We start from the raw sequence: 461,373 nt of genomic DNA, 5'->3' as shown, positions 1-461,373 counted from the left end.
ATTACTTAACGCCTGGCCATAAGTGTCGTGAAAATGCACAGCTAACTGCTCAACAGGTACAACCGCTAGTACAGCATCGAGCATCGCATTGACTTTGGACGGAGTGCCAACGCCTATGGTGTCACCTAAAGAGATTTCGTAGCAGCCCATATCTAAAAGCGCTTTAGCAACCCGTGCTACTTCTGCTGGCGCAACCTCACCCTGATAAGGACAGCCGACCACACAAGAGACATAACCCCGCACCTTAATGCCATCCAGTTTGGCTTGCGCCATCACTGGAGCAAAACGTTCAAGACTTTCCGCTATGCTGCAGTTGATATTTTTCTGGGTAAAAGCCTCTGATGCAGCACCAAATACCGCAACTTCAGTAGCTCCTGCCGCTTTGGCTGCTTCATAGCCTTGTAGATTAGGGGTCAAAGCCGTGTACTGAATACCTGCTTTACGGCTGATTTGTGCAAATACAGCAGCAGAATCAGCCATTTGTGGCACCCACTTAGGGGATACAAAAGCACCGGTTTCAATGGTGACAAGGCCAGTTTCAGCTAAGCGATTGACCAGCTCAACTTTGGCCTGCAGCGATACCGCCTTTTCATTTTGCAGACCATCGCGTGGGCCTACTTCAACAAGTCGCACTGCTTTGGGCAAACCAGTTGTGTGTTGTGGGTTTAATGTCAGTGACATTTTTCTCTCCAAGTAGGCCTGTTAGTCAGCTGGGGTAAAATCCAGCAACTGAGCTCCGTCTTTCACCAGATCACCAGCGGCATAAAACAGCTGATTGACCACACCATCTTTCGGCGCTTTGATGCTGTATTCCATTTTCATCGCTTCCATCACCAAAAGCGTCTGGCCTGCACTGACAAGCGCACCTTTTTCGACCATCACTGCCACTATAGTGCCGTTCATCGGGGCTGTCAGGCTGCCTGCTGCGCTGTCGTCGACTTGCGTTTGCACCTGAGTCTGGTAAATAAAATCGTAGCGTTGGTGTTTAATAAAAACCGACACTATGTCTTGATACTGGCTGACCCGCACTTTCACCTGATGACCATTTAAATTGGCTTGCAGCTCATCGCCTTGCAAGCTGGCGGTGGCTGGGGTGATCACGCCTTGTTGCGTTAAGCTAAGCTGTTTACCTTCAGAGCTGATGCTAACCAGACGGCTTTCATCCTGATAAATCAGCGGGAAAGACACAGTTGGGACTTCATTTAAACGCCAGCCTGAACACAAAGCCCATGGGCTTTGATCGTCCACATTATCTGAACGCTCTTTCAGCAACAGATACAAGGCCGCCAATAAGCTGGCTTGTTCGGTTTCAGACTGACCTGGTGCAAACAAGGATTCTTTATGCCGTTCAATAAAGTGGGTGTCCAGCTCGGCTTTGGCAAAAGCAGGTTGCTCCACTAAACGGGTTAAGAAATTCAGGTTGTTTTTCACGCCGGCGATGCGGTAATCATCTAAAGCACGCAACATACGGGCTATGGCGCGGTCACGGTTTTCATCCCAGACAATGAGTTTGGCAATCATAGGATCGTAAAAAGGCGAGACTTCGTCGTTTTCTACCACGCCTGTATCGACCCGCACATAACGACTGGCTTCAGGCTGGCGTAAATAGGTCAGTTTGCCTGTGGCTGGCAGGAAATCGTGATCCGGATCTTCAGCATAAACCCGCACCTCAATGGCATGGCCATCAATAGTGATTTGATCCTGAGTTAAAGGCAAAGGCTGACCACTGGCCACCAACAGCTGCCATTTCACCAGATCCTGACCTGTGATCATTTCAGTGACTGGATGCTCGACCTGCAGACGGGTATTCATTTCCATAAAATAGAAGGAGCCGTCTTCATCAAATAAAAATTCAACAGTACCAGCACCCTGATACGCAATAGCCTGAGCGGCCTTCACCGCGGCTTCGCCCATGGCTTTACGCTGCTCAGCACTGAAATTCGGTGCTGGTGCTTCTTCAATGACTTTTTGGTGACGGCGCTGAATAGAGCAATCCCGCTCAGCTAAATACACCGCATTACCAAAACTGTCGGCGAACACCTGAATTTCAACATGGCGGGGTTTGGTCAGATAGCGTTCCATCAACACTTTGTCATTGCCAAAGCCGTTTAAGGCTTCACGTTTGGCACCAGCCAAAGCTTCAGAAAATTCGCCACTGTTCCAGACCACACGCATGCCTTTACCACCACCGCCGTATGCGGCTTTCAGTAACAGCGGGTAGCCCACCAGATCAGCTTGTTGCTGTAAAAAGGTTGGGTCCTGATTATCACCATGATAACCCGGCACTAAAGGCACACCGGCTTTGGTCATAATCTCTTTGGCGGCGCTTTTACTGCCCATAGCCGCAATAGCGGGCACTGGCGGGCCAATAAAGATCACACCAGCCTCCGCACAGGCTTGTGCAAATCCTTCGTTTTCAGATAAAAAGCCATAACCAGGGTGCACAGCTTCGGCGCCACTTAATTTGGCAATTTCCAGAATTTTATCAGCGCGTAAATAGGACTCTTTGCTTGGCGCAGGGCCTAATAAAAAAGCTTCGTCGGCCATATGCACATGACGGGCATTGGCGTCAGCTTCTGAATACACAGCCACACAACGGATCCCCAATTTATGGGCGGTTTCTATCACACGGCAGGCGATTTCGCCCCGGTTGGCGATCAAAATTTTGCGAAACATCAGTCTGTTTTTCCTTATTCTGACCGGACCCAGGCCGGAGTTCGTTTTTGTAAAAAGGCGTTTAAGCCTTCCTGACCTTCAGCCGACACACGAATAGCGGCAATACGGGCGGAAGTGCTGTCAATCAGTTGCTGATTAATAGGCTGATGATTCACAGCGGCCATTAACTCTTTGGCACAGCGCAGCGCTGCAGGGCTGTTATTCAGCAAAATGCCAACAAAATGTTCTGCTGCGCTACTAAGACCACCAGCGTCCACTAATTGATGCACTAAACCTAAATTCAGCGCTGTAGATGCATCAAAACGTTCTGCCGTTAAGAAATAACGGCGGCTGGCACGTTCGCCAATAGCGCGCATCACGTAGGGGCTGATCACGGCTGGTATTAAACCAATTTTTACTTCGCTTAAACAAAAGCTGGCGCCTTGTTCGGCAATGGCTATATCGCAGCAGGAGACTAAACCTAAAGCACCACCAAAAGCCGCACCTTGCACCAAAGCTATGGTAGGGGCAGGGAAGCAGTCCAACTGGCGCATCAGCTCTGCTAACTGACCTGCATCTTCTAAATTCTGCTGGTAGTTTTTCTCTGCCATAGAGCGCATCCAGTTCAGATCTGCACCTGCACTGAAGTTTTTACCCAAAGACTTCAGCAGCAGCACCCGCACAGCAGGGTTAGTGGCCAGGCTTTTTAACGCGCTTATTAATTCGCTAATCATGCTGTCGTCAAAGGCGTTATGCACTTCGGCTCGGTTCAGCACCAGCTCCGCAACACCTGATGCGTTTAACGAAGTCGTAATAGTTTTATAGTTTTGCATTTTTTACTCCTTGCGCTTTTTCGCACTACATCCGGAACACGCCAAATTTCGATTCGGCGACAGGCGCATTTAGCGCAGCGGTCAGTGCCAGGCCTACTACCATACGGGTTTGTGCCGGGTCGATAATGCCGTCATCCCATAACCGCGCACTGGCGTAGTAAGGGTGACCTTGTTGTTCGTACTGGGCGACAATAGGCTGACGTATAGCTTGTTCAGCTTCAGGGGTTAAGCTTTCGCCTTTACGTGCCAACGCATCTTTAGTCACAGTGGCCATTACACCAGCCGCTTGTTCGCCACCCATCACTGAAATACGGGCGTTGGGCCACATCCACATCATGGTTGGGTCATAGGCTCTGCCACACATACCGTAGTTACCAGCGCCATAAGAGCCACCAATTAATACGGTAAATTTCGGCACATTGGCACAAGACACAGCCATCACCATTTTTGCGCCGTGTTTGGCGATGCCTTCGGCTTCGTATTTTTTCCCGACCATAAAGCCGGTGATGTTTTGCAGGAATAAAAGTGGAATTTTGCGCTGGGCACAGAGCTCAATAAAGTGAGCGCCTTTTTGCGCCGACTCAGAAAACAGAATGCCGTTATTGGCCACTATGCCAATAGGCTGGCCAAAAATGCGGGCAAAACCACAGACTAAAGTCGCGCCATAAAACTGTTTAAATTCATCAAAGTCCGATGCATCGACAAGTCGTGCTATCACTTCACGTACATCAAAAGGTTTTTTCAGATCGGTGCCGACAATACCGTACAGCTCGCTGGCATCATAAAGTGGTGCTTCGACAGGGCGCACGTCGCCTTGCACTGGTTTTTGATGATTCAGGCGGCTGACGGCATTACGCGCCAGTTGCAACGCATGCTCATCATTGAGCGCATAGTGATCGGCCACACCTGAGATTTTGCAGTGCACATCAGCGCCACCTAGCTCTTCTGCGGTAACTTCTTCGCCTGTAGCAGCTTTAACCAATGGTGGGCCTGCTAAAAAGATAGTGCCCTGATCTTTGACGATAATACTTTCATCCGCCATAGCCGGTACATAAGCACCGCCTGCGGTACAAAGGCCCATCACCACCGCAATTTGTGGAATACCCTTGGCGGACATACGAGCCTGATTAAAGAAAATACGCCCAAAGTGCAGCTTATCGGGGAATACATCGTCCTGACGGGGCAGGTTAGCGCCACCTGAGTCGACCAGATAAATACAAGGCAACATGCAGGTTTCGGCAATTTCCTGGGCACGTAAGTGTTTTTTCACCGTCAGCGGGTAATAAGTACCCCCTTTCACTGTGGCATCATTAGCCACAATCATGCACTCGACACCATTGACCCGGCCAATACCTGCGACCACACCAGCAGCTGGTACATAGTCGTCATAACACTGCCAGCCGGCAAATTGGCCTACTTCTAAAAAAGGGGAACCCGGGTCCAGCAGTTTTTGAATACGATCACGCACAAACAGCTTGCCGCGTGAGGTATGGCGGGCAATCAACGCTTCGCCGCCACCTAATTTGATCTGTTGTACTTTTTGCTCTAAATCATCCACCAGCAGCTGCATCGCCTGAGCATTTTGGATAAATTCGTCACTGCTTGGATTAATTTTGCTATTCAGTCTGGCCACGTTCACCACCTTTGGCTACAGGGTCTAGGAAAAGCCGGACAGGAGTCCGGCTTACTTTATTGGTTATGAGTCTGCATCGGTCGCGTTTAGTTCGATTCGTTAAATAACTCACGACCAATTAACATACGGCGAATTTCTGAGGTGCCAGCACCGATTTCGTACAGCTTGGCATCACGTAATAAACGCCCTGTAGGGTATTCATTGATATAACCATTACCACCTAACAATTGGATTGCATCCAATGCCATTTGGGTGGCCAGCTCAGCGCTGTATAAAATCGCGCCAGCTGCATCTTTACGGGTGGTTTCACCACGATCACAGGCTTTGGCGACCGCATAGACATAAGCACGGGCCGCATTCATTTTGGTGTACATGTCGGCTACTTTGCCCTGTACCAGTTGGAACTCACCAATAGACTGACCAAACTGCTTACGGTCGTGGATATAAGGAACTACTACATCCATACAGGCTTGCATAATGCCCAGCGGACCGCCGGATAACACCACACGCTCGTAGTCCAGACCAGACATCAGTACACGGGCGCCTGCGCCTATTGTGCCTAATACGTTTTCTTCCGGCACTTCACAGTCTTCAAACACCAGCTCACAAGTGTTTGAACCGCGCATACCCAGCTTGTCGAGTTTCTGCGCCTGACTGAAGCCTTTAAAACCACGCTCAACAATAAATGCTGTCATGCCTTTAGAGCCGGCATTGATATCGGTTTTGGCGTAAATCACATAGGTATGGGCGTCAGGGCCGTTGGTGATCCACATTTTGTTGCCGTTTAAAATATAACGGTCACCTTGTTTATCAGCACGTAATTTCATTGAGACTACATCTGAACCAGCGTTTGGCTCAGACATCGCCAGCGCGCCAATATGTTCGCCAGAACATAACTTCGGCAGGTACTTTTGTTTTTGCGCTTCGTTGCCGTTACGGGCAATCTGATTCACACATAAATTCGAATGCGCGCCGTAAGATAAAGCCACTGAAGCAGAAGCGCGGCTGATTTCTTCCATTGCTACTATGTGTTCCAGGTAACCCAACCCTGAACCACCGTATTGCTCATCGACAGTGATACCTAATAAACCCAGGTCGCCAAATTTACGCCATAACTCATTGGGGAATTCATTGTCATGGTCGATTTGTGCTGCACGTGGTGCTATTTCGTCACGGGCAAAGCTGTTGACCTGCTCACGGATCATGTCGACTGTTTCGCCCAGATCGTAATTTAAAGTTTTGTATGTGCTAATCATGACTCTTGATCCCCGTTTTTCCCTTCGTATTTGTTTGCCTGACAGCAACGCCAACTACTTTGGAAACTGTTTGATTTGATTTTGTTTAAATGTGTTTTTTAATTCGGTTCTTTGACTTGCTTGGCCTGATCCAGAGTTTCGCGGCAGCGTTTTTCTACTGTCACTAACTCCATCAGCACCACTTTGATGTCGTCCATCTGCTGATGCAGCTCAGCTTTTTTATGTTCTATCAGTTTCAGCATGGTGCTCAATTGAGTCACGCTGCTTTTATCTGCATCGTAAAGTTCAAATAACTGGCCTGTTTCTGACAAGCTAAAGCCCAGACGTTTGCCACGCAAAATCAGTTTCAGTCGCACCCTGTCTCTGCGGCTGTAAATACGGGTTTGACCCTGCCGTAAAGGCGTTAATAAGCCCTGGTCTTCGTAGAAACGAATACTACGGGTGGTGATGTCAAACTCTTTTGCCAGCTCGCTAATGCTGTAGGTTTTGTCGTCTTTTTCTATCATTTGGGCTGTCATTTTGGCCTTCCGGTAAAGTGGCGACAACTATAAGTGAAGTTTACGTAAAGGTAAAGCTGTGTTCGCGTCAAATAAGGGCTGGCGGCAGGTTGGACCAGACCTTTGTAAAGTTAAGGTGCCAGAATAGGGCTGTGGAGCGTGCATTTTTCTGAACCTTTCACTGGTCATAGGACCATAGTGTTAGGTGGTTGACGTTGGCGTAAACGTAAATTTGGTGTAGTCTCAGGCCCAACTTTTTCATCATGCTTCTGAACGACGGAGAAATGAACATGGCGCAGCACGAAAAAATTGCCATAGTGGCAGCCAAAAGAACGGCAATGGGTGGATTTTTAGGTGGATTATCTGACGTCAGCAGCACTGATTTAGGCGCCCAAGCTATTAAAGCAGCATTAGAGCAAGCTGCTATTGATGGTGCCAAGGTCAGCGAAGTCATTATGGGTTGTGTTTTACCCGCTGGTTTAGGTCAGGCGCCAGCCCGTCAGGCGACATTAAAAGCAGGTTTACCTTTATCTGCTGGTGCTACCACTATCAATAAGGTCTGCGGCTCAGGTTTAAAATCTGTGATGTTAGCGACTGATTTGTTGCGTGCTGGTTCTGCGGATCTGGTGGTTGCAGGTGGCATGGAGTCGATGTCGAACGCTCCTTATATTCTGCCAAAAGCCCGTGCCGGTATGCGGATGGGCCATGCTGAAGTCAAAGATCATATGATGCTGGATGGTCTGGAAAACGCCTACGATGGTAAAGCCATGGGCTGTTTTGCCCAAAAGACTGCCGACGAGCATGATTTCAGCCGCACTCAAATGGACGACTACGCTGTGTTGTCTTTAACACGTGCACAGCACGCGATAAGCTCTGGCGCTTTTGTTGAAGAAATCACTCCTGTGACATTCCAGACCCGTAAAGGCGAAGTGACCTTTGCCACAGACGAGCAACCTGGCAATGCCAAAGTCGACAAAATCCCAAGCTTAAAACCAGCTTTTGCCAAAGACGGCACTATCACTGCTGCCAACTCCAGTTCTATTTCTGATGGTGCTGCAGCTTTAGTCTTGATGCGCTCAGACGACGCCAAAGCACAAAACAAAACTGTATTGGCTCACGTAGTTGGCCATGCCACGCATTCGCAGGAACCAGAGTTATTCACTGTAGCCCCTGTTGGCGCTGTAACTAAGCTGTTAGCAAAATTAGGCTGGACAACTTCTGATGTGGACCTGTGGGAAATTAACGAAGCTTTTGCCATGGTGACTATGCTGGCGATTAAAGAGCTGAAGCTGGATGTAAACAAAGTCAACGTCAACGGTGGTGCTTGTGCTTTAGGTCATCCTATCGGCGCTTCAGGTGCCCGTTTATTAGTGACGTTAATTCATGCGTTAAAAGCACGTGGTTTAAAACGTGGTATCGCTACTTTATGTATAGGTGGTGGCGAGGCTGTGGCTTTAGCGGTAGAACTGCCGTAATAAATAAAAAAAGGCGCGGTAAAAACTGCGCCTTTTGCTTTAAAAATTTAATAAAAAATATATTTAAATCAACAGGCTTAACAACAGATAGCCAAAGTAATTGGCGTTGCAGCAAGGCGGCAAGCGAACGAGACCCCAGGAGCATAGTTGTCCTATGTGACTGGGGCGAGCAGCGCAGTCAACGCCGCTGTGGCGTCAAGTACGAAGGCTATAAAGGGGAGAGAAGTATTATGGCCCATCAGGTTCAGTTATTTATCAACGGTGAATTTGTCCCGTCCAAGTCCGAACGTTTTATTCCGGTCACAGATCCTGCCACTCAGGACGTGATAGCGCAGGTGCCTTGCACTACTGCAGAAGAAATGGCCTTTGCCATTGCCTCAGCCAAAGAAGCCTTTAAAAGCTGGAAAGAAGTGCCGGTATCAGAACGTGCCCGTTTAATGATGCGTTTTGCGCATTTGTTAAAAGAACATCAGGCTGACATCGCTGACATTATTTGCCGTGAATTAGGCAAAACAGTGGAAGATGCCAAAGGCGATGTGTGGCGTGGTATTGAAGTGGTAGAACAAGCCGCCAATATTCCGTCTTTAATGATGGGCGAGACGGTGGAAAACGTTGCGCGCAGCATAGACACCTACAGCTACATCCAGCCTTTAGGCGTTTGTGCTGGTATTACACCTTTTAACTTCCCGGCTATGATCCCGTTGTGGATGTTCCCAATGGCCATTGCCTGCGGTAATACTTTTATTCTAAAACCCTCTGAACAAGACCCAATGACGGTGAATAAAATCGCTGAGCTTTTTGCTTTAGCTGGCGCACCTAAAGGCGTATTGCAAGTGGTGCATGGCAATAAAGAGCAGGTCGATGTGTTATTACGTCACCCGGACATCAAAGCTATTTCTTTTGTTGGCTCTGTCAATGTGGGCCAGTACATCTACAAAACCGGCACTGATCATTTAAAACGTGTTCAGGCTTTTGCTGGTGCCAAAAACCATATGGTGGTGATGCCAGATGCCAATAAACAACAAGTGATCAATGCGTTAGTAGGTGCTTCAGTTGGTGCTGCGGGTCAACGTTGTATGGCAATTTCTGTGGCTGTATTTGTTGGTGATTCGCAGCAGTGGATCCCTGAAGTTGCTGCTGCTATCGCCAAAGTTCGCCCTGGTGTGTATACAGATCCTGAAGCTGCCTACGGTCCACAAATCAGTCCTCAGGCTAAGGCCCGTATTTTGTCTTTAATTGAACAAGGCAAAGTAGAAGGCGCCACTTGTTTAGTGGATGGCTCAGACGTCAAAGTCGCTGGTTATCCAAATGGCAACTGGGTTGGTCCCACAGTGTTTAGTGATGTCACACCAGAGATGACCATCTACAAAGAAGAAATTTTTGGCCCTGTGCTGGCAACCGTCAATGCAGCTTCTTTGGATGAAGCCATAGAGCTTGTCAACAACAGCCCATACGGCAATGGTACTTCTATTTTCACGGCCAGCGGCGCAGCTGCACGTAAATATCAGCATGAAATTGAAGTAGGTCAGGTCGGTATTAATATTCCAATCCCTGTGCCTCTGCCATTTTTCTCTTTCACTGGCTGGAAAGGCTCGTTCTACGGCGATCAACATGCTTATGGTAAACAAGCTGTGCGTTTCTACACAGAAACTAAAACCATTACAGCCCGTTGGTTTGATGACTCCATTCCGGTGTCAGGCCCAAATATGTCGATTAACCTGCGTTAAGTAGCACAGGATAAAAGCGTTCTGTTTTCAAGCAGAACGCTTTATTAATAAAAAGCCTTAAGGCAAACAACCAAGCCAGATTAAATGCGTATAAACGCATGAAGACCAAAGCGGCAGACCTATCAAAGTGCAATAGACACTGCTCTGCTGCCAACCTCAGGGTGATGTGATGAATTTTAATTTAACAGACGATCAAAAGGCCTTTGTTGAGGTCGCCAAACAATTCGCTGAACAAGAGCTGGCACCACATGCTGCACAGTGGGACCGCGATCATCATTTTCCAAAAGACGTGATCCAAAAAGCGGGTGAGCTGGGTTTTTGTTCTTTATACACGCCTGAAGATCAAGGTGGCCTTGGCTTATCCCGTTTAGATTCCAGCATTATTTTTGAACAGCTGTCTATGGGCTGCACTGCAACAACTGCCATGTTAACCATACATAATATGGCGACCTGGATGATCGCAAGCTGGGGCACAGAAGATGCGAAAGCTCAGTGGTGCCCGGAGTTAGTCACAGGCGAAAAGCTGGCTTCTTATTGTTTAACTGAACCAGGTTCAGGTTCAGATGCAGCTTCTTTACGTACCAGTGCAAAAAAAGACGGCGATCACTATGTATTAAACGGCTCCAAGATGTTTATCTCTGGCGCTGGTGAAACTGAAGTTTTAGTGGTGATGGCGCGCACAGGTGAAGCTGGTCCTAAAGGCATCTCCGCTTTTATCGTACCAGCGGACGCTGCAGGTGTGATTTACGGTAAAGCTGAAGAGAAAATGGGCTGGAATGCGCAGCCAACCCGTTTAATCACTTTTGATAATGTACGCATTCCAGCTCATTACCTGCTCGGCAACGAAGGTGAAGGTTTTGGTTTTGCGATGAAAGGCTTAGACGGCGGCCGTATTAATATTGCGACTTGCTCTATTGGTACAGCGCAACAAGCCTTAAATACAGCCCGTAACTATATGTTGGAACGTCAGCAGTTTGGTAAACCACTGGCCGCTTTTCAGGCGTTGCAGTTTAAACTGGCTGATATGGCAACAGAGCTGGTCGCAGCCCGTCAGTTAGTGCGTTTAGCGGCGTTTAAACTGGATTCAAACGACCCGGAAAAAACAGCCTATTGCGCTATGGCCAAACGTTTTGCCACAGATGTAGGTTTCCAGGTTTGTGATCAGGCACTGCAGCTGCATGGTGGTTATGGCTATATCAAAGAATACCCACTGGAGCGGCATTTCCGCGATGTTCGGGTGCACCAGATCCTGGAAGGCACCAATGAAATTATGCGATTGATTATTGGCCGTCGGTTATTGGACGAAGCAGCAAGCGACATTCTGTAAGTCTAAGCCCGTCGTACTTGAAGCCGCAGCTTTGTTGGCTGCCTGATTATAGATAAAAGCACGCCCCAGTCACATAGGACTACTATGCTCCTGGGGTTTGTTGCACTTGCCGCCGCGCTGCAACTCCAATTACTTAGGGTTGCAGTGCGCGGGACTTTCGGTAAAAAGCTAACCGGTGAAGCCCGGTTTAAACGGAGATTTTATGGCACAACTCAAACTCGAAAAACGCGGCCATACCGCTTTAATTACCATGGCAAATCCTCCTGCCAATACCTGGACCAAAGACACCTTGACGCAATTGCGTGATGCGGTGAAATCTTTGGATCAGGATAAAAATATTTATGCTTTAGTGATCACAGGTGAAGGTGAAAAATTCTTCTCTGCTGGTGCTGATTTAAATCTGTTTGCTTCTGGTGACAAAGCTGTTGCTGCTGATATGTCAGCCATATTTGGTGAAGCTTTTGAAACCTTAACGGCTTTTCGTGGAGTCTCTATTGCTGCGATCAATGGTTATGCCATGGGGGGCGGCCTCGAAGTCGCTTTAGCCTGTGATATCCGTATTGCTGAAACTCAGGCGCAAATGGCTTTACCTGAAGCCAAAGTCGGTTTATTACCTTGCGCAGGCGGCACTCAGAATCTGGCGATTTTAGTTGGCGAAGGCTGGGCTAAACGAATGATCTTGTGTGGGGAACGAATTGGCGCTGATAAAGCCTTACAAATAGGTTTAGTCGAAGAGGTTGTGGGCACAGGTATGGCGCTGGAAGCGGCTTTACTGTTGGCTGATAAAGTAGCAGAACAAAGCCCCCCTGCAGTGGCTGCCTGTAAACAATTGATCCAAAAAGGTCGTAGTGCGCCAGTACAAACTGCCTTGCCTTTAGAGCGTGAGCTGTTTGTGAAGTTATTTGATACTCAGGATCAGGTCGAAGGGGTGCAGGCCTTTTTGCAAAAACGTAAAGCCAGCTGGATTAACGGATAAAGCTTGATGACAGGATCGAACACAATGACAGAACAAGCTATAACTGAACAAGCTCTGCAGCAGGACGTTGTGCTGTTTGAAGAAATCGCCTGCGCCGGCGGAAAAATTATTGGTATCGCCACCTTAAACTCAGAGAAGTCGCTAAATGCGTTGAGTTTGCCTATGGTTGAGCTATTGCTGCCGCAAATGCAGCAATGGAAAAGCGATAACAATATAGCCTTGGTTGTGTTGCAGGGCACCGGAGATAAAGCCTTTTGTGCCGGCGGCGATATCCGCGATTTGTATCAGGCGATGAAAGCCGCCCCTGATACCTACCAGCCTTATGTCGAAGACTTTTTCACTAAAGAATACAATCTTGATTATTTAATCCATACCTTCGACAAGCCTGTGCTGGTATGGGGCAATGGCATAGTGATGGGTGGCGGTTTAGGCCTGATGGCCGGCGCGTCACATCGTATAGTTACCGCCAGCAGCCGTATTGCGATGCCAGAAATGGCTATAGGTTTGTACCCTGATGTGGGGGGTAGCTGGTTTTTAAACCGTATGCCGGAGGGGTGTGGTTTATTCCTCGGCTTAACGGGTGCATCCATCAATTCAGCCGATGCCAAATTGATCGATTTAGCCGACCATTTTTTAACTCATGATAAAAAAGCCGCTGTGCTGGATAAATTAACCCAGGTGAAATGGGGCAATACAGTCGCGCTTAATCATCAAAAGCTGACTGATTTATTACTTGGCATGGAAGATATGTGCCGCAGTCAGATGCCACCGAGTCAAATTCGTTTACATCAGGCTTCTATCAGTGCTGTAGGTCGTGCTACCTCGTTGCAACAGGCCGTTGAGCTTATTCTTGCCATGCCAAACGAAGACGCCTGGCTAACCAAAGCTAAAGCCTCGTTGAATTACGGCAGCCCTATCACCGCTCATATTGTGTATCGCTTATTACAACTGGGCCAAAGCAAAATTCTGGCAGATTCGTTCCGGCTGGAACTGGGCTTAAGTGTGCAGTGCGGCAAACTGGGCGAATTTACCGAAGGGGTACGGGCACTGCTGATTGATAAAGATCAAAAGCCAAACTGGCGTTATAAAACTGTGTCTGACGTGCCTGCTGATGTGATTAATCAGCTGTTTCATTCCCCATGGGCCGCTGACTTACATCCATTACAACACTTAGGTTCATTGGAGCATTAATATGAGTACAGTTGCATTTATTGGTTTAGGCAATATGGGCGGCCCAATGGCCAACAATGTATTAAAAGCAGGTTTTAAGGTTCAGGCTTTTGATTTATCCGAAACTGCTTTAGCTCAACTGGCCGCTGAAGGCGCTAAAGCATGCACTTCTGCAGCCGAAGCGGCCACAGGGGCTGATTTTGTGATTTCTATGCTGCCCGCTGGTAAGCATGTCGCTATGGTATACACAGGCGAGACGGGCATAGCTTCAGTGATAGGCAAAGATACGCTGGTGATTGATTGCTCTACTATTGACGCCACCACAGCCCGTAAAGTAGGTGCTGAACTGGCAGAGCAGGGTATAGCCTTTATCGATGCTCCTGTATCAGGTGGGGTAGGCGGTGCGAAAGCCGGCACGCTGACCTTTATCGTCGGTGGTTCAGAGCAAAACTTTAACCGCGCCGAACCCGTATTGTCTGTGATGGGTAAAAACCTGTTTCATGCTGGTGATGTAGGCGCAGGTCAGGTGGCGAAAATTTGCAACAATATGCTGTTGTCTGTGTTAATGCTTGGCACCAGTGAAGCGCTGCAAATGGGCATAGACAATGGTCTGGATCCGAAAGTTTTATCCGATATTATGCTGAAAAGTTCTGGTCGCAACTGGACTTTAGAGCTGTATAATCCATGCCCTGATGTGATGCCAAATGTGCCGTCAAGCAATGGTTATCAGGGCGGCTTTATGGTGGATTTAATGGCAAAAGATTTATCTTTGGCCACAGAAACCGCATTGTCCAGTCAGTCCAGCACACCCATGGGCACTTTAGCCCGTAGTCTCTATGTGGCGCATCAGCGTCAGGGCCACGGCAAAGAAGATTTCTCCGGTATTTTTAAGATGTTTGCCAAAAAGAACTAAGAATTCTGAGGCTAGCCGTTTTTGCAGGTAATAAGATAATGAATTTAAAAGACAAAATCATAGTAGTGACAGGTGGTGCTCAGGGCCTGGGTTTAGAAATGGCTCGTATGCTGTCTGCTGAAGGCGCTCATTTAGCCTTGCTGGATATGAATGCAGAACAATTAAACGCAGCTCAGGCAGAGTTGTCGTCCACTGGTGTGACAGTGCGTACTTATGTCTGTAACGTCGCCAATGAAGAAAGTGTCGAAACGACTTTTGCCACTATTGCAGCAGATTTTGGTGCTATAGATGGCCTGATCAACAACGCTGGTATTTTGCGTGACGGTTTATTGCTGAAATTTAAAGACGGCGAACTGGTTAGCAAAATGTCGCATCAACAGTTTCAGTCTGTGATTGATGTGAATTTAACAGGCGTGTTTTTGTGTGGTCGTGAAGCTGCGGCTTTGATGGTGAAATCAGGCCGTAAAGGTGTGATTATCAATATGTCGAGCGTAGCCCGTTCAGGCAATATGGGCCAGACCAACTATGCCGCCTCAAAAGCTGGTGTTGTCGCTATGACTGTGACCTGGGCTCGTGAATTAGGCCGTTACGGTATTCGTGTTGGTGCTATAGCACCAGGTGTGATCCGCACTGCTATGACGGATGCGATGAAACCTGAAGCCCGTGACCGTTTAGTGGCCATGAAGCCTGTAGGGCGTTTAGGCGAAGCCACAGAAATTGCTCATACTGCTAAATACATCTTTGAAAATGACTTCTTTACCGGCCGCGTCGTTGAAGTGGATGGCGGTATTAGTATGTAACTTTATAGAGGCAGAGTGATAAACTCTGCCTCTATAAAATCTGGTTACAGGATCTCACCAATGAAACTTATTCTCCTGCCTTTGCTGCTTTTGGCCTCTGCTTTTACCTTTGCACAGCAACTGGATACCCCGAATTATACCGTTGAAATTCAGCAACTTTGTCCTGAAGGTGAAGTGCAGTGCCAACAGGTGCTGTACAAAGGCACTTCTAAAGTATCGGGTGCTAGCATCGAATTAAAAGGCACGGCCTGGCATAGCCTTTGTGCTGATGGGGTCACGCCATGCCGTTTTTTAGGTTATCAGTTCAAGAATGGCCGCATTCGTTATCTGGTGCATGAGTCGGGGTTGTTACAGGTGATGGGTAGCTCTGGCAAAGTATTGCTGGAAGAGCAGGGAGTCTGGGACTATCAACAAGACAGTCAGCAAGAGAATCCAGACCACAACACTAAAACAGAAGCAGAGGCGAAACCATGAAACCGCTGGATGCGGGCCCTTTACAACTGCGTTTGCTGACTGAAGCTGACTGGCCTTTATTCCTTGAGCTGCATCGCCATGAACAAGTGCTGCAGTATGTGGCCGATCCGTTATCTGATGCACAAATTCGTCAGCGCTTTGATGAACGGTTACAACCCTGGCAAGCTGGTGATCTGCATTGGTTGAGTCTGGTGGTTGTAGAAAAGCAAAGTGGCGCTGCGACAGGGGTCTGTGGTTTTCATTGCCTGGATTTGGACGTTGACGTGCCTTTAACCGCCGAAGTGGGCTATCTGTTTTTACCAGAATTTTTTGGCAAAGGTTATGCGACTTTGGCGTTAAAAGCTTGCCTGGATTATGGGACTACATTGGGTATAAAGCAGTTGCAGGCCGTGGTAACCGAAGGCAATGTTGGTTCAGGCCGCGTGCTGGAAAAATGTGGGTTTAGCCTGATTGAACGTCAGCATAATGGTTATCAGATAGGTGATAAGTTTTTTGCAGATTTAATTTACAAAAAAACAGCTTAAAAATGACGGCACAGGAGTAACAGCGTGATCCCAGTTGAATTTATTTTGTTGCTACTGAGCCCTATTTTTTTCATCTTTATTGCCTTTGAATGGCTTTATAGCGAAAAACGTGGCAAGACGCTGTACCAATGGCGTGATACAGCAGCTAACTTTGGCTTAGCCGCTTTGCATCAGGCTGGTGATTTTATTGCTTTGCTGGTGCTGTTGCCGCTGATGTTATGGTTATCACAGTTCGCCTTGTTTTCTATTGAGTTTTCAGCACTGAATTTGTTTTTACTTTTTATCGCCCAGGACTTTTTGTATTACTGGTTTCACCGCTGCTCCCATCGTGTGCGCTGGTTATGGGCTTCTCATGTGGCGCATCACAGTTCACGTTTAATGAATTTCAGCACGGCTTTTCGCCAGTCCTTAACTTACCCTATTTCTGGCATGTGGTTGTTTTGGTTACCGCTGGTGTTACTGGGGTTTGAAGTGAAGCTGGTGCTGGCTGTTGTGGCTATTAATTTAGCCTTTCAGTTTTTTGTTCATACCCAGTCTGGTAAACACTGGGGCATTTTGGGCTGGGTGTTAAATACGCCAGCCTGGCATCGCGTGCATCATGCCTGCAACCCTCAGTATATAGACCGCAACTATGCCGGGGTTTTAGTGATTTGGGACCGGCTCTTTGGCACTTTTGTGCCTGAAGAAGAAGTCTGCCGTTATGGTATTACCGACGATTTTCAGTCGAATAACCCTATCACTATCACTTTTTATGAATGGCGCAAAATTCTGAAGTTATGGCCACAGCTCAAAGGCTGGCGTAATAAACATAAACTGCTGTTTGGTCCACCAGAGGCGTTTTCTGAATTGTGTGTATCGAACAACAAAAAACAAGGAAAGGAGCAGGAAGGCAATGAATAAGCTGGCGCTGAAGCTATTGTTGGTGTTCGCAGTCCTGTTCCTTGTTATCTGGAAACTGTCTTCCAGCGTGAAGTTTCAGCTGTTTGGTGAGCTGATATACCAAGTGGACACAGAACAAAAACTGGTGGCTTTAACTTTTGATGATGGCCCAACTCCATATTACACAGCTGGTGTTTTGCAGCTGTTAGACCTGTATCAGGTCAAAGCTACTTTTTTTGTCACAGGTGCTGATACTCAGCGTTATATGACGCAGGCCAAACAAATTGTTGCGGCAGGCCATCAGCTTGGCAATCACAGTTGGTCGCATCAGCGCATGGTCTTTATGTCTTTGGACGAGATTAACCGCGAACTTGAAGGCACAGATCAACAAATCCGCGAAGCTGGTTATCAAGGCGAGATTCTATTCCGGCCCCCATACGGTAAAAAGCTGGTGTTGCTGCCCTGGTATCTGGCAAATACCCACAGAACCAGTATTACCTGGGATATAGCGCCAGAGACCTTTGATGAAGACTCTGAAGATCCTCAGACTATGGCCGCAGAGGTGCTGGAGCAGGTAAAACCCGGCTCCATTGTATTACTGCATTTAATGTACAAAAACCGCGAAGCTTCCCGCGCGGCTTTGCCTCTGATCATTAAAGGCTTAAAAGAAAAGGGTTACCGTATGGTCACCCTGTCAGAACTGTTGGCTGCGCAATAAGCTGTGTTCATCTGCGCTAATGCTGCGTCAGATTAGTTTTGTGCGGCCTGAACCTGAAACTTTTTCCCGCCAATTTGCAGCAAAGGCCATTGCGGAGGGACAGCTTTTAACTCCAATGTCTCAAGTTGTGGTTCTGCCTGTGGGGCAGATGTACGCTCAGGAAATAGCTGGTTCAGTCGTAAACGTTGCCATTTTTCGCCCTCTAAACTAAACAAGGTTGCGTCAATAGAGTCATGGGAGTAAGTCAGAAGCACATAGTCCTGCACCCCATCTGTATTTAAGTCGATAGGACGCAAATGATACTGGCTGATATAACTTAACTGCCAGTGATGATCTTTCTGCCAATCTGCTAAGGCTTGTTTTAATGCCGGAGGCAAAATGACATGATCCGGTAACTTCAACGCGACCAGCAGTTGCTGCAGTTGGTCCTTGCTGTTTTGCTCCGTGGTTTCGTTATGCATATCTTTGCGATACAGCGCATCAATACGCAGGGCCAAAGCCGGGTTTGTTTCACCATGTTGAGCTTTTAACTGCTGTAAAGCGTCGTAACCGGGTTTAGCCAGTTCGTAACGGAAATAGTGAAGGTCAAAATCGGCCAAAAGAGTTCTGCCATCTTCAAGCCGCGCCAGCTGGTTTTGTACTGTGATTTTGCGAAAATCTATCAGAGGGGAGTTCACCAGCAGCATCACGGCCAGCAATACCAAACCCATTCGGACATTGATCCAACTTAAATGCTGTAGCCACAGATCACGTTTCTTCAGAATACCCCAGAGGTAACCTATAGAAAATAACGCCAGTATTGCCCATAATACTAAACCCCAACAGCGACTGACACTCCAGCCATATTGTTCTACCCGCAGCATCAGGCCATAACAAGCGATCAGACTATACACAGGCAATAAGGCGACAGCTGCATAAATGGCTCTGTGTAACCAGAGTGGGTAAGGGCGGCTATCGGCGTCCGCCTGATACACGGCATTAAGGAAAAACAGCATCAATGCCTGCAGGCATAAAATCAGTAAACTACCGTGCCCTGTTTTCCACAGCGGTGTTAAACCGGTAAAAGGCAAAGCCAGCATAAAGAGAACGGAAACCAGAGCCAGGATCACCAGCAAAAACTTCATCAGCGCCTGCTGAATACGGGTAATGGTGTCAATGACACCAGCCTGATTGCGGAAAATAATAATGCCAAAAGCAAAAGCCAGGCTGAGCGTCGGGTAGTAAAACCATTGTTTTGCAAATAAATCGTCAAAAAAGTCGATTTGGATCACTTTAAACAAGGCCGCCCACAGCATTAACACTGCCCATACGGCCAGGGTGAAAAGTAAAGATAAGCCCAGGGTGAGAAAATTACGCCAGGAATACAGGAACAGTGCACTGTAACTCAGAGGAACACCCAAAGCCTGTTGCTGGATATAAAGCAAAGCTTTAAAACTGGCGAGTAACATGGAGAAAATAAAGACAAAAAGCACAGGCTGATAACTGATCTGTTCCAGTGGTATCGCCTGTAAACCGGCATAAAAACCCAATGCTGCAGCAACAAGTGCAAAAGCACCTAAGCGCAGAGCTAATTTAAGCTCATGTCCTTTTTCCAGTGATAGTAATAAAGTCACAGGCGCGACTACAACCAGGGTATAAAAACAAAATAACCACTGCGGCTGGTTCGATGGCCAAAAATCAAAGCTGATCGATTGATGCAAAAGATAAAGTGACAAGCCTTGCACTAAAGCAAGCAGTAGCATAATAGGTGTTGGCAACTGGTGTTGGTGTGACATAAATCGTCCCTGAAGTTAGGCGCAAAAGGCTGGGTTAGCCTGTTGTTATTTTGAATAAATTTAAAACAAATACTGCGTCAGATCCCGCCAGGCTAAAGGTTGAAAAATAGATGAATTGGGCCATAGTGTACAGAGATTAAAACAAATACAAGGAGTCTTTATGATTTACAACGGCAGTTGTCATTGTGGGGCTGTAGCTTATCAGGTGGAAGCTGAGATCAGTTCCGCCTTAAGCTGTAACTGTTCGATTTGCAGCAGAAAAGGCTATTTGTTGAGCTTTGTGCCAGGCAGCAATCTGACTATGCTTAAAACCGATCAGCCACTCACCACTTATACCTTTCATACTCATACTATCAAACACCAGACTTGTCCTGTCTGCGGTTGTTCACCTTTTGCTTTAGGCACAGATCCGGAAGGCAATGAAGTGGCCGCTATTAATCTGCGCTGTTTGGAGGATATAGATTTAGATGCGCTCGAGATCCACAAGCATGACGGAAAACATAGCTAAACAATGTTAAGGCTTCAAAACTAAGAGTCAAGGGCCGGGTTCGGCCCTTCTGGTGTGAGAGTGTTTAAATCACTGCTTTTTGACAAATTCAGACTTTAACTTCATAGCCCCAAACCCATCAATTTTGCAGTCGATATCATGATCGCCTTCGACTAAACGTATGCCTTTGACCTTAGTGCCAATTTTTACTACTAACGAAGACCCTTTGACTTTTAAGTCTTTAATGACCGTCACTGTGTCGCCATCCTGCAATACATTGCCGGCTGAATCACGGATCACTTTGTCGCCTTCAGCTGCGTCTGTGCTGCCGGCTGCTGACCATTCATGACCACATTCAGGGCATATCAGCAGGTTATTGTCTTCGTAGGCGTATGCAGAGCTGCATTGTGGGCAGGCGGGTAACTGGCTCATGGTGTTCCTGATTAATTGCTGTAGGGCTTGAAAAGGCCAGCATTGTAGCCGAAAGGCCCTAATTTTTACAGGGTTTTGAAGGGTTTTACAGGGCTTTAGAGTAATAAGTCCGTTTCAATAGGCCGCCATACTGCACAGCTTTGTTGCAAGGATTGAGCAGTTAAACCTGGTACGCTATAGACCACAGTATCGACACCATGTTGTTTGTAAACGGCCTGCAATAGTAAATCAAAATCGCCATCGCCAGAGAGCAAGACTACAGTGTCAACTTCTGCGGCTAAGGTCAAAACATCAATGGTTATGCCTACATCCCAGTCGCCTTTGGCTGAGCCATCAGCGCGCTGAATAAAAGGTTTGAGCTTCACTTCAAAACCTATATGGCGCAAAGCATCCTGAAATTTAATCTGCTGATCATCTTTTTTATCAATAGCATAAGCGTAGGCGTAACTGATATCGCCCCTAAGCTGCAATAACTGCCAGAACTTACGGTAGTTAAAAGAGCGGCCATAGGCTTGTTTGGTGGTGTAGTAGATGTTTTGTACATCAACAAAAACTGCGATTTTTTCCATAGAATGCAAAGCCAAAATGAAGACTGAGTGGACTATAGCATGGCATCTGTTTGAAACCGCGAAAGAAAATCAGCAGGCATCGCTTTGTGTCTGTTAAAATGTCTGCAACTTGACTGGAGCGCTTTGCGAATTTTTATGAATAACAACGATGTTTTACGCCGTTTACGTTACGCCTTTGATTTTGGCGATCAACAAATGATGAATTTATTTGCCCATGCCGGTTTAACCGCCAGCAGAGCCCAGGTCAGTGACTGGCTGAAAAAAGACGAAGACGAAGCTTTTCAGCCATGTGATGACGTGACCTTAGCTACTTTTTTAAATGGCCTGATCATTGAAAAACGTGGCCGTAAAGATGGTGAGCAGCCAGTGGCTGAAAGCCGTTTAAACAACAATATTATTTTCCGTAAGTTAAAAATTGCGCTGGATTTAAAAGACGATGACATAGTGCAAATGATGACGGATATTGGCTTTCGTATCAGTAAACCTGAATTAAGTGCATTTTTCCGCCGTGCTGATCACCACCATTTCCGTCAGTGTCAGGATCAAATTCTGCGTAATTTTATTAAAGCTGTGCAGATCAAATACCGCGAAAGCTCTGAAGACTAAAGCTCTCAAAGTTAAAAGCTACGGACAGGGTGAAAGGCATGGAAGCGCCGCCGTATTTCTTTAAAGTCTTTACCGATGAAGCAAAAAGCGGTAATCCAGCAGCCTGCGCTTTATTCAGTCAATGGCCTGACAGCAAGGTGTTGCAGCATATAGCCCGCGAGGCTGATCAGGTGGTGACTGCTTTTATCGTGCCCGCTGCAGATAGTCCTTATCAGTATCACATTCGATGGTTTTCCCGTACACAGGAAATCAACTTATGTGGGCATGGCACTTTAGCCGCAGCAGCTTTAGTGCGTCAGTTAAAAGGTGAGGGCAGTTATAGCTTTTTAAGTGAGTATGGTGAGTTAACAGTACAAGCCAATGCTCAGTATCTACAAATGAGTCTGCCGCAATGGCCTTCTGATGGTGAAACTTCTGTTGAATTACCCACAGCTTTATTGGCTTGCCAGCCTGTCGATTATTTTCAAAGCCGCGATTTAGTGCTGGTGCTGGCCGATGAACAGGCGGTGCAGCAGTATCAGCCCGATTTAGGGCTGATACGCCAGTTGTCTCAACATGCGTTAATTGTTACTGCCTTCTGCGCTCCTGATACTTATGTGCTGCGTTATTTTGCTCCTGCTATTTCTATAGACGAAGACATAGCCACAGGTTCTGCGCAGTGTTCATTGGCACCTTATTGGACTACAAAAACAGGTTTAGCAGAATTAAAAGTGCGACAACTTTCTGCAATACCAGCCAGTTTTTCAGTGGCTATCAAGGGGCAACAACTGCATCTAAAGACGCAAGCTGTTTATTTGCCGCATCTGACCAGAGTTAAAGCAACAATTGCTTAACATCTAAAGCCAAATCCGGTAGGCTGGGATTGTGTATCCATCAGGAGCCTTCTTATGTCAGCGTCAAGCCCGCAAGTTCAGCTCAGTCAGCATCTGGTTCATGGCCGTTGTTTATGCGGCAAAGTCAAAGTTAAAGCAGAACAAGTGGCGTTACGGGCGGGCGTTTGCCATTGCCAGTATTGCCAAAAATGGTCTGGCGGACCACTTTTTACTGTAGATTGTGGTACCGAAGTCAAACTTGATGGTGCTTGTTTTATCTCTACTTTTAACTCTTCCGACTGGGCAGAGCGTGGTTTTTGTAACAACTGCGGTACCCATCTGTTTTACCGGTTGAAACAAAATAGCCAGTATTTTATGCCCGTGGGTTTATTTGAGCAGCTAAAGGATGTGATGTTCGATCATCAGATTTTTATTGAACAAAAACCTGGCTGGTATTGTTTTGCTAATAAAACAACGGAACTGACAGGCGCTGAAGTCTTTGCTTTGTTTGGTGCCGAATAGAAATCAGCAAAAAATAGTGGTATAGATTTTTGTAGCACAAGGCCGCTGGCGCCCTAGTACAGGCCTGGTACAGAGATACGGCTTTTAGTTCAGTGACAGCGTCTAAAAGTGCTGTTGTTAAGTCCTTGTTTATATTTGAGTCTTATACTAGTGGATCATCATTTTTGGCTACGGGAGTTGGCGTGAACAAAGGACACAAAAAATCAAAGCTGTCAGGATTTTTATTGCTGAGTTCGGTTAGTGCTGCAGTCTCAGCCCAGGATGTCAGCGTTTGTCAGGGCACTCTTGATAACAACGAGCGTTTGGCCTGTTATGACCGGATCTTTGGCACTACAGCAACGGTGCTGACAGAGACTAAAACTTCAACTACGACAAAAGCTGCTGTGGAGGCTGATGTTGAAGTCAAACCTGCGGTCGTGGCTGAAACCGAAGTGGTGTCAGAGCCTGTCGCCGTGGCGACTGTGATGCAAAAATACTGGGAGTTAACCCCAGAAGAAAAGCGCGATCGTTTTATCTTTCGCACCTACCAACCGAACTTCTTTTTGCCTGCTCATATCACGTCCAATATTAATAAAGCGCCACAAAGTCCAACCCGGGGTCAGGCTGAAGCCAGCGAAAACTACAAGCAGATGGAAAGTAAGATCCAGGTATCGTTACGCGCCAAGTTGATGACTGAATTTCTGTTACCTGGTGCTGACTTATGGTTTGCTTTTAGTCAACGCTCTATGTGGCAATTGTGGAATAATCAGGACTCAGCTCCTTTTAGAAACACAGATTATCAGCCGGAACTGATTTACGTTGTACCTGTAGCTGATGCATGGGGAGATTTACCTGGCGACTGGCAGGTCCGTATGTTGCAGTTTGGTATAGCCCATCAGTCCAATGGCCAGGCGAAACCGTTGTCGCGCAGCTGGAATAAGGTGTACGCGGGTTTAGCAGTCGACAAAGGCGAGTTTGGCCTGAACTGGCGTTACAACCAACGCATCTCAGAAAATGGCGATGAAGACGATAACCCGGATTTAATCGACTATATCGGCAGCCATGAAATCAGCGCCAACTGGCTACCTGGTGATGCAACTGCACAGCTTACCTGGCGCAATGATTTTTCGTATTTAAGCCGGGGTTCCTGGCAGTTGGATCTGACCTATCCGGTCGACAGCACTAAGATGGATGGACTGCGCTGGCACTTGCAGATGTTTTCCGGTTATGGTGAAACCTTACTGGACTACAATTTCCGGCAAAACAGTATAGGTCTGGGGGTGATGTTGTTTAACTTCTGAAAAAACAGCACCTGCTCAACACAAAAAGCCCGCGTTAGCGGGCTTTGCTTAAAAACACCGCCCAAGTTAAGGGCGTATTGTTAATTCGTCATGGACGGTTTTAACCCCAATAACACCCTCGGTGATCAGGATGGCCTGATTTATTTGGCTTTGACTGTTTAAGACACCGGTCAAAAGCACATCACCTTTGGTGGATACCACAGTGATTTCGAAGTTCTTTAAATCTTCATCACGCAATAAAGCTGTTTTGACATCATTACTGATGTTTGCGTCTGAAATGGCGACCGGAACCGGGCTGTCAGCTACTGTTGCGACTGCACTTTTGTCATCCGCCGCTGTAGTCGAAGTCGGGAAGGTAGGGGTTGATTTATCACAGGCAGTCAGTGCAAAAACTGCAAGCAGCATCAAAGATGATGTAAAACCAGTAGATAAGCGCATAACAAAGTCTCCGTTGGGCCGAACTGCGAGGAGGTCGGATAGCTTGATAGTGGCCCTTTGTCTCTGCGGAGTCTGTGCGTTACCGAACCTGATTTGTCATGTTTTCAGAAAAACTTGCGGCTGTTACTTGCGTCTGTTCAGCCAACTAAGGTAAAACGGCGAATCAGCATAAACCGCAGGACTTATTGTCGTGACATCAGAACAAACTAAAGCTTTAACAGAACATCTGATTGCACTGGAATTACAGTTGCAGCAACCCGAAACCAGACGAAATAAAGCACTGTTGAACCAGTTGCTGTCCAATGGGTTTGAAGAGATAGCGGGATCCGGCGTGCGTTTTGATAAAGCCCATGTGTTGCAGCGCTTGCCGGAAGAACAAGCGCCTTGGGTAGAAGCCTTTGATTTTGAAGTGCGTTTATTATCTAAAGATTTGGCTCAGGTGCTCTACAAAGCCAAATTACGTAAAGCAGGCGAGATGCAAACTAAACTGTCTCTGCGCAGCTCTTTATGGCAACTCAATAGCTTGGGTTGGCAAATGGTGTTCCATCAGGGCACAGCAGTGCTACCCGCGAGTGGGCCTGTTTAAATGCCGGGTTATTCTATCCGGGCTTTACAGCCAGATGATGTTGAGGTTGTGCTTCAGTTTGAGTTAGCTCACAAAAGCTTTTTTGAACGAAGTATTGAAGCAAGGCCGGATGAGTTTTATCAGCCTGAAGCTGTACAACAGCATATTGCTGAGTTTTTGCTGTTAAAACAGCAGGTTTTAGCCTGGCCGACCCTGATTTTGAATACAGACAAGGAGCTGATTGGCAGAGCCAATATCAAAGACATCGATCAGGTGACAAAATCTGCTTATGTTGGCTATCGCATCGCTGAACACTGGTCAGGTAAAGGCGTCGCCAGTTTCGCTTTATATGAGTTGATACAACAGGCAAAACAGATGGGATTGATGGTTTTATTTGCCTGCGTAGCGACAGAGAATCGGGCCTCTATGCAGGTGTTAAAAAAAGCTGGTTTTCAACAAATGGAAACTATACCGCAAGTGGCGATAGTACAAGGCAAAGCTGTTGCTGGTTATCTGATGTGGCTGAAACTCTAAACTATTAAAAAATCATTTAAATTCTTCTTGACCTCAAGTTAACCTGAGCTTTTACAGTGGCGGCAGATTTTAAATCTGTGCACTAAGCACTGTAAAAGGAGTGTTCTGTAATGAGTTCAGTTGTATCCCGTTGGTATGATCCCTGGTTAACCGCTTTAGCCCCGCTGATTTGGGGGAGCACCTACTTAGTCACCACAGAGTTTTTACCCCCTGATGTACCTTTATTATCAGCTGCTTTACGTACCTTGCCGGTTGGACTTTTGATGTTGTTATGGTTACGTCAGTTACCCGCAGCGGGCTGGTGGGGAAAAATATTTTTGTTAGGTTTTTTAAATATTGGTGTATTTCAGGCACTGCTCTTTGTCGCCGCTTATCGTTTACCCGGTGGTGTAGCAGCGACAGTAGGGGCTATTCAGCCTTTAGTCGTGGTGATCCTGAGCTGGGCAGTGCTGGGTGGTCGCACTTCGTGGCTCAGCTGGATTGCAGCTTTCTCGGGTTTGCTTGGAGTCGCTATGCTGGTGCTGGGGCCAGCCGCTCAATTGGATAGCATAGGTGTAATGGCGGCTGCGGCTGGCGCATTGGCAATGGCTTGTGGCACTTTATTAACGAAAAAGTGGCAACCTCCGGTTAGTGCTCTGGTACTTACCAGTTGGCAGCTTAGTGTGGGTGGATTATTTTTATTACCGCTCGCTTTTAGTGTGGAAACTCTGCCGCAAAGTCTCAGCCTGACTCATGTTTTGGGTTATCTATGGCTTGGTCTGATTGGCACCGGTCTGACTTATGTGTTCTGGCTGCGGGGCGTAATGCGAATGTCGGCTAGTGCAGTCACAGGCTTTAGTTTGCTAAGCCCGTTAAGCGCCACAGTGCTTGGTTTAGTGGTGTTGGATCAGCATCTGACCCTGGTGCAAAGTCTGGGCATGGTATTGGTGCTGACCGGCGTCTGGCTTGGCCAGCATAAAACCGCAGCAGCTGTGATGCCAGTAAAAGCGGAGGCCAGCCAATGAAGATTGTCATTGTGTATCACTCCATCACAGGCACTACAGCACAGTTGGCTGAAGCTGTGGCCGCAGGTTGTCGTTCAGTAACTGCTGTTGATCTGCAGTTACTTCGAATTGAAGGGGAAGACATAACACAAGGGCGTTACAAAAATAGCGCCGTGCTTGAGGCCATCGATCAGGCTGATGCAGTGATTTTTGGCTCTCCTACTTTTATGGGCTCCGTATCGGCACAATTCAAAGCTTTTGCTGATGCTACGGCTGGCGATCGTTGGGGTGAACAGCTTTGGGCCGATAAAGTGGCTGCTGGTTTTACTGTGGGCACAGGTTACTGCGGAGATACATTACATAGTCTGCATTATTTGCAAATTCTGGCGGCACAGCACGGTATGTTGTGGACTGGCCTGGATTTGGCTGGTGCTGGTGATGTGAAAGCGCCCAACCGATTGGGGGCTCAGGCCGGTTTAATTGCCAGAGCCGTGGATGGATCTATAGAACAACCTGATTTGCAGACCGCTTTTTATCTGGGGCAGAGGGTTGCTCGTGTCGTCAGCCGATCCACGCGGCAAGAGCAACAAACAGAGCGAACACAGTAACTCTGAGTTTCCAAAGCAGAGCTGGTGTTTTGCACTGCTTTTGCTGATCATCAGAGTTTTATCACAAGGTAAAACTCTGATGACAAACACAATAAAACAGATGGAGCTAGTGCAGTTGATACAACAGCAACTGGATGCGTACAACAGTAAAAACATCAAAGCCTGGCTCTCTTGTTATCATCCGGATGCGGTGCAGCTGGATTTTCACGGTACTGTATTAGCCAGTGGTCACGATGAAATGCAGCAGCGTATCAGTCTGCGCTTTTTAGAATCTGACCTGCATGCGAAGCTTTTGAACCGCATGGTGATGGGGGATTGGGTGATAGACCATGAAGTTATACAGCGTAATTTCCCTGAAGGCCCTGGACAGGTCGAGATGTTATGTAGTTATCAGGTGAAACAGGGCCTTATTGTCAAAGCCCTGTTTCAGTTGGGGGAGCCAGTGCTGTTTTGAAGGGCTCTGTTCTAAACAGCACTGTTCTTCGCTGGCGTGGCTGTCACTTTGTTTTGTCGATAACAGGTTCAAGCTTATAAATATCGCCTTTAGGCACACCTGCTTTGACATAAAACAGCTGCTGGTTCTGAATATCGTAATGATGGACAAAACGCTCCGGCTTAGCCAGCAGCAGGCTGTTGTCTTTGCTTTGCAACTGATACTGACGAATGCCCTGATCAGGTTGATAGTAATAAAGGCTTCCATCAAGCATGCGCCAGTTTAGCCAGTTGATTTTGTTAAAATCAGCGATCAGCAGCTGTTCTTCGCCAGAGGTTAGATCCAGCACAAATAAACCATCCTGATGAAACTTGCTGAAATACAGTTGATCCTTCACCAGATAACCGCTGTAGCCACCTTGTTGTGTCAGCTGCTTGCTTGCCGCTGTTTTCAAATCAAGTAGCCACAACTGCCAGTCACCGCTTTGTTTACTGCTGTAAATAATGCCTGTGCCATCTTCCGTCCAGTTGGCCACTTCTACTTGTTTATCTGGCGTAACTAAAACTCTACTTTGACCTGAAGCGACCATCAGTTGCCATAAGGCGCCGTCTTTGCTAAAAAGCAGCGATTCGCCATCCGGTGACCATTGCAGTCGCACAAAAGCAGGGGAACCTGGTAAATCAGCCAGTTGGTACTCGTTTTGACCTGCAGGTTGTAACCAAATCTGATCTTTACCACTGCGCTGGCTTAAAAAGGCTAAATCGCCTTTATGATTAACGCGTGGCATGCGGTCGACCTTGCTGCTACCTATACGGATTCTGGCTTTATCGGCTCTTAGATCATGCTGCCAGATATCTGCGTCCAGTTCATAGTCCGCGTAATAAATTTGTTGATCCACCACAGCAAGCGACTGCACAAAGCGGCCTGTATAAAACAAGAACTCCAGCTGATCTGTGTCAGTATTGTATTGCAAGAGTTCGGCATCTTTACTTAGCAGTAACTGACCGGCTAGCCAGTCGATGTTCGTTGCCTGTAGTGGCAAAATCTTTTGCTTTAAAACGGCAAAGCTGCTGCTATCGAGTATGAGTAACTGAGTTTGTTGGTTTTCCAGATAACGCAGTACAGCCAGTTTTTTACCGTCATCAGATTCAGCAAAAGCTAACTCGCCGGTTGGGCTTTCTGCGCTAAGTGGGTTGGTGATCTGCTCTTTGGCCATAGTATCCAAACGGTACCGGCTTAAGGCATAAGGCTGGGTTTTGTCTGCTCTGTCACGCAGGTAAAAGCCTTTGCTGTCATTTTGCCAGGCGATTTTCACCACTGAATCAGTGTTGCACTGTGCCACTGTTTTCTTCTGATCCGGTGCTTCGATTAAAAACCACTCAACAACACAGCCTGGCTGATGTTGTTTTACCCACAGTATTTGTAAGCCATCCGGGCTTAAGGCCGCTGTTAAAATGCTTTTGTCTTCGTACAACAACTGCTGTTTGCCCGCTCTTTGTTGCAAAATCAGCTTGGTTTTTTCAGTTTCTGCAGAGAAATACAATAACTTCGAGCCGTCTTTACTCAGGCTTAAATGATATTCGACCCCTTGGGCGTGACTGACTGGCACGGGTTCATTGATATAAGGCGTTGGTAGTTTTTCTGGTTCGGGTGCCAGCGTAATAAAAAACCACAACACAAAAAACAGCAAAGGAGCAGTCCAGAGCACACCCAGTATCAGTTTGGTTTTGAGGCCAGAGCTTTTTACTACAGCTGGGTGTGCTGCAGTGGCGGTCTCAACCTCTATGGCTGCTTCAATGGGTGAATTTATTTCTTGTTGCACAGCCTCTGCTTTTTCAGACATCTCTGTCATTTGTGGCGTCACGCTTTGGCAAAGCCGATAGCCCACTTTGGGCAGGGTTTCAATATATGGGGTTGCCGGGTCTAACTGAGCAAAGGCTTTGCGTAATAAAGACACAGACTTATTAATAGCACTTTCACTGACCACCCGACCAGCCCACAGCTGCTCAATCATTTGGTCGCGGCTCAGTTGGCCTTGTTCCGCTGCTATAAAAAGCGATAGCAACTGATAGGCCTGAGGCTCCAGATACAAGCGCTCTGTCGCAGAGCACAGCTCACGGCTGCCGGAGTCAAAGGTCAGTTGACCAATTAAAAATCGCTGATGAGTCTGGTGTGCAGGCATAGATCAAAATGTCCGGAAAGATGCTTTGGCTAAGGGTAAGCTTTTTATCATAAAAATGTCCTTAACACTTGTGTTCTTACTGTCTTTTTCTGATGCAACATCAGAGTTTTATAGATGGAGCACCCTAATGACCCTGTTGAAATGGCTGGTGGTTTACGCTGTGATGGGCTGGATAAGTACAGCAGAAGTAAAAGCTGCAGAAGCCTTACCTGAAGGCGTGAGGATAATTAAAGCTGGCGGCGCAGAGTTTCAGTTGCGCTCTGCAGGGCTGGAGCACAAAGGGCCAGCTGTCGTATTGCTGTCTGGCCCCAATGAACACTGGCATAGTGACAGTGGCTGGTTTGCTTTACTGCAACCGATGCTGGCCGCAAAATACCGAACTTATACCATAGACAGACTGGGGCAGGGCCTGAGTTCAGAAGTAAATAATCCGTCCTACAGGCGTTTTTCAGAGGATTTAGCCGTAGTTTTGCGTGCGTTGAATGAACCGGAGATCCTGCTGCTAAGTTTTGCCAGTAGTTCTGTGTCCGGTTTGTTATTTGCTCATCAGAACTCCAGGCTAAAGATCCAGGCTCTGCTGCTGATTGACCCGGATATTCCTCTGCCGGGCTCCATTGCTTTGTACAAAGGTTATCCGGCTGATTGGTATAAGGCGAATCTGGCACAACTGTTACCTGAATTAAAAACTGGTGTCTGGACTGATCGCACTGCTAAAAAGCTGCAGCAAGAACGACAGCTGGTGCAAAAGCTGGTTCCGGCAGACTATGCCAGCCAAATGGACTGGGCCTATTTTGATTTTATGGCACAGCAACGACTTCGGATTGAACGTCAGCAAAGCAGGGCGAAAGAAATTGCCGCCTACGCTGACGATTTGGATGCCTATCAGGCTCTGCCTTTTTACACTAAGCGGCCAGTGTCAGTGATCAATTCAGATTTTGAGCAACAGCAAATCAACCAAAACCCTGAGCAAAAATCGCTGCTGCAGGCCTGGCAACAGGAGGGGGATGGTTGGAGCAAAGAGCAAGCACAGCGCTCTGGTGGTCAGTATATAGAGCTTAAAGATTCTGACCATCTGGTGCTTTTTCAGCAGCCTGCTGTGATCACAAAGGCTGTGGATTGGCTCATGGCGTTCCCTGAAAAATAAATACTCCCTGGCTCTGGTTACAGCGATGAAGACTCAAGGTAGACTTGGCTTTTGTTTTATGATCAGTTGTGAGTTCAAGAGCTTATGTTCAGGATCTTAGTTATCCCTTTTTTATTTTTCTCCGGTTCTACAGTGGCTGCAGATGCGCCACTTTCTGCCTCTGATACAGAATTTTTAACTAAACAGATCCAAGAAAAAATGGAAGGTCGCCCTGCGTTTCAGGGCTCAGCCTTGCTTATGCGAGGGACAGACGTTTTATGGCACTATCAGCAAGGCAGCACTTCACAGGGTAAGCCTTTTGATCAACACAGCGTATTTTTTGTTGGCTCCATTAGTAAAACTCTGGCTGCTGTGTTAGTGATGCAGCAGGTGCAGAAGGGGACTCTGGATTTACAGGCACCTATAAAACACTATTTACCTGAACTTAAACAGCCTTGGACTGCGTCAGTACGAGTTGCAGATTTGCTGAGTCATAGTTCTGGTCTGGTTGATATCAGCACCCAGCAGAGCTATGGTCAGTTTCGTTATAACAATTTAAATTTCCAGTTGCTCGGTCAAATTCTGACTGCTGTCACAAAGCGCCCTTATGCTGAGTTGGCTGAGCAATTATTGGAGCAATGCCAGATGCACAGCTCTGGGTTTGCCAACAAGGCTGACGTGGTAAATCAGGGCTGGCATGAAGAGCAGGGGCAACTAAAAGCCATTAAAGGTTTTATGCCAGTTGAAGCAGAGCCCAGTGGTGGTTTAGTTTCGTCTGCCGCTGATGTTGCAGTATTGCCTTTATGCATGCAGCAACAGCTGAATAAAACCAGCCTGCGACAAATGACAACACCGGGAGTTCTGCGTCCGCATCGATGGGGCGACGTCTATTACGGTTATGGGGTGCAAGTTTCGCAAACTGCAGCAGGAGTAGAATGGAGCCATAGCGGTTATATCTCTGGTTATGTCTCAGCGTTTAATTATTTCCCACAGCACCAACTGACGTTAGTGGTACTGGAAAATCAATCGTTGGACCCAAAGGATTTAGCCAGAGCAATGTATTACCATGACAAAATAAGATATTCAGTGATCGGCTTGCTGAGCAGGAACAAATAAGGACCATTTATGAAATTGAGTTATTCACTGCTGACTGCCGCACTCTTCTGTGGTGTGCATACAGCCCCGGCACAGGCTACAGATAACTTCGCTGTGTTGTATCAACAGCAGATTGCTCCTTTCTGGCAAGGCGTCGCGCCGCAGAAATTGGAGTTGCAGGACGGCACCAGCTTGCACTATGTATTGGTTAAGCCGGAACAGAGTGGGCTGGAGCAAGTAAAGGCCACAGTCGTAGTGGTTAATGGCCGCACTGAATCCTATCTGAAGTATCAGGAACTGGCTTATGAGCTGACACAACAAGGCTATCAGGTGCTGATGTTTGATCACCGGGGGCAGGGAGTATCGACTCGCTTAACAGATAATCCACACAAAGGGCATATCGAAGATTTTCAGCAGTATATTGATGATATGCATCAACTGGTCAGTCGGGTTGCACTGGTGGATAAAGAGCAAGCAGAGAAAAAGCTACCTTTATACCTGCTAGGTCATTCTATGGGCGGAGCTATCAGTACCTTGTATTTGCAGCAGCACCCTGATGTATTTCAAAAAGCGGCGCTGTCTGCACCTATGCACGGTATTAATGGCAAGCTGGCCTATGACGAGTGGGATGCCTGTCGTCTGGCATCAACAGTGACATTGTTTTCCACAGAAGGTTACGCAGGTTTTGCGGACAAGCCTTATGCCGCAGGGCCTTTTGAAGGTAATGAGCTTACTGGGTCAAAAGAGCGTTATCAGTGGATGCAAACTTTGTATCAGGATAATCCGCAGCTGCAATTAGGTGGCGCCACCTGGGGCTGGCTTGATCAGGCGTGCGCCGTATTACCTGATATGCAACAGCAGTCAGACAAGATTAAAATTCCTGTGCTGGTGATGCAGGCAGAGCTGGATACGCTAGTGTCAGCAACAGCACAGCAAGAGTTTTGCGCTGTACTGGCAAATAATCCAAACTCAGGTTGTGTGGGTGGCTTGCAGCAAATTAAAGGCGCAAAACATGAACTCTTGTTTGAGCAGGATGAAATTCGTCAGCAAGTGCTTGAGAAGGTGCTGACGCATTTCGCATCGGAGTAACAGCGCTTAGCCTGTGAGATATCGCTTTAACAAAGCAAACAAAAAGGCCACCTTGCGGTGGCCTTTCTTTTTGGTTTTAAACCAGCTTATTCAGCTGAACCAGGTTTTGTCATAGGAGCAACACTCATCTGACGGGCAGAGGCAGAGCCACCTGGACGTTCAGAGCTGATGACCAGTGGTCGTTCGCTGTTATCCATGCTGGTTGTCTGAGGTGCTGCTTCAACAGTAGCCGGAGCTTCAGCTTTGGCAACAGGTTTAGTCATATCCGCAGTCACCATTTTTGCGTATCTGTTACCAGCAGCAACCGGAGCTTTCACTTCAGCTACTACTTTTTTCGCAGGCGCTTTACGTGTTTTGGCTTTTGGAGCTTCTTCAGCAACAGGTGCAGTTTCAACGGCCGGAGCAGGTTCAGCAGCAACTGGAGTAGCTTCCACTACTGGCGCTGGTTCAGCAACAGGTGCAGCTTCAACGACCGGAGCTGGTTCAGCAGCAACAGGAGCAGCTTCAACCACTGGCGCTGGTTTAGCAGCAACTGGAGCAGTTTCAACGACCGGAGCTGGTTTAGCAGCAACAGGTGTAGCTTCAACCACTGGCGCTGGTTCAACAGCAACAGGAGCAGCTTCAACGACTGGAGCTGGTTTAGCTTCAACAACAGCCACTTCTTTCGCTTCTTCTGCGATAGGCAGATCCAGTTGCTGTTCAGTGCTTACCACAGCGTCCTGATCTTCAGGGTAACGGGCAGCTAGAGCTTCTTCAGCTTCCTGGTCCTGTTGCTCTTTTTTACGTTTCTGACCAGCAGCACGTAAATGACGAGGAGAACGACGGCTGCGGCTACGGCCTTCAGCTGCTTCTTTTTCCGCATCAGTGCCTTCTGCACCAGTTGTTTCACCAGCATCAGTATCCACAGAGTCAGCTTCAACAGCATCAGCCTGAACAGGTGCTTCAATCACTGCAACTGCTTCGTTAACTGGCGCTGCTGCAATTTCTGCTGCTGCAGTGTCGATGGCGACAGGAGCAACTACCGGGGTTTCAATAACAGGTGTAGCTACAATAGCTGCTTCAACTGCAACTGCTTCAACGCCTTCTTTTTCATGACGTACAGACTTGCGCATCTGACGGCGTTGACGGCGTTCAACAATCTTAGTGCTGTGCTCTTCGTCGTGGTCTACGGCTTTGACCGGAGCTGGACGTTCTGATACAGGTTTCTTCTGTTCCGGACGTTCAGTACGTTCTGGTCTTTCAGTGCGCTCTGGTCGTTCACCACGTTCAGCTCGCTCTGTGCGCTCTCCACGTTCCGGGCGTTCACCACGTTCCTGACGAGGTTTATCCTGTCTTGGAGCTCGTTGTTCCTGGTTACGCTCATTAGTGCGCTCAGCTTTCGCTGGAGCTGTGTTGTCGTCTTTTGCAACTTTGTCATCCCCTTCCTGACGGCGGCGATTCTTGTTGTTACGACGTCTGTTGTTATCACGGTTATTACTGCGGCGTGGTGCTTCTTCCACTTTTTTCTCTGGTACTGGTGCAGCAGCGAATAAAGATTTAAACCAACCCACCACAGAATCAACCAGGCTTGGGCCTGCATCTTTTACTTCAGCTACTTCAACTTTGCGAGATGCAGCAGCTACAGCTGGCGCGGCAGAGGCAGAAGCTTCAGCCATATTAATGGCGGATACTGCTGGTTTTTCTTTGACGTTTTCGCCGATTGGGTGATAGACAGCACTGCCGATAGCAGGAGCTTTCACCATGTTGTAGCTGGACTCTTCAATCTCTTCGTCGATACGGATGCGCGTCACTTCGTAGTTTGGCGTTTCCATATGTTCGTTAGGAATGATGTAAATCCGGATACCATGACGGCTTTCAATACGACGTACTGAATCACGTTTTTCATTCATCAGGTAAGTGGCAACAGAGACCGGCACCTGAGCATGAATTTGACTGGTGTTGTCTTTAATGGCTTCTTCTTCGATTAAACGTAAAATCGACAGAGCTGAAGACTCAGTGCTGCGGATAGTGCCGCGGCCATGACAACGTGGACAAACGTGAGTGGCAGATTCGCCCAACGAAGGACGTAAACGCTGACGTGACATTTCCAGTAAACCAAAACGTGAAATGCGGCCAATCTGAACGCGGGCACGGTCTTGTTTTACGGCGTCTTTTAAGCGGTTTTCTACTTCACGTTGATGACGAACTGGCGTCATATCGATGAAGTCGATCACAATCAAACCACCTAAGTCACGTAAACGTAATTGACGGGCAATTTCATCTGCGGCTTCTAAGTTGGTATTAAAGGCTGTTTCTTCGATGTCACCACCTTTAGTTGCTTTTGACGAGTTGATGTCAATAGCAGTTAAGGCTTCAGTGCTGTCGATGACAATAGAGCCACCAGAAGGTAAACGCACTTCACGGCGGAAAGCGGATTCAATCTGAGTTTCAATCTGGAAATGCATAAACAGCGGCACTTCGCCCTGATACATTTTGACGCGGTGGGCAAAATCAGGACGGAACTGCTGAATATAAACTTTGGCTTCTTCGAAAATACGTGGGTTGTCGATCAGTATTTCACCGACATCACGGCGCAGGTAATCACGAATAGCGCGGAATACCACGTTGCTTTCCTGATGGATCAGAAATGGAGCAGGGCGGTTTTGGGCTTCGTGAGTAATAGCAGACCAGTGCTTTAATAAAGCTTTTAAGTCGTAATCCAACTCTTCGTGAGATTTACCCACACCAGCGGTACGAACAATTAAACCCATGCCGTCTGGCAGTTGTAATTGATCCAGCGAGTCTTTTAAATCCTGACGCTCGTCACCTTCAATACGACGGGAAATACCACCGGCGCGAGGATTGTTAGGCATCAGTACTAAATAAGAACCAGCTAAAGAGATGAATGTGGTTAAGGCTGCGCCTTTTTGGCCACGTTCTTCTTTATCGATCTGGATAATAACTTCCTGACCTTCTTTGACCACTTCTTTAATGTTTGGGCGACCATCAAAGGTATAACCGGCAGGGAAATATTCGCGGGAGATTTCTTTCAGAGGTAAAAAGCCATGGCGTTCAGAGCCATAATCAACAAAAGCTGCTTCCAGACTGGGCTCAACCCGGGTGATTCTTCCTTTGTAGATGTTTGCTTTTTTCTGTTCGTGTCCTGGGCTTTCGATATCCAGGTCGTATAATTTTTGTCCATCGACAAGTGCTACGCGGATTTCTTCTTCCTGCGTGGCGTTAATTAACATTCTTTTCATTGTTTTGTGACTCTATTACATAGGCCACAACGCAACGACATCCTGCGTCCGCGTTTCAGATGGTCAAACATATCAATGCTGCAGTCTCTCGACTGGGAATGCTTGAGCTAACTCATTTTATACTTTTGCTGGTTAGCGTTACCTGGAGTTGACTGCATTTGCTCTGCCTATTTAGTGGGTTCTGAGCCCAACCTGGTTTGCGTGCTTGTCGACCTACTCTAACTTAAACCTGCTTCAGTATATTTGGCGCCGCCTTGTCAGGGCCGCACTTAAATGTTTTTTGCTGTGATCTGACACAGAGATCGCGCGATACCGCGCTGCGTTGTCGCAATTTTTTTTTGCCTAAGTGACCGGAATCTGTGTTTTGTCTCTGTCAGTAATAAATTACGCAGCATTACTTCAGACAAATTAGCGTTATTCTCGCCCGCAGAGTATAAATACGTTGGTTTTCCCAACGAATTCGGTATGATCTGCCTCCCGAACGGTGCCTCACATTTTCTCTTACGTCACTTTGAGCGCCCTAATTGCCATTTTTGGCATAATTAGCCCGATAATTATCCCACTAATTAGCGACCAATAGCAACTTAATTTAAGCTTAGCAGAGTAACTGAAACGCATGACTGAAAATATCAAAACTCCGGTGCAATATATTGATGTAGAAGACGATTATTCCGGTCAACGCATAGATAACTTCTTAATGGCACGGCTGAAGAGCGTACCAAAGAGTGTGATTTATCGGGTTTTGCGCAAAGGTGAAGTGCGGGTTAATAAAAAAAGAATAAAACCTGAGTACAAACTGCAAGCCGGTGATCAGGTACGGGTGCCGCCACTGGTGGTTCATGACGAGCCGGAAAAAGAGCCGGTGTCGACTGGCCTGGCTATGGTGAAAAACCTGGAAAGCCATATTCTTTTTGAAGACAACGATTTAATCGTACTGAACAAACCTACGGGTATGGCAGTGCATGGTGGCAGCGGTTTATCTTTTGGTGTGATTGAAGCATTAAGGGCATTACGTCCAACTGCCCGTCATCTTGAACTGGTGCATCGTTTAGACCGTGATACCTCAGGTTGTTTATTGATTGCAAAAAAACGTTCTGTGCTGACCAATCTGCACGAACAGCTGCGTCTCAAAACAGTAGAGAAAAAATACTGGGCTTTAGTGGCAGGTCAGTGGGACAGCAAAATCAAAAAAGTCACAGATCCGCTGCGCAAAAACACCTTACAAAGTGGCGAGCGTGTGGTGAAAGTGGATGAAGCTTTAGGTAAACCTTCAGAAACCCGCTTTAAAATTCTGCAGCGCTACGAGGAAGGTACTTTAGTTGAAGCTTTCCCTGTGACTGGTCGTACTCACCAAATTCGTGTGCATACCGCCTGTAAAGGTCATGCCATTGCCTGTGATGACAAATACGGTGATAACGAATTTACCTCACAAATGCAGAAGCTGGGTTTAAACCGTTTGTATTTGCATGCCAAAACTCTGACTTTTACCCATCCGGGCACTGGTAAGCTATTAACCTGCGAAGCGCCTTTAGACAATGCACTAAGCAGTGTGCTTGAAAAACTGAAGAGAAAATAAGCATGAGTTCGGATATAGCTTTAGTCGTCTTTGACTGGGACGGCACAGTGATGGATTCAGTGGGTCGTATTGTCTCCTCGATGCGCTCCGCTGCAGAGCTCTCTGGTTTAGTGGTGCCAACTGAACATCAGGTGAAACAAATTATTGGTCTGAGCCTGGACCCTGTGTTTGATATTTTATTCCCTGGTATCAACGGCACGCAGCGCCAGACTGTGTTTGAACATTACCGCGACCAGTATTTATCGCATGAACATCCGCCTACCCCTTTATTCGAAGGGGCAGAGCAGGTGATGCAGGAGCTGAAGCAACAAGGCATGTTGTTAGCTGTAGCGACAGGCAAAGCACGCAAAGGTTTAAAGCGGATGTTTGAAGAAACCGGATTAGAACCGTACTTCACCACCAGCCGCTGCGCCGATGAAGCAGAATCGAAGCCCAGCCCTGATATGCTAAAGCAAATTCTGGCGGAACTGAACTTACCCGCTCACCGCGCTATTATGGTCGGCGACACTATTCACGATATGGCAATGGCGCAAGCTATAGAGATGCCACGTATTGGGGTTACTCATGGTGTGCATGGCAGGGAAGAGTTAAGCCGTTATCAACCTAAAGCGATAATTGATTCGCTGCCAGAGCTGTTAACGGCGCTTTAATTGAAAGTTCAAACTTTAGATATCGATTAAAGAATTGAATAAAACGCTTTCGCCGAAGGCGAGCCTCTTTCTTTTGCGTCGCCAAAAGAAAGAGGCGCAAAGAAAAGGCGACCCTGGCCGCTTCGAAAGCAGCGGCTAAGGGGAGGGTGTTAGTAGTTATATGTGCTGTGTTTAAAGGATCTGATCAAGGTTGCGTTAGCAAATCCCTGCCTTCGTTTCTTAGCATCTCTAATAAACGAATCAGTGGCAGGCCTATTAAGCTGTTTGGGTCGTCGCCTTCGAGCTTTTCAAACAAACTGATACCCAAACCTTCGCTTTTAAAGCTACCAGCGGAGTTTAGTGGTTGCTCTCTCTCTATATAGGTAAGAATTTCGGTGTCTGTTAATTCACGAAAATGCACTTTAAAAGGCTCAACACAAAGCTGATGTTGTTTGGTTTGTGCGTTGACCAGAGCCAGGCCAGTTAAAAAGGTCACACAATGGCCGCTGAAGCTTTTTAACTGTTTATAGGCATTTTCGGCGGTATGAGGTTTACCGAGGATTTGACCGTTAAACACAGCCACCTGGTCTGAACCTATGACTAAACCTTCAGTCAGGTTATTGGCCACAGCTTGTGCTTTTAATACAGCTAAGCGGCTAACCAGTTGTTCCGGTGTTTCACCAGGCAGAGCTGTTTCGTCTACATCAGGTTTTGCGGTAGAAAAGTTCGGTGTAAGTTTTTCCAATAAAGCCTTACGATACACAGAAGTAGAGGCTAAATATAAAGCTTGAGTTGACATAAAAGCACCTCGTTGGGACAATGCGCCGCACTATACCCTTCCTACCTGAAGTTGCAACTTTGTTGACTGCGCTTTTTCGCCCCAATCACATAGTTTATCTATGCTCATGGGGTCTCAAAAGCTTGTCGTCGCGCTGCAACATCAGTTACTTTGGGTAGATTAAGCCAGAACGGCCGTCAGAACAGCGGTTTAGGCGGGAATAATTAACAAAAAAGAGGCAGGAATCCTTTGACAGCTTTAGCCTCGATCTATATGATGCGCGCCTTATGCAAAAGGTAAAAATTCCAATTACCCTTGATCCAACCCGAGCTGCGCAGAAACGTGCAACCTTTGATGGTATAGTTCCTCTGGTTACTTTAACCAGATTAACTGACTCGTTAGTAAGTTCTGAGGGTGATGTAGACGTAGTAGTAAATTGTGGAACTGATGAACAGGGTTTGGTCTTCATTGAAGCTCATGCTCGTTGTCAGGTACAAGTGAAGTGTGAACGCTGTAGCGAACACATGAGCCTGGAACTGAACACCAGTTTTGCATACACTCCAATTCGGAGTGACAAAGATTCGGCTCATGACGATATTCCAGAGCGCTACGAAGTGGTCGAAAAAAACGAACACGGCGAAGTTAACTTGAGGCAATTGGTTGAGGACGAATTAATTCTGGCTTTACCCTTGTTTCCGATGCACGACGAAGGATCTTGTGATCCAACCAAAGTGCAGATGAGCTGGGGAGAAATAGAACCGGAACCAGAAAAACCGAACCCATTTGCAATATTGCAAGAATTGAAGAAAAAATAGTTTTTTTAGGAGAAAGGCAATGGCTGTACAGCAAAACAAAAAATCTCGTGCAAGACGTGACATGCGTCGTTCTCATGATGCGTTGACTGGGCCAACGCTGTCTGTAGACGCAACTTCAGGTGAGACGCACCGTCGTCACCACATCACTGAAGATGGTTACTACAAAGGTCGTAAAGTAATTAAGTAAGTTTGGATGCACTCGTTGCAACCACTACGACTTAAAATAGCTTTAGACATGATGGGGGGCGACCATGGCCCCCAATCAACTATTCCTGCAGCTATAGAAGCGCTGTGTGAATACCCCCATGTAGATTTAGTTCTGTGTGGCGATTCTGAAATTCTTACCCATGAATTAGAACAAGCCGGATATTTAAACCATCCTCAGCTTTCTGTTCAGCATGCTTCCCAAACTGTTCTGATGACCGACAAACCTTCTGTGGCTTTGCGCAACAAGCGCCAGTCGTCGATGCGTATTGCTCTGGATCTCGTCGAACAAAACAAAGTGGCCGCTTGCGTCAGTGCCGGTAATACCGGGGCTTTGATTGCTATGGCGCATTTTGTATTGAAGATGCTGAACGGTGTTGAACGTCCTGCTTTAATAAGTAGCCTGCCTTCTACTGTCGGCAGTCCGGTTTTTATGCTGGATTTGGGCGCTACGGTCAATTGTGATTCAGACACCTTGTTCCAGTTTGCCGTGATGGGCGCTGTGATGGCTGAAGAGGTGGAAGGCATAGTCAAACCCAAAGTGGCTTTGCTGAACATGGGCGAAGAAGAAATCAAAGGTTCGGATCAAATCAAGCGAACCTCCTTACTCTTATCCGAATGTGCGGATATCAATTACATTGGCTATATCGAAGGCAATGACATTTTTTCCGGCAAAGCTGACGTTATAGTTTGTGATGGCTTTGTTGGCAATGTAGCGCTGAAAACCTGTGAAGGTGTAGCGAAACTCATCTTAAAACGCTTAGAAACTGCACTGAAAAACTCCATGTCTGCTCAACTTTTCGGCTGGTTAATCAAACCTTTCCTGAAAAGTATGTCTTTAGGCGTGAACCCCGACCAGTATAACGGGGCAAGTCTGATAGGATTGCGCGGAATTGTAGTGAAGAGTCATGGAAATGCGACAAAAGAAGCATTTCTTAGTGCCATCCGTCAGGCCGTGCGCGAGGTTGAACGCCAGGTGCCGGTGAAGATCAAAGACAGGCTGGAACACGTATTAATTGACAAAGCGTAGGGCCCAATGTATTCACGCATTATTGGAACCGGAAGTTACTTTCCGTCTCAGGTCAGAACCAATGCTGATCTCGAAACCATGGTTGAAACCACAGACGAGTGGATCATCGAACGTACCGGTATCAAAGAACGCCGCATTATAGGTGACAACGAAACTGTCGCTACTATGGGAGCTCAGGCTGCATTAAAAGCTATTGAAGCAGCTGGCATCGACAAAAACTCCATCGACATGATAGTACTGGCGACTACCAGTGCTTCCCGTGCTTTGCCAAGTGCAGCCTGCGAAGTGCAGCGTGAACTGGATATGCCTGGCATTCCGGCTTTTGACGTTGCAGCAGCCTGTGCTGGCTTTTGTTATGCCTTAAGTATTGCTGACCAGTATGTAAAAAGTGGCATGGCAAAACGAGTGCTGGTGATAGGCTCAGATTGTTTATCGCGTTTAATGAGCCCTGAAGATCGTAGCATGGTGATTTTATTTGGTGATGCTGCAGGTGCTGTGATTTTAGAAGCATCAGAGCAGCCAGGTATTTTATCCACTCATATTCATGCTGACGGTAAATACTCAGAATTATTGTATGTCGACAACCCTATACGTGGTGTCGAAGCTTCAGTGCATAATTCCTGGGGCGCGATGAAAGGCAACGAAGTATTTAAAGTTGCAGTCACCCGTTTATCTGAAGTGGTCGAGCAAACCCTTGCTGCCAACAATATGGATAAATCCCAAATCGACTGGTTAGTGCCACATCAGGCCAACCTGCGCATTATCTCCGCTGTGGCCCGTAAACTGGATATGTCGATGGATCAGGTGGTGATTAACCTCGACCGTTATGGCAACACTTCAGCTGCGACAGTGCCTACAGCCTTAGATGAAGCTGTGCGTGATGGTCGTATCCAGCGTGGACAAACTATTTTGCTCGAAGCATTTGGCAGCGGTTTTGCCTGGGCTTCTGCTTTAATACGTTATTAACGATAGTACGAGAATATTGCGAGAACAATGATGAACAACAAACTTGCATTGGTATTTCCAGGACAGGGTTCACAAAGCGTAGGCATGTTAGCCGAACTTCATGCTGAATTTGCCACTGTTCGCGACACCTTCGCCGAAGCCTCTGCGGCTTTAGGTTATGACTTATGGGCCTTAGTGGCCAATGGTCCTGATACAGCATTAAACGAAACACACCGTACTCAACCTGCCTTATTAACAGCCTCTGTTGCTGTGTATAGAGTATGGCTGGAGCAGGGCGGCGCGACTCCTGCTTATTTAGCTGGTCACTCTTTAGGTGAATATTCAGCTTTAGTTTGTGCTGGTGTATTAAACCTGGCCGATGCAGTCAAGCTGGTGGAAAAACGTGGTCAGTATATGCAACTGGCTGTGCCTGCCGGTACTGGTGCTATGTCAGCCATTATAGGCCTGGACGATGCGCTGATTGCTAAAGCCTGTGCTGAAGCGGCACAAGGTGAAGTGGTTTCTCCTGTCAACTTCAACTCGCCTGGCCAGGTGGTGATTGCTGGTAATAAAGCTGCTGTTGAACGTGCAAATGAACTTTGTAAAGCCGCTGGTGCCAAACGTGCGCTGCCTTTACCTGTGTCTGTGCCGTCACACTGCGCTTTAATGAAGCCTGCAGCAGATAAACTGGCAGATGATTTAAACAGTATTTCGTTTCATACAGCTGTCATACCTGTAGTGAACAATGTCGACGTTAGTGCTGCAGCTGATGCCGCTGCAATAAAAGATGCATTGGTACGTCAGCTGTATAGTCCGGTGCGCTGGACAGAAAGTATAGAGTTTTTAGCTGCACAAGGCGTGGACACAGTGATTGAACTGGGTGCAGGCAAGGTATTAAGTGGCTTAATTAAACGTATTAATAAAGAGCTGAACACGGCTTCAGTGACAGATGTAGCGTCATTAAAAGACGCTTTAGCTGCAGAATAAAAGGCTTACATAGAATGACGACTCCATTTATTTCGTTAGAAGGTCAGGTGGCCCTAGTCACGGGCGCAAGCCGTGGCATAGGTCGCGCTATTGCTGAACAATTAGCCGCTTTAGGCGCTAAAGTGGTTGGAACTGCAACAACTGAATCAGGTGCAGCAGCAATTTCCGCTTATTTAGGTGACAAAGGTCAGGGCCTGGTGTTAAATGTCGGCGATACAGCTTCTATTGAGCAGTGTTTAGAGACTATTAAAGCTCAGTTTGGCGATATTGATATTCTGGTGAACAACGCTGGTATTACCCGCGATAACCTGTTGATGCGCATGAAAGAAGAAGAATGGTTCGACATCATGCAAACCAATTTGACATCAGTGTACCGTTTAAGTAAAGCTGTGCTGCGTAGCATGATGAAAAAGCGTCACGGCCGGATCATCAGCATAGGTTCAGTGGTTGGTTCTATGGGCAATGCGGGTCAGACGAACTATGCTGCAGCGAAAGCGGGCGTGTTAGGTTTCACCAAGTCATTGGCCAGAGAAGTGGCCTCCCGTGGTATCACGGTGAACGCTGTTGCACCAGGTTTTATCGACACCGATATGACCAAAGAATTGTCAGAAGAGCAAAAAGAAGCAATTTTCAGCCAGGTCCCGGCGAATCGTCTGGGCCAGCCGGAAGAAATAGCAGCCGCTGTAGCCTTTTTGGCTTCAGGTCCGGCAGCATATATTACGGGTGAAACCATCCATATCAACGGCGGTATGTATATGGTGTAAGCCATAGCCGATGTGATTGAAGTTGTATTTCAGCTTCAGGAACTAAGGCTATTAGCCAAAGTAATTGGAGTTGCAGCGCGACGACAAGCGAAGAGTCCCCATGAACATAGTTGTCCTATGTGATTGGGGCGACAGAGCGAAGTCAACAAAGCTGCGGCTTCAAGGGCGAAGGCTAATGGTTTGACCAGCAGGAAAAGCTAATGGCTTTACTTGCAACAAATCAGGCTAACGCATAAACTAGCCGCCACACAAAATTGCACCAATTGTTGCGATTTACATGAGAAAAAGGAAGAAAAGATGAGCAACATCGAAGAACGCGTTAAAAAAATCATCATCGAGCAGTTAGGCGTTAAAGAAGAAGAAGTGAAGCACGAATCTTCTTTCGTTGACGATTTAGGCGCTGACTCTCTGGACACAGTAGAATTAGTTATGGCTCTGGAAGAAGAATTCGACACAGAGATCCCAGACGAAGAAGCTGAAAAAATTACAACGGTACAGTCTGCTATCGACTATATCAAGGCCCACGCTGAGTAAGCGTTGAGCTGACAAAACGGGTAGCCTCTGCTACCCGTTTTTGTTTCTGAAGCTGTCCGCTACGTATTCAGTACAGAGGCGGATCAGCAATAGAGAATAAATTAGACTGCGGAGGATTCTGTGGCAAAACGTCGAGTGGTTGTGACGGGCTTAGGTATGCTAACGCCCCTGGGGAACGATGTAACATCGACCTGGCAGGCTTTATTACAAGGTCAAAGTGGAATAGCGCTGTTTGATCATATTGATCCAGAGGCTTACACCACCAAATTTGCTGGTTTAGTCAAAAATTTTGACGTCGAACAGTTTTTCCCGGCCAAAGAAGCCAAAAAAATGGATTTATTTATCCAGTACGGTGTCGCTGCCGGTGTGCAGGCCTTTCGGGATTCCGGACTGGAAATTAACGAAGAAAATGCCGAACGTATTGGTGTTGCTGTAGGTTCAGGTATTGGTGGTTTAGGTTTAATTGAAGAAAACCACACCAAATTACTGAACAGCGGCCCACGTCGGTTATCGCCGTTTTTTGTGCCTTCTACCATTATCAACATGATTTCAGGCCATTTATCCATCATGTTAGGTCTGCAAGGTCCAAATATCAGTATTGTCACCGCTTGTACTACAGGTGTGCATAACATTGGTCAGGCTGCCCGTATGATTGCTTACGGTGATGCGGACGCGATGATTGCCGGTGGTGCAGAAAAAGCATCTACTACTTTAGGTATGGGTGGTTTTGGTGCCGCCCGTGCTTTATCCACCCGTAACGATGCGCCACAACAGGCCAGTCGTCCATGGGATAAAGACCGTGACGGTTTTGTATTAGGCGACGGAGCTGGTGTTGTGGTACTGGAAGAGTACGAACATGCTAAAGCCCGTGGTGCAAAAATATACGCTGAACTGGTAGGTTTTGGTATGAGTGGCGATGCCTATCATATGACATCACCGCCGGAAAATGGTCGTGGCGCTGCTTTGGCAATGAAAAATGCTTTACGTGATGCGGGTATTAACGCCGATCAGGTGCAGTATATCAATGCGCACGGCACGTCCACACCAGCGGGTGACATAGCGGAAACTATGGCGATTAAATCTATTTTTGGTGCAAAACCAGAAGGTTTAATGGTCAGTTCCAGCAAGTCGATGATGGGGCACTTATTGGGTGCTGCAGGTTCTGTTGAATCTATCATCACGATCTTGTCACTGATCGATCAAAAAGTCTCTCCAACCATCAACCTGGATAATCCGGACGAAGGTTGTGACTTAGATTATGTACCGCATACGGCCCGAGATGCCAAAATGGAATACGCTTTATGTAATTCCTTTGGTTTCGGCGGCACTAACGGTTCTATTCTGTTTAAGAAAATCTAAAATTAGAGGGTCAGAGCTTTAGCTCTGACCCTACTATCGATTGTTTAATTCAAACTCCTGCTGTTCTAGCCATTTTTGAGTCTGATACAAGACTCGGCACCTGCATTCCCAAAGTCATTGATTTCAGGCATACTTTCGGCCAGATTTTTACAGAAGCTTTGGATGGGTATTGATGCTTTATCTGCAGGCACCCGGCAGCACAGATCGCAGCTTTCAGTATGGTGACGGGCTTTTTACCACAGTAAGGGTAAAAGGTGGCAAAGCTATGCTGTGGGATTTGCATCTGCAGCGTTTAGTATCGGGCGCCAAAGCTTTGCTGATCCATTCTTTTGATACGGATGAGCTCACAGCACAAGTCCAGCAGGCTATTTCAGCGCCTGATCAAGTGATTAAAATATTGATAAGCCGTGGTCAGGCAGGACGGGGTTATAGCCCCCAAGGTATTGAATCGCCTTGCTGTTATATCAGCACCGCAGCTTTACCTGATTACAGCAACTGGCAACAGCAGGGCATTCGCCTTGGCTTGGCAGGTTTTAAACTAGCACAACAACCTGCTTTGGCTGGTGTTAAGCACAACAACAGGCTGGAGCAAGTGTTGATTAAAGCCGAATTAGCTCAAAGTGATGTTGATGAGCTTGTGGTGCTGGACCAAAGTGATGCTGTGATTGAAGCGTCTGCTGCCAATCTGATGTTTTTCAAAGAGGGTCAATGGTTTACTCCTTCGCTGGATCAGGCTGGCGTGAATGGCGTGATGCGTCAGTATCTGATGACTCAGCTATCAGTGACAGAAGGTCGTTATCGCCTGGCTGATCTGCAGCAAGCGGAAGCCTTATTGATTTGTAATGCCCTGATGGGTGTAGTGCCGGTAAAGGAATTTGCCGGGCAAACTAAAAATATCGAACTGGTGCGTCAGTTTGTCAGCGGAGTTGAGCTTTGATCCGAACTATATTTGTAGTGCTGTTAGTCTCGCTGGTCAGTTTTTTTGGTTTAACCAATATCTGGCAACAATACAGCCAAAGCCGTTTGCCGCTGACAGAGGCTTATATAGAAATTAAAGCCGGCGACAGCGCGATGAAACTCTGTCGTAACTGGCAGCAGCAAAATCTGCTGAGCAACGCCCAGTGCCGTTGGTTATCCATTTATTTGCGAATACATCCTGAGCTTTCAAAGTTGCATCAGGGCGTGTACAGAGTACCCACTGATCAAAAACCAACCCGTTTATTACAAATGCTGCATTTGTTCGCCAGTGGCAAAGTGGCGCAGTTTGCGTTTAGCATTAAAGAAGGTGAAACCTTAAGCCAAAGCTTAAAGCGGTTAGCCGAAGCCGAATATTTACAGCATGATCTGACGGATAAAGCTGCATTAGTCGAACTGGCAAAGTGGCCTGAAGCCTGGGGCAATAAACCTGCCAATGCCGAAGCCCTGTTTTTTGCTGAAACCTACAATTACACAGCAAACAGCACCAGCACTGAATTATTAAGACGTGCCAACGAGCTGCTGATCCAAAGAGTGCAGCAGGCATGGGACAGCCGGCAAGCCAATTTACCTTACAAAACACCATATGAGCTGTTGACCATGGCATCCATTGTCGAGAAAGAAAGTGGCCATGAACCAGAAAAACCGCTGGTCAGCTCGGTTTTTGTCAATCGCTTAGCACTTGGCATGAAACTACAAACAGACCCAACTGTGATCTATGGTTTAGGTGATAGTTTCAATGGCGATATCACCAGAGCGGATTTAAAGAATCCGCACCTTTACAATACCTATCAGCATTTTGGCTTACCGCCGGGTCCAATAGCGGCGCCAAGTGGCAGTTCTATCATAGCTGCGGCTCAGCCTGCACAAAGTGACTGGCTGTATTTTGTCTCAAAAGGCGATGGCACCCATCAGTTTTCCCGTACTCTGGCAGAGCATAATGCCGCAGTGCAGCAATACATTTTTGGCAAGAAAGTTTTGGAAAAGAAAAAACAATGACAACTTTAGGTCGTTTTATTGTGGTGGAAGGGCTGGAAGGCGCGGGTAAAACCAGCGCTATCCGTACTATCCAGCAATGGCTGAACGAACATAACATCAAGTTTATCAGCACCCGTGAGCCAGGCGGCACACCTTTAGCCGAACAAATCCGCACGCTGGTCAAACAAGTGCAGGATGAAGTCGTGGCGCCTGAAACTGAATTATTGCTGATGTATGCATCCCGTGTGCAGCTGGTAAAAACTGTGATCCAGCCTGCCTTACAGCAAGGCAGCTGGGTGCTGGGTGACCGTCACGATTTATCGTCCCGCGCTTATCAGGGTGGTGGTCGTCAACTGGATGAAAGCCTGATCAACAGCATTCGTCAGGTAGTATTAGGTGATTTAACGCCGGATTTAACGCTGTATTTAGATATAGACCCTGCTATAGGTTTACAACGTGCTCAGGCTCGCGGTGAATTGGATCGTATTGAGCAGGAGCAACTGGCGTTTTTCCAGCGCACCCGGGCTAAGTATCTGCAAATCGCAGCCACTGAAGCCAATATAGTCACCATAGATGCCAGTCAGTCTATGGAGCTGGTGCAGCAACAGATACTGAATGCACTGCAACAGGCTTATCAAAGTGGATCTTTAAGCCGTGATGCAAAGGCTGATCTTGGCACAGATGTCTGATTTCCCCTGGCTGGACTCGTATCAATACAAACTGACTGAATTGGCAGAAGCAGGGCAGTTGCATCACGCTTTGTTGCTGACAGGCCCTGTTGGTATTGGCAAACTGGCGCTTGCCAAACGTCTGGCCGCTTATTTGTTATGTAAAAGCCCGCAACAGCAGTTGCCTTGTGGTTTATGTAAAAGTTGTCAGTTGATGGCCTCTGGTCATCACCCGGATCTGTGGCAATTACCGACAGAAGGCAGCAGCAGTATTGGCGTTGATCCGATACGAGCTTTGGGTCAGTTTATGCATGGTGCGTCACAGCAAGGTGGCGTCAAGCTGGCGCTTATTCCACAGGCTGAACTGATGACAGAAGCCGCGGCCAATGCTTTATTAAAAACCCTGGAAGAGCCACCACAAAACAGTTTTCTGATTTTACAAAGTGCTCATCCGGCGCAGCTGTTGCCTACTATTTTAAGCCGGTGTCAAAGCTGGGCTTTAGCGCCAGTGTATGGTGAACAGATTGAACACTGGTTGCAGGAACACAGCAGCAGGCCTGTACCGGAATTTTTACTGCAGTACGTCGGTGGTGCACCTTTATTAGCATTGAAATTATTAGAAAACGACGAAGCGGCAGCAATTTCTGCACAATTGGTTATGCTGAAGAAGTTCGTGTCTGCTCAGTTAGATATGTATGAGCTGCTGGCGCATTTACCTGACACTGAACAATTACCTTCGACCTTATTCTGGTTTGTACGACAGGAGTTGTGGCAAAAAGGCGCTGATATGCAGCTAAAACATCACCAGTTATTGTTGTCTTTGCAGCAATGGGGTCGTGACCGTCAGCTGATTACAGGGCAAAATGCCGCGCTGAATTTATCAGCCTTGCTGGTGCAACTCCGTTCGGCCTTGTTGTAACAGGAGCTACGTGTGGACGAAATCCAACTGGATTTTACAGAGCTAAAAGAGCTGTACCGCTGCTATATGCCGTTTCTGAAAAATGGCGGTTTGTTCGTGCGTACTGCGCGGCCTTACCGTATGGGGCATTCTTTATCTTTAGTCGTCACTTTACCTGACGCGCTGGAAGCTGTGCGTGTGTCCGGTAAAGTCGCCTGGCTGACACCACAAGGCGCACAAAGCTCTACTCCGGCTGGCATTGGCGTCGCTTTTATCGACGATAAGTTTCAGTTGCAGGATAAAATTGAAAAATTATTAGGTGGTATGCTCGATTCTACTGAGCCTACCTACAGCCTCTAAGTTGATATGGCTGTTTTAAATACTATTTTGGAGAACACTTTTGTTTGTTGATTCACATTGCCACCTCGACCGTCTGGAGTGGGACAAATTAGCCCTGACCCTGCCTGAAGTTTTACAACAAGCCGCCACTGCTAAAGTAGAGCATATGTTGTGTGTATCGGTCAGTCTGAAAGAATTTCCTGCGATGAAACAGCTGGTGGCTGCTTATCCACAAGTGTCAGTGTCTTGTGGTGAACATCCGCTGCATCAGGAAGATCAAATCGATATCGAATTACTGCGTCGTTATTGTGCTGATCCCGCTGTAGTGGCTGTCGGCGAAACTGGCCTGGATTATTTTTACAGCCCGGATAGCAAAGCTATTCAGCAAGAGGCTTTTGCCGCTCATATAGCGGTCGGCCGTGAACTGAAAAAGCCTTTGATAGTGCATACCCGTGATGCCAGAGCGGATACTCTGAATTTATTGCGCTCTGGTGGTGCTGCTGACTGTGGTGGTGTATTGCACTGCTTTACAGAAGACTGGGATACAGCAAAAGCTGCTTTGGATTTAGGTTTTTATATTTCGTTATCCGGCATAGTTACCTTTCGCAACGCCGATGAGCTGCGCTCTGTAGCACGGCAAATTCCTGCTGACCGCTTATTAATTGAAACTGACTCGCCTTATTTAGCTCCTGTGCCTTACCGTGGTAAAACCAACCAGCCTGCTTACGTCAGTGCTGTGGCCGCTTGTATTGCAGAGCAGCGTAATGTCAGTATTGAATTGTTGGCAGAACAAACCTCAGCAAATTTTTATCAGCTGTTTCAATCAGTTAAAAAAGCTTAGTTGAAGAGAAAAGTAGCCCAGAATCAAGGGATTCATTCTGGGCTTAGGGGAATGGCTCATCTAAATGAGCCGTGCGCTATACGGAACCAAAGTGGACAAACAGGTTAACTTACAGGTTTTCAGTGTAGACAAAGCTGCGGAAATTTCCTGCATCAGTCTTTGCTTTTTAAGTGCTTCAATCGGAAACAGAAGTCAAAACTTATCCTGATCTTATACCGCAGTTATCCCCAAGTTATCCACTCCACCTCAGGCTGTATAAGCTTTTGCTGAAGAATTAAAACCAGAGTCATAAAACCTCCATAGAAGCCAAAGTTTTTACAGGTTATGAATGTTAGAAAAAATTAATCTAATAAAAACTGCAAAAACTCCTGCCAGAACTATCTCACCACCTGATTTTATTTGTTTCGTTTTTGAAACAAAGAGTCAGAGGCTCCATATGTTTCATAGAGTGGTATCTATCTTTTTTAACTGAGATCTGCCAGTGTAATTACTTGATTCAATTCACTTAATAACCACTGCCACTAAAAGGTCCAACCATGAATTCTGCTTTTGAACGATCGCCACAATTTTACGTACGCCTGAGTGGAGTGTTTTATCTGGCCATTATTGTGTTAGGACTTTTTGGTGAATTGATGGTCAGAGGCTCCCTGGTGGTTCCTTTAGATGCAGCAGCTACAGCGCAGAATATTATGGCGTCATCCTCATTGTGGAGGCTCGGCATAGTAGGGGATTTGTCGATGCAACTGCTGGATATCCCCATTATTGTGCTGTTTTATTTATTGTTTAAGCGCGTTAATGCTGGACTTAATCTGGCCGCCACTTTTTTTAACCTGATCCAAACCGCTATGCTGGTGGCCAATAAGCTGCTGTTAGTCATTCCATTGCTGCTATTAGGTGGAGGGGCCGCTGCTTCTGCGTTTTCTTCTGAGCAATTGGCCGCCTGGTCTTATCTTGCTATTCAGCTACACGGTTACGGCTTAGGTATAGGGTTCATTTTCTTTGCGCTGGCCTGTTTGCTGCGTGGTTATCTGATTATTAAATCCGGCTTTTTTCCGGCTTTTATTGGTGTGATGTTAGCGCTGGCTGGTGTCTGTTATCTGACTAATAGCCTGGCCTTATTGCTGGCACCAGCTCTGGCATCGTTGCTATTCCCCTGGATTTTGATGCCAGTATTAGTGGGCGAGTTAACTTTAAGCCTGTGGATGATTATTAAAGGCGTGAATAGGCAGAAGTGGGAACGTAGTTTCAGTTGTTAAAGCTAAGGCCTTTTTGGTAGAGCTCTGTTAATCTATATGAAACAAAAAGTAAGGGAAAATAATGAATCCAATTAGTGCATTTATGCTTGGTCGTAAGGTCAGTAAAATGGTTGATATCTTTGAAAAAGTTGAAGCATTTAAAGCTACTTACGGAAGCACTCATGTGTTTAGTAATGAAACCAGCGAAGCTATAGAACAAGAAGTTGAGGCTGTTATTAAAAAAATCCAAAAATATCAGCCACACGAAATCACCAAAGTGTTTATAGGGCACATCCAATTCAATCATGAAATGGGGCAAACGGTTAGACTAAAATCTATTGAGAAAGCATTTAATATGTTACTTAAAATGGGAGTTGCAATGAGTTTGGAAACGTTTGAAGCTGTTCATATGTGAATGATCCCTGTCTACAAATCCATACAACGCCCTCTAGTACTTTAGTCTTTATGTCGACATAACATCTCGTTTTAGCTTGACCAAAGCCGATTCAAGGCGTAAAACGTAACTAACTTCCAGTTATTGTCGACAATCTAATGCTTGCTACTGAATTTAAAGAAGCTATTACTGCCGCCGACCGGGTGCTGGTGCAAATTCGTACTGCCATAGTGGAAGGCGAAATTCCTGCTGGTACCAAGATCAGTGAGCCAGAGCTGGCGCGACGTTATGATTTAAGCCGTGCCCCGCTGCGTGAAGCCTTAGCGCGTTTAGAGCGCTGTCATTTAATCGAACGCACGCCCAATGCCGGCGCCCGTGTGGTCAAGCTGTCGATTGAAGGGCTACGTTCTTTGTATCAGCTACGCGAAGAGCTCGAAGGTCTGGCTTGTCGTTTAGCGGCTGAGCATATGACAGAGCAGGACATTGCCGAAGTGCGGGCGCTACTTGATCAGCATTTGTCGACACAACGGGTGCGTGAAGGTGAAAGTTATTACCAGGAAGCAGGGGATGTCGACTTTCATTACCGCGTCATCTTAGGTAGTAAAAATCCTTATCTGATTAATATTTTAAGTGACGAGCTGTATTTTCTGGTGCGGATGTATCGGGTGCAGCTTGGCATGAACGGCCCACGGGTATCGCGGGCTTTTGACGAACACAAAGCTATTATCAATGCCATTGCTAACCGTGATGGCGAACTTGCCGACTTATTGATGCGCCGTCATATCGCCGCATCCAAACGTAATATTGAACAACAGTTACTTCAACAGGGGACTTCACATGGCTAATGTAAAAAGCGCTGGCGCTCTGCTTCGTCAGGCAATTAAAGACAATCATCCGTTACAGCTGGTGGGCACTATTAACGCCTACACCGCCATGATGGCTGAACGTGTGGGTCATAAAGCCTTGTACTTATCAGGTGCTGGTGTGGCTAACGCCTCTTTTGGTTTACCGGATTTAGGCATGACCTCGTTAAACGACGTCTGTGAAGATATCCGCCGTATTACTGGTGCTACTGAACTGCCATTGCTGGTCGATGCCGATACAGGCTGGGGCGGAGCTTTTAATATTGCCCGCACTGTGAAAGAAATGACCAATGCCGGTGCTGCAGGTTTTCATATTGAAGATCAGGTGGCGCAAAAACGTTGTGGTCACAGACCAAACAAAGAAATCGTCTCTTTGGAAGAAATGGTTGATCGAGTCAAGGCATCTGTCGATGCCAGAACAGACGAGAACTTTTTTATTATGGCGCGCACTGATGCGTTGCAACAACAAGGTTTAGAAGCCGCCATCGAGCGCGCTTTAGCCTGTGAAGCCGCCGGAGCTGATGCCATTTTTGCTGAAGCTGTGTATACGCTGGAGCAATACCAGGCCTTTACCAAGGTGCTGAAAGTGCCGGTATTGGCCAATATCACCGAGTTTGGCCAAACGCCACTCTTTAACAAAGCAGAGCTGGCTGGCGTAGGTGTCGATATGGTGTTGTATCCGTTGAGTGCCTTCCGCGCTATGAACAAAGCTGCACTGAATGTGTATGAATCTATTTTGGCCAATGGCGATCAGAAGGCTGTAGTCGACAGCATGCAAACCCGCGCTGAACTTTACGACTTCCTGAACTATCACAGTTATGAGCAGAAATTAGACGCCCTGTTTGCGAACAAAAAATAACCATAAGCCAAGCAGCATTCAATAAATCAACAGAACAAATTAAAAACGGAGAGACAAGATGGCGAACGCAAAAGAATTATCAGGCGCAGGCTTACGTGGCCAAATCGCAGGTAAAACCGCTTTATCCACAGTAGGTAAAACAGGTTCTGGCTTGACCTACCGTGGTTACGACGTCAAAGACTTAGCCGCTCACTGTGAATTTGAAGAAGTAGCGCACCTGATTTTAAAAGGCGAGTTACCGAACGAAGCAGAACTGGCTGCGTACAAAAAACGCTTAAAGGCTATGCGTAACCTGCCACAGGCATTAAAAGAAGTACTGGAACGTATTCCTGCTTCTGCTCATCCTATGGATGTAATGCGTACTGGTTGCTCTATGTTAGGCAACTTAGAAACTGAACAGAGTTTTGCTCAGCAACAGGATGCGACCGACCGGTTACTGGCGATTTTCCCAGGCTTAATTAACTACTGGTATAACTTCAGCCATAAAGGCCTGCGCATTGAAGTGGAAACAGCGGCCGATTCTATTGCCGAGCAGTTCCTCTGGACTTTACATGGTGAAAAACCAACCCAGCTGCATACCGATGTAATGAACTCTTCGCTGATTTTATACGCAGAGCACGAGTTCAATGCTTCTACTTTCACGGCCCGTGTTTGTGCTTCTACTTTAAGTGATATGCACTCTTGCATCACAGGCGCTATTGGTTCATTACGTGGCCCTCTGCACGGTGGCGCTAACGAAGCGGCGATGGAACTGATTGAAAAGATGGACAATCCGGATGATGCCGAAACCAAGTTAATGGGCATGCTGGAACGTAAAGAAAAAATTATGGGTTTTGGCCATGCCATTTATGCAGAGTCCGACCCACGTAACGCAGTGATCAAAGAATGGTCAGAAAAGCTGGGTAAAGCCAACGGCAACACGTCCTTGTACGACATTTCTGTGCGCTGTGAAAGCGTCATGTGGCGCGAGAAAAAACTGTTCTGTAACGCAGATTTTTTCCACGCCTCGGCTTACAACTACATGGGTATTCCAACCAAGCTGTTTACGCCTATTTTTGTCTGTTCACGTCTAACAGGCTGGGCTGCTCATGTAATGGAACAACGTGCGGACAACCGTATTATTCGCCCAAGTGCCGAATATACAGGTGTGGAACCACGCACTGTAACGCCACTGGCGAAGCGCTAATAGCAACAAGACATTTATCTATACCTTAAGTAATTGGAGTTGCAGTTAGGCGGTTGGCGACGAGTCCCCATGAGCATAGCAGTCCTATGTGATTGGGGTGAGTGAGCAAACCAACAAAGCTGCGGCTTCAAGTACGACAGGTATAAAAGCCCGCGAAGGGCTTTTGTAGGATCTGAAGCAACCTTTTAACTGAGTGGCCACGCCATGAATTCTAATTACCGTAAAAACTTACCAGGCACCACGCTGGATTATTTTGATGCAGCAGCTGCATGCAACGACATTGAACCGGGCTCTTATGCCAAACTCCCTTATACCTCCCGTGTTCATGCTGAAAACTTAGTACGCCGCTGCGATCCGGCGACTTTAACTGACTCATTAAAACAGCTGATTTACCGCAAGCAGGATCTGGATTTTCCATGGTTTCCGGCTCGTGTGGTGTGCCACGATATTTTAGGTCAAACCGCTTTAGTGGATTTAGCTGGCCTGCGTGATGCTATTGCGCTGCAAGGTGGCGATCCGGCCAAAGTAAACCCTGTAGTGCCGACTCAGCTGATTGTCGATCACTCCTTGGCTGTAGAGCATGGTGGTTTTGAAAAAGATGCTTTTGAGAAAAACCGTGCTATCGAAGACAGACGTAACGACGACAGATTCCACTTTATCAACTGGACGAAAAAAGCCTTTAAAAATGTCGATGTGATACCGCCAGGCAACGGCATTATGCACCAGATCAATTTAGAGCGGATGTCACCTGTTATTCACGCTATAGATGGTGTGGCTTTCCCTGATACTTTAGTAGGTACCGACAGCCATACCCCTCATGTGGATGCGCTGGGTGTCATCGCTATTGGGGTTGGTGGCTTAGAAGCTGAAAGCGTGATGTTAGGTCGCGCCTCCTGGATGCGTCTGCCAGATATTATTGGCGTGGAGCTGACGGGCAAAGCACAGCCAGGCATTATGGCAACAGATATAGTGTTGGCCTTGACTGAGTTTTTACGCAAAGAAAAAGTCGTCTCTGCTTATCTGGAGTTTTTTGGCGAAGGCGCCAGCAGCCTGAGTTTAGGTGACCGCGCTACTATCTCTAATATGACGCCTGAATATGGCGCTACTGCCGCTATGTTCTCTATCGATCAGCAAACTCTGGATTATTTAACCCTGACAGGCCGCGAGCCAGCGCAAGTCAAGCTGGTGGAAACCTACGCTAAAACCGCAGGTTTATGGTCCGACAGTTTAAAAACTGCTGAATACGAGCGTGTAATCCGTTTTGATTTATCCAGCGTCGGCCGCACTATCGCTGGTCCTTCTAATCCACATGCCCGGGTATCGACCAGCGATTTAGCGGTCAAAGGTATTAGTGGTGTGGTGGAAAACGAGCCGGGTTTAATGCCGGACGGTGCTGTCATTATTGCCGCTATAACCAGCTGCACCAACACCAGTAACCCACGTAACGTGATAGCTGCGGGCTTATTAGCCCGTAACGCTAAAGCCAAAGGCTTAAGCCGTAAGCCATGGGTGAAGAGCTCATTGGCGCCTGGTTCTAAAACTGTTGAGCTGTATTTAAAAGAAGCCAACTTACTGACAGATTTAGAAAGTTTAGGTTTTGGTATTGTGGCTTTTGCCTGTACTACCTGTAACGGTATGAGCGGCGCTTTAGATCCTGTGATTCAAAAAGAGCTGATAGAGCGTGACTTATACGCCACTGCTGTGTTGTCTGGTAATCGCAACTTTGATGGCCGTATTCACCCTTATGCCAAACAGGCATTTTTAGCCTCTCCAGCTTTGGTGGTGGCTTATGCCATAGCCGGTACTATCCGCTTTGATATCGAAAAAGACGTGCTGGGGCTGGACAAAGACGGCAACGAAATTCGTTTAAAAGACATCTGGCCAAGCGATGCTGAAATTGATGCAGTAGTGGCAAGCAGCGTCAAACCTGAACAGTTCCGTAAAGTCTATGAGCCTATGTTTGCAGTTTCAGTGGATTACGGCGAGAAAATCAGTCCGCTGTATGACTGGCGTCCACAAACCACTTATATCCGCCGCCCGCCATATTGGGAAGGTGCTTTGGCTGGTGAGCGCAGCATGAAAGGTATGCGTGCGCTGGCCGTGCTGGGTGACAATATCACCACTGACCATTTATCGCCTTCTAACGCCATTATGATGGACAGTGCTGCCGGTGAATACCTGCACAAAATGGGGCTGCCGGAAGAAGATTTTAACTCCTACGCCACCCACCGCGGTGACCACTTAACAGCACAGCGCGCTACTTTTGCTAACCCTAAGCTGATAAACGAAATGGCCGTAGTGGATGGCAAAATCAAACAAGGTTCTTTAACCCGTATCGAGCCTGAAGGTGTGGTCACCCGGATGTGGGAAGCCATTGAAACTTATATGGAACGTAAGCAACCTTTAATCATTATTGCCGGTGCTGATTATGGTCAGGGTTCATCCCGTGACTGGGCGGCTAAAGGGGTGCGTTTAGCTGGTGTTGAAGCCATAGTGGCCGAAGGGTTCGAGCGTATTCACCGTACTAACTTAGTGGGTATGGGGGTATTACCGCTTGAGTTTAAAGCGGGTGTTAACCGTAAAACTTTAGCTTTGGATGGCACTGAAAGTTACGACGTTTTAGGCGAGCGTACACCTCGCACTACCCTAACTTTAGTGATCACCCGCAGAAACGGTGAAGTGCTGCAAGTGCCCGTGACCTGTCGTTTAGATACAGCCGAAGAAGTCTCTATTTATGAAGCGGGTGGCGTGTTACAGCGTTTTGCCAAAGACTTCCTTGAAGCTAAGGTATAGGGGTAGGGATTAAACTATGAGCTATTTACCTCAGATTAAAATTCCCGCCACTTATATCCGTGGTGGTACCAGCAAAGGTGTATTTTTCCGTTTGCAGGATTTACCAGAAGCAGCGCAAATCCCAGGCGCTGCGCGTGATGCGTTGTTGCTGCGTGTGATTGGCAGTCCTGATCCATACGGCAAACAAATTGATGGCATGGGCGGCGCTACGTCCAGTACCAGTAAAACTGTGATTTTAGCCAAAAGCAGCAAAAGCGATCACGATGTCGACTACCTGTTTGGTCAGGTCTCCATCGATAAAGCTTTTGTCGACTGGAGCGGTAATTGCGGCAATTTATCTGCAGCTGTTGGCTCTTTTGCCATCAGCGCAGGTTTAGTCGATACCAGCCGTATTCCACAAAATGGCAAAGCCACAGTGCGGATTTGGCAGGCCAATATTGGCAAAACCATTATTGCTCATGTGCCGATGATCAATGGCGAAGTACAGGAAAGTGGTGATTTTGAACTGGATGGTGTGACTTTCCCTGCCGCTGAAGTGCAACTGGAATTTATCGACCCGGCCGCTGATGAAGACGGCGAAGGCGGTGGCTCGATGTTCCCAACGGGCAACTTAGTGGATGATTTGGACGTGCCGGGAGTAGGTACTTTTAAAGCCACACTGATTAATGCCGGTATTCCAACTATTTTTGTTAATGCCAAAGATATTGGTTATACAGGCACAGAGCTGCAGGACGCTATTAACAGCGATGCTAAAGCACTGGCGATGTTTGAGACTATCCGTGCTTATGGTGCAGTCAAAATGGGCTTGATGTCGCATATAGACGAAGCTAAAACCCGTCAGCATACGCCAAAGATTGCTTTTGTCGCGCCAGCCACAGACTATATCTCGTCCAGTGGTAAAGCTGTGACTACAGCAGATATGGATTTGGTGGTGCGGGCTTTATCTATGGGTAAATTACATCACGCCATGATGGGCACAGCTGCGGTGGCCATTGGTACTGCAGCTGCTATTCCAGGTACTTTAGTCAACCTGGCTGCTGGTGGCGTAAAACGCAAAGCAGTACGTTTTGGTCATCCGTCCGGCACTTTAAGAGTAGGAGCCGAAGCTGCTTTAGTTGCTGGTGAGTGGACTGTTACCAAAGCCATAATGAGTCGAAGTGCGCGGGTATTAATGGAAGGTTGGGTGCGGGTACCGGCTGGCACATTCTAAGTCTATAAAATGGTAAAAATGATAAGTTGCAACTGCAGTGCTGAATTATCGACTTATTATTCCAGTATAAATAACCTGCTGTGTTGAAAAGGCAGGTTATTCTCTGTAGATTGGGTATCGAATTTACGATTTTTTTGGGGAGTCTTAGATGAAGAAGTTAGGTTACAGCCTGTTCGCCGCTTTATGTTTAAGTTCTGCGACATTGTCTTCTGCAGTGAAAGCTGAAACAGTGGACTACCAGTATCTGACCGTTGCCGGTTATCTGAATTTTTATTTGTTAAATTTAAATGCGTGCGAAGATTACCATCCGGAAATTCGCCAGCAGGCTTATGACGCTGAAAAGCAGCTGTATCCATGGCTGACTAAGCTAGAGCAGAAGTTAAAAGGCGCAGACGCTGACAATAAAACTTTGTCTGGTGTTGTGCAAAAACGTCGTGAAGCATTAAACCTGCAAATCAGCGAAGGTGATTTTACTTTGGATCACTGCAAAGCTATTGTGAAGTTATTGTCTGCTGACGGTTTAGATCAAACGCTGTTAAAAAGCCTGAACTAAAAATCTGAACAAATAACTTTATATTCAGTGTTTTAAAAAACCACTTGTCTTTGCCAGAGCAGGTGGTTTTTGTTTTCAATCCAGGCTCTGCCGCTTATTTTTACCGGTGTTTGTTATGTCTGTCTCTACTTTATCTGTCATTGATGTCCCACAGCTAATGCTGGTGCAACAAAACTGCTACAGCGAAGATCTGGTTGAATCAGCCACTGTGATGGCTCATCGAATTTCTGCGTTTTCTCACACCTGCTGGGGCTATTTTATTGAACAGCAAATGGCTGGTTATCTGCTGGCTTATCCATCGGTGCTTGGCAGCATTACGCCTTTAGCTGCAGCTTTTCCTCTGTATCAAAATACCAACTGCTTGTATCTGCACGATATGGCTATTTCCAGTGATTTTCGCGGACAGTCGTTAGCGCCTGCGCTATTGGCCCACGCCAGCATGGAAGCGAAGAAACTTGGCTTAGAAGCTTTGGCTTTGGTGGCAGTGCAGGGCGCTGAAGGCTATTGGGCTAAACAAGGTTTTGTCAAAGTGACAAATATTAGTGCAGAGCAGCAAGCTATTCTGGATACTTATTTACCAGAAATAGCCTGTTATATGACCTGCTCTTTATAAAGCCGATTCGTTAAATTCGATACGCTGAACAATAATTTCGCAGCCTGGTCCGTCCGGGCTGCAGCCATAAATACCGAGACAAATCAGATCCTTATCCCTAATATGGCTAATATCCAGTACTCGCAGTTGCTGCCAGCTTTGTCCTGATAGAGCCGAGACAATAGCGTCCTGCTGCGAAATTTCTATTTTTAATATCCAGCTTTTTGCAGGCTTGATGCTTTGGCTGGCCCAGTCTGATTTTCCAGCCAGCGTATTCACCGAGCCCAGTGCAGCTTCTTCAGGTGACAACCATTCAGCTGAAATTTTTAACCAATTATGCGCGTCTTTTCTCAGCATAATACCTGCTTGATCGAACTTGCTATTGGCGTTCACCTGCACTTCAACAAGCAGGGATAGTCTGGCTGCTTTACTTTTCCAGTAGTAAAAATGGCCATTATCCCGATAGAAGTGATAATGGGTATGTTGCCAGAAGTCTGTGTTGGCGTCGGTAGTAAATTGCAATGGTGGCCCGTCTGAGCAATTCTGAGGAGGATTGAGCCATTGATAGGTTATTGCCATTTTATTTCCTTTTAACAGCAGACCCGGACCACCAGTCCGGGTCTTAAGGCTTTACTGCTGTTTTTTCACTTGAGTTAATAATTCCGGTTTTTCGCCATTAAAGTTAATCCACGGATTGTTACCCAGTGTTTCAGCTCCTTGTACAGCGGGTTCCTCATAACGCATCACAAAATGTTCTGGTCCGTGAGCATAAGCGACAACCAAACCATAAGGAGCATCGAAGAAACCACCATGTGGTACCAGACCCGGATAGCTGATACGCCATGCTTTACCATCAGTAGGCACATAACCTAAAGTCAGCTTGGCAGTGGTGTTATCGGGTAAAACAAAAAACCAGGTCCAGGCGCCACCTGAAACTATGGTCATCACTTCATCAATTCCAACACCACTTTCTGCACTGTTGACGTGTAATTTACCAAACTTTTCTTGCAGGTAGTACATCAAATCCGGTGTCATGGCTTTCATGTCATATACCTTGGGGTAGGGAGCTACACCTTTTTCTGACGTTGATAAAAAACCACCTCGAGGAGCCGCAGGTTCACGACCTGCCAGTTTGATCTGCTCCAGCAGATTACCTCTGTGCAATGCAAAATATCCAACCAGCTGTTCACTTTCTTCCTTGGTCAGTGCTCGCTGTTTTGCTTGCGCTATCACAGGTTTTGCCTGCTCCGGTATAGTCACAGTACTGACTCTGACCCCCACAGACTTTAGCACCAGATTGACCTGTTCAATGCCCTGTGTTGATGCTCTGCCATCACTGTATGACAGGGTTAATTGCCCGTCGCCTGATGGGGTTTGTGCTGTGCTTTGTGCCAATGGCAAAGTGGATAGTAAAGCCACTGCCAGCATGTTGCGCCAAATCTTCATTAAGTAATCTCCTGATCCAGAATAATAGGAAGCTGTGGTGTTCTGAGTCAGTTTAATTTTTACCAAAGGCGAGATAAATAGCAGTTCAGTGGATGAATTGTTCACTTTCAGTGAACTAACGTGCAGAGATTCGACATTATGTTCTGGTAAAGTGCTGCACTATAAAATCGATAAAAGCTCTGATCTTTTGTGATTGTTCTTTATGGTAGGGATAAATGATGTAGAGCGAATGCTCTTCTGCTTGCCAGTCACTCAGTACCTGTTGTAACTCGCCTTGTGCCAAGGCTTGTTTGACAAAATATTCTGGCAGCAAGGCAATACCATGTCCAAGTTTTGCTGTTTGCACTAGTGCTAAGCTGTTGTTGACTACATAGCGGCCCGCAGGTAATTCAATATCCAGGCGTTCTTGCTGCTTCTTAAAACTCCATCGTCTGGAGGAAGAAGACAAGCTATAAACTAAGCAGTGATGCCTGCTCAGGTCTTCTGGTGTGACTAAAGGCGGAGATTTTTCCAAATAGTCCGGAGATGCGCAGAGAACTCGTTTTAAATCAGTTAGTTTGCGTGAGCGAAAGCTTGAATCTGCAAGTGCAGCACCTCCCCGGATCGCAATATCCACACCTTGCTCCATCAGGTCGATATAGTGATCATTCATCACCAGCTCTATGGCAAGATCAGGATGTTGTTTCATAAAATCACAAACCAGAGGGTTTATGTCCAGGAGCCCCAGTGACATAGGCACACTGATTTTTAATGAGCCCCTGAGCGAGTCTGATGCCTCAAGCACAGATAAATCAGCCTGAGCCAGACTATCCAGTACGTGGCAGATCTGCTGGTAATAAGATCTACCTTGTTCTGTGACATGCAGTTTACGTGTGGTTCTGTTGATCAACGGACTTTGCAGATAGTCTTCCAGCTCATAAATATTTTTACTGATCGCTGCTTTTGATAAATTCAAATCATCAGCAGCCGCTTTGAAGCTGCCCAGCTCAATCACTCTTCGGTATACAGTCAAAGCTCTGAGTTTATCCATGGATGCCTGCCCGAACTAAATTTTTTCCAGCAGGTAATTGCCGGATTTTAAATCATCAGCCAGCTCTTTTGAGCGTTCCAACACTATTGCCCAATACTCCAGACGCTGAGAGTCTGTTAGTTTGTCGAAATCCTTGCGGTCTGGAATTTTGCCGTAAGGCAGGGATTTCACCCAAGATTCGGATGGGCATAGCAGGATCATCTTGTCCATTTGCGCTGCTTTAGCGCGGCGCCATGGCAAGGATTTATCAAACCAGCCGGGGATCAGGTACGGATAAAAGTGTGGATATAAAATCAAACCTTCCTGCTGATAAGGCAAGGACAGATGGTAATCCAGCAAGCCGCCGTCCATATACAAACCTTTGGGCAAACCCGCCGGATCTTTCACCGGATGCATCACCATAGGAATAGAGCCTGAAGCCAATAAACTGGCTTTAAAATTGTCTGGCGTCAGTGGATAAGCTTCGTGAGGCACCTGTTGTAACAAGCCCGGATTGCTGTGATTTTGCATCACCACTCTTTTATAAAATCGTTGTAGTAAAGTGGGTTTAAACAAATTAGCACCGGCAGCTAACAGCAAACGACGTATTTGTGCTGCTTTGCGTTCAGACTTTCTTACTTTCACTTCGCGGGCTGCAATAAAATTCAGCTGCAGTACAGGGTTATTCAGCACCTGTAAAATGCAGTCATCGTCAGGAAACACCTGATCCAACACAGCAGCTGAGGTAGAGGTAATTTGATCAATGCTAGCTTTGGGTGGAAAACACAAGCTGCTGTAAGCTTTGGCAAAACGTTCAGTGGCGGCAGCAGGGTTTTGCTGCGTGACACAGGCAAAACGCCAGGCACCAGCAGAGCTGCCAACTAAAGATAAAGGCGTGCTTCTGTCTTTAAAAAACTCACCAAACAAATACTGATCTAAACCAAATAAGCAAAACCATTTAGGGCCACCACTGGCACCTAAGACTAAATTGATATCCTGCTGACGTAAGCCATGTTGCTGCAAATGCTCAAAGGCTGTGGCTCCCGCCAGTACTCTTAATGTCGACTTTGTCACCCGGTTTTTTCCCTCACTTAGAGCTATATAAAATAAAACTTACAAAGATGCGGCAAACAATTGCTGATGCATACGCAGCGCATACTCATCTGTCATACCTGACACATAATCACAAATAACCCGCATCTTGCTCTGTTCGTTGTCCGCCATAAGCCAGCGGTTTTTGGTGTTGGCCGGCAACAAACGTTCCGCCTCCGAACTAAAGGCTTCAAACAATGAGCGAACAATTTGTTGACCTTTGTATTCGCCCCGTTGCACGTCGGGCGATAAAATGACGGCTTCATACACAAAGCTTTTTAACAGTTGCAACAGCTGCTGTTGCGGATCTGGCAAGCGTGCATTGTAACGGATCAATGGGTCTTGAGTGTCCGGCAGTGACTGATACAACTCAATACTGGTGATCAGCAAATTCACCAGCGCACCAATGGCATCTTTACGAATATGATGTTCGGGTATAAATAATTTTTGGCTGATATGTTTTAACGCACTGGCAATATCAACGGGTAACTTCGCCATTTCAGGCTCTGCTAAACGGCGCCAGTGTTCAATGGTCACAGTACCAGTCACAATCGCATCCTCTAAGTCATGTACGCCGTAAGCTATATCATCGGCCAGCTCCATAATCGAAGCATCCAGAGATTTATGCAGTGACTTTAAAAAGGGCGCTTTGAGTAAAGTTTCTGTGCGCTGAAAAGCGCTGCGATCTGCTGCAGATAAAGGGCTTAAGATCCAGTCGAGTAAATCACTGTCGGCAGCATAAATAGCTTTGCAGGGTTTGACGGTGAGCCCTTGCTCAAATTGATCGAGCGCAGGCTGTACTATCGGATACTTGAGTAAACCTAATAAAGTACGGCGGCTTAAATTCATGCCACCACTGGCTGTGTAGGGTTCCAGTTTGCCAACAATACGCAAGGTCTGGCCGTTGCCTTCAAAACCACCGAAATGCTGCATACAGGCGTTCAGGGCTTTTTCACCACCATGACCAAAAGGTGGATGGCCCAAGTCGTGGGCCAGACACAAAGCCTCCATCAGGCTGTCCTGCGCTAATAATGCCCGCAGTGCCGGGTCTTCTTGCTGGTAACTTAATTGCGCTACTAATGCAGTGCCTATTTGGGCAGCTTCTAAAGAGTGGGTCAGACGGGTGCGGTAGAAGTCATTCTGGCCAATACCCATAATCTGAGTTTTAGCCTGCAGGCGGCGAAAAGCAGCGGAGTGCAGAATTCTGGCTCTGTCTCTTTGCCACGGTGTACGGTGATCGTTTGGTCTCTGACTATGTTCGGCAAGACGGCGTTCGGCCCACAAATGCTGCATACAAAATCCTTCTGACACTAGCCTGAAATTCTTAACCTGAAGTCAGGTTAAATCATCACTTTATGCTACGGCAAAAGCAGAAAAGAGGCGATGCGTATTTTTTATAAATACCACTGGACAAATAAACAGTAGTTACTGTATAAATGTTCAGTATCAAAAGCAGGAGGATTTATGGCCGTTATTATTAAATACATTGTTGAGCGCGCTGGAGTAGAAAAAATGACTTTTAGTTCAAAGCCTGAAGCAGACGCCTATGACCGGATGCTGGATATTGCTGATGAACTGTTTTTAATGCTGGGTCAAAGTGAACTGATCCCGGATGAGCAACAACGTGAAGATTTGGCGTTGTATTTAGCTCAGCAAAAAGAGCTGGTGATCCAGACGCTGAATCAGAAAACCAAAAGCAACAAAGCCCCGGTAGCCGATAAAGAACAGGCAAAGGACAAAGGCGCTGCTGATCCGGCTAAAGCGGCCGTTGTGCTGACAGAAGTGACGGAAGCCACAGACGACCTGGCTGCTTAATTTAGCAGCAGAGGTTCAGTGGCGCGGTTAGCTTGTACCTTTATTTTTTATTAGAACAGCTAATTTAAAAAAATAACCTGAAAAGGCATAACTATAAATAAGTTATGCCTTTTTTATTGGGTTTAACTGGGGGGTTGTGCATAATTAGCTGATTTGGCAGCATTTTTATTGATGGTCTATTGTTGCATTGAATAGTGAATATGAAAACAAGCTGAATAAATCATGACAGAGAATGTTATTTTGCATTAGAAAAACTAATATCCAGACTATAAATTATCTCGTTAGTTATCTGGTTAAATTTGCAGCATAATAACCACGTTTTCGGATGAACACTTTCTCAGACTTAACGAGGTTGGACATGAACAGTATCAATACCACAGTAGAAAAATCTAACGTGAGCACGACAGAGCGCAGCGTATCTTCTCTGCTGCTGGTGCGTCGAATCAATCAGTTTTTATCCCGGATTGGCCGCGCTTTAAGTCTGAGTGGTGCTATCTACACCAAATAATGGTGTTTGTGACCTGCAGTAAGCTGTGCTGAGCCTACTGTTGCTGAACTTTTTGTTGCTAAAAGACGTAACCCCTTGAACGCGCTTAGATTGCTGCTAAGCGCGTTTTTTTTATTCGCTGCCATCCATGGCGCTCACCCAGCGGGCCGGCAAACAACGCCGTTAAAAAACACTCCCGATGTTTTTGTATTCTTATAATCCAGAACAAGTACGACAGACAGATAATTTTCGTAGCGAAAAAATAACCTGCTGTTTTGTACTCTCACCGATCTTTTTTCCCCTTCTGCCGTAATTAGTCTGTCATCTGTCACTTTTAAGCTGGTTTTATCTGGTTTCTGTTTTACGTCACGATTTCGTAGTATCTGAAAAAGTGATTTAACGTATTGAATTTTTTCATGAAATTCTATATTTGGATCCTGTAGACTGTTGTTGAGCATCACAGTAAATGATGACAAAGTGCATGCAACCTCGCTGCTGCCGCTTTATGGCGCAGTCTGACATTTGAATGAAAACAACCTGGTGATTTTTATTGATAACACGCGTGGACGTGCAGGTTCCAATTGCAGAGTTATCGCCTTTTAATGGATTTATTCCATTTATGACAGCAACAATTGGAGAAAAAAGATGGGTAGTAACGAAACAAAGACCGGTAAATGTCCGGTAATGCACGGCGCTCTGACTAAGTCAGCCGCTGGTGGTACTTCAAATCGAGATTGGTGGCCGAACCAACTGAATTTAAACATTTTACATCAGCACTCTTCTTTATCAGATCCTATGGATCAACCCTTTAACTACGCCGAAGCTTTTCAAAAACTGGACCTGGCCGCGGTGAAGCAGGACTTATATGCCCTGATGACCGACTCACAGGACTGGTGGCCGGCGGATTATGGCCACTATGGCCCATTATTTATTCGTATGGCATGGCACAGTGCCGGTACTTACCGCACCAGCGATGGCCGTGGTGGTGCATCGTCAGGCTCACAGCGTTTTGCTCCACTGAACAGCTGGCCTGATAACGGCAATCTGGATAAAGCCCGCCGTTTGTTATGGCCAATCAAGCAAAAATACGGCAACCAGTTGTCCTGGGCCGATTTAATGATATTGGCAGGTAACTGTGCGTTGGAATCTATGGGCTTTAAAACCTTTGGTTTTGCGGGTGGCCGCGAAGATATCTGGGCTCCGGAAGAAGATATTTACTGGGGTGTGGAAACAGAGTGGCTGGGCGATAAACGTTACGCTGGCGATCGTGAATTAGAAAACCCACTAGCTGCAGTACAAATGGGCCTGATTTACGTCAACCCTGAAGGCCCAAATGGCAACCCGGATCCAGTGGCTTCAGCCCGTGATATTCGTGAAACCTTTGCCCGTATGGCAATGGATGATGAGGAAACCGTAGCTTTAGTTGCTGGTGGCCACACCTTTGGTAAATGCCATGGTGCAGGCGACGCCTCTTTGGTTGGTGCTGAACCTGAAGCTGCTCCGCTGGAAGAAATGGGTTTAGGCTGGAAAAATGCGTTTGGCACAGGTAAAGGTGTTCATACTATTACCAGTGGTATTGAAGGCGCCTGGACTCCAACTCCTACCCAGTGGGACAACAGCTATTTCGACACCTTATTTGGTTATGATTGGAAACTGGTGAAAAGCCCGGCTGGTGTTCATCAGTGGATCCCTACGGACGAGTCTGCAGCAACAGCTGTGCCTGATGCTCACGACCCTGCCATTCGTCATGCTCCTATGATGACAACTGCTGATTTAGCGCTGAAGATGGACCCGGCTTATGAGGCTATTTCCAGACGTTTCCATCAGAACCCAGAAGAGTTTGCTGATGTGTTTGCCCGTGCCTGGTATAAATTAACTCACCGTGACATGGGGCCTTTGGCTCGTTATTTAGGCCCTGAAGTACCGTCAGAAGAGCTAATTTGGCAAGATCCTGTGCCTGCAGTGACCCACGAGTTGGTGAACTCTGCGGATATAGCTGCGCTGAAAAGCAAGATTTTATCTTCAGGTTTATCCATTTCAGAATTGGTATCAGTCGCCTGGGCCAGCGCTTCAACCTTCCGTGGTTCAGATAAACGGGGTGGTGCTAATGGTGCCCGTATTCGTTTAGCCCCACAAAAAGATTGGGCAGTGAATCAACCGGCGCAGCTGAGCAAAGTGCTGGCGGTTCTTGAGCAAATTCAGGCCTCTTTTAATAATCAGTCAGAAAGCCGCAAGGTGTCACTGGCGGATATTATTGTGCTGGCTGGTATTGCAGCTATAGAGCAAGCGGCGAAAAATGCTGGTGTCGCTATTGATGTGCCTTTTGCTCCTGGCCGTACTGATGCATCACAAGATCAAACCGATGTGGAGTCTTTTGCGGTGATGGAGCCTATAGCTGATGGTTTCCGTAACTACGTAAAAGGCCGTTATTCAGTCAAAGCTGAAGAGCTGTTGCTGGATAAAGCTCAGTTGCTGACGTTAACAGCGCCGCAAATGACAGCTCTGATCGGTGGTCTGCGTGTGCTGAATATCAACGCGGATAAATCTATGCACGGTGTATTTACCAAACAAGCCGACACATTAAGCACCGACTTTTTTGTCAATCTGCTGGATATGAACACAGCCTGGACTCCGGTGTCAGCAGAGGCTGAACTGTTTGAAGGTAAAGATCGCAAAACTGGTGTTGTGAAATGGACTGCCAGCCGTGTTGATTTGGTCTTTGGCTCCAACTCTCAGCTGCGCGCTTTGGCTGAAGTTTATGCTCAGCATGACAACAAACAAAAGTTTGTCCGTGACTTTGTTGCTGCCTGGAACAAAGTGATGAACGCTGATCGCTTTGACTTAAAGTAAAACCAGTATTTTTGTACTGAGTGAAACAAAGGCAGCTGTTTTTTTAACAGCTGCCTTTTTACTTTTGGCTCAGTTGTTTTGAGAAAAAGTGATTGAAGCCGAGGGGCTTTGGCGTTAGCGTAAAGCGACTAGTTCAATCACATCCAAAAGCAGCCAGGTTTTACATCCTTGCCATAAAATGCTTTTAACCAATGAGTTAAGTTATGGACACACAACACTCAGAGCTGATCCAGCTATTAAAAAAACGCTTTGAAAAAAACAAAAATCGCCATGCAACGCTGGATTGGGCCACTGTGCAGGAGCGACTTGAAGCCTATCCGGACAAACTCACATCGCTGTTCGAAATGGAGGCAACAGGCGGCGAGCCTGATGTAGTAGGGGTTGACGAGCAAAGTGGCGAATTTATCTTTTTTGATTGCGCAGCAGAAAGTCCAAAAGGCCGCCGCAGCTTGTGTTACGACCGCGAAGCACTGAATGCCAGAAAAGAGCATAAACCAGCAAGCAGTGCGATGGATATGGCTGCGGCTATGGGTATTCAGTTACTCAATGAAGACGATTACCGTTATCTGCAGCAATTTGGCCCTTTCGATAGTAAAACCTCCAGCTGGCTGGCTACACCAGGGGATATTCGCGCTTTGGATGGTGCCATCTTTGGCGACTATAGGTATGGCCGGGTATTTATCTACCATAATGGAGCCCAGTCTTATTATGCCGTCAGAGGTTTTCGTGGCTCGTTAAGGGTTTGATGTTTGCTCAATTATTAATTGGTCAACTCTGATGGCACTGGATGCTGGTGCCTTACCAGCTCCAACTGAAACAAACTAACGGTGAGATGATGCATCCGGATATTTGTCTCTACAATCAGGCTCAGGCCGAAGAAGAGCAACTTATTTGCCAGCTATTAGCAGAGCAGATTGATGCGGCTTTGCCTGAAGCTGAGAATAAAATCTGGCATGCGCATCCTGTGTGGTTCCTCGATGGCAATCCTGTAGTGGGTTATAGCAAACTCAAAGGCGGTATTCGGTTGTTGTTCTGGAGTGGCCAGTCTTTTGATGAAGCTGAATTAAAGCTTGAAGGCAGTTTTAAAGCCGCTGAAAAACGTTACAACCACAGCAGTCAAATCAATACGGCTGATCTACAACGCTGGTTGGCAAAAGCCCGTGATATTCAGTGGGATTATAAAAACCTGGTGCGCCGGAAAGGCCAGCTGGAAAGGTTGAAATAAAAAATGTAGGGGCGGGGTTTATCCCCGCCCGTCTGATATTCCAACCCAATACAGTAGCTGGCGACCATATAGGTCGCCCTACGAGCGATTTTTAAGCCTGAATTGGATAGGCGTATTCTGTTAAACCCAAATCCGCCAGTACCTTCTCTAAATGAGCATAAGCTTCTTTTGTTGGGCCAGGATAATCGCCGCCTATAGGCACATTACCGACATAACCTATGTCTTTTATGCCTTCCGGTGTACAGAAAAACGCCGCCAGTACCAAACTGCGGAAGCGGCCAAAGGCTGTGGCTATGCGTTTAAACTGGACCGGAGTTTCGGCAGTATCAAAAGCTATATCGTCCATAATGGCTTTTTGCTGCACTTTAGTGAGCGCGACAAAAGTTTTGCTAAAACGCATCTGCGCTTCGTCGTCTATCCAGGCCAGAGCCGACAAAATAGTCAGTCTGTCTTGTTGTTGACGCTCGTAAGGCGCACTGACCCATTCATCGACCACCGCAGGCACATGCACTTCAGAAGCACTGGGCACACTGCCTTCACGGGGCACCAGAATATCTGAAAGCACGGCCACTAAGGTCAGCTGAGCCTGAGTTAAGGTCAAAGGCCATGGCGATTCTGGCGGCAGAATTAAGTTTGGATCTTTGCCATACCCTGTTGCTGTGATTGGAGATAATTTCAGCTCTGGCCAATGTTCAGTACTGGCTTTTGCTGCGCCTGCTCCTGCATCAGTTGTACTGACCGGCGCACTGTCGCAGCCTGCCAATACTGCAGGTAACAAAGTGCTTGCTGCTAATGCCATCATCAGTTTTAACGAATCACGTCTGGTCATGCCGGATTTGTACTGCATCTCGTGCTGATCCACTGTGTTGTTTTGATCTTTGGCCATTAGATCGCTCCTTGTTTTAACTGCGCTGAAAGCCAGGACGAGTTACGCATGGCCAGCGTCATAATGGTCAGAGTACAGTTTTTATGAGGGTTAGAGGCAAAGACGCCGCCATCCATCACAAAGAGGTTAGGGCAGTCCCAGCTTTGACCCCATTGGTTAGTGACTGAGTCTTTTGGCGATGCGCCCATACGTGTGGTGCCCACTTCATGAATAATTTCGCCACCTTTTAAAATGGCTTGCTCTGGTGTTGGCAATTCGCCGACTTCTGCGCCCATTTCAGCAAAAATAGCTTTGGCGGTTTTCAGGCCATGCTCCACTTGCTTTAATTCATGCTCCGACCATTTCCAGTGGAAACGCGCCACAGGAATACCCCATTTGTCTTTGACTTCAGGGTCTATATCCATATAACAATGCTCGTTAGGTACCATTTCGCCCCGCAGGGCAAAACCAACATAAGCACCGTAATTCTGTTTCACCTGACGTTTTAAATCCGCACCATAACCCTGAAAGTTACCTGACAGGCCAGCACCCGGCTCGTTAAAGCGCGCACCAATTTCAAAGTGATAACCACGAGGGAAATCCAGCTCTTTGCGTTCTTGTGCTTTGTGGCCCCACCATGGAATAAACAAATGGTTGGCGGTATGGCCATCTTCGTTATAAATAGGGCGACCTTGCAAAGCCGGCACCAGGGCACTGATATTAGCGCCTGTGGAGTCCATCAGGTTTTTACCCACCTGACCGCTGGTGTTGGCCAGGCCATTTGGAAAACGTGTCGATTTGGAATTTAACAACAAGCGGGCGGATTCACAGGCGCTTGCAGCCAGGATCACCACTTTGGCTTTGAGTTGGTGCACAGTAGAGGTTTTTTTATCGACATAACTGACACCTGTCACTTTGCCGTTTTCGTCAGTATCAACAGACTTCACCATAGCGTCTGTAATCACCTGTAAATTGCCTGTGGCTTTGGCCATAGGAATAAGCGATGTTGTGGTTTGAAAAGCAGCACCAATAGAACAGCCATGACCACAAGGGGTAGCGTAAAAACAGGCGGCTCTGTTATCCAAAGGCCGTGTTAATACAGCGCGGTGCATAGGAGCCAGCGTTATACCTAACTTTTTGGCCGCTGCTGCTATTAAAAGCTCAGTAATACGGGGCTTAGGTGGAGGTTGTAATATGCCATCTGATGAAGGCGGCATATCGTCTAAACCCGTATTGGTGCCACAAACGCCCACTAAAGCTTCGGTTTTATCATACCAGGGGGCGATATCGTCGTAGTCAAATGGCCAGTCAGCGCCTAAGCCGTCACGGCTTTTGCCTTTAAAATCATGTTCACTGAAACGCAATGAATAACGACCCCAGTGATTGGTGCGGCCACCTAACATACGGGCGCGCCACCACAAAAACTCAGAACCATCTGCTGCTGTATAAGGCTCGTTAGGAACACTCCAGCCACCATCTACGGTGGCGTCATAAAAACCGAAGTCTTTATCTTTATTGCCTGCGCCCATTAACGGCGCTTCGCCGTTGCGTTTAAACATAGGGGTTTCTGTTTTTGGATCATAGTCCCGTCCGGCTTCGAGCATCAGAACTTTATGCCCTGCTTTTGTCAGCTCATAGGCCGCCATGGAACCACCAGCGCCGGACCCAACCACCAGCACTTCAAAGTCAAAATCTTTCATTAGTTCAGCTCTTTAATTTTGATATTTTTGAACCAGACCTTATCGCCATGATCCTGTAAACCTATATGACCTTCTTTGGCCGCTGCAAAACCTGCCCAGTCGGCGAACTTACTTTTGGCAATTAAGTTTTTCCATTCATCGCTGCCAATGGTCACTTTTGCCGTTTGCACGTCATTTTGCCAAATGGTTAAAGCGGAGTTTTCCAGCCGAATTTTAGTGTTGTTCCATTCACCGGCTTTTTTATGAGAAGCGACAGGAGAGGCAATCATGTCGTACAAAGAACCTGAAAGGTGAGTGTCGAGCTTATTGTCCGGGTGGCGCTCGTTATCCAGAATTTGAATTTCCGGCGCGTGGGAGTATATGTATTTACCTTTTTCATCAGCAAGGATCAGAATGCCGCTGTTGCCGACTTCTGCAATTTTCCAGTCGAGTGTCAGCTCAAAGTTTTTGTAACTTTCTTTACTGATTAAGTCGCCACCACCGCCTGCAGTCAGAGCTATAGCGTTATCTTCAATTTGCCATTTCTCATTGACAGTAGGCTGTTTAAAAGTGCGCCACTGCGACATATCCTTGCCGTTAAACAATAACTGCCAGCCGTCTGCTTGTTCCTGTGCTGTCAGTTGATTGTCGTTTGCAAAGATCGGTAGGCTAATCACCGAAAGCAGAGCAATTGCTGCTAAGGCTTTATTTTTTATCGATAAAATCAATTTGCTACCCCTGTTATCTGTTGAATGCTCTGATGGCACCATTTTATGTTTTCAGTTTAGTGTAATCGGTTTCATTGCTGCTCTATAAAAACAAGTAAAGCTAGTAGAAAGCAAGAGCTGTTTTTACTTTTTGAGTTGCAACAGCTATTGCCCACGCTGAATTGAAGCTGTAGTTTGCAGGCATAACAATTTGTCGCAAATATACAAGGCAAAAGCTGCTGCTACTGTCAGACTTTGCAAAGTCTTTTCAAGGAGAGTTCTGATGCTTAAATTAGTCCGTTTCATCGTGCCTGTATTGGCTTGTCTGGCTTTTTCCGGTTGGGCCCAATCCGATGATAAAAAGTTACCCGACTATAAAACCGTGCAGTTGCAGCAATTTCCAACCCTTCAGCCTTTTACTTTAGCTAGTCTGGATCAGACTAAACCCACCTATATCAAGTTCTGGGCCAGCTGGTGTCAGCCTTGTATGGAGCAAATGCCGCATTTTGAAAAGCTATATCAAGAGTATGGTGACAAAGTGAATTTTGTTGCGGTAAATATCAATATCAACGAAAAACGCCAGGAAATCAGCAAAGTGCAGCAGCGCTTTAAGCTGAGTATGCCCATTTATCTGGATCAGCAAGGCCAGCTCGCTTTGGCTTTGGGCTTAGTGGGTACACCTTATTCGGTGCTGTTAAATCAGAAGGGCGAAAAGCTGTATAGCTCGCATGAATCAGACTCTGTGTTGGATGGTTTTATTAGTCGGCTGGCGCAAGGCCAACAGTTGCCAGCAGAAACTGCCACATCGGATATGACTGCAGCAGCCCAACAAAAGCTGTTAGCCAATTATCAGACCGGTGAGCAGCTGGTGTTTTTCACCGCCACCTGGTGCGACTGGTATTTGGCGGAATCCCGACCAGAGATGGCAAAACAATGTAAGGATGCTCAGGCAGGCCTAAATCAGTTGGCGGCTTTGTTGCCACAAAAAAACTGGAGTGGGGTAGTCAACCATTTGTGGACAGACGATAAAGCGTTGGCTGAATTCAACGCTTTGTATCAGATGAAAGTACCCTTTCAGATCGACAGTTATGGCGTGTTGTTTCAACACTTTAATGTTCGTAGTATTCCTGTGCTGCTGAAAATCAAAGATGGCAAAAAGGTGGCTGAGATCAGCGATTTCTCAAATCCGCAGCAAATAGCAAAGCAGCTGCAGTAACTATGTGTTGGTAAAGAGTGGCACTGTTTTATGGTGCCACTCTTATGCTGAGTATTTAGTGAAAGACAGAATCAAGAAACTTAATCATGTCATCCAAAGTGGGCGTGGCTAAGTCTTTAAAGCAGCCTTTGGTATAGTCGTTACAGCCGCTATCGAGAAAACCGTGGCCTTTGCCTTCGTAAATTTTGAACTCCACCTGCTGTCCCGCTGCTTTGAGCACACTGACATAACCACTTGCGACTTCAGGTGTGGTCAGGCCGTCTTTGCTGCCGACCAGTACAAACTGAGGAGGCAGTTTGTAACCAGCTTCCGGCAATAAATACAGAGGTGACACCGCTTTGTAATACTGCTCATGGCTATCAACACTAATACCGTCACCAAACAAGCCACGCGGGCTGGCGTTACCCCATTTCCAGAACGGGTTTTGTGCTGTCTCAAAACCGCCTTTTGCACTTTGTAATAAATCAAAAGCTGTATAACTCAGGATCACCGCCTGTACTCTGGCGCCATCAGCAGCTGCAACTTGTTCGGCTGTTTTGTCTTTTGGCAAATAGCTTGGGGTGAATTTCTGGCTTTGTGGCGTAAAACCTTTTGAATCTAAAGAACGGCCAGCCAGCATCACCATAGAAGCTAAATGACCACCAGCGCTATCACCTGTCACAGCAATTTTAGCCGGGTCGCCGCCGTAGTTTTGAATATGATCTTTCACCCAAAGCACAGCACCCAAAGCATCTTCCACTATCTCGTTGACTGTGGTGCTGTTGTTATTATCGCCAAGCAGCCGGTAGTTGATATTGACCACCACCAGATCGGCGTGGCTTGCCATATAGAGCGCCATATCGTTCATTATGCTTTTGTTATTCACCAGCCAGCCACCACCATGAAAAATCACCAGCACAGGCAAAGGCTTAGCCGCTTTTTGCGGGCTGTAAATATCTGTCGTCAGCGAAAAGCCCTTCACCTTCACCCACTCAATATCTTTATGTAATTTCACTTCATTGAGTGCCAACACCTGCTGGCTAAAAAGTGAAGCGATAAAAAACACGATATAAAAAACAGCAACTTGCCCCTTGCGCATAAAAACTCCTGATTAGTATTGCTGGGGTTTGCACCACCAAGCGTTGGTTTGTTAGCCAATACTTTTATAAAAACATGAATTTGTGGTCGATACCAAGGCAATTCGGCACAACAGGCTTTTGTGCGAAAAAACGTTAAGCGGATAAATAAATTGTGAAAGGTGTAGGTTCAATAGGTAGCGCGTTTGGTGGGGGACTGATTGAAAGGAGCCAGATTACGTCAACTAAAATAAAAAATACTGTAGGGGTCGGGCTTGCCCCGACCCGCATGTTTATCTTAGAAAAATTGAGTCTTATCATTGACAAGGTGCCAAAATCGAACAAATACGCTGTGTGATAAATCTCCGATAATTCCGGCTTTTGTTAGTTCAAACCACTGATTAAATTTCCAGATATCGAGCTTGAGTAAATTGAAGAACAACTAGCGCACTGGTTGTATAGATTTTGTCGGACGCAAATTTACTGATTTCAGAAAAACTTGTTGAAATAGAGGTACATAAGCGTTAGCTTGGTGTGAGTAAAAAATATAAAAGAAGGCAGAAAAATGTTCGGCTTGCAGGCGGATCGCATTATATTAAATTGTTATAAACCACAAGGAGAGTTCATTTGAATATCGATGCCACGTTGTACGGCCAGTTTGTAATCATTTTCGCGCTGATCATGGGCGCACTATGCTATTACGTAGCTCGTCGTAAAATGCAAAAGCCAGCGGTTGCAGGTTTACTCGGTGCTGTTTTGTCACTTATTCCAATCTTTAGCGTAATTTATCTGTCCATATTGCTGTTTAAAAAAGATGTAGGTTCAGCATCGGCGGCAGTAAGTGGGTAAGGTGGTTTATAACAAGTAAAGGCATCTAACGCTTATCGCGCAGCTGCTTTGAGCGTTAGAACTACAAAGGAGTACTTGGTGTCAATTTGGAACGAATTTAAGCAAAATACCGCGTTAGGAATTTTATTTATTACTTTTGGTTTTGCAGCTGGTTTAGGTGCATATAAATATCTATCAGATTTCTTTAATACGGAGGTTGTAGTTAAGGGATCTTATATAGCGAAAGCAGAAATTGAAAAGCAATTTGTTTCACTCGAAAAGTACTCCATTATTGCAAATGAATACAAAGATTTTAGGGAGGAAGTAGCTAAAAGTTATGTTTCTGAAAAGGTGCATTCATATGTTATTGATGGCTTAGAGTCTTGTAAGTTTGCATTCAAAGAGCTTGGAGCGAAATATGATATGTTAATTACTTCTCATGAAAAGGCCACTTCGAAAATTTGCACAGATAACTCTAAAAACATTGATTCACTGCTTAAGTTACAGGAAGGTGTTGAAGGCGGGATTGGTCAGTTAGTTTCAAAATATGGTGCGCACTATAAAAAGAACGAAGATGAAGTGGCTGGTGATTTACTTAAAGCTGAACAGCAGCGAATATACTCACAACAATTAAACTTACAATTACTTAATTTGTATGAGGAAAGAGCGCAATGTATAAAGTAGTTCTAACAAGCCATTCAAGTGGGACTGCTAAATCTTGGCTCGGTTTCGCTTCGCTACACAATTTAGGAACCTAGTCTCGAGATGGCAGATCATAAACTTCCAGCAGGAAAGCAGCTAATTCAAGGAATAGCTCAATTAGGCTCAGTTCTTGGTTATCATGTAGAAAAAGAGTTCCCTGTAGATGAGCCTACATATGGTGAATCCCCAGCTGTTGATGTCGCTTGGTTTGCACAGAAAGGTAACCGTTTTCCACTTTTCATATTCGAGGTAGAAAGTAAAGCTACCAATGGAATGACCAACAACCCCTTGAAAGTGTATGCCCAAGAGAATAGAGCATTTGAAAAGCCACTATTTTTCTTTCATGTTGTAGCTCAAGGTGGTGGTAATTCTAGTCGCCCAAGAAATCTAGAGTCACAGTACGGTAAAAACAACTATAGAATTTATCTTGTCGGGACTGATTCAGCTAACGACCTTATTAAAGATGTTCTTAGTCAACACGCTAGGGTTAGAAATGATATTGATTATATTTCATTGTATCAATTGTTAATCACAGATCTATGGTTGCATAAAGTAGAACATCCTAAGCTTCTTATGCACGCAGCATCACTTGAATTATCGAAGATAAATGTAATATCTTCATTCGTTAAAATTAGTCGAAATGATATTACGATGTTTCCCCAGTTAGTTGAGTTGATCTCAAAAGATTCTGAAGCGGACTTTGAGAATACAACCTTCGAATCATATCTTGGTAGTCAATGGGCAGTCCCTATTATAACTGCGCTGTTATGTGGCTTAAGTGAAAATATTAATGAATCTAGGCATTGGTCTTCTCTCGATGAAGATTTGTGTTTAGAGTTTATTAACGTGCTTGACGAAACACTCGATAAAGTAGGTGTTTGTTGGGGTGGTTTGAACTCCGCAATCTACTTGCTCCATCTTAGCGCCGCCACCAACGACACCGCATACTTCGAAAAAGCAAAAAGGTATCTTTTGGAATTTAAGTCGCTATCGGAAGAGGATGTTTTATCCCCACCATCATGTGTTTCTGTAATGGATGGTGAGTTCGAAGATTACTTCAAAGACGGAGAGTTGGTTGAAATTCAAGATTGTTCCGACTTCTCAAAATTGTGTAAGGAAAGGTACTTTAGAGAAGACACTTGTATTAAAGACATGGCGCTTAGAGCACTTGATGATGATTTGTACATTTTCAAGTGGTCGTCTGAATTACTGGGCGCTCTTTGGTCATCAGTTGCTAACAAAGCATTGCAGCGGACAAGCCGCTGAATACGGCGTTAGATGTACTACAAGAGGATCTCCGCATGGCTGTCCAAATAAAATCACCGTATCTCTATGGCGACAATCGCCTAGGCGATGTAATTGCAGCTATCCAGGTTATGGGGAGCTACGACTATTACAAATTGGATTTTGAAGGGTGGGCTACGCGAATCAGCGGAGACAAAAGCAAAGCCGAGCATTGGAAGAAAGTTTTTCTAGAACACCCAGAGTTCTTCAGGCTAGATACCGCAGGAGTGAAAGCATCCTTAGCTTGGCGAAGAAGTTACCGGAGGCGGTACTCAGTGGACCAACAGAGAGAGCTATCACTTGCCGAATATCAGGCTTTGAGCGATGAAGAGCGTGCTCGTATATCCAGAGCTCCACTAAACAGCTCCGACATATCAGTTTTAATCAACACAGCCATAAACCTGCACACGCGAGCCATAGAACAAAACAGAGAATATCGCTGGCTTTCATCGCCTTTATTCAGCCTACTGGGTGTGGCCTTAGGTGCCTTGTTGGGCTGGCTAAGTAAGTGAGCATATCTAACAATCTGCTCAAAACACTCACTTTGTCCACTGTTATCGTTAAAGTACGCATCATGCTCTTTGCCGCCACTTAGTATCAGTATATTGCGCTCTCTACGCGCAGATGGCTGACTTGATTTTACTCCCCACCATCCTTTTTCTTCTCGGGCACTGGCGGGGTGGTCTTTTGTTTTACTTCTTCGGTCAGTTCATTCAATAAATCGTCAGCCGGGGCGCGGGTTTCGTCTACTTTTTTATTGGCTTTATCTTTGGCCCACTGCTTGGCTTCTTTTTCTAAAGTTGCTTTGTCTTTGATGGTGGTGAAAGGTTTCTTTTGATTGGCATCGGCCCGAGCTTTGGCCTCTTCAGCGTATTTTTTCGCTGCTTTTAATTCTTCTGCCGATTTGCCGGTAAATTGCTTAAACATATCGTCTTCAGTCAGCATGGCTTCCTGAGTCATTTCGGTAAAACGTTGTTTTGGCTGATTTAATAAATCGGCTTTGCCTGCTTCTACCTTTTGCTTAATTTCTTCGACCGGATCCATGGCTTGTTGTTTTAAGTTCTCCTCCAGCGCGTTTTGTACCGAGCCACCGGATAAACCTGTTTCCATCAAGCCTTGTTGCTGTTCGGATAAGCCTAAACCCTGACCAATGTGGCCTGCTGCGGCCGCTACCGCTTTTTGTTTTAACTTTTCAGGGCTGGTGTATTCCACCAGCTCTTTTGGCCAGCTGGGGGCTATTTTGCCTGCAGCTCCTTCAACCACCTGATTAAATATTTCGGTTTTGCCACCGGACACCAGCAAAATAGCCATTTGGTTATGTTCTTTGTTCCAGACAAAACCTGCTATTTCGGCCAGATGAGGCAGAGGAGAGTGTTCGGATACGACAAAAAACAGCGGGCCTTGTTGCTGAATAGCGGTGGCAGTATTTAACAAGGTGACGGCGGTGCGGTACTTTTCTTCCCCCATTAACGCCACCATAGGGTCGCGGATCAGCGGGTTCTCAAACAGGTTTACATCCAGCGGGTTAAAACCCACCAGAGGACGAAACAACTCGCCAAGAAGTTGGGCTTGTGACGTCATTAATAAAGCCGGCGCGAAACAGCCGGTTAATAACAAACTACACAACATCACTTTGATTTTTGACCACAACTTCATGACAGGCTCCGCACCCAAAAACAGCATTGGTTAATTACTGTGCGCAGGCTAGCAGAAGTGGGCTGTTAAACATAGAGAGCTGACTGGCAGCTGAACAAAAAAACTGTAACTGTTGTGTTCGACGCAGCGGCTTTGTTGGCTACCCTATTTCGGGCAATGCAGATTTAATGGGATAGAAGGGCAGGTTGTAGGGGCCGTGGCTTGGCCCGGCCCGTCAATGGGAACCGCGGTATCATTAGACGGGCGGGTGCAAGACCCGCCCCTACGGCTCAGAGCTTATAAACTCTGAGCGTACTGAAACAACGCCTTGAGGATATTCATTTTTTTTACGTCATCGCCTGCTTCATGCGCCAGATTCTCCAGCGTTAAACCAAATTCTTCAAAAGTTAAATTAGGTTTATCCAGGCCATGCGTTAGCTTGTCGCTGCGATATCGTTGCCAGCGTTGTTGCTCCTGATCGGTCAGGCTTTGTGGGTAGTTGCGGGCACGGTATAAAAACAGCAGTTGGTTTAGTCGGTCTTCACTAAAAAGCACAGGGTTGGAGGCCAGTTGATCGGCGCTCATCAAATGCAGCTGTTCCATACGCTGTTTATCTTCGTTGGAGACAAAACCGTTATAAAGCTGATAATCCGGATTAGTCTCCACACTATAGTCTGTCGGCAACTGATACAGTTCCATCACCTTGGGCTGAATAGCAGAGCGGTTTTGTCGTAGCCAATCCAGATGCTTAAGGCAAGCGGCTCTGTCTATGCCCAAGTCGGCGGCACGTTGCTCTGATAAAGTTTTAGCAGGGGATAACACAGGGCACTTATTGATATGAATAAGCTTTAAGCCAAGCCTTTCCTGGTCTTCGTCCAAATCTGCGGTTTTGGTATACAAAAGTTGCTGTAATGAAGCTAAATCCAGCTCCAGCAAAGGTGTTGGGTCGGCTTGCAGGTTGTAGCAAATCACGGCGTTTTTATTAGTTGGATGCGGCGCTAAAGGCACTATCCAACTGACACAACCCTGAATAGCGGGGAAGCGGCCGGACACATGCACCAGCGGCGTTAAATTCACTAAATCAAACAACTTACTCACTTCAGTTTTTTTACGTAAATCCAGCAGGTACTGAAATAACTTCGGTTGTTTTTCTTTCACCAGTTTGGCAATGGCGATAGTGGCGTACACGTCAGACAAAGCATCGTGTGCACGTTGGTGTGATAAACCATTGGCTTTGGTTAAATCTTCTAATTTAAAGCTTGGGCTGCCATCGGCTTTTTCTGGCCAGACGATGCCTTCAGGGCGCAGCGCATAACAGGCTCGCACTATGTCGATTAAATCCCATCTGCTGTTGCCTTGTTGCCATTCGCGGCCATAAGGCTCGTAGAAGTTACGGTACAGGCTGTAACGCGTGACTTCATCATCAAAACGTAAGCTGTTGTACCCAAGCACACAGGTATTCGGCTGGCTGAAACGCTCCAAAATACGACGACAGAACTCGGTTTCAGGTAAACCTTTTTGATTACAGAGCTGTGGCGTCAGGCCTGTGATTAAAGCGGCTACCGGATGAGGCAAATAATCGTTCGCCAACTGGCAATACCACATATCGGGTTCGCCAATAGGGTTTAAATCCAAATCTGTACGAATACCACCAAACTGGGCCGGGCGGTCTTTTTTTGGATCCGCCCCCCAGGTTTCATAATCGTAAAAATAAAAGCTGGCCTGTGGTGGTGCCAGTGGTGTCGATGGTTGGCTCAAATCAGTGGCATCCATAAATGCTAAAACAAAGAGCGGGCAGTGTAGCACTGGCTGGAATAGGCGTCGATTGTGGGATCTGGCTTTTTAAAAAAACTGCCGGGGCTTCGTTAATAAAAGGACCATGCAAAAAGGCATGGTCCGCCTGGGTTAAGCCTCTAGATCTGTCGACATAGATAAGGCTTTATAGTCGTTCAACTCCTGCAAGCGGCGTTGATAGGCTGTCGTTAGATAGTCTATAGCGTCAGACCCTGCGGCATATCGCAGCGGCAGGATGTTATTCTTTGCCAGTTGTACCAGCACTTGACCCAGTTTGGCCGGATCGCCAGCCTGTTGATGGCTGACTTTACTGTAAGCTTGTTCCAGCGCAGTGGAGTAGTCCTGATAATCTGCTACTTTTTCAGTGCCATACTGCACTGAACTGCTGTCGAGAAAGTCAGTGCGAAAGAAACCTGGCTCAACAATATTCACTTCTATGCCCAGGCCTTTCACTTCAAGCGCCAAAGATTCAGTAAAACCCTCTACCGCAAACTTAGTGGCGCAATAGACAGAAGCAGCATCAAAACCTAAGGCACCGCCAATAGAGGACAGGTTGAAGATGCGGCCACTGCGCTGCGCGCGCATCAGGGGTAATACAGCTCGGGTGACATTCATCAGACCAAATACATTAGTGGCAAACTGACGTTCCACATCGGCTTGCGGAATTTCTTCAAATACGCCTAATTGGCCATAACCTGCGTTATTCACCAGTACATCAATACGGCCAAAATGTTTGATAGTCGCTTCTACTGCATCCAGGGCCTGAGTTATGTCTGTTACATCCAGAGCTAAAGCCAAAGCTTTGGCTGAATAATTAAATTTTTGTCTGAGCTGCTCTACATTGCGGCCTGTGACTACGACAGAGTCCCCAGCAGCCAATGCAGCTTTCGCAATTTCAGCGCCTATACCCCGGTTTGCACCCGTGATAAACCAGACTTTTTCCTGTAGTTCAGCTTTTGAATTTAAATTCAGACTAGACATAACCTTGCTCCTGTTTAGTGTGTATACCAGCGGTGATTCGCTATAGGTTTAGCTTGGCAGCCACTGGCACTGGAGCGGTAGAATGAAAGTTGAGCACTATTGCCTATTTCTGCAGATGTGAGGTGGGAGTCCGGGTTTTTCACAAGAATTTAGCATTCTGTGATTTTTTACTTGTAGCTCAGCTGATATAAAGGTAAAAAGTCGGCCCAATTTTTTGCTACACGCGACAGGAAAAATCATGAAAGAGCGTATTGGTTTTATTCATCAGCCGGGCAGTGCTGTCACTGTGGAATTACCAGACTGGGTGGCCGCTTTTGTCGACTGGCAAAAAACTTATGCAACAGACGATGAGAAAATGGCCTTAGCTATTGAATTATCAAAACAAAATGTCGAGCGTGGTACAGGTGGGCCTTTTGGTACTGCTATTTTTGATCGCTCATCAGGCCAGTTGTTAGGCGTAGGGGTGAACCGTGTGGTGCCTTTAACCAATTCCACCTTACATGGTGAGACTGTGGCTATTATGATGGCCGAAAAAGCCTTGGGTACTTTTACTTTGGCAACAGACACTGGCCGTGAGTTATTTACTTCCTGTGAACCTTGTGCCATGTGTATGGGGGCTGTGCTATGGAGCGGCGTCAATCGTATGGTCTGTGCCGGTGCTGCAGAAGATGCACGTGCTATTGGTTTTGACGAAGGCCCGGTGTTTGAGCAGTCTTATCAGTATTTAGAGAATGCAGGTATGGAAGTGGTGCGTCAGTTTAAACGCTCTGATGCTAAAGCTGTGCTGGATTATTACAAAAACTCTGGCGGCCGGATTTATAACGGCAGGGATTAACAGGAAATCGTCATGCTATTTGTTGTGATGCTGGGCGGTAAACACCCAAAAGCGAAAATTGAAGTGCACGATGTGGTATTTGTCACGGGCAACAGTATTGAAGATTGCTACCCAGAGTTACGTCAGCAGTGGTTTGGCACTATGGCCGGTATGCATATTGATTCCTGGATGCAGGTGGATGGAGTAGAAGGCTATCAGGTGCGTTTTTCTGAGCAAGCACCTGCAGCAGATGAATTGCGATTATTTTTCATCAACTTAGGTGGCTATACTCCAGGCGCTTTTGGTGAAGATCACCATTACCTGTTGGTGACCGCCAAAGATAAAGCTGAAGCCAAACAAAAGGGTAAAACCTACTTGCCGAAAAGCTGGGATAAACCTCATACCGATGCAGTAGTGGATGTGGATGACTGCATTGCTATTGATCAGATCGGTGGTCGTTATGTGCGTTTGACTCAAGGCCAGCACAAAGAAACAGTGCATCAGTCGGATTATATTATTTTAGGTTAAAAATAAAGGTCAGAGCCAAAGCTCTGACCCGTTACAACTGAACCTGAGCTAAACCTGGCTGAGTTTTCTTTAGGGTTAGCACGTATTTTTCAAAGCGTTCCTGCTCAGTTTTTTCCAGCTTGTTTTGCCGAAGCACACGAGCGGCATTACGGGCATAGTGAATGGTTTCGCCTGTGACGCCTGCGCTTTTGCTCATGGCTTGCAGTAAATTCAGCGCTATCACCGGATTGGTCGGCATATAGTCGAAGGTTTCGCAAAACAACGACACGGCGCGGCCAAACTGACCCATGCGATAGGCGTCCGTGGCTTCGGTGTTAATTTGTTTGATCTGCTGTTTTAAGCTCTCGTGTTTGTTTTGTTCCAGCTGCAACATAATACGTTGGGTTTCTGTAAGGAAATCATCGTCATACAACATGGTTTTTAAACGGTCGATGCACAGCTGGCTGGAGTACAAATCGCCCAGTTCAAAATAAGCTTTGGCGGCGTCCATGCAGCTATCGATACTCAGGTCATCCAGGGGTAAATCCTGAATGTGCTGCATCAATTCACGGCCTTCTTTAATGGCGTTACGGCAGGTACTCATGCGACTGCGTATGATCACTGTTTCACGTTTAAGCGCATCGATGTTAAAACGTTTATGTAAAGCATCCAGTAGTTTGGCTGCATTTTGCAGTATCACTGCTTTTTCCAGCAAATTAGCACTTTTGGCCTGATCCACCAAAGCGCGAGCATGGTTCAGATAGTTGTCTGCTGTATCGTCAATGGAGTGGCGGGCACCCTGAACTATTTTTCCGGCAATACGGGCCGCAACCTCTGTGTGGCCCAACATGGCGCATAAATTACTCAGAGTTTTTTGCCGACTGATATTTTTTGGCGATAAGGTGGCTGCTTTGCTTAAGGTTTCAAAGGCCAGTTGATAACGACCGTGACGCACATATAAACGCGATAACCAGTCCAGAGCTTCCACTTTGGTATCGCCAAATTGTGTCAGATCCACCAGCTCAAGTTCGGTATCTTCCCAGCGCTCCAGATAAAAACAACTTAAGGCATGGCCCAAACGAGCCCAGCTGTAGGCTTTTTGCTGCAACACTTTTTGATAAAACACTTCGGCTTTGTCGTATTGGCCTAATTTCAGCAGTAGTTCGCCTTTTAATCGCATGGCTTGCAGTGCGTAATCAGGTTTAGTGCGGATCACTAAATCACACTCACGTGAAGCTTCTGCATAATCGTGTTCAAACAAACGGAAAAATACTTTGCGCAGTTCTATGCGGTGCCGGATGGCTCTGCAGATACGTTCTTCCAATGCAGGAGCGGTAAAAGGTTTTAGCAGGTAATCGTCAGGCTGTAACTCAATGACACCGTGTACTATTTGGCTTTGTGCTTCGGCGCTTATCACAATAAAGCAGCAGAGTGGGGCCAGTAGTTGCTGCTTTTTCAGCGCTTCAAATAACTGATAACCGTCTTTACAGTCGCCGAGATTGAAGTCACATAAGATAAAATCGAACGGCATTTCTATGCATTTTTGCATAGCTTCGCCTGAGTCTTTGGCCAGGTGAATAGCCTCAAACCCCATTTGCTGTAACATTCCTTTTACGGTGGCCCGGACGGGCGCACAGTCATCAATGACCAAGACTTTTTTACAACGAAAAAATGACTGGTCCATACCGGCTTAACTCTTATTCTGCGTTTAACTGTTGATTTATTGCGACGAAATTATTTTTCGCATACTAAATAGTCAAATTGGTTTTGTAAAGGATGTTTTCTATTTGTTAATAGTGGCTAATGCGGCTTTCGGGTTAAAGTAAAGATAAAGCGCTGATAAGTCAGAATGTTAGGACTAAAGCCCAGCTGTTCCTTGTTTTTAGACTTCTTAATAATGGGCGTTATTGCGCTTTGCGTGTCAGCTAAATAGGAACTTAAATGCCTTATTTGCTGTGTTCAGACTTATGGCATAATAAAAGCGTTCCGCAGGCAGTTTAAGGTTGTATCGCTTTGTTTAGATTCATATTCTCGTTCGCTTTTTTTGTTGTTTTCGCCGTTACTGCAGCACCTGCCAATTTTGACTCTGCAAAAACAATAGCCAGTCGTATTTACGCTCCTGAAAAGCAGGAATTTTATTGTGGCTGCGCTATTCGTTGGCAGGCAGGCAAAGGTATTCCTGATTTAAAAGGCTGCGGTTATCAAATCCGTAAAAATGGCCCTCGCGCCAACCGGATTGAATGGGAACATGTGATGCCTGCCCAGCAATTTGGCTCGCCTTTAGCCTGCTGGAAAAAGGGTGGCCGTGAACAATGCGGTAAAACAGACGTCTTGTTTAAGCAAATGGAGGCCGATTTATTTAACCTCAAACCCGCTATAGGTGAAGTGAATGGCGACAGAGCACATTACCGGTTTGGCATGCTGCCAGCGCAGGCTTCACAGTATGGTTCTTGTGAAGTGAAGGTCGATTTTAAAAGCCGTTTGGTGGAACCTCGCGCTGAAATTCGCGGTGATATAGCCCGTATTCATTTTTATATGGCGGATAAATATCAGCTGCCTTTAGCTAAAGCTCAGCAGCAGCTTTTTATGGCCTGGCATCAGCAAGATCCTGTAGATGAGACAGAACGTAAATTGCAACAACGTATTGCGCAGCAAATGGGCCATGCCAATGACTTTGTTACAGGCAAAAAGGTTTGGCAGCTGAATTACAAGCTATCGGGCTTTGGTTTGACTAAAGCAAAACAAACTACACAAACAGCGGCAGTATCCGCATTACCTTCAACGGCGCAAGCCTCGGGCCAGGTGCTTGGTAATAAACGCAGTAAGCTGTATCACTTAAGTCATTGCAGTGGTTATCGCCAGGTGTCAGAGCGCAATCAGCAATGGTTTGACACAGAGCAGCAGGCGCTGAATGCTGGTTTTAAACGGGCAGGAAATTGCAGTGCTGAAGCCTCGATAGGCGCTGAAGATTAAACCTTTATTCTTAACGGATTAACGCAGCGCGACTTGCGTCTTTGCCACAGTTCGCGGTACAACCTGATGCAACAACTAAAATAATCAGGGTATTTGTTATGCGCCGCACCATGTCTTTTTTAGCTTTAAGCTGCTTTTCTGCTCTGGCTTTTGCCAAACAACCTATAGCTATCGTTATACACGGTGGTGCCGGTACCATCAATAAAAGCCAGATGACAGATGCTCAGGAGCAGGCCTACCACGCCACATTAAAACATGCAGTAGATACCGGTTATGCGGTGCTGGAAAAAGGTGGCAGCAGTGTGGATGCGGTCACAGCAGCTGTGCTGATTATGGAAGACTCTCCGCTTTTTAACGCTGGTAAAGGCGCTGTCTATACCTACGACGAAGGTCACGAACTGGATGCCTCCATCATGCGGGGGGATAACCTGATGGCGGGTGCAGCTTCTGGTTTAACTCACGTGAAAAACCCTGTGTTATTAGCCCGCGCTGTGATGGAAAAATCTGAGCATGTGATGCTCTCGGGTGCTGGTGCTGAACAATTTGCCAAAGAGCAGGGGCTGGAGCTGGTTGAAAACTCCTATTTTGATACAGAGTTTCGCTATGAGGCTTTAAAAAAAGCCAAACAAAGTATACAAAAAGTGCCACATCAGGCACAAAACTACCGCTTAGAAGCACCATGGTTACCAGAGTGGAATATGGGCACTGTTGGCGCTGTGGCTATGGATCGCAGTGGTTTATTAACAGCAGCGACCTCTACTGGCGGTATGACAGCAAAACGTTATGGCCGTATTGGTGATGCACCTATTATTGGAGCCGGTAACTTTGCTGATAATGCCAGTTGTGCTGTGTCGGCTACTGGTCATGGTGAGTTTTTTATCCGTTACCGTGTTGCCTCAGATATCTGCGCCCGGGTGAAATATCAGGGTATCAGCGCTGACAAAGCTGCCGATCAAGTTATTCAGCAGGAACTGGCCAAAGTCGGTGGTACTGGCGGTGTGATCCTGATTGATCACAAAGGCAAAGTAGGCTGGAGCTTTAATACCGAAGGTATGTACAGAGCAAAACGATCCGAAGGTGAAGCTGCAGTGACTGAAATTTTTAAAGACAGTCCGACCAAATAGCTCACGCTGGTCTAAGCTTAAGGTGTTGTGAAAATACGACACTTTTGAGGGGCTTATGGACTTATTAAAAATATCCGATCATATGAATCGTCACCCTGTGACCTTTACCGAAGAGATGTCTGTCGAAGAAGCGGTGAATAAACTGATCCTCGCCGAACAACTTGGCGGGCCTGTGATCAATAAAGAGAAAAAGGTAATAGGCTTTGTGTCTGAGCAGGATTGTCTGTCCAGAATGTTGTCATGCACTTACCATTTACAGCAATCTGCATCAGTCAAAGACGTGATGCGTACCGAAGTGCTGACGGTGAAGTCGTACCACGGCATAGTGGATTTAGCTCAAACCATGCTGATGTCCAAACCTAAGGTTTATCCTGTGGTGGATGACGATGGTTATCTGCTTGGCGTGATTAGCAGAACTGATGTGCTAAGGGCTATAGACTTAGAACTGCACTCCCATTATAAAGCTGTGAGTTAATCGATTTTACGCTGAGCGGGCGGGTACAAGACCCGCCCCTACAGGTATCACTGTTGAAGTTGCAGTAAATGCACCGTTTTAAGCGGTGCTTTTACTGGATCTAAAGCCCCTGAACTTGGTAGCATGTCGCCCCTATTTATTGAGGGCCTTGTGTTGACCGACTCTACTGCTAAACCTGCTGTTGCTGCCAATGACGCTGAAATTTCTGTTGCCGCGCTTACCAAAGCTATTGCCAATTCTTTATCCAAAGATCAGCACAGGTTTCGCCAGTCTTTACAGAACATTAAAAAGCAACAGGATGAGAGCAAACAGCAGCAGTTAATGCAGCAGTTGTCGGCAAAAATTACCGCCTCAATGCAGCTGCGCGCCCAGCGTTTGGCAGCAGTCCCCACTATTGAATACCCGGCTGAACTGCCTGTCGTCGGTAAAAAAGACGATATTAAAGCCGCCATTGCCAAACATCAGGTGGTGATTATTGCCGGTGAAACAGGCTCAGGTAAAACCACCCAAATTCCAAAAATCTGTTTAGAGTTAGGCCGTGGTGTTGCTGGCATGATAGGCCATACCCAGCCTCGGCGTTTAGCGGCCCGTAGTGTCTCTGCACGTTTGGCCGAAGAGCTGAAATGCCCTGTTGGTCAGCAGGTGGGTTATAAAATCCGTTTTGGCGATCACACAGCGCCCACTACTTTAGTCAAGCTGATGACAGACGGTGTGTTGCTGGCTGAAATTCAGCAGGACAGATTTTTAAATCAATACGACACACTGATCATCGACGAAGCGCACGAACGCAGTTTAAACATCGACTTTTTATTGGGTTACTTAAAGCAGCTGTTGCCGCGCCGCCCTGATTTAAAAGTGATTATTACCTCGGCCACCATAGATCCAGAGCGTTTTTCCAAACACTTTTTTGATTCGCCTATTATCGAAGTCTCAGGCCGTACTTATCCGGTCGAAACCCGTTACCGGCCTTTGGCAGAAAACGACGATAAAGATGCTGACCAGCTGCAATCTATTTTTGATGCAGTCGAAGAGCTTTACCGTGAGCCACCTGGCGATATTCTGATTTTCTTAAACGGCGAGCGCGAAATTCGTGACACAGCGGATGCGCTGGAAAAGTTAAAACTGCCTCACACTGAAATACTGCCACTGTACGCCCGTTTAAGTGCAGCCGAGCAAAACAGGATTTTCCAGACCGGCGTAGGGCGGCGCATAGTGCTGTCGACCAACGTGGCTGAAACCTCGTTAACAGTGCCAGGTATTCGTTATGTGATAGACCCCGGCACAGTACGGATTTCGCGTTACAGCTACCGCTCAAAGGTACAACAGCTGCCGATTGAAGCCGTCAGTCAGGCCAGCGCCAATCAACGTAAAGGCCGTTGTGGCCGTGTCGCTGCTGGTATCTGTATTCGGTTATACAGTGAAGAGGATTTTAATGGCAGACCAGAATTTACTGACCCGGAGATCCTGCGTACCAACTTAGCTTCTGTTATTTTACAAATGCTGGCGTTAGGCTTAGGCGATATTCAGGCTTTCCCGTTTTTAGAGCGGCCAGATAGTCGTTTTATTAATGACGGTATTAAGCTGTTGGAAGAGCTGGGTGCAGTCAAACCTCAGTCCAATAGCCATAGTTTGCAGATGACAGACTTAGGCCGCCAAATCAGCCGTTTACCTGTCGATCCTCGTTTAGCACGTATGGTATTTGCGGCGACAGAACACAGCTGCTTGCAGGAAGTGCTGGTGATCGTTTCGGCTTTGTCTATTCAGGACCCACGCGAGCGTCCGTTGGATAAACAGCAAAAAGCCGATGAGTTGCATGGCCGTTTTGCTGATCCTGATTCAGATTTCAGTGCCTGGATCAAACTCTGGGCTTATCTGCAAGAGAAGCAGGACGAGCTGACCAATAACCAGTTCCGCCGTTTATGTAAACAGGAGCTGTTGAATTACCTTCGGGTGCGTGAATGGCAGGACTTATTTGGGCAACTCAGTCAAATTTGCAGCGAACAGCAATGGAGCCTGAATTCGCAGGTTGCGTCCTACGAACAAATCCATAGCGCTTTACTGACAGGTTTATTAGGCCAAATCGGTAGCCGCGACAGCGACGCCGATTATATGGGGCCACGCCAAAGCCGCTTTTTTGTCTTCCCTGGCAGCAGCTTATTTAAACGTAAACCTAAATGGGTGATGGCCGCTGAACTGGTGGAAACCTCCAAGCTCTATGCCCGTGCTGTGGCTAAAATAGAGCCTGAATGGGTTGAACCTGCGGCTATGCATTTAGTTACCCGCAGCTACAGCGAGCCGCACTGGGAAAAGAAAAAAGGCGCAGTAGTGGCTTATGAACAGGTGTCTTTGTATGGCCTGATCATTGTCGGTAAACGCCCTGTGCTGTACAGCAAAATAGACCCTGCGACTTGTCACAACATTTTCATCCGCAGTGCTTTGGTGGAGCAGGATTTAGGTCTGAACGAAAGCTTTTTAGCCCATAACCAAAAGCTGATTGAGCAAGTCACAGAGCTGGAAGAAAAAGCCCGCCGCCGCGATATTCTGGTGGATGAAGATACTTTAGCGGCGTTTTACGCTGAAAAGATTCCGGTCTGGGCCAATAACAGAGTCGATTTTGCTAAGTGGTGGAAAGAGGCTAAAGCCAAAGATGCCAAATTACTACATCTGGATTTAGAGCAGCTTTATAAACGTGACGCCTCTGAAGTCACAGCCGATAAATTCCCCGAATTCTGGCGTCAGGGCAATTTAACCTTGCCTTTGGATTATCATTTTTCACCGGGCGCACCGGACGATGGTGTAAGTCTGGTGGTGCCTCTGTCGTTATTAAATCAGCTGGAAGAGCAGGGTTTCGACTGGTTGATCCCGGGGCTTCGTCATGATTTATTGGTCGCGCTGATTAAATGTTTGCCCAAACAATACAGACGCAACTTTGTGCCAGCACCAAATTACGCAGATGCCTTATTGCAAAGCATTAAGCCTGAAGATGGGCCTTTGCTGGATGTAGTCAGCAACAGATTAAAACGTATGTCGGGTGTGACTATTCCGGATGATGTCTGGGAGCTTTCGGGTATTGAAACCCATCTGAAATTTAACTTTAAGGTGGTGGATGACAAAGGCACGACCTTAAAACAAGGCCGCTCTTTGGCGCTGTTAAAACAAGAGCTGCAAGGCAAGGTGCAACAAAACCTAAGCCAGGTAGCAGAACGCGGTATAGAGCAGGACAAGCTGACACAGTGGTCTTTTGGTCAGTTGCCGCGTGAATACATCAAAATGCAGGCCGGTTATCAAATCAAGGCTTATCCGGCTTTGGTGGATAACAAAGATTCGGTGTCTATAAAGCTGTTGGATAACGCCGAACAAGCGGCTGAACAAAGCAAACTGGGTTTGCGCCGATTGGTTTTGCTCAATGTGCCATCGCCTGTCAAATACCTGCAGGAATCCTTGCCCAACAAGGCCAAGCTTGGTTTGTACTTTAATCCTTTTGGCAAAGTGCTGGAGCTGATAGACGACTGTATCGCCGCTGGTGTTGATCAATTGATTAGCGAGCAGCCCTGGCCTGAAACCGAAGCTGATTTTACCGCTGTCAAAGAGAAAATCCGCGCAGATCTGGGTGAAACAGTGCTTCGTATCGCGCTGAAAGTAGAGCAGATTTTAACCCTTGGCCATGAAATTCAGAAAAAACTCAAAGGTAAAGTTGAGTTAAAACATGTACAAGGTCAGGGTGAAATCAAGCAACATCTCGACTCTTTGCTGTTTAAGGGTTTTGTCAGCACTCATGGTGCGGCACGTTTGGATGCCATTTTGCGTTATTTGCAGGCGCTGCAAAAACGTCAGGAAAAACTACCTGTGGATCCAAACCGTGACCGTTTGATGTCACACGAATACCAGAAAGCAGAAGAAGCTTATCAAAGCCTGTTGGGTAAATTTGCCGGCCGCACTATTCCGGAACCTGTGCTGGCCATCCGCTGGATGTTGGAGGAACTTAAAGTGTCCTTGCATGCTCAAACTTTGGGAACACCTTATCCAGTGTCGGTAAAACGCATTTTGCTGGCGGTTAGTGAGTTAAAGTAAAGTTAATTTTTGGCTGATTTTTTGGCAAATCGTTAAATAGGCCATACACTTAAGTCAAACGCATCGATGCGTTTGAATGGAGATCACAAGGATGCAGACAATGGAACTGAAGCAAAAGAAGGTCATGATAGTGGACGACGAAGATTTTATGTTTCGTCTGCTGGAGTTGGCTTTGTCGCCTTTTTATCAGTTGTCCTACGCCAAAAGTGGGGTGGAAGCTTTGCAACTGGTGTTGCAGCAACAACCTGATCTGGTGATGATGGATATCTGTATGCCAGGCCTGGATGGCCTGGATACCTGCCGCCTGTTAAAAAACGCCCCTGAAACCGGCCATATTCCTATTCTGATGATGTCCGGCATGGATACGCCCCGCGATGAATTAACTGCACTGGACGCTGGCGCAGACGCTTTTGTCAGCAAACCAATCAGTGCGCGACATATTCAGATGCTGGTGGACGATTTACTCTGCAGTCATTTGCATAAATAAGCCTTTACAGCAGCTTGTGGCCGATCTATAAAAGATATCAATTCAAAAAATTACACCCAAAGTAATTGGAGTTGCAGCAAGGCAGCTGCGGCTTCAGGTACTAAGGAAAGGGCAGTAAAGTCTATGTTAGGCCACAGTGATAAGCGCAATTACTACCGTATGATGGTGAATTCTCAGGTCCAGCTGATGATCAACGATCCACAATCGGGCCGGGTGATCAACGCCATTTGCCGTGACTTAAGTTCTACCGGCATGTCGCTGGAAATAGATGAGCCGCTTGAAATGGGCATTCTGCTCTACATCAAAATGCAAAGCTCCAACCCCAGTATTCCGCCTTTATCCGCCCACGCTAAAGTAATGCGCTGCGCTCAGGAACAAGAAGACTGTTACCAGCTGGGTGTGCAAATCATCGAGCTGAATTAACGAGCCTTCGCGGCGCTTACTGCTATTTAGTTTTGCAGCTCATCAGCGGCGCTTCATAACCCCACTGCACAGTAAAAATACCGTTTTGCTCCGATAGCTTTTCATTTCTTCCGACATAACTCTGGTCAGCTTGCTGATACATTAAAGAGACCTGATCACCATAATCCGCAATTAAAGTGGCTGGTGTGGTGGGGTAATAACGAACTGAGATTTCATTGGCCGGATTGTTCTCGCAGCTAAGCAGTAGTTTTTTACTGACAGGCAGCAGTTCATAACGCGCCTGTAACTCAGCAATACGCTGGATATAAAGCGTTGAAGCACAAGCTTTTTTATCTTCTTCTTTCCAGCACTCCGCTTTACCTTTTACCCAACCACGCTGCTCAGCTTTTAACATAGGCGGCTTTTCATTAACTGCTTTTAGCAAAGCCTGCTGATACACCTCTGCCAGTTGCTGATCTTGTTGCAGTAGCTCCGGGTCTGAACAAATCAGTTGATCAACAGTACCTAAGTCTTTGGCTTGGCAATTGATTTGGTTGGCTGGTGTTGCAGCCTGAAGTTGAGTTGTGGCGAGCAGAGTGGTGACAATAAATAAAAGTTTCATATTCCTATCCTTTTGAATTTGCTGTGTTAACAGTGTCAGGGAAAGTGGGAAATTTCAAGGTGGGTGACGGAAAAACTGGACAATAATTATTTATCTATGAAGTTCAGGTTCTTGGATCTCTACTTGGACATTTAAGCTCAGTATCCAAAATTTAACATCAGGTAATGTGCTTAAAAAATCTATAAAGATCCCGAGCTGTGCTGTAAACTTTGATTTGTATTCAGAGGCTATCAGAGGAATAAATATGTTTGATCTTCAAGAGTCATTGGACGAAAGACTGGCAGATTTAAAGCGCAAGAGTAAAAAGAAAGAATTTACGCCTGAAGTCAGGGAGAAAATAAAGCAATCACTTAAACGCTCTGGAATTCTCAACTCAAGCGGTAAAGTGATCACCAGAGTGGCATCGTAAATGTACATATCCCCAGGCATAGTCGTAGGCTTCCACGGTTGCGACAAGTCAGTTTTTGATCAGGTAATCAAAAATGGGGAAGTTCTGAGTACTAGCGAAAATGCTTATGATTGGCTGGGCCATGGAATCTATTTTTGGGAAGGTAGCTATGAGCGGGCACTTGAATGGGCTAGCGCTAGCAAAAAAGTGTTGAATCCAGCCGTTATCGGAGCATTTGTAAAGCTGGGTAACTGCATTGATCTTCTGGATTCTGCTGACGTGGAAAAAGTCAAAAGAGCCTATGAAATTCTAAAGCTTGAGTTTGAAGCACTGAATCAAAGCTTGCCGGTAAATAAAGTCATGCATGACGGTATCGACATGGTGCGATCATTAGATTGCCAAGTCATGCTGCGTCTTCAACAACTCAATAATGAAGCTATTGCAAAAGAGCTTCAGCTTGCTGACACCGCAGGGACAAATATAAGAAAAATTCGAAATCATCAAAATTTTATCGACTCAGTTCGGGGTATGTTTCCAGAAGGAAAATTTCTTTATCCCAACGCCGGATTTCGAGAGAAAAATCATATACAGCTTTGCATAGTTAATCCCAATTGTATTTTGGGCTACTTCGATCCAAGACAACGTAATGTAAATTATAAAAAAGTTGTTTAATAGTCAGCCATTCTACTTAAAAAAAAGCCACCCAAAGGTGGCTATTTCATATCATCAACTAACCAAAAAACCTACTTCACCAATATCAGACTAAAAGTCGTTGGTACCATTGGGCTGATGGTTTTCAGGCCTGCCAGTTCACGTAGTTTTTCTACGCCAGCGTTTAATTCAAACTTGTTTACGTCCAGCATAATTGGCGCAACAGTGGTGACTACCAATTGGCTGTCTGACACTTTGGTTACTTTTACTTTGGCCATCAGGCTTTGGGTTTTAGTGAGTAAGGTCAAATCTAAGGCTTGATCTACAACAACGCTGTCACCGGTTTTTAAGCCAGTTAACACTTTGCTGTCGACTTTGCCTTTGGCATTGATAGTAGCGTATTGTTTGGCCGCTAACACATGTTCCAGAATACGTTCGTTACGAATTGGAATGATAGTGTCGATACTCATTGCAGGAATAGCCACTGAAAACTCGCCTGCTTCAGTTAACTTGCCTGTTAAGTCTTTAAAGCTGTGGGTTTCGGCCACAACGTCATTTTTCACAGACACAAAGTTCAGGCTGGATTGCGCGCTATTGACTGACCAGTCGGCGGCAGCAGAAAAACTTAAGGCTGCGGCCACTATTAAAGCTAATTTTTTCATCGTCATCGAACACTCCTTTTGTGATGATCCCGGAACAAAATTCCAGGATGAGAATAGGTTCTTAAAACACCTTACAGACTAAACCTTTCAGATAATGACCTTCAGGGTAGAAGCTGGCAATAGGGTGGTCGCTGGACTGACTGAGTTTCTCGATAAACAAACAATCTTTGTTCGCATCCAGTGCGGCGTCAGCCACTATTTTCTGAAACAGCATTTCCTCCATTAAGCCTGAGCAGCTGAAGGTCAGTAATAAACCGCCTGGTTTGACCAATTGCATGGCCACACGGTTAATGTCTTTGTAACCGCGGGCGGCTTGCATCAACTGGGCTTTGCTATCGGCAAACTTTGGTGGATCTAAAATCACCATATCAAACAACTTGCCTTGCTCTTTGTATTCGCGCAGCAGTTTAAATACGTCCTGTTTGACGTTGTTCGCCTTGTCCAGTTCCATGTTATTTAACGCTAAATTACGTTCTGCGGTTTTTAAGGCTAAATCCGACATATCCACGTTAGTGACATGAGCCGCACCACCTTTTAAACAGGACAGCGCAAAAGTGCCGGTGTAGCTAAAGCAGTTCAGTACGGTTTTGCCTTTCGCCAGACGGCCTGCAGCAGCGCGTGAATCACGTTGGTCCAGATAAAAACCTGTTTTGTGGCCGTTGATCACATCGACCAGAATTTTCATGCCGTTTTCTAAAATCACCACTTCGCCGCTTTCACGAGGCAAATGCAACCAGCCAGTGACAGGTTTTAAACCTTCTTTTTTACGTACATCCACATCTGAACGCTCGTAAATGCTGACGTCAGGGAAAATCTGTTTCAGTGCTGTGACAATTAACTCACGGTTTGCATCGGCACCAGCGGATAACAGCTGACAGACCAGTACATCGGCGTATAAGTCGATCGTTACACCAGGTAAACCATCAGATTCAGCTGCTACTACACGTAAGCCATTAGTTTGGTTTAGATCGTACATATCCTGACGCACAGACCAGGCACGCTGAATACGGCGCGTGAAAAAGGCCTGATCAATCTGTTCTTTTTCATTAAAAGTCCAGGCGCGCACGCGGATCTGCGAGTCGGCTGAATAAGCGCCGCGGCATAACCATTTCCCATCGTGGGTTAATACATCTACAGTTTCACCCGACTCTGGTTTGCCTTTAACCTGCAATACCGCTTTAGAGAACACCCAAGGGTGGCGGCGTCTTAAGGATTTTTCGCGTTCGGGTTGTAAAATGATACTGTGAGACATAGGTCTACTCTGTAGATGGGCAAGGGGCGCTATTTTAGTGAAGAGTGCGCAAAAGCTAAAGCAAAACTATTAAAAGGATCAGCCAAATTGACGCAAAAGCATGTTGTACCCAGTCAAATGACCGCTATTGAGGTGATTAATCCCGGTAGCCAAAGCCAGTTGCAGCAAGTGACTGTGGCTGTTCCAGTGCTAAAAGCCGGGCAGGTTCTGGTTAAAGTCGCAGCTGCAGGTATTAACAGGGCAGATTTATTGCAGCGTTCAGGACTCTATCCGCCGCCAGCAGGGGAGTCTGAGATTTTAGGTTTGGAAGTCGCAGGTACTGTGGTGGCTGTGGCCGATGATGTATCGCAAGATTGGCTTAGCGAGACTGTATTTGGTTTGGTGCCTGGCGGTGGTTATGCGCAGTATGTCGCTATGTCTGCAGAGCATCTGATCAAAAAGCCGGCAACTTTAGGTATGAGCGAAGCTGCTGCTTGTGCTGAAGTGTTTTTAACAGCTTTCCAGGCGATGCGGGTTGTAGGTCATTTGCCCTATCAAGGTGCGTTATTGGTGCATGCAGGGGCTAGTGGTGTAGGCACTGCAGCTATACAGCTGGGTAAAGCTATGGGCTGTTTTGTTGCTGTCACAGTGGGTTCGGACGAAAAAGCCAAAACCTGCTTAGCCTTAGGGGCTGATTGTGCTTTGAACTATAAAACTCATGATTTTGCGGCTGAACTAAAAGCTGCACGACCTCAAGGTTTTGATTTGATTATCGACCCTGTAGCAGGTGAATACATCGCAAAAGATATTCAGCTGTTGGCGCTGGATGGGCAGATTGTTGTGCTTTCTATGCTGGGTGGTCGTATGACTCCAGAGCTGGATTTAGGTCTGATGCTGAAAAAACGCGGTCAGCTTTTATGCTCCACACTTCGAAGCAGAACAGATGGCTATAAATCAGCTTTAATCAGCGATTTTAGTCAGCAGTTTGGAAAGGCTTTGGCGGAAGGAAAAATTAAGCCTGTATTGGCACAAAGCATCGACTGGTCGGAAGCGGAGCGGGCGCATCAGTTGCTGGCTTCTAATGCTGTTGTGGGCAAACTGGTACTAACTCTGTTTTGATTTCTTCGCCTGTCATGCTTTAAAAACAACAAACCGGCTTAAGCCGGTTTGTTGCGATCTGATGTTTGGTGTTTATCTGGCTCTGTTTCATCTACAGCTTCAACAGTTTCAGTGGTTACAGCAGCTTCTGGTTCTGCATCCATACTGCTTAGTTCCTGATCCGCTGTTGGCAGCTCTGCATCCTGATGCTGTGGATTGAGCATTTGCTCCTGCACCATTTGCTCGTCAACCCGTGGATCTAAGGCGGCAGCTAAAGGGGAAGACATTAAGTCGCCCGATGCCATCACATAGTCCTGAGCTACTTCTTTGTTTTGTTGTTTCTGCTGATAGTTCACCTGAGTTAAACGTAAAAACAGCAGCAAAGTACATAACGCCATAAAACCATACAGCATGCTATCGCCAATCAACTGCATAAAAGCAGACGCGATCAGTGGTCCAATACAAGCGCCCAAACCAAAGGTCAGTAAAATAGTGGCTGACAAAGCAACCCTATGTTCCTGCTCTACATTCTGATTCGCCAGCGCTGTTGCCAGCGGGTACAACGTAAAAGCTAAAATACCAAAAGCAAAGGTAAACACCAGTTGCGGTATTCCGCTCAGCGGCAGTATAGCGATACAAAGCACAATGGCACCCAGAATCACTGTATTGATGCGGATCAGCCTGCTGCGCCTGATTTTGTCAGACAGCCGGCCCATAGGCCACTGCGCTAATAAGCCTGCGATAACAGTAGTTGCCATATAAGCCGCAACTTGTTGTGTGCTGGCGCCGCTGTGCGCAATATAAGCCGGTGCAAGGCCATAAAAGGAGCCCACTATTACACCAGCCATACCTACGGTTGTTAGTGCCTGTGGCACTTTTTGCCAGAATAGTTTGATTTTAAGTGGCGCTGGTTGCAAAGGCGCCGGGTGAATACGGCGTGTTAAGGCTAAAGGCACAATACAAAGCGCAAAACACATAGCGACAATCAGCAGAGGTTTTAGTGTTAATTCCGGGTTTAAGCTAATCGCCAGCTGACCCAGCACTAAACCTAAGTAAGAGACAATCATATAACTGGCAAAGACTGTGCCGCGGTTTTTACTGTCAGCCTGTTCGTTCAGCCAGCTTTCCAGCACCATATACATACACATCATGCCCATGCCCACCATCAGGCGCAGCACCAGCCAGACGGCTAAATCGTCTATTAAGGCATGGCCCAAAGCGCTTGCTGTGGTAATGCCGGCGCTGGCAACAAAAGCACGGATATGACCAACACGGGCTATTAAACGGTGACCAATTTTAGAACCAGCGACTAACCCCAGATAATAAGCCGACATCATGCCGCCTATCCAGATTTGAGCTGCCGAGTCTGCGGCAAGGCGCAAACCTAAATAAGTGGTCAGTACCCCAGAGGCGAGTACCATCAATAAAGTGGCAAAATACAACGAAGAAAACGAACGCAGAATGTTAGACATGCTTTTCCTTGTCACAAAAAAGGGTAGCCAATCTACTACCCTAAGTAATTGGAGTTGCAGCGCGACGACAAGTGCTCGAGACCCCAGGAGCATAGTTCACCTATGTGACTGGGGCGAGCGCGCGCAGTCAACAAAGCTGCAGCTTCAAGAACGACGGGCAACCTCTATTTAACGCGCATACCTGGCGTAGCACCATCATCTGGCGTTAATAGGAAAATATCACTGCCACCGGGGCCAGCGGCCATCACCATGCCTTCAGACATACCAAAACGCATTTTACGTGGCGCTAAGTTGGCAACCATCACCGTAAGTCGGCCAATTAACTGCTCTGGCTGGTAAGCGGATTTAATGCCAGCAAACACCTGACGTTGCTCGTTACCTAAGTCCAGTTGCAGTTTCACCAGCTTGTCAGCGCCTTCAACATGTTCGGCGTTGATAATGCGGGCAACCCGTAAATCCAGCTTGGCAAAGTCATCAATGTTGATGGTTTCGCCAATAGGCTCAATGGCGTTTTCTGCTGAATCAACAGCAGGAGCTGCTTTAGTCTCAGCGGTTTTTGGTGCTACAGCAGCTGTTGGCTGTAAGTTTTCTTTTGAGCCTTCGACCATAGCTTCTACCTTTGTCATTTCTACACGTTGCATCAATGGCTTAAACACATTGATGCTGTGATTGGTTAAAGCGGTCTGATAGGTTGACCAGCTTAATTCGTCGTTTAAAAACAGTTCCACTTCTTTGGCCATAGCCGGCAGCACTGGTTTTAAGTAGTGCATTAATACGCGGAACAGGTTAATACCCATAGAGCAGACTAAATGCGCTTCGGTTAAGGTCGCTTCATTTTTTGCCAGCACCCAAGGCGCTTTAGCGTCTATATATTGGTTGGCTTTATCGGCCAGCGCCATAATTTCACGGATAGCACGGGCAAATTCACGTTTTTCAAAGCTTTCAGCTATGGTTTCGCCTGCGGCAGTAAATTCAGCTAATAAAGCAGGTTCTGCAATGTCAGCTGTTAACTTGCCATCGAATTTTTTGCTGATAAAGCTGGCGCAGCGACTGGCGATATTCACCACTTTACCTACTAAATCGGCATTCACCTTTTGCGCAAAGTCTTCCAGATTTAAGTCTAAATCAGTGATATTGCTGGTGAGCTTAGACGCAAAGTAATAACGCAGATACTCCGGGTTTAAATGCTCCAGATAAGTACGGGCTTTGATAAAGGTGCCACGTGACTTGGACATTTTGGCACCGTTGACAGTAACAAAACCGTGCGCATACACAGAAGTAGGTTTACGGTAACCGGCACCGTCTAACATAGCCGGCCAGAACAAGCTGTGGAAATAGATAATGTCTTTGCCGATAAAGTGGTAAATCTCAGCGTCTGAGTCTTTTTGCCAGAACTGGTCAAAGTTCACACCGGTTTTATCACAGTAGTTTTTAAAGCTGGCTAAGTAGCCGATAGGAGCGTCCAACCAAACGTAGAAAAACTTGCCTGGCGCGCCTGGAATTTCAAAACCAAAATAAGGTGCGTCGCGGCTGATATCCCATTGTTGCAGGCCTTCAGTAAACCATTCCTGCAGTTTGTTCGCCATTTCGTCCTGCAATGAACCACTGCGGGTCCAGTCTTTTAGCATTTGCTCAAAAGCGGGCAGGTCGAAGAAATAGTGTTCGCTGTCTTTTAATACCGGAGTTGCGCCTGACACTACTGAACGTGGGTTTTTAAGCTCAGTTGGGCTGTAGGTTGCGCCACAGGAATCACAGCTGTCACCGTTTTGATCCAAAGCGCCACATTTAGGGCAGTCGCCTTTGACAAAACGGTCCGGCAGGAACATTTGTTTTTCAGGGTCAAACAACTGGCTGATGGTTTTGCGTTTGATATAACCACCTTTATCCAGTTTGGTGTAAATATCGCTGGCGAATTGGCGGTTTTCTTCGCTATGAGTGCTGTGATAGTTATCAAAGCCTATTAAAAATTCGGCAAAGTCAGCCTGATGCTCTTGCGAGGTTTGGGCAATCATCTGCTCTGGGGTAATACCCAGCTGCTGAGCCTTAAGCATAATAGGGGTGCCATGAGCATCATCCGCACAGACGTAATAACACTGATGACCACGGGCTTTTTGGAAACGGGACCAGATGTCAGTCTGAATATATTCCAGCATATGACCTAAGTGAATGGGGCCATTGGCATAAGGTAAAGCACTGGTGATAAGAATTTTGCGTTGTGTCATCGATAACTCATAGATATATCACTGAAAAAAGTGGCTTAATGATACAATAGCGCGCGTTAAAGCGCACCAGTTCAAAAGCAGCAAAGCGCGGAAAAGCTGGCAAAGTGCGCACAAAATGCAGTTCACAGGAATCGAACCAGTTCAGCAACACAGATTGAGTAACACTATGTGGTTTAAATGGTTTAAAAAAACAGCAGAGCAGTCAGCTACGACTCAAATGCCTGAAGTATTAGCCAAAACTTTGGCTGAATTTCAAAGCAACGAATTTCCTATGCCGCTGGATACTTTGATCCAGCAGGCCAGTTTTAACACTAAACAAAATAGCCTGAGCTTAACGCTGAAGTTCCCATGGGCCTCTTTGGCTGACGAGTTATTGCCTGTACTTCAGCAGGTGCAGCCAGATCTGAAACTGGAACTTCAAAGCGAAAACGCGGCAGAACCAGCCTACCGCAATATCAAGCAAGTGATTTTAGTGGCATCGGGCAAAGGTGGTGTAGGTAAAAGTACCACTGCTGTCAATCTGGCTGTGGCTTTAGGCTTAGAAGGCGCCAAAGTGGGGCTGTTGGATGCGGATATTTATGGTCCTTCTATTCCGACTATGTTGGGTTTAAAAGACGCCAAAGCAGAATCACCGGACGATAAACATCTATTGCCTAAACAAGCTGCTGGTATTTATCTGCAGTCGATTGGTTTTTTAGTCGACCCGGAAAAAGCCTCGGTTTGGCGTGGCCCTATGGCCAGTCAGGCGTTGCTTCAGCTATTAAACGAAACCTTGTGGCCGGATTTAGATTATTTAATTGTCGATATGCCACCGGGCACAGGCGATATTCAACTGACCATGTCGCAAAAACTACCGGTGACCGGGGCTTTAATAGTCACAACACCGCAGGATGTGGCTTTGGCTGATGCACAAAAAGCCATTTCTATGTTTCGCAGTGTGAATATTCCTGTACTTGGTTTGGTAGAGAATATGAGTTTTTACCAGTGCAGTCACTGTGGTGAAATCGACGATATTTTTGGTACCAATGGCGGCTTGGAATTAGCTGAACGTTATCAGGTGCCTGTATTAGGGCAGTTACCCTTACAAAAACAAATACGCCAGTCCTGTGATGCCGGAACGCCGCTAGTGCTGAACCCAGCCGAAAGCGGTACTGGTTTTTACCGGGCTATAGCACGACAACTGAGCTTTGCTTTATATTGGAACTCCCAACATCAGCAAGCGCAGCAACCCGAAATTATTTTTACGGATGATTAACCATGAGATTGTGTGACCGCGACATTGAAGCCTATATAGACGCAGGCAAGATCCAAATTACGCCACGGCCAACACCAGACATGATCAGCGGTGTCAGTGTGGATATTCGCTTAGGCCATAAATTCCGCACTTTTCGTGCTTATGCCGCTGCATTTATTGATTTAAGTGGTCCACGTGAAGAAGTGGATCACGCGTTAAATTCAGTGATGAGTGATGAAATTGTATTAACAGATGACGAAGCTTTTTTCCTGCATCCGGGCGAACTGGCTTTGGCTATTACACTCGAATCCGTCACCTTGCCTGCGGACATCGTAGGCTGGTTGGATGGACGTTCTTCATTAGCCCGTTTGGGCTTAATGGTGCATGTAACAGCGCACCGTATCGATCCGGGTTGGTCTGGCAATATAGTGCTGGAGTTTTATAACAGTGGCCGTTTACCGCTGGCACTTAGACCCAATATGAAAATTGGTGCGCTGAATTTTGAAACTATGACAGGTGAAGCTGCCCGTCCATACAACAAAAGAGTGGATGCGAAATACCAACAGCAGACAGGCGCTGTGGCAAGTCGTATTAGCCAGGATGATCAGAGCTAAACTCCCGCGTATTTGAAGCCGTGGCGTTGTTGACTGCGCCTCTCGCCCCAGTCACATAGTGCACTATGCTCCTGGGGTCTCGTTGGCTTGTCGCCTAGCCACAACATCAACTACTTTGGAGTTGATGTTTTAGGTGGGGTGGAGTTTTAGGCCCAGAAATGAAAAAGCCCATACAAAAGTGGTATGGGCTGAAGCAATAAAGCAAAAATGAAGCGGGGTAATTATGCAATATAACTGCATAGCTTCGCAACCCGGCTTTTTTAGAATTTTTCATTTTTTGTGCAATAAGTGTCGCATTAACTGAATACTTAGTTAAAAAAACAGAATTTTGTTTAAAACTTTCAGGGTAACCAATAAAAGCCCGACATCTGATTGCTTACAGGAGTTTTCATGCAGCCCGCCAGTTTTCTTCGTCTCTTTAGTTTGGCCGCCATTTGGGGCTCTTCATTTTTGTTTATGCGCATTGCGGTCGGAACTCTGGGTCCTGCCGCTTTAATGACGGGCAGGGTGTTGTTTGCTGCGCTATTTTTGGGCCTGATGGGCTGGTTTTTGAAAAAACATCAGCTGGATTTAAAACATAACTGGAAGCACTTTTTTATTCTTGGCTTCTTTAACTCTGCCTTGCCGTTTTTACTATTTGCTTATGCAGCGCAAACCTTAACGGCGTCGGTTTTATCTGTGCTGAATGCGACTGCTCCTATCTGGGGCGCTTTGATAGGTATAGTGGTTTTCCGGCAAGCTTTAACGTTGCGAATAGCGATTGGTCTGGTGCTGGGGATCAGTGGTGTGGCCATCTTGGTGGGTTTTGACCCTGTTGTGCTGGAACCTGGTGCTTTAGTGGCTGTGTTTTGTGCCGCTGGCGCTGCTTTTTGTTATGGCATATCGACTCACTACACCCGTCTGGCGAAAACCGTCGCTCCTTATACCAACGCTCACGGCAGTATGTGGACTTCAGCGTTAATGTTGGCTCCTGTCATGCTGTTATTCCCGATACAAGCCGATATTAGTTTGAATGTCGCCGCTGCTGTATTAGCCCTTGGCGTGATCTGTACCGGTGTGGCCTATTTATTGTACTTCCGCTTAGTCCAGGATGAAGGCGCCACTCCGGCCTTAACAGTCACCTTCTTAATTCCGGTATTTGGTGTGTTCTGGGGCCATATTTTTTTAAACGAAGCTTTAGGCTGGCATACTTTTGTTGGGGTCGCTGTAGTGATCACCGGCACCTCGATGGTGACAGGTTTTAAACCTTCGTCGCTTTTTAAAGTCAAAGCGTAAAGGCTTGCAGGTATTCAGAAGCTGTTCAGGCAATGCTTGTTATAACTTGATGCAAGCTGGTGATAAATGCATCAGTGTTACAAAGAATTTTGGAGTGTGGCGTCGGATCTCGCGACACTTTTACCTTTAGATCCGGGTTTTAGCGGCCACTTAAAGTGGCAGGAGCTTACAATGCGTGCCCTGATGAAATGCTTACCTTTGCTTTCAGTGGCTTTATTCCCAGCCTTGTTGGTTGCACCAGTGGCAGCACAACAGACCGCCAGTGCCGGTAGCACTGTGCAAAGTTTTAGTCAGGCTGAGCTGGACGCTATGCTTGCTCCTATTGCTTTGTACCCGGATACAGTTCTTTCGCATGTGCTTATTGCATCCACTTATCCACTGGAAATTATTAAAGCTAACAGGTGGGTGGAAGAACATCCTCGTTACAGTGCTGAAGAAGCGCTGGAACAAGTGGAAGACGAAGACTGGGACCCAAGCGTCAAAGCCTTGGTGCCTTTCCCACAATTGCTGGAGCGTATGAGCGATGATATCGACTGGACACAGCGTTTGGGCGATGCATTTTTAGGTCAGGAAGCCCAGGTGATGACCAGTATCCAGACGCTGCGTAACAAAGCTTATGCTTCTGGTAATCTGGATAAACAGCAACATATCAAAGTGGTGAGGGAAGAAAAAACCATCATCATTGAGTCGGCTTCACCGCAAGTGGTGTATCTGCCTTATTACGACCCACAAATTGTGTATGGACCCTGGTGGTGGCGTAGCTATCCGCCCGTCTATTGGCATGTGCCTGTAGGTTATGCGGTGCATCGCGGTTTTTCCTGGGGCGTTGGTATTCAGATTGCGCCGGGATTCTATTTCAGCAGTTTCCACTGGCCGCGCCGCCAGATTGTGGTGATCGATCATCACCATCACTGGCGTGACCCGTATTACTATCGTAGCCATCAGATAGTGCACCACAAAAAATCGCATCACTGGCGTCATAACCCGCACCACAGACGTGGCGTGAGTTATCAGGCAGGTTATCAGCCAACCCGTGAGTTTAGTGGCAATCGTAGTTATCAAAACAGAGAGCAGCAACGTGAATGGGCGGCCCAAACCCGTGAAAACAAGGGTTATGCACCGGATCGCAAATTTAATAGTGAAAAGGCTCAACGTTTTGATGAAAAAGAACGCAAGTTTGCCTCTGAGCGTGCCACAGGCAAATCAGGCGCTCAGCATGACAAGGAGCCGCAGCGGATAGATTATGATAAGCGCAGACGCGCAGAGTTGGCGCGGGATAAAGAATATCGTCCTGCTGTTAATGTAAATAACAGAGACAAGCAGCAAGAGTTGCAGCCCCGTGTCGACCGACCTCATAACGGTGATGTTAAGCAACGGCCTGATTCAGCTGTGGTCAGAGAAAGGATCCAGGACCAGGGCAGAAACCTGCAGCCGTCAATAACAAAGGCAGAACGTAATTACCAGTCACCTCGTGTTGAACAACCCAGGGTAGAACGTAATTATCAAACGCCTCGTGTTGAACAGCCCAGGGTAGAGCGTAATTATCAGACGCCTCGTGTTGAACAGCCCAGGGTAGAGCGTAATTATCAGACGCCTCGTGTTGAACGTAGTTATCAACAACCACGGATGGAGCAACCCCGTGCTGAGCGCAGTTATCAGGCACCCAGGGCAGAGCAGCCCAGAGCTCAGGCCAGGGAAATGCGCAGCTCAGAAGGGCGCAGACAAATCGAATAACAGTGATCACAGAATGAATAAAGGCAGCTGCGGCTGCCTTTTGTATAATCCACAAAAATAACAAGGACAGTCGTATGAATGTCATCGCAAAACGTGTTTTTACCACTACAGCTCTGCTGATGTTGAGCTTAAGTTCATGGGTCGTCTCTGCCCAATCCCCGCTATTAAAAGAGCAAATTGAAACCATAGTGACGGGTAAGCAAGCTACTGTCGGTGTTGCTGTATGGGGGCCTGATGATCTTGAGCCTTTGCTGGTCAATCCTTTTGAGAAATTCCCGATGCAAAGCGTATTTAAGCTGCATCTGGCTATGCTGGTTTTACATCAGGTCGATCAGGGTAAACTGGATTTAAATCAATCGGTTGCAGTAAAACGCTCTGCAGTATTACAAAACACCTGGTCGCCAATGATGAAAGAGCATCAGGGCGATGAATTTACTGTTGCAGTACAGCAGTTACTGCAGTATTCGGTGTCACACAGCGACAATGTGGCCTGTGATTTATTGTTCGAACTCGTTGGAGGGCCTGCAGCTCTGCATGCTTACATTCAGTCTTTAGGTATTAAAGAAACTGAAGTAGTAGCAAATGAAGCACAAATGCATGCTGATGATCAGGTGCAATATAAAAACTGGACCTCGATGAAAGCTGCGGCTCAACTTTTGAAAAAGTTTGAACAAAAAAAGCAGTTGTCTGAGACCTCTCAGGCTTTGTTGTGGAAGTGGATGGTGGAAACCACCACAGGACCACAGCGGTTAAAAGGCCTGTTACCTGCCAGCACTATAGTGGCGCATAAAACCGGTACTTCCGGCGTCAGAGCAGGAAAAACTGCGGCGACCAATGATGTAGGCGTCATTATGTTGCCTGATGGACGGCCTTTATTGGTGGCGGTATTTGTCAAGGATTCGGCTGAATCAGAACGAACCAACGAAGCCATTATTGCGCAAGTCGCTCAGGCTGCTTATCAGTTTGAGCTGAAAAAACTCTCAGCAGTGAGTCCGGATTAAACAACATTCAGGGCTATCTAAGCGACTTATTAAGGTTGTACACTGAACTCATGATCTGTAAATGGAGTAGGTTATGCAGTTATTAGGTTCAGTGGCTTCCCCTTTTGTGCGTCGTTTACGTTTAGTTCTGGCGGGTCAGGCTTATCAGTTTGTTGCATTAAATATTTTTGAGTCGGAAGGCCGCTCTGTGCTGGTAAAACACAATCCAGCGCGTAAAGTGCCGGTGTTAGTAGATGATGAGCAAGTTATTTTTGATTCAGGAGTGATTTACCGTTACCTGGCGCAAAAGTTGAATTTAAAGCCGTTGAGCTGGGATCAGGAAAACAGTCTGACTACTATCAATGCCTGTACAGATTCACTCGTTGAGCTGTTGTTATGTAAACGCTCAGGTTTTGAAGTCACAGAGGATAAATTGTTTTTTAACCTGCAGCATGAGCGCATACAGGCAACGCTGGAAGCGCTGGAACAGCAAATCAGGGCAGGGCAATTTGGACGTTGGGATTATCTGAGTATCAGCTTATTTACTCTGATCGACTGGGTGTTATTTCGTGATTTAGTCGATTTAAAACCTTTTCCGGTCTTACTGCAGTTTAGAAATGAACATTTAAATCAGCCGATGGTGGCTGAAACCGACCCGCGTTTGAGCTAAAACAAAAGGTCAGAGCCAAGGCTCTGACCTTCATTCTTTATTCAACACCAATAAAACCACCGGTTTGATGCGCCCATAACTGAGCGTAAATGCCACCTTTGGCAATTAGTTCCTGATGGCTACCTTGCTCAACTATACGACCCTGGTCCAGTACTATAAGCCTGTCCATAGCCGCAATAGTGGATAAACGGTGCGCTATAGCTATCACAGTTTTCCCTATCATCAGCTGAGTCAGACTGTGCTGAATAGCAGCTTCTACTTCAGAATCAAGCGCTGAGGTTGCTTCATCCAGAATAAGGATAGGGGCGTTTTTCAGTAATACCCGGGCTATAGCAATACGCTGACGCTGACCACCCGAAAGTTTTACACCCCGCTCGCCGACCTGAGCGTCATAACCGCTATTGCCTTTAGGATCAGTCAGTTCCTGAATAAAGGCATCGGCTTCTGCCAAGCGAGCTGCTTCAAACATTTCTGCTTCAGTAGCACCGGGACGGCCATACAAAATGTTCTCCCGTACTGTACGGTGCAGCAAAGAGGTATCCTGCGTCACCATAGCGATATGAGCGCGTAAGCTTTCCTGTGATACAGTTTTGATGTCCTGACCATCTATTAAAATCTGGCCCGAATTGACGTCATAAAAACGTAGCAGCAAGTTCACCAAGGTCGATTTACCTGCACCAGAGCGGCCAACTAAACCTACTTTTTCACCTGGTTTAATCGACAATTCCAGACCATCGATCACAGGACCATGTTCACCAGCCACTTTGCCGTAGTTAAAGTTCAGCTGTTTAAATTCAATCTGACCTTGTGACACTTCAATAGCTTTGGCATCGGTTTTATCGACGATTTGATGCGGCTGAGACAAGGTAGCAATACCGTCTGCCACAGTACCGATGTTTTCAAACAGCGCACTGACTTCCCACATGATCCACTGCGACATACCGTTTAAACGCAAAGCCAGACTGACTGCTATGGCAATGGAACCTACTGTCACGGCATTAACTGACCATAACCATATAGCCAGAGTGGCAATAGAGAACACCAACAGATAATTCAGCCCTTGCACACAGATATTCAGCCAGGTAGCCAGTCGCATTTGTTTATACACAGGCACCAGAAACAGCTGCATGCTGTCGCGCGCATAATCAGACTCACGGGCTGTGTGTGAGAACAGTTTAATGGTGCTGATATTGGTGTAACTGTCGACAATACGGCCTGTCATTTCTGAACGGGCGTCGGCTTGTTCAGTAGCAACCTGTTTCAGCCGTGGCACAAAATAGAACTGCAAGCCGGTGTAGATCACTAACCATGCAAGCATCGGCAGTACCAAACGCCAGTCGGCATCGGCTATCAGATACAACATAGAGCCAAAATACACCACCACATACACCATTACATCCAGCAGCTTGGTGGCGGTTTCGCGCACAGCCAAAGCTGTTTGCATCACTTTAGTTGCAATGCGGCCAGCGAATTCATTCTGATAAAAGCCAAGGCTTTGTTTTAATAAATAACGATGCGCTAACCAGCGGATCGACATAGGGTAGTTACCCAATATCGTCTGGTGGATAAGTGCAGAGTGGAAAAACACTAACGCAGGTAACACCACCAACATCACCACAGCCATGGTGATCAAGGTATCCTGCTCTTCCTGCCAGAAAGTTTCAGGGTTTTTGTTCACCAGCCAATCTACCAGTTGGCCCATATAACCAAATAAGGACACTTCCAGTGCAGCCAATAAGGCTGTTGCGATAGACATCAGGATCAGCGGCAGTACCATACCTTTGCTGTAATGCAAACAAAATGCAAATAAGCCTTGAGGCGGCTGAGTTGGCTCGTCATCAGGGAAAGGTTTGGTTAATCGTTCAAAAAAGCCCAGCATAAAATTCCTCAGAGGCGACGAAAAAGGCGGTTATTGTACGTCAAAGTTTAAAAAACAGATGTAACTATTTGATGAACGGCTGTTTTACAGCGGTCACTTTATTTGATCTGCACGGGGGCGATATCAGCAGAATTACCCAATTAAAGGGCAGATTGTTGAAAATAAATACAAAAAAATATGAAAAAACCAAAAGAGTTGATATCACGATAACTCAGCAGCTTAGATTTTGGTGAAAACCCAAAATGGGTAATTATCGAAAAATCTATAACTTAGCGCGAGTTTGGCTAGCTTGCAAAGCCTCTGATGCTTTCTACACTCAAGATACTGAGTACCCGATTAAGGGTGTTGTCTCGTCTTACAGGAGTGTTGAAATGGATGCCAAAGAAATACTGCTACATATAAAACAAGCTGAACTGCAATCTGAGTTAATCATTGAAGCCGGACAAGAACTGGACAGAGCCATTAAACAATTACAAGACTGGTCTGAAGACTGGGATTGTCAGCGCCGCGCTTGCGAAGATATGTACGACGCCGTGCATTTAATTCTGATCCATACCCATCAATTATCCCGGATATTCTGGCCTGCCAAATGCTGTGGAGAGCAGGGGCTGGACATCTGCCACAGAGCTATGGCGCTGCGCAGTGAAATCAACCTGCCAGATCTCAATCATCCGCTACGCAATGAAGCCTTGTGGCGCCATGCGGATGAGTTGGATCATTCAGTACGGGACAACAGCGCCATGCGCCGTTACAACGCTCACCACTTAACCAGTTTTAATCAGGTCATCACCTGGATGGATAACGAAGCTATGTTTTGCTGGCTTGAACCCGCCAGTAAAACCTTCGTGTTCCACACCGAAGAGTTTGCTCTGACTGAGCTAATAGAGGTTGTGCATCAGGTTCAACAGGAGATCCAGCATTACCTAAAAAAGCAGCATCAGCCAAACTTAAGCCTGGCCAAACCTGCGTTTTATCAGTTTGAAAAGCAATGGGCTAACTGAATGGGGCGGCCGCTAAAAGGCCGCTATTTAGTCAGCCTGATAAAGCCATAACTCTGAATATCCTGCACCTTATTTTGCTGCAAACTTTCAGCCACTTCTGCCTGAAAATCTTCTACATACAGATGCAAATCGTCCTGAAATTGTTCGTCTAGTTTACTGCGTTCTTCAGCTTCGCTGGTTCTTTGCACATCAAAGGCCTGCATACAAAGTTTGTGCGCTCTTTGTTCCATTTGCTGTGAAACCCGTTGTTCTATTTCCTTGACTGTTAAATGGCGACAGGTCTTTTTATACCAAAACAGACCACTCAACAGCAGCACAGCCAGCACAAGCAGTGATAAAAATTCAATCATAAAGCAACTCCTTTTCTGAGCGTTTGTATGTCCTTAACAAACCAGAATATAGCGAATGGCACTACGGAAATGTTAATAGAAACAACTACATATTTATAAACTTCTGAGAGCATATTTGTGTCAAGAACAACTCTGTCGGCATAACGCATGAACTGCAGGGCACAGAGGCTCAAAAAACAGACCATGATATAACGAGCTAGTTTGCTTGCTTCTAAGTTGTGGGCCGCATGAATTTTGTAAATGCACCATAAACACAGAATTTCTATCGCTGCCCAGATCACATACCAGAAGGATACGCCTGCTATTTTATTAACTGTCGCTAACTCCATAATGTAAGGCTGGAGTTGATCCATCAACAAATTACCAACTACCCAGACGGTAAGCGCAATTCTGGATGATACATCAAGCTTGTAAATTACAGACACAACAAGCAATAACACACAGATTAACCAAAATAGCCTGTCAACAGTGTAAGCAAATTCTCCCACTGTTACTTTTCCTTGTCGTCCTCATCGTCCATCGGTGGTTCATTGCCCGAACCGCTACCTAAAGTTTGCATCAGAGGTGTATCGCGACTCAAACTTTTGGTAATTGGGGGTTCATTACCAGAACCACTGCCTAGAGTTTCTAAATCAGCCGCAAACTTAGCCTTTGCTTCAGCAGATAGGGTCACAGTATCTGCAGTAGAAGGGGCTGTGGTAGTAGTTGTTTTAGCCTGGGCTGCAGGAGCAACAGTCTGTGCTGTTGATGTAGCTGCTGTACTTGGGGTGTTTAAATTGATTTGCATAACTGTTCCTTATTGTTGTCACTAAATCAGAAAACAACTGTACACGAACTGTTTATAAAAAAGCCAATAATTTTTACAACAGAGTGAAACTTGTAAGGAAAGACAGTTTTGAGTAAAAGTGAATTTCAGGCATAAAAAAACCTGCTGTAAAAGCAGGTTAATTTAATGGTCGGTACGAGAGGATTTGAACCTCCGACCCCTTCACCCCCAGCGAAGTGCGCTACCAAGCTGCGCTACGTACCGACGTTGGGCCTTATACTACTGCTTTAACTCATAAATGCAATGCCCCAAGGTTTGACTGCGTTTTTTTTGTTCGCTTTTCAGAACCTTAGATTAATTCCCGACCGCAAGCTCCACCCAATGCTGATACACAGGGATGGCCAGCAGCACGTTCACCGGGAAGGTGATGCCCAAAGATGCGAGCATCGCCAGGCCTATATTGGCGTCCGGGATACTGGCACGCACCGCGGCAGGCGCTGCTATATAAGAGGCGCTGGCGGCTAAAGTGGTCAGCACCAATAAAGAGCCTTGGGGTAAATCCAGCAGTAAGCCAAAAGCCAAACCTAAAGCACCTAAAGCAAATGGGGCTAAGGCTGCAAATAGCATCAAACGCCAATGTTGCAGTGGTAAAGGATTACAGACTTTGGCGGTACACAGTCCCATTTCCAATAAAAACAGCGCCAGCATGGTTTTAAAGCCTCCAATAAGGGCAGGTGCTATAGGCTCTAAACCTTCTGGACCATACAGATAACCAATCAATACACCACCACCAAGCAGTAACACACCGCGGCTGGTTAAGGCTTCACGCCAAATATGGGCTTGATTACCCTGACCTTTAGTTGCTCCATAAATACCCAACATAATGACGATGGCGGGTAGTTCCAGCATCACCAGATAAAGGGTAGTTTCAGGTAATAGAGGCAAGCCAGATTTTTCAGCCAATGCGACAACCACAGCAAAGGTACCGGCGCTGACTGAACCATAGTGGGCGGCGATACTGACCGAATCTGAGTTAGTCAGTTTGACCAGATAACGTAAAACCGGGTAAGACAACAGTGGAATAATCAAACCTAAAGCTGCTACGGCTAAGAGATCCGGTACCATACCGCTATGAGCCTGACCATGTAGCGCCATACCGCCTTTTAAGCCAAGCACCAGCATCAGCAGGATAGATAAGGTTTCATAAATAGACTGAGGGACTTTTAAATCTGACTTTAACAAACCCGCGATAAGGCCAAAGGCAAAAAACGCGATCACAATATCAGGCATGACTCAACTCCGTAGCTGTTATTGGCTGGCGATTGTGCCTGCCTTTGGGTATATTGGATAATTAATTGTTTGCCACTTTAATATTGAAGATTATCTATGGGGTGGCTAATGGCTCTCGCAACAACTGGCTTTGGAGTGTTCTGTGGATGTGCGGCATTTAAGTTTCAGGTTATTGCAGGTTTATGTGCAAGTGGTGCGACTGGCGTCTGTATCTGCCGCTGCACGGCTATTGCATTTAACTCAGCCGACCGTGTCCTTACAGCTTAAAAAGCTGGCTGATGAAGTAGGGCAGCCCTTGCTGGAATACCGCGAAGGTAAGGTGCATACCACTTACATTGGTGATGCGTTATTTCAGGCGGCTTCCGATGTGCTGAGTCGTTTTGATGATTTCTCTTCGTTATTGGAAGAGGCTAAAGGCGGGCGCAGCGGCACTTTAAGTTTAGGTATAGTCACTACAGCCAAATATGTGATGCCGACTATTTTGGGGGCTTTTGACAAAGCCAATCCGAAAATTGCCGTGACATTAAATGTAGGCAACAGGGCTCATATTCTGAACCGCTTTGGTCATCAGGATGATGATTTGTATCTGTTCAGTCAACCGCCCAGCGGCGAGCTGGTGCAGGCTTGCCGTATTATTAAAAACCCGCTGCAACTGATAGCTCCTGCTGATCATTGGGCATCCCGTTATTGTGCAGAAGGCGGTGAGCTAGATTTTTCAGAGTTAAAAAACGAGCGCTTTTTAATGCGTGAACCAGGTTCTGCCACCCGTATGCAGTTTGAATCCTGGTTGAGCAGTCAGGGGGTTGATCTTTCAAAGACAATGCAAATTGAAAGCAACGAAGCCATACGTTTAAGTGTCGCCAGTGGTTTGGGGCTGGCGGTGTTATCAACCTACACCTTAGGTCAAAGCACTGAGCAATTTAGCGTACTAAAAGTGAAAGGTTTTCCGCTGAATAGCCATTGGTATCTGGTGGCACGCAAAGACAAAAGATTAAGTGCTTCAGCAAGGCGGCTTATACAGTTTATCGCAGAGCATCTGACCGACTGTATTGAAGAGCGCTGGGTGGTGGAAGATATACAACAATTGCCGTCACATTTCTATTTGCCAACTGAATAAATCAGGCCAGAGAGCGCGGAAGCATCTGGCCTGATTTGATGACTCACTGGATAACTTATTGCAGCCTGCGGCCAAAACTGACCGAATAGGCTACGGGGCGGGTTTGCAGTACAGGATCTGCTGTTGCAGTGATGCCTTTGGGTAACAACAACGGATTAAACATTTGTTTATCCCATGCAGCAGTGTCTGCAGGCAAAGCATCCAGTTTTATGGTGCCAAGTTCAATCAGCCGTCTGTCATCAGGCCAGGTTTTGCTGCCATCCAGCAGTGGATCGCCATCATTAGGTAATTGGGCCTGTAGGCTATATTCTACCGGCGTTTTTACTACCCTTTGTTTGATCTCTTCCATCAGGAAATCCGGTGCCATTTTTTTTGCAGCCTCATCGGTCAAAAAGTTGGCGCCGACTTTTGGCACTATACGATAACGAAAATGCTGTTGTACGCCTTTGTCATTTTCAAAAATAAAGCTGTTTACACCAAAAAACGACTGATTGGCAAAACTGGCAGGCATAGGTTTTGGTGTTTGCACAAAAGTCATAGCCGCTGGGTGGCTTTGTAAAAATTGCTCCAGTTTAGTGGGCTTATTGGTGTCTGTGGCGTTGGTTTTAATGGCGGTTAACAGCTCCAGAAATTCTTCAGGCGTTGCAACAGGAAAGCCGTTGTAGGAGATACTGACAATATCGGTTGAGCTTTGATCCGGTAAGGTAAAGCGTATAGCCATACCATTAGGTCTGGCATGAGGATCGGCATCCGGCAAATTAGGCACTCCGGTGCCGTTGGAAAAGCGCACTGTCACAGGCACAGTCTGACTAAAATGAGGGGCTGTACTGTAATTTTTTGCTTCTGCTGAAGGGGTAAAACTACCTGAGACAATTGCCCCTTTGGCATGATTGGAGCGAAAGCCCTTATGTGGGCCCTGAGCCAGTTCTGTCAGTGTATCGACCAATTTTACTGCGACATTGCCGTTGTCTTGAGCTTGTACTTGCATACAGCTAAAAGCAATCAGGCTTAGAGTTCCCGTTATTAAACCTTTAGTCATGACCTTACCCTTTATGTAAAACGAACCTGCCACGGTCTTTGCTCTCTGCAAGCATTAGTAAGGCCTGGCTGTGGGCTCTGCTGCTGATAATGAGTGGTTGAGGAAACTCATTCAAACAGCACTGCCGCTGTGTCAAAACACAACGACTGTTGAACCACTATGAATTTCGGTTTCAGTATGGTCAGAATTTTTCAGCCTTGCCATTTTCTGATTGCGCCGTTTTACAAGCCGCTGCATTATGCAGGTTCCTGATTTTGATGGATGTCTGTATGTCTTTATGGATCCCTTTTACCTTGCTGGCTGCGTTTATGCAGGCAATGCGCAATGCGTTACAAAAACAACTGAGTAAAGATGTGCCTGTGATGGGCGTGACTTTAGCCCGCTTTATTTACGCCGGACCTTTAGCGCTATTGTATTTACTCGGGCTTTACCAGTGGCAGGATTATGCCATTCCGCAGTTTAGCTTCTGGTTTGTGTTTTATGTGCTGGCAGCATCTGCGATGCAAATTCTGGCGACCGCTTTGATGGTGGTGTTATTCCGGCTAAAAAATTATGCAATAGGGGTGGGTCTTGCCAAAAGCGAGGCTATTTTGGCTGCTATTGTCGGGGTGATGTTTTTTGGTACTTACATCAGCCCCTTAGGCTGGGTTGGGGTCTTTATTGGTGGTGTCGCTGTATTTTTGTTAACAGGAGCCACCAGTATTCAATCGTTATCAGCCAAAACTCTGGCCTTAGGCTTAGGCAGTGGTTTAGCTTTTGCGCTGACGTCTTTATGGGTCCGTGAGGCCAGTCTGACTCTGGACTTGCCGTTTTTACCTGCAGCGGCCTGGGTACTGTTTTTTGTGATCACCACCCAAACCGTTGTTTTGTTGATTTATCTGGCGCTGAACGACAAAACGACCTTAGTGAAGTTATGGCAAAGGCCACAGCTGACCTTAGCTACCAGTTTCACCAGTTGTCTTGGCTCCTTAGGCTGGTTTACTGCTATGAGTTTGCAGGCTGTGGCTTATGTCAAAACCCTGGGTCAGGTTGAAGTGTTGTTTACGCTACTGATTTCTGTGCTGGTACTCAAAGAAAAACTCAAACGTCAGGACTTGTTAGGACTGGCTTTGATTGTATTAGCCGCTGTGTTGGTGATGTGGGCCTGATTTTTATTGAACAAATAAAGTAAATATTATGTTTTATATTTAAGCAATTTGTCATAAATCTAAGTTAATCTTGTGGTGCTTTGACGGAGAAGCAAAGCAATTCTGGGGGCAGGATGCAGATCCTCAAACAATAACAAGAACTTACAGGATTTATAATGAAACAGATCACAACCTTATCACTGCTTGCTGCAGCCTTATACAGCGGTGTCAGCTTTGCCAATCTGCTGATCACTGAAGTGTTGTACGACGCTCCAACTAATGACAACACTGAAGAGTTTGTCGAACTTTATAACAACAGCTGTACAGCCATTAATCTGCAAGGTTATAACCTGCAGGATAACGGCGGCAGCTTTAATTTGTCTGGCACTGTAGCTCCTCGCAGCTATTTTCTGGTGGCAAAAAACAGTGCAGCCATGCAAAGCCTGTATGGCAAAACGCCGGAGCTAGCTGGTTTAACACTGGCGTTTGGTAACAGTGGCGATTACGTCAAATTAAGAAATGGCAGCACAGAAGTCGACGCGGTGGGCTGGGAAAATGGTTTATCCGGCTGGTCCATCAATGCTGTTGATAAATCCATTAGCCGTAACAAAACCACAGACAATAATCTGGTCTCAGATTGGGTGGTGTCTGCCAATTCAGGTAATCCGGGCACCGGCGTATTTACTGCAACCTGCAGTGGCGGTGGCGATACAGGAGGTGGCACTCCACCTGTTGTTAACTTGCCCACTTATTACGCAGCCGCAGTGGGGAAATCCGGTAGTGAACTCAAAGCCGCGCTCAATAGTATTTTACGGGGTCACGTACGCTTAACTTATAGTCAGGTCTGGGATGCGCTCTCCTATACAGATGAAGACCCAAACAATACCAATAACGTGATTCTGCTTTATGCAGGCCGCTCTGAAGCTAAAACCTTCCGCGCCGGCCAAACCAATTCATTGGATGCCTGGAATCGTGAGCATGTCTGGGCCAAAAGCCATGGTTTCCCCAGTGAAAGCCAATACGCTTACACCGATATCCATCATTTGCGACCTGCCGATGTGTCTATTAACTCCAGTCGCGGCAATAAAGACTTTGATCTAGGCGGTACAGCTTTGGCTGAATCCCCTTTAAACAAAACCGACAGCGATAGCTTTGAGCCACGTAATGCCGTCAAAGGCGACGTTGCCCGTATGATGTTTTATATGGATGTGCGCTACGAGGGGGGCGATGAAACCAGTACGCCAAACCTTATTTTACGTAACTTTGCACCTACCGGCAGTTCAGCGCCTGAAATGGGCAAATTGTGCGTATTGTTGCAATGGCATATACAAGATCCGGTGGATAGTTTTGAAACCCGTCGTAATAACCGCATTTACGAATGGCAACAAAACCGAAATCCTTTTATCGACAACCCACAATGGGCACAGTCGATTTATGGCGCCAGTTGTGGTCTGTAATAGCTGGTTGTAATTGAACGTCAAAATTCGTTCCAGGCTGCTTTTCAGAGGAAAAGCAGCTTGGAGTGTTTCAGGCCACAAGCTAGAATGAGGCAACTTAAAAAAGCGTTTAAGCGCTAGCCTACGGAGCATCTATGAAGCCTGAAGAGTTGTTGCAGCAATTGCAGCACCATCCTGATTTTTTAAAACTCACCTTAGCTCATCCTGATTTTTTACCTTTTGCCAGCTATCAGCTTGAAAACGGCACACAAATTCAGATTTGGGATACAGGTGTGATCTATTGTCTGCCTAAGCAGTTTGGAACGCAGGATATAGTGCTTTCAAGTGGTGTGCATGGCAATGAAACTGCGCCAGTTGAGCTTTGTTCAGAGCTGTTAAATGACGTATTAGCCGAAAAGCTACTACTGACAGAACGGGTGCTGTTTTTATTTGGTAATCCGCCTGCTATCAATGCCGGTGTGCGGGAAATTCAGGATAACCTCAATCGATTATTCTCTGGCCATCACAGCAAAGAGCCTGGCGTACAGAGTGCTGAGCGCGAGCGGGCAAAAAAGTTAGAAACCTATGTGCTGAAGTTTTTCGACGAAGCGCCACAAGGTTTACGTGAGCGTAAGCTTTACGATTTACATACAGCTATTCGGGGTTCACGTTTTGAGAAGTTTGCCGTGTATCCGTTTTTACATGGCGAGAATTGGAGCAAAACCCAGTTTGAGTTTTTAAAGGCCTGCGGTGCTAATACAGTGCTTTTGATGCAAACTCCCGCCAGTACTTTTAGTTATTTTGCCGCCCAAAGCTGCAAGGCGCATGGTTTTACTATTGAGCTGGGTAAAGTCCGGCCTTTTGGTCAAAACGATATGAGCCGTTTTACTCAGGCTGCCTCGGCGCTCAGGGCTTTAATTTCAGGCGGCGAGCTTCATACCACAGAGTTTAATGAAGCCGATTTTAATCTCTATGAAGTGCGCCGCTCTATTAATAAAACCACAGAAGCCTTCACGCTGCATTTTGCCGACAACATTGAAAACTTCACTACTTTTGATGTCGGTACTCTTCTTGCGAGTGACGAGGGCGTTGAGTACAAAGTGGAAGTTGAAGGTGAAGCTATTATTTTCCCTAACCCTAAAGTGGCTATTGGTCAGCGCGCAATGCTGATGGTAAAACCTGTTTCAGTGGCTGGAAAAGTGAGTTAAGCCACTGGCGAATGGTTTAGCAGAGTACAAAAACTCTGACAGCTGGCCACACTTTAGTGCATGGACCAGCTGTTTTTATTTGTGCCTCTGGTTGCAATGCAGTTTACGTAAAGGTAAAGTTGCGGCCGAAAAATAGAAGAAAATAGCCATACTGAATAAAACACGTAAAACAAAAAATAATGGTCAGGGCAAACGGGGAAACGCAATTCACGAATAAAGAGTGGTCACCAAGCCACCGGGCGTTTAACCCTTTGTCACAGTCTGACGGATACAACCAAAAGAGACACCTATGACTAACCCCAATAACGCAACTATCTCTACAGTGCACACAGCTGAGTTTACCAGCGGTCACGCGTTACAAATTCCTACACTGCGCATCCTGCAGGATGACGGTTCTATTTACCCTGGTGCTGAAGTACCACAACTCGACCAAGCCACAGCCCTTAAAATGTACGACAGCATGCAGTTTATCCGCATACTGGACGAACGTATGCTGGCCGCTCAACGTCAGGGCCGTATCAGTTTTTATATGCAGTGTTTAGGCGAAGAAGCCGCTACTGTCGGCAGTGCTGCTGCACTGGATGATAAAGACATGATTATGGCGCAGTACCGTGAACAAGGCGCTTTGCGTTATCGTGGTTTTAGTCTGGAACAGTTTATGAATCAGCTGTTTTCCAACGAAAAAGATTTAGGTAAAGGCCGCCAGATGCCAGTGCATTACGGCAGCAAAGACATTTACTACATGACGATTTCATCGCCGCTGGGCACGCAAATTCCTCAGGCCAGTGGTTACGCTTATGCGCAAAAGTTACGCGGACTGAAAAACACCACCATTTGTTATTTTGGTGAAGGTGCAGCGTCCGAAGGTGACTTCCACGCCGGTTTAAATATGGCCGCTGTACATAAAGCGCCAGTGATTTTCTTCTGCCGTAACAACGGTTATGCCATTTCAACGCCTGCCAACGAACAGTTTAAAGGTGATGGTATTGCCTGTCGTGGTGTGGGTTATGGCATGAAAGCCATTCGTGTGGACGGTGCTGATATTCTGGCTGTGTACAAAGCCACGCAAATGGCTCGTGAATATGCCTTAGAGCACGAAGAGCCAATTCTTATCGAATCTATTGCCTACCGTTTAGGCGCACACTCGTCTTCAGATGACCCAAGTGGTTACCGTTCCAAAGAAGAAGAAGAGCTGTGGCGTAAAAACGATCCGATCTCCCGTTTCCGTTTATGGCTGGTGAAACAAGGCTGGCTGGACGAAGAAGCTGATAAAGCTAAGTCCGATGCGCTGCGTCAGGAAATTCTGGATGCATTAAAAGTGGCTGAAAAAGTGGCCAAGCCTGGTATCGAACATCTGATGTCGGATGTGTACGAAACACCAATTCCACTGTTAAACGAACAATTAGAAGAACTAAAAGCACATATCAGAAAGTACCCGGATGCCTATCCGGTGACGGCGGGGAGATTTGAATAATGGCTAAGATGAATATGTTACAGGCGATCAATAACGCCTTAGATTTAGCCATGGCCAAAGACGATGGTGTGTTGTGTTTTGGTGAAGACGTTGGCCACTTTGGCGGCGTATTCCGCGCGACCAGCAAGTTGCAGGAAAAATACGGTAAAGCCCGTTGTTTCAACACACCTTTAACTGAGCAAGGCATCGCTGGTTTTGCCAACGGTATGGCGGCTCAGGGTATGAAACCTGTGGCTGAAATTCAGTTTGCTGATTATATCTTCCCGGCCTTTGACCAAATCGTCAACGAAACGGCTAAATTCCGTTACCGCTCAGGCAATGAGTTTAATGTGGGTGGTTTAGTATTCCGCACGCCATACGGTGGTGGTATTGCCGGTGGTCATTACCACAGCCAGTCGCCTGAAGCATATTTTGCTCATACACCAGGTTTAAAAATCGTCGTGCCACGTGATCCTGCTCAGGCCAAAGGCTTGTTATTAGCTGCCATTAACTGCCCGGATCCGGTGATTTTCTTTGAACCTAAAAAGTTATACCGCGCCTCAGTGGGCGAGGTATCAGAAGAGTATTACGAAATTCCATTAGGCAAAGCCGAAGTGCTGCAACAGGGCAAAGACGTGACTGTATTAGCCTGGGGCGCGCAGATGGAAATTATCCAAAAAGCTGTGGATATGGCACAAGCCGAAGGCATTTCCTGTGAAGTGATTGACCTTCGCAGCATTCAGCCATGGGATGTCGACACAGTAGCAGAGTCGGTGATGAAAACCGGCCGTTTAGTCATTAACCACGAAGCACCGTTAACAGGTGGTTTTGCCGCTGAAATCGCATCTACTATTCAGAAAAAATGCTTCCTGCATCTGGAAAGCCCGATTGAACGGGTTTGTGGTTTAGATATTCCGTACCCGCTGGCACTGGAAAAAGAATATGTGCCCGATCATCTGAAAACTTACGAAGCGATAAAACGCTCGGTTAATTTCTAAGGAAAGCCAGATGAAAAAAGATTTTATTCTGCCGGATATTGGCGAAGGCATAGTCGAGTGTGAAATCGTTGAATGGCTGGTGAAGGAAGGTGATCGTATCGCCGAAGATCAGCCTGTCTGTGACGTGATGACCGACAAAGCTTTAGTACAAATTCCTGCTGTGTACGACGGTGTGGTCACCAAACTCTATTACGCCAAAGGCGATATCGCCAAAGTGCATGCGCCTTTGTTTGAAATGGATACAGATGGTGTTGCTCCTGCGGCTACACCTGCTTCAGCTCCGGCCCAAGCCGCTCCTGCCGCTGTTGCTACAGGTAAACAGCTGGAAGACTTTATCCTGCCTGATATAGGCGAAGGTATTGTTGAGTGTGAAATTGTCGAGTGGCTGATCAAAGAAGGTGATGTATTAGCTGAAGATCAACCGGTCTGTGACGTCATGACCGACAAAGCTTTAGTGCAAATACCTGCTAAATACGCCGGTAAAGTGGTGAAGCTGCATTACGCCAAAGGTGAAATTGCTAAAGTACATAGCCCGCTGTTTCAGCAGGAAATTGCCGGTACTTCAACTGCTGCTCCGGCAGTTGTTGCAACGCCAGTCGCTGCCCCGGTTTGTGCTGCGAAGGCAGCCTCTGTTGCCTCAGCTTCAACTGCAGCTCCTGCAGGCAATGGCAAAGCCTTAGCCAGCCCGGCCGTGCGTCGTTTAGCCCGTGAATTAAGCATCGACTTATCCTTAGTACCGGGTTCTGGCGACAAAGGCCGGGTTTATAAAGACGATGTCAAAGCTTATGCCAATGGTGGTGCTACTTCTGGTGTAGCCAAAGTTGCTGCAGCGCCAGTCAAGGCCGCTACTGTTGCAACCAGTACTGGCGGCAGCCGTGTTGAGCCTATCAAAGGCATTAAAGCAGCGATGGCGCGTCAGATGCAGGATTCGGTATCGACTATCCCGCATTTTACCTACTGTGAAGAAATTGATTTAACAGAGCTGATTGCTTTGCGCGGCCAGCTGAAAGATCAATATGCCAAGCAGGGTATTAAGCTAACTCTGATGCCGTTTTTTATGAAAGCCATGTCGCTTGCCATCAAGCAGTTCCCTATTATGAACAGCCAGGTCAACAGCGACTGTTCAGAGCTGACGTATTTTGATGACCACAATATTGGTATAGCGGTCGACTCCAAAGTGGGTTTACTGGTGCCGAATATCAAAGGCTGTCAGAACAAGTCGATCGTACAAATTGCGCAGGAATTGACGAAACTGACTGACGCGGCCCGTGAAGGCCGTGTTAGCCCGGCAGAGCTCAAAGGTGGCACTATCACTATTTCCAACATTGGCGCCATTGGCGGCACTGTGGCGACTCCTATTATCAATAAGCCGGAAGTGGCGATAGTAGCGCTGGGTAAAACTCAGTTGTTGCCACGTTTTAATGCCAAAGGTGAAGTGGAAGGCCGCTCTCTGATGCAAATCAGCTGGTCTGGTGATCACCGCGTGATAGACGGCGGCACCATAGCCCGTTTCACTAACTTGTGGAAAAGCTATCTGGAACAACCGTCATCCATGTTGCTGTCTATGGTCTAAGTCATTGACGAATAGCTGGTAATTGGCACCGTTCTTTGTTACAAAACCCGGATGATCGAAAGTAATCCGGGTTTTTCGTTTTAAGGGTATTTGTCTGAAACTATATGGATAAACATCAGCTTCGTAACTTCTATATCCCCGAAGAGCAGTCGGTTTACCTGCTAAACGCCAATGACGCTAAAAAGCTCAAAGACTGGGTGGCGCTTTGTATCTCTGAACTGGAGAAACTGGGTTACCGTCAAATTGAGCTGGTGGGTAAGGGCGCTTATGGTTTTGTCTTTGCAGGCCTTGATCAAAAGCAGCAGGATGTGGTGTTTAAATTCTCCCGCATTAATTTACCGCCTCATATTCAGGAACGTCTGGCTGACGAAGGTTATATGTTGTCGCAGGCTGCGCATCCGAATGTGCCGCCGTTTTTTACTTATCAGTTGGTGAAAAAGCAGGGCATTTTAATGATGGGCCGCGCCAAAGGCGTGGATCTGGAGCAATACAGCCTGAAACATGGGCGGGTACCGGTGCGGTTATTGCTGGATATTGCTACTCAGCTTGCGAGTTTATTGCTGGCTTTGCGCCAACATAAAAAAGACGGCGAAATTGCGCCTATAGTGCATGGCGATATAAAGCCTTCAAATATTGTCTATGACGAGAGCACCAATCAAATCAGTCTGGTGGATTGGGGCTCTTCGGTGTTTGCACAGCTAGACAGTGAAGGCCATTACATTGGCACCAACGTGATGCAGCTGATGTCGTCGGATTTACAGACCTCCAATGCCCGTTTAGGTGATGTGTATTTTATTGGCCCGGAGCAGCGAACCGGTGCTTTATCCAGCCCACGTTTTGATGAGCAGGGTGTCGCCAGCACTTTGTATGCGCTGGCGTCCGGTCAATCCTGCCGTTTTGGCCGCAAGGCGATACCTGCACGAAGCCTCGGGTTGCCGATGGAATTTGCCACTATGCTCGACAGCATGCTGGCGGATGATTTGTTGTTGCGCCAGCAAGCCGGTGATTATTTCTTAAAAGTTATGCCGCGATTACATCATTTGGTCACACCTGATTTGCCACTGTTAAGTACACAATCGGTATTACCGGTCTGGACCAGCACTAAAGCGCAGGAGTTGGACACCGTGGTTTACTCATCGCGTAAATCCTTTTTACGTGAACACAGTGATGAAGAAGGTATTCAGTACATAGACGATGTGCAGTTAGAGCGTTATTACAAAAACTACCTTGAAGGCATGGGTGAAACTGAGAAAGCTTTTGTGGCTGCGGTTAGCCGTTTGGGCCGTTATCCAGTGGTCGGCGGTATTGCTATTCATTGGCAAAGTTCAGGGGTTTATATTGACTCCAGCCTCAATCTGTTTGACGAGCGTCTGCAAAAAGCTTTTGCGGTGGCGGTGAATAACGTGGTGCAGTTGGCACGTTCTATCGCTAAAGTGGGGATTTTTAAAGCTTGTTTATTTGATGCCCGCCAGACCATCCACATAGCGCGCGACAGCATAGATTTGCCTTTTGTGGTGCCTGAAGGCACAACGCTGAAGTACGAGCTGGGCCAGAGCCAACTGGACGATAGCAGCGCTCAGCACAGTTATTTTGAAGATGGTAAAGATCCTGACGAGCAACTGGTGTTGCCGGACAGTATTATGGATGACCTGGCTGCACTTAATTTAATTCGCCACACCGGCTGCATTATTTTTGAAGTGACACCTTTGTATATGAAAATACATAACTATTACCGTTTACTTGAACCCGCAGCCGAAGCGCAGTTTGCCGCTTTATTGCAGAGTATTCTGGCAAAAGTATCTTTAATCAGCGGTGAGGGTGTGGGCGGCTTTATGAAGTTACCGCACAAAGATACCCGGCATTTCAGCCACCAGAGCCAGCAGGAACTTTGTTATTATCCTGCCAATCCTATGAATTACAGTAAGAATTAGTGTCGGAGAAAAAAATGCGTGTTGTTCTATTGTTGCTGTTTATCCTTGCTGCCAAAGTTCAGGCCGCTGATCCCCATAGTTTCAGCAACTTTGCGTTAGTTAGTCATCCACAACTAACGCTGGATTTAACGGCTGATTTTGATAAGCAGCAGCTCTCTGGTTTTGTTGAACTGCAACTGGACTGGCATCATCCGGATGTGCGCGAGCTAATTCTGGATAGCCGCGATCTGAGTATTGAAAAAGTCATGGGCCAATCCGCTGAAGGCCGATGGTTGAAGCTGAGCCACAGTTTTGGTGATAAGTCACCCACTCACGGCCAGGCGCTGCGCATTGAGTTTCCTGCGCAATTTCCTAAAGTGCGGATTTATTACCACACCAGCCCACAAGCTTCAGGGCTGCAATGGCTGACCAAAGAGCAAACCAGTGAAAAACAACAGCCTTTTATGTATAGCCAGTCGCAGTCTATTCATGCCCGTAGCTGGATCCCGCTGCAGGATACACCGGCAGTACGGCTGAATTATCAGGCCCGTATTCACACACCTAAAGAGTTACTTGCCGTAATGGGCGCTGATAACAGTGCCAATACCGACAAAGACGGCGACTACTTTTTCCGTATGCCTCAGGCTATTCCTGCTTATTTGATAGCTCTTGCGATAGGGGACTTAGAATTTAAAGCTATGTCAGAGCGTACCGGAGTTTATGCTGAAAAAGTCTGGTTGGATAAAGCCGTTGCCGAGTTTTCAGATACAGAGCAGATGATGCAAGTGGCAAGCGCTATGTATGGTGACTACCCATGGGGCCGTTATGACTTGCTGATATTACCGGCCAGTTTTCCTTTTGGTGGTATGGAAAACCCACGTTTATCTTTTATTACGCCTACTGTCATAGCAGGGGACAAAAGCCTGGTCAGTCTCATAGCTCATGAGCTGGCGCATTCCTGGTCCGGCAATTTAGTCACCAATGGCAGCTGGCACGAACTGTGGCTGAATGAAGGTTTTACCAACTATGTGGAAAACCGCATTATGGAGCAGGTGTACGGGCCTGAACGTGCTTTGCTGGAGCGCCAGTTGTCAGTGCAGGACTTAGAAAATGATCTGGGTCAGCTCGATGCCAAAGATACTTTATTGGTTACCGACTACACTGGCCGTGATCCGGATGATGCATTTTCGCAGGTGCCTTATGTCAAAGGCATGTTATTCCTACAATTTTTAGAGCAACGTTTTGGCCGGGCTGTGTTTGATTCTTTCTTAAAAAACTATTTCCAGACCTTTGCGTTTCAAAGCATGGATACGGAAAAATTCCTGCGTTTTATGCGCAAAACCCTGCTAAACGACCCGGATATTGTTTCTATGGGCGAAGTACTGGAATGGCTGTATCAGCCAGGACTCGCCAGCACTTTTGTTGCGCCAGAGTCTGATGCCTTTAAGCAGGTGGATCAACAACTGGCTTTATGGCAAAAAAGCGGCAAACTGACGGATTTACAAACAAACAGCTGGAGTATTCACCATTGGTTACATTTTATCGGCCAATTGGCTGCTACTGTCGATACGGCCCAGCTTCAGCAGCTGGATCAAGGCTTTGGTTTAAGTCAGAGTCAAAATGCGGAAGTAGCAACAGCCTGGTTTAAGGTGGCGTTGGCAAAAAACTATACAGAAGCTCAACCTGCGCTGGAAAAGTTCTTAGTCAAGGTTGGACGACGTAAGTTTGTGGTGCCTTTGTATCAACAACTCAGCCAAAGCCCACAAACGCTTAGCTGGGCTAAAACTGTGTACCAGAAAGCCCGTGCTGGTTATCACCCTTTAACTCAGTCGGCTGTTGATAAGGTACTGAAGCTTAATTAATTTTTCAGTGAACGTTCAGCTAAGCAGGGTAGTCTGTGCTGAACGTATTTAACAGGATTTAAAAATGAAAACGAAATTAGTCGCTCTTCTGGTTTGTAGTATGAGTTTTGTCGCTTTAGCCGATACTCCAGTGGTGAAAACTGTCACTGTATCTGGCTCTGCTGTGATGCAAGCCAAACCTGATGCTGTGCGTTTAAGTATGCAAATTCAGCAGACTTCTGAAAAAGTCAGTGATGCTAAACAAAAAGTTGATGATCAGGTCGCTGCTTTAACCAAAGCCCTGCGTAAGCTGGGGGTGAAGGAAGAGCAACTGAACAATGCGCCTTTGCGTATTCAACCTGATTATCAGCATGACCCTGAGCGCAAATTACCACAGCGTTATTTGGTCAGCCGTGATATCACTGTGTCTTTAGATGATTTATCGCTGTACAGCACAGTGCTGCAACAAGCCGCAGATTTAGGTGTAACTCAGATGAACCAGGCTGAATTTTTAGTCAGCGAGTCAGATGAGTTGTATCAAAAAGCATTGCAACAAGCTTTTGCTCATGCCAAAACCAAGGCGGCTTTATTGGCAAAAGCCAATGGCTTAAAGCTGGGTTCTGCGCAAAAAATCAATGAACAAGGTTATGCTCCTGCACCTGTAATGAAGATGGCTCGCGCCATGGCAGATGGTGCAGAAGTCAGCTTTGGTCAGACCGATATCAGAGCAGAAGTGTCAGTTGAGTTTGAAATGAACAGTCATTGATTGTTTATTAGACAAAAGTGACTAAATCTTTTTGTGGCAGAGGTTTAAATTTAGCGACAAAACAAGTAATGTAGGGGCCTTCGTAGTAATGGTAGAACCTATATTTCATGCGTGAGCAAAAATCTGAATTTTATCAGCTGCTGCAACAGCAAGCACAGTCTCTGATCGAAGACGAAACAGATCTGATTGCCAACATGGCAAATCTGAGTGCGTTGCTCTTTAATGAAATGCCTGATCTGAATTGGTCAGGCTTTTATATTTTAAGGGATGACGTTTTAGTTTTGGGACCCTTTCAGGGAAAAGTTGCTTGTGTGCGTATTCCTGTAGGCAAAGGTGTCTGCGGTACAGCGGTGTCCAGTGGCGAAATCCAACTGGTAAAAGATGTCCATGAGTTTCCGGGCCATATTGCCTGCGATGCAGCCAGTAACTCAGAAATAGTGTTACCAGTGCGTCATAACGGTAAGATTATTGCTGTGCTGGATATTGATAGTCCAAGCCTGGCGCGTTTTGATCTGGATGACCAACAAGGTTTAGCTGGGCTGGTTCAGCTGTTTGAACAGCATCTGGCACGGACTTTATGAAAGATTTAGTCAATATTCAGGACTATTTATTCCAGGTTGCCGATGTAGGTGACTGGGAAGGCGAAGAAGAGATCGTTGCTGATCGCATCAACGCCATTTATCACGCAGTCTGGCGCCGTTTTCCGGATGATATTTTAGCAGCCGAAATAGACCATTTACTTATCGCAATATGGAACGAACTACGAGGTAGTTTAGTTTTGTTAGAAGCAGATGAAGATGAACTGGTCGACTGGGCTATCTGTTACGTTAATAACCAATTAGAAGAAGGCATTAAGTTAGTCGATGCCGCTGATGAAGAAGAGTAATTTTGCATGACAACCCCAACTGAACAAATCCAAGCTCAACCTGCAGGCAAAGATGTGAAACAAATCCTCGCCGAACTTAGCGAAAAGTTTCCTCTGTGTTTTAGCCAAAGCGGTGAAGCTAAACCTCTGAAAATAGGTATTTTTCAGGACTTAGCACAGCGGTTGTCTGAAGAAGATGGCATCAGCAAAACACAAATTCGTCATGCCTTACGTCTGTATACCTCCAGCTGGCGTTATCTGGCTGGTGTCAAAGTGGGTGTAGCCCGCGTTGATTTAGATGGTCAGGCCGGTGATCTGATTGATGAACAGCAGGCCGCTCATGCTGCTGAAACTTTAGAGCAAAGCAAAGCCAAAGCAGCTGAAGTACGTAAAGCCAAAGCAGCAGCAGAGCGTGCTAAGCATAAAGAACAACAAAAAGATCAGCCTAAAGCGGCTCAGACTGACAAACCTGCTTACAAAAAATCTCAGCCTAATAAGGCTACAGTGGCTGCAAAAGCGGCCAGACTGAACTCTAAGCCTCAGACCACAGAAAAAGTGGTTCAGGAGCAAGCGGTTGAACTTATTGCATTAAATACGGCCACATTAAAAGTTGGCAGTGCTGTGCAGTTAAAAGTAGGGCTCAAACCTGTGCCTGCAACTGTACTTGAAGTAGTTAAAAATGATGTTGTGGTTCAGCTTGCCTCAGGTATGGTGATTAAAACCCAAGGGGATAAGCTGTTCCAGGCCTAACAGAGACGAGTGTTCAATGAAAAAAATTTCCAGCTTAGCGGCATTTTTTCTGGTGATCGGTAGCAGCGTTGCTGCACCGGTGATTTCTCCTGTGCCAAATCTGGCGCAGGAACCACAACATGCAACGGCAAGTAAACGGATCAGCAATTATTTTACCCGTGAACACTATGTCGGGTTACGAATTGACGACGAGTTGTCATCAAAAGTCTTCGACCGCTATTTAAAAAGTCTGGATTTTTTCCGTAATGTTTTATTGAAGTCAGACGTAGACGGCTTTGAACAGTACCGCAAAGAATTTGATAACGGCCTGGCGAAAGGCCAGTTTGATTTTGCTTATCAAATGTTTAATTTAAGCATGACGCGCCGTTTGGAACGTTATGACTACGCGATCAGTTTGCTGGATAAACCTTTTGATTTCACAGCTAAAGATAGCTATGAGTTTGAGCGTGAAGATGCGCCTTGGGCTGCTGATGTCGCTCAGCTAAATGAGCTGTGGCGTCAGAAAGTTAAGTTTGATGCGCTGAATCTGAAGCTGGCTGGTAAAACGGCAGAAGAGACCACCAAGCTGCTGAAAAAACGCTACGAAAACGCGAAAAAACGTTTATTACAAACTGAAAGTGAAGACGTTTTCCAAATTGTGATGAACTCCTATGCCCGCAGCATTGAAGCTCACACCTCCTATCTGTCGCCACGCAGTGCAGAACGTTTCCAGCAGGAAATGAATCTGTCATTGGAAGGTATAGGTGCCGTGCTGCAAAGCGATGATGATTTCACTGTCATTATGAGTCTGGTCCCAGGTGGTCCGGCTGATATGACAAAAAAAATCAAACCCAAAGATAAGATCATTGGTGTAGCTCAGGGCGAAGAAGAATTTGTTGATGTGGTGGGCTGGCGTCTTGATGACGTGGTCGACTTGATCAAAGGTCCAAAGGGCTCGACTGTTCGTCTACAGGTATTAGTAGGTGGTGATGCGTCCAAAGGCGTACCGACTCAGATTTCTATAGTGCGTGATAAAATCCGTTTAGAAGACAGAGCGGCAAAAGCTGAAGTACTGGAACCTAAGTTAAGCCCTGTAGGTAAAAAGATTGGTGTGATTAACATTCCAAGCTTTTACAACAACCTGACTGAAGATGTGAAAAAAGAAATTGCCAGCTTAAAGCAGCAGAATGTCGACGGTATTATTGTTGACTTGCGTGGCAACGGCGGTGGTTCTTTACCTGAAGCTGTGTCTTTAACAGGTTTATTTATTGATAAAGGCCCTGTGGTGCAAATCCGCGAAGCGGGTAATCGTATCAGCATCAGTCAGGATCAGGACGGCAGTGTATTTTACAATGGTCCTCTGACCGTAATGGTCGACCGTTACAGCGCGTCAGCCTCCGAAATTTTCGCTGCTGCTATGCAGGATTATGGCCGGGCTTTAATTGTAGGTGAACATACTTTCGGTAAAGGTACTGTACAGCAGCACCGCGGTTTAGGCCGTGTTTACGATATGTTTGAAGAGTCTTTAGGTTCTGTGCAATTTACTATTGCCAAGTTTTACCGTATCGATGGTGGCAGTACACAACACAAAGGCGTGATCCCTGATATTGCTTTCCCTTCGCCTATAGAGCCTGGCGAGTGGGGCGAAAGCAAAGAAGAGAATGCCTTGCCATGGGACAGTATCCCTGCGGCTCAGTACAGTGCATCGGATGAGATTAAAAAAGCATTGCCGGTTTTACAGCAAAAACATCAGGAACGTTTCAGCAAAGAAACTGAATACAAATACCTGATGGACGATATTGCGCTGTACAACAAAGAAAAAGACGAAAAGACTATTTCACTGAACGAGCAGGAACGTCTGAAGAAAAAAGACGAAAACACAGCCCGTGATTTAAAACGTGTGAACGAACGTTTGGCACGACTGAAGTTACCAGCAGTGAAGAACCTGGATGATTTACCAGAAGTGTTGGAAAAGCTGGATCCTCTGCTGGAAGAGACAGCTCAGATCACAGCAGATATGTTAAGTCTGGGTCATCTGGCTAAACGCGCTGACTAAATAAAAACGAAAGGGTCAGAGTCATTGATTGTAGACAGTCAATGACTCTGACCCTTTGCTCATTACAACAGAAACTGGCTGAAGCCAGTCGTGAAGAGAAGCTCCATGGAATTACAACCTGCACCACGCCAAATAAAAGCCCCTAGTTTTTTAGATGCCAGCATACCCCTGATTGTATTGGTCGTTTTACTTAGTCTGTCTGTTTATTTATATGGCAGTGATTCGTCTTATGGTGCGAATCAAATTGCCTTGTTTGTAGCTGCTTTTGTTGGCGTGATCATTGGTCTGAAAAATGGCTATGGCTGGGCTGATATAGAACAGGCTATGGTCAAAGGCATTTCTTTGTCTTTAGGCGCTTTGCTGATTTTATTCTCTGTAGGCGCCTTAATAGGCACCTGGTTGCTTGCTGGCACCGTGCCTTCGTTGATTTATTATGGTTTGCAGCTGTTAGACCCATCCTGGTTTTATGCCGCAAGCTGTTTACTCTGTGCTGTTGTGGCTTTAAGTATTGGCAGTAGCTGGACAACAGCAGCCACTATAGGTGTTGCTTTGATAGGGGTTGCTGCTGGCTTAGGTATGTCACCTGCCGTTACAGCCGGAGCTATAGTTTCAGGCGCTTACTTTGGCGATAAGATGTCTCCTGTCAGCGAAACCACCAACTTAGCTCCTGCGGTAGCGGGTTCAAACTTATTTGACCATATCCGTCATATGACCTGGACCACAATTCCGAGTCTGGTTCTGGCATTGATTATTTTTGCTGTGATGGGATTTAATGCCGACGCTTCTGCGGATGACTCACAAATTCGCGCTATTAGCGAAGCCTTGCAGCAGCATTTTGTGATCAGCCCGATCATGTTGGTACCGCTGCTGGTATTAATGGCGATGGCTGTGAAAAAAGTGCCAGCTTTTCCTACTGTATTTATTGGCGCTTTGTTAGGCGGTCTCTGGGCTGTGTTATTCCAGCCGGAGCTGGTAGCGAAAATGGCTGATCCAGCGCTCAACAGTTTTCTTGCGACCTTAAAAGTGGTCTGGACTACCTTGCATGGGGGTTTTGTCATTGAAACTCAGAATGCAGAATTAGATAAACTGCTGAATGGTGGGGGCATGGTAAAAATGCTGAACACCTGCTGGCTGATCTTTTCTGCCATGATGTTTGGTGCTGTGCTTGAGCATATTGGTTTATTGCGGAAATTTGTCGAAGCTATTTTGCACAAGGCGCACAGCACAGGTTCATTAATTACCAGCACTATAGCTACTTGTATCGCGACCAATATTTTGACGGCCGATCAATATATGGCTATTGTGATGCCTGGCAGGATGTTTAAAGAAGAGTATGAGCGCCGTGGTTTAGCACCGGTGAATTTATCCCGTACTTTAGAAGATGGTGGCACTATCACCAGCCCACTGATCCCATGGAATACCTGTGGTGCTTATATGCATGGGGTGCTGAACGTCAATCCATTGGATTATGCTATGTATGCATTTTTTAACCTGATAAACCCGGTTTTAGCTGTGATTTATGCTTATATGGGGATTAAGGTATTAAAGCTGACTCCGCCAGACACGCCAATTACCGCGGCCGTGCAAGGTAACAAATAATAAATAAGGCCAGTTTTAACTGGCCTTATTTTATTCGCAGCCATCCATGGCGGTCACCCTCCCGGGCCAACGCTTCGCGTCGTTAAAAATTGCTCCGGGTAATTTTTTATGTACAGGATGTACGGTACGTCGGAAATGCAGGAGCACAATTTTCGACGTTAGCATGAACAACAAGAGAGATTTTTGATGAGCCAGGTATCCAGCCGTCAGGCAAAAAAACTAAGTGACTATAAAGCACCGGAATTTACTATTACTGATGTAGAGCTGAGTTTTGAACTGCATCCTGAAGCCACAGTCTTGACTGCGGTCTACCAGCTACAATCTGCCAGTGGCAAAGCAGGAGTTTTAACTCTGGACGGGCAGGAGCTGAAGTTGTTAGCAGTGTCTGTGGATGGTCAGTTATTAAATGCAGATGCCTATCAGGTCACGCCAGAGCAACTTATCTTGTCAGCTATACCTGCCAAAGCGCAGCTTGAACTGAAGATTGAACTCAATCCAAAAGCCAATACGGCGCTGGAAGGCTTGTATCTGTCTAATGGCGCCTATTGCACTCAGTGTGAAGCAGAAGGCTTTCGCCGTATCAGTTATTACCTGGACAGACCTGACGTCTTAGCCCGTTTTACCACTCATATTATTGCCGATGATAAAACCTATCCTGCACTGTTAAGCAACGGTAATCTGGTCAGTTCAACGCTATTATCTGATGGCCGTCGTCATGTCACCTGGGTGGATCCATATCCAAAACCAAGCTACTTGTTTGCGTTAGTGGCAGGGGACTTTGATTGTTTAAAAGGCAGTTATACCACTGGCTCTGGCCGCGAAGTGGCGCTGGAATTTTATGTCGATAAAGGTAATAAAAACCGGGCGCAATTTGCTTTGGAATCGTTAAAGCGTGCCATGTTGTGGGACGAGCAGACCTTTGGTTTGGAATACGATCTTGATATTTACATGGTGGTCGCAGTCGACTTTTTTAATATGGGTGCGATGGAAAACAAAGGCTTAAATGTCTTTAACAGCAAATATGTACTGGCTGATCAGGCTTCTGCCACAGACACGGACTTTTTTAATATCGAATCTATTATTGGCCACGAATATTTCCATAACTGGACTGGAAACAGAGTGACTTGCCGCGACTGGTTTCAGTTGAGCTTAAAGGAAGGCTTAACTGTATTTCGTGATCAGCAATTCAGCGCTGACATGGGGTCCGCGACCTTAAACCGTATCGATGCGGTGAAAACCATTCGTACTGCTCAGTTTGCTGAAGACGCCGGCCCTATGGCGCACCCAATTCGTCCAGAGCAAGTGCTGGAAATGAATAATTTCTACACTGTGACAGTCTACGACAAAGGCGCAGAAGTCATACGTATGCTGCACACCTTACTGGGGCAGGACGGTTTCAGAAAGGGGATGGATTTATACTTTAAGCGCCATGACGGGCAGGCGGTGACCTGTGATGACTTTGTCAATGCAATGCAGGATGCCAATGGCCGGGATTTAAGCCTGTTCCGACGCTGGTATCAGCAATCCGGCACACCAGAATTAAAAGTTTATAGTCAGTTTGATGCGAAAAAACGTGAGTTTAAGTTGTTGATGCAACAACGGACTCCGGCCACAGCAGATCAGGCTGAAAAACAGCCTCTGCTGCTGCCTGTACGTGTCGAATTGTTAGCGCAAGGAGTCAGCCAGTCTTATCTGCTTGAAATGACGCAGGAGCAGCAGGAGTTTAGTTTTGCTGTCAGTCAAAAACCAGTACCTGTGCTTTTAGCCGATTTCTCAGCGCCAGTAAAATTGCAGTACCAATACAGCATGGATGAGCTATTGCAAATAGCCCGTGATGCTAAAGATGGGGTAGCGCGCTGGGATGCAATACAGCAGCTGTGGCAAATTCAGGTCAAAGCCGCTATTGAAGCAAAAAATGCAGGAGCGGACTATCAGTTACCAGAAGCTTTGCTGGAGTTCTACCGGCAGTTATTAATTCAGCCTCTGGACGATTTAGCCTTTACTGCTGAATTACTGACAGTGCCAGCTTATGACATGGTTGCTGAACAATTTGACGAAATCCCAGTACAGGATCTGGTGTTGGCATTGCAGAGCTTTGCGCAACAACTGGCCAATAAACTGGCGGATCAGTGGCACTACTGTTATCAGTCGTTACAGACTGAAGCTTATCAATACCAGGAACAACAGGTTGCCAAGCGTGCTTTACGTTCAGTCTGTTTACACTATCTGGCCTTTGTTGAAGGAAAGGATGAGTTGTTACGCCAGCAGTACCTGAACAGCGACAATATGACGGATCAATTAGCTGTGCTACGCGCTTGCCGTAGTGCCTCACATCCGCTGTTTACAGAGCTGATGAGTGTCTTTGAGCAGCGCTGGAATACTGATGTGTTGGTATTGGATAAATGGTTTAATTTATCCGCTTCTTATCCGCAATCGTCTGTATTTGCCAGGTTGGAACAACTGACAACACACCCACAATTCAGCTGGCAGAATCCGAATCGGGTTCGCGCTGTGTTTGGTGCTTTTTATCAGCAAAACCCTGCCATGTTTCATGCAGAAGATGGACGGGGTTATCAGATTTTGGCCGATGTCGTGCTGAAAATGGATGCCATTAATCCTCAGGTTGCATCCCGTTTAGTCACACCTCTGTTGTCGTGGAAACGTTACCAAAGCGCCCGCCAGCAGCAGCTGAAATCTGTGTTACAAACTATGCTGAGCAAAGAGCTGAGTAATGATTTGTATGAGAAAGTGAGTAAGAGTTTAAGCTGATGCGACAGTATAAATTCAGACTGGTGCTGGATGTGGATCAATGTCTGGCTTTTTATCAGGGCTTGTATACCGATGTGGTGGTGCAAGCTGAAAATGGCCAGACTGTGCAATTGCCACTGCGGCATTTTCGGCCTTACATCAGTCATGCCGGAGTGAACGCGCGCTTTGTATTAACCTTAACCGATCAGGCGAAGTTCCACAGTTTAGAAAAAATAAATTAGAGCTATTACTTAAAACGGCAACTTAAAACAAAACAGGCAAAATCTGCCACTTTAGCTATTATTTTCATTTAGTTAGATGATCTTCATTCAACTGGTCAAACCGGATACGGTATCAGTAGGGGTGTTTCATAGGGGTAAAGGGAAAAAACTGAATAAAAATCAACAGATTTGACTGATCGCAAGCCTTGCGCCCCGATCAAAATGATGTAATGATTTCTTCGATACAAGCTGACCTCCGAGCAGTTGGTTGGCTCAAAATAAAAAATAACAAAATACCTGCAGGGACAGGGGGGGAGATAACGAATGAATACTAAGCCAGGTGCCTTCGTCAGAAGTACTTTAGCTATGGGTGTCGCTTCTGCACTATTGGCCTTGTCGGCCACCAGTGCTCAGGCAGCCACCTTTGATTTTGATGATGTAGAAGTTGTGTTTGACTCTACGTTCTCCTACGGTGCCAGTTGGCGTGCTGAAGACCGTGACTGGGATACCATCAGTAAGGTCAACCATCCGCGTTTTGACTGGACAGGTTACAGCGCTTTTACCAATCCTATTTATACCGGCGCACAAATTTGGGCTCAGCCAGGCGCATACTCCAGCAATGGTGATGCAGGCAACCTGAATTATGACCGCGGTGATATGTTCTCTGAAGTGTTTCGTGGTACTCACGAGTTATCTATTGCTAAAGATGACATAGGTTTCTTTGGCCGTTTCACCTACTTCTACGATTCTGCGCTGATGGATGAAGACGGTGCTTATACCAATCCATTATCGAATAACAAAGTTGATCCTTGTGGGGATGACGAAGCGAAACGCCTTGCGTGCCGTGATTTGCGTTTACTGGATGCTTATGTCTACGGTAACTTCGCGTTAAATGATGGTGCTAACCCATTATCTGTTCGTGTGGGTAATCAGGTATTAAGCTGGGGTGAAAGTACCTTTATCCCTCATGGTATCAACATCACTCCGGTTGACGTAGGCGTACTGCGTAGTCCGGGGGCTGACTTAAAAGAAGCCTTTATTCCTGTAGGTATGGCGTGGGCATCTTTAGGTTTAACTGAAAACCTGACGGCTGAGGTATTTTATCAGTACGAATGGAAAAACAGTTACCTGCCAGTGCCAGGTTCCTACTTCTCTACCAACGACTTCGCAGGTGAAGGCGGTTATGGTCAGAATATTCAGTTAGGTTTTGCCGGTAACCCGGATATCGATTTGGATTTCCTGGTTGATGAAATGAACCTGCTATCACAAAGCGCACCTGCTTTATTGGCGGCCTTAACCAACCCTGCAGCTACAGCAGCTCAGCGCGCTGCTGCCGTCAACGCTATGTTGGCTTATTCAACGAAAGTTACCTTAAGACCAGAAGGTGCTGCAGGTGAAATTGAACCTGAAGATGGCGGTCAGTATGGTATCAAGCTGGAGTATTTTTCTCCTGAACTGAACGATACTGAATTTGCCGTTTACCACATGAATTACCACAGCCGTACTCCACTGATTTCAGGTGTAGCTTCTGATTTCCGTGTTGGTGTGGATGCAAATGGTCAGCCTTTAGGTGTGATTCAATCATTGGCTTATCTGGCTGCAAATCAGGGCGAAATCACTAAAGAAAATATCAACGAGCTGGATGTATTCTCTAAAGGCTTAATCCAGTATCCGGAAGACATTAAGCTGTACGGTTTTAGCTTCAACACCACGATAGAAGGCACTTCTGTTGCGGGTGAATTAGCCTACCGTCAGGATGAACCACTGCAAATCGACGACGTGGAAATTCTGTACGCTGGTATGCCAGAGCAGTTAGCCAATGCAGGTTTACGTCCTGAATTGGAAGGTATCAGTCAGATTGGTCGTTATGACGGTAACAAAGTAGGTTCAGGCGAATTCGCTCAGGGCTTTATTTTGTCTGACACCACACAAGCGCAAATCACAGTGACTCACTTGTTTGGTCCAATGTGGATTGCCGACAACTTCACTATGTTAGCTGAAGTAGGTGGTATCAAAATCAACGATATGCCTGATCAGTCTGTGTTACGTTTAAATGGTCCAAATACTGACCGTAGCGGCGGTCCTTTGTTAGGTACCATCAACGGTGGTCCGTTAGTCAATAAAGACGGTGTACATACAGCATTATCGAATGGTGCTGAAACCAACCCGTTCCCGACTGCATCAGCCTGGGGTTACCGTTTATTAGCAAAAGCAGATTTCAACGACGTGTTTGCTGGTGTCAATATGTCGCACCGTGTGGTGTTTTCACACGACGTGAACGGTATTACGCCTGATCCACTGTTTATGTTCTCCAAAGATAAAAAGTCTGTGGGTTACACCGTTGCTTTTGATTATCTGAACCGCTGGTCATCTGAGTTTTCTTACAATGCCTTCTGGGGTGGTGTAGGTACAACTAACAATACAGCTGACCGTGATTTTGTATCTTTTAACATTAAATACTCTATTTAAGGGACGAGGCGAGAACCATTATGAAAAAACTCACCCTGATTGCATCCACTATTGCGCTAGTTGTTAGCTGTGGTGCTATTGCGAAGTTAACTCCGGATCAGGTGGCCCGTTTGGGTGCTGATCTGACGCCGCTGGGCGCGGAAAAGGCCGGCAATGCCGATGGCAGTATTCCGGCATGGGAAGGCGGTATTCAATCTGCTCCTGCTGGTTATAAGCCTGGTGATCACCACCCGGATCCGTTTGCTGGCGATAAAGTACTGTTTACCATTGATAAATCCAATATGGCCCAGTACAAAAACATGTTAAGCCCAGGTCAGATTAAACTGTTCGAAGCTTATCCAGACAGCTACAAAATGAATGTGTACCAAAGCCGTCGTACCGCGTCTTACCCACAGTATGTTTATGATGCAACAAAGAAAATTGCAGCAAACGCAGAGCTGGTAGAAGGTGGTAACGGTATTATCAATGCAGCTATTGGTATTCCGTTTCCTGTTCCGGCGAACGGTTTAGAAGCGATTTGGAACCATATATTACGTTTCCGTGGTGTTGCTGCCAGCCGTAACGGTGGCCAGGTTGCGCCTACAGCTTCTGGTGACTACGTGACTATCGGCTTTGATGAACAAATTATGTTCAAATACTCAGCGCCTGATGCCACAGTGGATGCGTTACAGAAAGAAAATATTCTGTTCCGTTTCAAGCAAGCTGTAACCACTCCAGCTCGTCTTGCCGGTACAGCGCTGTTAGTGCATGAAACTATGGATCAGGTAAAAACACCTCGTCAGGCATGGACTTACAACACAGGTCAACGCCGTGTTCGTCGTGCGCCAAACGTAGCTTATGATGCACCAGGTACAGCTTCTGATGGTTTACGTACGACAGACGACTTCGATATGTTTAACGGTTCTCCAAACCGTTATGACTGGAAGTTAGTCGGCAAACAAGAGCTGTTTATTCCTTACAACAGCTACAAACTGCACAGCAAAGACGTGAAATATGCCGATCTGGTGAAACCAGGCCATATCAATCCGGACTACGTGCGCTGGGAAAAACACCGTGTTTGGGTCGTGGAAGCGAACCTGAAAAGCGGTACCAGTCATGTGTATGGTAAACGTGTATTCTTTATCGATGAAGATAGCTGGCAAGTTCATGTAGCTGATCTGTATGACAACAGAGGCGAATTATACCGTGTTGCTGTTGCTCATGGTCTGAACTACTACGAAGTACCAACACACTGGAGTACGCTGGAAGTTTTCCACGATCTGAATACCCGTCGTTATATCGCGATTGGTTTAGACAACGAAGACAAGATGTATGACTTCTCTGTGCCGTTAACAGATAACGACTTTACTCCAGCGGCTTTACGCCGTGAAGGTACCCGTTAAGCTGTAGACATGTAATAAACGGTTGGCTTGATGCCAACCGTTTTTGTTTCTAAATTGAAGCTGAGTGAAAACTCTAATGATGGTTAAACTTTTATCCTCTGTCGCAGCTTTGCTGCTGACAACCCAAATTCATGCTGAGTCTGCCGCTGCGCCAACTCCATCTTATCTGATGCCTTTGGCTGAAAAGGCAGTTTTGACTGATTTAATTCGTGTCAATGATCAGCTTTATGTCGCAGTCGGCGATCGAGGTCATCTGCTGGTCAGTAAAGACAGTTCCAGTTGGACACAAATTCAGACGCCGGTACAAAGCCTGTTTACATCAGTGTATTTCTCTGATGAAAAACATGGTTGGGCAGTAGGGCATGACGCTACTATTATTGCCACTCAGGACGGTGGTCAAAGCTGGCAGTTGCAGCAATTTAAGCCTGAAACTGATAAACCGCTGTTTGATATTTTATTTGCTGACGCTAATAACGGTATAGCTTTAGGCGCTTATGGTATGTTTTACCGCACCACGGACGGCGGCAAGACATGGCTGGATGAATTTCACCTGGAATTGGTCGGCGCGGACGATCAGGAGTATTTAAAAGAGTTGCAGGAAAGCGACCCTGACGCTTATCTGGAAGAACGTGCATCGGTGTTACCGCATTTTAACCGTATTTATCAGCACAACAATGTGCTGTATCTGATTGGTGAAGCAGGTTTTTTTGCCACCAGTGCAGATTTTGGAAAGAGTTGGACCCGCCATACGGAGTTTTATAATGGCTCGTTGTTTGGTCTGACGATGACAGCTAAAAACAGCCTGATCGCTGCAGGCTTACGTGGTCATGTATTCAGAAGCACAGATTTGGGCCAAAGCTGGCAGGAAATAAAACTGAACCATACCGCTACACTAAACAGTGTGCTGACGGACGATGCTGGCAATGTCTATCTGACAGGAAATGCAGGCACTTTGTTAGTCAGTCAGGATGATGGTGTCAGTTTTACATCAATGCACACACCAGATAGTAAAGCCATTTTGAATGCCGTCGCAGTCAAGGATCAGCTGGTATTAGTGACCGAAGCTGGAATTCGAACCTTAGCAATCAAGAAGCCGGAATAACATGAGTCTGAATCGAATTGTAACCAACTGCGAGACGGTATTATTCCGTCACCGTATGGCTGTCATCGTACTTTTTGTACTCGCTACTTTGTTTTTATTATTCAAAGCTACCCAAATTAAACTGGATGCAGCTTTTACTAAAAATATCCCGTTGCAGCATGAATACATGCAAACCTATATGCAGCACGCCAAAGACTTTGGTGGTGCTAATAATATTCTGGTGTCAGTCTGTGATGCCAAAGGTGATATTTTTAACCCGGATTTTTTTGCGTCCTTTAAAAAAATCCATGATCAGATTTATTACCTGCCCGGTGTAGACCGCAGTCTGGTGAAATCTCTATACAGCCCAAGCACCCGTTTTGTTGAAGTGGTTGAAGATGGTTTTGCTGGTGGTCCAGTGATCCCTGCTGACTTTGCTCCGACTGCTGAAGGTTTGGCTGTCGTCAAATCCAACGTCGAGAAGGCCGGTATTGTGGGTCGTATGGTGGCTGATGATTTTAGCTGTGCCATGGTGACAGCCCAACTGTTGGAAGTGGACCCTGACACTCAGCAGAAACTCGATACCATTAAATTTGCCGCAGAGCTTGAGCAGCAGGTGCGTGGCCAGTATCAAAACGAAAATCTGAGCGTCCATATTATCGGCTTTGCCAAAATGGTAGGTGACGTGGCCGACGGCGCTAAAGGTGTATTGGCCTTTTTTGCCGTTGCTATAGTGATCACAGCCATTATGGTGTATCTGTTCAGCGGTTCAGTGATGCTGACCTTATTGCCTATTGCCTGTTCTTTAATTGCTGTTATTTGGCAGATGGGTATGCTGACCGTATTGGGTTTTGGTATTGACCCCATGTCGATTCTGGTGCCATTTCTGGTCTTTGCTATAGGTGTCAGCCATGGCGTACAGATGATCAATGCGACAGGTAAAAACGTTGCTTTGGGGATGGATGCTAAAACAGCGGCTCAGGCTAGCTTCCGTAAGCTGTTGATCCCAGGTGGTATTGCTCTGTTATCCGACACTGTTGGTTTTTTAACTCTGCTCATTATTGATATAGGTGTCATTCGTGAATTGGCTATTACCGCCAGTTTAGGTGTGGGTATTATTATCCTGACCAACCTGATCTTATTACCTGTATTGATGTCTTATGTGAAATTCAGCGACAAGTACAAGCAGAAAGTCCAGACACCACATCCGCGTATTGAAAAGTTCTGGTATGGCTTGTCTGCTTTTGCCACACCTAAATATGCGGTGGTAATTTTAATAGCCACGGCCGCATTATTTGCCTTGGGCTGGCAGCAAAGTGCTTATCTGAAAATTGGTGATTTGCACCCTGGTGCACCAGCCCTGCATGAAGACTCAGTCTATAACCAGGATACTTTCCTGATCACTGACCGTTACGCTATTTCTGTCGATTACATCAATGTGATGGTGGAAACTCCGGCCAACGGCTGTACTTTCCACGATGTGATGAATCGTGTTGATCAGTTCCAGTGGCAAATGGAAAACGTGCCAGGGGTGCAGTCTGCTGTGTCGCTGGCGTCGGTGTCCAAAACCATCAATGCGGCGTATAACGAAGGCAATGTGAAATGGAAAGTGTTGCCACGCACCACAGAGAGCTTAGTGCAGTCGTCCAGTCGGGTAGAAACCAGCACTGGTCTGCTCAATAGCGACTGCTCTGTGATGCCGGTGATCCTGTTCTTAAACGACCATAAAGCCGAGACCATTGAAACTGTGGTTGCTGCTGCGAAGAAAGCAGGCGCAGAATTGAGCACTGACGAGGTGAAGTTTAAATTAGCTTCTGGTCCTGTAGGTGTAATGGCGGCTACGAACGAAGCTGTGGATGCGGCTCAGACGCCTATGATGTGGTACGTCTATGCTGCAGTGATAGTGCTGTGTTTAATCAGCTTCCGTTCGGTCAAAGCCACAGTGGCTGTGATAGTGCCACTTTATGTGGTGTCTATTCTGGCGACTGCCTTGATGACCAAACTGGAAATTGGTTTAACAGTGTCCACTTTACCTGTGATAGCGCTGGGTGTGGGTATAGGTGTCGACTATGGTATTTACATCCTGTCGAATATGACGCAATTGCTGCGTGATGGCACGCCGCTACGTCAGGCTTATTTCACTGCATTAAAAGAGACGGGTAGTGCGGTACTCTTTACCGGTATCACCTTGGCCATTGGTGTCAGCACCTGGGTATTCTCGGCGCTGAAATTCCAGGTCGATATGGGCATACTGCTGACCTTTATGTTTTTAGTGAATATGCTCGGTGCAATTCTGGTGTTACCTGCACTGGCAGCATTTTTCTGGCGAAAAAATAACTAGTCACAAAACTGCATGTTTAAACAAGAAAATGGCCGTAAGGCCATTTTCTATTTACAGCGGATGAATAACTTGTCAAATCAGCGATTTTTATTCTGGTACAACCAGTAACAAAGACATAAATAAAGCTCGAAAAGCCCGTCAATACTCAATAAACTTCGCACCTGACACGCTCTGTATGTAAGTAAACCCAGTCTTCGTAGTCTGAGGTTTCAAAAAAGGATACAAAAATGGCACTGATAGACGGTCAACCTTCTGTACTACTACAAAATGTAAGTAAGCTTATTCGTTCTAAAGTCAAAGATCAGGTCGAACTGGTCGAAAAATTTGCCCACACTCTGTATGGCAATATGTCTCATGAAGATTTGTTTGGTCGTAATGACAGCGATTTATATGGCGCTGCATTAAGCTTATGGCAAAGCTTTAACGGTCATACCGATGCAAAAGCATTAATCCGCGTTTTTAACCCTGAGATCGCAAAACACGGCTGGGAGTCTAAACACACTATTGTTGAAATCGTAGTGAAAGACAGCCCGTTTTTAGTGGACTCAGTACGGATGGCATTAAGCCGCCAATCCATTACCGCTCATTTGTTATTGCATTACCCATTGCAAACGCTCCGTAACGATAAAAACGACATCACGGACTTTTTTAAACTGGGCACTGTGGAGCAAGCCAGCACTGAACAAACCGTGTTCCATATCGAAATTGATCGCATGACAGACAAAGCTGCAGTGGAAGCTTTAACCTCTGAACTGCAATCTGTGATGGAAGATGTGTCTTTAGCTGTGCAGGACTGGAAACCAACCCGGGCTAAACTGCTGCAGGTCATTGCTGACTTACCAAAACAAGCCGCTTCCATCCATTCAACCGAATTAGATCAAGCCATAGAGTTTTTAAACTGGATGGCCAAAGATAACTTCACCTTGTTGGGTTATCGTGAATACCGCATCAAAGCGGTAGAGGGCGACCATAAAATTGAGGGCGTCAACGACAGCGCTTTAGGTTTAATGCGCCGTTCTACGTCACGCGATTTAATGTTATCTGATTTACCAGAGCAGGCCCGCAAGCAGGCGTTAAGTTCGTCTTTGCTGATCCTGACCAAAACCAATAATAAATCCCGCGTGCATCGTCCTGCTTATATCGACTATGTGGGTATTAAGCGTTTTGACGACAAAGGCCATGTGATAGGGGAAGACCGTTTTATTGGTTTGTACTCGTCATCCTTATACAACAACAGCGCCGCTGATATTCCATTGCTGAAAAACAAGCTGGCCAAAGTAATGGCGAAGTCTGGTTTTGCCCATGGTACTCACGCTTATAAAGCGCTGTTAAACATTCTTGAAACTTACCCACGGGATGAGTTGATCCAGGCCACCACAGACGAGTTGTTAGATGTGTCGACTGGCGTACTGCAAATGCAGGAACGTGATATGACACGTCTGTTTGTGCGTAAAGACGCCTTCGGCCGTTTTGTCTCGGCTATGGTGTATGTGCCGCGTGAGCGTTACAACACTCAGCTGCGTAAAGTCACACAACAAATTCTGGCTCAGTCTCTGGGCAGCACTGAAGCTGTGGAATTCACCACTTACTTCTCTGAGTCTGTGTTGGCGCGTACCCATTATTTCGTTCGGATCAACGATAACAATATCGAGTTTAATGTGAAAGAAATTGAACGCAATTTAGTTGAAGCGGCCCGTACCTGGGAAGATAAGCTGGAATCGGCACTGGTTGGCCATTATGGCGAAGCCCGTGGTCGTGAACTGGCGCGTAAGTATTTAACGGCTTTCCCGTCGTCTTACAAAGACGAAATGTTGCCAAACGATGCCTTGGTTGACATTGAAAAAATTGAGTCGCTAAACGACGAACACCGCCTGGACATGTTGTTTTACCGTCCTCAGGAAGAACGTAACGACAGCAAAGCTGTACGTCTGAACCTGTTCCATAAAGATCACCCAATCCACTTATCTGATGTTTTGCCAATACTGGAAAACTTCGGTTTACGCGTCATAGGTGAAACCCCTTATGCCGTGCGTTGCCCGGATGGTTCTGTCAGCTGGATCTTAAACTTCGCGATGGAAGTCAACGGTGCTATGCCAACTGACTTTGAACAAGCGCAGTTATCTTTCCAGGACTCGTTTGCCAAAGTATGGAAAGGCGATCTGGAAGACGACGGCTTTAACCGTCTGATTTTAGGCGCTGGTTTAACAGGCCGTGAAGCCTCGTTATTACGTGCTTATGCTAAATACAAACGTCAGATCGGCGGCACGTTCAGCCAGTCTTACGTAGAAAACGCTTTTGCCCGTTATCCAAAACTGGCGCATTTGTTAGTGCAACTCTTTAACACCAAGTTTGATCCACAAAACACTGGTGACGCAGCAGCTATTGAAGCCATTGAAAAGCAGTTAAACGAGCAACTGGATAGCGTAGTGAACCTGGATGATGACCGTATCATCCGTCGTTTTGTTGCCATGATGTCGGCTACCTTACGTACTAACTACTTCCAGCCAAATGCCCAGGGCCAGCAGAAGAGCTACATCTCCTTTAAGGTGAAGTCGTCTTTAGTGCCGGATATGCCTTTGCCAGTGCCGGCCTTTGAGATTTTTGTGTACTCACCACGCGTTGAAGGTGTGCATTTACGCGGTGGCAAGGTCGCTCGTGGTGGTCTGCGTTGGTCTGACCGTCGTGAAGACTTCCGTACTGAAGTTTTAGGTCTGGTCAAAGCTCAGCAAGTAAAAAACACTGTGATAGTACCAGTAGGTGCTAAAGGTGGTTTTGTTTGTAAAAAATTACCAGAAACCGGTGGCCGTGAAGCCTTCTTAAACGAAGGTAAAGAATGTTACCGCACCTTTATCCGTGGTCTGTTGGATATTACGGACAATATAGTGCAGGGCCAGATTGTTCCGCCTAAATCTGTTGTACGTTTAGACGAAGATGACCCGTATTTAGTAGTAGCAGCCGACAAAGGCACAGCGACTTTCTCTGATATCGCCAACGCTATTTCTGCTGAATACAATCACTGGTTAGGTGATGCCTTTGCATCAGGTGGTTCAAACGGTTACGACCACAAAGGTATGGGTATTACAGCTCGCGGTGGTTGGGAGTCGGTGAAACGTCACTTCCGCGAAGTAGGCATCGACTGTCAGACTACAGATTTCACTTGTGTGGGTATAGGTGATATGGCCGGTGACGTCTTTGGTAACGGCATGCTGTTATCCAAACATATCCGTCTGCAGGTCGCATTTAACCATATGCACATTTTTGTGGACCCAAATCCAGATGCAGCAAAAACCTTTGTTGAACGTGAGCGCATGTTTAACTTACCAACCTCGACCTGGGATGACTTTGATAAGTCACTGATCTCCGAAGGTGGTGGTTTGTTCTCCCGTAGCGCCAAATCGATCAAGCTGACACCACAAATTCAGCAGATGTTAGGTACTACAGCAGTCAGCCTGACACCAAACGAATTTATCCGCGCCGCATTGATGATGGACGTGGATCTGATTTGGAACGGTGGTATCGGTACTTACGTTAAAGCCACTGATGAAACTCATGCTGAAGTAGGTGACCGTGGTTCAGAAGCGGTTCGCGTCAACGGTAAAGAAGTGAAAGCCAAAGTTATAGGCGAGGGCGGCAACTTAGGTACTACTCAACGTGGTCGTATCGAATACGCGAACAACGGTGGCCGCATCAACACTGACTTTATCGATAACGTAGGTGGCGTAGACTGTTCGGATAACGAAGTAAACATCAAAATACTGTTAAACGCTCTGGTTGCAAGCGGTGATATGACGCTGAAGCAACGTAACGAGTTGTTAGCTGCTATGACGACTGATGTGGCTGATATCGTTATTAACGACTGTTACCGTCAAACTCAGAGTATTTCTGTGTCTTCAGTGCTGGGCGCTGAGCAGATGAAGGAATACACCCGCTTTATCCATGCCCTGGAAAAAGACGGCAAGTTAAACCGTGAACTGGAGTTTTTACCTTCAGATGACGCACTGGCTGAACGCACTGCCAAAGGCCAGGGTTTAACCCGTCCTGAGCTGGCCATTCTGACCGCTTACGGCAAAATGGTAATGAAAGAGTGGCTGGTACTGCCGGAAATTTATGAAAACAGTTACTTCAAACGTCATCTGTTTACTGCATTCCCGAAAGTACTGCAGCAAAGTTATGCCAAAGAGATGGAAACTCACCCGTTAAAAGCTGAGATCATCGCCACCAAACTGGCTAACCTGATTGTCAACGATATGGGCGCTAACTTTGCTCAGCGTATGATGGAAGAAACAGGTTCTTCTATTGCAGAAGTCGCAGTCTGCTACACCATAGCCCGCGACTTATTTGATGTGGAAGCTGTATGGAACAAGCTGGAAGAATTGGATAACGTAATCCCAGCAGCGCTGCAGATTAAGTTATTCCACCAGTTACGCCGCACTATGCGTCGCACGACACGTTGGTTCTTACGTCACCGTAACAAGGCGCTGGATATTCAGCAGACGATAGATTTCTTCAAACCTGCTTTTGTTGAAATCAGCAATAACCTGCAAAAATTACTGGCGCCTGCCGAAGCTGAACAACTTGCAGTCAACGAGCAAGCCTTTATTGAACAAGGCGTGCCTGCTGACGTAGCCCGTTATTTAGCTCAGCTGAGTACTTGTTTCTCTGTGATGGATATTGCCCAGGTGGCAGATGCAGAGAAAAATGGCCTGCTGCTGAGTGCTGAAATTTACTTCAAACTGGGCGACCGTTTAGATCTGCACTGGTTCCTGGAGCAAATTACGCAGCAACCAGTGGCTAACCATTGGCAGGCTCTGGCTCGTGCTTCGTACCGCGAAGAGCTGGACTGGCAACAACGTGCTCTGTCTGCTGTCGTAGTTCGTGGTTGTGGTGGTGCTTGTGATGCAGAAGCTGTGATCGGCAGCTGGATCACAGAACATGAACCAGTACTGGCGCGCTGGCGTCAAATGCTGGCCGAGTTCAAAACCACGAAAAGCCATGAATTTGCCAAGTTCTCAGTGGCTTTGCGTGAGCTGATGTTACTCAGCCATCACTGTGACCCTGTGAAATAATTCAGCTTCCAGCTAGAATACACCGGCTCTTTTTAGAGCCGGTGCTTTTTACGGCACACTAAGATTTTAACTTTCCCCTTTACTGACAAAAGCAGGTTGTTATGTTCTATTCACTGGCGCGTTCTTTAATGTTTTGTACAGATGCTGAGTTTTCACATCACCTGGCCCTTGGCAGCTTAAAGCATTTAAAAAATACCCCGGCATCACTGCTGTGGCGTCAGGATTTACCGAAAAAACCTGTGACAGTAGCCGGTATTCATTTTGATAATCCTGTGGGCTTAGCTGCGGGTTTGGATAAAAACGCCGATTGCATCGACGCTTTTGGCCAGATGGGTTTTGGTTTTATTGAAGTAGGTACTGTGACACCACGACCTCAGGTGGGGAATGACAAACCTCGTTTGTTCCGTTTACCTGAAGCGAACGCCATTATTAATCGCATGGGATTTAATAACAAAGGTGTGGATTATCTGGTTGAGAACGTAAAGAAATCGAGCTACAAAGGTGTGCTTGGCATCAATATCGGCAAAAACAAAGACACACCTAACGAGCAGGGCAAAGACGACTATATCGAATGTATGCGTAAGGTTTATGCTCACGCCAGCTACATTACAGTGAATATTTCTTCACCTAATACACCGGGTCTGCGGGATCTGCAATTTGGTGATGCGTTATTTGATTTGCTGCAGGCGGTGAAAAACGAGCAGCTGGATCTGCAGGCCCAACAAGACAAGTACGTGCCGGTTTTTGTCAAAATTGCACCTGATATGGACGAAGTCGCAGTGCAGCAAGTGGCTGAGACTTTGCTTCGCAGTAAAATGGACGGCGTGATTGCAACCAACACCACCTTGGATAAAAGCTCAGTGCAACACCTGAAATATGGCAATGAAATGGGCGGTTTAAGTGGTTTGCCGGTGCAGCAGAAGAGCACGGAGATTATCCGTCAGTTCCGCGCAGCTTTAGGCCCACAGATGCCAATTATTGGGGTAGGTGGCATAGACTCAGCCAAAGCGGCACAGGAAAAAATGGACGCTGGTGCTAACCTGGTTCAGGTCTATTCCAACTTTATTTATAAAGGCCCAAGCTTGATCAAAGAGATCGTCGAGAGCCTTAAATAAGCCATATGCCGATCAATTTTGGATCCCTGATTATTAGTCCAAAATAATCTTTAACAGCGTATAAAAACAGGTGTAGAAAGGCAACATCTTGAATTCACAAGGATTGAGTATGTTGTCTTTATGCCCTGACTGGTGCTGGCAGTATTGCGATGAGCAAGACCGTTTGGTGTTGCAGTTATCAAACAGCCACCATATTCAAACAGCCTTCAGTGCCAAAGAGCTTAATGTTAAACCACAACAGCAAAGCTTGTGTATGGAGCAAGCCCAGTTGTTGATGGATTTTGCCGAAGCATTGGAAGGTTTGTTGCCTGACAGCGAGCTACTGACAGTCGCAGCTCGAGCCGTTGCCGCTTTGAGTTTTGTCAAAGCTCCAGTGCAAAAAAGTCACTTGTTTAATTTCTCCAGTATCGAAAGCCGCACCGACTTAATGAGTATCGCCAAACTTGAAGGTTTAAGCCGCGCTAAAGTATTGCTGGTGGCTAAAGCTGACCCTATGGTGGATTGCCTGCTGTTGGAGCCTATGGAGCTGTTAAACGGTAAGCAATTGTCTGCTGGCCAGTTAGTACGGGTGCAGCAAAACCGCCTGATGCCGGTACAATTTGCGCCTCTTTACGCTTTGACTGCCTGATTTAGCTAAAAGCGCTCAATAATTCAACAACCGCCAAGTGATCGGGCCAGATTAGTCTGGTGATCCGTCTGGCAACAGGTAGAATAGGGCACATTTTCAACCTGGGGTTTAAAAGCTGTGCCAAATCAAACGGATCCTTTCAAGGATATTCGCCCATATTTTGATCATGAAGTACCAGAAGCGATTTGTCGTTTATTGGACGACGCCGATTTTTTGCATGCCATTTTAAATTACCGTCTGGCCAGCTGGCCTAAAACTATCCGTTATCTGTTTACCCCTGTATTGCGCTGGTTATTGGCGCGTAAAGCCAAAGGTTTGCGCTCTGTCTCTGATGTGCAGCATATGGTGGCCGACTTTTTACAACAAAGCCTGCAGAAAAGCTCTGCTGGCGTCAGCGTCAGTGGCCTTGAGCATTTGGATCCAAAACAATCCTATTTATTTATCTCGAACCACAGAGATATTGCTATGGATCCGGCGCTGCTGAATTGGTGTTTGCATCAAAAGGGCATGGATACAGTACGTATCGCTATTGGTGATAACCTGCTGAAAATGCCATGCGCCACTGAGCTGATGAAGCTGAATAAAAGCTTTATTGTGAAGCGCTCTATCAAAGCACCACGTGAAATGCTCAAAGCCTTGAGTCATTTGTCGGCTTATATCAAAGATTCACTTGAAACTGGCCATTCCATCTGGATAGCACAAAAAGAAGGCCGTGCTAAAGACGGTTTGGATCAAACCGACGAAGCTATCTTAAAAATGTTTTTTATTGAAGGTAAAAAACGCGGTTTAGATTTTGCGACTTATATGCAGTCGTTAAATATTGTGCCTGTGTGTTTATCTTACGAATTTGACCCACTAGACCAGGCCAAAGCCAACGAGCTGCACCAACTGGCCAGTACAGGCGAATACAAAAAATCCGAAATGGAAGATATTCAAAGCATAGTGCAGGGCATAGTGGGCCAAAAAGGCCGGGTGCATGTGCATTTTGGCGAAGCCATTCAGGCCTGCTGCCAAGAACCAGCGGCTTTAGCTGCTGAAATAGACCGTCAAATCTGGGCAGGTTACCGTTTGTATCCGGTGAATTATTTAGCGGCAGACATGGATGTTGAGCTAGACCCGGGTGAAGAAAGCCTGTGGTATCAAACCAAAATGGCATCTTTGCCTGAAGAGCTACGCCCTTATGTGCAACAAATGTATGCAGCACCGGCGCTGAAACAACAGCAGACTTTAGCCCAGCAAGAACAGCTGGCTACACAACATAAGGAGCTGGAAGATGGCACGGCACATCAGTTATAAATACAAAGGTGAGTGGAAAAAGATCCCATTCAGCTACGACAAATACGCCGATAGCTTCGAAGCTGTAGCCGCAGCCGAAGGCATAGACTTAACGGCATTTCGCAAGATGGAGCAGCAAGTGGCGATGACCGCTAAAGGCACAGGCGCATTAAAGGACTATCGCAAAAACGCTTTTGTAAAAATGGGCTTTAGCGAAATCCTGTTGCTGCGGGATGATCAGGAACCTTTTAATCTCTGAGTATTCGCCTTTTCACAGATCATCCACTGAAAGGATAAGCAGTAACATGGATAGTTCTGTTTCTGATAAAACTCGCCTAGATGGCTTGGACACGTTGCGTGCCATCGCTATTATCATAGTGTTGATTTATCACTACAAGGTGGTTGTCAGCCCGGACAATCTGTTTGGCTTTATCAGTTCAGTGGGCTGGACAGGGGTTGATCTGTTTTTTGTATTGAGTGGCTATTTGATTGGTAACCAGATCCTGTCGGCGTTTTCCAAAGGGCAGGATTTTTCACTCAAGCTGTTTTACATTCGCCGTTTTCTGCGCACTCTGCCGAATTATTATTTTGTACTCGCGCTTTATTTCATTTTTCCTGTGGCGCTCGGCGGCACTGCGACCGCACCGCTCTGGTCATTCTTAACTTTCACCCAAAATCTGGGATTAGGTCCGGGAGAAACTTTCACTCACTCCTGGTCGCTGTGTATTGAAGAACAGTTTTATTTAATCTTTCCCGTTATTGCGTTACTGATCGCTTCTAGTCGACGTTCTATTGGCCTCGCCTGGACAGCTCTTGTTAGCGCTATGTTGCTGGCTATGTTTCTGCGTGGATTGAATTGGTATACACATGGCGAACAGAACGTATCCGCTCGATCCTTTATGGAACATATTTATTACTCGAGCTTTACCCGCTTTGATGAATTACTGCCTGGTGTGGCCATTGCTTTATTGAAAAACTTTCATCCCGCTGTTTATGCAGCACTATTACGCAGAGGTAATCTGCTATTGCTCGCCGGACTAGCCAGTGTGGGATTGATGTTTTATGTATTTCAGAACTATGAGTACATCAGAGGCTTCGGCCGCACATTCCAGGTGGTGACCTTTGGTTATTCATTTCTGGCAATCAGCTTTGCTGTTCTTGTACTCGCAGCTCTGAGCCCTGATTGTTGGCTGAATCGCATACGAATTCCCGGCGCCACACACATTGCACTTTGGTCCTATGCTATTTATTTGATCCACAAACCTTTATTTCAAGTACTGAAAGCGCCACTGACAGAATATGGCATTGATATTAATGGTGGTTTGGGGGTGACAATTATTATGGCTGTCAGTATTTTTTGTGGCTGGGCACTGTACTTTTTTGTAGAAACCCCCTTTATGAAATTGCGGGAGCGGTTTTATCCGTCCACTACCCGAAGTTCTTCCTTTACTCATCAACAGAGGGCTTAATCCTCTAAAGCAGATTTTTTCCTGCTATAGATCTGCCTTATGTAGATTTGCTGCCTCGTGATAAAAGTAGGAATCGACAGAGACCAGAAGATGGGCGTTTCGTTAAGTGATGGGTAAACTCAGCGAAAGGGGTACCTATTAAATAAACTTGCCTGCGCATGTTAATGCGCATATGCTATTTTACGGCATAGCTAATAGTCTGGAGGCTTTTATGGCCGATCTTTATGATGTAACAGCGCCCAAAAAAGCAGCGAATCTTTCGGTGAACAGTGATCTGTTGCTTAAAACTCGGGCATTGAATATCAATCTCTCAGCCACCTTAGAGCGAGCACTGAAAGAAGAGTTGGCGAAATACGAAGCGGCTCAGTGGGTTGAAGAGAATAGTGCAGCCATTAAAAGCTACAACGAATTTGTTGAACAACATGGTTGTTTTGGTGATGAATTCAGGAGCTTTTGATGGTTCAATTTGATGTTTATGTTAATCCCAGTAGTCATAGCAAAGCACATTATCCCTATCTGGTTGATATTCAAAGTGTAGTGCTTACTGATCTTGCGACTCGTATCGTTATTCCTTTAGGCAGAAGTTCAGCTTTTGGTGGCGAGGCAATGAAGCGGCTTACACCAATGTTTAGTTTCGATGGTGAAGAGTTATTGTTACTCACGCCACAAATTGCTTCGGTGCCAGAAAAGCAACTGAGGAAGCCAGTTGGTTCTCTGGCGCATTTCAGAGAACAGATTATCGCAGCTTTGGATCTTGCTATTACGGGTGTTTAATCACACTTCTTACCACAGCGTACTATCTTAGTACCTGCTGCTAACCCCTGAGCTTTAAACCAGCCTTGAGGCATTTCCAAAGCGCCTATCACAGGTCCTTTTGAAGCTTTTCCTTTCTCATCGTAAGGATACAAAAACTGTATTGGCTCTATAGTCCAGTCGGCTTTGATATAAGCGATATCCAGCGGCACTTTGGTATTGCGCATCCAGAACGACAGCACACGAGCTTCGTCGTACAGAAACAACATGCCGTTTTCTGCGCTGTCGCGATACATCAGACCACGGGCACGTTGCTCTGGTGTCAGAGCCAGTTCGGTCTGAAATTCAACAGGACCTACTTTGATCCATTCTTTTTCAAATTGGATGTCCTCAACAGCAGCCACAGAAAAACTTAAAGCAAAAAGCGCAGATAACAGATAGTTCATCATAAGAAACCCTGGAGAATGAAGCACAAAGACTAACGGAAATGGCAGTAAAAAAAAAGGGCGACCCTAAGGCCGCCCTGATCAAGGGGTACTGTATAAATTAGACCGCAGCTAACACTTGTTTAGGTTCAACAAATGGCAGGTTTAACGCGTCAGCTACGTGTTTGTTCACGACATGACCATTGATCACGTTTAAGCCGTTTAACAGGTGTGCATCGTCCAGCAGTGCCTGTTTGTAGCCTTTGTTGGCTAAACGGATAATAAACGGTAGAGTGGCGTTGTTCAGAGCAAAAGTAGAAGTCAGTGGCACAGCGCCTGGCATGTTGGCCACACAATAATGCACTACGTCGTCCACAATGTAGGTAGGATCAGCGTGCGTAGTGGCTTTAGACGTCTCTACACAACCGCCCTGGTCGATAGCCACGTCAACAATGGCTGAACCTGGTTTCATACGTTTGATATGATCGGCAGTCACCAGCTTAGGAGCCGCAGCACCTGGGATTAACACGCCACCAATAACTAAGTCAGCAGATAACACATGTTTTTCCAGCGCATCAACAGTGGAGTACACAGTTTTCACTGCGCCGTTGAACTGAGCATCAATACGACGTAATACGTCTACGCTGCGATCCAGTACGACCACGTCAGCACCCATACCTACAGCCATCTGAGCTGCGTTGGTACCAACCATACCACCACCGATAATCACAACTTTGGCAGGTTCAACACCAGGTACGCCACCTAATAACATACCGCGACCGGCACATGATTTCTCTAAAGCACGGGCACCAGCCTGGATAGACATACGACCAGCAACTTCAGACATAGGAGCTAATAAAGGCAAGCCACCACGGTTGTCTGTGACTGTTTCGTACGCGATACAAATGGCTTTTGATTTGATCAGGTCTTCAGTTTGTGGCAAATCCGGTGCTAAGTGCAAGTAAGTGAACAGGATTTGGCCTTCACGCAGCATAGCGCGCTCAACAGCCTGAGGCTCTTTTACTTTGACAATCATTTCTGCTTTAGCGAAGACTTCAGCAGCAGTAGTTAATACCGTTGCACCAGCAGCCTGATAGGCGTCGTCACCAAAACCAATGCCGCTACCTGCATTGTGTTCAACAAAAACAGTGTGGCCAAGAGCAGTCAGCTCACGCACGCTGGCAGGGGTCATACCGACGCGGTATTCGTGGTTTTTAATCTCTTTAGGTACGCCAATAATCATGATATTCCGCCTGTGTAGGGTTGAGTAAAATTTTCGCCTAGTATAGTTACTGATTTGTAGTTTTACCTGTTGTTTTTTTAGTGAATCGCAGTTATAAATCCTGCTATAAGTCCAAAAGTGAAATTTTTATCTGCTATGTACGAAACCAGTAAAAGTGTTAAAAAACTAGACCGGATAGACCGCAAAATTTTGACTGAATTACAGAACGACGGTCGTATTGCCAATGTTGAATTGGCCAAAAGGGTAGGGCTCAGCGCGACACCTTGCCTGGAGCGGGTGCGTAAATTGGAGGCTGAGGGCTATATATTGGGCTACACAGCTCAGGTCGACCCGAATAAGGTAGGTTCCGCGTTACTGGTTTTTGTTGAAATTACTTTAAGTAAAACCTCGCCAGAAGATTTTGACGAATTCAGTAAAGCAGTACAGAAGCTGCATGAAATACAGGAATGTCATTTAGTATCCGGCAGTTTCGACTTTTTATTAAAAACCCGGGTGGCCAATATGGCGGCATATCGCGAGCTGTTAGGTGAAACCTTATTACGTTTACCCAGCGTACGCGAGAGCCGTACTTATGTAGTCATGGAAGAAGTGAAACAAACCACTTTTGTTGCGGTCAATTGATGCAGGCGTCTTCAATAGGGCTATGGCATCAAGGACGAAGGGGTTTTGTACAGCCAGTGTTCAGGCGTTAAAGTTTATATAGACTTTTGTCGCTGAAGTTATGCTCAATAAGGTTGTAGCTTCAGGTTATACGGCTATAAAGGGGTGCATCAGAGTTGTCTCTCTGGTATCTTAAGTAGGTAGAATTCTTAGAATAAATGGGATCTTGTAGTGTTGAGTGAAGCCAGAAGGTTACGAGCCAAATTATTGTTTTCTTTAAACGGAATGCAGCGTTTATCTGAAGTGGGGTTGATCCTCAGCTTTGGTTTTGCTGCCTTTATGTTATTGGCTTTAATGTCATTCGACCCGGCTGACCCAAGTTGGTCTCAGGCAGGTTATCAAACCGCTGTTCATAACTATGCAGGGCCAAAAGGCGCCTGGATTGCCGATATTCTGTTATTTACTTTTGGCTGGATTGCTTATTTAGTGCCGCCTCTGGTGGCTTTTGCCGGTTATTTATTAACCCGTCGTGCTAAAGCATTAATGGAAATGGATTACCTTATTTTGGGGTTACGCCTGATAGGTTTGGTGTTAACTATTCTTTGCGCCAGTGCCATCAGCAGCATTAACTTCAACGATATTTTCTATTTTTCTTCCGGCGGTGTAGTGGGCGACGTAGTTTCCTCTATGCTAATGCCGAACTTTAATTTTATCGGTACTATTTTATTGCTGCTTTGTGGTTTATCTACAGGCTTAACTCTGGCGACAGGTATTTCCTGGGTCACAGTAGCGGATGAACTCGGTGCTTTAACTATGCGTGCGCTGATCGCTTTGTATCAGGCTCCAACCCGTTTAGGCCATTATCTGGCACAGCGCTCTGCTGCCAAAGCTGCATCCCCTTTATCTTTCCAGACCGAATCTACAGTACCACAGCAGCGTCGCGAACCAGAGATGGACGCCACTACGACGCCTAAAATGGCTGATATTTCTTTTACTGAGCCCGCTGTAGCACCAGAAGTAATTCGTTTAAGCCCGGTTCGTAATGAAGCAGTGCAATCTGCGTTTATTGCGCCTGAAGAAGAACAAATCCCTTTACCTGACATTGAGGAAGTGCAAAGCCAGCCAAGCCGTGCATATTTCCCCGGTAATGAGCGGATAGAGCCTTTGCCTTTTGCGCCTTTGGATGAGAAAACTGAAGCTGTGGCTTTTGTCAGTGTCGATACCCTGGCTGATGACGATTTAAGTTTCTCCGCTGTAGATGATGCTTATTATCCTGAGCAGTTGCAGCATCTGGAACAAAGTTTTGCCGAAGTAGAACGTCAGACAGTGGTCGCTCCTGTGGTGATTGAAGAAGAGGAAGAAGACGATACCCCTGTTGCCTCGTCGTCGTTCAGCCCTGATGATTTACCTTCTTTAGCTTTATTAGACAGACCAGACAAAGCCACTAACCCTATAGATCCAGCCGATTTAGAGCGGGTGTCACGTTTAGTTGAAACTAAGCTATTGGATTTTGGTGTGGATGCCAAAGTGGTGGCTGTATTGCCAGGTCCTGTGGTGACACGTTTTGAGCTGGATTTAGCACCTGGTGTTAAGGTCAGTAAGATCACCGGTTTATCCAAAGACTTAGCCCGTTCTTTATCGGCTATCAGTGTGCGGGTCGTGGAAGTGATCCCTGGCAAATCCTATATAGGCCTGGAGCTTCCGAACCAGTTCCGCGAAATAGTGCGTTTATCAGAAGTGATAGGCGACGAAGTCTTTATTCAGTCTAAATCACCTTTAACTATGGTGTTGGGTAAAGACATTGCCGGTAAATCCGTAGTCGCCGATTTAGGCCGTATGCCACACTTGCTGGTAGCCGGTACCACGGGTTCTGGTAAGTCGGTCGGCGTTAACGTGATGATTTGTAGTTTATTGTATAAATCCACGCCTGAAGATGTGCGCTTTTTAATGATCGACCCCAAGATGCTGGAATTGTCTGTCTATGAAGGCATTCCGCATTTGTTAACCGAAGTAGTCACAGATATGAAAGAAGCGGCCAATGGCCTGCGCTGGTGTGTCGGTGAAATGGAACGCCGTTACAAGCTGATGTCGGCTCTTGGTGTGCGGAACTTAAAAGGCTACAACCAGAAAATTCAGGATGCTATAGCAGCAGGTACGCCCATTCGTGACCCGATCTGGAAGCCAAGCGACAATATGATGACGATGCCACCAGAGCTTGAGAAGTTGCCTTCTATCGTTGTCGTTATCGACGAATTCGCTGACATGATGATGATTGTCGGTAAAAAGGTAGAAGAGCTGATTGCCCGTATAGCGCAAAAAGCCCGTGCTGCAGGTATCCACCTGATTTTAGCTACTCAGCGTCCGTCAGTGGATGTCATTACAGGTTTGATAAAAGCCAATATCCCAACCCGTATGGCGTTTCAGGTGTCGTCGAAAATTGACTCCAGAACCATTTTGGATCAGCAGGGCGCTGAAAGCTTATTAGGCCAGGGCGATATGTTGTATCTGCCACCAGGCTCAGGTGTTCCAACCCGCGTGCATGGTGCTTTTGTGGATGACCATGAAGTACATGCTGTGGTATCGGACTGGAAACGTCGCGGCAAACCGAATTACATTTCTGAAATCTTAAACGGTGAGCCATCAGAAGATAGCTTGTTACCGGGTGAAAGTATGGAAGGCGATGATGCCGAGTCGGACCCATTGTTTGATCAGGCTGTGGCTTTTGTTACCGAAAGCCGCAAAGCTTCGGTTTCAGGTGTACAAAGACGCTTCCGTATTGGCTATAATCGCGCCGCCCGTTTAGTTGAACAAATGGAAATGAGCGGTATCGTCAGTGGTGCAGGCCACAACGGAAACCGTGAAGTATTAGCGCCTCCTCCTCCTAAAGTATTTTAAACGATTGTTATAAGGTCATTATGAAAAAAACTGTAGCAAATAAAGCTGTTGCCCTGGTGTTGTCGCTGATACTGCCTGCTTTTATGGCAGTGGCGGATCAGGCTGATGATTTGCAGAAAAAATTAGCGCGTTTAACCAGCTTTCAGGCCAGTTTTGACCAAACCGTCGTTGATGCCAGCAATAAGCTGATCCAGCAGGGCGAAGGCATGTTGTCACTGAAACAGCCGTCTTTATTTCGGTTCGAAACCCAGACACCAGAGCCAAACCTGTTTATTGGTGATGGTAAAACCTTGTGGTTTTATGCCGAATTATTGGATCAGGTCAGTATTTATGATGCAAAAGAGCAAGTGCAGAAAACTCCTTTTGTGCTGCTGACCTCACACGACCCTAAATTATGGGCTCAGTACAGTGTGACTGGTGCTGATGATCAGTTTGATATTACGCCTAAAGATCCAAGCAATGCGGTGAAAAAGCTTAGTCTGAAATTCTCGGGTTTAGCTTTATCAAAAATGATTGTGGTCGACAGCAATGGCCAGAACAGCACTTTTGATTTTAATCTGGTGCAATACAACACGCCGCTGGCATCAGAGTTGTTCCAGTTTGCAATTCCTGCTACAGCTGAAGTGGATGATCAACGCGTCAAGTGAACAACCTCGGCTTTGAATTCCACGACGATATAAGGCCTTTGGCAGCGCTGCTGAGGCCAACGAAGTTATCGGACTATGTTGGACAGCAGCAAGTGCTGGGCCTTGGCACACCGCTACGTAAGGCGATAGAAGCAGGGCGTATCTCCTCTTTGATTTTATGGGGCCCTCCAGGCACAGGCAAAACCACGTTGGCAGAGTTGATTGCCATTTATGCCAAAGCCGCCATTGCCCGCTTATCTGCTGTAACTGCTGGTGTCAAAGAAATACGTGAAGAAATTCAGGCAGCCAAACAACGTTTAGCGCAAAATCAACGCACCTTGTTATTTGTCGATGAAGTGCATCGTTTTAACAAAGCCCAGCAAGATGCGTTTTTACCTCATATTGAAGATGGCACCATTATTTTTATTGGGGCTACTACTGAAAACCCTGCATTTGCACTCAATAACGCTATGTTATCCCGCGCCCGCGTCTGCATTTTAAAAAAGTTGACGGCAGAGGATCTGGCTTTAGTCATAGAACGCGCAGTGGCGCATTACCACCTACAGGGACAAATGGTACAGATAAACCCTGACGCCCAGTCCTTATTGCTGCAACTGGCGGATGGCGATGCCAGACGTTTACTAAACCTGTTTGAGCAAGCCGTCGAAACAGCGCAGCAGGGCGCTGCGACAACTGAACTGACCGCTGACTTATTTCGGCAGTTAGTACCACGGCAATTGCCGGGTTTTGATCAGCAGGGCGATATTTTTTACGATTTAATTTCTGCCTTTCATAAATCGGTGCGCGGCTCCAACCCGGATGCAGCTTTGTATTGGTATTGCCGTATTTTAGAAGGCGGTGGTGATCCTTTGTATGTGGCGCGTCGACTACTTGCTATCGCCAGTGAAGATATAGGCAATGCAGACCCACGCGCTTTAACTATTGGTTTGGATGCCTGGGATACTTTTGCCCGTGTGGGTCCTGCCGAAGGTGAACGAGCTATAGCTCAGGCTGCTGTCTATATGGCTTTAGCGCCAAAATCCAATGCGGTGTATAGCGCTTTTAACCAGATGCGGCAGTATGTGCAGCAACATCCATCTTTTGAAGTGCCGGATCATTTGCGTAACGCGCCAACAGCGTTGGCTAAACAACAAGGTTTTGGCAAGGCCTATCGTTATGCCCATAACGAACCTGGTGCTTATGCCGCTGGTGAGGCGTATTTACCAGCTGAAATGGCAGGAATGAAGTTTTATCAGCCGTCTGATCGCGGTTTAGAGAAACAACTGCAGGACAAAATGGCCTATTTAGCCATGCTGGACCAACACGCAAAAGGACAGGGCTAATGCATGCATATTTAGCTGTGGCTATTGGCGGCGCTTTAGGGGCCTGTTGCCGTTTCGGTTTAGGCGAATTTATCCTGCATCTTTGTGGTAAATCATTCCCTTTTGCCACTTTGCTGGTTAATATTCTCGGGTCTTTTGTATTAGGTCTGCTTTATGGCCTGTTTTTAGCCGAACATCTGACGGTCAACCCGTGGAAGACTCTGATCGGCGTAGGTTTTTTAGGTGCCTTTACTACCTTTTCGACTTTTTCACTCGACACTGTTTTACTGCTGCAACAAGGCGATTTGGTGAAAGCCGGCCTGAATGTTGTACTAAACGTGCTGATTTGTTTAACACTCGCCTGGCTGGGTTTAAAGCTGGGCTCAATGAAGTAATCACTATGTTAGATGCAAAATTTTTAAGAGCCGAATTAGCTCAAACTGCCCAACGTTTGGCAGACCGTGGTTTTCAGCTGGATGTGGATACTCTGCAGCAGTTGGAAGAGCAGCGCCGTGAGTTGCAAATGGCGACTCAGGATTTACAGAATTCACGTAATACCAAATCCAAAGCCATAGGCCAGGCCAAAGCCCGTGGTGAAGACATAACGCCATTACTGGCTGAAGTGGATGGTTTAGGTGCACAGCTTGAAGAGGCTAAACAAAAGCTCGATGCAGTTTTAGCTCAATGGGATGCTATTGTCAGCGCTATTCCAAACTTGCCGCATGAGTCTGTACCTGCAGGTAAAGATGAAACCGGTAATGTGATGGTGCGTCAGTGGGGCGAGCCTAAAGCTTTCGACTTTGAACCAAAAGATCATGTGGCTTTAGGTGAAGCGCTGGACAAAGGTCTGGACTTTGAAAATGCAGTCAAAATTGCCGGTTCTCGTTTTGTCGTGATGCGTGGCCAGATTGCCCGTCTGCACCGCGCTTTAGCGCAGTTTATGCTGGACTTACACACAGAGCAGCATGGCTATACTGAGCTTTATGTACCTTATCTGGTGAACGCTGCCTCGTTGTATGGCACAGGCCAGTTGCCAAAGTTTGGCGCGGATTTATTCCATACCAAACCAGCAACAGAAGAGGGCGTTGGCATGTCGTTGATCCCAACGGCTGAAGTGCCAGTGACTAACCTTGCGCGTGATTGCATTTTTGAACTGTCTGAACTGCCACAGAAATATGCAGCTCACACGCCATGCTTCCGCAGCGAAGCAGGATCTTATGGCCGTGATACCCGTGGTTTAATTCGTCAGCACCAGTTTGATAAAGTGGAAATGGTGCAGTTGGTGCATCCGGATCTCTCTTTTGCAGCGCTTGAAGAGTTAACAGGCCATGCGGAAAAAGTACTGCAGCTGTTAGGTTTACCCTACCGTACTATGTTGCTTTGTACTGGTGATATGGGTTTTGGTTCAACCAAAACCTATGACTTAGAAGTCTGGTTACCGGCACAAAATACCTACCGTGAAATTTCTTCATGTTCAAATATGGGGGATTTCCAGGCCCGTCGTATGCAAGCTCGTTTCCGTCCGGGCGAAGGTAAAAAGCCTGAGCTGCTGCATACCTTAAATGGTTCAGGTTTGGCTGTTGGTCGCACTTTGGTTGCTATTCTGGAGAATTACCAGCAAGCTGACGGTTCTATTCAGATCCCGGCCGTGTTGCAACCTTATATGGGCGGTAAAACAGAGATCCGCTGTTAATCTGCACTTTGTTTAATTTCTGTAAGGAGCAGCTGTTCTGCTCCTTTAACCTGGTAAATCTGATGTCGCTCATCAAAGAACAACAAGAAAGCTCAAAAAAGACCGCTATACCACGTCATGTTGTAGTACGTAAAAACAGATCAAATCCTATCAAGGTGATGCTGCGTTGGATGTATTGGCTGGTGTTGATTGGTGTAATAGCTATAGTAGTGATGACCAGCTTTGAGGCTGGTATGTCGATGTACAAAGGGGGCTAATTGCCCCTTTTTCATATCTGCTTACAGGCACTTAGCGGGTTTTGGTAAACCGCCGATACGAGTAGCTTGTTTGGCTGGCCCTTCCGGAAATAACAAAAACAAATATTTGCTGTTGCCTTTATCCGCGCCTAATTTTTCTCCCATGCTTTTCACCAATAAACGTATCGCAGGAGAGGTTTGGTACTCCTGATAAAAATCGCGGACAAAATTCACTACTTCCCAGTGAGCGTCCGTCATTGTGATTTGTTCCAGGCGGGCAAATTCTTGCGCCAGCTCCGGTGTCCACAAAGTTAAATCAGCCAGGTAACCATGTTTATCCAGCGGGTAGCTTTGGTTATTTAAAATCAGTTCAGTCATCAGAGTTGTTGCTTCGCTTGGAGCACTAAATCAAGCCACTGGCTGTCATTCAGTGCGGTAAAAGGTTCGGAGATCATTATACCGCGTACAGCGGCGTCTGCAGCCAAACAATAGACAGCACAAGGTAGGCTGTTTAGCTGACCTGTGGTCATTAAATACACGGCCTCTTGTCTTAACAAGACTTTATCTTCTGTACGGACAAGACTCAGTACATCAGGCAACTGGCTGTGGCTTAAATCAAAAAGTCTCATATCAGGCCTTAATCACATGATGCTGCGTGTAAAGCAATTGGCTAAGCTCATCGCACTCCAGCGGCTGCACGTTCAGCACAAGCGCATTGGCTTGTAACTGACGTTGCCTTAACGATTCAGCGCAGATATATAAATTTTCAATATCATAAAGTTCAAACAGCTTAAAACTGCGTCTGAAGTCTTTGACCATCAATTCTGCGCTGTCATCGGCTTTCACCAGCTGATACACCGCATCGTCACTAAAAATAACGCTGAGCTGATGATCGACTGCTGCTAAAGCAAAGATCAAATCCAGGCTTTCGCGCGCTGCTATGCCATCTAAAGGCAAGCTGGTCACTACCACTGCTATCTTCATGAAAATTGCACCAGTTTATCCGCCTTGGCCAAACGCATGGCAAACTCGGCTAACCCAGCAGCTATATAGCCATCTGCCGGCTTTACCTCAGTGGAGCAAACACCACGTTTCTCAGCTGCAGTGATACAAAACAACAAAGGGATCTGATGCGCCTGACAAAACTGCTGCAGTTTGACCGATAGATTAGGTTCGTCTGAAGGTAAATCAATCAGGGCGGACGCTGCACCTACTGCATCGCGGTATAAAAATACGGAATCAATAACATGTTTGGCCTCAACGGCCTGCTGCATAAACCGCAAGGCGCTGACAAAACTCTGGCCTTGTAACACCGGGCCTTCAATCAGAACGGCAAAACTGGTCATCTGTTTACCTTTCGCATCATTATTCTAAATAACCCTTTACCTGAGTATATATAGCCAAAGTAATTGGAGTTGCAGGGAGGCGACCAGTGATCGAGACCCCAGGAGCATAGTTGTCCTATGTGACTGGGGCGAGAGCACGCAGTCAACAAAGCTGCAGCTTCAAGTACGAAGGCTATAAAAAAAGCCCCGCATTTGGCGGGGCATTTTACTGCAACATCAGCTTATCTCAAGCCTTAATTAATCGTCGCTGCCCATGATACCCAGTAACTGAAGTAACGAGGTGAACAGGTTAAAGATGTTCAGATATAAGCCGACTGTAGCGCGGATATAGTTAGTTTCACCACCGTTGACGATACGGCTGGTATCAAACAAAATTAAACCAGACATAATCATCACTACAGCCGCGTTAATAGCCAGGTGCAGGGCAGGGATCTGGAAGAAGATATTCGCCAGACCAGCCACTATCACTACAATCAGACCTACGAACAGGAAGTTACCCATAAAGCTGAAATCTTTACGTGAACTTAAAGCGTAAGCAGACAGCGAGAAAAACACCACTGCGGTTAAGCCAAGGGCTTGCATAATCAGCTCTGGGCCGTTGGCTGTTGCAGCAAAACGGTTCAGCATAGGGCCTATAGAAGCACCTAAACAGCCCGTTAACGCAAATACCCAAAAAATACCGCTGGCGCTGTCTGCTTTTTTCTGTACTACAAAAATTAAGCCAAAAGCCACCAGTGTAAACACCAGACCCATGCCAAAACCGAAGTTCATTGCCATGGAAATGCCGGCGGTGACTGCACTGAATGCTAAAGTCATAGCCAGCAGGAAATAGGTATTGCGAAGTACTTTGTGGACTTCGACGCTATGGCCGATATGACCAGCGTGCGTGTTTTGGTTGTAGGACATTGCTGTTCTCTCCATTCAATAGTTACTTTTCTGACTTTATCTTACTTGGGAAGTTCCCAAAGTGCCAGCAGTTATCATTGTAAAACAATTCAATCATTTAAGTTGTTTTATCAAAGTTTAAAAAAATGCTTTTCTTTCGCAACCGATCTGATTATCATACGCGGCGCCGGAGGGGTGGCAGAGCGGTTTAATGCACCGGTCTTGAAAACCGGCGAAGGTTAATAGCCTTCCGAGAGTTCGAATCTCTCCCCCTCCGCCATTATTCCCAAAACCCGTATCAGCGAAAGCTTATACGGGTTTTTTGCTTATTGGTTCTGTGTTTTCATGTATTAAGCAATAAAAAAAGCCGCACAAGGCGGCTTAGTTCAAATACACAACTGTTAGTTCACCGCAGTACAACTCATACAAACTGAGTAAATACCTTTTGGATCGTTAAACTGCTCCAGTACTTTAAAGTCCTGATTTATTTGCGTCACGATGTTTTTCAGCAGTGGGCTGAAGGCAGACTCTTTCGCATCAGGTAACAGAGCCTGTACTGTACTTGAGGCAAACATATCACGCAGGAGCTGTTCGGTTGGAGTTAATTCCTGCTCCATCACTTTAATGTCGTATTGCTGTAAGCCAGCTTTTTCAGCTGCTGCAGCAATAGCGTCGTCAAAGGTGCCCAGTTTATCGACTAAACCAAACTCCAGCGCTTTAGTGCCTGTCCAGACACGACCTTGAGCTACTTTATCTACCGCTTCTTTGCTCATACCACGGTTTTCAGACACCATGCCAATAAAGTCGTCATAACCTTTATTGATCATCAATTGGAAAATACCTGACATTTCTGGTGTTAAGCCTTTAAACAGTGGTAAACCAGAACTTAAGCCTGCCAGTTCAGAAGTACCTACACCATCAATGTTCAAACCTAAGACTGGCATCGCATTTTCCAGCGTGTGGAATAAGCCGAAGATACCAATAGAGCCAGTGATCGTAGTAGGAGAGGCCCAGATCTCATTGGCTGGTGCTGCAATCCAATAACCACCAGAAGCTGCAACAGCACCCATAGAGGCTATCACAGGCTTACCAGCTGCCTTTAATAGCTTGATTTCCTGACCTATGACTTCTGAAGCAAAGGCACTACCGCCACCGCTGTCGATACGCAGTACTACAGCTTTTACTTTCTCATCAAAGCGGGCGCGACGTAATAAAGCTGCAGTGGTATCACCACCTATAGTGCCGGCTTTAGCTGAACCATCAATAATGGTGCCACGAGCTACAACAACAGCGACTTTTTCAGTCAACGGATTATCGTACTGAACAGGAGGCAAGACCTGGGCTTGATAATCTTTAAACTGAATTTGGTTAAAGCTGTGTTTTTCGCTTTCGCCAACTAAAGCAATCAGGTCCTGACGGAATTCTTCACGGGTTTTGATGCTATCGACTAACTTTGCATCCAAAGCATATTGGGTCATATCACCATTAACAGCCTGCAACTTTTGATACAAACCAGTAATGGTTTCATCAAAGTTGTCGACGGCAAAACCACGGCGCTCAGCGACTTGCGCTTTGTAGCTGGCCCATAATTCTTCTAACCAGGCTTTATTCGCTTCTTTGGCTTCATCAGACATCGTATCGCGGGTAAAAGGCTCTACTGCAGATTTATAAGTACCCACTTTAAAGACGTGAGTGGTGACCTTTAATTTTTCTAAAGCAGATTTGTAATACATAGGGTAGCTGCCGAAACCTTCCAGCAATACTGTGCCCATAGGATTTAAGTTAATGCTGTCGGCGTAAGAGGCCAGGAAATACTGGTTCTGACTGTAGTAGTCGCCAGTCGCCAGGACTTTTTTGCCTGCAGCCTTAAAGTCTTGCAACGCGCTGCCCACCATAGTCAACTTATCCATTGAGCCTGAGCCAAAAGAAGATAAATCCAGAACTATGGCTTTAATTCGTTCGTCGGTTTTCGCCACCTGAATAGTCTTCAGCAGGTCGGTGACCAAAATTTCAGGTTCTTCTTCCTCTGATCCCATGCTTTCATTCAGCACTTGATCCAGAGGATCGACATAACGTTTCTCTTCCACCAAGTCGCCGGATAAGTTCAGCACTAAAGCCGCGCTTTCAGGGACTTCCACTTTATCGTCGCCGCTGAAAATAGAGACCAGAATAAAGATAAATAAAATAGCAAAAATCAGATTAAACGTGATGTGACGAACCAGACTGATAGCGCGCCAAATGCCACCAAAAAAGCGTCTTAAGATCCCGGGTTTTTTCTCAGACATATGATGTACCTATAGTTTCGGCAAAATAGTAGAGGTCTATGCTAACGAATTTAGAGGGAAAGCTCAGGGCCGAATTTGTAAGTAAATGTATATATCTTGCGATAAAGCAGTAAAACGGCTACATTCTTGCTATTCAACAGGTACGACCAGAGAGAATGTAGTGGCATATCCGCATTTATTAGCCCCACTGGATTTGGGCTTCACTCAATTAAAAAACCGCGTCATTATGGGTTCTATGCATACTGGCCTGGAAGAAGAGAAACAAGGCTTTGATAAATTGGCCGCTTTTTATGCCGAACGGGCTAAAGGCGGCGTCGGTTTAATTATCACAGGTGGCATTAGTCCAAACTTTCGAGGCAATCTGGTGCCTTTTGGTAGCCAGCTGACCTGGTGGTGGCAAGCTGGAAAGCATAAAAAGGTGACACAAGCTGTGCATCAGCACGGCGGCAAAATTTGTATTCAACTGCTGCATGCGGGTCGTTATGGTTATCACCCATTTAGTGTGGCGCCAAGCGCTGTGCAATCACCTATTACGCCTTTTAAACCTAAAGCCTTATCTGACAGCCAAATTCGAAGCACCATTGCTGACTTTGCTCATTCGGCCAAACTGGCGAAAAAAGCAGGTTATGATGGCGTTGAAATTATGGGGTCAGAGGGTTATTTACTGAACCAGTTCCTTTGCGCCAGAACCAACCAGCGTACCGACCAATGGGGCGGTAGTTTTGAAAACCGTTGTCGATTTGTGTTGGAAATTTTAAAAGCAGTGCGTGAAGCCTGTGGCAAAGATTTTATTATTATTTATCGTTTATCCATGTTGGATTTAGTCGAAGACGGCAATAGCTTTGATGAAGTCATCGCTCTGGCAGCGTCAGCTGCTGCAGCTGGCGCCACTATGCTCAATACTGGCATTGGCTGGCATGAAGCCCGAATTCCGACCATAGGCACTATGGTGCCCCGGGCTGCTTTTAGTTGGGTGACAGAACAGGTGCGCAAACACGCCAGCATTCCTGTGATTGCGACCAACAGAATTAACGATCCGCAGGTTGCGGAAACTATTCTTGAGTCAGGTCAGGCCGATATGGTCTGTATGGCGCGGCCATTTTTAGCGGATGCGGAGTTCGTCAATAAAGCAGCGGCAAATCAGGCGCATTTGATCAATACCTGTATCGCTTGCAATCAGGCCTGTTTGGATCATGTATTCCAGAAAAAACGCGCTAGCTGTTTGGTCAACCCTCGAGCCTGTTATGAGACAGAGCTGAATTTTGAAACCGCAGCGGCTAAGAAAAAAATCGCTGTAGTAGGGGCTGGTCCTGCAGGTTTAGCTTTTAGTGTTTATGCAGCCTCCCGCGGCCATGATGTCACTTTATTTGATCGTGGCAGTGAAATTGGCGGCCAGTTTAATTACGCCAAACAAATACCAGGTAAAGAAGAGTTTCATCAGACGCTGCGTTATTTCGGCGAAATGCTAAAAGTAAACAAGGTCAATGTGCAGCTGAATTCTGAGCAAACGGCAGAAAGCCTGGCCGCTGGTGGTTATGATCACGTGGTGTTATCCAGCGGTATTAAAGCCCGTCAACTGGATATACCAGGTTTTGATCACCCTAAAGTCTTAAGTTATCTGGATGTACTGAAGCATCACAAAGCTGTAGGTCAGAATGTGGCTGTAATAGGGGCTGGTGGTATTGGTTTTGATGTGTCTGAATATTTAACAGAGCCACATTCATTAACACTGCAACCTGAAGCCTGGTTAAAAGACTGGGGCATTGATAAAGACTATCAAAGCCGTGGTGCTTTGCTTGCTGATGCGCCAATTGAACCTTCAGAGCGTAAAGTATTTTTGTTGCAGCGTAAAACCAGCAAAGTAGGGGCTGGCCTTGGTAAAACCACCGGCTGGATCCACCGAAGTTCATTAAAGAAAAAGGGTGTAGAAATGCTCTCTGGTGTCAGCTACAACAAAGTAGATGATGCAGGATTGTGGATCAGCATCGACGGCAAGGAACGTTGTCTGGCGGTCGATAATGTTATTGTCTGTGCCGGACAGGAACCGGAGCGCAGTCTGCACCAGCAGCTATTGGATGCAGGTCAGCAGGTGCACCTCATTGGTGGCGCTGATGTGGCTGCTGAACTGGATGCTAAACGTGCCATTCGTCAGGGGGCTGAATTAGCGGCCCGTCTATAGTTTTTGTTGGCAATATATAGCTTCAACCTGAGTTGATTCAGGTTGAAGCTGATTAAATCCTCGCGGCTTCCCCATTCTGATCTACCCAATGAAATATATTTTTCTAAATTTCACTTGCTAAGCCTACCCAATTCCCGTTATTACTCAGGTCGTGACTGCATTCGTATGCATAAATGTGTTGAACCATGCTGGTGCGACGCTTTGGCTCTGCACCAAAATGGAATATTGTCATACGAAGGTCATATGTTGTTCCTAAATTAAATGCTCACAGAAGCATTGATTCGATTGGTGCAATGAGAATTCTTAAAACTTCTGTTGCTTGTGGTATCAGCTTTGCTTTCACAACAACAGAGTAAAAAAATAATATTCAAATCGTCGGTTTTATCAACAGGGAGACTTTTATGTCTGGTGTACTTACCATGATTTTAGCGGGGGGCGAAGGGACCAGACTGGCACCTTTGACTGGAGTCAGAGCCAAACCGGCTGTGCCCTTTGGTGGCAATTACAGGATTATCGATTTTGTACTGAATAATTTTGTGAATTCGGATTTATTACAGATTTTTGTGATCACTCAGTTTAAATCGCATTCACTGATGAAACATTTAAGCCGTGCCTGGCGCGTGACCGGCTTAACCAACAGATTTATTGACCCTATTCCTGCTCAAATGCAAACAGGTAAACACTGGTATCTGGGCACTGCAGATGCGGTGTATCAGAATATCCATCTGATCCACGGTCTGGACCCTGAAGAAGTCTGCGTATTCGGTGGTGATCATATTTATAAAATGGATGTGCGGCAAATGCTGAACTTCCATCGTCAGAACCATGCACTCTTAACAGTTGCAGCTATTCCAGTGCATGTGTCGCAAGCCCATGAGTTTGGTGTGATTGAAGTCGACAGCACTGGCAAAATGGTCGGGTTTGAAGAAAAACCTAAATCGAATCCAAAAACTATTCCGGGCCGGCCCGACTATGTACTGGCGTCTATGGGCAATTATATTTTTGACGCTAAGACTTTAGTGGAAGTGCTGAATGAAGATGCAGCACAAATAGATTCTAAGCACGATTTTGGTCATAACATTATTCCGAAAATGTATCCACAAGGCAGTGTTTATGTGTATGACTTCTCGACCAATGTGATCCGTGGTGAGCAGGAAGACTCCAAAGGTTACTGGCGTGATGTAGGGACTTTAGATTCTTATTATGAAGCCAATATGGATTTAATTTCTGTGCAGCCACCTTTGGATTTATACAATAAATACTGGCCACTACGCAGTTATACGCCACCCATGCCACCTGCTAAGTTTGTGCACGATGAAGCCAACAGAACAGGTCAGGCGATAAGTTCCATGGTGGCTTCAGGTTGTATTGTCAGTGGAGCTATCGTCTATCAGTCTATTTTGGGTTATAACACCGTAGTACACAGCCATGCTTATATTGAAAAAAGTGTGTTGATGGGCAATAACGATATTGGTCGGGGTTGCCGTATTCGCCGTGCTATCATCGATAAAGATGTGAAAATAGCACCGAACACCATTATCGGTGAAGATCCGGTGCTGGATCGTCAGCGTTTCCATGTGTCGGCTGACGGTGTTGTGGTGATCCCCAAAGGGGCGATGGTGGGATTTGACTGATACTACGGTTGTAAAGGCCGCAGATCGGAATGCGGCCTTTAGTGGGAAATAAGCAATGCGTGTGTTGTTTTTATGTAGTGAATTTGAAGGTGTTATTAAAACCGGTGGTTTGGCTGATGCCAGCCGTGGTTTAGCGTTACAAATGCAAAAACTGGGGCATGAAGTCAGAGTGCTGTTGCCTCGTTATGGCAGTCTTTACGCAATTCCTGTTGCAGAGAACTGGCACTCTGTCTATTTTGCGCTCGGTGGCCAGGCTCAGGCTTGTGCTGTGCGTAGTGTATTAAATTCGGAAGTACCGCTGTCACTGATTGAGCATCATGATTATTTTGGCCGGCCACGCCCTTATGATGATGGACATCACGCATATCCGGATAACGCTTTGCGTTTTGCCTTTTTCTGCAAGGCTGCGTTGCAGTTTTGTGTGGATACAGGCTGGGTACCCGATCTGATCCATGGCCATGACTGGCAAACTGGTATAGCAGCCTATTATTTAAAACAATTTTATCAGCAGGCTTTGCCCGGCACTAAAATGCTGTTTACCATTCACAACGGTGCTTATCAGCAAGCTTTATCTGCTGCAGACAGAGCACAAACAGAAGTCTATCCTTCAAGTTCTATGGCGGGTTCCAGTATGTTGGCTTTAGGCTTAGCTTATGCCGATAAGGTCAATACCGTCAGCAAAGGCTACGCCGCTGAATTATTGTCTGAACCTGCTGCCAATGGTTTAGCTGCGTTGTATCAGGCTCGTGGTGAGGATTTTTCCGGTATTTTAAATGGCTGTGACTACGAGCAATGGGATCCAGCCACTGATATCTATCTGACAACGAAATACAGTCGCAGTAAACTCAAAGGCAAACTGGCATGCAAAGCAGAGATGCGGCAAAGGTATGATCTTGAGCAAAACGAAACGCCTCTTTTTGTATTAGTCAGCCGGATCACCGAACAAAAAGGTTTTGCCTATTTATTGCCTGCTTTAGAGCAGTGGCTTGCAAAAGCAGAGGCACAAGTGCTGATGATGGGCACAGGCGATCAATCCTATGTTGCACTATTACGCTCGTTAAACGACAAATTTCCGGGCCGCTTTGTGTTTGTTGAAGGTTTTGATGAAGCTTTATCACATCAACTGGAAGCTGCGGGTGACTTTTTTCTGATGCCATCTTTATTTGAACCTTGTGGCTTAAATCAGATTTACAGTCTACGTTATGGCACTGTACCTTTGGTTCGTTTAACTGGCGGCTTAAAAGATACGGTGCGCGACCTGGCAGACAGTGAAGCCACAGGTATAGGTTTCGCTGAGCCTACAGTACAGGCATTGCTGGAAGCTTTAGATAGAGCCATGGTTTTGTATCAGCAACCTCTTCGATATAAAGAAGTACAACAACGGGGTATGCAACAACGTTTTGGTTGGGCAGAGTCAGCTGTGCAATATCAGGTTTTGTATCAACAACTTCAGCCTTAACGGATCACATTAGTGATATTTTGCCCATAGCTTGAACAAACAGAGGCTATGGGTGCGAAAGCTGTTGTATGGACAAAATAAAGTTTGGTAGCCTTAAGCGAGCTAAATCAAAGGGTTTATTTATGGATGCTGTTACATTACTGACGACCCGTTATTCCTCTGCACGTTTAACTGAACCTGCCCCGAGTGGCGAAGCTCTGGCTATTATCAAACAAGCTGCATTACAGGTGCCTGATCACGGTCATTTAAGACCCTGGCGTTTTGTGGTGGTAAATGGCCGTAAATCCCTGGAGAAGTTAGGGGATGTTTTTGCTGAAGCTGCGCTGGAAGAAGATCCGTCTGTTGCCAGTGAATTGATTGAGCGCGCCCGCCAGTTACCATTGCGTGCTCCAATGGTGATTGTCTGTATTGCTAAATGTGTCAATCATCCGAAAGTGCCTTTATCTGAGCAGACTCAGTCGGCAGCTTGTGCTGTGATGGCGATGCAACAAGCTGCTTTTGCCTTAGGTTTTGGCGGTATTTGGCGCACTGGTGCTTACACGCAGTATGAATTTGTAAAACAGGCATTTGAGCTTGGCGAAGACGATGAAATAGTCGGTTTCCTGTATTTAGGTACTTGTGCTCAGGAATTGCCAGCGAAGGTGCCTTTGGCGGTCGAAGAGTTTTTCAGCGACTATCAATAAACTAATTTCAAAGGATTGAGAGCAGGGGATGGATCAGCGAAGCTTATTTATCGCTGCAGTTTGCTCGCTTGTTTCAGGTAAAAAGCCGATCAGAGTGTGATGGCATCATGATAAAAGCAACACTGAGACGAACCCTTAGTGTTGCTTTTTTGTTTTACTCCAGACGCAGTACTTCTTCAATATGAGTCGTTTCGGCCATCATACTTTTCCACCAACGCTTTTGCGTTGCTGTAGCATCGGGTTTATGCAGTGGTATTGCCTGACCAAAGATTGGCGTAAGCAAAGGCACCTGATAGGCTTTGGCCGCGGCTTCTAATCGTTCCAATGGCTCATGCCAGTTATGCATGGCCAAATCAAAACTGCTGTTGTGAATAGGTATCATGTGTTTACCTCGCACATCCAGATGCGCACGCAAGGACTGCTCAGGCAGCATATGGATATCTGCCCATAATTCGTTATAAGCTCCGGTTTCAATCAGCGTGACATCAAATGGCCCCAGCCGTTCCCCTATAGTTTTAAACCCCGAGAAATAGCCGCTGTCGCCGCTGAAAAACAGCTTCAGCTGGTCGGTTTTTATGGCCCATGATGCCCACAAGGTTTTGTTTTTATCGCTCAGGCCACGGCCGGAAAAATGCTGAGCAGGAGTGGCTGTTAAGGTGGCGCCATGCAAGCTGGTGTCTTGCCACCAATCCAGCGCGATTATTTTCTGTTTGGGGATCCCCCAGCGAATTAGGTGCTGATCCACGCCCAGTGGCACTATAAAACGTTCTGTTCTTTCATTCAGGGCAAGCACACTGTGCTTATCCAGATGATCGTAATGGTCATGCGACAAAATAACACCAGCCAAAGCAGGGACTTCAGATAGCTGCAAGGGCAGCTGATGGAAGCGTTTCGGGCCAGCCCATTGCACTGGCGAAGCACGTTCAGAGAATACCGGATCGGTTAACCAGTAGTGTCCATTCAATTGCATCAACACAGTAGAATGGCTGATTTTATAAAGTATCGGGTCTGCTGTAGCCACTGCAGGCAATTGCATCTTGGCCACTGGCAGGGTAAAAGCCGGGCTGCGTTCTTTATTGGTAGTGGTCAGGTACTGCCATAAAATTTGCGGTAACTTGGCAAAACCAGCGTCATTTGCGCCGGAACTATTGATGTATCTTTGGTTTTCATTGGTCGCAGATAAATAGGATGTCATAACGGCTCCGGTTATAAGTAACAAAACAACAGCAACACTGTGGCGACGAAAGCTCATCAGTTGGCCCTTTAAAAGTAAACTACACTGTGTAGTTTACTTATTTGACTTTAAAAGTAAACTGCTGAGTGTAATAATGTGTAAAATTTTTTCAGGGACCTCTAGTGTGAAAACAGAAGCAAAGCTGACTCGTTCCGAGCAAAAAAAGCAGGATGTGCTGCGGGCAGCCATTCAGGAATTTCGTATGTTTGGTTTTGCCGGTGCCAGTATGGACAGGATTGCGGAGTTAGCTGGAGCCTCCAAGCGTACTGTGTACAATCACTTTGTCAGCAAAGAGCAGTTGTTTGAACTGGCGACGACCGAGTTGTGGCGCACCAGTAAATCGGCCGCTACAGTGGCTTTTGATCCATCAAAGTCAGCGGAGCAGCAATTATTGACTATATGCCGTCAATGTCTGGCTGTGTATGAACAAGAAGATTTTATAGAGCTGGCCCGGGTGGTGATGGCGGAGTATATCCGCAGTTCTGAAAAAGCTCAGGCTGCGATGCAGCGGATGGCAAATCAGGAAGGGGGGCTTGAACTTTGGCTGGCCCAGGCACAGCAGCATGGCGTTTTGCTCGTTCCCGATATTCAGATTGCTGTGACCCAATTCTGGGGTATGTTTAAAGCTTTTGTATTTTGGCCAAGAGTATTTAACATGACCAGCGGAACCAAAGTAGATGAAGCTGTTTTATTAAGTTCTATCCGGATGTTTATCAGTTTCTATAGTACAAAGTGAAAAGCAGCAAAGGGGGATGACTACCTTTGCTGCCTGCTCAGACCTGAGTTTAGAAACCTGTTTCAAAATAGGCAGGAGCCTGCACCATTTCCCAGGTACCGTCCGTATAGAGTATGGTCGCTTTACCCAGATGTGTCTGGTAAGGCGTGATAGGCTGAATACAGAATTCCTGGGTTGTTGTACATCCTGCTGTGGCTTCAGACCAGAGGATAGATGAAACAGGCTTGTTCATTCCTGTCACACGCCATACTGCACTGTTCGGATTGTAGTCCATGGTGTATTCCATTAAATAACAAGAGCCTGTTTGCCACTCGTCATAAGCTGGTGTATCAATAAAACATTCCATTTGCGCAGCAGTTGCAGGCAGCGCCATCATTCCAACTACTAAAGGCACTAATAACTTTTTCATTTTTATTCCCTTTACGTTGACTATCACTTTTAGTTGCCATAATGGCTAAATTAGTTAACCAAGTGTTTATTTTTGTGTCAATTAAAATTTAATTAAAAAAGGAACAAAAATATCAATTCAGGAACAGCATTGTTGTAGCAATGAACATGACTAGTAAAAAATGGCAATAAAAAAGGGCCTCAATGGAGGCCCTTAGCAGCTATGTAAGCAGAATGATTTAGAAGTCTGCGTTACCCGGCGTACGAGGGAAGGCGATCACATCACGCACGTTGCCCACACCTGTCACATAAGACACCAGACGCTCAAAACCTAAACCAAAACCGGCATGAGGTACTGTGCCGTAACGGCGCAGGTCACGGTACCAGCTGTAGTCTTCTTTATTCAGACCCATCTGATCCATACGGGCATCCAGCTGCTCTAAACGCTCTTCACGCTGGCTACCACCGATGATTTCACCAATACCAGGCGCCAGAATATCCATAGCAGCCACAGTTTTGCCGTCTTCATTCATACGCATGTAAAACGCTTTGATGTCTTTTGGATAGTTTTGCAGTATCACAGGAGCACCTACGTGCACTTCAGCTAAGTAACGTTCGTGTTCAGACTGTAAATCCACACCCCATTCCACAGGGTAATCAAACTTCTTACCGCAGTTTTTCAGGATCTCAACCGCGTCTGTGTAATCCATACGAACAAAACTTGAATCGATCATGTTTTGCAGACGGCTTACCGCATTTTCGTCCACACGCTCAGCAAAAAACGCCATATCATCAGCACGTTCTTCTAAAACAGCTTTAAATACAAACTTCAGCATGTCTTCAGCCAGCTGCGCCACGTCTTTTAATTCAGCGTAAGCTACTTCTGGTTCAATCATCCAGAACTCAGCTAAGTGACGGGTAGTGTTTGAGTTTTCAGCACGGAACGTTGGGCCAAAGGTATAGACCTTAGACAAAGCACAGGCATAAGTTTCAACGTTCAGCTGGCCTGATACCGTCAGGAAAGTTTCTTTGCCGAAAAAGTCCTGTTTGTAATCAATAGCACCTTTGTCGTCGCGTGGCAGGTTTTCCATATCCAGTGTACTGACACGGAACATCTCACCAGCGCCTTCAGCGTCTGCACCTGTAATGATAGGTGTGCTGATCCAGTAAAAACCACGTTCGTGGAAGAAACGGTGAATGGCCTGAGCTAAACAGTGACGCACTCGGGTGATAGCGCCAACCATGTTAGTACGGGCACGTAAATGCGCTTGTTCACGCAGGTATTCCATGCTGTGGCGTTTTGGTGCCATAGGGTAGGTGTCCGGGTTTTCAACCCAGCCAACCACTTCAACAGAGGATGCCTGGATTTCAAAAGCCTGACCCTGACCTTCTGACTTGGCAATAGTGCCAGTCACAATGACAGAGCACGCCGTCGTCAGACGTTTAATTTCGTTTTCGTAATTATTCAAATCAGCCGGAGCAACGGCCTGAACTGCATCAAAGCAGCTGCCGTCGTGCACGGCTAAAAATGAAATCCCGGCTTTGGAATCACGCTTAGTGCGGATCCACCCTTTTACTGTGACTGTATCGCCAACCTGATACTGGCCAGACAGCACATCTTTGATTACTGCATGCGTCATGCAACCTGCTCCAACTTACTTAAGAAACTGTAAAAACCCAAAAGCAGACATCATACTGAGGCAAAGACTGAACACAAGTAAAAATTGTGAGGAATTCTAAAATGAGCGCTTCAGAGCCCGATCTTAAGCCAAAAGAGCGTCGTAAAGGCGCAGATTGGCTGATGTTGCTGTTGGCTATGCTGAATTTGGGCGCCTGGTTTTTACTGATCATGGGTCTGGCACTGGCGCATTTGGCCAAACCTGAGTTTAACAGTGGTTTAGTGCAGTACTGGGGCATTCCCATTGAACAGAAATGGGATAAAGCTTTGGTGGTAAAACTGGAAGTGTTAGTGCGCTGGTGTCTGGTGTTTACTGCCGCCACTTTAGTGTTGCATCAGTTTCGCAACAGACGCCGTGACGATGGCTGGCGCTTAAACTTGTTTTTTCTGCTGTTTTTAAGCGCCGTGGTGCTATTTGTATTTTCAACTATTGATTAAATGCTTCAGGCACCGGGTAAAGCTTCGACACCATCCTGTTGTGACTGATTACAGAGCAGAATAAGCGCAGAGGTCAATTTAGAAAGTTGGAGAGGGCTGATGATATAAGGTGGCATTAAATACAGCAGTTTGCCAAAAGGCCGGATCCAAACGCCTAATTCGACAAAAGCTTTTTGCATGGCTGCGACATCGATATTCTGTTTCATCTCTACTACACCTATAGCACCCAAAACCCGCACATCAGCTACATAAGGCGATAAACGGCAGGGCTCCAACTGTTGTTTTAGTTGCTGTTCTATGGCTTTGACCTGAGCTTGCCACTGGTTCTGCTGCACCAATTGCAAGCTTTTTAGCGCTACAGCACAAGCCAGCGGATTCGCCATATAAGTAGGGCCGTGCATTAAAACCGGCACAGCACCTTGGGCTATGCCGTCCGCTACTTTATCGTTGCACAGGGTGGCCGCCAGTGTTAGATAACCGCCGGTTAAGGCTTTACCCAGACAGATAATATCAGGGCTGATACCTGCATGCTGGCAGGCAAAGAGTTTTCCGGTACGACCAAAACCTGTAGCTATTTCATCGGCAATCAACAGTACCTGATACTGATCACAAAGTTTACGCGCCAGTTTTAGATAATCCGGATGATAAAACCGCATACCTCCGGCGCCTTGTAATATGGGTTCCAGAATAAAGGCCGCCAATTGCTGATGATGCTGCTCAAATAAAGCCGTCAAAGCCAGCTCATCTTCTGCTAAAAATTCGCCGTCAAACTGGCTTTGTGGTGCAGGGGCGAATAGCTGCGGGATGATCTGATCTTTAAACATCGAATGCATACCATCCACAGGATCGCAGACCGACATGGCAGCAAAGGTATCACCGTGATAGCCTTTGTGAATGGTCAGTAACCGGCTTTTTTCCGGACGATTTAAACCTAACCAGTACTGCAGCGCCATTTTTATCGCTACTTCAACAGAGATTGAACCACTGTCGGCAAAAAAGACTTTGGTTAAACCCTTTGGCACCATCTCCAGTAATAACTTCGCCAAATCTACAGCAGGTTGATGGGTGATACCGCCAAACATCACATGGCTCATTTTCTGACTTTGCACCACCAGAGCCTGGTTTAACTGCGGATGATTGTAACCATGAATAGCAGCCCACCAGGACGAAGTACCATCAACCAGAGTTCTGCCATCTTCAAGCGTTAGCTCGCAGCCATGGGCGCTGACCACAGGATACACAGGCAAAGGTTTACTTAACGAGGTGTATGGATGCCAGATATGCTGGCGATCAAACTCAAGATTTATGCTCATAAAATAACCTGTAGTAAACTTTGCGAACTGGTTGGCGTTGACATGGCGCTAAGGGCCGATAGACTAACGGAAAATTTAAAAGACCACAATTTGTCTGTGGCTTGTCTTCGGGGAATTTTATGTCTGCAGTTTTACCACTTCGTCACAACTGGACTCTGGCTGAAGTAAATGCCTTGTTTGCCTTACCTTTTAATGACTTAGTCTTTCAGGCCCAGACGGTGCACCGTCAGTTTTTTAAACCCAATGAAGTGCAGATCAGTACCTTGTTGTCGATTAAAACCGGCGCTTGTGCTGAAGACTGTAAATATTGCCCGCAAAGTGGTCATTACAATACTGGTCTTGAGCGTGAACGTTTGCTGGAAGTGGAAAAAGTATTAACTCAGGCTAAAGCCGCTAAAGACAAAGGCGCCAGCCGTTTTTGCATGGGTGCGGCCTGGAGCAATCCAAAACAGCGGGATATGCCGTTTCTGATGGAAATGGTCAAAGGCGTCAAAGAAATGGGCTTAGAAACCTGTATGACGCTGGGTAAACTCGATGCAGGCCAGGCGCAGGAGTTAAAACAGGCTGGTTTAGATTACTACAACCATAACCTGGATACCTCGCCTGAGTTTTACGGTGAAATTATCACTACCCGTACATATCAGGACAGATTAGACACTTTGCAACACGTACGTGATGCCGGTATGAAAGTTTGTTGTGGTGGCATAGTGGGCATGGGCGAGTCGGCAAACGACAGATCCGCACTTTTAATGCAGCTGGCGAATTTGCCAGAGCATCCACAAAGTGTGCCTATTAATATGCTGGTGAAAGTGCAGGGCACGCCGATGGAAAATGTCGAAGACTTAGATGGTTTCGAATTTATCCGTACCATAGCAGTCGCCCGCATTATTATGCCACAAAGCCATGTGCGTTTATCCGCTGGCCGTTCCCGCATGAATGAACAAATGCAGGCGCTGTGTTTTTTATCAGGTGCCAACTCGATATTTTACGGCGATAAGTTGCTGACCACAGAAAACCCTGAAGCAGATGCCGATATGTTGTTATTTGCTAAGCTCGGTATCAATCCAGAGCAGCGTCACGATGTGTCAGACGAAGCCCATGAAGCGGCTTTGGCCGATGCTATTAAAGAGCAAAATACACCTTCATTGTTCCATAGCGCGGTGTAAGTGCAGTGATGGACAGGTTACAGCGCTTTGCGCAGCAGATCGCCGATCGCAAAGCAGCTGGCTTGTATCGGCAGCATCCGGCTATTGATTCGTATCAGGGCCGTTTGCTGCAAAATAAGCAAGGCGCTTATCTTAATTTCTCCGGTAATGACTATCTGGGTCTGGCCACTGAGCCACAGCTTATAAAAGCTCTGGCAGAGGGCGCCGAACGTTTTGGCGTCGGCAGCTCAGGTTCACCTTTGGTGACCGGGTTTCATTATGCGCACCGCGCTTTGTCTGATGCACTTTGTGACTGGCTGGGCGTGGACGATGTATTGCTGTTTTCCTCAGGTTTTGCCGCCAATCAGGTGATGCTGCAGCATTTAGCCGATAAAACCGATCATTTGCTGTTGGATAAACTCTGCCACGCCTCTTTGATTGATGCTGCACTCAATAGTGATGCCCCTTACAAAAGATTTCCGCATCAGGATCTTGCCGCGCTTGAGATGCTATTAAAACGTTACCCATCTGCATTAGTGGTAACTGAAGGCGTATTTAGTATGGATGGTGATAGTCCGGATCTAAGCGCTGTATCTGCGCTTTGTAAAACAAATAAAGCGGATATGCTGCTGGACGATGCCCATGGACTGGGAGTGCTTGGCAACGAAGGAAAAGGCAGCTGGGATGCGCAGGGGCTTGAGTCCAGCGACATGCTGTGCCTGATGGCGAACTTTGGTAAAGCTTTAGCAGGTCAGGGCGCTTTTTTGGCAGGTTCTGCCACAGTGATTGATTATTTACGCCAGTTTGCCAGGCATTATATTTACAGCACTGCGTTATCGCCTGCTTTGTGCTGGGCAATGAAAACCTCCGTTGAATTAAGCCGCAGCCAAGAGTGGCGCAGAGACAAACTGAATGACAATATTCAATTGTTTAAAACTCTGGCGGCTGGTGCTGGTTTGACTTTATTGCCATCGAGCACAGCGATACAGCCGCTGATTATTGGCGATTCAGACAAAGCCATGTTGATAAGCGCCTCGCTGAAGAAACAAGGCATTTGGCTCAGCGCAATACGGCCACCGACAGTGCCGCAGGGTAGCGCCAGGTTACGCATTACCTTATCTGCGTTACATCAGAGTGACGATATTCACTTTTTAGTACAAAAGCTGGAGCAATTGATATGAATGCTTTGGCATTGACGGACGACATTGCCCGCCACTTTGGCCGTGCCCGTGAAAGTTACGAACAGGCGGCACGGTTGCAACGTCTGGTTGCTGCTAAAGCCTTCACTTTATTAACACCAACGGCTGGATTGTTACTGGATTTAGGTTCTGGCCCAGGTTGGTTTCATTCAAAGCTAAAACAGCACTGCGCTGATTTAATAGCACTGGATTTAAGTTTTGACATGCTGCAAAAAACCAGGGCAGCACAACAAGCCAGTTTGGTGTTTCAGGCCGATGCTCAGTCTTTGCCTGTAGCGAGTGAAAGCGTAGACCGGGTATTTTCCAGCCTGATGCTGCAGTGGTGCGAACAGCCTGAATTGGTGCTGCAGGAAATCAACCGTGTGTTAAAGCCAGGTGGTTCAGCCGTTATCAGTACTTTGCTGGATGGCACCTTGCAGGAATTTAAACAGGCCTGGTCTGTGGTAGATCATCATCAGCATATCAATCAGTTTTTGCCTTTGGATTTTTATCAGCAGCTAGAGTTTCAGCATCCGCAATTAGGTTTGCAGTTACAGACTGAACTGGTGCAATTGGAGTATCCGGATGTGCTGGCGTTGGCGCGGGAACTGAAAGATTTAGGTGCAAATACGGTGACCCAAGGCCGCAATAAAGCATTAACCGGCAAACAAAGTTGGCAAAAAGTGCAGCAGGCTTATCCATCCCGTTGCATCGATGGTCAAATCAGTGCCAGTTATCAGGTGTTGTACCTGACCCTGACCAAGCAAAACTCTGAGTCATAACAGAAGAATAAACAGATGCAGACGATTTTTATTACAGGCACAGACACAGATGCTGGCAAAACCTATGTGGCAGTGGCGTTACTGCAAGGTTTAAAAGCTTTGGGTTATCGCACAGTGGCGCAAAAACCTGTGGCTGCAGGCGTCAATGCTGCGGGTTTTAATACCGACGCCTTGCAATTGCAGCAGCATGCGACAGAGCCACTGAGTTATGAGCTGGTCAATCCCTACGGCCTGGAAGACGCAGTGGCGCCGCATTTGGCGGCTGCAAAAGCAGAGCTTGTTATTGACTCCAGCATTCTGAGCAAAGAGTTACAAAAGCTCCAAAATGTGGATGCTGATATAGCTTTAGTAGAAGGCGCAGGGGGCTGGTTATTGCCGCTGGATGAGAACTGCACTATGGCGGATTGGGTAACAGAGCAGCAACTGCCTGTCTTACTCGTAGTAGGAATGAAACTCGGCTGCTTAAACCACGCCTTACTGACGATAAACGAAATTGAACGCTCTGGCCTGAAGCTGCTGGGCTGGGTGGCTAATTGTATAGACCCTGATATGTCGTATCAGCAGGAAAATATCAGCTATTTACAACAAAAGCTGACAGCGCCATGCCTTGGCATTTTACCTTACCAGTCCGAACCACAGATCAATACCTCTCTTGCCGCAGCCTTAGTCAAACAGATGTGACAGATCGCACCGACAGCGCCATTCATCTTTATTTACAATTGCTTGTCGCACTTTCATTGAAAAACGGCTTCTAAGCCATATAGTACAAGCAGTAGCTTAATAAACGAGGTATCTATGAAGCGAATTATACTGTTCTTAGCCACAAACCTGGCGGTGATGTTGGTGTTAAGTATTGTACTTAGCATCGTCTTTAGAGTGCTGGGCATTGATAGCCGTAGCATAGGCGGCTTGTTGGTGTTTGCAGCAGTATTTGGTTTTGGTGGTTCGTTCATTTCATTGTTTATGTCGAAATGGATGGCCAAACGCTCGACAGGCGCAGTGGTGATCACCCAGCCACGTAACGCTACAGAACAATGGTTGTTTGATACAGTGCGCCGTCAGGCTCAGCAGGCCGGTATTGGTATGCCTGAAGTGGCTATTTACGACTCTCCTGAAATGAACGCCTTTGCCACAGGTGCCAGCCGCAATAATGCATTGGTGGCGGTCAGCACTGGCTTAATGCGCAATATGCGTGAAGAAGAAGTTGAAGCCGTATTGGCGCATGAAGTGTCTCACGTGGCCAATGGCGATATGGTGACTCTGACTCTAATCCAGGGCGTGGTGAACACCTTCGTTATTTTCTTTGCCCGTTTAATTGCTGGCGCTATCAGCGGTAACCGTAATGACGAAGGCGGTGGTGGTAATGGTTTCGCCTATATGATGACTGTGTTTGTACTGGAAATGGCCTTTGGTGTGCTGGCCAGCATCATAGTGATGTGGTTCTCCCGTAAGCGTGAATTCAGTGCCGATGCCGGAGCTGCGAAATTAGTCGGTGCCAATAAAATGATTGCGGCGCTGGAGCGTCTGCGCAATAACCATGAAAGCCAGTTGGAAGGTTCAATGATGGCTTTTGGTATTGCCAGCAAGCCTGCCACGTCAGAGCTGTTTTTAAGTCACCCTCCGCTGGAAAAACGTATTGCGGCTTTGCGTGGTGGTTTTTAAGCAAAATCACTAAAGGTAAACAAAAAAAAGGAACCGAAGTTATATATGGTTCCTTTTTGTTTTAGTGAAAGCTCGATGCAACAGGAGTTAACACATAACCACCTGATTACGGCCTGCGGCCTTAGCCTGATACAAGGCTTCATCTGCGGCCTGGATTAAGTTAAAGGCTGTAGTGCCATGTTCAGGGTACACCGCAACACCAGCAGATAAGGTAATGTTGACCGCCTGATGTTTCGCAAACACCTGAGCTTGCTCTACATGCACCCGCCAGTTTTCTGCCAGATGCCTGGCTTGTGTTGCACTGGTGTTCGGCAGAATCACCAGAAACTCTTCACCACCATAGCGGAATAAAATATCAGTTCGTCTGCTTTGCCGAAGCAGATGTTTGGCCACCATTTCAATCACTTTGTCGCCGGTCTGATGACCAAACTGATCATTGAGCTGTTTGAAGTGATCGAGATCCAGCATCACCACAGCCAAAGGTTTTTGATTCCGTCTGGCTAAAGCCAGTTCACGTTCCATAAATTCATTCAAAAAGCGGCGGTTATATAAATTGGTCAGCGGGTCGCGGATGGATTGCTCCCGGATGCGGTTTTTCAGCTGTTCAATATCGGTCAGGCGTTGCTGCAGCTCTTCATTTTGTTTTTTAAGCAGCATTAAGGCGTTTTCCTGCTCACTGATATCCTGCATCAGCAGTAACCAGGTGTCAGGGTTTGAGTCGCTCAGAGCACATTGCAATTTAAAATGCCTGCAACTGCCATCGCTTGCCAACAAACACCAAATGGGGGCAGCGGAGTGTGGATTTAGCTGGTTCAACAGGCTGAGAAAATCAGCGGGCAAGTGGTTCAGCACCTCTTTGTGCAGCTGTGAGCGTTTTGTTTGGTTTAATCCAAACAAAAGCTGAAAAGCAGTATTACTTCGCAGTAAATGCGGAGCAGTCTGTGTGGCATGAATTTGCAGCAAAGCAACAGGGTCGGACAAGGACTGAAATAAGTCCGTCCAGCCATACGCTGTATTGGTTTGTGAATGTCCTTTAGCCACGATCTGCAAAGCTCTCCATAATTTGCCTGACTATAGGAAATATCCGCTTAAAAATACAGCAGTTCATGTCAAATAGAAGCGGTTTTTAAGGATGCTTCACGGAATATAGAGTTGACAGACACTTTTTCTGGAAAATTTGTCAAATAGGGTCTAGTTTCAAGCAAAACAATGACAAAGGAAAAGACGAGATGCCGGTAAATTCACAACTGAATGATGAAATTCGTATTTTGACTTTATTTAATCTGGATACGTCGCTGGAGGGGATTAAAGCGCATAAATCAGCAGACCCTGGTGCAAAAGAAGCGATTGAGCGTTTATATAGAAAGGGCTTGCTTACTCAGGCGGATGGCGGTTATCTGACCGATCTGGGGCGTAATTGTGCTGAACACTTACAAAGCGCATTACGTATACTGAGTTCTTAAGCAGACCCAAGCTTGTTTTTAGATAACTGACGGAGCAGTTTGCGACACTGTTGCAACTGCTCGTGCTGCTCTGCAAATTCAAAGCTTTGATAAGCCAGCAGCAGTTGATGCAGCGCCTTACTTTGATGCGGGTGAGACAACATTAAGTTCTGCAAATAGGCCTCCATCGTTTGGTGACCGACTTTTTCGCCATAGGGTTTAAGTCGCTTGAGCATCAAAAGTCGCAGCGCCTGATTTTGATTTTCGGCTTTGTGCTGCAACAGCAGATAAACAACAAGCGCCAGAAGTAAAAATGCGAGCAATGCGGCCCCAATCCATACCCAGGGCAAAGATTTTAAGTGCCGCCAGATAAAACGTTGTTCCGTTTGATCAAAGCTCAACACCCAGACAGACCAATAATAATCCAGCCATTCCAGTTGCTGCAGCCAGTCTCCCAACATGCCTTGTTGGAAAAATTGATCTAAAAATTGTCGCTCTGACAAAGACAATGCATCAGATAAGCCCTGAGTTAAGCGAAGTGGAGCTACTATGGCTGTTGCATCAAAACGCCTCCAGCGGCCTTGGTCCAGATATTCCACCCAGGCATGGGCATCCTTTTGCAGCACCTGTAAATAGTCTCCTGCACCTTGCCAGCTGCCGCCCTGATAGCCGCCCACTACTCTTGCCGGAATACCAGCAGCACGAAACAGGTAGGAGGCAGCAGAGGCATAGTGACCACAAAAGCCGATTCTGTGTTCAAACAAAAACTGGTCAATCTGAGCCTGTTTATTCAGCACAGGCGGGCGCAGGCTATAACTGAACTGATTATTCTGAAAATACTGGTACAACGCCTTTGCATAAGCAGATGCTGTCGGATGCTGTTGTTTTAGTTGCACTGCTAGTGCGCTTGCTTGTGGGTTGCTGTGACGCAGTATCAGATTACGAATGGCTTCTTCATTGTTTTGCTGCGCTACGGCTTCGCCGTCTGATCTCAGGCCATAAGAAAAACGCCGGTTGATTTGCTGATAGCTTTCAATCAAACCCGCTGCTATGGGTCTGACCTGACCTTGAAACTGATTCACCTGACCTAAACTAAATAAGCTGCGCTGAAAGTGAGGTTCAACCACTAGCTTATACTGATAACCTGCTTGTTGTGGTGACAGAGGTTGTGACGCAGGCAACAAAGCGGGTAACCAGTCCTGTCCATTAAAGTGCTCAAATACTTTGGCTCGCCAGTACAACTCCTGCTGAGGAGGTTTCTCTTTTTCAAATTCGACTCTGAATGCCAGACTGTCGTTTTGTACCAGTCGCTCCAGGCCCCCTAAAGATAACTCATCTGCTAAACCTGTTTGCGCCTGATGTTGACGATCGGTTTGCCACAAAGGCGGTAGCCGTGGAAAAAGCACAAAAAGTGCAATACATAAAGGCATCACCCATAACAGCAGGCGAAATTCAGACCATTGAAACTGACGGCGTTGTACCGGCGCAAACAACAGGTAATGCAGATATAAATTGCAAAAAAATAGCAGAAACACAGCACCAGCAAACCAAAGACTTTGATTGAGCATAAAACCGGTGCTGATCAGAAAATACTGTACCCACACCAGTTTTTTTGCATGACGCAGATCCGAGGTGATAGAAAATAGCCGCAGCGCTGCAGAGAAAAACAGCAATTGCAGCATGGAGTCCTGCATATCCTGTTGCCATAACTGAGAGAGCAGCAACAGGCACAAGAGCACAGCAAGCATGTTCACTGTCATCATCCGCACTGTTTTTTCTGCCCGCACAGTGGCGTATTTGAACAGCAGGATACAAAGCAGCACCAGACTGGACCACCAGCTTAAGCCATCCTGTAACAGCGCCAGTAACAGCAGTTGCAGTAATAAGGCGATGTGCACAAAGATTGGATTCAGCATAACGCCAACGCCTGTAAACAGCGGTGCAAATGCGTCTGGCCATGGCTTGCAGCAATTTCAATACCGGCAGCATTCAGACTATAACTTTGGCCTTGTTGTTCAAACTGCAGCAGCAGGGCACAAAATTCGGATAATTGCTGCTCCAAAGCCAGCCCTGTTGCATCGACAACCAGGTGCCTGGGTTGATGAACTGCCCCGGTAGGGGAATACTGCCGGATCACCGGTTGCCATGGATTTTTCGCCAGTCGTTTCCAGTCGATAGCTGATGCAGGAGAGCCTGCCTGATAAGGAGCCAGCTGGTCAGGATGATCGGGGTGCTGTGAAGGCTTTGTCGATACAGTCTGCTTTAGTGCTGCAGGTTCAGGGTAAACCCAATAGGGCTGTTGTAACTGAATATGGGTCCAGCAGTGGATCAGTCCAAAAGGGTAATAGGAGCGCAGTGTAAAACGCTGAAGCTGATAAAACCCCCGTCGTTGTGGATAAAGCTCGAGCAGTAGTTCGTTTGGCAAGGTCTCAAAAAATAGCGGGGTGAAATCTTCACCTGATATGTAGAGCATTTTTTTATACTGATGCTGATGTAGCTGCACTGTCAGTTGTACTGAGGATCCGGCATAACCAAAGGGTTCGGCGCCTGCACTGATCTTCAGCTGATACAGATTAAAAAAAGCGGCGAGAATACAAAAACAAAACAACGACAACAGCAGGTAAGCACAGAGCAATATCAGGTTATTCTGATAGTTAGTGCCAAATAAATACAATAAAGCGATAAGAAGTACAAACCAGCCACCATAGGCCGTAGGAAAAACAAAAAGCAGATGTTGCCTGAGTTGCACTTCTTTTGCAGCAGGTTGGCGTTTATCCAGCCAACGGTAAAATCGCTGCCTGAAGCTGTTGATAAGCTTTTGCCGCACTGTCGTCGTCAGCGTCATAAAGGGCAAGGCACCTGACGTAATAACTGCAGGCTCAGGCTTTTATTGTCTCTGGAGCTGCCTGGATTGAGCCTGTGTTCAGCTACAGAGGGAAACACCTGTTGTACATCCTCGGCTGTGGCAAAATGACGGCCAGATAACAAAGCAAAAGCTTTAGTGGCCCGAAGCAAGGCCTTTGCTGCGCGTGGCGACAGCGGCAGGCAATCCTGCTGCTGACGGCTTTGTGTAACCAATGCCAGCAGATAATCAAGCAGCGCATCACTGACTTTGACCTGCACGACCTGCTGCTGCAGTGTCATCAACTGCAGCTCATCTAAACAAGGAGCTAGTCCTTCCAGTCTGGATTGACCATGATCCTGCTGCAAAATAAGTTTTTCGGTCTGCAGATCAGGAAAGCCAAGCGCAAGACGCATCAGGAAACGGTCGAGCTGAGATTCAGGCAAGGCATTGGTGCCGGCATGAAACAATGGATTTTGGGTCGCAATAACAAAAAAGGGTTTAGGCAGCGCATAAGACAAGCCATCGATAGACACCTGTTTTTCTTCCATAGCTTCTAATAAGGCACTTTGAGTACGGGGACTGGCTCTGTTGATTTCATCGGCTAATAAAATTTGACTGAAAATCGGGCCATTTCTGAATTGGAACTCCTGGGTATCTCTTAAAAACACCGACTGCCCCAGCAAATCCGCAGGCAACATATCGTTAGTAAATTGCACTCTTTTGTAATGAACACCAAGGCTGAGCGCCAATGCATGGGCGAGGGTGGTTTTGCCTAAACCCGGCAAATCCTCAATCAGTAAATGGCCTTCAGACAACAAACAACACAAGGCCAGTCGCACTGCTTGAGGTTTGCCTAAAATCACCTGATTCAGCTTTTGTTCTAACTGCTGTAAAGCCTGAATTTCCGCCATAAAAGCTCCGCTGGAAATGCCGTTTTCAGCCTGGAAAGCTTGCTAAAAAAGGCTTGATATTTTCAGATGTTTAGACATCTGGGTGTTTTTGCCGATAAATTTCGCACTATTTGCAGATTTCAGCGCAATATACTCATTTAAGCATTGAATTTAGCCGCCAATAAATTTACTTTGTCTGCGGATAAATAACCTAGTGACCTTAACTATCAATTCAAAACTATAGGACTACTTAAAGTGACGACCTGGACGCCTCAAAGTTGGCGAGCTTTTCCAATCCAACAACAACCTCATTACGATGATCAGGCTTTACTCAGCACTGTTGAGCAGCAATTGCACAAATATCCGCCTTTGGTGTTTGCGCAAGAGACTCGTGATCTCTTTAGTCAGCTTGGACAAGTGGCTGAAGGCAAAGCATTTTTACTGCAAGGCGGAGATTGTGCGGAGAGCTTTAGTGACTTTAATGCACCAAAAATTCGTGACACTTTTAAAGTATTACTGCAAATGGCTGTGGTACTCACCTTTGCCGGCGGTTGTCCTGTAGTCAAAGTAGCACGTATGGCTGGCCAATATGCCAAGCCTCGCTCCAGCGATTTAGAAACCATAGCTGGTGTATCTCACCCAAGCTACCGTGGTGATATAGTCAACAGCTTTGAATTCACAGCAGAGGCCCGTAAGCCAGACCCAAATCGTTTGATGACGGCTTACCATCATTCTGCAGCCACCTTAAATTTGTTACGTGCTTTTGCACAAGGTGGATTAGCAGACCTGCATCAGGTCAGCCGCTGGAATCTGGGTTTTGTTGACGCCAATCCATTGAAAGGCCGCTACCAGGATGTGGCCCAGCGTATTCAGGAAGCACTGCGGTTTATGGAAATTTGCGGTATTACGGCAGAAAACTCGCCGTCTATTCGCGAAACATCTTTATATACCTCGCATGAAGCGCTGTTGCTGAACTACGAAGAGGCCTTAACCCGCCGTGATTCGTTAACAGGCGAATGGTACGATTGTTCAGCCCACATGGTCTGGATAGGCGAGCGCACCCGTCAGTTGGATCATGCTCATCTTGAGTTTTTCCGTGGCATCAAAAACCCTGTGGGTGTGAAAGTGGGCCCAGGTATGGATGAAGTAGATTTATTGCGCCTTATCGACGCGTTAAATCCAGACAACATTCCTGGCCGTTTGACCTTAATCACCCGGATGGGCGCTGATAAATTAGCGGAGAAGTTACCTGCTTTAGTGCGTCGGGTCGAGCGCGAAGGCCGCAAAGTGGTCTGGAGTTCAGATCCTATGCATGGCAATACCGTCAAAGCCAGCAACGACTACAAAACCCGTGATTTTGAAGCCATTTTGCGTGAAATCCGTTATTTCTTTGCGGTGCATCAGGCTGAAGGCACTCATGCCGGTGGTATCCACCTGGAAATGACAGGCGATAACGTCACTGAATGTACAGGTGGCGCTTATGGTTTGTCTGAAAACGATTTAAGCAAGCGTTACACCACTCAGTGTGATCCTCGATTAAATTCAGATCAGGTGCTGGAACTGGCATTTCTGATCGCAGATACCCTTCGTGCGGTCCGCAAATAAAAAACCAGTTGCTGAACTCTTGTCTGATTATTCAGGCAAAAGTTCAGCATCTTTGCGTATTGCCATAGTAGGAGCCGGCGCTATAGGTTGTTACCTAGGCACTATGCTTGCTCAATCCTCTGAATTTGACCTGATCTTTATCGGGCGCGAACGAATGGCGCTTGAGGCCGCAGCTTATGGCTTAACGGCACAGGATTTAGACGGGGCCTGTCATCGGCTAACATCACCTGCCGTTTATACAGAATTTGAAGCTCTTCGCACCGCACAGCTGGTGCTGGTGACGGTAAAAGCTTTAGATCTGGAAACCTTACTTCCCCAACTGGCTCATTATCTGTCTGCTGACTGTCTGGTCGTGGCCATGCAAAATGGTGTCGCTGTAGCACCTTTATATCAACAGTTTTTACTTCAGACTGTGCTCAGAGCCATAGTGCCTTTTAATGTGGTGAAAATAAGCCCGGGTTTTTATGTTCGCACCACGGGTGCAGACATGATATGGCAAAAGAGTGACGATCCACGAATTGGGGCTGTGCTGGAACAGCTGCACCATCAGGGCATCACGTCAAAACAACTGGAGAATGTCAAAGCAGCTGAATTTGGTAAATTGCTGCTGAATCTCAATAATGCCATTAATGCACTCTCTGACTTGCCGTTGCAGCAGCAGTTGCTGCAGCGTCCTTATCGATTATTGCTCGCAGCTGCGATGAAGGAGCTGTTGGGTTTATGTAGGCGTCTGAATATAAAGACCTATTCTTATACCTCTATCCCCAACAGCTATATTCCACTTTTGCTGCAAACACCCAACTGGTTGTTCAAACAGCTGGCAAGAAAAATGCTGGCGATATCACCTGATGCGCGTTCGTCGATGTGGGATGACATTCAGGCAGGTAAAGCGACTGAAATCGCGTTTTTAAATGGTGCTGTCGTCACTTTGGCAGAGCAGTTAAAGCTGGATGCACCCGTCAACAGACTACTGGTGCAACTGGTGAAACGCAAAGAGCAGGGCGAACCTATCCGGCTTTGCCCCTTGCATATCACACAACTGCTGCAAGAGGCCGGTGGTAGTCAAAGGTCTTAGTCCGTCAAAGCCGTTAGTACTTCTGTCGTTTTAAGCCGGTTTGCGACAAAATCTTCGCCGATATCTCTTCGATGGATAAATGAGTTGAGTTTAAAAACGGAATTTTTTCCTTTTGATACAAGGCTTCTACTTCATCTAATTCCAGTTTGCATTGCCGTAGTGACGCATACTTGCTGCCTGGGCGGCGCTGCTCACGAATTTTACTTAAACGCTCTGGTGTAATGGTCAGGCCAAACAGCTTGGCTTTTTGCTTTTTCAGCTCATCCGGCAATCGCAACATATCCATGTCTTCCTGCACAAAAGGGTAGTTTGCGGCTTTGATACCATACTGCAGCGCCAGATATAAACTGGTCGGGGTTTTACCTGAGCGACTGACGCCCACCAGAATAATGTCGGCTTTGGCATATTCCTTTAAATTCACCCCATCGTCATTGGCCAGCGCATAGTTGACCGCATCAATACGGAAATCATAGGTTTTTTCATGAATGCTGTGAGTGCGATGAGTTTTGGGCATAGCAGCTATGCCTAATTCCTTTTGCATTGGCTCGATAAAGGCATTTAAAAAGTCGTAACAGACACCATCGCTGCTGTTAATGATCTGCCGTAATTCTTCATCCACAAAGGTCTGAAAAATCAAAGGGCGAATTCCGGTTGTTTTATAACGATCGTTTATCCGTTGTTTGGCTTGTAAGGCGATCTCTTTAGTTTCAACAAATGGGATGGTTACATGGTCGAATTCTGCCGGAAACAGTGACAATAGAGCGTGCCCGAACACTTCAGAGGTAATGCCTGTACCATCAGATATATAAAAGGCTGTTCTCACGATTTTCTCCATTTTGTCGTTATTAAATTACATAAAAATTAAGGTTTTATTTAGCTTTCACGCCAGTGTAGAATTAAGTTGCTTATGTGGCTGGCCATGTAAGCTTACATAACCTGCAACAAAAATTGGAGACTCATTGTGCAAGAATTCGTTGTTTGGTACCAGGACCTGGGCATGCACGACGTTCCTCGCGTTGGCGGAAAAAATGCTTCATTAGGTGAAATGATCAGTAACCTGGCAAATGCAGGGGTACAAGTTCCTGGTGGTTTTGCCACCACAGCTTATGCCTTTAATCAATTTCTTGAACAGAGTGGTCTTAACGAGCGTATTTATCAACTGCTGGATGGATTAAACGTTGATGATGTAAATGCCCTTGCAAAAGCTGGTGCGCAAATTCGCCAATGGGTGATCGACACACCATTTCAGGCTGAATTTGAGCAAGCCATTCAAACTTCCTATCAACAGCTGCAACAAGGTTGTGCTGAAGATGTCTCCTTTGCAGTGCGTTCATCAGCCACAGCTGAAGATATGCCGGATGCTTCTTTTGCGGGTCAGCAGGAAACTTTCTTAAACGTACGTGGTTATGCTCATGTGATTGAAGCCATTAAACACGTATTTGCGTCATTATTTAACGACCGCGCTATTTCGTATCGTGTGCATCAGGGCTACGACCACCGTGGGGTGGCCTTATCTGCTGGTGTACAGCGTATGGTGCGTTCTGATTTATCTGCCTCAGGTGTGATGTTCAGTATCGACACTGAATCAGGTTTTGAAGATGTAGTCTTTGTCACCTCGTCCTACGGTTTAGGCGAAATGGTGGTACAAGGCGCGGTAAACCCTGACGAATTTTATGTACATAAGCCGACTGTGATGGCAGGTCGTCCTGCTGTAGTACGCCGTAATTTGGGCAGTAAGCTGTTACAGATGGTGTATTCCAAAGATTTGAGCCATGGCAAACAAGTTGTTATCGAAGATGTGCCTGCAGCGAATCGTCAGCAGTTTTCACTCACGGACGCTGAAGTGCAGGAATTGGCGAAACAAGCCATTATCATCGAAAAACACTATGGCCGTGCTATGGATATCGAGTGGGCCAAAGATGGTCAGGACGGTAAGCTGTATATAGTCCAGGCCCGCCCTGAAACTGTGCGTAGCCGCGAAGACAGCAACGAAATGGAACGCTTCCAGCTCAAAGGCACAGCACCAATTGTTGTTGAAGGTCGCGCCATTGGTCATAAAATTGGTTCAGGCAAAGCCAAAGTCCTCGCCAGCATCGCTGATATGGATCAGATCCAGCCAGGTGATGTGTTAGTCACCGACATGACAGACCCGGACTGGGAACCTATCATGAAACGCGCTTCAGCTATTGTCACCAACCGTGGTGGCCGTACTTGTCACGCCGCTATTATTGCGCGTGAACTGGGTATCCCAGCTGTAGTGGGTTGTGGTGATGCGACTAAAAAAATCAAAAATGGTCAGGATGTGACAGTCTCCTGTGCTGAAGGCGACACAGGTTTTGTCTACGAGGGTATTTTAGGTTTTGACGTGATGACCTCACGTGTAGACAAAATGCCAGCGCTTAAGATGAAAATCATGATGAACGTTGGTAATCCTGAACGTGCGTTTTCCTTTGCCAAGTTACCACACGCTGGTATTGGCTTAGCCCGTCTGGAATTTATTATCAACCGTATGATTGGTGTGCATCCAAAAGCCTTGCTGAACTTTGACGCTCAAACCGATGAGCTTAAAGCCACCATCAGTGAAATGATGGCGGGGTACAGCTCTCCGGTCGAGTTTTACACTATGAAGCTGGTTGAAGGTATTTCTACCCTGGCAGCTGCCTTCTCGCCAGAGCGGGTGATAGTGCGGATGTCCGACTTTAAGTCGAACGAATACGCCAATCTGGTTGGTGGTCGTCAGTACGAGCCACACGAAGAAAACCCTATGATTGGCTTCCGTGGTGCATCGCGTTACATCTCTGAAGATTTCCGTGACTGTTTTGCGATGGAATGTGAAGCCTTAAAACGGGTTCGTAATGAGATGGGCTTTACCAATGTTGAAGTGATGATCCCATTCGTTCGCACACTGGAAGAAGCCAAAGCTGTGATTGAACTGCTGGAAGCTCATGGCCTGAAGCGCGGTGATAATGGCTTAAAAGTTATTATGATGTGTGAATTGCCGTCCAACTGCTTACTGGCTGAAGAGTTCCTTGAGTATTTTGATGGTTTCTCCATCGGCTCAAATGACTTAACTCAGCTGACCTTAGGTTTAGATCGCGACAGTGGTTTGATAGCGCATCTGTTTGATGAACGTAACCCGGCTATTAAAAAGCTGCTGTCTATGGCGATACAAACCGCGAAAGCCAAAGGCAAGTACGTCGGTATTTGTGGTCAGGGCCCTTCAGATCACGAAGACTTTGCGGCATGGCTGATGGATCAAGGTATCGATTCAGTGTCATTAAACCCTGATACCGTATTAGAAACCTGGTTGTATCTGGCTGAAAAATACGGTCAGTAAGTTGCACTGATTAAACCAAAAGCCAGCCTCAATGCTGGCTTTTGTCTTTTTAAAAATGAGCTATTTAATTGATTTTAAAGCGAAGTACTTGGCTTCTTTGCTGCAATACCTTATAAATTAGTTATGCGTAAAAATTAGCCGCTTAAGGCTTTATTACAACGGAGGTCAGCATGAGCGATCCGGTGCTCAAATCCAAAGCCCTTGGTTTGATGTATGGCTTATTGGCCGGAGAAGTTTTAGGTTCCGCCGTTGAAGGTCTTGAGCAAAACGAACGTGATGAGCGGCTAGGCTTTGACCTGAATGAAATTTTACTGCAAAACCCCTGGCAGACTTTGTCTGGTCAGCCGACCGACAGCGGTGAGTTAGCCGTGTTGTTATGCCGCCTGTTAGCTCATTATGGTGAGTATCAGGAAGATGGTGCCTGGCAGGCTTATGAATACTGGCTCAGAACCGAACCCTTTTCCGTACCTGACGAATTAAAGCGTGCTTTGCTGAGTGAACAGGACGAGGAGTCCAGTGCAACTACAGCTTTGGCTCGCGTGGCGCCCATTGCTTTAATGGTGCCTTATCAATCTTTACCTCAGTTAGCGGCCTGGGCTATGGCTGATACCGCATTAACCCATCCGAATATGTTATGCCAGCAAATCAGTGGCTTGTATGCGATGGCACTTGGTCATGTACTGGAAAACGACTGCAGTGCCGATGAGTTGTACCAATTGATCAAAGACTGGGCGTCACAGTTAAAAGTAGATAAGCGTATTATCCGCACTATTGATCAGGCGCTATTTATGCCTCCCACCGATGCTGAAATGTCAGATACTCCGGTGCTGGTGTGTTTTCAGAATGCCATCTGGCAGCTGTTGTATGCCCAGGATTATCTGGATGGCATGCTGGACACTCTGAAACGAGGTGGAGATACGGCTAACAATGCTGCTGTGGCCGGTGCTTTATTAGGTGCTTGTTATGGTGTGGCTGAAGTTCCGGAATTATTGCGAAATGCGATTACTCACTGCAGACCCCTCAAAGGCCAGTTTGGTGTGCATCAGCCACGGCCTGAGTGCTGTTGGGCTAATGAAGTAGAGTATTTAACGGAGCAGATTTTAACAGGCACAAAAAAACCGGCATAGCAGCCGGTTTATGTACAGGACGTACGGTATGCCGAAAATGCAGGAGCATATTTTCGGCGATGTACAGGACGTACGGTATGCCGAAAATGCAGGAGCATATTTTCGGCGATTTAACAATGCAACTAAGTCAGCGACTTATTTGCTGTTACGGGTTTCTTCGCAGGACTTTTTATCCACGCACTCACCATACAGATATAAACTGTGGTGAGTTAACTTAATACCGTTTTTCTCAGAAATTTCCAGTTGCTTACGTTCGATATCATCGTCTTCAAACTCAATGACTTTACCGCAGTTTAAGCACACCAGGTGATCGTGGTGATCCATACGGCTTAATTCGAATACCGATTTGCCACCTTCAAAATGATGACGCGACACTATGCCTGCATCATCAAACTGGTTTAACACACGGTATACAGTCGCCAGACCAATATCTTCACCTAATTCCAGCAAAATCTTATACACATCTTCAGCGCTGATGTGCTGATGATTAGGATCTTGCAAAATATCGAGGATCTTCACTCGTGGCAGGGTGACCTTGAGGCCTGCTTTACGCAATTCGGTATTATGATCTGACATGGACTGTTGTACTCTTTCTTGAATTTCAAATGATTATAAGGCCATTAACGACAGAAGCAACCTATAAATCTGCCCATTAATACCAGCAAAGCGCAGACAAAGCACAAACAAGGCGTTAGAATCCTGATCAACAGGTCTTACCAGAGGTTTCTTATGCGTTGGGCGTTTAATCCGGCCGTAATGCGGCATTTATTAAATTTGTGGCCACCGTTTTTTTTCACAGGCATTAAGGTGGTGGAGTTATCGCAAGACTACAGGTATTGCAAGGTTGAGCTGAAAAACCGGCCCTGGACCCGCAATATCAATAGCAGCCAGTTTGGTGGCTCTATGTTTGCGATGACCGATCCTATTTATCCATTGATGCTGATGGGGGCTTTGGGCAAAGAGTATATGGTGTGGGATAAACAAGCCGATATTAACTACATCACACCGGGTCGTGGCAAATTAACAGCTGAGTTTGTGCTGACAGATAATGAGCTTGAGCATATCAAACAGCAGACCGAAGCAGGTGAGAAGTATTTCCCTGATTTTGTAGTGCATGTGAAAGACAACAAAGGCGAGTTGGTGTGCGAGGTCAAACGTAAGGTGTATATTCGCAAAAAGCCTAAATACCGCGATACATCTCAATAAAAAAAGGTCAGAGCCTTGGCTCTGACCTTTTATGATTACAGATTTTCCAGCTCTTTTAAGCTCAGTTCATCATAAATCTGTTTGCACCACTGCTTGACACGTTGTTCCGTCAGTTCTGGCTGACGGTCTTCGTCTATGCCTAAACCAACAAAATGATCGTTGTCTGCCAGTGCTTTGGAGGCAACAAAGTTGTAGCCTTTGGTTGGCCAGTGTCCAACAATAATGGCGCCTTTCGGCTCGATAATGTCACGTAGGGTGCCCATAGCATCAAGGAAATATTCGGCATAATCTTCCTGATCACCACAGCCAAAAATCGCTACTAACTTGTTGTTAAAGTCGATATGTTCAAGCTCTGGAAAGAAGTCATCCCAATCACATTGGGCTTCACCGTAATACCAGGTTGGAATACCTAACAGCAACAAATCATAACCGGCAATTTGTTCTTTTGTGCTTTTGGCAATATCCATCACATCAAACAAATGTTTGCCCAGCTCTTTTTGAATCATTTTTGCGATATGTTCAGTGTTACCTGTATCGCTACCAAAAAATATACCTACAGTTGCCATAACTTTCGCCTTCTACCTGGTCAACGCTTGTTCTAAAACCCATTCTATATAGGCGCTACGTGTCATGTTTTGCTGCTGTGCAGACAAACTTAGTTGTTCGTACAACTGCTCTGACACTTTGCACTCTATACGCTTTAAACCTTTACTTCGATCGCGTTTGATTTGATTGCGCTTGTTCAGCTTGAGCTGCTCTTCCCGTGGTAAAGGATTGGTCCTTGGCCGGCCGGGGCGTTTTTCATGCGCAAACAAATCTATTGTTGTGCGATCTGTGGCTATTTTAGCCATGTCGCGCACCTCATTTATTCGACAAAAAACTCAAAAATCACTTTAGCTAAAAAAGCTGCAGGAGATAAAAACAGCACTAACCACACAAATATTTTGCCAAAACGAGGAGCGTTACTTTTTTTAAGCACATCCCAAATGGCCATCACAATAAACAGATACAGGGCACCAACACCCAGAAAAAGACCCAGGGTCTCAAACTGCTCAATATTCATAATGACCCACTAGCCCTTAAAAATTGCGCGCACTATAGCACAATTTTATTAGGAATTAATTGCGTTAACTCAATAAAAAGTCAGTGACAATTTTAGCGAAAGCCACGGGTTTCTCGGCGTGTAACCAGTGGCCTGTGCCCATAATGACTTTAGCTTTGCTGTGCGGGAACAATTGCCGGATCAGGCTTTGATGTTCTGGCAACAGATAATCAGATTCTGCGCCTTTGATAAAAAGCGTCGGGCCTTTGTAAGGGCCTTTGCTTGGAGGGGCCTCTAATAACTGCTGATAATTGGCGATCAAAGCTTTGATATTAAAGCGCCAGCGGAAGTGATCATCTTCCTTATACAGGCTCTTGAGCAGAAACTGTCGTACACCGGTTTCAGTGATAGACAATGCCAGCTGCTGATCAGCCTGCTGTCTGCTTTGTAAGTTGTTCAGATCGATGCCATCCAGTGCTGATAATATTTCCAGGTGACGCGGTCTGTTTTGCACCGGCGATATATCCGCCAGTATCAGTTTATTGACACGCTCTGGGTAACGAAGCGCAAACTCCATGGCTATTTTACCACCCATAGAATGGCCCAATAGGATCACCTGGTCTAAGCCCAAATGATCCAGCGTATCTTTGACATCCTCTGCCATCAGCGCATAGGACATGCTATCGTGCCAGTCTGAACGGCCATGATTACGCATGTCCAGATTGACCACTTGCCATTGTCCGGCTAAAGCACGGGCAATCACGCCAAGGTTCTCGTAACTACCAAAAAGGCCGTGGATCAATACAATAGCTTGACCTTGGCCTGTGATCTCGGTATGTAATATCATTATTTTTTCCGATTTAACGACCTTATTTACGACATAGTGGCATGGTATCAAAACTGCTGGCTGGCGTCAGCGACTAACTTTTTTGTATACCCAAAGTAATTGGTGTTGCAGGGAGGCGACAAGTGATTGAGACCCCAGGAGCATAGTTGTCCTATGTGACTGGGGCGAAGAGCGCAGTCAACAAAGCTGCAGCTTCAAGTACGAAGGGTATATAATGGCTTCACTTTTAAAATGCGGACTAACTTCATGAAAACCATCGAAATAGATGACGATCTTTATCAATTTATCGCCAGTCAGACTCAACAGATTGGTGAAAGCGCCTCTGATATTCTGCGCCGTTTACTGATTGTCAGTCTGACAGAAGCGCAAGCTCCTGCAGTACCAGCTGCAAAAAACGTTACTAAAACCCCAGTGGAAGAATCGTCTAAGCCGGTAGCACAAGCTGCAAAGCCTGTAGTTGAAAAAACGGCCACCTCTGCTGCTCCTGCAGATAAATCGGGTTCCGTTTTTGATTTTATCAGCCCGCAAGATTTGTCTGCTGAACAAAGCGTGGTAGGGCGCTTCTTGTTTATTTTATCGGCTTTATCCCGCGCTCATCGTGGAGATTTTGCGCAGGTACTGGAAATTAAAGGTCGTAACAGATTATATTTTGGTCAGTCCGAGTCGTCTTTATTAGAAGCTGGCAGCAGTACCAATCCAAAACCCATTCCAAATACTGATTTTTGGGTGATCACCAACTCGAACACAACGCGCAAGAAAATGATGCTGACTGAAGTCGCCACCAAACTTGGCTACAGTTCGGCAGAGGTTGAACGGATCCGCGATTTGTTATAAGGAGTGTGTATGTCTTTACATCCGCTGGCTGGGCAAACTGCACCAGCTGCCATGTTACCTAATATAGCGCAGCTGATGGCTGCCTATTACAGCCTGAAACCTGATGTGGCCATTGCCAGTCAGCAAGTCAGTTTTGGTACCTCAGGCCACAGGGGAGGAGCTCTACTTAAATCCTTTAACGAACAGCATATTCTGGCCATAGTGCAGGCTGTTGCAGAGTATCGCAAACAACAGGGGTTTAGCGGACCATTGTTTCTGGGCAAAGACACTCACGGCTTATCAGAAGCTGCTTTTGTCAGCACCTTGCAGGTTTTGATTGCCAATGGCGTAACCACCCATATTCAGCTGGACGGCGGTTTTACACCCACTCCTGTTATTTCCCACGCTATTTTGGGCTATAACAAAGGCCGTACCACTGATTTAGCCGATGGCTTAATCATTACACCTTCTCATAATCCGCCGGAAGATGGCGGCATTAAATACAATCCGCCTCATGGTGGTCCTGCCGACACAGACGCGACAGATTGGATCCAAAAACGAGCCAATGCCTTACTGGCCGCACAGTTAGATGGCGTGAAGCAGGTAAGCTACGAAGAAGCGTTGGCGTCCCCTTTGTGTGTCAGCATTGATTACGTGCAGCCTTATGTCGATGATTTAGCGAACGTGATTGATATGGCCGCTATCGCCAAAGCGGGTGTCAAAATTGGTGTTGATCCCTTAGGCGGTTCAGGTATTGCGTTTTGGCCTGTGATTGCCAAAACCTATGGTCTGAATATCACTGTGGTCAATGAACGCGTCGACCCGGCTTTTAGCTTTATGCCGTTGGATAAAGACGGAAAAATCCGTATGGACTGCTCCTCTGCGTATGCAATGGCCAATCTGATCCAACTCAAAGATCAGTTTGATGTGGCCATAGGCAACGACCCTGATTTTGACCGTCATGGCATTGTGACCCGAAGTGGCGGCCTGATGAATCCAAATCATTATCTGGCTGTAGCCATTAACTATTTATTGAGCAACAGACCTTTATGGTCAACCGGCTTAGCAATAGGCAAAACACTGGTTTCTTCAGCCTTGATTGACAGAGTAACTCAAGGCCGCGGCCGTAAAGTGTATGAAGTCCCGGTGGGCTTTAAATGGTTTGTCGATGGTCTCTACAAAGGCACTGTAGCTTTTGGGGGGGAAGAAAGTGCAGGGGCAAGTTTCCTGCGTTTTGATGGCACTGTCTGGTCGACCGATAAAGATGGTTTTATTCTGGGATTACTGGCGGCAGAAATGCTGGCAAAAACCGGAGTCGATCCGTATCAGCAGTATCAGGCGCTGACCAAAGAATTTGGTTCACCTTTGTATCGTCGTCTGGATGCAGCAGCTTCAGCAGAGCAAAAAGCTGCACTGAAAAATCTCGATGTCAGCAGTGTAAAACAGACTGAATTGGCAGGCGATGACATACTTGCAGTGCTTACAAAAGCACCAGGGAACGATGCCAGTATTGGTGGTGTAAAGGTAGTCACCAAAAATGGCTGGTTCGCTGCGCGGCCATCCGGTACAGAAAATAGCTATAAAATTTATTTAGAGAGTTTTGTTGATCAAACACATTTAATGCAGCTTGAATCTGACGCCAAAGCCTTTGTGGATGCGGTGTTCAAGGCAATTTAAGTATTTGAAATAGCCTGTTAGCGTGTTGTAATAAAATTACGATAACAGGCTTTATTTTTGCTAATTCTTGACTATTGCCCGCCATTTTTGTAATTTTTCTACAACTACAGTTATAAAAAAAGCGGCCCACCGCTTATTAAACCGGGATTTAGCAATGAAAAAAACGTCTTCAAAGGCAAAAGCCTCAGTGGCTATTGCGGACCTTCCGAGCACGGAAGAATTAAAAAACAGTATTATTAAACATTTGCACGGCAGCCTTGGTACTGACGTAAATAAAGCCAGCCCACAAGCCTGGTGGCGCGCTACTTGTGCTGCAGTGAACGAATATGTGTACGATGGTTTACGTAATACTCAGCGTACTCACTATCAACAAAATACCCGCGCTGTGCATTATTTCAGCCTTGAATATTTAATGGGTCGTCTGTTCAGCAACAACCTGCACAATTTGGGTGTTTATGACGCTGCAAAAGATGCACTGGCACAGCTGGGCTTAAATATCGCTGATCTGGAAGATCAGGAAGAAGACATGGCGCTGGGTAACGGCGGTTTAGGCCGTTTGGCTGCCTGTTTTATCGACTCTATGGCGACGTTGAATTATCCAGCTATTGGTTATGGTATTCATTACGAACACGGATTGTTTAAACAAGAATTTTCCGATGGTCGTCAGATTGAGCGTCCGGATAGCTGGCGCGAATACGGTAACCCGTGGGAGATTTGCCGTCCTGAATCTATTCAGGAAATTTCAGTCTACGGTTATGTGGAAACCACTTATGACTTGCAAGGCAAAATGAAAAAAGTGTGGCACCCTGGCCGCATTATCAAAGGTGTACCTTGGGATATTCCCGTGGTAGGTTATCAGGGCAGTTCTGTTAACGTATTACGTTTGTGGGAAAGCCGTGCCAGTGATTTCTTCAACTGGGACGTATTTAACTCAGGCGGCTACATCGATGCGGCGCGTCAGAACATCGAAGCGGAAACCATTTCCAAAGTGCTGTATCCAAATGATGAAACAGACGCGGGTAAAGAATTACGTTTAATTCAGCAGTATTTCTTCTGCTCTTGCTCACTGAAAGACATTATTCGTCGTTACAAACGCGCTAATGGTGATGACTGGAGCAAGTTCCCAGATCAAGTGGCTATCCAACTGAACGATACTCACCCGGCTGTGGCTATTCCTGAACTGATGCGTATTTTAGTTGACCGCGCAGAAATGAGCTGGGATGAAGCCTGGAACCTTTGTCAAAATGTATTTGCCTACACCAACCATACCTTGTTGCCAGAAGCTCTGGAAAAATGGTCAGTGCGGTTATTTGAAAAAGTATTACCACGCCACTTAGAAATCATTTACGAAATTAACCGTCGTTTCCTGGTTGAACAAGTGGACGTGTTGTGGCCTGGCGATAACGAGAAAAAACGTAAACTGTCAATTATCGAAGAAGGCCATGAGCCTATGGTTCGTATGGGCCATTTGTCTGTGGTCGGCTCGTTCCGTGTTAATGGTGTGGCCGAAATTCACTCAGAGTTAGTGAAATCAGATTTATTCCCGGAAATGGTGGCCTTATGGCCGGATAAATTCACTAACGTGACAAATGGTGTAACACCACGTCGCTGGTTAAAAGCCTGTAACCCACGTTTAGCCAGGTTGCTGGACGAAACTATTGGCGACGAATGGCCACGTGACTTAAAACAGCTGAATAAATTCGCTGCTTTTGCTGATGATCCTGCCATTCAGGATGCCTTTATGGCCATCAAACAGCAAAACAAAGCTGATTTAGCGACAGTAGTGAAGAAACTGACCAATATCAGCATTGACCCTCATGCTATTTTTGATATTCAAATCAAACGTTTGCATGAATACAAACGTCAGCATCTGAACTTGTTGCATATTCTGGCCTTGTACCGTCGTATTCTGCAAAACCCGGATTACGATATGGTGCCACGCGTATTCCTGTTTGGTGCTAAAGCCGCTCCTGGTTACAAGCTGGCCAAAGAAATTATTTACGCCATCAATAAAGTGGCTGAGAAGATCAACAACGACAAACGGGTGAAAAACCGTCTGAAAGTGGTCTTTATGCCAAATTACCGTGTCACATTAGCTGAGAAAATGATCCCGGCTGCTGACGTGTCAGAGCAAATCTCTACCGCAGGTAAAGAAGCTTCTGGTACAGGCAATATGAAACTGGCGTTAAACGGTGCTATCACTGTAGGTACGCTGGATGGTGCCAATATAGAGATCGCAGAGGAAGTGGGTCCGGATAATATTTCTATCTTCGGTTTAACTGTCGATGAAGTAAAAGCTCTGCAGGCCAAAGGCTATCACAGCTGGGATTATTACTATCAGGATGCAGAAATCAAAGCCATTCTGGACTGGCTGGAGACTGATTACTTCACGCCGGGTAAACCAGGTGAATTGTCTGCCATCAAACGTAGCTTGCTCGAAGGTGGCGATCCGTATTTAGTACTGGCCGATTTCCAGTCGTACGTGAAAGCACAAGAGAAAGTGGATGGCTGGTACCGTGATCAGGCCGGCTGGGCGAAAAAAGCCATTCTGAACACTGCACTGATGGGTAAGTTTACTTCAGACCGTTCTATTGAAGACTATGTAGAAAAAGTCTGGAAATTGGACGCCTGTACCATCACTCAGCAGTAGGCTGTTGGCTGGTTAGTCGCTTAGTTCGCTACTTCATAATAAAGCCCACTTAGGTGGGCTTTATATTTGGCTCAAAGCAAGGGGGCAAACGCCTGAACTATTTGTTACAATTTGCAGTCCTAGCAGGCATTGGGAATTTGTTTTCGCATCCCCATTACACTATACAGAGCCATTAAACAGGCGTTTTAAAGAGAGCAATCCATGAATTATCAACAGCAAGCCCAACAATGGCAGGCCTTATTCCGTCAGAAACATCAGGGCAGTTTCCTCAGTCGTGTGCTGCTATGGCTGGTCGCCGGTATCATGCTGGTGTTTGCAATGGGCGTATTACTTTTTGTGCTGATGCTGAGCTGGTTACTTATTCCGGTGTTTTTATACAAAAGACATCAGCTACGCAAACAAGGTAAGTCGTTTTTCCAACAAGCTCAGCAACACCAGCAAAGCCGTTCGTCAGAAGGCACTGGCCGGGTGATTGAAGGCGAAGTACTGGAACGTAAAAGCGACAACTAAGCGACTCAGCCACAAATGTAAGCAAAGCAGGGCATTGGAAAATCTGGAATTTTTTTCTGACGCCCTGACCATCCATCCTGCGCTTTGGTATACTCGGCCCAGTTCTAAATCTGGTGCGTCTTATGATCCCGAAGTTAACTGCGACAGAAACACTCAATCCCCAGGTACAGGCTTACGTTACTGCTTTAACAGCTGCTGGTTTTTCCGGCGACATTGAAGTCAGTTATGCCAGCCGTTTAGCTGTTGCCACAGACAACAGCGTATACCAACAACTGCCTGCTGCTGTGTTATTACCTAAATCTGCTGCTGACGTGCAGCTGATTTGTTCTTTGGCTCAGACAGTCAGTTTTAGCGACATAAAATTCACACCACGGGGTGGCGGCACCGGCACTAATGGTCAGGCCTTAACCTCTGCAGTGGTGGTCGATTTATCCCGCCATATGCGCGACATTATTGAAATTAATGTCGAAGAACGTTGGGTGCGGGTACAGGCTGGTGTGATTAAAGATCAGCTGAACGCTTTTTTAAAACCCTATGGCTTTTTCTTTTCTCCGGATTTATCTACGTCAAACCGCGCCACCATAGGGGGCATGATCAACACCGATGCTTCAGGTCAGGGCTCTTTGGTGTACGGTAAAACCAGTGATCATGTGTTATCCCTCGATACTGTGCTGATCGACGGCACGCCGCTGCATACTCATGTGATGCCGATAGCTCAGGCAGAGCAGCTGGCAGAGCGCCAGGATAGCATTGGTCGTGTTTATCGTCAGGTGTTATCCAGTTGCCGCGATTTCCGTGCTGATATTTTAAAAACCTTTCCGCGTTTAAACCGCTTTTTAACAGGTTATGACTTAGAACATGTGTTTAACGAGGATTTAACTCAGTTTGATTTATCCCGCGTTATTACCGGATCTGAAGGCTCTTTAGGTTTTGTCACCGAAGCAAAACTCAACATCACGCCTATAGCCAAATACAAATGTCTGGTCAATGTGAAGTACGACAGCTTTGAAAGTGCGCTTAGAAATGCCCCATTTTTAGTGGCCGCTCAGGCGACCTCGGTGGAAACTGTCGACAGCAAAGTTCTGGATTTAGCCCGTAACGATATCATTTGGCATCAGGTCAAAGACTTTATTGAAGATGTGCCTGGCAAAACCATGCTTGGCCTGAATATGGTCGAATACAATGCTGAAGACGAAGCGGATATGGCGCAAAAAGTTCAGCAGTTAGAAGCTCGCCTGCAACAGTCGGTTGAAAATGGCGAGTCTGGCATCATTGGTTATCAGCTGACTTATGATAACAACGCCATCACCCAGATTTACGCGATGCGCAAAAAGGCAGTGGGCCTGTTGGGCAACGCTAAAGGCAGCAAAAAACCTATTCCTTTTACCGAAGATACCGCAGTTCCTCCTGAAAATCTGGCTGATTTTATTATGGAATTCCGCGCTTTACTCGATAGCCATGGTCTGGCCTATGGCATGTTTGGTCATGTCGATGCTGGTGTGCTGCATGTCCGTCCAGCTTTGGATATGTGTGACCCGGAGCAGGAAAAACAGTTACGCGTTATCTCCGATCAGGTGGTGAAACTGACCGCAAAATATGGCGGTTTGATGTGGGGCGAGCATGGCAAAGGTTATCGCAGCGAATATGGCCCGGAGTTTTTTGGTGAGGCTTTATTTACAGAGCTGCGTAAAATCAAAACGGCCTTTGACCCCTTCAACCGCGTCAACCCAGGCAAAATTTGTACACCTATCGACAGCAGTGAACAGCTGGTCAGTGTCGATGATGTCAAACGTGGTTTTTACGATCGGCAGATTCCGGTGGTCGTAAAAGAGAGTTTTGACAGCAGCTTAAACTGTAACGGCAACGGCTTGTGTTTTAACTACGAAGAAAATTCGCCTATGTGTCCGTCCAGTAAAGTCACTAAAGACAGACGACACAGCCCTAAAGGCAGAGCAGGTTTAATGCGCGAGTGGCTGCGTCTGATGAGCAATCAGGGCGTGGATGTATTGGCGCAAGAGCAAGAGCTGCTGAATAAATCTCAGACGCTGTCTGGTGTAGTCGCCAAAATCAAAAACAGCTGGCAGAAAAAGCAGGGCCAGTATGATTTCTCCCATGAAGTGATGGAAGCAATGGAAGGCTGTTTGGCCTGCAAAGCCTGTGCGGGCCAGTGTCCTATCAAAGTCGATGTGCCATCCTTCCGTGCCCGTTTTATTCAGCTCTATCACAGTCGTTATTTACGACCGGCCAAAGATTATCTGGTCGGAAATATTGAGCGCTCGGCGCCACTGCTGGCAAGTATGCCAAAACTGGTCAATTTTTTCCTGCAGCAAGGCTGGATGGCAAGTTTGCTGAAAAAGACAGTGGGTTATGTCGATACCCCTCAATTATCAGTTCCCACCTTAAAACAAAGAGTAGAGGGCAACTACAGCTTTAATCTAACAGAGCTACAAGCTTTGTCAGAGGCAGAAAAACAAAAGTTAGTGCTGTTGGTGCAGGACCCTTTTACCAGCTTCTATGAGGCCGATTTAGTGGCTGATGCGCTGAAGCTGATCGAAAAACTTGGCTTTAGGCCTGTCTTGTTGCCATTTTTACCCAACGGTAAACCGCAGCACGTCAAAGGCTTCTTACGCGATTTTGCTAAAACAGCGAAAACAGCTTCTGATTTTTTAAATCAGGTTGCCGCTTTAGGAGCGCCATTGCTGGGCTTAGATGCATCTCTGGTATTGGTGTATCGCGACGAGTATGTCAAAACCTTAGGCGATCAACGCGGCGATTATCAGGTGGCTTTATTTCATGAATGGCTGGTGAAACAAGACTTACCTGCTATTCAGACAAAGCAGAGTTTTAGTTTACTGGCGCACTGCACTGAAAAAACGGCGCTGCCGGCAACAGAGAATCAGTGGAAGCAGATTTATGCCAAAGCTGGATTAGAACTTAAAGCTGTGTCTGTCGGCTGCTGTGGTATGGCCGGCACTTATGGTCATGAAGCGCAGAATTTTGATAACAGCAAAACTTTGTATGAAATGAGCTGGCAACAACCCGTACAAAACACCGGAGCTGATCAGGTGTTGGTGACAGGATTCTCCTGTCGCAGTCAGGTAAAACGTTTAGAAGGCGTTAAACCTAAACATCCGTTGCAACAGCTGTTGCAGTTACTTTAGGGCGTTTTTTAAATTCAGGGACGGGGACATCGCCTGTCCCTGTCTATTTTTATCTAAATCTCTTTCTATAAAAGCTAACTGAATGTCATTTATCGCCCCTCCAGTAATATAACCCAATAAAAACTATCAAGTTCAGCTTAGGTTTATGCCATTGAGCTATGCTAGCCATTAGCTTTTTAATAACTTCACCCAAAGGAAGATGGATATGAATTGGTTTAAATGGCTGCTCGCGGTCGTGGCAGGTTTTATCGCAGTAGCTGCCTTTTATCTGCTGGTCGTGTTTGATTTAAATGATTTTAAAGCGGAAATTACCAACAAGGTTGAACAGCAAACCGGACGAGAACTGCAGATAGCAGGGGATATTGGCTGGACTATTTACCCTAGTCTTGGGGTATCACTGACCGATGTAAAATTATCGAATCCAAATGGTTTTGCGCCAGAGCAAATGCTGGAAGTGTCCGAATTGACGGCCGCCGTAGCCTTGATGCCATTGTTTAACAAGGATCTGCAAATTCAGCAGCTGCATTTAGATGGCGTCACTGCCAATCTGGTCACCCGAAAAGATGGCAGCTCCAGTATGGATGGTCTGACGGCAGACAAAACGACCGCTACTACTGAAACTGGACCTGCAACCAGCCAACAACTGCAACTGCAGGACTTATCTATTAGTAATCTGCAATTAAATCTGTTGAGTGAAGGCAGTCCAGACCAGCGATTAAGCTTGAAATCACTCAAATTAAGTGATTTTAAAGCCAATGAATGGGCTCCATTGGATTTTGAATTGGTCGTGCTGTCTGGCCAAACCCAGCTGGATGTCAAAGGTTCTGCACAATTGCAATTGAGTGAAAATAATCAGTTAGTGCAGTTGAAAAACTTTGTCGTAGAGACTGACTTTACGGGTGTCCCGGTCAAACAGCTTTCTTTAGAGACAGAGTTAACACTGGCTCTGGATAAAAAACAGCTGGAGTGGCAGTGGAAAAAGTTACAACTGGATGAGATCAAAGGTTCAGGCCAACTGTCAGTGAATTACGCTAAACAAGCCGTGATTAAACTCGATCTGCAACTGGATGAAGTGGACACAGCTTCTTACATCTCTGACAACAGCGCGGAGCAAGCAGGTACAACAGCTCAGCAAAACAGCGCCGAACCCGATTTATCAGCGCTGCGCCAATTTGATCTGGATTTAAAACTGGCAGTGAAAACATTAAAAGCTGCTGGCCTGCATACAGAAAACCTGCAGTTGGCGTTGACCAATAAAGCAGGGCTGGTTCAAATTCAAAATGCCAGCGCAGATTTATACCAGGGCAAAGTTCTGGCCAAAGCTACGCTGGATGCCCGCAAAACGCCTGTCAGCTATAGCTTCAATAAGCAACTGTCTGGCCTGGCGCTGCGGCCTATGCTGATAGATGGCGCTGATATTGATTTATTAAGTGGCACTGCAAAACTGACCATCGAAGGCAAAGGTCATAGTTTGTTGCCGGAGCAGATCAAGAAAAACCTGCTGGCAACCGGCAGTTTTGAAGTGACAGATGGTTCTTTGTATGGTGTCAATATCGCGCAAATGATCCGAAATGCCAAAGCCACACTGAAAAATGAGGCTCAGACCGGTGATAATTCAGAGCAAAAAACGGACTTCTCTAGTTTAACCGGCAGTTTTAACCTGACTGATGGTGTGTTGACGAATCCTGATTTAAAAATGGCGGCCCCTTTGTTACGACTTGCAGGCAAAGGTTCAGCTAACTTACTGAATGAAGAATTGGATTATCAGCTCAGTACGGCGCTGGTGAATACGTCAAAAGGTCAGGGTGGTAAAGAAAAAGACGATCTGGCTGGCGTTGAAATACCACTTAAAATCAGCGGTACAATGCAAAAACCTAAATACTCTTTGGATACCAAAGCCTTATTGGAAGGCCAGTTGAAAGAGAAAGTAGAAAGTGGCAAAGAAAAACTGAAAAACAAACTGCTGGAAAAACTCGGCGGTGGTTAACAGACAAAGCTGATAAAGAGCCCACGAGCTAGCCAGATCGTGGGCTTTTTTATGCGCAGCATAATTGACTTAGTCCGCTGTAACTTTCAGACTGAGCAGGCAATAACAACAGTCCGTATCTGAAAAATAACAAGGAAACATAATGAATACATGGGCGATAGTTCTGGCAGCGGTTTCCAGCTTTATGCTGGGTGGTTTATGGTATTCCCCTTTATTGTTTGGAAAAGTCTGGAATAAAGAAAATGGCGGCGTGGAACAAAACGCTCACCCGGCCAAAGTTTTTGGCATCAGTTTTTTATTTTCTTTATTGGCGGCTTATTGTTTTGCAGTCTGGATAGGGCCTGCACCAGATTTACTGATGGCGGTGCATGCAGGCGCATTAGCAGGCTTTGGTTTTGTCGCAGCCAGCTTTGGTATCAACTACCAGTTTGCCCAACGCTCTTTTAAGTTGTGGTTGATTGACGGAGGTTATCATCTGGTTCAGTTTATGCTGTTTGGTTTGATTTTAGGTTTGTGGCATTAAGTGCAAAATGTTCAGATAAAAAAACGGAGCATTAAGCTCCGTTTTTTTCTAAGACAAAACCTGCTTAGAATGCAGAAGTATCTTGAAATAAGCCCACTTTCAGCTCTTTAGCTGTGTAAATTTCGCGGCCATCCACACTGACAGAACCTTCAGCAATACCCATAAACAATTTACGCTTAATCACGCGGGTCATATCAATGCGATAGGTGACTTTCTTTGCTGTAGGCAGGATTTGACCAGAAAATTTCACTTCACCCACGCCTAAAGCACGACCTTTACCCGGGCCACCAGCCCAGCCAAGGAAGAAACCTACCAGTTGCCACATAGCGTCTAAACCTAAACAACCAGGCATCACTGGATCACCTTTAAAGTGGCAATCGAAAAACCACAGTTCAGGATGAATATCAAATTCAGCGATGATTTCCCCTTTGCCGTATTTACCACCTTCTTCCGAAATGTGTACAACACGGTCAATCATCAGCATATTATCGACAGGCAACTGACTGTTACCTTCGCCAAATAATTCCCCACGGCCACAGGCCACTAAATCTTGTTTTGTAAAGCTATTCTTAGTCATGTATGTTAGATCCATCATCAAGGCTGGGCCACTTTAGCGAACACTTGTAAGCTAAACAAGTCCGATTAGTCAAGCTGACCTTCCGAAATCAAACTAACATCAAAAGATAGAAGCATTATGACGGAACAAGAAAAAAAACCACTTTCTAATGCGCAGAAGCAACAGCGCTACAGAGAAAGGCAAAAAGGCTCTGGAAAAAAAGAGTTGCGCGGTTACTTAACACCTGAGGCTTTGACTTGTTATCACGAAATTCAGCAAAAAACTGAATGGAGTGACAGTGTGATTCTCAGCAATGCAATACGTTTAATGTACGCAGCACATAAACTTGGACAAATTGGTTTACTGAATGGCTGGCTGACGGAGCATAAAAAATAAGGCCAACTTAACGCGCGCTGCGTATTGCTTTATAATGCCGCCACTTTTTGCTGTTTCAGCGCCATCCGGAAGTTTTTTATGATTTTATTTGTCCGCGACTTAACCGTCATCGATTTTTCTTACCTTTGTCAGCAACGAGGCTTGCTTGGCGAAAGTTACATTGTTGATGTGGAGTTGCATGGGGATTTGGATCAAACCTCCATGGTATTTGATTTTGGTCTGGTAAAAAAAGTCATTAAAAAAGCTATTGATCAGTTGGTTGACCACAAACTGGCTATTCCGGCTTTAAGCCCTGCCACACAGCTGTTTAGCGGCGAAGTGGAGCAAGTGTTATTTAGCTCCGCCAAAGGGCTGTTGCAAATTGCATCCCCAGCTGAAGCTTTTGCGGTTATTCAGGCTGAAAAAGTTGATATGGCTTCTGTCACCGAATTTTTAACAGAACAAATTAAACCCTTGTTGCCTGATAACGTCGCCAAACTAGTGTTGCAACTGCGCACTGAGCAGGTCAGTGGTTTTTCTTACCATTACACTCATGGTCTGAAAAAACATGACGGCAACTGCCAGCGCATCGCCCATGGTCATCGTTCTACTATTCAGATTTTTGATAACGGCATGTTGTCACCTAAATTAGGTAAATACTGGAGTGAACGTTGGGAAGATATTTATCTGGCAACAGCTGAAGATCAGATTGAAGCATCTGCCTTGCGTTACTTAAAAGCCGAGGCTGGGGCGCTTCATTTTGCTTATAGCTCAGCTCAGGGTTATTTTGAAATCTCTTTGCCAGCAGCAACCTGCGAAGTAGTGCCTTGTGATACCACTGTGGAGTGTTTAGCTGACTATATTGCGGCTAGCGTGAAAGAATCACATCAGCTTAGCGCAGTGAAAGTGGTTGCTTTTGAAGGGGTAGGTAAAGGCGCTATTGCCTTCGCTTAGTACTTTGCTATTGAGCAAAAGGCAGAGCATAGCTCTGCCTTTTTTATCACTGCACCAAATCCGATAAAGGCAGTTGAGTTTTAGCCAAAGCCCGCTGATACAACCAGGCAAAACTTGCGGCATTATCGCGTGGGAATTCGAGCTGCACCGGTGGCTTGGCTTCTGTGCCATCTGCGACTACAAAACTAAAGCTGTAAAAAGGCGCCATGCCCATCCGAAGGTCCGTCAGCAGCACTTCATTGCCTTTTTGTTCCAGCTGATAAAAACCATGACTAAACCAGGCTAAACGAGCCACAGCCGGATTATCTTTCCACAGTTCAATCAAGGCTTTATCCCGCGTAAAACTGCGCCACTGCATGGGTGTTGAGCCATCCAGCAACGAATAATACCCTTCCAGATACTCGCCATCCCTGATCACTACGGCGCGCCATAACAAGGTATTAAAGGGGGTCGCTGTGACTAATAACTTATCCGTTCTCTGATCAAAATCAGCCAACTGTTGTTCTACTTTTGCGTAAGCCCATTGCTGCGCTACTAAACCAAACAGCAAATAAGCACTGCTCAAGGCTAAACCAGCGCTATTCCAGCTTAATTTTTTGTTAAACAGCGCTATGCCAGTGCCAATCAATAACGGCAGGGTGTACAAAGGATCAATGACAAAAACACTGCCGGTGCCAAAAGGATAATCACTAAAAGGCAAAGCCAGCTGAGTGCCATAAATAGTCAAGGTATCCAGCAGCGGATGAGTGAGTAGCACCAGTGCTATAGCAATGAAACTCTGTTTAAACAACCCAGGGCTTCGGAGTAATTTCACTAACAGCCAGGCAAAAAACGGTGAAATTAAACTTAAATAAAACAACGAATGGCTTTCAGTGCGGTGCAAAGTCATATCGCTGATCGGGTCGCCATGTGAAATCAACACATCCAGATCGGGCAGGGTACCAAAGACAGCGCCTGCAGCCGCCGCTTGCCAGAGCTTTATTTGTTTATTGCGTATAGGTTTGTGAAAAGCCGCGACGCTGACGGCTGCACCCAAGGCTATTTGTGACAACGAATCCATATTATTCCTGTGTTTTTCCAAGCCATGCCGCGGCCTTTTGCTGGTCGACAAGCTGCAGATAAGTCAAAGTCTCAAGAGCAAGTTCTACCGGCATCGACAACTGCACCAGGCGTTGTTTACGAAATACATGCAGGGTAAGTACGCTGCCAATCTTACTTTGGTTGAGTTGTCGCCAGAAATTTTGCTCTGTGGCCTTGACTGTGTTGATGGCAATCAGTTGATCCTGAGCCATTAAACCTGCTTTATAAGCAACAGAGTTCAGCGGCACGTTGGCTATTTTTAAGCCTTCAGCTGAGGCGGTAAAAGCAGCGCCAAAAGCCCGTACCGGATAAGCAGGAGCTTTGCTGCCAGATAAATCTTTGTTGTGTTCCTGCTGGCGTTTGGCTGTAGTTAGGCCTAGATGCGGCAAGAGTTCTGCCAGAGGGAGTGCAGAAGTGCCATGTACCCAGCTGTATAATTGGCTGGCTACGTCTTTACCTGCATAGTCTGAACAGAGTTGGATAAATTGCTGTTCAGAACTGCCCAGAGCCGGCTCACCATAACTGCGCCAGGCTAACTGCATCAAGGCATCGAGCGTTTTGCCTTTACTACGCAATAACGCATCCAGACACAAGGCAATCAGGCTGCCTTTGGTGTAATAGCTGACCACGGCATTGACCGCATTTTCATCCTGTTTGTAGTACTTAGTCCAGGCGTTAAAGCTGCTATCAGCCACAGATTGCACGTGCTCTGAAGGGCTTAATTGCACTCTGTTAATGGTTTTTTCCAATGCAGCAAAGTACTGTTCCTGCGTCAGTAAACCACAACGAACCAAAGCCAAATCATCATAATAAGAGGTAAAACCTTCATAGAGCCACAGCTGGCTGGTGTATTGCTCTGTGTTTAATCGATAAGGTAAAAACTGAGCTGGTTTAGCACGTTTCACCCACCAGGTATGAAAATACTCGTGACTGCACAGGCCGAGTAAATTCTGATAGTCGGCTGTGCTCTCGTCCGGGCGCTGTGCGTTAGGTAAATCCTGATGCGTTAACAGCAGCAACGTGGAATTGTGATGCTCAAGCCCGCCATACCCAGCATCTGTTACCCAACACAAAAACCAATACTGGTTTAAATCGGCTGGCAGTCCACCAAACACCTGTTGCTGCTGTTGGCAGATGCGTTGCAGCTCTGCTTTGAAACGTTCCAGATCAACCTGCTCATGGCCTGCCAGCACCAGATAATGGGGCACACCACAGACATCAAACTCGGCAATATCCAGTTTGCCCAACATCAACGGAGTATCAATCAATTGCTGATAGTTATCGGCATGATATAAACCGAAGTGCAGTGGTTGAGTGGTGCGGCCTCTGGTTAAGCCTGTCGCCACTTGCCAGTCTAAAAATTCAGGTGCTATTACATTCAAAGTCACAGGCGCCGATTCCATGCCTTTGACTTCAAGACACAAAGCCGCCGGATTTAAAATAGCCAGTTGATCGTCCAGATAACAGCCTCGCACCGACAAATCAAAGGCATAGACTTTATAACGCACCGTCAGCGCCTGCTGATTATGATTCAGTTGCCAGCTTTGTTTATCCTGCTGCAGCACAGTTAAAGCGCCTGCGTCATCAAAAGCTTCAATAGAATGTAGATGCTTGGCAAAATCACGCACCATATAGCTGCCGGGGATCCAGCTTGGCAAAGATAACTGAATGTTGTCACTGCTCTGTGGTGTAAAACGAAGTTCAACTGCAACCAGATGTGCGGTAATGTCAGTAATACTAAGCTGGTAAGCCAATAGCGTCATACCCTATACTCCCGAAAGTGATGTGTGCATTATTTTATAAGGATCTTCTGATGGCTCAAGAAACTATTTTCAGCAAAATCATTCGCCGTGAAATTCCGGCCGACATTTTATACCAGGACGACTTAGTCACGGCTTTCCGTGATATTAATCCACGGGCACCCACTCATATCCTGATTGTCCCTAATGTATTAATTCCTACAGTAAACGATGTAGAGCCTGAACACGAGCTGGCTTTGGGCCGTTTATTTACTGTGGCCCGCAAACTGGCTGCAGACGCTGGCATAGCTGAAAACGGTTACCGTTTGATCATGAACTGCAATGAACATGGTGGCCAGGAAGTTTATCATATCCATATGCATTTGGTCGGAGGCAAAGCCTTAGGGGCTATGGTGGCGCGCTAAGCTATTTTTGTCGGATAATCATCGGTAAATAGATTGCAATTGCCGGGGAAACTTCTAAAATTCGCGCCTTAATTTTATGCCGGAGATCCTTATGACTGACGAAGCTTTACTTGCTAAACGTATTGAATACGCTGTGACCCGTGTCACAAAAACGGTATTTCCTGGCCGGACTAATCATCACAATACCTTGTTTGGTGGCGAAGCTTTAGCCTGGATGGATGAGGCTGCTTTTATTGCTGCGACCCGTTTTTGTCGTAAACCTCTGGTCACTGTCTGTTCTGATCGGGTGGATTTTAAAGAATCTATTCCGGCCGGTTCTATTATCGAACTGGTTGCCCGAATTGAGCATGTAGGCCGCACCAGTATTAAAGTGAACGTGGATATTTTTGTTGAAACTATGTTTGATGACGATCAACACAAGGCCATATCGGGCAACTTTACTTTTGTCGCTTTAGGGCCAGATCGCAAGCCGGTTCCTGTATTAGGCTAATTTGCCAATGTGCTGGCTCAGCAGTAGAGTAGGGTTATTCTTTAGTGACGCTGAGCCAGATAAAACATGAAAACTATCCAGCAATGGTTTGCCGAATACGCTGTCAGCCATCAAAACCCAACCAATAAATTGATCCATTGGTTTGCTGTCCCCTCAATTTATTTCACCGTCTTTGGTTTGTTATGGCAAATCCCTATGCCTTTTAGCCTGTTTGCAGAACAACAGATCACCTGGCCTCTATTACTTGCTATGCCGGCACTGGCGTTTTATTTCAGCTTATCTTTTGCTATTGGCGTAGGCATGACCTTATTCACCGCAGTGGTGGTGATGTTAATCCGCTTATATGAGCAAAACTTCAGCCTGGATATCTGGTTAGTGTCTTTGTTTTTATTTGTGGTGATGTGGGTGTTTCAGTTTATTGGCCATAAAATTGAAGGGAAAAAGCCATCGTTTTTTCAGGATTTACAGTTTTTATTGATTGGTCCTGCATGGCTAATGGGCTTTATCCTGAAAAAACTAAAGATCAACTATTAGCTTCAAGTACTAAGGGTATTGCGACTAATGGAGAGCTACCCGAGTTCAATCTACTGACTAAAGCTCACCAAGCTCCGGTTGCTGAGATACAATAGAGGTAAGAGCAGATCGAGTTGTAACCATTTTGCAAAAATTTTTTGAAGATCGTCATCGCCTGTTTTGGCTGCTGCACACCTTAGGTTGGGTGGGTTTTGCACTCATCAGTTATTTAGGTTCCTTGTTTCAGGAAATGCGCAGCGCCTACTGGATAGTAGTGGCACTGGACGCTTATGCCGGTTGGTTACTGACCATTCCGCTGCGTTATGCTTTCCAGAGAGTCTGGCATTGGGAACCCTGGAAAATGCTGCTCAGCGTGCTGGCGGTGGCTATTCTTATTGCCGCAGTATGGACTGTGTTTCGTAACTTTAATTACTGGGAAATTTACCGGCACGGTTTTAAACCCGACAGCTGGACTCAATACTTTCGTCAAACCACAGTCGGCTTTTATGTACTGCTAAGCTGGAGTGGTTTGTATTTTGGTATCAAGTATTACCAGACGTTGCAGCAGGAAAAGCAAAAGTCGCTGACTGCCAGTAACAAAGCCCATGAGGCCCAGCTGAAAATGCTGCGTTATCAGCTTAACCCACACTTTTTGTTTAACACCTTAAACGCTATATCGACTTTGGTCTTATTAAAGGAATCTGATACAGCGAATAAGATGTTAGTCAGATTAAGCGACTTCTTACGTTATTCGCTTTACAAAGATCCTATTAAAAAGGTGCCGCTGCAGCAGGAGTTGTATGCTGCCAATCTGTATCTGGAAATAGAAAAAGTCCGGTTTTCAGAACGTCTGACTATTATTTATGACATCGATGAAGCCGCTGATCAGGCACTAGTACCTAGCTTGATTTTGCAGCCTTTGGTTGAAAACGCTATTAAATACGCCGTAGCGAGCCAAACCAGTGGTGGCAAAATCATGATCACAGCGCAAAAGTTTGGGCACGATTTACTGATGGAAGTGGCAGACGACGGGCCTGGAATGGTGATTTCCGATGGTCTGCCAAAAGGGGAATCTGGCGGAGTAGGTTTGGTCAATACCAAAGAGCGATTAGCGGCCTTGTACGATCGCAATTTTTCTTTGGTCTTAACACACAACCATCCACGGGGTTTGAAAGTAAATATCAGAATACCATTTGAAGTAGAGAGTACAGATGAAACAAATGCTTAAGGTCATAGTGGTCGACGATGAACCGTTAGCCCGCCGCGGTATGCTGGTGCGTTTAGCTGATTTTCCTGAACTAAATATTGTCGCAGAGTGCAGCAATGGTGAAGAAGCTGTAGCCGCCATCCGCGAGCATCAGCCTGATGCAGTGTTTTTAGATGTCGAAATGCCAGGGCTGGATGGGTTTGGTGTGTTAAAGCAACTGCAACAGCTGCAGATTGATTTGCCTTATGTGGTGTTTGTTACGGCCTACGATCATTATGCTCTAAATGCCTTTGAAGTTCAGGCGCTGGATTATGTACTCAAACCTGTGGAAAAAGAACGTTTAGCTGCAGCTGTGGCTAAACTGACGAAAAACTTTGAAGCCAAAGACAATCAGCGTCATAAAGGCCAACTGGCTGCTGTGGTTGCGCAGTTAACAGGTGAAAAAACCGATCAGATTTTACAACGTCTGGATCAGTCTCAGCCTGTAATGAATGAGCGTTTCCCTGAAGCCATCAGTATCAAAGACAGCGGTGAAATTACCCGTGTGCCAGTCAGCGCTATCGACTGGGTCGACGCTGCCGGTGATTATATGTGTATTCATACCCGTGATGGCCAGACCCATATTTTGCGCCGTACCATGAAAGAGCTGGAGCAGGAGCTGGATCCGAAGTTATTTGTGCGGGTTCATCGCAGCGCTATCGTGAATGTAAATACCATCGCCAAGTTGCAAATGTTGGCGAATGGTGAACATCAGTTGATGCTGACCAATGGTCAGGCGGTAAAAGTAAGCCGTAGTTACAAAGACCGAGTCAAAATGGTGTTTAATTCCTAAATTTCCTCTTCACAAAAAGACCTCCGAATGGAGGTCTTTTTGTTTGCCGAGCTTCACTTTAATACTGAGCAACTTGCTGTTGCCAGCGTAATAAATAACTGTCGACCTGTTTTTTCTTATCGCCAGTTAATGCCAGGGGATACAAACCGGCCTGACCGTTAATTTCACCTGCCATCATCATATGTGCTCCTTGCAGTAGTTGCTCTACCGCATAGGCGCCTAGTTTAGTACCAAGAATACGATCAGCGCCAACAGGGCGGCCTCCACGTTGAATATGTCCCAGGATAGAAGCCCTGCATTCAATACCGCGTTGTTCCAGATCGGCAGCCAGAGCTGATGCACCGCCCGGGTACATGGTTTCAGCAATCACAATAATATAACTGCAATTGCCACGATGCTTACGGGCTTGCTCTACATGGTCAGCAATTTTATCCAGATTTAACTCAGAGGCGAGTTCAGGGCAGATAATTTGCTCAGCACCTGCGGCTATACCAGCAGCAACGGCCAGATAGCCGGTATGACGGCCCATGACTTCGACTAAAAAAATCCGCTCAAACGCATCAGCTGTATCACGGACTTTATCTATAGCATCCAGTGCTGTATCAAGCGCCGTAGCAAAACCTATACTGAAATCTGAGCCATCCACATCATTGTCTATGGTGCCAGGTACCCCGATCAGTTGGCCTTTGTAATATTCAGCCAGAGCCACAGTGCCACGAAAACTGCCGTCACCACCTATCACCAGCAAGGCGTCCAGTTCCAGATCATGCAGATTTTGGGCAGCTTGTTGTAAACCTTCTTCGGTTTGCATAGCGGCACAACGTGCACTTTTTAAAATAGTACCGCCATTTTGAATAATGCCACTGACATGATAAGGCGATAAGGTTTGATATTGCTGATCCACAACACCATTAAAACCACGCTGGAAGCCAATGACCTCCAGCTCATTAGCATGTGCTGTCAGCACCACAGCGCGTAAACAGGCATTCATACCAGGAGCATCGCCACCCGAGGTTAATACACCAATTCGTTTCATTTTGTTGTCCTTGTGCATTAGATGGTTTTTATCCTAATCCAGTCGGACGCTATCGTATTGATCTGGAGTAAGAGTTTTGAACATTTGGGCTTATTTTCTCTGGTTCAGGTCGCTGTTCACAGACAAGAGTACAGCTTCTGGCGGATAATGACAGACTTAGAAAGGAGAGGGTATGCATCAGTCGTCTGGCCGTGTTGGTCTGGGGTTTAGTTTAGCGTTATTAACTGCTGTTTTATGGGGCTTGCTGCCTATAGCGCTGAAGTGGTTATTAAGTTCGATGTCGGCGGCAACCATTACCTGGATCCGTTTTGTGGTGGCTGCTGTGCTGGTTGGACTGGTGTTGCTTGCCCGTAGAAAGATCCCGTCGCTGCGCGGTTTAACGAAAAGAAAGAAGCTGCTGATCCTGATTGCCATTGCAGGTTTATTACTGAATTACATTTTGTATCTGAATGGTTTGTTTTTGCTAACGGCAGAAACGGCTCAGGTGGTGATCCAGCTGGCGCCCTTTTTGATGATGTTAGGTGCAGTCTATTTATTTAAAGAACGATTATTGCTGTGGCAAAAAATCGGCGCCTGGTTGTTAGTGTTTGGCTTATTGCTGTTTTTTAACGACAGATTAGCTTTGTTGTTGACTCAGTTTGGCTCTGAAGGCTTTGGTGTACTGCTGGTCATAGTAGCTGCAGTAGCCTGGGCTTGTTATGCCTTAGCGCAAAAGCAGCTTCTAATGAGCTTTAACTCCCAACAAATTATGTGGCTGATTTATATGGCAGGAGCTTTGTGTTTTCTGCCCGCAGCGCAACTGGCGCCCGTACTGGAATTGTCAGCCTGGCAATGGGGCATAGTGGTGTTTTGTTGTCTGAACACTATTGTAGCTTATGGCGCCTTTGCAGAAGCCTTACAACACTGGCAAGCCGCCAATGTCAGCGCTGTGCTGGCCATTACGCCTTTGTTGACCATAGGTTTTGCTCAGTTACTGGCTTATTTCTATCCGCAGTTTCCCAGCGAGTCGCTGAATCTCTGGGCCTGGGTTGGCGCTTTACTGGTGGTGATAGGGTCTATGCTGACGGCTTTAGCACCAATGCTTAGACAACGACTTTAAAAAAATGGGGTCAGATCACATTAGTTATGCATAACTAATGTGATCTGACCCCAATTTAATTAGTTGATTTGCACTATCTTACAAGTGTTTGAAGCACCTACAGTTTCCATCATATCGCCGTAGGTCAAAATCACTAAATCACCGCTTTTTAAGTGAGCAATTTCTTGTACTGCTTCAATAGCAGCAGCTGATACCTTTTGTTGACCCGGAGTTTGAGTGCTATCAAAAAACACCGGATACACACCACGGTACAGAGCCATTTTGTTTAAGGTCTTCTGGTGACGTGATAAGGCATAAATTGGCTGAGACGAGGTAATACGTGACATCAGCTTGGCAGTGTAACCCGATTCAGTTAACGAGATAATGGCTTTAATCCCCGTTAAGTGGTTCGCTGCATACATAGCAGATAAAGCGATAGTTTCACTGATTTCAGTAAAGGAGATGTCCATGCGATGTTTGGAGCTCTGCACTCGTGGGTGCTTCTCCGCACCATCACAAACACGGGCCATGGCTTTTACGGTTTCAATAGGGTACTTACCAGCGGCAGTTTCACCGGATAACATCACTGCGTCTGTACCATCAAGTACAGCGTTGGCCACATCCATCACTTCTGCACGGGTTGGCATTGGGCTTTCAATCATCGACTCCATCATCTGAGTCGCAGTGATCACCACACGGTTTAACTGACGTGAGCGGGCAATAATACGTTTTTGCTGACCTACTAATTCAGCATCACCGATTTCGACACCTAAATCACCACGGGCAACCATCACAGCGTCAGAAGCACGGATAATATCGTCTAGCGTTTCGTCATCAGCTACAGCTTCAGCACGTTCTACTTTAGAGACGATCAAAGCTTCAGAACCTGCAGCACGAGCCAGTTCACGGGCAACACGTAAATCATCACCACAACGCGGGAAAGAAACAGCCAGATAATCCACATCTATATAAGCAGCTAAAGAGATATCTGTTTTGTCTTTTTCAGTCAGGGCAGGGGCTGACAAGCCACCGCCTAAACGGTTGATACCTTTATTGTTGCTGAGTTTACCAGCCACAGAGACTTTGGTATGAATGCGTTGACCTACAACGTGTTCCACAATCATCTGGATACGACCGTCGTCTAACAACAGCACATCACCTGGCTGCACGTCAGCAGGTAATTCTTTATAGTCGATACCCACCTGAGTTTCATCGCCTTCGCCTTTTGGCAAATCAGCGTCTAATACAAAGTGTTGGTCTTCTTCTAAAATGACTGAACCGTTTTTGAAAGTAGATACGCGGATTTTCGGGCCTTGTAAATCACCCAGAATAGCGACATGAGCGCCGGTTTTGGCTGCTGCAGCGCGAACCATTTCAGCGCGTTGTTTATGATCTTCGGCGCTGCCATGAGAAAAGTTAAACCGAAACACGCTGGCGCCGGCCAGGATCAGTTTTTCAATAATGGCTTGTGAATTCGTTGCAGGTCCAAGGGTGGCGACTATTTTAGTTCTTCTGGGCATCAAGAGCTCCTGAAAGCTTATCTATGGATGGGTCACTTTAAGTGTAATGTAATTTTATTACAGAATATAGCCGCAGTTTGAATAAAACTTTCAGCTTTCGTCGCATGTCCGACCTGTTAAGGCAGAAAACAGCTAAAAAAAGAGGGGCTTCTTACAGAAAGCCCCTCTCTATTACAGATTAGTTAAAAAACAGCTCATTAATTTTGAAAGTCTTTTTTATCAAAACGTGAGCCACGTAAGCTGTCTTTGACCTTTTTCAGGTTTTCGCGGAATTTGGTGCCACGACGCAAGGTAAAGCCAGTTGCCAGAATATCAATCAGTACCAGCTGAGCCACACGGGACGCCATAGGCATATACATATCTGTATCTTCAGGCACATCCAGTGATAACACCAGCGTACATTCTTTCGCTAAAGGGCTGTCGTAGGCGGTAATACCAATGACTGTTGCATCGTTTTCACGGGCAATGGCTGCGATATCACACAAGTTTTTTGTACGGCCTGTGTGGCTGATACAGACCACAACATCACCTTCAGCACTATTAATAGCACTCATACGCTGCATCACTATGTCATCAAAACAAACGACAGGGACGTTAAAGCGGAAAAACTTATTCTGGGCATCGTGCGCTACAGAAGCTGAAGCACCTAAACCAAAAAAGGAGATTTTCTTCGCCTGAGTCAGTACATCCACAGCACGATTAATAGTAAGAATATCAACGTTTTGGCGAGCTGCGTCTAAAGCAGCCATAGTGGATTCAAAAATCTTGGCGGTGTAAGCCTCAGGGCCGTCATCTTCTTCCACATGTCGGTTTACATAAGGAGTGCCGTTGGCCAGACTCTGCGCCAGATGCAATTTAAAATCCGGAAAACCTTTGGTGTCCAGACGACGGCAGAACCTGTTGACTGTAGGTTCGCTGACATCGGCCATTTTGGCGAGAGCCGCTATACTACTGTGTATAGTGGTTTGCGGATTGGCCAGGATCACGTCGGCGACTTTGCGCTCTGATTTACTGAAGCTGTTGACGCTATTAATTATTTTTTCCAACACATTCATCGGATAGTCCTGACTGAGAAACACTGAACAACACAGTGCAAAATGTTGTAACTCGCTTTGTTATACAACCTGGTGCCACTGCAAAATAGTGATAAAGTTACGACAAAGCAGCTGATTCATTGCCTAGGCTGCCTTATTATATGAGAATAGTCAAAACTTTAGCGTCTCTGTAATTTAATTACAACTTATCTGGTTTACATCTGGCTTTTGCTCGGCTAGTATGCGGCTAAGTGTTGTAAAATTACATCTAATCAAGGGTCATTCATGACAACAACAGCACCACTGAACAAAGCCTGTGATCTGATTCTCTTTGGTACCAAGGGCGACCTTGCTCGCCGCAAACTATTGCCAGCCTTATATCAATTGGAAAAGTCCGGCCTGTTGCATGCCGACAGCCAGGTCATTGGCGTTGCCCGTGACGAATTGAGTCTGGATGGCTATAAAGAGCTGGTTGAAACCAACTTACAAAAATTCATTAAAGAGCCGCTGGATGCTGAAGTATTAGCGCGCTTAAAAGCCAAACTGCAGTATGTGCAGGTGGACTTGACGAAAGAAGACGCTTACAAAGCCTTAAAAAACGTCACTGATCCGAAAAACCGTATTCCGGTCAGCTACTTCGCTACTGCTCCTTCTTTGTTTGGCAATATCTGTAAAGGATTGTCTATCGCGGGTTTGTCGGCACAACCGGCCCGTGTGGTACTGGAAAAACCTATTGGTCATGATTTAGCTTCGTCTAAAGTGATCAACGATGAAGTCGCCAAGTACTTTGGTGAGTGCCAGATTTACCGTATCGACCACTACTTAGGTAAAGAGACAGTACTGAACCTGTTAGCTTTACGTTTTGCCAACTCCATTTTTGCTGCGAACTGGGACCACAATGCCATTGACCATGTGCAAATTACTGTGGCCGAAGAAGTTGGGGTAGAAGGGCGTTGGGGTTACTACGATGACGCAGGTCAAATGCGTGACATGGTGCAAAACCACTTATTGCAAGTCTTGTCGCTGATTGCGATGGAGCCACCAGCTCGTCTGGATGCCGACAGTATTCGTGATGAAAAGTTAAAAGTACTCAAAGCACTGCGTCCTATTAATGTATCGAACGTTCAGGAAAAAACTGTCCGTGGTCAATACGCGGGCGGTTATGTGGCTGGTACTCCGGTGCCTGGTTACCTGGATGAGGAAGATGCGCGTCCAAACAGCAAAACCGAAACTTTTGTCGCTATTAAAGTGGATATCGACAACTGGCGTTGGGCCGGCGTGCCGTTCTATTTAAGAACGGGCAAACGTATGCCGAAAAAAATGAGCGAATTAGTCATTTGCTTTAAGCCGCAGCCACACAATATTTTCTTCGAAACCTATAAACAGTTGCCAGCCAACAAGCTGATCATCCGTTTGCAGCCAGATGAAGGTGTTGAAATTCAGATCATGAACAAAATTCCTGGTCTGGGTGAAAGCATGCAGCTGCAACAAACCAAACTGGACTTAAGTTTCGACGAAACCTTTAAGTCGCAGCGTATCGCTGATGCGTATGAGCGTTTATTACTTGAAGCCATGTTAGGCAACCAGTATCTGTTTGTGCGTCGTGATGAAGTTGAACAAGCCTGGAAATGGGTCGACGGTATCCTGGACGCATGGAAAGTCACTAACGAGCCACCAAAACCTTATCAGGCTGGTACCTGGGGTCCTGTCTCCGCCATTTCGTTATTGGCGCGTGAAGACAGAAACTGGGACGAATAATAATGCAGCTTCATACCTTTGACTCAAGTGCCGCATTAAACCAGCAATTTGCCAGTGAGATCAGCAGCCGTTTGGCTGCTGCTATCGCAGAAAAGGGCGAGGCTACTTTAGTGGTGTCTGGTGGTAAAACACCTTTGCCTTTATTTAAAACCCTGTCGGAAACTGATTTGGATTGGTCACGCGTGACTATCACTTTGGCTGACGACCGCTGGTTGCCTGAAACTCATGCCGACAGCAATGAAGGTTTGGTGAAAGCCAACTTGTTGCAAGGCAAAGCAGCAAAAGCACGGTTTATCAGCTTGTTTGACAGCGCATCACCGGACGACGCCTATAAAGGCGCGGCTACAGTAGCGGCTCGTGTGGCTGAACTGCCCCTATTTGATGTGCTGATTTTAGGCATGGGTGAAGATGGTCATACGGCGTCTTTATTTCCGTGCAGTAAAGAAATTCAGGCAGGTTTAGCTACCGATGCACCAGTTGCGTTGGCTGTGACACCAGCTACTGCGCCTTACCAGCGTTTGAGTTTAAGCAAAACACGCTTACTCAATAGCGCTGTGATTTATTTACATCTGGTTGGCCCCAAGAAGCTAACCGTTCTGGAACAGGCCATGGCAGGTCAGGACCCTTTGCAAATGCCTGTACGGGCTTTTTTGCAACAGCAGCAGGTCCCTGTGCATGTAATGTTCACAGCTAACTAATCGACAAGACGAGGTTAACATGAATCCGGTTATACAACAGGTCACAGACAGAATAGCGGCACGCAGTGAAAAAAGCCGTGCGCTTTATCTGCAGCGGATGGAACAGGCCCGTGCCAAGGGGCCGCACCGCGGAGCTTTGGCCTGTGGCAATCTGGCTCATGGTTTTGCAGCTTGTTCTACTCAGGAAAAAACTGATTTACGCAGCTTAACCAAGGCGAATATCGGCATTATTTCCTCATACAACGATATGCTTTCTGCGCATCAGCCTTATGAAGCTTATCCGGCAATTATTAAAGCCGCTGTAGCTGAAGTGGGCAGTGTGGCTCAGTTTGCTGGTGGTGTGCCTGCCATGTGTGATGGTGTGACTCAAGGTCAGCCGGGCATGGAACTGAGTTTATTAAGCCGTGACATTATTGCTATGTCTGCTGCTGTTGGCCTGTCGCACAATATGTTCGACGGCGGCATGATGCTGGGTATCTGTGACAAGATAGTACCGGGTTTATTAATGGCGGCTTTAAGTTTTGGTCACCTGCCTTTTGTGTTTGTACCAGCAGGCCCAATGCCATCAGGTATTCCAAACAAAGAAAAAGCCCGTGTCCGTCAGCTGTATGCTGAAGGCAAAGTAGGCCATGACGAATTATTAGATTCTGAATCTGCGTCGTACCACAGCGCTGGTACTTGTACTTTCTACGGCACAGCAAACTCGAACCAGTTAGTGGTTGAAGTAATGGGCTTGCATTTGCCAGGTTCTTCTTTTGTCAATCCAGGCACGCCTTTACGTGAAGAATTAACCAAAGCGGCAGCCCGTCAGGTGACTCGTTTAACTGACTTAGGCACTGACTACTTACCAATTGCTCACATTGTTGATGTAAAAGCTGTAGTGAACGGTATTGTTGGCTTACTGGCGACTGGTGGTTCTACCAACCACACCATGCACTTAATAGCTGTGGCTCGTTCTGCCGGTTTCATTGTGAACTGGGATGACTTTGCAGAGCTGTCGCATGCAACGCCTTTAGTGACCAAGATTTACCCTAACGGTCAGGCCGATATCAACCACTTCCAGCAAGCTGGTGGTATGGCGTATTTAATCCGTACTTTATTAGACAACGGCTTGCTGCATGAAGACGTCAACACAGTAGCTGGCCCTGGTTTACGCCGTTATACCCAGACTCCTGTATTGCAGGATGGCAAATTAGTATGGGTCGATGGTCCGACAGAATCGTCTGATTTAACAGTACTGGCTGATGCCGCTAAACCATTTAAAGATCACGGTGGTTTGCAGGTGTTATCCGGCAACGTTGGCCGTGGTGTGATTAAAACCTCAGCTTTGCGTGAAGGTACTGAAGTAGTACAAGCGCCAGCTGTTGTATTCTCCAGCCAACACGAATTAGATGCCGCTTTTAAAGCCGGTGATTTAAATAAAGATTGTGTAGTGGTGGTGCGTTTCCAGGGCCCTCGTGCCTGTGGTATGCCAGAGCTGCATAAACTGACGCCTCCACTTGGTGTATTACAAGACCGTGGTTACCATGTGGCTTTAGTGACAGACGGTCGTATGTCTGGTGCTTCAGGTAAGGTGCCTGCCGCTATCCACGTCACCCCGGAAGCGGTTGACGGTGGTGTGATCGCCAAGATCCAGACCGGCGATATGATGCTGGTGGATGGTATCAACGGTGTATTAAAAGTCCTGGTTTCTGATGAAGAACTGGCGAAACGTGAAGCTGCAACCCGTGATATGAGCGACAGTCACTGGGGTATGGGCCGTGAAATGTTTGGTGGTATGCGCATGGTGATCACTGGTGCAGAACAAGGTGCCTGCAGTCTGTTCAACACTGAGGATCAATACCATGGCTGATATCCAGTTTGCTATTGTTGCCGATATCGGTGGCACTAACGCACGTTTTAGTCGTGTTGATCTAGACAGCCTGCATTTAGATAAAGTGGCTGTGTACCCGTGCGCTGACTTTGATACTTTGGCCGACGCTTTGCAGTTTTACCGCACGGAGCAGGGTTTAACTGACATTCGTCACGTGGCTTTAGCCATTGCCTGTCCTGTCACAGGTGACTTTGTCAAAATGACCAACTTCCGTTGGGAGTTTTCTGTAAGCACCATGAAAGCCGACTTGGATTTGGTCGAGTTTATCGTGCTGAACGACTTTACCGCAGTCGCCATGAGCTTACCTGCGCTAAAACAAACCGAGCTGGTACAAATTGGTGAAGGCCATGCCGATCAATTTAAACCTATGGCGGTGTTAGGCGCTGGTACTGGTTTAGGTGTAGCGCATTTAATTCCAACCGCTTTAGGTTATCTGCCATTACCAGGCGAGGGCGGTCATGTCGACTTTACCGCTCAAACCGAACAGGAATGGTTTATTCACAGATTCCTTGCGAATAAATACGGTCATGTCAGCCCTGAGCGTTTGTTATCAGGCCCGGGCTTAGAAGATCTGTATCTGGCGATTGCTGCGTTTAACAACAAAGTGGTTGAGCCAATCAACGCAGCTCAGATTGCCGGTAAAGCTTTAGATGGCAGCTGCGCGTTATGCAAAGCCGTTATTGAGCAGTTTTTTGCCAGTTTAGGCGGTTTGGCAGGGGATTTAGCCCTGACGTTAAGCACTTTTGGCGGCGTTTTTGTCGCTGGTGGTATTACGCCAAAATTACTGTCGCTGATTAATCAAAGCGAATTCAGAACCCGATTTGAAGCAAAAGGCCGGTTTAAAGACTTCAACCGCCGTATTGCAACTTTTGTCGTCACTGCAGAGCAACCAGGTTTAACTGGCTGTGCAGTCTACTTAAAACAACATATGGCGAGTTAACACTATGGCATTTGAAAATTGGCAACTACAACCTGACGTTTTGTTCGCACAAGGCCCTGTGGTGCCCGTCATTGTGATCAAAGATTTAGCTGACGCTGTTCCTATGGCGAAAGCCTTAGTGGCTGGCGGCATTAAAGTACTGGAAGTGACTTTACGTACTCCGGTTGCTCTGGATGCCATTCGTTTATTGGCCACTGAAGTGCCTGACGCCATAGTAGGTGCTGGTACTGTCACTACAGCCAAACAGCTGGAAGAAGTTATAGCGGCTGGCGCACGTTTTGCGATTAGCCCGGGTTCTACCCGTGAACTGCTGCAAGCAGGCAAAGACAGCGCTATTCCGCTGATCCCTGGCATCGCCAGTATTTCCGAACTGATGGAAGGCACGGCAGTAGGTTACACCCACTTTAAGTTTTTCCCGGCAGAAGCAGCGGGTGGCGTAAAAACCTTAAAATCTATTCACGGCCCATTCTCGGATATACGTTTTTGCCCAACAGGCGGCATTAACGAGAAAAACTTTAAAGAATACCTGGCGTTACCTAACGTACGTTGCGTAGGCGGCAGCTGGATAGTGCCGGATGAAGCCATTAAAAACAAAGAATGGCATAAAATCACCGAGCTGTGTTTAGCAGCTGTTGAAGAAGCGAAGACTGTGCAGAAGTAATAGATTTTGTGTTGTTTAGATTGATATGAGAAACCCGACTTTGGTCGGGTTTTTTTATGGTTTGAGATTACAGTCTTACTACTGTTAAAAAATACAGCAGTGTGTCTTGAGTAAAAATATGAACAACTAACGTACAGGCTGTATAGATTTTGTCGGCCATATTTTTAGTGATTTCAGAAAAACTTGTTGAAATAGAGGTACATCAGCGTTAGCTTGGTATGAGTAAAAATGATCAAAGAAGGCAGAAAAATGTTCGACTTGCGGGCAGATTGCCTTCTATTAAATTGTTAGCTGTAGGCAAGTCATGAGCATCACAGATTTTTTTAGAAAGCAGTCTGAAAAGGATAAGAACGTCTTATCAGCTCTCGACGAGATTGAAGCCGAGATGAAGAGAATTGGATTCTGGAAAGAAAAACCTCCAGATGTAAAGGTTGGAAACTACTTTGAGGCACCGTCTTTCGAGCTATGGCTTCAGTGTGTTTTCATACCGAATGCTCGCAAGGCGGCGCAGACAGGCGAATATCCTGGCAGTAGCCAAGTTGGTTTAATGGCAATGCGTGAATATGATTATCATAGCTGTGTAGAAGAGGCTCTTAATCTGGTAAGTCTTTTACATGATTTCGATAAATTGGTGGTAGGCAATTGAAAGCAGCTAACAAACGCAAGCACGGCGACGGCTTTTCCGTTGCGGCTCCGCCTTCACTACAAAGCCGCGCGTGCTGCGGGCGTTAGGCAATACGATGAGTCGAGATTAATTTATGAATTCAATATCGGCTAAAATGCATCAGTCAGCATGCACAAAGCTACCACATCCAGTCTTAACAATTGACGGTACTCCAATAGAGATTTGGATTAAGGGAATTATTTCAAATCACTTAGGTGAGGACGACACTAGTTGTTTAGTTCCGAGCCAACGGGGTCAAGTCTTGCCCCGTGCCCTTGTAATTTTGCAAAAAGTATGTCTGAGTAGAAGCAAATTTTGTGCTGCCATAAAATTATAAAACAGCGCTACTATGGTTCACTTCTGCTGAAGATGGTTTAAAGAATGATGATGATCAAGCTTCAGAATGTGAAAGTTAAATATTAATTGGGGCACATGGCAAGACTTGGCTCTAAGGACACAGTTAGGGATTTATATGGCATCGGCAGATTACGTATTTGGTAATAAGCAGTGGGAAATAAACCGCTGGATTCTGGTGCTGAGCACCCTTGGTCTCGTGTCGAAAATACTAGAAATTGATCTCAGCCAAATCTCAATTTTTGGGCTGAATTTGCAAGGTAAGGAGGCTGCGCTGGTACCTGGTTTTATTGGCCTTGCTTTGGCATATGCACTTCTTACTTTTGTTGTAGCCCGGATGGAGTTGATACTTGCTCATAATGACGAAACAGAGGCTCATGTTACGTCCAAAGTTAAGAAAATAGGCAAGTCCAAGGTTTTGTTGTTTCTGCTAATTTTGTCTTTTCTAATTCCAATGCTTGTCTATGTTGTAATTCCAGTCGGCTTGGCACTGTTTACTCTTTTTCTGTTGTACGATGATATGTACGCGGTCATACAGGTTATTTGGGGGGCAGTTTGACAAATGCAGGCAAGGCCGCTAGCAGTAACGCATAGTATTAGAACCGCGGGGGCAAGTCTTGCACCGCGCCCCTGAGTTTGAGCACACCAACGGGGTCAAGTCTTGCCCTGTGCCCGTTACTTAAGTTGTTTACCTTTTAGTGAGCTGTTTTTCGTTAAATTTTCTGGTTTTTTTCCTCAAACTCATAGAAGCCGAATCAGCTTGGTATTTTAGGCTCGGGTTCAAGGACTGGCACTAAAGGTACTCAAAGTCAGTTCGCACTCTTATGCCAAGCGGTATCTGTAAAGAACACTAATCAACACTCCTATTGATGAGGTTTACTATGCCAAAAAGTCTATTAATCAGCTCAATGTTTATGCTCTTACTATCGGGCAATTACGCCTTAGCTAATGAAGCCTGCTTGCTTGAAACCAATGCGGATTTTATGGGTGTAAAGCTGGATATTAAAGACTGCATACAAAATGAAGGTATGGCGACTGGTGATTTTAAAGCTCAATGTGAGGGCTTGTCGCAAGCTGTTGTTTCTATGGGTGGGCCAGCGGCCAAGATTACTTATTTATCCAGCTGTCCTGTGCCGTTTCAGGCGAAATGTGATAATTCAAACACCGCAAAAACTGTATTTTTTTACTATAAACGATCGGCTGATGAAGCCGCAGGGATCGAATCCAGCTGTGGGCTTATGCAAGGCAAGTATACAAAAGGCACTTTGTAATAGATTGGCGCTACATGACCAGAAGATCATAGTCAGAAGATAATGCTCAAAAAATAATAGCCAGCAGATAAAAAGGACGAAAAAAATGCCCGCTACCTTGGCAACCCCAGGCGTTTATATCAATGAAATCAATGGATTTCCTAATTCTGTAGTTCCAGTGGCAACTGCTGTGCCGGCATTTATTGGTTATACGCCACAGGCAGAATATCAGGGGCAGTCTTATTACAACAAAGCCGTAAAGATCACTTCTTTCGCCGAGTTTCAGTCGATTTTTATGCTGCCTGACCCGCCAGCACCAGCTGATCCTGCCAGGCAATATAGCCCTCAGTATTATCTGGTTGCGCAAAATGGCGCACCTACAACAGGTGACTATTTGGTGCTAAACGGGCAGTGTTATTCGGTATTGCCAGATCCCAATACGATTTACTATTTGTACAACAGCATTCGTTTGTTTTATCAAAATGGCGGGGGAGATGCCTATATAGTCGCAGTGGGATCCTATGGCCCAGCCAGCGGAAAACCACTAACAGACCCGACAGTAAATCTGACAAATCCGAATGTGTTATTAGCTGATTTGCAGCGCGGTTTGGCTTTGTTAACAAAAGAGCCTGAACCTACTATCTATATATGCCCGGAAGCGACGCTGCTGTCGTTAAACGACAATGCAAGCTTGATGCAAAGTATGTTGTTGCAAGCAGAAACTATGCAAACAGCTGTATGTCTTTTCGATGTAATTGGTGGTGCCAATCCAGACCCTGTTTTATACACCAATGACATCCAGAATTTCCGTAACAGTACTGGCAGTGTGGGGCTTAACTACGGCATCAGTTATTACCCCTTTATTGGCACTACGATGATGCAGCCAACTGACATCGATTTCACTAACTTGTTTGGTGGTGATACCAAACAGCTTGTGCCCTTTGTTAATCCAGCATCGGCGCCAAATCCTACCGCGGCGCAAATTCTTGCCACGATCCAAACACCTCCTGCCGGCCCTTTATCAAATAGTCAGCTTCAGGCGGCTCTTTTGGTCGCAAGCCCGGTTTATGGCCAGATCATCAATCATGTATTAAGTTCGGCAAATATACTGCCGCCAAGTGGTGCTATGGCCGGTGTTTATACGGTGAATGACCAGCAGGATGGAGTCTGGAATTCTCCTGCGAACACATCTATTGTCGGTGCCGTCTCGTTACCTATACGTTTGACTGATAGTGATCAGGCAAATCTGAACGTCGACGCAGTTTCAGGAAAATCCATCAATGCCATCCGTTTCTTTAACGGCCAGGGAATATTGATATGGGGAGCCAGAACACTGGATGGTAATAGTCAGGATTGGCGTTATATTGCCGTGCGCAGAACTATGACTTTTCTGGAGCAATCGATCAAATTGGCCGCGCAAGCTTATGTATTTTCGCCTAATGATGCGAACACCTGGGCAGCACTGAAGAGCATGATCAGCAGTTTTCTGACGGATGTCTGGAAAGAGGGGGGCTTGCAAGGTGCCTCTCCATCTGATGCGTTCAACGTTAGTGTCGGCTTAGGCACTACTATGACAGCAGATGATGTGCTTAATGGTTATCTACGGATAACGGTCATGGTGGCAGTGGTTCGGCCAGCAGAATTTATGGTTATTTCATTTCAACAACAACAGGCTACGTCTGGTTGACGTGTAACCTTCAGTGTCGGGTTTGGCACTGTAATGATATATTTTTTGGGTTCTAGTTTGATGGGGCATAAGGCAATACAGCCCCAGTCCTCTACATCTTTATGTTGTTAATAAACTAACAGAGTGAAACTAATGAATTTTAAACAGGCATTTCAGTACATCAGTTACTTGCAGTATCCATTAATGCTAATTGCCCTATATTTTTCCGTTATTCCCTATCTGTCCGGACTGGAAAAACTAAGAGAAAACCCTGGTTTGCTTTTCGATAATCTAAATTCGGCTTTAATTTTTATGGGGCTAGGAATAAGTTTTTCTTCATTACAAGATACAACGAAAACACAGAACAAACTCTCACTCAATGTATGGGAAAGTCCGAAAAAGGGTAAAATTGCAATAATCCTTATGTGCATGATGATTATGCTTTTTCTACTCTTTGGACTGATTGGATATTTCAGCTCCGAAAAGGGCGTGTTAAAAGACATGTCTGTCGGAATTATAGTGTTAGCTTTAGGTATGTTTGGCTTCTTAAAAAGTGCTATAGAAATGTTTGAAAACCATAGAAAAGATAAAAGTGATGTTGCCAGTAACTAAATAACTGAACCCCAAATAGACGCCGAATCGGTATAGGTGCTGAGCTTTTTGCGACAGCCATAAACAGGATATCAGGAGGACTTATGCAGATTAAAACTACGGTACTTTGTCTTCCCGTCACTGAACTGGAGAAGGCTCTCGGTTTCTACAAAGGAGTTTTTGGTTTTTCTGATGCAAAAATAGAAGAGGGGATTATTGCGCTCGAATTTCCAAATCTGTCCATTTTTCTTATGGAAAAAGAAAGTTATGAGTCATATAGCGCTAAAGCAGGGCGTGCTGCGCTTTTGCCCGGCAACTCAGCGCCCGCCATCATTAGTTGTGCGGTTGAGACGAAACAGGACGTAGATAGTGCGCTTGAGCGAGCCTTAGAATTCGGCGGAAAGGCACCAGGAGCTGCAGCAATTGATGCATCATTTGGAGGCTATATCGGTTATGTCAGTGATCCAGAAGGGCATCTTTGGGAGATTGTCTGCCCGAAGCCATAAGCCACACCAATGAGTACCAACTGACTAAGCAACTTACTCACAAAGCCTATACCCAACCCCAGCCTCGGTTTTTAAATGTCGGGGTGCCGATGGATTATCTTCCAGTTTTTGCCGTAGCTGTGCCATATGCACCCGAATATATTCGGGTCTGTCCTGATAATGTTCGCCCCAGACTTGCTGCAAAATTTGATTGTGCGTCAGTGCTGAACCTAAATGGCGCACCAGCAGTAATAAAATATCGTATTCGGTTTTGGTCAGATGCACTTGTTCACCGGCTTTGGTGACACTGCGCTGCACCGGATCCAACTTGATGTCGGCAAAAGCTAAAGGCTTGGCGGTTTTTTGTTGTTGCCGTAATGTGGCTCTGACGCGCGCTAAAAGCTCGGCTGAACTAAAAGGCTTGGTGACATAGTCATTAGCGCCGGAGTCCAACGCCCTTACTTTGTCCTGCTCTTTCCCTCGGGCTGAGATGACAATTACCGGCACTTCTGACCAGCTGCGCAGTTGTTGCAGCCACTCAATACCATCCATATCGGCTAAACCTAAATCCAGCAAAATTAAATCAAAACTATGCTCTTTTAAAAGCGTAAAGCCTTGTTGGCCTTCAGCATGGATCTGGCATTGATAACCCTGGCTTTGCAGCAGGGTGTGTAAAAAGCTTTGTAGCCCCGGGTCGTCTTCAAGCACCAATAAACGAGTGGGTGTGGCAGTGGTTACTGTGTTCATCATAGTGGCCACTCCAAGGCTGCCGTTACTTTTCCTAATTTTGGTTCTGACTGAGTAAGCAGTTCAAACTTGCCCTGATGCAAAGCAGCAACCGCCTGACAAATATTAAGCCCCAAACCATGACCTTTATCACGGGCTGCTGGCGCTGCAGATTTAATGCCGTTACTCAAGCGGACAAAACAGTGCGACTCAGTCTGGCCCATGCTTAATTCAAAAGGCGCTGCACCGTGACGCAAAGCGTTTTCCAGCATATTGGCCAAAGCTATTTCCAGTAGTTCCAGATCGCCCTTTAAAGGCGCTGAAGCGCTGCACTGCAAATAGGCACTGAGTTCTGCCGCTTGATCGCCACGCCGGGCAAGAGCGCCGGCCACTAAATCGTCGGAGCTGAAATCGCTGTGCTGAATTTGATGAGTGGTTAGTTGGGCTTTGCTCAGCTCCAGTACTTTTTCAAAATGCTGATTTAAAATCTGGCTTTGCTGGTAAATATTCTGCGCCTGCTGCTGACGTTGCTCCGTGCTCAGTTGCAACTCTGGATCGGCCAACATACTGGAGGCGCCCATAATGGTGGCTAAAGGGGTGCGTAAATCGTGCGATAAGGACCGTAACAACATGGCTTTTTGTTGCTCCAGCTGAGCTGTAACCCGGTCTTGCTGTGCTTTGTCACTCAATTCAAGTCGGGCATAACTTTGTGCCAATAAAGACTGAGCTGTATGTAATAAAGTCGGGTGGCTGGATAAAAAAGAGTGTGGCACCACAATCCAGGCGGCTGCCGGAGTACCTACAGCGAGCACTGCATGACTGGCGACAGCTTTTGGTTCCGACCCCAAAACCACCTGAACTGCTGTTCCTAAACGACGACTTAACAATTTAGCGGTATACCCACATTGTTTTTGCCAATCTTGCCGCTGCCCTAAACCTTTAGCCAGCATATACATGCCACGGGTTTGTGACATGGCATAACGCAGGCGCTTTAATTGCTGTTTGGAGCGGTCAGACAGAAGGCTTATCAATAAACCCAGCAGCACCATCACAACAAAGCTGATCAGGAAGCTGGCGTCGTGCACATCAAAGGTGTAATAGGGCGGTACAAAACACCAGTTCAGAATAAGTACTGAAACTAAGGTGGTTAAACTTGCCCAGCGCCAGCCATACTGCTGGGCTTGCCATGCCACCCAAAGCAACTGCAGCATGGCGACATCTGTTGGGCTTATCCAGTTACGTAGCGGTAAACACAGCAGGACTATAACTAAAGGCAGCAGAAAGGTGCCAGCCAGTTCAGGCAAATAGGGCAGTTTAAAAGCGTTGGCCATCTCAGTACCGCCAGTAGGAAGGAGTAAACAAAATTAATAAGGTCAAAATTTCCAGCCGCCCCATTAACATACCTAAACTTAGCCACCATTTAGCCGCATCTGGCAAAGTCGAAAAATTACCGGCAGGGCCTATGATAGTGCCAAGACCAGGACCGACGTTCGCCACGGCTGTTGCCGCACCAGTGACTGCTGTAACTAAATCCAGCTCACAAAAAGACAACGCCATAGCAATAAAAGCTATGGTAGCAAAATAGATAAAACAAAAGGCCAGCACGTTGCCTAACAATTGATCATCTACTTTTTTTCCGCCATAACTCTGGCTCCAGACCGCTTTTGGATGCACCAGCAATTTTAACTGTTTGATCAGTAACATAGCAGCTAATTGAATACGGAATATTTTCAAACCACCAGAAGTAGAACCCGAACAAGCACCGGCAAAGGTTAAGTAGAAAAACAGCATAATGGCCATATTGCCCCAGACTGTATAGTCCTCGGAAGCGTAACCGCAGGTGGTGATAATGGACACTACATTAAACAGGCTATGGGTGAGCGCATCAAATATGGCTCTGTCGTTATGCACCACCTGATACACAGTCAGCAGCACACTGCAAAACACTACTATGGCAACAAAGGCCCGTACTTGTGGATCACGCCATAAAGAGGTTTTATCGCCTTTGGCAAAACTAACAAAAAGTACAAAAGGCATAGCAGCCAGCATCATGAAAAAACTGCTGAACCAGAAAATTTGCGGCGAATCTTTATAAATACCAAAAGAGGAGTCGTAATTGGCAAAACCCCCAGTAGCTACTGTGGTCATTGCGTGGGTAATAGCGTCAAAGCCTGTCATGCCAGCCAGATAATAGGCGGTCATAGTGCAGGCGGTCAGTACCAGATAGACAAAGCCGATAGCGGCAGACAGGGTAGAGCTACGTGGCAGAATTTTGTCTGAAGTGTCCGAGTTTTCAGTTTTAAATAATCGCATACCACCAATTTTTAGCGCAGGTAAAATGGCAATAGCCATCACGATAATACCTATACCACCCATCCAGTTCAGCACAGCGCGCCAGAATAAAATGCCTTTTGGCATAGTATCTAATCCAGACAACACGGTTGAACCTGTGGTAGTGACCGCAGAAACGGTTTCAAACACAGCGTCTGTTAAAGTGCAATTGGGCACAATCAGCCATAACGGAATGGCAGAAAAGACACAAAGCGACAACCAGCTTAAGGTGGTGAGTAAAAACAGCTGCCGATGCTTAATATCTTTGGCTTCACGGCCCTTATATACCAGACTATATCCAACGGCAGCAGTAAAAAGCCCGGAGCCGAGAAACACCCAAAAGCTGCTTTCGTTATAAAGAATGGATACCGCCATAGCGACCAGCTTGACCACTGATAACATCAGCAACAAATGCCCTAACACCCTATACATCAGGTAACGACTTGAGCTTTTTACTGCAGAACCCAACACCAAAGTGGCGGCCATAAAATTTTATCCGGCTTTAAACAACCATTGAATTTTAATGCTTTGGGTCAGAGCAGGTTATAAAGATTGTATAAGGATTTAGCACAGAGCCGGAGCTACGAAGCTCTGGCCCTGCGTTTTTTGCTTCAAGGAAGGGATTTCATAAACTCAGTGTCAGAAGCTATAGCTCACGCCCATATTTATTGCTGATCCTAAGCCTTTAACGCTATAGCCACTACCATAACGGAATGCCTGCGAGCGCGCTGGAAAGTAATCTTCATTCAGCAGGTTTTCTATACCAGCAAACAACTGCCAGTTGTTGATCTGATAGTTCGCCGACAGATTTAACAGATCGTAGTTTTTAATAGGGCCCTGATCGCCACTATAAAAACCATTCGCGCCAGGGCTAAAGCGATCGCGGTTAAACACATGTAACCAATACATACTCAGGCTGATGTCACTGGTCGGACGGTAACGTACAGAACTGCTGAACTTAGGCGCACTGATTTGCCTGGCCCCCAGATAGACATCATTTTGAGTGTCTTTGCCTTCGGTATAACCGTAAGACGCACTCAGTTGCCATGCATCCGACAGACGGTATTCAGCCGATGCTTCATAACCCCAGATTTTTTGTGGTGCACGTACCGGACGATAAATGCCTGTCGCATTATCAAGCTGGCTGCCTGTACCTAACTCTGATTCGCTGCGATACACTGCAAAATTCAGCAGTAGGTTCTCAAGTTCGCTGCTAAAACCTGCTTCATAATTTTTAACTACAGAAGCTTCACTTTGAATTAAGTTGATGTCGCTGACCGTAGCTGTGCGTAGCAGCAAGCCTAAATCCGGAACTTCGAAGCCTTCTGAGTAACTCAGATAAGGAGAAAATGCATCGGACCAGCGGTAGCGCAGACCCAGATTATATGTTGTTGCATCGTAATCAATGTCGCCACCTGTGACAGCCGTTGGTGTAGAACAAGTTTGGGCGTCACGGCACAATTTCAGAGTGTTGTAGTCGGCCACTGTTACACTGACAGATTCGCGTCGTGCACCTGCTTTTAAGGTCCAGTCATCACCCAGTTCCCATTTGCTCTGTGCAAAAAAGGCATGCGAGCCCATATCCATTTCCGGCACCCAAAGCCGGCCATCCAATAGAGGTTGTGAAGTGACATCCTTCAGCAGGTCAACGCCATAAATAAAGGTGGCATCGACCTGACCCAATGCAACCTGACTGGTCAGTACTGAACGTAAGCCGTCTTTTTCCGATAAAATAGCAGATTGTCCACCATCCAGACCTAGGTCTGGGTTTGCCAGTGTCGACGACCAAAAAAACACATTATCAATTTTTTGTTGGTAGGCATCGATAACCAAAGCCGTGTTGCTGAAAATCTCATCGTCCTGATATTTCAGCATCAGGTTGTAGTTACCCGCAGGTCCTTGCGGTTCCCCTTGAGCGATTTCACCTTGAGTTAGCGGCACAGCATAGGTTTTTTCGCCCAGGTCAATATTTCCCGGCACATCACGATAATTCGCATCCTGCTCTGAGTCATAATAGTTATAGCTAAACTGCAAGGCGCGCTGATCATCCAGTTGATAGGCCAGTTTTAAAAAGGCGTCACGTTGCTTACTATCGGATAGACCATACTGCAGACCAAGGATGTCGCCTTCTGCATCGCGTTGCACTCCATATTTGTCCTGAGATAACTTAGCCACATAACCTAGGTTTCCAGTACTACCATCCACAGAGAGCACTGTACGATAACCGACACTGTCACTGGTTTTAACCAAACTGCTGCGTACTGATTGTGACAGCATAACGTTGGCTGCTCCGTCTCCCGGTTTTTTGGTGATGTAGTTGATCACTCCACCTGCAGCGCCATTACCCCAAATCGAAGTCGCACCGTTAACTACTTCAATACGTTCAATGCTGGCCGGATCTAAAGTTCTGATCCCTAAGCCGCCATTACGCAAAGGTGTGTCCTGAGGTACGCCATCAATCATGACTAACACATTGCGACCACGCAGGGTCTGACCGAAGTTACTGGTGCTACCGGTACTTGGAGCCATACCTGGTACGGCCACGGCAAGAAGGTTTTGCAGTTCTGAGCTGACCTGTAAATTTTCTTTGATCGTTTGTTGATCAATCAGGGTAATGCTGGCTGGCACTTCATCCAGACTCTCTGCTATGCGGCTTCCTGTGACAGTGATCCGCTCAATGCTTTGTGTATCCTTATCATTTGCCTGTGCCGCGAGAGGACTTAACGCCAGTAATACCGCCAAATAGGTCTTTGTTTGTGTGCCGAACATGATTTTCCCAAAGAAAGTAAAGTTAAAATTTGGGCAATTATAGGCAGCGCCAAAGCAATTGACAATCGTTATCATTTGCGTGCATTGGATAAGTAAGGGTAGCAGCGGTGTATATAGACGGTCTTTTGGTCTCGTAAACACCTTTGAATTGCAATAGAAAATTAACAGCAGCCGTGGCTCTTATATACTCGCTGCATTATTCGGCTGATACAATCTAAAGCTGGCCCTTTAGATAACTCACTACACTACGGGCCAGCGGGCTATGTTCATAACCACCTTCCAGCATTGAGACTAAACGCCCGCCGCAATAGCGATCGGCAATTTGCTTTAACTGCTGCCCCAACCATAAATAATCCAGCTCTGTCAGTTTCATCTGGCCCATATCATCTTCAATATGCGCATCAAAACCAGCGGATACCAATACCAACTCTGGCTGAAATTCGTGCATCAGTGGCAACCACTCTTCAGTAAAACGCTGTTGGTATAAAGCGCCTGTAGTGCCTGCAGCTAAAGGCATTTTGACTATGGATGGGGTATGACCAACAGGGTCAGTGTAGGGATAAAACGGATGCTGAAACGACGAGAAAAATTTGACTCTGGGTTCATGCTGGAAAATATCTTCAGTGCCATTGCCATGATGCACATCAAAATCCACAATCAGCACACGCTGCAATCCATACTGCTGCATGGCATAAGCTGCTGCTACGGCTATGTTATTAAAAATACAAAACCCTTTGGCGGCTTTGTATTCAGCGTGATGACCTGGCGGGCGTATTAAACAAAAGGCCTGAGTATCCTGTTGCTGCATCACCAAATCCACCGCATTGATGCCGGAACCTGCCGAATACAAAGCAGCATTGAGTGATTTTGCATTGGCCTGTGTATCGTCATCCAACCAGATATGGCCAGTATCGGGCACTGCATCAAATACATGGTCGACATAAGCCGGGTCGTGAGCAAGATACAACTGCTCCATACTGGCAGGAGTTGCGTCCCGTTGTTGCACCACAAACTCCAGGCCTGAACTTAATAACTGGTCCTGCACTGCATGAATGCGTGATGCGGCTTCCGGATGATCGTGGCCTATGTCGTACGACAAACAGCGGCCATGGCTGAAGATCACTAAACTCATTTACTGCTTCTCTGGTTCCGCTACCTTTAGTGGTAACTCTAAATAGACTTCATCCGGATCACCACTGGCGATACGTTTAAATCCCGCTTTTTCAAACACCTTTTGCATCGGCTTATTGTCGGCGCGGACATAAGCCATCATACGGTTGAGTTCACGTATGCGGGCAATTCTGATCATTTCTTCCAGCAGCCGTTTGGCCATACCTTTACCGTGTTGTTTTTCCCGCGTCACAAAAGCCACTTCAGCGCTATTGTCGGTTTCATTCAGGTAATAACGGCCTACGGCCTGAATTTCCAGTACTGAGCCTTGTTGTTTGACAATACAAAGCGCCAGATCGCGCGACTGATCGACACTGACCAAAGTACAGGATTTTTCTCTGCTCATCTGTTTGGGATGGTGGTTATAACGCAGCAGCAGGGTTTCTTTGGTATGAGAGTAAAAGAACTCCTGCAGCCTGCGCTCATCAGCCGGGTTTAATGCCCGTAAATCAAACTGTTCACCCGCTATGGTTAAGGTTTTAACACCGACCTTGCCCAGTTCCACCACATCTTTGGGATAATCTTTTTGATAATGCGGTACCCAATAATGGTTTCGAACCTCATCCAGCAGTTGTTTACGAAACTTCGGATGGGCGACGCGAATAAGTTCCAGTGCGCGTTCACGGATACTTTTACCCCGCAAGGAGGCGACACCAAACTCTGTGACCACATAATGCACATGGCCACGAGAAGTCACTACGCCGCCGCCTTCGGTGATACTCGCCACAATACGTGAGACTGTGCCATTTTTCGCAGTGGATGGCAGGGCAATAATGGGTTTGCCGCCTTTACTCATCGAGGCACCACGGCTGAAATCCACCTGGCCACCAATGCCGCTATAGAATCTGTGTCCAATCGAATCCGACACCACCTGACCCGTTAAGTCGACTTCTATTGCGCTATTAATGGCGATCATGGCGTCGTTACGGGCAATATTGGTGGGAGAGTTCACGTATTCGCTGGGATAGAACTCGACATGAGGGTTACCATCAACAAAGTCATATAAGGCTTTGCTGCCCATACAAAAACTGGTGACGGTTTTGCCAGGGTGAAAGGTTTTTTTTCTGTTGTTAATCACGCCTTTGGTGATCAGTTCCATCACACCGTCTGAAATCACTTCAGAGTGCACACCTAAATCTTTGTGATTGCCTAAATAACGTAAAACGGCCTCCGGAATTTTACCTATACCCAGCTGTAAGGTTGAACCATCTTCAATCAGCATCGACACGTACTGACCAATACGCTCAGTCACTTCATCAAGTTGTGGCGGTGGTAACTCCGGTAAGTCTTCGGCTTGTTCGATAAAAGCATGAATTTGGCTTTGATGGATAAAGGTATAACCATTGGTGCGCGGCATCTTAGGATTAATTTGCGCTATAACTTTTTTTGCAGAACGCACAGCAGCAGAAACGGCATCTACAGAGACCCCCAAAGAGCAATAACCAAAAGCATCAGGCGGGCTCACCATTACTAAAGCGGCATCTAAAGGCAAAATTTCATTTTTAAAAAGCGCCGGTACTTCAGATAAAAAACAAGGGGTGTAGTCGGCACGGCCTTCAGCGACAGCACTGCGGACTTTGTCACCGGCAATAAATAACGCATTGATTTTAAATAAGTCGCTGTAACGTTGTTCTGCCCAGCAGTTGTCAGCCAGCACCATCAGTTGCACCAGCTCTATATCATGCAGGTTTTTACTGCGGGCCATTAAATCGGCCAGTAAAGCCTGAGGCGCAGCAGCATGTGAGCCAATAAAAATACGATGACCGGATTGCAGCAGTGCACTCCAGTCCAGCGATTTTGCCGGCGACTTATCTGATGTTTTGGCCATACAGCATCCTTTTTCTTTACCATGTCAGAATACAACGGTTTTGTCAGTGCGACCTAAGTCGATATAAACAAAAGGTAGGGGCGGTGGTTTATCCCCGCCCGTCGTGGCTAGTATTTGATGAAAGAGAAATGCTGTCTCTGATCTGGCGCAACTCCTGCTCCAGTATCCGCCAAAATTCTTCATCCAGACACTGTGCCACATTAAGGCGCGTGTACTGATCAGCATCGGGCAGGGTGCTGAACTGCGAACCTGGCGCTAACACAATCTGACGCTGCTGTAAGCGTTCGGATAACAGACTGCTGCTGACGCCTTCTGGCAGCTTCACCCAACATAAAAAACCAGCTGAAGGTTCTGCCCATAACTGACAATCCAGTTGCTTTAATTTCGAAAACACCAGGCTGCGGGCCTGCTGTAAACGACGCTTTAATTGCTCAAGGTGACGTCGATAACCTCCGCCTGTTAATAGCGCGTACACCAGACGCTCCATGGTATTTGAGGTAGATATACCGCTGATGAGTTTTAGATCGGTCAATGCCGCAATAGTAGCGGGTGCTGCAGCAATAAAACCTACCCGTAAATCTGCAGACAAAGTTTTCGACATACTGCCTAAGTAAATGGTTTCAAAGCCATTATTCGATTGGAACCCCGCCATCGAAGCGTAACGCGATACCGGCTGAGTTTCAAAGTCGGCGTAGATATCATCTTCAATCAACAAGCACTGATGCTGTTGCAGTAGCTGTAAGACGGCAAAAGCCCGGGCTGGATGGATACTCAAAGACACAGGATTCGACAGCACTGAATTGGTTAAATAGGCTTTGGGTTGATACTGCTGCACCAGTTGTTGCATCACAGCTAAATCCGGACCTTCTTTTGTACGGGGCACCACCAGCAATTGCACCTGATGCAAACGCAGCAAAGCAAAGAAGTTATAAAAGCCGGGATCATCCACCATCACCCAATCGCCTGGTTTCAGATGCAAACGAAACACTAAATCAAGGGCATGAGAGGCGCTGTAGGTTAGCAGAATGTGGGCTGGTTCTGTGGCAATAGATAACTGCGACAAACGCTGGGTGAAATACTGGCGCAACGGGAAGTAGCCCTGAGCCGGGCCATAGTCAGTTAAAGACTGGGGCTGACGCGCTAAATCACGCATCGCCTGGCGTATTTCCTGATCCGGCATCCAATCCGGTGATAACCAACCCGCTGATGCTTTGATCCAATGAGGTTCTCTCAGCAAAGTCTGGCGCATCAGGGCGACATCCTGCTGTCTGCTGCTTTGGCTGGCGCTGGATTCCAGCTGCTGTTGCTGCTCTGTTAAACGACTGACATACACACCGCTGCCAGGCTGAGAGCGGACAAAACCAGCGGCAGAGAGTTTTTCATACAGCTCAGACACCGTAAATTTACTGATCTCTAAATGCGCCGCTAAAAGCCGGATTGAAGGTAGTCGGGCACCTGCAACCCAGCGACCGGATTGGATGGCTTGTTGTGCCTGCAGATAAAGCTGACTGCTAAAACTCTCTTTGCTGGCTTTATCCAGCTGCCACTGCGCTAGTGCAATTGTCATGGGATTTTCACCTGTACAGTTCAGTAGTCTTTGTCGATAACTGTCCTGATTGTCATGGTCTATAGCTTTGTATACTAACTGAAGTTGGCTGACTGTCCAGCCGCTTATGGGAGTATTTGTTATGTCCGTAGTCTCTGTTTCACCACAAGATCAAAGCAGCTTGCCTTTTTGGCAAAAGCCGCTGGTGCAAGGCTTATGGTTTGGCAGCTTAGGCATGTTGATGTTCTCCGCAGGTTTACCAGCAACCCGGATGGCAGTGCTTGATATGCCGCCGGTTTTTGTCGGCGCGGGCAGGGCTTTGATAGCGGCATTACTGGCTTTGATACTGCTGCTGGTAACCAGGCAAAAACTACCTACAGCAAAACAATGGCAGGGCTTGGCTTTAGTAGCTTTGGGCTCAGTCTTTGCTTACCCGGTGTTATCTGCCTTGGCATTGCAACAAGTTGGAGCCAGTCACGGCATTCTGGTGACCAGTGTGATGCCACTTTTTACTGCCTTTTTTGGCGCATATTTAACTAAACAATGGCCACGACTTGGCTTTTGGTTGTTTGCACTGCTGGGGGCCGCTTGTGTTGCGCTTTATGCGTTACAGCACAGCACTGGCCCTTTTCAGCTCGCTGACGGTTATCTGGTGTTAGCGAGTTTTTTATGCGGTTTTAGTTATGCCAAAGGGGCTATTTTATCCAAAGAACTCGGCAGCTGGCAGGTGATCTGCTGGGCGCTGGTGATGTCGATTCCGGTATTGCTGCCCTGGGTTTGGGCTTATCAGCCTGATTATGCTGCTGTATCACTTCAGTCGTGGCTGGCGCTGGGTTATCTGTCTGTGTTTACCATGTTTATCGGCTTTTTCTGCTGGTACAAGGGGTTAGCTATTGGTGGCATTGCTAAAGTCAGTCAATTGCAGCTGTTATCGCCTTTTAGCGGGCTGGCCTTGTGTGCGCTCTTGCTGGCTGAACCACTGCAATGGATCCACTGGATATTGGCATTGACTGTGGTCGGTTGTATCGCATTGGGACGCCGCTTTGGCTAAAGCGTAAAAAGCTCTGGCAAAAGTGTCATAAAACACAGAGATACTTTGAGTTTAGCGTTAAAAAAGCGTATAGTGGCGCGCTATTTTTGGGGCTGTGCTGGCAAGCTAAACTTGTCGACGCGGCTTATATATGACTCTTTGTTGGATCAAAAACACTGTGATTTCTACCGCAAATATTACGATGCAATTTGGCGCTAAGCCGCTTTTTGAAAATATCTCCGTTAAATTCGGCGACGGCAACCGCTATGGTTTGATTGGCGCCAACGGTTGCGGTAAATCAACCTTTATGAAGATCCTCAGCAAAGAGTTAGACCCTAGTGGTGGTAACATTTTTGTTGAACCTAACCACCGTGTGGCTAAGTTGCACCAGGACCAGTTTGCGTTTGAGCAATACACTGTAATCGACACAGTGATTATGGGCCACGCTGAACTTTGGGCTGTGAAAGAAGAACGTGACCGTATTTACGCTGATCCAAATATGAGTGAAGAAGACGGTATGCGTGTGGCCGACTTAGAAGTTGCTTTTGGCGAAATGGATGGTTACAGCGCTGAATCCCGTGCCGGCGAATTATTGATTGGTGTAGGTATTCCGGTTGAACAGCATTTTGGCTTAATGTCCTCTATAGCTCCGGGCTGGAAACTGCGGGTGTTATTGGCTCAGGTGTTATTTGCCGATCCTGAAATCATGTTACTGGACGAACCAACCAACAACCTGGATATCAACACCATCCGTTGGTTAGAAGAAGTCCTGGCTGAACGTAACAGCACCATGGTTATTATTTCGCACGACCGTCACTTCTTAAACAGCGTTTGTACTCATATGGCCGACTTAGACTACGGCGAATTACGTGTGTACCCAGGCAACTACGATGAATACATGACAGCTGCTACTCAAGCGCGTGAACGTTTATTGTCTGATAACGCCAAGAAAAAAGCCCAAATCGCTGAGCTTCAAACCTTCGTCAGTCGTTTTTCTGCCAACGCTTCTAAAGCGCGCCAGGCCACATCACGTGCTAAACAGATTGATAAAATTCAGCTGTCTGAAGTAAAAGCGTCCAGCCGGGTAAACCCATTTATCCGTTTTGATCAGCAAAAGCAGCTGTACCGTTTAGCGTTAGAAGTGACAGAGTTAAACAAGAGCTTTGATGATCTGCACGTACTGAAAAACCTTGATCTGACGATTGAAGTCGGTGAGAAGGTGGCGATCCTCGGTACTAACGGTATTGGTAAAACGACTTTTTTAAAATGTCTGGTTGGCGATTTAACCGCTGAAAAAGGCATAGTGAAGTGGTCTGAAAACGTCAATATTGGTTATTACGCTCAGGACCATGAATACGAGTTTGAAGGCGCTCAAAAAGATATGACGCTGTTTAGCTGGATGAGCCAGTGGAAACAACCGTCAGATGATGAACAAGCGATTCGTGGCATTTTAGGCCGTTTATTGTTTTCTCAGGATGATATTGCCAAGCCAACACGGGTGTTATCAGGTGGTGAAAAAGGCCGGATGTTATTTGGTAAGCTGATGCTGCAACGGCCAAATATTCTGGTGATGGATGAACCTACCAACCACCTGGATATGGAATCTATTGAATCCCTGAACATGGCGCTTGAGATGTACAAAGGTACACTGATTTTTGTCAGTCACGACCGTGAATTTGTATCGTCATTGGCGACCCGTATCGTTGAAATGACGGACAGCGGCGTACGCAACTTCGCTGGTACTTACGAAGATTACTTAGTACAGCAAGCTGAATTAGCCGCTCGTTCTTAATTCGTAACCACCTGAATAAAAAAGCCGGCTTCTGCCGGCTTTTTTATATCTGATTGAAATAGCTGGTTAATCCAGCTGACTGCGAAAGGACGTGCGCCGCTGCAGCACGTTAAACAGTGGGGTGGCCATCATGGTGGTGACTATGGTCATCAGCACCAGAACAGAGAACAGGTCTTCTTTGATCACGCCGTTTTGCAGCGCAATATTGAGCAAAATCAGTTCCATCATGCCACGTGCATTCATCAAAATACCTACAGCAAGCGCCATAGGGTGGTTTTCACCACAAAGCCGTGCAGCCAGATAACAGGCCACTGCTTTGGCAAAAATAGAGGCCGCGATCACAGCCAGCGCAATTTGCCACAAGGTGCCCTGAGCCAATACCGACAGATCAGTTTTTAAGCCAGACACGGTAAAAAACAATGGCACCAGACCAATCAGTACCAAAGGCTGCAGACGTTTAATCAGGTGTTCGGCCAACAAACCACGTGGCATAGCCACACCTAATAAGAAGCCACCAAACACTGCATGCAGGCCTACCCATTCTGTGGTACTGACGCTGACTACCCACAAGACTAAAATTACCAGAAAGAGGCGGGGAGTGATGCGTTGTTCGCGCTGATACCAGCTCTCCAGCTGCGCCGCATGTTTACGTACCAGCGTCAGCATTAAAGCTGCAAAAATTACTGCACCTATCACAGCTTTATAAAACAAAGTGTCGTCGCCGCCAAAACTTGCCAGCAATAAGGCCATCAGACACCAGGCTGCGACATCATCTATAGCTCCTGCTGCCAGTACTAAAGTGCCTAATTTGCTGTTGGCTAAGCCTTGCTCCTGGATCACCCTGGCCAGCATAGGAAAGGCAGTGATGGAAATGGAAGCGCCCAGAAATAATGCGGCTTGTGTCCAACTGAGGTTATCCGCAAAAAGGCCACCGTAACACAATAACCAACTGGCTAATAGACAGGCCATAACAAAAGGCACCACTATGCCTGAAGCGGAAATAGCGATGGCACTGCGGGCGCGGGTTTTAAACATACTGGTGTCAAATTCAAGGCCCACTAAAAACATATAAAGGCCAATACCCACTTGTGCGCCTAAGGATAAGAAGGGTCGGTACTCTGCAGAAAACAGCTGCTGCTGAAAGTCAGGTGCTAAAGCGCCAAATAAGGTAGGGCCTAATAAAATGCCGGCGATCATTTCGCCTACCACTCTGGGTTGGCCTACCTGAATAGCCAGCCAGCCCACGATCCGGGCTATAACCAGGATCACCAACAACTGAATAAAAAAGGCACTGACGCCTACTGGCATAGCTTCCACAACACACTCCGCAAACAAGCAAATAAGGAAGGATTCAAAGTGCGCATTCTAACTGGCGTATTGTGACAAAACCAAGACTATCGAAAGCACGCCCTTGTTTTATGCCATCTTCGATCCCATTGATCTATATCAGCTTATACCTACGGATATTTGAGCGCCTGGCGTGAATTGTGATAGGGTATTTGCATTCTTTGCCGCAACACGGAGTTTCTTATGAAGATTAATATTGGTATTGAAGATGATGATCGTAAAGCCATTGCTGATGGTTTAGCTGTGTTATTGGCTGATACATATACACTGTATCTGAAGACACATAACTATCATTGGAACGTCACTGGCCCTATGTTTCAGACGCTGCATGTTTTATTTGAAACTCAGTACACTGAGCTGTCGCTGGCGGTAGATTTAATCGCTGAGCGTATTCGTGCTTTAGGTGAATTTGCGCCAGGTTCTTATAAAGAGTTTGCCAAGCTCACCAGCATTAAAGAAGCCGATGGCATTCCGGCTGCTCAGGATATGATTAAAGATCTGGTGAAAGGCCAGGAAGCTTTAGCAAAATCTGCGCGCGCCATAGTACCTGTCGCGGATAAAGCCTCAGACGAACCTACGTTGGATTTACTCACTCAGCGTATGCAGGTGCATGAAAAGAATGCCTGGATGCTCAGAAGCTTATTGGGTTAATTCTCTATAGGATTTCCCAAGGGGCAAATCAAACAAAAGCCTGTCCGGTTGACTCCCGACAGGCTTTTTTATTAAGGCCCGTTTGCCTTTTATAATCCAAAGTTGGCTATCAGTTATAAACTGCCAATTAGGAAGTTATATTCGATTTTACCTTATATATTTATCCGCTTATTATCACTGCGTTCCCTGAATAACCCAATAGAGAGGCGAGAAGCTGCTGTTGGGTTGGGCAGAACCAATACGTACTTGTTGTGGTGATAAATCCGCCCTTTGCCCCTGTTTCATTACTGTTACAGGGGCTTTTTTAGCAACAGGCGTTTTGAACCTGGTTGGTTTCCTGAATTACAGAGGTTGTTATGAAACGTATAGTGCTATTTTTAATCACGAACTTAGCTGTGATGTTAGTGCTGAGTATCGTTTTAAGTATTGTGTTTAAAGTTTTTGGTATAGATAACCGCAGCATGGGTGGCTTACTGATATTCGCTGCTGTGTTTGGTTTTGGTGGCTCTTTTATCTCTTTAGCTATGTCCAAGTGGATGGCAAAACGTTCAACCGGCGCTGTGGTGATCACAGAACCATCAAATGCGACTGAGCACTGGCTGGTCAGCACTGTGCAGCGCCAGGCGAAGCAAGCTGGTATTGGTATGCCGGAAGTTGCTATTTACGACTCACCTGAAATCAACGCTTTTGCCACAGGCATGAGCCGCAATAATGCGCTGGTGGCCGTCAGTACAGGTTTATTGCATGCAATGACGCAGCAGGAAGCCGAAGCTGTGTTAGCTCATGAAGTATCACACGTTGCTAACGGCGATATGGTGACCTTGACGCTTATTCAGGGGGTAGTGAATACCTTTGTTATTTTCTTTGCCCGGATTGTGGCTGGTTTTATTGATAACTTCTTTCGCTCCAGTGATGAAGAAGAAAGTCAGGGCGGTGGATTGAGTTATATGATCACTGTGTTTGTGCTGGAAATGATCTTTGGTGTGCTGGCGAGTATTATCGTGATGTGGTTCTCTCGTCAACGTGAATACAAGGCAGACGCTGGTGCAGCCCGTTTAGTGGGTGCGAATAATATGGTGGCTGCGTTACAACGTTTAAAAGGCAATCATGAAAGCCAGTTACAAGGTTCAATGACAGCTTTTGGTTTGGCGACTAAACCTGCTGCTTCAGAGCTTTTTATGAGCCATCCGCCACTGGATAAACGTATTCACGCGCTGCAAAGCCGGTCTTTTGAAGGCTAACTAAATAGCTCCTTATTTAAGTTAAATACAGCGGCTCTGCGGTTTTACTGCAGGGCCGTTTTGCTTTTTAGTGAGCCTTATCTCCGGTGTGCTCAGGCAAAACTTAAAAGTTGCTTTACTACCATGGGCAAATCACTAAGATAAGTCCGATGTCCAGTCGCTCGCAGCGTGATAGCGGCTGGATCCACTAATGAAATAACCGGAGTTTAATACTGATTTATGGAAATTTTTATTCTCGTGGGTTTGATTGTGCTGAATGGTTTGTTTGCCATGTCAGAAATCGCCATAGTCACAGCACGGAAATCCCGCTTAACTGCAATGGCCCATGGCGGCAGCAGTACAGCTAAAGCGGCATTAAAGCTGGCAGAGGATCCGACTCAGTTTTTATCTACGGTTCAGATTGGTATCACTTCCATAGGTATTTTAAACGGTATTTTTGGTGAATCTATCCTGGCAGAGCCTTTATCTCTTTGGTTGCAGGGCTTTGGTATTTCAGCCGAGATCACCAGCGTGGTGTCTACAGTGCTGGTGGTTATTATCGTCACTTATGTCTCTATCGTGATAGGTGAGCTGGTGCCTAAACGTATCGGCCAAATCAGTGCGGAAACCATAGCTTGCCTGGTGTCTAAGCCGATGACGGTATTGGCGGTTGTGACTAAACCTTTTGTCTGGATGTTATCTGGTTCTACCCACAGCCTGATGCGGTTGTTGGGCTTTAACCAGCAGATGGAAGACAATGTCACGCACGAAGATATTCAGGCCATGCTGCAGGAAGGCTCATCTGCTGGTGTGATTGAACATAACGAACATGCGATGGTAAAAAACGTGTTCCGGTTGGATGAGCGTTCTATTTCCTCTTTAATGGTGCCGCGTTCGGACATTGTGTTTTTGGATGTTAGCGAATCATTGGAAGACAATTTACGCCTGGTGATGCAGGCGCCACATTCACGTTTTCCTGTCTGTCGTAACAATGTCGACGATATAGTAGGGGTAGTGTCTGCCAAACAGCTGTTGGCGCAATCCATATCAGGTAAAGAAATTCATATAGCGTCCCTGGTCAAGCCTTGTAACTATGTACCAGACAGCTTGTCCGGTATGGCGCTGTTGGAGCATTTCAGAACCAGTGGCTCGCAAATGGTGTTTGTGGTGGACGAATATGGCGATCTGAAAGGTATGGTGACCTTACAGGATATGATGGACGCTTTAACCGGCGAGTTTGCACAGGACGATGAAGGGGATCAGATGGTGATCCGTCGTCAGGATGGCACTTTATTACTCGACGGTTTAATTCCGATTATTGATTTAAAAGATGCGTTGGATATACGAAAACTGCAAGACGAGGAAGAAGGGCGCTATCAGACCTTAAACGGCTTGTTGATGTATGAGCTGGGAAAAATACCGCAGACAGCTGATATTGTTGAAATTGCCGGCTGGCGTCTGGAAATTGTCGATATGGATGGCAAAAGAGTCGATAAAGTACTGGCGCAAAAAATTCCGTACGAGGAATCAGAAGACGAATTGCAGGATTAACAGCAGCTTGTGTGGTTCATAGCCTGTCGTGTGTAATAAAAAAGCCCCTCTGATCAGGGGCTTTGTTGTATGAGGCATTTATACCCTGAACGCTTTGGCATTGTGAAGTAGTTCAATGGCCAGCTTTTCCTGCTCTTTCGCAGTGATATTAAGCTCCGTCATGGCTTGTTCGGTATGACCCGCTAAACCTTGCACAGCGGTCAGCTCGTCACGCATTTGCTGATTCTGCTGATATTGCTGCTCACTCGCCTGAGCTATGCCGGACGTTGCTGTATTCACTTGCGCAATAAGCTGCTTAATTTCACCTAACGCATGCAGTGCCTGCTCTGAACCAGTGACACAAAGTTCAGCACTTTGCCGCTCTTTGGCTAAATCCAGCGCCGTTTCATCCACTGTGCTCATCAGGCGGTTTAACATCTGCTGAATTTCCATAGTGGCCTGACGGGTGCTGCCTGATAAACGTCGGACTTCATCTGCGACTACGGCAAAACCACGACCATGTTCACCGGCCCGGGCAGCTTCAATAGCGGCATTTAACGCCAAAAGGTTGGTTTGTTCTGAAATCCCTTTGATGGTATCCAGCACTGTGACTATATCTGTTGCAGCAGAACGTAGCTCTTCCATGCTATGGCTGGATGAGCTGACTTGTTCAGCCAGATGACGCATGGAACTGGCCACCAGATCCACCGCCTTGAAACCTGAATCGGCTTGTTGGTTGGCATGATTGGCCTGATTGGCACTGCTACGTAATTGTTCGGCTGACTGCTGTAACTGCACATCCAGGCTTTGTGATTGCTGCAGTAAATGACTGATGGCAGCGCCTTGTTGTATCGCTGAGTTTTTGCATTCCTGGCTGATTTGCAGGTTCTGAGTCGCTGCTGAGGCACTTTGTTCAGAGGTGCTGGTTAATTTTGCCACCAGAGTACAAAAGGAGCCAAACAGCTTATTCAACGCTGAGCCAATGTCTGACAACTCGTCTTTGCTATTTAAATCAAAACGCACAGTTAAATCGTGGGATTGTGCCGAATGTTCAATGCTTTGATGCAAAGTCAGCATAGGTTTGGCAAAACGTTGGGCTAACAAATACACCAGCAGTACGACCACTACACCTAAAATCAATACAGCCAACAGCGTGCTTAAAATCAGGTTAGTACGAATGGTACTGACAGCCTCCATACTTTCTGATAATTCCTGCTGCACAATAAGAGCATACTGTTGTTGGCCTATTTGCAGAGGGCGCCAGCTGATCAGCGACTCTATGCCACGGTAATCTTCGGCTTCAGCCACACCTGATTTACCCGCTAAGGCGTCTTTAATCTGCGGTAGTTGCAGCTTGGTGTGACCACCTAAACCATAAGGGCCGGATTTAAACTGCGGATACTCTGCAGCAAAGCTGGCTTTATCTGTTAAATAGGGCCGTAATTCAGTGACCAGTGTTTGCTCTTGATCCACCAGATATAAATCACCGGTCTGACCTAAACCTAAGTCTTGCCACTTTTGATTTCCGGTCATCAAATCTGTAAAACGACTGACCGGATACTGAGCTATTAAGAAGCCGACCGGAGTTTCGCTGCTATTTGGATGAAACACCGGCACGCCAAAAAACAGTACCTGTTGCTGGAAAGAGCCGTTAAAAGCGCTGATCGCGGAAATCTGTAAGCCAGCTTTAGGTTTATGTTTTAAAGTTTTGGCTAACTTTGCCAGTTCAGTGTCGGCGAAAGCGCCGTTTTGTAAATTGCTGGCAAAAACAGGGCCTTTATTAACGTTATACAAAACATCCAGGCTATTGGCATCCACCAGCATTAAGTCCTGAAAGCCATAACGATCGACTATTTCTTTAAAGCTGCTGTGGTATTTTTTATGCTGCTGACCATAAACAGAGCCATCGCTTCGATCCTCCAGCAACTGCTGTTTACCTAAAGGCTGAGGATTTTCGGCCACATAAAACTTTTGCAGCAGCAAGGTTTCAAATTTGGATTTCTCAAGCCATTGGCTGGTATTGACCGATAGGCCCTTAGTTTGAGTCTGGAAATAAGGTTGGTATTTGGTTTTGTACCAGTCGCCCATCTGCTGTTTCAGACCGTCAAGGTTAGGGGCTGATACTTCATAACGGTACGAGACAAAGGGGTTTTTAAAACTGTAAATGGCCTCTTGGGTCAGGCGGTTATGGGCCAGTACGTTAAGCAGTTGCTGCTGGCTGTCGAGTTGGGTTTGCAGCATGGTATGGCGACTTGCGGCAAGAGCCTGAAATTGTTGTTCTGCACTTTGATGCACAGCGTCGGAGCTGTCTTTTAAGGCGAGCAGGCCACTGGTACTGGCAGATAAAATAACAGCCATCACGGTCAGTACACCAGCTCCCAAGGTCAATTTTCTGGCGATATTCATACAACTCCTATCTCCACTAAGTTTCAGGCCAAAGCAGAGTAGAGCTGACTGATTGCAGAATTATGACAAACTGGTAGCAAGAGGTCTGCATGGCTGATTAATACCCACTAGATAAACTTTAAGGAATAAGCTTATATCTTTCTGGAATGAAAAAGCTTTGCTAAGATAAGCCATCATTTGTTCAATCCACCAGTAGCGGTGATTTATGCAGCAGCCTGTTGTCCATGCGTTTTTTGAATCTCAAAGCTTTACCTACAGTTATCTGGTGTGGGATCCGCTGAGCAAAGAGGCTGCGGTGATCGATCCGGTATTGGATTTTGATGCAGCTTCTGGTTCCACCCATACAAGTTCTGCAGAGCAGATCATGGCTAAGGTGAAAGAGCATAACCTGACAGTGCAGTGGTTATTGGAAACTCATGTGCATGCCGATCATTTATCTGCCGCACCTTTTCTGAAGCGACAACTGGGTGGGCATATTGCGATAGGTTCACGTATTACCGAAGTACAACAGCTGTTTAGTCAGGTGTTTAACCTGAAAGATTTAAAAACTGACGGTTCAGCTTTTGACAAACTATTCGCCGATGGCGAGGACTTTATGTTGGGGACCATCCGCTGCTCAGTACTACATACCCCAGGTCATACGCCGGCTTGTGTCAGTTATTGCATAGGCGATGCAGTCTTTGTGGGCGACACCTTGTTTATGCCTGATTATGGCTCAGCCCGTTGTGATTTCCCGGGCGGCGATGCAGCAACCTTATATAGCTCAGTGCAAAAACTGTATCAATTGCCGGATCAAAGCCGGATGTTTTTATGCCACGATTACAAAGCTCCTGGCAGGGATGAGTTTGTTTGTGAGACTACTATAGCGGCGCAAAAGAAACAGAACATCCATCTAAAACAAGGTACCAGTGAGAAAGACTTTGTTACCATGCGCACGACCAGAGATAAAACTCTGAGCATGCCAAAGCTGATATTGCCATCAGTACAGGTCAATGTGCGGGCAGGGCAGTTTCCTGCTGCAGAAGACAATGGCACTGTGTATTTAAAACTTCCGGTGAATTTGTTTCGATAAGGACATAGTGTATGCCACTGGTGATAGTGACTGATATTTTTGGCGCTCAGCCTGAAGTGCTTTTGCAATTTGACCAGTCAGGTTTGGATTATCTTTGCGTGCAACCTTATGATCATCAGCCTCTATCTTTTAGCGACGATCATGAAGCCTATCAGTATTTTCTGGCGCATGGCGGACTTGAGGCCTACAGCAAGAAACTAGGTGAGCTGCTTAAAGCTCAGACAGAGCCGGTATTTTTACTAGGGTTTAGTGCGGGTGCCGCAGCCTGCTGGGCGAATCTGGTTTTAGAGCATTTAACTATTGAGCATTGTGTTGGTTTTTATGGTGGTCAAATTCGCCAGATGACTCATCTTCAGCCGCTTTATCCAACAGAATTGATATTTGCCGAAGAGACGCATTTTTCTGTGCTTGAGCTGATGGATGCTTTAGCAGGTAAAACGAACCTCAAACAAAGCCTTGTACCTTATCCTCATGGTTTTATGAATCTGTTATCTAAGGGGTATCAGGCTGAAGTAGCCGCGGTTTATTGGGATAAAATAAAGGCCGGATACTTATCCAGCCTTTAGTCGTCAGAATCAACTTAAGTGATTAACGCACGTTGGTGCTTTCGAAAATTTTATCCGCAGAAGCCGCCACAAAACCACCGTACAGCTGGCCGTTCGCCATAGGGTAACGACGGGCAAATTCATAGAAGCAACTTGGAATATTGCGTGTACCATCGGTGAATTTCACCGGCGCTTCGTCCGCTAAAGTCGAAGACTGTTCCAGCAATACTTCTGGCGTGCCTTTGATTTCGCCACCTGAGGTATTTAATGGAAAACCTGCATCTTTTAAAGCCTGATTAACCGACTCTAAGGTTTCATAGTTCTTCAGTGCATTAACGCTGACCGTAAAGTGGTTCGCACGGTAACCCCAGACAGACATCCAGGCTGCATATTCACTTTCAGCCAATAAAGTTTCGTAACTTTGCTGATCAATAGTCCAGTGACGGCCTGAGTACAGGAAATTATCTGCAGTCACTGCAGCTTCAGGGATTTGATCAACCAGTTTACGCACTATGCTTTGCAGCTCCGGGGAGCATTTTTCTAACAGCAGCTCGGAGATAAAGACTTTGGGCAGCGTTGGATCTTTATGCTCATAATGCTTGGCATAGAGCTTTTTCGCTTCAAAGTGGTATTCGCCACCTTCGGTATAACCTAAAGCCAGCAGGTGAGCCGCCAGTTTTTCAAGGCTTACTTTTTCAATATTAAAAGTACGCAAAGCTATGTGATCGTTAATCACGTCGTTCTGTTGCGACGAGCCCAAAATGGCATGAATTTTTTTTGCGGAAGGGGTGACTTCCAGGTAGTTAGCCCAAAGTTGGTTAAACAGTTCTTTTACATCAGTATGCATAACGAGTCCTGCTCTGTTGATTATGGTGTTAACGCCGGTAAGTGTAGCCACTATACCGGCTTATAATATTGATCTGGTTCAGCTTTACAGCACTAATCCCGGGCTTAATGTTGCTGGCAACACCACCTGGTCAGCTTCGACTGAAGAGACAGGGTAAGCGCAATAATCTGCTGCGTAATAAGCACTGGCTCTGTGGTTGCCACTGGCGCCAATACCACCAAAAGGTGCGGCGCTGGAAGCTCCGGTAATAGGTTTGTTCCAGTTGACGATACCTGCGCGGATTTGCTGGAAAAACAGCTGATAATCTTCAGCAGAATCGGCCAGTAAACCTGCAGATAAACCGTATTTGCTGTTATTTGCTTCAGCGATAGCCTGCTCAAAATCATCGTAACGATAAACTTTTAACAGTGGGCCAAAATGTTCTTCGTCCGGAATTCCGTTTACACCTGTCACATCCAGAATACCTGGCGTTACATAAGCACCATGAGCTTCAGGTAAAGTGAGTTCGACTAAAATTTTTGCGCCCATGTCCACCAGTTGTTGCTGAGCTTTGGCCATGCCTTCGGCCGCTTTGGCAGAAATCATTGCGCCGTAAAAAGGTTGTTCTGTGGCAAAAGGATCGGCGACACGAATTTTTTTAGTGGCAGCGACCAGTTCTGACAAAATAGCATCCCCATTGGCTGTATTTGGCACAAATAAGCGACGGGCACAGGTACAACGCTGGCCAGAGCTGATAAAAGCCGACTGAATAATGTCATGCACTGCGGCTTTTACATTGGCCACGTCTTTGATGATCAGCGGGTTATTACCACCCATTTCCAGCGCCAGAATTTTACCTGGCTGACCAGCAAACTGCTGATGCAGGTAATGTCCGGTTCCAGAGCTGCCAGTGAAAAATAAGCCATCTAACTGAGGATGCGCAGCTAAGGCTTTACCTGTCGCGACTTCGCCTTGTAATAAAGTCAGCACAGCTGCTGGTAAACCTGCCTGTTGCCATAACTGCACTGTGTATTCAGCTACTTTAGGTGTTAGCTCAGAAGGCTTAAATACCACCACGTTACCCGCAATCAGAGCAGGAACTATATGACCGTTTGGCAAATGGCCCGGGAAGTTATAAGGACCAAAGACTGCAACTACACCATGAGGTTTATGGCGGATAAAGGCCTTAGCACCTGGCATAGGGTTTTCTACAGTGCCGGTGCGTTCTTCATGGGCGCGTTTGGATATAGCAATTTTGCCTATCATGGCAGCCACTTCAGTGCGGCTTTCCCATAAAGCTTTGCCAGTTTCTTCGGCAATAGTATGAGCCATGGTTTCAGTGTTTTCTTGCAGTAAAGCCGCAAATTTTTCAATGACAACCAGGCGATCTGCAAGAGATAACGCCGACCAGCGATAAAAGGCCTGACGTGCGGCCAGTAAGGCCTGATGCACCTGAGCTTCATCAGCACTGTTGCCTTGCCAAATCGTTTTACCTGTTGCAGGGTTTACAGATTGAAAAGCTAAACCAAAACCGGTTTGCCATTGGCCTTCGATAAACTGCACCGCAGCTTTTGTAGGTGCTTTTGTATTCACTTCGTTCATTTCACTGCCTTTTCTAAAGAGAGGTAACGCACAAAATCGCCATTGCTGACCATCAGAGCTTCAGCTAATTCAGGACTGATCACCAGTTCGTGATTGTCATTCAGTGCCGCATTTTTGCTAAATACAGCCCGGAAATTGGCAGTCTGGGTATTACAAATGGACAGTGTGGCGTTGCCTTCAACAGGCGCCACCAGCACTTTAATCTTATGGCTGTTGCGCACTGATTTAATTTGTTTTAACTGGCACTCAACTGTTGGACCACCGTCGAACAAGTCGACATAACCACGGTGGAAGAAACCTTCGTTTTCTAACAGCGCCAAAGCAGGTTTGGTGTTTTCATGCACTTCACCTATAACTTGCTGCGCAGACTCCGGCAACAAGCTGACGTAAATAGGATGACGCGGCATTAAATCGGCGATAAAGCCTTTGTTGCCGACTCCAATCATATAATCGGCGGTAGGGAAGTCGATGCTAAAGAAATACGACTGCAGCCATTTCCAAAACGGAGGTAAACCCGAATCATCAGCCACACCACGCATTTCTGCGATCACCATTTTGGAGAAACGCTTTGGATGCTCGGCCATAAATAAAAACCGCACTTTGGATAAAAAGCGGCCGTTTAAACCCTGACGATAAGGCTCGCGTAAAAACAGCGTGCAAATCTCAGACACACCAGTGTAGTCATTACACATGGTCAGCACTTCAACTTGTTTAAACACATCCAACTCTTTGGAGTGGTGCACCACGGTGCTTTTATGGAAATGGTACAAAGGGTTTTCCAGACCAACTGAGGCTTCAATACCTGAAGTACCAACGATCTCACCTGTGCTGGTATCTTCCAATACGAACAGATAGCCCTGATCGCCCATAGCCTCAACGGCAGTTGCGAAACTTTGCTCAGAACGGGCAATTTTCGCCTGCAATTTTTGCTCATTGACCGGCAAAGAGGTAAAACCAGCACCTGATTCAATAGCAATTTGCATCAGGACAGGGTAATCCGATTGTCGGATAGGACGGATCAACAACATAAATTTAGTATTCCTGCTTAATTCTTGTTTTTATAATCGTTTTTGAAAAAGTCAGGGAGCTTAATCAGCTCCCTGAACAAGGCTTAAGCCTGAACCATCTTAGCAACGGCTTTTTCAAAACGTTTTAAACCTTCGGTAATATCTGCTTCCGGAATAATCAGCGACGGAGTCATACGAATGACGCTGTAGCCTGCGACTAACATCATTAAGCCTTCATCAGCTGCTGCCAACATAAAATCACGGGCTTTGCCCTGATACTTGTCATTCAGTGCCGCACCTATTAACAGGCCTTGGCCTCGAATTTCACTGAACACATCGTATTTAGCGTTAATAGCCTTTAAACCTTCACGGAATAACTGCTCACGCTGTTTCACGCCATTTAAAACTTCAGGCGTATTTACTGTGTCAAAAGCTGCAATACCTACGGCACAAGCCAGCGGGTTACCACCATAAGTAGAACCATGGGTGCCCACTACTAAATGCTTGGCAATAGCAGTGGTTGTCAGCATAGCACCTATAGGGAAACCGCCACCTAAAGCTTTAGCTGTAGTCAGAATGTCAGGCACTACGCCTAATCCCATATAGGCATACAACTCGCCGGTACGGCCGACACCAGATTGCACTTCATCAAATATCATCAGCGCATTGTGCTTTTTACATAAAGCAGCCACACCCTGGATAAATTCAGCAGTTGGCGTGATGATACCGCCTTCGCCTTGCAGTGGTTCTAACATCACAGCACAGGTATTGTCGGAAATCAGAGCTTCTAAACTTGCCAGATTGTTGTATTCGGCATGCACTATATCGGCAGGTTTAGGGCCAAAACCGTCTGAATAGGCAGGTTGACCACCTACTGTCACAGTAAAGAAAGTACGGCCGTGGAAACCTTGTTTAAAAGCAATAATTTGGGTTTTGTGTTCACCCACTTCATTTTTAGCCCAGCGACGAGCCAGCTTTAAGGCTGCTTCGTTAGCTTCAGCGCCCGAGTTGGCAAAATAGACTTTTTCAGCAAAGGTAGCGTTGACCAGCTTTTGCGCCAGAATAAGAGCTGGCTCGTTAGTCATCACGTTAGATAAATGCCACAACTTGTCAGCCTGGTCTTTTAACGCGCTGACTAAAGCTGGGTGGCAATGACCTAAACAGTTCACGGCTATGCCGCCTGCGAAGTCAATAAACTCGCGACCTGTTTGATCCCAGACTCTTGAACCCAGACCTTTTACCGGGATCACTGCAGATGGTGCGTAGTTAGGAACCATCACTTCGTCGAATAAAGATCTACTGACTTGCATTGTTGTTTTGCCTCTGTGCTTTTTGTTTAATCTGCGTTATCTGTTAACCCACAGCGAATTAGCAGGGTAACTAAGGAATTTCATTTATTATATTGGCCAGACTTACCAATATGCAGTAGCATTATCAACAATATTGCAGTTAATTCTGTCATTTTGATAAGGGTATTAAGCAAAGTGATAAGTTTAGAAGACGAAAAACTACTGGGCATGTTACGCCGTAATGCCAGAGCCAGTATTTCAGACTTAGCCAGAGCCTTAAATGTATCACGCAGCACGGTACAAAACCGCTTGCACAGGCTGGAGCAAAGCGGTGTGGTAAAAGGCTATGTGCTGGAATATGGCAGTGCATTTTTAAGCCAGTTGGTCTCAGCTCATGTGGCGATTAAAGTACGACAAAAGCTGACGACGAAAACGAATGTAGAACTCAAACAAATCAGCCAGATTTCTGAGTTATACGCCATCAGTGGTGAGTACGATTTAATTGCCGTAGTGCAGGCACAAAGCACGGAACAATTGAGTCATATTCTGGATGAAATTGGCAATCTGGATGGAGTAGAGCGCACGAATTCTTCGGTCATTCTGGAGACAAAATTCAAGAGATAAAGCACAAAATGGCGCTTTTCAGGTCTGACCAGCATGAAATGACCGCCATTTAACCCCAGTTTAACCCTTGTGAGGTTGCCGCCTCATTCAGACCTGTTATGATCGGCAGCAATTTGAGCCAGCAGGCTTGTTTTGAGAGATCCCCATGAGTACGAAACAACCTCTTTATACCTCCTACGCAGGTCCAGCTTTATTAGAAACTCCGTTGTTGAATAAAGGCAGCGCCTTCACCAAAGAAGAACGTATCGCCTTTAACCTGATTGGTTTATTGCCTCCTCGTTACGAAACTATTGAACAGCAACTGGCGCGTGCTTATATGCAGTACTCCAGCTTTGCCGAGCCAATCAACAAACATATTTATCTGCGTGCTATTCACGATAAAAACGAAACTTTGTTTTATCGTCTGGTGAAAGAGCATCTTGAAGAAATGATCCCGGTGATTTATACACCAACAGTAGGGGACGCTTGTGAGCGTTTCTCGGCTATTTACCGCAGCGCCCGTGGTATTTTTGTCTCCTACAGCGAACGTGAGCATATGGATGACATACTTCGCAGCGTCACGAAGAAAAAAGTGAAAGTTATAGTAGTAACAGACGGCGAACGTGTACTGGGTTTAGGTGACCAGGGCGTGGGTGGTATGGGTATTTCTATCGGTAAGTTGTCTTTATATACCGCCTGTGGTGGTATCAGCCCGGCTTATACTTTACCTGTGATGCTGGATGTTGGAACTAACAACGAAAAGCTGCTGAATGATCCTGTGTATATGGGTTCTAAGCATAAACGTATTACCGGCGAAGAATACGATGCATTTATTGATCAGTTTATGAAAGCCGTAAAACGCCGTTGGCCAGAAGCTTTGGTACAGTTTGAAGACTTCGCTCAGCCAAATGCTATGCCTATTTTAAAACGCTACCGTGATGAGCATTGCTGCTTTAACGATGATATTCAGGGCACAGCTGCTGTCACTGTAGGCTCATTGTTGGCCGCTTGTCGCAGTAAAGGTATGAAGTTATCTTCACAGAAAGTAGTCTTTGTCGGCGCAGGCTCAGCTGGTTGTGGTATTGCAGAACAAATCATCAGTCAAATGAAAACCGAAGGACTGGATGATGCGACTGCGCGTAAACAAGTCTATATGGTTGACCGTTTTGGTCTGTTAACCGAAGGTATGGCGGATTTACGTGATTTCCAGGAAGCTCTGATGCAGAAAAAATCAGATTTGGCAGACTGGGCTTACAGTGGTGAATACGCTTCTTTATTGGATGTGATGAATTGCGCTAAACCAGATATCTTAATTGGTGTTTCTGGCCAACCAGGCTTGTTCACTGAACAAGTGATCACTGCAATGAAAAAACACTGTGAACAGCCAATTATTTTCCCGCTGAGCAACCCGTCAAAACAAGTGGAAGCGACGCCTGAACAAGTCATTAAGTGGACAGATGGTAAAGTGATTATTGCGACCGGTAGTCCGTTTAAGCCTGTGACTCACAAAGGCCAGACTTACCATATTGCGCAGTGTAATAACTCCTACATTTTCCCAGGTATTGGTTTAGGTGTGGTTGCAGTGAAAGCAAGCCGCATTAGCGATGATATGTTACGGATCGCCAGCGAAACTCTAGCAGCAGCGTCACCATTAGCCAACACAGGGCAGGGTTCTTTACTGCCGGCTTTGTCTGAACTGTCTGAACTGAGTAAAAAAATAGCCTTTGAAGTGGCTAAAGTTGCTCAAAAGCAAGGCTTGGCTTTGGAAATCAGTGACGATGAATTACTGCAAAAAATTGAACGCAATTTCTGGAAACCAGAATACCGTCAATACAAGCGAGTAAGTGGTCATTAAAGTCGGCCATTAAGTTTTCTGTGTTTTTCATTCAAGTAAGCTAAATAAAAAGTTGGTTTAATCAATACCTTAGAGATTAAACCACCTTTTTTTGTTTTTCCCTCCAACTATTTCTTCACCAGCTCCGACTTACTAATAACTGAACCATAGGAGCCTGTTATGAAATTCCAAAAATCATTTACCTTCACTTTATTATCTGTCGCTATTGCAATCACTGCTGGCTGTACAGCCCAGGCTGAAACCGCATCGACAAGCGTTACTGCTGCACCGCAGCAAATTGCTTTTATCAAAAACTGTAAAGTTATACAGCAGCGTGCTATGACCACAGATGAATTCGCGGCTTACCAGCGTTTAGAAGCTGTTGAGCAACAAATGGAAGAACTGCATTTGCCTTTAAAAGCGTTTGAAGCAGAAATGGAGCAACACAGCGAACGTATGGCTGAGCTTTCAGATCTTGTGCATCAGGAAGATGAACACAGTATTCGTATAGATAAAGTTAAAATGGCTGAACAGCACAAATTAGCCGAAGAAATTCATGAAATCACAGAACGCCACAGACCACATTTCGCAGCTTTAGAACAAAAAGGAGATGAAATCAGCGACATAGCTGATGATTTTACCGACTTGCTGGAGAAGTCTGCGCCAGCCGGTGGTTTTGATCATATCCAGGTGATATCGGATTCAGGCAAAACAACTGAATGTTACGATGGCGGTATTAAACTGATTTCACGCAATTAATCTTCATCTTGAGATGGAAACCATACACATTGATGTGTATGGTTTTCCTGTTTAGCTTATGGACGCGTTCTAATCAACGAGTTAAACGCTGCGAATAAAGGTTTTATATCGGAAGTAGTAGCATATAAGCAGCAGAACAAAAGTCATGCGAATGTCAGATATCTGATTGATAGATATGGAGATATCCCCTTTATCTTCAATATACTTGATATCACATAATGTAAATATTACGTTTAAAATCAGTAGGTTGGCGAAATCATGCTGCAAAGTTTAATTGTGGTTTTGAAAAGCACAGGGGGCAAGGCCCCGCAAGCGGGGCCTTTTAGGGAGCTAATTTTGAATTCCGTTTCAAATTGAAACAAGAGTGCACTATTACTGTAGTGCACTCTGCGAGGCTCAGAGCAAGAGCGAAAAACAAGTTATCTATTGGAGTTGGGGCTGCAAAATCGTCGTGATATCTTTCAAGGCGTCGTAAACAGCAGGGTCTTTTGACATAGGAAAATTACCGGCTTTTTCAATTGCGCGTACCGCAGACATGCAGAGGTTGTAATCACCACCAAGTGGAGTTATTGAAGTAGCAGCTCCATCTGGCGCAAGTTTAATATTAATCCGGCATTCCTTCCCCCTCATGCTATCGTCAACGAACCAGTTTTGCTGGATTTTGGCGACAATAAGAGCCAGATACCGTTGTTTTTCATGAAGAACAGGGTTTGCGGCTCGTCGGGCTTCATCATCTTCGGATATAGAGGGAGCAAATAAAAGCGGTGATGGATTCACCTGTCTGCGCTGCATTTCTGCTTTTTCTTTGCGCTCAGCCTCTGCAACAATCCTGTTGTGCTGCTGTAAATCGGCTTCAAGCAACTCAAGATGTTTCTTAGCTGCGTTTAAGGTAGCGTAGTTGTATAAGATTGCGCCTGATAGTCCGGCGATAACACAGGCAAAAAGCAGCAAAGCAACAGAGATAGGCTTCATAAAACATCCGTATTATTCAGGTTCCATACCCACTATAAACAAATCCCTATTTGCAGTACAGAAAGAAAAAGGCCCACAAGGGGCCTTCGGTTTGGCAGAGGGAAGGCGTTGCCTTCAAACGGGACTGGCGTCCCTTGGTCACCGCTTCGCTGCATGGCTTCGCCATAGGTGAACTGTCACTGGGGCCCCATCCCCGCAAGCGGGGCCCCTTTCCCCAGCGTCAGTTCACAGCTGCAACCGTCTGGACTTGTGAGGGACCTGCTTTCATCTGGTTTGAAGGGTTGTCGCAAATTGCAAAACTGGCCCAACTTTCGTATTCCAGTCTCACCACACAGTCAGAAAGTACTTTGACGGTATAACCGGACATCATTAAATCGGTGCTGGTGATTTCGTTAATTACCTGACCATTAAATGACAGCGAAAAATAAACTACTTTTTCCCGCAAATCGCCGTAACTGCCGGAGACGTGAATTTGAAGTTTGTTAAACGGATGAAAATTATCTGGTGAATACTTAAAGCGTTGCTCAGCAGCCTTCTGTTGAGCTTGGCTGGCTTGCGGCTGGCTGGGTGTTGGTGCAGGGGCTTTTTCTTGTTGTGATTGATTCTGGGGCGTTTTTGGTTGGGTTTCTTCTGGGGCTGAAGGGTAGAACATGTTGTAAAAGCCACTAATTCCATAAAAACCACCTAAAACGATGCCTATCGCAGCAAACAAATTACGCTTTTTTTTCCACCAAATAGGAATATCTTTCACGTACGCTTCTTCGACTTGTTTGCCGTTTGCTTTGGTGTGGCTTTGGTAAAAACTGAACACCCAGCTTTCGTATTCCCGTTCATATGTATTGGTTACTTCCGCACCGGATTCACAGCCTTGGCAGATTTTGACAATGTACTGGTCAGTACGGCCCAAGGCGGATTTTTTTATGCAGCGGTAGTTAATTTCAACCATTGCACGAATATCACGGTGAACCTTCCTGAAGTCCTGCGTTGCCAGATAGATATCAAAGCCATAGTGACGGTGAAGTGAAAGGAACTCTAACAATTCCTTTTGGGTAGAGCCTGCAGGCATAGCTAAGTGAGCTTCATCAATGAAAAACACAGGGCCTTGGTTTTTGTCGTTGCGCCATGTGTTATAGCGGAGAAAGTGTTCAGCCTTGGAGAACGGGCGGTTACCATCCCCGAAGTTGTGAAACTCACCATCGACAATCTCAATTAAATCCCGCACCTGATGGCCAAGGCTAGCAACGAAATGGTCAACCTGAAGCGGTAAGTTAGTAATGATTTTACGGCCGTCTTTTAGCGCCGGAATAACGTGATTTTTGACCAACTCATAACTTTTGCCGCCGCCTGGGCGACCGGATACACCAAAAATCATAGATTAAATACCCCCTGGTGAGTCACAGCTTTGACACCTGGTCGAGTCACAGTTTGTTGAAGCCGGTTAGTCACAGATAAAATAGCCTGGTCAGTCACAATTAACTCCCCAACCTTACAAACGGGATGTATAGGGTCTAGTTAAATGAACACTGAGACATGTTAGGGATTAAGTTGGATCCAAGTGGATTAAGTGGGATCGTAAAGTTCGCCAACGCTAGGAATTACAAGGGACTCAAGGGTTTTAAAACTTGGGTCCCTTTTTTATTTGAAGCGTTTTTAAAAGTTAGTACGTTTGAGCAATGAATTTAAAAGGTGCTGATTTAGCCTAGTAAATTGAGCAGTGCAAAAATCCGTTGGAACTCACTTTAAAGAATGTTTAAACGTTTAAATTAATCGCCTACATCTTTCGCTATGTGGACCACTTGCCCAACGACTTCAAAATTATGCTGGTCGCTTTTCGGGATATCGACAGCTGGGTAAAAACTGTTGTCGCTTATTAAGCGCCAGGTGCCCAACATGCTTTGGTAGCGCTTCACGAACAGCTCATCATCGTTTCTGAAAATGTAGATGTGGCCGTCTGTCGGAGTGTTGCGCCCCAGGTGAACGACAAGGGTGTCATTGCTATGAATGGTTGGCTCCATGCTGTCGCCTTTGGCCCATACTATAGCTAACTCATGTTCATCAAAGCCCCTGAACTTCAACCACTTGCGCCTAAATGCCAAATGCCTAACCGGATCCAGTTGGTCTGGATTTAGCGAACCATGCCCAGCTGATACTTGTATTCTGTAACCGGGTATCAAAGCAAACTCATCCAGAAAATCAGAAACAATAGGCGTGGATGAATATGGCTGAGGGGCTTCGTTAACCAGCCCCAGATTGTCACCCAGCAAGCTTCTCTGCGTGTCAGGTGGCAGCAGGCTGATGTGATATTCCATTGCTTTAGTGCCTTTACGCTTCCTGCACAGGTGCTCCTTACCTGCCGACAACTCCTTTAAATGATCGCGAGTCCATCTATCGGATGTTGGGAAGCTGCCGTGACCTGCCAATTCGGATGCGGTAAACCATAAGATCCGTTTCCCGCCTCGATCAACGGATGTTTGATCCGTTTCTTCTTTATGTGCATCCGAATCAGTTAAGTCATTGTTTTCATTGTCGTTAGTCATTTTTAAATCCAATTATTTAAAAAATGGAAACGGATGCAATAGCAAATTATTCATCCGTTGCTATTGACCGATTCATCCCTTTAATCCATTATGAAGTTACTAAGCGGGGTAACGTATAAGGGTTAACGAGTTGAGTAAAAAAATAGTGTCTCAAAAAAGCGACCAGAATGGAAGCGATTGGCATAGAGCCGACATTGTTGCTGCTCTAAAAAAGCGCGGCTTGTCCGTTCGTCAACTATCAAGGGATGCAGGATTAAGCGAAAACACACTGGCTAACGCACTGCGTTCGCCGTGGCCGAAAGGCGAAGAAATAATCGCAAAAGCGATAGGCAAGAAACCAGAAGAGGTTTGGCCTAGCCGTTACAACACAATGCGCGCAGCGAGTTAAGGGGTAATTCGTATGTGGCTATTAGCGAGTGAATTAGCAGGCGTTGTTGGCTTACCAGGCTCTGACAGAAATATACGTGAGCAATTAAAAAAGCTGGCCAATGAAAATCCAGAATTAGCACGCAAAAGACAAGGGACGAAAGGGACTGAATACCACATCAGCTTATTACCATCTGCAACTCAAACCGCGCTCTACAAAACCAAAGGCCAAATAAAAGTTGGCGATCAACTGCTGAGCTTACCTAAGAAAAAGTCGCAGTCAGATGGCTATTGCCGCGAAGCGCTTTGGGCGCGTTGGAACAAGAACAATCACGCCGCCAAAGAGAAAGCCCAACAAGCCTTGCTGGCCGTGAAAGCGGTGTTTGCATTAAACCGTAATGGCGTCAGTTTGATGGATGCTTACGACTCTGTGTGTGCTCAATACGATGTAGCGCTTAGCACGCTGCGCCGTCATTGCTCCATGGTCAAAGGGTATGACGAAGCCGACTGGGCACCAGCGCTGCTGCCTAAACATTTTGAAGCGTCACAGTCCAAAAAGAAAAACCAGTTTGCGTTTATTACACCGCAAGCCTGGGAGCTATTCAAAGCCGACTACCTCAGCCTGGAACAACCAGCAATGACAGTAAGCTATGAGCGTTTACTGGATGCGGCCAAAGGTAAAGGTTGGGAAATACCCAGCTTAAAAAGCCTGGCACGGCGTATGGCCCACGAAGTACCAGCACAACAACTGGTGCTACTGCGTGAAGGTGAACACGCCTTACACCAGCTTTACCCGCCACAAGAACGTACCGTCGAAGGCATTCACGCCATGGAATGGTTAAACGGCGACGGCTACCAACACAACGTGTTTGTGAAGTGGTTTAACGGTGAGATTCTGCGCCCTAAAACATGGTTCTGGCAGGACATTCGTAGCCGCAAAATTGTGGGTTGGCGCTGTGATATCAGCGAGAACACAGACAGCATCCGTTTGTCACTGATGGATGTATTTGCAAAGTATGGTGTGCCTAAAGAAATCACCATAGATAACACCCGAGCAGCCGCCAACAAATGGATGACCGGAGGTGTACCAAACCGTTACCGCTTCAAAGTGAAGGAAGATGATCCGTTAGGCATCATCCCAATGATGGGCATTAACCTGCATTGGTCCAGTGTGAACTTTGGTAAGGGTCACGGCCAGGCAAAACCGATAGAGCGTACCTTTGGTGTGGGTGGTCTTGAAGAATACATCGACAAACATCCGATCTGCCGTGGCGCTTACACAGGCCCTAACCCAATGGCAAAGCCAGACAACTACGGCAGCAAAGCCATAGCTGCAGAAGACTTCCTACAGGCCATTGCCAAGGGTGTTGAAATGTTCAACGCCAAAGCCAACCGCGATACCGAAATCTGCAAAGGCTTTATGAGCTTTGATCAGGCATTCGCAGCCAGTTACGAAACTGCTGAAATACGCAAGGCCACCGCAGCACAACTGCAACTGATGATGCTGCAAGCAGAAGCTGTAACAGTGTCGAAGCACGGCACCATAGTGCTTGATGCTGGTGGCAGTTTGAAAGGCCGCAAAAACCGCTACTTCAATGAAACCATGATGAACTATGTCGGGCAGAAACTGGTGGCTCGTTTTGACCCGCTAAAGCTGCATGACTCAGTAGAGATTTACGCCCTGAACGGTGTGCATATTTGCACTGCTGAATGCCTCGAAAAAGTGGGCTTTGGTGACACCCTGGCAGCGCGTGAAACCAAGCGTAAACGGACTCAATTTACCAAGGCCAACAAGCTGGCTGCACAAGCCAAAGTCAGTATCGACTCCCTTGAGCTGGCCGCTCTGATGCGCCCCGTTGAAGAAGAAGTTATCCCTGAATCCAAAGTGGTGATGATGATGCGCCCAGCCTCACGGGGCAATACCGCAACAGCCATAGCCTACGACCATGACCAACTGGCCAACCCCGAGAACGACCACAAAGCAGAGTGCGCCGCTAACTTCAGCGAGAGCGTGGCCTACCTGCTTGAGCAGAAAAAGAAAAACCGTATTTAAACCACATTTGAAGCACGAATAAGAGGACGAATGATGACCAATGTACACAGCCTGGAAATGGCAAAAAGCAAGCAAACCGATGTGATCATGCGCATCACTACGTTGATTAACGCTAAGCGGGTTACGTCAGGACAAGTAGCACAAGAGATCAGTGTTTCCCCCTCAACCCTGAGCCAGGTATTAAACGGTTTATACAAAGCGGATCCGGTCAAGATTATTGAGAAGCTGGAAAGCTGGTTGCGCCTGCGTGAACAGCGTGACGCTAACCCAAGCACAGACCCAGGCTTTGTGATGACGCCTACAGCAAAGCTGATTATGGACGACCTGACCTATGCCCAAATCACTGAATCAATCGTCGTCATATACGGCGCATCCGGCGTAGGCAAAAGCAAAACGCTGGACGAATACCAGCGCACCAACAACAACGTGTGGAAAGTAACCGCCAGCCCAAGCCGCAGCAGCCTGACTGAATGCCTGTATGAAATTGCTATGGAGCTGGGCATGGATCAAGCGCCCCGCACCAAAGGGCCACTGGCCCGAGTAATACGCCAGCGCCTGAAAGGCAGCGAAGGCTTAGTGATTGTGGATGAAGCCGATCACCTGGATTACCCCACGCTGGAAGAACTGCGCATCCTGCAGGAAGAAACCGGCATCGGTATGGCGCTGGTGGGTAACAACAAAGTGTACACCCAGTTAACGGGTGGACGCCGGAACGAAGACTTCGCCCGCCTGTTCAGCCGCATCGCCAAAAAGCGCGGCATTCACAAAACCAAAGTGGCCGACGTGCGCGCCATTGCCGAAGCCTGGAATGTAGGTGGCAGCAGTGAAATGAACGTGATGATCCAAATTAGCGAGCGCCCTGGTGGCCTGCGCTTACTCACCAAAACAATCAAGCTGGCGGCCATGTTTGCCAAAGGCGCGTTGATCACAGAGCAATTGCTACGCACTGCACTTGCTGAGCTTGAAACTAACGACTGAGGGGTTAACCAATGAAAGATAAAACTGCGTTTTTAAAGGCTATGAATATCGCCCTATCTGCCATAGATGCTCTGAGAATTATGGGGTTCGACGTAATCGGTATGAAGTTTGGCAACTACAACCCCGTGATCACAGTGGAAGTGCCTACGGATAAAGGCTTGCTGAAATCAGCCCCAGTTGTTTGCGTGCGTAACGACTTAGCGAAGTGCTTTAACCATGTGCAAGTGGCCCGCTTTAAAGGTTGCCTGGTTGAATGGGAAGCGCCAGAAGAGCTGGTTAATCAGTACAACCATCTGCCCGATATTGGTGGCTTTGAGCTGGCTGAAGCCGCAGGTGGTGAGTGATGACTGATTTCAACCAGATGCTGGCAAAGCTACAAAAAAGCTGCCTGAACAGCTTTCAGGGCCTGTACGAAAAGCAAACCTTTGTGCGGGTTGCCCTGACACTGAAGATTGAAAAGGCGCTGGCCAAAAGCCTGATCCGTCAATTAACAGAACTTGGGTTACTGGAACCTACAGCAGACGCCATGGTGTACCAGCCCACAGCTGCTGGGCGGATGGTGCAGTTAGCAAAAGCGCCGGATGCGGTAGACGACGATCTGAACATGCAGGTGATGCAATCCATTTTGACGCACAAGCACCAATCCGCTTCGGTGGTTTATGTGGCCAACCAACTAAACATGCTCAGCAAAAAAGACCATGTCAGCCGCTTCATGCGTGACATGGCCGAAGCTGGCCAGCTGGTTCGTTACCCAAACAACACCTACCGAGTTGGCCAGCAGTGGCGCGACAAGATACAGGTGCAAAGCGCCGGAGGTGTGCAATGAGCCAAGCCCCTTCAAAAGAAGAAATCTTGATAGAAATCGAAGTAGCTGCAGGTTTGAAAAATCAATACGGCACAAACCAGCCAGAGAAGACCTACGAGGACGGTGTAAGGGATGCCCTGGTGTGGGCGCTGGGTGGTCCACGTCCGAATTGCGTGATGAGCTTAGGCATAGAACTCGCCAAATCTAGCGACTTCACGGCGGTATGGGGGAAGCCATCATGAACCCAATAGAGCGCAACGCCACAGAGGCCGAACTGGCCAGACTGCGCATCCGCCAGCAGGAATCTTTAATCAGTGCAGTCAGCAAGGGCCAAACGCTATACGCCCTGTTCTGCCCAAGTTGCAAAGCTCCACAGCTTACAACAGCAGGGCCAGACGAAAGCACCACCACAGCCTGCAGTTGCTGCAGTGCCATATACGGCGTGAGGCACGAAGCCACCGCAACCCTGTGCCTGTTTGAACATGGCATTAAACCTAAATTGAGAGCGTGAGGATCAGTAATGAATGCACAACCAAAATTGAAAGTAGTACCTGCAGGCTGGCGCAAAAACGCGGTAGGCCATTTAGTCCATGAATCTGAAATTAAAGAGCAAGACCTGTTCCGTGATTCAGTGGTTACAGACTTAGTCACGGAAGGCATAGCGCTGCACAAGGCGTTAAAAGCTTACAAAGAAAAAGCATTGAATGACGTTGCCGACTTAATTGGTATTTCAGCACAAAAGTGGCAGATGACCCTGGGCGGTAAAAAAGGAAACGTCAGCATTACATCGTTTGATGGCGAACTGATGATCCAGCGGGTTTATGCAGAGCGCATCACTTACACCGAGGAAATGGAAGTCGCTAAGGCCAAGGTGGATGAATGTGTGCAGAAGTGGAGCAATGAGTCAAATCCGCACATTGTCACTTTGGCAACGCGGGCTTTTCAGAGAAACAAGAGTGGCGAGCTGAGCATGTCCCGCATCATCGAAATGCTCAGTTATAAAATCGACGACCCTGAGTGGATAGCCGCTATGCAGGTGGTCAGTGACAGCCTGCGCGTGTGTGGTACTGCCGTGTATATCCGCATCTATCAGCGTGACGATAACGGCAAGTACATAAACATGACGCTGAATATTTCAGGGGTGTAGCTATGAAACAAAATCCTGCTTCTACTCAGCCAGACATTGAGCGCATGCGTGGCCTGGGCGGTGTCGTGTATATCGACGAAGCTGCAGACTTTGGCATTGCCAGTAACACGGCAGACGAAGAGCTTGCACCCCAGCCCTTAGTTGCAGAACTGGCCGACAGTCAGTACGAAAACGAGCTGCTGCAGCAGATTGCCAGCGAGTCACCAACATTCACCAAATTGGTTCGTGACTCACTGCAGTACCTGGACGAATTAACAGACAACCACATTCCGACATGGCTGGGTAGTTTTACCGATGGCCGCCCTAAAACTCAGGTGCAACTTGTGGTGACGCAAAGCTCTGATTTCACAATTGACGAGGATTAAAAATGGCCACTCCAATCATGATGAACATTCACCCTGACGTGCTGGTCAGGGTTTCCAAAGAGGTTGTGCACCAGAACCAAAAATGGGGCACCGAACATATCAAAAGCCAGTCAGTGCCAGGGCATTTACTGGTACTGAGAAAGCTACTGCAACGTGCAGAACAAGGCTGGCTGGAAGGCTTAACAGGCAGAACCTCGGCAGAGGGCGAACTGTTGCAACTAACTGCAGTTGCCCTGCAGGCGCTGAACAACATTTACCTGGAACGCGAAGCGGAGAAGGCAAAGCCATGAACCAGCAAAAACCAGTGAGCTTGATCACTAAAGAGCAATGGGCCGCTATTGAAAAGGAAATGTCGGGTGGCTGGGTGAGTATCAAATTCAGCTATAAAGGCCATGAAATCAGTGTTAGCCGTGAGCGTAAAAACGAATCCACAACTGTGCTGACTGTTTATATAGATGGCGTTATTAAGGGCGGTTGGGCTTGTCTGATAGATAAAAAACCAGACGATATGCCGGAGTTTTTACCTCAGGTGTGGAGCACCAAAACAATCAGTCTCTACTCGCCTAAAAAAATTGCCGAACTTGAAAAGAGTGTTGGTAAGCGCATGGCAAAAAAATACGTTCCTAACCTGCATGCGAAGACGCAGATGTACTTACCGTACTTCTCGAAAGCCTCAGTGCTGTGCCGCCAGTTTAAAAAGCTTGAAGGCTTAGAGCTGACCCACGCGTCCTTTTTAAACAAGCCAGAACCTGAACCCAGTTGATGAAGCGAAACGCCCTGCAGTTTAGGGCGTCTGCCAGTGGTGGTTCACTGGTACTGATGAGCAGCCGGAGATAGTTATGAGCAAAAAAACATACAGGGTGAAAGAAGATTGGAAAGACTACGAAGTGATTTTGGAAGTTGATCACGACTTGCTAACACCAGAACTTGCGACCCAGATCAATCAATTTTGGAACGATGATGATGAGCGTTTAGAAGCTGAGAATGGCAACCCAGTGAAAGCCGTAATTCGTTTGGCTGGCACTGTCCTGATGCAGGAAATGCTGGCAGTTGGCGGTGCGAGTTTCAGCAAGTCTGATGACAACTCGACTACATACTGGGCTGAGTGGTTAGCAAGCCAGGAAGGATGGCCTCCATTAGAAGTATTGGGTATTCGCTGTATTGATGCCGACGTCCTGACACCTGACTTTGAAGATGTAGAACTGACAGAAATAACCGCCTAAGCGAAACGCCCCAGGGCGTCTACTCAGCGCGGTGGCTGGGTACTGATGAGCAGCCAATAGAGTGAGGAATAAATCATGGCACAACAAGTCAATGTGAAAGTTACAGAGCGCGGTGGCTCTTATTTTACCAGCAAGGTGCAAGGCAAAGCGTCCTCATGCACTTACAGCGCTGAAGTGGCCGTGGCCAGTCTGGCGCAAAAGTTATTTCCTGGTCAGCAATTAACTATTGACCAGGTGGATAAACACAACTGGACCATCACCATGAAAGGCGAATTTAACCAGCTCAGTGCTGCAGAAGCATTGATGGTGGAGGCACTGGCAGACTTTGGAAAGCATAACGACCCTGACCGACTAAATCCTAATGCCACCCCGCTGAAAACCAGACTGGTTGAAATAGCACAGCGCGTGTTTGGTGAGGTTAGAAGCCAGTGTGAAGTCAACGCCAGCAAAGGTGCAGAGCTATGAGCAGTGCACCAAAAAATACAACAACGATTGTGGTCAGAATTCCCCAAGGTTTAAACCTTGCTGTGGGGGCGAAAATTAATGTGAACGGGCACGAGCTGGACTGCACAACGGTCAACTGGAAAGAAAACAGCTGCTTAAAAGCTGACTATTTGGAGCAGCGTTTATTGGTTGCCTTAGAGGTGTTGGATGAAAACTCAGGTGCTATGGATGACTACGAAGCACGGATTGCAGAACTAAAAGAAAGCGACGAGCTAATCGAACTTGAAGGCTAAGCAAAACGCCGCAACGCGGCATAGGAGCATGAAGATGAAAAATACAGGTTTATGGTGTTACAGCTTAGACGGCGAAGATTACAGTTCCGGTACATATAGCGCCGCCGAGCTTGCACTGACCGAGGCTCAAAAAGCTGCAGTAGAATTAGGTGACGTAAAGTTTTTGTATGTAGCCAAGGCAGAGCCGCAGAACAACCACTCATTCTTTCCTGATGGAAGTGACATCATTGAGCACATGGCCATGCAGGCAGATGATGTTGGTGGCGATTACTCCAACAACTACCCTGATGTATCCGATGAAGCAGAGACTGAACTGACGATTGCGCTTCATAAATTGCTGGAAAATTGGTGTAAAAAGTACAGCGTTTCCCCTTCGTTTTACCTGGTATCAGATCCGGTTGTTTATGACGCCGTGACTCTGAAATTAATTAAAGATACGGCGTAGGAATCAAAGATGCTTACAGACGCTGAATTACTCAAATATAAGTTGACTGAGCTTTCTAACTCGGATGGTAACGATATCGACGGTGGTGCCATTGAGATTTATTGGGAAGATCAGAATGGTAACGAATTCGCCACTGAAGAGTCGGTTGCTGACATTGCACAAGCCGCTCTTAAAAGGATTAACGAGCTGGAACAAATGGTGGCACAGGAACCTGATTTGTTCACGGGTTCTGAAGTTAGCGATGCTTCCAACGGATCCTAAGAGGTAACTATGTCCAACACTTTAAAGCTAGTGCAGGTAGGTAAGCGTGAATTGCATCTTGACGATGACATGTACCGCAACCTGTTGGAGTTCGTCACTGGCAAGCGTAGCGCCAAGGAACTAACTGAAGTCCAGCTCAGTGCGGTAGTTACTGAGATGAAACGCCGTGGTTTTAAACCCAAGCATAAGCCGCAGGCTCGTGCACCGGAGGTTGTGAGGATCCGCGCTATTTGGTCAACCATGTTTGACCAGGGCTTTGTTGTCAGCAAGACAGAGGTTGCATTAAACGCCTACGTGAAACGCCAGACCAAAACCAGCAACGGCCAAGGGGTAGACCGCATTGAATGGTTAACGTCGGCTCAGGCTGTGCAGGTGTTGGAGTCGCTGAAGAAATGGCACTGGCGCTGTATGGCTGAGGCCATTAAGGCCAGTGGTGGTTGTGTACCAGCCAACGAAAAAAACACTGGCCTGGCTGGCTATGAGCAGTTAGCCGGTTATTACCGTGAGCTTATTTGTCGGAGGGATCAATGAAAACTACAGACAATGAACAAGGTGGCAACACCAACGACCTTTTTGGTTATGATAATGTCAGCCTGGAAGACATTGAGCGGATAGCCGAGGACGAAGGAAATCAGCGCTGGCCAGAGGCGATGCGTCAAATCTACGCCATGTTTAAAGACGAGCTGGAGAAGCACGGCGCTGATAGTAAAATTGCTATCCCAATGTTGAACCGGATCTGCCGCGAGTTCGGTGGCGTACAGTTGTATCTGCCACGGGGCCGTCAGCTGGAATCAGAGATTATGAACCTGTCGATTTGGCAGGAGTTTAAAGGCGATAACGTGGAAGAGCTGTCACGCAAATACGACAAAAGCATGCAGCATATCTATAGAGTTGTTGCTAAGATGCGCCAGCGAGAAGTGAAAAACAGACAACCGGATTTGTTTTAAGGAAGGGATAATGAAGAAGTTAATGTTGATTGCAGCCTTAGTCTCATTGCCGCTAATGGCAAGCGAAAGTGATTGGTCGCGAACTGACGAGCCTAATGTGTATACCTCATCAGATATTGTGAACGGCAAGTTAAACGCTATGATAAAAACCTATAAAGATGGCAGTGTCAGGTTTGCCTTATACCTACCCTATGAAAAATGTTACGTCGCTGAGTCTTATTCTGAACCATTTGGAAGCCTAATGGTGCTAGGTGTTCATCATGACTTTAGGTTGCAGTGCCTTGGTAAAAACCAGGCTGTTGTATATCCTAATGATGCAGTAAATGGTCAGATTATTGATGCCCTGATCAAAGATGGTAATGTCTGTTTGACTGTTGACGGAACTGATGATTCTGTGAAAATGTGTTTCTCAGGTAAAGGGGTTAGAGAATTAAAAGAACTCGCCAAAGCCAAATAGAACAACCCGCGTTAATTAATCTGTCCCCTAAATAAAAAGCACAATTTGCTGATGATACTTAATCAGGTTGTGCTTTTATGTTTTCAGGCTCTCACGCCACCAGTTACCCATTCGCCACAGCAGGTTATACCCCTGAGTTCTGCCATGCTGTGCGCTTTGTGCTTATTGAAGAAGGCGCACTTAATGCAGCTGGCGTACCTTATCCAGACTTAGGTTATGTGAACGACCCCAAAGATGCCGGTGGCGAAACCAAAGGCGGCATCAGCAAGCGCGCTTTTCCGACACTGGATATCTCATCTTTATCCCTGGATAAAATAGTCTCCATTTACCACACCTACTTTTGGAAGCCAACCTATTGCGCGCAGTGGGCTGGTCCTGTTGCTCTGTATACCTTCGACGCTGCTGTACAGCACGGCGTCACCAATGCCCTTTTGATGCTGCAGGAAATTGCTGGCACTAAAGCTGACGGCAAGATTGGCCCTAAATCCCGCGCTGCAATACACGGTACTGATGTTGAATATCTGTGCGCCCGTTATGGCCTGCGCCGCGCCCGTTTCTATGCCCGTATTTTGCTGAAGAACGCGTCACAAGGCCGCTTCATTGAAGGCTGGCATAACCGCTTAGTCAGCTTAACCACAGCTGCCTGGGAGCTTCAATAAATGAACACACCCTCTCTATTCAGGAGTTTACGCTAATGTCCCTTTCTCTGGTTTTAAGTGCAGCAAAGCTTGCAATGGAAGTTGGCCCTGCTGCCATCCGTGGCATATCAGCCATGTTCGGCGGCAGTGAAACCGCCGACAAAGTGGCAGGTATGGTCGAACAAGTAGACAACGCTTTGGGTATGAACAGCGCCCAAAAAGAAATGGCACTGACCCGCGAACTGCAGAAGCTGCCACCTGAAAGCCTGGTGGAGCTGGAGCGCATTAAAGCGGAGATGGAAAAGGAAATCACCCGACGCCAGGAGCTGACCCTGAATGACAAGCAGGCTGAGCACCACGAAACGCAGCAGACTATTCGTGCCGGTGATACCGCTGAAGACCCGTACATCAGAACGACTCGGCCCAAGATGGCGCGCCAGTCTCTGGTGGCAACGATTGTGTACTGCTTTTTGTTTGAGGGCTTCGAGGCATTTGGCTTTGGTACTGGCTTTGATGTTTATGTTGCTACTTTTCTTTCTGCCCCAGCATGGGGTTACTTAGGTTTGCGCACTCTGGACGGCTTTGCCCCTCACCCGAAGGGCAGTGGTGCCAAAGCCATAGGTGCATTGGCTGGCCTTGTTAAGGGGCGTCAATGACAGCAGACCTGTTTGATCGCGCCTCCGATGCAGAGCAGGCGTTCAGAGACAATGCCATTAAGCGCCAGTTAGACCGCGTTGTTGAACAACCGCGAACAGACAGTGCTGGCAGCCGCTGTTGCCTTGATTGTAGCGACCCAATCCCACAAGCCCGTTTAGTTGCAGTCCCTCATGCCGTGCGCTGCTTTGGCTGTCAGGCCATTAAGGAGCCTCGCTAATGGAGTGGCTGAAATCCTACTGGCCCATGGTATGGGCCGCAGTGAGCACTGCAGGCATGGTGATTCTCGCACTGCTTTCTAAAACCTACGCCAGGCGCGAAGACCTGGCGAAAGTTGAAAAGAAAGTAGACCAACTAAAAGCCCATGTAGACAGCTTACCGACACAGACGCAAATCACGGAATTGCTGCTTGCCCTGGAGCGAACCAAAGGAAGTGTTGAAACGCTGGAAGAGAAGATTCGGCCCGTTCAGCACTTAGCACAACTGCTGTTAGAGCAGCGTTTGAAGGATGATAAATAGAGGTTTATATGTCATTTAAAACATTATTAACGGAAGACCAGCGCCTTGTGATCCTTCGCTCTTTGCGTGAGATGCAGGGCTTTGAAGCCAACGAGTCAATTCTGGATTCATGCCTGGAAGCGTATGGCCACAACATTAGCCGCGACCAGGTGCGCACCCACTTAGCATGGCTGGAAGAACAACAGCTCATTACCTTACGCACTTTGTCTGACTACCAGATAGCGCGCCTGACAGGTCGTGGTGAAGATGTCGCCACAGGCCAAGCCACAGTACCAGGTGTTAAACGCCCACGGGCTTAAGGGGGCGGTATGCAATTATCAAGTAGTCGTAAGTCCAAAGTTAACCTGCTGCCGCAGGTTATTCGCGATCAGCTGCATGTGTTAATCCGCAGTGGAGATATGCATCAAACCGATATCCGTGAGGCTATCAATCAAATGATTGAAGAGGCTGGCTTGCCCGAAGACGCCAAGCTAAGCCGCACCGGATTAAACCGCTATGCCCAAAAGTTTGAAGGTGTGGGTGAACGTATCAGGCAGTCACGCGAAGTGGCTGAGGTATGGATCAGCAAGTTAGGCCAAGCTCCAACATCCGACGTAGGCAAGCTGCTGCAGGAGTTCGTGCGCACTATGGCGTTTGAAACCAGCATGAAGCTGATGGACGAAGCCGCCGAAGAAGGCGCTGAACCTATATCACCTAAAGCCCTGGGGCAGCTGGCGTTGGTTGTGCAACGCATTGAAGCTGCGTCTATGTCGAGCCTTAAAGTAGAGAAAGAAATCCGTAGCGCCTTTGCTGTGGAAGCGGCTAACACTGCTGAGAAGGTGGCTAAGACTGCAGGCTTAACCAAAGAAGGCGTTGAGCTGCTGAAGCGTGAAATATTAGGGATCGCCTAATGACCAGGAAAAAGGTATTAGGTGTAGCAGCTGGTGTTGCACTAGCTCTAGGTGCAGCAGTAGCTGGCAGTTCTGGTGCTTCAGGTAGTAGCTTTGACCCTGCCTATGAAGCGTCCGTGCTCAGCCGCTTCGACCCTAAAGAAGTGTTGCTCGGGTATCAAAAAGACTGGATAGCCGATGAGTCTCCATTAAAGATTTGTGAGAAGTCACGCCGAACCGGTGTCACCTGGGCTGAGGCATGTGATGCATCACTAACAGCCAGTGCTGCACGTGGCCATGGTGGCACCAACCACTTTTACGTTGGCTCTACTAAAGAAATGGCGCGGGAGTTTATTGATGCTGCAGCCATGTGGGCCAAGGTATTTAATAAAGCTGCAGGTGAAATTCAGGAAGAAATCTTTATTGATGATGGTCAGGACGGTAAAGAAATCCTGACCTTTGCCATTTACTTTGCATCCGGTTTTAAGATCCAGGCGCTGTCGTCAAATCCATCTAACCTGCGTGGTATGCAGGGTAATGTGACCATTGACGAAGCTGCGTTCCATGAGCGCTTAGCCGAAGTGCTAAAGGCCGCAACAGCACTGACCATGTGGGGCGCGAAGGTTCGTTTAATTTCCACACATAACGGCGTGGAAAATGTATTCAATAAACTGATTGATGATTCACGGGCGGGTAAAAAAGATTACTCGGTGCACCGCATTACTATTGATGATGCCTGCGCCGATGGCTTGTACAAACGCATCTGCCAGGTGCGCGGTAAAGAGTGGAGCCAAGAGGCTGAGGATGCATGGAAAGCTGCACTACTCAAAGCAACAGCCACCGAAGAAGATGCACTTGAAGAATACTACTGTGTGCCGAAGAACGGTGGTGGTGCTTACATCAGCCGTGGCCTGCGTGAACGTGCCGCCATACTTAATGCGCCTATCCTCAGATTCACCGGCACTACTGCGTTTAACGAAGCCAGTGAGCATGCCCGTATTGGCGAGATGCAAGAGTGGCTAGAGCAGCATGTACTGCCAGAACTGAAGAAGCTGCCATTCGATTTACGTCACGCCCTGGGCGAAGACTTTGCGCGTAGCGGTGACTTAACAGTATTCGCGCCTATCACTGTTGAAAACGATACCAAGCGCACGGTGCCGTTTTTAGTGGAGCTGAAGAACGTTCCATTTAAACAGCAAGAACAGGCGCTTTACTTTATTTGTGACCGGCTACCACGGCGTGATGGTATTTACCTGGACGCAAGGGGCAACGGTCAGTACTTAGCTGAGCAAGCCCGTTACAGGTATGGCGCTGAAGTAGTTGAGGTGATGTTGTCGGTGGCGTTCTACCGCGAGAACATGCCGCGCTTTAAAGCCATGTTTGAAGACAACGAGCTGCTGCTGCCGAAGCATGAAGACGTGATCACTGACTTAGGTCAGATCCAAATATTCAGAGGCGTGCCTGGTATTGATGACAGCCGCACAGTTGGCAGCGATGGCAACAAACGACATGGTGACAGCGCTGTGGCTATCTTCCTGGCTGTGCTGGCATCTAAGGCTGACATCACACGCTACGAACTGCACACCATCAAGCCAAAAGCCGATGAAAGCGAGCGCCGCTTTTTCGGTAGCGCTGCCGAGAACAACAAATATGCCGACAAGCCACAAACCGACTTGCGCGGAAAAGGGATAAGACTATGAGTTCTATTATAGACCCGTCTACGGGTAAACCATTTATAGCTAATAAGCAGGTGATGAGTAAAGACATTGCCCGCGCTTATACAACTGGCATACGTAATCCACGTTCTAACCCTGTGGCATCTACTTTAACTCCGCATCGTTTAGCCGGAGTGCTGCGAAGTGTTATTGATGGCAATGATCCCTCCGCCTATATGACGTTGGCAGAAGAAATGGAAGAGCGTGATTTGCACTACGCCGCCCAGCTGCGAACACGCAAGCTCGCAGTTGCTGCTATTACGCCAACAGTCGAAGCTGCCAGTGATGATGCTCTTGATTTAAGGATGGCTGAACGTGTGCGGGAGATAATGAATGACGACCAAATTCCTGAGTTGTTTTTCGATTTGCTGGATGGGCTTGGCAAAGGGCTGGCGGTAGTACAGATTTTATGGGACACCAAATCAACGCCTTGGAAGCCACAGGATTATAAGTGGGTAGACCCCCGCTACTTACGCCAGGATCAAGATACTCTTGAGCAAATACTGCTGATTAGTGACGATGCCCCCTCTGGTGCCGCGCTTGAACCTTACAAGTTTATTCTGCATACACCGCGATCTAAGAGTGGCAGTGTGTGGCGCAACGGATTGGCGCGACTTGCAGCAGTGATGTACATGCTTAAATCTTTTACCATCCGCGACTGGTGGGCCTTTGCTGAGGTGTTCGGTATTCCGGTGCGGATTGGTAAGTATGGAGCAAATGCCAGTACTGATGATATTTCCACACTGATCAACGCTATCAGCAGTATTGCCAGTGATGCCGGAGCGGTAATCCCAGAGTCAATGAAAATTGAACTGGTTGAAACTGCCAAAGGTAACGGCGGCGATACGCTATTTGAAAACATGGCGCGTTGGTGTGACGAGCAAGTTTCAAAAGCAGTACTTGGCCAGACTATGACCGCTGATAATGGTAGCTCTCAATCGCAGGCTACTGTGCACAACGAAGTCCGAATTGATATTGCCAAATGGGATGCGCGTCAGCTTGAGTCGTCAGTGAATGAGTACCTGATCAAGCCATTCATTATTTTAAACTGGGGTGTGCAACAACGTTATCCTAAAGTGCGGATCAAGGTGCCAGAGCCAGAAGATTTAAAGATGTTGGTAGAGAGCATCACTCCGTTGGTTGACCGTGGTCTGAAAGTATCAGCATCTGAAATGGCTGATAGGTTTGGTTTAAGCCAGGTCAAAGATGGGGAAGAAACATTGTTGCCACTTCAGTCTGTTTATATGCCGGGGTTTCCTGTTGCGAATAACCGCCAGATAGCGATTAACCGTGTGATGAATACGGCTGATGCAGATACAGAAATTGCCGCGCTGGCCAACGAGGCAATGAGCGAGTGGGAGCAAGTTGCTGAAGAGTTTATGAACCCGATTATTCAGCTGGCGAATAACTCTAAAAGTTACAGCGAGTTCGTGGCTGGCTTACCAGCGCTGCAAGAACAGCTTGGAGCGCAGCAGTTTATCGAGCAGATGGCACAGTATACTTTTCAGCTAAGGGGTTTAGGAGATAACCAGGATGGCTGAAGCTCTGGTCCCTAAAGAAGCACTGGCCTGGTTTAAAAGCAAAGGCATTAAGCCTGGCTTTGATTACCGTGATGTGTGGAAAGAAGAACAGGCCAACGCCTTTACCGTCGCCAAGATGCTTAACGCTGACTTGTTAGTTGATGTTCAGCAGCTTGTTGCTGAAGCTGTAGAGCGCGGTCAAACATTTGAGCAGTTCCGCGACGTGCTAAAGCCTTTGCTGGTGAAGTCGGGTTGGTGGGGCGTGCAGGAGATGCAGGATCCATTAACCGACGAAACCAGGCTGGTACAGCTAGGCAGTGAAGGCCGGATAAAAACCATCTACACCACAAACATGCGTACAGCCAGAAGCGCTGGCCAGTGGGAACGCATACAGAGAACAAAGCGCACACTGCCCTATTTGCTGTATCAACTGGGGCCAAGCAAGCAGCACAGGCTGGATCATGTAAAGTGGAAGGACATCTTATTACCTGCGGATGACCCATGGTGGGATACACACATGACGCCGAATGGCTGGGGCTGTAATTGTTGGATCCGGCAAGTATCGCAATACGAAGCCGACAAGTTAATCGCATCAGGGAAAGTGACAACAACAGCCCCCGAAACTAAATACCGGCAATGGGTTAACCGGCGCACAGGTGAAGTGGAAGTGTTGCCAGAAGGCATTGAGCCTGGTTGGAATTATAACCCAGGCAAAGGGCGTGAAAATAAGCTGGCCGAGGATCTGGCCGCGAAAGAAGCCCGAATGCGCCAAACGCTCTCTAACGAGCTGTAAGGATCTAACTGATACAAAGTTACCAGCAAAAAAGTTTAAACGGATACAGCAAGATTTAAACAGGGTTTAAACATGGTTTGATATGATACTTTAGCTTGGTTCGCCTTGTTGGGCTTGCCAGGCTGATTTTTTCGGGTAGTCTCTACCACTCTGAACTGGCGCTTTTGCCGCCACCGCCAAACCGCTTTACCTTCTCCATAAACAATTATCCATACCCCACATATTGAGCAATTGACGTTATTTATCGTCAGTCGCTTTTTTTATGCATGCTGAACTCCGTGAACTGATTTAAACAAATTCCACATACCAACCCGACTATCAGGAGGTTGCTATGTAACCCTTCACCGGAGTACCTAAGTGACAACAAACCAGCCGACAGTCAAAGCCCTTACTGCGCTTTGTTTCAACATGATGCCGATGGAAGCCGATGCCGAAGGCACTTGGTTACCCATGGTGCCTGCCGGAGTCTTTCAGGGAATTGATGGACGTTCATGGAAGAACGATAGCCCTGATGCAGTTGTCGCCCGCTTTATGAAAAAGCGTCCGTTTGACATGGAACACTCAACGCATATCAAAGCCCCGCTAGGTGAACCAGCTCCGGCCTATGGCTGGATTACCAAAGTTGAAAACCGCGATGGTGAAATCTGGGCACTTGTGAAATGGAACGAGGAAGGCAAGGCCGTGCTGGAAAAACAACAGTATGCCTTCTACTCGCCCTCGTTTTCTTATGACCCATCAGGTCAGGTGCTGGCCTTAGTCAGTGCCGCGTTAACTAATGACCCGAATTTAAATGTACCCGCCCTTAACCGTAAAGAGGACAACCCAATGAAGCTGCCCCCGCTCATTGTTGCTGCACTCGGCATTGCCGTAGAAGCAACAGAAGAACAGGCCGTTGTGGCGATTAACGCTCTGAAGCAAGACAAAGACATTGCTCTGAACCGCGCTAACCAGCCCGACTTAAACAAATTCGTACCGATTGAAACCCACACAGTGGCCCTTAATCGTGCGAGCACAGCAGAAGCTGAGCTTAAAAAGATTAAGGATGAAGAAATTGATGCCCTGGTGCAGGCCGCGATTGATGAAGGAAAGGTTGCACCCGCCAACAAAGGGATGTTTTTGGGTATGTGTCGCACTGAAGATGGTGTCGCACAGTTCAAAGCCTTTGTAGGCACTGCACCTGCTATTGCAACCAATACGGTGAAGAAAGTGCCAGTTGATGACAAGGCCAAAGAAGGCCCGCTCAGCGCTGATGAGCTGGCCATGTGCCGAGCCATGAATGTCACCCAAGAGAGCTGGATTGCTGCTCGCCACCATAAACCAACTTACTAACAGGGGCTATCGTCATGGCTTTTACTCAAGCACAAATTATTGAAGCGTTAACTGTCGGCAGTAATGCCGCATTTACGCAGGGTCTCGGCACAGTTACACCGCAGTGGGATAAAATCGCGACCAAAGTTCCAAGCTCAGGTAGTGCTGAATTTTACGGCTGGCTGAAAGATTTGCCAGGTATCGAAGAATGGGTAAGTGATCGCATGCTGGTTGAACTGGGTTCAAACGGATATCAGATCATAAACAAAACCTATGAAGCTTCAATCAAAATCAAACGGACTGATTTAGATGATGACTTATTAGGTAAGTACAGCGTGTTAGCTTCGGCCTGGGGTCGTGAGTCAGCACTGTTCCCTGACAAAAACTGCTACGGCTTGTTAGCTTTAGGTTTCTCAACGTTATGTTTTGACGGTCAAAACTTTTTTGATACTGATCACCCACTGGAAACCACGCCAGCAACAACGTATTCAAACGTCATTGGTGATCCATCCACTGATACAGGTGCTCCATGGTTCCTGATTGACGACACTCAATTGTTAAAGCCGGTTATTTATCAAGACCGCAAGGCATTGATGTTGGAGTTTGTCGGTGCGACTTCTGAATACGCATGGTTTAACAACATGGTCGCCCAGGGTGTGGATGGTCGTGCTGGCTTTGGTTTCAGCTTCCCTCAAATAGCCATAGGTTCAAAGACTGCATTAACTGAAGCCAACTTCGAGCTGGCAAAACAGCGTTTAGCAGGCATGAAGAAAACTAACGGTACTCCGTTGGGCACTATGGCCACAACCTTAGTTGTTGGTCCTACGAATGAAGCTGCAGCACGCCTGATTGTTGGCCGTGAGCTTTTAGAGAATGGCAGTTCAAACATCTATTACAACAACGTCGAGATCGTTGTGTCTCGCTACTTGCCATAACGGCAATACCAGCGGCGCTTAGATAGGCGGTGTCCGTCACCGCCTTATTTAAACCCTGTTAAAAGGAGTTCAACGTGAGTGAAAACCAAAACAAAACCCGCCAGCCTCGCCAACGGGCAAAGCCAGGTGTCAGCAAGGCTGCAACAACAGTGGCAAAGGATCCTGCCGTCCAAACAACGCAAACCGAACAGGACGCGGCAGCACTAAAAGCTAAGGTCGATTTAGAGGCCTCAGCTCAGGGCGGCGCGATGTCGGTGACTGCTTTAGCGGCCAGTGGTGCTGCTTCCGAAACAGCGCAGGTCGAACAGAACTCGGAAGCATTAAAAGCTGCTGGTGTTCAGACCGAGCTTGTTAATCTATTAAATCCGCATGCTGAACAGAGTTCACTGGTAGGTGCAGCTGCTGTGGTGCCAGTAGCTGCAGGTCAGTCACTCAGTGTTGATGCTGCCGGTATCATGGGCGCTCTTAAAGTCCGGGCTAAATCAGACATCGGATTTTGGCGCGCTGGTGTTCAGTTCCATCGACTCAAAGAAACTTTGGTTGTAGTCGTAGAGAAAGAAACAAAGGAAATCCCTGAGCTTCTGCCGAAAATTCATGAACCGGAAAACGTGGTATTCGTCACAGCTGAACGAGCGGGGCGTATACACAAAGAACCAAACTTGACCTCTGAATATGTTGATCTGGATGAAGTACTGACTCTGGTGGAAATACAACAGTAAGGCGGCAGTGATGGCTATTTATGCAACAAAGCAGGACTTGATAGACCGTGACAGCTCCATGGTTTGGAACCTGGCAATCGATAGAGAATCGGGTGAGTTAAACGATACCTTTATCAATCAAGCATTGGAGCAGGCAGACGACGAAATCAATTCGTTTCTGACCCGCTACATACTGCCCCTGCCAACTGTGCCTGGCATGTTGAATAAGCTGGCTATCACTATCGCATTTTACTGGTTAGCAGACCGTGATCAGCAGGCCACTAACCTGTTGGAAGAACGCTACAAGATGGCGCTGACCACCTTAAGGGAAATTGGCGCAGGGAAGCGCGATTTAGGTTTACCTGTGGCTGATAAGCCAGCTGAAAGCAGCCTGGGCAAAGTTGAGTTAGTCCAAGACAACGAGCGGTTGTTTACCCGTAACAGCTTGCGGGGCGTTCTGTAATGTCAATTAGTGTACAGGTCAGCGGCGTTCAGGAGTTACAGCGCTATAACCAGTTGCTGGAAACCCTGGGCGATCCTAAGCACAAAGAAGAATTGTTAGATGCCCTGGGCGGCATTGTTGAAAGCCAGACACGCCGCCGCATTGCAGATGAAAAAACATCTCCAGACGGCAGCCCTTGGGCGGAATGGAGCAGTGCCTATGCAAAGACCAGGCATGGCAATCAGTCTCTGCTGCAGGGTGATGGGGATTTGCTCGATTCGATTCAGTACGTAGTGGAAAGAAACCAAGTGCGTGTTGGTTCGCCACTGGCCTACGCCGCAGTGCATCAAGATGGCTTTAGCGGTGCAGTGCAAGTGGATGCACATACGCGCCTTATTACACAAGCTTTTGGTAAAGCCCTGGCGTTTCCGGTGTACCAGTCAGTGGGTGCATTTAGCCGGCTAATGAATATGCCAGCGCGTGAGTTCTTAGGTTTAAGCACAGACAACCAGCAAGAGATATATGCCGTGCTGGGTAACTTTTGGGGTGGGCTGATCCAATGACAAGACCAGATTTTGTTGTAACCGGCTCAACGGTGTGGGCCTGTGAACAAATTGCCGCATACCTCAAGCCAGAGCTGGAGGGCACAGAGCAGCAGTTGGACCGAGTGCAGACCGTTGAGCGCCATATTGGCAAGTTTGAAACTCCGGTAGACGTGAAGCGCTGGATAGCGAATCGGGATGGTGGCATTAGGATTGCGGCCATACGGGTATCGAATTACGAAAGCATAGGCAATCGCATTGTAGGCACAGTGAGCTTTGTTGCTTATGTATTTACCACCGACCAGTTTGGCTATCAAAAGGACACCCGCGCCGAAGTGATAGCGGGGAAATTAGCAGGGTTGCTGTTGCGCCGTGGTGCTCTGCCAACGGCCTACAGTAAAGCCGAGTCAGTACGGGGCGACAATCTTTACAGCGCGCAAGTAGACGAGCTGGGACTTGCTGTGTGGGCAGTCAGTTGGACACAGCAATGGTATCTGGATGTTGAGATGGACCTTGGAACGCTTGATGACTTTTTACGCTTTGGCATTAAAGCCGAAGTGGCAGACGATGCACCACAGCTGGAAGGTTTAGTGGATGTACCGCAGTAACAGACCAGCCCTGGTAAAGGGTGAAAACAGGAAATGATCATGTTGATAAAAATTAAACCCGCTAAAGCAGCGGTGCCGGTACACAAGCCAACTGGTGAATACCTGGCTGAGGCTGGCGAAGCGGTAGAACGCTCTTCCTATTGGGTTCGCCGCATTCAAGACGGCGATGTAGTTGAACTTAAAGCTCTTGCAAAAGCTAAATAACGGAGAATAACGATGGCACTCGGTAGCATCCCTAACGATATTAAAGTCCCTCTCGTTTATATCGAGATTGACAACTCAAACGCGCTATCGGGTACGCCTGCTTTAGCGCAAAAGGTTTTGGTGATCGGACAGCAGCTGGCAACAGGAACTGCAACGGCTCTCACCCTAAACCGTATTACTAACAGCGATAGCCAGATGGATGCTCTGTATGGCTATGGCTCCATGATGTCGCGCATGCTTAAGGCGTTTCGTGCGTCAAACCAATATACCGATGTGTATGCCCTGGGCGTAGCTGACCTTTCAGCTGGTACGGCGGCAAAGGGTGAAATCACTATTGCTGCAGCCAGTGCAAAAGCTGGTGTTATTGCGCTGTTGATTGCTGGTGAGTCGGTGCAGGTAGGTGTTAATGATGCAGATACAGCGGCCACTATTGCGACAGCGGTGATCGCTAAAATCAATGCTAACAAAAACCTACCTGTAACAGCCGCCCTGAAAGGCGCTACCACTGAAACAGTTGAATTAACCTGTAAGTGGAAAGGCTCAACCGGCAACGACTTAGATGTACGGTACAACTACTATGACGGCGAAGTACTGCCAACTGGTGTAACGCTAACACTTGTCGCTATGACAGGCGGCGCTGGCACACCGGATATGGACGCGGTGATCGCAGCAGTACCTAACGAGTGGTACAACCATATCGTGATGCCTTACAACGACACCCAAAGCCTGAACAAGTTGCGTGATGAGCTGGTGACTCGCTGGGGGCCGCTCAAGATGATTGAAGGCATTGCGTACACCGCATTCCGTGGCACCTTTGCTGAGACTGGTGCATTTGGTGTAGCACGTAACGATTACTTGTTTACATGCATGGGCACAAACAAAGCCCCTCACGCACCTTTTGAGTTTGCTGCTGCCTATGCTGGCCAGGCATCGTACTCACTCGGCATTGATCCAGCGCGCCCACTGCAAACGTTGGTGATGACAGGAATACTGCCACCCGCGAAAGAACTGCAGTGGGATATGACAGAACGCAACCTGCTGCTGGGTGATGGCATTGCGACCTACATGGTTACGCCAGGCGGCGAAGTCGCTATTGAGCGTGAAGTGTCTATGTATCGGGAGAATGCATTTGGTGATCCTGATCCAAGCTATCTGGATATCACCACGCCAGCCACCCTGGGTTATTTGCGTTACTCACTGCGCACTATGGTGACTAACCGTTTCCCACGCCACAAGCTGGCCAACGATGATGTATTAGACAGGCTTGATCCAGGTCAGCCAGTCGTCACACCTAAAATCATGCGTAATGCCATGTTAGAGCTGGCCAACAATGATTGGGTGCCTAAGGGCCTGATGGAAGACTTTGAAGGCTTCAAAGCCACGCTGAGCGTGTATCGGGATTCCAGCGATCAAAACCGGCTTAACTGTGTGTTCAACCCCAACATTGTTAATCAGTTCCGCATCTTTGCAGCGCTGATGCAGTTCAAACTTTAATTAGGAGCAGAAGCCCATGGGACAAATCCTTGGTGAAGTGGTTATTCGTGCCAACAGCAAACAGCTGAAAACGAAAAAAGGTTCAACCTTAAACCCTGGCGGCAACACCAATACCCCGCATGTTGGGCCTGGTCGTGTATGGGGTCATTCGAAGGAATACACACCGCCCACTATTGCCGTGGTTATTGCGGCGGATGAAGATGTGGATGTGATGGAAATCAATAGCATGACGAATGCCACAATCAACTGGGAAGGTGATAACGGCAAGGACTACATGATGACTGGTTGCTCCCCGCAGGCCCCGTTCACTCTTTCAGATTCTGGTGATATTACGGGCACTTTCCTAGGCAGTAAGGTGGAGCCTGTCTAATGGCCGTCATGACGTTTGAATTAACGCATGGCCTGAAGGTGGGTGAGCAAACCCACCTTGAGGTGGGCCTTAAAGAACTCACATCAGGTGATTACATTGACGCCCAGATAGCGGCTGAAAAAGTGATCGTACAGGACGGTAAAGCAATTGCTTACACAAGTGACGTGCTGTATGGGCTGGAGTTGCTACTGCGCCAGGTGGAATACATTGGTGCTGTGCAAGGCCCGATTAGCGTTAAAGAGCTGCGCAAGTTACACCAGGATGATTTTAAGTTGTTGCAACAAAAGGCGACAGAACTTGACCAGCTAATAGCGAAGGAGCTGGAGAACCGGGGGCGACCTTAAGGCGCTAGCGATAATCTGTGAGGATCTGCAATTAGCAATCGGGTCCCGCATTCCGTTCAGCGCCTCCAGTGCCATGTCACTGCGCCGCCTTGTCCGCACTTATAGAAAGTTAAGAGAGTTAATCCATGGCCCAGCAACTTAAAACCGACATTATCTTAAACCTTGCTGGCAACCTGGCTGCTAAAGCTCGTCAGTACGGTGCTTCGATGAGCGACTTTGCCAAGAAAAACGAAACGGCAATGACCATGATCAGGCGCTCAGCCGACATGGCTGGGCGCGGCATTGATACCTTAGGTAATCGTTATGTTGGAGCGGCAGCTGCCTTTGCTACGGGTGCGACGGTGCGCAATGTGGGCAACTTCTCTGAACAAATGACCCGCCTGGGAACGAATGCCAAACTGACTGACGACCAGGTGGCCATGCTAAAAGGCAACATTCTGGATCTAGCCAACCAAAAAGACATCCGTGTTGATACTACTCAATTCACTGCTGCAGTAGATGAGCTGTTGGGTAAGACAGGCGACTTTGAGTTTGTGAATGACAACCTGGAGAACATGGGCTTATTCATGCAAGCCTTTGGAGCTGATGCGAAATCAAGCGGCGCTTTATTTGCTCAGTTCCGTGAGAAAGGGATCAGAGACGCTAAAGACGTAATGAATACAGTTGATGATCTATACAGCCAGTTTGCGGTAGGTAGTGTGAACGTCAAAGACTTAGCGGCTATTTCAGAGCAGTTATTTGCTACGTACCAGGGCAAAGGCCCTGAGGCCATCACTCAAATGTCGTCGTTAGTGCAGTTATTTGCTAAAGCCAAAGGTAATGCCAATGAGTCGCTGACCTCTATTCAGGGTGTGTTTGCTGCATTTAATGACAAAACCAAAGTGGAGTTTTTGGACAAGCAAGGCATCGCAGTGTTTAAAGCTGGCACTAAGGAGATGCGCGAACCTGTTGAGTTGCTGTTAGAGATTTTAGATAAAGCTAAAAATGACCCAATGAAATTAGGGGATGTGTTCGACCAGTCATCATTGCAAGGTTTAGCGTCTTTGTACTCGCAAGAGAATAAAGACCTGTTACTGCAAATGAATAAATCGACGGGTGAATACGGTGAAACCCAAAAGGCCGCCGCCAAAAATGCCGCTGAATTTAATAATGCAGTGCAGTCTTTAACTACCTCATTTAACCAGTTTGCTGAAAGCCGCTTATCCCAACCTATCCGTGATATCGCTGATGCGATTAATAGCGTGGATGATGAAACCATAGACAACTGGCTGAAATGGGGCGAAGCCGCCCTGTGGGTTGTAGGCGGTTTGGTAGCAGCAAAAAAAGCTGTGGATGCTGCATCATGGGTTAGCGATAACTTTGGTGGTAAAAAGAAAGCTGGAGCCATGGGTGGTCAGGGCGGCTTTGCTGATATGGGTGTGATGCCGGTTTATGTGGTGAATATGGGCGCTGGTGGTATGGCTGGCGCTGCAGGTATCGATATTACAGATGCTATGGGCGGAGATAAGAAGCCTGGCAAAAGTAAGTGGAGCAAAGCAGGATCAGTTGCCAAAGGCGCAGCCGCAGCTGTCGGTGTATATCAATTGGTTGACTCATATTCAGATGCATTCAATGCTCGAAACGAGGCCTTTGTAAGTTTGGCTAAAACGACCAGGCTAGCTGATTGGTTCCCTAGTTTGTTCGGTGACGAAAAAATTCAGGACGTGGCGGTTAAGTCTGCTGGTCAAGCCAACATAAACACGGATATGTCCACCATGTTCAGCGGTGTGACAGGACAGCTCAACCTCAAGCTAGATTTGTCAGACAGCAGGCCAAAACTCACCGCGACCAAAACTCCGCCTGGCATCCTTATCGACCCTGACACAGGTGCTAATTAAAGTGACTATTAAAGGGCTTGCAAATGGCATTTGAAGACCGTTTAACCGCCTCGTTCAGGGGCGTTGAATTTTTACTTGAAGAGGCCGATGGCGAAAGTGGCCGCCGTGCTATTCCTCATGCTTACCCCAAAAAAGAAGTTGGCTACACCGAAGACAACGGCAAGGTGCTTACTCAGGAGCGTATTAGTGGCCGTGTGGTCGGTGCTGATTATTTCGACCAGCTCAAGAACATTCTGGAGGCACTGAATAAACCAGGACCTGGCGAACTAATCCACCCGTGGTTTGGTATTCGTAAAGTGCAGATTGGCAAGGTCAGCCATAAGTTAGTCAATCGCGTTGACGGCACAGCAACCATTAACTTTGAAGTCTATGAAGTGGGTGAAAACCTGTTTCCTAACGCCAAATCAGACACCGCAACCCAAGTTAAAAGCGAGGCAGACAAGACCAAAGATGCAGTCAATGCCGCATTTGCTGATGAGTTTGATATAAGCACTCTGGATGGTATGGGCGATATGGTCGATGCATTCTTAGATGATTTGGACGAACTGACACGAGGCTTACCCTCATTGCCTGATGACCTGCGCCAGTGGACTGACCGACTAATCAGAACCAAAGACTCTGTAGGCAAGCTATTAGCTTATCCTGGTGAACTGGCCCGTGAAGCAATGGGCCTGCTGGAAGACATTAAAGGCGTAGTGAAAGACCCCATACGTGCACTGGACGTTTATAAGAACGTGCAAAACCGCTGGAGTGGCATGCGTGCTGAGTTGGGTGCAACAGGCGGTTTGTCGCGAAACATATCAAGCGAAGGTGGCGTGGCAGGTTCGGTGCCTAAGCTGGCTAACCCTTCTAAAAACGCCGCTATCCTGGCGAATGCGGAAGCATTTAAAACCCTGACGTTAAATAGCGCCATAGTGGCTAGTTGCTCAGCGTTGGGCGAAGCCGAGATTGTGAAAAAACTGGATGATGAACCCCAGTTGGTAGAGAGCCTATCTGGCGCAGAACGCAACGCGATTTTAACGGGGCAGCAATTGAAAAGCCTGGGCTATGGTATTGCTGATCAGTTAGCACTTTATGCTGCAGCTGCTGTTGAGTCTCAACGTTCTGCAGTGTGGAGGCAGATGCGGGCTTTAAGGCAAGCCGTGTTGGCGGACACTCGGGCGCGTGCAGAACTGCTACCTCAGGTAAGTATCTATCAGCCTAAAGAGAGTGTGCCGGTTGCTTTAGTTGCATGGCAGCAAACGGGTAATACAGAACGGCGCGACAGCATAGTGCAGCGCAATGGATTTAAGAACCCTGCCTTTGTTTTGCCAACAGATACGGTTGAGGTGATCGGCTAATGGAAGAAATTGTGTTGAAAGCTGGTGGTCAGATTTACCAGGGCTGGACCAAGATTGGAGTAACCCGATCACTAGATGCTATGTCCGGTAGCTTTGACCTTGAGCTGACATGGAAGTGGCAAGGCAGCGAGCAGCAGTATAAGAAGTTTGTTGAGCCTATCCAGCAAGGCCAGGCATGCACTGTAGATATCGGTGGTGAACGTGTTATCACAGGCTATGTGGATGATTGGGTGCCAAGTTACGACGAATCGACAGTGACTATTAGCGTAAGTGGCCGCGACAAAACGGCTGACCTGGTGGATTGCTCTATCGACTACCCCAGCGGGCAGTTCAACAACCAGAGCCTGGCACAAATTGCGGATGTGGTGTGTAAGCCCTTTGGCATTAAGGTGATCGTAAATACTGACGTAGGCGAGCCATTCCAACGCATTCAAATAGAGCAAGGTGAAACCCCGCATGAGCTATTGTCACGCCTGGCTAAACAGCGTGGCGTGCTATTAACCAGCGATACCTTTGGCAATTTAGTGATCACCCGAGCCAGCAAAGAAAAAGCCGGCGTTTCGTTGATACTCGGCGAGAACATTAAGGCAGCGCGTGGCCGCTTCAGCTGGCGGCAGCGGTTTAGTAATTTCACAATTAAAGCTGCGGGTGCTGGCCATGGTAACTGGGACACTGCGCCAATATCTGCTGTTGGAGGGATTAAAGCCGATGTGAAAGACAGTGAGATTGGCCGTTATCGCCCGATGATTATCGTCAACGAAGAAATCACTACCGCAGAGGGTGCAGCCCGACGTGGCCAGTGGGAACGCCAGCGCAGCATAGGCAAATCAAACACAGCTGAATACACAGTAACAGGCTGGCGCATCCCACAAACAGGCAAGCTTTGGAATATCAATACTATTGTGCCAGTGCTTGACGAAATCCTTGGGCTGGATGAGGAAATGCTGATTTTATCTATTATGTTCACCGAGGACGATGCCGGACGTTTGGCAGTAATTAGCGTGGTACGGCCTGACTCTATGGATATACCGCCACAAATAGTAAAAGACACTAAGTTAGGTGGTGGCCAATGGTAAGTGAACGCTATATTGAAAGGCTGCTGGCACCAATTAAGCGGCGCATTACCGGCATGTTAACCAGGGCGGTAGTCAGTGGTATTGTTGAAGACTTGCAGCGCCAGAACTTGCAGGTGAAGATGCATGCTGATGAGTCAGCAGATAACATTGAGCGCTTTCAAAACTATGGGATGAGTTCATTCCCGCCTGAAGGCGCTGAAGCTATTGTTGCCGCACTGGGTGGCTCAATGTCGGGTTTAGTAGCCATAGCAGTCGAAGATAAAAAATGTCGGCCAAAAGGTGAAATTGGTGATGTTTTTCTATACCATCTTGAAGGTCACAAAATCCGCTTAACGAAAGACGGTAAGATTATTCTTACTGCCACAGACGTCATTTTTGAAATCACCAACAGCTTTAGCATTGCAGCAACTGACGTTATTTTCGATGTCAGCAATTCGTTCACTATCATCTCGCCAGAGACATTCATTCAAGGCCCTTTACACGTCACTGGTGGTATATCAACAGACCTCGGGATTTATGCAGTTGGCTCCATTACTTCAGACAGTATTGTTTATGGATCTGATTTAAGTGCTAACGGTATTTCTTACTTAGGTCACACCCACAAAGACGCGGAAGACAGGCCGACCACACCACCAGAGTAGGTTCGTTATGAGCGCCATCGTGTTTGACATGGTGAAAAATGCAGGTTTGATTATCGAGGGTGCTGATATCGGCGAGATATCCACCCTCGCTTTGATCTCACTGTTTACTGACGCCCGCGCTGATGAATCAGACACCTTACCTGATGGCTCCAAAGACTTACGCGGTTGGCCTGGTGACTCGTTTTACTCCGAGCCATGGGGTTCTAAATTGTGGCTGCTCTACCGCGAAAAAATGACCACGGATGTACGTAATAAAGCTGTGAAATATGCAGAAGATGCACTGGCCTGGATGCTGCGTGATAACGGCGAAGGTGTTGTTGCCAAGAGCGTTCAAGTGACTGGCTCTATTCCAAAGTTTCAAACCTTGGCGCTGAATGTTGTGATCACTAAACCCGATGGTGAAGTGATTTCTTTTACTGTATCGAAACGATGGGAGACACAAGGTGCCGTTTAATGTACCCACGCTTAGAGCACTGATTGAAAGCGGGCTAATCGACATTGAAGCCTCGCTGGATACTATTTTACCAAAGTTTGGTATTGAGCAGGCCCTGAACGCTGCAGTTAGTGGCAGCCTTCGCGACTTGTATGATTATCAAAGCTGGATTGTTCGCCAGGTTATTCCTTCTTCTGAGTCTGAAGACCAAACCATCATTGATACAGCCCGTTATGAAGGCGTGATCCAGAAGCTGGCCAGTTCAGCCATAGGTCCGGTTACCTTTGCTGGCAGCTCAGCAATTCCAGTTGATACTGTGATGACGCATGCTGATGGCCGCCTATATCGTGTGACACTTTCTAATGAGCCATCAGGTGGCATTGTAGTGATACAAGTTGAAGCTGAAGTGCCAGGTGCCGCGGGTAACCTGCTAGCTGGTGAAAGCTTAACCTTAGTTTCTACTGTGCCAGGCATTCAGCCGAATGGCATAAGTGGTGGCATTGCAGGCGGTGCCGATTTAGAGCCTGTGGCGCAAGTGCTTGAACGTTTATTGTTCCGCAAACGTAATCCGCCAATGGGCGGCGCTGTGCATGACTATGTTGCCTGGTGTCGCGAAGTGCCAGGCGTTGCCCGAGCCTGGGCAGTCGATGCCTATCAAGGGCCAGCTACAGTTGGCTATGCCTTTGTGTTTGATTCACGCACCGATATTTTGCCCACTTTGGTAGACCAAATCACGATGGCCGATTACATCTATCGCCACAAAGACCCAGCAACGGGTGCTGATGTAGGGCGACCAGGTGGCATTGAGGCGGTTTATATTCCACTGACGCTTAAAACCACAGCGTTAGGCGTCACTTTATTTCCTGACAGCCCTGAGCTACGCCAAAGCGTGCAATCCAGCATTAAAGCCTATTTCAACACGCTTGGCCCAGGTTCAACCTTGCTATTGAGTGCAGTTCGTACAGCCATAGGTTCAACTTTGGCTGTGTCTGATTACCTGTTGGATTTAGCCGTTGATGTAACTGCGGAAGACACAGAGCTACATGCATTAGGAGTGATCACATGGGGCACTCCGTAGCGCAGTGGACTAACTCAATCCTGGCGCAAATGCCTCGCGGGCTTTTGTGGCAAAGAGCTACAACGCTGGACCTTTACAAATACGCGCAAGGATATGCGCAACGATTAGAGCGTGCGGAGTCCAGCGCTGATAGCTTACTGTTTGAAATGCGCCCTGAATCCACCGTTCAGTTGCTGGATGAATGGGAAGAGTATTTAGGTTTGCCCGAGTGTTCTGCTGACTCTTCATCCAGCATCGAATATCGAAGATATGCAGCAGTTGAAAAATACCACCGCAAGGGCGGTTTGCAAGCGTGGAATATCCAAAAGCTTGCTACTGACTTAGGTTTCACAGTTGAGGTTGATGAAACGTTTCCACATCACTGCATGCGCTCATGCACTTACCCGCTGTGGGAGCAAAAATACCGCTACATACTGCGGGTAACGGTTTATGGGATACCTGGTGCTTTCATGACTTGCTTGGATGATGTGTTAACGCCACTGCTAACGTCTGATGCCCGAGTTCTGGAGTGCACTTTACAGCGTTACAAAGTCGCTGGTTTGTATTACGAGTTTTATTACGCCGCTTAGGCATTTTCAGTCATAAAGCCGCTTCAAACGGCGTTTAAATTAGTTTCGATTAGGAGTCACTATGCATCCGTTACGCAATGGTTCACAAGCAACAGTTCGCCCAGCCGCAAAACCATTATCTGGTTCGCCTGGTTGGTTTACTGAGTCTGGTGACAATAATAGGCCAAGCTATCCTGGTGCTGATTGGTTTAATCATGTAATTGCAGAGTTTGCTAACACATTAGCAGCTTGTGGTGTGGTTTTTGACCCTGCGCAGGATAACAATTTAGCGAAAGCTTTTGAAAGCATTCAGAAAGTCATTGGCGACTTTGTCACGCCTGAGATGTTTGGACTTGTTGGAGAAGAAGATAACGATAATCACCTGTTTGAAGCGGCAGCTGCAACAGGTAAGCCGATCAAGGCTTTTGGGGCAGAATACAATTTTAATCAGTCTGTCTTTGAATCTTCGTTAGATCTTGAATTTGGTGAAAATACTGTTGTAAACAACGTTCAAGCGTCAGGCGCAAAGCAACCGTCAATCCGCTGCGTGGGTGCAGGTCGGGTGGGTACTGTAATGACAGTGACCGCTATTGGCACTGGTCTTTATAGAGAGATTACTGTAGATGACGCCTCAGACCTTTCCGTTGGGGATACGGTTGAAATGCGTGAAACCGCTGAGCTCAGATTAGAGGTTGGCGTTTCTTCGCCCTCCATGCAGGATTTCAACTATTACGAATATTTTACAGTTGAATCTATTGTCGGTGATTCAGTTACATTTGAGGAATATGTCGGAGGTAAGTTTGATATCGGCAATGGAGTCCGGTTAAGCAAGGTTGAGTTTTTAGAAAACTGTAATATTCGCGGAGGGATACATAAAGGTAATGGCTTCGGCGGCGGCGGTGTTGGCCTTAAATGGTGTCGAAAGTCAATTGTAGCCGTTAAAGCTCAAGGCGTCGGTGGAGACTTGGGGATTAATCAAAGGTTTGGTGGAGCTGCTGGCTTGCTAACAGATTGCTGGGAGTGTGATCTAACTATTAATTATGCCCAGTGGTGCTTGTTTAGTGCATTTGTAACTCGCATACAGTCCTGCAATGTTGAGGTAAAAGGCGGCAAGCGTACAAGTAACGGCGGCTTAATTGTTGAAAGCGCCCGTAAGTCATTGTTAACCCCAGCTGCACAAGATAACCCTGGCGATACTTCGGGCGATGGCATGGGCGTATCAGGGCGGACTTGGGGTTGTACCTTTGGACCATTAACAATTGGTGGCGCAAAGTGTCACACTACATGGGTTCGCCAACCAGTTAAACACAACACGTTTTTACCAATCACGTCAATCAACTCAATCACATCAGTTTTAAACTTGTACGGCGATGATAACGTTTTTATTTGCGTAAAAGCCGTTGGTAGTCCTGGCGTTACATTTGAGGGATCAGGAAATACAGTACACCTAGAATATGATGGCCCTGGCAATGGAGCTTTTTTTGCTGCGGGAACAAGCCGGAACAAGTTGACAGGCAGATCGCGCACTACTGCTACGACAGGTGATTTTGATGTGTTAATCGGCGGAGAAATTACCTACACAACTATTGATATGGACTGCGGTGAGCGCGGTTTAGGTTATGGATCTGAAGTGAAGGAAAACCACTCAAACAATATTGATATTCGAGGTCCTAAACCGTATCGGCTGGGCTCCGCGAAGACAACGCGGGGTTATGTATGGTCTGACCTATTAACGGATGTCACATCTACCCCGCAGGCACTTCTGGTGCCAGGAGATGCTGGTGACACAAATGGTCTGCGCCAGTTAACCGCACCAACTCAGGATATTCCTGATATTTTCAAGATAACGTTAAAAACTACCAACTTTTTACCAGACACTTATTCCGAGTATTTACTAACCGGTGGTCAGTCCACTTGGGATGTATCGCCACTCACGGAGGGTGTTAGCGGTTTTGCTCCGCGACTTGAAAATGCCTCTGGCACAATCTTTGTTCGATTGAATACTGAGGCTGGGCCAGCCAACATGGCTATTCAAATCGAAAAATTTTGATCTTAGAAAATACTGACTATAAGTTCAGTTCTTAATATGGACGAGAAGCCTAGTAATATGAGCATGACCATTTATGCTTAATTTACTAGGCTTTCTTGCTCAACTGTCGCGGCGCGCTTCACGGGATAAGCTGCATAAACAGCCGTACAGTAATTGCTGAGATAATCATGCCAAGCGCTTCAGGCAGGCCAATAGCGTTCATCATTCCCAAAACATCCGGAGGCAACGCATCAAAGAGCTGCTGTATGCCAAAAGGTTGTAAAATTGCACCAACACCATCAAGGGCCAAGCGACCCACAATAAAGAAGCCATCAAGGATGGTAAGCAGTATATTTTCAAAAAGCACTCCAACAGTTGCGACAGCTGCGTAAGAAATTTCATAGCACCAATTCCCAAAATCTATTAACCATTGCGGCATGAGTTAACCTCCAAAAATTAAACGACGGCACAAAAAGCCAGCTGTTATCAAAATGATGAGTCGGACAAAAGAAAGGATGTAAGGCGGCAATTCAAGGGAATGGCAGCCGAGATTTGCAAAGCCCACATCTATGCAAAACTGCCAGCTGGTAGGAGCAGTGCCCGATATAGTCGGGTTAAACCGCTCTAAATATTCATGAACAGATGAGTCTTGAAAGGCGGCTTTATGGGTTTCATAAATGCTTGTCATGCCTTCAGGGTACTTAGGAGTAACCCAGCTTTTACCTTTGTAGCAATCATCACCAGTACAAAGCGTAGGGCCAGTGTTTTGACCTGAGCCGGGTTCAAACGCGTTACCTAAACCATCGATGCTTTCGCTGATGCCGTCAAGCTTTTCACCCAAACCGTTTACTGCATCTGTGACCTGTTGGCCGGACGCTGCAACAGCCTGCTGTGTAGCCTGACCGCTGGCTACTACATTGTTGCCTGTAGCGCCTGTGTTATTGATTAAAGCGGTAAGTTTTTCTTTGACTTCGGTGTCATCATATTCTGAAGTTCCATCTTCTAAAGCACCTTTGATAGCCACAAGCTCTGCCAAAAGTTCATCAGTAGAACCGTCGATTACCTGTTGTGTATTGAGCGCTGAGTCGACAACGCTTTCATTAAGTTCTGAGACTTTAGTGTTAAGTGTATCCAGTCTTTCATGAGTGCCAGTATCTGACGAAGGACCGCCAGTGCCACCTCCGGTTTCGATGTTTTCAACAGCGGTTTTAATCTGATTAAGTTGCTGACCAAGCTGCTGAGACAACCCCTGTCCCTGACCCAAAAGGCCATCAAGTCTGTCATTGACGCCTTGCAATTGACCATCATCACCAGGAGCAGAAGATGAATTATTAATGGCATTTATAATGCGATCTGTATTGGTATTTGCATCAGATTTAATGCCGGTTAAAAGGTCATTGGTCTGTTGATTACCTTCGCCACCTGAATCGCCTTCAAGCAGTATGTTACGAATTTCGCTAGTTATGTTCTTCGTATCGGATACGTCACCCATAAGATAGCCAGAGTTATAAGCAGCTTCAGAAGCCATATTGTAGGCTTGCTGTGCGTTGTAATTGGCTTGGGAAGCATAATCGGATGCGAGAGCTGTATTGTGAGCGGCGTTATCTGCATCTTCCTCTATAGAATCTAAAGAACTTTGAGCAGTTACCTGTGCAGCATGGGTTTGCTGATGAAGTTGTTCATTTCTAAGAGCATCTTCAGTAGCAGTAAGCTGAATATCATCAGAAATAGATTTAATTTCAGATAATGATTGAGCCAGAGCGTCGTTAGACTGGAGAAGCTCTGACTTAAGATTGCTTATTGATTGGTTCGTAACATTTACAGCATCTCTAGTGAGGTCTGAAGACGACTTAGAAGAATCAGCAGAGGCTTTGGCAGCATTAACGTAAGTACTAAATTGACTCATACGGTCAGACAACGTAATAACGTTATCGTTAACGGTTTTATCATTTGCACTAAGGGCTTGCAGGCCATAACTGACGCGCTCAAAACCGATATAGGTGCCTTGGGTGCTGCTAGTAATGGTATTGCGCAATGGTATTAAAGAGTCCGCCATGTCGAAAACGGGGGCTTGAGTAAGTTTAATTGATGGAATTACGTGAAGTTGGTCAGAAAGCGGTATATCAGAAAGAGGTGGGTCAAAAAGTTGTCCAGTATAACTCCATGGGCCGCCTCCAGCGCCACCAGATGTGTTGTTAATAGCACAGACAAAAGTTGGCGTGCGAACAAGTTCACACTTAAAGCCGTTTTGAGAGATAGATGCAACAGTGGGGCAGCTACTTCCCTGAAAATCCAAATACTGAACAACCTGGTTTGAATGCGCGATGCATTCACCATCAGCGTAAGCGTGGTTTGATAAAAAAAGCCCCGCGAAAAGCAGGGCAAAAGTTAGTTTGTTTTTCATCGAAAGCCCTTAGTCATGGCTTTTGCACATTCAACCCCCACCCACATGGCCATCATGTAAATGAGGGCAGTGATAGCACCGCCCAGCATTAAATTACGCCTTACGCACAGCGCGTTTGCCTAAGTCGATTGACTTAAAGGCCATATGGATGCCGATAACCAGAACACCCATACCGACAATGGCAACAGCAACGTCAGCTAAATCAATAGCAGCAAAAATTTCAGTCATGTTTTTTACTCACAGTTTGTTAATTAATTGTCTGGCTAAGGACACCAAATAAGGGCCGTACCAGAAGGTTAAATAAAGGGTTATGCCGAACGTAAAGGACTGCAAAAACCCTTCAGGTGTTACACCAAGCGACTGCTGCTGTTTAACTTCGGCAGCCGTTGGAATCCAATAGCCAGTACACGTTTCTAACGTGTCGGCTGTAAAAACGGGGTTGGCGCTGTAGCTGTACGGAACCCAATACTGGCCAGCGGTACAGGCAGCGTTCGGGGAGTAGTACGCCTCAGGTGGACAGACCCGAATGTAACCAACGCCAGACGCTGGAATACCATCAGGCCAACCTTCACCACCAAGAGGCGTAGCTGTCTTCAAACATTGTGCGTTTACGAATGAAGACAGGAACAGTACAGCTACAGCTAAAAGCTTCATGCGGCGTTCTCTTTTTGAACCTTGGCACCTTGACCAAACATCTGCATTGCGGATTCAGTAACGTAGCGAGTAACGCCTGATGAACCCTGATAAGTGCTAACGTAAATCGGTAGTGAAATTTGAGTTTCCAGCATCGGCGCTAACAGGGTTAAAAAGCCTTTGGTGGCAAGGTCTTTGGATACCGTGAGTTCGGTAATCATTTCGCTTGTCGTGCCGAACTTTGTGGGGATTTGGCGCATCATGCCAAGCACGTACTGCGTGTACGCTTTTTTCTCTTTGTCTAACTTCTGTTCTTCGCGATAGCCTAAATAGATGCCTGTGTGAGAGTCACCTGTGAACGTTGGAATGTGGACTAATTCAGCCATGTTGTTTGCCTCAGCTTGCTATTTTTAGCATTGGGTTTAAGCGCTTCACTTGGTCGCGCAGGGGTTGGGGTTCCTGCCAGTTTTCCGGCAGCTGGGTGTTAAAATCGATGTTGATAAGTCGTACCAGCGGGACCACGTTGTTTACTTCTGCGGTCAGGTTCTGGAGTTGGGCGCGGCTTAAGCCAGCGGTCTTCAAATCAGCCAGATGGCGGCTAAAAGTAGCTCTGTCCATATCACGGTAAACAGCTTCAAAGCCCAGTGTTTTCAGGGCTATGTAAAAATTGAATAACTTGGAAGCTTTGGTGTAAGTACGGACACCGCTTTTGTTTTCACGGTAAAAATGGGTTCTCAGCGATTCTTGTATCGCGGCATCGTTATGTAGGTGCATTTTTGCGCCCTCAAAAGACTTGAATACGTCCTGCCAGCTTTTTTGCCACAGGTGCTTTAACAGCGTTGGTTCGGCCTTAGCCTTGGTCATAAAATCAAATACGTGGACGGGTAAACCGTTATCAAACAACCACGGTGCAAATAATCGGGATTCGAAGCGGATAGCGCCTTCTGCCATTTTCTGAACGTCTGGTTGGTTCAGGGCTGCTAACTGACGCATTAAGCAATCGGTCAGTGTTTTGTCACCAAACGACTTTTTAAGCTTCTTCTGAACTTCTTTGATGGAGTTCATCAGTTCAGGGGTTTTCAGGTAGGCTTTGAGCTGCTTTCTGCGGCTGTTGCGTTTGTTTTTGCCTGTGCCTTTACCCCAGTAAACCGTTGACAGGTAATCGTCAGACGTCTTGTTTTTGGTCTGTCCGGCGCTGACGTTTTTCAGAACCTGAAGCACCTGCAATGCGGTGTTGTCGTTCTCTATCCTGGCTGTGTAAGTGACGTCGATATAGTCAATATTTGCTGTAGTCCAGTCTAAGAATTCAGACAGGTGAGGCATTGCCATCATGAAAGCTTCCAGAACGGCGAACAAGCACAGTTCTGCATCATCAGAGCCATAGACGTTGTGCCCCTGCAACAGCTTGGCTGGATTGCCGCAGATGCGGATATATGGGTATTTCACAAAGTCAGTGCCGTCTACGAATAAAAACGCGAGGCTGGCGAAGCTGCTCGGGATTGACTCAAAACGGTGGTTCAGGCGGCTTACTTCTGCATTGCCTTCAAGGTCAAAATCAATCTGGCCAGAGTAGGAGAGTCCGAGTTTTCCCTTAAGGGAAGGTAAAAGAATGGAGTTGTCAGACATTTCTTTGACAAACTCAGGCTTGAACATCACGGAGATAGCGCCGAAGTCAATCATGCGGCATTCCTTCTAGATGTTCGCTTTCTGCAAGCTGGAGAGGCGTATTTTGCTTTTCCTGTCACAACACGACCACAACCACACTCACAAATTTCAGTCCGGAGAGTCACAGGATAAATAGCCTGGTCTGTCACAGATTGTAAAAGCCGGTTAGTCACACTTGTTTGTCCTGGCTCAGTCACAACAGAGTGAACCAGGTGAGTCACAGTTAAGTCAGCCGGCCGAGTCACACCGTAAACAGTTTCATTGATTAAGTTGGCCAGAACTGAGCCAAGTACCAGAGGAACGCCGTTACCAACTGCGCGCTTTTTGCCTTCAACGGTGAAGCTTGGTAAATCAAAATCAGCGGGTAACCCTTGGCAGTATTTCAGGTGTTCAAATGAACGGTCATCAGAAGCAACAGCGGCAGCATGTTCTGCTGAGCGGCCTGTAAATTTAGGCGGGTTGAGTGTTAAACCGTCTTTGTTGCCGAACTGGAAGTGACGCAAGCGGCTCACGTTGGTGAACCATGCTTGATTTAAATCAAAACGCTGCCATGACCAGCCGTTAATTTTTAAGTCCGGTACTCGGGCCACGTTTTCCAGAAGCCACCAGTTGCAGTCTGCTTCGGTGACGATGCGCTGATAATGGCCGAGCAGTTCCAAGCCTTCGCCTGTTGGCTCTAAACGGCGTAAACCTGAAAATTCAGGGCAGGGAGAGCCACCGATAATTCCGGCAAACACTCCGGCAGGTACATGAAAATCACGTATGTCCTGACCTAAAAGTAAGTCAGGGCCGCGAACTACAGAGAATCCTAAAGCTTCAAACGGTTTCGAAAACAAGTCGATGCCAGGATAAAGAGACAGGATTAATTTGCTGGCTGGAACTGGTTTTGGCTCCAGCTGGGTCACAGGTAAGTTTCCCTGGTTAGTCACATCAGTCATTGTCTGACAGCTCCATGATACAAAGCCAAATACCAAAGACCGCGCCAATAGATATACAGGCAAGGTAAGGAATGGCAGAAATGTATAGGTGCATCATTGGCGGGCCTGCAAATTACAAACCCAGCCACCGGAAGCCTGAGAAAAAACGCTGGAATTTTTACAGCCTGCACTACCGTCAAAATTAGTTTTGAAGCAGATAGTACACAGAGAGCAACCAGCCAAAGGTTCACTTGCAAGCACGGTGGAAAACGGTTTTTCATCGTTGTGTAAAAAGATGAAATCTAAGGAGTTTTGAGTCAGATAGCGTTCTAGCGTCAGGTAGTGTTTTGGCGCGTCAACTGCTATATTCGCTGTGACAGGTAAATCGCCTTTGCTTTCAACGGTTTTAAGCTGCAAATACAGCTCATAATCCGAGTGGTTTGAACGGAAAGACAGGCTTTTTGCTAAGACCAGTTTGAACTTGGCGCCTTTTTCCTTGAGCTGGATTACGTCCTGTAGGTTCATGGTTTTTAGCCCTGACTAACCAAACGGAACGAAGCGGGCAGGAGGTGAGTCTCAGAAACAGGAATGGCGGGAAGCTTGGAATTATCCGGTTGCTGAGACTCTAAAGGGGTAAATTCGTACAGATTGCCGCAGTTTTCGCAATTTGCAAGTAAGTGCGTAGCTGTCATCAGTACGCGAAATACATTATCCCAGCCGCAATCACAGACGAATGTTGCTGGTTGAGGTTGTTGTGTATTCATCGGTTCCCGCCTTTGAAGTAAGTTATAGAAAAAGTATTCAGCATTGAATACCTAACTTCGGCAAATGTAATCACATTTGAATACTTTGTAAAGAGACAGGATTAAGAAAATGAACTTCAGTACAGAATTAGTTGAGCTGGCAAAGACAAAAATGAATTTGCGAACGGATGCAGATCTTTTGAAGATGCTGACCAGCATAACTAAGCAAAACCTGTCATCTGCGAAAAGTGGTAAGAGACCATTGACTGAAGAACAAGCAATTGAAATAGCTGAGAAATGTGGACTAAATGCTGAGTGGGTTTTGGTTAGTCTTGCAGCTGAAAATACAAAGTATGAGTCAGCTAGAAAGGTCTGGTCGAACCTAGCAAAAAAGCTCCTAACGGGCGCTCTGATGTTATGCGTCCTGAAGATCTCTGGAAGTTACTTAGTGCCAGACTTCGGTAAACATAGATTTTTGGCCCGTTCGCGTTTATTCGCATAATGATTATTATGTTAAATTGAATATTATTATTGGGTTATCGGCTTTAGCCCGCTGCCGTAATCCCTACATTCAAACATGTTTAAAAGCCTTACGCCTGTTTCAACTCATTTATCCGGCATAAGGCTTATTTCTGTAGATTAGGCCGACTTAATACCCACCTGTAGTATCTGGTCGTGGTCGTCTATTTGACGTACTGTCAGTACTAATTGATCCAGCTGTACCTGGTCGCCAACCACCACACGTCTGTGGAATTTCTCGGTGATGTATTCGGACAGGCTTTGGGTTGGGTCCTGATCTTCAGCGAATTTGATGCTGTAGAAGCCATCCAGCTCGTTTAAGGTGATTTCGCCGTTTAGTACGAAGTCGCCGAAGAAGTCCAGTTTATCCAACGAGGTTTGCTCTGCGCTGGTGGACACTTTGTCACTGACTGCTTTTACATCTTTGGCTTTGCTTAATACCAGCAGCATATCGTTCAGTTGAAAGCTTGGGCTTTGCTCGGCTTTGATCCATTCGCCTTTACGCAGCACACCTAAGTAACTGACATCCGGTGACATATTCAGTTGCTGCCAGTCGCTGTCTACAATAGGTGAACCTTTGCCGACTTTAAAGGACAACACCTGCAGCAAATCATTACTGTCGACGCTGTCGAGTGTCATGGAGTGATCCGGGCCTGGCTCTGGTGGTACTTCGAGTTTCAGCCAGCGCGCTACCGGCGCTATAGACCAACCTTGAATGAGCAAGGATACAATCACCACGAAAAACGCCACGTTAAAGTACAAATCTTTATTCGGCACGCCAGCTAACCATGGGAATAACGCCAGAATAATAGGCACTGCACCACGAAGCCCTACCCAGCTGATAAATACCTGATCTTTCTTTGGAAAATGAAATGGCACCAGGCTTAAAAACACAGCTATAGGCCGTGCTATAAAGATCATCACCAATGCCAGTATCAGCGCAGGAATTGCATATTCCATCAGCTTACTTGGCGTAACCAATAAACCCAACATCAAAAACATAATGATTTGACTGAGCCAGGCTAAACCGTCGTGCATACGTAAAATCTGCTGAATTTGTGGTAAACGGGCGTTGCCTATTAAAAAGCCCATTAAATACACGGCCAGAAAGCCGCTGCCACCAAATTGGTTGGTTAGGCCATAGATCAGCAGCGCATAAGAGACGGCCAATAAGGGGAAAAAGGCAGCGCTTAATGGCAGTTTACGACACAACAAAACAAAGAAGCGCCCTGCTCCATAACCTACTGCAGCGCCTACTACAGCCTGCTGAAAGAATACGGTCGACAAGGACCAATTCAATTCACTTTGGCCCGCTAAAACGCCAACCAGAGTAAAGGTCAACATCACCGCCATAGGGTCGTTACTACCCGACTCTATTTCCAATGTGGATGCCACCCGCTCTTTAATATTTAAGCCGGCAGACTGGAAGATAGAAAATACCGCAGCGGCGTCAGTTGAGCTCAATATGGCGCCCAACAATAAGCCTTCGAGCAAGGTCAAATTAAACAGGTAGGATGCTGCAACACCTAAAATGCCACAGGTCAGCACAACGCCTAAAGTGGCCAATACCGCTGCTGGCGCCAATACAACCCGAACCCTGTCCGGATGAGTACGCATACCACCATCAAACAGAATAATAACGAGGGCAATAGAGCCAATTAGCAGAGCAACATCAGGATTGCCGAACTTGATGCCCAGCAAACCGTCTTCACCGGCCAGCATGCCAATGACGAGGAAAATTAATAATAAAGGCGCACCTAAGCGCGCCGAGATCAGAGTAGCAACGATACTGGAGAAAAACAGAGCCCCTGCAACCAGGATTGTTAAATTCACTGCATCCAAATAAAAGCTCCTTTTTCTTAATGCGCGGGGTAAATCTCCCGGTAAATTTGTTGTAAAGCGGATAACGGATCGGCTGCTTTGGTAATAGGGCGCCCTATCACCATATAGTCTACACCAGCCTTTAATGCATCAGCCGGAGTCATCACCCTTTTTTGATCATCAGCAGTGGCAAAAGATGGGCGAATACCAGGGGTCACTAAGCAGAATTCTTTACCAAATTGCTGTTTTAATTCAACAGCTTCTTGTGCAGAACAAACCACGCCATCCAGGCCTGACTTATCAACCAGCCCTGCCAGTCTAAGTACCTGCTGTTGTGGCGTTAAATTAATACCCAGCTCCACTAAATCACTTTGCTCCATACTGGTCAATACGGTGACAGCGATCAGCAGAGGTTTTTCTTTGCCGAAGCTTTCTAAGGCTTCACGAGCTGCAATCATCATACGGCTGCCACCAGAGGCATGTACGTTCACCATCCACACGCCTAAATCTGCAGAGGCTTTGACGGCCTTAGCCACTGTATTAGGAATATCGTGAAATTTCAGGTCTAAAAACACATCAAACTTGCGCTGATGCAGCTCTTTGACAAAGTCCGGGCCAAAGTGAGTAAACATCTCTTTGCCGACTTTTAAACGACATAAAGCCGGGTCAAGTTGGCTGACTAAATTCAGTGCTGCGGATTTTTGTTCGAAGTCTAATGCGACCACTATAGGACTGGTGTTATTCATCACGTTCTCTTCTTTGTCAGATCAGCGACCGTCAATGCCGGTCATTGGCTCTACCGTTTCCCACTGCTGGCAAGACGGACAGAGCCAATAAGGTTGTTTGGTTTTAAAACCACAATTGCGGCAATGATACAGCACTTTGGTATCCAGATAAGCCTGTAGCATTTGTTCTATTTCAGCCAGATGTGGCTCAGACGGATCTTGTAACCGTCTGATTTGAATGAATTTTAAAAACAAGCGGATATTCGGCTGCTGCTTCAATTTATCTGTCAGCAAATTTTCAGCCTGCTGCAGGTGCTGCTCATCAGCGTAAAATTGCGCCAGCTCTGCTATAGCGCTGATGTTTTTATGTTTACGGCTAAGTTCAGTAAGTAGTTGTTGCCACTCTGCCGGTTCTGGAGTTGTCTGCTCTACTAAAGGCAATAATTCTGCAGCCCATTGAGGCCGTTGTTGCAGTATGGCCAGCAACAGCTCACGCGCTTCGGTAAATTCTTCTTCGGCAATCAGCTTTTTTGCCAGCTCGTATTTAGGCCGCAAGGATACCGGATAACGTTGGATCAACTGGCGGTACGCATCGCGCGGAGCTGGTTCTTTACGCCAGGCTTCACAGCTAAAATTCGCCACACCAATACGTAAGGAACGGGAATCTGTCTGTTCTACTACAGCACGGAAATCCATAGCTTTTTGCCATTCGTGAGTGGCTGTAAATAAGCTAAAGAGTTGTTTTAACACAGCTTCACGAATGCTTTCGGCCTGAACCAAAGCACTTAATAAAGGCTCGGCTCTGTCGTATAAACCAGCACTAAAGTAATCTTTGGCCAGCTCAAACTGTATTTTTTGTGCCTGTTGTTTTGGCAGTTTTAACTGATGCAACTTTTCATGAATACGAATGGCTTTATCCCAGTCACCACGGCGACGGAACAGATTGGCTAAGGCCAGGTAGGTATCAATAGTAGCGGCTTCGACATCAAGCAATTGCAATAATTGCTCAATAGCTTTGTCTTCCTGATCAGTCAGCAGGAAATTTAAGCCAGAGGATAAGTTTTTGGTGACAGAAGCCCTGCCCTTAAGCTCTTTTTGTTTTTCGCTGTTGCGGCCCATAAACCAGCCGTAAGCGGCGGCGACAGGAAGTAACAGAAATAACAGTTCCAGCATAGGGATCAGGTTTTATCTGAAGATTTAGCAAACCAACCTTTGGTTTTTGCCTTCAGAATAAAGGCCATAGAGACACTCAGGCCAAGCAGAAAACCAGAAACTAAAAACAGAGCGGCGATATCGACCACTCTGAGTTCTGTTTTTGCAATAAGATAATTAAATTCAGCAACTTGCTGATTGAGGGAACCCAGAATAAGCCCGAAAATAATCAGGGCAATAATAAATACAACATAAAAAAATCTGGTCAAAACTCCGTCAACCCCGTTTTTTAGCTGAAAAGAGATCAGGTGTTAGTTTTCACCCGGTCACGTAATTCTTTACCCGGTTTGAAATGAGGCACGTATTTGCCATCTAATTCCACTTTATCGCCGGTTTTTGGATTGCGACCTACACGAGGTGCGCGGTAATGCAGAGAAAAACTACCAAAACCACGAATTTCGATACGCTCGTTATTCGCAAGTGAGGTGGCCATTTGTTCCAGAATTTCTTTGACTGAAGATTCGATGTCTTTCACCTGGACATGAGAAAAATCAGTAGACAGTTTTTCGATCAATTCAGATTTGGTCATGGACCCTCCGCTGTATCAGTAGAATGAAGGACCGGAGCAAATGCTCCAGCCCTTCTATACAAGCATCAATTAGTCAGCTTTTTGAGCAGCTTTGAATGCTTCGGCCATAGCGTTACCACCAAAATCAGTATCATCCTGCTTTTTGATAGTGTCCATAGCTTCTTTTTCTTCAGCTTCGAATTTCGCTTTGATTGACAGGCTGATTACGCGGTTTTTGCGGTCAACACCCATCAGGCGAGCTTCTACTTCTTCACCAACTTTTAATACTGTAGTAGCGTCTTCGATACGCTCACGAGCGATGTCAGATACGCGAACGTAACCTTCAACACCACCTTCCAGCATTACAGTAGCGCCTTTCGCGTCAACTGCAGTTACGTTGCCTTTAACGATAGCACCTTTTTTGTTATCAGCAAGGTAGCCGTTGAACGGGTCTTCGTCTAATTGCTTGATGCCTAAAGAGATACGCTCGCGCTCTGGGTCAACTTGTAACACAACTGCGTGTACTTCGTCGCCTTTCTTGAATTCACGTACAGCGTCTTCGCCAGTTGAATTCCAGCTGATGTCTGACAGGTGTACTAAACCGTCGATGCCACCGTCTAAACCGATGAAGATACCGAAGTCAGTGATTGACTTGATCTTACCAGATACGCGGTCGCCCTTGTTGAAGCCCTTAGCGAACTCTTCCCATGGGTTGGCTTTACATTGTTTCAGACCTAAAGAAATACGACGACGTTCTTCGTCGATTTCCAGGACCATAACTTCCACTGAATCACCTAAGTTAACAACTTTAGATGGGTGGATGTTTTTGTTAGTCCAGTCCATTTCCGAAACGTGTACTAAACCTTCAACGCCTTCTTCGATTTCTACGAAGCAGCCGTAATCAGTCAGGTTAGTTACGCGACCAGTGATGCGAGCACCTTCTGGGTAACGTGAAGCGATAGCTGCCCATGGATCTTCACCCATTTGCTTCAGACCTAAAGAAACACGTTGTTTCTCACGGTCAAACTTCAGAACCTTAACTGGGATTTCGTCGCCAACATTGACGATTTCGCTTGGGTGTTTAACACGTTTCCAAGCCATGTCAGTGATGTGCAGTAAACCGTCAACGCCACCTAAATCTACGAATGCACCGTAGTCAGTCAGGTTCTTAACGATACCTTTAACTTCCATGCCTTCTTCTAAGTTTTGTAACAGTGTATCGCGCTCAGCACTGCTTTCAGATTCGATCACAGCACGACGTGATACAACCACGTTGTTACGCTTCTGATCCAATTTGATTACTTTGAACTCAAGTTCTTTGTGTTCTAAGTGTAATGTGTCACGTACCGGACGCACGTCAACTAATGAACCAGGCAGGAATGCACGGATACCATCGACTTCGACAGTGAAACCGCCTTTAACTTTGCCAGTGATGATACCGATAACAGTAACTTTATCTTCACAAGCTTTTTCCAGGCGAACCCAGGATTCATGGCGTTTAGCTTTTTCACGAGATAATAAGGTTTCACCGAAACCGTCTTCTACCGCGTCCAGAGCTACGTCGATGATGTCACCAACGCTCACTTCAATCTCGCCAGCCAGGTTTTTGAATTGTTCAACCGGGATTGCTGCTTCAGATTTCAGACCGGCGTCAACCAGTACTACGTCTTTATGGATAGCAACGATGGTTCCTTTAACGATAGAACCAGGGCGAGTTTCGATAGTCTTGAGGCTTTCCTCAAACAGTAGTGCAAAATTTTCAGTCATATTCACTTTTTCAGTTTAAGTGCTCCACGCACAGTCCTGTGTCATGGGGTTGCTAAGTTAACTTGTCATCTTCCTTGCGACAAGCTGTCCAACGTGAAGGTCTAGGCCTGGTTCAACTTTTTACAGACGTTGAGAACCTCGTCCAACACTTGTTCAATGGATTTATTGGTCGAATCCAGCATGTATGCATCGCTTGCAGGCTTTAAAGGCGCTACGGCGCGATTCATATCCCGTTCGTCACGGGCCTGTATTTCGCTCAAAAGGTCGCCGATGTTAACATCATGGCCCTTTTCTTTCAACTCTAAATAACGCCGTCTGGCGCGCTCTGACGCGTCGGCTGTTAAAAAGATTTTAACTTCTGCCTGTGGAAACACCACAGTGCCCATATCACGGCCATCTGCGACTAAGCCCGGAGCTTCTTTAAAAGCACGTTGACGGCGTAATAAGGCTTCACGTACCCGTGGTAAAGAGGCAATTTTAGAGGCCACTGAACCTACTTCTTCAGTACGGATGGTATGAGTGACATTTTCGCCTTCCAGCGTAATGCGGGTATTGCCTTGTTCGTCACAGGTAAACTGCACATCAAGGTGAGCAGCCAATGGCTGTAAGGCTTCTTCGTCAGAAGGGTCAATTTGATGATGGATAGCAGCTAAAGCTAATACACGATAAATCGCTCCGCTATCCAGCAGATGCCAGCCCAGTTTTTGGGAAACTAAACGGCAAATAGTGCCTTTCCCTGAGCCACCTGGTCCATCAATGGTAATTACCGGCGCTTGTTGCATTCTGCCTCCAAAACAGTCGAACACACAAAAAGATGCGGCATTATACAGAAATAAATGACAAAAAGCGCGGATTAATCAAGGGGATCGCGTAACCATTCAGGTTACGCGTGATTTCTTAAGCTAAGGTGCTAAGTGTGCTAAACACTTCAAAGTATTGAGGAAATGTTTTACGGGTACAATCCGGGTCTTCAATAGTTACAGCCGTATTACTTAATGCAACCAAAGAGAAGCACATGGCCATCCGGTGATCGTTGTAGGTTGCTATGCTGGCATGTTTCAGTGTCTTTGGTGGCTCAATGATAATGTAATCTTCACCTTCTTCAACTTCAGCACCCACTTTACGCAGTTCTGTCGCCATAGCTGCCAAACGGTCGGTTTCCTTCACGCGCCAGTTGTAAACATTGCGGATAGCTGTTGGGCCTTGTGCGAACAAAGCCGTAGTCGCAATGGTCATGGCCGCATCAGGAATAGCGTTGTAATCACGGTCTATGCCCTTCAATTGGTTACGGGTAACCGAAATGTAATCATAACCCCAGTCTACCGTTGCGCCCATGGCTTCTAAAGCGTCGGCAAAGTGAATATCACCCTGCACTGCATTTTTGCCAATGCCTGTGACTTTAATGGTGCCGCCTTTAATAGCAGCAGCGGCGAGGAAATAAGACGCTGAAGAAGCATCACCTTCCACCAGAAAATCACCAGGTGACTGATACTGCTGATTGCCTTTGACCACAAAGCTTTGGTAGTTCTTGTTTTCGACAGCAACGCCAAAACGAGCCATCAAAGCCAAAGTAATATCAATATAAGGTTTGGACACCAGCTCGCCACTGATCACTATTTCACTGTCACCGGATAATAAAGGTGCAGCCATCAGCACTGCGGTTAAAAACTGACTGGAGACTGAGCCATCAATACTGATTTTGCCGCCTCTAAGGGCTTTACCGCGAATACGCAGCGGCGGATAGTCTTTGTGCTGCAGATACTCAATATCGGCATTCCATTGCAGCAAGGCATCCACCAAATGGCCAATAGGACGTTCGTACATCCGTGGCTCACCTGTTAAGGTCACATCGACATGGGATACAGCCAAAGCTGCTGTGAGCGGGCGCATCGCTGTACCGGCGTTGCCTAAAAACAGCTCAAGAGGTTCTTTATGCTGAAATACGCCCGCTACACCCGTGATTTCGCACACTGTTTTATCCGCAGATAACGAAAACTGTACGCCAAGCGCTGTTAAGGCATTGAGCATATGGCTGACGTCGTCGCTGTCGAGCAAATTGGTGATACGGGTTGTGCCTTTGGCTAAAGCGGCCAGTAATAAAGCACGGTTGGAAATACTTTTTGAACCAGGTAAATGCACCACGCCTTCCACTTTAGCGATAGGCTCTAAGGTTAAAGTTTTCATCAGCCGTGCACCCGCTCAAATTCTTTCATAAAGGTTACTAAAGTTTGTACGCCTTCTAATGGCATAGCATTGTAGATACTGGCGCGCATACCGCCCACCATACGATGGCCTTTTAATGCCAACAAACCATTGGCTTCGGCTTCGTTGACAAACAAGTCGTTCAGCGTTTCGTCACCCAATAAAAACGGCACGTTCATCGATGAGCGGAATTGTGGCGCAACGTCATTGCGATAAAAATCGCTTTGGTCGATATAGCCATACAAGGTTTGTGCTTTGAGGGTGTTACGCAGTTGCATAGCCTCAACACCACCCTGACGTTTTAGCCACTGGAAGACTAAACCGGCCAGATACCAGGCATAAGTAGGAGGTGTATTAAACATACTGTCGTTTTCAGCGGCCAAACGATAATCCAAAACACTAGGAATGCTGCTGCCTTTGGCTGGTAACAAGTCTTCACGCACTATGGCGAGCGTTAAACCTGAAGGCCCGATATTCTTCTGGGCACCTGCGTAAATCACGCCATACCGGCTGACATCAATATGACGAGATAAGATGGTAGATGACAGATCGGCCACCAAAGGCGCTTTGGTGGTAGGTAAGTCAATAAACTCCATGCCATCCACTGTTTCGTTCGGGCAAAAATGCACGAAGCTGGCATTGTCATTGAGCTGCCACTCTGAAGCTGGTACTAAAGTGCGAAGACCATCTTGCTTAAACTGAATAGCCTGAGCTTTTAACGCAGTGAATTTCTCTGCTTCTTCAACCGCCGCCTTAGACCAGGCGCCTGAGACAATATAATCTGCACTGACACCTGTTTTAGCTAAATTCAGTGGCACAGCAGAAAACTGACCGCGACCACCACCATGCATAAACAGTACTTTGTAGTTTGCGGGTATGCACAATAAGTCGCGCAGGTCCTGCTCTGCCTGAGCCGCAACCTGCATAAAATCTTTGCCTCTGTGACTCATCTCCATAATGGAGCAGCCGCGACCATGCCAGTTGATCAACTCTTCCTGTGCCTGTTGCATCACTTCCACCGGCAACATAGCCGGGCCAGCACAAAAGTTATAGGTGGTCATCTCTTGCTCCTGTTACAACGCTTTATCGAATGAAAAACAAATTAGAAAACGGCTTTGGGTCATCTTGGGATGATCTTTATTATTGTGGCCTTGGGTTATACCCGTCTTACTTGAAGCTGCGGCTTTGTTAACTGCACCATCTCGCCCTAGTCACATAGGTTGACTATGCTCCTGGGGGCTCACAGGTTTGTCGCCTCCCCGCAACTTCAAGATACTTGGGTATCTAAAAGTGCTGTCTACGAATAATCCTGACGTCTGGACGGCTCTTTCTAAACAGCCGCTACTTTAGCGCACTTTACAAAAGACAGAAATAAAAAAGGGGCCAGATCACATTATTTTTTAAGTAATGTGATCTGGCCCCTTATTCATAGTCTTACTCTTCTTCGCCGTCCGCTACAGTATCCTCTGTCGGATTTTGTGCGGCTAATGCTGCAGCTTCCGCTTCTGCGGCAGCTACTTCTTCCTGATCCTGAATTTCGTCGATGCGTTGTACACCTACTACTTTCTCACCTTCGATGGTGCGGATCAGAATAACACCAGCAGTGTTACGGCCTACTTGTGAAACTTCGCTGACGCGGGTCCGTACCAGTGTGCCTTTGTCAGAAATCAGCATGATTTCATCCAGTGCGTTCACTTGTACCGCACCTACCACCAGACCATTACGTTCAGAGACTTTAATAGAGACCACGCCTTGAGTCGCACGGCTCTTCTCTGGATATTCCTGCAGAGCGGTACGTTTACCGTAGCCGTTTTCAGTCACAGTCAGAATAGCGCCTTCGCTCTTCGGAACAATCAATGACACTACAGAGCCGTTTTCGCGTAAACGGATACCACGAACACCAGTAGCTCCGCGGCCCATAGGACGAACCTGATCTTCTTTAAAGCGCACTACTTTACCGTCGTCCGAGAACAACATGATCTGGCTGTTGCCGTCTGTGATATCCACACCAATCAGCTGATCGCCTTCGTTCAGGTTCACGGCAATAATACCGTTGCTACGTGGACGAGAGTATTCAGTCAGTGATGTTTTCTTCACCGTACCGTTGGCAGTAGCCATAAACACATACTTGCCTTCTTCGTATTCACGAACCGGCAGAATAGCGGTGATACGTTCGTTTTCTTCCAGTGGCAGTAAGTTAACTATTGGCTTACCACGCGCCTGACGGGAGGCCAGAGGTAATTGATACACCTTCATCCAGTACAGACGACCACGGTTAGAGAAACACAAAATCGTATCGTGGGTGCTGGCGATCAGCAGCTGATCGACAAAGTCTTCATCTTTTACTGTAGTTGCCGCTTTACCACGACCACCACGACGCTGAGCTTCATAGTCAGACAGAGCCTGATACTTGGCGTAGCCTAAATGCGATAAAGTCACGACCACGTCTTCTTCAGTGATCAAGTCTTCCATGTTGATATCCATCGCGTTGTCCTGGATTTCAGTACGACGGGCATCACCATATTGAGCTTTTGCAGCTTCTAACTCTTCACAGATCACTTCCATTAAACGCTCCGGGCTACCCAGAATGTGTAATAACTCAGCAATCAGCAGCAATAACTCTTTGTACTCGTCTAGAATCTTTTCATGTTCCAGACCAGTCAATTTGTGTAAACGTAAATCCAGGATTGCCTGAGCCTGTTGTTCAGTCAGGAAATACTCGCCATCACGGATACCAAAATGCGCTTCCAGCCATTCAGGACGGGCTGCGTTTTCACCGGCACGTTCTAACATGGCGCTGACATCACCTAACTGCCAGCCACGAGCGATTAAACCTTGTTTGGCATCGGCCGGGCTTGATGAGTTTTTGATTAAATCAATGATTTCATCAATGTTGGCAAGAGCGATAGCCAAGCCTTCTAAGATATGAGCTCGGTCACGGGCTTTACGTAAGTCATAAACTGTTCTGCGTGTCACCACTTCGCGGCGGTGCAACACAAAACACTGCAGCATGTGCTTTAAGCCCATCAACTTCGGCTGGCCCTGATCCAGGGCAACCATGTTGATACCAAACACAGTTTGCATCTGAGTCTGGGTATACAAGTGGTTGATCAATACGTCTGATGATTCGCCACGTTTCACTTCAATGACAATACGCATACCGTCTTTATCAGACTCGTCGCGTAATGCTGAAATGCCTTCGATGCGTTTTTCTTTGACCAGCTCGGCGATTTTTTCAATCAAACGGGCTTTGTTGACCTGATAAGGAATTTCATCGACAACAATAGTCTCGCGACCTGTTTTTTCGTCGGTTTCGATATGAGTTCTGGCGCGGATATACACTTTACCACGACCGGTACGGTAAGCTTCTTCAATGCCTCGACGGCCATTGATAATAGCTGCAGTCGGGAAATCTGGTCCTGGCATCAGTTCCATCAGTTCAGGAATGCTGATATCCGGATTGGCAATTAACGCCAGACAGGCATCAATCACTTCATTTAAATTGTGTGGCGGAATATTGGTCGCCATACCTACTGCAATACCAGACGAGCCGTTCACCAGCAGGTTTGGGATTTTAGTAGGTAATACAGCCGGGATCATCTCTGTGCCGTCGTAGTTAGGCACATAGTCGACAGTTTCTTTGTCCAGATCGGCTAATAATTCCCCGGCGATACGCGACATACGCACTTCGGTATAACGCATCGCTGCTGCAGAGTCGCCGTCCACGGAACCGAAGTTACCCTGACCGTCAACCAGCATATAACGTAATGAGAAAGGCTGAGCCATACGAACTATAGTGTCGTATACAGCGCTGTCACCGTGTGGATGGTATTTACCTATGACGTCACCGACGACACGGGCAGATTTTTTGTAGGCTTTATTCCAGTCGTTGCCTAACTCTTTCATCGCAAACAAAACGCGACGGTGAACTGGCTTTAAACCGTCCCTTACGTCCGGTAAGGCACGCCCCACAATAACGCTCATTGCATAATCGAGATAAGAATTTTTTAATTCTTCTTCGATATTAATGGGAACAATTTCTTTGGCCAAATTTGTCATAAAAAGCTTTTTTCCCTTAAATCAACAAGATACCCGCGTTTTTTACTGTAATGGGTCGCGGGACAAAGGCGGATTCTACCACAGAAAAAATACCTTGCCAGTTCTGTTGTGCTTTGTACAGCATTGCTCAAACAGATCAAGGCTTTATAATAGGCAAAATTTTAAATGGATACGCTTATGAACCCCTCTTCCAATGTTGATCCGGCCGAAATTGCCAAGTTTAATGAAATCGCGTCCCGCTGGTGGGATCCGTCCGGTGAATTTAAGCCGTTACACCAACTGAATCCTTGTCGCTTGGCCTTTATCAGTGATCAGGTGCAAGGCTTATTTGGTAAAAAAACAGTAGATGTAGGTTGTGGTGGCGGCATTCTGGCTGAAGCGATGGCGAAAGCTGGTGCAGAAGTCACAGGCATTGATATGGCCGACGAAGCTTTAACAGTGGCCAAATTACATGCATTGGAATCTGCCGTATCAGTCCAGTATCAACAAAGCACTGCAGAAGACTTTGCCGCAGCCAATCAAGGTTCTTTTGATTTAGTGACCTGCATGGAAATGCTGGAGCACGTGCCTGAACCTGCTTCTGTGGTGAAGGCTTGTGCTGATTTAGCCAAACCCGGCGCGACCTTGGTGTTCTCGACCTTAAACAAAACCTGGAAAGCCTATCTGATGGCTATTGTTGGTGCTGAGCAAGTACTCAAGCTGGTGCCCAAAGGTACTCATGAGTTTGAGAAGTTTATCCGCCCTTCTGATTTAATGCGTTTTATTGATGATGCGGGTTTACAGGTGGTGGATGCGACAGGCCTGCACTACAACCCTATTAATCAATCCTTCCGCACTGGCCCTGGGCTGGATGTAAATTATTTTGTGGTAGCGAAAAAGCCAGTATGACCCAACAGCTCATTACACTTAAAAAACCAGCCGCCATTTTATTTGATTTAGATGGCACGCTGGTCGATACAGCACAGGATTTAGGCGCAGCACTGAATTTTGTGCTGCGACAGCATGGTATGCCAGAAAAAAGCTATGAAGAATATCGCCCTATGGCCTCGCATGGCGCCAAAGGTCTACTACAACTTGGTTTTGGTGAAGCGATAAAAGATATTGATTTTGGCAAAGCCCGCCAAAGCCTGCTGGATTATTACCATCAGCATAGCGGTGTGCACAGCTGCTTGTTTCCGGGGACTGAAGAGTTATTCGCGGCACTTGAGGCACGCAACATCCCTTGGGCCATAGTGACCAATAAACCTTATAAGCTCGCCGCCAAAGTACAACGTCAGATACCTGCCTTGCTAAAAAGCCGTTTATTACTAGGCGGCGACAGTCTGGCACAGCGTAAACCTGATCCAACTCCTTTAAGGATGACTGCGCACTATATGCAGGTCGAAGCAAATTCCTGCTGGTATATAGGCGATGCGGAACGGGATATAGAAGCAGGACGTCGCGCCGGCATGCAAACTGTGATGTGCGATTTTGGTTATGTAGGGCCAGATGATAAAACTGAACTCTGGGGTGCAGATTTGCACATTTCCCACTTCACAGACCTGATAAAACACCTCGACTGAGTTCAGTTTTTTCATATTTTGTTCAATTAAAAATCACCTCGCTGTAGGTGATTTTTTTTAGTGACTTAAAATTTAGCCGAACAGACAAAATAGATTTTTTACTGAAAAACTATTGCTTCCCTGCAGAGGTTTTTAAAAGCCTATTTCGCACGTTAGCGGTCACTAACATGCTGCTTTTTTCGCCCGGCAGCAGGGGTTGCAATTGATATTGATCCACTCTATCTTGTGATCCGTTCTCCTTTCACCCCTAGATGTTGTGTCGCTCTATTGAGTTTGACCTAATGAAGCCAAAAGCGGGTGAATTCGCTGCGCAGGAGAAATTCTGTGCACACAATAATAACAATTGAGATGGAATTTTCGGCGGAAAAATATGACTCAAACATTATACGTAACCAAAAGAGATGGTCAGCGCGAACCATTAGACTTAGACAAGATCCACCGTGTGATAGATTGGGCAGCTGAGAGGTTACAAAACGTATCAGTGTCTCAGGTTGAGTTACGTTCTCACATTCAGTTTTACGACGGTATCAAAACCGCCGATATTCACGAAACCATCATCAAAGCCGCTGCCGATTTAATCTCAAAAGAGACGCCGGATTATCAATATATGGCTGCCCGTCTGGCCGTATTCCATTTACGTAAAAAAGCTTATGGCCAGTTCGAGCCACCAAAGCTGTATGACCATGTGGTCAAAATGGTGGAAGAAAAGCGTTATGACGCTCATATTCTGGCTGACTACAGTAAAGAAGAATTAGAGCAGCTGGATAGTTTCATTGTCCACAGCCGCGATTTAGATTTCAGCTACGCAGCAGTCAAACAGCTCGAAGGCAAATACCTGGTGCAAAACCGGGTCACAGGCCAGATTTACGAAAGCGCCCAGTTCCTTTATATGTTGGTTGCTGCTTGTTTATTTGCTAATTATCCAAAAGACACCCGTTTAAGTTACGTGCGCCGTTTCTATGACGCTGTGTCTATGTTTAAGATTTCATTACCTACACCTATCATGTCCGGTGTACGTACCCCAACCCGTCAGTTCAGCTCTTGTGTGTTGATTGAATGTGGTGACAGCTTAGATTCCATCAACGCCACCAGTAGCGCTATCGTTAAGTACGTCAGCCAGCGCGCTGGTATTGGTATCAATGCGGGTCGTATTCGTGCCTTAGGCAGCCCAATCCGTAACGGTGAAGCCTTCCATACAGGTTGTATCCCATTCTACAAACATTTCCAGACAGCAGTAAAAAGCTGCTCTCAAGGTGGTGTTCGTGGTGGCGCAGCAACGCTGTTTTACCCTTTGTGGCATTTGGAAGTGGAATCCTTACTGGTTCTGAAAAACAACAGGGGTGTGGAAGAAAACCGCGTACGTCACTTAGATTACGGTGTGCAGTTTAACCGCTTGATGTACACACGTCTGATTAAAGATGAAATGATCACCCTGTTCAGTCCTTCAGACGTACCAGGCTTGTATGATGCGTTTTTTGAAGATCAGGAAAAGTTTGAAGAGCTGTATGTTCAATACGAAGCTGATGCGTCTATCCGTAAAAAACGTATTAAAGCTGTTGAGCTCTTCACGCTATTTATGCAGGAACGTGCCAGCACGGGTCGTATCTATTTACAGAACGTCGATCACTGCAATACGCACAGCCCATTTAATCCAAAGTTTGCCTCTGTACGTCAGAGCAACCTGTGTTTAGAAATTGCGCTGCCAACCAAGCCACTGAATGACATTAATGATCCAAATGGTGAAATCGCCCTTTGTACTCTGTCTGCCTTTAACTTAGGTGCTATCGAACATTTAGACGAGCTGGAAGAATTAGCTGAACTGGCTGTACGTGCTTTGGATAGTTTACTGGATTACCAGGACTACCCTATCCTTGCCGCTTACCACGCCAGCATGAACCGCCGTACTTTAGGTATAGGCGTGATTAACTATGCGTATTACCTGGCGAAAAATGGCGTCAAGTACTCTGATGGTTCAGCCAATGGCTTAACGCACCGTACTTTTGAAGCCATTCAGTATTACCTGATGAAAGCATCGAACAAGCTGGCTCAGGAATTTGGCCCATGCCCTAAATTTAACGAGACGACGTATTCAGAAGGCATTATGCCTATTGATACCTATAAAAAGGATCTGGATAAAGTCTGTGCCGAACCATTGCATTACGACTGGGAGCAGCTGCGTAAAGATGTGGTGCAACACGGTTTACGTAACTCGACCTTATCTGCACTGATGCCATCTGAAACTTCTTCGCAAATTTCAAATGCGACCAATGGTATTGAACCACCTCGCGGTCATATCAGTATAAAAGCAAGTAAAGACGGTATTTTGAAACAGGTTGTGCCTGAGTATGAACGCCTGAAAAACCAATATGAGTTGTTATGGGATATGCCAAACAACGACGGTTATATCAGTCTGGTAGCTATTATGCAGAAGTTTGTTGATCAGACGATTTCCGCTAATACCAACTACGATCCGGGCAAGTTCGAAGGCGGCAAAGTACCGATGAAGATCTTGTTAAAAGATTTACTAACGGCTTATAAGCTGGGTGTCAAAACCATGTACTACCACAACACCCGCGATGGCGCTTCCGACGTACAGGAAGACATCAAAGCGACGCCGGAAGACGATGGTTGTGCCGGTGGCGCCTGTAAAATTTAAGTCTGGGGCTGCATTGCAGCCCTCTTTTTGTATGCATAACTAATAATAATCTGGATATTGCTGATGAGTTACACCACCTTTAGCCGTACGAACAATGATCAAATGAAAGAGCCGATGTTTTTTGGCAATCCGGTGAACGTGTCCCGTTATGATCAACAGAAATACGGCATTTTTGAAAAACTGATCGAAAAGCAACTGAGCTTTTTCTGGCGTCCTGAAGAAGTAGATGTCAGTAAAGACCGTATCGACTTTCAACAGTTACCAGAACATGAAAAGCATATATTCCTCAGTAATTTAAAATACCAAACTCTGTTGGACTCAGTACAAGGCCGTTCACCGAACGTTGCTTTGTTGCCTATAGTGTCCTTGCCTGAGCTGGAAACCTGGATTGAAACCTGGGCCTTCAGTGAAACTATTCACAGCCGCAGTTACACCCATATAGTGCGTAATATCACTAACGAGCCACACAAAGTATTTGACGATATATTGTTGAATGAACGTATTGTTGAACGCGCAGATGACGTTACTCGTTATTACGATGATTTAATCACTTCTGTTAGCCTGTATCACTTATGTGGTGTAGGGACTCATGAAGTGAACGGCAAAACACATACCATCAGCATGCATGACCTGAAGCGTAAGCTGTACATCTGTATTTTGTCGGTGAACGTGCTCGAAGCCATTCGTTTTTATGTCAGCTTCGCTTGTAGTTTTGCCTTTGCCGAACGTGAACTGATGGAAGGTAATGCAAAAATCATTAAATTGATTGCGCGTGATGAAGCGCTGCATTTAACCGGTACTCAGCACATGCTGAATATTATGGCCGCCGGTGAAGATGACCCGGAAATGGCGATTATCGCTAAAGAGTGCGAAGACGAAGCCTACGCCATCTTCCGTAAAGCCGCTGAGCAGGAAAAAGACTGGGCTGAGTTCTTGTTTAAAGATGGTTCAATGATTGGCTTAAACAAAGATATTTTGTGCCAGTACGTTGAGTACATTACCAACAACAGAATGCAGGCTGTGGGCTTAAAGCCGATGTTCAGCACGACACAGAACCCTATTCCATGGATTAACGCCTGGTTAGTGTCTGATAACGTGCAGGTAGCACCACAGGAATCAGAAATCAGCTCCTATTTAGTAGGCCAAATCGACAACGAAATGGATGGCGCTGACTTCGGCGATTTTGATCTCTGATCTGCGATCACTGAAATGGTTAAAGTAGTGGTGAAGGATGTGCTCAGCCTGGAGTTTGGGCCTGAGCAACGCACCCTGCTTGATGCTCTGGAAGCTCAGCAACAGCAAGTGAACTATCAATGCCGCGAGGGTTACTGTGGTGCTTGCCGTTGTAAATTACTGTCAGGTTCGGTCAGTTACATCAACGAGCCATTGGCTTTTGTCCGCAAAGGCGAAATTTTACCTTGCTGCAGTATTCCCATCACAGATATAGAAATAGAATTGCCCTGAGTATCAAAAGATACTTCAGGGCAATTTTGTCATTAAAATCTCAATTCAGAATTAAGACTTCTTGATACCTTCCACGCTCAGATCCAGGTGCACAGTGGCAGAGGCTGGGCCAAGGATATTTTTAATAGCGAAATCTTCTAAGTTGATGCTGGTTGTGCCGGCAAAACCAGCACGGTAGCCACCCCATGGATCAGAACCTTCACCCAGCTTGGTTGCTTTGATGACGATTTCTTTAGTGACGCCATTTAACGTGAAGTTACCTACTACATCAAAATCAGCACCTGCTTTTGGTACTATCTTCGTGCTGACAAAAGTCGCTTTGCTGTTTTTGTCTACGTTCAGGAAATCAGGGCTGCGTAAGTGCTTGTCGCGTTCAGCATGGTTAGAGTCAACACTTTTGGTATCGATTTCTAACTGGATTTTAGAGTCCGCTAACTTGGCAGCATCATAGCTGAAGTTACCTTTAAAGGTATTAAAACGGCCGTATAACCAGCTGTAGCCTAAGTGGCTGATTTTAAACTGAACAAAAGCGTGAGCGCCTTGTGTATCAATTTCGTACTCAGCAGCTTGTAAAGCTGGTGCTGCTAACATAGACGCCATCAAGCTGGCTAATAATAATTTCTTCATTCCAATCTCCTTTCACATTAAGGTTTAAGCATTCGTTTTAACGTATCGTCTTTATCAAAAAAATGGTGTTTAAGCGCTGCTATGGCGTGTAATGCTGCTAAAGCAATCAGGCCATAAGCGGCAAATTTATGCACCAAACCGGCTTTATCTGCCTGTTCAGCAAATAACTCACCTGCAGATGGCAGGTCAAACAAGCCAAATACTTCTATCGGTCGGCCATCCGCAGTTGAAATTAAATAGCCGCTGCAAATAATTAAAAATACCAATCCGTACAACGTCAGATGAGTAAAATGGCTAGCACGTTGTACAGCCTTACTGTGACTCGCCAAAGGAGTGGCAGTTCCATTTAAAACACGCCAAAGCACTCTGTAGCCCATCATCAGTAGTAACAAGACCCCTACGCTTTTGTGCCAGAAAGGTGCAGTTTTATACCATGTACTGTAGTAGCTCAAATCCACCATCCAAAAGCCTGATGCAAAAAGCCCTATCACCATCACAGCCACCAGCCAATGCAGCGTTATGCTGGTCCAGCCATAGCCTTTGTTTTCTGTTGCCATAATTCACCCTCTTAATAGAAACAGCTTATCTTTCCAGAAGATGGTTTAAAATAACAAAAATAAGCATATTTTGTTCTATTTAATAGAAATATAATCTGTTTTACTGTGGATTTCAGACATAAAAAAAGAGCCGTAAAGGCTCTTTTCAACTATAGCAGAAATTAGAATTCAACTTTGCCGTCGCGGATATGCTGTTCGCCCCGCTCTTTGGCCAGGGCTATTTGCTTTTGGCGCTCAGCAAAAGAAGCTTTTTGCTCTTCGGTAATTTTGTCATGGCAATGAGGACAACTTAAACCCTGCACATAAAGTGGTGATTTCATCTCATCCTGCGACAGCGGCATACGACAAGCGTAGCATTGATCGTAACTGCCTTGTTCCAGACCATGTTTGACCGCAACGCGCTGGTCAAACACAAAACATTCACCCTGCCACAAACTTTCTGGCTCCGGTACTTCTTCCAGGTATTTCAGAATGCCGCCATCGAGGTGATACACCTCTTCAAAGCCCTGCTCTTTTAAAAAGGCGGTAGACTTTTCACAGCGAATTCCACCTGTACAAAACATGGCCACTTTCTTGTGCCTGGTTTTGTCCAGGTTCTGCTCCGCCCATTCTGGAAATTCGCGGAAACTGGTGGTATTTGGATTGACGGCGTTTTTAAAAGTGCCAATGGCGACTTCGTAGTCGTTACGGGTATCGATGACTATAGTGTCAGGGTCTGAAATCAGTTGATTCCACGCTTCACCTTTTACATAAGTACCGACTATATGAGCCGGATTGATGCCCTCCACGCCCATAGTGACAATTTCTTTTTTCAGCTTCACCTTAGTGCGGTAAAAGGCCTGTTCATCAGCAAAAGATTCTTTGTAGGACATGCCATCAAAACGGCTATCCGCAGCAAACCACTGCAGCATAGCGTCTATGCCTTCACGCGACCCACAAATAGTGCCGTTAATGCCTTCTTCGGCCAGTAACAACGTGCCTTTGACTTTATTCAGAACTAAGTGTTGATAGAGCTTATCGCGCAGAGCGACATAATCAGGTAAAGCGACGAATTTATATAAAGCAGCAACAACATACATCTTTGGATTCACCTTCTGCAAAGCCGGACCGTAAATCCGGGGCAAAAAATACGGGCGAGCATTATAACTACTGAACATGAAATAACAAGTTGCGGCAGGTTTAATGCCTGAATTCCAGCTCTGGTGGCACGGCAAGCGCTAGCTCAAAAGTTTGTTCACCATCTGTGATCAATAACTTGTCATCTTCCCGCCACAGATCCAACTGCATATGACCTTTAAGCATGCTGCAAAAATCCAGTAACTGTTGATGCGATAACATATGAAACTGTACATTTCTGAAATGTTGTTTGTATTGGCTCTTTATTTTTTTCTGATCAGTTTCATCCAGAAATAACACCACCTGATCGGCCTGATGACTGGCGCGTTGCATATGTTTTTCACTGAGTAAATCAACATTACACCAAAGTTTGATATGGTCAGCCGCATCACTGACATACAAGTCAGGAGTTTTGCCTGCGCCTTCTGTTTTAGCCAATTGAGGTGAAGATTCGAAAAATGACAGGTAGGCCAGCAAACGGCGGGCAAAATGCTCCGCCAGTTCTGTTTTATAGGGAGCTATATAACAGGTGCGTTTTTGGTATACATGGCTGACCTCTGACGCATAATTCAGATCCAGTCTTATCACTTTGCTGACGACTTGCATACAGACACCTCACTGGTATCGGCAACAACCTCTGTTTAGTGTAGCTGAGATTGAATTGCACCGTAAATCAGATGCATAGCCAGTGCCAGTAATACTGCGCCCATTAAACGATCAAACCAAAAACCTTTACGTAGTAAAAAAGCTCTTACTTTTTCGCGGGTTAGGATCACAGATAAAAAAGCAAACCAGGCCGCAGTCGCACAAGCCATATAAACGCCGTAGATCACTTTGTACGAAAGTGGTGTAACAGGCGAAATAATGACGGCAAAAAGTGATAAGAAAAACAAGGTCGCTTTTGGGTTTAGACCATTAGTGACAAAACCTGAGGTAAAGGCTTTGAGCATTGATGGAGTCTCAGTCACTGGCTCTGTGACTACTTCTGCTGTGGTGTTGGTTGGCGCACCGCTCCGAATAGCCTGCCAGCCTATATAAGCCAGATAAGCTGCCGACAGTACGCTGAACAAAGTAAATAACCAGGGCGTGGTTTTGATCAGTAGCCCTAATCCAAGCAGCGAATAACAGACATGCAGAAAAATCGCCATACCTATGCCAATACTGGCTGCAAGTGCGACGTTGCGACCGTAACGCACCGCATAACGTAGAACTATGGCGAAATCAGGACCAGGGCTTGCGACAGCGACTAAATGAACGGTAGCGATTAAGATAAATTCAGGCCAGAACTCCATGCCTTATCCTTTTGATTCTTCGTAAATTATTGAGTTGATATTAAAACATGAGGCCGCAGTGCTTCGAAGTGAAATCTCGAAAAAATGTTACTTCATCACAAAAGTACTTGCGTCCAGATCGTTAATCCGTAAAAATGTTATAACATCACACTCATTAACTAACAGTAAAAAGGTTTTTCGATGCGCCCTTCTCTTTTTCAACTCTCTCCGCTGGCTGTGCTGGTCGCGTCAGTATTTTCAGCACAAGTGCAGGCACAAAGTACCACTATCAATGGTCTTGTTTTGGATACCAATGGACAAGCCATCGAACAAGCCCGTGTGCATGTTCATGGCCGTCAACAGTATGTCTATGCCGATAACAATGGGCGTTTTACTATTCAGGCTCCAGCGGATGCAGAACTGCATATTTCCGCCAAAGGTTATGGCGATCAATTTGTGAAGGTATCAGACGCCCAAAGCGACGAGTTAAAAATACAGCTACAGGCAGGTGGACTGGAGCGTATAGTCGTAGCGGCATCAGGTCTGCATCACTACGATTTAGAAATGGCCAACCCTGTGTCTGTTTTATCCGGTGAAGAACTCAGTCGCAAAACTGAACCAACTATAGGTGAAACCCTAAAATCCATGCCTGGCGTACACAGCAACTATTATGGTCCAGTTGCTGCCAGCCCTATTCTGCGTGGCTTAGACGGCCCAAGAGTCCGCATCTTAAGTAATGGTCTGGATTCTGCCGACGTATCACGTATTGGCCCGGATCACGCCATCAGTGCCGACGCTATTACCACTGAGCAAATTGAAGTCTTGCGTGGCCCTTCTACCTTGTTATACGGCAGCGGAGCTGTGGGTGGTGTGGTCAATGTGGTAGATAACAGATTACCGCGTCAGTTGCGCCCTGCCAGCACTCAAATTGAAACCCGCTACAGTTCTGGCGCAGATGAAAAAACTGCGGCTTTGGCTCACGATGGTGGTCAGGAACAAATTGCCTGGCATTTTGATGGCTTTAAACGCAAAACGAATAATTATGATGTGCCTGATTTTATGAATGACGAAGGCGAAAGCTCTGATCAACTAGCCAACTCCTGGCTGGATAACTCGGCCGTAAACGGCGGATTAAGCTGGATCACTGACAAAGGTTTGTTAGGTTTCTCTATAGGTCATATTGATAGTGAATACGGCATTCCAGGCCATCACCATCATCATGAAGAACACGAAGAAGATGAGCATGAAGAGGAAGAAGGCCATGAGGAAGCTGGTGTCTTTGCCCGGGTAAAACAGGACAGATACGGTTTAGCGGGTGAGCTGTATAAGCCATTCGCTGGCATTGAAACTTTGTCTTTTAGCAGCGCCCTGACCCGCTATCAGCATCATGAAATCGAAGGTGGAGCTATAGGTACCACCTTCAAAAATGACAGCTTTGAAAGTCGCTTTACCGCTGAGCATGAAACCTTCGCTGGCTGGCATGGTGTTGTGGGTTACCACCTGCAGCAAAGTGATTATAAGGCCATAGGTGAAGAAGCTTTTACACCAGACACTAAAACAGACTCCCACTCTTTATTTGTGCTGGAAGAACGTAGTTTTGGTGACTTCACGGCGCAGTTAGGTGCCCGTATTGAACAGGTCGACTACAAAGCTTCGGGCATTGAATTTGAGCATCACCATGATGAAGACGAAGCGGAGGAGCATCACGCCGAAAACGTCAAAAATGATTTTACTGCAGCCAGTGTCTCCGCAGGTTTAGTCTGGAATTTCCAGCCAGGTTACAACTGGGCGCTGTCAGTGAGCCGTTCTGAACGTGCGCCAAGTGCTGCTGAGCTCTATTCCAACGGCGCTCACATTGCCACTCAGACCTATGAGCTGGGTCTGGCTTACGCTCTGGATGCCGATGGCGAAATCACTCAATCTGAAACCGACTTCAAAAAAGAAGTCGCGAATAACATCGACCTGACCTTGCGTAAATTTGAAGGTGATTTCACTTTTACCTACAACCTGTTCTACAACAAAGTGCACAACTATCTGTACATGAAGGATTCTGGCTTAACCATGGCCGATCTGGAAGCTCATGATGAGGAAGATCATGAAGAAGACCATGATCATGAGCATGAAGGCGAAGAGTTTTCTGTTTTCCATTATCAGCAGCAGGATGCCACTTTATATGGTGCCGAATTCGCGATGGCCTACCAGCTGACACCAGAACAGGAACTTGAGTTTTTTATCGATTCAGTGCGGGCAAAGCTGGATAACGGCGGTGATTTACCTCGTATTCCTCCTATTAAAGTAGGAACTGGTTATAGCTATTCAGCAGAGGATTGGTCAGCAACTATCGACTGGACTCACTATATGAAGCAAAACCGTGTCGCTGCGGGTGAAAGCGCTACAGGCTCCTATCAGATCCTTGATTTAGGTTTTAGCTACTACTTTAATCTCAATGATCTGGACCTGACTGCTTTTGCTAAAGCCAATAACCTGACGGACGAATTGGGTTTTGTTCACAGTTCCTTTATCAAAGAAGATGCACCTCTGCCTGGCCGTTCTTTTACGTTAGGACTTAAAGCCCGCTTTTAGTATACCCTTCGGACTTGAAGCCGCAGCTTTGTTGAGTACGAGCTCTCGCCCCAGTCACATAGGTAAACTATGCTCCTGGGGTCTCACGCTCTTGTCGCCTCGCTGCAACTCCAATTACTTTGGGTATAGATAAGACTGTTAAGCACCTAAAACGCACAAGGCCCCGGTTATCGGGGCCTTGTTATCTGAATTCGTGAATTACTGACCTCTGGCGAACAGGCCAATCCCTTTGTCTTCCATCGCTTCCCGGTACCCTCCGAGCCATTGCGATCTTGTGTCTAAATTCTGATAAGGACAAATCTCTTTTGAGCGACCTGTGACAGCGGCGCGATAACCTTGAGCGTGGGCACGTTCTAAACGATCTCTTTTCTGTCTTTTCATAAGGCAATCTTCCTCGATCTGATAAATAACAAGCAACTTGCGTTGCACTTTAATAGATAGTTGAGTTGCCCAAAAGGTTCCACTAATAAACTTGCCCTCCCCCTATTGACATTAAGTAAGGACCTGAACTTATTTAAGATTTGATGACAAAATAATTTATTTTTTTTGAATTGTAGAAAGTAATTTATGACTTACATCAGTCATGATGTCCGGTATAGGCAGTCCAGGTCGGAAATCACCCCAATAAAAAAACCGCCGAAGCGGTTTTTTTATGTTATCTAAACGTCAGCAGCCCATTAAGACTGACGACGTCTTAACAGTAATATTGGCAACAACAGCAGACTGAACCAGCCCATAGAGCCACCTTTACGTTCATAAGTAATATCTTCCTGAACGTTGCAGCTATCGATAGTGCCATTTGGTATTGGAATTAATTTAACAGCTCTGGACACGTTCTCCATCACAGGATTGCCAGCACTGTCCTTCACCACGTCACCTTTCGCATCACGTTGCTCTACAGAGTAGATGGCATTGGCGATTATTTCGTTGTTGTTGTTGATATCTTTGGCTTCAACCAGCGTAAATTCTGCACCACATGGCAACAAAGTATTCAGGTCAGTCATACTTTGGTCTTCCATATTGTACAAAAATGCAACCTGACGACGTGTAGTGCCATCTTCTGGTACCACTTCAGCTGCACCTACAATCATATTGTTTTCGTTAATTGCTGATGGAGTTGTGCCTGAGGTACTAAAGAAACCATTTGGATAAGTTACTGTTTTTGTATTGTAATCAAAAATAAACATCCGATTACGGGCTATACCATTAAATCTCTTATTCGCAAGACCCACTACGATATTTTCGTTGTTGATATCGCTTGCTGCGCTGACGTCCCACTCTAACGGATCAACAATAGCTGAAACTTCGCCTTCAGCGAAGATGGTGGCATGGTTCTGACTCACCTGACGTTCTGCGTCAGTGTAGGTAGATACACCTACAGCTATACCTGAGTCATTCACAGACAAAGCACGGCTTACATAACCAGCTTCATTGGTATCTTCAACATATGGCCCAAGGAAACCATATTCAACAGGCGCAGAGATCTGAGCCGACTCGTTCATCTTCCAGACTAAAGCTCTCTCTACATAGGCAGAGCCGGAAGCAGAGTAATAACACAAATTGACCGGACTCTTTTCACCAATACAGTTTTTCTCGATTGACTCTTTGATGGTATCCGGCATAGATACGCTACCAGAACCTGCGATGTAGTTGGTTTCGCTGATCTTGGCGGCGTTGGCAAAACCACCACCCAGCTCTTCGAATGGAATAGGCAGCGGGATAACGCTGTTTCCATTGACTACATAGGATTTGATATATCCCAGATCAGGAACCCACAGTTCCACTGTTTCCGGAGATGGAACTTCTTCTGTGGCCGCTGGGGTAAAGCTTTGCAGTGTAAAAGGAGTTGTCGCTGCTGCTATGGCATTTCCACTATTGTTAATGTCGTAGACATATTCCCTGTTCGTTGGTACTGCAGCTTGTTCTCTGATCCGGATCGGCGCACCAGTAGACAAATTTAATGCCTGAACATCACTGTAACGCTGAATTTCAAAATCAGCTGCTTTGGCAGACAGATAATTCACCAATATCGACAATGAGGATGCAGTAACATTACCTAATTTAATCTGCTCAATAGCTTCAGCAGAAAGCGCAGAAGTTAAAGTGGTATCTTCGAAATCTAACCGGCTTACATCGACAGGAAAGTTATAGATAACACTGCCATTACCTACTATGTCACCATTGTCATTCAAGGCTGCGCCAAACTGAGAGCGTGTTGTGCTGACTTGCGGCAACTCCTGAACCTGATAAACGGCGGCGTATGCTGAACTGGCGGCCAGGCCGGGTAATAAGGCTAATACTACGGGCGATAATCTCATTCAGGTCCCCTGTTACTGCTGATTTAATGCTTCTAATTGTTCCCAACGCTCATAGGCGTGCGCGAGCTTCGACTCAGCCTCATGCAATTGGTTCAACGCTTTTTGGGTGTCGTCGGCATTTTGCCGGAAAAATTGTGGATCATTCACTTGCTGCTGCAAGGCACTTAATTCTGCATCAAGTGTCTCGATTAAAGCGGGCAATAGTTCCAGTTCTCTTTTCTCTTTGTATGATAACTTCTTACTGCTTGTGGATGAAAGCTCCACAGGCTTTTCTTCGACAGGTTTTACACTTTTTTGCACTGTTTCAACAGCTTTTGTAGTGTTTTGCTGGCGTTTTTGGTAGGCAACCACATCTTCATAGTCACCTGCTATGTCAACCACCTTGCCCTGACCGGCAAAATACAGCGAACTTGTCACTGTATTATTGACGAATTCACGGTCATGGCTCACCAGCAGCACAGTGCCTTGATACTGCTGCAGAATATCCTCTAATAGCTCTAGGGTTTCTACATCCAGATCGTTAGTGGGTTCATCGAGGATCAGTAAATTGCTTGGCTTAGCGAATAAACGCGCCAGCAATAAGCGGTTTTTCTCACCACCAGATAAAGCCCGAACCGGTGTTCTGGCGCGCGCCGGTGCAAATAAGAAGTCCTGCAGGTAACTCAGTACATGACGGGTCTGGCCGTTCTGAACAATTTCCTGCTTACCATCAGCGACGTTATCCTGCACTGTAGCATTTAAATCCAATTGAATACGGTGCTGATCAAAATAGGCCACTTCAAGGTTAGTGCCACGTTTAATCTCACCGCTGTCGGCATTGTATTCACCAAGCAGAGTTTTGATTAAGGTGGATTTACCCACACCGTTTGGTCCTACTAAAGCAATACGATCACCTCGCATCACTAAAATGTTGATGTCTTTAAGAACCGTCTCGCCTTTAAAGCTGACATTCACATCTTTAGTCTCAAACACCAGCTTGCCGGACTTTTGTGATTGCTCTATGGCAAATTCAACCTTGCCCATTTGTTCAACCCGGGCAGCGCGTTCGTTACGCAACTCTTTTAAAGCGCGAACACGGCCTTCGTTACGGGTACGACGAGCTTTAATGCCCTGACGGATCCAGACTTCTTCTTCCGCCAGCTTCTTATCAAACAGCGCATTGTGCTGCTGCTCAACTTCCAGCAGTTTTTGCTTACGCTCCAGGTACTCGGCGTAATTACCCGGATGCGAGGTTAATTCACCACGGTCCAAATCGATGATACGGCTGGCCAAAGCACGGATAAAGGCCCTGTCGTGCGAGATAAAAATGATCGCGCCTTTGAAGTTCATAAAGAACTGCTCCAGCCATTGAATAGCAGCCACATCCAAGTGGTTAGTCGGTTCATCCAGCAGTAAAACAGTCGGTTGTGATACCAGAGCCTTTGCTAAAGCGGCTTTACGTAACCAACCACCTGATAAAGACGCCAAAGTGGTGTTTGGGTCCATTTCAAACTGCAGGCACAGCTCTTCAATGCGGCTTTCTAACTGCCAGCCATGACGGGTATCTAGTTCAGCCTGTAAAGTGCCAAATTCACGTTGTTCAGCTTCGGTTGCATCAGAGAAGTGGTCGGCCAGATGATAAAAACGCTGTAGTTTTTCAGCTAAATCGCCCGCACCTTCACGAATAAAATCCGCCACCTTAATATCAACACGAGCTGGAGGGTCTTGCTCTAAGCGGCTGATAATTAAATTATTCTGCCGTACCACCTGGCCGTCATCCAAATTTTGATGACCGGTCAATATTTTTAAGAAGGATGATTTACCAGCACCGTTGCGACCAACCAAACAGACGCGTTCGCCGGCAAATAAACTAAAATCCACTTTATCTAAAATGGGGTGTGTACCAAAAGCAAGGCTGGCTTGCTGAAAACGTAATAATTCCACTCTTTATAATCCTGACGACTGCTGACGCAGCAGTTGTTGTATCTGTTCAAGTTCAAAGGGCCAGAACAGTTCCTGTTCATTCACTTTTAACACCGGAATATGCACACGATAGCGCTCAAAAGCCGCCGGTTCGTCCACTATATCTATAATTTCAACAGCACCTGCGACACCTGCCTGCAGCAGAAGCTGCTCGGCCTGTTCACACAAATGGCAACCCCAGGTGCTGTAAAGCCTAATTTGCATCAAAACTTACTCTTCAAGGCGTTTAAACAGCTCAAAGCACACGTGAATATTTGGATTACGTTTAAAATCTTCCGGCAAACTTTGGGCTGAAATATCTTTGATGATCCAGCCTGCTTCTTCCAGTTCAGCTTTGTCGATTTTAAAGCGTCTTTTATTGTTGGAGAAAATTACTTTGCCATTAGGCGCCAGACAACGACCTACCATGGTCAACAACTTGACATGATCACGTTGCACATCCCAGGTATCTTCCATCCGTTTTGAATTGGAGAAAGTTGGCGGGTCAACAAAGATTAAATCAAACTGGTTTTTACAGCCTTTCAGCCAATCCAGACAGTTATCCTGCACAAACTGATAGGCTTTGCCATCCAGACCATTGATCAGGAAGTTGCGTTTTGCCCAGTCCAGATAAGTATTTGACATATCTACAGTCGTCACCGACAAAGCGCCACCTAAGGCAGCATGCACCGAAGCTGTGCCTGTGTAGGCAAATAAATTCAGTACTTTTTTGCCTTTGGCTTGCTGTTGAATCGCCAAACGGGTGACGCGGTGGTCTAAAAACAAGCCGGTATCGAGATAATCACGCAGGTTGACTAAAAACTTAGCGCCATACTCTGTGACTTCTTTGTACTGACCGGCTTTGGCCAGCGCCTGGTACTGATCTTTACCTTTTTGTTTTTCACGAACTTTTAATACCAGCTTGTCGCTGCTAATGCCCAGCACTTTAGGCACCAGGTTCACCACATCAAACAAACGTTTTTGCGCAATTTGTTCATCAACGTTTGAAGGTGCTGCGTATTCATGGATCACTACTTCACCGTCATACCAGTCTACTGCCACATTGTATTCCGGAATATCGGCGTCATACATACGGTAGCAACTGATGTTTTCGCGTTTCGCCCACTTTTCCAGCTGCTTGACGTTTTTCTTCAGGCGATTGCCAAAAGATTCACTTTCCGCATAAAACAAGGCTGCACTTTGACTGTTGGCATTGACCTGTACTTGCTGTTCGGTCAAATCAAACATGGTAAATTCACAGTCTAATGGACCGTTAGTGAACTTATAGCTTTTGGCTTTAGATAACTTCAGCGCCCGCAATAAATCCGGGCTTGAGGTAATAATGGCTAAACGCCAGCCCTGGTAGTGTTTTTTCAGACCTAAAGAGAATTCAGCATACACAGGAATAAGCTGAGGCAAATCCCCTAAACGCTCACCGTATGGCGGGTTGGTAATAATAACGCCTTTGCCTGCGCACACCGCCGACTGAATTTGTGTCGCATCCTGGGTGATAAATTCAATAAAATCAGCTACACCAGCACGCTCTGCGTTCTGACGGGCTTTTTGCAAAGTACGCTCATCGGTATCGCTACCGACAAAAGTCACGCCTTCAGCAATAGCCTGACGTGAGCCTAAGGCTTCAGCACGCAGTTGTTGCCAGAGTTCTGGCTGGTGGTCGCCCCATTGTTCAAAAGCAAACTTTTCACGTTTTAAACCTGGAGCTAACTGACGTGCCATCAGCACTGCTTCTATTAATAGAGTACCGCTACCACAAAATGGGTCATACAAAGGCTGATCAGCCTTCCAGCCAGAGCGCAATAATAAAGCGGCAGCTAAATGCTCTTTTAATGGAGCTTCGCCCTGCTCTTTACGGTAACCACGCTGATGCAGTGACGGGCCGGAGAAATCCTGAAAGAAATGGAAATGCTGACGCTCTAAACGCACCTGAAAACGGACGTCCGGATCCATACGATCGACATTGGGGCGCTCGTCGTAACGCTCGCGGAACTGATCCACTATCGCATCTTTTACGCGCATGCCACCAAACTGGGTATTGTCTATGGTCGGGTGTTTACCGACACACTCAACCGCAAAACTTTGTTCCATCCGCATTAAAGAAGGCCAGTTAATGCGCATGGCGACCTGATACAGATCTGAATTGGCATCAATTTCGATGGATTGTTCCAGGCGTAGAATACGAGTCGCCAAACGCGACCATAAGCACAGCTGATATGCATCTTTAAGTTCAGCCTTAAAGCGCACCACGCCCATGCCTAATTTAATAATTTCGCCTTGATAACGACGGATCTCATCCGCCAACAGCTCTTCAACACCTTTGGATGTTAAGGCCCAGAATTCCAACATATGATCTGCCCTGCAATAAAATGGCGCACATTATAACAGAAGCGCTTTCGAAAGCATTGGGATGTTTTTCAGCTGAAAAACAAAGATTTGCGGGGCTACTACTCCAGAAACTGCCACTATCGCCTACTTAAAGACCTATGCGTTTAATAATTGTGCAGTCAGTTCACTTCTTTGGAATTTACTGATATTAAGCCTTGCGCTGCTATGTCAAAAGCTCTACTATGCGCCCCGCAAACACGGACGCGGGATGGAGCAGCCTGGTAGCTCGTCGGGCTCATAACCCGAAGGTCGTCGGTTCAAATCCGGCTCCCGCAACCAATTCGATGTTTGTTTTAAATCCTGATAGTTACTGCTCAACTATCAATACGGACGCGGGATGGAGCAGCCTGGTAGCTCGTCGGGCTCATAACCCGAAGGTCGTCGGTTCAAATCCGGCTCCCGCAACCAACTTAAGTTTTCTTAAGTAATTTAAAGAAGTAGTACCCCACTTAACACACTCTGCTCGGTGTTAAGATACGGACGCGGGATGGAGCAGCCTGGTAGCTCGTCGGGCTCATAACCCGAAGGTCGTCGGTTCAAATCCGGCTCCCGCAACCAACTTTAAAGCCAGCTTAATGCTGGTTTTTTTGTATCTGAAATTTAGGGTTTAAAAAGATGAAGCAGCCTGGTAGCTCGTCGGTCTCCTCTTTATAACCCCGTGGCGAAAGTCGTCGGTTCAAATCCGGCTCCTGCAACCAACTTTAAGGCCGACTTTTTAGTCGGTTTTTTTGTGTCTGAAATTTGGGATGGACCAGCCTGGTAGCTCGTCGGCCTCCTCTTTATAACCCCGGGCAAAGGTCGTCGGTTCAAATCCGGCTCCCGCAACCAACTTTAAAGCCGACTTTTTAGTCGGTTTTTTTGTGCCTGAAATTTGGGTTTTAAAAAGATGGAGCAGCCTGGTAGCTCGTCGGATTCCTCTTTATAGCCCTTCCCACATAAAAAAACCGGCGTAAAGGCCGGTCTCTATAATCTTAAAACGCTGAATCATTCGGATTGCAACAATAACTCTTCCAGGCAATGCTGCTGTATACCGTAGAAGCTTTTGATTTGTTGCACCTGAGCCAGAATCTGTTCGCGGCTTTTAGGCTTTTGGCTTTTTACCGCCAGGATCATTTTATTTTTGCTGGTGTGTTCCAGCGATATAAATTCAAACACCTGAGTGTCATACCCATAAGCTTCCAGCAATAAGGCGCGCAGGCTGTCGGTTAGCATTTCGGCTTGTTCACCTAAATGAATGCCGTGTTTGAGCATAGGTTGCAGTAACGGCGGGCTTATGAGTTGTGGCCGCAGTTGTTTATGGCAACAAGGCGAACACATAATCATTGAAACGCCGGTGCGAATGCCCATATGAATAGCGTAATCCGTAGCAATATCGCAGGCGTGCAGGGCTATCATCACATCTATGCCTTTAGCCTGAAAATGTTTTACATCGCCCTGCTCAAAACCAATACCCTGCAGATTTAAATCGCAGGCCACACCATTACATAAATCCACCAGCTCCTGGCGCAGCTCGACTCCTGTCACTTTGGCATCAAGCCCCAGCTGGTGTATCAGGTAGTCATGCACCGCAAAGGTCAGGTAGGCTTTGCCTGAACCAAAATCGGCAATATGCACTGCAGGTTTTTGTTTTAAACCGGTTTGACTTAAAGCCCGGTCAAAGACTTCGACAAACTTATTAATTTGCTTCCATTTGCGCGACATAGCCGGTACCAGCTTATGGTTGGTATCAGTCACACCTAGCTGTTGTAAAAAAGGTCTGTCCAGCGTCAGAAAACGCTGTTTTTCTTTATCATGCGTCAAGGCTGTGGCGCTTCCAGCTGCTTGCTTAATAGCTTTGGTGCTGCTTAACACTTTGCCTTTTTTACTGACACTTAATTGAGTTTCGCTGTCCAAAGCTGTGAAATGAGCAGCTTTGAATTCTGTGCCTAATAAATTTTGGATCTGTTGCAGCCCTTCGCTCACTGCAAAGTTTTTCGTAATATCGCGGGTTTTATGACGGTATAAAAAACTTAAATGTGCCACATCTTTCAGAGACACTGGCCGTACTTCAATCCGCACCAGGCTGGTATCCTCGCCCTGATAACTGCTTAACAGCAGCTTTTGCCAGCTGTTGTTTTCAAGCTTTTGTTGGAGAAGTTGGATAAAGGCGCTGAAATCTGAAGTACTCACTGAAATTCTCTGCAATCAAAAAAGGCCGTTAGTATAAACCTGACAGCTCGCCGGCTCCATAGTGCTTTATGGAGCCGGCGAGGTTTTTGCCTCTGGCAAAGGTTCTGAGTCAAACTCAATCTGAGACTTTTCAACAAAATATTCCGGCAGCTCAGCCTGAATAGCAGGAGTTAAATCCTTAAACTCATTAACCTGTTTCACCAGGTTCGCCCTGCCCTTATACAGCTGACTTTCTGCGGTTTCATAGGCTTCCTGCGCTTTGTTTAAGCTTTCTTTCACTCTTAAAAAGGTGGTCAGAAAGGTGCGAAGTTTGTTAAACACCGCATCCGCTCGTTTGGCCAATTCAGCCGTGTGTTTATGCTGCTCTTCGTAGCGCCACAACTGCCGCACTATATTCAGGCTGGTTAACAAAGTGGTAGGCGTCGCCACCAAAACATTCTGATTCAGCGCTTGCTGAAACAAAGTCTCATCGGCTTTTAGCGCTTCAACAAAAGCCGACTCAATAGGCACAAACATAAATACCAGATCGGGTGAATTCAGGCCCGGTAACTTGTGGTAATTACGGTCAGACAGCTCTTTAATTCGGGCCGCCATTGAAGCCACATGCTCCTGCAGCGCCAGTTTACGCTCTGTATCGTCTTCTGAATTGATATAACGGCTATAGGCATTTAAGGATACTTTGGCATCAATAATCAAATGTTTACCCTGGGGTAAAAACACCACTAAATCAGGCCGCAGTTTATTGCCATCTTCCTGGGTGACTGAAAACTCGCGCTGGTAATCCTGACCCGCTCTTAAACCTGAACGCTCCAGCACATTCTCTAAAACAAGTTCGCCCCAGTTACCCTGAGTTTTTTTCTGCCCTTTGAGTGCCACAGCCAGTTGATGCGCTTCTTCGGTGATCTGTTGATTGAGGATTTTTAAATGCTGCAGTTCGTGATTGAGCAGCGCCTGCTGCTGACTGTCTTTCAGGTGAATATCTTCCACTTTGCTTTTAAAGGCATCTAACTGCAAACGGAAAGGATTCAATAAGCTGTTTAACGCTTCCTGATTAGAGGCCTGGAAACGTACTGATTTATCTTCAAATATTTGCTGCGCAAGCTGCTGAAATTCAAGGCTGAGTTGTTGTTTGCTGTTTTGTAATAACGCCTGTTGCTCGGCAAAATGCTGCTGCTTTTCTTTTAAACTGATTTGCAAAGCACTGTATTCACGCTGCAGCTGCATATAGTCCTGCTGCTGGGCCTGATGTTGTTGTTTTAACTCAGTCCAGAGTTCTGACACCTGCTGATACTGGCTTTGACTACGGGCGAGTTCAGCGGCGTACTTTTGCTGTTGATAACTTAAATCTTTGAAGTCGTCCTGAGCCTGTTGCAGCTGCTGTTGAGCCTGCTGCAGCGTCTGTTGATCGTGCTGGCTTTGCTGAGCTTGTAGCTGGCTTGTGGTTTGTAATAAAGACAGTTGTTGCAGCAATTGATTGGTCTGTCGGCGCCAATACAGCATCCCCCACAGACAACAGACCATCACCACAGCAAAAACAATAGATAAAATAAACAAAGGTTGTGGGGTCATGGTCCTCTCTACATCAAGTCTGTCAGCGGATCGCGTTACCTAAAGCGCATTTATTTTCAATGCAAGCACTGACCGGAGGCATCAGCATCTGACAAGTGGACATTAAGCCAAGCTTTTCATTTTGCTGCTTTTTTAGCTTCTGGTAACGGTCGTTAGTGTAGCTTAACATTTTTTCATCTGTATGCAGTGTCGAGTAAAGCAAATACTGATCCGGTCCACCACAAGGGCGTGCGCCAACACCTATGACTTTACATTGGTTATCTTGTTGGCATTCTTTGTTTTCGGTCAGTCGTTCCAGCCGTAACTGCAATTGACGGGTGTCCAGTTGCAGTTGTGCCAAAGGACCATCCAATTGCGTTGCCAAACTATCTTTGTCTGCTGGTACAGTCTCACAACCGGCCAGTGACAACACAAGCACACTCAGAGTTAACGTTTTTTTCATTTTTCATCTCCTGAACAGCTTGCTCACCCAAACGGCGAAAAGCCTTGCGACAGCGCATTAGTAGCCTATCTTAGAGATCGAATTCAAAGCGGACAAGAGAGTTATAGAAGAAATTTGTAAGCAATTTATTAACTTGAGTAAAGAGGGCCAAAGCAGGCCCTCTTGAGAGTGAAGGTAAAAGTTAAATCTTAGCTTCCAGCTCTGGCAAGATAGCAAACAAATCGCCGACCAGACCATAATCCGCCACCTGAAAAATAGGCGCTTCAGGGTCTTTGTTAATCGCAACTATCACTTTAGAGTCTTTCATACCGGCCAAATGCTGAATAGCACCGGAAATACCTACAGCAATATACAAATCTGGCGCAACAATTTTACCTGTCTGGCCTACCTGCATATCGTTCGGCACGAAACCCGCGTCTACTGCAGCGCGTGATGCACCAATAGCGGCGTTCAGCTTGTCAGCAATACCGTTTAACAGCGCGAAGTTTTCGCCATTTTGCATACCGCGACCACCAGAGATGATCACTTTGGCTGCCGTCAGTTCTGGACGCTCTGACTTCGTCAGTTCTTCACTGACAAAACTCGATACACCAGCATCTTTCGCAAGGTTGATACTTTCAATAGCTGCATTATTGCCTGTCTCCACAGCATCAAAAGCTGCAGAGCGCACGGTCAGCACTTTAATAGCATCGCTGCTTTTTACTGTCGCTATCGCGTTACCAGCATAAACAGGACGCACAAAGGTATCGGCGCTTTCAATGGCTATGACGTCTGAAATTTGTGCGACGTCTAATAAAGCGGCAACACGGGGTAAAAAGTTTTTACCGTTAGTCGTCGCGCTGGCTACGACATGCTGATAATCCTTCGCCAGTTCTGTTACCAGCAAACTGATATTTTCAGCCAGTTGATGCTGATAAGCTGATGCATCGGCGTGTAATACCTTGCTCACACCTGCCAAAGTGGCAGCTTCTGCTGCGGCAGCTGAAGAATTAAAACCTGCCACTAACAAATGGATATCGCCACCAATTTGGCTGGCCGCTTTCACTGCTTTATGAGTATCAGCCTTCAGGCTCTGATTGTTGTGTTCTGCAATAACTAAAATGGCCATCAGATCACCTTCGCTTCTTGTTTTAATTTGGCAACTAACTCATCCACAGAGCTCACAACTACACCCGCTTTGCGACTTGCAGGGGCTGTCACTTTGACGGTCGTCACGTTAGAACTTAAGTTCACACCGTAGCTGTCGGCCGCTTTCACATCCAAAGGTTTTTTCTTAGCCTTCATAATGTTAGGCAGTGACGCATAACGTGGCTCGTTTAAGCGCAAGTCTGTCGATACGACTGCAGGTAAGTTCAATTCCACTTGCTGTAAACCGCCGTCTATTTCGCGGGTTACTTTTACTTTGCCATCGGCCACTACGACTTTTGACGCAAAAGTGCCCTGACCCATACCAGTTAATGCAGCCAGCATCTGGCCTGTCTGGTTGTTGTCTGAGTCTATGGCTTGTTTACCTAAAATCACCAATTGCGGCTGCTCGTCAGCCACAACTTTGCTTAATAATTTGGCCACTTGCAGCGAATCTAAAGTCAAATCGGTATCAATCTGCAAAGCACGATCTGCGCCTAAAGCTAAAGCGGTACGCAGTTGCTCCTGTACTGCAGCTGGACCAATAGAAACCACCACCACTTCTGTTGCAATGCCAGCTTCTTTTAAACGCACGGCTTCTTCTACCGCAATTTCACAAAACGGGTTTAATGCCATTTTAACGTTAGCTAAATCCACACCGCTTTGATCGGCCTTTACCCGTACTTTGACGTTGTAATCTATGACCCGTTTGACCGGTACTAAAATCTTCATAAAAACCCCATTCGGCCGCTATACTCAGCACTAAGTTGACGTTAAGGTAAAGCTGATTCTTTCCAGGTCATCAATCTACTTACTGTTGACGTTAACGTCAACCTGAAATACCCTAGCAAACAGCAGAAGTTATGAATTTTATGTCAAGATAATCATCCATCAGCAGAACAAGGCAAAAAGCCAGACAAAAAAGATGGATAAGTTGAGGTTGTTGTGGTTGAACGTGAGTCGATGGAATTTGATGTAGTGATAGTTGGTGCGGGCCCTGCGGGCTTATCAACAGCTATCCGCTTAGCTCAACAGGCCAAAACAGCGGGCACTGAAATAAGCTTATGTGTTGTCGAAAAAGGCTCTGAAGTTGGCGCCCATATTTTATCCGGCGCTGTATTTGAACCCCGCGCTTTAAATGAATTATTTCCTGACTGGCAAAAAATGCAGGCTCCCGTGACCGCTTCGGTTACGCAAGACCATATTTACCTGTTAAAAGACGAAACAGCAGCGCAAAAATTGCCAAACTTCCTGGTTCCAAAAACCATGCATAACGAAGGCAATTACATTGTCTCTATCGGCAACTTATGCCGCTGGTTAGCGACTCAGGCTGAACAACTGGGTGTTGAGATATTTCCTGGCTTTGCTGCCGCAGAGTTACTGATTGAAGATAATATCGTTAAAGGCGTGATTACAGGTGAAATGGGTGTAGCCCATGATGGCAGTCAGAAAGACAGCTATGTCCCTGCTATGGAGCTTAGAGGTAAATACACTGTCTTTGCTGAAGGCTGCCGCGGCCATTTAGGTAAAGAACTGATTGCACGTTTTGAGCTGGATAAAGACTGTTCTCCTCAGCATTATGCTTTAGGCTTTAAAGAAATCTGGGATGTGCCTGCAGAGCAGCATCAACAAGGTTTAGTAGTCCATAGCGCTGGCTGGCCATTGCAACAAGATACCAGCGGCGGTGGCTATTTGTACCACGCCGAAGGTCAGCAGATTGTGGTCGGTTTAATTGTCGATTTGAACTACAGCAACCCACATCTGAGTCCTTTTGAAGAATTTCAGCGTTACAAACAGCATCCGGTCATTAAACAGTACCTGCAAGGCGGTAAACGTGTGTCTTATGGCGCCCGCGCTATTGCCAAAGGCGGCCTGAACAGCCTGCCTAAGATGACTTTCCCTGGTGGTGTTTTGGTTGGCTGTGACGCTGGTACCTTGAATTTTGCCAAAATTAAAGGCAACCATACCGCGATGAAATCCGGCATGTTGGCTGCAGAAACTATTTTTGCGGCATTGCAGCAAGACAAAACCGGTGCTGATCTCACTGAATTTGCTGAGCATTTCAAGCAAAGCTGGTTATTTGATGAGTTGTTCAGAAGCCGCAACTTTGGCCCTGCTATGCATAAATTTGGTTCATTCTGGGGTGGCGCGTTTAATACACTGGATCAGAATATCTTCGCTGGCAAACTGCCCTTCACGTTAAAAGATGACACTGTTGATCATTTGACGTTAAGAACAGCGGCCGAAGCGCCTAAAATTCAGTATGCTAAACCAGACAATCAATTGAGCTTTGACCGTTTGTCGTCGGTGTATCTATCCAACACTAACCATGAAGAAGATCAGCCTTGCCATTTAAAACTGGCTGACGCTTCTATTCCTGTCACTGTGAACTTAGCTTTGTATGATGAACCTGCCCAGCGTTATTGCCCTGCAGGTGTTTACGAAATCATTGAAGAGAATAATCAGCCAAGACTGCAGATCAATGCACAGAACTGTATTCACTGTAAAACCTGCGATATTAAAGACCCACGTCAGAACATCACCTGGGTGACACCTGAAGGTGCCGGTGGTCCAAACTATCCGAATATGTAGGGCCAAATATGTAACGGTCAGGGGGATGGGATCAGAAGCAAAAAACTAAAATCGACAGCTTCTGATCCCATTTATTTTTACGCAATTGCGGACTTTTTCAGTTTTATTTTCCTGATTATCAAAAAGTTCAATTCTCTTCGATGATTTTGCTGTACTGTTCTTCATGCCAATTGTAATAATAGACAGCTAAGTCTATGTTTATGACTTGAATAGATAGCAGCTAAGAACAATAAAAATAGCCCGGAAGGTCATCCATGAGTACAAAAGTGATAAAAAGCAGCGCCGGTAAAGACGATGTCAATTTAACAGTGCGTCCATTTTCTGCGACTGAAACTGAAGCTGACCTGAATTTTGGTTCAGGCCGCTACATGTATTTCACTGAACGCGATCTGAGTCGGATTTTGTCCAATCTGGATGCTTTACGAAACAGTGTCTTCCCCATTCCGGCTTCAGAAGTCGAAGACGTCAACAGACGTCAGCAACAATTCCCTTCGGTCTGTTTAATAGGTTTAGGCCGATGTGGTTCTAATATAGCGCTGGACGTGGCTTCTCTTGTGTATAACGCCCGCAGCTTCTATATGAACGAATTTAATATTGAAGAACGTCAGCAAAAAGAAACTGAATACCGTCCTGTGCGTTGGATTAAGAAAGGTTTAAACCTGGATAAATCGCATCAGGTCAAACCTGTGTTTCTGATTGAACCTCTGGTGATGTTGGGGGATTTGGATAAAGACATCGAAGGTCGTATTCGTTTCTCGCACAAAGGTGAAAAATCTAACTTTCTGCAAGACTACAACAAGATGAAAATTATGGACTTGTCAGAAGTCCATGCCGGTGGTGCAGGTAACGCTCCTATTTTGGGTCAGTATTTAGCAAAAATCATTCTGAACAAAGATACACAGAAGTTTTCTAATCCGGATTGGAAATTCATTCACTCTTATCTGATTGACTCCTGTGGCATCAAAGCCAACCAATCCCGTCTGTATTTCTATATTTTCAGCGCCGGTGGTGGTACAGGTTCTGGTATGGCCTCAGAGTTTGGTTTGGCCCAGCAATACGCTTATATGGCCAAGACCTTCGACACCAGACCAGAAATGGAAAATGAAGCCAACGCTGGTCACTCTTTTGTATTTGAACCTATATTCACCAGCGGTATCTGTATTCTGCCGAATATTACCGATCATGGCGTGGAGATGTCTGAAGCTCTGCATATCAACTCAGGTCGTTTGTTATGTAAGTACCTGGCTGAAGAATGGGATTTCTCTTACAACCTGGAAAATGAAGACAGCGACGAATCCAGCGTGATGCACCGCATCCGTCCATGGAACGCGATGATGCTGATTTCTAACGACATTATGCGTTATGCCGAAGAAACTGATGATGGCGAAATTCAGCATATCGACGTGAATGCGATGGAGAAATATGCCAACCAGTATATTTCTCAACAGATTTTCAACATCCTCACAGCTCAGGCTGTCACCACAGATTACGACGAAAACTACTTCCGCCGTGCCGGCATCGACATTGGTGAAACCATACGTTTAGACGCTAACGACTTGTTTATGAGTCTGGCTGGCCCCGTTGCCGTGGCTTATGCTGAATCAGTGATCCCAAGCACCCCTGCTGCTGTGGATAAACTGAAACTCTTCGATAAAAACAGCAATAGTGGTTTGAACATTGACGATCTGTTTTTCCGCTCCATTGACCTGCCCCACTTTAACAAAGTGACACAGGCCATTGAGGGCATCAGTTTATTACCTATAGAGTCTGGTCGTTACCGTGAAGCTTTAGCTTCTTATGTGAAAAGCGGCTACGATCCAAAAGATTTAAAAGATCTGCATTTCTTTAAGAACTGTTCGTCAGTCGTCTCTATTATTTCGTTGCCAAAAGACTACAAACTGTCGTACATGGATTTAAATCGCCTGAAGAGCCATTTAAATACCTTGTTCCCAAACACTACCTTAAAGCGTTATGCACTGGTGATTGGCGCTTCAGCGAATATCTCGCTGACCACACTGATTGTAAAAAGTCCGTGTTTAAGTGACGACTTCCTGACCTTGATTGTGTCTTTTATCAAACGTTGTTTCGCCAAAGACGACTATCGCTTTAATGATTCGCTGGACAAAGCCATGCTGGACTTTATCCGTGATGAACACTTCGATGAAGAGCGTTTGGACAGCATGCTGCATGAGTTTGAAAATCCAGCGAAAATTCTCGATACCAATTGGTATGCGATCAAACCCATGTACGAGAAAAAATACCGTGAGCTGATCCGTAATAAAGACAAGTTTGTCTCTATTAATGACATTCGTTTATCCCGCGACAGTGTGAAAAAGTCGATTCATTATCTGCGTGAGATTTATCGTCATAAGATCAGTAAAACCAAGGTTATTTCACTGAATAACCTTTCAGACAAGCAGTCTGACAAAGCAGCAAAAGCTGATCCCGGTGCGGATAAAGCCTAAGTCTGAAGGCCTCCGCATTGCGGGGGCTTTTTTTATGTCCATGGAAGGACGGTATGTCACTGTCACCACTGTCTGGAACAGTGTTGTGGCCCTAACACCGCTTAATCTGTTTATTTTTATAGCCTTGGAGTCCTTTATGAAGTCATCACGTTTTCTGACGCTGACTAGTCTGATGTTCTGCTCTTTTATTTCTCAAGCCGTCACTCACGATAATATGAATGCCACCTTGTGGTACCAAACCTCAGCCGAATTTAAAGCCAGTGCCATTCAGACATACCAGACCGCTGCTTTGCAGTTACCTCAGGCTATTGCTAATAAAAGCTGGACAGCTTTACCAAATCAGACCACCGACTACCAGCAGCTGCCGATGGCCATTATTGTTGATATAGACGAGACTATTCTGGATAACTCACCCACAGCGGCCCAAGGCGTTTTATTAAATCTGGGTTATGAGCCAAAACGTTGGGATCAATGGGTTGCCATGGCCGCAGCCAAAGCAGTACCAGGCGCTGTCTCTTTTGTGAATAAAGCTGAAGCTGCTGGTGTGAAGGTGCTGTATATCAGCAACCGTGAGTGTGAAAAGCGTGCTGGCTCCAATGACAGCTGCCCACAAAAAACCGACACGCTGCGTAACTTAAAAGCTGTGGGCATCGCAAAAATTGATGCCTCACAAATTTGGTTAAAGTCAGAACAAAAAGGCTGGAGCAGCGAAAAAGAAAGCCGCCGTCTGCTTGCCGCCAAAGATTTCCGTATTTTAATGTCGATTGGTGATGACTTTGGCGATTTCCTGCCTGACGTGAAGAAAAATATCACGCCTGAACAACGTTCAGCTTTGGTGGACAAGTACCAGGACTATTGGGGCGCAAAATGGTTTGTATTGGCCAACCCGACTTACGGTTCCTGGCAGACTATTTTAAAGCAGCCAAACAGTCAGTATTTGCAGTCTGTGCCAGAAACTAAGTAGTGGCTCCTGGTTCCACTAAAAAAGGGCCTGATGGCCCTTTTTTCATTACGAAGAGATTAAGGTAAAGGCTTACCCCTGGCAGCAACATAAAGCGCATACCAGTGTTCACGGCTTAAGTTGACGGTTAAGGCTTTCTGGCAAGCGGCAATACGAGCTGGTGAGGTTGTGCCTATCACAGGCTGAATACCTGCCGGGTGTTTTAGTAGAAAGGCCAGAGCTATAGCTTCAGGACTGGTTTGATAATCCGCAGCTAATGAAGCAACTAATGCAGCTGTAGAGCGCTGGGCGGCAGTTTCGGGTGTGCGACCACCGGTAAACAAGCCTTGTGCCAGACTGCCCCAAGCCTGCAGTTGTACTTTGTGCAACTGACAGTATTCGACTGTGCCGTAACTGTAATGGTGAGCTGCACCATCCGGCATAGCCGTCAGTACGTTTTGCTCCAGCCAGTTTAAGTCGTTCAGGCTCATTTGCAGCTGATTTGCTACCAATGGATCGGGCAATACAGATTGCAGTAACTGCATTTGTGGCCAACCAAAATTGGAAACACCAAAAGCTTTCACTTTACCTTGTTGTTTCAGCTCTGCAAAAGCTTCAGCCACTTCGTCAATCAACATCAGTTGATCCGGTCTGTGCAGCAATAAAATATCTAAATAGTCGGTTTGCAGTCGTTTTAGCGACTGATGTACTGATTCGACAATATAACTTTTACTAAAATCATAACGCCCAACTGCGGTTGCATCAGCAAAACGGATAGCACATTTACTTTGCAGTATCAGCTTTTCACGTAAGCCGGAATGAGCCGCCAGATATTCACCAAACACAGCTTCGGCTTTGCCTCTGGTGTAAATATCCGCGTGATCAAAAAAGCGAATATTGGCTTCAAGTGCCGCATCTATAGCGGTAAAAGATAAATCTCGTTGTTCTTTACTGGTGGTGGGTTGATCCCAGCTGCCACCCAATCCCATGCAACCATAAACTAAGGCATCGGCTTTGGGGAAATAATGCTGAATAGGTAACATCAGTGGTCCCTTCTAAATAGTGAGCTGCAAGTTTACCTGATCTGGTCGCCTTGCCAAGACCTCGTCAGTTTTCTGCTCTAAAATAAACGCCAGCCTTGCCCCTGATGCGTTGTGCACCTAAACTATCGTCCTTTTTCAACTGCCGGGTGTCATGCTGTGGACCAAACTACATTGTTTCGTTTAAATAAATTTATTAGTGACACAGGTTTTTGTTCACGCCGTGAAGCCGATAAGCTGATTGAACAAGGTCTGGTGACTGTGAACAGTCAGGTGGGTACGCTCGGCACCAAAGTATCAGAACAGGATCAGGTGCTGATACAAGGCAAGCCGCTGAAAGCCAAACCACGCCGGGTTTATCTGGCCTACCATAAAGCTGTGGGTATTACCTGCACCACTGAGCTGGATGTCAAAGGCAATATCATCGATGCCATGGGCTATCCTGAACGTATTTTCCCTATAGGTCGTCTGGATAAAGAATCTGAAGGCCTGATCTTTCTGACCAACGACGGTGACATAGTTAATAAAATTCTGCGTGCTGGCAACGAGCATGAAAAAGAATATGTAGTCACGGTCGACAAGCCTATTACAGAGCAGTTTCTGCGCAAGATGGCCTCTGGTGTGCCTATCCTTGAGACTATTACTTTGCCTTGTCAGGTTAAACAAATTTCCCGCCAAACCTTTAATATCATTTTGACTCAGGGCCTGAACCGTCAGATTCGCCGTATGACGGAGTTTTTAGGCTTTAACGTCACTAAATTAAAGCGGGTTCGCATTATGAATGTACGCCTTGCTGAGTTAAAAACAGGTCAGTACCGTGAACTGACCCAGTCTGAAATGGCGGAGTTGGAATCTAAACTATTAAGTTCAAGTAAAACGGAAGAAGCTTCGGTTTTGGCCGCACCAAAGGCCACCACAGCTCAAAGACACAGCTAATGAGCAAAGACGAATGAGTAAACAGCTGCGCTGGTTCTTGCTGCTTTGTGGTTATCTGCTGGTATTGCTACTGGCTGCCTCTGCTGCTCAGCACTGGAACTATCGCCAGCTTGCAGTCAAAGCTCAGCATCAAAGTGACAACCTTGCTGCATTTATTCGTTATGAAATAGGCCGCTACGCAGACTTACCAAAGCAGATCGCGAATTCCGGCTTGCTGCAGTCGCTATTACAAGAGCTGCCGGATAGTGCAGATCAGCTGAATCAATATTTATTTCAATTGCAACGAAGTGCCGATGTCGCTGATTTATATCTGGTGAATCCATCAGGCATAGTCATAGCCAGCTCCAATGCCAACGGAAGAATTTATTATCTGGGCCGTGATTTTGGTTTCAGGCCTTATGTCCAGGATGCGTTGGCTGGTCAGGATGCACAGTATTACGCTTTGGGCCATACCAGCGAACGCCGGGGTTATTACTACAGCGTGCCTGTTCGTATCAAAGGACAGATCCTGGCTGTGATGGTAGCCAAAGTGGATTTGGAACCCATAGAGCAGCATCAGCAACAAATTGCAGGTTTAGCCGATAGCCACTTTATGGTGACTGGGCAAAGTGATGAGGTGTTTTTGTCTGATGTGCCAGAGTGGCGCTTAACCAGTCTTACCGGCAAGCCACTAAGCGCGCAAGAGCAACAGCGTTACATCACTCAGGCGATAGAACCTATGCACTATGCTGTGAGTTCCGCCTTGCTTGCACCTGCCTATCCGCTGTGGCGTTTACCTATTGAAAATAAAACTCTGAGCTTTTTACCTTACCAGCGTACCTTGCCAGAGTTTGGCTGGACCTTAACAGTACTGGCCTCTCCTGCCCCACAACAATCGGCCTTGTGGTCAGCCTTGTTGTTAGTAACTTTAGTTTATAGCTCTGCCTTATTGGCGATTTGGGTGCGGCGCGAGCGGAAAAAACGTCATCTGCAGTTGCTGCAACACAATCAGCAACTGGAACAAAGGGTGATAGCCCGTACTAAAGATTTGGCAGAAACCAACAGGCAGCTTATACGCCAGATTGAACGGCGTGAGCAAACTGAAAGCGAACTGGCACAAACCGAACAACATCTGGTACAAACGGCTAAACTCGCGACCATTGGCGCTTTGTCTGCTTCACTGAATCATGAATTAAATCAGCCGCTAACGGCGTTGCAAAGCTACGCACAAACCACAGAAAAGCTGATCGACAAAGGTTATCTGGATGACGCCAAGACCAATATCCAGGCGATGCGACAATTAATGCAGCGCTTAAGTGTGATAGTGGCGCAGTTTAAAGATTTCAGCCGTAAAAGCTCTGGCAAAAACCAACTGGTGCAGGTTAATAAACTGGTGCTGGACGCGCTGGGTATAGTGAAACACCAGTGTCAGCAGCAAGGGGTAAAAGTGCGACTGCAACTGCCTGAACAGTCCCCTTTGGTTTTGGCGGACAGTATTCAGCTGGAGCAAGTGCTGGTGAATATTCTGACCAATGGCGTGCAGGCCATGGCAGGACAAGCAGATGCAGCCTTTCATATAGCGGTCAGAACACAAGCACAACAAGTCAGCATTCATATCCGTGATCAGGGCCCTGGTATAGAACCTCATCATTTAGAGCGCATTTTTGAGGCTTTTTTTAGCACCAAACAACGGGACGGTCTTGGTTTAGGCCTTTCCATCTCCCAACGTATAGTGCAATCTTTTGGTGGTCAGCTTGAGGTGCGTAACGCGCCACAAGGTGGAGCTGAGTTTATTATCGTGCTTTTGATAGCGACAACGGGGTCTTAAATGGCAAACATAGAGCAGCAGCTTCCAGCTATTATTTTTATTGACGATGAAGCCGATATTCGAAGCGCAGTCAGTCAGCTGTTTAAACTGGAAGAGTTGCCTTGTGTCACCACAGCCAACCCCGGAGAAGTCCTAAGTCGCATCAATACAGGATTCAGCGGCATCGTCATTACCGATATGCATATGCCAGCTCTAAACGGCCTGGAATTGTTGCAGAAAATTCATGCCATTGACGCTGAAATCCCTGTCGTGATGCTGACAGGTTATGGCGCTGTATCTCTGGCGGTAAAAGCGATGCAGCAAGGCGCCTATGATTTTCTGGAAAAACCCTTTGATAATGATCATCTGGTGGAGGTCAGCCGCCGTGCTTTGGAAAAACGTTCTTTAGTACTTGAAAACCGTCAGTTAAAAGCAGCAGTCGAACGGGAACAGCAACCAGGTTTACGGATCTTAGGGCAAAGCCCTGCTATGCAGCAGCTGCGTCGCACTTTGGATGCGGTGATCAATGCCCCTGCTGATGTACTGATTTATGGTGAAACCGGCACAGGAAAAGAGCTGGTCGCCCGTTATCTACATGAACAAAGTGACAGACGTCAGCACAATTTTGTCGCCATTAACTGTGGTGCCATTCCTGAGCAGTTGATTGAAAGTGAGTTATTTGGCGCCGAAGCAGGCGCTTTTACCGGAGCCGACAAAAAACGTATTGGTAAGTTTGAGTTTGCCAACGGTGGTACTTTGCTGCTGGATGAAATAGAAAGCACGCCTCTGTCTTTACAGGTCAAACTGCTAAGGGTTTTGGAAGAACGTAAAGTCACCCGCTTGGGTTCAAACCAGGCCATAGAGTTGGATATCAGGGTGATAGCAGCCAGTAAAGCAGATTTAAAACAGCTGGCAAGTACAGGGGAGTTTCGCAGCGACTTGTATTACCGCTTGTCTCTGGTGGATTTACACCTGCCCGCTTTGCGTCAGCGTAAAGACGATGTGTTTTTACTATTTTCGCATTTTGCCCGCATTGCTGCAGCGCGTTTTCATAAAGAATATATTCCATTACAAAGTGTAGAGTTGCAGCAATTAGCCCAGCACCAATGGCCTGGCAACGTGCGTGAGCTACGTAATATGGCCGAGCGTTATGTCTTGATGGGTGCTGACATTGCGTTTAACCAACAGCCACATAAAGCCGAACATGGCATCACCGGCAGCATGAGTTTGCAACAGCGGGTTGAGTATTATGAAAAAATGCTGCTTGAAGAGGCCTTAAACCAGCACAAAGGTGCCATTAAAGCTGTGATGACCGAGTTGGATTTACCCCGCAAGACCTTGTACGACAAAATGGCGAAATACCAACTGACCCGCCGCGATTTTCTGGACAAAAACGAAGACTAATCAACACCTTGTGCGGATTTGGTGACAGAGCTCATTTTACTTTGTGCGGAAATCCACACAAGCTTTCACCACCTCCCAAAATAAAGCGCATAACCAACTGTATTTAAAAGATATTTCTGAGATCAAAAAGCTGGCTTCCTCTTTGCTATTGACTGTCTGACAGGGAGATTTTCTCCATAATCAGAGAGACAATAACAATGAAAAATAAAGCTATAAAGCTGTTATCCAGCCTTTATATCCAGGTGTTAGTCGCCATCAGTATAGGTATCTTTTTAGGTCATTTTTACCCGGAGCTTGGCACCGCCATGCAGCCGCTGGGCACAGCTTTTATCAAGCTGATTAAAATGATTATCGCGCCCATTATCTTTTGTACCGTAGTTGTGGGTATAGCCGGTATGGAAGATATGAAAAAAGTCGGGAAAACAGGTGGTTACGCCCTACTCTATTTTGAAATTGTCTCTACCATAGCTCTGGTTATAGGTTTAGTGGTGATTAATGTCGTCAAACCTGGTGTGGGCATGCATATAGATCCAGCCAGTCTGGACCAGCAATCCATCAGTAAATACACAGCTCCTGATCAGATGCAAAGCACCACAGACTTTTTACTGAACGTGATCCCAAGCAGCGTATTTGATGCCTTTGCCCGTGGCGACATGCTGCAAGTACTGTTTTTCTCCATTTTGTTTGGTTTTGCGCTGCAGCGTTTAGGCGGCCGGCAGAATCTGATTTTTGGTTATGTGGAAAAAAGCTCTGAAGTATTATTTGCCATAGTGCATATGCTGATGAAAGTCGCCCCTATCGGAGCTTTTGGTGCCATGGCCTTTACCATAGGTAAATACGGTATAGCGACTTTATGGTCCCTGGCTGGTTTAATGGCGACCTTCTACATCACTTGCCTGCTGTTTATTTTTGTTGTGCTGGGCTCAATTTGCCGCTACCACGGTTTTTCGATCACCAAGTTTATCCGCTATATCAAAGAAGAGTTGCTGATCGTATTAGGCACATCGTCTTCTGAATCTGTACTGCCACGTATGATGGCTAAACTCGAAAGGCTGGGAGCCACTAAATCCACAGTAGGTTTAGTGATCCCAACAGGTTATTCCTTTAACCTCGACGGCACAGCTATTTATCTGACCATGGCGGCAGTGTTTATCGCTCAGGCGACAGATACGCCTATGGATTTAACTCAGCAACTGACTCTGCTGGCCGTGTTATTAGTGACCTCTAAAGGCGCAGCTGGCGTGACCGGCAGCGGTTTTATTGTATTAGCTGCAACTTTAGCTTCGGTAGGCTCGGTGCCTGTAGCTGGTATAGCTTTGATTTTAGGTATAGACAGATTTATGTCTGAAGCGCGGGCCTTAACCAACTTAATTGGTAACGGTGTGGCGACTTTAGTGGTATCAAAATGGTGTGGTGAATTGGACACAGCACAGCTGGACAGAGAACTTGCCCAAGGCGCAACGCCGCAACATAGTGCTACTGCTGCGACAACACCAGCTACAACTGCTGCAACAGTGGAGGTGCAACATGGTTAAGTCGTATTTATCCGCCGCCATTTGTACCACTCTGGCTTTTAGCCCTGCTGCCAGCGCCTTTGAATGGGATTGGTACGGTAAACTTGAATTACAGGCTCTGGATGTAGAAAAGGGCTTGTATCGTTATGCCGATGAGGGTCGCCAGATTGAGGCACCCTTCTCTCGTTTAGGTGTCAAAGCCAAACATCAATTGACCGATGGGCTGGCTGTTATCGCAGTCTATGAGTGGCAGGTCAATGGCCTGGACGATGCCAACAGAGATCACAGACTGGGTTCACGTAATACCTATATTGGTGTTGCCGGCACTTATGGCGAACTGGTGTTTGGTAAAAACGACACCAGGTTTAAAAAGTCTGAAGGCAAAATCGATTTGTTTAACGAAACAGTGGCCGATATTGCTCAAATTACACCGGGTCAGGACAGGTTGGAAAATGTGATTGGCTACCAGTCACCAATGATTGAAGGTTTTAACTTTTCCGCCACCTATCAAACGGGAGCCAGCGACGAGGTTGCAGGTGGTTATGATTGGGTGCTGGGATATGGCGACCCTGCATTAAAAAAATATCCACTTTATCTGGCCTATGGCCGAACGGACGAACTGAATAACATCACAGCAGAACGTTTGTTAGCTCAAATGCCTTTGTGGCAACTGGACGGCGCGGTACTTGCTGCAGGCTTGATGTATCAACACAGTGAACATGTGGTACGCAACATAGAGGGCGATGCATGGCTGGCTCAATTGAGCTATCAGCGCGGCGACTGGACTTACAAATGGCAATGGCAAAAGGATGACAGCCAAACCCGCCACGCCGAAAACGCGCGTCTGAATAACATTGGATTGGATTATCAATGGCGAAACAATTTGACGGCTTACCTGCTTCTGTCCAAACTCAATTTCGAAACCGACAACGATCATGCGGCCGCTTTAGGCCTTAAGTTTTTGTTCTGATCACGCCGGAGCTTAGCTCCGGTTTCTTTTAGTAAGGATTGTCTATGTCACCAATTACCAGCCGCTTACTTCTGCTCTGCGGTCCCTTATTACTCTTACTGACTATTTTTTTACCCCCTCCGGCTACTGAAATGAGCCAGGCAGCATGGATGGTTACAGGCTTAATGGCCTGGATGGTGCTTTGGTGGATCACCGAAATTGTACCTATCCCTGTCACCTCTTTGCTGCCTATGATATTTATTCCTCTGTTGGGTATAGATAAACTTGACGCAGCAACATCCCCTTATGCTCATCCGTTGATCTTTTTATTTTTCGGTGGTTTTTTCCTGTCTATTGCGATGGAAAAAACCAATTTGCACAGGAGAATTGCGCTAAAAGCACTGTCATTAGTCGGGACTTCACCTGGCCTGCAAGTCGCAGCCTTGATGGGCGTCACTGCTTTTTTATCGATGTGGATGTCCAACACCGCCACATCCGTGATGATGCTGCCTATCGGCTTATCTATTATTGCCATGGCGAATGCGTCAACCCAGGATCAGTTTGGTAAAGCGGTTTTATTGGGTATTGCCTACAGTGCCAGTATCGGCGGTATTGCAACTCTCATTGGTACACCTCCTAATGCTTTACTGGCTGCTTATCTATCGAAAAGTTATGGCATTCAAATCAGCTTTGCAGACTGGATGATATTGGGTGTTCCGTTGGCGCTGACCATGCTTGTAGTTTGTTGGTTGTGGCTGACTAAAATCCATTTCCGTATGCCTGCAACTGACTCAGGCCAAAATGACACTCCAGCCCAGTTAAAAGCATTAGGCCTGATGTCTCGTTCACAAAAGTTGGTGCTTATGGTGTTTGCACTGGCAGCATTAAGCTGGATCAGCCAGCAGTGGTTAGTGAAATGGACTGGACTGCCCATCAGCGACACTGTCATAGCGCTTTGTGCCGCCGCACTATTGTTTTTATTGCCGGGAGAAAAAGGTTCTGGCACTGCCTTGTTGGAATGGAAGGACAGTCAGAATGTGCCTTGGGGCGTGTTATTACTGTTTGGTGGTGGTTTGAGTATGGCGGATCAGATCCAAAAAACCGGTGTGGCGGAACTCTTGGCGCAACAACTTCAGTTATTGGAGGGCGTGCCACCTATCCTGCTGTTGGTAGCAGTTACCAGTCTGATTATCTTCCTGACTGAGGTAACCAGCAATACAGCAACGGCCGCAGCCTTCCTGCCATTATTAGGCCCTGTGGCTGTCTCTATGGAGTTATCACCACTGTATTTGGTTGTGCCAGCAGCATTAGCCGCCAGCTTCGCCTTTATGCTGCCAGTGGCCACACCGCCAAACGCTATAGTGTTCGCGTCAGGTAAGTTGCAGATTAAAGATATGGTCAGAGCCGGCTTGGTGCTGAATCTGGTCGGTATAGTGGCGATTAGCTTGTTTAGTCTGTGGTTAGGGCCACAGTTGGTCAGCTAAGCGCTCGACTAAACCTACTAAAAAGCGGCTCTGGCCGCTTTTTTTGTATCACCACTCTGAATCCAAATCGCAGAGAATATTTCTAAGATATTCTGAAACGAAAAAAGCAGCCTGAAGGCTGCTTTTTTCTGAATTTGGAGCGGGCAACGAGGCTCGAACTCGTGACCTCGACCTTGGCAAGGTCGCGCTCTACCAACTGAGCTATGCCCGCTTAGGCATTTTGCAGATAACAACCTGCTTTGGTATTTAATGTTTTTCAGCTTATCTCAACATATTGCTGTTGAGATGGTGCCCGGGGCCGGACTTGAACCGGCACGCCCTTTCGAGCGAGGGATTTTAAATCCCTTGTGTCTACCGATTTCACCACCCGGGCAAACACTTTTCAATTTTGTATTACAGCCAACAGCATCTAACCAAGTACAACGTTAAATGGAGGCGGGTCCCGGAGTCGAACCGAGGTGGACGGATTTGCAATCCGCTGCATGGCCATTCTGCCAACCCGCCATCTGGCGTACGACTTGGAGCGGGCAACGAGGCTCGAACTCGTGACCTCGACCTTGGCAAGGTCGCGCTCTACCAACTGAGCTATGCCCGCTTTTTACTGGCCATTCGCCGTAACACGAGACGCATTCTACTGGTTTATGCTTTTACGTCAACCACAAATTTATGCTTTTAAATTCGTTTGCTCAAAAAGTAGCTTCACTGCTGTTTTTGCAAACTTTTTCCGCTTATTTACTCAGCGCTGGCCAGGATGCTTTCAGATAAACCAACATAGACCAGACAGTCAATAAAGTGGCTATATACAGCAATGCCATACTTAAATCGGTCAGCCAGCCCACAGGTTGCCAAATTAAGCCAATTAAAGCCAACATCTGAGCTGCTGTTTTGTATTTGCCTACTTCTGATACAGCGACCTGAGCGCGCTGACCTACCCCAGCCATCCATTCACGTAAGGCTGAAATTAAAATCTCGCGGCTAATCATAATAAAAGCCGGAATAGTCACCCACAAGGTTTGCATATCCACAGCAATCAGTACTAAAGCTGCTGCGACCATCAATTTGTCTGCGACCGGATCTAAAAAAGCGCCAAAAGGAGTCATCAGCTGCATCTTACGGGCTAAATAACCATCTAACATGTCAGTGATAGCGGCAAACCAAAAGGCAAAAGCGGCAAAAAAACGGGCGTGTTCCAGTTCAGAGTAGAAGCAGAATAAACAAACCGGGATCAAACACAATCGGAACAGAGTTAACAGATTTGGAATATTCCACATAACACTACTTCTCAAAGTCGGCACAAATTTTTAGTTATTGTGACATGCCTGGTAAATCTTTTCGGCCTGTTGCCTGGAAATTCCCGGTACTGTCGCGAGTTCGTCCACAGAAGCCTGCATCACGCCATGCAAACCTCCGAGGTATTGTAACAAAGCTTGTCGGCGTTTCTCACCTACTCCGTCGATATTTTCTAATGGGCTTTTAATAATGGCTTTACCGCGTTTATTGCGATGGCCGGTGATAGCAAAACGGTGTGCTTCGTCGCGGATTTGCTGAATTAAATGCAAAGCCGGTGATTCTGAGGCAAGAGAAAAACCTGCAGGGTTGTCCGGTAAAATTAAAGTTTCAAGACCAGGTTTACGACTGGTGCCTTTGGCAACCCCGACCAATAAGGGTCTTTTCGCAAAAGGCCAGTCACTGAAAAAGTTAATCGCCTGAGTCAACTGCCCCTGGCCACCGTCTATTAAAATCAAATCCGGGATACGACTTTCATCGGTGAGTTTGCCGTAGCGCTTATTTAACGCGAACAACATAGCGGCATAATCATCACCGGGCGTAATGCCTTCGACATTAAAACGACGGTATTCGCTTTTATTTGGGCCATGACCGTCAAATACGACGCAGGAGGCAATAGTCGACTGGCCCATGGTATGACTGATGTCAAAACATTCCATCCGCTCTAACAACTCAAGCTTCAGCGTTTGTTTCAGCTCTCGGTAACGCACTGCCACCTGCTCTTTAACGGACAGCTTAGTGGCAGCAGCCAGCTGAGCATTTTTTTGCGCTAAGGCTAAATAACGAGCTTTTTCGCCGCGTTTAGCATAGACAAAACTGACTTTACGTTGCGCTAATTCACCAATGGCCTGAGCCAGTTGTTCGTCATCAGCTACCTGCTCGCTTAAAACCAGTTCTTTTGGCACCATTTGGCCACCGGCACCACTTAAATAAAACTGAGCTAAAAAGGACGGCAAAATTTCTTCAGGTTCAGAACCTGCCGGCACTTTAGGGAAAAAGTTTTTACTGCCCAGAACCTTATGATCACGAATAAAAAGCACATGAATACAAGCCACACCATGCGACCACTCCAGAGCTATCACATCCATCTCTTCGTGATCACCACTGACGTATTGCTGTTCCTGTACTTTGCGCAAGCTGACGATTTGATCGCGAAACTGCGCTGCTTTTTCAAAGGCCATCTCGCTGCTGGCTTTTTCCATTTGCTGCACCAGTTGCTCAATCAACTGCTGGCTTTTGCCGGATAAAAATAACGAGGTATTTTTCACTTCAGCTGCATAATCTTCGTCAGAGATTTTGCCAACACAAGGCGCTGAGCAGAGTTTTAACTGGTATTGCAAACAAGGCCGGGTGCGGGCGCGGTAAAAGCCGTCTTCACACTGGCGGATAGGAAATACTTTTTGCAGCAGCTTTAAACTTTCCCACACAGCGCCTGCGCTTGGATAAGGACCAAAATACTGCCCCTCCACTTTCCGAGGTCCACGGTGCGAACTGATACGCGGGTGTTTATGATTGGTGATCAAAATAAAAGGGTAAGATTTATCGTCCCTAAGCAGAATATTGTATTTCGGCAGGTACTGCTTAATCAGATTATTTTCTAAAATCAGCGCTTCAGTTTCACTTTGTGTGACCGTAATTTCTACGCTGCGAATATGGCTGACCAAAGCGCGGGTTTTGCTACCGGACACATTCTGGCGGAAATAACTGGATAAGCGTTTTTTCAGATCTTTGGCTTTACCGACATAAATGACGGTTTCTTTCTGATCCAGCATACGATACACGCCCGGCATATGGGGCGCGGTTTTCAGGAAGCTTTTGGCGTCAAACATCGGTATTAAACATCATGGAGGCAGTTATAACTTCGCAATGTCGATCATGCCGTGGCGCAAAGCTAAATGAGTCAACTCGACATCACCGCTGATATCCAGTTTTTCAAACATACGATAGCGGTAGGAATTGACCGTTTTGGCGCTGACATTCAACTGTTCAGCTATGTCGTTGACCTTCTGACCACGGGTGATCATCAACATAATCTGCATTTCACGGTCAGATAGCTCTTCAAAAGGATTCTGGTTACTGCTGGTCACGCGGCTCATCGCCATCTTTTGTGCGACTTCACCTGAGATATAACGCTCGCCTGCATGTACTTTACGTATTGCGCTGACCATTTCTGAGGGGGCGGCATTTTTCGAAATAAAACCTGCGGCACCGAGTTGCATTACTTTGGTAGGAACAGGCTCTTCACAAGAGACAGATAACGCCAGAACCTTAATCTCAGGACAATAATGTAATATACGTTTGGTCGCGGTCATACCGCCCATACCAGGCATATTCATATCCATCAGCACCACATCTGGTGTCTGGGCGCGACAAAACTGGATGGCAGCTTCACCGGAAATAGCTTCACCTATGACCTTGATGCCACGTTCGTCCATTAGTATACGACTGATGCCGGTACGAACCAGCTCGTGATCATCCACCAATAACACATTAATCAATTTGATCTCTCCGGGCCAAGGTCAACTACTCCAGTCTAGCTGGATTCTGTCTGAGCATAAAGCAGAGACAGGATAAAGCTCAAGCACTTCATCAACGAATGCGATAAGTAACACAAATTTGTTGGGGATAACACAGAAAAAACTTATAAACCAATAAGATAGGAAAATTGCAGGCATAAAAAAACCACCTTGATGGTGGTTTTAATGGCGGAGGGGGAGAGATTCGAACTCTCGGAAGGCTATTAACCTTCGCCGGTTTTCAAGACCGGTGCATTAAACCGCTCTGCCACCCCTCCGCGTTGGACGCCATATTAGGGGTGTCGCCTTTTTTTGTAAAGTGCTTTTCTATCGCTTTTAATCCGTTTGCTCAGCATTTGTGCAAAGTGATTACTTTTTGCTAATTTTCTGCGCTCTTACATGCAAAAAATAACGAAATAACTGTATGCCCACAGATTAAACCGAACAAAACCTGACAGCTCTGCCGCCGTTGATTACAATAGCACCACAACAGATCAGGACTTTCTCTGTCATGAATAAAAAACGAATTTATGTCGCCTACACAGGCGGAACTATAGGTATGCAGCAATCGAGTAATGGTTTTGTGCCAGTGCCTGGCTTTTTATCCGATACCGTTAAAAGCATGCCGGAGTTTTACCGCTCAGAAATGCCGGAATTTGATATCCACGAATACCACCCTGTGATTGACTCCTCCGATATGACACCAGCGCATTGGCTGGAAATTGCCACTGATATTCAAAGCCATTATGCAGACTACGATGGTTTTGTTGTACTGCATGGCACTGATACCATGGCTTACACCGCCTCTGCTTTGTCCTTTATGCTGGAAGACCTGGCAAAACCTGTGATAGTGACGGGCTCACAAATTCCATTGGCGCAATTACGCTCTGACGGCCAGGTAAATTTACTCAATGCCCTCTATTTAGCGGCCTATTATCCTATCGCTGAAGTCGCGTTATTTTTTAATAATAAACTTTTTCGTGGAAACCGGGCTACAAAAGCTGATGCAGATGGGTTTGATGCTTTTGCATCTCCGAACTTTTCACCGTTGATTGAAGCTGGTATTCATATCAATTTAATTTCCGGTCATCTGGCCTCGACTGCCGTGACCAAAGCCTTAAAAATCGCACAAATCACACCTCAGCCTATTAGTGTGGTGACGCTGTATCCTGGCATAAGCGCTGAAGTGATTAAAAATATGGCGGCCGCCCCTATCAAGGCGTTGATCATTAAATCCTATGGTGTAGGCAATGCGCCACAGCAACCAGAACTGCTGGAGGCTCTGACTGAAGCCTCTAAGCGCGGCACTATTATTGTCAACTGTACCCAGTGTTTTAAAGGCAAGGTCAATATGGGGGGATATGCCACAGGCAATGCCCTGCGAGCTTGTGGTGTGATCAGTGGTTACGATATGACACTGGAAGCCACCTTAACCAAACTGCATTATTTACTGAGCCAGCCTTTAAGCACTGAGCAAGTGCGGCTCTTTATGCAACAAAGTTTGCGTGGTGAGTTAACGCTTTAAAAGTACTGTATCGCGGATGTAAAAAAGCCAGCGTACGCTGGCTTTTTCATAGTCTGTATTTGCCTTACGCAAATACAGCTTTTAAACGTAGTACTAAGCCCTGCTCTTCTGCTTTCACAGCACCAAAACTTAACCAGCGTTTTAATAAAGCGTCAACCGTCAGGCTGGTGCCGGAATTGTGTTTATCCGACAACAACTGCAGTTGCACTTGTGCTTTATCTGCGGCGACACAGTCTTTTCCACTAATTAGTTCAATAGCAGTAGTGAGCTGAGCCCGGGTCAGCTGCGACTCATTGCCTTTAGCGAAGTCTTCACGAAAACGCACAGGAATAGCGTCAGCTGTCACATCAGCTTGTTCAAGTGCAGCAAACAATTGCTGATAACTGGCATTAAAAGCAGACTGCTCCAATGTCTCCAGCTTCTGCTGTACTTGTGCTAACAACTGCTGCTTTTGCTGCGATAAAACAGATTTAGCTGGCAGATCCAGCGCTTTTAAGGCGCTATGGGCAGCATGCAGTTCTGACGCAGTGGCTGCTTGTGCACACTGTGTTGCAACTTCAGCAAACTGAGTTTCAGCTTGTTGCTGCTGCTCAGCCCATTGCTGATCTTGCTGTTGTTTTGCTGCGGTTTTATTGGCGAAAATTCGATCGCAGACGATACGGAATTCTGACCAGAGTTGCTGGTCAGTTTTGCCGGCAAAACCAATCTGTTTCCAGTCTTGCTGCAGCTTTTTAGCGCCAGCCACTGCTTCATCAACTGATAGTGTCAGCAACTGTTGGGCTTTTTGAATCAGCTGTTGTTTTTCCGCTAAATTCTGTTCATGTTGACCACGAACCCGACTTTTTAGCTGATCAACCAGAGTTTTAAACTGGGCCGAAAGCTCTTTATAAAGACCAGATTCTGTTGGACCACTTTCCCGCCAGCTTTTTTGTAATCTGGTCAACTGGCTATCAAAGCTCTTGTCTAAAGGCTGCTCCAATAACGCAGTTAAATCCGCCAGAATCTGCTGTTTAATCAACGCATTTTGTTTACGTTGCTCGTCCTGAGCTGCGAAATAATCACGGCAAGGTGCAAAAGCTTGCTCACAAGCCAGATTAAAGGCCTGGTTCAAATCTGCCTCTAAAGCTTCATCGGCACGACCTAAGGTCTGCCAGTTCGCTCGGGCTAACTTCACCTGTTCAGCACGCTCTGGCGCTGATACATCAGTGGCTACAGCCAGAGCTTGCATTTGAGCGACTAATTCTTGCTTACGAGGTGTGGCGATGTAGTTTTGTAACTCATTCAGGTGCTGCAGTTGCTGCTCTGCAGCCTGATAGTCTTTGCTGAGTTGTTGCTGCTGAGCCGGGGTTAATTCGGCGTAACTTTGTTGGATACCTTTAAACAGGCCAAACAATACTTTATAACGCCCTGCTTCATACAAACGACGGAATTCAGCAAGTTTTGAGCGCAGTGACTTCAGATCTTTTTCGGCCTGGCCGGCAAAACCAGTCATCACGGCTTGCCACTGGGCATTTAATTGCTGCTGAGCCTCCGCCAGACTGTCTGGCAACATAGCGCCTAAGGTCTTGCGGCCTTTGCTCCATTCCTGCTGCCATTGCTGATATTTAGCTTCGATATGCTGAAACTGGGTTGCATCTGCCGGGACAGTTGCAACAGACCAGTCAGCCAACAAGCGTGTTAATTTGAATAACTGTTCAGCCTGAGCTGGTAACTGCTGCAATTGACGCTCAAAAGCTGTCAGTGCTTTTTGCAGACTGGCTTTTACTGCAGAGGCTAAATCACTTTGTGAGACTTGCTGTAGCAAAGTCGCAACTTCTGCAGCCAATGGATCAGTTTCATCCAGCCGTCCTTCGGACATCAGCTGGGATAACTGTTGTTGTAAAGCCTGCAATTTGGTTTCAAACTCTTGTTGCTGCTGTTTCAGCGCGGAAATTTTTTGTTGTTGAGCCAGTTGCAGTTGCTGCTCTTTTACCAAAGGTGCCCATGCGGCTTCGGTCAATAATTTGATTTTGTTATATTTTTGCGTCAGTTCAGCAGCATCATCCAGCAGAGCCAAATCGGACTGTGCGGCATCCCATTCTTGCTGGTACTGCAGCCATTTTTGCTGCATCTGAACTAAATCACCGCGCTCACGCACCGCATTTAATTTTGCCAACAGCAGGTTAACCACTTTTCGCACCTGAACAGGTTTGTCCTTGGCTTCTTGCTGTTGTCGCAACTGCTGCTTTAACTCGCTTGCTAAAGGTTCAGCCAGTTGTTTGCTCAGTTTTTCTAACTGCTTTGGTTCTGTGATTAAAGCAAGTAGCTGACGTTTTTGCTCCAGACTCAGCAGGTCTTGCTGCAAATTGGTCAGGATCAGATCTGTCTTTTTCAGGCGCATAATCAGTGAGAAACGGATATCAGCGTCTGTTTCGGTTTGGGCTAACTTTTCTAAAATGCTACTTCTGTGACATTCTTCAATAAACTGACGCTTCAAAGGTGCTGAAATACGATTTTCCAGCACCATCTGCACCAGTTGAGTTTCAGCATAGTGTTTTAAGCGTTCAGCGTTGTCTTGTTTACTGGCTTGCCACCATAAGGAAAACTCATTGAGTTTTTCCAGTGCAGCACGACGCACAGCCTCGTGGCCATCATTAAAGGCCAGTTCGTGCAAAATTTCTTTGTGCTGGGCATCCACATTTAACCCGGCAATCGCCTGTTGCCGCACTGCAGCATCTTTATGTTGCCATTTCGGCGCAAACCAACGTTTAAAGATCATCATGCGCAAACCTTGCTATCGAAGAGTCCTGAGGGAATTGTTTTTTCATTTCAGCTTTGGATTTAACCACCATCTGACCATCCGCTCCTATAGTGTAAGGCTCGGTGGATTTAAGTACATAAGCCTGATAGGCCATCACCAGTTGCTGAGTGTGAGCTTTTTGCATATCGGAAAGTGCAACACCATCAGCCCAACGGCCGGTCGCTACAGTTTCGAGGAGTGACTGGTAGGTATCAGGCGACATCGCCAGCACAAGAGCTTTAAAATCCATACTAATTTTTTCGCTTCAGATAAATCAGACGAGCACGGGCATAGATATACCAAAGGAAACCCAAAGCTATCATGCCTTTGGAGACAATGGCTTCATAGCCATCCGGTTCCAGTGCCCAAAAATACAGAAAACAGAAGCCAGCCAAAAACAGAATCAATGCCAGCATGGATTGGTTTAACGCGCCTTGCATCTTTTTATCTCTAGCTTCTATGGCTAAATGATGCTTTCTTTCCGCTGACATACCGGTTAAATCCAACTGACAATGCTGACAGCTCTGACTTTTATCCGAAATCTTTTTAGCACAACGTGGGCAGGAAATAATTGCCATAGTAAAACCCTCTAAAAGTTATGGCGCACTATAAAGCAAAAGAACAAGTTTGCAAGCCAGCTAAGGCTGACCTGCATTATCAACGGATACGGATGATTTAACGCAGTTGATCAACTACAGCAAGCACTGCAACTAAGCTATCTTGCCCAAGTTTCATCGACCGAACATCAGACCAGCCATAATCTAAATCCGGTAAATTGGCGTTGTCTTTGAATGGCATTTCAAGGGTGTAAGACAAGCACTTAAACTGTTCGGCAACCCAGGTAGAAGCAATGGTCAGATTTGCTTTGCCCGGCTCGTCCAGCTCATAACCAAATTCAGTCTGGAATTCCGGGGTCACGACCAACAACGCATTTTTAAAAGCGGTTTCTAATTGCTGCATTTTGGCATTGTATGAAGGCACGCCTTCAGAGCCTGCGACAAAGTTATAAGGCAGGTTTTCATCACCATGCACGTCCAGCAGCATATCAACGCCAGTTTCCAGCATCTGCTGGCGTACTAAATACACTTCAGGGCTTTTTTCCATGCTTGGCGTTTGCCATTCACGGTTTAAATTCACACCAGCGGCGTTGGTACGTAAATGACCACGCACGCTGCCATCCGGATTCATATTTGGCACTATGTAAAATACTGCTTTTTCTAACAAAGTACGGGACACACCATCGTCTTCGTCCAGCAGTCTGTCTAACAGGCCTTCAACAAACCATTCAGCCATAGACTCGCCCGGGTGTTGACGTGCGGTGATCCAGATTTTTTTCTTGCCATCAGCAGGCTCACCGACCACCAGCATGCTCATATCACGGCCATCCAGGGTTTCACCCAGCTCAACGATTTGAGCCATACCAGAGCTTTGTGCTGAATGTAACAAGTCCATATGACGTTCGTAGCTGTACGGCGCAAAATAAGCAAAATACACAGATTCAGCTTCAGGGTAATGGGTGATCACCAGCTCGTCATTGACCAACTGGGTTTCTACTCTGAACCAATTTTCACGGTCATAGGATGCAACGGCCTGATAACCTTTCCAGCCGTCCGGGTAGGCAGAATCTTTCACATTAACGATACGAATAGTATGAGGTTCGGCACTTTGAGAATGTAAACGGAAATGGAACCATTGGTAGAAATCAGAGTTGTGGTCTTTACGGATCGCCAGCTGAATATCAGCAGGATGTTCGGCTTTGATCACGTCAATATTACCGCTGTCAAAATTACAGGTAATTTTCATAACATATCCACTTGGTTAGGTAACAGATGCTGCATTAACTTGCAGTCTTAACGGACCGGCATCATACCACTATCCCCTTCGTACTTGAAGCCGCAGCTTTGTTGACTGCGCGCTCTATATCAGTTGTTTCGGGACGGGCGCGGATAAACCGTGCCCCTACTGGTCGCCTCCCTGCAACTGAAATTACTTTGGGTATCACTGCTTGATTCTTTAGCCGAGGCTACAGATTTGGCCCGCTTAAATAACAAAAAAGGCCGCACTGAGGCGGCCTGTTCGACTTCATTTGTTATTTGCTGATAGGCAAGGTTGGGTATTTAATTCCGGCCATTTCGTTCATCACACGAATCACCTGAGTGCTGTAACCAAACTCGTTGTCGTACCATACGTACAATACGCAGCGGTCGTCCTGCACAATGGTGGCCTGAGAATCGACCACACCGGCGTAACGTGAACCTACTAAATCACTGGATACAATCTCAGTCGAACTGGTGAAATCGATCTGATCCTGCAGCTCGGAAAACAGTGCTACTTTTTGCAAATAGTTATTTAGCTCTTCGCGGTTGGTTTCTTTGTTCAAATTCAGCGACAAAATCGCCATAGACACGTTAGGTGTTGGCACCCGGATTGCGTTGCCTGTCAGTTTGCCTTTTAGTTCTGGCAAGGCCTTAGCAACTGCGCTGGCAGCACCTGTTGAAGTGATGACCATATTCAAAGGTGCTGCACGACCACGGCGCTCGGCTTTGTGGTAGTTGTCTATTAAGTTCTGATCGTTGGTGTACGAATGCACAGTCTCAACGTGACCGTTTTTAATACCGTACTCATCGTTCAGTGCTTTTAATACCGGCGTAATGGCATTGGTGGTGCAACTGGCCGCTGATACTATGCGGTCTTCAGGCTGGATCATGCTGTGGTTCACACCGTACACCACGTTATGTACGTCGCCTTTGGCCGGAGCTGTCAGCAATACTTTAGCTGCCCCTTTGGATTTAAAGTGAATAGATAACTCTTTGTCATCTTTCCAAATCCCGGTGTTATCTACCACCAGTGCATCGTGAATGCCATATTGGGTGTAATCCACCAGTTCAGGTGAGTCGGCATAAATGACTTTGATAAAAGTACCGTTGGCTTTAATGCCGACGTTTTCTTCATCCACTGTGATGCTGCCGTTAAATGGGCCATGGATAGAATCGCGGCGCAGCAGGCTGGCACGTTTCTCTAAATCACCTTTGCGTCCACCACGTACGACTATGGCGCGTAAACGCAACTTGCTGCTTGGGCCTGAACGCTCCAGCATCAGGCGTGCTAAAAGGCGACCGATACGACCAAAGCCATAAAGCACCACATCCACAGGCTTTATTTGATCGTCACGATGTAATATTTCAGACAGCTGATTATCTAAATACTGCTGTAAAGTTTGGCCTTCACCCGCATTTTTGTACAGATAGGCAAAAGCAAGTTTACCAATATCGACGCGGCCTGGCGCCAGATCCATAGTGGATATCGCTTCTAATAACGGGAAACTTTCTCTTAAGCGTAATTTCTGATGCTCAAAACGTTCGACTGTTTTATGAGCTTTAATGATGTCAATTGTTGTCGCATTTACCAGAGGACGGCCATAAACCACAACTTCAATGCCTTTATTACGATACAAGCGACCTATGATTGGTTGCATGTTTTCAGCGTATTCCTGACGTTCCTGCCAGCTGCGTTGATACTGTTCTTCGTGTGATAGAGTCATGGTTTCGCCTTTTACGTCTTGTAGGTTCAGAGGTGTGCCTGTGGTCATCGCCACATTGAGGCAGGCGCATTGTAATTGAACATGTAATACTACGACAAGAATTACAAAAAGATTTTTTCTGAATTCTTCGTTATGCTGGAAGCAGAAAAGATGAATGAGATACTTATGAAATATTTGGTGTTAAGCATGAGCCTGTTGATGTTGGGTGCCTGTTCTGAAGGCGAACTGACGTTACGCGCTGTTTGTGAGAAAGAACCTGGCCTGTGTAGCGACTTAAATGACGACTCCCACTGCAATCTGCAACGCCGTGATTTAATTATGCAGCGTTATGAAGAAAAGCACCTGCCCTCAGACAAAAACAAATATCAGTTATTAGTCGATTTTGAAAAGTACTCAAAATGTATTGAGTTGGCCGCTGGTATTGAGCACATTAAGCTAAAAGAAAAAACCAGCACCCGCATGGTGGGTTATATAACCAGTCTGAGGGAAATCAAACGTTTAAGTGATGACACTATCAGCTCAGATGACCCGCATCTGTTGTATTACCACTGGTCACGTAATAAGAGTGACAGCCACTTACAACGTTTTTTACAGGCTGAACAAAATAATCAGTTAGAAACGCCAGAACTACAAATGGCGCTGGTCAGTTATTACAGCAAAAGAGATAGGGAAAAAAGCATTCAGCTGCTGCACCACGCCCTGGAGCTGTACCCACCAGAGCCTAAGATTGATCCGGAAATTTATGCGTCTTTAAGTAGCATGTTTTACAAGAAAAAAGACTACGCCAGTTCGTATCACTGGGCATTACTGGCACAACAAAGTGGTGCTTTTAATGTGGAGTTACAGGAATTAAAAATATATCTGGAGCAGGCAAAGCTGGATCACGAAAAAATTAAAGAAACAGCTGAGCAGACCTTAGCTCAGCTGCAACTTGGGCAGTTTACTCCGCCGAAATTTTAACGTCAGGGTTAAACAACAACGACACAGAGTTGACACAATAACGTTGCCCGGTAGGTGCCGGGCCATCGTCAAACACATGACCTAAATGCGCATCGCACTGCTGGCATAAAATCTCGATCCGGTTCATGCCGTGGGACATATCCTTTTCATATTTCACCTGACCTTTGATGGCTTTACTAAAGGATGGCCAGCCGCAGCCTGAATCAAATTTGTCTGCAGAATCAAACAAGGGTTGTTGGCAACAGACACAGTGATAGCAGCCCGTGTCTTTGTTATGCAACAAGGTTCCACTAAAAGGATACTCAGTGCCCTTTTGCCGTGTCACTCTGTACTGTTCATCGTTGAGCTGTTGGCGCCACTCTTGTTCAGTTTTTTTCATTAGCTTCCCCTAAATTGGCGAACAGTAAAAAAAAAGCTCCGACGGGAGCTTTTTTTACTTATTTGATTTTTTGCATCGGCCTGTCGTTATGACTCCAGTCGACGTGAAAAGTTTTACCTTTGGCTTTATCAGTGCGCTCAAAGGTATGAGCGCCAAAATAATCCCGTTGTCCTTGCAGCAAATTAGCAGGCAACACAGCGGTACGGTACGAGTCGTAATAACTTAAAGCCGAGCTTAATGCGGATACCGGAATACCTGTCATTGCAGCTTCTGCTACAGCGCGGCGCCAATTCATCTGATTGACAGAAATTTGTTTGGAGAAAAACGGATCCAGCAACAAATTCTGTAAATCGTCGTTACGCTCATAAGCGTCGGTAATAGACTGCAAAAACACAGCACGGATAATACAACCAGCACGCCAGATTTTAGCAATTTCAGCAAAGTTTAACTGCCAGCCATGCTCTGCTGCTGCTGTTTTCATTAAATCGAAACCCTGAGCATACACACAGATTTTGGCGCAGTAGAGCGCGTCATGCAGTTGCTTGATCATTTGCTCAGCGGTTTGGTTGGTACAATGTTCACGCACCGGGCCAGCCAATAAGGTCGAAGCCAATACACGCTGCTCTTTTAATGTTGACATAGAACGGGCAAATACAGCTTCGCTGATGGTCGGTGCCGGGCAGCCTAATTCCAGGCTGCTGACTGCTGTCCACAGGCCAGTGCCTTTTTGCCCTGCTTTATCCAGGATCACATCTACCAAAGGTAAACCCGTTTCTGAATCTTTAGTGGCCAGCACTTCGGCACTGATTTCCATCAGGTAACTATTTAATATGCCTTGATTCCACTCTTTAAAGACGTCAGATACTTGTTGTGCGCTCATACCCAACGCATCACGCATCACCTGATAGACTTCACAAATCAGTTGCATATCGGCGTATTCAATACCGTTGTGCACCATTTTAACGTAGTGGCCTGAGCCGCCCGGTCCAATGTAGGTTGCACAAGGTTCACCTTCAGTCACAGGATTACCAGGTTCATGTCGTTCCAGCGGACGGCCTGTTGCCGGGTCTACTTTAGCTGCAATAGCGCGCCAAATAGGCTCAATACGAGTCCATGCATAAGGGTCGCCACTTGGCATCAAAGACGGACCAAAACGGGCCCCCACTTCACCACCAGAAACGGCTGTGCTGAAGAAAATAAACTTACCTTCGTAATGTTTTTCACGGCGTACTGTGTCAGTCCACAAGCTATTGCCCGTATCAACAATGATGTCATCCGCCTGAATACCTGCGTCAATCAGCTTTAAGCAGACATCATCAACAGGTTTGCCAGCTGGCACTGATAAAATGACTAAATGAGGAGAAGATAAACGCGACAGAAGTTCTGTGTAAGAGCTGCAGCTGATCACGCGGGCTGGTTTGTCACCACGCTCAGCAGTGTCCTGCGCTATAACAGCTTCCAGTTTTTTTTGGTCTAAATCAAAAGCGGCAACCCGATAACCGTGATCAGCCAGGTTTAAAATGAGGTTTTTCCCCATAACACCTGCGCCGACAAAACCTATATCACATAATACGGATGTCTCAGACATTTGATTTTCCTTTTAAAATCCGGCACTGCAAAAGTGGCCGCGATTATACTGGAAAACTCTGGATAAAGAAAAAGCTCAACAGAAAAAACTCATCTCCAAATGGATAAAGATCGTTCGCTTTGCAGATAACGTGTTCTTGTTGCTGATTTTTCCAGCGGTTCGCCAGTTTCAAACTGAGTATCAATAAGCAACTGCCAGCTTTTCTTCGGTAAGTCGACCTGCAGTGGTTGGTCGCCCGCATTAATAATTACCAACATAGCCTGATGATCTTTTAAATGCTCGATGACAAACACACAGTTGGTTTTGTAGGGGTCTGTCCAGTGTTCGTCTTGTTTTAAGCTTCCATCCGCCATGTACCAGCTGACCTGATGTTTATCGCCGTGCAGTTGATACTGATCGTCCAGCAAAGAGAGTTGCTGTAAACAGCTAAACTGTTGACGCAAATGAATCATCTTTTTGACAAAACTCAGAAACTGAGTAGCCTGGTAATCCAGTTGCCAGTGCAGCCAGCTGATCTCATTGTCCTGACAATAAGCATTATTATTGCCTTGTTGAGTTTGACTCAACTCGTCCCCCGCCAACCAATGCACTATGCCCTGACTGAGCATCAGCGTTGCCACTAAGTTACGTTTATGCCTGAATCTTTTGTACAAAATGTCAGCATCGCTGCTGGGCCCTTCAACGCCGTAATTCAGACTTAAATTATGACCATGGCCATCACGGTTTTGCTCTGCGTTCAGCCAGTTGTGTTTATCCTGATAACACACCATGTCCTGTAAGGTAAAACCGTCGTGATAACTGATATAATTCACGCTGCAGCAGGCGGGTTTATGGTGTTTCTGAAAAATATCGCGTGAACCGAGTAAGCGGGTAGCAAATTCAGGCAACTGACTTGCATCCTGCCGCCAGAAAGAACGAAAGGTATCCCGGCATTTATCGTTAAGTTCAGACCAATGCGCCGGAAACTGACCAAGTTGATAACCAAAAGGCCCTAAATCCCAGGGTTCAGCTATCAATTTGACCTGACTTAACACCGGATCCTGCGCTATCACCTGTAAAAATGTGGCGTAGGCATCAAAACGCTTATGTTCACGGGCTAAGGTCACAGCCAAATCAAAGCGAAAACCATCGACCTGCATCTCTGTTGCCCAATACCGCAGTGCATCTAACACTAAACGCTGAGTCACAGGATGCGCCACGTTCAGCGTATTGCCGCAGCCGCTGTAATTGCAGTTTTGCTGATAGTCGGTAATGTCGGCATGATTTTCAAACAGGTAATAGTGCCTATTCGCTAACCCTCTGAAACTTAAGCGGTAATCCTCAGCTTCTGCCGTATGGTTAAACACCACATCCAGAATCACTTCCAAACCATGCTGATGATAGGTGCGTACCAGCTCTTTAAATTCAGCCACTGCATCATCAACCTGATAACGGGCATCAGGCGAGAAAAAGTTGATCGGGTTATAACCCCAATAATTACTCAATTTCAGTTTTTCTAAGCGTGGCTCGCTCATAAAACTGGCGACAGGCAATAGCTGCACTGTGGTGATGCCTAAGTCTTTTAAATGCTGAATAACGGCCGGATGACACATACCCTGATACTTGCCTCGAAGTGCTTCGGGTACATCCGGGTGTAACTTGGTCAGGCCTTTGACATGAGCTTCGTAAATAATGGTCTTTTCACGAGGAGTGGCTGGTTTTTTTGCGCCCTGCCAGTCAAAAGCCTGCGACCTCAGCACGGCTTTAGGCACCATATAATGGCTGTGTACCTGATAAAGCCGTTCATTCCAGACCAAAGCGCGATTAAGCTGCTTAGCATAAGGGTCTATCAGCAATCTGTTGCGATCGAACACCAAACCAGAACTGGTCTGACAGACACCTTCAGCCCTCAGACCATATAAAGTTCCGGCTTCTATGCCGTCCAGATGCAGATGCCACTGCTCACCGGTACGGGCTGAAAACTCAATTTCGGCTAATGGCTCTTCTGTGTCAGGAGAAAATAGACATAACCAGAGCGAATAAGCATCCGGCGCATAGACAGAAAAGTTCCAGCTATGTGGCCCTGTCTGACTTGGGCCTGGCGGATAAGCAGAGCCTGTGCTGCTTATCCATTCAGGGTTCTGCTCTGGTTTTGTACTCACGATGTTTTACGTCTCAAATAAAGGGTCGACAACGGAGGCAAGTCCAATTGCACCATATAATTTAAGCCAAAAGCGGCGGCTGGCAGCGCAGGTAAATATTCGCCGACAGGATAATTGCTGCCCCAGTAATATTCGCTGTCTGTGTTGAGGATCACTTCGTATTCACCCTGCTCTGCCACTGATAAACGGAAGCTGCTTCGCGGCACAGGAGTGAAATTGCTGACCACATACACAGCCTGACCTTGTTGGTCCATTCGATAGAAACTTAAGGTGCTGTGTTCAGCATCCTGATAGTTAATCCAGCGAAAACCTGCAGGCTCATGATCCAACTGATGCAGCGGTGTGCAGGCTTTATAGGTCAGGTTTAAATCGCGGAACAGTTGCTGTACGCCTTTATGTTTTTCAAAGGACAATAAAAACCATGGCAGTTGCTGGTTGTGATCCCACTCCGAACCCTGGCCAAACTCATTGCCCATAAAATTCAGCTTTTTACCCGGATGCGCAAACATAAAGGCGTAATAAGCCCTTAAATTCGCGGCCTGTTGCCATTCGTCCCCTGGCATTTTATTGATAATACTGCCTTTGCCATGCACAACTTCGTCATGCGACAGAGGCAAAATAAAGTTTTCGTTGTAGGCATACACCATAGAGAAGGTTAAATCGTTATGGTGGAACTTACGATAGGCCGGATCTTTTTTAATGTAGCGCAGCGTATCGTTCATCCAGCCCATATTCCATTTAAAGCCAAACCCCAAACCACCTAAATTCACTGGTCGGGTGACACCATTAAACGACGTCGACTCTTCCGCTATCATCATTGCTTTTGGATACTGGCGATACACTTCCGTATTGAGCCAACGTAATAAACTAATGGCTTCGTAATTATGATTGCCGCCGTCAATATTAGGCACCCATTCGCCGTCACGACGCGAATAATCCAGATACAACATGGACGCCACCGCATCCACGCGCAGTGCGTCAATGTGGAAATAGTCCAGCCAGAATAAAGCGCTGGCGACTAAAAACTGCCGGACCGGGTCTTTGCCGTAATCGTAGATACAAGAATTCCAATCCGGGTGCCAGCCACGGCGTGGATCTTCGTATTCATATAAATGAGTGCCGTCAAAACGGGCCAGCCCATGCGCATCTTCAGGAAAATGTGCTGGAACCCAATCTAAAATCACGCCAATTCCAGCCTGGTGACAAGCATCTACAAAGGCTTTGAACTGATCAGGAGTGCCAAAACGCGAGGTTGCAGCAAACAAACCCAGCGGCTGATAACCCCAGGAGCCAGAGTATGGGTGTTCCATCACAGGCAATAGCTCAATATGGGTATAACCCATATCCAACACATAAGGAATAAGCTCTAGCGCGAGTTCTGTATAGGTTAAAGGTTCACCATGTTGATTATGTTTCCACGAGCCTGGATGCAACTCATAGATACTCATCGGCTGATGGTAAGGGTCAAAATGGCGCTCTTGCCACTGCTGATCCCGCCACTGATACTGACTGTGGTCGTATACAAGAGAAGCATGGGATGGATACTGTTCGGCGGCAAAAGCTAAAGGATCCGCTTTATGAGGCAGCAAATTACCAAAAGCGTCTTTGATTTCAAACTTATAACGCACACCAGCCCCGATTTGAGGCATGACCAGCACCCAATGGCCGCATTCAGTGCGTTGCATTGGATGACGCCGGCCATCCCACTGGTTCATATCGCCAATCAGGCTGACACTGGACGCATTAGGCGCAAACACAGCAAAGCGTGTCGCCTTCAGTGTCTTTTTACCCAGTTGCAATTCAACCAACTGCGCACCTAATTGCTTGTATAGGTTTTCCGGTTTGCTGTTGACAAAATGCACAGCGTAATAAGCTTCATCCTCAAACTGATAGGGATCAACCAGTTCGTAGCTGTGATGATGAGGAGTTTCTATTTGAAAATAATAAGGGCTGCTCTTACGTTTAGCAGGCAACTCAAGCTCAAACAAACCATGTAAAACGGGCTTTGCGGTCATCTGACCTAAAGATTTGCGGGTCGCAAAATCAAAGACTTCAACTTTGGCCGCATCTGGCAAGTAGGCCCGGATCATTAAACCTTTGGTTGCACCAGGTTGCCAGGACAATACAGAGAATGGAGAAGAACAACTGGCAGAGGCTAACTGAGTTACGGACATGAACTATCCTTTTGATTTTTTTACCGTCTTAGTTTCTAAGATAACAAATTACACTAAAACTGCCATGGGGTTATGGCAGTTTTATAGCCGAATTATTTGAAGCCATAGCTTTTGCTTTACGCTATGGCTTCAAAAATTCAGCCTGTATAGGGCTTTGGGGTCTGTTAACTGCGACGCAGGCGGGTCAGGTCTTGCAGCAACTGGTTGACGTTTTGCTGCTGTGCCAGCTGCTCTAACGTCATGGATAATTTGCGCCGCCAGTTTGGGTACTCATTGCTGGTACCGGGAATATTCACTGGTTGTGTCATTTCCATCCAGTCTTCCAACTGCAAACATAACAGTTGGCTGGAGCCTTTAGCGACATGACGCTGAATGGCATAACTCAGTTCTGTGCTCATTCCGACCTGATCCACGCTATGGCTAAAATTAGGGTCCAGCATCTGATGACCATGCAACGAATTTAAAATCTTTTGCTTATCTTCATGACGCGACTGGAATAACGCAGGTAATTGATGCTCCTGATACAAACCAACCTCTTTGCCTAAATTCAAATCACCACAATGCCAGTAGCCTATCAAGGTTGGCATATCATGGGTCGTCAACGTGGCCATCGCCTGCACCGGGTAATGGGAAGGTGATACATAACCACCGTCTTCGGCTTTTTCAAAGAAAAACACCCGATAAGAGTACATGCCATATTCAGCCAGTATTTCACGAATGCCATCAGGCACAGTGCCTAAGTCTTCCCCTATCACCACCACCTGATGGCGTTGCGACTCAAGGGCTAAAATACCTAACAAATCCTGAATTGGATAATAGATGTAAGCCCCATCGCCTGCGCTTTCGGCACCTTTAGGCACCCACCATAAACGTAACAACGCCATGACGTGGTCAATACGCAAAGCACCAGAGTTCTGCATATTAGCGCGGAATAAATCGATCATAGGCCGGTAAGCTTGCTGGAACATCTGATAAGGCAACATAGGAGGTAAACCCCAGTTCTGGCCTTTAGGTCCTAAAATATCCGGCGGTGCGCCTACGCTGGCACCACGGCAGTACAATTCCGGATTACCCCAGATTTCAGTGGAAGCTTCGCTGACACCAACAGCCAAATCTCGGTATAAACCTAATAACATACCCTGCTCTTTGGCAAAGGCCTGAGCTTTTGCTAGCTGTTCACGGGCAATAAATTGCAGATAACAGTAAAAATCCAGTTCATGCGCATGTTCTTTGGCAAAAGCCAGCACTTCATCGCTGTCCGGTCTTTGCCAGGCTTCAGGCCATACAGGCCAGCCCCATGCATGCATATCTTTTTGGATCAGATGGGCGTGAATTGCATCATAAAGCGCCAACTGTAATAAACTTTCACCAGATTGTTGTTTAAATACAGAAAATGCCTGCGCAAGCTCAGCATGTTCTGCCTGATGTTCAGTAAACCATTGATACAAAGCCTTTAACACTGGCAGCTTCAAACGGGTTACTGCGGTGTAATCCACCCATTCGGCAGCGCGCGCAGCATCCAGCTGTTGTTTAAATCCTGGAGCATTAACCAGCTGTTTTACCTGCTGGCATTGGTCAAAACCAAGCATTTCAGGCACAGCTAAATAGATAATATTTAACCAGCGACGTGAGGATGGACTATAAGGGCTGGCGGATTCCGGCATGGCTGGGTAAAGCGCATGAATAGGGTTTAAACCGACAAAATCGGCACCTTGTTTGGCCAAATGACCAAGCAGGAAACGTAAGTCTGCAAAGTCACCTATACCCCAGTTTTGCTCCGAACGCACGCAATACAATTGAACCGATACCCCCCATTGTTTTTGTTTTTTAAATTCGGCGGGTTGGAAACAGGCAGACGGTGTAATGATCAATGACTGAACAAAATCCAGCTCACCTATAGTCAGGCTTAAGCTGTGATAACCCTGTTCAAGCAGAACAGGTAAAGTCCATTGATATTGCTGATATTCTTCGCCGTCAAACACCATCACCTGATTTAAATCAGCATCCTCTGTCGCCGTCACTGTAAAGCGATGTGTTTTGCCTTGTTCAGTGGTCAACACAAGCTCTAAAGGCGTATTGGCCAGGACTATAGGTAACTTCAGTTCGATTTGGGTGTCCTGCCCTGCTTTTTGCACCGAAACCGGATCCAGTAACTGCTCCCAGTGGTCTTGTTGGCGTTCGAGCAATTGCTCGCGGGCCAGCGCATCGTTATCAACAGCAAAACCCTGAGCTGCCAATAAAGTAAGTAAATTTTTCTCTGCGACTTCTGATTGGTTGCCCCATGCGTCGGTAAATTGTGTTTCTATGCCTGTGAAGGCAATCAGATCAGAAAGTAATTGTTTGTCCATAAAGGCTCCAGCGACCCGCTTTTTGCTCGGAAAAGTAAATGGTTAGGGAAAATTAACTATCACAGTCTACTCCAGATTCAAGGCCTGGATTAAGAAAATACGAATGCATAACTTTTTTGCACTTGAAAAGAATGACAAAAAATGTAATTTTATTACAGAATTAAATTACAGTCTGGGATAGGTTATGACAATTCGTGTAGCAATTAATGGTTTTGGCCGCATTGGCCGCAACGTTTTACGCGCTTTATATGAGTCAAAGAAGAATTATGACATCAAAGTTGTAGCCATCAACGATTTAGGCGATGCCGCTATTAATGCCCATTTACTGAAGTACGATACAGCTCACGGCATTTTCTTCGCTGACGTAGAACACTCAGACAAAGCTATTTTCGTTAACAAAGATGAAATTCTGACCTTAAGTGAACGTAGTCCGGCTAACCTGCCATGGGCTGAATTAAATATCGACGTGGTACTGGAATGTACAGGTCTGTTCACAAACCGTCAGACTGCTGGTGCTCACTTAACCGCAGGTGCAAAAAAAGTCATTATCTCCGCTCCTGCGAAAGATGTGGATGCCACTGTAGTGTACGGCGTAAACCATGATGTCATTACTAAAGACATGACCATTATCTCTAATGCCTCGTGCACCACGAACTGTTTGTCTCCTATCGCTAAGCCGTTAAACGATGCCTTAGGCATTGAATCAGGTTTAATGACCACAATTCACGCTTACACCAACGACCAGCGTTTAAGTGATGTGTATCACACTGATGTGCGCCGTGCCCGCGCTGCCGCAATGTCAATGATCCCAACTCAAACTGGCGCAGCTGCTGCTGTAGGTTTGGTTGTACCTGAGCTGAAAGGTAAATTTGACGGTTTAGCTGTGCGTGTGCCTACCCTGAACGTATCTTTAGTGGATTTATCTTTTATTGCCGGTCGCAACACTACTGTGGAAGAAGTCAACGACATCATCCGTAAAGCAGCATCGCAAAGCCCAATGAATCAGGTATTAGCGGTCAACGATTTACCACTGGTATCAGTCGATTTCAACCACAACCCAATGTCCTCTATTTTTGATGCCAGTGAAACCCGTGTAAACGGTCGTCTGGTGAAAGTGATGGCCTGGTACGACAACGAGTGGGGTTTCAGTAACCGTATGCTGGACAACACTGTTGAACTGATGAAACATAGTCAGTAAGCTTTAGAACCTTTGCAGAGGCGGCTTTTTAGCCGCCTTTTCTTTCACCTGAATTTGAGATTATCAGATGACTATCGCTAGCATTACAGCAGTTTCAGGATTTGCGCAGTTAAAAGACCTACCCTGTTACCTCTTAACTTGTGGTCAGGCTAGCGCTGTGATTAGTAGCTATGGCGCTCACCTGCTTTCTTACAAGCCAAAAGCAGAGGTCGAAGTTATTTACTTATCGCCTGAAGCCGTCTGGCAAAATAACACCCCTATCCGTGGTGGAGTGCCTGTGTGCTGGCCTTGGTTTGGCCCTGTAGCAGCTGAGTTTAACCCTGCAGCACAAAAGCTACCGAATCACGGTGTAGTGCGCACTGAACTCTGGCTGCTTGTGCAGCAGTCAGTCACAGATACCGCAGTCAGTATTGAATTGCGTATAGAAGCTCAGACTTTGCCTTATTCCAACGCACCTTCTTATTTAAGTTTAACCCTGCAGTTAACCGAAGCCGCTTTAACCCTGACGCTAAAATCGGATCAGGGGTTACAGCAAGCTGCACTACATAGCTATTTTACCGTGGATTCTGTGCATCAGGTTTCTGTCAGCACCTTGTCTGGAGATTACCTGGATAAAGTAAAAGCTGGTGAGCGCTTTGTACAACACCAGCCTGAACTGAAGTTCACCACAGAAGTAGACAGGGTGTATCTGGATACAGCGGGTGAGCTGACCTTAAAACAAGAAAAAAATGATGTGCAGATCACCCAGCAAGGCCATGACGCCAGCGTGTTATGGAATCCATGGACAGAAAAAGCGGCAGCATTAAAAGATTTACCTGATTCTGGTTATCTGGATTTTGTTTGTGTTGAAACCGCTCGTCTGAGCCTGACCAATGCAGCCCCATTGCAACTGGTACAACAAATCCGCTATTTGGGTTAGTCAGGCCAGCTGGAGTAAAAAGGCAGTAACAACAACTTTTCCCCTTGGGTGGCATGATGCAGTTTAAGCTGCAATTGCCACTTCATTTTGGGTTGACTACAGGCACCCAACACCATTTCAGCCTTATAGAACTCCGGTTGCCCATCAACAGCTTTAAACAACAGTGGTATAGTGCCCATACTCATAGACACTCCTGTTACCTCTGCCTGTTTGATTTGCCAGCCGTCCGACAACTCGATAGCCCAGTTTAAAACTTCTTCTACAGGCGCATCAGCCGGGCTTAAACTGACGCTGACTTGTTTATCTTTGTGCAGTTGCAACACATCTTGCTGCTGTAACGCTTTTTCCTCTGAGCAACTGACCAGACAAAGCAAATAAAAAGCCAGAAGCAGCAATCTCATCTGATTATTTTCCGTAAAAAAAGAGTGACGAGTGTAACGTCTTGTCGTGATGAAACGCAAAACATTGCTATAATTGGTTATTTTGCGACCAGCAGTATTGTTCTACATCATAAAAGCGGCGGTTTTGCCTATCTTTTTCAAGGCAAAACTCGTATTATTTCGCCCCAAAATGGTTAGTAGTTTAGTTGCTTTGCAAGTTATGGAGGCTGCTACACTGTTAATCAACAATAAGAAGGGTCACCTTAGGGTGAATTTTTAATCACTAGCAATAAACTGCAGCGGAACTCAACATGAGCCAGACCAAATCGTTAAATGTTGACTACAACTATACCGTTGTCCGCCTTTTTGCCGTCACCACAGTTATGTGGGGTATTGTCGGTATGGGGTTGGGTGTATTACTTGCGGCGCAACTGTATTGGCCCGCACTTAATTTCGACACGGCATGGTTTACTTACAGTCGTCTTCGTCCTCTTCACACTAACGCAGTAATCTTCGCATTTGGTACAAGTGCCTTGTTTGCCACATCCTATTATGTGGTGCAGCGTACCTGCCAGGTCAGGCTTTTTGCAGAAAAGCTTGCGATGTTTACTTTTATTGGCTGGCAAGCAGTCATTATCGCCGCAATTATCACCTTGCCTCAGGGTATAGGTAACAGCAGTAAAGAATATGCTGAGCTGGAATGGCCAATTGACATTCTGATTGCTGTGGTCTGGATTTCGTACGCTGTGGTGTTTTTTGGCACTTTAGTTAAACGTAACACCAGTCATATCTATGTGGCGAACTGGTTCTACGGTGGTTTTATCATTACCGTTGCAGCCTTACACATAGTCAACAGCATGGCTGTGCCTGTGTCTTTCACTAAGTCGTACTCAGTGTACGCTGGTGCAGTGGATGCGATGGTGCAATGGTGGTACGGTCACAACGCTGTAGGTTTCTTATTAACAGCAGGCTTCCTGGGGATGATGTATTACTTCGTACCTAAACAGGCTGGCCGTCCTGTGTACTCCTACCGTTTATCAGTCGTGCACTTCTGGGCTCTGATCGCTTTATACATTTGGGCGGGTTCTCACCACCTGCACTACACTGCCCTGCCTGACTGGACTCAGTCTGTTGGTATGGTGATGTCAGTGATCCTGTTTGTCCCAAGCTGGGGTGGCATGATCAACGGTATCATGACTCTGTCTGGTGCCTGGCATAAACTGAAAACTGACCCTATCTTACGTTTCCTGATTGTGTCTCTGTCGTTCTACGGCATGTCGACCTTCGAAGGTCCGATGATGGCTATCAAGTCAGTAAACGCCTTATCGCACTACACGGACTGGACTGTAGGTCACGTTCACTCTGGTGCTTTAGGTTGGGTTGCTATGGTGTCTATCGGCGCTATCTACCACCTGATCCCGAATATCTATAACCAGGGCCGGATGTACAGCATTAAGCTGATTAACACCCACTTCTGGTTACACACTATTGGCGTGGTTCTGTACATTGTTGCTATGTGGATCAGCGGCATTATGCAAGGCATGATGTGGCGTGCTGTCAACACTGACGGTACTCTGACTTACAGCTTTGTACAAAGCTTAGAAGCCTCTTACCCGTTCTACCTGATGCGTTTTATCGGTGGCTGTTTTGTCGTCACAGGTATGCTGGTCATGGCGTATAACGTTGTGAAAACTATCAGAGCGAAAGATGGTGCTCTGGAACCAGTAGCTGAAGCAGCGTAAGGAGCTTATTGTGTCTAAGAACTATCATGAATTTTTTGAGAAAAGTGCAGGCTGGTTAGCCATAGGCACAGTGCTGGCAATCAGTTTTGGTACCCTGGTTGAAATCACTCCTCTGCTGTTTTTAAAAGAAACCACCGAACCTGTGGACGGTTTAAAACCCTACACAGCGCTGCAACTGGAAGGCCGTGACATTTATATCCGTGAAGGATGTGTGAACTGTCATAGCCAGATGATCCGTCCGTTCCGTCATGAAGTGGAACGCTACGGTCACTACTCTGTTGCCGGTGAAAGTGTATGGGAACATCCATTTTTATGGGGTTCAAAACGTACTGGTCCTGATTTAGCCCGTGTAGGCGGTCGTTACAGCGATGACTGGCATTATGCGCATTTAATCAATCCACGTGACGTTGTGCCTCAGTCGAATATGCCAGGTTTTCCATGGCTGGCGACTAATACGCTGGATGGCGAGTTAACTCCGAAGAAGATGGAAATCTTTAACAAGTTAACCAAAGGCAAAATGGCGCCGAACGATGAAGACGGCCTGATGTATTCAGCCGAAGAAATCGCAGCAGCCACAGAGTCTGTCAAAGGAAAAACAGAGATGCAGGCGTTAATTGCATACCTGCAATCCCTTGGCACAGCGCTGAAGTAACTATGATGGATATTGCAACCCTACACAGTATTTTCACCGTGCTAGTGTTTGTAGGTTTTATTGGTCTTGTAGTCTGGCTTTTTGTGTTAAAACGCAAGCCAGACTTCGAGGAACAGGCAAATTTGCCTTTTGCAGACGACCAAAAACCAAAACAACAACAGAAACAGGAGTCGGATCATGAGTAGCTTTTGGAGCTATTGGATCGCCATTTTATCCATTGGATGTATCGTATTCTGCACCGTCATTTTGACCTGGAACTTAAAGAACCACGTTGGCGTGAAAGAAGGCGAATCGACTGGTCATGAGTTTGATGGCATTGAAGAAATTAACAATCCGCTGCCAAAATGGTGGACTTATATGTTTTACGCCACCATCGTCTGGTCGGTGTATTACTTTGCCGCCTACCCTGGCTTGGGTAACTACAAAGGCTTTTTAAACTGGACCAGTTCAAACCAGGGCATTAAAAACCTGGCTGAATCCAAAGCTGCTGTAGAACAAAACAAACTGGACGGCAAAAACGTACAGTTGGATCGTGAATATGATGCGGCCAACGAAACTTATGCCAAAGAGTTTGCGAAGTACACCAGCCGTGACATTCTTGATCTGGCTTATGACACCAACGCACTGAAAGTAGGTCAACGTTTGTTCCTGCAAAACTGTGCTCAGTGTCATGGTTCAGACGCCCGTGGTCAGCGTGGTTTCCCTAACCTGACAGACGATGACTGGTTATATGGCGGTACGCCGGACAAGATCAAAGAAACTCTGCTGTATGGCCGTAAAGCGGCGATGCCAGCCTGGGGTGATGCTTTGGGTGAACAAGGCGTAAAAGAAATGACAGCTTATGTATTAAGCCTGTCAGGCCGTAAGGTAAATGATAAAGATGCAGCAGCCGGCAAAATGAAGTTTGGCATGTGTGCAGCTTGTCACGGTGCAGATGGTAAAGGCAGCTTAGCCCATAACCTGCCGTTTGGCGCACCTAACCTGACGGACAACACCTGGTTATATGGTGGTTCGCACGGTGCCGTAGAAGAAACGCTGAATAAAGGCCGTAACGGTCAGATGCCTGCGTTTAAAGAGATTTTAGGTGAAGACAAAATCCATATTATCTCTGCTTACGTTTACCGTTTATCACGTCCAGAAGAAAGTTCTAAGTAATCTTTGATGTGAGTGCATTACAATAAGCCCCGCTTTGTGGGGCTTATTGCTATCTGAGAGAGGAATACCTGATGTTGCATGATACAAAACCCTGGTACAAACAGCTGTGGCCCTGGTTATTGATCGCCTTCCCTATCGTCTCCTTTATCAAAGGTGGCCATACCATTTACATCATGCAGCAAAATAATCCGGACCTGGTAATTGATGATTACTACAAAGAAGGCCGGGCTATTAATATGAATTTAGCCAAGTACCGTGAGGCTGAATTACGGAATTTACACGCCAGCACTTTGATTGCCGCCAATCAGGTGATAGTACGATTTGAACAAAATAAAACCTTAGGGCAACATCTGCAGCTGGAATTTTTCCACAATACGATAGCCGCCAATGATTTTGTCGTGACCGCAGAGCGTAGCGGCGAAAATCTGTATGTCGCCACTTTACCTAAGGCGCTGGACGGTAAATGGAATCTGGTGGTATCAGATGAGCACAAAGATTGGAAACTACGGGCAAGTGTGATGCTGCCACAACAAGGTGAATTTAAACTGGGATATTAACAGTGTCGTATACAGGTTGTTTTCACTGCAATGAAGCCATACCGGCTGGTTCAGACTTTAGCCTTAGCATAGAGCAACAACCACGGCAATTTTGTTGCCCTGGTTGCTTAGCCGTCGCTGAAACCATTATTGATCAGGGCCTTGGCGATTATTACAAGTTTCGTACTGCCCCTGCCAGCAAAGCACAACTTGTGCCTGATCAGTTACAGCTGATTAATTATGACAGCGCCGAAGTACTGGCAGATCTGACTCAGCATAAAGCAGACCAGACCCAGATTGAATTATCTATAGCGGGTATCAGTTGCGCAGCCTGCGCCTGGTTGATTGAAAAGCAACTTAAAAAAAATCCAGCTATTAAAAGTGTCAGCGTCAATTCCAGCACAGCCCGTTGTGTGGTCAGTTGGGATGTAAAACAACTTAAGCTCAGCGATTTACTCAACAGTATCAACCAACTTGGTTATCAGGCATCGCCTTTTATGGCGGATCAGGAAGAAGCCGTTCAGCAAGCCGAATTGCGTCGTTTTTTAAAACGTCTGGCTGTGTCCGGTTTTATGAGTATGCAGGTGATGATGCTGGCCTTTGGTTTGTATTTTGGTGATTACACCGGCATAGAACCTGAATTTGAAGGTTATTTACGTTGGATCAGTTTATTTCTGACCACTCCTGTGGTGTTTTACAGCGCTAAACCTTTTACCTTAAGTGCCTGGCGGGCCATTAAAGGCCGCGAGCTGAATATGGATGTGCCTGTTACACTGGCCGTCTTTTACACCTTCCTCGCTTCTGCATACGCCACTGTATTCGATACAGGCGAAGTGTATTTTGAATCCGTTTGTATGTTTGTATTTTTATTGCAACTGGGTAAGTTTTTTGAATTCCGCGCCAGAACACAAGCCCGGGCTGCTACCGGAAACTTATTAAAAATCATGCCGGTATCCGCCCGACTGGTGCAAGGCGATGAACTGGTTCCTACCTCGGCCCGTCGGTTAGAAGCAGGCCAAATTATTCTGGTGCAAGCTGGTGAAACCATAGCAGCAGATGGCGTGGTGTTGTCGGGGCAAAGTTCGGTGGACGAATCGATGCTCACCGGCGAATACAAGGCGGTGAACAAGGCTTCGGGCGATACCGTCATGGCTGGCAGCATTAACCATGATGGTGTACTGAAAGTGACAGTGCATCAGGCCTTGGCTCATTCGCGTTTAGGCCAAATCATCGAACTGCAACAACAGACTCTGAATCAAAAACCACAGATTGTGGAAAAAACCACGAAGCTGGCGCGCTTTTTTATCCAGCGCTTGTTGATTATCGCTTTTGCTACTTTTTTACTTTGGTATTTCTGGCTGGATCAAGACAGAGCTTTTTGGGTGACCTTATCTGTATTGGTCGCCACCTGCCCTTGCGCTTTAACCCTAGCGACTCCTACTGCTATCACCTGTGCTTTAGCGCGCCTCAACCGCAAAGGGATCCTAATCAAAAATCAGCAGGTGCTGGAAATATTGCCACAGCTCAATTCCATTTTTCTGGATAAAACCGGCAGTCTGACGCAAGGCCGTTTTAGTATTCAACGCACTCACTTGCATGATACAGCGTACAGCGAAGACTTTTTGTTAGCCCTGATTGCACGGGTTGAAGCTTATTCAGAACATCCTATAGCCAAAGCCTTTTCGACATATCTAACCACGACTATCAAAGTTGAACAGGTGCAGGTGCATGTAGGTTCTGGTTTATCGGCACACTGGGTACAGCATGATGGAACAAGCGCTGATGTCAAAGTTGGCAGCGCCGCTTTTTGTGGCGTACAAAATGAGAGTGCCGCCGTCTGCTGCTGCATCAATAATCAATTAGTGTTCACTGTTGAACTGTCAGATGCGTTGCGCCCTGAAGTCCCTGCACTTGTTAAAGCGTTAAAACAACGTGGTTTAGCTTTGTCTATGCTGACAGGCGATTCTTCTGCTCAAGTAGAAGCAGTACAGCAGCAACTGGAGTTTGATCAGGTCTTTAAAGGCTGCAGCCCAGAGCAAAAAGTTGACCATATCCGTCAGGCTGTGGCAAAAGGCGATAAGGTGCTGATGTTAGGTGACGGCATTAATGACAGTCCTTGTTTTCATGCCGCCCATGTGTCTGTGGCTTTGGATTCAGGCACTGATTTATCCAAAAACCAGGCTGATGTGGTATTACTGCATAATGATTTGAATTTAGTACAGGAACTGATTGAAGGCGCAGTGTTGGCGCAGCGTATCGTAAAACAAAACCTGTGGTGGGCCGTGGGTTATAATCTGGTGATTATCCCGTTAGCAGTCATGGGGTTTGTTTCGCCTTATGTTGCGGTCATTGGAATGTCGTTCAGTTCTATTTTAGTGGTGTCTAACTCACTGAGGTTACTTAAAGCATGAGTATTATTTATGTGCTGATCCCCATCGCCATACTTTTTGTCTGTATTGGGCTGGCTATTTTTTTCTGGGCTGTACGCAGCCGGCAGTTTGATGATTTAAACAAAGAAGGCATGAGTATCTTGTTTGAAGACGAAAAGAAAGCTGTAAAACCAGAAGTGAATCCGGATAAACAACCTCCGCAATGAGTCCAGAACTTACGCTTAACCTGTTGGCTGCCCTGAGTATAGGTTTTTTAGGTAGCAGCCACTGTCTGGTGATGTGCGGCGGTATAGCCAGCGCATTACAACTCTCTATGCCTCAATTGAATTTGTTGCAGCAACTCAAACTTCAATTGATGCTCAGCCTGGGTCGTTTAACAACCTACAGCCTGTTGGGAGCATTGACCGGCGCTTTTGGTGCAGCAGTGCTGGTAAAACTTGGCATTAGCTTATTCTGGCTGAAGTTACTGGCGGGCCTGATGCTGTTGCTGATGGCCTTTTACGTCGCTCGCTTGTGGTTTGCGTTAACCTTTCTTGAAAAACTAGGATCGGCTTTATGGCGCAAAATACAACCATTCTCCAAAGCCTTGTTGCCTCTGGATAGCAGCCCAAAAGCCTTAGCTTATGGTCTATGTTGGGGTTTTTTACCTTGTGGCCTGGTCTACAGCAGTTTAGGCTGGAGTCTGGCCAGCGGCAGTGCCTTACAAGGTGCACTACTGATGTGTGCTTTTGGCCTTGGCACCTTACCTGCTATGTTAGCCGTCGGTAGTTTTGCCCGTAGCCTGAGTCGATTTAAGAATAAAAACTGGGTCAGAGCCAGTGCAGCTCTATTACTGGCCTTGTATGCACTTTACACTATAGCTATTGCATTAGCGCCACGACTTTTCTAAGCTGGGAAAGTCGCCACAAAGGAATACCTTATGTCCGGTTCAAATTTAAGTTGCCAACATTGCGGTTTTAGTCAGCTTTGCCTGCCTTTTACATTAAATAATGCCGAACTGGACACGCTGGACGATATTATCGAACGCAAAAAACCGCTGCACAAAGGTGACTTTCTGATTGAAGCTGGTACAGCCCTGCACTCTTTGTATGCAGTGCGTAGCGGTTCTTTTAAAACCTTTACCTTAACCGAATCCGGTGAAGAGCAAATTACCGGTTTTCATTTACCAGGTGATGTGATTGGTTTTGATGCCATAGGTGAGCAACAACACCCCAGCTTTGCTCAGGCGCTGGAAACCGCTATGGTCTGTGAAATCCCCTACAATCAGATGGATCAGCTGATGGGAGAACTGCCAAAGCTTCGTCAGCAAATGATGCGCCTGATGAGTCAGGATATCAGTGGTGATCAACAAATGTTGTTGTTACTGAATCGCAAGAACGCTGAAGAGAAGCTGGCCGCCTTTTTAACTAATCTGGCACAACGTTTTGCCAACCGTGGTTTTTCCAAAAAAGAATTCCGTTTAAGTATGACTCGCGGTGAAATAGGTAACTATTTAGGCCTGACGGTTGAAACTATTAGCCGTTTATTAGGTCGATTCCATAAGGACGACTTAATACACGTGGATGGCAAGCTGATTTGTATCAGTAACCCGGATGCGTTAAGTAAACTGGCTGGTGGCTCCGCTATAGCTCGCTGACAGATCGAAATACCCAAAGTACAGTTGCAACAGGGCAACAGCTACCAAGGGTTTTATTGATCCAGCACAAGGACTTATCAGCCTACCTTCGCTACCTTGGCTACACTTACAGGGTAAGCCTTAGCTTAGCAGGAGCATGATATGACCTTATATCCTAAAGTACTGGTAGTACTCGACCCTTCAGTGGCTGAACAAAAAGCCCTGAACCGTGCTGTTGAACTGGCCAAACTTCAAGACTGCCAACTGACGGCTTTTTTGTCCATTTACGACTTTTCCTATGAAATGACCACAATGTTATCTGGCGAAGAGCGGGAATCGATGCGCCAGGCTGTCATTAACGACCGTGAACTCTGGATCAGTGAACTGGTTGCAGACTACAGAGAGCAGGGGCTGAATATTGATATTCAGGTGGTCTGGCATAACAGGCCTTTCGAAGCCATAGTGCAGGCTGTGCTGGAAAAAGAATACAGCTTGGTGATCAAAGGCACTCATGATCACGACGTACTCAAGTCGATGATCTTTACCCCAACCGACTGGCATATATTGCGTAAATGTCCTTGTCCCGTGTTATTGGTGAAAGATCATGAATGGCCTGAACATGGCAATATAGTGGCTGCAGTCAATGCTGGCAGTGAGCAGACACATCACAGCTCGCTGAACCAGCGTATTATTCAGCAATCCAAACAACTGGCAGCGCTGCTGAATGGCAAAGTGCAGCTGGTTAATGCCTTCCCCGGCACCCCTGTCAATATCGCCATTGAAATTCCTGAATTTAACCCACAGGAATACAATCAGACCATGAAAACTCATCATGTAGAAGCCGTGCAAAAGCTGGCGCTGGAATTCGAACTGCCCGCAGTGCAAACTCATGTGCTCGAAGGTATGCCAGAAGATGTGATCCCCAAAATGGCGCAGCAACTGGACGCTGAAATGGTGGTGATAGGCACTATAGGCCGTACCGGTTTATCCGCTGCCATCATCGGCAACACAGCTGAGCATGTGATAGACAGACTCGACTGTGATGTTTTGGCGGTAAAACCTGCTGGTTTTATTTGCCCACTGGCAAAACATTAAATTCCACCAGCTCCAGAGCTATAAAGCGGGCGCGTAGTTGGTTATACTACGCGCCATTTTTCCGTAGGGTCGTTGTTTTATGTCACATGCAGCAGAAGCCAAAGCACAATATAACCTGAACAAATTACACAAACGCCTGCGTCGTGGCGTAGGTCAGGCGATTGCCGACTTTAATATGATTGAAGAAGGCGACAAGGTGATGGTGTGTTTGTCCGGTGGTAAGGACAGCTATACCCTGCTGGATATTCTGCTGAATTTACAACAATCTGCCCCTATTCAGTTTTCCATAGTGGCGGTAAATCTCGATCAGAAACAACCAGGTTTTCCAGCCGATGTTCTGCCCGGCTATTTAACCCGTATCGGCGTGGATTTTCAGATAGTGACTGAAGATACCTACTCTATTGTTAAAGACAAAATTCCTGAAGGCAAAACCACCTGCTCTTTATGCTCACGCCTGCGCCGGGGCATTTTATACCGCACAGCAAAGGAATTGGGCGCCACTAAAATTGCATTGGGCCATCACCGCGACGACATGATTGAAACCATGTTTTTAAATATGTTCTACGGCGGCAAGATGAAATCTATGCCGGCCAAGCTGATCAGCGACAATGGCGAACATATAGTGATCCGCCCTCTGGCTTATTGCCGTGAAAAAGACATTGAAAGGTATTCGGTTGCCCGCGAGTTCCCTATCATTCCTTGTAACTTATGTGGCTCGCAGGATGGTTTGCAGCGTCAGGTGGTGAAAGAAATGCTGCAGGACTGGGATAAACGTTTCCCAGGACGTATCGAAACCATGTTCCAGGCGATGCAGAATATTGTGCCCTCTCACATGATTGACAAAAATCTGTTTGATTTTGCCGGCATCAGTAAAGACAGCCCTTTAGCTGTTGAAGGCGATATGGCTTTTGATAAACCTGATGTGCCAAAAGTACCGGTTGGCTTATTACAGGATGAAGAAGAACCGGCTGCGACAGCGGTCCAGTTTGTTGAACTGACCTAGGAGCTGGGCTTACCCGCCCGTCGCTAATAATCAGCGCTTATTAAATTCATCAAAGAGCAGCATCAGCTGCTCTTTTTCATTTATAAATCCTGTTTGCTGCAGCAGTTCCATCACCACTTCTGCTGTGCACAAGGCACCTGCTTTTTGATTACGTCTTAGTTTGTATAAGGATGGCGCGTCAGGTTTGAGCGCAAGGCGGTAACAAGACTGCAAATAAGGGCTTTGTCTGAGCATTTTGGCCGCTTCCTGCCAGGTTGCATCCAACAAAACCCAGTGCTTGATAGATCCATTCTGACGAGTAGGCAGCTCTGTAAAAGCAGCGGGATTTTGAGCCTGATACTGGCCTTGCTGCAGCAGATAACAGGCTTGAGCTGTATCCGCTTGCAAGGGATACACTAAGCCCAGCTGCTGCCTCTCAGATAAATCTAACAGCCTTTGATCAGCTGCTTTGCGCTGCCATTCAATCACCTCAACCTTGATCTTTAGTGAAGCTGAGAGCGCCTGCACCACTAAAGCGCCGGTGTTGGTGCTTTTCTGTAACTCCCTGCTGTGGGTCAGCAGATAAAGCACCAACTCCGTCATCGAATTAAGGCTGCAACAACAAAGGTGTAGCGTGATCCGGCACTTTAGAAAACTGTACTGTTGCAGTATCCGCTAAAGATTCAGGTAAAAACAGTCGGCAACGGTTTTGTTCACACAACAATTGCTGACTCAAAGCAGCATCAGAGCTTTGCGCCACTACTTCTGAGGCAAAATGCACTGTTAAACCAGAAACATCAGGTAACCAGTATTTGCCCCATCCTGCCAATGAATCCAATAGCTCATCAAACTGGCCTTGTAATTTACGCAGCTGAGCCACAGTGGCTTGTTGCGGCACAGGCATCTTGCTACGTAGCTTAAAGTTTAAATCACAGGCTGCTGCCCCTTCAGGCTGTTTTAGAACTATCAGCGCTTTTTGTACATTCAGCATCTCGTCAAAAGGCAACATCAGCTCGCCATTGCCCGCAATGGTCAAAGGAGCTTCAGAAATATCCGTGGTGATTAACGCCCTATCAACAGTACAGACTTCACTGGTGCCGGCTTTTTGCAGTATAAAGGCCAGTGTAATATCGCTGAACTCGACCTTTTCACTCTTTTTCATCCGGGAGTAAAAGCCATCGTAATTAAATACGGTATCAGCCAGAGCTGAACCACTAAAAGCAACCAGCAGGCTGGCCAGAACATAAGGTTTCATCATTAGCTGTCTATATGTTTTGTATTGGCTTTAAGCATGGTGTGGATTTCTTTGACGTAATCCAGTCCACGCTCAGAATACCGGCTCAACCCTGTCACCAGATGATGCCCGGCTACTTCGCCTTCAGCGCGGCGTTTTGCTCTGAGTTGACGTAAATCTTCATACACATAAAAAGTGTTGAGGTTATAAAAGTAACTATTGATAGCAGCAGCCACATGAGGAAATACTGCGACTTCATGGTATTTTCCTGCGCTGCGTTTTTGTGGCACTACACCACAACCGGCTTTAAAGCACCACTGCCCAAAGAAATTATAGGCTTCCAAAGCAAAACGACTGCTACCCCAGCCTGATTCTTTTGCTGCCTGGATCAAGACTAAATCAGCAGGTATGGCATCGACACGGCTTAACAGCAAACGAAAGCCTTCCGCATCAACGTCCGGGTAATCTAATTTGAACTCGTCGTACAAGCTATAAATAAAGGCATACTCTTCCACCGTCAGTTCTTGTTGTTGCAGCTTCTGCTGGACTTCAATGATCTGCTGACGAATATGCAATAATCTGGCGTTTTCGCGTTCAATAAAAGGCAATAAATAGTCAAAAAATGCCTTTTTCTTTTCTACCACATCTTTGTATTGTTCAAAGTCAGGGACAGGCAACAACTCTGGCATAGCGACAGGATAAGCCAGTCGTTTTAATAACTTACGTTGATCAGCTGCATCCAGAGCTTCCAGCTTTGATGGCATTTGCCAATCCGCTAATGAAGCAATGTCTTCAACAGGAGCTGGTTTTAGAAATGGGTAAGCTGCAGCACAAAGTACTAGTGCCCATAACAATAACCAAAAGCTCAATTCTGTTTTTTTCATGCGATACCCTGATTTCGCCTTTTATCCGATCCCGCCACTACTATTGATGCCAGCGAGACCACAATGGCGCGTATTCTAACCAGATCTGGTGGTAGTTTCGACCACAAATTGGCCGGAATAATTAGACACCTTTCCGATGAATTAGATAAGTATATGTTTTTAAAAGAAAAGCATAATGGCAAGAAAACTGCATACTCTGCTATAACAATGAAAAAAGGAGAATAACATGCGTCAACTTAGTTTAATTTCTGCTCTGGTTATGGCTTTATCTGCAACAACTGTAATGGCGGATGACGTCAAAGTGCTGGAAAAAACCATCGATGCTAAAAGTTTCAGCAAACTGGTGCTGGACGTTCCGGTCGGTGAAATTAATGTCAAAGTATCGAAAGGTACTGACATCAGCTTAGTGGTTGAGCTCGAACCAGACGAAGACTGGCTTGGCCGCAGTAGTGATTTGTCCGATGCAGAAATCAGCATACGTGATGATGGCTCAACCTTAAAACTGAAAGTCGATTTGGAAGATGACGATGACGTAGAACAAAACTGGACTGTGACTATGCCAGCCGATATGGCGGTCTCGTTAAACTTAGGTGTAGGCTCAGTTGAAATTGACGATCTGACTTCGGATATCAATGTCGATTTAGGCGTAGGTGAAGTAGATATTGACGTTGATACCAGCTTGTTCGACTCCATTAAACTGGACGCTGGTGTAGGTGACACCTCGATAAAAGGTGGCAAAGGACGCTATGAACGTGATCAGGTGTTGGTCACCAGTTCAAGCCAGCTGCATGGCGAAGGTAAAAAAGAACTGGAAGCTAATGTAGGTGTGGGTGATATTGAAGTGCGCGATAACCAGTAACTATCACTAAAACGACCTTTAAGGCGCTTTATCTACCCTAAGTAATTGGAGTTACAGCAAGGCGGCAAGTGACAGAGACCCCAGGAGCATAGTTGTTCCTATGTGACTGGGGCGAGGAACGCTGCCAACACAGCTGCGGCTTCAAGTAAGACGGGTATGGATCCAATTCGGTGTAAAGCGCCAGTATGATTTTAAAGCCTCTTTTAAATCAAAAAAGCTGGTTAACGGCAAGGAATCACCACTGATACAACTGTAAGTAAAACGGTGGCAGTTGTTCCTTAGTAAGTCGTAATCCTGATAGCTGTAAATCTTTTCTATAGCCCTGTTTGCCGCAATCTCTGAACCTATAATCTCACCTGCTGGTGTAGTGGCGAAAATTAATTCAGCACCGGATCGATCTGCCAGGAAACGGTTGAAGGATAAAGAACGTACCAGGCCAGAGCCTGCCAGCTCCACTATTTGTCCGTCCCCTATATAAATACCAGTGTGCTCAAAAAACTGAAAAATCTCGCAGCCCACCACGGCGCCCACAGGGATAGTACGCAGACTTGTCATAAAGCTCCTGATTTTCCCGCTTTTTTTTGCAATCATACTTGCAAAAGACGTCTAGGCGTGTAAAAAGGTGTAAGCAAAGATATTTATAACTAATTGACCCTAAGTAATTGGAGTTGCAGCGCGGCGACAAGTGATTGAGACCCCAGGAGCATAGTTGTCCTATGTGACTGGGGCGAAGAGCGTAGTCAACAAAGCTGCGGCTTCAAGTACGACGGGGCAAACGGAGTATATAGGATAGCGGTATGAAGCCAATTGAGCGCTCGACAAAATTAGATGGGGTTTGTTATGACATTCGGGGTCCGGTGGCACGTGAAGCCAAGCGGATGGAAGAAGAAGGTCAGCGTATTTTAAAGCTCAATATTGGTAATCCCGCGCCTTTTGGTTTTGAAGCGCCGGATGAAATTTTAAAACACGTGATCCATAACCTGCCTACAGCACAGGGCTACAGCGACTCACAGGGCATCTATCCTGCGCGGGTTGCAGTGGCACAGTATTATCAGCAACGTGGTATTTTAGGTGCAGATGCGGATGACGTGTATATCGGCAATGGCGTATCCGAACTTATTCTGATGTCGTTGCAGGCGCTTTTAAATAATGGCGACGAGGTATTGATCCCCTCCCCTGATTACCCGCTCTGGACTGCTGCGGTGAACCTGGCTGGCGGCAACGCTGTGCATTACCGCTGTGATGAGCAATCAGACTGGTTTCCTGATTTAGCCGATATTCGCGCCAAAATCACTAAAAAAACTAAAGCTCTGGTGCTGATTAACCCAAATAATCCGACGGGCGCTGTCTACTCCAAAGCGGTTTTATTAGATCTGTTAGCCATTGCCCGCGAGCATAAGCTGGTGGTGTTAAGCGACGAGATTTACGACAAAATTTTGTATGACGGCGCAGAACATGTCACTACAGCTTCGTTAACCGACGACTTATTTATGCTGACCTTTGGTGGTTTATCGAAAAACTACCGTATTGCAGGTTTTCGCGTCGGCTGGATTTTATTGTCCGGCGCTAAACATCTGGCAAAAAACTATGTCGAAGGTTTGAATATTCTGGCCTCTATGCGCCTTTGTGCCAATGTGCCTTGTCAGCATGCAGTACAAACTGCCTTAGGTGGCTATCAGAGTATTAACGAGCTGATCATACCTGGTGGTCGTTTGTACGACCAGATGGACTTAGCCCACAAACTGGTCACCAGTATTGACGGTATCAGCTGTGTGCGACCTAAAGGTGCTATGTACTTATTCCCTAAACTGGACCGTAAAAAATTCAAAATCAAAGACGATGAGCTATTGGTGCTGGATTTCTTGCGTCAACATAAAGTGCTGCTGGTACATGGCCGGGCTTTTAACTGGCCTGAGCCAGATCATTTCCGTATTGTGTTTTTACCCCATAAAGAACAACTGGAAATGGCCATTGGTCGCTTAGCGCAGTTTTTACCAGGGTACCAGCAATAATGGACACCGAACACAACACTGGAAGCGTAAAGGCTGAGCAAGAAAACGCATCTCAAGAGCCAAGCCATTTTTTCGCTCATCTGTTTCGGATGAAGTTGATTAACAGATGGCCGCTGATGCGTAACGTCAATACCGAAAATGTTGCAGAGCACAGCCATCAGGTGGCTGTGGTTGCTCATATGCTGGCGCTGATTCGCCGCGAAATCTTTGCAGGTGAAGTACAACCTGAACGTGTGGCAACACTGGCGTTATTTCATGACGCCAGTGAAGTGCTGACCGGCGATTTACCTACACCAGTGAAGTACTTTAATGCGCAAATTGCGCAGGAATACAAGAAGATAGAACGTATTGCTGAGCAGAAACTACTGTCGATGTTACCAGAAAAATTACAGCCTTTTTATCAGTCTTTGCTGCTGTCAGAGCAGTATTCACCGGATGAAAAATTGCTGGTTAAGGCTGCGGATACAGTCTGTGCTTATGTCAAAACTCTGGAAGAACTCTCTGCAGGCAATCACGAGTTTGTGCTGGCGAAAAAACGTCTGGAGGCTGTGCTTGAAGGCTATGCTCTGCCGGAAGTGAACTACTTCCTGCAGATTTTTATCCCAAGTTTTTCACTGTCTTTGGATGAAATAAGCCTACAGGATGGCCAATTGTAATCATCAATCTGATACAGATCGAAATCATAAGGGCGCTATGTATCAGCGCCCTTTTCAATTCAGGTTAATGCTGGTCCCGGCACAGTTCCTGATTAAACTCAAACTCTATGGTGGTATGTTCCAGCTGATAAGGCTGCAGTAACTGCCGTATTTGCTCTTTATGGGTTTTTAATTGCTCCGGGGCCGTCTCCGCCTTTAACACCAAATGCGCCGTTAACACATGTTTTTCGCCGTCCAGCGACCACAAATGCAAGTGATGCACATCCTGCACAAAACTCAGGTCTTGCAACTGGTGTTCTATTTTTGCGGCCAATTTGGGATCCGGGCTGACCTGTAAAAACAACGCCAGAGTACGGCGTAAATTACGCCAGACATTAATCAGAATAAAGCAGGTAAAACCAATGCTTAACAGCGGGTCTAACCAGGCCCAATCGGTAAAATAAATCAGGACGGAACCGACCAGCACAGCAACCCAACCTAAAACATCCTCCAATAAATGCCAGGTCAGAATTTTTTCATTTTGAGTTTTGCCACCCCGCAGCTTAAAGACAGCGGCACCATTGACCAGTACACCTAAAACAGCAAGTCCCATCATGCCTAACGCATGAGGTAATTGTGGCTCCCACAAGCGAGGTATGGCTTCGTATAAAATCCAGCAGGACCCCAGCACTAAAATCACGCTATTAATCAAAGCGCTCAATAAAGACCAGCGTCTGTAACCATAACTGTATCGAGGCGTCGCTTCTTTGCCTGCCACTTTAGCGGCAAACCAGGCAAAAGCTATGGCCAGCGTATCGCCTAAATCGTGCATAGCGTCCGCCATAATAGCTACGCTATTGGTTAACCAGCCGCCGATAAATTCGATAATGGTAAAACTAAAGTTCAGCCAGAAGGCTGTGGCTATATTGCCCGATTCAGAGCCATGATGATGGTGGTGATGACCGAAAAGCCCATGGGAATGGGAGTGTTCGTCGTCATGGCTATGTTCAGATCCATGTTTATGCTCATGCTCTGCAGCATGATCGTGATTACAGCCAGCATTATGCTGATGAGTTTTGTCGTCTGGGTTTGGTTTTGGATGGTCGTGTGGCATGGTACACCTGAAAAAATGCCGTGATAGCAATACCATATCTGGTTTTGTCTGGCTCTGCCAGAGCGCAAAACCACCTTATGCTGAGAATTTAAGCTATTGCCCCATTCAGGCCGAAAAAAGCTTGAGCCAGCTCTGACAAAGCACTAGTCTGAAACTGAAGTTTGGCTGAATGATGCCGATACAAACCTATTCACCTGGAAGAACAAAAACAACAAATGCCATTTCATCTTACTGTCCTTATACTCACAGCTCTTTGGGCTTTATCTGCAACTTCAGTCGTTGCAGGTAGCCTGAGTCATAACAAAAGCACAGATTACGCCGCCTGGTCGGAAAAAAACCTCGATGGCAGTTGGACCCGAATGACGGAGCAGGCTGTGGAAAAATCGCCACTGGTAAAGCTGGTACCCGCCGATGTACAAAGCTTTTGTCCACTCTACGCCAGTTTGCCGCAACAACAGCGCAGCAAGTTCTGGGTAGCTTTGTTTTCCGCTATGGCCAAACCTGAAAGTAATTTTAAGCCCCAGTCTTTTTATCAGGAAAAATTTAAAGATGCCCAAGGTCGTCGGGTCATAAGCCGTGGTTTGCTGCAAATCTCCCACGAAAGCGCCAATCAGCCTCGTTACGCCTGCGATATTAAACAGCCACACTCTCTGCACGACCCCAAAGTAAACTTAAGTTGTGGCGTGAAAATAATGAGTAAGTGGGTTCAAACTGATGGTGTGATCAGCCAGCAACGCTGGAGTAAAGATCCCAAAGGTGGCGCCCGTTATTGGTCTACGTTGCGCCCACAACGCGGTAAAGTACAATCTATCGCCAACTTCACTCGCCAATTGCCCTTTTGTGATCCTTATGCCGGCAGATCAACCAAAGCCAAATTAACGGTAGCGATTTAAGTTCTGCCATTACCGCTGACGAGCAGTCAAGGTTACCAGAGCAATACCGCCTAAAATCGCTATTGAAGCCAAAATCAGACGTACACTGAAAGGCTCAGCCAAAAACAGCACAGCCCCCACAGCGGCGACCAGAGGCACAGTGCGTATAAAATTACCTGCAGTGACTTTAATCGGGTCGCCACCGCCTTTCCCCCGCAATGAATAAACTCCCCAAGCCACGCCGGAAAGCATCATCAACAAACCAGCCCCCACAGGAGGTGCAGATAATCCCGGCAATAACAAACCAATCAAACCAGCGCAGGCAAAGATAAAACCCAGACTCTGTAACAAAGTAAAACGTTCGCCCCGACAGAAACCATAAGCAATCATACTGGCTTGTACTGCGCCAAATAATAGTAAGGCTCCTGCTGCTGTATTTAAGCTGACATAAGAGACAGAAAATGCGATTGCATAAACAAATAAAGCCAAAGCTGACCACCAACTGCCCTGACCGGCGCGACTGTCCGCTTTGATGGATATCAGCAGCCAAAGTACTAAAGCGCCTGACATCAGCCGTATCGCAGTAAAACTAACAGGATCAATAGAGGTTTGGATCAAAGCCGCCCGGCACAGCAGCGAGTTACCAGCAAAAGCTAATAAGGCCAGAAGGGTAAAAATGAAAACTCGAACAGCAGACATAGCTAATTTTCATCTCTGAATACAATGTTTGCCAGCATAACATTGTAAAAACAGAGAGTTAAATTAGAGAAGGAGGAAAAGATAAATCAAATACAGTCAGAAGCATAAATTGCAGGTATAAAAAAGCCACCCGAAGGTGGCCTTTTACTCTGCTCAAAGAATTAAGCAGTTAAAGCTTCTTTTGCCTTAGCGACTAAAGCAGCAAATGCGCCTTTGTCGTATACAGCGATATCAGCCAGGATCTTACGGTCGATTTCAACAGATGCTCTTTTCAGACCATCGATGAAGCGGCTGTAAGATAAACCGTTCTGACGAGATGCAGCGTTGATACGCGCGATCCACAGTTGACGGAATTGACGTTTACGTTGACGACGGTCGCGGTAAGCGTATTGGCCAGCTTTAATAACTGCCTGGAAAGCGACACGATAAACACGACTGCGGGCACCGTAGTAACCTTTAGCCTGGTTTAAGACCTTCTTGTGACGAGCGCGAGCTGTCACACCACGTTTTACTCTTGGCATTTAAAATCTCCTAATATTATGCGTATGGCAGACAACGAGCGATACCAGCCACGTCAACTTTTGCAACTAACGTTTTTGGACCTAACTGACGCTTACGCTTAGAAGACTTCTTCGTCAAAATGTGGCGAAGATGTGATTGCTTACGTTTAAAACCGCCTGAGCCGGTTTTTTTAAAGCGCTTTGCAGCACCTTTGTTGGTTTTCATCTTTGGCATAGTTAAATAACTCGCATTGTTTAAATTACAACGAATAATAAGGCGATAAAAAACGCCGCTTTATTCAAGCGGCGTATCTTATGCTTGAAAGCTCTTATTACTTCTTATTTGGGGCCAGCATCATGACCATCTGGCGACCCTCAACGCGGCTTGGGAAAGATTCACAGATAGCGATATCTGTCATATCTTCTTTAATCCGGTTAAGCATCTCAATGCCGATGTCCAAATGCGCCATTTCACGACCACGGTAGCGGAGCGTTACTTTAGCTTTGTCACCCTCTTCAATGAAGCGACGCAGGTTGCGTAGTTTTACCTGGTAATCGCCTTCATCAGTTCCAGGCCGGAATTTTATTTCCTTAATCTGGATCTGTTTTTGCTTTTTCTTCTGCTCTTTAGCAGCTTTGCCTTTCTCAAACAGGAACTTACCATAGTCCATCAACTTACAAACAGGTGGTTCAGCGGTTGGGCTAATCTCTACCAAGTCAGCGCCTGCTTCTTCTGCTAAACGAATAGCTTCTGAAGTGATTACTACACCTAATTGCTCACCTTCCAGACCTAACAAGCGTACTTCTTTAACGTTGATTTCTTCGTTAATACGGTTTGGTCTGTTCGCCGGTAAAGTTTTCTTTCCTACTTTAATAGTATGTTCCTCCAAGAGTGAAAATAATTAGACCCGGTTTTTAATTTCAGTGGTCAACTTAGTTACAAAGTCGCTTACACTCATTTTTCCGAGGTCTTCGCCCTTCCGTGTTCTTAACGCGATATCACCGGCTTCAACTTCTTTGTCACCGACTACCACTAAATAAGGAACACGCTGTAGCGTGTGCTCGCGGATTTTAAAGCCTATCTTCTCATTTCTCAAGTCAGAAATTGCTCTAATACCATGAGATTTGAAAGTTTTTACTAAATCCTGCACATATTCGGCCTGATTATCGGTAATATTCATCACCACAACCTGAGTTGGGGCTAACCAGGCTGGGAAAAAGCCTGCATATTCTTCAATCAGAATTCCGATAAAACGCTCCAGCGAGCCCAAAATCGCACGGTGGATCATCACTGGTACTTGTCTGTCGTTGCCTTCAGCAACAAAACTTGCACCTAAACGACCCGGTAAAGCGAAATCGAGCTGCACTGTACCACATTGCCAGGCGCGGCCTAAGCAATCGTGTAAAGTAAATTCAATTTTAGGGCCATAAAACGCACCTTCACCAGGTTGCAGGTCATAGGCGATGCCATTGGCATCCAAAGCTTCTGCTAAACCCTGCTCAGCACGGTGCCACATTTCGTCTGTACCAATGCGTTTTTCCGGACGAGTGGATAATTTCACCTGTACGTCTTTAAAACCAAAAGTGCTGTAGACGTCAAATACCATTTTGATACAAGCCGATACTTCTGCCTGCACCTGATCTTCAGTACAGAAGATATGAGCGTCATCCTGAGTAAAACCACGCACCCGCATCAGGCCGTGTAAACCACCTGATGGCTCGTTACGGTGACAGCAACCAAACTCAGCCATACGCAGCGGTAAATCGCGGTACGATTTTAAGCCCTGGTTAAAAATCTGCACATGGCCAGGACAGTTCATAGGCTTGATGGCGTAATCACGGTTTTCAGAACTGGTGACAAACATATTGTCTGAGTACTTTTCCCAGTGACCTGAACGTTCCCACAGCACTTTGTCCATCATAAATGGACCTTTGACTTCCTGGTAATCGTATTCGCCCAACTTTTCACGGACAAAAGTTTCCAGCTCGCGGAAAATAGTCCAGCCATCGTTGTGCCAGAACACCATGCCTGGTGCTTCTTCCTGCCAGTGGAATAAACCTAAAGCTTTACCAATTTTACGGTGGTCACGCTTTTCCGCTTCTTCCAGTTGCAGTAAATAAGCCGCTAGTTGCTTTTTATCTGCCCATGCTGTGCCGTATATACGTTGCAGCATTTTGTTTTTGGCATCACCACGCCAGTACGCGCCTGCTACTTTCATCACTTTAAAGTGCTGGCAGAAACGCATATTTGGCACGTGTGGGCCACGGCACATGTCGATGTATTCTTCGTGATGGTATAAACCCGGCTGATCGTCTTTGGCGACGTTCTGATCGAGGATTTCCATTTTGTAGCTTTCGCCACGCGCAGCGAAGGTGTCATAAGCCTGTTGCCAGCTTACTTTTTTCTTCACTACGTCATATTCGGTTTTGGCCAGTTGCAGCATGCGCTCTTCAAGTTGCGCTAAATCATCGCTGCTGATTGGACGGTCTAAATCAACGTCGTAATAAAAGCCGTTGTCGATGACAGGACCAATCGCCATTTTGGTATTGGGCCATAACTGCTTAATCGCATGACCTAATAAGTGAGCACAGGAGTGGCGGATAATTTCCAGGCCTTCCTGATCTTTGGCAGTCACAATGCTTAAGGAAGCGTCTTCAGTGATCAGCTCACAAGCGTCTACCAACTGGCCATTGATTTTGCCGGCAATGGTGGCTTTCGCTAAACCAGGACCTATGTCTTTGGCAACGTCTAATACAGATAAAGGGGCGTCAAATGAACGCTGACTACCGTCAGGTAAAGTAATAACTGGCATGATAAGTCCTCACAGTGGTGGCCCATACCAAGGGTCACGTGTTGATTCAATTAAATTTAAGGGCATGTTTTTTGCGGTTCAACCTTACGAGCGGTAGAACAAAGCAGTACAACACGTAGTTGTCTCTGCTTTTAACAAAAAGCGGCTGCATCATAACCGATACGGCGCTTTATCGGCAACAACCAAGCCAATAGCAGTATAAAGCAGGCTATTTTTTCGCCTGATGTTGCTTTAACGCCTACACTAAAACTTATAGGAGCTCAATAACGGAAGGACCCACGGATATTCAGTCGCCAGCGCTTGCTGCAACAGGCATTGGCAAACGGAGGATCTATGGACTTACTGCATAAAACCATTCTTTGCCCTTTCTGTGGCCATCCCACTCATATCACCCTGGATATCAGTGGCGAAGATCAGGACGATATTGAAGATTGCAGCAACTGCTGCAACCCTATTCATGTGCAGACTCATAAAGATGAGTTGCATAATAAAGTGCAGGTGTTTATCGACGCTGAAGATGAACAGTATTATTAGCGGGATGGGATAAACCCATCCCCTATAAAGACTTTGCTGCAAGAACCCGTTCTACCGTATCCACTATGGTGACTGTTTGCTGATCCAGTTCGATATTTACCCTGTCACCCACTTTGCGTTGGCCCAAGGTGGTCACGTCCAGGGTTTCAGGTATTAAATGCAGGCTAAAGCTGTTTGCTGTCACTTCACCCACTGTCAGGCTAATGCCATCAATGCTGATAAAACCTTTGCTGAGCACATAAGGTTTGAACTCTGACTTTAGCTCTATATCCACCCGCCAATTCGCACCAGTTTGGCTGACAGCTAAAATAGTCGCAGTACCATGCACATGACCTGACACTAAATGCCCACCAATTTCACGGCCAAAAGTTAAAGAGCGCTCAAAATTTACCAATGACCCTGTGCTTAAAGCACCTAAGTTGGTTTTAGCTAAGGTTTCGTCAATCACATCAAAACTAACCCAGCCTAAAGGTTCAATCAGACTGAATTCGGTAGTCGTTAAACAAGTGCCATTAATAGAAACGCTGGCGCCCCGCTCCAGGTTTTGCAGCAACTGCACAGGTACTTCAAGAGTTAAGCGACGAAACTGTTGCTGGTCGCTGATTTCACTGACTTTAACTTTTGCCTGCACTATTCCTGTAAACATAAAACCTCTGCTGTGCTATCTTTACGGCGTTTTTTCGCCTGTCTGACAAGAGTTGCTATGTTACCTTTTTCCCGCTTTGAAGCAAAAACCATTCTGAAGTTATCCGGCCCTATTATGCTGGCTCAGCTGACCCAAACCATGATGTTTGTCATTGATACTATTATGGCAGGTCGGGTCAGTGCCTTGGATATGGCGGCTATTGCTGTGGCTTCTGCCATTTGGTTGCCCATTATTCTGACCTTGCAGGGGTTGTTGCTGGCGCTGACTCCTATTATTTCTCAGCTGTACGGAGCTAAAAACCATAAGGCCATTCCGCATAATGCGCTGCAAGGCTTTTATCTGGCGATGGTACTGGCGACAGTGATTGTAATCGCTATGCAGTATATCCACTTGCCGTTGCAGTATTTGTCGATGGAAGAAAATCTGCGGGCCAAAGCAGTCGATTATCTGGTCTATGTCAGCTACGGCGTTTATCCGGCCGCTGGTTATATGATCTTCCGTAACTTGTTTGAAGGCATAGGCAATACCAAAGCCACCATGTGGATAGCTTTTGTCGGTATTCTGGTGAATATTCCGGCCAACTATGTGTTTATTTATGGCAAGTTGGGTATGCCAGCTTTAGGCGGCGCCGGTTGTGGTGTGGCGACTTCTTTAGTGTTTTTGGCGATGTTTATTGCTATCACCATTTACGCCTTCAGAAGCCGTAGTACAGCGCTTTATATGAAAAAGCCTGACAATCTGAAACCCAACAGCAAAGATTTATGGCATATCATCGCTATAGGTACGCCCATTGCTTTTTCGCTGTTTTTTGAAGTGACTTTATTCTCCTCTATTCCACTGATGATTGTGCATTTAGGCCCTATAGTGGTGGCCGGTCATCAAATTGCCAACAACTACAGCGCTTTGGTCTTTATGTTGCCTATGAGTATGGGGATGGCAACGACCATACGGGTCGGTCATCTGGTCGGCAGTAATGATGTGCAGGAGCTGAAAAAAGCCGTATCCACCGCAGTGCAACTAGCGATGATGATGGCTGTGGGCATAGCACTAGTCACTTATTTTGGTCGTTTTTTAGTGGCGTCGCTCTACTCTACCGATCCTGCAGTATTGGCAGTCGCTACCTCTATTTTAGTTCTGGCCTGTTTTTACCAGATTTCTGATGCGATACAGGTAGTGTCAGCTTGCGCTTTACGTGGCTTAAAACATACCAAACCTATCTTTTTTATCACCTTGATTGCCTATTGGCCGATCGGTTTTGGTTTGGGCACTGTATTAGGTTTAACCGACTGGATTTTGCCTAAGATGGGCGCTCATGGCTTTTGGATTGGCATTATTGTCGGTTTATCCTGCGCTGCAGTGATGTTGGCGCTTATTCTGAAAAACCAAATCAGGCGATTAGAAGATGGCAAAATTTTACAGCAACAGGCAGCAGCCTTTCACTAAAGTAGTGAGCCTGGTTGCTGTTGTTTTTGTGTTAAGCGGCTGCAGCGACCCAGCCCTATCCCTGATGCACGACTATACCAGCAGGCTTAGTCGCACTTTAGCGCTGGAGATCCACGACCCAGCGCCGCTTGATTTACAGCCACTTCCCTCCATCACAACGACCAGAGCTGATATTCCGGACAGCAGCATTACCTTGGTCGAGTTAGTGGCTACACGGGCTTGTGGACTGGATTTATTGTTAGGTGAACGTAATAGCAGTCTGGGTAAGGTCATGACGCCAAGCCAGCGTCTGAAGTACGAACTGGCGTTTTTAAAGCAAGTGCAACCTTGTTTAAACAATCCGGATATAGCGCCCGATTTACAGCAAAAACTTGCTGTCATTGCCTCTGACAAAGCCAGACAAATCGATAAACATTGGCAGAACTTTTTGCAGCAGGATGAGACTTTGCGTCAACAACTGCATCCCTACCGTAGCTTGTCAGAACCCAATTCAGTCGCAGGCGTGGCTGACACGATGCAAGCCTTACATTCCTTACTTGCGCTGCAAAAAAGTATTGTTCAGCAGAACTGGCAGCAGGCAAGTAGCATCAATCCCGAACAGGCTTTGGAAGCGTTATACAAGGCCAATACGCTAAGCCAGTTACAACAAAGCTTACGCTTCAGCCAAAACTGGCTGCAAAGCTTAAATAATCAGTTAGATCGAGTTGATTTAACTGCCCAATGCCCAGCCGGTAAAAGCTCAGACAAAACAGAGATTTTGAATACCATTTTACTGCAGTATTTTATAGGCAAAGTACAGGTGTATCTGGCGCAGGTGGATGGCACTTATCAGCAGTTGTATCCTCTATTACAGCAGCTGTATCAGGGTACCGCTCTCGCGCGACCTATTTCGCAGCGCTTCGAAGTTCCTAATACTGAATTAAAAGCAGAGTTAAAACGTCATGTGATCTGGTGGAAAGCAGTACAGCAGCACTGCCCAAAATCGTAGAGGCTAGCTTTGCCCCTAAGTAATTGATGTTGCAGCGAGGCGGCTTGTAGGGGCGCGGTTTATCCGCGCCCGTCCAGATGTAAAGCTGCGGCTTCAAGTACGACGGGGATTACATTTCGATATATTGAGGCCAGCCTAATAGTGGATTCAACATGCCTTGCTTATGCTCGTAGGCGTCACGGCGCTCTGGTGAAGCATTTTCTGCCAACAGCTTTTTATAACCTTTGGCAAACTGCAAAGTGCGAACTAAAGCTGCATGGAAATTTTCTCCCAGCTCCACAGTCACAGCATCAGAAAAACCAGCAGGTAACAAGCTAAGCACTTGTTCGGTATGAGCTTTCATAAAAGTTACGTCAAACCATTCATCGGCTAAATCGATATCGCGTAACCGTTGCTTTAAATCCTGTTTCACCTTGCCGCCTTTGGTGCAAAGACGATACAGCACCACTTCAGCCAACATATCTTCAAGGTTGAAATGCTCGAACGGGTCCAGCTGGGTGTGGTAGAAATAGGTTTGTTTCACCACACTGATAGCCTGACGACGACGTGATTCGCGCAGCGCCTGCTGATAAACAGCTACACCTTGCCACTCTTCGATGTCTGGTGGACTGGCGATATCTTGCAGTAACTGCTCTTCCACTTCACCATACAACGACTTGCGATTAGGCGTCAGTAAGCTGACTTGAGACAACATGCTCCAGCCTTTTTGAAAAGGTTTGACTATGCCTTCAGGGCTAATCAGAAGTGCCAAAGCTTTATCCAAATCATGACCTGACAGCTCTGCCAAACCCAAACTCGCCACACCAATAATATCGTGGGCAGCTTGTTCTAACAGATGCATTTTGTATTTGTTGTAAAACTTGTCAGCAAACTTCAGACTCATCAGCACAGCTTTGCTTTTGACCTGCTCCAGCTGCGCTTCCGAGAGCTTTTGCTCTGCTTTGGCGTAATTCAGCACCTTAGTTAAAAAAGGCCCCTGATTGGCATCCCGCACCACTAACTGCATAACTGATCCTTTGCCTTAATCGAGGAAACTAAACATATCATCCACTTCGGCGTATTCATCTGTGGACTGGTTTTTCTCTTTGGCTTGCATCACAAGCTCAGCGGCGAACTTATTGATAATATGTTCCCAGCCGGAATTTTCGTTACGTACCAGATTTTTAATCGCCTGCTCCACTTGCGGTGTTAACTGACGGATCAGTGCCAACAAGCTACGTGGGTCGTCGTAACCCAAACCATGCACTTCTTCGTTCAGATGACGTTCGGTGTAGCTGATGGCTTCTTCTAAATCTTCTTCTTCCTCGTGCAATAAATCATGCACTTCGTCTTCATCTTCAATCACTTCGCCGCGGTACAGCTCGATAAAAGGAATAGACAAATAAAACAAACCAGCCGGATCTTCAGCTATAGCTTCAAGAATTTCTGCCTGCTTGGTTTCGCTGTCTTGAGTACGAATAAGGTAAGTTAAAAAATCAAAGGTATGCTGCTTTAAATCTTCCGCATTGTTTTTGATTTTCTCTTCCCAGTACAGCGGCTGCTGGCAAACGATGTCGCGGATTTTCTCCGGTGTCATCAGTTCAGAAATAATGGAAGGAAACGAAATATCGTGCTGACTGTTAATTTGGGTCAGAGTTACAATGTCAATATTTTCAATCACTTCAACCAGTTGCGCATCCGACATAGTGTTGGCCATCAGCTCAAACTTTTTGCTGGCCTGTTTTGGCTCAACAATGGCGAGTTCTTTAATTTCCGCAACGGCAATTTCAATCAGACTATTCATCAGCGACCTTCCCGGTTAAAGGTGATTTCATCGTATTGGTTATCGTACCCTTCTTCTTCTTCGTCATTGCCTTCGTAATCATCATCAGCGTCGTGACCAAAAGAGGACTCGTCTGAATCTTCGTCTTCGTCGTCATCTGTGTTACGTGGGCCTGGCGCTGCCGCTATATGATTATTCAGCATAAAAAGCACAGCACAGCTTTCAATCAGTAAATCTTCGTTAAATTCACGAATGGTTTTGACCAGCGGTAAATCGGCATTATTGAAAGCGACCGAAGTTTTAAAATCATCCCATACCGGCATGGTGTTTTTGGCAAGCCACGCAGACCATTTCAGATTAGCTTCAGGGGTGAATTTAACACGGCCAAATAAAGCCACAGGCAAATATTCAGGCACTGAATGCAACATCTTCGGATCGGCCTGTAAAATGCTTTTGATTTGGCTGGTAAATTTTTCCAGTGCTTTTGGCGTATCCGGATCGTTATAAGATTCAATATTTTCGTAAGCGTCAGTTTTTAACGCTTCTAAACGGTTTTTGTCGAATGTTTTGCTCATGAGTTTTAACCTTTTACGGACGGGTAATAACTATCCCACAGCTCTTTCATCGCTGTAGTCGGGTCCGGCACTATCACATTATTAAAATCTTTAATAAAAGCCGCGCGTTTTTTGGCGTCAGACAATACATCATAGGCTTCTTTTACCCGTTGTAATTGCGCACCAGCCTGCTCTTTTTCATCATCAGTTAAATTCAGCAGCTTATCCGGATGATATTTATTGGATAAACGTTTGTAGGCTTTTTTAATCTCGTCTTCATTGGCGCTGGCTTTCACGCCCAAAATGCGAAAATAATTAATCATTCAAAGTCCATTGAGTTAAAAATACAAGCGAAAGGTACAGCTGAAGGGACCAAACGCTGAAGTGAGGCGATCATAACAGAAAATCAAAGAAGTGCAGCAGGCCTATTGACCTTTGGAGAGTGAAGAAGCGGCAGACGCTACACTGCCGCTATAGATGGCGTTTAACTATTCATCCACTGCTGTACTGCCGACACCAGTTCATCAGGGTGAAACTTGGCAATAAACTGATCGGCGCCCACTTTTTTCACCATGGCTTCGTTAAAGACACCACTCAAAGAGGAATGCAGTATGATATGCACATGACGTAAATGCTCATTGGCTTTTACTTCTGCTGTTAAGGTATAACCATCCATTTCCGGCATTTCGATATCAGAAATAATCAGTGGTACTTTGCCGGAGATATCCCCGCCCAGTTCCTGAGCTTTGGCTTCAAGCCAGTTCAGCGCCAGACGACCATCATTCACAGTCTCAACGTTGATCCCTATGGTCGACAAGGCACGTTTCACCTGATTACGGGCTACTGCTGAGTCGTCTGCTACTAATACGGTTAAATCTTTGAAGTCTGCGTTTTTGGCTTTTTCTTTCACCGACTCACTGACCGTTTCATCGACAGGAGAAATCTCAGAAAATACTTTTTCCACATCAATGATTTGCACCAGTTTATTATCGACTTCAGTCACAGCAGTTAAATAATGTGAGCGCCCTGCACCATGAGGCGGCGGTAAAATTTGCTCCCAGTTGACGTTGACAATACGGTCAACGCCACCAACTAAAAAGCCCTGAGTATTACGATTGTATTCAGTCACCAGAATAAAGGCATTGGATAAATCAGAAATAGCTTTACCGCCAGTGGCTTGACTTAAGTCGATCACAGTAACTGGCACGCCGCGTAAATGGGCTATACCACGGACATTAGGATTAGCTCCAGGTAATTCACTGAGTTCAGGACAACGAATCACTTCACGCACTTTGAACACGTTGATGCCATAAGGCTGAGGCCCATGCAGACGAAACATTAAAAGTTCGAGGCGATTTTGACCGACAATATTGGTGCGTTGGTCAACTGAATTCATCAAACTGGTCATAGGATACACCTCATCAACTTAAATTATGTCGCCCGTGCAGGCTTTTTGAAACACCACTGGATATCTGGCTTAGTTAACCGACTAAATATCGGATTTACTTAAATATTTTTTACTAAAGCCTGATGATTATACATACAAAGCTTGCGAACAGCTTTGATCACCATCATGAACCACTCATTAAAAATGAAAAATACGATAAAAACTAAACATTAGCAACAGTGTGAAAACAGATAGCCAGTCACTTCAACCAAAAAATGCCAACACGTTATTAGCATAGCTGGCAAATAAAAGATAAACAGCGGAAAAAAAAGAAATAAAGTGCCAAACAACGCTGGTACTTTAAAACTATTTTTCGGCGAAAGATACGACAAACCCTGATCGATTCCTGTTACTTGTCTGCTTACACTTTTCCCCTGCCTTCCTGATTCAATTTGTTTTAAGCTTCAGTAGTCAGAACACAAACTATGGAACTTATAATGAAAATCAACGCATTAAGTCTGCTGACTTTGTTAGCTTTCTCTGGCTCGGTTTGGGCGGACGAGCAGTATTCTTACACTATCCTGGTCGACAACGGTGTCAAAGCCGGCGAGCAGATTGTTAAAGTCAATGAACAGGGTGAAATCAGCGTCCGCTATATCTTTAAAGACAACGGCCGTGGCCCGGAGCTGGATGAAAAAATCAGCTTAAACAAAGAGGGTTTTATTAAAGATTATCAGGCTAAAGGCAATACCACCTTTGGCTCTGTCATTAACGAAAAATTTAAAGTCGAAGGCAACAACGCCAGTTGGAGTACAGGCAAAGAACAAAACAAGGCAAAATATCAGCAAGACGCCTTGTATCTGCCTGTGGATGGCTCACCTTACCTGTCGTCTATTGCGATAGCTGCTATGGCTAAAAGTGGTAAAAACTCTTTGCCTTTGTTACCCAGCGGCACTTTAACTCAGGAAGTCGTCAGCGAACTTATCGTAGATAACGGCGGTGAAAAGCAGCAGGTGCAATTATTGGTGCAAACCGGTATAGGTTTTGAGCCTAATTTTGTCTGGGCGACCCAAGGCGAAAATCCACGCTTGTTCGCTTATTTAATACCAGGTTACCTCACGCTGATTGAAGAAGGCTGGCAACACAATGCCAAAGCTATGTTGGCCATCCAGCAAAAAGCTGAAACGCTTTTATTAGAAAAGCTGGCACTTTTACCGAAAAAGCTAAACGGCTTAACCGTAGTTCGTAATGCCCGTATTTTTGACAGTGCAACTCTGAAACTAAGTAGCCCTAGTGATATTTACCTGCTGCGTGGAAAAATCACCAGCATAGTGCCTGCTGGTACATTGAATAGTCCGGTCGGGCATGAAATTGATGCCGCCAATCGTATTGTATTGCCAGGCCTCTTTGATATGCATGGCCACTTGTCACGTTGGGAAGGGACGCTGCATTTAGCTGCTGGTGTCACCACCCTACGGGATATGGGCAATGACAACGCCACTTTGCAACAAATGATGGATGAAATCGACACCGATAAGCTGTTGGCCCCAACCATAGTACCTACAGGTTTTCTGGAAGGCGAAAGTGCATTTTCAGCCCGCAATGGTTTTGTTATTAAAGATTTGGCTGAAGCAAAAAATGCCATCGACTGGTACGCAGCTCATGGTTATCCGCAGCTGAAAATCTACAACTCTTTCCCAAAAGAAATCCTTAAAGACACAGTGGCTTATGCTCATAGCCGCGGCTTACGAGTCAGCGGTCATGTACCAGCTTTCCTCAAAGCTGAAGATGCTGTGGCTGCAGGTTTTGATGAAATTCAGCATATTAATCAGCTGATACTGAATTTTCTGGTCAAGCCTGACACTGACACCCGCACCTTAGACAGGTTTTATCTGCCAGCCAAACAAGTGGCTGACTTAGATCTGCAAGGCAAAGCAGTACAGGATTTTATCCGCTTATTAAAAACCAACAATGTGACGGTAGACCCGACGCTGGCTACTTTTGATTTCCTGAAAAAAACCGATGGCACTGTGGGTGATCCGTGGCTCGCTATCATCAAACATCTGCCGCCTGATGTGCAACGCTCTTACGCCCGCGCTGAACTGGATATTCCTGATGAAGCCACTGCACAACGTTATGCCAAATCCTATGCCAAGATGGTCGAATTTGTTGGCATGATGTACAAGGCGGGTATTCCTGTGGTTGCTGGTACAGACGAGCTGGCGGGTTTTACTTTGCAAGGTGAACTGGAGTTACTGGTTAAAGCTGGCCTGACGGCAGCTGAAGCTTTACAGGTCGCCACTTTAAACGGTGCTCGTTACAGCAAAGTGGAACAACACAAAGGTCAGATTAAAGTGGGTTTTGATGCCGACTTATTACTGGTCGATGGCGATCCAACCAAGAACATTGCCGATATCCGCAAACTGGCGTTGGTGATCACTCAAGGTAAAGCTATGGTTCCGGCAGATTTATACCAAAAACTGGGTGTGGAACCTTTTGTAAAAAACAAAGTGACGATCCGTGACTTTGATACCGAAGCCGGACAAGGTGGTGGCAAAACCAAACAAGGTCACCGTCATTTGCATTAACAAAACGCTATAACGTCCCCATAAAAAAAGCCTCTGAAAAACTCAGAGGCTTTTTGTTTTTTATCTGGCGGATTTCACCTGACAACCCCACAGGGCGTAATACAAAATCATGGCATAACAAGGCAACAACACCATGTAACCTGCTATGGCACCAAAGTGTTGTGATAACGCGCCGTACAGCAGTGGCAGCAAAGCACCACCCGCTATGCCCATAATCAACAAAGCTGAAGCTTTGGGCGTTAAGGAACCTAAACCTGCCAGCGCCAAAGGCCAGACAGCAGGCCATACCAATGCATTGGCCAGGCCTAATAGAGCCACCAGACTGATTGGATCCGGCAATAACGGAATGCCTGCCCAACCCCATAACAGCGCAGAAATACCTGTACTGCTTGGGTCTGAGACTAAAATGCTTACGGACAACACCAGGCCTAAACCAGCAGATATTGCCAAAGCCTGGCGCTGCGATAAGACTTTAGGCACCAGCAACAAACCCAGGCTATAACCCAGCACCATAAAGGCCATCGTATAAGAGGCTAAAGTGGTAGCGCCCTGAACATTGAGTGCAGAACCCAACAAACCTATGGTATCCCCTGCAATCACTTCTACCCCGACATAACAAAACAAGGTAATGACACCCAACACCAGATGGCGTTGTTGCCAGATGGAGCTTTCGCTGCCATCACTGCTGACAGGCGCTTCTTCAGACGGTAAATCCGGCAAAGCTGAAAAACGCAGCCCGACAGCCAGCAACAAAATAGCCACAGCTATACCTGCATAAGGTGCCATCAGCTGCGAGGCTAACAAGGTTAATTGCTGCTGACGCTCTGTTTCGCTTAACAATGCCAGACTATCTGCTGTGATATGGCCTAAATCCTGTAATACCAGCCAGGTGAACACCAAAGGCGCTAATACACCTGCACTTTTATTTAAAATGCCCATGAAGGAGATACGGGCTGCGGCTGAATGTTCTGGCCCTACCCTTACCAAATAAGGGTTTGAAGCAGTTTGCAGCAAAGTTAAGCCCGAGCCCACCACAAACTGCGCCAGTAAAAACACCATAAACTGCTGGCTATAGGCCGCTGGAATAAACAATGCACAGCCCAAAGCAATCAGTCCTAAACCTATCGACATGGCGTTTTTATAGCCCGACCAGGCCAAGACTCTCGCCATAGGTAAAGCCATCACCACATAGGCAATATAAAAACTAAAAGCGATAAGAAGCGCCTGAAACTCGCCCAACTGGCACACCAGTTGTAAAAACGGGATCAAAGCGCCATTGAGCCAGGTGATAAAACCAAACATAAAAAACAGCACACCGATAATGATGATCGGCTGCAGACTGGATTGGCCTTTTGTAGCTTCAGTGACTGTTGTATTCATTGGACATCCTTCTTCTTGTTGTGTTGCACTTTCAGCTGTTCTGCGCCTTGTAACCAGCAGCGCTGCATATTCAGGTTATTGTCTAACAACAGCATATTGGCCACAGCGCCACTGCGCAGTTGCCCCATATCATCCAACCCAGCCAAAGCCGCCGGATTAGTACTTAACGCCTTTAAACCTGCAGTAAGCGGCAAAGCCAGATCCTGACAAAAATGCCGCAAGGCGGTATTCATATCCAGAGCTGAGCCTGCCAGTGTGCCTTCAGGTAAACTGAGTTTCAGACCATCTCTGCGAATTTCAGTCTGCAAATAAGGCAATACCTGTAACTCACTGCCGGTATGGGCCATTGCATCTGTCACCAGAATCAGTTTGTCTTCGCCTTTACATAGCGCAGCAATGCGTGCCGACAGTGGATGTACATGTAAATGATCCAAAATCAAACCACAATACACTTGAGGACTGGCCAAAGCCGCCCCCACCATGCCGGGCTCACGACTGGTCAAAGGCGACATCGCATTAAATAAATGGGTAAAACAGCAGGCTCCGGCTTCAATAGCGGCCAAAGCTTGTTCTGCAGTAGCCGCTGAATGCCCCAGACTCACCATAACGCCAGCGGCGCAGAGCTCTCGGATTTGCTCCACAGGCACAGTTTCGGGCGCTATAGTCACCATCACTTTGCCTATGTCTTTGCGACACATCAGCTGCATTTCTTTATCCGACAAAGGCCGTATTTGCTCTGCAGGATGAATACCACGGCGCGCTACCGACAAATGCGGGCCTTCAAAATGAATACCCAGCACTGTGTGTAAAGGCTGTGGCAAGAGTTCAGCTACAGCATCGGCAGCACGTTGCATCACCTCCAGACTGTCGGTGATGACTGTGGGCAACATGCCAGTAGTACCAAAGCCAAGATGAGCTTTACTGATGGTTTTCAGCGCTGTGATATCAGGCAACTGATTAAATAAAACTCCACCGCCACCATTGACCTGAATATCAATAAAGCCAGGACAAAGCAGGCCTTGCAGTTGGGGCTGATTTTGATGGTGAAGCTGTGGTTTTACGCCTGATTGCAGCGAAACTATGCGGTCCTGCTGCCAGTCCAGCCGCACATCCTGCAACAGCGTTTTGCCATCAAAACAATGCGAGACATAGATGCTGTTCATAAGGTGCTGGTCACTTTATTCAGACCTACTGGCGCATCCGGATTATGCCCTAGCGCCAGCGCCACAGCTTCAATATCCAGATAGAACCTCTGCATCAGCAATAAAGGCTGTAATCGTGGATGAATAGCTTGCTGCTCTGCATTTAAGGCCAAGGTTAACACTACACCACCACGTTTTTTCACTTCTGCGATTTGTGCGTCATGTGCTTCGCTGCTTTCATCATTTAGTTGCACATTCAACAGCGTCAAAGGCTGATTCAGTAATGAAATAGGACCATGTAAAAACTCAGCGCTGCTGAAGGCTTCCGCCTGAATACCACAGACTTCTTTAATTTTGAGCGCAATTTCTCTGGATATGGCGTAACCAAAAGCCCGCCCTAACACCACACAATGACGAAGCGTTTTGATGTGATCTGCATGCAGCTGGGCTGGCTGCTCTACTGCGTGCTGCAAGGCCGCTGGTAAGCTCTCTAATGCATCCAGTAAAGCCTGATCCTGCTTCCAATGTGCGACCAGCTGCAGCAAAGCAGACAGTGTACAAAGATAACTTTTCGTAGCTGCTACTGCTTTTTCAGGCCCGGCCAGCAGAGGTATGGCATAGTCCGCTAAAGCAGCCAGCGGCGAGCTGATGTCATTCACCAAAGCTACGACTAAAGCGTCACTTTGTTTTGCTGCTCTGCCTTGTGCTAATAAATCTTCACTGCGTCCAGATTGGGAAATCAGTAGCACCAGCGCTTTGTTCAGTTTTAGCTGCCTTGAGAACAAACTGGCCACTGAAGGTGCGGCTGCAGCCACAGCCACTCCTAATTCAACTTCAATCAGGTAACGGGCAAACACACCGGCGTGGTCTGAAGTACCGCGACCGACCATATAAACAAAAGCAGGATCGAAGTCTCTGATCTTCTCAGCCAGTTGCTGATATAAGGCTTTATTGCTCTGGTTCTGCTGTTGAATTTTTTGCCAGCTTGAACTGGCTTCTTCCCGCATTAATGTCATGCTGCTTTCTCCGCAAAAAGCTGTCGGGCCAGCGCCACTGCGCCAACCTCAGGGGGCCCTAGCACAGGGCTGAGCTGTTGTTGTAAGTCTGTGGGTAATAAGTCGGCTAAAAAAGGAGCCAGACCGCCAATCATGGCGATACGGGGCGCTCCGGTTTTTAATAGCCGCTGTAATAACGCCTGAATGTAATCCATCCCACGCTTGGTAATATCCAGCGCATGCGGATCAGCCAGCTGCTGATACCTTAAGACCAGCGGCGCCAACTGGGCATAGTCCGTTGCTTTGTAGCCTATACAGCAGCTGATCAGGTCTGTATTGCTACGCACGCCTAAAGTCCGGCAAATAGTTTTGGTCAGCTCTGTTTCATCCGTTAAGCCATCCAGACTATCCAGAGTAGCGCATACCGCCTGCCAGCCAAACCAGGCACCGCTGCTTCTGTCTCCAAGCGGAAAACCCTGAGCACTGAATAAAAACTGCTCGTTATCCACAGTAGAAAAAGCTGCTGTGCCTGTGCCGGTAATTAAAATGGCCCCATCCCGCCCTGCATGAGCTCCGAGGCAAGCAATATGTAAATCAGTGGTCACAGTTAAACTGGCAAAAGGATGAGACCAATGTTGCATCTGACTTTGTACTCTAGGCACATTAACTCCTGCTAGTCCCATCACTACATGACAATAAGCCAAAGCAGTGTCGGTATAGCCCGCCTGCTGCACCACCTGCTGACAGGCCTGCAGTATGGACTCCACCGCCAAAGCAAAATCTGTCGCCGGATTAGCCGGCCCCGTTACAGCTTCAGCCAATAAGGCACCGCTGCTGCTTTCCAGTCTGGCTTTACACTTGGTACCGCCACCATCCACACCAATAAAAAGTTGTTCGTGTTGCGTCACTGGGATCCCCTTTCAGGTCAGTTTTTGGGCAAACCAAGGGCACACCATCTGGCAAAACCAGATGATCTGCTGAACCTGAATCTGTTAAATTTTTACGAAAATTTTGCGCTGATACAGCCACCAGACCGGCAAATAACAGAGCACAAGAAAGGCGGCGATCCAGACGCCGACACTGAAAAACTGGTTCCAGCCAAGTTCCCCGACCCAGAACTGATAGACATCATGCACAGACTGTCCTGCTATGGGCACTTCCAGTAGTTTTTCCATAGCCACATGCAGCACGTAAGCCACTATAGCGTTGGCGCCAAAAATCAGTGGAATCCGGGTCAGTTGCTGGTAACCTTTGACATCAGAGAACCAAATCAGCAAGGCCAACACCATGCTCGCCATACCACTGGTAACCAGTACAAAAGAACTGCTCCAGATATGCTTAATGAATGGGAAAAACAAACTCCAGAGACAGCCGAGTAAAAAGCTACAAAAGCCCAACACAAACAACGACATCACCAGTTGAGGCAATTGTTGTTTATAAGCCAGCACCAGCCGCCCCATCAGCACCCCAAATAAACCACTGGCAATAGCTGGATAAGTACTCAGAATTCCTTCTGGATCCCAGGTGCCGCGCCATAACATGCCGGGTAAAAAGGCGCTATCGAACCAGTTAATCAGGTTTGCGCCCCGCTCCAGCTGACCCGCAACTAAACCCGGAGCTGGTACCAGTAAGATCAACAACCAGTAGCTGACCAGAATAAAGCCCAAAATTTGCACCAATCGTTTACTGCTGCACTGCATGGCCAAAAAGGAGCACACCAGATAGACCACAGCAATACGTTGCAGCACACCCAAAATGCGGATATCGGCAAACTTCAGATACATCAGATTGACCACAATACCTAAGCCAAACATGATCAGACTGCGGCGCAGTACCTTCAATCGAAGTGCTGATAATTCTTCAGCGCTACGCTCAACAGGTCTCATGCCTATGGCAATAGCCACACCGACAATGATCAGGAAAAACGGGAAAATAAAATCGGCGAAAGTCACGCCATCCCAATACGCATGGGAAAATTCGCCATAGGTGTTGGGGCTGTTGACCATAATCATCAGGATAATGGTCAGGCCCCGGAATAAATCTAACGCCAGTAAACGTTGTGCTTGCATAAAAAATTCCTGCTGTGCGGCTCCCTTAGCAAGAGCGCACAGCGCAAGTTAAAAAGTTATAGATTGGAAGGCGGCGCTTTACTCGCCGTCACCAAAGCCTGCAAAGCGGCGACAGCAGCAAAAGCATCAGCGGGTTGAGTTGAAGCTGCTTTCATCGGCTTATCCAGCCAGGCAGCTTCCCAATCGACCAGTTGTTGCTCCACTGCGGCTTTATCCAAAGCCTTACCCTCTTGGGCTGCTTTGCGCTGCGCATCAAACATCAGCTCCCAACGTGGCAGATAAAAATCGGCATACATGCCCTGCCAGGCTTTGGACGCATAATCTTTTAGCTTCAGGCCGCCCCAACTGGTGACCTGACGTCTGGCGTTACGCTCGTACAATGCAGCGAGCTCTGGGGTTTCGGCATAATCACGCGCCTCTTTCACCCAGCTATGTAAGCTTTCCTGCTGGCCACCAATCAGCGCATCAACCCCAAGGATCAGCGCTTTGGCCTGCTGCCGCCAGTCATCCCCCTGCTTTATATCGCCCTGCTGATAAGCCAGCATGCTGTGTTGCAACAACATATCTATATGTTGAGTGACCGCATGACGACTCAGGTCAATCAAATCGTACTTCAGTAATGCACTGCGCTCGCTTTCAGGTAAAGCCACCAGTTCACGCAATGCCTGATCCAGCAAAACCAGATTACCGGGAGCTCCGGTGTAACGCAGGTAGTCCAGCGAAGGCCGCTTAAAGAGCAGATAAGCTCCGGCAGAACCTTCCCACCAGCGAGGTTCCCAGTACTTAGTGCTGAATACTGCCTTGTAGAGCTTATTCCAGGCCGACAATAAAGCAGGACTCACAGCGCCATAACGGGCTTTCAGGTAATGCTCTAACCAATCACTGGTCGCTGTCGCCTGACCTTGCCATGCCACATCAAACATATACTCGTAAGCCACTGAGGTGCTGTGAATACCTTCAGGGAATACACCGTAACCGTTCAGATTACCTTTGTCGGCATGATGCAACGCGGTATCAACTTTTTCTTTGTAGTAATCAAAGTCGGCATACACAGGGTTACTGCCGCCATAATTATGAATAAAACCAAAAACCCAGTCTTTGTTGTAAAAACCTTTGGCCTTTTGCCAGACATCAAACCTGTCGTTGCCTATATCGTGGATCATCAGCTTATGGTCTGGCACTTTGCTTAAAAAGGCTTCGATAGACTTCAGATCCCAAAAATGCTGATCCGAACCAAACATCCAGCCTTGCATCACCCAGGTGGCATTGGGCACAGATTGCGCCAGCGACTGATACAAAGCTTCGCCGTAGCCTGCTAAATCCTGATAACGTTTATCTTTGGACACAGGAGGCAACATTTCATTAAAGGCATCCAGCAGGTAATACTGCTGCTCGCCATATTCGGCGTTATACAATTCGATAAAACGTTTGGCTACTTTGGCAAAAAGTGGATCGGCCGGGTCCAGCCAATAGGTTTCATTGGCAAAACCTGACCATGTCGGCATAGCGGAAATTTTCGCTTGCGGGAATAAGGTTTTGAACTGCTTAGGCACATAACCTGAGAATGCCGGCACCACAGGTTTCATGCCGTAGTCGGCCATACGCGCCATAATTTGTTTTTGCAGCTGACGTTTTTTCTCTATATAAGCGTCAGGCAAAGGGCCTTCGTGGCTTTCAATATTACCCATACGCTGCCAGGGCGTAAAAGCCGGGCCTGAGAAATAACTCGCAAGTTCTGTGTCTTTCACACCAAACTCAAGCCAGAGTTGTTGCCAGACAAATTCCTGACCTTCCATCGCCACTGGGTTATTGACACCATGCAGCGCCATCCAGTCCAGTTCTTGTTCCCATCGGGTCCAACCCCACCATGGTGTGGAATAGCCATAAGCACAAACGTTCAGATAAGCACGTTGCTTAAATAAAGAACTGACCCGTTCAGGCTGATAATCGGCAAATTGCTCTGGCAGGGCTATTCTGTTGCCTTCCCAGCTGACCGACATCACACCAATTTGACGCAGATATTCGTAAGTACCATAACTTAAAGCGGTCAACGCATTGGCACTGACATAAAGCTGGCCGTCGCGGGCTTCGATTTGATACCAGTCCGTCTGGTCATCCTTTAGCAAAGTAAAATGCACATTAGGTACCGCCTTACCAGCGACACGCTCAAATAACTCCCGTACCGGTTTAACCTCTGTGCTGTCTGCCTGAGTGGCTGTTGCGACGTCGGTGATCTTAGTTTGAGTCTGCTGCGGCGATGTTTGTTGCGGCGATTGGGCCGGAGAGCAACCACTCAACAGCCCTGTTAGTACACAACAGGCGGCCAGACTAAGACGAAACTTAGGCAAATACATGGGGATTTTCCTTCTTCTAATTCTTTGATCACTAAAGATTTGATCCCTGAAGATCTGATCAATAAAGAGCCGACAGATGTTGCCGGCTCCTGCAGTAGCACTTACAGACTAAAATTCGCGCCCAAATAGTAACTACGGCCAATCACACTGGTAGTTTGCCAGGCACGGGTTAGCTCATCACGATAAGCTTCTTCATCTTTGCCATTGAGGTTCAATGCACCAAAACGCACTGACCACTGCTCACTGATATTCCAGCCTAACAGTACATCGATCTGATTACGACCTTCAACAGTGCGGCCTTCACGGGCGAAGAACGCATCTGTGCTGTCCTGAACGTAAGGACTGCGGTGATTCAAGGATACACGGGCACTGTAATCTTCATTTTCCCAGTAGCCTGTGATATTCCAGGTTTGCTCTGAAGAATTCGTCAGTGTAAAGCCTTCGCTTTCATCAACCAGAATGCGGGTGTAGTTAGAACTTAAACCAAAACCTGGCACAGGCAACCAGTTATCCAGCCCCAGGTTCCAGCCGACCTCATAACCTTTTACGGTCAGTTCAGAGCTGTCGTTGTAAATGGCGGTAATGTCATAGATATTACCTGCGCTGTCGACACAGTCAGAACCTGACATACTCAGCGTCGCGCCATTGTATTGTTCAGGGCAAACCAGCTCACTGACAGTGCCATTTTTAATGTCTTTCTGGAACAGGTTCAGGGTCAACGAATCACCTTCGCTGTAATACCACTCCCAGCCTAAATCCAACTGATTAGCCGTCAAAGCGGCCAGTTCAGGTTGGCCCAGATTCACTGTGTAAGTGCGGGTACCAAAAGAGTTAGCCGCTGAGGTTTCAGAGGCAGCCAGCTGAGTATTGGACGTTAACATAGGACGAACCAGTACTTTAGCTGCTGCCAGACGGACCTGCATATCGTCGTTTAATTCCAGCACCAGGTTGGCACTTGGCAGGAAGTTGTCGTAATTAAAACTTTGGGTGGTCTCACCTATCGCCAACTTAATTTCTTCGTTATCCGGGTGAGTATCCCCTGTAATGTAGGTATTGATATCACGCTCGGTGCGCTCATACCGGCCACCGAAATTACCGCGCAGTGGCAAGCCGCCTACCTCGGTTTCAAAATCAGTCATCAGGTAAGCAGATGAAATCGTTTGATCAACAGAGTAGCTGGACTGAGCTGCAAATAAGGTCGGTACTGTTACACCTTCAGCTGTTAACGCGTCACGGTAGGCCATGATGTTAGGCGCTATCCAGCTGTGCTGAATGTCCATTTTGTTATCAAGGAAATCCGAAACTATATAGCCATATTCTGCCATTGAAGGTAAATCGGCCGGGTCTGCATCACCAATAGCGGCCCTGTCGGTACGATAAACTTCCCTTTCCATGGTTTCGTTACGGTATTTGACACCAGCAGCCACACTGGTCAACCAACCCCATTCCAGCCCGCGTTCTGCGTCGAACTGTACTGCAGTTTCATCCGACTCTGTCAGACGACTGGCACCGTTCGGGTATTCATTACGTGGCATCACTGTTGGATATAACGCCGGATCAGCCAGATTATCAGCAATATTAAAACTGATATTGGATGGGTCAGTAATGTCCAGATTAGCACGTGAAATTACAGTGGCCAGAATGGCCGCTTCTTCGTTGTGTACAGCTTCACCCGCTGTGTGATGGAGCACACTGCTGAAGTTCCAGTCTTGCCAGTCATATTCCAGCTCTAAGGTATAAGCTTCTGAAGTGGCGTCTTTATCTTCCAACTGACGGTTATTTTCAGTGGTAAAGTTATCAATCTGAATGCTGTTATAGACACCATTGACCGCATCGCCTAAACGGGTGATCTGGTTGGCATTAAACAGAAACACCTGCTGATTTAAATCCTGCTTGGTATCGTCCCCTGCATAGACTGTGGTCAACTTCGCTTCAAAAGCGCTGGTTGGTTTCCACTGCACAGTGCCGTTAAATAATTCACGCTCTGTTTCACGGTCGATACGGCGATAACGAGGACGGCGTGGTGTGACTTCATCTGTATCTGAATCAACAAACCAACGATCCATCCAGAAGTTATCTACTCTGTCGTCCAGTTCCTGATAACCAAAATTCAGCAATACACCTACAGTGTCATTAGCAAACTGGTCGATATAAGTAGCGTTAGCTTTTGGAGTGATATCGTCTGTTGGTGAAAACTCAGAGTACTGACCTTTACCTGAAAGTAAAATTTTACGCTCGCTAAAAGACAAAGGCGAAGCGGTATCAATATTGATGGTGCCTGATAAACCACCCGCATCCATATCAGCTGTCGGAGATTTGATCACCTCAATAACAGAAGCCAATTCAGTTTGAATAATGTCAAAACGAAAACCGCTGGTGAAATCTGCACTGGCCATAGTCTGACCGTTTAAAGTGGTGCGGGCATATTGAGAACCTAAACCACGTACGCTGATTGTTGAGCCACGGCCGTTGACGTTAGAAATTTGTACGCCTGGAATACGCTGAATCGCTTCCGCAATGTTTTCGCTTGGAAACTTACCTATATCTTCAGTGGTGATAGCGTCAGTCACTTTTGTATCCTGACGTTTGATATCGGCAGCTGCTGCCAGACTGCCGCGGAAGCTGACCTGGATCACTTCGACGTTTTCTTCTTCAGCCGGCTTGTCTTGTGCATAGCTGATTGCTGGTACAAATAAAGTCGCCAGAATAGAAGCGAGTACTGTCTTTTTTCCTAACTGATGCTGATTCAACCTGTTCATGCCTGTGCTCTCTGCGTTGCTAATAGTTATTTTGTGATCGTCTGTTTCTCTATCCGGATCTTTCTGATCGGTGATTTATTCATCACTCAGATTTTAAATTAGCACCACCCTGTCAACGTTGTCAATAATAAATATGACAACGTTGACAACGATTTTAAGTCATTGATTTACAAAGGTTTATATGATGGATGATACCGAATCGCGTAAAACCAGATGCAATTTAACGCCATAGTGTGACGGCTGTTGATCGGGTTCTTGCATCAGTGCAATCAGCATAGATGCTGCTTTGGCGGCGATTTCCGCATTAGGTTGATGGACCGTGGTCAGACCTGGCCAGGTTTGTCGGGAGAATGGACTGTTTTCGAAACCTACTATGGATAAATCCTGGGGTACAGCAAGTTCGCGTTTGCGGGCAACAAACAAAGCACCTGCCGCAATTTCGTCGTTACAACCAAAAAGTGCCGTGGCTTTATTGTCCAATTGCAGCAATTGTTCTGTCATCTCAACGCCAGAGTCAAAGGTGAAATTACCACAAATCACCAGCTCATCCTGTACCTCAAGACCGGCATTTTTAAGCGCAGCACAATAACCACGATAACGGCCCAAAGAGGATTTGTGATCCTTGTGATAACCCAAAAAGGCAATACGGCGATGGCCTTGAGCCAGCAGATGTTCAGTGATCTCCTGCCCCGCTCGCTCATCGTCCACATAAATGGTTGGGCAAAGCTCATCCGGTGGTTCAGCACCTGAAACAATACGAACCACTTTGGCTTGTTGCTCCAGCAATTGCTTCACCAGTTCTGTACTTTCAGACAAAGGCGGCGTCAGGATCACTCCACCCACCAGATTGGTAGCGATCATACTGGTGAGTTCATGACGGACCTGATCTGAGCCAGAATTCGTTGGATGGATCACCAGCTCAAAACCTTTTTCGCGGCATAGGGACAAAATACCGTTTTGCATTTCAATCACATAGTGGCTATTCGGATTGTCGTAGACAAAAGCCAAAGAAAAAGGAGCAGTACGCATCAGACGGGCCGTGCGATTCGGCTGGTAATTCAGCTGTTCAATCACAGCCTGTACTTTGGTTCTAACCTCATCACTGACCCAGGCTTCGTTATTCACCACCCTGGACACACTTTTAAAGGAGACACCCGCCAGGCGAGCCACATCTTTGATCGTAGGTTTTTTAACCGGCATAGCTTCCAATCTGCAGTACAGACTTAAATGAGTCGTCATAAGTTACGGAACTGGCTGATAAAACTTTACAATTCCAAGCTAAGCAACTTTATACCTTCACCCAAAATCTGTCCAAAGATCTTTTTACTGTCGCGTATTATTCCAATCAAAGTAACAGCTGATGGCACAGCGGCCATCGGCATAGCGCAATGACAAAATTACCAGTTAAACATGGTGCCATCTTCTAACCGGTTGACAGGAAGATAAGCACGTTGGTACGGGTATTTAGCAGCCAAAGCTTCATCTATATCGACACCATGACCTGGCGTTTCACCTATTTTCAGATAACCATTGTCAAAGTGATAGTCATGCGGGAATACCGCATCGGTTTCCGGCGTATGGCGCATATATTCCTGAATACCAAAGTTTGGCACCCAGGTATCAAAATGCAGCGCAGCCCCCATAGTCACAGGGCTTAAATCTGTTGCACCATGGAAACCAGTACGCACATGATACAGCTCAGCCAGATGAGCAATACGGCGTAAATGGGTGATCCCCCCACCGTGCACTATGGTAGTGCGGATATAGTCAATCAGCTGTTCGCTGATCAGTTGCTGGCAGTCATGGATAGATGCAAACACCTCACCCACAGCTATAGGCGTAGTGGTATGGTGACGGAATAAACGGAAACCTTCCTGCAGTTCAGCGGGTACTGCATCTTCCAGCCAGAATAATTTATAGGGTTCTAAAGCTTTACCCAACTGAGCTGCTTCAATAGGCGTTAAACGATGATGGGTGTCGTGTAATAAGTGATGTTCAAAACCATAAGTCTCACGCAGAGTTTCAAACAGCTTAGGCACAGAGTTTAAATATTTGCTGGTCGACCAGAGGTTTTCAGTCGGCAAATTACCATCGGCAGGTTCGTAATACATTTTATCGCCGGACACACCATAAGTGCTGGCAAGACCCGGTACGCCGGTCTGAGCACGGATCGCTTTGTAGCCCATATCGATATAACGCCCTACTTCAGCCACGGTTTCGGCTATATCACGGCCATTGGCATGACCATAGACCATCACCCCATCACGGCTGCGGCCCCCCAGCAACTGATACAACGGCATATTGGCGGCTTTGGCTTTAATGTCCCACAGCGCTACGTCTATTGCAGCAATAGCTGTCATACCAACAGGGCCACGACGCCAGTACGCACCACGATAAAAAAACTGCCAGATATCTTCGATACGGCTGGCATCACGGCCAATCAGACAAGGGATCAGGTGATCCTGCAAATAACTGGCCACAGCCAGTTCACGGCCATTCAGAGTCGCATCCCCTATGCCATATAACCCCTGGTCTGTGGTGATTTTAATAGTGACAAAGTTCCTGCCCGGGCAGGTGACAATAACTTTTGCATCAATAATTTTCATACTCTTCCTCAAAGTGACGGCTGACGACAAGGCTGCAACAGACTCAACAGTGGTTTTGACTGTCAGGCTTGAATTGTGCCGGTCGACAGATTAGATTGGTCGGGCCTATTGATTAAAACTAACATTTGGCCTGTCCAATTTGCAATATTAAATATTTGGACAGACCAAAATAAATTTGAAGCCAAGATGACACAAACAACAGACTCTCCAGTGAAGCTCAGTACAGAACGAAGCCAGACCAATAGCCAAAGGCTGTATTTAGTGATCGCCGATAAGCTGGCGCAAAACATTGCCAAAGGTGAACTCAATCCGGGCAATCGGCTGCCTGCAGAACGCGATTTGGCGCAGCAGTACGACGTCAGCCGCCAGACAGTGCGCGAAGCATTAATAGCGCTGGAAGTCTCAGGGCTGGTGGAAATTAAACCGGGATCAGGGGTTTATGTACTGAAATCTGCTGCATTAAAAAGCTCCATTTTGGCCGATGATGCCCCTGGCCCGCTGGAAATTATGGAAGCTCGCTTGTTGGTGGAAGGTGATGCAGCGGCTTTAGCTGCAGAGCGAATCAGTAATGAAGAGTTGTTAAAACTCAAAGCTTATTTAAACCAGATGACAGCTTTGGTTGCAGCACAAAAAACCTCTGAAGCCGAAGCTTTTGACGGCAAGTTTCACCAGTTAATTGCCAGCGCAACCCGCAACAGCGCTTTGCAGTCTATGGTCGAGTGGTTATGGACTTTACGTGAATCATCAGAGATAAGCAGAGCGTTTACAGAAAAAGTGCGCCGCCAAATGGCAGGCCCTAATATTCAGGCGCACGAAAAAATTTATCAATGCCTAAGCCGCCGCGATGCAACGGGCGCCAGAGCAGCTATGCAGGAACACATAGCTCAGGTCACTGAAGCTTATGTTTTGTTGATTACGGACTGAAAAAACACTGAAGTAAAAAGAGGTGGAACACTAAATCGGCCTGTCCAATTTAGTGCTCCACTGCTTCAGTAGATAAGGTAAATGAAAGTCCTGGTTCCGCTTTGTATGCGGACAAAGTCCAGTGGTGTGTCACGGCAATTTCCTGACAAATAGCTAAGCCCAGGCCAGCTCCAATGTCACGTCTATGTTCTCCCCGCCAAAATCTGTTAAACAGTTGGGATAATTCATCCTCTGCCACACCTGGTCCAAAATCCCGCACCGTCAGGCTATCGGCAGATAAAGTCAGTATCACTTCTGTGCCTGCAGGTGCATGCTGAATAGCATTCTCCAATAAGTTCTTTAATAAGGTAAACAAAGCGCCTTTGTCCGCTTGCCACTCTGCCCCGTCGCTTTGATCATTGAGAATCAGCTTTACCGCAGCTGCGTCAGCCATACGCTGCAGGTAAGATAAAGCCTCGACTGCAATCTGTGATAGCTCCACAGTACAGAATTTATAGTTTTGTTCTTCGCTAACCTCAGTTAACAACAACAGCTGTTGTACCTGACGTGACATGTACTTGACGTCACTTAGTAGCCAGTCGCGTTCTTCATTTTCCGGCATTAATTCAAGCTGAGCCCGGATCAAGGCCAGTGGTGTTTTGAGTTCATGTGCAGCAGTGGCCAGAAACTCCTGCTGCAAACGGTATCCCCTCTCAAGTCTGTCTAAAGCTATGTTAAAGCTTCGGACCAAAGGCGCAATTTCGGTTGGCACATGGTCTTCCTGCAGGCGTTCCTGCAAAGAACGGGGCGATATTAAAGCTGCTGCCTGAGATAATTTAAGCAAAGGCCGCAAGGTATAACCCAGGGCAAAATGTACACAGGCGCCAAAAACAAAAAACAGCACTAAAGATAATAAAATCAGGCCATCTTCAATAAAACGTAAGGCAAAGGTATCGTGGGCGAAAAACATAAATCGTCTGCTGACTGCGACCTGAAAAAACCAGGTTTTGCCATTATGGACTCTGACGCCATTAGCAGCATCCATCATGATGCCATTTTGTTGAAACTCAAAGGGGCCAGCTTTTAACGGCAGTTGATCCGCTGCAGACCAAAACTCCGGAGCAGCCCTGGATGCAAGCGCAACCTGCCCGTTTTGATCCATAACTCTAAAGGCTATTTCGTTATACAAAGTCTCAAACAACCAAAGATATTCTTCGTCAGCCACCTGAACAGGAACACCTTGCGCATTAAATTGCAGATTTTCGGCCAGTTCGCCGGAAAAATCATTGATATCGTTTTCTGACAAGATATTGCTCTGAAATCCAAGTGCAGCCAACACCACCAGAGCGATCAGGCTGACACTCAGCATCATGCCCGCCACATAAGCCAGCTGCATTTTGACGCTGATACTATTGCGGTGCAGGCGTCTCACCAAACGCATCATATCCAACCTCTGACACCGCAGTTGCTTAAGCATTCAGGTCTCACCAAACACATCATATCCAACCTCTGACACCGCAGTTGCTTAAGCATTCAGGTCTCACCAAACGCATCATATCCAACCTCTGCCACCGCAGTTGCTTAAGCATTCTGGTCTTACCAAACGCATCATATCCAACCTCTGACACTGAAACTATTAAGGTATTTTTGGCTCCGCAAGCGCATAACCTACTCCTCTTGCATTGATAATCTGACAGCGCGAACCAATAGCGAGCAGTTTCTTACGAATACGGTGTAACACCACATCCAGCGCATTGGGAGTCACGGCTTCACTTAAACCCCAGGCGGCAGCCTCTAACAGATTATGCCGCACCGTCTCACCAGGTTTTCGCATCAGTACAAACAATACCTGCATTTCAGCCTGAGACAAAAGCTGGCTTTTGTCAGCACACCAGATCAGGTTTGATGAGGGTTGCAGCACTAAATCGCCATAACCAGGCTCCAGAGACTGGCGTTCGGCAGGCCGTCTTAGCAAGGCTTTCACTCTGGCAACCATCTCTTCCATCGCAAAAGGTTTGGACAGATAGTCATCAGCACCAGCGTCTAAACCATTAACCCTGTCGTGCAACGCATTACGCGCCGTCAGCACCAGGCAGGGAATACTGTTACCCGCAGTTCTGAGCCGCTGCAGTAAGTTCAGGCCATCGCCATCAGGTACGCCTCTGTCCAGCACCATGGCCTGATAAGGCACTTGCTGCAAGGCTTGCCATGCGTGATCAATACGTTCAAAACTATCAACCACTATGCCAGCAGGCGCCAGACCCTTGCTGATCAGCAGGGCCAGGCGTTTATGATCTTCAAGCAGAAGGATACGGTTCATCAGAAACGATAAATATAGCCAAGCATCACCCGGCTCTCTGTGGAACTGTCGACCAAGGGGCTGTCCTTGATTTCGGTCGCAAGGCTGGTCACAGCCAGGTCCAGCATAATCATCTGTTTTTGATCAATCCTATAAATACCGCGTAGCCCAACTTCAGTATTCAGCCCGGCTTCGCCCTGATAAAAAGGTCTGCCAATTCTGACTTCATCAGCGCGGACACCATAGTAATAGTCCACATAGTTTTTATCGACGCGGCTTAATACCACTCGAGGTGTTAACATATAACTTCTGCCGATATGCCAGGTTCTTTCAATGCCAAGATTAAGTACAGAGCCATCACTGTCACCTGAGACTTCAGTCAACCACTCAAGGCTGACAGTTGCAATGTCATTCTGCCACTCTACCTGAGCACCAGCCCAAAAACCGCCTTTACGCTCTTCCATACCGTTAAGGATAGGGGTTTCATCTGGATCATTGTCAGAAAAATCGTATTCTCCGACCAGATTGAAGTTGAATTTATTGGAGTCATTCAACTCGAAGCTTGGCAATTTATACTTCAGATTAGGGCCGAGAACCTCAATATACTCATTCTCATAAGAAATAAAAGGAATGACTCTGGTTTCGCTGTCCATATCTGTATAAGCCTTCTGGCTGGACACTACACCTAAACCCAGGCCCCAGGACGATTCTTGCTCGCTGTCAGATTCCTGAGCAGCAAGAGGTAAACAAAGCAAAGCAATAGCTGCAGCCAGACTGCGGTTAACATAGGCGCGGGTAACATAGGTGCGTTTAACGTAGCTGCGTTCAGTGCGATACAACTGTGATGACATAAAAAGCTTCCTTTTGAATAGTGGTCAATAAAGCCACCTCATCATTCAGCCTTCTGACTTACACAAGACTTACAACAGCAGTTAAATTTTATTTTTATGTTCAAAGCACCTCGTAAGTTTCCTGAAAGCTATTGCATCCGATAGTGCGGTATCCCCACTTTTTGGATGAGATCACCAGATGCTTTTTAATCAATTCGTTACCAACAAACCATCAGCGATTTGCTTCCTTTGTTTTGTACAAGGAGCAAGGCAATGACAGCGAAAAAACAACAGCTGCTGATTATTGCAAGCCTTGTGCTGATAACTGTCGCCTCTGCGTTAGTTCTGACGCAGCAGGATGCAGATACAGCTGAATCCGCCTCGCAGCCAGGCATACAAAACACCACCGAAAAACCTGTACTCGCAGTTACAGCCACCAGCCCAAAAATGTCGATGGTCACTTCAAAGGTTTCGGCTCACGGCAATATTGTTGCCTGGCAGGAAGCCAGTATTGGCACTGAAGCGGATGGTCTGCGGCTGACAGAGGTGAAGGTGAATGTAGGTGATCAGGTGAATAAAGGTCAGATTCTGGCCGTCTTTTCCTCAGCCACATTACAGGCTGAACTGGACTTAAGTCGTGCAGACAAAGCCGAAGCAGAAGCTTTGTACACTGAAGCCCAGGCCGACCTGAAACGCACAACAGAACTGAAATCCAGTGGCGCTTTATCCAGCCAGCAAATTCAGCGTTACATCACAGCAGCACAGTCAGCCAAAGCACGGCTGGAAGCGGCCAAAGCCAGACTCAAGACCCAGGAGTTACGTCTGGCTCAAAGCCTCGTATTGGCGCCGGATCAAGGCATTATCTCAGCCCGAACCGCCACAGTTGGAGCCGTATTGCCATCAGGTCAAGAATTATTCCGGCTCATTAGAGGGGGCCGGCTGGAATGGCGTGCAGAAGTGTCTTCGGACGACCTTTCAAAACTCCACCCTGGCCAAACAGCACTGATCACGCTCTCGGACGGCAGCAATATTCAGGGGTCTTTACGCATGCTGTCCCCTATTGTTGATACCCAAAGCCGCAATGCGCTGGTCTATGTCGACCTGAAATCCAAAGGTACAGCGCGCTCCGGCATGTTTGCCCGCGGACAATTTGAGCTGGGTTCCACTGAAGTCATGACCTTGCCATTGAGTGCTGTGCAGCTGCGGGATGGTTTTAGTTATGTACTGCTTATAGGAGCGGATTCAAAAGTCATTCAAACCAAGGTAAACACAGACCGTCGCACTGCAGATCGGATAGAAATCACCAGTGGTCTGAAGCTCTCAGACCAGGTGGTTGCAACAGGAGGTGCCTTTCTCGGTGATGGTGATTTGGTCAGAGTGATTGCAGAACAAAACTCCGCTGAAAAAACAGCTGTCACTTATCCGGGGGCCGACTCCGGCCCGATGATGTAACAGGACTATCAGATGAATTTGAATATATCGAGCTGGGCCATACGAAACCCCACTCCAGCCATTTTGTTGTTTGTTTTATTAACCTTTGCAGGTTTGTTAGGTTTTCAGTCGATGAAAGTTCAGGATTTGCCCGATCTTGAACTGCCGACAGTTACAGTCACGGCCTCTTTACCAGGCGCCTCTCCTTCACAACTGGAAACCGATGTAGCGCGAAAACTGGAAAACGCTTTAGCGACGGTGCAAGGAGTCAGGCATATCTACAGCAACCTGACGGAAGGTGAAGCCCGTCTGACTATTGAATTCAGGCTAGAGCGGCCCATTCAGCAAGCTTTAGATGATGTGCGTGATGCGGTAGCCAGAGTAAGAGCCGACTTGCCCGCTGATTTACGTGACCCTGTGATTAAAAAAGAGGAACTCTCTGGCTCCCCTATTCTGACCTATAGCATTGCCTCGTCACAGTTGGATGACGAGGCCTTATCCTGGTTTGTCGACAATGACATCAGCAAAACCCTGCTGGCGGTCAGAGGTGTTGGTTCGGTCAGCCGGGTGGGCGGTGTAAGCCGGGAAGTTCGGGTGGATCTCGACCCTAACCGCCTGTTGGCTTTTAATACCACTGCCGCTGATATTTCGCGCCAGTTGCGCCAAATCCAGCAAGAAGGATCCGGAGGTCGCACCGACTTTGGTGGTATGGAGCAGTCCGTCCGAACTATTGCTACTGTCGGCTCAGCAGAAGAAATAGCCTCTTTAGATATCACATTAAGCGATGGTCGCCGTATCCGGCTGGATCAGGTCGCCCATATTTCTGACACCGTTTCACAACCACGTTCTGCCGCATTTTTAAATGGCGAAGCCGTGGTAGGTTTTGAAATTGTGCGGGCATTGGGCTACGGCGAACTTGAAGTGGCAGAGGGTGTTCGTGCGGCTTTACAGCAACTGAAGCAACAAAGACCAGATATTCAGGTGACTGAAGTTTTTAACCTGATTGACCCTGTCACTGAAAACTACGATGGGTCAATGCAACTGCTGTACGAAGGGGCTTTGCTGGCTGTTATCGTCGTTTTTCTGTTTCTGCGGGACTGGCGGGCTACCTTTATCGCAGCTACAGCGCTGCCACTTTCTGTGATCCCGACCTTTGCTGTGATGCATCTGATGGGCTTTAGCCTCAATACCGTCACCCTGCTGTCTTTGTCTTTAGTGATTGGGGTATTAGTGGATGATGCCATTGTTGAAATTGAGAATATAGAACGGCATTTGCTAATGGGGAAACGGCCGTTTCAGGCAGCAATGGAAGCAGCCGATGAAATAGGTTTGGCGGTGATTGCCACCACTTTTACGCTCATTGCCGTATTTCTACCCACAGCTTTTATGAGTGGAGTTATTGGTAAGTTTTTTGTGCAATTTGGCTGGACAGCTGCAGTTGCAGTGCTGTTTTCTTTGCTGGTCGCTCGCCTACTAACGCCAATGATGGCGGCTTACCTGTTAAAAGCGCCAAAGCAGCAGGTAAAACCAGAACCCGCCTGGATCCGCTATTACCTGAAACTGATGCACTGGTGCTTAGCCCATAGACGCATCACAGCCACTGCGGCACTGGCCTTTTTTTGTGGTGGTTTATTTTTGGCGACTCAACTGCCGGGTGACTTTATGCCGGCAGACGATAACCAACAGACGCAGGTCACTCTTAGCCTTCAACCTGGCACTAAACTGCAGGAAACCATCACTCTCGCCGAACAAGCCCGCAGTATTGTTGCAAAGCATCAGCAGGTGAAACAGGTGTACACAGCTATAGGCAGCGGTAGCTCGGGTGAAGAAGATGAAGGTGGCAGTTCTGCATCCGGTGTCGGCACTGCGGTGCTGACTTTAACTCTGACGCATCGCAGCGAACGTTCAGGAGTGCACAAACAGCAGATAGAACAAGAATTACGGCAGATGCTGGCAGTAGTACCAGGAGCGCGCGTTAAAGTGGGTTTGGGTGCTGGCGAGAATTATTCACTGGTGCTTGCCAGTGAAGATAGTCATCAGCTTGAACAACATGCACTGCTGGTTGAGCGTGACCTTCGCTCTATCCCAGGCATTGGGGCTGTCATTTCCAGCGCCAGCTTAGTGCGGCCAGAGTTGATTATCAGACCTGACTTTACCAAAGCGGCCGATTTGGGTGTGACCTCTTTTGATATTGCCGATACGCTGCGGATTGCGACAGCAGGCGATTATGATCAGGATTTGGCCAAACTGAATCTGAGTAAACGTCAGGTTCCTATTGTAGTTCGGCTCAATGATGAAGCCCGCGCCGATTTTGAAACGCTCAAACGCCTGCCTGTTCCGGGTGCACGCGGACCTGTTGCTCTTGAAAATGTGGCGACGCTGGAGCTCAGCAGTGGCCCTTCGCAAATTTCCAGATTCAATCGTATGCGCAATATCAGCTTCGAAGTGGAGCTAAACAACCAACCTTTAGGTGATGTTGAGCAAGCCATACTGGCTTTACCCAGCATAAAGAACATGCCAGCTGGTATATCGCAAAATGCCTTGGGTGACGCCGAAATGATGGGCGAATTAGCCACTGGTTTTGCCATTGCGATGCTGACCGGTGTGCTTTGTATTTATATGGTGCTGGTGCTGTTGCTCAAAGATGTGTTTCAGCCACTCACCATTTTAACTGCTTTGGTGTTGTCTGTACCCGGTGCCTTTCTGGCGCTTTTTATCACAGGTTCCACCTTGTCACTGCCCGCTATGATTGGCTTGATTATGCTGATGGGCATAGCCACCAAAAACTCTATTCTGCTGATTGACTACATCATTATTGCCCAGAGCGAACATCAGCTCAGCCAAAGAGACGCCATTGTGGATGCCTGCCGCAAGCGTGTCCGTCCTATAGTGATGACCACTGTTGCCATGGGTGCTGGCATGCTGCCTATAGCCCTTGGCATGGGAGGCGACCCAAGCTTTCGCGCTCCTATGGCCATAGTGGTGATTGGTGGCCTTATTACCTCTACTTTTCTGAGTGTACTGGTGATCCCCGTGCTGTACAGCTATGTCGATGACGGCGTGCAGCGGCTGAAACCTTTAGTTTCGCGTAACCAGATCCCCCCAATACCAGCTACGCGTAACCAACCGCTATGAAAACTATCCGGATAGTCCTCTTAACCCCGCTATCCAAAACCACTATAAGTTCAGGATTTTAATATGAGTCTCAGCCTTTTTATTATCGCCATAGTCGCACTCTACTGCATCGCCTCCGTGATTTATGTTTATCGCTGGCGTGGACAAGCGCGTTATCAGTCTCTGACCCAATACCTGCGAAAAAGCTGGCCTGTGTTTGCGCCACTAAATTGCCTACTGTACATGACGACAAAAGCCGAAGCCCGCAAGAGCCTGTTAGATGCGGCCTACCTGAAGAATATTTCTGTGCTAAGGGACAACTGGCCCATCATCAAAGAAGAAGCCTTAGCGCTGCAGGCAACCGGTGCCTTTGAGGCCATCAAAACGCCTGGCTCTGTCGGTTATTACGATGTAGGTTTCCGCACTTTTTATAAAAGAGGCTGGAGCAAGTTTTATCTGATGTGGTACGGCACCACTCATAACTCGGCGAAACGCTTGTGCCCACAGACAGTGGCTTTGCTAAAACAAGTGCCAGGCATACAAGGGGCGATGTTTTCTATTCTGCCACCAGGTTCAGAACTCAGCCTGCACGCAGACCCTATGGCCAGCTCGCTGCGATATCATCTAGGCTTGGACACACCAAATTCCACCGACTGCTATATCAATGTAGATGGCGTTCAGTGCAGCTGGCAGAACGGCGAGGATTTTGTCTTTGATGAGACCTACCCTCACTATGCAAAAAACAATACTGAAGCATCAAGGTTGATCTTAATGTGTGATGTAGAGAGGCCGATGAATAGCTTTGGCCGGGTGTTTAACATGCTCTATCGTTTTATCATCAAAGGCACTCTGGTGCCTAATACTGCAGAAGATAAAACAGGCGTATTCAGCGCTTTATTTGCAGCCATCGCGCCTTTACGTCAAAGCACACTGAAACTGCGCTCTGAACGGCGTCAACTTTACAAGGTGTTGAAACTGACATTGAACTGCAGCCTGATGGCGCTGTTGTTTGCTATCTTATTTGCGTTTTTTAGTTTGTTTGAGGTGTTTTTATATGAAGCCTTGTGGTTGTAGAGATGCTTGTGGTTATGGAGATAAAAATGATTTGAAGCGTTCAGCTGCCCTTATAGGGCAGCTGCGGTAGAACCTGAATAAGGGCTAAATCAGCGCAACTTCAATGTCGTCCTGGTCAAAACCAAACACGCTACCATCAAAGTCTACCGACAAACGGCAGCTGTTACCCGGTGAAGATATCCGGACTATATGCCCAACCTGACCATAACATTCGCTGGTTGAGTCAATAACTATTACATCAAGACCCACAGTCCACAGTGGTTTTGTCATCAGTTTCTCCCGAATTGACGCCTGATTAATACAACAGGTATTAATCATGAGCCGGGTAGTGTACGCGAATTGGCCTTTTAAAGCGAGATAAGCTTGCAACTGCTTTACCGGCATGCTAGAGACAGAGTTTGTTATCCGGCTGCAAATTCAGAACGAACTCAGCGTGAACCCAGTACTTAGCAGCTTCTGGCGAGAAGCCCTTAGAAGATGTGCTGATGTGAGTAAAAACAAAAACAGCACCCGTAAGGTGCTGTTTTTGTTTAGGAATTTGGTGCGTCCTAGTGGACTCGAACCACCGACCCCCACCATGTCAAGGTGGTGCTCTAACCAACTGAGCTAAGGACGCATTGCTGTGTTGCAACGAAGTCGTCACAACGGGCGCTATGTTATGCAGCGACCGCTTTGCTTGCAAGCACTTTTTTTAAAAGTGCTGTTGTTTGCTGTTATTTTAAACGCTTCAAGGCGTTATGACGCTTTCTTGCGGGTCTGTTAAAGGAAGTTTGCCTGCAGCTGCAGACATATAACGCAATTCAAAATAAATCACAGGATGACAACTGTCAGCTTGTGTCTGCTTTTCTGCTTCAGTTAAAGCGCGGGCCTGGAATACTTCTCCCGGTTTTGAACTTTGCCGGAATTGCTCCCGGATCAGCGGTATAGTACAAGGCAGTTGTTGTAACAACTCCTGCCGCTTCGGTTCTGAAACCAGAGCTGCACCGGCTCCATCCTGCACCCAAAGCTGTAATCTGTCGCTTTGCAACTGACGAGCTGATTCCAGCCAGTTTCTAACCGGAACTTTGCCATTAAAATACAAACTGATCGCCACAGGCTTATCTAATACTTCACTTAAGCCTTTGAGTTCGCGGATTAACCAGGTGAGATAAGAGGCCGATACAAAATCTGTATCGTTCAGCTCCATCGGTAAATACCAGCCTTTAAGTTGAAGTAGTGGCTGTTGTTTTAACAAACTCAGCCAGTGGCGCCGCACTTGTAAAGACAACAGCATTTGCTGTTTAAAATATGCCTGCTTCTGTGCCTCAGCACTGTCTATTTTTTTAAAATAAGCAGGGTCAGCATATAAACCAAGCCACAGCGGGATCTTTAATTGCTGCAAAGCGGAAAATAACGCAGCAGAAGGTCCTTGTGGATCAAAGAAGCTGACCTCGCCATGTTGCCCCCACTGCAATGCAAGTTCTGTCATGCCCTGTTGTTGCGCGGCACTTAAGATCTGCAGCCACTGCTCTGTACTGACGTTCTTGTCTCGCAGTAAGGGCTGATAAAAGACAATGCCCGCCCACACTTTAGCTGGGCCTAAAATTAATACTGATAAGACAGCTGCAAAGATAAAGCGTGCTGATCGGTGCTTAAATCGCCCACCATTTGATACTGCCATTCAAGGTTCATCTCCAATTTATGCCGGTAAGCGTCATAGTGCGTTTCACCCAAACCAATTCGTGACTGCAGACCCAATCCAGTGGTCCACTGCCAGCCTTCAGCATTCAGATTGGTATCCAGGGCCTTTTGTTTTCGGTAGTCCAGCTGGCTTAACACATAAGCACGTGTGACCTGAAACAGGCTATCGTCGTAACGAACCACCTTGCCTTGTTCAAACTTAGACTGCAACAGAATTTGACCATCCACAGGCCAATAGACAGCGTCGACAAATAACTTACGCTCGCGCCAGTGATCCTGCTCTGGTTGCCATTCAGATTGCCATTTACCCTGATTCAGAAAATCGCCGGTTAAACGCACCAAAGCACGCCAGTCTCCCTCACCTAAAGGGTATTGCTGCAATGCAGCGCTTAACCATAAGTTGGTATGCTGCAGAGGCTTATAGGCCGCACCAAACTCCTGGCCAAAGTTGCGATAATACTGCTCACTACTGCCATTGGCCGATACTTGCAGGTACAAACTCTGGTCGCGATTTAAGGTATCGGTAAAGTGTTCCAGCCGCACTGAGGCTTCGTTACGCACAGGATCCAGATCAGGAGCCTGCTGTGCAGCACTGCCAAGTACCGTCAGACTGGCACCATGGCGTAACGCTTTACTGGCTGTCAGCTGCCAGTTTTTAGCTATGGTCTGATGGTAGCGTTTTAAGCGATACAATTCTGTTTTACTCAGCGCATTTTGTTTTTCAGCTTGATGCTGGCGGTCAATGGACTGCTTTAACCAATACAAAGTGTCTTCGGCATCCTGCTCTTCAGCGGATAAATAAGCCACTTGTCCGGCAATGGCGACATCCTTGGCATATTGTGGTTGTTTTGCGGCATAACGCAGATGTGCCAAAGCTTCTTTGTTGCGTTTCATGCCCACCAACAAGTAGCCATAGCCTGCATGTAACTCAGCTTGTTCAGGAGCTTTGGCAAGAGCGGCACGCCAGGCTTGTTCGGCCGCCGGAAAGTTGTGCATCGCCTGATAAATCCAGGCTTTTTGCAAATGCAATCTGACCCATTGCTCTTTGTTTGTCCGGACTATTTTGTTCAGATAGACCAAAGCGGCTTCATTCTGTTGTTTACGCTTTAACGCCGCCGCTTCCAGATACCAAGCGGCCTGATCAGCACTAGACACTAACAAGTACTGCTCGCCTTTTTCCAGCTCATCCAACTCAAGCGCCAGCTGCGCTGTATTTTGCTTATCTTCATCAGATAACACACTGAGATCTAAAGAAGTAAAAGATAAAAATGCAGCAGCAGGGTCATTTAATTTTTGCTGTAAATAAGCAATATTCAACACATCTGTGTCTTGCCCCTGCAACTGATGGGCTTTTTGCCAGTGCAATAAAGCAAACTCTGCATTTTGCTCTTCCTGGCATAACGCCAGGCTACGCCAGCCCGATGCAGTATTGGCTTTGCCCGACAACATAGTCAGGGTTTTATCGCAACGCCCGGTCAGACGCCACAATTCAGCGCGTTCAGCAGCCAGGACAGCCCAACTGTCAGTTTTTGCTAAAACGGCAGTATCAATAGGGTTTTGTTGTTTTAACAGTTCCAATACCCGCTCTGGTAACAGCTTTTTTTGTTGAGTTTCAGTATCAAAAGGCAAAGCTTTTGCCAGCAGTTGCAGAGCTTTTTCTGACTCTCCCGCCAAAATGTACTGGTAACTCAACTCATCCAGCGTAGGCGCACTGGCTTTATACTGATGCAGCTTCTGCATCGACTGCATTTTCACAGGCCCTGCAGGCAAAGCCTGAGCGCTTGCCAATACCAGCTCGTACTGAGCTGATTGTTTTGGATCGTCCAGCAGCTGTTGCAGTACTTGTTGATATTGTCCGGCAGAGAGCCGTTTTTGCGCAACCAGACGGCGTTGCTGCGCCTGTAAATGCTCAGCAGCCAGATACTCCTGACTGATTTCATCAGCACTCAGCCATTTTTCCGCATACACCAGCCAGCTATCAGGGTTATCAATAGATGGGCATTGCAAAAACAAGGCTTTCGCCTGATGTTCTTCGCCAGCTTGCATATACAAATCAATACGCTGCCAACAGTTAAGTTGTAGCTGCTCTGCTAATTCAAAAGCCATTGGCCAGTTATTCTGCAACAAAGCCCACTGTAACTTTTGCTGTTTTTCATCCGGAGTTAACTGGTGATGAGTTTCTATAAAGTCAAAACTTGTCAACGCAGCAGTCCAGTCCTGCAAGGCTATTTGTTGCTGCAACAACTGACGGTAATACATCAGCGCAGCTTCAGATTTTGGCTCTGACTCAATCAGTAAAAACGCTTGATCGGCCTGCCCTTTTTGCACCAATGCCATCACCAGCCTGGTTTTGTCTTCTTCAGATAACTGGGAGTCGTCTAAAGAGGATAAATCACGAATCACCTGATCCGTCAGACGTAAGGATTCAGCCAACGCAGCATGTAATTTCAGCACTTCTGCAGGAAGCGGTCTTTTTGTTGCCAGCCACTGGTAGGCTTGTTGCTCTTGTTTTAATGCAATAAGCCTGGAGCTTACAAGCCGGGCTATCTCCAGTTGATCCTTTGCATTGAACAGAGGCCAGAGCAGGTCTAGCCCGGGCAAGTCAGGTAACGACTGTTTTTGTAATTGCAACTCAAGCAAAAGTGGATATAAACCCTGCTGCTCTGACTGAGGGATTTGTTGCAATGTCGATGTAGCAGCGGCTTGATCTTTCGCTTCAATCTGATAACGCAACAACAAAACCAATAATTCTGGCTGTGCAGGTACCAGAGCCAGCGCTTTATGGATTTCGGCAATAGCCCCTGTTACATCGTCTTTTTGCTGTAAACGGTAAGCTTTTTCAATGTAAGGGTAAGTGCGGAACTTCTGATAATCCGTCATCGCTTCAGCAGAAACAGACGCAGTGAAAACCAATAAAAATACAACCAATATCCGTATCAAACTACAGCCTCCTGCCGTTGATTTATCGTTTCAGGTGCTAATTCCTGCACCAACTGCTGTATGGTTTTACGCCGTTGCTGTTGTAGCTTGACCACTTGTGCCAGATTTTCTGCAGTGACAATGCCCTCCTGGATCAAATAGTCACCTAAACGCAAACCACTCTGATGGTCAAAACTAATCAACACCTGATTGACCACAGCGGGTTCCAACAAGGCAGCCTGTACTAAAGCATCACCAAAAGACAACTGACTGGCCAGATAACTTTGAGTCAGGATCAGCAGATCAGATTCGCTGATCACACCTTGAGCTAAGCACTGCTGCAGATACAGATCCGGGTTCAGATTTTCTTCCTGCCTGTACCAATGCCGCACACCTAAACTGACGACACCATAAGCACAAATACACAACTGCACTTTAAAACCTGTCTGGCGTTCAATTTGGGATAAAGCCACAGGAGACAGTTGGCTTTCCCGCACTAGCATTAAGACACCATTCTGAAGTTTGACTGGTAACACCATATATTTCAGCGCCAGACGTTCAGGCAAGCTGCTGATAAGCTCCGCATCTAAAGCAAAAGGGTCGGTTTCAACATAAGGTAATTCCAGTTGCCCGGCCACGGCCTTACCCAATTGAGTGGGCGTCAGCATGCCTAATCTTAATAAGGACTGTCCCAACCGCTCACCTTTTTGTTGCTGCTCTAAACCAAAATCCAGCTCTTGTTGCGACAAGGTCCCTTGCGCAACCAGAATTGAACCAATGGAGCGGGTCGCGCGGCTTTGACTGATGCTTGGGTATTCATGAGAGGTTTTATCCCAGGCGACACGACGCGGATCACCATGTTGTAATACCTGCTTCCAGGCGCGCACATTGGCGAAGAAGTTAATCACATTGCCCCACAGCTGACGAGGTACAGACAACAATGCCTGCCCTATGCCGTAATACCGGCGAACAAACACCATACGCTGAAATAAACGGTTGATAAAAAAGATGAAGTTCAGGCCGAGCAAGGTTTGAACCAAAGGGTCATCAACAAAAATAGATAAAAAGTGATAGCCATCAGCCACCAGTTGATCGTACAACCAGAACAGACATAACTGCGCAAAAATCAAGGTGGAGATAAAGCTGACAAAATAGGTAATCACACCTTTGCGATCGCGCCATAAGAAATAATTTAACCGCCAGTCATCAACCCAACGGTGGGTTTTAAAGCCCTGAAATACAATACCTATGATCCAGCGACTTTTTTGCCTGACAGCCGTATGAAAGGTCTCAGGAAAATACTCACGCACACAAACTACGTTACCGTCACTTTTACTGCGACTGCGGCTTGTTTCGGCGTGGCGGGCCAACGCATTATCTGTCACAGGGAAACGAACAAAAATTTCTTCCATCCCCCAGTGTTTCAGCCGGAACCCTATGTCGTAGTCTTCTGTTAAAGACTGCACGTCAAAAGGTAAACCATCCCCCTCCTGTGATAATTTGATGATAGCGCGACGACTAAAACAGGTCCCTACTCCAGCGCTTGGTACCTGACCAACCATAGACTCGCGTACGACAACATCTTTGCCATGGCTTTCAGAAAATTCATCCAGATAGTGCCCGGAGGTGAAAGCAAAAGGACCTTTAGCAAAAGGGTATACCGGCAGTTGGATCAAATCTTTTTTCGGCAACAGATAATTAAACAGCCGTAATTCCATAGCCGACACCACATCTTCTGCGTCATGCAAAACAAAACCTGCGAATTTCACCTGGGTGCGGCGCTCAAAGTCCAGGATAGAGGTAATAATATTGTTCAGACAATCCGCTTTGCTGGTAGGGCCTGGTCGTGCACATACCACCTTGTGTACATGAGGAAAACGGGCGCATGCCGCGTCAACATCAGCCTGAGTGGCAGGGTCATTAGGATAAGTACCGACAAAAATCTGGTAATTTTCGTAGTCCAGCTCAGCAGCAGCAAATTCAGCCATCTTGCCTACCACCCCAACCTCTTGCCAGGCCGGTACCATAATAGCTATGGGATGCTCTTTTAGATGAAACAGTTCCTGCTCGTCAAACTTCTTGGTTTTTCGATAAAAACGAAAATAACGCCCCCAATGCCGCGCCCAGTAATACAGATCAATAAAGACATCATCCAGCGCAAACACCAGAAGCAATATCATCAGCACAACCACTATATAACGCAGCAGATATAGATAATTCGCGAGCAGATCGACCAGCAGCATTTCCACACCATGACAAGCTATTTCTAGCGAGCTAAAAACCAGATATGGAATAGATCTTACCGACAAGTTTCATATTTATCAATTTAAATATTAAATTGATACAAAAACAACTGTTAATATCACTTTAAGATGGCATAAGTGAAAAATATGAACCTATAAGTTATTTTCCAAATGCTCCCTGGTTTTAGGCTGAAAAACCATCAGCCATCACTTTTGTTAATACTGATAAGACAGCTGCAACGATAAGGCGTGCTGATCCTCGCTTAAATCGCCCGCCAATTGATACTGCCATTCCAGGTTAAGCTCCCATTTGTGCCGGTAAGCGTCATAATGCGTTTCACCCAAACCAAAACGGCTTTGTACACCCAATCCAGCAGTCCACTGCCAACCTTCCGCATTCAAACCTGATCCCGGGGCTTTTTGCTTGCGGTAATCCAACTGACTTAAAGCATAAGGACGGACAATCTGAAACAGGCTATCGTCCAGGCGGAATGCTTTACCTTGCTCAAACTTACTTTGTAGCAATAACTGTCCTCCATCTGGCCAATAGACAGCATCGACAAATAACTTACGCTCCCGCCAGTGATCCTGTTCCGATTGCCATTCAGATTGCCACTTACCCTGATTGAAGAAATCACCGCTTAAGCGCAGCAATGCACGCCAGTCGCCTTCCCCCAAGGGATATTGCTGTACAGCAGCACTGAGCCACAAATTAGTATGGTTCAAGGGCTTGTAAGACAAACCGTACTCATGCCCCCAATTGTTGTAGTAATGATCACTGCTGCCATTAGTCGACAACTGCATATAGACACTAAGATCGCGCTGAAGCGCATCCTGAAAATACTCCAGACGCATGATGGCATCGTTACGGATAGGTTCTATGTCAGGCTCTTCATTTGCCGCCGTATCAAGCACGGTCAGGCTGGCACCATGACGCACAGCAGTGCTCGCTGTCACTTGCCAGTTTTTGGAGATGTTCTGATGGTAACGTTTCAACCTGTATAGTTCTGTCGCAGTTAAGGCATTTTGTTTTACAGGCGCCTGTTGAGCGTCTATCGCTTCTTCCAGCCAGTATAAGGTTTCATCCAGATTTTTAGTGTCTGCCGACAAATAAGCAATCTGCCCTTTCATCGCCACATCGTTTTTGTACTGCGACGACTTTGCCGCTTGCTTAAGTTGAATTAAGGCTTCATCGTCGCGATTTAAACGGATCAGTAAATAACCATAACCAGCATGCAGCCGGGCATCATCCGGTGCTTTTTGCAAAGCCGTTTGCCAGGATTGCTCTGCAGCCGGATAGTCTTGCATAGACTGATAAATCCAGGCTTTTTGCAAATGGACTTCAGCCCACTGTTTATCTGAAGCTGTTGTTATTTTTTCCAGATAACTTAAAGCCTGCTGGTTATTTTTCTGATTGTTGGAGTCTTTCACATGTAAACGCTCCGCAACGGCCAGATACCAGTCCGCTCTGTCGCCCGATGAGGCTAACAGATAGCGCTCACCCAGTTCAGCTTGATCCAACTCCAGAGCCAATTGGGCCACACTCTGCTTGTCTTTATCCAGCAACTGTTCTGGTTTCATGCGGGTAAAAGCTGACAATGCGGCTTGAGGATCATCCAGTTGCAGATGCAGATAGGCCATCGCCAGTTGATCAGACACTTGCGGGTCCAGCTGATAGGCTTTTTGCCACTGTGCCAGCGCAAATTCGGCCGAGTCTTTATCCTGACACAAGGCCAGGCTGCGCCAGCCCTGCGCCGTGTCCGTCTGCCCTGTTAATAACTGCAGTGTTTTGTCACAGCGTCCAGCCAGTCGCCACAATTCAGCCCGTTCAACCCTAAGTACAGTCCAGTCATCGGTTTTACTCAGAATATCCGTATTGATGGGCTCTTGTTTTGACAATAGCTGCAACAATCGCTGCGGCAAAATACCTTGTTGCTGCACCTGGTTACTAAAGGGTAGCGCTTTGGTCAATACAGCCAGCGCCTTATCTGGCTGCCCGGAGCGAACTAACTGATAGCTGCGATCATCCGGTCCTGTCGCTTTATACCGCCGGTGCTGCGATGCACTGACATTTCGTCTTTTCTGCGCCACTAACTGCTGCTGAGCTTGTGAAAAAGAGCCTGCTAACGGCTCGGATGCAACCTGATCGGCAGCTAACCATTTTTCAGCATAAACCAGCCAACTTTGAGGGTCTTCACTGGCAGGACAGCTTTGAAACAACAACTCAGCTAACTTTTCATTGCCAGCTTGCATATACAAATCAATACGTTGCCAGCAATTCAATTCCTGTTGCCCAGCCATTTGCAGCGCTAAGGGCCAGTCTTTTTTCACCAGCGCCAACTGAAATTTCTGCTGCTGTTCCTGTGGCTCCAACTGATGGTAACGTTCAATAAAAGCAAAACTCTGTTCAGCGGCTACCCAGTCTCTCAGCGCCAACTGCTGTTGCAACTGCTGGCGGTAATAGAGTAAAGCACTGGAAGAATAAGGTTGTTTCTCGATCAGAGCATAAGCCTGTTCACTCTGATTGTTTTGCATCAACGCCATCACCATACTGTCAGTTTCCGGGTCTGATAACTGCTTTGGGGGTAAAGAAGACAGGTCATCGATCACTTGTTTATGCAGCCCCAGAGTGCCCGCCAGAGACGCATGCAAGCGGGTCAGATCAGCAGAAAGTGGCTGCTTTACCGTCAGCCACTGATAGGCTTGTTGCTGCTGCTCCAACACTATAAAACGTTGTATCACCAGCTTGGCTGCATAGTGTTGGTCTGCTGCGGATAAAGTTGGCCACTGTTGGTCAATCCACTGCATGTCGGGTTGGGTTTGCTGACTCAACTGAAGCAACAAGGCTGCTGGATACAAGCCGTGCTGTTTATCCCTCGGCAGCTGTTGCACTGTCTGGCGGACGCCAGCTAAATCCCCTGCTTCCATTTGATAATTAAAACGCAGCAGCAGTAAATCACTTTGTCCGGGTAATAAAGTTAAAGCCCGGTTAATTTCGGCAATAGCACCGGGTAAATCATTCTGTTGCTGCAAGCGTTGGGCTTTTTCAATGTAGTGATAAGTGCGAAACTTCTGGTAATCCGTCATCGGCTCAGCCATTGCAACTGCACTGGTCAAGCCACCACTGCAGAGCATACTCAGCAGCACCACATTCAGGCGGATCAAGATAAAACTCCGGCCAACTGTGACTCACCTTTTGGAGCAATCTCGTCCACCAGCTGAACTATGGTTTTACGACGTTGTTTTTGTAATTGCATGCCTTGAGCTAAGTCGTCTTCTGTGACTATCTGCTCCTGAACTAAATAGTCTCCGAGTCGTTGACCATTTTGGTGGTCATAACTCAGCAACACCTGATTCATTACCGCAGGCTTTACAAAGCGGCCTGGATCAAAGCATCCCCAAAGGACAACTGGCCCGCCAGATAACGTTGCTGTAATACAGCCATGTCCGCTTTGCTGATCCGTTCGTTCCATACGCATTGCTGTAAATAAATATCAGGGTTAAGGTCGGGCTCCTGCCTGTACCAATGCCTGACACCTAAACTGACGGTGCCATAAGCACAAATTACCAATTTCACCTTTAAAGCTGTATGACGTTCAATCTGCGCCAAGGCCACTGGCGATAGCTGCCCTTCCTTCAAAAGAGTCAGCACTCCTTGCTCCAGTTTGTAGGGCAGCACCATATATTTCAGTGCCAATTGCTCTGGTAATAGCGCTATCAGCTTAGGATCAAGAGTAAAAGGGTCGCAGGCTATGTAAGGTAAATTGAGCTGCAAGGCTACAGCTTTGCCGAGTTGCTCAGGGGTGATCAGAGTCAAACGCAATAAAGATTGACCAAGCCTTTCACCAGCTTGCTGCTGCTCAACACCAAAATCCAGTTGCTGCTGAGTTAAAGCATTCTGCTCAACCAGAATAGAACCTATAGAACGACTTGCTCTTGTTGGGCCTATGCTTGGGTATTCATGCTGAGTTTTATCCCAGGCCACCCTGTGCGGATCACCATGCTTCAGCACCTGAGTCAGAGCCCGTAAATTAGCAAAAAAGTTAATCACGTTCCCCCACAGCTGACGTGGCATAGAGAGCAGCGCCTGATTGATGCCATAGTATCGGCGTACAAAAATCATACGTTGGATCATGCGGTTAGCGAAAAAGAAAAAGTTCAGCACCAATAAGATTTTTACCAGTGGATCATCCAGAAAAATGGATAAGTAATGGTAGCCACCCGGTACCAACTGGTCATACAACCAAAACAGACAAAGCTGAACAAAAATTAAGGTAGAGATAAAGCTGACAAAATAAGTAATCACGCCTCTGCGGTCGCGCCATAAAAAGCAATTTAACCGCCAGTCTTTAGTCCAACCGTGAGTTTTAAAACCCTGAAACACAATACCGATGATCCAACGGCTTTTTTGCCTGACCGCAGTGTGGAAAGTTTCAGGGAAATACTCACGGACACACACCACATTGCCTTCACTTTGGCTGCGACTGTTACTGGTCTCAGCATGGCGGGCTAATAAATCATCAGTGACCTGAAAGCGGACAAAGATTTCCTCCATGCCCCAGCTTTTTAATCGAAAGCCAATGTCGTAATCTTCCGTCAGAGATTGCACATCAAAGGGTAAACCATCACCTTCCTGTGACAACTTCAGAATGGCCTTGCGACTAAAACAAGTGCCAACACCAGCACTGGGAACCTGCCCGACCATAGATTCACGTACTACTACATCTTTGCCATGATTTTCAGCAAACTCATCGAGATAATGGCCTGAGGTAAAGGAAAACATCCCTTTGGCAAAAGGATAAACCGGCAGCTGGATCAGATCTTTTTTTGGCAGCAGATAGTTGAATAAGCGTAGTTCCATCGCCGACACGACATCCTCGGCGTCATGCAACACAAAGCCGGCAAATTTCACCTGAGTGCGGCGCTCAAAATCCAGAATAGACATAATGATATTATTCAGGCAGTCCGCTTTGCTGGTAGGCCCAGGCCGTGCGCACACTACTTTATGTACATGAGGAAAGCGGGCACAGACTGCGTCCACATCAGCCTGAGTATCAGGATCATTGGGATAAGTACCGACAAAAATCTGATAGTTTTCGTAGTCCAGTTCGGCGGCGGTAAATTCAGCCATTTTGCCAACCACCCCAACTTCATGCCAGGCCGGCACCATAATAGCGATAGGCTGCTCTTTCAGCGGAAACAGCGCCTGTTCATCAAATTTTTTATGGTTACGATAAAAACGGAAGTAACGACTTAAACGGCTGGTCCAGTAATACAGGTCGACAAATAAGTCATCTATCGCAAAAAACAGTAACAGCAGCATCAAAAGGATCACCAGGTAACGCACTACATAAAGGTAATTAGCAAGTAAGTCGGCCAGCATCATTGAGCACCACGATATCGCCGCCATGGGCGATAGAAGCTAAAAAGCAAAAGATAAACAGAGGAAGCCCATCACATTTATCACTTATTAGTTGCAATATTTCACTTTTTGCAATTATTGCGACAATATAGAGATTTATTAAAATGGGTCTGTGCAGCACCGCACAATGGGCGAAGAATGTAATGAACTGTAGCGAAAACAGACTCAAACCCACTATTTATGGGCAGATGGCGCTCATGCTATAGTGCTGTTTTCTGGCTTTTTGAGATAAAACTGTGATCTTTACCCCTGTTCATACCCACGAATTTGCCGATCTGGCCAAACAAAAAATTGCTGAATTTAATGCGCTGCACTGGGACGCTTCAAAGCGACAGCAACTGGGATTAAAACTGGAAAATGAAAAGGGTGAGCTTGTCGCCGCTTTAGCTGGCCGTACTTTTGGCAATTGGTTTTATCTGGAGTCTTTGTGGTTGGATGAAACAGTTCGGGGAAAAGGCGTAGGATCAAGCCTATTGACTGAAGCTGAGCAGATAGCTAAAGCGCGTGGTTGCAGCTTTGTGATCCTCGATACGCTGGATTTTCAGGCCCAGCCTTTTTATCAGCGCCACGGCTACAAGGTAGAATGGACTCAAGCCAACTACCCTTTTACCGGCTGCAAGCATTTTATGACTAAACAACTTTAGTCTGCTGGCAACGCCTTTTTATACTCAGCATTTAACACTGTCTCAGCCCAAAGCGGATCACCATCATTTGGCGCAGGTTCAATAGCCAGAATACGGCACATCAGGTTATAGAGTTCGATATTGGCAAAAGCCGGAATTTGACGTCCTGCAGTAAAAGCAGGACCGTGGCCAATAAAAATAGCCTGCATAGCCGGACTATCATTGTCATAACCGTGGCTGCCGGTCACAGCACTGAGGCCCGGTTTTTCCAGCCATTCTTTTTGTTTATGTTTTTGCATTAAGCGCCAGCCTGGTTCAGGCACCACCAGCAAAGGCGCAATACGTTTACTGTCCTGATAATGCCAGCGCTCTGGTAATTCTGATTTTTTATACACTGTGGCTTGAGATGGCAAGGAGGTTTTCAGCTGCTGGTAAATCGGCTCCAGTTCACCGGCTTTAGGAAAAATCGATACTATTTCAGGTGTCCACAGCACCAAAGCCGCCTTCTTTTCATCAAACAGCTGGTCCAATTCAATCACCTGCTGTTGTAGCACCTTGGCCATACCGTGATCTGACACCAGCATCAGATTGATGCTATTCAGTAAGCCTCTTTGCTCAAGCCCTGCGACTAACACCGCAAGTGCTTGATCAACATCTGCAATAGCAGCTGCAACTTGCTCTGATTCAGGTCCATAGGCATGACCCGCATCATCGACCGAACTGAAGTACAAAGTTAAAAACTGCGGACGTTTTTCTATGGGTAAATCCAGCCAGGCCAATACAGAATTCACCCTGTCGATATTGCGGATAGAGCCATCATAAGCTTGCCATAAACCAGGCCTTACCCCTTTAATCGCCGCTTCTGAGCCGGGAAAAAAATAGGTGCCGGTTTTTACGCCTTGTTTCTCCGCAGTGACCCAAACAGGCTCCCCCAGCCACCAGCGGCCATTGGTCACTTCTTCGTGTTTGTTCATGCGAAACACAGCATCAAAATCTGCATCGTAAATATTGTTTTCAACTATACCGTGATGAGCAGGATACAAACCTGTGGCTATGCTGTAGTGATTCGGGAAAGTTTTGGTCGGGAATGACGGCTGCATACGTGCGGCTGTCACTCCACCTCGCGCCAAGCGTTGCAAAACAGGGGCTTGATAGCGCTGCAGATAGTTTTGCGCAAAACCATCAATAGAGATCAGTAATAAGGTTTCAGGCTGTTGCTGCGGCTTTGACTCTGCACTGGACAGATTCAGACTGATAAAAAAACAACACAAAACCAAAATAAAACTTCGCACCAAAGCATCCTTTGAACACTGAAAACCACAGTGTACCCAGACGGCCTTTCTGACAGATGACAAAACCGACCAGAGGTAAAAAAAATGCTATCAGCAGCTAAACATAGAGTAGAGGACTGAAGAAAAACGTCTCAGGCCACTACCTGCCAGCGCCCACCTTTGGCAGGCCCGGTGCGCACCAGCTTGCCTTCGGCTTTTAACTTCGCCAGTTGTTTTTCAATAGCCCTTGAGCTTAACCCCAGCTCATCAGCGATAGTTTTGGCACTTAATCTGTTGTCTTTTTTCAGTTTTTTCAGAATCTGATCTTCGGTTTTATACCAGGGACCAGGCGTTTTACCTTTCACTTTTTGAGCTTTTAACTGCACAAATTGCGATAAATTCACCAGCGGTTGATCCGGCAGAACAACGGGCTGAGTGATGCTGCTTTGAGCCAATTGCTGCAATTCAGCCGTCAAAGATTCTTGTATGCTGCGCAGCATAAACAAAATAAAGTTGGTCGCATCGTATTTAGGCGCAGCTTGTCGTAAGGTTTTTTGATAATCACGGGCTTTTTCTTTCAGTACAGCAGTGAAAGGCAGATAAGCCATAGATGGCTGCCATTGAATTAAAATCAACTGCTGCCATAAACGACACAAACGACCATTGCCATCTGAAAATGGATGAATATACGCCAGCTGATAATGCATAAGGCTGGACGAGATCAACGGATGGAGCTGTTCATGCTGCAGGCCGTCAAAAAGCTCATCGACTAAAACCTCAACTTTTGAAGGTGCAGGTGGCATATGCACCAGCTTATGATCTTCATACACCCCAGCACCCTGCTGCCGGTACTGCCCGGCATCAGAAACGACAGTTGCCATAAAGGCCGCATGAGCCCGGCGCAAGTCGGTGCTCTGGTAAGGCTTAAGACTATCCAGTTGCTGGAGCAAGGCCAGCGCGTTTTTGGCTTGACGTATATCCTGCACCAAAGCCACCACTCTTTTACCAGCCGCAAGCTCTTGTAACTGCACCACAGACAAAGAATTATGATCCAGAGCCAAACTGGCCTGCAAGGAACGATGCTGAAGCGTCAGGCCTTGTTGCGATGAAATCAAAGCAATACGCTCAGCCCATTCTGTCAGTAATACTTCTATATGCTGCACTAACTCAGATATGTCTGAGTCTGGCTGATAAAAGCTCTGGTATTTGTCCATGCCGCAACCACCTGTTTTATTCAGTGTATCTGTTCTATTGACCCCGTAAGACTAATAGAGGTTCACTGAAAAAACAAAGTGTTAGCTCTCTTTGAGCAGTTTTTCTAAATTTTTATAAATAAAACTGCAAAAACAGAACATAACAGCTTGCTTTCGTTATCCGGCTCATTAACTATTGAGTCAGAATACAATGGCATCTTGCAGCACATATTTTATCGGCTGAACAGACAAAAAACAGGAGTTTTTGTGCAGGTAAGGCGTTATACCACTTCTGAATTGACGCTGCGATTTTGGGCAGCCTTTGCATTGCTATTAACTTTTAGTGCCATTTTTGTTGCCTATGTCTATGCAGAAAAACGTATTGATACAGCCAATGATCAGCGGGTGTACTCATTAAAAATAATTGGTGAGCTACGCCAGTCCTCTGATGATTTAACCCGCATGGTGCGAAGTTACATAGCCACAGGGGAACATCGCTACAAAAACCACTTTAATGAAATTATCGCTATTCGAAATGGTCAGGCTGCACGTCCTGTTGATTACCATCAGGTGTATTGGGATTTAGTGGGTGAAGAAAACAACAGACCACGCCCTGCAGGTTCACGTGTAGCCTTGCTGGACTTAATGAAAGCCTCTGGTTTTACAACAGTAGAAATGGCGGCCTTGCAGGAAGCCAAAATTCAGTCTGATGCGCTGGCCGTGACTGAGCAAAAAGCCATGCAGCTGTTGGAACGGCCGGAAATCGATCCTGCACAAAAAGAGAAAAACAAACAACAAGCTTTGCTCGCCGTTTTTGATAAAAACTACCACAACGCAAAAATAGCCATAATGCAGCCTATTGGCACTGTATACAGTCTGGTCGATGAACGAACTGCAGACGAGGTTGAAGATGCAATGTTTTATGCGCTGGTCACCCGTATTTTGTTTATTTTATCCGGCTTACTGCTGTTTTATTCACTCTGGGATATTAAACGCGTACACAACAGTATATTGGGTGCCTCAGTCGGTCGTTTGTATGAACAAATTAAAGCCATGGGCAGTGGTGAAGTGCTGCAAAGTTCAGAGCTGCGCAAAGCCAAACCAGGCAGTATTATGAGCTGGCTGGGGGCAACACAACTTCGTCTGAACAGCACCATTCAGGAACGCCAGGCCCTGATCCATACCTTGCAGCAAAAAGAGCAGTATCAGCGTACTTTGATCGACAGCATCCCTTTTGTAGTCTGGTTAAAAGATATTCATGGACGTTATCTGGAAGTGAACCAAAAATTTGCGGAGCAGTTTCAGAACAAAGAGATCAGCGAGCTGGTGGGCAAAACGGATGCACAGCTTTTTGACGCGCAACGTGCTTTAAGCCATGTGGTACACGACAAACAAGTGCTGGCGGCCGGGCAACCTCAGGTGATCCGCTCTGAGCATAAAATTGATACTGAACAACACTGGTTCGAAACTTATAAAGCGCCGGTTTTGGTTGATGGTGAATATGTAGGTACTGTAGGTTTATCACGTGACATTACACTGGAACATACTGCCGATAATAAGCTTCGCTTGTCCGCCAGTGTGTTTACCCATGCCCGTGAAGGCATCATGATCACCGACCCACTGGGCGTCATCATTGATGTCAATCAGGCTTTTACTGAAATCACAGGGTACAGTGCGAAACAGGCCATAGGCTGTACCCCGAGGTTATTACAGTCGGAGCATCAGGATGAACTTACCTTCAGCACTATGTGGCAGAACTTACAACAACAGGGGTTTTGGTCAGGAGAGCTCTGGAGTCGCAAAGCATCAGGCGAAGATTATTTCCAGAGTTTAACTTTAAGCGCTGTGCTGGATGATAAAGGTCAATTACAACATCATGTCGGCCTGTTTTCGGATATCACCAATCAGTATCAGCAACAGCAATATCTGGAAAAAATAGCGCTTTATGATGGCATGACAGGATTACCCAACCGCAGTGCCTTAACCCAGCAATTACAGCTGCTATTAAAAAAATCCAGCGCCGATCAGATGTTAGCCATCGCCTATCTGGACCTGGATGGCTTTAAAGAAATTAATGACCGCCACGGCCATGAAACAGGTGATCAGTTTTTAATCGCCCTATCTGAGCGTTTACAAGCTCAATTGGGAGAAGAAGAACTGCTGGCCCGTATTGGTGGTGATGAATTTGTCGTGCTGCTGCCACAGCTTTGCAATAAAAAGGCAGGCCTTGCGAAAATAGAACAACTACTGGATGTGGTGGCAAAACCACTGAAAATAGATGAATGGATGCTGTCGGTATCGGCCAGTATAGGCCTGACCTTTTACCCTCAGGCTGATACCACAGAAGCAGAACAGCTGATACGTCAGGCCGATCATGCGATGTATCAGGCCAAACAAGATGGTAAAAACCGCTGTCATTTATTTGATACCGACTATGCCCGTAGTTTACGTGGTCATCAGGAAACCATACTGGAAATTCGTCAGGGTCTGGTGCACAAGCAGTTCAGATTGTTTTATCAGCCTAAAGTAAACATGCATACTGGCGAAGTAATAGGAGCTGAAGCTTTGATCCGCTGGCTACATCCACAAAAAGGCATGGTGGCGCCAGGCTTGTTTTTACCCGCTATAGAACAGCATAGCCTGGGTGTGGAGTTAGGTTATTGGGTTATCGAAGAGGCATTACGGCAGTTGGCTGAATGGCAACGTCAGGGTATGACTATCCCTGTCAGTGTGAATATTTCTGCCTATCACCTGCAGCAGCTGGATTTTGTCAATCGCCTGCAGTTGTTACTGCATTTTTATTCAGACGTGCCGGCTTCGTTATTACAGCTGGAAATTCTGGAAACCAGCGCACTGAATGATTTAACTCATGTGCAGGCCGTGATGCAGGCCTGTATCCGCAGTGGTGTCAGTTTTGCGCTGGACGATTTTGGTACAGGCTATTCGTCGCTGACCTACTTAAAACGACTGCCTGCGACAGTATTAAAAATCGACCAGAGTTTTGTCCGCGACATGTTGGTCGATCCGGATGACCTGGCCATTCTCAAAGGTATTATTGTGTTGGCCAATGAGTTTAAACGGGAAATTGTAGCCGAAGGTGTTGAAACCACAGAACATGGCGAGTTATTACTGCAATTAGGTTGTACTCATGCGCAGGGCTATGGCATAGCCCGCCCTATGCCTGCAGAGCAGTTTATGCCATGGAAAAAAGCCTGGCTGCCACCTGATGTCTGGGCAGCTGCAGCTGTTGGCTCCGGAGCTAATGGTTCTGGCGCAAACAATGTCGACGAGTCAGGCACCAATCACACACTGACCACAGACTCTAAGCACAGAGCCATTTAAACCTGCTGCATCAGGCCGTGCAAAAAAGGCCACAGCCAAAGCCACATCTTCAGGTAAACCCGCTTGATGCAATGAGTTCAGTCTGCGCCCTACTTCACGCGGCACAGCAGGCATGGCCGCAGTCATTTGAGTTTCAATAAAACCCGGGGCTATGGCGTTAAAAGTAATACCCCGCTGATCTTGTGTTGCCATAAACTGGCAATAGCCCACCAAAGCGGCTTTTGAACTGGCATAGTTGGTCTGACCTTTTTGTCCTGCTAAACCATTCATCGAGGATAACAGCACCACCCGTCCATCCGGCTGTATTTGCTGGCGCTGCAGCAACAAGGTATTGATCCGCTGCACAGCACGCAGATTGATGTCCAGCGTTTGAGTCCACTGTACTTCCGTCATACGATGGAGCAACTTATCCCGGGTGATACCCGCATTATGTACCAAAATATCCAGCGCTATTCCTTGCTGGCTGAGCCAGTCACTGACTACGTCAGCACTGTTCGCCTGACTGATATCCAGCAACAGAGGTTGGCCCTGTAACTGCTGCATCAAGGCAACAAGTGCTTGTTCGGATTGTGGAATATCCAGCCCGATGACTTTAGCGCCCTGCTCTGTCAGCGTTTTAGCAATAGCAGCACCTATGCCACGAGCTGCTCCTGTCACCAAGGCGGTTTTACCCTGAAGTGGTTGTTGCCATGGACTTAATTGTGTGACGTCCACTGCACGCACGGCCACGACTTGCCCAGTGACATAAGCCGAAGCTTTGGACAGGAAAAATTCGGCCACAGGCAACAGGCTCTGCTGCACACCCTGATCTAATGCTAATAAGTTTGCCGTGCTGCCAAAACGGCCAAGTTCTTTAGCAATGGAGCGGGTAAAGCCTGATAAAGCCCCGGCAGCTGCGGCCGCGTCGGCATCTGTGGCATGCAACACAGCACGCGCAAGCACTATCAAACGACCATTCTTCGCTAAACGAGGCAACACAGCGTGCAGTTGCTGCCAGAGTAAATCCAGTTGTGTGGTACTTTGCAGCTCTGTGCCATCAAAAATAATGGCCTGTAGTGGCTGATCTGAACTCTCTTCAAAACGAATATCCGGCAAAGCGCTCAGATGCTGACGTAACAACACACTGTGTTCCGACGTTTTTCCACACAGCAGCACAGAGCCGCTAAAACATTGCATTTCGCCTGAAGCACGCTGTAAAGCAGTGGCCTGTGGCACTCCACACCAGCGGCCCACCGCAGAATCTAATAAAGCTGTTATCCAGGAAGCCATACAAGCGCCTTGTTATTTCGGTTGGCGGCTATCTTAGCGGCAACAAAAAAGTTTCACCAGAGTGCATCCAAAGCTCTGTGCCCTTCGTAGCTGATATAGACGTCAAAGTAACGGAGTGGAAAAATAACAAATGGGACCACAGGAACAGTTGATCCAATGGCTACAGGCCACTGCTCAGGGCGATAAAAACGCCTTTGCACAACTTTATAAAGCAACATCAGGAAAACTTTTTGCCGTAAGCCTGCAATTGCTCAGACGCCGGGACTGGGCAGAAGATGTATTGCAGGATGCCTTTGTCCGCATCTGGCACAATGCGGCAGATTATCATACCGACAAAGGCACTGTGATGACCTGGATGATCAGTATCACCCGTTACCGGGCTTTGGATCTGATCAAAACCCGACAGTTTAAAGCCGAACATATAGAGCTGGATCCGGACTGGAGCCCGGACGATAACGAGGGGGAGTCTGTCAGCCTGGCCAGGGAAAAGGTCAAGCTGGATGACTGTATGTCTGCATTGGAGGCTGAGCACCGTCAGTCTATTTATCTGGCTTTTGTAAACGGCCTGACACATCACGAAATCACCAGCCATACCGGCGCGCCTTTAGGTTCGGTCAAAAGCTGGATACGCCGGGGCTTAGCCCGCTTAAAGAGGTGTCTTGAAGCATGAATTATTTACAGCAAGAACGGCTGGACGCCTTAAGTGTGAACTATGTGTTAGGGGCCATGAGGGGAAAAGCCAGACAAAGATTTCAGCGGCTATTGATGCAACAACAGCAGGCACGTGAGTCAGTATGGCGCTGGGAACAACACCTGAATCCACTGGCAGAGTCGTTGCCTGCGGTAGAACCTGATGAAAATCTATGGCAAAAATTGCAACAACGCCTTGGCTGGCAAAGCGCAGAGGTAGTGCAGCTCAAACCCAAAAGCAGTTGGTTGCATCCGGCGAACTGGGTGGCTATCGCCGCTGCAGCTTGCCTCGCTTTGGTGTTATTGCTGCCCCCTCCGGCTACAGCACCAGTGGAGCTGGCCGTGATCCAAACCAAAGAGGCGAAAGCCTTATGGTTAGTTTCAAAACAAAGCGACACAGTGGTACTGCAAGCCACTGCTGCTGTGCCTGCCGATCCGGCGCATGATTATGAACTCTGGATGCTACCGACCTCAGGTCAGCCCCCTATTTCACTGGGGTTATTGCCACAAAATGGCAAAGTCAGTTATCCATGGCCAAAAGCTGCTGCAGGTTTAGTGGTAGCTGTACTAGCAGTTAGTTTAGAACCTAAAGGAGGCTCACCTACAGGACAGCCGACCGGAGCTGTGCTGCATACCAGCGAGTTAATGACACTCTGACTTGAGTGATGAATTGTGTTATTGAATCAAAACGGAGCCATCAGGTTCCGTTTTTTTATGTCTCTTTGTCCTGTTTTTCCCAGCAGCTAAAAACGGCCTGAAATAAATAATTTATTTATTTTCTTTTTGCTGCATCCAAAAAAAACAAGTTGTCGTTACTCCCTCTGCAACATCAACAGAGGAACACCATGATGAAACTACAAAAAACCATAAGTACCATCAGTCTCGCCGTCGCTATAGCCTTATCAGGTATGGCTCAGGCATCCAGTCACAGAGAGGCTCCAAATATTACCCGCCTGCCGACACTCGATTCGACCGACTTTTATTTGTTTAACAGCTACGAAGCAGGCCGCACCGGTTATGTCACTGTGCTGGCAAACTATATTCCGCTACAAGACCCACAAGGTGGGCCAAATTACTTTGCGCTCGACCCTGCGGCTGTATATAGCATCCACATCGATAACACTGGGGATGCGGTCGAAGATCTGACCTTCCAATTCCGCTTTAGCCAGCAACTAGCCAATGACAACATGGGCGTAAAACTTCCTATAGGTCCGGCCGACAACCAAAAAATGGTGGCTGTCCCGTTGAAGAACGTCGGTGCTATCAGTGCAGGTAACTCAGCAGCATTAAACTTCGTTGAAACCTACCAATTAAGTCTGGTGACAGGACCGCAGCAAAGCGGCACTAAAACCGCCTTAAGTTCAGGCTCTGCTGACGGTAGTTTTACCAAACCTTACGATTACATTGGCGAAAAAACCTTTGGCAACAGCGCTGCTTACCAAAGTTATGCGAACCAATATATGTACGAAACCAGCTTGCCTGGCTGTGACGCCAAAGCCCGTGTTTTTGTCGGTCAGCGCAAAGATCCTTTTGTTGTGAACCTGGGTGAAACTTTCGATTTAGTCAATTATGTTCCGGTTGAAGGCGACAGTGCTCCTGGTGCAGGTGATGCGGCTGGCTTTCCTGGTGGCATTACGCAAAACACTGCCAATGATGATTTACGTGGTAAAAATGTCACCACACTAGCATTGGAACTACCAACCTCTTGTATCACAGGAAGCGGTAACGGTGTAATTGGTGCCTGGACCACAGCTAGTCTGCCACAAGCGAGGATCTTAAACCCCAATCCGGCTTTTGATAACACAGAAGTCAATGGCGGCGCTTTAGTACAGGTTTCGCGTTTAAGTAACCCGCTGGTGAATGAGCTGGTCATAGGTGTGGCGGATAAAGATAAGTTTTCAGCCAGTCACCCGAAAGACGATGGTCAGTTTGCCGATTATGTGACCCATCCGAGCTTACCCGCTCTGCTGAATGTGCTGTTTAAAGACGCCGTCAACGCAACGTTGGGGACCAGCATCGAGGACTTAGCACCAACTAACTTCCCACGCAACGACTTGGTGACGGCATTTTTAACAGGTGTGCCTGGTGTGAATCAGTTAAGTACAGTCACGCCATCTGAAATGCTGCGGTTAAATACGGCCATAGCGGCTACACCAGCAGCCAGTCAATCCGCTTTTGGTGTTGCAGGCAACGATTTAGCTGGCTTCCCTAATGGTCGTCGCCCTGGTGATGATGTAGTTGATATTGCGCTACGGGTCATGATGGGCGCTTTGTGTCATGACATTCCGGTCAATGGCACACCGACTAATCTGGGCCTCTGTGAACCTGCAGATGCCGCCGTAGGTAATGTGCCTTTTACAGATGGTGCTCCGCTGGATGCCAGCATGATAGACAGCAGTTTTCCCTATTTACGTGCACCGCTGGCCGGTTCACCTAACTAAGAAGGAGCTGGATAATGCGTAAATTAATATGGCTTTTCCCTCTAGTGTTGTTATCCGCCTGTGGGTCTGACGACAAAAAAAATTCGGCACCTGTATTTGCCGAAGCCAGTTTTGTGACAGAAACAGAGACGCAAGTGATGGATAAACTGATGGCCACAGATCCAGACGGAGATATGCTGAGCTACAGCATCGACTCTCAACCAGCCAATGGCAGCCTGACACTGAACAGCAATGGTGATTTTGTTTACCAACCCAAGGCTGAATATACAGGCAGCGACAGTTTTGTCGCCCGGGTTACAGATGGAGAGTTCACCGCAAGCGCGACAATCCGCGTAGACGTCAACAGGGCCATAGTCTCCTTCCTGCAATACAGCAAAGCCGCTTTTGCTCAACAGGAAACTGATATGGCCTTATCGACCAATGGGCGGGATTTTACTCAGGACACTGAAGATACAGCGGATTACGCTGAAGTGTTTCAGTAACAAGGGACTGAAGTAAGCAAGCCCCGGTCTGACCGGGGCTTTTATGGAGCAAATGATGTTACAAAAAGCAGCATGCATTACCCTGGTCTCTCTTTTAATGGCAGGTACAGCAGCCTTACCCGCTATAACTTTCGCGGCATCTCCTGAAGCCGGATTGATGTTGAAGAGCAAAAACCGCGTTGTGTTGCCCACTTGGGTGACAGGACTGGAATATCAGGCTTCACAATCTCAGTCAGCTGCAGATCAGGTGACACTGGCACAGGCCTACCTGCAACTGGCTCGTCAACCGGGCTGGAGCCGCTATTTTGATAAAGCACAGCAGCTATTAAAAAAGGC

Annotated in this window: 429 protein-coding genes, 12 tRNA genes, 2 other RNA genes and 1 pseudogene (2 of these 444 only partly in view); 269 read left to right on the top strand and 175 right to left on the bottom strand. The window is 46.6% G+C overall.

The genetic code is table 11. From position 1 onward, the window contains the following. From LSG34_RS03535 to LSG34_RS03510, 6 genes are all read right to left on the bottom strand, one after another. Positions 1-681: the 5' portion of a hydroxymethylglutaryl-CoA lyase gene (locus LSG34_RS03535; RefSeq protein ID WP_233007420.1), read on the bottom strand. 258 nt of this gene lie to the left of the window's left edge; only the first 681 of its 939 coding nucleotides appear in the window; its start codon is at positions 679-681; the stop codon falls past the left edge of the window. A 21-nt stretch (positions 682-702) separates the two neighbouring features. Next, positions 703-2,676 carry an acetyl-CoA carboxylase biotin carboxylase subunit gene (locus tag LSG34_RS03530; RefSeq protein WP_233007419.1) on the bottom strand — a complete coding sequence of 658 codons (1,974 nt, stop codon included), beginning with the start codon at positions 2,674-2,676 and terminating at the stop codon, positions 703-705. 14 nt (positions 2,677-2,690) lie between these two features. Beyond that, on the bottom strand, positions 2,691-3,488 hold the full coding sequence (locus tag LSG34_RS03525; RefSeq protein ID WP_233007418.1) for an enoyl-CoA hydratase-related protein: 798 nt from the start codon (positions 3,486-3,488) through the stop codon (positions 2,691-2,693). A gap of 25 nt (positions 3,489-3,513) precedes the next feature. Next, complete coding sequence (locus LSG34_RS03520) at positions 3,514-5,121, bottom strand: carboxyl transferase domain-containing protein (protein WP_233007417.1); 1,608 nt, start codon at positions 5,119-5,121, stop codon at positions 3,514-3,516. An 86-nt stretch (positions 5,122-5,207) separates the two neighbouring features. Beyond that, complete coding sequence (locus tag LSG34_RS03515; RefSeq protein ID WP_233007416.1) at positions 5,208-6,377, bottom strand: isovaleryl-CoA dehydrogenase; 1,170 nt, start codon at positions 6,375-6,377, stop codon at positions 5,208-5,210. A gap of 98 nt (positions 6,378-6,475) precedes the next feature. Then, the gene (locus LSG34_RS03510) at positions 6,476-6,895 is read right to left on the bottom strand and encodes a MerR family transcriptional regulator (protein WP_269822751.1); all 420 of its coding nucleotides are present in this window, start codon (positions 6,893-6,895) and stop codon (positions 6,476-6,478) included. Positions 6,896-7,164: 269 nt separating this feature from the next. Here LSG34_RS03510 and LSG34_RS03505 point away from each other — a divergent pair, with 269 nt between their 5' ends. The 11 genes from LSG34_RS03505 (at position 7,165) to LSG34_RS03455 (ending at position 17,857) form a co-directional block, all read left to right on the top strand. Beyond that, positions 7,165-8,349 (top strand): thiolase family protein, encoded by a 1,185-nt coding sequence (locus LSG34_RS03505; RefSeq protein WP_233007415.1) that lies wholly within the window; start codon positions 7,165-7,167, stop codon positions 8,347-8,349. Between the two features lie 230 nt (positions 8,350-8,579). Further along, entirely contained in the window at positions 8,580-10,076 is a 1,497-nt protein-coding gene (locus LSG34_RS03500; RefSeq protein WP_233007414.1) for a CoA-acylating methylmalonate-semialdehyde dehydrogenase, read from the top strand. A 169-nt stretch (positions 10,077-10,245) separates the two neighbouring features. Then, on the top strand, positions 10,246-11,403 hold the full coding sequence (locus tag LSG34_RS03495) for an acyl-CoA dehydrogenase family protein (RefSeq protein WP_233007413.1): 1,158 nt from the start codon (positions 10,246-10,248) through the stop codon (positions 11,401-11,403). Between the two features lie 202 nt (positions 11,404-11,605). Next, positions 11,606-12,379 carry an enoyl-CoA hydratase gene (locus tag LSG34_RS03490; protein ID WP_233007412.1) on the top strand — a complete coding sequence of 258 codons (774 nt, stop codon included), beginning with the start codon at positions 11,606-11,608 and terminating at the stop codon, positions 12,377-12,379. 24 nt (positions 12,380-12,403) lie between these two features. Next, entirely contained in the window at positions 12,404-13,570 is a 1,167-nt protein-coding gene (locus LSG34_RS03485; protein ID WP_233007411.1) for an enoyl-CoA hydratase/isomerase family protein, read from the top strand. A 1-nt stretch (position 13,571) separates the two neighbouring features. Beyond that, positions 13,572-14,462 carry a 3-hydroxyisobutyrate dehydrogenase gene (gene mmsB, locus LSG34_RS03480; protein ID WP_233007410.1) on the top strand — a complete coding sequence of 297 codons (891 nt, stop codon included), beginning with the start codon at positions 13,572-13,574 and terminating at the stop codon, positions 14,460-14,462. Positions 14,463-14,500: 38 nt separating this feature from the next. Continuing rightward, complete coding sequence (locus tag LSG34_RS03475) at positions 14,501-15,262, top strand: SDR family oxidoreductase (RefSeq protein WP_233007409.1); 762 nt, start codon at positions 14,501-14,503, stop codon at positions 15,260-15,262. Positions 15,263-15,322: 60 nt separating this feature from the next. Then, entirely contained in the window at positions 15,323-15,736 is a 414-nt protein-coding gene (locus LSG34_RS03470) for a hypothetical protein (protein ID WP_233007408.1), read from the top strand. Next, positions 15,733-16,260: a GNAT family N-acetyltransferase gene (locus tag LSG34_RS03465; RefSeq protein WP_233007407.1), complete on the top strand. Its 528-nt coding sequence runs from the start codon at positions 15,733-15,735 to the stop codon at positions 16,258-16,260. Before LSG34_RS03470 ends, LSG34_RS03465 begins: the two co-directional genes overlap by 4 nt. A 24-nt stretch (positions 16,261-16,284) precedes the next feature. Then, positions 16,285-17,160 carry a sterol desaturase family protein gene (locus tag LSG34_RS03460; RefSeq protein WP_233007406.1) on the top strand — a complete coding sequence of 292 codons (876 nt, stop codon included), beginning with the start codon at positions 16,285-16,287 and terminating at the stop codon, positions 17,158-17,160. Then, positions 17,153-17,857 carry a polysaccharide deacetylase family protein gene (locus LSG34_RS03455; protein ID WP_233007405.1) on the top strand — a complete coding sequence of 235 codons (705 nt, stop codon included), beginning with the start codon at positions 17,153-17,155 and terminating at the stop codon, positions 17,855-17,857. Before LSG34_RS03460 ends, LSG34_RS03455 begins: the two co-directional genes overlap by 8 nt. A 32-nt stretch (positions 17,858-17,889) precedes the next feature. Here the strand turns inward: LSG34_RS03455 and LSG34_RS03450 are convergent, their stop codons facing one another. Further along, the gene (locus tag LSG34_RS03450; RefSeq protein WP_233007404.1) at positions 17,890-19,632 is read right to left on the bottom strand and encodes a DUF4153 domain-containing protein; all 1,743 of its coding nucleotides are present in this window, start codon (positions 19,630-19,632) and stop codon (positions 17,890-17,892) included. A 160-nt stretch (positions 19,633-19,792) separates the two neighbouring features. On the opposite strand from LSG34_RS03450, the gene LSG34_RS03445 reads away from it, so the two are divergent. Beyond that, complete coding sequence (locus LSG34_RS03445) at positions 19,793-20,140, top strand: GFA family protein (RefSeq protein WP_233007403.1); 348 nt, start codon at positions 19,793-19,795, stop codon at positions 20,138-20,140. Positions 20,141-20,209: 69 nt separating this feature from the next. Here the strand turns inward: LSG34_RS03445 and LSG34_RS03440 are convergent, their stop codons facing one another. Both LSG34_RS03440 and LSG34_RS03435 read right to left on the bottom strand, forming a co-directional pair. Continuing rightward, positions 20,210-20,551: a zinc ribbon domain-containing protein YjdM gene (locus LSG34_RS03440; protein WP_233007402.1), complete on the bottom strand. Its 342-nt coding sequence runs from the start codon at positions 20,549-20,551 to the stop codon at positions 20,210-20,212. A gap of 95 nt (positions 20,552-20,646) precedes the next feature. After that, complete coding sequence (locus LSG34_RS03435) at positions 20,647-21,120, bottom strand: LabA-like NYN domain-containing protein (protein WP_233007401.1); 474 nt, start codon at positions 21,118-21,120, stop codon at positions 20,647-20,649. Positions 21,121-21,255: 135 nt separating this feature from the next. Between LSG34_RS03435 and LSG34_RS03430 the strand changes: the two genes are divergently transcribed. The 4 genes from LSG34_RS03430 (at position 21,256) to LSG34_RS03415 (ending at position 24,340) form a co-directional block, all read left to right on the top strand. Beyond that, on the top strand, positions 21,256-21,726 hold the full coding sequence (locus tag LSG34_RS03430; RefSeq protein WP_233007400.1) for a YehS family protein: 471 nt from the start codon (positions 21,256-21,258) through the stop codon (positions 21,724-21,726). Positions 21,727-21,764: 38 nt separating this feature from the next. Continuing rightward, positions 21,765-22,559: a PhzF family phenazine biosynthesis protein gene (locus LSG34_RS03425; RefSeq protein WP_233007399.1), complete on the top strand. Its 795-nt coding sequence runs from the start codon at positions 21,765-21,767 to the stop codon at positions 22,557-22,559. A 54-nt stretch (positions 22,560-22,613) separates the two neighbouring features. Further along, complete coding sequence (locus LSG34_RS03420) at positions 22,614-23,060, top strand: GFA family protein (protein ID WP_233007398.1); 447 nt, start codon at positions 22,614-22,616, stop codon at positions 23,058-23,060. 182 nt (positions 23,061-23,242) lie between these two features. After that, complete coding sequence (locus LSG34_RS03415) at positions 23,243-24,340, top strand: phospholipase A (RefSeq protein WP_233007397.1); 1,098 nt, start codon at positions 23,243-23,245, stop codon at positions 24,338-24,340. 66 nt (positions 24,341-24,406) lie between these two features. Here LSG34_RS03415 and LSG34_RS03410 read toward each other — a convergent pair whose 3' ends face one another. Further along, on the bottom strand, positions 24,407-24,778 hold the full coding sequence (locus tag LSG34_RS03410; protein WP_233007396.1) for a BON domain-containing protein: 372 nt from the start codon (positions 24,776-24,778) through the stop codon (positions 24,407-24,409). A 190-nt stretch (positions 24,779-24,968) separates the two neighbouring features. On the opposite strand from LSG34_RS03410, the gene LSG34_RS03405 reads away from it, so the two are divergent. From LSG34_RS03405 to LSG34_RS03385, 5 genes are all read left to right on the top strand, one after another. Further along, positions 24,969-25,364 (top strand): nuclear transport factor 2 family protein, encoded by a 396-nt coding sequence (locus LSG34_RS03405; protein WP_233007395.1) that lies wholly within the window; start codon positions 24,969-24,971, stop codon positions 25,362-25,364. Further along, positions 25,365-25,877, top strand: a complete 513-nt coding sequence (locus tag LSG34_RS03400; protein WP_233007394.1) for a GNAT family N-acetyltransferase — start codon at positions 25,365-25,367, stop codon at positions 25,875-25,877. It abuts the gene before it with no gap. A 110-nt stretch (positions 25,878-25,987) separates the two neighbouring features. Further along, a complete protein-coding gene (locus tag LSG34_RS03395) occupies positions 25,988-26,881 on the top strand; it encodes an EamA family transporter (RefSeq protein ID WP_233007393.1) in 894 nt (297 codons plus the stop codon). Then, on the top strand, positions 26,878-27,468 hold the full coding sequence (locus LSG34_RS03390) for a flavodoxin family protein (RefSeq protein ID WP_233007392.1): 591 nt from the start codon (positions 26,878-26,880) through the stop codon (positions 27,466-27,468). Before LSG34_RS03395 ends, LSG34_RS03390 begins: the two co-directional genes overlap by 4 nt. A gap of 79 nt (positions 27,469-27,547) precedes the next feature. Continuing rightward, entirely contained in the window at positions 27,548-27,922 is a 375-nt protein-coding gene (locus LSG34_RS03385) for a nuclear transport factor 2 family protein (protein WP_233007391.1), read from the top strand. A 43-nt stretch (positions 27,923-27,965) separates the two neighbouring features. Here the strand turns inward: LSG34_RS03385 and LSG34_RS03380 are convergent, their stop codons facing one another. Next, complete coding sequence (locus LSG34_RS03380; protein ID WP_233007390.1) at positions 27,966-30,083, bottom strand: winged helix-turn-helix domain-containing protein; 2,118 nt, start codon at positions 30,081-30,083, stop codon at positions 27,966-27,968. Between the two features lie 127 nt (positions 30,084-30,210). Between LSG34_RS03380 and LSG34_RS03375 the strand changes: the two genes are divergently transcribed. The 3 genes from LSG34_RS03375 (at position 30,211) to LSG34_RS03365 (ending at position 33,390) form a co-directional block, all read left to right on the top strand. Next, on the top strand, positions 30,211-31,227 hold the full coding sequence (locus LSG34_RS03375) for an alpha/beta fold hydrolase (protein ID WP_233007389.1): 1,017 nt from the start codon (positions 30,211-30,213) through the stop codon (positions 31,225-31,227). An 84-nt stretch (positions 31,228-31,311) separates the two neighbouring features. Then, the gene (locus tag LSG34_RS03370) at positions 31,312-32,322 is read left to right on the top strand and encodes a serine hydrolase domain-containing protein (protein WP_233007388.1); all 1,011 of its coding nucleotides are present in this window, start codon (positions 31,312-31,314) and stop codon (positions 32,320-32,322) included. 9 nt (positions 32,323-32,331) lie between these two features. Next, positions 32,332-33,390 carry an alpha/beta fold hydrolase gene (locus LSG34_RS03365; RefSeq protein ID WP_233007387.1) on the top strand — a complete coding sequence of 353 codons (1,059 nt, stop codon included), beginning with the start codon at positions 32,332-32,334 and terminating at the stop codon, positions 33,388-33,390. Between the two features lie 86 nt (positions 33,391-33,476). On the opposite strand, the gene rne is transcribed toward LSG34_RS03365, so the two are convergent. Then, positions 33,477-36,629: a ribonuclease E gene (gene rne / locus LSG34_RS03360; RefSeq protein WP_233007386.1), complete on the bottom strand. Its 3,153-nt coding sequence runs from the start codon at positions 36,627-36,629 to the stop codon at positions 33,477-33,479. A gap of 616 nt (positions 36,630-37,245) precedes the next feature. Between rne and rluC the strand changes: the two genes are divergently transcribed. Beyond that, positions 37,246-38,205, top strand: a complete 960-nt coding sequence (gene rluC, locus LSG34_RS03355; protein WP_233007385.1) for a 23S rRNA pseudouridine(955/2504/2580) synthase RluC — start codon at positions 37,246-37,248, stop codon at positions 38,203-38,205. Positions 38,206-38,207: 2 nt separating this feature from the next. After that, a complete protein-coding gene (locus LSG34_RS03350; protein WP_233007384.1) occupies positions 38,208-38,855 on the top strand; it encodes an HAD family hydrolase in 648 nt (215 codons plus the stop codon). A gap of 184 nt (positions 38,856-39,039) precedes the next feature. Here the strand turns inward: LSG34_RS03350 and LSG34_RS03345 are convergent, their stop codons facing one another. Further along, positions 39,040-39,633, bottom strand: a complete 594-nt coding sequence (locus LSG34_RS03345; protein ID WP_233007383.1) for a Maf family protein — start codon at positions 39,631-39,633, stop codon at positions 39,040-39,042. A gap of 266 nt (positions 39,634-39,899) precedes the next feature. Here LSG34_RS03345 and yceD point away from each other — a divergent pair, with 266 nt between their 5' ends. The 23 genes from yceD to LSG34_RS03230 all read left to right on the top strand — a co-directional run bounded on the left by yceD (position 39,900) and on the right by LSG34_RS03230 (position 60,655). Continuing rightward, positions 39,900-40,427 carry a 23S rRNA accumulation protein YceD gene (gene yceD, locus LSG34_RS03340; RefSeq protein ID WP_233007382.1) on the top strand — a complete coding sequence of 176 codons (528 nt, stop codon included), beginning with the start codon at positions 39,900-39,902 and terminating at the stop codon, positions 40,425-40,427. A 19-nt stretch (positions 40,428-40,446) separates the two neighbouring features. Further along, entirely contained in the window at positions 40,447-40,614 is a 168-nt protein-coding gene (gene rpmF, locus LSG34_RS03335) for a 50S ribosomal protein L32 (protein ID WP_008898943.1), read from the top strand. 6 nt (positions 40,615-40,620) lie between these two features. Next, positions 40,621-41,661 (top strand): phosphate acyltransferase PlsX, encoded by a 1,041-nt coding sequence (plsX, locus tag LSG34_RS03330; RefSeq protein WP_233007381.1) that lies wholly within the window; start codon positions 40,621-40,623, stop codon positions 41,659-41,661. Positions 41,662-41,667: 6 nt separating this feature from the next. After that, positions 41,668-42,627, top strand: coding sequence for a beta-ketoacyl-ACP synthase III (locus LSG34_RS03325; RefSeq protein WP_233007380.1), 960 nt, complete (start codon positions 41,668-41,670; stop codon positions 42,625-42,627). A gap of 30 nt (positions 42,628-42,657) precedes the next feature. Beyond that, positions 42,658-43,593: an ACP S-malonyltransferase gene (fabD, locus tag LSG34_RS03320; RefSeq protein ID WP_233007379.1), complete on the top strand. Its 936-nt coding sequence runs from the start codon at positions 42,658-42,660 to the stop codon at positions 43,591-43,593. Positions 43,594-43,607: 14 nt separating this feature from the next. After that, entirely contained in the window at positions 43,608-44,357 is a 750-nt protein-coding gene (fabG, locus tag LSG34_RS03315) for a 3-oxoacyl-ACP reductase FabG (protein WP_233007378.1), read from the top strand. A 297-nt stretch (positions 44,358-44,654) separates the two neighbouring features. After that, positions 44,655-44,891, top strand: coding sequence for an acyl carrier protein (acpP, locus tag LSG34_RS03310; protein WP_008898948.1), 237 nt, complete (start codon positions 44,655-44,657; stop codon positions 44,889-44,891). Between the two features lie 120 nt (positions 44,892-45,011). Beyond that, positions 45,012-46,250, top strand: coding sequence for a beta-ketoacyl-ACP synthase II (gene fabF / locus LSG34_RS03305; protein ID WP_233007377.1), 1,239 nt, complete (start codon positions 45,012-45,014; stop codon positions 46,248-46,250). A 172-nt stretch (positions 46,251-46,422) separates the two neighbouring features. Continuing rightward, positions 46,423-47,187: an aminodeoxychorismate lyase gene (gene pabC / locus LSG34_RS03300; RefSeq protein WP_233007376.1), complete on the top strand. Its 765-nt coding sequence runs from the start codon at positions 46,423-46,425 to the stop codon at positions 47,185-47,187. After that, a complete protein-coding gene (mltG, locus tag LSG34_RS03295; RefSeq protein WP_233007375.1) occupies positions 47,184-48,224 on the top strand; it encodes an endolytic transglycosylase MltG in 1,041 nt (346 codons plus the stop codon). Before pabC ends, mltG begins: the two co-directional genes overlap by 4 nt. Beyond that, positions 48,221-48,892 carry a dTMP kinase gene (gene tmk, locus LSG34_RS03290; RefSeq protein WP_233007374.1) on the top strand — a complete coding sequence of 224 codons (672 nt, stop codon included), beginning with the start codon at positions 48,221-48,223 and terminating at the stop codon, positions 48,890-48,892. Before mltG ends, tmk begins: the two co-directional genes overlap by 4 nt. Next, positions 48,861-49,790 carry a DNA polymerase III subunit delta' gene (gene holB / locus LSG34_RS03285; protein WP_233007373.1) on the top strand — a complete coding sequence of 310 codons (930 nt, stop codon included), beginning with the start codon at positions 48,861-48,863 and terminating at the stop codon, positions 49,788-49,790. Before tmk ends, holB begins: the two co-directional genes overlap by 32 nt. A 12-nt stretch (positions 49,791-49,802) precedes the next feature. After that, positions 49,803-50,129 (top strand): PilZ domain-containing protein, encoded by a 327-nt coding sequence (locus LSG34_RS03280; protein ID WP_233007372.1) that lies wholly within the window; start codon positions 49,803-49,805, stop codon positions 50,127-50,129. Between the two features lie 40 nt (positions 50,130-50,169). Beyond that, positions 50,170-50,949, top strand: coding sequence for a TatD family hydrolase (locus LSG34_RS03275; protein WP_233007371.1), 780 nt, complete (start codon positions 50,170-50,172; stop codon positions 50,947-50,949). Positions 50,950-51,485: 536 nt separating this feature from the next. Then, positions 51,486-52,205 carry a DUF4386 domain-containing protein gene (locus tag LSG34_RS03270; protein ID WP_233007370.1) on the top strand — a complete coding sequence of 240 codons (720 nt, stop codon included), beginning with the start codon at positions 51,486-51,488 and terminating at the stop codon, positions 52,203-52,205. 61 nt (positions 52,206-52,266) lie between these two features. Then, positions 52,267-52,599, top strand: coding sequence for a hypothetical protein (locus LSG34_RS03265; protein ID WP_233007369.1), 333 nt, complete (start codon positions 52,267-52,269; stop codon positions 52,597-52,599). 137 nt (positions 52,600-52,736) lie between these two features. Continuing rightward, a complete protein-coding gene (locus LSG34_RS03260; protein WP_233007368.1) occupies positions 52,737-53,423 on the top strand; it encodes a GntR family transcriptional regulator in 687 nt (228 codons plus the stop codon). Then, positions 53,416-54,300, top strand: a complete 885-nt coding sequence (gene prpB / locus LSG34_RS03255; protein WP_233007367.1) for a methylisocitrate lyase — start codon at positions 53,416-53,418, stop codon at positions 54,298-54,300. The genes LSG34_RS03260 and prpB overlap by 8 nt, the downstream gene beginning before the upstream one ends. A gap of 58 nt (positions 54,301-54,358) precedes the next feature. Then, on the top strand, positions 54,359-55,486 hold the full coding sequence (prpC, locus tag LSG34_RS03250) for a bifunctional 2-methylcitrate synthase/citrate synthase (RefSeq protein ID WP_233007366.1): 1,128 nt from the start codon (positions 54,359-54,361) through the stop codon (positions 55,484-55,486). Positions 55,487-55,690: 204 nt separating this feature from the next. Next, on the top strand, positions 55,691-58,279 hold the full coding sequence (gene acnD / locus LSG34_RS03245) for a Fe/S-dependent 2-methylisocitrate dehydratase AcnD (RefSeq protein WP_233007365.1): 2,589 nt from the start codon (positions 55,691-55,693) through the stop codon (positions 58,277-58,279). Positions 58,280-58,295: 16 nt separating this feature from the next. Beyond that, the gene (prpF, locus tag LSG34_RS03240) at positions 58,296-59,489 is read left to right on the top strand and encodes a 2-methylaconitate cis-trans isomerase PrpF (protein WP_233007364.1); all 1,194 of its coding nucleotides are present in this window, start codon (positions 58,296-58,298) and stop codon (positions 59,487-59,489) included. A 148-nt stretch (positions 59,490-59,637) separates the two neighbouring features. Then, positions 59,638-60,042: a hypothetical protein gene (locus LSG34_RS03235; RefSeq protein ID WP_233007363.1), complete on the top strand. Its 405-nt coding sequence runs from the start codon at positions 59,638-59,640 to the stop codon at positions 60,040-60,042. 115 nt (positions 60,043-60,157) lie between these two features. After that, positions 60,158-60,655, top strand: coding sequence for a GNAT family N-acetyltransferase (locus tag LSG34_RS03230; protein ID WP_233007362.1), 498 nt, complete (start codon positions 60,158-60,160; stop codon positions 60,653-60,655). Here LSG34_RS03230 and LSG34_RS03225 read toward each other — a convergent pair. From LSG34_RS03225 to LSG34_RS03205, 5 genes are all read right to left on the bottom strand, one after another. Then, a complete protein-coding gene (locus LSG34_RS03225) occupies positions 60,650-61,213 on the bottom strand; it encodes a DUF1349 domain-containing protein (RefSeq protein ID WP_233007361.1) in 564 nt (187 codons plus the stop codon). The two genes, LSG34_RS03230 and LSG34_RS03225, sit on opposite strands and share 6 nt — an antisense overlap. Before the next feature lie 51 nt (positions 61,214-61,264). Then, the gene (locus tag LSG34_RS03220) at positions 61,265-62,080 is read right to left on the bottom strand and encodes a hypothetical protein (protein ID WP_233007360.1); all 816 of its coding nucleotides are present in this window, start codon (positions 62,078-62,080) and stop codon (positions 61,265-61,267) included. A gap of 136 nt (positions 62,081-62,216) precedes the next feature. Next, positions 62,217-63,110 carry a LysR family transcriptional regulator gene (locus LSG34_RS03215; RefSeq protein WP_233007359.1) on the bottom strand — a complete coding sequence of 298 codons (894 nt, stop codon included), beginning with the start codon at positions 63,108-63,110 and terminating at the stop codon, positions 62,217-62,219. A gap of 15 nt (positions 63,111-63,125) precedes the next feature. Further along, positions 63,126-64,163 (bottom strand): patatin-like phospholipase family protein, encoded by a 1,038-nt coding sequence (locus LSG34_RS03210; protein ID WP_233007358.1) that lies wholly within the window; start codon positions 64,161-64,163, stop codon positions 63,126-63,128. Positions 64,164-64,202: 39 nt separating this feature from the next. After that, complete coding sequence (locus LSG34_RS03205; RefSeq protein WP_233007357.1) at positions 64,203-65,474, bottom strand: anti-phage deoxyguanosine triphosphatase; 1,272 nt, start codon at positions 65,472-65,474, stop codon at positions 64,203-64,205. A 171-nt stretch (positions 65,475-65,645) separates the two neighbouring features. Between LSG34_RS03205 and LSG34_RS20835 the strand changes: the two genes are divergently transcribed. From LSG34_RS20835 to LSG34_RS03180, 5 genes are all read left to right on the top strand, one after another. After that, positions 65,646-65,996 carry a YebG family protein gene (locus LSG34_RS20835; protein ID WP_332909078.1) on the top strand — a complete coding sequence of 117 codons (351 nt, stop codon included), beginning with the start codon at positions 65,646-65,648 and terminating at the stop codon, positions 65,994-65,996. 358 nt (positions 65,997-66,354) lie between these two features. Beyond that, positions 66,355-66,504, top strand: coding sequence for a hypothetical protein (locus tag LSG34_RS03195; protein WP_233007356.1), 150 nt, complete (start codon positions 66,355-66,357; stop codon positions 66,502-66,504). Between the two features lie 624 nt (positions 66,505-67,128). Beyond that, positions 67,129-69,333, top strand: a complete 2,205-nt coding sequence (gene katG / locus LSG34_RS03190) for a catalase/peroxidase HPI (protein ID WP_269822750.1) — start codon at positions 67,129-67,131, stop codon at positions 69,331-69,333. A gap of 203 nt (positions 69,334-69,536) precedes the next feature. After that, on the top strand, positions 69,537-70,079 hold the full coding sequence (locus tag LSG34_RS03185) for a DUF4256 domain-containing protein (protein ID WP_233007355.1): 543 nt from the start codon (positions 69,537-69,539) through the stop codon (positions 70,077-70,079). 47 nt (positions 70,080-70,126) lie between these two features. Beyond that, complete coding sequence (locus tag LSG34_RS03180; RefSeq protein ID WP_233007354.1) at positions 70,127-70,558, top strand: DUF1801 domain-containing protein; 432 nt, start codon at positions 70,127-70,129, stop codon at positions 70,556-70,558. A 91-nt stretch (positions 70,559-70,649) separates the two neighbouring features. Here the strand turns inward: LSG34_RS03180 and LSG34_RS03175 are convergent, their stop codons facing one another. The 3 genes from LSG34_RS03175 to LSG34_RS03165 are packed head-to-tail and all read right to left on the bottom strand — an operon-like array spanning position 70,650 to position 73,830. After that, positions 70,650-71,444: a gluconate 2-dehydrogenase subunit 3 family protein gene (locus tag LSG34_RS03175; protein ID WP_233007353.1), complete on the bottom strand. Its 795-nt coding sequence runs from the start codon at positions 71,442-71,444 to the stop codon at positions 70,650-70,652. After that, a complete protein-coding gene (locus LSG34_RS03170; RefSeq protein ID WP_233007352.1) occupies positions 71,444-73,123 on the bottom strand; it encodes a GMC family oxidoreductase in 1,680 nt (559 codons plus the stop codon). The genes LSG34_RS03175 and LSG34_RS03170 overlap by 1 nt, the downstream gene beginning before the upstream one ends. Continuing rightward, positions 73,123-73,830, bottom strand: coding sequence for a 3-keto-disaccharide hydrolase (locus LSG34_RS03165; RefSeq protein WP_233007351.1), 708 nt, complete (start codon positions 73,828-73,830; stop codon positions 73,123-73,125). The genes LSG34_RS03170 and LSG34_RS03165 overlap by 1 nt, the downstream gene beginning before the upstream one ends. Positions 73,831-74,092: 262 nt before the next feature. Here LSG34_RS03165 and LSG34_RS03160 point away from each other — a divergent pair, with 262 nt between their 5' ends. Continuing rightward, on the top strand, positions 74,093-75,025 hold the full coding sequence (locus LSG34_RS03160; RefSeq protein WP_233007350.1) for a redoxin family protein: 933 nt from the start codon (positions 74,093-74,095) through the stop codon (positions 75,023-75,025). A 55-nt stretch (positions 75,026-75,080) separates the two neighbouring features. Here the strand turns inward: LSG34_RS03160 and LSG34_RS03155 are convergent, their stop codons facing one another. Then, positions 75,081-76,103: an alpha/beta hydrolase gene (locus LSG34_RS03155; RefSeq protein WP_233007349.1), complete on the bottom strand. Its 1,023-nt coding sequence runs from the start codon at positions 76,101-76,103 to the stop codon at positions 75,081-75,083. Between the two features lie 604 nt (positions 76,104-76,707). Here LSG34_RS03155 and LSG34_RS03150 point away from each other — a divergent pair. The 4 genes from LSG34_RS03150 to LSG34_RS03135 all read left to right on the top strand — a co-directional run bounded on the left by LSG34_RS03150 (position 76,708) and on the right by LSG34_RS03135 (position 79,406). Beyond that, the gene (locus LSG34_RS03150; RefSeq protein WP_233007348.1) at positions 76,708-76,929 is read left to right on the top strand and encodes a hypothetical protein; all 222 of its coding nucleotides are present in this window, start codon (positions 76,708-76,710) and stop codon (positions 76,927-76,929) included. A 78-nt stretch (positions 76,930-77,007) separates the two neighbouring features. Continuing rightward, positions 77,008-77,592: a hypothetical protein gene (locus LSG34_RS03145; protein ID WP_233007347.1), complete on the top strand. Its 585-nt coding sequence runs from the start codon at positions 77,008-77,010 to the stop codon at positions 77,590-77,592. Between the two features lie 81 nt (positions 77,593-77,673). After that, positions 77,674-78,876 (top strand): hypothetical protein, encoded by a 1,203-nt coding sequence (locus tag LSG34_RS03140; protein WP_233007346.1) that lies wholly within the window; start codon positions 77,674-77,676, stop codon positions 78,874-78,876. A gap of 35 nt (positions 78,877-78,911) precedes the next feature. Then, positions 78,912-79,406, top strand: a complete 495-nt coding sequence (locus LSG34_RS03135; RefSeq protein ID WP_233007345.1) for a hypothetical protein — start codon at positions 78,912-78,914, stop codon at positions 79,404-79,406. 127 nt (positions 79,407-79,533) lie between these two features. Here LSG34_RS03135 and LSG34_RS03130 read toward each other — a convergent pair whose 3' ends face one another. The 3 genes from LSG34_RS03130 to LSG34_RS03120 all read right to left on the bottom strand — a co-directional run bounded on the left by LSG34_RS03130 (position 79,534) and on the right by LSG34_RS03120 (position 83,304). Next, positions 79,534-80,550 carry a hypothetical protein gene (locus LSG34_RS03130; RefSeq protein WP_233007344.1) on the bottom strand — a complete coding sequence of 339 codons (1,017 nt, stop codon included), beginning with the start codon at positions 80,548-80,550 and terminating at the stop codon, positions 79,534-79,536. Positions 80,551-80,826: 276 nt separating this feature from the next. Continuing rightward, positions 80,827-82,287 (bottom strand): exodeoxyribonuclease I, encoded by a 1,461-nt coding sequence (sbcB, locus tag LSG34_RS03125; RefSeq protein ID WP_233007343.1) that lies wholly within the window; start codon positions 82,285-82,287, stop codon positions 80,827-80,829. Positions 82,288-82,434: 147 nt separating this feature from the next. After that, a complete protein-coding gene (locus tag LSG34_RS03120; RefSeq protein WP_233007342.1) occupies positions 82,435-83,304 on the bottom strand; it encodes an SDR family NAD(P)-dependent oxidoreductase in 870 nt (289 codons plus the stop codon). A 238-nt stretch (positions 83,305-83,542) separates the two neighbouring features. Between LSG34_RS03120 and LSG34_RS03115 the strand changes: the two genes are divergently transcribed. Together LSG34_RS03115 and LSG34_RS03110 are read left to right on the top strand one after the other, a co-directional pair. Beyond that, a complete protein-coding gene (locus tag LSG34_RS03115) occupies positions 83,543-84,139 on the top strand; it encodes a nucleoside deaminase (RefSeq protein WP_233007341.1) in 597 nt (198 codons plus the stop codon). Between the two features lie 12 nt (positions 84,140-84,151). Continuing rightward, positions 84,152-84,646, top strand: coding sequence for a DUF1543 domain-containing protein (locus tag LSG34_RS03110; RefSeq protein WP_233007340.1), 495 nt, complete (start codon positions 84,152-84,154; stop codon positions 84,644-84,646). 31 nt (positions 84,647-84,677) lie between these two features. On the opposite strand, the gene LSG34_RS03105 is transcribed toward LSG34_RS03110, so the two are convergent. After that, on the bottom strand, positions 84,678-86,309 hold the full coding sequence (locus tag LSG34_RS03105; RefSeq protein WP_269822749.1) for a response regulator: 1,632 nt from the start codon (positions 86,307-86,309) through the stop codon (positions 84,678-84,680). 329 nt (positions 86,310-86,638) lie between these two features. On the opposite strand from LSG34_RS03105, the gene LSG34_RS03100 reads away from it, so the two are divergent. The 6 genes from LSG34_RS03100 to LSG34_RS03075 all read left to right on the top strand — a co-directional run bounded on the left by LSG34_RS03100 (position 86,639) and on the right by LSG34_RS03075 (position 94,178). Next, positions 86,639-87,598 carry an endonuclease gene (locus LSG34_RS03100; RefSeq protein ID WP_233007338.1) on the top strand — a complete coding sequence of 320 codons (960 nt, stop codon included), beginning with the start codon at positions 86,639-86,641 and terminating at the stop codon, positions 87,596-87,598. Between the two features lie 98 nt (positions 87,599-87,696). After that, positions 87,697-88,722: an isoaspartyl peptidase/L-asparaginase family protein gene (locus LSG34_RS03095; RefSeq protein WP_233007337.1), complete on the top strand. Its 1,026-nt coding sequence runs from the start codon at positions 87,697-87,699 to the stop codon at positions 88,720-88,722. Positions 88,723-88,777: 55 nt separating this feature from the next. Next, a complete protein-coding gene (locus LSG34_RS03090; RefSeq protein ID WP_233007336.1) occupies positions 88,778-89,197 on the top strand; it encodes a CBS domain-containing protein in 420 nt (139 codons plus the stop codon). Positions 89,198-89,347: 150 nt separating this feature from the next. Then, the gene (hrpA, locus tag LSG34_RS03085; RefSeq protein ID WP_233007335.1) at positions 89,348-93,268 is read left to right on the top strand and encodes an ATP-dependent RNA helicase HrpA; all 3,921 of its coding nucleotides are present in this window, start codon (positions 89,348-89,350) and stop codon (positions 93,266-93,268) included. Positions 93,269-93,368: 100 nt separating this feature from the next. Continuing rightward, positions 93,369-93,755 (top strand): response regulator, encoded by a 387-nt coding sequence (locus LSG34_RS03080; RefSeq protein WP_233007334.1) that lies wholly within the window; start codon positions 93,369-93,371, stop codon positions 93,753-93,755. Between the two features lie 123 nt (positions 93,756-93,878). Next, on the top strand, positions 93,879-94,178 hold the full coding sequence (locus LSG34_RS03075; RefSeq protein ID WP_233007333.1) for a PilZ domain-containing protein: 300 nt from the start codon (positions 93,879-93,881) through the stop codon (positions 94,176-94,178). A gap of 22 nt (positions 94,179-94,200) precedes the next feature. On the opposite strand, the gene LSG34_RS03070 is transcribed toward LSG34_RS03075, so the two are convergent. Next, complete coding sequence (locus LSG34_RS03070; RefSeq protein ID WP_233007332.1) at positions 94,201-94,779, bottom strand: lysozyme inhibitor LprI family protein; 579 nt, start codon at positions 94,777-94,779, stop codon at positions 94,201-94,203. A 244-nt stretch (positions 94,780-95,023) separates the two neighbouring features. Between LSG34_RS03070 and LSG34_RS03065 the strand changes: the two genes are divergently transcribed. Both LSG34_RS03065 and LSG34_RS03060 read left to right on the top strand, forming a co-directional pair. Next, positions 95,024-95,188 carry a hypothetical protein gene (locus LSG34_RS03065; protein WP_233007331.1) on the top strand — a complete coding sequence of 55 codons (165 nt, stop codon included), beginning with the start codon at positions 95,024-95,026 and terminating at the stop codon, positions 95,186-95,188. After that, positions 95,189-95,839 carry a hypothetical protein gene (locus LSG34_RS03060; RefSeq protein WP_233007330.1) on the top strand — a complete coding sequence of 217 codons (651 nt, stop codon included), beginning with the start codon at positions 95,189-95,191 and terminating at the stop codon, positions 95,837-95,839. Between the two features lie 71 nt (positions 95,840-95,910). On the opposite strand, the gene LSG34_RS03055 is transcribed toward LSG34_RS03060, so the two are convergent. Together LSG34_RS03055 and LSG34_RS03050 are read right to left on the bottom strand one after the other, a co-directional pair. Next, a complete protein-coding gene (locus LSG34_RS03055; RefSeq protein ID WP_233007329.1) occupies positions 95,911-96,486 on the bottom strand; it encodes a YceI family protein in 576 nt (191 codons plus the stop codon). Positions 96,487-96,541: 55 nt separating this feature from the next. Further along, positions 96,542-97,732, bottom strand: coding sequence for a class I SAM-dependent rRNA methyltransferase (locus LSG34_RS03050; RefSeq protein WP_233007328.1), 1,191 nt, complete (start codon positions 97,730-97,732; stop codon positions 96,542-96,544). Between the two features lie 87 nt (positions 97,733-97,819). On the opposite strand from LSG34_RS03050, the gene LSG34_RS03045 reads away from it, so the two are divergent. Then, complete coding sequence (locus LSG34_RS03045; RefSeq protein ID WP_233007327.1) at positions 97,820-98,830, top strand: NAD(P)H-quinone oxidoreductase; 1,011 nt, start codon at positions 97,820-97,822, stop codon at positions 98,828-98,830. A gap of 38 nt (positions 98,831-98,868) precedes the next feature. On the opposite strand, the gene LSG34_RS03040 is transcribed toward LSG34_RS03045, so the two are convergent. Together LSG34_RS03040 and metG are read right to left on the bottom strand one after the other, a co-directional pair. Further along, the gene (locus LSG34_RS03040; RefSeq protein ID WP_233007326.1) at positions 98,869-100,281 is read right to left on the bottom strand and encodes an MFS transporter; all 1,413 of its coding nucleotides are present in this window, start codon (positions 100,279-100,281) and stop codon (positions 98,869-98,871) included. Positions 100,282-100,445: 164 nt separating this feature from the next. Beyond that, entirely contained in the window at positions 100,446-102,503 is a 2,058-nt protein-coding gene (metG, locus tag LSG34_RS03035) for a methionine--tRNA ligase (RefSeq protein WP_233007325.1), read from the bottom strand. Positions 102,504-102,618: 115 nt separating this feature from the next. Between metG and apbC the strand changes: the two genes are divergently transcribed. The 6 genes from apbC to LSG34_RS03005 all read left to right on the top strand — a co-directional run bounded on the left by apbC (position 102,619) and on the right by LSG34_RS03005 (position 109,010). Further along, positions 102,619-103,758, top strand: a complete 1,140-nt coding sequence (gene apbC, locus LSG34_RS03030; RefSeq protein WP_233007324.1) for an iron-sulfur cluster carrier protein ApbC — start codon at positions 102,619-102,621, stop codon at positions 103,756-103,758. A gap of 2 nt (positions 103,759-103,760) precedes the next feature. Further along, positions 103,761-104,351: a dCTP deaminase gene (gene dcd / locus LSG34_RS03025; protein ID WP_233007323.1), complete on the top strand. Its 591-nt coding sequence runs from the start codon at positions 103,761-103,763 to the stop codon at positions 104,349-104,351. A 390-nt stretch (positions 104,352-104,741) separates the two neighbouring features. Next, complete coding sequence (locus LSG34_RS03020; RefSeq protein WP_233007322.1) at positions 104,742-105,626, top strand: DMT family transporter; 885 nt, start codon at positions 104,742-104,744, stop codon at positions 105,624-105,626. A gap of 171 nt (positions 105,627-105,797) precedes the next feature. Continuing rightward, complete coding sequence (locus tag LSG34_RS03015; RefSeq protein ID WP_233007321.1) at positions 105,798-107,360, top strand: DUF3300 domain-containing protein; 1,563 nt, start codon at positions 105,798-105,800, stop codon at positions 107,358-107,360. Positions 107,361-107,434: 74 nt separating this feature from the next. After that, positions 107,435-108,361 carry a PER family extended-spectrum class A beta-lactamase gene (blaPER, locus tag LSG34_RS03010; protein WP_233007320.1) on the top strand — a complete coding sequence of 309 codons (927 nt, stop codon included), beginning with the start codon at positions 107,435-107,437 and terminating at the stop codon, positions 108,359-108,361. A gap of 73 nt (positions 108,362-108,434) precedes the next feature. Next, positions 108,435-109,010: a glutathione S-transferase family protein gene (locus LSG34_RS03005; RefSeq protein WP_233007319.1), complete on the top strand. Its 576-nt coding sequence runs from the start codon at positions 108,435-108,437 to the stop codon at positions 109,008-109,010. A 37-nt stretch (positions 109,011-109,047) separates the two neighbouring features. On the opposite strand, the gene LSG34_RS03000 is transcribed toward LSG34_RS03005, so the two are convergent. Next, a complete protein-coding gene (locus tag LSG34_RS03000) occupies positions 109,048-110,889 on the bottom strand; it encodes an ABC transporter ATP-binding protein (RefSeq protein ID WP_233007318.1) in 1,842 nt (613 codons plus the stop codon). 371 nt (positions 110,890-111,260) lie between these two features. Here LSG34_RS03000 and LSG34_RS02995 point away from each other — a divergent pair, with 371 nt between their 5' ends. After that, positions 111,261-111,890, top strand: coding sequence for a hypothetical protein (locus LSG34_RS02995; RefSeq protein ID WP_233007317.1), 630 nt, complete (start codon positions 111,261-111,263; stop codon positions 111,888-111,890). 23 nt (positions 111,891-111,913) lie between these two features. On the opposite strand, the gene LSG34_RS02990 is transcribed toward LSG34_RS02995, so the two are convergent. From LSG34_RS02990 to LSG34_RS02970, 5 genes are all read right to left on the bottom strand, one after another. After that, positions 111,914-112,240 (bottom strand): hypothetical protein, encoded by a 327-nt coding sequence (locus LSG34_RS02990; protein ID WP_233007316.1) that lies wholly within the window; start codon positions 112,238-112,240, stop codon positions 111,914-111,916. Then, a complete protein-coding gene (locus LSG34_RS02985) occupies positions 112,237-112,728 on the bottom strand; it encodes a hypothetical protein (RefSeq protein ID WP_233007315.1) in 492 nt (163 codons plus the stop codon). Before LSG34_RS02985 ends, LSG34_RS02990 begins: the two co-directional genes overlap by 4 nt. Positions 112,729-112,730: 2 nt before the next feature. Beyond that, entirely contained in the window at positions 112,731-113,027 is a 297-nt protein-coding gene (locus tag LSG34_RS02980) for a hypothetical protein (RefSeq protein WP_233007314.1), read from the bottom strand. A gap of 166 nt (positions 113,028-113,193) precedes the next feature. Continuing rightward, a tRNA-Pro gene (locus LSG34_RS02975) sits at positions 113,194-113,270 on the bottom strand. Positions 113,271-113,360: 90 nt separating this feature from the next. Then, positions 113,361-114,296, bottom strand: coding sequence for a sodium-dependent bicarbonate transport family permease (locus LSG34_RS02970; protein WP_233007313.1), 936 nt, complete (start codon positions 114,294-114,296; stop codon positions 113,361-113,363). Positions 114,297-114,438: 142 nt separating this feature from the next. Here LSG34_RS02970 and LSG34_RS02965 point away from each other — a divergent pair, with 142 nt between their 5' ends. Beyond that, the gene (locus LSG34_RS02965) at positions 114,439-115,413 is read left to right on the top strand and encodes a LysR family transcriptional regulator (protein ID WP_233007312.1); all 975 of its coding nucleotides are present in this window, start codon (positions 114,439-114,441) and stop codon (positions 115,411-115,413) included. Between the two features lie 55 nt (positions 115,414-115,468). On the opposite strand, the gene LSG34_RS02960 is transcribed toward LSG34_RS02965, so the two are convergent. Continuing rightward, positions 115,469-116,452 (bottom strand): catalase family peroxidase, encoded by a 984-nt coding sequence (locus tag LSG34_RS02960; RefSeq protein WP_233007311.1) that lies wholly within the window; start codon positions 116,450-116,452, stop codon positions 115,469-115,471. 269 nt (positions 116,453-116,721) lie between these two features. Here LSG34_RS02960 and LSG34_RS02955 point away from each other — a divergent pair, with 269 nt between their 5' ends. From LSG34_RS02955 to LSG34_RS02820, 28 genes are all read left to right on the top strand, one after another. Further along, positions 116,722-117,600 (top strand): DMT family transporter, encoded by an 879-nt coding sequence (locus LSG34_RS02955; RefSeq protein ID WP_233007310.1) that lies wholly within the window; start codon positions 116,722-116,724, stop codon positions 117,598-117,600. Between the two features lie 155 nt (positions 117,601-117,755). Continuing rightward, positions 117,756-119,036: an endonuclease gene (locus LSG34_RS02950; protein WP_233007309.1), complete on the top strand. Its 1,281-nt coding sequence runs from the start codon at positions 117,756-117,758 to the stop codon at positions 119,034-119,036. Positions 119,037-119,170: 134 nt separating this feature from the next. Then, the gene (gene astE, locus LSG34_RS02945; protein WP_233007308.1) at positions 119,171-120,223 is read left to right on the top strand and encodes a succinylglutamate desuccinylase; all 1,053 of its coding nucleotides are present in this window, start codon (positions 119,171-119,173) and stop codon (positions 120,221-120,223) included. A 289-nt stretch (positions 120,224-120,512) separates the two neighbouring features. After that, entirely contained in the window at positions 120,513-121,697 is a 1,185-nt protein-coding gene (locus LSG34_RS02940) for a thiamine pyrophosphate-dependent dehydrogenase E1 component subunit alpha (protein ID WP_233007307.1), read from the top strand. Next, a complete protein-coding gene (locus LSG34_RS02935) occupies positions 121,697-122,674 on the top strand; it encodes an alpha-ketoacid dehydrogenase subunit beta (RefSeq protein ID WP_233007306.1) in 978 nt (325 codons plus the stop codon). The genes LSG34_RS02940 and LSG34_RS02935 overlap by 1 nt, the downstream gene beginning before the upstream one ends. Before the next feature lie 10 nt (positions 122,675-122,684). Then, a complete protein-coding gene (locus LSG34_RS02930; protein ID WP_233007305.1) occupies positions 122,685-124,247 on the top strand; it encodes a dihydrolipoyllysine-residue acetyltransferase in 1,563 nt (520 codons plus the stop codon). A gap of 104 nt (positions 124,248-124,351) precedes the next feature. Further along, complete coding sequence (locus tag LSG34_RS02925) at positions 124,352-126,178, top strand: protein kinase domain-containing protein (RefSeq protein WP_233007304.1); 1,827 nt, start codon at positions 124,352-124,354, stop codon at positions 126,176-126,178. Positions 126,179-126,192: 14 nt separating this feature from the next. After that, positions 126,193-128,019: a M1 family metallopeptidase gene (locus LSG34_RS02920; RefSeq protein ID WP_233007303.1), complete on the top strand. Its 1,827-nt coding sequence runs from the start codon at positions 126,193-126,195 to the stop codon at positions 128,017-128,019. A gap of 64 nt (positions 128,020-128,083) precedes the next feature. Continuing rightward, the gene (locus LSG34_RS02915; protein WP_233007302.1) at positions 128,084-128,764 is read left to right on the top strand and encodes an SIMPL domain-containing protein; all 681 of its coding nucleotides are present in this window, start codon (positions 128,084-128,086) and stop codon (positions 128,762-128,764) included. A 107-nt stretch (positions 128,765-128,871) separates the two neighbouring features. Beyond that, entirely contained in the window at positions 128,872-129,345 is a 474-nt protein-coding gene (locus LSG34_RS02910; RefSeq protein WP_233007301.1) for a GAF domain-containing protein, read from the top strand. After that, the gene (locus tag LSG34_RS02905; RefSeq protein WP_233007300.1) at positions 129,342-129,650 is read left to right on the top strand and encodes a hypothetical protein; all 309 of its coding nucleotides are present in this window, start codon (positions 129,342-129,344) and stop codon (positions 129,648-129,650) included. Before LSG34_RS02910 ends, LSG34_RS02905 begins: the two co-directional genes overlap by 4 nt. Positions 129,651-129,656: 6 nt before the next feature. Next, entirely contained in the window at positions 129,657-130,379 is a 723-nt protein-coding gene (gene proQ / locus LSG34_RS02900) for an RNA chaperone ProQ (RefSeq protein WP_233007299.1), read from the top strand. 16 nt (positions 130,380-130,395) lie between these two features. Beyond that, positions 130,396-132,414: a carboxy terminal-processing peptidase gene (gene prc / locus LSG34_RS02895; protein WP_233007298.1), complete on the top strand. Its 2,019-nt coding sequence runs from the start codon at positions 130,396-130,398 to the stop codon at positions 132,412-132,414. A gap of 105 nt (positions 132,415-132,519) precedes the next feature. Then, the gene (gene nhaC, locus LSG34_RS02890; protein ID WP_233007297.1) at positions 132,520-134,013 is read left to right on the top strand and encodes a Na+/H+ antiporter NhaC; all 1,494 of its coding nucleotides are present in this window, start codon (positions 132,520-132,522) and stop codon (positions 134,011-134,013) included. A gap of 186 nt (positions 134,014-134,199) precedes the next feature. Next, positions 134,200-136,782, top strand: a complete 2,583-nt coding sequence (gene pepN / locus LSG34_RS02885) for an aminopeptidase N (RefSeq protein ID WP_233007296.1) — start codon at positions 134,200-134,202, stop codon at positions 136,780-136,782. Further along, positions 136,782-137,003: a DUF2835 family protein gene (locus LSG34_RS02880; protein WP_233007295.1), complete on the top strand. Its 222-nt coding sequence runs from the start codon at positions 136,782-136,784 to the stop codon at positions 137,001-137,003. Before pepN ends, LSG34_RS02880 begins: the two co-directional genes overlap by 1 nt. A gap of 303 nt (positions 137,004-137,306) precedes the next feature. Then, positions 137,307-139,451 carry a DUF1302 domain-containing protein gene (locus LSG34_RS02875; protein ID WP_233007294.1) on the top strand — a complete coding sequence of 715 codons (2,145 nt, stop codon included), beginning with the start codon at positions 137,307-137,309 and terminating at the stop codon, positions 139,449-139,451. A 20-nt stretch (positions 139,452-139,471) separates the two neighbouring features. Next, on the top strand, positions 139,472-140,833 hold the full coding sequence (locus tag LSG34_RS02870; RefSeq protein WP_233007293.1) for a DUF1329 domain-containing protein: 1,362 nt from the start codon (positions 139,472-139,474) through the stop codon (positions 140,831-140,833). Between the two features lie 76 nt (positions 140,834-140,909). Then, positions 140,910-141,935 carry a WD40/YVTN/BNR-like repeat-containing protein gene (locus LSG34_RS02865; RefSeq protein ID WP_233007292.1) on the top strand — a complete coding sequence of 342 codons (1,026 nt, stop codon included), beginning with the start codon at positions 140,910-140,912 and terminating at the stop codon, positions 141,933-141,935. Position 141,936: 1 nt separating this feature from the next. Next, positions 141,937-144,255 carry an efflux RND transporter permease subunit gene (locus tag LSG34_RS02860; protein WP_233007291.1) on the top strand — a complete coding sequence of 773 codons (2,319 nt, stop codon included), beginning with the start codon at positions 141,937-141,939 and terminating at the stop codon, positions 144,253-144,255. Positions 144,256-144,482: 227 nt separating this feature from the next. Continuing rightward, positions 144,483-149,321: an NAD-glutamate dehydrogenase gene (locus LSG34_RS02855; RefSeq protein WP_233007290.1), complete on the top strand. Its 4,839-nt coding sequence runs from the start codon at positions 144,483-144,485 to the stop codon at positions 149,319-149,321. A 101-nt stretch (positions 149,322-149,422) separates the two neighbouring features. Next, on the top strand, positions 149,423-150,436 hold the full coding sequence (pyrD, locus tag LSG34_RS02850) for a quinone-dependent dihydroorotate dehydrogenase (RefSeq protein ID WP_233007289.1): 1,014 nt from the start codon (positions 149,423-149,425) through the stop codon (positions 150,434-150,436). Positions 150,437-150,545: 109 nt separating this feature from the next. After that, on the top strand, positions 150,546-151,064 hold the full coding sequence (locus tag LSG34_RS02845) for a cell division protein ZapC domain-containing protein (RefSeq protein ID WP_233007288.1): 519 nt from the start codon (positions 150,546-150,548) through the stop codon (positions 151,062-151,064). Positions 151,065-151,181: 117 nt separating this feature from the next. Next, entirely contained in the window at positions 151,182-152,360 is a 1,179-nt protein-coding gene (locus LSG34_RS02840; RefSeq protein WP_233007287.1) for a 1-acyl-sn-glycerol-3-phosphate acyltransferase, read from the top strand. Continuing rightward, positions 152,338-152,598, top strand: a complete 261-nt coding sequence (locus LSG34_RS02835) for a DUF2960 domain-containing protein (protein WP_127023124.1) — start codon at positions 152,338-152,340, stop codon at positions 152,596-152,598. The genes LSG34_RS02840 and LSG34_RS02835 overlap by 23 nt, the downstream gene beginning before the upstream one ends. 46 nt (positions 152,599-152,644) lie before the next feature. Beyond that, on the top strand, positions 152,645-153,808 hold the full coding sequence (locus tag LSG34_RS02830; RefSeq protein WP_233007286.1) for an acyltransferase family protein: 1,164 nt from the start codon (positions 152,645-152,647) through the stop codon (positions 153,806-153,808). 211 nt (positions 153,809-154,019) lie between these two features. Then, positions 154,020-154,265 (top strand): type II toxin-antitoxin system CcdA family antitoxin, encoded by a 246-nt coding sequence (locus LSG34_RS02825; protein ID WP_233007285.1) that lies wholly within the window; start codon positions 154,020-154,022, stop codon positions 154,263-154,265. After that, on the top strand, positions 154,265-154,582 hold the full coding sequence (locus LSG34_RS02820) for a CcdB family protein (RefSeq protein WP_233007284.1): 318 nt from the start codon (positions 154,265-154,267) through the stop codon (positions 154,580-154,582). Before LSG34_RS02825 ends, LSG34_RS02820 begins: the two co-directional genes overlap by 1 nt. On the opposite strand, the gene LSG34_RS02815 is transcribed toward LSG34_RS02820, so the two are convergent. Together LSG34_RS02815 and ald are read right to left on the bottom strand one after the other, a co-directional pair. Then, positions 154,579-155,010, bottom strand: a complete 432-nt coding sequence (locus LSG34_RS02815) for a DUF192 domain-containing protein (RefSeq protein WP_233007283.1) — start codon at positions 155,008-155,010, stop codon at positions 154,579-154,581. The genes LSG34_RS02820 and LSG34_RS02815 overlap by 4 nt on opposite strands. A gap of 97 nt (positions 155,011-155,107) precedes the next feature. Continuing rightward, positions 155,108-156,229 (bottom strand): alanine dehydrogenase, encoded by a 1,122-nt coding sequence (gene ald / locus LSG34_RS02810; RefSeq protein ID WP_233007282.1) that lies wholly within the window; start codon positions 156,227-156,229, stop codon positions 155,108-155,110. Positions 156,230-156,364: 135 nt separating this feature from the next. On the opposite strand from ald, the gene lrp reads away from it, so the two are divergent. The 7 genes from lrp to LSG34_RS02775 all read left to right on the top strand — a co-directional run bounded on the left by lrp (position 156,365) and on the right by LSG34_RS02775 (position 163,622). After that, the gene (gene lrp, locus LSG34_RS02805; protein ID WP_233007442.1) at positions 156,365-156,850 is read left to right on the top strand and encodes a leucine-responsive transcriptional regulator Lrp; all 486 of its coding nucleotides are present in this window, start codon (positions 156,365-156,367) and stop codon (positions 156,848-156,850) included. A 210-nt stretch (positions 156,851-157,060) separates the two neighbouring features. Then, positions 157,061-159,724, top strand: a complete 2,664-nt coding sequence (locus LSG34_RS02800) for a DNA translocase FtsK (protein ID WP_233007281.1) — start codon at positions 157,061-157,063, stop codon at positions 159,722-159,724. Between the two features lie 20 nt (positions 159,725-159,744). Continuing rightward, entirely contained in the window at positions 159,745-160,371 is a 627-nt protein-coding gene (lolA, locus tag LSG34_RS02795) for an outer membrane lipoprotein chaperone LolA (RefSeq protein WP_233007280.1), read from the top strand. Further along, entirely contained in the window at positions 160,368-161,693 is a 1,326-nt protein-coding gene (locus tag LSG34_RS02790; RefSeq protein WP_233007279.1) for a replication-associated recombination protein A, read from the top strand. The genes lolA and LSG34_RS02790 overlap by 4 nt, the downstream gene beginning before the upstream one ends. After that, complete coding sequence (gene crcB / locus LSG34_RS02785; protein ID WP_127023096.1) at positions 161,693-162,067, top strand: fluoride efflux transporter CrcB; 375 nt, start codon at positions 161,693-161,695, stop codon at positions 162,065-162,067. Before LSG34_RS02790 ends, crcB begins: the two co-directional genes overlap by 1 nt. 5 nt (positions 162,068-162,072) lie before the next feature. Beyond that, entirely contained in the window at positions 162,073-163,365 is a 1,293-nt protein-coding gene (gene serS, locus LSG34_RS02780; RefSeq protein WP_233007278.1) for a serine--tRNA ligase, read from the top strand. A gap of 62 nt (positions 163,366-163,427) precedes the next feature. After that, on the top strand, positions 163,428-163,622 hold the full coding sequence (locus LSG34_RS02775) for a hypothetical protein (protein ID WP_233007277.1): 195 nt from the start codon (positions 163,428-163,430) through the stop codon (positions 163,620-163,622). A gap of 21 nt (positions 163,623-163,643) precedes the next feature. Here the strand turns inward: LSG34_RS02775 and LSG34_RS02770 are convergent, their stop codons facing one another. The 5 genes from LSG34_RS02770 to LSG34_RS02750 form a co-directional block, all read right to left on the bottom strand. Continuing rightward, positions 163,644-163,979, bottom strand: a complete 336-nt coding sequence (locus LSG34_RS02770; RefSeq protein WP_233007276.1) for a TusE/DsrC/DsvC family sulfur relay protein — start codon at positions 163,977-163,979, stop codon at positions 163,644-163,646. Continuing rightward, positions 163,979-164,230 (bottom strand): DsrH/TusB family sulfur relay protein, encoded by a 252-nt coding sequence (locus tag LSG34_RS02765; RefSeq protein WP_233007275.1) that lies wholly within the window; start codon positions 164,228-164,230, stop codon positions 163,979-163,981. Before LSG34_RS02765 ends, LSG34_RS02770 begins: the two co-directional genes overlap by 1 nt. 1 nt (position 164,231) lies before the next feature. Continuing rightward, a complete protein-coding gene (gene tusC / locus LSG34_RS02760) occupies positions 164,232-164,585 on the bottom strand; it encodes a sulfurtransferase complex subunit TusC (RefSeq protein ID WP_233007274.1) in 354 nt (117 codons plus the stop codon). Beyond that, positions 164,582-164,947, bottom strand: a complete 366-nt coding sequence (gene tusD, locus LSG34_RS02755) for a sulfurtransferase complex subunit TusD (protein ID WP_233007273.1) — start codon at positions 164,945-164,947, stop codon at positions 164,582-164,584. Before tusD ends, tusC begins: the two co-directional genes overlap by 4 nt. Before the next feature lie 237 nt (positions 164,948-165,184). Continuing rightward, on the bottom strand, positions 165,185-165,853 hold the full coding sequence (locus LSG34_RS02750) for a Bax inhibitor-1/YccA family protein (RefSeq protein WP_233007272.1): 669 nt from the start codon (positions 165,851-165,853) through the stop codon (positions 165,185-165,187). A gap of 168 nt (positions 165,854-166,021) precedes the next feature. Here LSG34_RS02750 and LSG34_RS02745 point away from each other — a divergent pair. Further along, positions 166,022-166,112 (top strand) — tRNA-Ser (locus LSG34_RS02745). A 121-nt stretch (positions 166,113-166,233) separates the two neighbouring features. On the opposite strand, the gene sppA is transcribed toward LSG34_RS02745, so the two are convergent. After that, positions 166,234-168,117, bottom strand: a complete 1,884-nt coding sequence (gene sppA / locus LSG34_RS02740; protein ID WP_233007271.1) for a signal peptide peptidase SppA — start codon at positions 168,115-168,117, stop codon at positions 166,234-166,236. Between the two features lie 160 nt (positions 168,118-168,277). Here sppA and LSG34_RS02735 point away from each other — a divergent pair, with 160 nt between their 5' ends. The 4 genes from LSG34_RS02735 (at position 168,278) to LSG34_RS02720 (ending at position 174,072) form a co-directional block, all read left to right on the top strand. Further along, on the top strand, positions 168,278-170,296 hold the full coding sequence (locus LSG34_RS02735; protein ID WP_233007270.1) for an oxidoreductase: 2,019 nt from the start codon (positions 168,278-168,280) through the stop codon (positions 170,294-170,296). Positions 170,297-170,697: 401 nt separating this feature from the next. Further along, on the top strand, positions 170,698-171,930 hold the full coding sequence (gene glgC, locus LSG34_RS02730) for a glucose-1-phosphate adenylyltransferase (protein WP_233007269.1): 1,233 nt from the start codon (positions 170,698-170,700) through the stop codon (positions 171,928-171,930). Positions 171,931-171,985: 55 nt separating this feature from the next. Beyond that, the gene (locus tag LSG34_RS02725; RefSeq protein ID WP_233007268.1) at positions 171,986-173,389 is read left to right on the top strand and encodes a glycogen synthase; all 1,404 of its coding nucleotides are present in this window, start codon (positions 171,986-171,988) and stop codon (positions 173,387-173,389) included. A gap of 122 nt (positions 173,390-173,511) precedes the next feature. Further along, the gene (locus tag LSG34_RS02720; protein ID WP_233007267.1) at positions 173,512-174,072 is read left to right on the top strand and encodes an NAD(P)H nitroreductase; all 561 of its coding nucleotides are present in this window, start codon (positions 173,512-173,514) and stop codon (positions 174,070-174,072) included. A 154-nt stretch (positions 174,073-174,226) separates the two neighbouring features. On the opposite strand, the gene LSG34_RS02715 is transcribed toward LSG34_RS02720, so the two are convergent. After that, positions 174,227-175,267, bottom strand: coding sequence for an MBL fold metallo-hydrolase (locus tag LSG34_RS02715; protein WP_233007266.1), 1,041 nt, complete (start codon positions 175,265-175,267; stop codon positions 174,227-174,229). A 163-nt stretch (positions 175,268-175,430) separates the two neighbouring features. On the opposite strand from LSG34_RS02715, the gene LSG34_RS02710 reads away from it, so the two are divergent. Then, positions 175,431-176,042, top strand: coding sequence for a TetR/AcrR family transcriptional regulator (locus LSG34_RS02710; RefSeq protein WP_233007265.1), 612 nt, complete (start codon positions 175,431-175,433; stop codon positions 176,040-176,042). A gap of 49 nt (positions 176,043-176,091) precedes the next feature. Here the strand turns inward: LSG34_RS02710 and LSG34_RS02705 are convergent, their stop codons facing one another. Further along, positions 176,092-176,451, bottom strand: coding sequence for a hypothetical protein (locus LSG34_RS02705; protein WP_233007264.1), 360 nt, complete (start codon positions 176,449-176,451; stop codon positions 176,092-176,094). A 217-nt stretch (positions 176,452-176,668) separates the two neighbouring features. After that, positions 176,669-178,069, bottom strand: a complete 1,401-nt coding sequence (asnS, locus tag LSG34_RS02700; protein WP_233007263.1) for an asparagine--tRNA ligase — start codon at positions 178,067-178,069, stop codon at positions 176,669-176,671. Positions 178,070-178,170: 101 nt separating this feature from the next. On the opposite strand from asnS, the gene LSG34_RS02695 reads away from it, so the two are divergent. Further along, complete coding sequence (locus LSG34_RS02695; protein ID WP_233007262.1) at positions 178,171-178,545, top strand: hypothetical protein; 375 nt, start codon at positions 178,171-178,173, stop codon at positions 178,543-178,545. Between the two features lie 5 nt (positions 178,546-178,550). Here the strand turns inward: LSG34_RS02695 and bioA are convergent, their stop codons facing one another. Next, the gene (bioA, locus tag LSG34_RS02690; RefSeq protein ID WP_233007261.1) at positions 178,551-179,858 is read right to left on the bottom strand and encodes an adenosylmethionine--8-amino-7-oxononanoate transaminase; all 1,308 of its coding nucleotides are present in this window, start codon (positions 179,856-179,858) and stop codon (positions 178,551-178,553) included. 119 nt (positions 179,859-179,977) lie between these two features. On the opposite strand from bioA, the gene bioB reads away from it, so the two are divergent. From bioB to htpX (LSG34_RS02665), 5 genes are all read left to right on the top strand, one after another. Further along, the gene (bioB, locus tag LSG34_RS02685) at positions 179,978-181,024 is read left to right on the top strand and encodes a biotin synthase BioB (RefSeq protein ID WP_233007260.1); all 1,047 of its coding nucleotides are present in this window, start codon (positions 179,978-179,980) and stop codon (positions 181,022-181,024) included. An 8-nt stretch (positions 181,025-181,032) separates the two neighbouring features. Continuing rightward, positions 181,033-182,184, top strand: coding sequence for an aminotransferase class I/II-fold pyridoxal phosphate-dependent enzyme (locus tag LSG34_RS02680; protein ID WP_233007259.1), 1,152 nt, complete (start codon positions 181,033-181,035; stop codon positions 182,182-182,184). Further along, positions 182,181-182,963: a methyltransferase domain-containing protein gene (locus LSG34_RS02675; protein ID WP_233007258.1), complete on the top strand. Its 783-nt coding sequence runs from the start codon at positions 182,181-182,183 to the stop codon at positions 182,961-182,963. Before LSG34_RS02680 ends, LSG34_RS02675 begins: the two co-directional genes overlap by 4 nt. 15 nt (positions 182,964-182,978) lie before the next feature. Continuing rightward, positions 182,979-183,644, top strand: coding sequence for a dethiobiotin synthase (gene bioD, locus LSG34_RS02670; RefSeq protein ID WP_233007257.1), 666 nt, complete (start codon positions 182,979-182,981; stop codon positions 183,642-183,644). Between the two features lie 114 nt (positions 183,645-183,758). Further along, entirely contained in the window at positions 183,759-184,625 is an 867-nt protein-coding gene (htpX, locus tag LSG34_RS02665) for a protease HtpX (RefSeq protein WP_233007256.1), read from the top strand. 87 nt (positions 184,626-184,712) lie between these two features. Here htpX (LSG34_RS02665) and LSG34_RS20830 read toward each other — a convergent pair whose 3' ends face one another. Then, positions 184,713-185,666 (bottom strand): GGDEF domain-containing protein, encoded by a 954-nt coding sequence (locus LSG34_RS20830; protein WP_233007255.1) that lies wholly within the window; start codon positions 185,664-185,666, stop codon positions 184,713-184,715. Positions 185,667-185,854: 188 nt separating this feature from the next. On the opposite strand from LSG34_RS20830, the gene LSG34_RS02655 reads away from it, so the two are divergent. Then, entirely contained in the window at positions 185,855-186,088 is a 234-nt protein-coding gene (locus tag LSG34_RS02655; protein ID WP_233007254.1) for a TIGR02647 family protein, read from the top strand. Here LSG34_RS02655 and LSG34_RS02650 read toward each other — a convergent pair. From LSG34_RS02650 to LSG34_RS02640, 3 genes are read right to left on the bottom strand one after another with little or no spacing between them, the layout of a single operon-like run. Further along, a complete protein-coding gene (locus LSG34_RS02650; protein WP_233007253.1) occupies positions 186,085-187,983 on the bottom strand; it encodes a transglutaminase family protein in 1,899 nt (632 codons plus the stop codon). The two genes, LSG34_RS02655 and LSG34_RS02650, sit on opposite strands and share 4 nt — an antisense overlap. After that, positions 187,977-188,912 carry a DUF58 domain-containing protein gene (locus tag LSG34_RS02645; RefSeq protein WP_233007252.1) on the bottom strand — a complete coding sequence of 312 codons (936 nt, stop codon included), beginning with the start codon at positions 188,910-188,912 and terminating at the stop codon, positions 187,977-187,979. Before LSG34_RS02645 ends, LSG34_RS02650 begins: the two co-directional genes overlap by 7 nt. Further along, positions 188,909-189,823, bottom strand: a complete 915-nt coding sequence (locus LSG34_RS02640) for an AAA family ATPase (RefSeq protein WP_233007251.1) — start codon at positions 189,821-189,823, stop codon at positions 188,909-188,911. The genes LSG34_RS02645 and LSG34_RS02640 overlap by 4 nt, the downstream gene beginning before the upstream one ends. 234 nt (positions 189,824-190,057) lie before the next feature. Here LSG34_RS02640 and LSG34_RS02635 point away from each other — a divergent pair, with 234 nt between their 5' ends. Then, positions 190,058-191,407, top strand: a complete 1,350-nt coding sequence (locus LSG34_RS02635) for a class II 3-deoxy-7-phosphoheptulonate synthase (protein ID WP_233007250.1) — start codon at positions 190,058-190,060, stop codon at positions 191,405-191,407. Beyond that, the gene (locus LSG34_RS02630) at positions 191,391-192,482 is read left to right on the top strand and encodes a 2-dehydropantoate 2-reductase (protein WP_233007249.1); all 1,092 of its coding nucleotides are present in this window, start codon (positions 191,391-191,393) and stop codon (positions 192,480-192,482) included. Before LSG34_RS02635 ends, LSG34_RS02630 begins: the two co-directional genes overlap by 17 nt. 13 nt (positions 192,483-192,495) lie before the next feature. Here the strand turns inward: LSG34_RS02630 and ppsR are convergent, their stop codons facing one another. Beyond that, positions 192,496-193,305, bottom strand: coding sequence for a posphoenolpyruvate synthetase regulatory kinase/phosphorylase PpsR (ppsR, locus tag LSG34_RS02625; protein WP_233007248.1), 810 nt, complete (start codon positions 193,303-193,305; stop codon positions 192,496-192,498). Positions 193,306-193,443: 138 nt separating this feature from the next. Between ppsR and ppsA the strand changes: the two genes are divergently transcribed. Both ppsA and LSG34_RS02615 read left to right on the top strand, forming a co-directional pair. Beyond that, entirely contained in the window at positions 193,444-195,819 is a 2,376-nt protein-coding gene (gene ppsA / locus LSG34_RS02620) for a phosphoenolpyruvate synthase (RefSeq protein ID WP_233007247.1), read from the top strand. Positions 195,820-195,989: 170 nt separating this feature from the next. Beyond that, the gene (locus LSG34_RS02615; protein ID WP_233007246.1) at positions 195,990-196,946 is read left to right on the top strand and encodes an ADP-ribosylglycohydrolase family protein; all 957 of its coding nucleotides are present in this window, start codon (positions 195,990-195,992) and stop codon (positions 196,944-196,946) included. 135 nt (positions 196,947-197,081) lie between these two features. Here LSG34_RS02615 and fur read toward each other — a convergent pair whose 3' ends face one another. Beyond that, complete coding sequence (fur, locus tag LSG34_RS02610; RefSeq protein ID WP_127022998.1) at positions 197,082-197,522, bottom strand: ferric iron uptake transcriptional regulator; 441 nt, start codon at positions 197,520-197,522, stop codon at positions 197,082-197,084. 153 nt (positions 197,523-197,675) lie between these two features. On the opposite strand from fur, the gene LSG34_RS02605 reads away from it, so the two are divergent. After that, positions 197,676-198,152: a DUF4442 domain-containing protein gene (locus LSG34_RS02605; protein ID WP_233007245.1), complete on the top strand. Its 477-nt coding sequence runs from the start codon at positions 197,676-197,678 to the stop codon at positions 198,150-198,152. 35 nt (positions 198,153-198,187) lie between these two features. Here the strand turns inward: LSG34_RS02605 and fldA are convergent, their stop codons facing one another. The 4 genes from fldA to LSG34_RS02585 form a co-directional block, all read right to left on the bottom strand. Next, entirely contained in the window at positions 198,188-198,718 is a 531-nt protein-coding gene (gene fldA, locus LSG34_RS02600) for a flavodoxin FldA (RefSeq protein WP_233007244.1), read from the bottom strand. Between the two features lie 12 nt (positions 198,719-198,730). Then, on the bottom strand, positions 198,731-199,003 hold the full coding sequence (gene ybfE / locus LSG34_RS02595; protein WP_046521060.1) for a LexA regulated protein: 273 nt from the start codon (positions 199,001-199,003) through the stop codon (positions 198,731-198,733). A gap of 14 nt (positions 199,004-199,017) precedes the next feature. Further along, positions 199,018-199,215 (bottom strand): DUF2788 domain-containing protein, encoded by a 198-nt coding sequence (locus LSG34_RS02590; RefSeq protein ID WP_053426051.1) that lies wholly within the window; start codon positions 199,213-199,215, stop codon positions 199,018-199,020. Between the two features lie 64 nt (positions 199,216-199,279). Next, positions 199,280-200,041, bottom strand: coding sequence for an alpha/beta fold hydrolase (locus LSG34_RS02585; RefSeq protein ID WP_233007243.1), 762 nt, complete (start codon positions 200,039-200,041; stop codon positions 199,280-199,282). A gap of 246 nt (positions 200,042-200,287) precedes the next feature. Here LSG34_RS02585 and seqA point away from each other — a divergent pair, with 246 nt between their 5' ends. The 7 genes from seqA (at position 200,288) to LSG34_RS02550 (ending at position 211,362) form a co-directional block, all read left to right on the top strand. After that, complete coding sequence (seqA, locus tag LSG34_RS02580) at positions 200,288-200,875, top strand: replication initiation negative regulator SeqA (RefSeq protein WP_233007242.1); 588 nt, start codon at positions 200,288-200,290, stop codon at positions 200,873-200,875. A 9-nt stretch (positions 200,876-200,884) separates the two neighbouring features. Further along, positions 200,885-202,531 carry a phosphoglucomutase (alpha-D-glucose-1,6-bisphosphate-dependent) gene (gene pgm / locus LSG34_RS02575; RefSeq protein ID WP_233007241.1) on the top strand — a complete coding sequence of 549 codons (1,647 nt, stop codon included), beginning with the start codon at positions 200,885-200,887 and terminating at the stop codon, positions 202,529-202,531. A gap of 154 nt (positions 202,532-202,685) precedes the next feature. Beyond that, positions 202,686-205,181 (top strand): glycogen/starch/alpha-glucan phosphorylase, encoded by a 2,496-nt coding sequence (locus tag LSG34_RS02570; protein WP_233007240.1) that lies wholly within the window; start codon positions 202,686-202,688, stop codon positions 205,179-205,181. Between the two features lie 201 nt (positions 205,182-205,382). Further along, on the top strand, positions 205,383-205,691 hold the full coding sequence (locus LSG34_RS02565; protein WP_233007239.1) for a hypothetical protein: 309 nt from the start codon (positions 205,383-205,385) through the stop codon (positions 205,689-205,691). Between the two features lie 122 nt (positions 205,692-205,813). Continuing rightward, the gene (gene ydiJ, locus LSG34_RS02560; RefSeq protein WP_233007238.1) at positions 205,814-208,852 is read left to right on the top strand and encodes a D-2-hydroxyglutarate dehydrogenase YdiJ; all 3,039 of its coding nucleotides are present in this window, start codon (positions 205,814-205,816) and stop codon (positions 208,850-208,852) included. Between the two features lie 205 nt (positions 208,853-209,057). Beyond that, entirely contained in the window at positions 209,058-210,839 is a 1,782-nt protein-coding gene (locus LSG34_RS02555; protein WP_233007237.1) for an AsmA family protein, read from the top strand. A 142-nt stretch (positions 210,840-210,981) separates the two neighbouring features. Continuing rightward, on the top strand, positions 210,982-211,362 hold the full coding sequence (locus LSG34_RS02550; protein WP_233007236.1) for a DUF1761 domain-containing protein: 381 nt from the start codon (positions 210,982-210,984) through the stop codon (positions 211,360-211,362). Positions 211,363-211,426: 64 nt separating this feature from the next. Here the strand turns inward: LSG34_RS02550 and fabA are convergent, their stop codons facing one another. Then, positions 211,427-211,939, bottom strand: a complete 513-nt coding sequence (fabA, locus tag LSG34_RS02545) for a 3-hydroxyacyl-[acyl-carrier-protein] dehydratase FabA (protein WP_233007235.1) — start codon at positions 211,937-211,939, stop codon at positions 211,427-211,429. Positions 211,940-212,056: 117 nt separating this feature from the next. Between fabA and LSG34_RS02540 the strand changes: the two genes are divergently transcribed. Together LSG34_RS02540 and LSG34_RS02535 are read left to right on the top strand one after the other, a co-directional pair. Continuing rightward, a complete protein-coding gene (locus LSG34_RS02540; protein ID WP_233007234.1) occupies positions 212,057-212,314 on the top strand; it encodes a hypothetical protein in 258 nt (85 codons plus the stop codon). Between the two features lie 78 nt (positions 212,315-212,392). Next, complete coding sequence (locus tag LSG34_RS02535; RefSeq protein WP_233007233.1) at positions 212,393-213,247, top strand: 6-pyruvoyl trahydropterin synthase family protein; 855 nt, start codon at positions 212,393-212,395, stop codon at positions 213,245-213,247. A gap of 46 nt (positions 213,248-213,293) precedes the next feature. Here LSG34_RS02535 and LSG34_RS02530 read toward each other — a convergent pair whose 3' ends face one another. Together LSG34_RS02530 and LSG34_RS02525 are read right to left on the bottom strand one after the other, a co-directional pair. Continuing rightward, a complete protein-coding gene (locus tag LSG34_RS02530) occupies positions 213,294-214,307 on the bottom strand; it encodes a metal-dependent hydrolase (RefSeq protein WP_233007232.1) in 1,014 nt (337 codons plus the stop codon). Between the two features lies 1 nt (position 214,308). Continuing rightward, positions 214,309-216,090, bottom strand: a complete 1,782-nt coding sequence (locus tag LSG34_RS02525) for a M61 family metallopeptidase (protein ID WP_233007231.1) — start codon at positions 216,088-216,090, stop codon at positions 214,309-214,311. 50 nt (positions 216,091-216,140) lie between these two features. Between LSG34_RS02525 and hinT the strand changes: the two genes are divergently transcribed. The 5 genes from hinT (at position 216,141) to LSG34_RS02500 (ending at position 219,533) form a co-directional block, all read left to right on the top strand. Then, a complete protein-coding gene (hinT, locus tag LSG34_RS02520) occupies positions 216,141-216,491 on the top strand; it encodes a purine nucleoside phosphoramidase (protein WP_233007230.1) in 351 nt (116 codons plus the stop codon). A 91-nt stretch (positions 216,492-216,582) separates the two neighbouring features. After that, complete coding sequence (locus tag LSG34_RS02515) at positions 216,583-216,981, top strand: acyl-CoA thioesterase (RefSeq protein WP_127022940.1); 399 nt, start codon at positions 216,583-216,585, stop codon at positions 216,979-216,981. 66 nt (positions 216,982-217,047) lie between these two features. Beyond that, the gene (locus tag LSG34_RS02510; protein WP_233007229.1) at positions 217,048-217,515 is read left to right on the top strand and encodes an Mpo1 family 2-hydroxy fatty acid dioxygenase; all 468 of its coding nucleotides are present in this window, start codon (positions 217,048-217,050) and stop codon (positions 217,513-217,515) included. Positions 217,516-217,639: 124 nt separating this feature from the next. Beyond that, positions 217,640-218,722, top strand: a complete 1,083-nt coding sequence (locus LSG34_RS02505; RefSeq protein WP_233007228.1) for a sensor histidine kinase — start codon at positions 217,640-217,642, stop codon at positions 218,720-218,722. Then, entirely contained in the window at positions 218,706-219,533 is an 828-nt protein-coding gene (locus LSG34_RS02500; RefSeq protein WP_233007227.1) for a LytR/AlgR family response regulator transcription factor, read from the top strand. Before LSG34_RS02505 ends, LSG34_RS02500 begins: the two co-directional genes overlap by 17 nt. Before the next feature lie 58 nt (positions 219,534-219,591). On the opposite strand, the gene LSG34_RS02495 is transcribed toward LSG34_RS02500, so the two are convergent. Beyond that, entirely contained in the window at positions 219,592-220,569 is a 978-nt protein-coding gene (locus LSG34_RS02495; RefSeq protein WP_233007226.1) for an ATP-dependent 6-phosphofructokinase, read from the bottom strand. A 172-nt stretch (positions 220,570-220,741) separates the two neighbouring features. Between LSG34_RS02495 and LSG34_RS02490 the strand changes: the two genes are divergently transcribed. Next, positions 220,742-221,668 carry a DMT family transporter gene (locus LSG34_RS02490; RefSeq protein WP_233007225.1) on the top strand — a complete coding sequence of 309 codons (927 nt, stop codon included), beginning with the start codon at positions 220,742-220,744 and terminating at the stop codon, positions 221,666-221,668. Positions 221,669-221,727: 59 nt separating this feature from the next. On the opposite strand, the gene pyk is transcribed toward LSG34_RS02490, so the two are convergent. Both pyk and LSG34_RS02480 read right to left on the bottom strand, forming a co-directional pair. After that, complete coding sequence (pyk, locus tag LSG34_RS02485) at positions 221,728-223,167, bottom strand: pyruvate kinase (protein WP_233007224.1); 1,440 nt, start codon at positions 223,165-223,167, stop codon at positions 221,728-221,730. Between the two features lie 197 nt (positions 223,168-223,364). Next, positions 223,365-224,222, bottom strand: a complete 858-nt coding sequence (locus tag LSG34_RS02480) for a MurR/RpiR family transcriptional regulator (protein WP_008900048.1) — start codon at positions 224,220-224,222, stop codon at positions 223,365-223,367. A gap of 264 nt (positions 224,223-224,486) precedes the next feature. Between LSG34_RS02480 and zwf the strand changes: the two genes are divergently transcribed. From zwf to LSG34_RS02425, 11 genes are all read left to right on the top strand, one after another. Next, a complete protein-coding gene (zwf, locus tag LSG34_RS02475) occupies positions 224,487-225,959 on the top strand; it encodes a glucose-6-phosphate dehydrogenase (RefSeq protein ID WP_233007223.1) in 1,473 nt (490 codons plus the stop codon). Positions 225,960-225,961: 2 nt separating this feature from the next. Continuing rightward, positions 225,962-226,657 (top strand): 6-phosphogluconolactonase, encoded by a 696-nt coding sequence (gene pgl, locus LSG34_RS02470; RefSeq protein ID WP_233007222.1) that lies wholly within the window; start codon positions 225,962-225,964, stop codon positions 226,655-226,657. A 19-nt stretch (positions 226,658-226,676) separates the two neighbouring features. Beyond that, positions 226,677-228,509 (top strand): phosphogluconate dehydratase, encoded by a 1,833-nt coding sequence (gene edd / locus LSG34_RS02465; protein ID WP_233007221.1) that lies wholly within the window; start codon positions 226,677-226,679, stop codon positions 228,507-228,509. After that, complete coding sequence (gene glk, locus LSG34_RS02460) at positions 228,502-229,470, top strand: glucokinase (RefSeq protein WP_233007220.1); 969 nt, start codon at positions 228,502-228,504, stop codon at positions 229,468-229,470. The genes edd and glk overlap by 8 nt, the downstream gene beginning before the upstream one ends. Before the next feature lie 4 nt (positions 229,471-229,474). Beyond that, the gene (locus tag LSG34_RS02455) at positions 229,475-230,131 is read left to right on the top strand and encodes a bifunctional 4-hydroxy-2-oxoglutarate aldolase/2-dehydro-3-deoxy-phosphogluconate aldolase (RefSeq protein WP_147904177.1); all 657 of its coding nucleotides are present in this window, start codon (positions 229,475-229,477) and stop codon (positions 230,129-230,131) included. 304 nt (positions 230,132-230,435) lie between these two features. Beyond that, positions 230,436-230,777: a YqcC family protein gene (locus tag LSG34_RS02450; protein WP_233007219.1), complete on the top strand. Its 342-nt coding sequence runs from the start codon at positions 230,436-230,438 to the stop codon at positions 230,775-230,777. 490 nt (positions 230,778-231,267) lie between these two features. Then, entirely contained in the window at positions 231,268-231,708 is a 441-nt protein-coding gene (locus LSG34_RS02445) for a hypothetical protein (protein ID WP_233007218.1), read from the top strand. Between the two features lie 322 nt (positions 231,709-232,030). After that, positions 232,031-232,420, top strand: coding sequence for a hypothetical protein (locus tag LSG34_RS02440; RefSeq protein ID WP_233007217.1), 390 nt, complete (start codon positions 232,031-232,033; stop codon positions 232,418-232,420). 85 nt (positions 232,421-232,505) lie between these two features. Next, complete coding sequence (locus tag LSG34_RS02435; RefSeq protein ID WP_233007216.1) at positions 232,506-234,086, top strand: phage tail sheath family protein; 1,581 nt, start codon at positions 232,506-232,508, stop codon at positions 234,084-234,086. Positions 234,087-234,218: 132 nt separating this feature from the next. After that, positions 234,219-234,677: a hypothetical protein gene (locus tag LSG34_RS02430; RefSeq protein WP_233007215.1), complete on the top strand. Its 459-nt coding sequence runs from the start codon at positions 234,219-234,221 to the stop codon at positions 234,675-234,677. 83 nt (positions 234,678-234,760) lie between these two features. Beyond that, on the top strand, positions 234,761-235,162 hold the full coding sequence (locus tag LSG34_RS02425) for a VOC family protein (protein WP_233007214.1): 402 nt from the start codon (positions 234,761-234,763) through the stop codon (positions 235,160-235,162). 33 nt (positions 235,163-235,195) lie between these two features. Here LSG34_RS02425 and LSG34_RS02420 read toward each other — a convergent pair whose 3' ends face one another. From LSG34_RS02420 to LSG34_RS02385, 7 genes are all read right to left on the bottom strand, one after another. Further along, the gene (locus LSG34_RS02420) at positions 235,196-235,891 is read right to left on the bottom strand and encodes a response regulator transcription factor (protein ID WP_233007213.1); all 696 of its coding nucleotides are present in this window, start codon (positions 235,889-235,891) and stop codon (positions 235,196-235,198) included. After that, entirely contained in the window at positions 235,888-237,198 is a 1,311-nt protein-coding gene (locus tag LSG34_RS02415) for a sensor histidine kinase (protein WP_233007212.1), read from the bottom strand. Before LSG34_RS02415 ends, LSG34_RS02420 begins: the two co-directional genes overlap by 4 nt. A gap of 1 nt (position 237,199) precedes the next feature. Further along, positions 237,200-238,684 (bottom strand): TrkH family potassium uptake protein, encoded by a 1,485-nt coding sequence (locus LSG34_RS02410; RefSeq protein ID WP_233007211.1) that lies wholly within the window; start codon positions 238,682-238,684, stop codon positions 237,200-237,202. A gap of 153 nt (positions 238,685-238,837) precedes the next feature. Then, entirely contained in the window at positions 238,838-240,967 is a 2,130-nt protein-coding gene (locus LSG34_RS02405; protein ID WP_269822745.1) for a TonB-dependent receptor, read from the bottom strand. A 214-nt stretch (positions 240,968-241,181) separates the two neighbouring features. Continuing rightward, positions 241,182-242,099 (bottom strand): histone deacetylase family protein, encoded by a 918-nt coding sequence (locus LSG34_RS02395; RefSeq protein WP_233007210.1) that lies wholly within the window; start codon positions 242,097-242,099, stop codon positions 241,182-241,184. Continuing rightward, positions 242,100-243,965 (bottom strand): GNAT family N-acetyltransferase, encoded by a 1,866-nt coding sequence (locus LSG34_RS02390; protein ID WP_233007209.1) that lies wholly within the window; start codon positions 243,963-243,965, stop codon positions 242,100-242,102. Between the two features lie 88 nt (positions 243,966-244,053). Next, complete coding sequence (locus tag LSG34_RS02385; protein ID WP_233007208.1) at positions 244,054-245,532, bottom strand: aminotransferase-like domain-containing protein; 1,479 nt, start codon at positions 245,530-245,532, stop codon at positions 244,054-244,056. 121 nt (positions 245,533-245,653) lie between these two features. Here LSG34_RS02385 and LSG34_RS02380 point away from each other — a divergent pair, with 121 nt between their 5' ends. Continuing rightward, positions 245,654-246,562 carry a DMT family transporter gene (locus tag LSG34_RS02380; protein ID WP_233007207.1) on the top strand — a complete coding sequence of 303 codons (909 nt, stop codon included), beginning with the start codon at positions 245,654-245,656 and terminating at the stop codon, positions 246,560-246,562. Positions 246,563-246,719: 157 nt separating this feature from the next. After that, the gene (locus LSG34_RS02375; protein ID WP_233007206.1) at positions 246,720-248,333 is read left to right on the top strand and encodes an ABC-F family ATPase; all 1,614 of its coding nucleotides are present in this window, start codon (positions 246,720-246,722) and stop codon (positions 248,331-248,333) included. A gap of 66 nt (positions 248,334-248,399) precedes the next feature. Here the strand turns inward: LSG34_RS02375 and LSG34_RS02370 are convergent, their stop codons facing one another. After that, positions 248,400-249,641 carry a cation:proton antiporter gene (locus tag LSG34_RS02370; RefSeq protein WP_233007440.1) on the bottom strand — a complete coding sequence of 414 codons (1,242 nt, stop codon included), beginning with the start codon at positions 249,639-249,641 and terminating at the stop codon, positions 248,400-248,402. 222 nt (positions 249,642-249,863) lie between these two features. On the opposite strand from LSG34_RS02370, the gene LSG34_RS02365 reads away from it, so the two are divergent. The 3 genes from LSG34_RS02365 to LSG34_RS02355 all read left to right on the top strand — a co-directional run bounded on the left by LSG34_RS02365 (position 249,864) and on the right by LSG34_RS02355 (position 253,102). Further along, complete coding sequence (locus tag LSG34_RS02365; RefSeq protein WP_053425867.1) at positions 249,864-250,331, top strand: Dps family protein; 468 nt, start codon at positions 249,864-249,866, stop codon at positions 250,329-250,331. A gap of 356 nt (positions 250,332-250,687) precedes the next feature. Continuing rightward, positions 250,688-251,572 (top strand): protease HtpX, encoded by an 885-nt coding sequence (gene htpX / locus LSG34_RS02360; protein ID WP_233007205.1) that lies wholly within the window; start codon positions 250,688-250,690, stop codon positions 251,570-251,572. 219 nt (positions 251,573-251,791) lie between these two features. Then, positions 251,792-253,102: a hemolysin family protein gene (locus LSG34_RS02355; protein WP_233007204.1), complete on the top strand. Its 1,311-nt coding sequence runs from the start codon at positions 251,792-251,794 to the stop codon at positions 253,100-253,102. A 78-nt stretch (positions 253,103-253,180) separates the two neighbouring features. On the opposite strand, the gene LSG34_RS02350 is transcribed toward LSG34_RS02355, so the two are convergent. Next, positions 253,181-255,487 carry a methyl-accepting chemotaxis protein gene (locus tag LSG34_RS02350; protein WP_233007203.1) on the bottom strand — a complete coding sequence of 769 codons (2,307 nt, stop codon included), beginning with the start codon at positions 255,485-255,487 and terminating at the stop codon, positions 253,181-253,183. 205 nt (positions 255,488-255,692) lie between these two features. Here LSG34_RS02350 and LSG34_RS02345 point away from each other — a divergent pair, with 205 nt between their 5' ends. Together LSG34_RS02345 and LSG34_RS02340 are read left to right on the top strand one after the other, a co-directional pair. Then, positions 255,693-256,559 (top strand): MBL fold metallo-hydrolase, encoded by an 867-nt coding sequence (locus LSG34_RS02345; protein WP_233007202.1) that lies wholly within the window; start codon positions 255,693-255,695, stop codon positions 256,557-256,559. Between the two features lie 11 nt (positions 256,560-256,570). Next, entirely contained in the window at positions 256,571-257,125 is a 555-nt protein-coding gene (locus tag LSG34_RS02340) for a dienelactone hydrolase family protein (RefSeq protein WP_233007201.1), read from the top strand. Positions 257,126-257,147: 22 nt separating this feature from the next. Here the strand turns inward: LSG34_RS02340 and LSG34_RS02335 are convergent, their stop codons facing one another. The 4 genes from LSG34_RS02335 to LSG34_RS02320 form a co-directional block, all read right to left on the bottom strand. Further along, positions 257,148-257,951 (bottom strand): DUF1338 domain-containing protein, encoded by an 804-nt coding sequence (locus LSG34_RS02335; protein WP_233007200.1) that lies wholly within the window; start codon positions 257,949-257,951, stop codon positions 257,148-257,150. 84 nt (positions 257,952-258,035) lie between these two features. Beyond that, positions 258,036-259,532: a succinylglutamate-semialdehyde dehydrogenase gene (gene astD / locus LSG34_RS02330; protein ID WP_233007199.1), complete on the bottom strand. Its 1,497-nt coding sequence runs from the start codon at positions 259,530-259,532 to the stop codon at positions 258,036-258,038. Next, entirely contained in the window at positions 259,529-260,560 is a 1,032-nt protein-coding gene (astA, locus tag LSG34_RS02325) for an arginine N-succinyltransferase (protein WP_233007198.1), read from the bottom strand. Before astA ends, astD begins: the two co-directional genes overlap by 4 nt. A gap of 83 nt (positions 260,561-260,643) precedes the next feature. Then, positions 260,644-261,849 carry an aspartate aminotransferase family protein gene (locus LSG34_RS02320; RefSeq protein ID WP_233007197.1) on the bottom strand — a complete coding sequence of 402 codons (1,206 nt, stop codon included), beginning with the start codon at positions 261,847-261,849 and terminating at the stop codon, positions 260,644-260,646. A gap of 174 nt (positions 261,850-262,023) precedes the next feature. On the opposite strand from LSG34_RS02320, the gene LSG34_RS02315 reads away from it, so the two are divergent. The 3 genes from LSG34_RS02315 (at position 262,024) to LSG34_RS02305 (ending at position 265,024) form a co-directional block, all read left to right on the top strand. Continuing rightward, positions 262,024-262,452 (top strand): Lrp/AsnC family transcriptional regulator, encoded by a 429-nt coding sequence (locus LSG34_RS02315; RefSeq protein WP_233007196.1) that lies wholly within the window; start codon positions 262,024-262,026, stop codon positions 262,450-262,452. Between the two features lie 145 nt (positions 262,453-262,597). Then, positions 262,598-264,286 carry an NAD-dependent malic enzyme gene (locus tag LSG34_RS02310; protein ID WP_233007195.1) on the top strand — a complete coding sequence of 563 codons (1,689 nt, stop codon included), beginning with the start codon at positions 262,598-262,600 and terminating at the stop codon, positions 264,284-264,286. 159 nt (positions 264,287-264,445) lie between these two features. Next, positions 264,446-265,024, top strand: a complete 579-nt coding sequence (locus tag LSG34_RS02305; RefSeq protein WP_233007194.1) for a hypothetical protein — start codon at positions 264,446-264,448, stop codon at positions 265,022-265,024. Positions 265,025-265,447: 423 nt separating this feature from the next. Here the strand turns inward: LSG34_RS02305 and tolA are convergent, their stop codons facing one another. The 3 genes from tolA to LSG34_RS02290 form a co-directional block, all read right to left on the bottom strand. Continuing rightward, positions 265,448-265,996, bottom strand: a complete 549-nt coding sequence (gene tolA / locus LSG34_RS02300) for a cell envelope integrity protein TolA (RefSeq protein ID WP_233007193.1) — start codon at positions 265,994-265,996, stop codon at positions 265,448-265,450. A gap of 220 nt (positions 265,997-266,216) precedes the next feature. Then, positions 266,217-267,368 carry a zonular occludens toxin domain-containing protein gene (locus tag LSG34_RS02295; protein ID WP_233007192.1) on the bottom strand — a complete coding sequence of 384 codons (1,152 nt, stop codon included), beginning with the start codon at positions 267,366-267,368 and terminating at the stop codon, positions 266,217-266,219. Positions 267,369-267,759: 391 nt separating this feature from the next. Continuing rightward, a complete protein-coding gene (locus LSG34_RS02290; protein WP_233007191.1) occupies positions 267,760-268,533 on the bottom strand; it encodes a S24 family peptidase in 774 nt (257 codons plus the stop codon). Between the two features lie 130 nt (positions 268,534-268,663). On the opposite strand from LSG34_RS02290, the gene LSG34_RS02285 reads away from it, so the two are divergent. From LSG34_RS02285 to LSG34_RS02050, 48 genes are all read left to right on the top strand, one after another. Next, positions 268,664-268,921 (top strand): helix-turn-helix domain-containing protein, encoded by a 258-nt coding sequence (locus LSG34_RS02285; protein WP_233007190.1) that lies wholly within the window; start codon positions 268,664-268,666, stop codon positions 268,919-268,921. Positions 268,922-268,933: 12 nt separating this feature from the next. Next, complete coding sequence (locus LSG34_RS02280) at positions 268,934-270,952, top strand: transposase domain-containing protein (protein WP_233007189.1); 2,019 nt, start codon at positions 268,934-268,936, stop codon at positions 270,950-270,952. A 30-nt stretch (positions 270,953-270,982) separates the two neighbouring features. Then, positions 270,983-271,930 carry an AAA family ATPase gene (locus tag LSG34_RS02275; RefSeq protein ID WP_233007188.1) on the top strand — a complete coding sequence of 316 codons (948 nt, stop codon included), beginning with the start codon at positions 270,983-270,985 and terminating at the stop codon, positions 271,928-271,930. Positions 271,931-271,941: 11 nt separating this feature from the next. After that, entirely contained in the window at positions 271,942-272,274 is a 333-nt protein-coding gene (locus LSG34_RS02270; RefSeq protein WP_233007187.1) for a hypothetical protein, read from the top strand. Next, positions 272,274-272,756, top strand: coding sequence for a hypothetical protein (locus tag LSG34_RS02265; RefSeq protein WP_233007186.1), 483 nt, complete (start codon positions 272,274-272,276; stop codon positions 272,754-272,756). The genes LSG34_RS02270 and LSG34_RS02265 overlap by 1 nt, the downstream gene beginning before the upstream one ends. Then, positions 272,753-272,977, top strand: a complete 225-nt coding sequence (locus LSG34_RS02260; RefSeq protein WP_233007185.1) for a hypothetical protein — start codon at positions 272,753-272,755, stop codon at positions 272,975-272,977. The genes LSG34_RS02265 and LSG34_RS02260 overlap by 4 nt, the downstream gene beginning before the upstream one ends. After that, entirely contained in the window at positions 272,974-273,246 is a 273-nt protein-coding gene (locus LSG34_RS02255) for a hypothetical protein (RefSeq protein ID WP_233007184.1), read from the top strand. The genes LSG34_RS02260 and LSG34_RS02255 overlap by 4 nt, the downstream gene beginning before the upstream one ends. Before the next feature lie 9 nt (positions 273,247-273,255). After that, positions 273,256-273,882 (top strand): DUF3164 family protein, encoded by a 627-nt coding sequence (locus LSG34_RS02250; protein WP_233007183.1) that lies wholly within the window; start codon positions 273,256-273,258, stop codon positions 273,880-273,882. Between the two features lie 2 nt (positions 273,883-273,884). Further along, positions 273,885-274,247 carry a hypothetical protein gene (locus tag LSG34_RS02245; protein ID WP_233007182.1) on the top strand — a complete coding sequence of 121 codons (363 nt, stop codon included), beginning with the start codon at positions 273,885-273,887 and terminating at the stop codon, positions 274,245-274,247. A gap of 2 nt (positions 274,248-274,249) precedes the next feature. Beyond that, complete coding sequence (locus LSG34_RS02240; RefSeq protein WP_233007181.1) at positions 274,250-274,537, top strand: hypothetical protein; 288 nt, start codon at positions 274,250-274,252, stop codon at positions 274,535-274,537. Further along, on the top strand, positions 274,534-275,010 hold the full coding sequence (locus LSG34_RS02235) for a hypothetical protein (protein ID WP_233007180.1): 477 nt from the start codon (positions 274,534-274,536) through the stop codon (positions 275,008-275,010). The genes LSG34_RS02240 and LSG34_RS02235 overlap by 4 nt, the downstream gene beginning before the upstream one ends. Before the next feature lie 2 nt (positions 275,011-275,012). Continuing rightward, an RNA gene (locus LSG34_RS02230) (hammerhead ribozyme type II) lies at positions 275,013-275,080 on the top strand. A 6-nt stretch (positions 275,081-275,086) separates the two neighbouring features. Next, positions 275,087-275,470, top strand: a complete 384-nt coding sequence (locus tag LSG34_RS02225; RefSeq protein WP_233007179.1) for a DUF2528 family protein — start codon at positions 275,087-275,089, stop codon at positions 275,468-275,470. After that, positions 275,469-275,529: hammerhead ribozyme type II (locus LSG34_RS02220), an RNA gene on the top strand. Before LSG34_RS02225 ends, LSG34_RS02220 begins: the two co-directional genes overlap by 2 nt. A 16-nt stretch (positions 275,530-275,545) precedes the next feature. Then, complete coding sequence (locus LSG34_RS02215; RefSeq protein WP_233007178.1) at positions 275,546-275,935, top strand: hypothetical protein; 390 nt, start codon at positions 275,546-275,548, stop codon at positions 275,933-275,935. After that, positions 275,932-276,207: a hypothetical protein gene (locus LSG34_RS02210; protein ID WP_233007177.1), complete on the top strand. Its 276-nt coding sequence runs from the start codon at positions 275,932-275,934 to the stop codon at positions 276,205-276,207. The genes LSG34_RS02215 and LSG34_RS02210 overlap by 4 nt, the downstream gene beginning before the upstream one ends. A 34-nt stretch (positions 276,208-276,241) precedes the next feature. Further along, positions 276,242-276,652, top strand: a complete 411-nt coding sequence (locus LSG34_RS02205; RefSeq protein WP_233007176.1) for a hypothetical protein — start codon at positions 276,242-276,244, stop codon at positions 276,650-276,652. Between the two features lie 9 nt (positions 276,653-276,661). Then, a complete protein-coding gene (locus LSG34_RS02200) occupies positions 276,662-276,913 on the top strand; it encodes a hypothetical protein (protein WP_233007175.1) in 252 nt (83 codons plus the stop codon). Positions 276,914-276,922: 9 nt separating this feature from the next. Then, the gene (locus tag LSG34_RS02195; protein ID WP_233007174.1) at positions 276,923-277,444 is read left to right on the top strand and encodes a gp16 family protein; all 522 of its coding nucleotides are present in this window, start codon (positions 276,923-276,925) and stop codon (positions 277,442-277,444) included. After that, positions 277,441-277,860, top strand: coding sequence for a Mor transcription activator family protein (locus LSG34_RS02190; RefSeq protein ID WP_233007173.1), 420 nt, complete (start codon positions 277,441-277,443; stop codon positions 277,858-277,860). The genes LSG34_RS02195 and LSG34_RS02190 overlap by 4 nt, the downstream gene beginning before the upstream one ends. A 10-nt stretch (positions 277,861-277,870) precedes the next feature. Further along, complete coding sequence (locus tag LSG34_RS02185; RefSeq protein WP_233007172.1) at positions 277,871-278,317, top strand: hypothetical protein; 447 nt, start codon at positions 277,871-277,873, stop codon at positions 278,315-278,317. A 77-nt stretch (positions 278,318-278,394) separates the two neighbouring features. Continuing rightward, complete coding sequence (locus LSG34_RS02180; RefSeq protein ID WP_233007171.1) at positions 278,395-278,976, top strand: glycoside hydrolase family 108 protein; 582 nt, start codon at positions 278,395-278,397, stop codon at positions 278,974-278,976. Between the two features lie 35 nt (positions 278,977-279,011). Then, a complete protein-coding gene (locus LSG34_RS02175) occupies positions 279,012-279,611 on the top strand; it encodes a hypothetical protein (protein WP_233007170.1) in 600 nt (199 codons plus the stop codon). Beyond that, complete coding sequence (locus tag LSG34_RS02170; protein ID WP_233007169.1) at positions 279,608-279,829, top strand: TraR/DksA family transcriptional regulator; 222 nt, start codon at positions 279,608-279,610, stop codon at positions 279,827-279,829. The genes LSG34_RS02175 and LSG34_RS02170 overlap by 4 nt, the downstream gene beginning before the upstream one ends. Then, positions 279,829-280,128, top strand: coding sequence for a DUF2730 family protein (locus LSG34_RS02165; protein WP_233007168.1), 300 nt, complete (start codon positions 279,829-279,831; stop codon positions 280,126-280,128). Before LSG34_RS02170 ends, LSG34_RS02165 begins: the two co-directional genes overlap by 1 nt. Positions 280,129-280,136: 8 nt before the next feature. Next, positions 280,137-280,427 (top strand): VpaChn25_0724 family phage protein, encoded by a 291-nt coding sequence (locus tag LSG34_RS02160; RefSeq protein WP_233007167.1) that lies wholly within the window; start codon positions 280,137-280,139, stop codon positions 280,425-280,427. A gap of 9 nt (positions 280,428-280,436) precedes the next feature. Continuing rightward, entirely contained in the window at positions 280,437-281,018 is a 582-nt protein-coding gene (locus LSG34_RS02155; protein WP_233007166.1) for a DUF3486 family protein, read from the top strand. Next, entirely contained in the window at positions 281,018-282,697 is a 1,680-nt protein-coding gene (locus LSG34_RS02150; RefSeq protein ID WP_233007165.1) for a terminase large subunit domain-containing protein, read from the top strand. The genes LSG34_RS02155 and LSG34_RS02150 overlap by 1 nt, the downstream gene beginning before the upstream one ends. Then, a complete protein-coding gene (locus LSG34_RS02145) occupies positions 282,694-284,253 on the top strand; it encodes a DUF935 domain-containing protein (protein WP_233007164.1) in 1,560 nt (519 codons plus the stop codon). The genes LSG34_RS02150 and LSG34_RS02145 overlap by 4 nt, the downstream gene beginning before the upstream one ends. Further along, positions 284,246-285,025, top strand: coding sequence for a phage head morphogenesis protein (locus LSG34_RS02140; protein ID WP_233007163.1), 780 nt, complete (start codon positions 284,246-284,248; stop codon positions 285,023-285,025). The genes LSG34_RS02145 and LSG34_RS02140 overlap by 8 nt, the downstream gene beginning before the upstream one ends. A gap of 357 nt (positions 285,026-285,382) precedes the next feature. After that, the gene (locus LSG34_RS02135; protein WP_233007162.1) at positions 285,383-286,354 is read left to right on the top strand and encodes a phage protease; all 972 of its coding nucleotides are present in this window, start codon (positions 285,383-285,385) and stop codon (positions 286,352-286,354) included. 14 nt (positions 286,355-286,368) lie between these two features. Continuing rightward, positions 286,369-287,268, top strand: a complete 900-nt coding sequence (locus LSG34_RS02130; protein ID WP_233007161.1) for a Mu-like prophage major head subunit gpT family protein — start codon at positions 286,369-286,371, stop codon at positions 287,266-287,268. A 74-nt stretch (positions 287,269-287,342) separates the two neighbouring features. Continuing rightward, positions 287,343-287,987, top strand: coding sequence for a hypothetical protein (locus LSG34_RS02125; RefSeq protein WP_233007160.1), 645 nt, complete (start codon positions 287,343-287,345; stop codon positions 287,985-287,987). 10 nt (positions 287,988-287,997) lie between these two features. Further along, positions 287,998-288,429: a gp436 family protein gene (locus LSG34_RS02120; RefSeq protein WP_233007159.1), complete on the top strand. Its 432-nt coding sequence runs from the start codon at positions 287,998-288,000 to the stop codon at positions 288,427-288,429. Then, positions 288,429-288,971 (top strand): phage virion morphogenesis protein, encoded by a 543-nt coding sequence (locus tag LSG34_RS02115; protein WP_233007158.1) that lies wholly within the window; start codon positions 288,429-288,431, stop codon positions 288,969-288,971. The genes LSG34_RS02120 and LSG34_RS02115 overlap by 1 nt, the downstream gene beginning before the upstream one ends. Then, entirely contained in the window at positions 288,968-289,558 is a 591-nt protein-coding gene (locus tag LSG34_RS02110) for a hypothetical protein (protein ID WP_233007157.1), read from the top strand. Before LSG34_RS02115 ends, LSG34_RS02110 begins: the two co-directional genes overlap by 4 nt. A gap of 39 nt (positions 289,559-289,597) precedes the next feature. Further along, positions 289,598-289,762 carry a DUF2635 domain-containing protein gene (locus tag LSG34_RS02105; RefSeq protein ID WP_233007156.1) on the top strand — a complete coding sequence of 55 codons (165 nt, stop codon included), beginning with the start codon at positions 289,598-289,600 and terminating at the stop codon, positions 289,760-289,762. 12 nt (positions 289,763-289,774) lie between these two features. Next, complete coding sequence (locus LSG34_RS02100) at positions 289,775-291,256, top strand: phage tail sheath subtilisin-like domain-containing protein (RefSeq protein WP_233007155.1); 1,482 nt, start codon at positions 289,775-289,777, stop codon at positions 291,254-291,256. Positions 291,257-291,272: 16 nt separating this feature from the next. Further along, positions 291,273-291,626, top strand: a complete 354-nt coding sequence (locus LSG34_RS02095; protein WP_233007154.1) for a phage tail tube protein — start codon at positions 291,273-291,275, stop codon at positions 291,624-291,626. After that, a complete protein-coding gene (locus tag LSG34_RS02090) occupies positions 291,626-291,970 on the top strand; it encodes a phage tail assembly protein (RefSeq protein WP_233007153.1) in 345 nt (114 codons plus the stop codon). Before LSG34_RS02095 ends, LSG34_RS02090 begins: the two co-directional genes overlap by 1 nt. Before the next feature lie 125 nt (positions 291,971-292,095). Beyond that, the gene (locus LSG34_RS02085) at positions 292,096-293,847 is read left to right on the top strand and encodes a hypothetical protein (RefSeq protein ID WP_233007152.1); all 1,752 of its coding nucleotides are present in this window, start codon (positions 292,096-292,098) and stop codon (positions 293,845-293,847) included. Between the two features lie 23 nt (positions 293,848-293,870). Continuing rightward, positions 293,871-295,187: a DNA circularization protein gene (locus tag LSG34_RS02080; protein ID WP_233007151.1), complete on the top strand. Its 1,317-nt coding sequence runs from the start codon at positions 293,871-293,873 to the stop codon at positions 295,185-295,187. Next, the gene (locus LSG34_RS02075; protein WP_233007150.1) at positions 295,187-296,263 is read left to right on the top strand and encodes a phage baseplate assembly protein; all 1,077 of its coding nucleotides are present in this window, start codon (positions 295,187-295,189) and stop codon (positions 296,261-296,263) included. The genes LSG34_RS02080 and LSG34_RS02075 overlap by 1 nt, the downstream gene beginning before the upstream one ends. Next, positions 296,257-296,904, top strand: coding sequence for a phage baseplate assembly protein V (locus tag LSG34_RS02070; RefSeq protein ID WP_233007149.1), 648 nt, complete (start codon positions 296,257-296,259; stop codon positions 296,902-296,904). The genes LSG34_RS02075 and LSG34_RS02070 overlap by 7 nt, the downstream gene beginning before the upstream one ends. A 7-nt stretch (positions 296,905-296,911) precedes the next feature. Further along, positions 296,912-297,358: a phage GP46 family protein gene (locus tag LSG34_RS02065; protein ID WP_233007148.1), complete on the top strand. Its 447-nt coding sequence runs from the start codon at positions 296,912-296,914 to the stop codon at positions 297,356-297,358. Then, positions 297,348-298,415 carry a baseplate J/gp47 family protein gene (locus tag LSG34_RS02060; protein ID WP_233007147.1) on the top strand — a complete coding sequence of 356 codons (1,068 nt, stop codon included), beginning with the start codon at positions 297,348-297,350 and terminating at the stop codon, positions 298,413-298,415. The genes LSG34_RS02065 and LSG34_RS02060 overlap by 11 nt, the downstream gene beginning before the upstream one ends. Next, positions 298,400-298,984 carry a YmfQ family protein gene (locus LSG34_RS02055; protein ID WP_233007146.1) on the top strand — a complete coding sequence of 195 codons (585 nt, stop codon included), beginning with the start codon at positions 298,400-298,402 and terminating at the stop codon, positions 298,982-298,984. Before LSG34_RS02060 ends, LSG34_RS02055 begins: the two co-directional genes overlap by 16 nt. Before the next feature lie 61 nt (positions 298,985-299,045). After that, positions 299,046-301,013, top strand: coding sequence for a hypothetical protein (locus tag LSG34_RS02050; protein ID WP_233007145.1), 1,968 nt, complete (start codon positions 299,046-299,048; stop codon positions 301,011-301,013). A 118-nt stretch (positions 301,014-301,131) separates the two neighbouring features. Here LSG34_RS02050 and LSG34_RS02045 read toward each other — a convergent pair whose 3' ends face one another. The 9 genes from LSG34_RS02045 to LSG34_RS02010 all read right to left on the bottom strand — a co-directional run bounded on the left by LSG34_RS02045 (position 301,132) and on the right by LSG34_RS02010 (position 307,375). Next, complete coding sequence (locus LSG34_RS02045; protein ID WP_233007144.1) at positions 301,132-301,431, bottom strand: DUF2523 family protein; 300 nt, start codon at positions 301,429-301,431, stop codon at positions 301,132-301,134. A 3-nt stretch (positions 301,432-301,434) separates the two neighbouring features. Continuing rightward, positions 301,435-303,396 (bottom strand): hypothetical protein, encoded by a 1,962-nt coding sequence (locus LSG34_RS02040; protein WP_233007143.1) that lies wholly within the window; start codon positions 303,394-303,396, stop codon positions 301,435-301,437. 93 nt (positions 303,397-303,489) lie between these two features. Next, positions 303,490-303,624: a hypothetical protein gene (locus tag LSG34_RS20700; RefSeq protein ID WP_269822744.1), complete on the bottom strand. Its 135-nt coding sequence runs from the start codon at positions 303,622-303,624 to the stop codon at positions 303,490-303,492. 9 nt (positions 303,625-303,633) lie between these two features. Continuing rightward, positions 303,634-304,050 carry a hypothetical protein gene (locus tag LSG34_RS02035; RefSeq protein ID WP_233007142.1) on the bottom strand — a complete coding sequence of 139 codons (417 nt, stop codon included), beginning with the start codon at positions 304,048-304,050 and terminating at the stop codon, positions 303,634-303,636. After that, the gene (locus LSG34_RS02030; RefSeq protein ID WP_233007141.1) at positions 304,047-304,415 is read right to left on the bottom strand and encodes a hypothetical protein; all 369 of its coding nucleotides are present in this window, start codon (positions 304,413-304,415) and stop codon (positions 304,047-304,049) included. Before LSG34_RS02030 ends, LSG34_RS02035 begins: the two co-directional genes overlap by 4 nt. A gap of 10 nt (positions 304,416-304,425) precedes the next feature. Beyond that, complete coding sequence (locus tag LSG34_RS02025) at positions 304,426-305,709, bottom strand: phage/plasmid replication protein, II/X family (protein WP_233007140.1); 1,284 nt, start codon at positions 305,707-305,709, stop codon at positions 304,426-304,428. Next, entirely contained in the window at positions 305,706-306,632 is a 927-nt protein-coding gene (locus LSG34_RS02020) for a DNA cytosine methyltransferase (protein ID WP_233007139.1), read from the bottom strand. The genes LSG34_RS02025 and LSG34_RS02020 overlap by 4 nt, the downstream gene beginning before the upstream one ends. Before the next feature lie 93 nt (positions 306,633-306,725). Continuing rightward, entirely contained in the window at positions 306,726-307,136 is a 411-nt protein-coding gene (locus tag LSG34_RS02015; RefSeq protein WP_233007138.1) for a hypothetical protein, read from the bottom strand. A gap of 5 nt (positions 307,137-307,141) precedes the next feature. Next, positions 307,142-307,375: a hypothetical protein gene (locus LSG34_RS02010; RefSeq protein ID WP_233007137.1), complete on the bottom strand. Its 234-nt coding sequence runs from the start codon at positions 307,373-307,375 to the stop codon at positions 307,142-307,144. Between the two features lie 109 nt (positions 307,376-307,484). Between LSG34_RS02010 and LSG34_RS02005 the strand changes: the two genes are divergently transcribed. Continuing rightward, a complete protein-coding gene (locus LSG34_RS02005; protein WP_233007136.1) occupies positions 307,485-307,856 on the top strand; it encodes a hypothetical protein in 372 nt (123 codons plus the stop codon). A 137-nt stretch (positions 307,857-307,993) separates the two neighbouring features. Here the strand turns inward: LSG34_RS02005 and LSG34_RS02000 are convergent, their stop codons facing one another. The 10 genes from LSG34_RS02000 to gyrA form a co-directional block, all read right to left on the bottom strand. After that, positions 307,994-309,706 (bottom strand): potassium/proton antiporter, encoded by a 1,713-nt coding sequence (locus tag LSG34_RS02000; protein WP_233007439.1) that lies wholly within the window; start codon positions 309,704-309,706, stop codon positions 307,994-307,996. Positions 309,707-309,732: 26 nt separating this feature from the next. Continuing rightward, entirely contained in the window at positions 309,733-310,440 is a 708-nt protein-coding gene (gene pyrF, locus LSG34_RS01995; RefSeq protein ID WP_233007135.1) for an orotidine-5'-phosphate decarboxylase, read from the bottom strand. Positions 310,441-310,461: 21 nt separating this feature from the next. Then, complete coding sequence (locus LSG34_RS01990; RefSeq protein ID WP_233007134.1) at positions 310,462-311,592, bottom strand: N-acetylglucosaminyl transferase; 1,131 nt, start codon at positions 311,590-311,592, stop codon at positions 310,462-310,464. Between the two features lie 5 nt (positions 311,593-311,597). Beyond that, positions 311,598-311,840 (bottom strand): LapA family protein, encoded by a 243-nt coding sequence (locus LSG34_RS01985; protein ID WP_233007133.1) that lies wholly within the window; start codon positions 311,838-311,840, stop codon positions 311,598-311,600. Positions 311,841-311,875: 35 nt separating this feature from the next. Then, positions 311,876-312,160 (bottom strand): integration host factor subunit beta, encoded by a 285-nt coding sequence (gene ihfB / locus LSG34_RS01980; RefSeq protein ID WP_008899011.1) that lies wholly within the window; start codon positions 312,158-312,160, stop codon positions 311,876-311,878. Positions 312,161-312,229: 69 nt separating this feature from the next. Then, on the bottom strand, positions 312,230-313,906 hold the full coding sequence (rpsA, locus tag LSG34_RS01975; RefSeq protein WP_008899010.1) for a 30S ribosomal protein S1: 1,677 nt from the start codon (positions 313,904-313,906) through the stop codon (positions 312,230-312,232). Between the two features lie 101 nt (positions 313,907-314,007). Next, a complete protein-coding gene (gene cmk / locus LSG34_RS01970; RefSeq protein ID WP_233007132.1) occupies positions 314,008-314,688 on the bottom strand; it encodes a (d)CMP kinase in 681 nt (226 codons plus the stop codon). Positions 314,689-314,803: 115 nt separating this feature from the next. Beyond that, a complete protein-coding gene (gene aroA / locus LSG34_RS01965) occupies positions 314,804-316,090 on the bottom strand; it encodes a 3-phosphoshikimate 1-carboxyvinyltransferase (RefSeq protein ID WP_233007131.1) in 1,287 nt (428 codons plus the stop codon). Beyond that, entirely contained in the window at positions 316,090-317,169 is a 1,080-nt protein-coding gene (gene serC, locus LSG34_RS01960) for a 3-phosphoserine/phosphohydroxythreonine transaminase (RefSeq protein ID WP_233007130.1), read from the bottom strand. Before serC ends, aroA begins: the two co-directional genes overlap by 1 nt. A gap of 373 nt (positions 317,170-317,542) precedes the next feature. Then, positions 317,543-320,167 carry a DNA topoisomerase (ATP-hydrolyzing) subunit A gene (gene gyrA / locus LSG34_RS01955; protein WP_233007129.1) on the bottom strand — a complete coding sequence of 875 codons (2,625 nt, stop codon included), beginning with the start codon at positions 320,165-320,167 and terminating at the stop codon, positions 317,543-317,545. Positions 320,168-320,344: 177 nt separating this feature from the next. On the opposite strand from gyrA, the gene ubiG reads away from it, so the two are divergent. The 5 genes from ubiG to yfaE all read left to right on the top strand — a co-directional run bounded on the left by ubiG (position 320,345) and on the right by yfaE (position 325,849). Then, positions 320,345-321,055, top strand: coding sequence for a bifunctional 2-polyprenyl-6-hydroxyphenol methylase/3-demethylubiquinol 3-O-methyltransferase UbiG (gene ubiG / locus LSG34_RS01950; RefSeq protein ID WP_233007128.1), 711 nt, complete (start codon positions 320,345-320,347; stop codon positions 321,053-321,055). Further along, on the top strand, positions 321,052-321,729 hold the full coding sequence (locus LSG34_RS01945; RefSeq protein ID WP_233007127.1) for an HAD-IA family hydrolase: 678 nt from the start codon (positions 321,052-321,054) through the stop codon (positions 321,727-321,729). Before ubiG ends, LSG34_RS01945 begins: the two co-directional genes overlap by 4 nt. Positions 321,730-322,099: 370 nt before the next feature. After that, complete coding sequence (gene nrdA, locus LSG34_RS01940; RefSeq protein ID WP_233007126.1) at positions 322,100-324,385, top strand: class 1a ribonucleoside-diphosphate reductase subunit alpha; 2,286 nt, start codon at positions 322,100-322,102, stop codon at positions 324,383-324,385. A gap of 63 nt (positions 324,386-324,448) precedes the next feature. After that, positions 324,449-325,579: a class Ia ribonucleoside-diphosphate reductase subunit beta gene (nrdB, locus tag LSG34_RS01935; RefSeq protein WP_233007125.1), complete on the top strand. Its 1,131-nt coding sequence runs from the start codon at positions 324,449-324,451 to the stop codon at positions 325,577-325,579. Between the two features lie 15 nt (positions 325,580-325,594). Further along, complete coding sequence (gene yfaE / locus LSG34_RS01930) at positions 325,595-325,849, top strand: class I ribonucleotide reductase maintenance protein YfaE (RefSeq protein ID WP_127022809.1); 255 nt, start codon at positions 325,595-325,597, stop codon at positions 325,847-325,849. A gap of 51 nt (positions 325,850-325,900) precedes the next feature. Here the strand turns inward: yfaE and LSG34_RS01925 are convergent, their stop codons facing one another. The 5 genes from LSG34_RS01925 to LSG34_RS01905 all read right to left on the bottom strand — a co-directional run bounded on the left by LSG34_RS01925 (position 325,901) and on the right by LSG34_RS01905 (position 329,441). Further along, a complete protein-coding gene (locus tag LSG34_RS01925) occupies positions 325,901-326,476 on the bottom strand; it encodes a YceI family protein (protein ID WP_233007124.1) in 576 nt (191 codons plus the stop codon). Between the two features lie 17 nt (positions 326,477-326,493). Continuing rightward, the gene (locus LSG34_RS01920) at positions 326,494-327,033 is read right to left on the bottom strand and encodes a cytochrome b (RefSeq protein ID WP_233007123.1); all 540 of its coding nucleotides are present in this window, start codon (positions 327,031-327,033) and stop codon (positions 326,494-326,496) included. Between the two features lie 161 nt (positions 327,034-327,194). Then, positions 327,195-328,112 carry an oxygen-dependent tRNA uridine(34) hydroxylase TrhO gene (trhO, locus tag LSG34_RS01915; protein ID WP_233007122.1) on the bottom strand — a complete coding sequence of 306 codons (918 nt, stop codon included), beginning with the start codon at positions 328,110-328,112 and terminating at the stop codon, positions 327,195-327,197. Between the two features lie 100 nt (positions 328,113-328,212). After that, positions 328,213-328,755, bottom strand: a complete 543-nt coding sequence (locus tag LSG34_RS01910) for a YaeQ family protein (RefSeq protein WP_233007121.1) — start codon at positions 328,753-328,755, stop codon at positions 328,213-328,215. Positions 328,756-328,790: 35 nt separating this feature from the next. Then, positions 328,791-329,441 (bottom strand): LysE family translocator, encoded by a 651-nt coding sequence (locus tag LSG34_RS01905; RefSeq protein WP_233007120.1) that lies wholly within the window; start codon positions 329,439-329,441, stop codon positions 328,791-328,793. A 180-nt stretch (positions 329,442-329,621) separates the two neighbouring features. Here LSG34_RS01905 and LSG34_RS01900 point away from each other — a divergent pair, with 180 nt between their 5' ends. After that, the gene (locus LSG34_RS01900) at positions 329,622-332,003 is read left to right on the top strand and encodes a TonB-dependent receptor domain-containing protein (protein WP_233007119.1); all 2,382 of its coding nucleotides are present in this window, start codon (positions 329,622-329,624) and stop codon (positions 332,001-332,003) included. Positions 332,004-332,201: 198 nt separating this feature from the next. On the opposite strand, the gene rmf is transcribed toward LSG34_RS01900, so the two are convergent. From rmf to rlmKL, 5 genes are all read right to left on the bottom strand, one after another. Continuing rightward, positions 332,202-332,384 carry a ribosome modulation factor gene (gene rmf / locus LSG34_RS01895; protein ID WP_046521510.1) on the bottom strand — a complete coding sequence of 61 codons (183 nt, stop codon included), beginning with the start codon at positions 332,382-332,384 and terminating at the stop codon, positions 332,202-332,204. A 296-nt stretch (positions 332,385-332,680) separates the two neighbouring features. Beyond that, positions 332,681-334,321 carry a DUF3466 family protein gene (locus tag LSG34_RS01890; protein ID WP_233007118.1) on the bottom strand — a complete coding sequence of 547 codons (1,641 nt, stop codon included), beginning with the start codon at positions 334,319-334,321 and terminating at the stop codon, positions 332,681-332,683. A gap of 12 nt (positions 334,322-334,333) precedes the next feature. After that, the gene (uup, locus tag LSG34_RS01885) at positions 334,334-336,244 is read right to left on the bottom strand and encodes an ATP-binding cassette ATPase Uup (protein ID WP_233007117.1); all 1,911 of its coding nucleotides are present in this window, start codon (positions 336,242-336,244) and stop codon (positions 334,334-334,336) included. 3 nt (positions 336,245-336,247) lie between these two features. Then, positions 336,248-336,487: a glutaredoxin family protein gene (locus LSG34_RS01880; protein WP_233007116.1), complete on the bottom strand. Its 240-nt coding sequence runs from the start codon at positions 336,485-336,487 to the stop codon at positions 336,248-336,250. A gap of 6 nt (positions 336,488-336,493) precedes the next feature. Then, positions 336,494-338,626, bottom strand: coding sequence for a bifunctional 23S rRNA (guanine(2069)-N(7))-methyltransferase RlmK/23S rRNA (guanine(2445)-N(2))-methyltransferase RlmL (gene rlmKL, locus LSG34_RS01875; RefSeq protein ID WP_233007115.1), 2,133 nt, complete (start codon positions 338,624-338,626; stop codon positions 336,494-336,496). A 241-nt stretch (positions 338,627-338,867) separates the two neighbouring features. On the opposite strand from rlmKL, the gene LSG34_RS01870 reads away from it, so the two are divergent. The 4 genes from LSG34_RS01870 (at position 338,868) to LSG34_RS01855 (ending at position 339,493) form a co-directional block, all read left to right on the top strand. Continuing rightward, positions 338,868-338,944, top strand: a tRNA-Met gene (locus LSG34_RS01870). Positions 338,945-338,996: 52 nt separating this feature from the next. Beyond that, positions 338,997-339,073: transfer RNA gene (locus LSG34_RS01865), tRNA-Met, on the top strand. Positions 339,074-339,146: 73 nt separating this feature from the next. After that, positions 339,147-339,223 (top strand) — tRNA-Met (locus LSG34_RS01860). 182 nt (positions 339,224-339,405) lie between these two features. Next, positions 339,406-339,493: transfer RNA gene (locus LSG34_RS01855), tRNA-OTHER, on the top strand. A 156-nt stretch (positions 339,494-339,649) separates the two neighbouring features. Here the strand turns inward: LSG34_RS01855 and LSG34_RS01850 are convergent. The 5 genes from LSG34_RS01850 to LSG34_RS01830 all read right to left on the bottom strand — a co-directional run bounded on the left by LSG34_RS01850 (position 339,650) and on the right by LSG34_RS01830 (position 344,702). Then, complete coding sequence (locus LSG34_RS01850; RefSeq protein ID WP_233007114.1) at positions 339,650-340,834, bottom strand: class I SAM-dependent methyltransferase; 1,185 nt, start codon at positions 340,832-340,834, stop codon at positions 339,650-339,652. 66 nt (positions 340,835-340,900) lie between these two features. Then, complete coding sequence (locus LSG34_RS01845) at positions 340,901-342,403, bottom strand: DNA recombination protein RmuC (RefSeq protein ID WP_233007113.1); 1,503 nt, start codon at positions 342,401-342,403, stop codon at positions 340,901-340,903. A 22-nt stretch (positions 342,404-342,425) separates the two neighbouring features. After that, positions 342,426-342,845, bottom strand: a complete 420-nt coding sequence (locus LSG34_RS01840) for a hypothetical protein (protein ID WP_233007112.1) — start codon at positions 342,843-342,845, stop codon at positions 342,426-342,428. Positions 342,846-343,026: 181 nt separating this feature from the next. Continuing rightward, on the bottom strand, positions 343,027-343,953 hold the full coding sequence (locus LSG34_RS01835; protein WP_233007111.1) for an electron transfer flavoprotein subunit alpha/FixB family protein: 927 nt from the start codon (positions 343,951-343,953) through the stop codon (positions 343,027-343,029). After that, complete coding sequence (locus LSG34_RS01830; protein WP_233007110.1) at positions 343,953-344,702, bottom strand: electron transfer flavoprotein subunit beta/FixA family protein; 750 nt, start codon at positions 344,700-344,702, stop codon at positions 343,953-343,955. The genes LSG34_RS01835 and LSG34_RS01830 overlap by 1 nt, the downstream gene beginning before the upstream one ends. Positions 344,703-344,933: 231 nt before the next feature. On the opposite strand from LSG34_RS01830, the gene LSG34_RS01825 reads away from it, so the two are divergent. The 3 genes from LSG34_RS01825 to LSG34_RS01815 all read left to right on the top strand — a co-directional run bounded on the left by LSG34_RS01825 (position 344,934) and on the right by LSG34_RS01815 (position 349,991). Then, positions 344,934-346,562, top strand: a complete 1,629-nt coding sequence (locus LSG34_RS01825) for an electron transfer flavoprotein-ubiquinone oxidoreductase (protein WP_233007438.1) — start codon at positions 344,934-344,936, stop codon at positions 346,560-346,562. A gap of 368 nt (positions 346,563-346,930) precedes the next feature. Then, positions 346,931-349,027, top strand: coding sequence for a hypothetical protein (locus LSG34_RS01820; protein ID WP_233007437.1), 2,097 nt, complete (start codon positions 346,931-346,933; stop codon positions 349,025-349,027). A 136-nt stretch (positions 349,028-349,163) separates the two neighbouring features. After that, positions 349,164-349,991 carry a 5'-nucleotidase, lipoprotein e(P4) family gene (locus LSG34_RS01815; RefSeq protein ID WP_233007109.1) on the top strand — a complete coding sequence of 276 codons (828 nt, stop codon included), beginning with the start codon at positions 349,164-349,166 and terminating at the stop codon, positions 349,989-349,991. Positions 349,992-350,047: 56 nt separating this feature from the next. Here the strand turns inward: LSG34_RS01815 and LSG34_RS01810 are convergent, their stop codons facing one another. Continuing rightward, entirely contained in the window at positions 350,048-351,010 is a 963-nt protein-coding gene (locus LSG34_RS01810) for an aldo/keto reductase (RefSeq protein WP_233007108.1), read from the bottom strand. A gap of 156 nt (positions 351,011-351,166) precedes the next feature. On the opposite strand from LSG34_RS01810, the gene LSG34_RS01805 reads away from it, so the two are divergent. The 6 genes from LSG34_RS01805 (at position 351,167) to LSG34_RS01780 (ending at position 359,080) form a co-directional block, all read left to right on the top strand. Beyond that, positions 351,167-351,943, top strand: a complete 777-nt coding sequence (locus tag LSG34_RS01805; protein ID WP_233007107.1) for a pseudouridine synthase — start codon at positions 351,167-351,169, stop codon at positions 351,941-351,943. A gap of 13 nt (positions 351,944-351,956) precedes the next feature. Then, entirely contained in the window at positions 351,957-353,750 is a 1,794-nt protein-coding gene (locus LSG34_RS01800; RefSeq protein ID WP_233007106.1) for a sensor histidine kinase, read from the top strand. Further along, a complete protein-coding gene (locus LSG34_RS01795) occupies positions 353,751-355,133 on the top strand; it encodes a sigma-54-dependent transcriptional regulator (protein WP_233007105.1) in 1,383 nt (460 codons plus the stop codon). A 197-nt stretch (positions 355,134-355,330) separates the two neighbouring features. After that, positions 355,331-356,668 (top strand): dicarboxylate/amino acid:cation symporter, encoded by a 1,338-nt coding sequence (locus tag LSG34_RS01790; protein ID WP_233007104.1) that lies wholly within the window; start codon positions 355,331-355,333, stop codon positions 356,666-356,668. Further along, a complete protein-coding gene (locus tag LSG34_RS01785; protein ID WP_233007103.1) occupies positions 356,661-357,617 on the top strand; it encodes a porin in 957 nt (318 codons plus the stop codon). The genes LSG34_RS01790 and LSG34_RS01785 overlap by 8 nt, the downstream gene beginning before the upstream one ends. 44 nt (positions 357,618-357,661) lie before the next feature. Beyond that, positions 357,662-359,080, top strand: a complete 1,419-nt coding sequence (locus LSG34_RS01780) for an SLC13 family permease (protein ID WP_269822741.1) — start codon at positions 357,662-357,664, stop codon at positions 359,078-359,080. Between the two features lie 135 nt (positions 359,081-359,215). On the opposite strand, the gene LSG34_RS01775 is transcribed toward LSG34_RS01780, so the two are convergent. From LSG34_RS01775 to LSG34_RS01740, 8 genes are all read right to left on the bottom strand, one after another. After that, positions 359,216-359,291, bottom strand: a tRNA-Gly gene (locus LSG34_RS01775). Between the two features lie 75 nt (positions 359,292-359,366). After that, positions 359,367-359,453, bottom strand: a tRNA-Leu gene (locus LSG34_RS01770). Positions 359,454-359,510: 57 nt separating this feature from the next. Beyond that, a tRNA-Cys gene (locus tag LSG34_RS01765) sits at positions 359,511-359,584 on the bottom strand. 15 nt (positions 359,585-359,599) lie between these two features. Then, positions 359,600-359,675, bottom strand: a tRNA-Gly gene (locus LSG34_RS01760). A 133-nt stretch (positions 359,676-359,808) separates the two neighbouring features. Continuing rightward, positions 359,809-360,351, bottom strand: a complete 543-nt coding sequence (gene pgsA, locus LSG34_RS01755; RefSeq protein ID WP_147904704.1) for a CDP-diacylglycerol--glycerol-3-phosphate 3-phosphatidyltransferase — start codon at positions 360,349-360,351, stop codon at positions 359,809-359,811. 30 nt (positions 360,352-360,381) lie between these two features. Continuing rightward, positions 360,382-362,196, bottom strand: a complete 1,815-nt coding sequence (gene uvrC / locus LSG34_RS01750) for an excinuclease ABC subunit UvrC (RefSeq protein WP_233007101.1) — start codon at positions 362,194-362,196, stop codon at positions 360,382-360,384. A 24-nt stretch (positions 362,197-362,220) separates the two neighbouring features. Next, entirely contained in the window at positions 362,221-362,856 is a 636-nt protein-coding gene (gene uvrY, locus LSG34_RS01745; RefSeq protein ID WP_456300271.1) for a UvrY/SirA/GacA family response regulator transcription factor, read from the bottom strand. Between the two features lie 214 nt (positions 362,857-363,070). Next, positions 363,071-363,161, bottom strand: a tRNA-Ser gene (locus LSG34_RS01740). Between the two features lie 233 nt (positions 363,162-363,394). Between LSG34_RS01740 and ansA the strand changes: the two genes are divergently transcribed. Beyond that, entirely contained in the window at positions 363,395-364,408 is a 1,014-nt protein-coding gene (ansA, locus tag LSG34_RS01735) for an asparaginase (protein WP_127022729.1), read from the top strand. Between the two features lie 64 nt (positions 364,409-364,472). Here the strand turns inward: ansA and LSG34_RS01730 are convergent, their stop codons facing one another. The 5 genes from LSG34_RS01730 to LSG34_RS01710 all read right to left on the bottom strand — a co-directional run bounded on the left by LSG34_RS01730 (position 364,473) and on the right by LSG34_RS01710 (position 370,728). Next, positions 364,473-367,169, bottom strand: a complete 2,697-nt coding sequence (locus tag LSG34_RS01730) for a DUF349 domain-containing protein (protein ID WP_233007099.1) — start codon at positions 367,167-367,169, stop codon at positions 364,473-364,475. Next, on the bottom strand, positions 367,156-367,437 hold the full coding sequence (locus LSG34_RS01725; RefSeq protein WP_233007098.1) for a YeaC family protein: 282 nt from the start codon (positions 367,435-367,437) through the stop codon (positions 367,156-367,158). The genes LSG34_RS01730 and LSG34_RS01725 overlap by 14 nt, the downstream gene beginning before the upstream one ends. A 1-nt stretch (position 367,438) precedes the next feature. After that, positions 367,439-367,765, bottom strand: a complete 327-nt coding sequence (locus LSG34_RS01720; RefSeq protein WP_233007097.1) for a zinc ribbon domain-containing protein — start codon at positions 367,763-367,765, stop codon at positions 367,439-367,441. Positions 367,766-367,862: 97 nt separating this feature from the next. Then, positions 367,863-368,990 carry a M14 family metallopeptidase gene (locus tag LSG34_RS01715; RefSeq protein WP_233007096.1) on the bottom strand — a complete coding sequence of 376 codons (1,128 nt, stop codon included), beginning with the start codon at positions 368,988-368,990 and terminating at the stop codon, positions 367,863-367,865. A 286-nt stretch (positions 368,991-369,276) separates the two neighbouring features. Then, complete coding sequence (locus tag LSG34_RS01710; RefSeq protein ID WP_269822740.1) at positions 369,277-370,728, bottom strand: glyceraldehyde-3-phosphate dehydrogenase; 1,452 nt, start codon at positions 370,726-370,728, stop codon at positions 369,277-369,279. Positions 370,729-370,893: 165 nt separating this feature from the next. On the opposite strand from LSG34_RS01710, the gene LSG34_RS01705 reads away from it, so the two are divergent. After that, on the top strand, positions 370,894-371,688 hold the full coding sequence (locus LSG34_RS01705; RefSeq protein WP_233007094.1) for a DUF2989 domain-containing protein: 795 nt from the start codon (positions 370,894-370,896) through the stop codon (positions 371,686-371,688). On the opposite strand, the gene msrB is transcribed toward LSG34_RS01705, so the two are convergent. The 5 genes from msrB to malQ all read right to left on the bottom strand — a co-directional run bounded on the left by msrB (position 371,669) and on the right by malQ (position 380,318). Then, positions 371,669-372,067 carry a peptide-methionine (R)-S-oxide reductase MsrB gene (msrB, locus tag LSG34_RS01700; RefSeq protein ID WP_233007093.1) on the bottom strand — a complete coding sequence of 133 codons (399 nt, stop codon included), beginning with the start codon at positions 372,065-372,067 and terminating at the stop codon, positions 371,669-371,671. The two genes, LSG34_RS01705 and msrB, sit on opposite strands and share 20 nt — an antisense overlap. Positions 372,068-372,125: 58 nt before the next feature. Then, entirely contained in the window at positions 372,126-373,655 is a 1,530-nt protein-coding gene (gene gndA / locus LSG34_RS01695; protein WP_233007092.1) for an NADP-dependent phosphogluconate dehydrogenase, read from the bottom strand. 89 nt (positions 373,656-373,744) lie between these two features. After that, complete coding sequence (gene glgX / locus LSG34_RS01690; protein WP_233007091.1) at positions 373,745-375,796, bottom strand: glycogen debranching protein GlgX; 2,052 nt, start codon at positions 375,794-375,796, stop codon at positions 373,745-373,747. Beyond that, positions 375,793-377,970, bottom strand: a complete 2,178-nt coding sequence (gene glgB, locus LSG34_RS01685; protein ID WP_233007090.1) for a 1,4-alpha-glucan branching protein GlgB — start codon at positions 377,968-377,970, stop codon at positions 375,793-375,795. Before glgB ends, glgX begins: the two co-directional genes overlap by 4 nt. Before the next feature lie 164 nt (positions 377,971-378,134). Then, positions 378,135-380,318 (bottom strand): 4-alpha-glucanotransferase, encoded by a 2,184-nt coding sequence (gene malQ, locus LSG34_RS01680; protein WP_233007089.1) that lies wholly within the window; start codon positions 380,316-380,318, stop codon positions 378,135-378,137. 184 nt (positions 380,319-380,502) lie between these two features. Between malQ and gap the strand changes: the two genes are divergently transcribed. Both gap and LSG34_RS01670 read left to right on the top strand, forming a co-directional pair. Beyond that, entirely contained in the window at positions 380,503-381,516 is a 1,014-nt protein-coding gene (gene gap, locus LSG34_RS01675) for a type I glyceraldehyde-3-phosphate dehydrogenase (RefSeq protein ID WP_233007088.1), read from the top strand. A 67-nt stretch (positions 381,517-381,583) separates the two neighbouring features. Beyond that, on the top strand, positions 381,584-382,435 hold the full coding sequence (locus LSG34_RS01670) for a D-hexose-6-phosphate mutarotase (protein ID WP_269822739.1): 852 nt from the start codon (positions 381,584-381,586) through the stop codon (positions 382,433-382,435). Here LSG34_RS01670 and LSG34_RS01665 read toward each other — a convergent pair. Then, a complete protein-coding gene (locus LSG34_RS01665; RefSeq protein WP_233007086.1) occupies positions 382,432-382,836 on the bottom strand; it encodes a hypothetical protein in 405 nt (134 codons plus the stop codon). The genes LSG34_RS01670 and LSG34_RS01665 overlap by 4 nt on opposite strands. A 290-nt stretch (positions 382,837-383,126) precedes the next feature. Here LSG34_RS01665 and ccoN point away from each other — a divergent pair, with 290 nt between their 5' ends. The 11 genes and pseudogenes from ccoN (at position 383,127) to ttcA (ending at position 393,003) form a co-directional block, all read left to right on the top strand. Then, on the top strand, positions 383,127-384,557 hold the full coding sequence (gene ccoN, locus LSG34_RS01660) for a cytochrome-c oxidase, cbb3-type subunit I (RefSeq protein ID WP_233007085.1): 1,431 nt from the start codon (positions 383,127-383,129) through the stop codon (positions 384,555-384,557). A gap of 10 nt (positions 384,558-384,567) precedes the next feature. Beyond that, positions 384,568-385,209 carry a cytochrome-c oxidase, cbb3-type subunit II gene (gene ccoO, locus LSG34_RS01655; protein WP_233007084.1) on the top strand — a complete coding sequence of 214 codons (642 nt, stop codon included), beginning with the start codon at positions 384,568-384,570 and terminating at the stop codon, positions 385,207-385,209. 2 nt (positions 385,210-385,211) lie between these two features. Further along, a complete protein-coding gene (locus tag LSG34_RS01650; RefSeq protein WP_343897391.1) occupies positions 385,212-385,394 on the top strand; it encodes a cbb3-type cytochrome oxidase subunit 3 in 183 nt (60 codons plus the stop codon). Next, positions 385,387-386,364, top strand: a complete 978-nt coding sequence (ccoP, locus tag LSG34_RS01645; protein WP_233007083.1) for a cytochrome-c oxidase, cbb3-type subunit III — start codon at positions 385,387-385,389, stop codon at positions 386,362-386,364. Before LSG34_RS01650 ends, ccoP begins: the two co-directional genes overlap by 8 nt. Positions 386,365-386,435: 71 nt before the next feature. Continuing rightward, a complete protein-coding gene (locus LSG34_RS01640) occupies positions 386,436-386,921 on the top strand; it encodes a FixH family protein (RefSeq protein WP_233007082.1) in 486 nt (161 codons plus the stop codon). A gap of 2 nt (positions 386,922-386,923) precedes the next feature. After that, positions 386,924-389,311 (top strand): heavy metal translocating P-type ATPase, encoded by a 2,388-nt coding sequence (locus LSG34_RS01635; protein WP_233007081.1) that lies wholly within the window; start codon positions 386,924-386,926, stop codon positions 389,309-389,311. Next, positions 389,308-389,496, top strand: coding sequence for a cbb3-type cytochrome oxidase assembly protein CcoS (ccoS, locus tag LSG34_RS01630; RefSeq protein WP_233007080.1), 189 nt, complete (start codon positions 389,308-389,310; stop codon positions 389,494-389,496). The genes LSG34_RS01635 and ccoS overlap by 4 nt, the downstream gene beginning before the upstream one ends. Then, a complete protein-coding gene (locus LSG34_RS01625; RefSeq protein ID WP_233007079.1) occupies positions 389,493-390,179 on the top strand; it encodes a sulfite exporter TauE/SafE family protein in 687 nt (228 codons plus the stop codon). Before ccoS ends, LSG34_RS01625 begins: the two co-directional genes overlap by 4 nt. 27 nt (positions 390,180-390,206) lie before the next feature. Further along, positions 390,207-390,926: pseudogene (fnr, locus tag LSG34_RS01620) on the top strand (fumarate/nitrate reduction transcriptional regulator Fnr); the annotation flags it as partial. Positions 390,927-391,067: 141 nt separating this feature from the next. Then, positions 391,068-392,000 (top strand): universal stress protein UspE, encoded by a 933-nt coding sequence (gene uspE, locus LSG34_RS01615; RefSeq protein WP_233007077.1) that lies wholly within the window; start codon positions 391,068-391,070, stop codon positions 391,998-392,000. Positions 392,001-392,079: 79 nt separating this feature from the next. After that, entirely contained in the window at positions 392,080-393,003 is a 924-nt protein-coding gene (ttcA, locus tag LSG34_RS01610; protein WP_233007076.1) for a tRNA 2-thiocytidine(32) synthetase TtcA, read from the top strand. A gap of 30 nt (positions 393,004-393,033) precedes the next feature. On the opposite strand, the gene LSG34_RS01605 is transcribed toward ttcA, so the two are convergent. The 3 genes from LSG34_RS01605 to LSG34_RS01595 are packed head-to-tail and all read right to left on the bottom strand — an operon-like array spanning position 393,034 to position 395,100. After that, complete coding sequence (locus LSG34_RS01605) at positions 393,034-393,585, bottom strand: DTW domain-containing protein (RefSeq protein WP_233007075.1); 552 nt, start codon at positions 393,583-393,585, stop codon at positions 393,034-393,036. Between the two features lie 4 nt (positions 393,586-393,589). Then, complete coding sequence (locus tag LSG34_RS01600) at positions 393,590-394,240, bottom strand: DUF2987 domain-containing protein (protein ID WP_233007074.1); 651 nt, start codon at positions 394,238-394,240, stop codon at positions 393,590-393,592. Beyond that, complete coding sequence (locus tag LSG34_RS01595) at positions 394,240-395,100, bottom strand: glucosaminidase domain-containing protein (RefSeq protein WP_233007073.1); 861 nt, start codon at positions 395,098-395,100, stop codon at positions 394,240-394,242. Before LSG34_RS01595 ends, LSG34_RS01600 begins: the two co-directional genes overlap by 1 nt. Positions 395,101-395,326: 226 nt before the next feature. On the opposite strand from LSG34_RS01595, the gene LSG34_RS01590 reads away from it, so the two are divergent. Further along, positions 395,327-395,959, top strand: coding sequence for a hypothetical protein (locus LSG34_RS01590; protein ID WP_233007072.1), 633 nt, complete (start codon positions 395,327-395,329; stop codon positions 395,957-395,959). Positions 395,960-396,100: 141 nt separating this feature from the next. Here LSG34_RS01590 and LSG34_RS01585 read toward each other — a convergent pair whose 3' ends face one another. Further along, the gene (locus LSG34_RS01585) at positions 396,101-396,514 is read right to left on the bottom strand and encodes a lecithin retinol acyltransferase family protein (protein ID WP_233007071.1); all 414 of its coding nucleotides are present in this window, start codon (positions 396,512-396,514) and stop codon (positions 396,101-396,103) included. Positions 396,515-396,756: 242 nt separating this feature from the next. On the opposite strand from LSG34_RS01585, the gene LSG34_RS01580 reads away from it, so the two are divergent. Together LSG34_RS01580 and yfbR are read left to right on the top strand one after the other, a co-directional pair. After that, the gene (locus LSG34_RS01580) at positions 396,757-397,971 is read left to right on the top strand and encodes a pyridoxal phosphate-dependent aminotransferase (protein ID WP_233007070.1); all 1,215 of its coding nucleotides are present in this window, start codon (positions 396,757-396,759) and stop codon (positions 397,969-397,971) included. After that, entirely contained in the window at positions 397,971-398,627 is a 657-nt protein-coding gene (gene yfbR, locus LSG34_RS01575) for a 5'-deoxynucleotidase (RefSeq protein ID WP_233007069.1), read from the top strand. The genes LSG34_RS01580 and yfbR overlap by 1 nt, the downstream gene beginning before the upstream one ends. Positions 398,628-398,691: 64 nt before the next feature. Here yfbR and LSG34_RS01570 read toward each other — a convergent pair whose 3' ends face one another. Then, positions 398,692-399,720 (bottom strand): cation diffusion facilitator family transporter, encoded by a 1,029-nt coding sequence (locus tag LSG34_RS01570; RefSeq protein ID WP_233007068.1) that lies wholly within the window; start codon positions 399,718-399,720, stop codon positions 398,692-398,694. A gap of 215 nt (positions 399,721-399,935) precedes the next feature. Between LSG34_RS01570 and LSG34_RS01565 the strand changes: the two genes are divergently transcribed. Then, the gene (locus LSG34_RS01565) at positions 399,936-400,613 is read left to right on the top strand and encodes a transglycosylase SLT domain-containing protein (RefSeq protein WP_233007067.1); all 678 of its coding nucleotides are present in this window, start codon (positions 399,936-399,938) and stop codon (positions 400,611-400,613) included. A gap of 9 nt (positions 400,614-400,622) precedes the next feature. Here LSG34_RS01565 and LSG34_RS01560 read toward each other — a convergent pair whose 3' ends face one another. The 5 genes from LSG34_RS01560 to thrS all read right to left on the bottom strand — a co-directional run bounded on the left by LSG34_RS01560 (position 400,623) and on the right by thrS (position 404,604). Next, the gene (locus LSG34_RS01560) at positions 400,623-401,291 is read right to left on the bottom strand and encodes an EamA family transporter (RefSeq protein WP_233007066.1); all 669 of its coding nucleotides are present in this window, start codon (positions 401,289-401,291) and stop codon (positions 400,623-400,625) included. 161 nt (positions 401,292-401,452) lie between these two features. After that, positions 401,453-401,812 (bottom strand): 50S ribosomal protein L20, encoded by a 360-nt coding sequence (gene rplT / locus LSG34_RS01555; RefSeq protein WP_008898705.1) that lies wholly within the window; start codon positions 401,810-401,812, stop codon positions 401,453-401,455. Between the two features lie 16 nt (positions 401,813-401,828). Then, on the bottom strand, positions 401,829-402,026 hold the full coding sequence (rpmI, locus tag LSG34_RS01550) for a 50S ribosomal protein L35 (RefSeq protein WP_040554869.1): 198 nt from the start codon (positions 402,024-402,026) through the stop codon (positions 401,829-401,831). Positions 402,027-402,123: 97 nt separating this feature from the next. Next, entirely contained in the window at positions 402,124-402,681 is a 558-nt protein-coding gene (gene infC, locus LSG34_RS01545; RefSeq protein ID WP_086003567.1) for a translation initiation factor IF-3, read from the bottom strand. Between the two features lie 12 nt (positions 402,682-402,693). Beyond that, a complete protein-coding gene (gene thrS / locus LSG34_RS01540) occupies positions 402,694-404,604 on the bottom strand; it encodes a threonine--tRNA ligase (RefSeq protein ID WP_233007065.1) in 1,911 nt (636 codons plus the stop codon). Between the two features lie 333 nt (positions 404,605-404,937). On the opposite strand from thrS, the gene LSG34_RS01535 reads away from it, so the two are divergent. Continuing rightward, entirely contained in the window at positions 404,938-405,138 is a 201-nt protein-coding gene (locus LSG34_RS01535; RefSeq protein WP_008898703.1) for a CPXCG motif-containing cysteine-rich protein, read from the top strand. A 22-nt stretch (positions 405,139-405,160) separates the two neighbouring features. Here LSG34_RS01535 and LSG34_RS01530 read toward each other — a convergent pair whose 3' ends face one another. Further along, complete coding sequence (locus tag LSG34_RS01530) at positions 405,161-405,784, bottom strand: riboflavin synthase subunit alpha (protein WP_233007064.1); 624 nt, start codon at positions 405,782-405,784, stop codon at positions 405,161-405,163. A gap of 57 nt (positions 405,785-405,841) precedes the next feature. Between LSG34_RS01530 and LSG34_RS01525 the strand changes: the two genes are divergently transcribed. Next, on the top strand, positions 405,842-407,227 hold the full coding sequence (locus LSG34_RS01525) for an MATE family efflux transporter (protein ID WP_233007063.1): 1,386 nt from the start codon (positions 405,842-405,844) through the stop codon (positions 407,225-407,227). Further along, on the top strand, positions 407,187-408,215 hold the full coding sequence (locus LSG34_RS01520) for a DUF3080 family protein (RefSeq protein ID WP_233007062.1): 1,029 nt from the start codon (positions 407,187-407,189) through the stop codon (positions 408,213-408,215). Before LSG34_RS01525 ends, LSG34_RS01520 begins: the two co-directional genes overlap by 41 nt. A gap of 109 nt (positions 408,216-408,324) precedes the next feature. Here the strand turns inward: LSG34_RS01520 and atcC are convergent, their stop codons facing one another. From atcC to LSG34_RS01495, 5 genes are all read right to left on the bottom strand, one after another. Then, positions 408,325-409,221 (bottom strand): cold adaptation protein AtcC, encoded by an 897-nt coding sequence (atcC, locus tag LSG34_RS01515; protein ID WP_233007061.1) that lies wholly within the window; start codon positions 409,219-409,221, stop codon positions 408,325-408,327. A 15-nt stretch (positions 409,222-409,236) separates the two neighbouring features. Then, on the bottom strand, positions 409,237-409,998 hold the full coding sequence (gene atcB, locus LSG34_RS01510; RefSeq protein ID WP_233007060.1) for a cold adaptation protein AtcB: 762 nt from the start codon (positions 409,996-409,998) through the stop codon (positions 409,237-409,239). Continuing rightward, positions 409,998-410,552, bottom strand: a complete 555-nt coding sequence (atcA, locus tag LSG34_RS01505) for a cold adaptation protein AtcA (RefSeq protein WP_233007059.1) — start codon at positions 410,550-410,552, stop codon at positions 409,998-410,000. The genes atcB and atcA overlap by 1 nt, the downstream gene beginning before the upstream one ends. A gap of 5 nt (positions 410,553-410,557) precedes the next feature. Then, a complete protein-coding gene (gene atcJ / locus LSG34_RS01500; RefSeq protein WP_233007058.1) occupies positions 410,558-410,854 on the bottom strand; it encodes a cold adaptation protein ActJcold adaptation protein ActJ in 297 nt (98 codons plus the stop codon). Positions 410,855-411,015: 161 nt separating this feature from the next. Then, positions 411,016-411,939 carry a chemotaxis protein CheV gene (locus tag LSG34_RS01495; protein ID WP_233007057.1) on the bottom strand — a complete coding sequence of 308 codons (924 nt, stop codon included), beginning with the start codon at positions 411,937-411,939 and terminating at the stop codon, positions 411,016-411,018. Positions 411,940-412,415: 476 nt separating this feature from the next. Here LSG34_RS01495 and LSG34_RS01490 point away from each other — a divergent pair, with 476 nt between their 5' ends. Further along, the gene (locus LSG34_RS01490; protein ID WP_233007056.1) at positions 412,416-414,506 is read left to right on the top strand and encodes an amidohydrolase family protein; all 2,091 of its coding nucleotides are present in this window, start codon (positions 412,416-412,418) and stop codon (positions 414,504-414,506) included. Positions 414,507-414,566: 60 nt separating this feature from the next. On the opposite strand, the gene LSG34_RS01485 is transcribed toward LSG34_RS01490, so the two are convergent. From LSG34_RS01485 to manD, 9 genes are all read right to left on the bottom strand, one after another. Then, on the bottom strand, positions 414,567-415,886 hold the full coding sequence (locus tag LSG34_RS01485; RefSeq protein WP_233007055.1) for a sugar MFS transporter: 1,320 nt from the start codon (positions 415,884-415,886) through the stop codon (positions 414,567-414,569). Next, positions 415,883-417,049, bottom strand: coding sequence for an N-acetylglucosamine-6-phosphate deacetylase (gene nagA / locus LSG34_RS01480; protein ID WP_233007054.1), 1,167 nt, complete (start codon positions 417,047-417,049; stop codon positions 415,883-415,885). The genes LSG34_RS01485 and nagA overlap by 4 nt, the downstream gene beginning before the upstream one ends. After that, positions 417,046-418,044: a glucosamine-6-phosphate deaminase NagB-II gene (gene nagB-II / locus LSG34_RS01475; protein ID WP_233007053.1), complete on the bottom strand. Its 999-nt coding sequence runs from the start codon at positions 418,042-418,044 to the stop codon at positions 417,046-417,048. Before nagB-II ends, nagA begins: the two co-directional genes overlap by 4 nt. Further along, the gene (locus LSG34_RS01470) at positions 418,041-418,931 is read right to left on the bottom strand and encodes a BadF/BadG/BcrA/BcrD ATPase family protein (RefSeq protein ID WP_233007052.1); all 891 of its coding nucleotides are present in this window, start codon (positions 418,929-418,931) and stop codon (positions 418,041-418,043) included. Before LSG34_RS01470 ends, nagB-II begins: the two co-directional genes overlap by 4 nt. Before the next feature lie 84 nt (positions 418,932-419,015). Then, complete coding sequence (locus tag LSG34_RS01465) at positions 419,016-420,092, bottom strand: acyltransferase family protein (RefSeq protein ID WP_233007051.1); 1,077 nt, start codon at positions 420,090-420,092, stop codon at positions 419,016-419,018. 56 nt (positions 420,093-420,148) lie between these two features. Next, positions 420,149-422,446 (bottom strand): alpha-N-acetylglucosaminidase, encoded by a 2,298-nt coding sequence (locus tag LSG34_RS01460; protein WP_233007050.1) that lies wholly within the window; start codon positions 422,444-422,446, stop codon positions 420,149-420,151. Between the two features lie 101 nt (positions 422,447-422,547). Then, entirely contained in the window at positions 422,548-425,205 is a 2,658-nt protein-coding gene (locus LSG34_RS01455) for a TonB-dependent receptor (protein ID WP_233007049.1), read from the bottom strand. 177 nt (positions 425,206-425,382) lie between these two features. After that, on the bottom strand, positions 425,383-426,405 hold the full coding sequence (locus LSG34_RS01450) for a LacI family DNA-binding transcriptional regulator (RefSeq protein WP_233007048.1): 1,023 nt from the start codon (positions 426,403-426,405) through the stop codon (positions 425,383-425,385). 197 nt (positions 426,406-426,602) lie between these two features. After that, positions 426,603-427,811 carry a D-mannonate dehydratase ManD gene (gene manD / locus LSG34_RS01445; protein ID WP_233007047.1) on the bottom strand — a complete coding sequence of 403 codons (1,209 nt, stop codon included), beginning with the start codon at positions 427,809-427,811 and terminating at the stop codon, positions 426,603-426,605. Positions 427,812-427,997: 186 nt separating this feature from the next. Between manD and LSG34_RS01440 the strand changes: the two genes are divergently transcribed. After that, positions 427,998-428,735 carry a FadR/GntR family transcriptional regulator gene (locus tag LSG34_RS01440; protein WP_233007046.1) on the top strand — a complete coding sequence of 246 codons (738 nt, stop codon included), beginning with the start codon at positions 427,998-428,000 and terminating at the stop codon, positions 428,733-428,735. A gap of 49 nt (positions 428,736-428,784) precedes the next feature. On the opposite strand, the gene LSG34_RS01435 is transcribed toward LSG34_RS01440, so the two are convergent. The 3 genes from LSG34_RS01435 to LSG34_RS01425 form a co-directional block, all read right to left on the bottom strand. Beyond that, positions 428,785-430,155 (bottom strand): sensor histidine kinase, encoded by a 1,371-nt coding sequence (locus LSG34_RS01435; protein WP_233007045.1) that lies wholly within the window; start codon positions 430,153-430,155, stop codon positions 428,785-428,787. Positions 430,156-430,350: 195 nt separating this feature from the next. Beyond that, positions 430,351-431,034 carry a response regulator transcription factor gene (locus LSG34_RS01430; protein WP_233007044.1) on the bottom strand — a complete coding sequence of 228 codons (684 nt, stop codon included), beginning with the start codon at positions 431,032-431,034 and terminating at the stop codon, positions 430,351-430,353. Next, entirely contained in the window at positions 431,034-431,864 is an 831-nt protein-coding gene (locus LSG34_RS01425) for a MipA/OmpV family protein (protein WP_233007043.1), read from the bottom strand. Before LSG34_RS01425 ends, LSG34_RS01430 begins: the two co-directional genes overlap by 1 nt. A gap of 252 nt (positions 431,865-432,116) precedes the next feature. On the opposite strand from LSG34_RS01425, the gene LSG34_RS01420 reads away from it, so the two are divergent. The 3 genes from LSG34_RS01420 to LSG34_RS01410 all read left to right on the top strand — a co-directional run bounded on the left by LSG34_RS01420 (position 432,117) and on the right by LSG34_RS01410 (position 437,462). Further along, positions 432,117-433,295, top strand: coding sequence for an efflux RND transporter periplasmic adaptor subunit (locus tag LSG34_RS01420; protein WP_233007042.1), 1,179 nt, complete (start codon positions 432,117-432,119; stop codon positions 433,293-433,295). Positions 433,296-433,307: 12 nt separating this feature from the next. Further along, positions 433,308-436,409, top strand: coding sequence for an efflux RND transporter permease subunit (locus LSG34_RS01415; RefSeq protein WP_233007041.1), 3,102 nt, complete (start codon positions 433,308-433,310; stop codon positions 436,407-436,409). A 63-nt stretch (positions 436,410-436,472) separates the two neighbouring features. Beyond that, positions 436,473-437,462 (top strand): aspartyl/asparaginyl beta-hydroxylase domain-containing protein, encoded by a 990-nt coding sequence (locus LSG34_RS01410; protein WP_233007040.1) that lies wholly within the window; start codon positions 436,473-436,475, stop codon positions 437,460-437,462. A gap of 84 nt (positions 437,463-437,546) precedes the next feature. Here the strand turns inward: LSG34_RS01410 and LSG34_RS01405 are convergent, their stop codons facing one another. The 8 genes from LSG34_RS01405 to LSG34_RS01370 all read right to left on the bottom strand — a co-directional run bounded on the left by LSG34_RS01405 (position 437,547) and on the right by LSG34_RS01370 (position 449,687). Beyond that, positions 437,547-437,732 (bottom strand): hypothetical protein, encoded by a 186-nt coding sequence (locus LSG34_RS01405; RefSeq protein ID WP_008899526.1) that lies wholly within the window; start codon positions 437,730-437,732, stop codon positions 437,547-437,549. Between the two features lie 269 nt (positions 437,733-438,001). Beyond that, positions 438,002-438,078 (bottom strand) — tRNA-Val (locus tag LSG34_RS01400). A 111-nt stretch (positions 438,079-438,189) separates the two neighbouring features. Next, entirely contained in the window at positions 438,190-439,029 is an 840-nt protein-coding gene (locus tag LSG34_RS01395; protein ID WP_233007039.1) for a DUF4434 domain-containing protein, read from the bottom strand. Between the two features lie 17 nt (positions 439,030-439,046). Then, a complete protein-coding gene (locus tag LSG34_RS01390) occupies positions 439,047-442,082 on the bottom strand; it encodes an NfrA family protein (RefSeq protein ID WP_233007038.1) in 3,036 nt (1,011 codons plus the stop codon). After that, positions 442,079-444,304: a glycosyl transferase family protein gene (locus tag LSG34_RS01385; protein ID WP_233007037.1), complete on the bottom strand. Its 2,226-nt coding sequence runs from the start codon at positions 444,302-444,304 to the stop codon at positions 442,079-442,081. The genes LSG34_RS01390 and LSG34_RS01385 overlap by 4 nt, the downstream gene beginning before the upstream one ends. A gap of 216 nt (positions 444,305-444,520) precedes the next feature. Continuing rightward, positions 444,521-447,469: an NfrA family protein gene (locus tag LSG34_RS01380; protein ID WP_233007036.1), complete on the bottom strand. Its 2,949-nt coding sequence runs from the start codon at positions 447,467-447,469 to the stop codon at positions 444,521-444,523. Next, entirely contained in the window at positions 447,466-447,663 is a 198-nt protein-coding gene (locus LSG34_RS01375; RefSeq protein ID WP_233007035.1) for a hypothetical protein, read from the bottom strand. The genes LSG34_RS01380 and LSG34_RS01375 overlap by 4 nt, the downstream gene beginning before the upstream one ends. A gap of 11 nt (positions 447,664-447,674) precedes the next feature. Then, the gene (locus LSG34_RS01370; protein ID WP_233007034.1) at positions 447,675-449,687 is read right to left on the bottom strand and encodes a glycosyl transferase family protein; all 2,013 of its coding nucleotides are present in this window, start codon (positions 449,685-449,687) and stop codon (positions 447,675-447,677) included. 275 nt (positions 449,688-449,962) lie between these two features. Between LSG34_RS01370 and LSG34_RS01365 the strand changes: the two genes are divergently transcribed. Next, the gene (locus LSG34_RS01365) at positions 449,963-450,370 is read left to right on the top strand and encodes a GNAT family N-acetyltransferase (RefSeq protein ID WP_233007033.1); all 408 of its coding nucleotides are present in this window, start codon (positions 449,963-449,965) and stop codon (positions 450,368-450,370) included. Here LSG34_RS01365 and LSG34_RS01360 read toward each other — a convergent pair. Next, a complete protein-coding gene (locus tag LSG34_RS01360) occupies positions 450,367-451,641 on the bottom strand; it encodes an alkaline phosphatase family protein (RefSeq protein ID WP_233007032.1) in 1,275 nt (424 codons plus the stop codon). The genes LSG34_RS01365 and LSG34_RS01360 overlap by 4 nt on opposite strands. A gap of 131 nt (positions 451,642-451,772) precedes the next feature. Continuing rightward, positions 451,773-452,834 carry a Fic family protein gene (locus LSG34_RS01355; RefSeq protein ID WP_233007031.1) on the bottom strand — a complete coding sequence of 354 codons (1,062 nt, stop codon included), beginning with the start codon at positions 452,832-452,834 and terminating at the stop codon, positions 451,773-451,775. A gap of 246 nt (positions 452,835-453,080) precedes the next feature. On the opposite strand from LSG34_RS01355, the gene LSG34_RS01350 reads away from it, so the two are divergent. Continuing rightward, positions 453,081-456,155, top strand: coding sequence for a bifunctional diguanylate cyclase/phosphodiesterase (locus LSG34_RS01350; RefSeq protein ID WP_233007030.1), 3,075 nt, complete (start codon positions 453,081-453,083; stop codon positions 456,153-456,155). Here the strand turns inward: LSG34_RS01350 and LSG34_RS01345 are convergent. Then, positions 456,105-457,424: a 3-oxoacyl-ACP reductase gene (locus LSG34_RS01345; RefSeq protein ID WP_233007029.1), complete on the bottom strand. Its 1,320-nt coding sequence runs from the start codon at positions 457,422-457,424 to the stop codon at positions 456,105-456,107. The two genes, LSG34_RS01350 and LSG34_RS01345, sit on opposite strands and share 51 nt — an antisense overlap. Positions 457,425-457,554: 130 nt before the next feature. Between LSG34_RS01345 and LSG34_RS01340 the strand changes: the two genes are divergently transcribed. The 5 genes from LSG34_RS01340 to LSG34_RS01320 all read left to right on the top strand — a co-directional run. Further along, a complete protein-coding gene (locus tag LSG34_RS01340; protein WP_233007028.1) occupies positions 457,555-458,094 on the top strand; it encodes a sigma-70 family RNA polymerase sigma factor in 540 nt (179 codons plus the stop codon). Beyond that, a complete protein-coding gene (locus tag LSG34_RS01335) occupies positions 458,091-458,771 on the top strand; it encodes an anti-sigma factor (RefSeq protein ID WP_233007027.1) in 681 nt (226 codons plus the stop codon). Before LSG34_RS01340 ends, LSG34_RS01335 begins: the two co-directional genes overlap by 4 nt. Positions 458,772-458,962: 191 nt before the next feature. After that, complete coding sequence (locus tag LSG34_RS01330; protein WP_233007026.1) at positions 458,963-460,555, top strand: DUF4331 domain-containing protein; 1,593 nt, start codon at positions 458,963-458,965, stop codon at positions 460,553-460,555. Between the two features lie 14 nt (positions 460,556-460,569). Beyond that, positions 460,570-461,037 carry an Ig-like domain-containing protein gene (locus LSG34_RS01325; RefSeq protein WP_233007025.1) on the top strand — a complete coding sequence of 156 codons (468 nt, stop codon included), beginning with the start codon at positions 460,570-460,572 and terminating at the stop codon, positions 461,035-461,037. Positions 461,038-461,092: 55 nt separating this feature from the next. Further along, positions 461,093-461,373, top strand: the 5' portion of a protein-coding gene (locus LSG34_RS01320) for a tetratricopeptide repeat protein (protein ID WP_233007024.1). The gene runs 841 nt beyond the window's last position; 281 of the gene's 1,122 nt are visible here — the first part of the coding sequence; the start codon lies at positions 461,093-461,095; the stop codon falls past the right edge of the window.

This window comes from Rheinheimera faecalis (assembly GCF_021290965.1).
Lineage (GTDB): Bacteria > Pseudomonadota > Gammaproteobacteria > Enterobacterales > Alteromonadaceae > Pararheinheimera > Pararheinheimera faecalis.
This window is presented reverse-complemented; position numbering and strand designations above follow the sequence as displayed.

What these genes read in the sequence shown, in the direction of transcription:
- LSG34_RS02120 (WP_233007159.1), top strand. Translation starts at nt 287,998, where the DNA reads ATGGCTATTTATGCAACAAAGCAGGACTTGATAGACCGTGACAGCTCC.
- LSG34_RS02015 (WP_233007138.1), bottom strand. Translation starts at nt 307,136, where the DNA reads ATGAACCTACAGGACGTAATCCAGCTCAAGGAAAAAGGCGCCAAGTTC.
- LSG34_RS01415 (WP_233007041.1), top strand. Translation starts at nt 433,308, where the DNA reads ATGAATTTGAATATATCGAGCTGGGCCATACGAAACCCCACTCCAGCC.
- LSG34_RS02550 (WP_233007236.1), top strand. Translation starts at nt 210,982, where the DNA reads ATGAATACATGGGCGATAGTTCTGGCAGCGGTTTCCAGCTTTATGCTG.
- LSG34_RS02385 (WP_233007208.1), bottom strand. Translation starts at nt 245,532, where the DNA reads ATGACAATTGCACTAGCGCAGTGGCAGCTGGATAAAGCCAGCAAAGAG.
- LSG34_RS03265 (WP_233007369.1), top strand. Translation starts at nt 52,267, where the DNA reads ATGAATCCAATTAGTGCATTTATGCTTGGTCGTAAGGTCAGTAAAATG.
- LSG34_RS20700 (WP_269822744.1), bottom strand. Translation starts at nt 303,624, where the DNA reads ATGACTGAAATTTTTGCTGCTATTGATTTAGCTGACGTTGCTGTTGCC.
- LSG34_RS02865 (WP_233007292.1), top strand. Translation starts at nt 140,910, where the DNA reads ATGATGGTTAAACTTTTATCCTCTGTCGCAGCTTTGCTGCTGACAACC.
- LSG34_RS02050 (WP_233007145.1), top strand. Translation starts at nt 299,046, where the DNA reads ATGCATCCGTTACGCAATGGTTCACAAGCAACAGTTCGCCCAGCCGCA.
- LSG34_RS01590 (WP_233007072.1), top strand. Translation starts at nt 395,327, where the DNA reads ATGCGTCAACTTAGTTTAATTTCTGCTCTGGTTATGGCTTTATCTGCA.
- ansA (WP_127022729.1), top strand. Translation starts at nt 363,395, where the DNA reads ATGAATAAAAAACGAATTTATGTCGCCTACACAGGCGGAACTATAGGT.
- LSG34_RS01525 (WP_233007063.1), top strand. Translation starts at nt 405,842, where the DNA reads ATGTTACCTTTTTCCCGCTTTGAAGCAAAAACCATTCTGAAGTTATCC.
- LSG34_RS02420 (WP_233007213.1), bottom strand. Translation starts at nt 235,891, where the DNA reads ATGATGAACACAGTAACCACTGCCACACCCACTCGTTTATTGGTGCTT.
- LSG34_RS01385 (WP_233007037.1), bottom strand. Translation starts at nt 444,304, where the DNA reads ATGCTGCTGGTCGATCTGCTCGCGAATTATCTATATCTGCTGCGTTAT.
- LSG34_RS03075 (WP_233007333.1), top strand. Translation starts at nt 93,879, where the DNA reads ATGTTAGGCCACAGTGATAAGCGCAATTACTACCGTATGATGGTGAAT.
- fur (WP_127022998.1), bottom strand. Translation starts at nt 197,522, where the DNA reads ATGTCAGATCATAATACCGAATTGCGTAAAGCAGGCCTCAAGGTCACC.
- malQ (WP_233007089.1), bottom strand. Translation starts at nt 380,318, where the DNA reads ATGGACAAACAATTACTTTCTGATCTGATTGCCTTCACAGGCATAGAA.
- gap (WP_233007088.1), top strand. Translation starts at nt 380,503, where the DNA reads ATGACAATTCGTGTAGCAATTAATGGTTTTGGCCGCATTGGCCGCAAC.
- LSG34_RS02340 (WP_233007201.1), top strand. Translation starts at nt 256,571, where the DNA reads ATGCCACTGGTGATAGTGACTGATATTTTTGGCGCTCAGCCTGAAGTG.
- serS (WP_233007278.1), top strand. Translation starts at nt 162,073, where the DNA reads ATGTTAGATGCAAAATTTTTAAGAGCCGAATTAGCTCAAACTGCCCAA.
- LSG34_RS02080 (WP_233007151.1), top strand. Translation starts at nt 293,871, where the DNA reads ATGGCATTTGAAGACCGTTTAACCGCCTCGTTCAGGGGCGTTGAATTT.
- LSG34_RS03375 (WP_233007389.1), top strand. Translation starts at nt 30,211, where the DNA reads ATGACCCTGTTGAAATGGCTGGTGGTTTACGCTGTGATGGGCTGGATA.
- LSG34_RS03090 (WP_233007336.1), top strand. Translation starts at nt 88,778, where the DNA reads ATGGACTTATTAAAAATATCCGATCATATGAATCGTCACCCTGTGACC.
- LSG34_RS03160 (WP_233007350.1), top strand. Translation starts at nt 74,093, where the DNA reads ATGCTTAAATTAGTCCGTTTCATCGTGCCTGTATTGGCTTGTCTGGCT.
- pyk (WP_233007224.1), bottom strand. Translation starts at nt 223,167, where the DNA reads ATGCCCAGAAGAACTAAAATAGTCGCCACCCTTGGACCTGCAACGAAT.
- LSG34_RS02425 (WP_233007214.1), top strand. Translation starts at nt 234,761, where the DNA reads ATGCAGATTAAAACTACGGTACTTTGTCTTCCCGTCACTGAACTGGAG.
- LSG34_RS01535 (WP_008898703.1), top strand. Translation starts at nt 404,938, where the DNA reads ATGGACTTACTGCATAAAACCATTCTTTGCCCTTTCTGTGGCCATCCC.
- LSG34_RS02345 (WP_233007202.1), top strand. Translation starts at nt 255,693, where the DNA reads ATGCAGCAGCCTGTTGTCCATGCGTTTTTTGAATCTCAAAGCTTTACC.
- LSG34_RS01335 (WP_233007027.1), top strand. Translation starts at nt 458,091, where the DNA reads ATGAATTATTTACAGCAAGAACGGCTGGACGCCTTAAGTGTGAACTAT.
- LSG34_RS02180 (WP_233007171.1), top strand. Translation starts at nt 278,395, where the DNA reads ATGTTTTCAGGCTCTCACGCCACCAGTTACCCATTCGCCACAGCAGGT.
- lrp (WP_233007442.1), top strand. Translation starts at nt 156,365, where the DNA reads ATGTACGAAACCAGTAAAAGTGTTAAAAAACTAGACCGGATAGACCGC.
- LSG34_RS02680 (WP_233007259.1), top strand. Translation starts at nt 181,033, where the DNA reads ATGGACAGGTTACAGCGCTTTGCGCAGCAGATCGCCGATCGCAAAGCA.
- nrdB (WP_233007125.1), top strand. Translation starts at nt 324,449, where the DNA reads ATGAGTTACACCACCTTTAGCCGTACGAACAATGATCAAATGAAAGAG.
- LSG34_RS01565 (WP_233007067.1), top strand. Translation starts at nt 399,936, where the DNA reads ATGCCATTTCATCTTACTGTCCTTATACTCACAGCTCTTTGGGCTTTA.
- LSG34_RS02825 (WP_233007285.1), top strand. Translation starts at nt 154,020, where the DNA reads ATGGCCGATCTTTATGATGTAACAGCGCCCAAAAAAGCAGCGAATCTT.
- LSG34_RS01440 (WP_233007046.1), top strand. Translation starts at nt 427,998, where the DNA reads ATGACACAAACAACAGACTCTCCAGTGAAGCTCAGTACAGAACGAAGC.
- ttcA (WP_233007076.1), top strand. Translation starts at nt 392,080, where the DNA reads ATGTCACATGCAGCAGAAGCCAAAGCACAATATAACCTGAACAAATTA.
- LSG34_RS02405 (WP_269822745.1), bottom strand. Translation starts at nt 240,967, where the DNA reads ATGTTCGGCACACAAACAAAGACCTATTTGGCGGTATTACTGGCGTTA.
- fabA (WP_233007235.1), bottom strand. Translation starts at nt 211,939, where the DNA reads ATGACTAAGAATAGCTTTACAAAACAAGATTTAGTGGCCTGTGGCCGT.
- LSG34_RS03095 (WP_233007337.1), top strand. Translation starts at nt 87,697, where the DNA reads ATGCGCCGCACCATGTCTTTTTTAGCTTTAAGCTGCTTTTCTGCTCTG.
- bioB (WP_233007260.1), top strand. Translation starts at nt 179,978, where the DNA reads ATGTCTGCAGTTTTACCACTTCGTCACAACTGGACTCTGGCTGAAGTA.
- LSG34_RS03455 (WP_233007405.1), top strand. Translation starts at nt 17,153, where the DNA reads ATGAATAAGCTGGCGCTGAAGCTATTGTTGGTGTTCGCAGTCCTGTTC.
- LSG34_RS02980 (WP_233007314.1), bottom strand. Translation starts at nt 113,027, where the DNA reads ATGCAAATCAATTTAAACACCCCAAGTACAGCAGCTACATCAACAGCA.
- rpmF (WP_008898943.1), top strand. Translation starts at nt 40,447, where the DNA reads ATGGCTGTACAGCAAAACAAAAAATCTCGTGCAAGACGTGACATGCGT.
- LSG34_RS01715 (WP_233007096.1), bottom strand. Translation starts at nt 368,990, where the DNA reads ATGAAAATTACCTGTAATTTTGACAGCGGTAATATTGACGTGATCAAA.
- LSG34_RS02570 (WP_233007240.1), top strand. Translation starts at nt 202,686, where the DNA reads ATGAAAAAAACGTCTTCAAAGGCAAAAGCCTCAGTGGCTATTGCGGAC.
- LSG34_RS03420 (WP_233007398.1), top strand. Translation starts at nt 22,614, where the DNA reads ATGTCAGCGTCAAGCCCGCAAGTTCAGCTCAGTCAGCATCTGGTTCAT.
- ccoP (WP_233007083.1), top strand. Translation starts at nt 385,387, where the DNA reads ATGAGTAGCTTTTGGAGCTATTGGATCGCCATTTTATCCATTGGATGT.
- LSG34_RS02160 (WP_233007167.1), top strand. Translation starts at nt 280,137, where the DNA reads ATGTCATTTAAAACATTATTAACGGAAGACCAGCGCCTTGTGATCCTT.
- LSG34_RS03120 (WP_233007342.1), bottom strand. Translation starts at nt 83,304, where the DNA reads ATGTCTAGTCTGAATTTAAATTCAAAAGCTGAACTACAGGAAAAAGTC.
- LSG34_RS03000 (WP_233007318.1), bottom strand. Translation starts at nt 110,889, where the DNA reads ATGCTGGGCTTTTTTGAACGATTAACCAAACCTTTCCCTGATGACGAG.
- dcd (WP_233007323.1), top strand. Translation starts at nt 103,761, where the DNA reads ATGAGATTGTGTGACCGCGACATTGAAGCCTATATAGACGCAGGCAAG.
- LSG34_RS03205 (WP_233007357.1), bottom strand. Translation starts at nt 65,474, where the DNA reads ATGCAGCATTTGTGGGCCGAACGCCGTCTTGCCGAACATAGTCAGAGA.
- LSG34_RS02820 (WP_233007284.1), top strand. Translation starts at nt 154,265, where the DNA reads ATGGTTCAATTTGATGTTTATGTTAATCCCAGTAGTCATAGCAAAGCA.
- LSG34_RS02035 (WP_233007142.1), bottom strand. Translation starts at nt 304,050, where the DNA reads ATGAAGCTTTTAGCTGTAGCTGTACTGTTCCTGTCTTCATTCGTAAAC.
- LSG34_RS02455 (WP_147904177.1), top strand. Translation starts at nt 229,475, where the DNA reads ATGGCATTTGAAAATTGGCAACTACAACCTGACGTTTTGTTCGCACAA.
- proQ (WP_233007299.1), top strand. Translation starts at nt 129,657, where the DNA reads ATGACAACCCCAACTGAACAAATCCAAGCTCAACCTGCAGGCAAAGAT.
- rluC (WP_233007385.1), top strand. Translation starts at nt 37,246, where the DNA reads ATGACTGAAAATATCAAAACTCCGGTGCAATATATTGATGTAGAAGAC.
- rlmKL (WP_233007115.1), bottom strand. Translation starts at nt 338,626, where the DNA reads ATGTTGGAATTCTGGGCCTTAACATCCAAAGGTGTTGAAGAGCTGTTG.
- glgC (WP_233007269.1), top strand. Translation starts at nt 170,698, where the DNA reads ATGTCTGGTGTACTTACCATGATTTTAGCGGGGGGCGAAGGGACCAGA.
- htpX (WP_233007256.1), top strand. Translation starts at nt 183,759, where the DNA reads ATGAAGCGAATTATACTGTTCTTAGCCACAAACCTGGCGGTGATGTTG.
- LSG34_RS01800 (WP_233007106.1), top strand. Translation starts at nt 351,957, where the DNA reads ATGAGTAAACAGCTGCGCTGGTTCTTGCTGCTTTGTGGTTATCTGCTG.
- yceD (WP_233007382.1), top strand. Translation starts at nt 39,900, where the DNA reads ATGCAAAAGGTAAAAATTCCAATTACCCTTGATCCAACCCGAGCTGCG.
- LSG34_RS02615 (WP_233007246.1), top strand. Translation starts at nt 195,990, where the DNA reads ATGAGCGATCCGGTGCTCAAATCCAAAGCCCTTGGTTTGATGTATGGC.
- LSG34_RS02070 (WP_233007149.1), top strand. Translation starts at nt 296,257, where the DNA reads ATGGTAAGTGAACGCTATATTGAAAGGCTGCTGGCACCAATTAAGCGG.
- LSG34_RS03130 (WP_233007344.1), bottom strand. Translation starts at nt 80,550, where the DNA reads ATGAAGTTGTGGTCAAAAATCAAAGTGATGTTGTGTAGTTTGTTATTA.
- LSG34_RS02145 (WP_233007164.1), top strand. Translation starts at nt 282,694, where the DNA reads ATGAGTTCTATTATAGACCCGTCTACGGGTAAACCATTTATAGCTAAT.
- LSG34_RS03485 (WP_233007411.1), top strand. Translation starts at nt 12,404, where the DNA reads ATGACAGAACAAGCTATAACTGAACAAGCTCTGCAGCAGGACGTTGTG.
- LSG34_RS02915 (WP_233007302.1), top strand. Translation starts at nt 128,084, where the DNA reads ATGAAAACGAAATTAGTCGCTCTTCTGGTTTGTAGTATGAGTTTTGTC.
- pabC (WP_233007376.1), top strand. Translation starts at nt 46,423, where the DNA reads ATGCTTTATCTGCAGGCACCCGGCAGCACAGATCGCAGCTTTCAGTAT.
- LSG34_RS03040 (WP_233007326.1), bottom strand. Translation starts at nt 100,281, where the DNA reads ATGTCTAACATTCTGCGTTCGTTTTCTTCGTTGTATTTTGCCACTTTA.
- LSG34_RS03055 (WP_233007329.1), bottom strand. Translation starts at nt 96,486, where the DNA reads ATGACGATGAAAAAATTAGCTTTAATAGTGGCCGCAGCCTTAAGTTTT.
- LSG34_RS02480 (WP_008900048.1), bottom strand. Translation starts at nt 224,222, where the DNA reads ATGAATGTGTTGGAAAAAATAATTAATAGCGTCAACAGCTTCAGTAAA.
- LSG34_RS02830 (WP_233007286.1), top strand. Translation starts at nt 152,645, where the DNA reads ATGGATAGTTCTGTTTCTGATAAAACTCGCCTAGATGGCTTGGACACG.
- glgB (WP_233007090.1), bottom strand. Translation starts at nt 377,970, where the DNA reads ATGTCCGTAACTCAGTTAGCCTCTGCCAGTTGTTCTTCTCCATTCTCT.
- LSG34_RS01530 (WP_233007064.1), bottom strand. Translation starts at nt 405,784, where the DNA reads ATGTTTACAGGAATAGTGCAGGCAAAAGTTAAAGTCAGTGAAATCAGC.
- LSG34_RS02165 (WP_233007168.1), top strand. Translation starts at nt 279,829, where the DNA reads ATGGAGTGGCTGAAATCCTACTGGCCCATGGTATGGGCCGCAGTGAGC.
- atcA (WP_233007059.1), bottom strand. Translation starts at nt 410,552, where the DNA reads ATGAGCAAAACATTCGACAAAAACCGTTTAGAAGCGTTAAAAACTGAC.
- lolA (WP_233007280.1), top strand. Translation starts at nt 159,745, where the DNA reads ATGAAAAAAACTGTAGCAAATAAAGCTGTTGCCCTGGTGTTGTCGCTG.
- LSG34_RS03020 (WP_233007322.1), top strand. Translation starts at nt 104,742, where the DNA reads ATGCAGCCCGCCAGTTTTCTTCGTCTCTTTAGTTTGGCCGCCATTTGG.
- nhaC (WP_233007297.1), top strand. Translation starts at nt 132,520, where the DNA reads ATGGAATTACAACCTGCACCACGCCAAATAAAAGCCCCTAGTTTTTTA.
- LSG34_RS01410 (WP_233007040.1), top strand. Translation starts at nt 436,473, where the DNA reads ATGAGTCTCAGCCTTTTTATTATCGCCATAGTCGCACTCTACTGCATC.
- LSG34_RS02245 (WP_233007182.1), top strand. Translation starts at nt 273,885, where the DNA reads ATGAAACAAAATCCTGCTTCTACTCAGCCAGACATTGAGCGCATGCGT.
- LSG34_RS01460 (WP_233007050.1), bottom strand. Translation starts at nt 422,446, where the DNA reads ATGTATTTGCCTAAGTTTCGTCTTAGTCTGGCCGCCTGTTGTGTACTA.
- LSG34_RS02265 (WP_233007186.1), top strand. Translation starts at nt 272,274, where the DNA reads ATGACTGATTTCAACCAGATGCTGGCAAAGCTACAAAAAAGCTGCCTG.
- LSG34_RS02590 (WP_053426051.1), bottom strand. Translation starts at nt 199,215, where the DNA reads ATGAATATTGAGCAGTTTGAGACCCTGGGTCTTTTTCTGGGTGTTGGT.
- LSG34_RS02380 (WP_233007207.1), top strand. Translation starts at nt 245,654, where the DNA reads ATGTCCGTAGTCTCTGTTTCACCACAAGATCAAAGCAGCTTGCCTTTT.
- LSG34_RS02585 (WP_233007243.1), bottom strand. Translation starts at nt 200,041, where the DNA reads ATGATATTACATACCGAGATCACAGGCCAAGGTCAAGCTATTGTATTG.
- LSG34_RS02435 (WP_233007216.1), top strand. Translation starts at nt 232,506, where the DNA reads ATGCCCGCTACCTTGGCAACCCCAGGCGTTTATATCAATGAAATCAAT.
- LSG34_RS02390 (WP_233007209.1), bottom strand. Translation starts at nt 243,965, where the DNA reads ATGGCCAAAACATCAGATAAGTCGCCGGCAAAATCGCTGGACTGGAGT.
- LSG34_RS02365 (WP_053425867.1), top strand. Translation starts at nt 249,864, where the DNA reads ATGAAGATTAATATTGGTATTGAAGATGATGATCGTAAAGCCATTGCT.
- LSG34_RS02235 (WP_233007180.1), top strand. Translation starts at nt 274,534, where the DNA reads ATGAACCAGCAAAAACCAGTGAGCTTGATCACTAAAGAGCAATGGGCC.
- LSG34_RS03170 (WP_233007352.1), bottom strand. Translation starts at nt 73,123, where the DNA reads ATGAAAGATTTTGACTTTGAAGTGCTGGTGGTTGGGTCCGGCGCTGGT.
- LSG34_RS01375 (WP_233007035.1), bottom strand. Translation starts at nt 447,663, where the DNA reads ATGAATCAGGTGTTGCTGAGTTATGACCACCAAAATGGTCAACGACTC.
- LSG34_RS03325 (WP_233007380.1), top strand. Translation starts at nt 41,668, where the DNA reads ATGTATTCACGCATTATTGGAACCGGAAGTTACTTTCCGTCTCAGGTC.
- LSG34_RS03490 (WP_233007412.1), top strand. Translation starts at nt 11,606, where the DNA reads ATGGCACAACTCAAACTCGAAAAACGCGGCCATACCGCTTTAATTACC.
- LSG34_RS02075 (WP_233007150.1), top strand. Translation starts at nt 295,187, where the DNA reads ATGGAAGAAATTGTGTTGAAAGCTGGTGGTCAGATTTACCAGGGCTGG.
- blaPER (WP_233007320.1), top strand. Translation starts at nt 107,435, where the DNA reads ATGAATGTCATCGCAAAACGTGTTTTTACCACTACAGCTCTGCTGATG.
- LSG34_RS02930 (WP_233007305.1), top strand. Translation starts at nt 122,685, where the DNA reads ATGAAAAAAGATTTTATTCTGCCGGATATTGGCGAAGGCATAGTCGAG.
- LSG34_RS01560 (WP_233007066.1), bottom strand. Translation starts at nt 401,291, where the DNA reads ATGTCTGCTGTTCGAGTTTTCATTTTTACCCTTCTGGCCTTATTAGCT.
- LSG34_RS03380 (WP_233007390.1), bottom strand. Translation starts at nt 30,083, where the DNA reads ATGCCTGCACACCAGACTCATCAGCGATTTTTAATTGGTCAACTGACC.
- LSG34_RS02495 (WP_233007226.1), bottom strand. Translation starts at nt 220,569, where the DNA reads ATGAAACGAATTGGTGTATTAACCTCGGGTGGCGATGCTCCTGGTATG.
- LSG34_RS02705 (WP_233007264.1), bottom strand. Translation starts at nt 176,451, where the DNA reads ATGAAAAAGTTATTAGTGCCTTTAGTAGTTGGAATGATGGCGCTGCCT.
- LSG34_RS03235 (WP_233007363.1), top strand. Translation starts at nt 59,638, where the DNA reads ATGAAGAAGTTAGGTTACAGCCTGTTCGCCGCTTTATGTTTAAGTTCT.
- fabG (WP_233007378.1), top strand. Translation starts at nt 43,608, where the DNA reads ATGACGACTCCATTTATTTCGTTAGAAGGTCAGGTGGCCCTAGTCACG.
- LSG34_RS02530 (WP_233007232.1), bottom strand. Translation starts at nt 214,307, where the DNA reads ATGGATTCGTTGTCACAAATAGCCTTGGGTGCAGCCGTCAGCGTCGCG.
- LSG34_RS01430 (WP_233007044.1), bottom strand. Translation starts at nt 431,034, where the DNA reads ATGAACCGTATCCTTCTGCTTGAAGATCATAAACGCCTGGCCCTGCTG.
- LSG34_RS02190 (WP_233007173.1), top strand. Translation starts at nt 277,441, where the DNA reads ATGAAAACTACAGACAATGAACAAGGTGGCAACACCAACGACCTTTTT.
- LSG34_RS03510 (WP_269822751.1), bottom strand. Translation starts at nt 6,895, where the DNA reads ATGACAGCCCAAATGATAGAAAAAGACGACAAAACCTACAGCATTAGC.
- LSG34_RS02085 (WP_233007152.1), top strand. Translation starts at nt 292,096, where the DNA reads ATGGCCCAGCAACTTAAAACCGACATTATCTTAAACCTTGCTGGCAAC.
- manD (WP_233007047.1), bottom strand. Translation starts at nt 427,811, where the DNA reads ATGAAAATTATTGATGCAAAAGTTATTGTCACCTGCCCGGGCAGGAAC.
- LSG34_RS02490 (WP_233007225.1), top strand. Translation starts at nt 220,742, where the DNA reads ATGCATCAGTCGTCTGGCCGTGTTGGTCTGGGGTTTAGTTTAGCGTTA.
- LSG34_RS03195 (WP_233007356.1), top strand. Translation starts at nt 66,355, where the DNA reads ATGAACAGTATCAATACCACAGTAGAAAAATCTAACGTGAGCACGACA.
- LSG34_RS01325 (WP_233007025.1), top strand. Translation starts at nt 460,570, where the DNA reads ATGCGTAAATTAATATGGCTTTTCCCTCTAGTGTTGTTATCCGCCTGT.
- LSG34_RS03435 (WP_233007401.1), bottom strand. Translation starts at nt 21,120, where the DNA reads ATGGAAAAAATCGCAGTTTTTGTTGATGTACAAAACATCTACTACACC.
- htpX (WP_233007205.1), top strand. Translation starts at nt 250,688, where the DNA reads ATGAAACGTATAGTGCTATTTTTAATCACGAACTTAGCTGTGATGTTA.
- LSG34_RS01640 (WP_233007082.1), top strand. Translation starts at nt 386,436, where the DNA reads ATGTTGCATGATACAAAACCCTGGTACAAACAGCTGTGGCCCTGGTTA.
- LSG34_RS02095 (WP_233007154.1), top strand. Translation starts at nt 291,273, where the DNA reads ATGGGACAAATCCTTGGTGAAGTGGTTATTCGTGCCAACAGCAAACAG.
- LSG34_RS03440 (WP_233007402.1), bottom strand. Translation starts at nt 20,551, where the DNA reads ATGAGCCAGTTACCCGCCTGCCCACAATGCAGCTCTGCATACGCCTAC.
- LSG34_RS02650 (WP_233007253.1), bottom strand. Translation starts at nt 187,983, where the DNA reads ATGCTGAATCCAATCTTTGTGCACATCGCCTTATTACTGCAACTGCTG.
- astD (WP_233007199.1), bottom strand. Translation starts at nt 259,532, where the DNA reads ATGAACGAAGTGAATACAAAAGCACCTACAAAAGCTGCGGTGCAGTTT.
- LSG34_RS02295 (WP_233007192.1), bottom strand. Translation starts at nt 267,368, where the DNA reads ATGATTTTTGGTGTATCCGGTCGCCCAGGCGGCGGCAAAAGTTATGAG.
- LSG34_RS02395 (WP_233007210.1), bottom strand. Translation starts at nt 242,099, where the DNA reads ATGAGTTTAGTGATCTTCAGCCATGGCCGCTGTTTGTCGTACGACATA.
- hinT (WP_233007230.1), top strand. Translation starts at nt 216,141, where the DNA reads ATGGCTCAAGAAACTATTTTCAGCAAAATCATTCGCCGTGAAATTCCG.
- thrS (WP_233007065.1), bottom strand. Translation starts at nt 404,604, where the DNA reads ATGCCAGTTATTACTTTACCTGACGGTAGTCAGCGTTCATTTGACGCC.
- LSG34_RS02920 (WP_233007303.1), top strand. Translation starts at nt 126,193, where the DNA reads ATGCGTGTTGTTCTATTGTTGCTGTTTATCCTTGCTGCCAAAGTTCAG.
- glk (WP_233007220.1), top strand. Translation starts at nt 228,502, where the DNA reads ATGGCTGATATCCAGTTTGCTATTGTTGCCGATATCGGTGGCACTAAC.
- LSG34_RS01465 (WP_233007051.1), bottom strand. Translation starts at nt 420,092, where the DNA reads ATGCAAGCACAACGTTTACTGGCGTTAGATTTATTCCGGGGCCTGACC.
- LSG34_RS02055 (WP_233007146.1), top strand. Translation starts at nt 298,400, where the DNA reads ATGGGGCACTCCGTAGCGCAGTGGACTAACTCAATCCTGGCGCAAATG.
- LSG34_RS02510 (WP_233007229.1), top strand. Translation starts at nt 217,048, where the DNA reads ATGAAAACTATCCAGCAATGGTTTGCCGAATACGCTGTCAGCCATCAA.
- edd (WP_233007221.1), top strand. Translation starts at nt 226,677, where the DNA reads ATGAATCCGGTTATACAACAGGTCACAGACAGAATAGCGGCACGCAGT.
- uspE (WP_233007077.1), top strand. Translation starts at nt 391,068, where the DNA reads ATGACCTTATATCCTAAAGTACTGGTAGTACTCGACCCTTCAGTGGCT.
- LSG34_RS01900 (WP_233007119.1), top strand. Translation starts at nt 329,622, where the DNA reads ATGCGCCCTTCTCTTTTTCAACTCTCTCCGCTGGCTGTGCTGGTCGCG.
- LSG34_RS02640 (WP_233007251.1), bottom strand. Translation starts at nt 189,823, where the DNA reads ATGGCGGAAATTCAGGCTTTACAGCAGTTAGAACAAAAGCTGAATCAG.
- LSG34_RS02210 (WP_233007177.1), top strand. Translation starts at nt 275,932, where the DNA reads ATGAGCAGTGCACCAAAAAATACAACAACGATTGTGGTCAGAATTCCC.
- LSG34_RS02445 (WP_233007218.1), top strand. Translation starts at nt 231,268, where the DNA reads ATGGCATCGGCAGATTACGTATTTGGTAATAAGCAGTGGGAAATAAAC.
- LSG34_RS01705 (WP_233007094.1), top strand. Translation starts at nt 370,894, where the DNA reads ATGAAATATTTGGTGTTAAGCATGAGCCTGTTGATGTTGGGTGCCTGT.
- LSG34_RS02370 (WP_233007440.1), bottom strand. Translation starts at nt 249,641, where the DNA reads ATGCCAGTAGGCGTCAGTGCCTTTTTTATTCAGTTGTTGGTGATCCTG.
- LSG34_RS02860 (WP_233007291.1), top strand. Translation starts at nt 141,937, where the DNA reads ATGAGTCTGAATCGAATTGTAACCAACTGCGAGACGGTATTATTCCGT.
- LSG34_RS01435 (WP_233007045.1), bottom strand. Translation starts at nt 430,155, where the DNA reads ATGCGTTTGGTGAGACGCCTGCACCGCAATAGTATCAGCGTCAAAATG.
- LSG34_RS02750 (WP_233007272.1), bottom strand. Translation starts at nt 165,853, where the DNA reads ATGTCCTACAACCAAAACACGCACGCTGGTCATATCGGCCATAGCGTC.
- nagB-II (WP_233007053.1), bottom strand. Translation starts at nt 418,044, where the DNA reads ATGACATTAATGCGGGAAGAAGCCAGTTCAAGCTGGCAAAAAATTCAA.
- LSG34_RS02320 (WP_233007197.1), bottom strand. Translation starts at nt 261,849, where the DNA reads ATGCAAGTCAGTAGATCTTTATTCGACGAAGTGATGGTTCCTAACTAC.
- LSG34_RS02940 (WP_233007307.1), top strand. Translation starts at nt 120,513, where the DNA reads ATGACTAACCCCAATAACGCAACTATCTCTACAGTGCACACAGCTGAG.
- LSG34_RS01520 (WP_233007062.1), top strand. Translation starts at nt 407,187, where the DNA reads ATGGCAAAATTTTACAGCAACAGGCAGCAGCCTTTCACTAAAGTAGTG.
- LSG34_RS02880 (WP_233007295.1), top strand. Translation starts at nt 136,782, where the DNA reads ATGCGACAGTATAAATTCAGACTGGTGCTGGATGTGGATCAATGTCTG.
- LSG34_RS02290 (WP_233007191.1), bottom strand. Translation starts at nt 268,533, where the DNA reads ATGACTAACGACAATGAAAACAATGACTTAACTGATTCGGATGCACAT.
- LSG34_RS02215 (WP_233007178.1), top strand. Translation starts at nt 275,546, where the DNA reads ATGGCACAACAAGTCAATGTGAAAGTTACAGAGCGCGGTGGCTCTTAT.
- mmsB (WP_233007410.1), top strand. Translation starts at nt 13,572, where the DNA reads ATGAGTACAGTTGCATTTATTGGTTTAGGCAATATGGGCGGCCCAATG.
- LSG34_RS02045 (WP_233007144.1), bottom strand. Translation starts at nt 301,431, where the DNA reads ATGCCGCAATGGTTAATAGATTTTGGGAATTGGTGCTATGAAATTTCT.
- LSG34_RS02515 (WP_127022940.1), top strand. Translation starts at nt 216,583, where the DNA reads ATGACTGACGAAGCTTTACTTGCTAAACGTATTGAATACGCTGTGACC.
- LSG34_RS01455 (WP_233007049.1), bottom strand. Translation starts at nt 425,205, where the DNA reads ATGAACAGGTTGAATCAGCATCAGTTAGGAAAAAAGACAGTACTCGCT.
- seqA (WP_233007242.1), top strand. Translation starts at nt 200,288, where the DNA reads ATGAAAACCATCGAAATAGATGACGATCTTTATCAATTTATCGCCAGT.
- rpsA (WP_008899010.1), bottom strand. Translation starts at nt 313,906, where the DNA reads ATGACTGAAAATTTTGCACTACTGTTTGAGGAAAGCCTCAAGACTATC.
- tusC (WP_233007274.1), bottom strand. Translation starts at nt 164,585, where the DNA reads ATGAAGATAGCAGTGGTAGTGACCAGCTTGCCTTTAGATGGCATAGCA.
- LSG34_RS02170 (WP_233007169.1), top strand. Translation starts at nt 279,608, where the DNA reads ATGACAGCAGACCTGTTTGATCGCGCCTCCGATGCAGAGCAGGCGTTC.
- LSG34_RS02725 (WP_233007268.1), top strand. Translation starts at nt 171,986, where the DNA reads ATGCGTGTGTTGTTTTTATGTAGTGAATTTGAAGGTGTTATTAAAACC.
- LSG34_RS02225 (WP_233007179.1), top strand. Translation starts at nt 275,087, where the DNA reads ATGAGCAAAAAAACATACAGGGTGAAAGAAGATTGGAAAGACTACGAA.
- atcJ (WP_233007058.1), bottom strand. Translation starts at nt 410,854, where the DNA reads ATGATTAATTATTTTCGCATTTTGGGCGTGAAAGCCAGCGCCAATGAA.
- astA (WP_233007198.1), bottom strand. Translation starts at nt 260,560, where the DNA reads ATGTTGTTGATCCGTCCTATCCGACAATCGGATTACCCTGTCCTGATG.
- LSG34_RS02765 (WP_233007275.1), bottom strand. Translation starts at nt 164,230, where the DNA reads ATGAGACTTTTTGATTTAAGCCACAGCCAGTTGCCTGATGTACTGAGT.
- LSG34_RS03530 (WP_233007419.1), bottom strand. Translation starts at nt 2,676, where the DNA reads ATGTTTCGCAAAATTTTGATCGCCAACCGGGGCGAAATCGCCTGCCGT.
- LSG34_RS02415 (WP_233007212.1), bottom strand. Translation starts at nt 237,198, where the DNA reads ATGGCCAACGCTTTTAAACTGCCCTATTTGCCTGAACTGGCTGGCACC.
- LSG34_RS02605 (WP_233007245.1), top strand. Translation starts at nt 197,676, where the DNA reads ATGCGTTGGGCGTTTAATCCGGCCGTAATGCGGCATTTATTAAATTTG.
- LSG34_RS01720 (WP_233007097.1), bottom strand. Translation starts at nt 367,765, where the DNA reads ATGGCAATTATTTCCTGCCCACGTTGTGCTAAAAAGATTTCGGATAAA.
- crcB (WP_127023096.1), top strand. Translation starts at nt 161,693, where the DNA reads ATGCATGCATATTTAGCTGTGGCTATTGGCGGCGCTTTAGGGGCCTGT.
- LSG34_RS03445 (WP_233007403.1), top strand. Translation starts at nt 19,793, where the DNA reads ATGATTTACAACGGCAGTTGTCATTGTGGGGCTGTAGCTTATCAGGTG.
- pepN (WP_233007296.1), top strand. Translation starts at nt 134,200, where the DNA reads ATGAGCCAGGTATCCAGCCGTCAGGCAAAAAAACTAAGTGACTATAAA.
- LSG34_RS01710 (WP_269822740.1), bottom strand. Translation starts at nt 370,728, where the DNA reads ATGACTCTATCACACGAAGAACAGTATCAACGCAGCTGGCAGGAACGT.
- LSG34_RS02250 (WP_233007183.1), top strand. Translation starts at nt 273,256, where the DNA reads ATGAATGCACAACCAAAATTGAAAGTAGTACCTGCAGGCTGGCGCAAA.
- LSG34_RS03450 (WP_233007404.1), bottom strand. Translation starts at nt 19,632, where the DNA reads ATGTCACACCAACACCAGTTGCCAACACCTATTATGCTACTGCTTGCT.
- LSG34_RS01910 (WP_233007121.1), bottom strand. Translation starts at nt 328,755, where the DNA reads ATGCAAGTCGTCAGCAAAGTGATAAGACTGGATCTGAATTATGCGTCA.
- LSG34_RS02030 (WP_233007141.1), bottom strand. Translation starts at nt 304,415, where the DNA reads ATGGCTGAATTAGTCCACATTCCAACGTTCACAGGTGACTCTCACACA.
- atcB (WP_233007060.1), bottom strand. Translation starts at nt 409,998, where the DNA reads ATGAATAGTCTGATTGAAATTGCCGTTGCGGAAATTAAAGAACTCGCC.
- LSG34_RS02535 (WP_233007233.1), top strand. Translation starts at nt 212,393, where the DNA reads ATGATTTTATTTGTCCGCGACTTAACCGTCATCGATTTTTCTTACCTT.
- LSG34_RS03115 (WP_233007341.1), top strand. Translation starts at nt 83,543, where the DNA reads ATGAAAGAGCGTATTGGTTTTATTCATCAGCCGGGCAGTGCTGTCACT.
- LSG34_RS03500 (WP_233007414.1), top strand. Translation starts at nt 8,580, where the DNA reads ATGGCCCATCAGGTTCAGTTATTTATCAACGGTGAATTTGTCCCGTCC.
- LSG34_RS03525 (WP_233007418.1), bottom strand. Translation starts at nt 3,488, where the DNA reads ATGCAAAACTATAAAACTATTACGACTTCGTTAAACGCATCAGGTGTT.
- pgsA (WP_147904704.1), bottom strand. Translation starts at nt 360,351, where the DNA reads ATGTGGAATATTCCAAATCTGTTAACTCTGTTCCGATTGTGTTTGATC.
- LSG34_RS02280 (WP_233007189.1), top strand. Translation starts at nt 268,934, where the DNA reads ATGTGGCTATTAGCGAGTGAATTAGCAGGCGTTGTTGGCTTACCAGGC.
- LSG34_RS02355 (WP_233007204.1), top strand. Translation starts at nt 251,792, where the DNA reads ATGGAAATTTTTATTCTCGTGGGTTTGATTGTGCTGAATGGTTTGTTT.
- LSG34_RS01945 (WP_233007127.1), top strand. Translation starts at nt 321,052, where the DNA reads ATGACCCAACAGCTCATTACACTTAAAAAACCAGCCGCCATTTTATTT.
- LSG34_RS02410 (WP_233007211.1), bottom strand. Translation starts at nt 238,684, where the DNA reads ATGGCCGCCACTTTGGTGTTGGGTTCTGCAGTAAAAAGCTCAAGTCGT.
- LSG34_RS02155 (WP_233007166.1), top strand. Translation starts at nt 280,437, where the DNA reads ATGCAATTATCAAGTAGTCGTAAGTCCAAAGTTAACCTGCTGCCGCAG.
- LSG34_RS01840 (WP_233007112.1), bottom strand. Translation starts at nt 342,845, where the DNA reads ATGAAAAAAACGTTAACTCTGAGTGTGCTTGTGTTGTCACTGGCCGGT.
- LSG34_RS01795 (WP_233007105.1), top strand. Translation starts at nt 353,751, where the DNA reads ATGGCAAACATAGAGCAGCAGCTTCCAGCTATTATTTTTATTGACGAT.
- LSG34_RS02275 (WP_233007188.1), top strand. Translation starts at nt 270,983, where the DNA reads ATGATGACCAATGTACACAGCCTGGAAATGGCAAAAAGCAAGCAAACC.
- LSG34_RS03475 (WP_233007409.1), top strand. Translation starts at nt 14,501, where the DNA reads ATGAATTTAAAAGACAAAATCATAGTAGTGACAGGTGGTGCTCAGGGC.
- prpF (WP_233007364.1), top strand. Translation starts at nt 58,296, where the DNA reads ATGAGCTATTTACCTCAGATTAAAATTCCCGCCACTTATATCCGTGGT.
- LSG34_RS01730 (WP_233007099.1), bottom strand. Translation starts at nt 367,169, where the DNA reads ATGATGATCTTTAAACGTTGGTTTGCGCCGAAATGGCAACATAAAGAT.
- LSG34_RS01425 (WP_233007043.1), bottom strand. Translation starts at nt 431,864, where the DNA reads ATGTCATCACAGTTGTATCGCACTGAACGCAGCTACGTTAAACGCACC.
- apbC (WP_233007324.1), top strand. Translation starts at nt 102,619, where the DNA reads ATGCAGTTCACAGGAATCGAACCAGTTCAGCAACACAGATTGAGTAAC.
- fabD (WP_233007379.1), top strand. Translation starts at nt 42,658, where the DNA reads ATGAACAACAAACTTGCATTGGTATTTCCAGGACAGGGTTCACAAAGC.
- LSG34_RS02935 (WP_233007306.1), top strand. Translation starts at nt 121,697, where the DNA reads ATGGCTAAGATGAATATGTTACAGGCGATCAATAACGCCTTAGATTTA.
- acnD (WP_233007365.1), top strand. Translation starts at nt 55,691, where the DNA reads ATGAATTCTAATTACCGTAAAAACTTACCAGGCACCACGCTGGATTAT.
- LSG34_RS02450 (WP_233007219.1), top strand. Translation starts at nt 230,436, where the DNA reads ATGAGCATCACAGATTTTTTTAGAAAGCAGTCTGAAAAGGATAAGAAC.
- serC (WP_233007130.1), bottom strand. Translation starts at nt 317,169, where the DNA reads ATGACCACCTATAACTTTTGTGCTGGCCCGGCTATGTTGCCGGTGGAA.
- LSG34_RS01725 (WP_233007098.1), bottom strand. Translation starts at nt 367,437, where the DNA reads ATGGATTTTAAAGCTCTTGTGCTGGCGATGTCGCCTGATACCTACCAG.
- LSG34_RS03495 (WP_233007413.1), top strand. Translation starts at nt 10,246, where the DNA reads ATGAATTTTAATTTAACAGACGATCAAAAGGCCTTTGTTGAGGTCGCC.
- LSG34_RS01330 (WP_233007026.1), top strand. Translation starts at nt 458,963, where the DNA reads ATGAAACTACAAAAAACCATAAGTACCATCAGTCTCGCCGTCGCTATA.
- LSG34_RS03015 (WP_233007321.1), top strand. Translation starts at nt 105,798, where the DNA reads ATGCGTGCCCTGATGAAATGCTTACCTTTGCTTTCAGTGGCTTTATTC.
- LSG34_RS01905 (WP_233007120.1), bottom strand. Translation starts at nt 329,441, where the DNA reads ATGGAGTTCTGGCCTGAATTTATCTTAATCGCTACCGTTCATTTAGTC.
- LSG34_RS02270 (WP_233007187.1), top strand. Translation starts at nt 271,942, where the DNA reads ATGAAAGATAAAACTGCGTTTTTAAAGGCTATGAATATCGCCCTATCT.
- LSG34_RS02195 (WP_233007174.1), top strand. Translation starts at nt 276,923, where the DNA reads ATGTCCAACACTTTAAAGCTAGTGCAGGTAGGTAAGCGTGAATTGCAT.
- atcC (WP_233007061.1), bottom strand. Translation starts at nt 409,221, where the DNA reads ATGCAGTTAGTGGTGCGGGATGCCAATCAGGGGCCTTTTTTAACTAAG.
- LSG34_RS02645 (WP_233007252.1), bottom strand. Translation starts at nt 188,912, where the DNA reads ATGACGCTGACGACGACAGTGCGGCAAAAGCTTATCAACAGCTTCAGG.
- LSG34_RS02020 (WP_233007139.1), bottom strand. Translation starts at nt 306,632, where the DNA reads ATGACTGATGTGACTAACCAGGGAAACTTACCTGTGACCCAGCTGGAG.
- LSG34_RS03225 (WP_233007361.1), bottom strand. Translation starts at nt 61,213, where the DNA reads ATGGCAATAACCTATCAATGGCTCAATCCTCCTCAGAATTGCTCAGAC.
- pyrD (WP_233007289.1), top strand. Translation starts at nt 149,423, where the DNA reads ATGTTCTATTCACTGGCGCGTTCTTTAATGTTTTGTACAGATGCTGAG.
- LSG34_RS02565 (WP_233007239.1), top strand. Translation starts at nt 205,383, where the DNA reads ATGAATTATCAACAGCAAGCCCAACAATGGCAGGCCTTATTCCGTCAG.
- ccoS (WP_233007080.1), top strand. Translation starts at nt 389,308, where the DNA reads ATGAGTATTATTTATGTGCTGATCCCCATCGCCATACTTTTTGTCTGT.
- bioA (WP_233007261.1), bottom strand. Translation starts at nt 179,858, where the DNA reads ATGAGCATAAATCTTGAGTTTGATCGCCAGCATATCTGGCATCCATAC.
- LSG34_RS02775 (WP_233007277.1), top strand. Translation starts at nt 163,428, where the DNA reads ATGTCGCTCATCAAAGAACAACAAGAAAGCTCAAAAAAGACCGCTATA.
- LSG34_RS03400 (WP_233007394.1), top strand. Translation starts at nt 25,365, where the DNA reads ATGCCGGGTTATTCTATCCGGGCTTTACAGCCAGATGATGTTGAGGTT.
- nagA (WP_233007054.1), bottom strand. Translation starts at nt 417,049, where the DNA reads ATGAACAGCATCTATGTCTCGCATTGTTTTGATGGCAAAACGCTGTTG.
- plsX (WP_233007381.1), top strand. Translation starts at nt 40,621, where the DNA reads ATGCACTCGTTGCAACCACTACGACTTAAAATAGCTTTAGACATGATG.
- prpB (WP_233007367.1), top strand. Translation starts at nt 53,416, where the DNA reads ATGGCTAATGTAAAAAGCGCTGGCGCTCTGCTTCGTCAGGCAATTAAA.
- bioD (WP_233007257.1), top strand. Translation starts at nt 182,979, where the DNA reads ATGCAGACGATTTTTATTACAGGCACAGACACAGATGCTGGCAAAACC.
- LSG34_RS02925 (WP_233007304.1), top strand. Translation starts at nt 124,352, where the DNA reads ATGGATAAACATCAGCTTCGTAACTTCTATATCCCCGAAGAGCAGTCG.
- asnS (WP_233007263.1), bottom strand. Translation starts at nt 178,069, where the DNA reads ATGACGCATGCAGTAATCAAAGATGTGCTGTCTGGCCAGTATCAGGTT.
- acpP (WP_008898948.1), top strand. Translation starts at nt 44,655, where the DNA reads ATGAGCAACATCGAAGAACGCGTTAAAAAAATCATCATCGAGCAGTTA.
- LSG34_RS02720 (WP_233007267.1), top strand. Translation starts at nt 173,512, where the DNA reads ATGGATGCTGTTACATTACTGACGACCCGTTATTCCTCTGCACGTTTA.
- LSG34_RS03430 (WP_233007400.1), top strand. Translation starts at nt 21,256, where the DNA reads ATGAATAACAACGATGTTTTACGCCGTTTACGTTACGCCTTTGATTTT.
- tolA (WP_233007193.1), bottom strand. Translation starts at nt 265,996, where the DNA reads ATGAAGCCTATCTCTGTTGCTTTGCTGCTTTTTGCCTGTGTTATCGCC.
- ihfB (WP_008899011.1), bottom strand. Translation starts at nt 312,160, where the DNA reads ATGACCAAATCTGAATTGATCGAAAAACTGTCTACTGATTTTTCTCAT.
- LSG34_RS01785 (WP_233007103.1), top strand. Translation starts at nt 356,661, where the DNA reads ATGGTTAAGTCGTATTTATCCGCCGCCATTTGTACCACTCTGGCTTTT.
- LSG34_RS02715 (WP_233007266.1), bottom strand. Translation starts at nt 175,267, where the DNA reads ATGACATCCTATTTATCTGCGACCAATGAAAACCAAAGATACATCAAT.
- LSG34_RS01405 (WP_008899526.1), bottom strand. Translation starts at nt 437,732, where the DNA reads ATGACAAAACCACTGTGGACTGTGGGTCTTGATGTAATAGTTATTGAC.
- LSG34_RS03260 (WP_233007368.1), top strand. Translation starts at nt 52,737, where the DNA reads ATGCTTGCTACTGAATTTAAAGAAGCTATTACTGCCGCCGACCGGGTG.
- LSG34_RS02440 (WP_233007217.1), top strand. Translation starts at nt 232,031, where the DNA reads ATGCCAAAAAGTCTATTAATCAGCTCAATGTTTATGCTCTTACTATCG.
- LSG34_RS03515 (WP_233007416.1), bottom strand. Translation starts at nt 6,377, where the DNA reads ATGATTAGCACATACAAAACTTTAAATTACGATCTGGGCGAAACAGTC.
- yfbR (WP_233007069.1), top strand. Translation starts at nt 397,971, where the DNA reads ATGGACACCGAACACAACACTGGAAGCGTAAAGGCTGAGCAAGAAAAC.
- gndA (WP_233007092.1), bottom strand. Translation starts at nt 373,655, where the DNA reads ATGTCTGAGACATCCGTATTATGTGATATAGGTTTTGTCGGCGCAGGT.
- astE (WP_233007308.1), top strand. Translation starts at nt 119,171, where the DNA reads ATGAAGCCTGAAGAGTTGTTGCAGCAATTGCAGCACCATCCTGATTTT.
- sppA (WP_233007271.1), bottom strand. Translation starts at nt 168,117, where the DNA reads ATGTCTGAGAAAAAACCCGGGATCTTAAGACGCTTTTTTGGTGGCATT.
- LSG34_RS02110 (WP_233007157.1), top strand. Translation starts at nt 288,968, where the DNA reads ATGACAAGACCAGATTTTGTTGTAACCGGCTCAACGGTGTGGGCCTGT.
- rplT (WP_008898705.1), bottom strand. Translation starts at nt 401,812, where the DNA reads ATGCCAAGAGTAAAACGTGGTGTGACAGCTCGCGCTCGTCACAAGAAG.
- LSG34_RS02675 (WP_233007258.1), top strand. Translation starts at nt 182,181, where the DNA reads ATGAATGCTTTGGCATTGACGGACGACATTGCCCGCCACTTTGGCCGT.
- ybfE (WP_046521060.1), bottom strand. Translation starts at nt 199,003, where the DNA reads ATGGCTAAAATAGCCACAGATCGCACAACAATAGATTTGTTTGCGCAT.
- LSG34_RS03215 (WP_233007359.1), bottom strand. Translation starts at nt 63,110, where the DNA reads ATGGATAAACTCAGAGCTTTGACTGTATACCGAAGAGTGATTGAGCTG.
- LSG34_RS01920 (WP_233007123.1), bottom strand. Translation starts at nt 327,033, where the DNA reads ATGGCAACAGAAAACAAAGGCTATGGCTGGACCAGCATAACGCTGCAT.
- LSG34_RS03105 (WP_269822749.1), bottom strand. Translation starts at nt 86,309, where the DNA reads ATGGACCAGTCATTTTTTCGTTGTAAAAAAGTCTTGGTCATTGATGAC.
- LSG34_RS01650 (WP_343897391.1), top strand. Translation starts at nt 385,212, where the DNA reads ATGATGGATATTGCAACCCTACACAGTATTTTCACCGTGCTAGTGTTT.
- LSG34_RS01450 (WP_233007048.1), bottom strand. Translation starts at nt 426,405, where the DNA reads ATGCCGGTTAAAAAACCTACGATCAAAGATGTGGCTCGCCTGGCGGGT.
- nrdA (WP_233007126.1), top strand. Translation starts at nt 322,100, where the DNA reads ATGACTCAAACATTATACGTAACCAAAAGAGATGGTCAGCGCGAACCA.
- LSG34_RS03270 (WP_233007370.1), top strand. Translation starts at nt 51,486, where the DNA reads ATGAATTCTGCTTTTGAACGATCGCCACAATTTTACGTACGCCTGAGT.
- LSG34_RS01815 (WP_233007109.1), top strand. Translation starts at nt 349,164, where the DNA reads ATGAAGTCATCACGTTTTCTGACGCTGACTAGTCTGATGTTCTGCTCT.
- LSG34_RS01595 (WP_233007073.1), bottom strand. Translation starts at nt 395,100, where the DNA reads ATGAAAAAAACAGAATTGAGCTTTTGGTTATTGTTATGGGCACTAGTA.
- trhO (WP_233007122.1), bottom strand. Translation starts at nt 328,112, where the DNA reads ATGTATGTTGTTGCTGCTTTATATAAATTCGTCGCTTTACCTGATTAT.
- LSG34_RS03220 (WP_233007360.1), bottom strand. Translation starts at nt 62,080, where the DNA reads ATGAAGATTTGGCGCAACATGCTGGCAGTGGCTTTACTATCCACTTTG.
- LSG34_RS01485 (WP_233007055.1), bottom strand. Translation starts at nt 415,886, where the DNA reads ATGAATACAACAGTCACTGAAGCTACAAAAGGCCAATCCAGTCTGCAG.
- LSG34_RS03350 (WP_233007384.1), top strand. Translation starts at nt 38,208, where the DNA reads ATGAGTTCGGATATAGCTTTAGTCGTCTTTGACTGGGACGGCACAGTG.
- LSG34_RS02555 (WP_233007237.1), top strand. Translation starts at nt 209,058, where the DNA reads ATGAATTGGTTTAAATGGCTGCTCGCGGTCGTGGCAGGTTTTATCGCA.
- tmk (WP_233007374.1), top strand. Translation starts at nt 48,221, where the DNA reads ATGACAACTTTAGGTCGTTTTATTGTGGTGGAAGGGCTGGAAGGCGCG.
- LSG34_RS02025 (WP_233007140.1), bottom strand. Translation starts at nt 305,709, where the DNA reads ATGATTGACTTCGGCGCTATCTCCGTGATGTTCAAGCCTGAGTTTGTC.
- LSG34_RS03155 (WP_233007349.1), bottom strand. Translation starts at nt 76,103, where the DNA reads ATGCGCAAGGGGCAAGTTGCTGTTTTTTATATCGTGTTTTTTATCGCT.
- pyrF (WP_233007135.1), bottom strand. Translation starts at nt 310,440, where the DNA reads ATGAATAACACCAGTCCTATAGTGGTCGCATTAGACTTCGAACAAAAA.
- LSG34_RS01990 (WP_233007134.1), bottom strand. Translation starts at nt 311,592, where the DNA reads ATGCTGGAACTGTTATTTCTGTTACTTCCTGTCGCCGCCGCTTACGGC.
- ald (WP_233007282.1), bottom strand. Translation starts at nt 156,229, where the DNA reads ATGATTATTGGCGTACCTAAAGAGATTAAAAACCACGAATACCGCGTC.
- LSG34_RS02970 (WP_233007313.1), bottom strand. Translation starts at nt 114,296, where the DNA reads ATGCCTGATATTGTGATCGCGTTTTTTGCCTTTGGCCTTATCGCGGGT.
- LSG34_RS03370 (WP_233007388.1), top strand. Translation starts at nt 31,312, where the DNA reads ATGTTCAGGATCTTAGTTATCCCTTTTTTATTTTTCTCCGGTTCTACA.
- LSG34_RS03050 (WP_233007328.1), bottom strand. Translation starts at nt 97,732, where the DNA reads ATGTCTCACAGTATCATTTTACAACCCGAACGCGAAAAATCCTTAAGA.
- LSG34_RS01830 (WP_233007110.1), bottom strand. Translation starts at nt 344,702, where the DNA reads ATGAAGATTTTAGTACCGGTCAAACGGGTCATAGATTACAACGTCAAA.
- LSG34_RS02175 (WP_233007170.1), top strand. Translation starts at nt 279,012, where the DNA reads ATGTCCCTTTCTCTGGTTTTAAGTGCAGCAAAGCTTGCAATGGAAGTT.
- rpmI (WP_040554869.1), bottom strand. Translation starts at nt 402,026, where the DNA reads ATGCCAAAGATGAAAACCAACAAAGGTGCTGCAAAGCGCTTTAAAAAA.
- LSG34_RS02655 (WP_233007254.1), top strand. Translation starts at nt 185,855, where the DNA reads ATGCCGGTAAATTCACAACTGAATGATGAAATTCGTATTTTGACTTTA.
- LSG34_RS01345 (WP_233007029.1), bottom strand. Translation starts at nt 457,424, where the DNA reads ATGGCTTCCTGGATAACAGCTTTATTAGATTCTGCGGTGGGCCGCTGG.
- LSG34_RS02350 (WP_233007203.1), bottom strand. Translation starts at nt 255,487, where the DNA reads ATGAATATCGCCAGAAAATTGACCTTGGGAGCTGGTGTACTGACCGTG.
- gyrA (WP_233007129.1), bottom strand. Translation starts at nt 320,167, where the DNA reads ATGACAAATTTGGCCAAAGAAATTGTTCCCATTAATATCGAAGAAGAA.
- rne (WP_233007386.1), bottom strand. Translation starts at nt 36,629, where the DNA reads ATGAAAAGAATGTTAATTAACGCCACGCAGGAAGAAGAAATCCGCGTA.
- LSG34_RS02815 (WP_233007283.1), bottom strand. Translation starts at nt 155,010, where the DNA reads ATGATGAACTATCTGTTATCTGCGCTTTTTGCTTTAAGTTTTTCTGTG.
- LSG34_RS03110 (WP_233007340.1), top strand. Translation starts at nt 84,152, where the DNA reads ATGCTATTTGTTGTGATGCTGGGCGGTAAACACCCAAAAGCGAAAATT.
- LSG34_RS01570 (WP_233007068.1), bottom strand. Translation starts at nt 399,720, where the DNA reads ATGCCACACGACCATCCAAAACCAAACCCAGACGACAAAACTCATCAG.
- LSG34_RS03175 (WP_233007353.1), bottom strand. Translation starts at nt 71,444, where the DNA reads ATGGCCAAAGATCAAAACAACACAGTGGATCAGCACGAGATGCAGTAC.
- LSG34_RS01490 (WP_233007056.1), top strand. Translation starts at nt 412,416, where the DNA reads ATGAAAATCAACGCATTAAGTCTGCTGACTTTGTTAGCTTTCTCTGGC.
- LSG34_RS03505 (WP_233007415.1), top strand. Translation starts at nt 7,165, where the DNA reads ATGGCGCAGCACGAAAAAATTGCCATAGTGGCAGCCAAAAGAACGGCA.
- LSG34_RS02200 (WP_233007175.1), top strand. Translation starts at nt 276,662, where the DNA reads ATGCTTACAGACGCTGAATTACTCAAATATAAGTTGACTGAGCTTTCT.
- LSG34_RS02995 (WP_233007317.1), top strand. Translation starts at nt 111,261, where the DNA reads ATGGATGCCAAAGAAATACTGCTACATATAAAACAAGCTGAACTGCAA.
- zwf (WP_233007223.1), top strand. Translation starts at nt 224,487, where the DNA reads ATGACAACAACAGCACCACTGAACAAAGCCTGTGATCTGATTCTCTTT.
- ydiJ (WP_233007238.1), top strand. Translation starts at nt 205,814, where the DNA reads ATGATCCCGAAGTTAACTGCGACAGAAACACTCAATCCCCAGGTACAG.
- LSG34_RS02835 (WP_127023124.1), top strand. Translation starts at nt 152,338, where the DNA reads ATGGCACGGCACATCAGTTATAAATACAAAGGTGAGTGGAAAAAGATC.
- LSG34_RS01585 (WP_233007071.1), bottom strand. Translation starts at nt 396,514, where the DNA reads ATGACAAGTCTGCGTACTATCCCTGTGGGCGCCGTGGTGGGCTGCGAG.
- LSG34_RS20835 (WP_332909078.1), top strand. Translation starts at nt 65,646, where the DNA reads ATGGCCGTTATTATTAAATACATTGTTGAGCGCGCTGGAGTAGAAAAA.
- LSG34_RS01820 (WP_233007437.1), top strand. Translation starts at nt 346,931, where the DNA reads ATGTATTTCACTGAACGCGATCTGAGTCGGATTTTGTCCAATCTGGAT.
- pgl (WP_233007222.1), top strand. Translation starts at nt 225,962, where the DNA reads ATGCAGCTTCATACCTTTGACTCAAGTGCCGCATTAAACCAGCAATTT.
- LSG34_RS02335 (WP_233007200.1), bottom strand. Translation starts at nt 257,951, where the DNA reads ATGCATACTGATGTAAAAGAACTGTTTAACCAACTTTGGGCTAACTAC.
- LSG34_RS01880 (WP_233007116.1), bottom strand. Translation starts at nt 336,487, where the DNA reads ATGCAAATTAGGCTTTACAGCACCTGGGGTTGCCATTTGTGTGAACAG.
- LSG34_RS02130 (WP_233007161.1), top strand. Translation starts at nt 286,369, where the DNA reads ATGGCTTTTACTCAAGCACAAATTATTGAAGCGTTAACTGTCGGCAGT.
- ubiG (WP_233007128.1), top strand. Translation starts at nt 320,345, where the DNA reads ATGAACCCCTCTTCCAATGTTGATCCGGCCGAAATTGCCAAGTTTAAT.
- LSG34_RS02525 (WP_233007231.1), bottom strand. Translation starts at nt 216,090, where the DNA reads ATGACGCTATTGGCTTACCAGCTTAGTATTACTGACATTACCGCACAT.
- LSG34_RS02540 (WP_233007234.1), top strand. Translation starts at nt 212,057, where the DNA reads ATGACGGAACAAGAAAAAAAACCACTTTCTAATGCGCAGAAGCAACAG.
- LSG34_RS01780 (WP_269822741.1), top strand. Translation starts at nt 357,662, where the DNA reads ATGTCACCAATTACCAGCCGCTTACTTCTGCTCTGCGGTCCCTTATTA.
- LSG34_RS02500 (WP_233007227.1), top strand. Translation starts at nt 218,706, where the DNA reads ATGAAACAAATGCTTAAGGTCATAGTGGTCGACGATGAACCGTTAGCC.
- LSG34_RS02065 (WP_233007148.1), top strand. Translation starts at nt 296,912, where the DNA reads ATGAGCGCCATCGTGTTTGACATGGTGAAAAATGCAGGTTTGATTATC.
- LSG34_RS03080 (WP_233007334.1), top strand. Translation starts at nt 93,369, where the DNA reads ATGGAACTGAAGCAAAAGAAGGTCATGATAGTGGACGACGAAGATTTT.
- LSG34_RS01810 (WP_233007108.1), bottom strand. Translation starts at nt 351,010, where the DNA reads ATGTTACCTATTCAGCATTATTTCCCCAAAGCCGATGCCTTAGTTTAT.
- LSG34_RS02695 (WP_233007262.1), top strand. Translation starts at nt 178,171, where the DNA reads ATGAGCGCTTCAGAGCCCGATCTTAAGCCAAAAGAGCGTCGTAAAGGC.
- LSG34_RS02950 (WP_233007309.1), top strand. Translation starts at nt 117,756, where the DNA reads ATGAAACAGATCACAACCTTATCACTGCTTGCTGCAGCCTTATACAGC.
- LSG34_RS02010 (WP_233007137.1), bottom strand. Translation starts at nt 307,375, where the DNA reads ATGAATACACAACAACCTCAACCAGCAACATTCGTCTGTGATTGCGGC.
- LSG34_RS01845 (WP_233007113.1), bottom strand. Translation starts at nt 342,403, where the DNA reads ATGACCCCACAACCTTTGTTTATTTTATCTATTGTTTTTGCTGTGGTG.
- LSG34_RS02875 (WP_233007294.1), top strand. Translation starts at nt 137,307, where the DNA reads ATGAATACTAAGCCAGGTGCCTTCGTCAGAAGTACTTTAGCTATGGGT.
- LSG34_RS03070 (WP_233007332.1), bottom strand. Translation starts at nt 94,779, where the DNA reads ATGAAACTTTTATTTATTGTCACCACTCTGCTCGCCACAACTCAACTT.
- LSG34_RS02310 (WP_233007195.1), top strand. Translation starts at nt 262,598, where the DNA reads ATGAGTACGAAACAACCTCTTTATACCTCCTACGCAGGTCCAGCTTTA.
- LSG34_RS03465 (WP_233007407.1), top strand. Translation starts at nt 15,733, where the DNA reads ATGAAACCGCTGGATGCGGGCCCTTTACAACTGCGTTTGCTGACTGAA.
- LSG34_RS02185 (WP_233007172.1), top strand. Translation starts at nt 277,871, where the DNA reads ATGAAGAAGTTAATGTTGATTGCAGCCTTAGTCTCATTGCCGCTAATG.
- fldA (WP_233007244.1), bottom strand. Translation starts at nt 198,718, where the DNA reads ATGGCAACTGTAGGTATATTTTTTGGTAGCGATACAGGTAACACTGAA.
- LSG34_RS02910 (WP_233007301.1), top strand. Translation starts at nt 128,872, where the DNA reads ATGCGTGAGCAAAAATCTGAATTTTATCAGCTGCTGCAACAGCAAGCA.
- LSG34_RS02150 (WP_233007165.1), top strand. Translation starts at nt 281,018, where the DNA reads ATGACCAGGAAAAAGGTATTAGGTGTAGCAGCTGGTGTTGCACTAGCT.
- LSG34_RS03135 (WP_233007345.1), top strand. Translation starts at nt 78,912, where the DNA reads ATGGCTGTCCAAATAAAATCACCGTATCTCTATGGCGACAATCGCCTA.
- LSG34_RS02105 (WP_233007156.1), top strand. Translation starts at nt 289,598, where the DNA reads ATGTTGATAAAAATTAAACCCGCTAAAGCAGCGGTGCCGGTACACAAG.
- prc (WP_233007298.1), top strand. Translation starts at nt 130,396, where the DNA reads ATGAAAAAAATTTCCAGCTTAGCGGCATTTTTTCTGGTGATCGGTAGC.
- LSG34_RS01825 (WP_233007438.1), top strand. Translation starts at nt 344,934, where the DNA reads ATGGAATTTGATGTAGTGATAGTTGGTGCGGGCCCTGCGGGCTTATCA.
- msrB (WP_233007093.1), bottom strand. Translation starts at nt 372,067, where the DNA reads ATGAAAAAAACTGAACAAGAGTGGCGCCAACAGCTCAACGATGAACAG.
- LSG34_RS03470 (WP_233007408.1), top strand. Translation starts at nt 15,323, where the DNA reads ATGAAACTTATTCTCCTGCCTTTGCTGCTTTTGGCCTCTGCTTTTACC.
- LSG34_RS02430 (WP_233007215.1), top strand. Translation starts at nt 234,219, where the DNA reads ATGAATTTTAAACAGGCATTTCAGTACATCAGTTACTTGCAGTATCCA.
- LSG34_RS01890 (WP_233007118.1), bottom strand. Translation starts at nt 334,321, where the DNA reads ATGAGATTATCGCCCGTAGTATTAGCCTTATTACCCGGCCTGGCCGCC.
- LSG34_RS02005 (WP_233007136.1), top strand. Translation starts at nt 307,485, where the DNA reads ATGAACTTCAGTACAGAATTAGTTGAGCTGGCAAAGACAAAAATGAAT.
- LSG34_RS03345 (WP_233007383.1), bottom strand. Translation starts at nt 39,633, where the DNA reads ATGTCAACTCAAGCTTTATATTTAGCCTCTACTTCTGTGTATCGTAAG.
- LSG34_RS03065 (WP_233007331.1), top strand. Translation starts at nt 95,024, where the DNA reads ATGTTTGATCTTCAAGAGTCATTGGACGAAAGACTGGCAGATTTAAAG.
- LSG34_RS03390 (WP_233007392.1), top strand. Translation starts at nt 26,878, where the DNA reads ATGAAGATTGTCATTGTGTATCACTCCATCACAGGCACTACAGCACAG.
- LSG34_RS01835 (WP_233007111.1), bottom strand. Translation starts at nt 343,953, where the DNA reads ATGGCCATTTTAGTTATTGCAGAACACAACAATCAGAGCCTGAAGGCT.
- LSG34_RS03365 (WP_233007387.1), top strand. Translation starts at nt 32,332, where the DNA reads ATGAAATTGAGTTATTCACTGCTGACTGCCGCACTCTTCTGTGGTGTG.
- LSG34_RS02960 (WP_233007311.1), bottom strand. Translation starts at nt 116,452, where the DNA reads ATGACTAAAGGTTTAATAACGGGAACTCTAAGCCTGATTGCTTTTAGC.
- LSG34_RS02955 (WP_233007310.1), top strand. Translation starts at nt 116,722, where the DNA reads ATGTCTTTATGGATCCCTTTTACCTTGCTGGCTGCGTTTATGCAGGCA.
- LSG34_RS02855 (WP_233007290.1), top strand. Translation starts at nt 144,483, where the DNA reads ATGGCACTGATAGACGGTCAACCTTCTGTACTACTACAAAATGTAAGT.
- LSG34_RS02255 (WP_233007184.1), top strand. Translation starts at nt 272,974, where the DNA reads ATGAACCCAATAGAGCGCAACGCCACAGAGGCCGAACTGGCCAGACTG.
- LSG34_RS02205 (WP_233007176.1), top strand. Translation starts at nt 276,242, where the DNA reads ATGAAAAATACAGGTTTATGGTGTTACAGCTTAGACGGCGAAGATTAC.
- uvrC (WP_233007101.1), bottom strand. Translation starts at nt 362,196, where the DNA reads ATGTTTGACGCCAAAAGCTTCCTGAAAACCGCGCCCCATATGCCGGGC.
- LSG34_RS01625 (WP_233007079.1), top strand. Translation starts at nt 389,493, where the DNA reads ATGAGTCCAGAACTTACGCTTAACCTGTTGGCTGCCCTGAGTATAGGT.
- LSG34_RS02040 (WP_233007143.1), bottom strand. Translation starts at nt 303,396, where the DNA reads ATGAAAAACAAACTAACTTTTGCCCTGCTTTTCGCGGGGCTTTTTTTA.
- LSG34_RS03230 (WP_233007362.1), top strand. Translation starts at nt 60,158, where the DNA reads ATGTCTGTCTCTACTTTATCTGTCATTGATGTCCCACAGCTAATGCTG.
- LSG34_RS02115 (WP_233007158.1), top strand. Translation starts at nt 288,429, where the DNA reads ATGTCAATTAGTGTACAGGTCAGCGGCGTTCAGGAGTTACAGCGCTAT.
- cmk (WP_233007132.1), bottom strand. Translation starts at nt 314,688, where the DNA reads ATGCAACAAGCGCCGGTAATTACCATTGATGGACCAGGTGGCTCAGGG.
- pgm (WP_233007241.1), top strand. Translation starts at nt 200,885, where the DNA reads ATGTCTTTACATCCGCTGGCTGGGCAAACTGCACCAGCTGCCATGTTA.
- tusD (WP_233007273.1), bottom strand. Translation starts at nt 164,947, where the DNA reads ATGACCAGTTTTGCCGTTCTGATTGAAGGCCCGGTGTTACAAGGCCAG.
- LSG34_RS01665 (WP_233007086.1), bottom strand. Translation starts at nt 382,836, where the DNA reads ATGAGATTGCTGCTTCTGGCTTTTTATTTGCTTTGTCTGGTCAGTTGC.
- LSG34_RS01340 (WP_233007028.1), top strand. Translation starts at nt 457,555, where the DNA reads ATGGGACCACAGGAACAGTTGATCCAATGGCTACAGGCCACTGCTCAG.
- ccoN (WP_233007085.1), top strand. Translation starts at nt 383,127, where the DNA reads ATGAGCCAGACCAAATCGTTAAATGTTGACTACAACTATACCGTTGTC.
- LSG34_RS03005 (WP_233007319.1), top strand. Translation starts at nt 108,435, where the DNA reads ATGCAGTTATTAGGTTCAGTGGCTTCCCCTTTTGTGCGTCGTTTACGT.
- LSG34_RS01580 (WP_233007070.1), top strand. Translation starts at nt 396,757, where the DNA reads ATGAAGCCAATTGAGCGCTCGACAAAATTAGATGGGGTTTGTTATGAC.
- LSG34_RS03395 (WP_233007393.1), top strand. Translation starts at nt 25,988, where the DNA reads ATGAGTTCAGTTGTATCCCGTTGGTATGATCCCTGGTTAACCGCTTTA.
- rmf (WP_046521510.1), bottom strand. Translation starts at nt 332,384, where the DNA reads ATGAAAAGACAGAAAAGAGATCGTTTAGAACGTGCCCACGCTCAAGGT.
- LSG34_RS03385 (WP_233007391.1), top strand. Translation starts at nt 27,548, where the DNA reads ATGACAAACACAATAAAACAGATGGAGCTAGTGCAGTTGATACAACAG.
- LSG34_RS03425 (WP_233007399.1), top strand. Translation starts at nt 21,765, where the DNA reads ATGGAAGCGCCGCCGTATTTCTTTAAAGTCTTTACCGATGAAGCAAAA.
- LSG34_RS02140 (WP_233007163.1), top strand. Translation starts at nt 284,246, where the DNA reads ATGGCTGAAGCTCTGGTCCCTAAAGAAGCACTGGCCTGGTTTAAAAGC.
- LSG34_RS01495 (WP_233007057.1), bottom strand. Translation starts at nt 411,939, where the DNA reads ATGACCAGTTTGATGAATTCAGTTGACCAACGCACCAATATTGTCGGT.
- yfaE (WP_127022809.1), top strand. Translation starts at nt 325,595, where the DNA reads ATGGTTAAAGTAGTGGTGAAGGATGTGCTCAGCCTGGAGTTTGGGCCT.
- LSG34_RS03140 (WP_233007346.1), top strand. Translation starts at nt 77,674, where the DNA reads ATGGCAGATCATAAACTTCCAGCAGGAAAGCAGCTAATTCAAGGAATA.
- LSG34_RS03410 (WP_233007396.1), bottom strand. Translation starts at nt 24,778, where the DNA reads ATGCGCTTATCTACTGGTTTTACATCATCTTTGATGCTGCTTGCAGTT.
- LSG34_RS03185 (WP_233007355.1), top strand. Translation starts at nt 69,537, where the DNA reads ATGGACACACAACACTCAGAGCTGATCCAGCTATTAAAAAAACGCTTT.
- LSG34_RS01370 (WP_233007034.1), bottom strand. Translation starts at nt 449,687, where the DNA reads ATGCTGGCCGACTTACTTGCTAATTACCTTTATGTAGTGCGTTACCTG.
- LSG34_RS02770 (WP_233007276.1), bottom strand. Translation starts at nt 163,979, where the DNA reads ATGACTGAACTGATTTTAAATAACCAAAGCTACCCGCTGGATAAACAT.
- LSG34_RS03060 (WP_233007330.1), top strand. Translation starts at nt 95,189, where the DNA reads ATGTACATATCCCCAGGCATAGTCGTAGGCTTCCACGGTTGCGACAAG.
- prpC (WP_233007366.1), top strand. Translation starts at nt 54,359, where the DNA reads ATGGCGAACGCAAAAGAATTATCAGGCGCAGGCTTACGTGGCCAAATC.
- LSG34_RS02990 (WP_233007316.1), bottom strand. Translation starts at nt 112,240, where the DNA reads ATGATTGAATTTTTATCACTGCTTGTGCTGGCTGTGCTGCTGTTGAGT.
- LSG34_RS02090 (WP_233007153.1), top strand. Translation starts at nt 291,626, where the DNA reads ATGGCCGTCATGACGTTTGAATTAACGCATGGCCTGAAGGTGGGTGAG.
- metG (WP_233007325.1), bottom strand. Translation starts at nt 102,503, where the DNA reads ATGACACAACGCAAAATTCTTATCACCAGTGCTTTACCTTATGCCAAT.
- LSG34_RS02845 (WP_233007288.1), top strand. Translation starts at nt 150,546, where the DNA reads ATGTTGTCTTTATGCCCTGACTGGTGCTGGCAGTATTGCGATGAGCAA.
- LSG34_RS01925 (WP_233007124.1), bottom strand. Translation starts at nt 326,476, where the DNA reads ATGAAGAAATTATTATTAGCCAGCTTGATGGCGTCTATGTTAGCAGCA.
- katG (WP_269822750.1), top strand. Translation starts at nt 67,129, where the DNA reads ATGGGTAGTAACGAAACAAAGACCGGTAAATGTCCGGTAATGCACGGC.
- holB (WP_233007373.1), top strand. Translation starts at nt 48,861, where the DNA reads ATGCAAAGGCTGATCTTGGCACAGATGTCTGATTTCCCCTGGCTGGAC.
- LSG34_RS02305 (WP_233007194.1), top strand. Translation starts at nt 264,446, where the DNA reads ATGAAATTCCAAAAATCATTTACCTTCACTTTATTATCTGTCGCTATT.
- LSG34_RS01420 (WP_233007042.1), top strand. Translation starts at nt 432,117, where the DNA reads ATGACAGCGAAAAAACAACAGCTGCTGATTATTGCAAGCCTTGTGCTG.
- LSG34_RS02870 (WP_233007293.1), top strand. Translation starts at nt 139,472, where the DNA reads ATGAAAAAACTCACCCTGATTGCATCCACTATTGCGCTAGTTGTTAGC.
- LSG34_RS01355 (WP_233007031.1), bottom strand. Translation starts at nt 452,834, where the DNA reads ATGGACAAATACCAGAGCTTTTATCAGCCAGACTCAGACATATCTGAG.
- LSG34_RS01790 (WP_233007104.1), top strand. Translation starts at nt 355,331, where the DNA reads ATGAAAAATAAAGCTATAAAGCTGTTATCCAGCCTTTATATCCAGGTG.
- LSG34_RS02260 (WP_233007185.1), top strand. Translation starts at nt 272,753, where the DNA reads ATGAGCCAAGCCCCTTCAAAAGAAGAAATCTTGATAGAAATCGAAGTA.
- LSG34_RS01600 (WP_233007074.1), bottom strand. Translation starts at nt 394,240, where the DNA reads ATGATGAAACCTTATGTTCTGGCCAGCCTGCTGGTTGCTTTTAGTGGT.
- LSG34_RS01605 (WP_233007075.1), bottom strand. Translation starts at nt 393,585, where the DNA reads ATGACGGAGTTGGTGCTTTATCTGCTGACCCACAGCAGGGAGTTACAG.
- LSG34_RS02240 (WP_233007181.1), top strand. Translation starts at nt 274,250, where the DNA reads ATGGCCACTCCAATCATGATGAACATTCACCCTGACGTGCTGGTCAGG.
- LSG34_RS02100 (WP_233007155.1), top strand. Translation starts at nt 289,775, where the DNA reads ATGGCACTCGGTAGCATCCCTAACGATATTAAAGTCCCTCTCGTTTAT.
- aroA (WP_233007131.1), bottom strand. Translation starts at nt 316,090, where the DNA reads ATGAAAACTTTAACCTTAGAGCCTATCGCTAAAGTGGAAGGCGTGGTG.
- LSG34_RS01670 (WP_269822739.1), top strand. Translation starts at nt 381,584, where the DNA reads ATGACTATCGCTAGCATTACAGCAGTTTCAGGATTTGCGCAGTTAAAA.
- LSG34_RS02905 (WP_233007300.1), top strand. Translation starts at nt 129,342, where the DNA reads ATGAAAGATTTAGTCAATATTCAGGACTATTTATTCCAGGTTGCCGAT.